Here is a 457,081-nt window from a genome sequence, read left to right on the forward strand (position 1 = left end):
GTCGGCGGCCTTCGAGTCGCCGAGGCTGACGAGCGGGTAGTAGCTCAGGCCGCAGGCGGTGGTGCCCTGGTTGCGCACCTCGATCACCCGCTGGGCGGGCGCCTCGGCCCGGGCCGTCACCTTGACGGTCAGGCTCCTGGCCTCGCAGGGGTGGGAGTAGGCGTAGGCCTCACCGCCACCGGCCCCGCCCCCGCTGCCCGGAGCGGAGGCGGCGGGGTTCTTGGGGCGGGCGGAGGTGCCGGCGACGGGCGCCGCGGCGGAGGGGGCCCCGGCGGCCGGGGCGGGAGCGCCGGCGGCCGGCTGGGCGGCGGGTGCGGCACCGGTGGCGGCACCGGCACCGGCCGTGCCGTCGGGCGCGGTGCCGGCCGGGGCGCCGGACGCGGCGGACTGGGCGGACTGGGCGGGCTTCGCCTCGCCGCCGTCGCCGCCGGACTGGCAGGCGGTCAGGGTGAGGGCGGCGCCGAGGGCGAGGGCGGCCGGGACGAACAGGGCACGGCGAGCGGACACGGCACGGCGAGCGGACATGGAGGTTCCCCCGTAACGGATGCGGATGAAGGAGTGGACCGGGCGGCGGGCCATCGGCGCCGACCGCTGGGCAGAACTCTGCTCGGCCGTCCCCCGGTCCGCCAGGCTTCCCGGCCGAGTCGGGACGCTGGAACGGTTTCACCCCCTCTGACCTGCGGTTTCATGCCTCCCTGGAACGGTCCTCGGGAACGTTCCGGCGGCTTCCCCGCCGCTCCCGCCGCCCCTGCCGCCGCGCTCCCGCCGCCCTGTCGTCCGGCCGGGCCGGACGGCCGAACCGTCCCGCCGTCCGCCGCCGGACCTCTGCGACGGCCCGGACGCCGCCACCCGGGTGACGGTGGTTTGGCCGTCCGTCCGCCACGGAAGGACTTCCCGCCGTACCCGCAGCGGCACCAGGTTGTGCCCGAACCCGAGGGGTGGCATGGCGACCGCAGACTCCCAGGGGTCTCCCCGGCAGGCGCGGGCGCTGACGCTCGCCCGGCACCCGAAGCTGTGGCTCTTCCCGAGCATCCTGTGCGGCCTGCTGGCCGTCGTCCTCTCGCTGCTCTACATGGGCGGCATCATCAACCCGAGCGGCCATCTGCACCGGCTGCCGATCGCCCTGGTGAACGAGGACCAGGGCCCGCCGCCACCCGGCCAGCCGGAGCCGCTCGGCGCCCGGCTGGCCGCCGCGGTGGTGGCCGGCACCCCCGACAGCACCGTCGACTGGCGCCGGGTGGACGCGGCCGGACTGCGCGAGCAGCTCGCCTCCGGCAAGGTCTACGGCGCGCTGGTCGTCCCGAAGGGCTTCAGCGCCGACGTCACCGCCCTGGCCGCCGGCGGCGCCACCGAACGGCCGGCCGTGACGGTGCTGACCAACCCCGGCATGGGCAGCCTCGGCGCCTCGATCGCCGCGCAGATCGCCCAGAACGCCGCCCACCAGGCCTCACTGGCGGCCGGCAAGCAGCTGCTCGCGGCCGTGCCCGCCTCCGGCGCCCCGGGCCCCGACACCGGTGCCACCGCCCGGCTGCTGCTCGCCGACCCGATCGCCGTCACCACCCAGGTCGGCCACCCGATCGGCGGCCACAGCGGGCTCGGCCTGAGCGCCTTCTACTACACCCTGCTGGCCGTGCTGACCGGCTTCATCGGCGGCAACATCATCCACAACGGCGTCGACGGCGCGCTCGGCTACAGCGACAGCGAGATCGGCCCCTGGCACACCCGCCGCCCGACCGTCCCGATCAACCGCACCCAGACCCTGCTGCTCAAGATGGTCATGACCGCCGGGATCATGCTGCTCACCAGCTCGCTGGTGCTGCTCTGCTCGGTCGGCGTCCTGGACATGGACGCCCCGCACCAGGCGCTGCTCTGGATCTTCTCCTACTGCGCGAGCCTCGCCGTGGGCCTCGGGGTGCAGGCGATCAACGCCGCGTTCGGCGGGATCGGGCAGCTGGTGTCGATGTTGGTCTTCATCGCGCTGGCGCTGCCCTCCTCCGGCGCCACCATCCCGCTCCAGGCGGTGCCCGGTTTCTACCGCTTCCTGAGCGTCTTCGAGCCGATGCGCCAGCTCAGCGACGGCATCCGGGCGATCCTCTTCTTCGACGCCCGGGCCGACGCCGGGCTGACCCGGGGCTGGATCATGATCGGCGTCGGCGCGGTGCTGGCCCTGCTGTTCGGCTTCGGGATGACCCGCTACTACGACCGCAAGGGCCTGCACCGCTGGACGCCCCAGCCGTCCGACTGAGCCGTCCGACTGAGCCGTCCGACTGACGCGGACCTAGGCCTTCGTGACGGTCACCTTCAGGTGCTTCATGATCGGCTGGTCGCTCTGGGTGCTGTAGTCGCCGATCGCGCACAGCACGTTCAGCTCCGGCATGTACCCGGCCGCGCAGCCGCGCGGGATGTCGTACGGGACGGCCAGGAAGCCGCGCACCGAGCGGGTGCTGCCGTCCCGGGCGGTGCTGGTGACGTCCACCCGGTCGAACTCGGCCAGGCCGCGCTCGCGCATGTCGTCCCGGTTCATGAAGACCAGGGTGCGCAGGTTCCGGACACCCCGGTAGCGGTCGTCGTCCGAGTAGATGGTGGTGTTCCACTGGTCGTGCGAGCGCATCGTGCCCAGCGCCAGGGTGCCCGGCTCGGGGACGACGTCGGGCAGCGGGGCGGTGGAGAACTCGGCCTTGCCGGAGGGGGTCCCGAAGACCAGCTCGCGGGCCGGCTGCTTGATCCGGAAGCCCAGCGGCAGCCGCACCCGGCGGTTGAAGTCCTCGAAGCCGTCCAGCACCCGGGCCATGGTGTCGCGGATGCGGTCGTAGTCCTCGACGTACCACTCCCACGGGGTGGGGCTGTCCGGCAGCGCCGCGCGGGCCATCCCGGCGATGATCGCGGGCTCGGAGAGCAGGTGCGGCGAGGCCGGGCGCTTCATGCCGACCGACAGGTGCACCATGCTCATCGAGTCCTCGACCGAGGTGGACTGCACCCCGGCCCGCTGGTGGTCCTTCTCGGTCCGGCCCAGGCACGGCAGGATCAGCGCCCGCCGCCCGTGCACCAGGTGGCTGCGGTTCAGCTTGGTGCTCACCTGGACGGTCAGCTCGCAGGACTCCAGCGCCCGGTGGGTGTACGGGGTGTCGGGCGCGGCGAGCGCGAAGTTGCCGCCCATGCCGACGAACACCGTGACGTCGCCGCGCAGCATCGCCTCGATCGTGCCGACGGTGTCCAGCCCGTGCTCGCGCGGCGGCTCGATCCCGCACACCTCGGCGAGCCGGTCCAGGAAGCCGGTGCCGGGCCGGTGGTCGATGCCGCAGGTGCGGTTGCCCTGGACGTTGCTGTGCCCGCGCACCGGGGAGGGGCCGGCCCCCTCGCGGCCCAGGTTGCCGCGCAGCAGCAGGAGGTTGACGATCTCGCGGACGGTGTCCACGCCGTGCTCGTGCTGGGTGACGCCCAGGCACCAGCTGAAGATCGAGCGGTCGGCCTCCCGGTAGACCCGGGCCGCCTTGAGGATGTCGGCCCGGTCCAGCCCGCTCTGGCGCTCGATCTCCTCCCAGGGCGTGGCCGCGCAGACGTCGCGGTAGGCCTCGAAGCCGGAGGTGTGGCGGTCGATGAACAGCCGGTCCAGCGCCCCCTCGTCGGTCGCGGACTGCTCCAGGACCGCCTTCGCCATGCCGCGCAGCAGCGCCATGTCGCCGCCGATCCGCGGCTGGAGGTTCAGCGTGCTGGTGCGGGTGGACCGGTTCAGCGCCATGTCGGTGAAGTCGTGCGGGATGATCGTCCGGGTCGCCGCCGCCTCGACCAGCGGGTTGACGTGGACGATCTGCGCGCCGCGCTTGTACGCCTCGGCGAGCGAGGTGAGCATCCGGGGCGCGTTGGAGGCCGCGTTGACGCCCAGGATGAACAGCGCGTCGGTCACCTCCCAGTCCTTGAGGTCGACCGTCCCCTTCCCGGTGCCGAGCGCGGCCTGCATGGCCCGGCCGCTGGCCTCGTGGCACATGTTCGAGCAGTCGGGCAGGTTGTTGGTGCCCAGCTCGCGGGCCATCAGCTGGTAGAGGAAGGTCGCCTCGTTGCCGAGCCGGCCGGAGGTGTAGAACGCGGCCCGATTCGGATCGTCCAGCCCGCGCAGGGTGTGGCCGACCAGCTCGAAGGCGTCCTTCCAGGTGATCGGGACGTAGTGGTCGGTGGCCGGGTCGTAGACCATCGGCTCGGTGAGGCGGCCCTGGTCCTCCAGCGCGAAGTCGCTCCACCCGGACAGCTCGGTCACCGTGTGGGCGGCGAAGAACTCCCGGCCGACCCGCTTACGGGTCATCTCCCAGGTGACGTGCTTGATGCCGTTCTCGCAGATGTCCAGGTGCAGGCCCTTGGTGTCGTCGGGCCAGGCGCAGCCGGGGCAGTCGAAGCCGCCGTCCTCGTGGTTCATCCGCATCACCGCCCGCGGCCCGTCCAGGTACGCGCCCTCGCGGACCAGGAAGCGGGTGACGCTCTTGGCGGCGCCCCAGCCGGCGGCCGGGTGGTGGTACGGCTCGGCGTGGGGCCGGCCGGCGGGGGAGGGGCCGACATCCTCCGTCGGCTCCGGCGGGGGAGTGGTGAGGGCGTCGTCGGAGGTGGTCACGGTGGTCGCCTTCCGTCGCAGGAGGTCGGACACCCGGCGTGTCGGGGTCGAGGCTACGCCGGGTGGTCGGGCGCCGCGCGTCGGGCGGCCGGAGCTGTCGGACGCGGGGCGGTCGGGGCGTTCGGACGCGGGGCGGCCGGGCTCCTGTGCCGGGTGCTCACGCCTCCGGCAGGCTGCCGAGGAGGGCGGCCACCTCGGTGCGCCGGGCGACCTCCAGCAGCGCGCGGGCCATCACCGAGCCCGGCTCCCGGGCGGCGATCACCAGCCCGATCGGCGTGCTGTGCGCCGGCTCCGCCAGCGGAACGGCCCGCATCCCGTGCGGCACGCCGAACACGTGCAGCCAGGCGTACGGCACGATGCTCGCCCAGTGGCCGGTGCGGACGTGGGCGAAGAGCGAGGCCACCGAGTCCGTCTCGACCCGGGGCGTCGGCTCCAGCCCGAGGCCCGCGAACACCTCGTCCAGCACCCGGCGGCCCTGCATGCCCGGGTGCAGCAGGCACAGCGGCAGCCGGGAGGCCTCCTCCCAGGTCGCCCGGGGGTGGCGGGCCAGCTCGTCGGCCGGGCCGGTCAGCAGGACGTACCGCTCCTCGTAGAGCGGAAGCGTGCGCAGGTCGTCGGTGCCCGGCCCGGACAGGTAGGTGATGCCCGCGTCGATCTCGAAGTTCCTTACCTGGCGCAGGAGTTCCTCGGAGCGCAGGTCGGTGGAGAGTTCCACGGCGGCCAGCGGGTGGGCGGCGCAGAACGGCCCGGTGAGCAGCGGGACGGCGCCCGAGGCGGTCGGTACGGAGCCGATCCGCAGCCGTCCGCTCAGGCCGGTGCGCAGCGCGTCCACCTCGTCCCGCAGGGCGTCCCGGTCGGCCAGGATCCGCTGCGCCCGGAGCACGATCCGCTCGCCCTCGGCGGTCAGCCCCTGGTAGCTGCGGCCGCGCCGCACCATCAGCACCTTCAGCTCGTCCTCCAGCTTGCGCAGGGCCTCGGAGAGGGCGGGCTGGGAGACGTGGCAGGCCTCGGCGGCGCGGGCGAAGTGGCGTTCGCGGGCGAGCGCGACCAGGTACTCGAGCTGGCGGAAGAGCATCTAGCCGTTTTCCCGGGCGGTGCCGACGCGGTCGGTACCGGTGGTGGCCGTGCCGGTGTCGGTTCCGGTGGTGTCGATGTCGGTGGTGTCGATTTCGGTGGTGCCGGTGGTGTCGACGCGGTCGGTGCGGGTGTAGACGTTCATCGAGTCGCCGCGCAGGAAGCCGACCAGGGTCAGCCCGCTCTCCTCGGCGAGGTCCACGGCCAGCGAGGACGGCGCGGAGACCGCCGCGAGCACCGGGATGCCCGCCATCACGGCCTTCTGCACCAGCTCGAAGGAGGCCCGGCCGCTGACCATCAGCACCGTGCCGCGGGCCGGCAGCAGGCCCTCGCGCAGCGCGTGGCCGACCACCTTGTCCACGGCGTTGTGCCGGCCCACGTCCTCGCGCAGGCAGAGCAGCCGCCCGTCGGCGTCGAACAGCCCGGCGGCGTGCAGGCCGCCGGTGCTGTCGAAGACCTTCTGGGCGGCGCGCAGCCGCTCGGGCAGCGCGGACAGCAGCGCCGGGGTGACGCGCAGCCCGTCCTCGGTGACGCTCCACGGCGCGGAGGTGCGCACCGCGTCCAGGCTGGCCTTGCCGCACAGGCCGCAGGAGGAGGTGGTGTAGAAGTTGCGCTCCAGCGAGGCGTCGGGGGCGGGCACGCCGGGGGCGAGCAGCACGTCCACCACGTTGTAGGTGTTGCCGCCGTCGGCGGTGGCGCCGGCGCAGTAGCGGATGCCGGCCACCTGCCCGGCGGCGTGCACCACGCCCTCGCTGACCAGGAAGCCGGCCGCCAGGTCGAAGTCGCTGCCGGGGGTGCGCATGGTCACCGTCAGCGGGCGCCCGCCGACCCGGATCTCCATCGGCTCCTCGGCGGCCAGGGTGTCGGGACGGTACGAGGGCGCGCCCTGGCGCAGACGCAGCACCCTGCGCGGTACGGTCACTCGGCCCATGGTCGTCGGCTCCTCGGTGGTGTCGGTCCGGTCGGTGCGGACTCCGCCGGCGTGGATTCCGCCGGTGCGGACTCCGTCGGTGTGGACTCTACGGATGCATCCTCGCGCGTCCGGGGCTTCCCGTGCTCCCCGCGCGCTCCCCATGCTCCATGGTCCCTCCGCTCCCCCTGCCCTCCGGCGGGCAGGTGGCGGCGGCTGTGCGCGGCGGTGACCGCCAGGCAGAGCAGGCCGACGGCCGCCATGCCGGCCAGCAGCGCCGGGTAGGAGGCGTGGCCGGCGGTGCCGGCGAGCAGCAGCGGGGTGAGGAAGCCGCTGGAGGTGGTGCTCTGGTAGAGCGAGGCGGAGGTGGGACCGGACGACCGCGGGGTCAGCCGCTCCACCTCGTGCAGCCCCGCGCCGAGCGTCAGCCCGTACCCGGTGCCGAGGACGAGGGCGGCCAGCACCACCAGGCCCACCGAGTCGCGGGCCGCGGCGAGCGCGCCGAGCAGCAGCCCGGCGATCACGGTGGCCATCGCGGTGAGCGTGGCCCGGGCGCTGTTCGCGTCGTCCAGCCGGGCGGCGAAGGGCTGGGCGACCACACCGGTGGCCAGGGTCAGCGCCGCGACCAGGCCGCTGAACAGCGGCGCGTAGCCGGGCACCCGGTCGGCGACCAGCGGCGGCAGCACCACGTACGCCACGGTGGCGGCGCCGAGCACGGCCGGACTGGCGGGCAGGACGACGTAGCGGAACCGCGGATGGCGGACGGCCGCCGTGCGGTGCGGCGGCGGGCCGTGGCGGCGGCTCCGGGCGGTCTCCGGGAGTCCCCGGGTGGCCCGCAGGACCAGCAGGCAGCCCAGCGCGTGGGCGAGCGCGGGCAGCACCGTCGGGCCGGGCAGCCACTCGGCGATCACCCCGGAAGCCAGCGCGCCCGCCGCGAAGCCCGTCCCGGTGGCGTACACCGCCCGGCGGGCCGCCTGCTCGGGCGGGACGGCGGGCCCGGAGAGCTCGCGCAGCCAGGTCGTCCCGGCCAGGAAGACCAGTCCGGCCGCGAAGCCGGTGGCCAGCCGGGCTGCGTACACGGACGGCTCGTCCGGCAGCGCCAGCAGGACGCTGGCAGCGGCGGACAGGCCCAGCGCGCCGCGCACCGTCCGCCGCCGGCCGTACCGGTCGGCGGCGGGGCCGCCCAGCAGCAGCCCGGGCACCAGGCCGACCAGGTAGACCGAGAACATCGCCGCCAGCGAGAGCGCCGACCAGTCGGTGCGGGCCCGGTACACGGTGGCCAGCGCGGTGAACTGGTTGGCGCCCCAGGCGGCGACGGCGACGGCGGCCGCCGCCGGAAGCCAGCGGGCGGTGCGGGCCACGGGCATTCCGTCAGTGCTGCCCATGCGCTTTCCTGCCCCGTTCTCCGGCTTTTCGGCCATTCCTGGATTTCCGCGGTTCCAGTGTCGGTCCGCCGCGGTGGGGCGTCAAAGAGGTGATTCCTGTGATCTGATAGGCGGCGCCTATGGCCCCCCGTCGCGCCGAACCGAGAGGCGTTCCCGTCCCGGGGAATTCCGCAGACGGCCCGGTGTTCCCGGAGGTGCTCGTCCCGGAGAGCGCGATCGCGAATTCGGCTCCGGCCTTTACTGATCCGGCTGTTCCGCTCGGTTTGTTCCGCTCGGGTTGTGCCGTTCCGGCGATTCCGTTCCGGCGATTCCGCCTCGGCTATTCCGTCCCGCCCACCGACAGCACCATCGCGCTGGCCGCGCCGGCCGGTGTCTCGTAGTTCACCGTCTCCCCGGCGTGCCGCCCGAGCAGCGCCTTCCCGAGCGGGCTGTCGAAGGTCACCAGGGTGAGGTCCCGCTCCTCCGCCAACTCCGAGATCTCCACGGTCTCCTCCGTGCCGTCGCCGAACCGCACGGTCACCGTCGATCCCACCCCGACCACCCGCGCGGACGGCTCCCCGGCCACCTCGGCCTCCCGCAGCCGGGCTTCCAGCTCGGTGATCCGCCGGTCCAGCCGGGTCACCTCCGACGCCCGCTGCAACTCGTCCGCCGCGTCCGCCCGGTCCCCCACCGGCTCCACCCCGCGCAGCGTCGCGGCCACCTTCCCCCGCTCCGCCCGCAGTTGCGCCAGCTCCTCCTGCACCGCACGCAGGCCCTCGGCACTGATCGGTTCCGGCCCACCGCTCATCCCAAGCTCCCGGGGCTGCTCGTCACACGCTCGAACACCGGCCGCCTCCCATTACCCCACCGCGCGGAGCCCCGGGCAACTCCTCGGCGAGGCCGCCGGAAGCGCGTCATCGGGAGCCTCCCCGCGCAGCCGCGGCCCGGCGGGGCCGGGGGTCATCGCACGAGCGGCCGCGCCGGGACGACCGGTTCGAGGAAGACGCTGGGTGTCCCGTGCCAGGAGACGAGGAGGGCCTCCCGGGCGCGGGTGCACGCCACGAAGAGCAGGCTCAACTCGCTGCTGAGGTCCTCGCGGTGCTGCAGCGGGTCGGTGTCCTGCGGGGTGACGGCGCCGGGCATGGGCAGCAGGCCGTCGCTGACGCCGACCACGGCGACGCAGCGGAACTCCAGCCCCTTCATCCGGTGCATGGTTCCGACCCGGACGCCGCCGGACGGCGCGTCGCCGAGCAGGTGGGCGGGCATCCCGCTGTCTTCCAGGGCCTGGGTGACGTCGCGGCCGAGCCGGGCGGTCCGCACGGCGACCCCGATGTCCGCCGGGCTCACGCCGGAGGCGGTCCACTCCTCGACGCGGGCGACCAGGGCCCGGATCTCCTCGGCCTTGTCGAGGTGGCCGCGCACCTCGGGGTGCGCGCCGTGCAGGGTCGAGTGGTAGCCGGCCAGCGACTCCTCCCCGCCGTCCATGTCGTCCGGACGTTCCCCGGTGAGCAGGGACGCGGACCAGCTGAGGATCTCCTGCGTCGTCCGGTAGTTGATCCGCAGACGGGAGGACCGGCCGACCACCTGGATCCCGAGCGAGCGCAGCGAGACCTTGTTCCCGTAGATCCGCTGATGCGGGTCGCCGGCCAGGAACAGGTCGTCCGGCCCGGCGGCCACGAGCGCGCGCAGGAAGCGCCACTGGACGGGGTGCAGGTCCTGCGACTCGTCGACCACCACGTGCCGGAACGGGCGGTCGCCCTGTTCGTCGAGCGCCCGCGCGGCCCGTACGCAGACCTGGAGGAACGTCAGTTCCCCGGCCTCGCGCAGCTCCTCCTCGAAGGCGGCGACCACGCGCCACAGCCGGGCCCGCTCCGCGGATCCGAGGGCCCTGCCCCGTCCGGTCCGCGGTGCCCGCAGGTACTGCTCGCGGTTCTCGATCGCCTGGGCCAGGACGACCTGCCGCCACTCCTGGTCGAGGAAAACCTCGCTGAACTCGACACCGAGCCGGCGGGCGACCCGTCCCCAGCGGGCGAGGACCGCGTCCTGCCGGAAGAGGACCCTCGGCGGGGCGCCGCCCCCGGGGGAGCGCCGGAGGACCTCCTCGGCCAGCGCGTCGACGGTGACCACCCGGACCTTCGCCCGGATCCGCTCGTCCGTGACGAGCAGCGCGAGGCAGCGCTCCAGCTCCGCGGCGAGGTCCTCGGAGAAGGTGGTCAGCAGAATCGATCCGTCGGGCGTGTCCACGGGCAACCGGCGTGCCAGGTGGTAGGCCCGGTGCAGGGCCACCACCGTCTTCCCGGTCCCGGGACCACCGGTCACCCGGGCCGGCCCGCGGTACGACTCCCGGTAGGCGACCCGGTACTGGGCCGGGTGCAGGAAGATCCGCCAGGCGTCGAAGGGGCGTTCGAGGATCTCCAGCAGTTCGTCCGGCCCGGACACCAGGGCGACCCGGCCGCGCGCGTGGGCCATCGCCGACACCAGGCCGCCGACGGGCTGCCCGACGCTCGTGGGGGCGGCCGACCGGGCGTACGCCTGGACGATCTCGCGGTCGATCTCGGCCGGCTCCATCCCGCTCGCGAGGCCGACCAGGACGTCGAACTGCTGCTCCGGCAGCACGCGGTGGAGCGCTTCCAGGTGCGCCTCGTCGGGGAGCAACCGGATGATCGGCAGGATCTCCTCGTCGACGCCCAGGCTGCGCAGCACCTTGTCGGAGCGGTCGGCGAAGAGCCTCCGGGGTTCGTTGGCGGCCAGCACCCGCAGCGAGCGGGAGGCCCGCTCCAGCGCGACGTCGTTGCGGATCTCGACGCCCTGGGTCGCGGCGTTGACCGAGGCCCGGTGCTTGCAGGCCCAGTCGTTGGCCTTGTCGTGCGGAAGGACCTTCAGCAGCAGGTAGCCGTCGCCCCGGTCGGCCTTGAGCACGACCCCGCGCCAGAAGTCGGTGATCCGGATGGTCCGGATCCGGGGGTCCCGCTGGTTGGTGAGCTTCTCCAGGTGCACGCCGGTGTGGGTGGCCTCGGCGAACTTCTCGAAGGTCTCGAAGACCCGCCGCTGCACCGGCTTCTCCAGCGCCGCGAACTCCATCAGGAAGTCCCGGTGCATGCCCAGCGTCGCCACCCCGGCCCCCCTCGCGCCCCTGCACGTCCGCGCGGCCGGGCAGTGCGTTTCACTGTACTGGCCCCGGTGATCACTCCCGGCGGGCCGTCCGCCGGCGGGCCTTCCGGGGTGGCGGTGATCACCTTCGGGGGCGGGGCCCGGGGTGAAAGGGCAGGTCGGGGGCTCGGGCGGGGACGGCTGGGGAGGGACCGGCGGTCGGGGCGCGAGCGGGCGAAGCTACCATGTGGGCAACACCCTCAGCTCGAAAGATGGACTTGTGACTGTCAACGACGACGTGTTCACGGACTGGAAGAACCGCGAGGAGATCGCGGAGTCGATGATCCCGATCATCGGGCGGCTGCACCGGGAGCGGGACGTCACCGTCCTGTGCCACAGCCGTTCCCTGGTGAACAAGTCGGTGGTCAGCATCCTCAAGACGCACCGCTTCGCCCGGCAGATAGCCGGCGAGGAGCTCTCGGTCACCGAGACGATGCCGTTCCTGGAGGCCCTGACCGCCCTGGACCTCGGCCCCTCGCAGATCGACCTCGGCATGCTCGCCGCGACGTACAAGGCGGACGACCGCGGCCTGTCGGTGGCGGAGTTCACCGCCCAGGCCGTCGTCGGCGCCACCGGCGAGAACAAGCTGGAGCGCCGGTCCGGGCAGGACGTCGTGCTGTACGGGTTCGGCCGCATCGGCCGGCTGGTCGCCCGGCTGCTGGTCGAGAAGGCCTCGGCCAACGGCCTGCGGCTGAAGGCCATCGTCGTGCGCAACAGCGGCGGCGACGACCTGGTCAAGCGCGCCTCGCTGCTGCGCCGTGACTCCATCCACGGCCAGTTCCAGGGCACGATCACCGTCGACGAGGCGAACAACAAGATCATCGCCAACGGCAACGAGATCAAGGTGATCTACTCCGACGACCCGACCAAGGTCGACTACACGGAGTACGGGATCAAGGACGCGATCCTGATCGACAACACCGGCCGCTGGCGCGACCGCGAGGGCCTGTCGAAGCACCTGCGCCCCGGCATCGCCAAGGTCGTGCTGACCGCGCCGGGCAAGGGCGACGTCCCGAACATCGTGCACGGCGTGAACCACGACACGATCAAGCCGGACGAGCAGATCCTGTCCTGCGCCTCCTGCACCACCAACGCCATCGTCCCGCCGCTGAAGGCGATGGAGGACGAGTACGGCGTGATCCGCGGCCACGTGGAGACCGTCCACTCGTTCACCAACGACCAGAACCTGCTGGACAACTACCACAAGGCCGACCGCCGCGGCCGCTCGGCGCCGCTGAACATGGTGATCACCGAGACCGGTGCCGCCTCGGCCGTCGCCAAGGCCCTGCCGGACCTCGAGGCGAAGATCACCGGCAGCTCGATCCGCGTCCCGGTGCCGGACGTCTCCATCGCGATCCTCAACCTCCAGCTGAAGCGGGAGACCAACCGCGAGGACGTCCTGGAGTACCTGCGGAACGTCTCGCTGACCTCGCCGCTGAAGCGCCAGATCGACTTCATCGACTCGCCCGACGCCGTCTCCAGCGACTTCATCGGCTCGCGCCACGCCTCCATCGTGGACGCCGGCGCGACCAAGGTCGACGGCGACAACGCGATCCTCTACCTGTGGTACGACAACGAGTTCGGCTACTCGTGCCAGGTGATCCGGGTCGTCCAGTACATCTCGGGCGTCGAGTACCCGACCTTCCCGGTCCCGGCGGTCTGATCCACCGGTAGGCCTGCCCGAGGGGGCGGGACGATCGAGCAGTACGGCGGGGCGGTGACCGGTTGGTCACCGCCCCGCCGGCGTTCCGGGTTCCGGCGGTTCCCGGGCGCGGTACCGTGCGGTGGGACGCGCCGAGCGGGAAGCGCGCGGTGGGAGGGGTGGGGCGGTGGACGGGTGGCCGACGGTCGAGCTGGACCCGGTGCGGCGGCTGCGGGTGCTGGCGGCGTCCGGGGCCGGGCGTCCGCTGTTCGCCGAGCGGCGGCTCGCGGCCGGGTTCGACGCGGTGTGGTCGGTCGCCGGTGACCTCTCCGGTGAACTGCCCGGGCTGATCAGCGGGTTGCGCTCCTTCGAGGTCGGGCCGGCGAGGGAGGAGGACGACGAGGGCGGTGCGCACGACCGGGACAGCCGGGACAGCCGGGACGGCCGGCTGACGGGGGTCGCGGTGAGCGTGGTCGGTCACCGGGAGCGGTTCGAGATCGTGCTGCGCAGCGGCTGGTGCCTGATGCAGAGCCGGGTGCTGCTGGGCGGGATGGCCGCCGTGCGGGACGGGGACGGGACGCGCTTCGCGCTGCTCGGCAGCCTGCGGGTGCCGGGTGCCGCGCCGGTGCGGCACCTCCTCGGCGGGCTCGCCGAGCGGCGCGGCGAGGTGCTGCTGGACCGGCTGGAGCGGCGGGTCGCCGAGCGGTCACGGGCGGGGCAGTAGCCGCCGTACGGCTTCGGCCACGGCCTCGGGCCGCTCGTGCGGCAGGTAGTGGCCGCAGCCGGACACGACCTCGGCGCGCAGGTCGTCGGCGGGGGCGCCGGTCGGGGAGAGCAGGGACGGGCGGATCACCGGGTCCCGGTCGCCGCCGAGCAGCAGGGTGGGGACGGTGAGGCGGCGGCCGCGGTACCGGCCGAGTGCCAGGCGCGGGATGTCCCGGACGACGAACCCCCAGTGCAGCCGCTCGGCGGCGCGGGCCGCCTCGGGGGTGCTGCCGGCGCTCACGTACTCGGCCAACTCCTCGGCGGGCCAGGGATGTTCGGCGGTGGTGGCGCGCCGCAGCAGGTGGCCGAGCAGCCCGGGTCGGTGGCGGACGACGCGGCGGCCGATGCCCGGGTACTCCAGCAGGGCGGTGTACCAGAACCGCCAGGCCGTACCGATCAGGGCACGCTGCCGCGGCCAGGGGTGGGTCATGTTGAGCGCGAGGAGCCCGGTGAACCGGTCGGGTGCGCGCAGGGCCAGCTCGAAGCCCGTCCAGGCGCCCCAGTCGTGGCCGACCAGGCCCACCCGCGGCAGGCCGAGCCGGTCGAGGGCGGCGAGCACCAGGCGGGCGCGGTCGTCGGTGGTGTGGCCGCGGCGCGGCGCCTCGGACCAGCCGAAGCCGGGCAGGTCCAGGCAGAGCAGCCGGAACTCGCCGTCGAGCAGCGGGATCACCTGCCGCCAGGCGTACCAGTGCTGGGGGAAGCCGTGCAGGAGCAGCAGCGGGACGCCGTCCGGGGCGCCGGCCTCGGCGAGGTGGAGGCGGACGCCGTCCGCGTCGACGTGGTGGTGGCGCACGCCGGGCAGCTCGGGCAGTGGGCGGGGGCGAGGGTGGGGATGGGGGCGGGTCATCGGGGTCGTCCTCTCCTGGGCGTGGTCTCAGGAGAGGAGAGGGCGGGGGAGGGCCCGGCGATCCCCGGGGCGGCGGACTTTTTTCCGGCTCACTGCGGTTCGGCGCCCCAGGCGGCGCGGAAGCGGTGCCGGGCGCGGAAGAGTCGTGAACGGACGGTCCCCAGCGGGAGGTCGAGGATCTCGGCCACGGACCTCTCGTCCAGGCCCTCGACGTGGCGCAGGGTCAGGACGGCGCGGTGACCGGGCGGGAGGCGCTCCAGCACGTCCCGGATGTCGGTCGCCAACTCCGGGTCGCGGTCGTCGGGTCGGTCGTCGACGGCCTCCGGCCGGGGGCGCCGCCGGGTGGCGAACCGGACGGCCTCGCGGGCGGCGATCGCCCGGGCCCAGCCGAACAGGGCCTCGGGGGCGAGGAGCTGGTGCAGGTTCCGGACGATCGCGATCATCGCCTCCTGGGCGGCGTCGGGCGCGTCCTGCAGCGCGATCGGGGCGCAGACGCGGCCGACGTACGGCATCAGCAGACCGAGCACCTCGTCCAGGGCCAGCGCGTCGCCCCGCTGCGCGGCGCGGACCAACGCGCCCAGGTCCGGTCCTCGCTCGTCCGCGCCCGTCATGTCGCTGTCGCCCCCCGTCGGCGGTCCTCGCCCCCGGGGACGGTACTGGACGGGGGCCCGGGGCCCGGCGGTGGGTGGGGGTGGAGCTGCGGCTATCTTGAGGGGTCACTGACAGGACTGGGGAAGGTGACGGGGATGGGTGGTCGGCGGGTGCTCGCCGCGGTGGCGGCGGCCGGGGTGTTGACGGGCGTGCTGGCCGGGTGCTCCTCCGGGGGGTCGAAGAACGCCGGCGGGCCGGCTGCTCCCGCCTCGTCCGCGGCGAGTGCGACGGCCGCGGCGCCGACGGGTGCGGGGACGGCCGCGGCCCCCGTGCCCCCCTCGGCGACGGCCGACGCCCCCGGGGCGGGTGCGGCGACCGGCTCGGCGCCCGCGCAGGCGTCGGCCCCCGCCGCCGCGGAGGCGCCGCGCGGGGACCTGGAGGCGGCGCTGCTGGACGACAAGGTGGTCGGGCAGGTGCTGCCGGACGCCAAGGCGATGGCCGGGTGGGAGGAGGAGAAGCGCCGGGTCGACACCGCCGACCACAAGGTCACCTGCACCGGTGCCGCCGCTGCCTCCTGCGCCGGCAAGCCGCTCAGCGGCTCGGTCCGGTTCTCCTCGGGGGACGTGGTCGTCCGCTTCCTGGTGGACACCCTGCCCAGCCGGGACGCGGCGGCGCAGCGGCTGAAGGAGAGCTACGCCTCGTACTCCGCCGGGCCGTTCAAGAAGGTCGACATCCCGGCGCTGGGCAGCGAGAGCCAGGCCTTCCAGGGGCCGCTGGCCGAGGGCGAGGGCGTCGGCATCGTGGTGCGCTCGGGCACCGTGGTGGCGAGCGTGACCAGTGAGGGCGGCCCGGTGGACCTGCCGGCGGCGCGGCGGTTCGCGGTGATGCTGGTCAAGCGGATCGAGCAGGCGCAGGCGGGGAAGGCGCCGGACGCCGGGCTCGGCGTGGGCTGACGGACGGCGGCGGGACGGCGTGGGCTGAGGGCCCGTCGGCGGGACGGTGGGGCCTGAGGGTCCATCGGCCGGGCAGCGGGCAGCGGGCAGCGAGCAGCGGGCGGCGGGCAGCGGGCGGCGGGGCGGGCCTCCTCCCCGGTGTTCGAATCGGGCCGACCGGGGCCGGCCCGGGTCACCGCCCCGCCACCGCCGCCTTCCCGGGCGCCCAGGGCGCTGGGCTGCGCAAACGGATGTCAGTCGACCGTGATATGTACCTATCGCATGGCCACCGTGCGGCCATGCGGAAGATGCCGATGACGTTCGAGGGAGCCAGACATGCCGCTGTTCCGACGCCGCTCCGGCGGGGAGGGCGAGCAGGACCGGGCCGGGCGGCGCGGCTTCGGGTCCGGGTTCGGCTTCGGTCGGCGGGGTACCGGATCGCCCGCCGCCCCCGGTGGCGGTGAGCCGCGGCTCGACCCGGCGTACGGGGACGAGTCGGTGCGCCTGGCGCTCCGGCAGGCCGCCGACGGGGACTGGGCCGCGCTGCGGCCCGCGCTGGCCGCGGCCGAGGGCGAGGACCTGACCTTCCTCGCCGGGACGATCTCCCACGTGCCCCGGGTCGAGCAGTGGACGTCCCGGGCGCTGGCCGACACCCCGGAGGACACGCTGCTGCTGTTGCTGTCCGGCGCCCGGCACGTCGCCTGGGCCTGGGAGGCCAGGACGGGCGCCCGGGCCAAGGACGTCACCGAGGAGCGGTGGAAGGTGTTCCACGAGCGGCTGGAGGTCGCCGAGGAACAACTGCTGGAGGTGGCCGAGCGCGAGCCGTCCTGGCACGCCCCTTGGCGGTTCCTGCAGACCAGCGCCCGCGGGGCCTCGCTCGGCCCGGACGTCGCCACCTGCCGCTTCGAGGCCGCGGTGCGCCGGGCCCCCGGGAACGCCGGCTCGCACTGGGACCGGCTGCAGCAGCTGAGCGCGAAGTGGGGCGGTTCGCACGAGGAGATGCACGCGTTCGCCCGCTCGGTGATGCTCGCCGCCCCGGAGGGCAGCCGCCTCGGCGAGCTGGTCGCGGTCGCGCACCTGGAACACTGGCTGGCCCTCCCGGACGGCGAGGACCGCGCGTACCTGACCAGCCCGGCCGTGGTGGGCGGGCTCCAGGAGGCGGCCTTCCGGTCCGTCCTGCACCCGGACTTCAAGCCGGTGCGCGGCTGGCAGGACTCCTTCAACGCCTTCGCGATGGCCTTCTCCCTCGCCGACCAGCCGAAGACGGCCCGCCTGCTCTTCGACGCGTTGGACGGCTTCGTGACCGAGGCGCCCTGGAACTACCTGGCGGGCGGCCCGGTCAAGGCCTTCCGCTCCCACCGCGACCGCTGCGCCCACCCCTGGCGCTGAGCCGTACCGGCCCGGCGGCGCACGACCCCCGCCACCGCCATCCACCCGCGACCGAAAGAGCCTCCGGTGTCCCCTACCGACAACCCGACGAGTGCGCACACCTTCCAGGTGGACCTGCGCGGCCTGGTGGACCTGCTCTCCCACCACCTCTACTCCAGCCCGCGCGTCTACCTGCGCGAGCTGCTGCAGAACGCCGTGGACGCGATCTCCGCCCGCCGCGGCCTCGACCCCGGGGCGCCGGCCACGATCACCGTCCGGGCCGGCGACGAGCTGTCCGTCACCGACACCGGCATCGGCCTGACCGAGAAGGACGTCCACACCTTCCTCGCCACCATCGGCCGCAGCTCCAAGCGCGACGCCGACGGCCGGCTGGACGGCGCCGGGCTGGCCCGGGCTCGCGGCGACTTCATCGGCCAGTTCGGCATCGGCCTGCTCGCCTGCTTCGTGGTCGCCGACGAGATCACCGTGGTCACCCGCTCCGCCGCCACCCCGGACGCCCCGGTGATCGAGTGGCGCGGCAGCTCCGACGGCAGCTACACCATCCGCACCCTGCCCGCCTCGGCCAGGCCCGAGCCGGGCACCACCGTCACGCTGGCCCCGCGCGCCGACGCCGCCGAGTGGACCAGCCCCGGCCGGGTGCTCACCCTCGCCCGGGACTTCGGCAGCCTGCTGCGCCACGACGTGACCGTGGTCGACGCGGGCGGCACCGAGCACCGGGTCAACCGCACCCCGCCGTGGGCCGAGCGCCACGCCTCCCCGCTGGCCAGGCGCGACGCGCTCGCCGAGTACTGCCGCGCCGCCTTCGACTTCACCCCGCTCGACACCATCGAGCTGGACCTGCCGCTGGTCGGCCTGCGCGGCGTCGCGTACGTCCTGCCGGACGCCGCCCCGCCCTCGCGCCGCAACGGCCACCGGGTGCACCTCAAGGGCATGCTGCTCTCCGACCAGGCCGACGAACTGCTGCCGGACTGGGCGTTCTTCGTCCGCTGCGTGGTCGACACCGACGGGCTGCGCCCCACCGCCTCCCGCGAGGGCCTGTACGCCGACGAGACGCTGGCCGCCGTCCGGGACGCGCTCGGCGCCCGGATCCGTGACTGGCTGACCGGCCTGTCCGCGAGCGACCCGGCGCTGCTGCACCGCTTCCTGTCCGTCCACCACCTGGCCGTCAAGGAACTCGCCTGCTACGACGACGAGTTGCTGCGGATGATGCTGCCCTGGCTGCCGTTCGAGACCACCGACGGCAACGTCACCCTGGACGAGTTCGCCCGCAGCCACCCGGTGGTGCTGGTGACCCGGACGGTCGAGGAGTTCCGCCAGGTCGCCCCGATCGCCGGCGCCGCCGGGCTCGGCGTGGTCAACGGCGGCTACACCTACGACCGCGACCTGGTGCACCGGCTGCCCGAGATCCGCCCCGGCGTATCGGTCTCCGACCTCGACCCGGGCACCGTCACCGCACACCTGGACACCGTCGACCCGGCCGCCGAGCTGGCCGCCAACGCCTTCCTGGCGATCGCCCGCGAGGTGGTCGGCCGGTTCGACTGCGACGTCGCGCTGCGCAGCTTCCACCCGACCAACGCGCCCGCCCTGCTGCTCGACAACCGGGAGGCCCGGCACGAGCGCACCCGGGCCCAACTGGCGGAGGAAGCCGACGGGTTGTGGGCGGACATCCTCGGCTCGCTGCGAGCCGAGGTGCCCCGGGCCCAGCTGGTGCTCAACCACCTCAACCCGCTGGTGCGGCGCGCCGCCGGGATCGCCGACCGCGAGCTGGCCGTGACCGCCGTCGAGGCGCTCTACGGGCAGGCCGTGCTGATGACCCGCCGACCGCTCAAGGCCAGCGAGTCCGCCCTGCTCAACCGCTCGTTCATCAGCCTGCTCGACCACGCGATGCTCGGGCACGAGGCGGCCGGCCCGGGCCACGACGCTTCGAAGGAGGCGTGATGCCGGACACCCCCGACGCGGTGATGGCCGCGCTGCGCGAGAACGACGCCCGCCCGTACGGCCGCACCAGGACCGTCACGGCCGAGGAACTCGTCGACGCCGCCGAGCAGTTCGAGGACACCGCGGTCCGCGCGATGGCCCTGCTGGAGCTGATGGAGGCCTACGAGTACGACGGCGAGCGCAGCAAGAGCCCGGTCGTCTTCGCCCGCGTCCTCAGGCTCTGGGACACCGACCCGGACGGCTTCGGCGACTGGGCCCGGCACCAGGTGCTCTGGCGCTTCAAGTGGGTCGCCGACGCGCTCAAGGACAACCCGGACGTCCCGCTCGCGGCGATCCGGCGCTGGCACACCGAGCTGCGCGACCGCTACCGCGCGGCCGGCCACGACCTCCAGCCGTACTACGCCCAGCGCTACCACCTGGCCGCGCAGACCGGCATCGACGTGCAGGACGCCTACGAGCTGTGGGCGGCCCGTCCGCGCTCCGAACTGAGCGACTGCCACGCCTGCGAGACCCGCGCCCGCGCCGAGCACTTCCTCGCCGCCGGGGACGACGCCCGGGCGCTGGAGGTGCTCGCCCCGGTGCTGGAGGGGCGCAGCGGCTGCGAGCAGGAGCCGTACCTCAGCCAGGCCACCGCGCTGCTCGCGCAACTGCGCCAGGGCCGGCTGGACGAGGCCCGCTCCGGCCACCTCACCGGCTACCGCTACGCCCGCGGCAAGGCGGCGATGCTGGACGCCGTCGGCCTGCACATCGAGTTCTGCGCGCTCTCCGGCAACGAGCCGCGCGGTCTGGAACTGCTCGCCGAGAACCGCGACCTGTTCGCGGTCACCGGCGAACCCGCCTCCCGGCTGGCCTTCCTGACCGGCGTCGAGGTGCTGGTCGGCCGGCTCGCCCGGGCCGGGCACGGCGAACTCGCGGTCAGCGGCCCGGCCGGAACGGCCTGGACGGTCGGCTCCCTGCTCGCCCACGTGCGCACCGAGGCCGACGTGCTGGCCGCCCGCTTCGACGCCCGCAACGGCACCGACGCGGTCGGCGCCGCGCGGCGGGCCCGGCTGGCCGTGGAGCCGCCGCTCGCCGAGCCGCTGGCGCTGGGCGTGCGGGCCGCGGCCGCGCCCGAGCTGTCCGCCGCGCCGGCCGTCGCGCCCGCGCCGCGCCGGACGGTCGAGCCGGAGCCGGAGGACTTCACGGCCCTGGTGCTGCGGGCCCGCGAACTGGAGGTGCTCGGACACCCGGACTCCGACCGGCTCTGGCAGCGGGTCGCCGAGCGGGCCGGTGCGGCGGACTTCGTCCACCCGGAGAGCGCCGAGCTGGGCGGCCCCGAGCGGCTGCGCGCCGAGCTCGCCGAGCAGCGCGCCCACGAGGCGCTCCAGCGGGACGCGTACGCGGAGGGCAAGGCCGGGCTGCTGGCCGCCGCCGAGCTGTTCGAGCAGGCGGGGCTGGCCGGGCCGGCGCTGATGTGCCGCACCCGGACGCTGATCGCGGACCTGGACGAGGGCGACGGGGACTCCCCGGGCGGCTCGGCTGCCGATGAGCGCCACGAGCGCCACGAGCGCGACGAGCGCCACGAGCGCGACGAGCGCCACGAGCACGATGAGCGCCACGAGCACGCCGACCGCGGCGGCCGGCAGGCCGACTGGCCGGCGCTCGACGCCGCGCTCGCCCGGGCCGAGGAGCTGCGCGCCGCCGGCGAACTGACCGACGACGACTACCTGATCGTGCTGCAGACCCGCGCCTACGCCGCCCACCACGACCTGGTCGAGGCGCTGCCCGAGCCCGCCGCCGAGGTGGCCGCGCGCTTCGAGGCGGCGGTCGGCGCCTACCGGCGGACGGCCGTGGAGCTCGGCTCCGAGCGGCGGGCCGCCACCTCCCGGCAGTACACCGCCGACGCCGCCGCCCGGCAGGGCCGGATGGCCGAGGCGGAGGCCGAACTGCGCGAGGTGCTCGCCCGGTTGGACGCCGCCGAGCTGCCCTGGCACACCCCGCGGGTGCTCGGCCTGCTGGGCCAGGTGCTGCTGCAGAGCGGCGAGCCGGGCCAGGCGGTCGAGGTGTTCCACCGGGCGCTGGCCGAGTCCGTGCGCTGGGGCGACGACTCCTACCCGTACGCGCCGACGTACATGATGCTCGGCCACGCCTGCCTCCAGGTGGGCGACCTCGGCGGCGCGGTGCGCGCGCTGTCGGAGGCGGCCGCGCGCTACGACCGCAAGGGCGCGGAGGCGGTGGAGGAGGCCGCCCAGGTGCGGCTGCAACTGGCCGACGCGCTGCGGGACACCGGCCGGGCGGCGGACGCGGTGGCCGTGCTGGAGTCGGTGCTGCTGGACGCGTCGGCGGCCCGGCTGGACGTCCGGATGCTCGCCCAGGCCCGGCTGGACCTCGCCCGGGGCCTGGTCGAGCTGGAGGAGTACCGGGACGCCGCCGAGGAGTACCTGCGGCTGGCCGACGCGGTGGCCGGCTGGGAGGACCAGGAGACCCACACCATGGTCGCCTGCGAGGCCACCCTGGCGCTCGCCCGGGCCGACCGCTGGGACGCCGCCGAGGCGGCGCTGGCCCGCGCCCGCGAGGCGCACGGCAAGGCCCCGCAGGTGGACCAGCTGGCCGCCACCCTGCGGGAGCTGGCCCGGCTGACGATGCGGGCGCGGGGCGAGGAGGGGCTGGCCGCCGCGCTCGCCCGGCTGGCCGAGGCGGACGCGGTCGGCGAGGCGGCCGAGCGGGCCGGAGCGGATTACAACTCCTGGTACCTGCGCGGTGGTTCGCACTACGAGCGGGCGCGCTCGCTGGCCGTCGCCGGGCGGCACGAGGAGGCGCTGGCCGAGGTCGAGCGGGCCATCCCGGAGTACGAGGCGGGCGGTGAGCGGGCCGAGTCGCCGCGGGCGGAGTCCGTCCGGCTGGCCGCGCTGATCGAGGGCAGCGACCTCGGCCGCACCGAGGCGGCGGTGGCCCGGCTGACCGCCGGCATCGCGCGCTGCGAGGCCGCGGGGCTGCCGGAGGCGGCGGAGGTCCTGGCGGAGCTGCGGGAGCGGTTCGCCGGGGAGTGAGCCGCACCGGGCCCCGCTGACCCGGGGCGCCCACCCGGTACGGGCGGGGCCCGGGAGATCGAACGCCCCCGCGCCCCCGCCCGTACCGGAGGAGGAGCCGTCGGCAGGGCCCGTCGAAGGTCAGGCGGAAGACCCGGCCGCCGTCCGGCCGAGGACCTCCGCGCCCACTCCCGCCAGCAGGCCGCTGACCGCCGGTGACCACGGGCGGCCGGTCGGCCCGGTGAGCGTCAGCGTCCGGTGGACGGCGGGGCGGATCGGGACCAGCACGCAGTCGGCCGGGAGCATGGTCAGCGCCAGCGCGGGCATCACCGAAACCCCGACGCCCGCGTGCACCATGCCGATCAGGGTGTTGAGGTCGCGGATCCGGTGCCGGGGCGTGAAGCGGGCACCGGCCCGCCGGTAGGCCTCGCGGATGTGGCGTTCGCAGCCGCCCTCCGAGAGCAGGAAGTCGTCGTCCTCCAACTCGGCCACGTGGACGGCCGGTTGACCGGCGAGCGGGTGGTCGCGGCGCAGCAGCGCGTGCATCGAGTCGGCGCCGAGCGGGACCGCCCCGGGCGGCAGCGGCCCGGCGTCCACCAGGACGGCGGCGTCCACCGTGCCCGCCTCCAGCCAGGTCGCCAGCTCCTCGTCCTCGCCCTCGAAGACCCGGACGGTCACCTGCGGGTAGGCCGCCCGCCAGTCCTTCAGCAGCCCGGGCAGCAGCGCCTGGCAGACGGTGGTCGGCGCCGCCAGCCGTACCGTGCCGCTCGGGCCGCCGGAGTGCCGGGTGGCGATCGCGCGGACGGCTGCGGCCGAGGCGACGGCCGTCCGGGCGTGCGGCAGGACCTGCTCGCCCAGCGGGGTGGGGCGGCACGGGCTGCCGCGCCACAGCACCGGCGCGCCGAGGGCGCGCTCCAGGGCGGCGACGGCGTGCGAGACCGCGGACTGGCTGATGCCCAGTTCGTCGGCGGCCGCGCCGAAGCCGCCGGTGTCGGCGACCGCGACCAGCGCCCTGAGCTGGGCCAGGTTGACGTCCGAGGTCATGAGACTTCCTCATCACGGGTGCACTGCCACTTGTTGGACTCATGCTCCGGTGCCGGGCCACGCTCTGTCCAGCGGATGGCACGGACGAGGAGGTGGTGGGAGTGCGGCGCTGGCTGCCGGGCTTCGTGGCCCTGTCGGCGATCTGGGGCGCGAGCTTCGCCCTGATCAAGGTGGCGGTCGACGCGGGGGTGCCGCCGCTCTGGGTGGCGCTGTGGCGCTGCCTGCTGGGCGCGGCCACGCTGTGGGCGGTCCTCGCGGTGCGCGGCGAACGGGCCCCGCGTGACCGGGTGCTGTGGGGCCACTCGGCCGTGGTGGCGGTGCTGCTCAACGCCGTGCCGTTCACCCTCCTCCCGTTCGGTGAGACCATGGTCAGCTCGGTGCTCGCCGGCGTGATGAACGCGACCACCCCGCTGTTCACCCTGCTGTTCTCGGTGCTGACCGTCCCCGAGGAGCGCCGCCCGGGCGCCCGCCGGCTGGCCGGCCTCGGGCTCGGCTTCCTCGGTGTGCTGACCGTGCTCGGGGTGTGGCGCGGCCTCGGCACCGGGGCGACGGCCGGCGCCCTGGCCTGCCTGGCGGCCGCCTGCTGCTACGGCGCCGGCTTCGCCTACCTGCGCCGCTTCCTGTCCGGCCGCCCGGAGTCGGTGGCCTCCCTCTCCGCGCTCCAGATCACCTGCGCCGCCGCCGAGTTGGCGCTGGTCGCGCCGTTCGCCGCGGGCGCCCCGCACTGGCCCGGGGGCGGCCCGGCGCTCGCCCTGCTGGTGCTCGGCGCGGTCGGCACCGGCCTGGCGTACCTGCTCAACCTGAGGCTGGTGCGCGGCGCGGGGGCGACGGTCGCCTCCGCCGTCACGTACGTGATGCCGCTCTGGTCGACGGCGCTCGGCGCGGCCTTCCTGCACGAGCCGGTGGGCTGGAACGCGCTGGCCGGCGGCGCGCTGGTGGTCGCGGCCGTCGTCCTCACGAGGCCGTCCCGGGCCGGGGCTCCGGACGCGACTCCGCGCGGGGCGGCGGACGCGACTCCGCGTCGGGCTCCGGACACGACTCCGCCCGGGTCCCCGCCCGGGGCCCCGAAGGGCCGTCAGCCGGTCGGCTAGGGTGGACCGGATGAGCGAGGGGAGCCGCGAGCGGGAGCAGCAGCCGACGTCCGTGCGCCAGGCGCTGCGGGCGGACCCGCTGCGCTTCCCGTTCACCCGCTGGGTGCCGCGCTGCTGGGCGTACCTGCTGAGCGGCGCCCTGCTCGGGCCGGTGCTGCTGGTGGTCCTCGTGGTGCTGCTGGTGCTCGGCGCGGGCCTGTCGGTGGTCGGGGTCGGGCTGCCGGTGCTGCTGGCGCTGGCGCTCGCGGGCATCCCCGCCGCCGGCGTGGCCCGGTGTCGGCTGCGACTGGTCGAGCCGCTCCCGCTGCCCGACCCGCACCGGAGCCTGCCCGGGGCGGGCCGCCGCGCCCGCGTCCGCACCCGGCTGCGCGAGCGGGCCACCTGGCGCGAACTCGCCCACGCCGTGCTCGCCTCGACGGTGCTGGCCGCCGCCTCGCTCGGCTTCACCGTGCTGCTGGTGTTCTCCGGCCTCTACGTGCTCTCCCCGCTGGTGGTCTGGGCGCTCGCCCCGGAGACCGTGATGCTGATCCCCGGGCACGCCGCCGCCGGGCCGCTCGCCGCCCTGCCGTTCACCGCCGCCGGGCTGGCCGGCCTGCTGCTCTGCGCGTACGCCGGGGCGCTGCTGGCCTCGGCCGAGGTCGCGCTGGCCCGCTTCCTGCTCGGGCCCCGGGAGGACGACCTCGGCCACCAGGTGCTCGAACTCACCCGCTCCCGGGCCCGGTTGGCCGACGCTTTCGAGGCCGAGCGGCGCCGGATCGAACGCGACCTGCACGACGGCGCCCAGCAGCAGCTGGTCGCGCTCAGCATGACGCTGGGCCTCGCCGAGTACGAGCTGCGCGGCCAGGAGGGCCGGGCGGCCGAGCTCGTCACCCGGGCGCGCGGCGAGGCCCGGCAGGCGCTGGAGCAGCTGCGCGGGCTGGTGCGCGGCATCCACCCCCAGGTGCTCACCGACCACGGGCTCGCCGCGGCCGTCGACGAGGTCGCGCAGCGCCACCCGATCCCGGTGGCCACCGACATCGACCTCCCGGAGCGGCTGCCCGCTCCCGTGGAGACCACCGCCTACTTCACCGTCACCGAGGCGCTCACCAACGCCGCCAAGCACAGCGGGGCCACCGCGATCACCGTCCACGGGCGGGTCGCGGGCGGCCGGCTGGTCGTCCAGGTGACCGACGACGGCCGCGGCGGGGCGGACCCGGCCGCCGGGGCCGGACTGGCCGGACTCGCCGACCGGGTGGCACTGCTGAGAGGACGGCTGATGGTGACGAGCCCGACGGGCGGCCCGACGACACTGCGGCTGGAGGTCCCGTGCTCCGGGTCGTGATCGCCGAGGACGCGGTGCTGCTGCGCGCCGGCCTGGTCGAACTCCTCGCCCTCGGCGGCCACCGGGTGACCGCCGCCGTCGGCGACGCCGGGGCGCTGGCCGCGGCCGTCGACGCCGACCGGCCGGACATCGTGGTCACCGACGTCCGGATGCCCCCCGACCACAGCGACGAGGGCCTGCGCGCGGCCCTCGCCCTGCGCGAGCGCCACCCGGGCCTGCCCGTACTGGTCCTCTCCCAGTACGTGGCCACCCCGTACGCAACCCGGCTGCTCGCCGCCGCCGGCGCCCAACCGGCGGGTCTCGGCTACCTGTTGAAGGACCGGGTCGGCGACGTCGCGGACTTCCTGGACGCGCTGCGGCGGGTCGCCGACGGGGAGACGGTGATCGACCCCGAGGTGGTCCGGGTACTGCTGCGCGGCCGGTCCGCGGACCGCCCGCTGGCCCGGCTCACCCCGCGTGAGCGCGAGGTGCTCGCGCTGATGGCCGAGGGCCTCAACAACCAGGCCGTGGCAGGCCGGTTGAACATCACCGAGGCGTCGGTGGTGAAGCACTGCGGGAACATCTTCATGAAGCTGGACCTGGACCCGACGGAGGGCAACCGGCGGGTGCTCGCGGTGCTGGCGCACCTGCGGGGGGAGTGACTCCGCGGTCGGGCGGGGCGCAAGTCACCCCCTTGTCACGGCGGTTGCGGTGCCGGAACGATGGCGTCATGGCGAGGACACGGGAACCGCAGAGCGCAATCGTCAACCGACTGCTCAAGGGCAAGGCCACCAAGGACGACAGCACGACGGCCCAGGCGAACTTCCTGCTCTGGCTGCGGCAGGAGTGGGGCGGGGACGGCGACCGGGCGTTGGCGTCCTGCCTGGACGTGCTGACCGAGGCCGGGGGCGAGGAGTGGCGGGCGCTGCCGGAGCGTGATCTGTCCGCCCACGTCTGGCTGTTCAGCTTCTCCTGCCCGGGCCGGGACGACCTGCCGGGCCAGGCGCGGAACTGGGTGTCGGCGGTCCGCGCCAACGGCGGAGCGCCCGCGATCGCCCGGCTGGTCAGGCACCTGCGGGGGCAGCCGGAGTGACCGGAGCGGCGGAGGCGGCCGGCGCGGCCTGGGCGTTCGGCATGACCGGCGTGGTGGAGCCGGGCAGGGGTACGGCGGGGTCGAGGAGCTCCGTGAGCCGCCGCGCCGACGCTCCCCAGGTCCAGTGCTCCTCGGCCCAGCGCCGCCCGGCCGCCCCCATCCGGGCGCGCTCGGCGGGCGGGGCGAGCAGGATCCGGGTCAGGGCGGCGGCCACCTCGGCGGGGGAACGGCCGTCGACGACCGTGCCGGTGACGCCGTCGAGCACGGTGTCCGGGGCGCCGCCCGAGCGGCCGGCCACCACCGGGAGGCCGGCCGCGGCCGCCTCCAGGAAGACGATGCCGAGGCCCTCCGCCTCCAGCCCCAGCCGGCGGGTGCGGCACGGCATCGCGAAGACGTCCGCCCCGGCGTAGTGGACGGCCGTCCCGGCGTGGTCCAGGCCTCCGGTGAACACCACGCTGCCCGGCTCGGTCACCCGGTGGGCGAGACCCCGCAGCCGGTCCTCGTCCGGGCCCTGGCCGACCAGCACCAGGGTGGTCCCGGGCACGGCCCGGCGGATCGCGGGCAGCGCGCGGATCAGCACGTCCTGGCCCTTGCGCGGGACCAGCCGCGCCACGCAGAGGATCACCGGGGCGGCGGACGGCACCTCCGTACCGGCGCTGTCCGTACCGGCGATCGCCGTACCGGCGCTGTCCGTACCGGTGATCGCCGTACCGGTCCGGGCCGGGGCGCCGGCCGGCCGGAAGACCGACGGGTCGACCCCCGGGACGAGCCGGGCCAACCGGGCGTCCGGCCCGAGCGCCGGGGCGATCCGGGCGCGGGTGTAGTCGCCCAGGTAGGTCACCACGTCCGTGCCGCGGCCGATCCGGCGCAGCAGGGCGCGGGCGCCCGGGGTACGGGCCCACCAGATCTCGTGGCCGTGCGTGGTGGCGACGGTGCGGCGGATGCCGGGCGCCAGCCGCCGCAGGCCGGGCGCCATCGCGGCGAGCGGTGCGGCCGCGCCGAACCAGACCCGGTCGCAGCCGTGCGCCCGGGCTATCGCCGCGGCCCGACGGGTGGCCTGCGGGGTCGGCAGCAGGGTGCGGGCCCGGTCGCGGATCACCGGGTAGGGGAGAGCGGCGTCGTGGCGCTCCGCGCCCGGTTCGGCCGAGGTGTAGACCACGACGTCGTGGCCGGGGACTCGGTCGGCCAGGGCCTTGACGAAGGTTTCGATGCCGCCCTGGCGCGGCGGGAAGTCGTTGGTGACGACGAGGGTGGTGCCCATGGCAGGCCTTTCGGAACGGAGTCCGCGGGGAGCGGGCTCGTGGGAATCGGGTTCGCAGGGAGCGCAGGACGCGCAGGACGCGAAGGGAGTGCGGGACGCGCGGGGAGCGGGTTCGCCGCGAGCGGGTCCGCGGGGAACGAGAAGGAGAGCAGGACGAGGACGAGCGGCAGCGCGAGGTAGCCGAACCGCCCGGCCGGCGCCAGCAGGAAGGCCGCCGCCAGCCCCAGGGCCAGCCGGTGCGCCGCCGCGGCCGCGGTGCGGGGCGGGCGGGTGAGCAGCGAGGCCCCGACGGCGAGCCCGGCGAGCAGCAGCAGGCCGACGGCGGCGTACCAGCCGGGTGGGCCGAGGTCGGCGAGCAGCCGCCCGGGCAGCGGGCTGGCGGCCGGGGTCGGCAGCCGGCCGCGCCCGGTGGGGAAGGCGAGCACCTGCTCCACCAGCGACCCCGGCGCGCGCAGCGCCACCGGCAGCACCGCCACCGCCGCCGTCCCCACCGCGACGGCCGCCCCGCGCAGCGCCGTGCGCCGTCCGGCGGCCGCCGCCAGCAGGGCCGTCACCACGGCGAGCGCCGGCCAGGCCGTCCACTTCAGCGAGCAGGCGGCGGCCAGCGCCAACCCGGCCGCCACCGGCCGCCGTTGGGCGGCGCGGACCAGGGCGAGCCAGCAGAGTCCGGTGAGCGGCAGGTCGACCCCGCTGACGCAGAGCGGCAGCGCCACCACCGGGGAGGCGGTGAGCGCGGCGGCGCCGAGCCGGCGCCCGGCGGGCACCGTCCGGAGCACGCAGACCAGGAACACCGCCGCGCACCAGAGCCGGGCGTCGCCCAGCGGCGAACCGCCCAGCAGTGCGCGGGGCAGGCCCAGCAGGGCCATGCCGGGGAGGTACGGGGTGTACTCCGCGACGGACCGGGGGTCGGCCAGGTAGGGGGTGCCGGTGTGCAGCAGCAGCGACCCGGAGCGCTCGATCACCCCGACCTCGCTCTGCCCCCGCCCGTCCAGCACCAGGAGGAGCAGCGGCACCAGCACCGCGCCGACGGCCGCGACCGCCACCGACAGCTCACGTCCGCGCCGCCGCACCAGCACGGCGGCCGGCGCCGCGAGCAGGTACCCGCCGGCCGCCCAGAGCCCCCAACTCCGGTGCGGCCCCAGCCCGGACAGCACCGGGAACGCCCCCGCCCACCCCGCCGCGACCAGCCATCCGCCGCACCACCACCACGCCCGTTCCGTCACCCCTTCATTGCATCGGCGCAGGCCGGCGGGGGCATCACGGTCAAGTCGAGTCCTGTGGTCGGGTTTTCCCTACCCCCGCCCGGCCCGCGACGGCCCCCGCCCGTGGCGCGGGGCCCGCCGGCCCGCGCTGACGTTCGGTGTCCGGCGGATTACGGATCGTCCGGGCCTCCCCGCTATCCTCGCCGTGTGGTGAGGTCGTGGGATGCGGCGGTGGAGCGGGCGCAGGACCGGCTGGCGGCGGGGCCGCGGCTGCGGGCGGCCGGGTCGGGGGAGGAACGGCGGTTCGCGCTCTGGGACTTGGCGTCCCTGGTGGAGGGCGAGCTGGGCGAGCGGGTGGACCCGGACGGGCTGGCGCCGCACGCCGAGCGCGGCTGGCGGGAGCGGCTGGGGGAGAGCGGGCGGGAGTGGCCGGGCGGGGAGCTGTACCGGCGGCGCTACTGGATCCAGGACGACGCCGGCGCCGTGGTGGGCACCGTCGCCGTGGACAACTGGACCAAGGGCCCGAGCCAGCTCGCCGTCTCCTCCCTCTACGTGACCCCGGCCGCGCGCGGGCGGGGCCTGGCCGCCGCCGCGCTGGACGCGGTGTACGCGGCGGCCACCGCCGAGGGCCTGCCGGGCTTCCGGCTGGAGGCGCACTGGACGTGGCAGCCGGCGGTCCGCTACTACCTGCGCCGGGGCCTGTGGGTGGTGGGCTGGAAGCGCTCGCTGTCCTTCGCCCGGATGCCCCAACTCCCCGCGCACCGGGTGCGGGAGGAGGACGGGCGGCTGCTCCTGCTGGTCGCCGACCGGCTGCGCGGCTGGGTGCCGATACTGGCCGCCGGGCAGGAGGGCCGCTGGCTGCGGCTGGACGAGACGGCGGACTACCGCGGCTGCGACGGCTGGGTGCACGCGTACGGCCGTTCCACCCTGGCGCTGTGCCTGGCGCTGGCCGGCCGGCCGCTGGTGCGCGGGCCGCAGTGGTGGGCGGAGGCGTGGCGCTGGTCGGAGGCCGGGGAGCCGGAGGGCCTGGCGTACCGGATCGAGGAGTTCGAGCGGGCGGCCCGGGCGGCGGGCCGTCGGATGGCCAGCCCCTACCGGCCGGTGCCGCTGCCCGAGCCCGCGCTGCCCGAGCCCGCGCCGTCGTCGTTCCCGCTACCCGCACCGCCGTCGTCCGCGCCGTCTTCCGCGCTGCCGGAGCCCGCCCGGCCGGAGCCCGCGCCGCCGGCCTCCCCGCAGCTGGCAGACTCGGGGGATGGCTGAGATCGAGATCGACGGCGCCCCGGCCGACCCGGCGCGGCTGGCCGCGCTGGGGCTGCTCAACTACGGGCACTTCACCACCCTGCGCGCCGAGGCGGGCCGGGTGCGGGGCCTGTCGCTGCACCTGGACCGGCTGGTCCGGGACTGCCGGGCGCTGTTCGGCGCCGAGCTGGACCGGGCGGCGGTGCGGGAGCGGATCGGCGCGGTGCTGCCCGCCGACGGCGCGCCGGTGACCGTCCGGGTCACCGTGTACGACCCGGCGCTCGGCCTGGAACGCCCCTCGGCCCCGGCCGCACCCGCCCTGCTGGTGACCACCCGTCCGGCCGTGGCGGCCGCGCCCGCCCCGCTGCGGGTCCGTAGCACGGCGTACCGGCGGGAGCTGCCGGAGGTGAAGCACGTCGGCCTGTTCGGCCTGGTGCACCACCGTCGGCAGGCCCAACTGGTGGGCTACGACGACGTGTTGCTGGTCGACGAGGACGGTATGGTGGTCGAGGGCGCGACCTGGAACGTCGGCTTCCTGGCCGGGGACGCGCTGGTCTGGCCGCAGGGCCCCAGCCTGCCCGGCGTCACCGAGGCGCTGCTGTCCGGCGCCTACCGGGGCCCGCAGTCCCGCGAGCGGCTGCCCGTCGACGGCCTGGACCGCTTCACCGCCGCCTTCGCGGTGAACGCGGGCGTCGGGGTGCGTCCGCTGGCGGCCGTGGACGGCACCGCCTTCGACCCCGCTCACCCGGTGCTCGGCGAGCTGCGCGCCGCCTACCGGGGGATCCCCGCCGAGGCGGTGGGGGGATAACCCCACCCCCGGTCCGCCGGTGGCCTGCATGGTCCGCGGAGCCCGTCCTTCCTAGGTTTGAACACGTTGACGACGAGCGACGCAGAACCGAAGGAAGGCCCCCCATGGCACGCCGCCAAGACCGCCGCAGGACCGACGCGTACGGCCCCGAGGCGTACGGCCCCGAGGCGTACGGCTCCGGCGCACCCGGCACCGACGGGTACGCCGCCCCGTACGCCGCCGCCCCGCAGCCGGCCCCCGCGATCGAGCTGCGCGGAGTGCGCCGCACCTACGGGCGCGGCGAGGCGGAGGTGCAGGCGCTGCGCGGCGTCGACCTGGCGCTCGCCCACGGCAGCTTCACCGCGGTGATGGGCCCGTCGGGCTCCGGCAAGTCCACCTTCCTCCAGTGCGCGGCGGGCCTGGACCGCCCGGACTCCGGACAGGTCCGGCTCGGCGGCGAGGACATCACCCAGCTGAGCGAGAACCGGCTCACCAAGCTGCGCCGCAGCCGGATCGGCTTCGTCTTCCAGTCCTTCAACCTGCTGCCCTCGCTGACCGTCGAGCAGAACGTGCTGCTCCCGCAGCGCCTCGCCGGGGAGCGCCAGGACCGCGCCCGGGCCCGGGAGCTGCTGGAGCGGGTGGGCCTCGGCGAGCACGCCAAGCGGCGGCCCGGCCAGCTCTCCGGCGGCCAGCAGCAGCGGGTGGCGATCGCCCGCGCGCTGATCACCCGCCCGGACGTGGTGTTCGCCGACGAGCCGACCGGCGCGCTGGACACCCGGACCGCGCACGAGGTGCTGGCCCTGCTGCGCCACGCCGTGGACTCGCTCGGCGCGACCGTGGTGATGGTGACCCACGACCCGGTGGCGGCCTCCTTCGCCGACCGGGTGCTGTTCCTGGCCGGCGGCGCGATCGTCGACGACCTGCCGCACCCGACCCCGCAGACCGTCGCGGACCGGATGGTCGCGCTGACCGCCCGCCCGGTGGGAGTGGCGGCATGACGAACGGACTCGCGCGCTCCTCGGTGCGCTTCCGGCCCGCGTCCTTCGTGGGCACCCTGGTCGCCCTGCTGCTGGGCGCCGCCGTGGTGGTGGCCTGCGGCGTGCTGCTGCAGACCGGCCTGACCGCGAGCGTCGAACCCACCCGCTACGCCCACGCCCCCGTGGTGGTCGCGGCCGAGCAGGCGGTGAAGATCGAGCAGAAGGTCGCCGACGACACCGAGACCCAGGAGCAGGCCACCCCGGAGCGGGCGCGGACCGACGCCGCGCTGGTCGGCCGGCTGGCCGGGCTGCCCGGGGTCGCGGCCGCCCGCCCGGACACCGCCTTCCCGCTGCCGGCCGGCGACCGGGCGCCGGCCCTGACCGGCCGGGGCTTCGCCGCGCTCGGCATCGCGGGGCCGGGCGACAAGCTGGTCGAGGGCCGCGCCCCCGGGGCGAACGAGGTGGTGCTGGACGCCGACACGGCGCACGCCGCCCGTCTCGCGCCCGGCGCGAGCATCAAGCTCACCGCGCCCGGCGGCACCGCGGACTACCGGATCTCCGGTCTGGCCGCCGCCCAGCGGACCGGCCCCACCGCCTGGTTCGCCGACGCCACCGCCGACCGCCTCTCCGGCCACCCCGGCCGGATCGACGCCGTCGCCGTGCAGCCCCGCGAGGGCGTCAGCACCGCCGCGCTCGCCGCCCAGGTTCGCCAGGCCGTCGGCAACCACGCCAGGACGTACACCGGGGACGGCCGGGCCACCGTCGAACACCCCGCCCTGGGCGAGGCCCGGACCATCCTGATGGGCCTCGGCGGCACCTTCGGCGGCTACGCCACCATGACCGCGATCTTCGTGGTGATGAGCACCGTCGCCCTCGCCACCGGCCAGCGCGCCCGCGAGTTCGCCCTGCTGCGTGCCATCGGGGCCACCCCGCGCCAGATCCGCCGCACCATCGCCGCCGAGGCGATGCTGGTCGCGCCGGTCGCCGCGGCGCTCGGCATCCTGCCCGGACTCGCCCTCGCCCGCTGGTGGTTCGGCCAGCTGGTCGAGCGCGGCGCCGTCCCCGCGGACATCCGCCTGGACGTCGGCCCGCTGCCGATGCTCGCCGCCGTCCTCGCCTGCACCCTGGCCGCGCTGACCGCCGGCTTCCTGGCCGCCCGCCGGCCGTCCCGGATGCGGGCCGCCCAGGCGCTCGGCGAGGCCGCCGTCGAACCGCCCCGCCCGGGCAAGGTCCGCACCGTCCTCGGGCTGGTCTTCGCCGCCGGAGGCGTCACGGCCGCCGCCGTCGCCAGCTCCCTGGACGGCACCAAGGCCGCCCAGATCGCGATGGGCGTGGTGATGTGCTTCATGCTGGCCGTCGCCCTGCTCGGCCCCTGGCTGGCCCGGGCCGCCGCCGCCGTGCTCGGCGTCCCGCTGCGGGCCGGCGGCGCGCCCGGCTCGCTGGCCGCCGACAACGCCCGCGCCAACGCCCGCCGACTGGCCTCCGCGATCACCCCGATCGTCCTGGTCACCGCGTTCTGCGGCACCCTGCTGGTCCTCCAGAGCACCATCCGCCACACCAGCGGCGAGAACGTCCGGGCCGGCGTCACCGCCGACCACGTGATCGGCGCCACCGGCCCCGGCCTGCCCGCCGGGACGGCCGAACGGGCCGCCCGGGTGCCCGGTGTGGACACCGCCGTGGGCGTGCTGCGCACCGGCGTCGTCTACGAGACCGCCGGCCAGCTGGGTACCGCCCCCGTGCTCGGCGTCGACGGCGACCCGGCCCGGCTGCCGAAGGTGCTCGACCTGGGCGTGCGCGGCGGCGCGCTCGCCGACCTCGGCCGCGCCCCCGACACCATCGCCCTGAGCACCACCCTGGCCGACGCGCTCGGCGCCCGGGTCGGCGACCGGGTCCCGCTCTGGCTCGGCGACGGCACCGCCGCGCGGCCCGCCGTGGTCGCGGTGTACGACCGCGGCCTGGGCGTCGCACAGGCGCTGCTGCCCCGGGCCGCGGTGGCCGCGCACGTCACCGCCGGGTACGACAGCCAGGTGCTGGTCGCCGACGCGCCGGGCGCCGACCCCGCGGCGGTGGCCGCCGCACTCGGCGCCCAGGCCGGGGCCGCCGTGACCGACCGGGCCGGGTTCGTCGCCCGGTCCGACAAGGACCTGGAGATCAGCGGCTGGGCCAACACCGTGATGGCCGCGGTGCTCGGCGGGTTCGCCGCCGTCAGCGCCGCCAACACCCTGGTGATGACCGTGCTGGACCGGCGCCGCGAGGTCGCGCTGCTGCGCCTGGCCGGCACCACCCGCGGCCAGGTGCGCGGGATGATGCGCTGGGAGGCGCTGCTGGTGGCCTCGACCGGGCTGGCGGTCGGCGCGGTGATCGCCGGGCTCACCCTGGTGCCGGTCGCCCGGGGCGTGGCCAACGCCGCCCCGTACGTACCGCCGATGCTCGCCCTGCCGCTGGCCGCCGGAGCCGTGCTGCTCTGCCTCGCGGCGACCGGGATGCCGGTCCGGGCGCTGCTGCGGACCCGGCCGGTGGTGCTGGGCGCGGCGCGCCAGTAGCGGGCCGCAGGCCCACGACGGGGTCCTGCGGAACGCCCCGGGGGCGGACGGCGGTTGACGGCGGACCCCACCGAGCGGCGGACCCCACCGCACGGTGGGGTCCGCCGTCGGTGGGCCGCCCGCTTCACCCGGACGGCGGAGGGCCGGAGGGCGCGCGCTGCGCCCTCCGGCCCTCCTGTCCTAGCGTCGCGGGAAGGGGACCCCTCCGACGGACGGAGCCGCCGCATGACCACCCCCGCCGAACGCCGCCGGCGCGGCCGGGCCGCCCGGGAGCGCGTCTCCCGCTCCGCCCACGGCCGGTGGATCCCCGCCGCCGACCGGCCCGACCCGCTCGGCGTCCTGGAGCGGCAGGGCGAGGACCGGGTCGCCCGGCTGCTGCCGATCCGCTACGGGCGGATGGCGGAGAGCCCGTTCGCCTACCTGCGCGGCGCCGCCGCCGTCCTGGCGGCCGACCTCGGCGCCCTTCCTGACACCGGGCTCACCGTCCAGCTCTGCGGTGACGCCCACCTGTCGAACTTCGGCGTGTACGCCTCGCCGGAGCGGGCACTGCTCTTCGACGTCAACGACTTCGACGAGACCTTCCCCGGCCCCTTCGAATGGGACGTCAAGCGGCTCGCCGCCAGCGTCGCCGTCGCCGCCCGGGACAACGGCCTGGACGAACGGCGGGTACGGCGGGCCGCGCTCGCCGCCGTCCACGGGTACGCGGGCGCCATGCGGCGGCTGGCCGGGATGGGCGAACTCGACGTCTGGTACGCCCGGGTGGACACCGCCGACCTGCCGGCCGTGCTGCGCGAGCCGAAGCGGCGCGGACGGGTCGAGGCCGACCTCGCCCACGCCCGGCGCCGCACCAGCCTCCAGGCCTTCGACAAGCTCACCGAGGAACGGGACGGGCGGCGCCGGATCATCAGCGAGCCGCCGCTGATCGAACCGCTGAAACCGACCGAACTGCGCGACCTCGGCAAGGTGTTCAGCGACTACCGGTCGACCCTCGCGGAGGAGCGCCGGGTGCTGCTGGACCGCTACCGCTTCGTCGACGCGGCCACCAAGGTGGTCGGCGTGGGCAGCGTCGGCACCCGCTGCTTCATCGTGCTGCTGGAGGGCCGGGACGGCCGCGACCCGCTGTTCCTCCAGCTCAAGGAGGCCGGCCGGTCGGTGCTGGAGGAACACCTGCCGGCGCTGCGGGCGGACGCCGAGGTGGTCGCCCACCACGGCGGCCGCCGGGTCGTCACCGGGCAGCGCCTGATGCAGGCCGCCAGCGACATCTTCCTCGGCTGGACCACCGGCCCGGCCGGGCGCCACTTCTACGGGCGCCAACTGCGCGACATGAAGGGCTCGACGGACATCGCCGACCTCCGGCCCGGCGGCCTGCGCGCCTACGCCGACCTCTGCGGCCGCACCCTCGCCCGCGCCCACGCCCGCACCGGCGACCGCCTCGCCATCGCCGGCTACCTGGGCGGCGCGGACACCTTCGCCGAGGCGGTCGCCGACTTCGCCGTGCGCTACGCGGACCGGACGGAGGCCGACCACGGCGAACTGGTGGCGGCGATCGCGGACGGGCGGGTGACGGCGACCCCGGGGCTGTGAACCGGGGCCGCCGGGGGCCGACGCCCGTGGCCCGACGCTCGCGCCCTGGCGTCCGTGCTCTGAGCCCGCGCCCTGGCGTCCGCGATCAGACGTCCGTGGTCCGACGCGGGTGGTTCAGGCGAACCGCGGCCGGACCGTCGCCACCAGCAGCGCCGCCGCGACCAGCAGGCCGCCGGCGTAGAACGGCCCGAGGCCGCCGGCCGCCGTGCCGAGGGCGGCGGCGGCGAGCAGCGGTCCCGCGGTGGCACCGAGGTTGAGCGCGGCGGTGGCGTAGGCGCCCGCCAGGGTGGGGGCGCCCGCCGCCTCGTACAGCACCCGGGTGATCAGCGTGCCGCCGACGGCGAAGGACAGCGCGCCCAGCAGGAACACCAGCGGCAGCAGGGCGCCCGGCGCGTCCGCCAGGACGGCCAGCGCGGGCCAGCCCGCCAGCAGCAGCGGGCCGCCGACGGCGAGCACCCGGCCCGGGTGCCGGTCCGCGAGCCGTCCGGCGGCGGTGACCCCGGCGAACGACCCGGCGCCGAACAGCACCAGCGCGACCGGCACCCACGGCTCGCCCAGCCCGGCGGGGCCGGTCACCACGGGGGCGAGGAAGGTGAAGCCGCCGAAGGTCGCCGCGTTCACCAGCGCGGCGAGCAGCATCGCGCGGAGCAGCCGGGGGCGGCGCAGCTCCGCGACCTCCGTCCGCAGCGCCGGAGCGCAGTGCCGGTCGGCCGGAGCGGCGACGGCCGGCAGGCCCTTGGCGATCCCGACGGCGGCCGGCAGGCAGAGCAGCGCGACGGCCCAGAACGCGGCGCGCCACCCGAACAGCGCGCCCAGCACCGCCCCGCCCGGGACGCCGGCCACGGTGGCCACCGTCGTCCCCGCCAGCAGGACCGCGAGCGCCCGTCCCTTCCGGTCCGCCGGGACGAGGGCGGCGGCGGTGGTCAGGGCCACCGCCAGGAACCCGGCGTCGGCGAGCGCGGCCACCACCCGGGTCGCGAGCAGCACCGGGAAGCTCCCGGTGACGGCCCCGACGGCGTGCGCCGCCGCGAAGACCAGGACGAACCCGAGCAGGCTGCCGCGCTCCGGCAGGCGGCGGGCGAGGGCGGCCGTCAGCGGCGCGCCGACCACCATCCCGGCGGCGAAGGCCGAGGTCAGCCCGCCGGCCGTACCGACGGTGACGCCGAGGTCGGCGGCGAGGCCGGGCAGCAGTCCGGCGAGCATGAACTCCGAGGTGCCCATGGCGAACACGGCCAGGGCGAGCAGGTAGAGCGGAAGGGGCATCGAGAGGCTCCGAGGAGGCGGTGGGAACGAGGAAGGGACGTCTCGTCACCGCACGCGCAGCCCCCGGGCGGCGCAGGCGTGGCGCTCGCTCGGACTCGGTGGTTCGGCGTTACCGGGTTTCAGGGGGCTGACGGCGCGTGACCGAAAGCCCCCACCCTGGATGCCTCGGGGCTCGACATGCCCGCAGGCTACCCGACCGTCCGGCGCCGAAGCACCGGGTTTTCGAGTACGGGGCCCGCCTCCGTTCGGCGAATCGCCTGCGGTGGGCGGGACTTGGGCCCATGGCCGGCCTCGGTGCGGACAAAATCGATCAGGGCTTGTTCATTTTTGACCTGTATCAAAATTTTTCGAGCGGAGGAGCTGATTCCGTGGCCTGGCTGTGTAGGTTTCCGATCAGTTCGGGGCGATCAAGTGATCTACCTGGCACCGAAGTTGTTCCACTGGAGTGCGGGGTGTCCGGAGTGGATCCCCGCGGAAGCGAAGGGAAGGCTTCCATGCCTGACATCGACCTCGGCGTGGCGTCGGACTGGCAGGACGGCGACTTCAACGGGCGCGTCAAGCTGCGTCAGAACCCGGTCCTCCAGTCCGCGGCCAAGAAGGACGTGGTCGTCAGCGGCCCGCTGAGCATCGAACTGTCGGTGAACACGAACTTCAGCACCAGCCAGGAGGCGGACAAGATCTACTTCACGACGCACCGCGGCGGCGTGAAGAAGATCATCGCCGTGCTGGACTCCGACGGCGTCCTGTCCATCGCCGGCCAGGTGTTCACGAACCAGAAGAACCTGACCTACTGACCTGCCGGCACACCGGGGCCCACGCGCCCACCGGGGCGTGCGGACCTCCGTCAGGTGGCCGAGTGCCCGACCTGGCAGTGACGTTGTTTCCACTGGAGAGCGGGCGCCCCCGGGCGGCTTCACGCGCGACGGCGTGCGGCGGGACCGGGAGCGGGCCCGCGGGACCGAAGGGGAGGGCCACCATGCCCGACATCGACCTCGGCGTAGCGTCGGACGTGAAGAACGGCGACTACAACGGCCGCATCAAGCTGCGGGAGAACCAGGTCCACCCGGCCTCGGGTGAGAAGGACGTGCTCATCAGCAGCCCGGAGAGCATCGAGCTGTCGGTGAACACGAACACCAGCAGCAGCCAGGAGGCGGACAAGTTCTACTTCTCGACCCACCACGGCATGACGCACAAGATGCTCGCGGTGCTGGACTCCGACGGCAACCTGACCCTCGTCGGGCGGCTGAGGACGGGTCAGACGAACCTGACCTACTAGGCCGCGAGCCCGGTCGTTCCCCCGGCGCGACAGCCGGTGCGGAGCGCCCGGCGGGGCACCGGGGCCCACGCGCCCACCGGGGCGTGCGGACCTCCGTCAGGTGGCCGAGTGCCCGACCTGGCAGTGACGTTGTTTCCACTGAAGAGCGGGCGCTCCCGGGCGGCTTCACGCGCGACGGCGTGGGGCGGGGCCGGGAGCGGGACCCGCGCGATCGAAGGGGAGGGCCACCATGGCTGACATCGACCTCGGCGTGGCGTCGGGCTGGGAGGAAGGCGACTTCCACGGCCGCGTCAAGCTGCGGCAGAACCAGGTGTACGGGAACGCGCCCAAGAAGGACGTGCTGATCAGCGGCCCGAACAGCATCGAGCTGTCGATCAACACCAACCTGGAGGTGGACCCCGCGAAGAACAAGTTCTACTTCACGACCCACTGGGGCGGCACCAAGAAGATCGTCGCGATCCTGGACTCCTCCGGCAACCTCTACCTCGCCGGGAACCTGACCGAGGGTCAGTACCAGGCCGGCCTGGGGTACTAGGCCGGGCGGTTCCGACGTCCCGAGGTCCGCGCACTCCCCGGAGTGCGCGGACCTCCGCCGTTTGCCGTCCGCCGTCCGCCGTCCGCCTTGCCCGGGCGCCGCCGGTCACCGGCTCACGGCACCAGTATCCGCAGGGCGTCCTTCGCCACCGCGACCTCCACCGGGAGGGAGGTGATGAACTCCCCGTCGGCGTAGGCGGTGATGCCGGGGGACTCGATCCGCAGGGACTCGGTGCGCAGCGTGGTGACCTCCGGGTGTCCCACGTGGGTGCCCTTGAAGAGGGTGGGGAAGAAGCGGGCGATGCGCAGCCGGGGCATGGCGTCGACCAGGGTGAGGTCGAGCAGCCCGTCGTCGGGGAGGGCGGCGGGGCACATCAGCATGCCGCCGCCGTAGCTGCGGGTGTTGCCGACGGCGGCCAGGGTGAGGTCGCGTTCGATGACGGTGCCGTCGGCGAGGGTGATCCGGAAGGGCAGCGGGCGCAGGTTGGCGAACTCGGCGAGGATGGCGAGGTTGTAGCGCATCCGGCCGCGCGGCCAGCGCAGCCGGTTGGCGCGGTCGCTGACCAGGGAGTCGAAGCCGGTGGCGAGGACGGAGCCGTACCAGCGCACGGCGCCGTCGGGGCCGGTGATCCGGCCGAGGTCGACGCCCCGGGTGCGCCCGGCGGCGATGACGTCGGCGGCGTCCTCGGGGGCGCCGAGCGGCAGCCCGTACTCGCGGGCGTGGTCGTTGCCGGTGCCGGCCGGGACCACGCCGAGCGGGACGGGAGTGCCGGCGAGGGCCTGGAGGGCGAGGTTGATCATGCCGTCGCCGCCGACCACCGCCACCGCGTCCACGCCGTCGGCCGCCGCCTCGCGGGCGAGGCGGACGGCGTCCTCGGGGGAGCGGCCGGCGTGCGGTTCGACCTGGACGCCGAGGGCCCGCAGCCGGGCGGTGGCCCGGTGGGCGGCGGGCTCGGCGTGGCCGATGCCCGCCGCCGGGTTGGTGAGAACGGCGACCCTGCGGACGGTTCTCACGCCGGTCACGGGATCAGCTTGCCGGGGTTGAGGATGCCCGCCGGGTCGAGTTCGGCCTTGACGGCGCGCAGGATGCGCACGCCGAGCTCGCCGACCTCGTCGGTCATCCACGGCCGGTGGTCGGCGCCGACGGCGTGGTGGTGGCTGATGGTGCCGCCGGCGCCGAGGATGGCGTCCCCGGCGGCGCGCTTGGCGGCGCCCCAGCGGGTGAGCGGGTCCTCGCCGAGGGCGGCGACGACGGTGAAGTAGAGCGAGGCGCCGGTCGGGTAGACGTGGGAGACGTGGCAGAGCACGAGGGAGCCGGGCAGGGCCGTGGTGAGCGCCTCGGTGACGGCGACCCGCAGGGCGGGCAGCCGGCTCCAGCTGGTCGCGGTCTCCAGGGTCTCGCACAGGGCGCCCGCGCTGAGCAGCGAGTCGCGCAGGTAGGGGGCGTTGAACCGGCCGTGCTCCCAGGCCCGGGCCGGGGCTTCGCCGAGCGAGGTGCCGCCGGCGGCGAGCAGGGCGTCGCGGGTGAGCTGCTGCCGGGCGGCGACCTGGGCGGCGCTGCCCTCGAAGACGGTGACGGCCAGGCAGCCGGTGACCGCCGGAGCGCCGCCGATCTGCTCGGTCAGGGCCAGGTTGATCATGGTCTCGGCCTCGTCGGAGAGCCGGATCACGGTCGGGCCGGTGCCCTGCTGCTCGACGGCGCGCAGCGCGGCGGTGCCGGTGGCGAAGTCGGGGAAGCTCCACGCCTCGTACGCCTTGACGGCGGGCAGCGGGTGGACCCGCAGCCGGACGGCGGTGATCACGCCGAGGGTGCCCTCGGAGCCGAGGAAGAGCTGGCGCAGGTCGGGGCCGGCGGCGGAGGCGGGGGCGCGGCCGAGGTCGAGCACCCCGCTGGGGGTGACGACGCGCAGCCCGCGCACCATCTCGTCGAAGCGCCCGTACCCGGCGGAGTCCTGGCCGGAGGAGCGGGTGGCCGCGAAGCCGCCGATGGTGGCGTAGCGGAAGCTCTGCGGGTAGTGGCCGAGTTCCCAGCCGCGCTCGGCGAGCAGCTGTTCGGCGGCGGGGCCGGTGAGGCCGGCGCCGAGGACGGCCTCGCCGGAGGTCTCGTCCAGGTCGAGCAGCCGGTCGAAGCGGCGCAGGTCGAGGGAGACGACGGCGTGGAAGGCGCCGCGCTCGGGGTCGAGGCCGCCGACCACGCTGGTGCCGCCGCCGAACGGGACGACGGCGATGCGGCGTTCGGCGCACACCGCGAGGAGGGCGGCGATCTCCTGCTCGCTGCCGGGCAGCACGACGGCGTCGGGCGCGTCCTGGGGTTCGCGGCTGCGGCGGCGCAGCAGGTCGGGGGTGGACTTGCCGCCGGCGCGCGGCAGCCGGTCGGCGTCGGCGGCGCTGACGTGCGCCTCGCCGACGGCGGCGGCGAGCGCCTTGAGGTCCTCGGCGGAGATCCGGGACGGGTGCAGCACGACCTCGTCGGCGCCCGGCCCGGGGGCGGCGTCGCCGGTGACGCCGAGGGCGGCGGCGAGCAGTCCCTTGATGTCGGCGGACAGCTCCTTGGCCAGGGCCGGGTCGCCCCAGGCGTCCCACTTCATCGGGGGGAGCGGAAGTGCGGCGCCCGCCGGTTCCGCTTGCGTCTCAGGTGCCATGCGTTACAGTTTCACACATCATGTCAAGTAGTAACGCCGAGCCGTCGAGTGCGGCCGATCAGCCCAGCGGCACCGAGCCGCGCAGCACCGACGACACGATCCTGGACGCCGCCGCCGACCTGATCGTCCACCTCGGCGTGCGCCGCACCCAGCTCGCCGAGATCGCCCGCCGCGCCGGGGTCAGCCGTCCGACCGTCTACCGCCGCTGGCCCGACGTCCGGGCGGTGATCGGCGCGCTGCTCACCCGGGAGATCCTCGCCACCCTGGCGGCCACCGCGCAGGCCGGCCGCGACCGGGAGGCCTTCGTCGAGCGGACCGTGGACATCGCCGTCCGGCTGCGCGACCACCCGGTGATCGGCGCGCTGCTGCGCTCCGACGACTCCGACCTGCTGCTCGAGTACGTCGTCGAGCGGCTCGGCGCCAGCCAGCGCGGCCTGCTGGAGGCGCTGCGCACCGGCATCCAGCAGGGCCAGGCGCACGGCTCGATCCGGGCCGGCGAGCCGCTCGAACTGGCCGCCATGGTCCTGCTGATCGCCCAGTCCACCGTCCAGTCGCACCGCATGGTCGCCTCCCTGCTGCCCGAGGCGGCCTGGCGGCGCGAACTGGCCAGAGCACTGAACGGATACCTCGCGCCGTGACCCCCACCCCAGGCCCGCACGCCGGACCGTACGCAGGAACCGGCCGGCTCGACGCCGTCCGCCGGGAGCTGGAACTCCACGCGCTCGGCGACGACGCCCGGATCGACCTCCTGGTCATCGGCGGCGGCGTCACCGGCGCCGGAGTGGCCCTGGACGCGGCCTCGCGCGGCCTGCGCACGGTGCTGGTCGAGGCCCGCGACCTCGCCTTCGGCACCAGCCGCTGGAGCTCCAAGCTGGTGCACGGCGGGCTGCGCTACCTCGCCTCCGGGCAGCTCAAGGTCGCCCGGGAGAGCGCCGTCGAGCGCAACGTGCTGATGACCCGCACCGCCCCGCACCTGATCCGGGCGCTGCCCCAACTGGTGCCGCTGATCCCGGGTCTGCTGCGCCCGGGCCAGGCCGCGCTGATCCGCACCGGCTTCCACGCCGGCGACGCGCTGCGCCTGACGGCCGGCACCCCGGGCGCCCTGCTGCCCCGGGTGCGCCGGATCGACGCCGACCGGACCCGCCGACTGGTGCCGGGCGTCCGGACCGCCGGGCTGCGCGGCGCGCTGGTCGCCCACGACGGCCAACTCGTGGACGACGCGCGGCTGGTGGTCGCGTTGGCCCGGACCGCCGCGCAGTACGGCGCGAGCGTGCTGACCAGGGTGCGCGCCGAGCAGGTCACCGGCACCTCGGCCCGGCTGGTGGACACCCTGACCGGGCGGGAACTGGCCCTCCGGGCCGGCGCGGTGGTCAACGCCACCGGCGTCTGGGCGGGCGAGGTGGACACCTCGATCAGGCTCCGGCCCAGCCGGGGCACCCACCTGCTGGTGGACGCGGCGGCCCTCGGCCACCCCACCGCCGCCCTCACCGTGCCGGTGCCCGGCTCCACCAGCCGGTTCGTCTTCGCCCTGCCGCAGCAGCTCGGCCGGGTGGCGATCGGCCTGACCGACGAGGACGCCCCGGGCCCGATCCCGGACGAGCCGCAGCCCACCGAGGCCGAGCTCGCCTTCCTCCTCGACACCGTCAACGCCGCCCTCGCCACCGCCCTGACCAGGGCGGACGTTCGCGGCGCCTACGCCGGGCTGCGCCCGCTGATCGACACCGGGGACGGCAGCACCGCCGACATCTCGCGCGAGCACGCGGTGCTGGAGAACCCCGACGGGGTGATCACCGTGGTCGGCGGCAAGCTCACGACCTACCGCCGGATGGCCCAGGACGCGGTGGACACCGCCGTCCGGCTGCGCGGCCTGCCCGCCCGCGCCTGCTGGACCGCCCGGCTGCCGCTGGTCGGCGCCCCCGGCCACCGCGACAGCCGCCCGCTGCCGACCGGGACGGGGCCCGCCGGCCCGGTGCCCGCCTCGCTGCTCGCCCGCCACGGCGGTGCGGCCCACGAGGTGCTGGCGGCCGGGGAGTTGACGCCGATCGCGGAGGGCCTGGACGTGACCCGTGCCGAGGTCGCCCACGCCGTCCGCCACGAGGGCGCGCTGGACGCCGCCGACGTGCTCGACCGCCGCACCAGGATCGGGCTGGTCGCGGAGGACGCCGAGCGGGCCCGGAAGGCGGTCGAGGAGATCGTGGCGGAATGCCTCGGGGGCGGTCGGGAGGGCTGAGCGCTCCGCGGGAAGGGGCTTTCCGATCTGCGTGAACAAACCCACCCGAACGGATGGTTTCAGCGCGCCGTGCGCTCCGGCATCGGGTGCTCGGCGCCGGACAGCTCCAGCACGCAGGAGAGCGGGTGCTCGGCCCGGCCCGTGCGGTCCAGCCGCACCGCGAGCGGCTTCGGCGGTTCCTCGGCGACCTGGGCGGCGAGGGTCAGCGGGTAGACGCCGTGGCCGTGGACCCGGTGGAAGGCGCACTCCTTGCCGTCGACCAGCAGCTCGGTCTCGGTGATCCAGCCGGACCGCACGTTGACGGTCACCGAGTGCCCGCCCTGATCGAGGTGGAAGCTGTACCGCTGGCGCATCGGGACCTCCGGCGACAGGCCTGCGACGAGGGGAAATCCACTGCCAGTCTAGGGTCCCCGGTCCTCACGGTGCTCGGCGTGCGCGGCGCAGGGGTGCGCGGCCGGCCGCAGACGGATTCTCGTGATCTCTACAGTGTTGTAGATTCGTCCACAGGGAGAGATCCGAGGAGGGCATTGTGGGAGTTTCGCTGGCCAAGGGCGGCAACGTCTCGCTGAGCAAGGAGGCGCCCGGTCTGAGCGCCGTGATCGTCGGTCTCGGCTGGGACGTGCGTACCACCACCGGGGCCGACTACGACCTGGACGCCAGTGCGCTGCTGTGCAACGCGCTGGGCAAGGTGGTCTCGGACCAGCACTTCGTCTTCTTCAACAACCTCCGCAGCCCCGACGGTTCGGTCGAGCACAGCGGCGACAACCTGACCGGCGGCGGGGACGGGGACGACGAGCAGATCAAGGTCGACCTGGACCGCGTCCCGGTCGACGTGGCCAAGGTGGTCTTCCCGGTGTCGATCTACGACGCCGACGCCCGGCTGCAGAGCTTCGGCCAGGTGCGCAACGCGTTCATCCGGATCGTCAACCAGGCCAACGGCGTCGAGATCGCGCGCTACGACCTCACCGAGGACGCCTCGACCGAGACCGCGATGGTCTTCGGCGAGCTGTACCGCAACGGCAACGAGTGGAAGTTCCGCGCCATCGGCCAGGGGTACGCCTCGGGTCTGCGCGGCATCGCGACCGACTACGGCGTCAACGTCTGACCCCGTCCGGCCGGTTGGGACAACACCCGCTGCCGCCGGGTGAATCGACGGGATTTCGGCGGTCGCGCCGTCCGCTCAGCCGGTCCGGCCGAGCGCGTGGCCGCCGAAACCGGCGCTGCCGGTGAGCTGTTGCCGCCACCAGGCGGTCATGGCCGGCTCGTCCATTCCGGACCAGTCCGGCGCCGCGGTGACCTGGGCCCGCCCGAGGGTGCGGCCCAGTTCCACCAACTCCCGGCCGGTCGCGGTGCGTTCGCGGTCGTAGGCGGCCAGCAGGTCGGGCCAGGAGCCGGCGTCCCGTCCCGCCAGCTCGAAGGCGTGGGCGTCCTGCATCGCCTTCACCGCGCCGCTGGTGTTGTGCGGGCGCACCACGGTGGCCGCGTCCCCGCCGATCAGCAGCCGGCCGGCCGTGCGGCGCGGGGCCGCCAGGTCGTAGATCGGCTGCAGGAAGGTCCGTTCGCGCGGGGTGAGCGTGACCAGCCCGGCCCAGTACGGCGGCAGGTGCCGCTCGGCGAGCTGCCGCAGCTCGTCCAGCCGGGCGTCGGTGAGGCTGCCCGCCGGGATGCTGGTCGGGCCGTCGAGCCGCAGCCAGTCGGGGGTGGGGGCGTAGAAGACCCAGTTCACCTGGGTGCGGCCGGGCTCGACCCCGGGGATGCGGTAGATCACCGTCTGGCCGCCGGGGTAGCAGGCGGTGATGCAGTGCTCCTCCGGCCAGGGCGCGGCGCCGCCGGGCAGTTCGGCCAGCAGGGCGGCGTCGTAGCTGCCGCGCCAGCACACGTACCCGGCGTACTCGGGCTCGGCCTGCGGGCAGACGGCGGCGCGCACCACCGAGCGGTAGCCGTCGGCGCCGATCACCAGGTCGTACTCCTCGCGGCCGCTCCCCGCGTCGACCCAGGCGCCGTGCGACCCGTCGCCGCCGATCGGTCGGCCGGCGCCGTTCGGTCCGCCACCGTCGTCGAGCCCGTTGCCTCCGTCCCGGCCGTTGCCGATGCCCGGCCCGTTGCCGATACCGGACCCGTTGCCGATGCCCGGCCCGTTGCCGACGGCCGTCACCGTGGTGCCCAGCCGGAACTCGACCCGCTCGGGCATCCGTTCGCGCAGCGCCTGCCAGAGCACGCCCCAGTGGTGGGAGTGGAACGGGAACGGCTGGGCCCAGAGCAGCCGCCCGCAGCCGTCCGGCCCGTCGCCCTCGCCGGCCGCGCCCCGGGTGACCCAGCGGCGGACGGTGAGGCGGTGGCGCCGGGTGCCCGCGTCCAGGTGCCCGGCCCGGACCAGTTCGTCGAAGCGGTCGTTGTGGGTGCACAGCCCCACGCCGCGGTCCTCCAGGTGGCCGGGGCTGCGTTCCAGCACCACCACCCGTTCCGCGCCGAGCCGGGCGGCGGCGCCGGCGAAGGCGCTCCCGGCGATGCTGCCCCCGACCACGGCCACCGAGCCACCCCGCACGGTCGCTCCTCTCCCGAGCCCACGTCCTGCGCGTTGCCCCCCGCGCGGTCCGGGACACGACGATACGCCGCCGGCCGCGCCCCGGCGCCGGGTTCGAGCCATCCGGCGGGCGCTCCCGGCGGCCTGGTCCCGCCTTATGCAACTAGTTGCATAAGGCCCCACCGGTCCCCTACCCTGCGGTAACAACCACCCCGCCCCCGCCCCAGGAGACGTCGATGAGCGCCCACCCCGGCAGCAGCCGCTACCCGCACCTGCTCAGCCCGCTCGACCTCGGCTTCACCACCCTGCCCAACCGCGTGATCATGGGCTCCATGCACGTCGGCCTGGAGGAGGCCCCCGGCGGCTACGAGCGGATGGCCGCCTTCTACGCCGAGCGGGCCCGGGGCGGCGTCGGCCTGATCGTCACCGGCGGTATCGCCCCCAACGAGGCCGGGCGCCCCTGGGAGGGCGGCGCGATGCTGACCACCGAGGAGGAGGCCGACAAGCACCGCGTGGTCACCGACGCGGTGCACGCCACCGGCGGCCGGATCGCCCTGCAGATCCTGCACTTCGGCCGCTACGCCTACCACCGCGACCTGGTCGCCCCCAGCGCGATCCAGGCCCCGATCAGCCCCTTCACGCCCAACGAGCTCACCGCCGAGCAGGTCGAGCAGACCGTCGAGGACTTCGCCCGCTGCGCCGAACTCGCCCGCCGCGCCGGGTACGACGGCGTCGAGATCATGGGCTCCGAGGGCTACCTCGTCAACGAGTTCATCGTCGCCGCGACCAACCGGCGCGAGGACGAGTGGGGCGGCACGTACGAGCGGCGGATGCGCTTCCCGGTGGAGATCGTCCGCCGGGTCCGCGAGCGGGTCGGCGAGGACTTCATCATCGTCTACCGCCTCTCCATGCTCGACCTGGTGCCCGGCGGCTCCACCCTGGACGAGGTCGTCCAGCTCGCCCAGGCCGTCGAGGCCGCCGGGGCGACCATCATCAACAGCGGCATCGGCTGGCACGAGGCCCGCATCCCCACCATCGCCACCTCGGTGCCGCGCGGAGCCTTCGCCTGGGTGACGAAGAAGGTGATGGGCACGGTCGGCATCCCGCTGGTCACCACCAACCGCATCAACACCCCCGAGATCGCCGAGAGCCTGCTCGCCGACGGCAGCGCCGACCTGGTCTCGATGGCCCGCCCGCTGCTCGCCGACGCCGACTTCGTCGCCAAGGCCCGGGACGGCCGCGCCGAGGCCATCAACACCTGCATCGGCTGCAACCAGGCCTGCCTCGACCACACCTTCAACCTCCAGATCACCTCCTGCCTGGTCAACCCGCGCGCCTGCCACGAGACCGAACTCGTCCTCGGCCCCACCCGGTCGCGCAAGCGGATCGGCGTCGTCGGGGCGGGCCCGGCCGGCCTCGCCTTCGCCGTCTCCGCCGCCGAACGCGGCCACGACGTCACCCTCTACGACGCCGCCGAGACGATCGGCGGGCAGCTGAACATCGCCCGGCGCATCCCCGGCAAGGAGGAGTTCGACGAGACGCTGCGCTACTTCCGCACCCGGCTCGCGGAGTTGGCCGTCACCCAGCGGCTCGGCGAGACCGTCACCGCCGAGCAGCTGGCCGAGCAGGGCCACGACGAGATCGTCCTCGCCACCGGCGTCACCCCGCGAACCCCCGTTGACATCCCGGGAATCGACCACCCCAGCGTGCTCGGCTACCTCGACGTGCTGCGCGACGGCGCGCCGGTCGGCGAGCGGGTCGCCATCCTCGGCGCCGGCGGCATCGGCTTCGACGTGGCCGAGTTCCTCACCGACCAGGGCGACGCCGCGAGCCTCAACCCGCCCGTGTTCCAGGCCAAGTGGGGCATCGACCCGGAGTACCGCGAGCGCGGCGGCCTGCGCGCCCCGGAGCGGCCGAAGCCCCCGCGCAGCGTCCACCTGCTCCAGCGCAAGACCGGCAAGGTCGGCGCCGGCCTCGGCAAGACCACCGGCTGGATCCACCGCACCGAGCTCAAGCACCGCGGCGTGGTGATGGTCCCCGGCGTCACCTACGACCTGATCGACGACGCCGGCCTGCACCTCACCGTGGACGGCGAGCGCCAACTGCTGCCCGTGGACACCGTCGTGCTCTGCACCGGCCAGGAACCGCGCCGCGACCTGTACGAGGCGCTGCGCGGGCGCGGCCTGTCCGTGCACCTGATCGGCGGCGCCGACGTGGCCGCCGAACTGGACGCCAAGCGCGCCATCAAGCAGGGCACCGAACTGGCCGCCTCGCTCTGACCTGGCCGTCTCGCCTCGACCCGCCCGTGGGCCCCGTACGATCGACGGCATGTCGCTGCCGCACGCCATCCTCACCGCCCTGCTGGAGAAGCCGTCCTCGGGGCTGGAGCTGACCAGGCGGTTCGACAAGTCGATCGGCTTCTTCTGGCCCGCCACCCACCAGCAGATCTACCGCGAACTCGGCCGGCTGGAGGCCTCCGGACAGATCCGGGCCCTCCAGCCGGACGGGCCGGTGCGCGGGCAGAAGAAGGAGTACGAGGTCCTGCCGGAGGGCCGCGCCGAACTGGCCCGCTGGACCGCCGAGGGCGCCGACCCGCGCGCCGTCCGGGAGCCGCTGCTGCTGCGGCTGCGGGCGGCCGCGGTGGTCGGCACGGACGGGCTGGCGGTCGAGCTGGAACGCCATCTCGCCCTGCACCGGGAGCAGTTGGCCGACTACCGGCAGATCGAACGGCGCGACTTCCCGGCCGAGCGGGCGGACACCGGGAACCGGCTCCAGCACGCGGTGCTGCGGGCCGGCATCGGCCTGGAGACCTTCTGGGTGCAGTGGCTCACCGAGACCCTCGACACCCTGGAGCCCCTCGACGCCCCGACGTCCCCCGACGCCCCGCCGCCCAGCGGCCCGGCGAACCCGTCCTGACCGGTCCTGAGCCGGTCCTGACCGGTTCCGACCGGCCTGACCTGGCCCTGACCTGCGGATATCCCCGCCCGCGCGCCCCGTCCGGACCCCGGTGGGACACTGGTTGCCTGTCCCTGCCCGAACCCTCGACCGGGGGCCCGCATGTCTCGTCCCAGGCCCATCCACGCCCTCGCCGCCGCGGCCGCCGCCGTGGCGGTCGCCCTGGGCCCGGCGGCCCTGCCGGTGACGGCCGCACCCGCCCAGGACACCCAGGAACTGCCCACCGCCGACCAGCTGAAGTCGGCCCTGCTGACCGCCGCCGACCTCGGCCCCGGCTACACCGAGCTCCCGGTGACGCAGAGCCCCGGCCCCGGCGAGAGCCCGGCCCCGGTGACCGGCTGCGCCGCGCTGAGCGCACTGATCAACATGCGCGCCACCCAGACCGGCAAGGACCTCCCGTACGCCGCCGTCGAACTCGACGGCCCGGACGGCAACCCGATGGTCACCCAGACCCTCGCGGCCGAGGCACCCGACCGGCTCACCGCCGACTTCAACACCGTCGCCGACGCCCTGCGGACCTGCCACGACATCACCTTCAACGCCGGCACCGAGGACAGCGTGACCTTCACCGTCACCCCGGTCACCCTCGGCGACCGCAAGGACGCCCCCGCCGTCCACCTCGACGGCAGCCTGGCCGGCGTCCAGCTCAACGCCTACGTCGGCATCGAGCGCTTCGGCACGGTCGCCATGGCCTTCGGCTACTTCGAACGCCAGGGCACCTCCGAACAGGCCGCCTCCATGCAGTACCGCACCGCCGTCGCCAAGGTCGAACGCACCCTCGGCACCCACGCCGGCAGCACCACCGCCCCCACCCCCGCCACCCCGGCAGGCCAACCCGTCTGACCCTCCCGCCGCCCCGGCCGGGGCGGGGGCATGGTTCACCCGTCTACCGGGTCGGCAACCCCAGGATTCCGGCACCGGCGCGGTTGCCAAGCTGGCCGCTGCAGACGGGAATCCGGCCTGCGAGCGGTACTTCCAGTACGTCAAGAACAAAACGGGCGAGGCGCTGATCCTGACCGGTGTGGACACCCGCCAAGGGCCTTTCGAGCGAAAGTAGTCGGGGATCGTGAGCTCTCGTCGAGTCCGTCTCCGGGGGCGCCCCATCCGAAGGTCGGATGGGGCGCCCCCGGTGGTCCGGCTCAGGGATGCGCTGTGCCGAAGGGGTTGTCGATCACGTAGCGCCAGTGGCCGGTGGGGTCGCGGCGGGCGACGTCGGTGGCGGTGCCGGTGAGGTGGACGGGGGTGCCGTCGGGCGTGGTGCCGGTGATCTGCCAGTCGACGATGAGGAGGGCGAGGTCGCCGGCCACGTAGGTGTGCCGGGGGTGGACGGTGATGGGCAGGCCGAGGGCGAGGAAGTCGGCGTTGGCGCGGTGGAGTTCGGGGCCGGTGGCGGTGGTGCCCGGGGTGGGCACGAAGACGGCGCCGGGTTCGTAGACCTGCGCGAGCAGGGCCGGGTCGCCGGAGTTGAAGGCGGCGGCGAAGACGGCCGGGTGTTGTGCCGGGTCGGTGGTGAGGGGGAGGGTGGCGGGGTGAGTCATGGGAGCAGTGAAGACCGGCCCGGCGTGGGTTACCAAATGGGAACCGGCGGACGGTTCTGGGACGAGGAGTTGGTGCCGGACGGGCGCGGCCGTACGGTGCGACCGGAGGCGGACTGCCCGGTGGAGGTGGCGCTCGCGGCGGTGGCCGGGCGGTGGACGACGTTGGTGCTGCGGGAGTTGATGCACGGCCCCGCCTCGAACGGGGAGTTGCGCGCGCGGTTGCCGGAGATCAGCTCGAAAGTGCTGGCGGAGCGCCTGCAGGCGCTGGGGGAGCGGGCGTTGGTGGTGCGGGAGCGGCTGCCGGGCTTTCCGGTGCGGACCTCGTACCGGCTGACGCCGGCGGGCGAGGCGCTGCGGCCGCTGCTGGTGGAGCTGTACCGGACGGGGGTCACCCTCACCGGGGGTTGACGGGCGGGGGCGACGGCGAGCCGGCGGGGCTCAGGGGTGGTACACCACCTCGGGGAAGGCCTTCGACGGCCCGTCGAGCAGGTCGCCGCAGTGCCGGCCGCGCAGGTGGAGGTCGAAGAAGGCGCGTGGGTACGCCTGTTGGATGAGGACGCCGCGGGCCGGGTCGAGGGTGCCGACCTGGGACCGGATCTGCTGCTCGGTCAGGCCGAGCAGCCGGCCCGACTGCGGGATCAGCGTCATGTTGTCGCCGTAGGAGTTGTGCACGGCGCCGGTGGCCTGGACGTCGAGGCGCCAGCCGCGCAGGTGGGTCCAGAAGGTCTCGGCGTACGGGTTGGTGGCCCGGGCGAAGTCGGCGGTCATCAGCATGAAGGGCCGGTCGATGTCGGTGCTGATCGCGGGGTTGGCGGCCATCGGGCCGTCGAGGGAGAGCCCGGCGCGGATGCGGCGGTCGGCGACCATGGCGAGGGCGGTGGCGGTGCCGCCCTTGGACCAGCCGAAGGCGCCGATGTTCCGCGCGTCGAGGCCGCCGAGCAGACCGGTCGGCAGGGTGCGGCCGGCGACGTCGGGGTTGCGCCCGTTGGCGAGGTCGACGACGCGGTCGAGCAGGAAGAGCAGGTCGGCGGCGTAGTCCCGCGGGTACAGCCCGGGGTCGACGCCGTCCCGCGTGACGACGGTGCCGTCCGGGAACTCGGTGACCCCGTCGTGGGTGTGGTCGATGGTGACGACGGCGAAACCGTGGCTGGCCAACTCCTGGACGGTGATGGTGTGGTCGGCGCGGTGGCTGCCCGCGCCGTGGGAGTAGAGCACCACGGGAAGCGGCCGGCCGGTCCGGTGGACGGGGGCGCCCTGGTGGCCCGAGGTGAGCGGGGCCAGCGCGAGGGGGATCGGGAAGCCGACGTCGTCGAGGAAGGCCTTCAGGGCGCCCTCGGTCATCCAGGGGGCGAGCGGGTACGCGCCGGCGTCGGCGGTGCGGGCCGGGTACCAGACGGTGGCCATCAGCTCGCGGAACCGGCCGGGCCTGGCGTTCGGGTCCAGGCGGGACTCGTCGCGCAGGTGCAGCGGCACCATGCCCACCGGGTACGGGCCGGTGGGCGCGGGCAGGGTGAGGCGCCCGGCATCGACAGCAGGGGAAGCGGGAACGGGCGCGGCCGAGGCGGTGCGGGTGAGGCCCAGTGGCGCGACGGCCCCCAGCGCGAGGGCGGCGCCCAGCAGGCGGCGGCGGGTCGGTCCGGTGAGGGATGCGACAGGCGTGGTGTCCATGAGTGGAACGCTGTCACGCGTGGCGGGTGGACGTCATCGGCCCGCCGATTGATCCTCCGTCGCCGGGCATTGGCCCACGGATTTACACCCCCGGGCTGATGCGGAACGGCTCCGGGCGGCCGGACGTCGGAGCCGACCCGTGTCCGGTACTACGATGCGCAGCGGCACCTTCCGAATGACTCACGGGGGATCTGATGACGGGTCAGTGGCAGGAACTCGGCGCGCCGGGCGGGATCGAGGCGTACGTGCACCGGCCGGAGGGCGAGGTGCGTGGCGCGGTGGTGGTCTGCTCGGAGCTGTACGGGGTCAACGACTACCTTCGGGGCGTCTGCGCCGAGTTGGCGGGCCTCGGCTACGTGGCGGTGGCTCCGGACTTCTACTGGCGCAGCGCCCGGCGCACGGAACTCGGCTACGCCGCCGAGGAACGCGAGGCGGGCCTGGTGCTGATGCGCGCCCTGGACCGCGACGAGCTGGTCGCCGACGCCGCCGAGGCGCTCGCCGCCGCCCGGGGCCTGGCCGAGGGGCGCGGGGTGGCGTTCGTCGGGACGAGCATGGGCGGGCACATCGCCGTACGGGCGGCCACCGAGCTGCGCTTCGAGCTGGCCGCGGTGTTCTACCCGGGCTGGCTGCTGAACTCCGGCTTCCCGTTGGTCGGTCCGGTGCCGCCGCTGGAGACGGCCGAGCGGATCGCGGCGAACGGCGTGTACCTGCTGGGCTTCTGCGGCGGGCTGGACCACATCCTCCCGCTGGAGGAGTGGCAGGAGGCCGAGCGGCGGCTGACCGCGGCCGGGGTCGAGCACGAGTTGGTCACCTACCCGGGCGCCCGGCACGGCTTCGCGGCGGACCGCCCGGCGGACCACGACGCCGCCGCGACGGCCGACGCCTGGCGGCGGGTCCACGAGGCGCTCGCCGAGCGGCTGTAGCCGGACGGCGACGACCTGCCGACGGCCGGGGCGGCGACCGGACGACGGCCGGGCGCCGCCCCGGCGACAGCCGGAGCGCCGCACTCCGATCCCAGGAACCGGGCGGGGATCCCGCGGCGTGTGCACCTCGGAAACGCGATCACGCATCACGCATCACGGATCGCAGGTCGGACGAGGGGGACGAGCACGGATGGCGGCAACGGAGAAGGACGGTAGATCGGGCGGCTGCGCGTGGTTCCTCGCCGGGCCGGTGCTCGCGGCGGCGGGCACCGCGCTGGCGACGGCCCTGGCCTCGCGGAGGTGGGACGCCTGCCCGTTCGGGATGGACGCGCCGACCCGGGCGTCGATGGCGATGAGCATGCCGTTCGCCTGGGTCGGCATCACCGTGTTGCTGGTGCTGCTGCAGGCCCTGCTGGCGCTGGTGCTGCCGGAGGGCATCGAACCGGAGGTCAAGTGGGTGGTGCTGGTCGTGGCCGCCGTGGTGCTGTTCCTCCTGCTCGGCGTCGCCCTGGGCTCGCCGGACGCCGAGCCGGGCGGCCCCTGCTACCAGGAGTAGTGGCCGGACCCCCGGCTTCCCCGCCGAGCCCTCGGCGGGGTGAAGATCGAAATGCGCGGACGGCCGCGGCCCTCCACGGTGGGACCGTGGCTGCGATCGTCGTCCTCTTCGAAATGGCCCCGGACCAGGCCCTCGGCCCCGAGGGTGTCGGCCCGGGCGTGGTCGGGGTGCACGCCGCCGGCCAGGACCCGGACGTCCCGGAGGACCCGCAGCCGCGCACCCTCTGCGGGCTGGACACCGCTCCGATGGAGCACGCCCACTACCGCCCCGCCCGGCCGGGTGAACCGTGGTACCCGCCGGAGCTGGAGCAGCAACGCTGCCGGCTCTGCGAGGCGGCGCTGCACCGGCTCTGAACGCCCCGCGGCGACCCGTGGTCCCGCCGCCGTGTCCGTACCGCCCGGCGGTCGCCGTCCGTGATCGCGCGGGCCGCCGCCCCGGAGGTGACGACCGGTGGTGCGGCGCCGGCAGACGGGTAGGCAGACAGGCAGACTGGGCAGACAGGGATGCGGGCGGGCGGCCGGGCAGGGCTCAGCGGGGCCGGTGGGCGACGGCGGCGAACATCGTCACCGACAGGTGGAACGCCCCGGCCCCGGCGGCCGCGTCGAGATCGGCGTACAGCCGGTCGCGCTGCTCCTCGGTGATCAGACCCCGCTCGACGGCCGCCGCGCCGAGCCCGCGGACGAGCGGCCCGCCGGTGGCGTGGGAGTCGTGCAGCAGGACGTCGGCGCCGAGCCGGTCGACGGTCAGCCCCGCCTCGACCAGCCAGCCCGCGAGGCTGCGCCCGGCGTCGGGTCGGGCGGCGGCGTCCCGGACGACGGTGGCCAGCGCGGACTGGACGTCCGGCTCGGCCGGATGGATCAGGAAGGTGGACCAGTCGGTGTCCAGCAGCGCGACCCGACCGCCGGGGCGCAGCACCCGGGCCATTTCGGCGACGGCCCGCGCCGGATCGGTGAGGTGCTGGAGGACGTGCTCGCACCAGACCGCGTCCAACTCACCGTCCGGCAGCGGCAGTGCGAGCGCGTCGCCGTCCACGAACCGGGCCGGGCTGCCGGCCTCGGCGGCACGCCGCTCGGCGACGGCCCGCAGCCCGGGGTTGGGCTCGACGCCGATCGCACTACCGATCGCACCACCGATCGCGCCGCCCGTCGTGCCGCCCGTTCCGCTGCCCGTCGCGTCGCCCGTTCCGCCGTCCGTCGCGCCGCCCTCCGGGGTGACCGCCGCCGCGAGCACCTGGGTCTCCGACCCGGTGCCCGCGCCGACGTCCAGCGCTCGCTCGCCGGGGCGTACGGCGAGTTCGGCGTGCGCCCAGGCACGCAGCCGCCGTACGCCGGGGTTGGCGGCCTGGGCGTCCAGCGCGGCGATCAGCCGGTCGGTGACCGCCGGGTCGGCGTTGGCGCGGTGGAAGGCCGAGGTGGGGCGCGGGTCGGTCATGGCGTCACCCTAGACGGATATGACGGACCGCCAGGTCATGTCCCACCGGGCCCTCGGGATCAGTACAGCTTGTTCACGGCGGCCCGGACGGTCTCCTTGAACGCGGGGACGTCGGGCTGGGTCCAGTTGCTCTCCCACTCGACCAGGGCGACGGTGTTGCCGTCCCGGCCCACGCCGTAGAGGACGTCGACGTGGCCGCTCCACGTGGTGACGTACTTCAGGTGGATGCCGCCGACGGTCGCGCCCTCCTCGACGTCGACCGTGCCGTGGTCCTGGCCGGTCACCACGTCGCCCGGGTACTGGGCCTGCTGCCGGCCCGCGCAGCCGGCGTAGTACTGCCGGGCGGAGTCGGCGAGGGCGATCGCCTCGGCCTCGGTCGGCAGCACGTAGACCCGCTCGTAGGCGGAGGCGGTCTCGGAGGTGAGGAAGTCCGCGCTCCAGATGTTCTCCTCGGGGACGCTCGGGCGGTTCCAGTCGGCGAGACAGCGGGTGTCGAAGCCCCCGCCGGGCTGGTCCGACGCGCCGCCCTGCCAGGTGAGGTCGTCCGGCGGCAGGTCCGCGACGGTGAGCATGCCGGGGCGGGCGCTCTGCGCCTGCGCCGGGGTCGCGGCCTGGGCGGTCGCCGCGGCGACCAGCAGGGCGGCGGCCACCGCGCGCACTCCGGTCCGGGTCCTGAACCTGGTCCTCATCCGTCCACCTCCGGGTGTCGTCAGCTGCGCCCAGGATCGGCGACGGCGGCGACTCGTGCGGGGCGGACACGAACGGAGGCCGGAACACCGCTCCTGGGACGGCGGATCCGGCCGAAACCGCGCGGTTGGCCGGGACGCGCAGTGGGGACGGAGTGCGAAGGAGTGGGAAGTCGGCTCGGCCGGCTTCCCACTCCTCGGGGTCGGTCACCGGGACGGCGCCGGCCGCACGCCGACCGAGCCGCCGGTCACGCGGTACCGTCGCGGATCAGCGTGGCAGCAGGCCCGTGAGGACCGGGTCCGTCGGGAGCCGGGCCGACTCGGTGGCGCGCGGCGCGGAGATCGGGAAGACTCGCCCGCATGGTTTCGGTGTTGCAGAACGTGGCGATCGACTGTGCGGACGCCTATGAACTGGCCCGGTTCTGGAGCAGGGTGACCGGTCGGCCGTTGGATCCCGACTGCCGGCCGGGGGACCACGAGACCCAGGTGCTGCTGGCGGACGGCCCGGTGCTGTACTTCAACCAGGTGCCCGAGGCGAAGACGGTCAAGAACCGGGTCCACCTGTGCCTGCGCCCCGAGACCTCGCGCGACCAGGAGGTGGACCGGCTGCTGGGCCTCGGTGCCGCCTTCGTCGGCGACCACCGGAACCCCGACGGTTCGGGGTGGGCCGTCCTCGCCGACCCCGAGGGCAACGAGTTCTGCGTGCTGCGCAGCGAGTCCGACCGGGCCGCTACGAACCCCTGAGGCCCGGGCGGCGCCCTGGCCGGGAAGCCGGGGGACGGCCCGGTGGCCGCCGCGGCACGATGCGGGGCGCATCGGGAGGATCCCGGACCCGCTGCCGGACCCGCTGCCGGCGCCCTGCCAGGCTCCGGCGGCGTCACCGGAGCAGGACCACGCCCGCGACCGTCGCCGCCGCCATGACGACGAGCGCCGTGACCGCGAAGCCGACGTTCCCCGCCACGGATCGGCGGGTGGCCGCGAGGTCCGGTGTGAAGTCGGCCGGATCCCCCGGCGCGTAGTGGACCGTGACGTCCTGGCCGTGCGCGACGGCGCGGTCGGGGAGGGCCGACGGGTAGTAGGCGGTGACGGCCGTTCCGTCCTGGGTGGTGAAGGCGATGACGGGTGTCCGGCTGGTCCGGACGTCACCGTCCGCGTCGGTCGCGACGGTCCTGAGGACGGCGACGACGCGGCCCGGCACGGACACCATGGCGGCCAGTGCGTCGAGCCGGCTTCTCGTCGTCCGCCTCTCCCCGGGCAGGTGGAACGCGGTCAGGACGGTGAGGGGCCCGCAGACCGCGACCAGGGCCCACGGCCAGCCCCAGTCGATCGAGGCGACGACCACCAGCCCGACGTAGATCAGGAACACCGCCGAGTTCGGCCAGGCGAGCCCCCGGCTCCGCTCGTGGGGGTCGTTGGCGAACCGGAAGGCGTGCGGCATCCCCGGCGGGTAGTGGACTCCGATCTCCCGGCCCACCCAGGCCGTGGTGATCGGGTCGCCGCAGTCGCCGTCGTTGGTGACGGTGAACTCCTCGCCGGTGGAGGGGTCCTGGAAGCGGACGACGACCGCTATCCCGTCCCTGTCGGAGCTCCCGTTCCGGGGTTCCCGGACCCGTTCGATCCGGCCCGTCGCGCGGACCGTCCGCTGCGCCCGGGTCACGCCGGCCAGCGACCGGCCGTACCCGACCAGCGCCACGAGGCCGAACACCCCGCACCACAGCGCCAGAACTCCGTGCCAGTCCATGCGTGACCCGCTCCTGTCCGTGATCAGTGCGATGAGGTGCGCCGCCACACCCGGCCCTGGCCGTCGGCCTCCAGTACGGCGCTTCCCTCGGGCCCGGTCGCGCTGACCACGATGGTGACGGCGCCGGTGAGGCGGTGGACGACGATGCTCCAGTCCCGCGGGGCCTGGGCGCCGAGGGTGGTCCTCGCCTCCTCCACCAGGGCGGGGAGCCGCTCGTAGGGCAGTTCCAGCGGATCGAACTCCCGGGCATTCGTATCGGCCGAGGAGAACACCACCGACAGCGTGCGGTCCGTGACGGTGAGGCCGGTCACCAGGTGCGAGTCCCCTTGCCGGGTCAGCGAGTCGACGGCGAGGCGCAGTTCGCCGCCGTCGAGGAAGGACTGCCCGGCGCCGAGCACGACGGTGCCGGAGCCCGCCGTCACCACGGTGGACGACCACGTCGAGGAGACCGTCGGCGTCGCGGACGGGGGCGGCTGGGCGGTGGCCTTCCGCTCGAACAGGTCCGCCCGGAACAGGAGGACGACGGCCGCCGCGCCGAGCAACAGGCCGAGCAGCCCGAGGAAGCCGACGGCACGGACCTCGGGCGGCTCGCTCACCCTGGCCGCGCCGGGCACGGCGTCGAGCCGCGCGCCGGCCGCCCGTTCCTCCCACTCCGGAGTCGGCCGCTTCACGATCCTCACCAGCCACGGCCGGTCCGGCGGATACCGGACCACCAGGACGTCGCCCGGCCGGTGGTCGGGGAGGTCGACGACGTTGACGTCCTGGGTGAACTCCACCCGGAACGCGGGCCCTTCGTCGGGCACGACGGTGAGGTCGAAGCGCACCGGCACGTCGGTCAGCTTCGTCTCGGCGGCGGTCAGGCTCTCGACCGTCGCGAGCGCGGTACGCGGGACGACAGCGGCTTCCCGGGCCTGCCGCGGCCGGTCGGCGAGGAGCAGTAGCAGGCCGTAGGCGATCGGAACGCCCAGGCCCCCGACGAGCAGCGGCACCTTCTCGACCACGACGCCGACGACCATCGCGGCGAGCGAGCCGCCGATCACGCCCCCGGTCAGGAAGCCGCGGGCGAGGGCGACCGGGGTGTTGCGTCCAGGCGGCGCGCCGGTGGTCGTCGTCATACCGGTGATTGTGCCGGGTGGGGTCGACGGCCGACAGGTCCTGTGCCAACAAGCTTGCGCCGTAACCGCCGTAACCGCCGTAACCGCCGCATCGCCGTGTCCGCCGTAACCGTGGCGCCCGCCGCACTCCCCGCACTCCCCCGCACTCCCCGCACTCGCCGTGCCCGCCGCACCCGAGGCAACCTCCTCACCCGCCGCAAACCTTCCTGACCGGTCGTCATGACGTGGTGGATCGCCTGTTCTAGGATCCTGGGGCCGGTGAAGGTTCCCTTCCCCGTGAGCTCCGGGAACGCGGCCGGGGCGGAAGGGGCGGGGCGGCCGATCGCCGTAGTTCGGACAGCGCTTCGCTCCTTCCGGGCGGCACGTCGCCGGCAGAACCCGTGTCCGGCGTCCGGGGCGGCGGGGCCGGGTTCCCATCCTTCGAGGGGGAGGCTTCACCATGAGTCGAACGGGTACGTGTCCAAGAGTCCTGATAGTCGGGGCGGGCCTGGCCGGGACGGCCACGGCCATCCGGCTGCTCTGCTTCGCGCGCGGGCCGCTGGAGATCGTCCTGCTGGAACGGCGTCCCGACTACCGGTGCGCCGGGGTCGCCTACCACCGGGACGGCAACCCCTGGGACCACGTGTTCAACATCCAGGCGGGCCGGATGTCGGTGTTCCGCGAGGACGTGCTCGACTTCGTCCGCTGGGCCAACCACGAGGCGGACCGCGGCGGTTGGCCGGAGCCCTGGGCCGGCCTCCGGTTCGTCGAGCAGGGGCCGGCGCCCCGACGGATCTTCCAGGACTACCTGGTCGACCGGCTGGCCGAGGCGCGGCGTGAGGCCAGCCCGGGTGTCGTGCTCGTCGAGGCGGACGGCGAAGCGGTCGACCTCGAAGTCCGATCCGGCCGCGTCGACGTGACGGTGGAACGGTTCGCCGTGGAAGGCGGTCCGGGCCGGGCGGCCACCGTGCTCCGCGCCGACCACGTCGTCCTCGCGACCGGTCTCGAACTCCGGGAGCCGGCCTTCGCCTCCGAGGTCCGCACCCATGCGTCCTTCGTGCGCAACCCCTACTCCGCGGCCGGAATCCGGAAGCTCGCGGACCTCCGTTCCGAGGCAACGGTCGCGATCGTCGGCTCGGTATTGAGCGCCTACGACTCGGCGGGCCTCCTGCTGCGCCGGGGCCACACCGGGCGGATCCACCTGATCTCCAGGACCGGCACCCTGTTCCGGACGTACCCCGGCGGCCACGAGCACGGGGTGGTGCGCCTGCCCTGCCCGAAGTCGTTGCTGGAGCCCTACCGGAACCGTGAGGAGTTCCTCGCCCGGCTGCGGGCCGAGTGGGACACGGCGTGCGCGACGGTCGTCCGGGAGCATCCCGACATCGCCCCGGCGGTGGTCGCCGAGCGGGTGGTCAAGGCGTGGGAGCCGCACCTGCCGGAGGCCGTCGAGCGCATCCCGTCCGCGGAACTGCGGGCTCTGCTGGACGAGTTCGGGACCGCGCTGGCCGCGCTGCGGGTCGGGGTGCTGGAGTACACGATGGCGGTCATCGAGCGCGCCATGCACCCGGTGGACGGGCCGGTGAGGCTGGTCGTCGGCAAGGTGGAGGGGGTCCGGCCGGCGGAGTCGGGCCGGCTGGCGGTGTCGGTCGCGTCCCCGGAGCGGACGCACGCCATCGAGGCGGACCTGGTGGTGTCCAACTTCGGCCGGGAGTCGGACTACGGCAGGGTCGACCAGCCGCTCTGGCGGAACGTCCTGCGGCGCGGGCTCGCGGTGCCCCACGAGCGCACCGGGCGCGGCCTGGAGGTCGACGCGCGGGGGGTGCTGCTGGGCGCCGACGGGGAGCCCGGACCGATCTCCGCGGTCGGCGTGCTGCGGGAGGGCGACGAGATGGTGCGCAACGGGCGGACCGGTGCGTTCACCTTCAACCTCGCCGCCATCAAGAACCACTCGATCGCGGTGGCCGCCCACGTGGTGGAACGACTGGAGCTGGAACCGGAACCGGGCGTCGGCATTTCCCCGCGGAACACGGCGGAAGGCGTGGCCGAATTCCTCGCCCGGCGCCACGGAGGTGACGGCAATCTGGAGGAAGCGGCGCCGGGAGGATTCGAGGACGCTGTGGTTATGGAGGCGAGGAGATTGGCCTCACGCGGTCGAATCGAGCGGGAGAGGCTCGATTCCCAACTGGAGACCCGCATTCGGTCCATGGGCGAACGTCCGGCCCACGCGGCGGATGCCGCCCGGCACGACCGCCTGATGAGGGTGGCCGTCAACCGGGCCGCGGTCGAACGGCTCACCGATGTTTCCGTGACGCCACGACAACTGCGCCGACAGCTGGGACTGGCGACCGCCGAAGAACAGGAGGAGTAGTTGAACGGGCGACGGATTCAGGGATCCCTGCTGACCGGTGGTACACAGAGCGAAGTGCGAGGTGCCTGCAATCGCACGAGACGTCCACTGGAGGGGTCCGTCCTCGTCGCCCCTTCCCTCGACGCGGGCCTGTACGAGGCGATCGTGGTGGCCCGCGCGGTCGTCTGCGGTGAGGGTGGGCTGACCGGCCACATGCAGTCGCTCTGCCGCGGCCGCGGGATACCGGTGCTCCGCGTCGACCAGGAGGACCTCGACCTCCTGGTCGGCGAGGTGGTGGTGGACCTCGAGAGCGAGTCGATCGTGCTCGGGGCAGGGGCCGACCGGAGTGCCGGGCCCGGGCGCCCCTCGCTGGACGACCTCGGTTCGGCGTGCGCGGTCATCGCGGACCTGCGGGACATCCGCACGATCAACTCCTGCGGCCCGGAGGCGGAGCGGGTCGAGTGCTTCTTCATCCGGGAGGAGTTCCTCTGCCTGGCGGCGGCGCTGAGCCCGCTCGACTCGCTGGCCGGCGGCCCCGCCGAGGCGGTGGCCTACGGACGGGCCCTCGCGGACCGGCTGTGCACCTTCGTCGAGGCGCTGCTGCCCGGCCAGCGGCTGGTCCTGAGGATGCTCGACCTCCGCTCCGACCACGCCGCCAGCGTCACCGAGCAGGCCCCGGTCGCGGTCGAACCCAACCCCGAGCTGGGCCTGCACGGCGCCCGCTGGCTGCTGGGGTCGGCCGCCTACCGGGACGCGCTGCACGCCATGCTGGGCTCGCTGCGCGAGCGGCTCGGCGACGCCGCCGGCCGGGTGCACCTGTCCGTCCCGTTCCTGAACGACGCGGAGGAGTTCGCCCAGCTCAGGAAGCACCTCGAACTGCCGCCCGAGGTGCCGCTGTCCGCGTTCATCGAGACGCCCGCGGCGGTGCACGCCACGGCGGAGATCTGCGCGGCCGGCGCCGGCGAACTGTTCGTCGGGGTGAAGGACCTGGTGCAGTTCTACCTCGCCGCGGACCGCGGCAACCACCTGGTGGCGGAGTCCTACCAGACCCGGCACCCGGCCGTCCTGGACGGGCTGCGCAGGGTGGTGGAGTCCGCGCGCGCCACGGGCACCCCGGTGCGGGTGTTCGCGCTGGGTTCGGACCTCGCCCACTACCTCGCCCACGTGCCCACCCCGGACGGCTACATGATGTGCACCGCCGAACTCCGGGAACGGCTCCTCGGCGGGTGTGAAGATCCTTCCGCCGTCGTCAGGAGCTGACCGCAGAGTCCACTCGTTCCAGTGAATCTGATGATGAGTCAGTTTGATTCCGTCCGCCGTGACCAGGATGCGGTCAGTATCCGTTGCGGAAAGGGTGGTTCGCATGACCAGCATCAGTGGAGAGCCGATCCCGTCGATCACGGAGGCCACGCTCACCGACATCGCCACCAACGGCGTCTGGGGCGACGGCCTCACCCCCAGCGCGTCCGTCCTGGGGGTGTCCGAGGCCCTGCTCGCGGCGCTCCGGGGCGAGTCGGGCGTGCAGCTGCCGCCGGCGCTGGCGGAACTGGTGGCCGAGGTGCGGGAGAAGGCCACGACCGAGCTCCCCGGGATCGACGGCGCCGACGACGTCCGGCTCTCGGGGCTCGCCGTCAAGCTCCGTGACGGCGGGCCCCACCCGGTCGTGATCGTGCCCGCAGGCTGGAACCCGTACGGCTGGCTGCCCTTCCTGTACCTGTACCTCACGCTGGCGCGAAAGGGGTACCACGTCCTCGCCTACACCCCGCGCGGCCTCGGCAAGAAGGGCTGGCTGTCCACCTCCCAGGGGTTCATCGACGTCGGCGGCGACAAGGACTGGGCCGACGGCGCGAGGGTGATCGACTTCGCGGAGCGGTACTTCGAGCCCAGTCGGATCGGATTCCTCGGCGAGTCCTACGGCTCCGGGATCAGCCAGTTGGTGGCCGCCCACGACCCGCAGGACAGGGTCGACGCGGTCGTCGCCCTGAGCACCTGGGGCAACCTGGCCACCAGCCTCTACGACAACGGCACCCGGCACACCGCCGCCGTCAAGGCGCTGATCGGCTTCACCGGTGGCGACCCGGAGGTGCTGGAGGAGAAGTTCGACGAGGAGACCGTCCGGATCCTCAAGGACTTCGAGAACGGCGAGAACCTGGACGAGGTCGTCGCCTGGGGCACCAAGCGCTCCCCGCAGACCCACGTGGGCCGGACGAACGAGCGCGGCATCCCGACGTTCATCTCGAACACCTGGCACGAGACGCTCTTCCCGGTCGGCCCGGTGGTCGAGACGTTCGAGGAGCTGACGGTGCCGAAGCACCTCAACCTCTGGATCGGCGACCACGGCGCCCCCGAGGGCCCCGGCCTGGCCGGCCTGGTGTCCGGACTGCCGTTCCCCGGCCTGGAGGTACCGATCCAGGAGGCCTACGCCTGGCTGGACCACTACCTGCTCGACCGGGACAACGAGGTGCCGACCTGGCCGCAGGTGGTCAACCAGTCCATGTTCACCTACGAGACCACCCGCACCGTCATCGGCAACAAGATCACCGTCCCCGCGCACCGGGAGTCCTACGCGTCGTGGAGCGAGATCACCACCGGCGGGGAGACCTGGCACCTCACCGGCGAGGGCGCGCTGACCGACAAGCCGGCCGCCGGGTGGTCACGGGACTTCACCGCCGGCTCCGCGACCGAGGCCAACGCGGGGGAGCTCCTCGCGACCGGCGGGAAGGAGTGGTTCGGCAATCCCAAGCGCTACGACCTGGAGCAGTTCGAGCCGTCGCGGCTGCTGTCCTGGTCGACGGACGAGCTGACGGCGCAGAGCGGCGACGCGGCGCGCCGGATCAGGGGAGCCGCCGAGGTCCGGCTCACGGTGCGCAGCACCGAGGAGGCCGCGACCCTGGTGGCCTACCTGTTCGACGTCGCCCCGGACGGCACCGCGCGGATCATCACCCACGAGCCGTACACCGCGACCGGTCTCACCCCGGACGCGGACACCACCGTCGGCTGGAAGCTCCAGGCCGCCTCGTACGACGTGCGGAGCGGCCACCGGCTGGCCCTGGTCGTCAACAGCCGTGACGACCTGTACTCCTACGCCGCGAAGAAGGGCACCGTCACGATCGGCTCGCCGAGCGGGAGCGAGTCCCGGTTGGAGCTGCCGCTGGGCTGATCCGAACGGCCTCCGGAGCGGCCCGCCGTGGCGGGCCGCTCCCATCGGCACCGGCACCGGTCAGGCCCCGTGCCGTCGCCGCCCGCCGCCGCGCAGCAGCGCCGCGATCACGACGCCCAGCACCGCGCCGACGGCCGCCAGGCCCCACAGCACGGAGTGGAACGCGGAGTCGTAGGAGTGCGCGAGGAAGTCCGTGAAGGCCCGGCGCTCGGTGGCGCCGGACAGTTCGGCGGCGCCCGCGAGGTCCCCGCCGGCCGCCCGGTCGGCGACCTCGCCGGCCCGGGCGGCACCCGGGTGCGCGCCGATGCCGTCGGCGATCCGGGTGCCCAGCACGGTGGCCAGCGCGGAGCCGTACACCGCGACGGCGACGGCCTCGCTGCCCAGGCGCAGGGTGTTGAGGAAGCCGGCCGCCATGCCCGCCTTGGCCGGCTCGACCAGCTCCAGCGCCAGGCCGTCGACCAGCCCGGCGGACAGGCCCATCCCGGCGCCGGTGACCAGCATCGGGACGACGAGCATCAGGACGGTGACGGAGGGGGAGAGCAGGGTGAGGGTGAGGTCGCCGGCCACCAGGCAGGCCAGGCTGAGGAGGATCAGGGTGAGCGCGGGCACGCCGCGCGAGACCAGCCCGGCGGCGAGCAGCGGCAGGACCAGCACCGGCGCGGTGAGCAGCAGCATCAGCAGTCCGGCGGCGCCGGTGCCGCGGCCGGTGACGGCGGTGAGGTAGCTCGGCAGGTAGGTGAGCAGGGTGACGAAGCCGAAGGAGGCGGCCACCGGCACCAGGCAGAGGCCGAGGAAGCGGCGGTCGCGCAGCAGGCCGAGGTCCAGCACCGGGTGGGCGCTGCGCCGCTCGACGACGGCGAAAACGGCCAGCACGAGGGCCGCGCCGAGGAACAGGCCGAGGACGCCCGCGCTGCCCCAACCCCACTGGGAGCCCTGCACGATGGCGGTGGTGAGCAGCACCATGGCGAGCACGAACAGGGCGCTGCCGGGGACGTCGATCCGTCCGCCGCGGGTGTCGGCGGGCACGGCGCGGGAGATCGCGGGCAGCGCGAGCAGGACCGCGGCCAGGGCGACGGCGTGCAGGGCGAACACCCAGCGCCAGCCGACGCCCTGCACCAGCACGCCGGCCAGGGAGGGGCCGATGGCGACGCCGACCCCGGCGGTGGTGCCGAACAGCGCGAAGGCCCTGGCGCGGGCCGGACCGGCGAAGACGGTGGAGAGGATCGCCGCGCCGCAGGAGAAGATCGCGGCGCCGCCGATGCCGGTGAGCGCGCGGGCGGCGTCCAGCCAGCGGACGTCGGTGGCGACGGCGCTGGCCAGTGAGCCGAGGGCGTAGAGGGCGACGCCGGCCGCGAAGGCCCGGACCCGGCCGATCACGTCGGCGACCGAGCCCCAGACCAGGGTGAAGCAGGCGAAGGCCACGTTGAAGGCGTTGACCACCCACTGGAGCGGGGCCAGGTCGGCGTGGGTGCCGGCGCCGATCCGCGGGAGGGCGACCGCGGTGCCGGAGATGGACATGGGGACGACGAAGACCGCGAGGAGGACGGCGGCCAGTGTCAGGGTGCGGCCGGGGTACGGGCCCTCCGCGTCGGCGGAGGGTGCGGCGGAGGGCGGGCTCTGGGTGCGCAAGACGGCGTGACTCCAGGCTGGACCGGCCGTCGGTCCGGACGGCCAGGTACGGATTTGGTCGAACCTCACGGTGTCATGCGATCGAGGTACGATGCAACCCGTACCTGAGGACGCCTGGCGATGGAGGATCCGATGCCCGACCCGGAAGGCCACCCCTCGACCGAGGAGATGGACCTGCGCACGGTGCTCAACGCGCTCGCCGATCCGCTGCGCTACGGGGTGGTCGCCGCCCTGCTGCGGGAGGCCGAGGGGACGGCGCGCACCTGTGCCTCCTTCGACCTCCCGGTCTCCAAGTCCACGCTCACCCACCACTTCCGGGTGCTGCGCGAGGCGGGCCTGATCCGCCAGGTCGACCGCGGCAACAGCCGTGCGGCCACCCTGCGCCGCGAGGACCTGGACCGGCGCTTCCCGGGGCTGCTCGACCTGGTCCGCGCGAACTCCTGACCGGCCGGGGCCCGGTCCCGGGGCCTCGGGCCGGTTCGTCGGAGGTCTCCGGGGCCTCAGGCCGGTTCGAAGGAGGTCCCGCCGACCAGGGCGCGGGCCCTGGGGGAGTCCATGGGGTGGGCGAAGAGGTACCCCTGGCCGAGCGGGCAGCCCATGGCGGCGAGCAGGTCGCGCTGTTCGGGGTGCTCGATGCCCTCGGCGATGACCTGGACCCCGAGGGTGTCGGCGATCCGGGTGATGCCCTCGACCAGGGCGTACTGCTGGGGCGAGTGGCCGAGGCCGTCGATGAAGGACTTGTCGATCTTGAGCAGGGAGATCGGGAACTCGCGCAGGTAGGACAGCGAGGAGTAGCCGGTGCCGAAGTCGTCGATGGCGATGCCGACGCCCAGGCCGGACAGGGTGGCCATGTCGGCGTGGATGCGGTCGTCGCGGCGCATCAGCACGGACTCGGTGAGCTCCAGGACCAGGGTGTGCGGGTCGATGCCGGAGGTGGCCAGCGACCGGCGGACCACGTCCACGAAGCCGGCGTCGCGGAACTGGCGCGCCGATACGTTGACGTTGACCCGCAGCGGCGGCCGGCCGGCGGCGGTACGGGCCGCGGAGCTCGCGGCCTGCCAGGCGGCGGCCTCCTGGGCGGCGCGCTCCAGCACCCAGGCGCCGAGCGGGACGATCTGGCCGCTCTCCTCGGCCAGGGCGATGAACTCGTCGGGCAGCACCATGCCGCGCCGGTCGTGCGGCCAGCGGACCAGCGCCTCGAAGGCGACCAGATCGCCCGAGCGCAGGTCGACGATCGGCTGGTAGTACAGCTGGAAGGCCGACTCCGCGATCGCCGAGTCGAGGTGCTCGTTCAGCTCGTGCCGCTCCACCATCCCGGTCTGCAGGGCCGGCCGGTAGTGGCACCACTGGCGGCGGCCGGCCGCCTTGGCGGAGTAGAGCGCGAGGTCGGCGTGGGTGAGCAGCTCGGCGGCGTCCACGCTGTCCTCGGTGGTCGCCACGCCGATGCTGGCGCTCACCCGGACCGCGCCCGACTTCAGCCGGAACGGCTCGGCGAACACCGCCAGCACCCCGGCCGCGATGATGTCCACGTCGGCCGGCCGCCTGGCGTCCTCCACCAGCACGGCGAACTCGTCGCCGCCGAGCCGGGCGGCGGTGTCCGAGGCGCGCAGCGCGGTGGAGATCCGCAGCGAGACGGCGACCAGCAGCTCGTCGCCGACCGCGTGGCCCTGGGTGTCGTTGACCACCTTGAAGTCGTCCAGGTCGATGAAGAGCACCCCGGTGACCGCCCCGCTGCGCTCGCCCCGGGACAGCGCGTGGCCGACCCGGTCCTGGAACAGCACCCGGTTGGCCAGGCCGGTCAGCGAGTCGTGGAAGGCCCGGTGGGTCAGCTCCCGCTCCATCCGCCGCTGCTCGGTCACGTCGCGCAGGGTGAGCACCAGGGCGCCGACGGTCGGGTCCGCGCGCAGGTCGTTGAAGCGGACCTCGGCCTCGATCGGGGTGCGGTCCTGGCGCAGCAGCCGCCAGTGCTCGCGCGGCTGCTCGCCCCGGGGCTGGTCGGCCGCCTCCCGCATCCGGGCCAGTGCCTTGCCGACCTCCCGGCTGTCCTCGGGCGGGACCAGGTCGGTCAGCAGGGTGCCGGCCAGGTCCGGGTGGCCGAGCACCGTCTCGGCGGACGGGGAGGCGTAGCGCACGCCGTCGTCCGCGTCGAGGATCAGGATGACGTCGCTGGCGTTCTGCACCAGGGTGCGGAAGTACAGCTCGCTGTTGCGGCGGGTGACCTCCCGGCTCAGCACCACCCGCTCGACGGCGAGGGCGGCCTGTGCGGCGAGGATCTCCAGCGAGCTCCAGAGGCTGGTCAGCTCCTGCTCGGTGCCGGTGACGATGAGCGCGCCGATCAGCGGGTCGCCGGAGGGGCGCTCGGCGAGGGTGAGCGGGCAGACCAGGGCGTACGGCATGCCGCCGAGGCGGCCGCGCCGCTCGCCGTCGGGCCGCGCGGCACCGTTCCTCGCGCTGCCGTTCTTCGCGCTCCCGGCCTTCGCGGTGCCGTTCTTCGCGCTCCCGTTCTTCGTGCCCCCGGCCTTCGCGGTGCCGTCGGGCGGGCCGACGGCCTCCAGGCCCAGCGAGGCCACGGGCAGCAGTAGGGTCTCCCGGGCGGCGGCCAGTTCGAGCACCTGGTCGGACGACGCGGCGTCCCCCGGCCGGGGCCGGGCGGCGCCGCTCCCGGCGTGCCGGACGTGCAGCACGCCGTCCTCGGTCACCGCCAGCAGGGCGACGTGCCCGGCCTCGGCCGGCATCAGGGTGGAGGCGGCGGACTGGACGGCGTCCGCGACCTCCTCCACCGTGACGGCCCCGGTCAGCCGGGCGCCCGCCTCGCGCAGCGCCCGCTCGCGGGCGAGGGCCTGTCTGCGGGCGGAGACCACCACCGCCAGCCGGGCCAGCACCAGCAGGTAGAGCAGCGCGGAGAAGGCGCCGATCACGCCCGCGTTGCTGGTGTTGCCGGCCAGCGACTCGATGATCAGCATCGTCGGGGCGATCAGCGAGGCGAGGGTGAGCAGCGCCAGCCGGGCGGGGCTCAGGTCCGGGTGCTGGGTGGGCACCGGCCGGGTCAGCTCGACCATCGAGGGGTGCAGCGCGGCCGCGCCCCAGGCGGTGTAGAAGGCGGCCCAGCCGAGTTCGACGGGCGTGCCGATGTGCCAGGTGCCGTGCAGCTGGATCAGCCCGTACAGCACGTCGGAGACCAGGATGCCGAGCGAGCCGACGGCGAGCAGCTGCAGCGAGCGGGAGTTGCCGCCGCGTGCGGTCAGCAGGCGCATCAGCAGGGCGAGCACCACCACGTCGCCGAGCGGGTAGGCGATCGAGACGGCCCGCTGGAACCAGGTGAGGTCCGGGTTCCGGGCGTACGGGAGGATCAGGTAGATCCAGGCGAGCAGGGCCAGCCCGATGGTGGGGATGAGCGCGTCGAGCAGTCCGGCGAGGTCCTGACGGGCCGTGCGCCAGCGGATGAAGCCCAGCACGCCGATCGCGTACAGCACGTACTCGGCGAGGTAGAAGCCGTCCGCGACGGACGGGAACGGGTTGGGCAGGTGCAGGATGTCCAGCTGGACGGCCTGCACCACCTCACCCACGGTGAAGCTGAGGTTGGCGAGCGCCAGCACGTACCAGAAGCGCGCGTGCGCGGGACGGTTGAGGCGGACGCCGACCACGATGGCGGCGACGCCGCCGAGGCCGATGCCCGTCCACCAGATGATCCGCTGGCCCGGGTTCACGTAGTAGATGCCGGTGAACAGCACCATCCAGAGCAGGTAACAGACCATCAGGTGTTGTCGCCGGCGAGTCAACGAGGCTACCTCCTCCGCGACATCACCCCGCCGGTCGGGCGGGGGAGTTCGGGCGAGGGCTGGGCGGGCCAGGCGTGCGGGGCCTGTGCCCGGTGGGACGGGTGAGCGCTTTCGCGCAGCAGCGAGGCGTCCGGTGGGGGTGCGACCGGACGTCCTCGACGGGGCATGAGTGCGTATAGTCGGAAATGTCGCACTCCCAAGCATTCTGCCGCCACAGCACGAGGTCAAGCCGGTGGACGACGCAGTAGACAGCGCACGGGGCGTACGAACGGATGCGAGCTCCGGCCGTCACGCCGTGGTCCGCAACGGCGACGGTCAGTACGCGATCTGGCCGGGGGACTTGACCGTCCCGGCGGGCTGGTGGCAGGTCCACGGGCCGGCCCGGCGGGCCGACTGCCGGGACTGGGTGGAACGCGAGTGGCGCCCGGCCGAACTGGGCTTCCCCGACGGGACCCCGGTACGGCGGGCGGCGGCCGGATTCGCCGACACGGTGCACGGACTGTTCCGCGCGCGGGCGGCGCACGACCCGGAGGCGGTCGCCGTCGTCGCCGACGGCGCCACGCTGAGCTACCGCGAACTCGACCTGCGCAGCGACCGGTTGGCCGCCGCGCTGCGGGCCCGCGGGACCGGCCCGGAGCAGGTGGTGCCGGTCTGCCTGGAGCGCGGGACGGGCCTGGTGACCGCCTGGCTGGCCGTGCTCAAGGCCGGCGGGGCCTTCCTGCCGCTGGACCCGGCGCACCCCCGGCGGCGGCTGGCCCGGCTGGTCGAGGACTGCGGGGCACGGGTGGTGGTCGCGGACGGTGACGGGTTCCCGGGGGCGCCCCGGGTGCCCGTGCTCGGGCCGGAGGGCGGCGCGGCCGGGGAGTTCCCGCCTCCCGGGGAGGTCCCGTACGCCGGGGAGTCCCCGTACGCCGGGAGGCTCTCCGACGGCGGCGGCGCCGTCCCCGACGACCTCGCCTACCTGATCTACACCTCCGGCACCACCGGCCGCCCCAAGGGCGTCCCGGTCACCCACCGTGCGCTGCTGTTCACCCTCGACCGGATCGTCCACGCCTACCGGCTGCGCCCCGGCGAACGCGTCCTGCAACTGGCCGCGCTGGGCTCCGACACCGCGCTGGAGCAGGTGTTCGGCGCGCTGCTCGCCGGCGCGGCGGTGGTGCTGGGCGGCGGCGGGAGCGCGGGCGGCACCTGGGCGCCCACCGAGCTGGCCGGCCGGCTGCCCGGGCTGGGCCTGGCCGTCGCCGACTTCACCCCCGCCTACTGGCACCACCTGCTCGACCTGCTCCCGCCCGGCGGGCCCGGCCCCCGGGGGCTGCGGCTGGTGGTGGTCGGCGGGGAGGCCGTGCACGCCGACGACTGCCGGCGCTGTCTGGAGCGGCTGCCGGGCACCCGGCTGCTCAACGCGTACGGGGTCACCGAGGCGGCCGTCACCTCGACGCTCTGCGAGGTCACGGCGGACCTGCTCGGCGGGGCGGAGGGCACCGCCGCCGCACCCGTGCCGATCGGGCGGCCGCTGCCCGGGGTGCGGGTGCACGTGCTGGACGCCCGGCTGCGCCCCGTCCGGCCCGGGGAGAAGGGGCAGATCCACCTCGGCGGGCCCGGCCTGGCCCGGGGCTACTGGCGGCAGGTCGGGCTCACCGCCGAGTCCTTCCTGCCCGACCCGTACGCGCCGCTGCCCGGTGAGCGGATGTACCGCACCGGCGACGCCGGGCGGTGGAGCACGGACGGGCGGCTGGAGATCCTCGGACGCTTCGACGACCAGGTGAAGGTGCGCGGGCACCGGGTGGACCCGGCCGAGATCGAGGCCGTCCTGGCCGCCCACCCCGACGTCCGGCAGGCCCGGGTCGCGGCCGACGGCGAGGCGGCGGACGGCAGCCGCACGCTCACCGCCTACTACACGCCCGCCGCCGGGGCGGCCGGCGGGGCCGGGGCGATCCGGGCGTTCCTCGCCGAGCGGCTGCCGGAGTACCTGGTGCCGGCCGAGTTCGTGCCGCTGGAGGCGATGCCGCTCACGGCGGCGGGGAAGATCGACCGGCGGCGGCTGCCGCAGGCACCGGTGCGCCCGGCGCCCGGACCGGCGGCGGGAACGCCGGAGCGCCCGGCGGAGCCGACCCCGGAGCCGGCGCCCCCGCCCGGCCCGGCCGGAGCGGGGGCGGTGGAGGCGGCCGTCGGACAGCTCTGGGCGGAGCTGCTCGGCCTCGAACACGTCGGCCCGGACGGCGACTTCTTCGCACTCGGCGGCACCTCGCTGCTGGCGATGGAGATGCTGGCACGGGCACGGATCATGTTCGGCGTCGACGTCGGGCAGGTGCGGGCGCTCACCCGGGCACTGCTGCGCGAGCCCGTGCTGCGCGCCTTCGCCGGGGCGCTGCGGGCCGCGCGCACCCCGGCCCCCGTGGTCCGGGAGACCGGCGTGCGGGAGACCGGCGTCGACTGGTTCGCGGAGGCCCGGCTCACCGAGGACCTCCGGCAGTCCTGGAGCCCCGCCCCCTCCCGGGCCGACCCCGCCGAGATCCTGCTCACCGGCGCCACCGGCTTCTGCGGCGCCCACCTGCTGCACGCGCTGCTCGCCACCACCCGGGCGCGCGTGCACTGCCTGGTCCGAGCGCCCGACGAGGAGCACGCGTTGGAACGGCTGCGGGCGGCGCAGCAGCGCTTCCTGCGGCACGACCTCGCCGACCCGCGGGTGGTCCCGCTGGTCGGCGACCTCACCCGGCCCCGGCTCGGGCTGACGGACGACAGGTTCGACTGGCTGGCCGAGCACCTGGACGCGATCCACCACCTCGGCGGGCAGGTCAACTTCCTCTACCCGTACCACCAGTTGCGGCAGGCCAACGTCGGCGGCACCCGGGAGGTCGTCCGCCTCGCCGGGCACAGCCGGGGCATCCCCGTGCACTACCTCTCCACCCTCGCCGTGCTGGCCGGCTTCGGCGCGGCCGGCGTCGCCAAGGTCACCGAGCGGACCCCGCTCGCCCATCCGGAACGGCTCGGCGTCGGCTACGTCGAGAGCAAGTGGGTCGCCGAACAGCTGCTGCACAACGCGGCCGCCGCCGGGCTGCCGGTCACCGTGCTGCGCACCAACGACGTCACCGGGGACCTCACGGACGGGGTGATGAACACCGGTACCGAACTGTGCGCGCTGATCGCCTACCTGGCCGACAGCGGCACCTGCCCCGACGTGCGGCTGCTGCTCGACTTCGTCCCCGCCGACCGCTTCGCCCGCGCAATCGCCCACATCGCCGCGCACGCGCCCGCCGCCGGCGAGGTCTACCACCTCACCTCCCCTCGGCCGGGCGTCCTCGCCGACCTCGCCGAGCGGCTGCGGGCGCGCGGCCACCGGATCGCCCCACTCCCGTACGGGGACTGGGTGCAGCGGCTGGTCCGGTTCGCCGCCGGGAACCCGACGCACCCGATCGCGCCGTTCGTCCCGCTGTTCGTGGACCGCGCGCCGGGGTCGGAGCTGTCGATCAGCGAGATGTACTTCCGGCCGACGTTCCCGCTGTTCGAACGGGCCGGCGCGGACGCGGCGCTGGCCGGGAGCGGGGTCGAACTGCCGCCGGTGGACGCCGGGTTGATCGACCACTACCTGGCGGGCCTGGAGCGGGAGGGGTTCCTGCGGGCGGCGGCGCCGTGACCGTCTTCGACTCGCTCGACGTCCGACTCGGCCCCGGAGACGGCCCGGTGGCCTTCGGCGGGTCACTCGGGGGGCTCGCGGCCGGGGAGTTGCTGGCGGCGTACCGGCGCGGGCTGTTCCCGCTGCCGGCGGCGGACGTGTACGCGAGCGCCTACAACGAGGCGGTGTACGGGGACGCCGTCGAGGCGGGCGGGGTGGCGCTGCTGCCGGGCGGCGCCGACCCGTACGCGCTGGCCTGGTGGTCGCCCGACCCCCGGCCGGTGATCGCGCCCGACGGCGTACGGCTCGGCAGCCGGCTGGCGCGGCGGCTGCGCAACCGGTGCTCCTGGTGGACCAGCGCCGACCGGGCCTTCGGGCAGGTCCTGGCGGCCTGCGCCGAGGGGCGCCAACCAGCGTGGCTCACCGAGGAGTTGGCAGCAGCGCTGCTGCGGCTGCACGAGCTGGGGGCGGCGCACAGCGGGGAGGTGTGGGAGGGGGAGGAGCTGATCGGCGGGGTGTTCGGGGTCGCGGTCGGCCCGGTGCTGAGCCTGGACTCCATGTTCCACCGCCGCCCGGACGCCGCCCGGGTCGCCGTCGCCGACCTCGGGGCGCGGTTCGGCGCGGCGGGCGGGCGGCTGCTCGACGCCCAGTGGGACGGGCCGCACGTGCGGAGCCTCGGGGCCGAGCCGATGGCGCGCTCGCGCTACCTGGCGGAGCTGTCCGGCGGGGGCGGGGCCGGTGTGCTGGACGGGGCGCCGTTGCCGGCGGCGCGGCTCGGCCGGGCAGGATGATCCGGGGCTCCGGCCAACCGGGATGACCTGCGGGTAAACCTGCATGGACCTGGTTTTTGGCCGGTCTTCGACAAACTTATTCCCCGTCAGTAACATGACGCCGCGTGTTCAAGAGCTCGATAGGCAGGGCCGCCGGCCCCGCCGTCCTCACCCTCGTCCTCGCCGGGGCCGCCGCGTGCGGGCCGACCAGCCCCGGCTCCTCCCAGGTCGGTGCCGCACCGGCCGCCGCCACCGTCGCCGACCCGGCCCCGACCGCCGCCGGGGGCAGCCCGGCGGCCGCCGCGCCGCCCGCCGGCAGCACTCCGCGCGCCAAGGCGGGCACCCCCGCCACCGGCCGTCCGACCCCGGGCGGGGCGGCCGTCACCGCCGCGCCCGCCGGGGACCGGCAGGCCGCTATCGGCAGTCCCGGCAAGGACGGTGGCGCCGTCGCGGCGGCCACCAGGAACCTCCAGCTGACGGCGTACGACCCGGCGGGCGGCACGGCGGTGCTGTCGGCGGCGGGGGCCCCTGCACCCGCCGGCACGGCCCCGGCCACCGCTCCGCCGTCTGCCGCTGCCTCGGCCGCCGCCTCGCCGGGCGCCGTCCCGACCGCTGCGGCCGCCGCCGTCCAGCCCGGGCAGCTGATCGCCAGCCCGCCCACCGCCGCCGCCCCGCAGGGCGCGCTGGTCGCCGTCACCGGCGTCCGTCCCGGCACGGGCGACACGCTCGCCCTGACCACCCGTCCGGCCACCCTGGCCGAACTCCTCGGCGGCACCGAGGCCGACGGCAACGTCCCCGTCGACCCGCGCGGCATCACGGTGACGCCGCTGGTCAAGGACCTCACGGCGACCGCGGGCCTGAGCGGCGACGGCGTCCGGGCCGACGCCTCCGGCACCCTGGAGGTGAACGTCAAGGCCCCCGTCCCGCTGCCGGACGGCGCCACCCTCGACGCGTCCGGCTCGCTCCAGCTGCACCCCGCCGTCCACTTCGCCTACCACGGCGCGGCGGCGGGCAGCCCGCGCACCGCCTCGATCGGCTTCGACCTCGGCGCCCACGCCCGGTGGAAGGTCACCGGCGACGCCGCCCGCAGCACCGGCGCGGCACCGGTCCGGGTGCCCTTCGCCAAGCTGCAGGCCAGCCCGGTCCTGACGGTCGCCGGCCTGCCGGTGGTCGTCAACCTCGGTCTCACCTGCTACCTGGAGGTCGGCGCCGACGGCCAGGTCCACCTGGAGGCGGAGCAGGACGCCACCGGCACCTGGGCGGTGCGCGCCGACTACACCGGCGGCAAGGGCTGGACCCCGGTCACCAGTGCCGAGACCAAGGTCACCCCGGTGCACCTGAGGCTCAACGGCAAGGCGGGCGTACGGTCCGCGCTCGGCGCCGAGATCAGCGTCGGCCTGTACGACACCGTCGGCGTGGAGACCACCGTCGCCCCCTACCTGCGCGCCCAGGCCGACGGCTCGCTGGTCGCCGACTCCTCCGGCAACCCGCCGCAGGTGCGGGGAAGTTGGTCGCTGGTCGGCGGCGTCGACCTGAACGGCTCGCTGCTCGCCCACCTGAAGGTCTTCGGCACCCCGGTCATCGAGGGCAAGCTGCCGCTGCCGCCCTTCCACCGGGAGTGGCCGCTGCTCGCGGGCTCGGCGACACTGCCCGCCCCGCAGCACAGCTGACCCGTCGTCGGTACGCGGCCCCTCCGCCGGTTCCTGCGGCGCAGGGTACGCCTCCTGGCCCGGGTAGCCGTAGCCGCCCCGGGCCGACCGGACGCCGTCGGTCCAGGCGCTGCCGTCCCACCAGCGTTCGTGGCCCGGTGCGCCGCCCGGACCGGGGACCGGTACCACCCGGGAGGCGTCGCGTCGTTCACGGCCGTACGCCGCCCGGTGGTGCGCCGCGCCGGGCCGGGAGGGTGCGGCGACCGGCGAGCGGGGCTTGGTCGCGCACCCCTGGTACGAGGCCTCCCGCGACTCGTACGACGCCTCCCGCGACGACTACGACGAGGCCGACCACCGCGGGCTCCGCCCCGGGGCGCCGAGCCGATGGCCGCCCACCTCCAGGGCCTTCCCCGGGGCGGTGCCGGGCGGTGGATCGCGTACGGCACCGGCTGGATACGATCAACCGGTGATCACTTCCAGCGCCCGCACCACGGTCTTCGACATCGACGGCACGCTCTGCTTCGACGGGCGGACGATCGACACCCGGATCCTCGCGGCCCTCGACGCCTGCGAGCGGGCCGGCCACCAGCTGGTCTTCGCCTCCGCCCGGCCGGTCCGCGACCTCCTGCCCGTCCTCGACGGGGCCTTCCCCACCGCGACGCTGATCGGCGGCAACGGCAGCCTGGTCTCCGTGGACGGCCGGGTGCGGGCGCGGGCCGCGTTCGAGGCCGGTGAACTCGGCCGGCTGCTGGCCGAGGCCGAGCGGTTCCGGGCGGGCTACCTCGCCGACGGCCCGTGGGACTATGCCTACACCGGGCCGGCCGACCACCCGATCCGCGGCCGGGTCGACCAGGGCGCCCTGGCCCGCCGGGTGGAGCTCGCCGAACTCCCCGCCGTCGTCAAGTTCCTGGTGGTGGACGCGACCGACCTGGCGGGCCTCGCCGAGGCCGGCCGCGCGCTCGGGATGACCGTCAACCACCACCTCGACGAGGCGATCATCGACTTCGCCCCGGGCGCCACCAACAAGTGGGAGGCGCTGACCTCGCTGGGGATCGAGGCGTACAACGCCTTCGGCAACGACATCAACGACCTGGACCTGCTGCGCAACGCGCACCACTCGGTGCGGGTCGGCTCCCACCCAGGCCTGGACGGCGTCGCCCGCGTCACCGTCGCCGCCGAGCCGGAGGCCGTCGCCGCCGAGATATCCCGGCTGGCCGCCGCTCCCGGCCGGTAGCCGCCGGGGGCCGGGCCCACCAGCGGTTCTTCCCACCCGTCCGCAGGGCGTGGGAGGGTCGGGGGTGCCACCGCCGTCCGGCCCCAGGGGGGAACATGTCCGCGTCCGCCGATCCGGTGCCGAGCCACCGGGCGATCGAGAACCTGATCGCGCGCTACGCCGAACTCGTGGACGACGGCGACTTCGCGGGGCTCGGCGTCCTGCTCGCCGACGCCGTCTTCGTCGGCGGCGGCGGACCGGTGTGCGGGGGCGAGGCGATCGAGGCGATGTTCCGGGACACGATCGTCGTGTACGCCGACGGCACTCCGCGGACCCAGCACGTCACCAGCAACGTGGCGGTCGAGGTCGACGAGCCGGCGGGGACGGCGACCGCCCGTTCGTACGTCACCGTGCTGCAGGCGCTGCCCGGGCTGCCGCTGCAGGCCGTCGCCGCCGGCCGGTACCACGACCGCTTCGCGCGCGGGGAGGACGGGCGGTGGCGGTTCGTGGAGCGGCGGGTGCGGATCACCCTGGTCGGCGACGTGAGCCGGCACCTGCGGCGGTAGGGTGCACCCCCGGACGGAGCGGGGGCAGCGGTGCGGGAGCGGCCGGCGGGTGCGGCGCGGGCCGGCCGCTGTCGTCGGTTCGGGGGATTGCGGCGGGTGTTCTGGCATGGACAGGACGTTGGGGGAATCCATGGCCGGGAAGGGCGCCGTCACCCGTGGTGCGCCCTCGGAAAGGAGAACAGCCATGCGTCGTCGAATCGCCGTGGTCGGGATGCTGGTCGCTGCCGGAGTGCTCGCGTCCGCCGTGCCCGCCCAGGCAGCGACGGGGACCCTGGTGGTGAACGGAGTCGCGAAGCAGAACCCGGCACGGGGGTGCTACCCGACCTTGTCGCCGGTCCTCGTCCAGAACCTCACGGACGCGACGGTCGACGTGTACGCCGCGGCGAACTGTCAGGGAGCGCTGACCCGGCAGATCGCGGCCGGGATGTCCGCGGCGACCGTCGGGTTCAGCTACTTCGTCAACTGATCCCGGAGGAGGCCCGCGGAGTGGGAAGTCGGCCCCGCCGACCTCCCACTCCGCGCTTCGTCGGGCCCTGGCGGCATCCCCGTGCCGGTGGGGCCGTGCGCCGCGGGGGCACACCCTCCTGAACGGGTCTGGCGGGAACCCCTATCGCGATATATCGTGAGTTCCGGTCCGTGTCGCCGACCGTACGGCGCGCACACCTTCGTCGAGTTCAGGACGGGAAGAATGCCGGGAGAGATCTCGCCCGCCGGGAAGCCGGCCGGCCGTCACGCGCAGCCCGCGATGCGGGCCTCCCACGAGGACCGGGACCGGGTGGTCGAGCTGCTGGGGGTCGCGGCGGGCGACGGCCGGCTGACCTCGGACGAGCTGGACCAGCGCGTGGAGGCCGCGCTGTCGGCGCGGACGGTCGGCGAGCTGACCGACCTCACCGCAGACCTGCCGGCCGTGTCGCTCGCCGCCGGCGGGGCCGTGGTGGAGGCCAAGGACGTGGTCCGGATCGAGCAGCGGTTCAGCCCGGTCAGGCGGGAGGGGCGCTGGGTGGTGCCGCGCCGGCTGGAACTCTCGGTGGAGTGGTGCGACGTGACCCTCGACTTCACCGAGGCCGTGATCACCCGGGACACCCTGCGGATCGACCTGGACATGCGGGGCAAGACCCTGACCCTGATCACCGGGCCCGACGTCGTGGTCGACGCCGACGGCCTGGCGCTGGAGTTCAGCCGGGTCAGGAACCGCCGGGGCCCGGTCTCCGCCACGCGGACCGCGCTGCGGGTGGAGCTGGTCGGCAGGAAGAGCCACGGCCGCGTCGTCGTGCGGCAGTCACGGCGGACGGCCGGCCAGTGGCTGCTGCGCAAGCCCGCGGCCCTGCCGCCCGGCGGCTGACCGGCCGCGCCGCCCCCGGCAGGTTCGGGGTGTTCGTGTCGTCCGCCGCAACAGCCGGGGTCCGGCCCCGACCTCCCCTACGCTTCCCCCATGCTCTCTGTGGTGGTGGCCCCCTGGACGGGCGACTCGAAGCCGGTGTTCGTCCACAACCCGGACGAACTCCACGATGCCGCGAGCACGATGAAGGTCGCGGTGCTGGCCGCGCTCTGCCGCAGCGGCGTCGACCTCGATGCCGAGGTCCCCGTGGTGAACCGCTTCGAGTCCGTCGTGGGCGGCGAGTTCGGCAACGACCCGGACTGGGACAGCGACCCCCTCCCCTGGGAGCTCCTGGGCACCCACGTCCCGCTCCGCCTCCTCGCCGAGCGGATGATCACCCACTCCTCCAACCTGGCCACCAACCTCTGCCTGGCCCGCACCACCCAGCAGGCCGTCGCCGACGTCTGGCGGCGCGCCGGGGCCACCCGCAGCGCCACCCCGCGCGGGATCGAGGACTACGCGGCGCGCGCCCGGGGCGTGCACAACCGGGTGAGCGCCCACGACCTGGTCCGCCTGCTGCGCTCGCTCGCCGGCGAGCCCGAACTCCTCGCGCTCCTCGAACAGAACGACTTCCGGGTCGACCTGGCCGCAGGCCTCCCGGCCAACACCCGGATCGCGTTCAAGAACGGCTGGTTCCCCGGTGTCCGGCTGAGCGTCGGCCTCGTCCAGTCGGCCGACTGCCCGCCCTACCTGATCGCCGTCTGCTACACCGGCCCGCTCGCCGACGGCACGGACCGCACCGACCCGGCGGCCCGGCTGCTCGCCCGGATCTCCAAGGCGGTGTGGGACCGGCGCGACGAGATCACCGCGCGAGCGCCGTCAACCCGTCCAGTGCCGCCTCGTTCAGCAGGTTGATCCGTACGAACCCCTCGTGCCCGGTCAGTTCGAAGTGGCGCTCGTCGAGCGCGAGCAGCCGGTCGGCCGGGGCGGCGGTCCGGGCGAACAGGAAGTACCCGGTGTCCACCGGCGCGCACTCCCGCAGCGCGCCGCTGCGCAGGATCCGCCGGTGGTTGGCCCGGATGTGCTCCACCAGCCGCCGGTTGCCCTCCCCGTCGAGCATCAGGTCGGCGGCGCGGTGGGCGAACAGGCGGTCGGCCACCGTGACGTCCCCGTGCAGGTTGAGGTGCAGGTCGGCGAGCGGCTCCCGCAGGTGCTCGGGGACCAGCAGGTGGGCGCAGCGGTAGCCGTGGATGGACAGGTACTTGGTGGGGCACACCAGCCGCAGCGTGAGGTCGGCCGGCAGCGCGGCGCTCTCCTCGCGCCGGCCGCCGTCCCACCGCAGGTACTGGAAGGTGCCGTCCACGAACACCAGTGACCCGGTGGCCCGTTGCCACTCGCCGATCCGCTTGAGCACCTCGGCGGGGACGGGCCGACCGGCGTACCAGAGCGGGTCGGTGAGCAGCAGGACCGTCCGCTCGTCGGGCAACTCCGGTGCGAAGCCCGACTGCTGGGCGTGCAGCTCGCTCACCCGGACCGGCTCGATGCCGAACCTCCGGAAGAGGTAGGCGAACTTGTAGTAGACGGGCGGCAGGTAGTGGACGCGCCGTACGCCGCTCAGGTGCAGCCAGGTGCAGAAGGTGCCGAGCAGGCTGCTGGAGCCGCCCGCCGGGATCACCCGGCCGGGCCCGTGCTCCACGTCGTCGTACTCGCCGTGCAGCCGGGCGATCTTGGCCCGCAGCGCGTCGTCCTCGTCGATCGCCGAGTACCGGGTGACGTCGCCGAGCAGGTACGGCGGGGTGTCGGCGAGCGGGCCCAGGTAGTCGGCGACGTACGGGTGCCCGCCGTTGTAGTCGGAGACGAAGAGCCGGCCGTCCGGGTTCTGCCGTTCGCGCTCCACGGCCTCGTGCAGGTCGAGCATGCGGAACAGGGACGGCACCGTACCCCCAGGGCGTCGACCGGTCGGGACGGCCGCCAGCCTGTACCGCGAGGCCGTGCGGGCACAAGAGCGCCTCCGCCCGGGTGTTCGCCTCCAAACCGTTATCGGTCGAATACGCATGACGATCAGTCGGATGCGGTATCGGTTTGAAGCGTCCTGCTCAAGCAGTTCAGGGGGTGGGCTGAAGTGTCGTCCCGGCTACGGATGTTCGCCCGGTGGATCTCGGTGGGTGCGATCGCTTCCGCCTATGTGGCGCTGCACCTGCTGGTCAACGTCGGCATGGGGCAGGACGTGGGGGTGAGCAGGGTGGGGGCCGTGCTGCTCGGGGCGGTCGCCCTGGTGCTGCTCGGGCCCGCCCTGTGGCTGCGGCGCCTTCGCCGGGCCGGGGTGGTGGAGCTCGTCGGACTCGTCAACCAGTACGAGGAGCGGCAGCCGCGGTGGCGGAGGACCGTCCGGGTGGCGAACACCGCCGGGTACGTGCTGTTCGGAGGCGGGATCCTGGCCGTCGCGGTCTCGGAGCGGGGCGACCGCATGACCCTGGAAGCGTCGGTCGCGGTGCTGGTGGGGGGCGTGGCGGCCGCGGGGGCCGGCTTCCTGGTCCTGCGCCGCACCCGTCCGCACGCCGTCCGCGGGGCTGCCCAGGCCCTGTTGCGGGACGGTCGCGATCCCGTGCTCTACCTGCGCAGCTTCGACGACGACGAGACCGCCGCCCGGGTGGACGACTGGGCGGACCTCACCGTCCACCCCCGGGAGGAGCAACTGGCCGCCGCACTGGCCGTCGTGGGCCCCGTGATCGCGGTGGGGCGGCCGGGCGAGCCGCTGCCGCTGCTGGGCGCGGCCCGGTTCTACCTGCCGCTCGACGACTGGCAGGGCACCGTCGGCCGACTGATGGACCTCTCCCAGCTCATCGTCCTGCGGCTCGGGCACGGGGAGGGGCTGCGGTGGGAGATCGAGCGGGCGCGGGCCACCCAGCCCCCGGAGAAGCTGATCCTGCTGGTCCCGGCCGGCCGCTCCGAGCTGGCCGCCCGCTTCAACGAGGACCTGCCCACTCCGCTGCTGCCGGAGGAGGTGGCGACGGGGAAGTACTGGGTCGGTGCCGTCGTCGTCTTCGACCGGTACTGGATGCCCAGGGCCCTGCCCGTGCAGGAGCGCAGGGGGCTGCGGGTCTGGAGGGTGCGCTCGGGCGTCGCGACCGTGGAGACGCCCACGGTGCACGTGGCCCACACCATCCGTACCGCGCTGGCGGCCACCGGGCGGCGACGGCGGACGATGGCCTACCGGGCCCAGCTGGCGACGCGGAAGGCCGACCTGGTGGGGATGTGGCTGGCCGTCCTGCTGGTGCTGCCGGGCTGGCTCGGCTACCGGGTGCTGCAGCTGGCCGGCTTCTGGTGACCCGGCGGAGCGCCGAAGCGCCCCGCCGGGTCCGCCGGCCTCCGGAGCCGTCGGGAGGTCAGGACGTCGGGACGTCAGGACGGCGAGGACGGCGAGGACGGCGAGGACGTCAGTACGGCTGCACGAGGACGTGCGCCGCGCCGGGGATGCCGACCTTCAGCAGCTCGTCCTCCTCCGGCGTGGTCGGCGCGCCCGTCTCCTGCTTGAGGATCGCCCGGGACAGGGCCTGGACCCACATCGCCCGCGGGCGGCGGCGTTCCTCCCAGGCGGCGAGGGCGGCCGGGACGCCGTCGGCCGCGTCCAGGCTCTGGGCGAGCACGAGGGCGTCCTCGACGGCCATCGCGGCGCCCTGGGCCAGGTGCGGGGTGGAGGCGTGGGCGGCGTCGCCGGCCAGGACGATCCGGCCGACGTGCCAGGGCTCCTCCACGGTGACCTGGGAGATCCGCGTGTAGACCACCGCGGCCGGGTCGGTGACCTCCGCCAGCGCCTCGGCGACCGGGCCGCCGAAGCCGGCCAGCCGCTCGCGCAGCTGCTCGTGGGCGCGCCGCGGGTCCGGGCGGAAGTCCTCGGCCTCGGCGAAGACCGCGCCCAGGTACATCCGCTCGGCGCTGATCGGGGTGAGCAGGGCCTTGGCCCGGAGGTTGCCGGAGGACATCACCACGCCCTGCACCTCGGGCGAACGCGGCAGCGTGACACGCCAGTTGGCGAAGCCGGTGTACTCGGGGAGGTACCGGTCGCCGTACAGGTGGCGGCGCAGCGGCGAGCCGATGCCGTCGAAGCCGACGACCAGGTCGTAGCGGCCGACGTGGCCGTCGGTGAGGGCGACCTCGACGCCGTGGGCGTCCTCGCACAGGGTGCCGATGGTGGTGCCGAAGCGGACCGTGACGCCCGCCGCGGCGGCCGCGTCGGCGAGCACGCGGGCCAGCGCGGGGCGCGGGATGCCGTTGTTGGCGGGGGCGTCGCCCATCCGGGGCTGCGGGATCCGCGCGAGGGTGGCGCCGGCCGGGTCGCAGATGGTCAGCACCTCCCACTCGAAGCCGACGGCGAGGCAGTCCTCCAGGACGCCGATCTCGCGCATCACGTGCAGGGCGTTGGACGGCTGGATGATGCCGACGCCGAGGGCCTCCAACTGCTCGCGCAGCTCGGCGACGTCGACCTGGTGGCCGCGCTTGGCGAGGGCGGTGGCGAGGGTCAGGCCGCCGATGCCGCCACCGTTGACGAGGACGCGCAGGGATCTGCTCATGAGGGGTGCTCCGAAGGGGGGGTCACAGGCGGTTCGGGGAGTGCGAAGGGTTGGTGCGAAGGGGCGGTGCGGAGGGCCGGCGGGGTCCGGCCGGAGCCGGTTCAGCCGACGGGGGCCGCGGCGAGGTCCATCAGGTGGTCGACCAGGGCGAGCAGGAGGTCCCGCCCGAAGGCACGCTCGCGCACGTCGCCGAGCAGCATCGGCACCTGCGGGTCGAGGTCGAGCGCGGCCCGGATCTCGTCGGAGGTGCGGGTGTTGGTGTTGTGGAAGCAGTTGATCGCCACCACGAACGGGATGCCCCGGCTCTCGAAGAAGTCGATGGAGGCGAAGCTGGTCTCCAGGCGGCGGGTGTCGGCGATGACGATCCCGCCGAGGGCGCCGTTGACCAGGTCGTTCCACATGAACCAGAAGCGCTCCTGGCCGGGCGTGCCGAACAGGTAGACGACCAGCTCGGGGCTGACGGTGATCCGGCCGAAGTCGAGGGCGACGGTGGTGGTGGTCTTCTGGTCGACGCCGGACAGGTCGTCGACGCCGACGCTGGCCCGGGTCAGGTACTCCTCGGTGCGCAGTGGGGTGACCTCGCTGACCGAGCCGACCAGGGTGGTCTTGCCCACGCCGAAGCCGCCGGCGATCAGGATCTTGACGGCGGCCGGGGCGGCGGCGGGGTGGTCGGTGGCGGAGTGGGGCGTTGCCATGTTCAGAGTCTCCGGAGTCCTTCGCGTACGGCCGTGAGCAGGCCGAGGTCCACGCCCCCGGCGGCCCGGGCCACCGAGAGCGGCGCCCGGGCCTTCAGCAGGCCCTGGGCGACCAGGTCGCCCAGCAGGATCTTGGTGACCGAGACCGGGAGGTCCAGGCCCGCCGACACCTCGGCGACGGCGATCGGGCGCCGGCAGCGTTCGAGGATCAGCCGGTGTTCGGGCTGGAGGCCGCGCGCACCGGCGCGGCTGCCCCGCGCCAGGGCCGCGTCGGCCTCCTCCTCGACCGTGGTGAGCACGGTGATGAGGGTGAGGTCGTCGCGCTCGGGCGCGGTCCGGCCGCGGGTGATCGTGTACGGGCGCACCATGCTGCCCGTCCCGTCCTCCGCGTCGTCCTCCTCCAGCTCGCTCCAGTGCGGTACCGCGGCGCGGCGCCCGCCGTCGTCCCGACCGAACCGCGCGGCCGGCTGCGGGCCGGGCCCCGGGTCGGCCTGCCGGCCGTCGTCGAGGCCGTCCCCCCAGGCGTCGTTCCCGTACGGTTCCACCACGGTCAGCCCCGGTTCCGGGCGGCGAAGGCGTCGAAGGACGCCGGGGCGGCGCCGGGGGCACCGGAGGCGTCGTCGCGGACCGGCGTGGTGAGCTTCTGGCCGACCTGCTGCACCAGGGTGTGCATCGCGACCGACATCACCTCGGCGTCCACCTCCTGGGAGGCGACCACGGCCAGGTGGGTGCCCTGGGCGGCGGCGATGACGAACAGCCAGCACTCGGCGAGCTCGACGATCACCTGGTGCACCGGACCGCCGTCGAACAGCGCCCCGACCCCGCGGGCCAGGCTCTGCTGGCCGGTGGCCACGGCGGCCAGGCGCTCGGCGTCGGCCCGCTCGATGGTGCGGGAGTGGCTGACCACGAGACCGTCGTCGGAGAGCAGGACGGCGTTCCTGGTCCCGGGCACCGAGTCGACGAGTCCGTCCAGCAGCCAGTCCAGGTCCTGGTGGGTGGCGATCGTGCGGTTCATGACTGGTCATCCGTTCGTGTGGTTCGGGAGTCCGCACCCGGCAGGGCCCAGGGGGACGGGGCGGGCGCGGCAGCCGGGGGGTCGGTGGGGGCGGGGGAGGGGGTCGGCGAGGCGGCGAGCAGCGGGTGCTCGCCGCTGTCCTGGGCCCGGGCGGCGCGGGACTGGCGCTGGAAGGCGCCGATCGCCGCACCCGAGCGCCGCACCGGGCGCTCGGTGCGCTGGAACGGGCCCGCGGGCGTGGCGTCCTCGGCGGGCCGCCCGACCCACTGCGGCTGGGCGGGCGGGGGCACCCGCAGCTCGGCCGCCAGGCTGGCCTGCCGGACGCGCTGCGGCAGCGGGGGCTGGCCGCCCTCGGCCGGGCTGAACGGCACCGAGGTCCGGTACTCCCGGGGCTGGCGCCGCTCGGCCAGCCGGTAGTGGTCGGCCGGGCGGTACTGCTCGTCGGCGTACGGCGCCTCGGCCTCGGTGACCCGGGCGTAGGCGATGTCCGGGTAGGCCGGGGCGTCCAGGGCGGGCGCCGGGTCGGCCGGCGAGCTGTGCTCGATGGGCTGCTCCGGTTGGACGGGGGATTCCGAGCCGTAGGACGGTCCTGACCCGTACGACGGCTCCGCGGCGTACGGCGGTTCACCGGCGTACGGCGGTTCGGAGCCGTACGGCTGCTCGCCCGGGTAGGGCTGCTCCGTCGGGAACGGCGCCGGTGGCACCGGGACGTCCTGGAGCGTCGTCTCCGGCCCTTCGACCGGCCCGTCGCCCGCCCCGTCGCCCGCCCCGGCGTCCGCCCGGGGCAGCCGCAGCGGCACCCGCACCGGCAGGGGCACCGGCTCCGGAACCGGGGCCTGCAGCGGAGTCGGCGCCGGGAGCGGCTCCGGCGCCGACAGCGGCACCGGAGCGGCCTGCGGTGCGAAGTCGCCCTGCGCGAAGGAGTCCACCGGAGCGACCGGCGGACCGGCCGGCGCCGGGGCGGGCGTTTCGTCGGAGGCCGAGCGCACCGCCCGGCGCGAGCGGCGCACCAGGGGGATCGGCTCGGTGGCCGTGCCGCCGGCGCCGTCCGGCAGCCCGGTGTCGCCCTCGATGACCAGCTGGTCCGGGACGAGCACGACCACCCGGGTGCCGCCGAACGCCGACGGGCGGAACTCGATCCTCAGCCCGTGCAGGGCGGCCAGCCGGGAGACCACGTGGAAGCCGAGGCGGATGTCGTCGGCCCGGGCCAGCACGTCGGTGCGCGGCGGGCGGCTCATCAGCTCGTTGGCGGCGTCGTACTGCTCCGGGTCCATGCCGAGGCCCCGGTCCTCGATCTCGATCGCGAGCCCGCGGCCGACCATGGCGGCGCGCACCTCGACCGGCGTGGGCGGCTTGGAGAAGGTGGTCGCGTTCTCCATCAGCTCGGCGAGCACGTGCGCCACCGGGCCGACGGCCCGCTCGGAGAGCCACGGGTGGCCCTCGATGTCGATCGAGATCCGGCGGTAGTCCTGCACCTCGCCCTGCGCGGCGCGCAGCACGTCCAGCAGCGGGACGGGCTTGCGCCAGCGCCGCTGGGGCTGGCCGCCGGCCATGATGACAAGGTTCTCCTCGTAGCGGCGCAGGCGGGCGGTGAGGTGGTCGAGGTCGAAGAGACCCTCCAGGACCTCCGGGTCGTCGTGCCGGCGCTCCAGCTCGTCCAGCTTGCGCAGCTGGCGGCCGATCAGCAGCTGGGTGCGGCGGGCGATGCGCTGGAGCAGCCGCTCGAAGCCGCGGTGCTGCTCGGCCTGGCCGACGGCGGCCTCCAGGGCGGCGGAGCGGGCCAGGTCGAGCGCCTGGCCGAGGCGGGCCAGCTCGTCGGTGCCGTCGCCGTGCGAGCCGGCCGTGATGGTGCGGCTCTCGGCCTCGACGTCCACCTGCTCGCCGCGGCCGAGCCGGTCGACCACCTCGGGCAGGGTGCGCCGCATCTCCTCGGCCTGGGTGTGCAGGTCCTTGATGCGGCGGCGCAGCGAGCGGCTCAGGCGCCAGGAGGCGATGACGACCGCGACGACCGTGATCAGGCCGATGACGGTGGTCAGCACCACGCGGACGAGCAGGTCCATGATGGTGCCCTTGCCGACGTCCACGATGCCGCTGGTGCGGGTCTCAAGGGCCTTGACCAGCGGCGGGTTGAGCTGGTCGAGGGCCTGGCGCCACTGCTCCTGGGCGGCGGGCAGCCTGACGGTGCCGTTGGCCTCGGCGGCGGTGGGCTTGGTGAGCTGCTGTTCGACGGCGGCCTTGGCCTGCCAGGCCGGGCTGTTCATCAGCTCGCGCCAGGCGGCCGACTCGCCTTCCGGGATGTACGGGAGGACCTGGACGGTGAGCAGGTGGTCCTGCGCGCCGATGGTCTGCTGGACGGCCTGGAGGTCGGCGGTGCTCAGCCGGCCGGTGGGCCAGCCGCGGGCGAGGAGGGCGTCCTCGCGGGCGATCATCTCCTTGGCCCAGAAGGCGTTGACCAGGGTCTTGGAGATCCAGGTGACCTCACCGGTGTCCACGTGGCTGAGCGCGGTGAACAGCCGCAGGTCCACCGCGATCAGGTCGGTGTAGTAGGTGTAGACCGTCTGCTGGTCCACGGAGCCGCGGTCCACGTTGGCGCGCTGCTCGGCCAGCCTGCCCATCGCCTGCCGGGCCTCGGTGACGGCGGTGCGCACCTCCTCGGGCGCGTTGTCGGCGGTCTCGCCGGAGAGGGTCTGGAACTGGCGCACCGCCTCGTCGGTCAGCTGGCGCTGGCGGCGGAGCTGGTCGGCGTTGGCGCCGGGCCGGGCGAGCGCTTCGGCGCTGAGCCGGCGCTCCTCCTGGAGGTTGTAGTAGACGATGTTGGACGGCTGTCCGGCCTTCTGGGCCAGCAGGCCCTGGGCGGCCTGCCGTTGGAAGTCGAAGACGGTCTCGCCGCTGGTGACCGCCCAGAGGACGGCGAGGGCGATGCTGGGGACGACGGCCAGGACGAGCAGCGCCGTCCGCAGGGACAGGCGTGGACGCCTGCGGGGGCCCTTCGGCGTCGGGGGCCGCCGATTCGCACGCGCGCGCAGAGCTGACTCCTTGGGGCTGGCGGCCGGCCGGTGAGGGGCGGGCCGTCCGGGCACGGGATTTTGACGAAGCGATACTAGTCATACCGTGTGATTGGAGTGAAAACCCGTTCGCCGCCTGAGCCGTGGTTGCACACGCAGTAGACACAATGTCACCTGGTCATTGACCGTACGTATGCGGAGCAGGCGGTTCCGGACTTGCTCGACACAGTGTCGACGAGCTGCGCGGCCGGTGGATGGCCGGGGTGTGAAAAGTGTGTGACGCCCCGACGGGAGGCACCCGGCGGGCGGAGGCCGGTGCGTCCGCGGGCGCGCTGCCCGGTGCGGACCGCGTCGGCCCGGGCGGCATGATGGGCCGATGACCTCTTCTCTCCCCACCCGCAGTCAGGCCGTCGCCGAAGCGCTGGCGGCGGCCGGTGTCCCCGGCGAGATCCGCGTCCTGCCCGACTCCGCCCGCACCGCCGCCGAGGCCGCCGCCGCGCTCGGCTGCGAGGTCGGCGCCATCGCGAACAGCCTGGTGTTCGTCTGCGACGGAGCGCCGCTGCTGGTGATGACCAGCGGCGCCCACCGGGTCGACACCGCCCACCTGGCCGGGCAGCTGGGCACCGGCCCGATCGAGCGCGCCACCGCCGCCCAGGTCCGCGAGGCCACCGGACAGGCCATCGGCGGCGTCGCCCCGACCGGCCACCCGGCGCGGCTGCGCACCGTGGTCGACACGGCGCTCGAGGCGTACGAGGTGCTCTGGGCCGCCGCCGGGCACCCGCACACCGTCGTGCCGATGACCTACCGGGAACTGCTCGCCGTCACCGGCGGGACCCCGGCCACCGTGGCGGCCGAATAGCCGCCCCGGCCGCCGAGGCCGGCCCGCCCGGGCCGCGCTTGACCTCAAGTCGACTTGAACTCCTATCGTCGTCCGCATCGGAGCGGCCGCCGCAAGGGCGGTCGACGAGGACGGGGAAGGTCCGGGCCGTGGAGTACTCGCACAGCGACGCCGAACTGGTCAAGCAGCCGATCGGCTACTGGAGTTGGGCGGCCTACAAGGCCGTCGTCAGCCGCACCCGCGGTGCGCTGGCCGAGCTCGGCACCACCCAGCCGCAGTGGTGGGTGCTCGCCCAGCTTGCCCGGGCCGAGCAGCCGCGGACCCGGGACGACGTCTCCGCCGTCCTGCGCGACTACCTGGACACCGGGCCGGAGGCCCTGGACGCCGAGATCGACGCGACCGTCGAGCGCGGCTGGGTCACCGAGTCCGCCGCGGGCCGGCTCGACCTCACCCCGGAGGGCCGGGTGTTCTTCGACAAGGCGGCCGCCCTTCAGGACGAGCTGTGGGCCGAGCGCCACGCGGGCATCTCCGACGAGGAGTACCTGGCCGCGCTCAAGGTCCTCCAGCGGTTCGTCCACAACACCGGCGGGCAGGCCTGGCACCACTGAGGCGCGGGGTGTCCGAGCGGGCGTCCTACCCGCCGAGGTAGCGCAGCACCGCCAGGATGCGGCGGTTGTAGTCGGTGGTGCGGGGCAGCTCCAGCTTGTCGAAGACGGCGTTGAGGTTCTTCTCCACCGCGCTCGACGAGACGTGCAGCCGCTGGGCGATCGCCGCGTTGGTCCAGCCCTGCGCGAGCGCCTCCAGCACGCTGCGCTCGCGCGGCGTGAGCCGGGCCAGCGGGTCGGTCCGGGTGGTGCGCACCACCAGCTGCCGCACCACCTCCGGGTCGATCACCGCGCCGCCCGCCGCCACCCGCACCAGCGCGTCCAGGAACTCGTCGACCTCGGCCACCCGGTCCTTGAGCAGGTACCCGACCCGCTCCGCACCGGCGGCCAACAGCTGCGCCGCGTACCCGCGTTCGATGTGCTGGGAGAGCACCAGGACGCCGACGTCCGGCCACCGCCCGCGGATCTCCACCGCGGCCCGCAGCCCCTCGTCGGTGTGGGTCGGCGGCATCCGGATGTCCACCACCACGACGTCCGGCGGCCGCCGCGCCACCGCCGCCGTCAGCGCCGCGGCGTCCCCGACCGCGGCCAGCACCTCGTGCCCCTCCTCGGCGAGCAGGCGGACCAGGCCCTCCCGCAGCAGGGTCGAGTCCTCGGCGAGGGTCACGCGCATGGCAGCTCCGCGGTGATGACGGTCGGGCCCCCGGCGGGGCTGTGGACGTGGAGGGTACCGTCCAGCGCGGCGACCCGCCCGCGCAGGCCGGTCAGGCCGCTGCCCGCCGGGTCCGCGCCGCCGCCGCCGTCGTCCTCCACCCGTACGGTGAGCAGGCCGGCGGCCCGCTCGACCCGCACCGAGACCGCGGAGGCGGCGGAGTGCTTGGCGGCGTTGGTGACGCACTCGGAGACCACGAAGTAGGCCGCGGTGCGCACGGGTTCGGGCAGCGGGCCGGCCACCTCGTAGCGCAGCCGCAACGGGATGGCGCACCGCTCGGCCACCCCGCCCAGCGCCTCCTCCAGCCCCAGGGTGTCCAGTGCCGACGGGTACGCCCGCCAGGCCACCTCGCGCAGCTCGGTCAGCACCCCCTGCGCCTCCCGGTGGGCCTGGCGCAGCAGTGCCTCCGTCCGCTCCGGGTCCCGGTCGCGGTCCAGGCCGCGCCGCGCCCGGCCGAGCAGCATCGCCAGCGCCACCACCCGCTGCTGCACGCCGTCGTGCAGGTCCCGCTCGATCCGCCGCCGCTCGGTGTCCACGGCCCGCACCACCGCGGCCCGGCTGTCGGCGAGTTCGGCGATCCGGTGGCGCAGCAGCTCGGCCTCGGACGGTCCGAAGCACTCCCGGGCGAGCCGGGCGTCCAGCGCGGCCAGTGAGGACAGGCCCTGCACGGCGAGGAAGAGCAGCACCCCGCCGAGCAGCACCTGGGTCGCCAGCTCCTCCCAGCCCAGCGAGCCGCGCACCACCCCGCCGACCAGCAGCACGGCCAGCACCAGCCCGAAGACCAGCAGCCCCAGCACCACCCCGGCGACCAGCCCGGCACCGCTGCGCACCGCCAGGTAGCGCAGCAGCCTGCGGTCGTCCGCCCGGTAGTGGCGGGGGAAGCGGTCGCCGAAGAAGGTGCCGCGCCGGGCCCGTTCGAGCGCGGCGAGGCGGCGCGCCCCGGACAGCAGGCCCGGCACCGCGTACGGGCGGGTGCGCGGCCAGAGCAGGAACGGGCCGAGGGCGGTGGCGGCGAGCAGGAGGTACAGCGCGCCGAGGGCGGCGCTCGGGCAGCCGAGCAGAACTCCGGCCGCGCGGCGCGGCCATGACGTGGTGTCCGGTCCGTCCCCCTGCACGGGGTCCGAGCTTACGGGGCGGGCCGGACGTGCGGAGCCCGTGGGGGCGGCGGGTCCGGAGGGTTCGGCCGGGCCCAGGAGAGCTGAGGGGCCGCGGAGGTTCGCGGGGCTGGTGGGCCGGGCCGGGGCCGGGCGGCGGGCCGGGGCGGTCACCGGGCGCGGCGGTGCTGGGCGGCGCCGTTGCGCCCGCGCCAGCGCATCGCGACGTACCCGGCCACGGCCAGCGCGACCAGCACCAGGACCGCCTTGGAGAACACTCCGACGTACGTCTCCACCACGTCCCAGCGGTCCCCGAGCAGGAACCCGGCCATCACCAGCACGCTGTTCCACACCAGGCTGCCGAGCGTGGTCAGCATGACGAACGCGGGCAGCGGCATCCGCTCGACCCCGGCGGGCACCGAGATCAGGCTGCGGAAGATCGGCACCATCCGGCCCAGCAGCACCGCCTTCGTCCCGTGCCGGGCGAACCAGGCCTCGGTGCGCTCCAGGTCGGAGGCCTTGACCAGCGGCAGCCGGGCCCAGAGCGCGTGCATCCGCTCCCGGCCGAACAGGGCGCCCAGCCAGTACAGGACGACCGCCCCGGCGACCGAACCGAGGGTGGTCCAGGTCAGCGCGGAGGCGAGGCTGATCACGCCCTGCCCGGCGGCGAAGCCCGTCAGCGGCAGGATCACCTCGCTGGGCAGCGGCGGGAACAGGTTCTCCAGCGCGATCGCCAGGCCGGCGCCCGGGCCGCCCATGGTGTCCACCAGGTCGGCCGCCCAGCCGGCGAAGCCGTCGGCGGGCTGCTGGGCGACGGCGAGGATCGTGTGCTGCATGCGGGGCTCCGGAGGGGTCGGGGGACGGCTTGTCCCCGGTCGACTCCACGCTAGGAACCGCAGGTCATCGGCGGTATGCGGGTTTCCGGCGAACCGGCTGCGGTTTTCCGTACCCCCGCACCCTGCGGTTTTCCGCAGGGTGCCGGAATTCGCTGGCGGGCCCCCGGCCGTGGCGTCAGGATGGCGCCATGGACGCCGTATTCACCCTGGCCCTGCGGCACGACGCCGGGCGGGTGTTCCCCGAGGACCTGCCGATGGCCGCCGCCGAACTGCTGGCGCGGGGCATCGGCGGGGAATCGCCCGCGCTGTGCGAGCTGGCGGGACGGTCGGGTCGGGGTGAGCGCGCGGGCGAGCTGACGGAGCTGTTGCGGCAGGCGACGGAGGAGCTCGGCCTGCCGGTCCTCGACGAGGAGTTGGTGGAGCGCTGCCGGATGTACGAGACGGCCGTCGAGCTGGTGTCCGGGGAGCTCTCGCCCGACGAGGTCGCCGTCACGGCCTGGCACTGGACCGGTGCGGAGGCGACCGAGGCGGAGCGGCGGTTCGTGGCGGCGGTCGACGAGGCCGGCTGCCCGGACTGCCTCGGCGCGTGGCCGGAGGAGCTGGCGCGGGCCTGGGTGCGGGAGGTGACGGCGGCGGCCGCCGGGGTGCTGGCCGGCGGCGATCCGCGCACCGCCGCCGGGCTCGGCGGCTGAACCCCGGTCGGCCGCCGGGCGTTCGCTCGGCGGCCGACCAGAGCCGGGTCAGTGCTTCGGCGCGGCCGCGGTCTCCCGGGTCAGCGGTTCAGCGCCGCCACGGTCTCCCGGGTCAGTTCCTGCGCCCGGGCGACGGTGGCCGTCAGCTCGGCCGCCGACCCGCCGGGCGCGGCGAGCAGACCGCGCACGCGCGGGCCGAACTCCGGTGGGGCGTCGGGCAGTCGCTCGGCCACGGCAAGGGCGCCCTTCTCGTTGAGGCACCAGCGGCGGTGGTGGGCGTACAGCGCCTGGACCAGGACGCCGACGGCGCGGGACAGGCAGAGCGAGACGTGCAGGGCGTCGGCGCGGGCGGCGCTCTTCGCGGCGGTGTCGAGCAGGAACCCGGCCTCCCAACCGGCTGCGGTGAGCGCCTCGCGCAGCGGCTCCGGGTAGTCGGCGGTCTGCCGCTTCAGCCGAGCCAACTCCCCGGTGGGATCGGCCAACGGCTGCCCGAGGGCGACCTCGCCCGGATAGCAGGGCGACCAGAAACCGAGCGGGTGGCCGGCCTGCGTCCCCACCTCGTAGCGGCCCTGGCGGCAGTCCGCCCAGACCTGTTCGACCCGGTCGAGGTCCCGCAGGATCCAGTCCACGGCGACGCCGTCGACCCGCAGCCACGCCCCGCCGTTGACCCACGGGCCCCAGCCGCCCGGCCCGGCCACCTCGGTCTCCGGCCCGGCGAGCTCCCGCAGTGCGTCGAGGTCGAGGACGCCCCGGTAGTACACCCCGAGGTCCCAGTCCGACTCCGGCCGTTCCTCGCCCCGGGCCCGGCTGCCGCCGAGCATCACCCCCACCACGCCGGGTACGCGGGCGAGTCGGGCGGCCATGTTCTCGATGATCGCGCGCATGGGGAGAGTCTGGCACGTGGTGCGCCGGAGGGGCCGGAAGGGCCCGGCGGCCGGCGGGAGTTCGGTGTCGCCCCGGCGTTCGCGCAGGTGCGGCCACTCCTCGCCACGCTCAACTTATAGCGCACGGGGGGCCTTGCGGCAAGGCCCCGGTGATGACGCAGAATCACCGGCTCAAGGGCATGATCCGCTGGAACGGGGAGTCACGAAGTGCGAGTTGTTCTGTCGACGTACGGGTCGCGCGGGGACGTCGAGCCGATGGCCGCGCTGGCGCTGCGGCTGCGGGAACTGGGCGCCGAGGCGCGGGTGTGCGCGCCGCCGGACGAGGAGTTCGCGGCCCGGCTGGCCGAGGCCGGGGTGGAGCTGGTGCCGGTCGGGCAGTCGGTGCGCGAGCTGGTCAGCGGCCCGCCCCCGGCGCCGTCCGACCTGCCCAAGCGCGCGGCCGCGCTGGTGGAGCAGTTCCACGCGGCGGTGCTCGGGGCGGCCGAGCCCGGCGGCGCGGTGGTGTCCACCGGCCTGTTCCCGGCGGTGGCCGGCTCCCGCTCGGCGGCCGAGCAACTGGGCGCCCGCTTCCGGTACATCGCCCTCCAGCCGACCGTGCTGCCCTCCCCGCACCACCGGCCGTTCGAGTACCCGATGCAGCCGTACCCGCCGGAGGTGACCGACCCCCGGGAGCTGTGGGACCTCAACATCGGGACGATGAACGCGCTGTTCGGAGGACCGGTCAACGCCCACCGGGCGGCGGTCGGGCTGCCGGAGGTCGACAACGTGCGGGACCACGTCCTCACCGACCGGCCGTGGCTGGCGACCGACCCGCTGCTCGACCCGTGGACGAGCCCGGGCGAGGGCGGCGGCGCGGGCTGGCCCGACGTGGTGCAGACCGGCGCCTGGATCCTGCCGGACGAACGCCCGCTGCCCGCCGACCTGTCGGCCTTCCTGGCGGCCGGCGAGGCGCCGGTGTACGTCGGCTTCGGCAGCATGCCGCTGCGCGACCCGGCGGACGCCGCCCGGGTCGCCGTCGAGGTGGTCCGGGCCCAGGGCCGCCGGGTGCTGCTCGGCCGCGGCTGGGCCCGACTGGCCGAGGTGGACGGGGCCGAGGACTGCTTCGCGATCGGCGAGGTCAACCAGCAGGCGCTGTTCCCGAAGGTCGCCGCCGTCGTCCACCACGGGGGCGCGGGCACCACCACCACGGCCGCCCGGGCCGGCGTGCCCCAGGTGCTGGTCCCGCAGATCGTGGACCAGCCGTACTGGGCCTCGCGGGTGGCGGCGCTGGGCATCGGCGTCGCCCACGACGGCCCGACCCCGACCACCGAGTCCCTCACCGCCGCCCTGCGCGAGGCCCTCGCCCCCGCCACCAGTGAGCGCGCCGCCGCCCTGGCCGCCGGCGTCCGCACGGACGGCGCGGCGGTGGCCGCGAAGCTGCTGCTGGGCTGAGCGGCGGACGGGGAGCGGGACGTCGGACGTCGGGCGGGACGTCGGACGGGGAACGGGACGTCGGACGGGAGTGGGAAGTCGGCCCGGCCGACTGCCCACTCCCGCCGTCCACCTCAGGAGGCCGGTTCGGTGAAGTACCTGGCGCCGGCGTCGGGAAGCTCCCTGCCGTCCTTGTCGAAGAACTGCCAGGACTTCGCCCGCATCGTCCCCGGGCGGGCCACCGCCATCTCCCGGACGGGGGAGTCGGCCACCGTGACGGCCTGCGGCTCGGTGGTGCTGCCGTCCGCCCAGGTCACCACCACCCGGCCGACGTCCGGGCCGAGCGAGATCAGCACCAGGTCGACCGGGGGAATGACGCCGTCCTTGCTCGAACGGCCGACCAGGCCACCGGCGAAGGTCGTCCGGCTGCGCGGGTCGACCCTGCCCGGGGCCGGCTGGGAGCCCGCGGAGTCGTGGCCGAGCCGCTGCCCGTCCAGCGTGAGGTAGACGTTGGTGACGTCGCTGTCCGGTTGCCAGTACTGCCGGACGAACTCCTCCGTCGGCTTGGGGACCGTCTGGTCGTACCGGCTGCGCTCCTCCCACACCGCCGTCGCCTGTTCGAACGCCCGCTCCTGCGGGGCCAGTGGCCACAGCGCCTCCCACAGCTGCCACTGCCTGCCGTCCCCGGTCCGGCCCTGGCCCAGCAGGACCCGGACCGGGGTGAGCGGGTCGCGCACCCCGGGAGTGGCGCCCGTCGCGGGGGCGGTCGGCGCGGCCGCGGTCGGCGTGGGGCCGGTCGCCGTGGGGGCCGCCGCCGGCGCGAGCCCGGCGCCGACGCCCGCCGGACCGGTCCCGCGGGCGACGGCCGGGTCCGGGCGCAGCTGCGCCAGCGCCCCGCCGGACAGGGCCACCACCGCGGCCAGCGCCGCCGCGCCGGCCACCGTACGGCGGCGGTGCCTCAGCCGACGGCCGCCCGCCACGATGTCCGCCACCGGCGGCGGGCCGATCCGCGCGCCGGCCGCCGCCTCGGCCAGGCCGAGCCCCACCCACAGGTCCGTGCCGCCGTCCGGGCCGGCGCCCGTCCCGTCCGGTTCCCGGTTCGTACCGTTCGTCATACCGCTCCTCCGATGCGGGTCGGGTCCTTCAGTTCCACCAGTGCCGTGACCTGCCGCAGCCGGGCGATGCCCTTCGCCGCGTGACTGCGCACCGCGCCCACCGAGCACCCCATGGCCTCGGCCGTCCGGCTGTCGCTCAGGTCCTCCCAGTGCCGCAGCACCACCGCCTCGCGCTGGCGCGGCGGCAGGGTGGCCAGCGCGGCCAGCAGGGCCCCGCGCTGGTCGGAGCGGGCGAAGCCGTCCTCCACCCCCGCCGCGTCCGGCACCGCGTCCACCAGCAGCTCCGGCGCCCGGCGGCGCCAGCGGCGGGCGTGCTGGTTGACCAGGATCCGCCGCACGTAGGCGTACGGATCGTCGGCCCGGCGCACCTTCGACCAGGCCGCGCAGGCCTTCTCGGCGGCGGACTGCACCAGGTCCTCGGCCGCGTACTGCTCGCCGGCCAGCAGGTACGCCGTCCGCACCAGGCGCGGCCAGACCGCGACGATGAACGCCTGGAACCCGTCGTCCCGACCGCTTTCCGCTTCTCCCATGAGCACCTCCTTCACCTGTCCAGAGCCCGGGGGCGGCCGGAAGCGCTTACCGGTGGGGCGGATAAAAGTGCTTGGGGAACGGGCGGCGGGGACGCTACTATCCGCCTGATGATCATTTCTCATGATGTAGCAGGCAGTGGGCCCGCCGTGGTCCTGCTGCACTCCTCGGTGTGCGACCGTCGGATGTGGGACGCACAGTGGCAGCCGCTGATCGACGCCGGGTACCGGGTGGTCCGCTGCGACTTCCACGGTTTCGGCGAGACCCCTCTCTCGGAGGTCCCCTACAGCGACACCGCGGACGTCCTGGCCCTGCTCGACCACCTCGGCATCGAGACCGCCGCCCTGGTCGGCGCTTCCCACGGCGGCCGGATCGCCCTGACGGCCGCCGCGCTGCGCCCCGAGGCGGTGACGGCGCTGGCCCTGCTCGGCGCGGGCATGCCCGGACACCAGCCCAGCGACACCCTGCGCGCCTTCGGCGGCCGCGAGGACGAGCTGATCGAGGCCGGCGAGATCGACGCGGCCGTCGAGCTGAACGTCGAGGCCTGGCTCGGCCCGGAGGCCGACGAGGAGACCCGCGCGAAGGTCCGCCGGATGCAGCGCCACGCCTTCGACGTCCAGCTGGAGGCGACGGTCGGCCCCGACCGCGAGGACGTCGACCTCAGCCGGATCACCGCGCCCACCCTGGCCGTGTCCGGCGCCCACGACTTCCCGGACTTCCGGGAGATCGCCGCGACCCTCCCCACCATCCTCCCCGACGCCCGCCACCAGGAACTCCCCTGGGCCGGCCACCTCCCCAGCCTGGAACGCCCCGCCGAGACCACCGAGCTGCTCCTCGCCTTCCTGCGCGAGTCGGCCCCGGTCGCGCGGTAGCACCCCCGCCCGCCCACCGGTCTCCCCGGCGGGCGGCTCCCGCGCCGGGCCGGTGGCGGTGTCCTCCCCGCTTCGGTGGTGCCGGGGGCCTCTTCGGACGGACGCGCACAGCCCCCGGAAGTGATCCGGGGGCTGTGCGCGTCCGTCGTCGAGCTCATCACGTCGCCGGTGGGCACCGTACCGGCCGGTCCCCGCGACGTGTCCCACCGTTCCTCCCGGACCGCCGTGCCGAGCCTCCCCGACCGCCGGGAACGCGGTCGTCCGCGGCCGGTCCGTCGACAACGGGAAAAGCCGGGACTCGAACGTGTGTCGGGAGCCATGATGGCGGGGTGCACTTCACCTCGGAATCCAGCGCGGACGGCGTGACGGAACGCCGCTTCACCCTCGACGGCGTGCCCGGTGTGCTCTGGCAGCCGGACGGACCACCCCTCGACGGGCGGCCGTTGGTGCTGCTGGGACACGGCGGCGGCCAGCACAAGCTGGGGCCGGGGCAGGTGGACCGGGCCCGGCGGTGCGTGCGGCGGCACGGGTTCGCGGCGCTGGCGCTGGACGCGCCCGGGCACGGGGAGCGGCCGCGCAGCGCGCAGGACGAGCGGTTCGCCACCGAGATCGGGGAGCTCATCGCGGCGGGCCGGCCGATCAGCGCCTGGGTCGCGCGGCACACGGCGGCGCTCGCGGAGCGGGCGGTGCCGGAGTGGGTGGCCGTGCTGGACGCGCTGGGCGAGCGGGGGGAGTGGGGGGACCGCGGGGAGGGCTTCGGGCCGGTGGGCTTCTGGGGCCTGTCGCTGGGGAGCGTGATCGGCATCCCGCTGGCGGCGGTCGAACCGCGCATCGCCGTCGCCGTGTTCGGGCTGACGGGGCACGCGTCGCAGACGGAGGCGGCGGCCCGGGTCGGGGTGCCGGTGGAGTTCCTCCTGCAGTGGGACGACGAGCTGGTCCCGCGCGAGGGGGCGCTCGCACTGTTCGGCGCGCTGGGTTCGCGGGAGAAGACGCTGCACGCCAACCCCGGCGGGCACTTGGACGTGCCGGAGCTCGAACTGGCCTCGTCCGAACGGTTCCTGGCCCGGCATCTGGGCGGCCGGGCGCGGTGAACGCGGGCTCCGGCGCAGCCGGTGTCAACCGTCAGTAGAACAGTTGCCCGCCTCGCCGGCCTCGCTCGACTCACCGGCCCCGCCTGGCCCGGCGGCGTCGTTCGACTCATCGGCCCCGCCCGACTCGGCGGCGTCGCTCGGCCGGCCGGAGTCCATCGCCGCCAGCCGGGCGACCTGGCGGTGGCCGAGTTCGACCGTACGGTTCATGTGCCGCAGCAGGAAGGCGAGTTCGTCCTCACTGTCCTCGGCGAAGGCGGCCACCCAGTCGGTGGACAGCTCGCGCCACACCTCCCCGAAGCGCTCCAGCGCCTCGGGGAGGACCACGACCAGCACGCGGCGCCGGTCCGCCTCGTCCCGCTGCCGGGCGACCAGCCCGGCCCTCGCCAGCCGGTCGACCAGCCGGGTGGCCGAGCCGCTGGTGAGCCCGGTGAGCTCGGCGATCCGGCCGGTGGTGACCGGCCCGTCCTCCAGGGTGAGCAGGTTGAGGCACTGGACGTCGGTCGGGTGCATGCCCAGGTGGTCGGCGACGGCCTGGTTGAACAGGACGTACGAGGCCAGGTAGCGGCGCGAGGCCGGCCACAGCCGTGCCATCAGTTCGTCGCGGGTCGTCGTCATGGGGGAAGGGTAACCGTCCGGGCTCAGCGATATTTATTTGCGTCGCGCAGATATCTATCCCTAGGGTTGTCTGCATGACGCAGATAAACAAGTCGGTCGCCACCCTCCCCGCCGCCGCCCCGCTCCCCGTCGCCGTGACCGGAGCCACCGGCGCCCAGGGCGGCGCCACCGCCCGCGCCCTGCTGCGCGCCGGCCGCCCCGTCCGCGCCCTCACCCGCGACCCCGGCTCGCCCGCTGCCGCCGAACTCACCGCACTCGGCGCCGAGTTGTCCCGCGCCGACTTCGACGACCCGGACTCGCTCGCCGCCGCCCTCGACGGCACCGGTGCGCTGTTCGCGATGTCCACCCCGTTCGGAACCGACCCCGACACCGAGGTGCGCCAGGGCATCGCCCTGTTGGACGCCGCCCGCGCCGCGGGCACCGTCCGGCACGTCGTCTTCACCTCCGCCACCAACGCCGACCGCTCCACCGGCATCCCGCACTTCGACAGCAAGTACCGCATCGAGCGGCACCTGGCCGGCCTCGACCTGCCCTGGACCGTCCTCGGCCCCGCCGCCTTCCTGGACAACTACGCCAACGACTGGACCCTCTGGTCCCTCCGCGACGGCGTCTTCCACCTCCCCATGCCGCCCGGCGTCCCGCTGCCCGTGATCGCCGCCGACACCATCGGCGCCTTCGCCGCCCACGTCCTCGCCCGGCCCGACGCCTACGCGGGCCGACGCATCGACATCGCCTCCCAGTGGTGCACCGGCGAGCAGATCGCCGCCGCCATCACCGCGGCGAGCGGCCGCGCCATCCGCTGCGAGGAGGTGCCGCTCTCGGTCGTGGCCGGCTACTCGGAGGACCTCGCCGCGATGTTCCGCTACTTCCAGGACCCCGGCCTCGACGTCGACACCGACGCCCTGCACGCCGCACACCCCGACATCGACTGGCAGTCCCTCGACACCTGGGCGGCCGCCCGCACCTGGGACCTCTGACCTCCAGGGCCTACCGTTGCCCGGATGGCACCCAGGACGCCGCGCAGGATCCACGTCGACGGCCGTGACTACCGCTGGGTGGTCCGCTTCCACGACGCCGAGCACGTGGTGGTCCGCATCTGGCCCGACCGGCGGTCCGGCCGCCGGGTGGAACTGGTCCGACGCTTCGACGACCCGTGGCTCAACTACGGCACCCTGCTGACCGCCCCCGCCGACCGCGTCGCCGAGGTCTTCCACCTCGCCCCCGTCACCCCGTCCCTCGCCGCGACCCTCGTCCGCGCCGCGCTCGCCGCCGGGTGGCACCCTGACCAGCCGGGTGCCCCGGAGCGCTTCACAGTGGCGCGGGAAGAGCCGGACGTCGAACTCGTCCGGCGGAGGTGAGGTGGACCGTCACGCGCCGGAGGCCGGCCGCTCCACGAACTTGCGCTGCCAGGGCGTTTCGACGGCGTGCCGGCTGTAGTGCTCGCGCACGTACGCCACCGCCTCGGTGGGCGGGACGCCGTCGAGGACGGCGATGCAGGCGAGGGCGGTGCCGGTACGGCCGCGGCCGCCGGCACAGGCGAGTTCGACGCGTTCGGTGGCGGAGCGGTCCCAGGCTTCGCGGAAGGCGTCGGCGGCGTCCGCGCGGTCGGCGGGGAGGCGGAAGTCGGGCCAGCGGACCCAGCGGCTCGGCCAGTCGAAGGGCTGCGGCCGACGGCCCAACAGGTAGAGCCCGAAGGTCGGTTGGGGCCCGGGCGGCAGGGGGCGACTGAGGCCGCGGCCGCGCAGGAGGCGGCCGGAGGGCAGGCGCAGGACGCCGGGGGCGGTCGGGTCCCAGGTGGCGGGGTCGGTCATGTCGGCTTTCCTCGGGGGCGAGTCGGGTCGGTCAGGAGGCGGCGTGCAGCCCGACCGGGCCGTGCGGCAGGCCGGCGCGATGGGCGAGGGCGGCGGCCTCACCGCGTGAGGCGACGTCCAGTTTGGCGAGGATGTTGGCGACGTGGAACTTCACCGTCGACTCGCTGATGTGCAGCGCCGCCGCGATGTCCCGGTTGCGGCGGCCGCGCGCCAACTGGTCGAGGACCTCCCGCTCGCGCGGGTGGAGGCCGTCCAGCGGGTCGGCGGCGGTGGCGGGTACGGGTTCGGGCAGGGCGAGCGGGAGGTCGACGGTCACCGTGGTGCCCCAGCCGGGAACGGCCTCGACGCCGTGGCGTCCACCGAGGGCGGCGATGCGGTCGGCGGTGCGGTGGACGGTGAGGGCCTCGGCGGTGAGCAGGCCGAGCCCGTCCCCGCGCACCACGGCGCGCAGCAGGCCGTCCGCCGTGAACTGCCAGCTCACGTGCAGCCGGGTCGGCTTCTCCTGTTCGAGCATCAGCAGCACGGCCGCCCGGACGGCGTCGCGGGCGGTGTGCGCGGCGTCCGCGGGCAGGGACCGGTCGGCCTCCGCCGGGGGTGCGACGTCGAGCTGGACCCGGGTGTGCCGGAGCAGCGGGCGCAGCTCGCGCACCATCCGGGCGAAGGCCTCGGCGGCGGGCTTCTCGCTGAGCGCGCGGTCCAGTTCGGCGCCCTGGCGCAGTTCGAGCAGGGCGGTGACGGCCAGCTCGGTGGCGCTGCGGCGGGCCGTGGCGTCGTCCAGGTCGGCCGAGCGCAGCGGCGCCAGGATCGCGGCGAGCGCGGCGCTGTGGGTGCCGGTGAACTCGGCGATGGCCCGGGCGCGGGCGTTGGCGGAGGCGCGGGAGGTGGCGGTCTGGGCGGGGGCGGCGTCGGTGGCGCGGTGGTCGGAGTGGGCGATCACCAGGTCCCACAGCTGATGCAGGACGGCGAGTGCCCCGGACGCCACGGGGCCGGTGTCCGCCCGGACGAGGACCAGGACGGCACCGTGGCCGTTGCCCGGTGAGGTCGCCGTGACCACCACCGGCCAGGAGCGTCCGGCGAGTTCGGCCTCACCCTGCCAGGGGCGGCCGGCCGCCGTCGTCCCGGCCGCGCGCTCGGCCAGCCGGGACAGGTCGAGTGCGCCGATGGCCCCGGTCAGCTCGGGCGGACCGTAGCCGAGCGAGGGGCTGAACGTGCAGACGCCGCTGAGCTGCGCCAGCGCCGTGTGCGGGACGAGGGTGTCGAGCACCGCCGACAGCTGCCGCAGGAGGTCGGGGCGGGGCGTGCGGAGCACCTCGGCGACCCGGGCCAGCGCGTCCTCGGGGCGGCCCCAGTGCTGCCGCCAGGTCTTGTCCGCGCCGCCGTCCGTGCGGTGGTCCGTGCCGCCGTCCGCGCTGTGGTCCGGGTCGCCGCCCGCGCTGCCGCCCGCGCCGCTGGTACCGCTCGTGCCGTCCATGCGGTCCAGCCTAGTTCGGGCGGTGCCGTCCGTGCCTGGCCGTTCGGCCAGGTCGAACCGTCCGAAGGGCTGGCCGAACGGCCGCTGCCCGGCCGCAGGATGGAAGGCGTCGGAGGAACCAACTCACCTCAACCCCAAGGACCTTCCATGACCAAGGCGATCGCCTTCCACGAGTTCGGCGGCGCGGACCTGCTGCGCCCGATCGACATCGAACTGCCCGCCCCCGGCCCCGGCCAGGTGCGGGTCGCGGTCCGCGCCGTGGGCGTCAACCCGCTGGACCACAAGCTGCGCACCGGGGAGCTGGCCGCGTACTTCCCGGTGGCCTTCCCCTACGTGCCGGGCTTCGAGCTGTCCGGTGTGGTCGAGGCCGTCGGCGCGGAGGTGAGCGGTTTCGCGCCCGGCGACGAGGTGTTCGGCGCCCTGATGGGCGGCGGGTACGCCGAGCACGCGCTGGTGGACGCGGAGACGCTGGCCCACAAGCCGGCCACGCTGGGCTGGGCGGAGGCCGCGGCGATCGCGGTGGGCGCCGAGACCTCCGAGCGCGCCCTCGACGTCCTCGGCGTGCGCTCCGGCGAGACCCTGCTGGTGCACGGCGCCGGCGGCGGGGTGGGCACCGTGCTGCTCCAGCTCGCCCGGGCGCGCGGGATCACGGTGGTCGGCACGGCGAGCGAGTCGAACCACGCCCATCTGCGCGAGCTCGGCGCGATCCCGGTGACGTACGGCGAGGGCCTGGCCGAGCGGGTGCGGGCCGCCGCCCCGGGCGGGGTGGACCGGGTGCTGGACGTGGCCGGTCGGGACGGGGTGCTGCCGCTGTCGATCGAACTGACGGGGAGCGCGGACCGGGTGCTGACGATCGCCGACATCCAGGGCGCGGAGGAGCACGGCGTCCGCTTCACCGGCGGCGCCGAGGGCGTCGAGTCCTACCACCAGCGCGCCTACGCCGCCGCGCTCGCCCTGCACGAGGCGGGCACCCTGCGGCTGCCGCTGCACCGGGTGCTCCCGTTGGCGGAGGCGGCCGAGGCGCAGCGGATCAGTGAGCAGGGACACCTGCGCGGAAAGATCGTGCTGACGGTCTGACAGCCGCCCGCCGCCGGTGGGCATCGCGCTCGCGTTGGGCTTCGTGCTGTTCGCGCCCGCGTACGCGCTCGGCCCGGTCTCCGGCTGCCACCTCAACCCGGCGCGCAGCCCCGGCCCGGCGCTGTTCGCGGGCGGTGACGCGCTGTCGCAGCTGTGGCTGTTCCTGCTCGCCCCGCCGGCCGGCGGCGCGCTGGCGGCGGGCGTGCACCTGCTGACCCACCCGCAGCCGACCTTCCGGTGGCGGAGGCCCTGACCACCGACGCGCGGGTGTGGTCCGCGGAGTTCAGCCGGCGCGGCGGTCGGGACCGTACGACGGTCCCGGCCGCCGTCGCCGTCGTTGTCGGCGGGGGCCGCGTTGGGCGGTGGCCGTTTTCCTGGCGGGTGCGGTGTCTGTTGTCCTGGCGGGGTGCGGTGTGCGGTGTTCTCGGCCATCGCCCGGCCCCCGCGCCGCTTTTGAGCCGCGCACCGGCCGGATCCGGCGCACCGGTCGAAGAGCCCCGGCTCCCGCCCGCCCGCTGGGTAGAGTCGCGCCATGGTGACTGTGAACGCGGGAGGCCCCGTGGGCGGGCGGCTGGCCGGCCGCTCCTGTGTGGTGACGGGCGCGGCCAGCGGCATCGGCCGGGCCGTCGCCGAGCGCTTCGTCCGGGAGGGCGCGTCGGTGGTCGCCGCCGACGTGGACGCCGCGGGCCTGGACCGGCTGGCCGAGCAACTCCCGGGCGCCGTGAGCACGGTGGTCGGGGACGTGGCCCGGGACGAGGACGCCCGCCGGATGGTGGCGGCCGCCGTCGAGCGGCACGGACGACTGGACGTCCTGGTGGCCAACGCGGGGATCATCCCGCTGATGGAGATCACCGAGGCCACCGCCGAGGACTGGGACCACGTGATGGCCGTGGACGGCCGCGGGATGTTCCTCACCTGCAAGTACGCGATCGAGGCGATGACCGCGCAGGACCGGCCCGGCGGCTCGATCGTCTGCCTGTCCTCCATCTCCGGCGAGGCCGGCCAGCGCGGGCAGGCGGTGTACGGGCCCGCCAAGTTCGTCGCCTCCGGCCTCACCAAGCACCTCGCCGTCGAATGGGCGGACCGCGGCATCCGGATCAACGCCGTCGCCCCCGGCACCATCACCACCGAGCGCGTCGCCCGGCTGTACGACGAGCCCGGCGGCACCGAGTACCTCGCGGCGATCGAGAAGCTGCACCCGATGGGCCGGCTCGGCGACCCGGCGGAGGTCGCGGCGGCCGTCCTCTTCCTCGCCTCCGACGACGCGTCCTTTGTCACCGGGGTCGTGCTGCCGGTGGACGGCGGGTACCTGGCGCAGTAGCGCGGCGAGGGTGTCGGGCCGGCCGGCTATTGGGCTGCCGGGCCGGCCGTCTGCGGGGCTGTCGGGCCGGCCGTCTGCCGGGTTGCCCGGCCGGCCGGCTACCTGGCTGCCGGGCTACGGAGCTGCCCGGCTGCCGAGTCGCGCGGCTGCCCGGCGAGCAGCTCGACCAGGGCGGACACCCCGTCCGGCCCGTGCCCGGCCCCGACCGCCCGCCGGGTGACCGCGAGCGCCGCGTCCAGTACGGAGGTGTCCAGGCCGCGCGCCCGGGCGGTGTGCGCGACGTGCGCCAACCCGGCCTCGGCGGAGGCGAGGCTGCTGTGGTCGCCCGGATGCCGGCGCTCGTCCGCGCGCTGCGCGAAGCGGTCGATCAGTGGCGGCAGCAGACGCGGCAACCCCTGGGCGTACGGCGCCAGTTCGGCTCCGCTGATGCCCTCGGCGCGGGCCAGCGCGAGGGCGTGCAGGCAGCCGTGCACGGTGGTCCAGAAGAGGTCGAGCAGGGCCGCGTCGAAGGCCGCCGCCCGGCCCGGGTCCGCGCCCACGTGGCGTACCGTGCCCAGGGCCCGCAGCGTCGCCTCGTGGTCGGCGAAGGCCTCGGTGTCGCCGCTCAGCAGGACGGTGCCCTCCGGGCGGCCGATGGTCGGGGTGGGGGTGAGGATCGCGGCATCCAGCAGGCGGAATCCCAGGGACTCGGCGTCGGCGGCGTTCGTCCGCGCGTCGCCCGGCGCGATCGACGTGGCGTTGACGACGGTCCGTCCGCGCAGCGCCGTCCCGGCGGCCTCCAGGACGGCCCGCCCGGCCGACTGGTCGCGGACGCAGAGCAGCACGAGCGGGGCGCCCGCCACCGCCTCGGCGGCGCTCGCGGCCGAGCGCGCGCCGAGGGCGAGCGGCTCGCCGTCGCGGCCCGGAGTGCGGTTCCACACGGTGACCGGATGGCCGGCGGCGAGCAGCGCGCCGGCCAGCGCCCGGCCCATCGGGCCCAGTCCCAGCACGGCAACGGCGTTACGGGCAAGGGCGGTTGAGGAAGGTCGTTCGTTCGGCATGGCGGTTACGCTAGACCTTCACGCCGACGGCAGGGTCAAGGCACCGGAGTTGCGGCTCCAGGGCTGGGGAGCCGGAGCTGAGGAGTCGGAGCCGAGGAGTCGGAGCCGAGATGGAGAGCCGTGGCGCCAGGGCCAGGGCGGAGAGACGGGCCGGAGCGTCAGGTGGGCGTTCCGCCGAGGAGGTGTCCGTGATGCGGATCGGAGAACTCGCGCGGCGGGCAGGCGTCACCCCGCGCGCCCTGCGCTACTACGAGGAACAGGGACTGCTCACCCCCGAGCGCCGCCCCAGCGGCTACCGCGAGTACGGCGAGCGGGACGTGGACACCGTCCACGGCATCCGCACCCTGCTCGCGGCCGGCCTCAACAGCGCGGTGATCGCCGAGATCCTCCACGGCCTGCCGCTGCCGGGGCAGCGCCCGCCCGGCCCGACCTGCCCCGAGCTGCTCACCGGGCTGGCCCGGGAGCGCGCCCGGATCACCCGGCAGATGGACGAACTCGCCGAGGCTCGCGACCTGTTGGACGCCATCATGGGCGCGGAGGCGCCGAGCGAGCTGATCAGGTCAGGCCGGCTGCGGGCCGCGGAGCGTACGGCGGCCGAGAGCGTGTCGGCCGGTGAGCGTCCGGCGGCCGAGGGCCGCAGCCCCCGGCGGCCCGCGCGGAAACTCGATGGCGTGCGCTCCCGGGCCGTGCTGGAGTGAGCGGATGAACCACGACGAGGTGCTCGCCCTGTTCGACGACCGGCTCCGGCGCAACGCGCCGCCCGACCCCGGGTGCCGCGTCGAACGCGACGGCGCCGTGGTCCGGCAGACGGGCCCGGAGCACGGTTGGAACGGCGTGGTCTGGTCGGGCCTGGACGAGGCCGGCGCGGACGCGGCGATCGCCGCGCAGGTGCGCCACTTCGCCGAGCTCGGGCGGGAGTTCGAGTGGAAGGCCTACTCCCACGACCGCCCGGCCGACCTCGGCGACCGACTGCTGGCGGCCGGCTTCACCCCGGAGCCGGCCGAGGCGCTGATGATCGCCCGGATCGCGGACCTGCCCACCGAGGCCGTCCTGCCCGAGGGCGTCCGGCTGCTCCCGGTGACCGACCCGACCGGGGTGGACCTGCTGATGGCAGCCCACGAACAGGCCTTCGGCACCGAGCACCCCGGTTTGCGCGGGCGGATGCTCGACCAGCTGCGGCACGGCACCGGGACGGTCAGCATGGTCGTCGCGATGGCCGGCGACCGCCCGGTCAGCGGCGCCCGGATGGAGCTGGTCCCGGGCACCGGGTTCGCCGGTCTCTGGGGTGGCGGCACCGCGCCCGAATGGCGCGGCCGGGGCATCTACCGCGCCCTCGTCGCCCACCGCGCCCGCCTCGCGGCCGAGCTCGGCTACCAGTACCTCCAGGTCGACGCGAGCGACCAGAGCCGGCCCATCCTCCAGCGCCTCGGCTTCGCCTGGGTGAGCACCACGACTCCGTACGTCCTTCGGCCTGAGCGGGCCCTCCCGAGCGTCCCGACCGGGGGTACCGGGACGTGACGGCGCCTGGGACGATCCCGTTCTGCTGACACTCACCCCGGGCCAGGAGATCCATGACCACCGTGTGGACGCGGCTGACGGGTTGGCTGGCCCTGGCGGCCGCCCTGGCCGCCGCCGGGCACGGGCTGCTCGTCGCGGTCCTGCCGTCCGGCCGCGGCACGCCCACCGCCGAGCGGCTGCTCCCGACCGGCCTGGCCGTCCTGGCCGGGGTCGCCTGGCTGGCCGCCTCCGCCGCTGTCACTGCCACCGCCACCGCCCGTCGAAGGGCCGCCCGCCGTAGGACGATCGCCTCGGAGCCGTCACCGGACGCGGAACCGTCACCGGATCCACGGCGCGGCGGGTCGCGGGGGTCACGGATGCTCGCCGTCCTCCTCGGCGTCACCCTGGTGCTCGTCTCCGCCGCCGCGCTGGCCCAGGCCAGTGGGCCGGACGGCGCGGAGGGCCGCCGACTGCGCCGCATCCACCAGGCGGGCGCCGTCAGCAGCGCCCTCCCGATCGTGCTGCTCCGCTCGGAGCCCCGGCGGATCGGCACGGTGAACAGGAAGGCCGTGTACCGCACCACCGTGGACCTCTCGGTGCCCTTCGCGGACGGCCCGCGGACGCTCGCCCTGGACGTCGAGACGGCGGGCCGGGCCCGCGTCGGCGCGGAGGTGACGGTCGACTACGCGCCCGGTGCCCCGGCCCTGGGAGCCCAGCCGCACGCGTACGCCACGGTCAGCGGTCTCGCGCTGCCGTGGATCCTGGGACTCGCCTTCGCCGGCCTGATCTTCGTCCCGGTGGTCCTGGCGGACGGGCGCCGCAGGGTGCACGAGGCGCGACGCTTCCGACCGGCCGTGCACCTGCCGGCGGCCGGCATCCTGCTGGGCGGCGCGGGACTCGCGGCGTACGTCGGGCTGGTCCTGCCGTCGCCGTTCGTCGGCTGGCCGCTGGCGGTGGTCGCCGCGGCCACCCCGTGGCTGGCCCTCGGGCTGGGGGCGGCGCGGACCGGGCCGGGCCGGGGCTGACGGCCTCCGGCGCGCGGCCTCCGGCGCGCGGCCTGTGCCGGTGAGCCGTTCGCTGGTGGTCCGTTCACCACTGCCGTCCCTGGTGCTCCCTGCCGATCGGCAGGGAGCACCAGGGACGGCGCTACTCAGGTTGTGCCGATCGGTACATGTGCGGGAGGGGCGGACGGGGTCATCGTTAGGGCACCACGAGTGGGGGCCGTCCGGCCCCCCGGGAAGGAGCCCAGGATGTTCGACATCTGTGGCCACCGCCTCCTCAGCGCGACGACTGTCGCGCCCGCCGTCCTCGTCTGCTTCGGTCTTGGGCTTGGGTTCGGCCTCGTACGCGCCCGGCGGCGATCAGGCCGGGAGCCGTGCCCGACACCTCACGGCCGGACCGACCGCGCCCGTGAGCCGTCCCTGCCCGCGGCAGGTGCTCCGCGGCGTCCCGGTGTCGTGTGCGGCGGTCTGCGCGACGGTGTACGGGAACGGCACCCCGATCGCCCACCCGAGGCAGCCGAGCAGCTGCTGCAGTGCGGGCGGCTGGACGCGCCGGTTCACCGTCGGTTGCGCTCGTCACTGGGCGATCGTCAACCGGCCCGGGAGGGCCTCCCCGGGTTCGCCGGAGAACACCACCTCGCCCCGGTGCAGCACGTGCACCGCCGCCGCCCGGGCAAGGGTGCGCGGCAGCGACCGCGCGGTGAGTACGACCGTACGGCCGGCGGCGGCGTCCACCAGCAGGCGGGCGTGCAGCCGGGCGGCGACGGCGGGGGACAGGCCGCGCTCGGGCTCGTCCAGCAGGAGCAGGGCCGGTCGCGCCGCCAAGGCCCGCCCGACGGCGACGAGTTGCTGCTGACCGCCGGACAGCGTGCCGGCCCGACGGCCCAGCAGGCCGGTCAGCTCCGGGAACAGCTCCAGCACCTCGGCGCGCCCAGGCCCGCCGAGGCCCAGGTTCTCGGCCACGGACAGCGAGCCGAACACCCCGCGCTCGGCCGGGACGAGGGCCAGCCCCCGCCGCACCCGCTGGTGCACCGACAGCCCGCCGACGTCCCGCCCCCGCCAGAGCGCCCGTCCGCCCGCCAGCGGCACCACCCCGGCGAGGGCGTGCAGCACGCTGGTCCGCCCGGCCCCGTTGCGGCCCAGCAGAACGGTGACAGCGGCGGACGGGAAGTCCAGGTCGACGCCGTGCAACGCCTCCAACGGGCCGTAGCGGACCCGGGCGGCACGGAGGGCGGCTTCGACGGGCATCAACCCGCCTCGGTGGGGCGGTGGTTGGGGCTCATGTGGCGGCTCCCCACGCCCTGGCGACCCGGGGGTCCGCGAGGACGGTCGCGGCCGGACCGGCCGCGACCACCCGGCCCTCCGCCATGGCGTAGACGGTGTCAGCGAGTTCGGCGACCAGTTCCGCGTCGTGCTCGACCACCAGCAGCGCCATGCCGCGCTCGGCGAGGCCGCGCAGCACGGACACCAGGCGGGCCGTCTGTACCGCGTCGAGCCCCGCCGCCGGTTCGTCCAGCAACAGCACCCGGGGCCCGCCCGCCAGCGCCCGCGCCAGCTCCACCAGCCGCAACACCCCCGTGGGCTGCCCACCGGCGGGCTCGGCGGCGAGATCCTGCAGACCGAGGAGCCGCAACGCCCGGGCGGACCGCTCGGCGGCTGCCCGGGCATCCACCCGACGGGCGTGCTGCTCGGCGCCCACCAGGACGTTGTCGGCCACCGAGAGAGTGGGGAAGACGGCGATCTGCTGGAAGGTCCGTGCCAGCCCCAGCCGCACCCGCCGGTGCGCGGCCAGCCCGGTGACATCCCGCCCCCCGAGCAGCACCCGCCCGCCGTCCGGCCACACCGTCCCGGCCAGACAGTCGAACAACGTGCTCTTCCCCGCCCCGTTCGGCCCGATCAACGCCGTGATCCGCCCCGCCCGCGCCACCAGATCCACCCCACCCACCGCCTCGATCCCCCCGTACCGCCGCACGACCGCCCGCGCGGTGAGCCGCGCGGGGGGCAGGGCGGCGGTCACAGCCGCACCTCGCGCGGCGGGTGGACGACGGGGTGGTGGCTGGTGGGCGCGGTGGTCCGTCCCGGCTGCGCCCTCAGGGCCGCTTCGCTCGCGGCCGCGACGCCTCGTGCGGCGGGGAGTGGGGTGTCCGTGGGCCACGCCTCGCGCGCTGGGTGGGTGGTTCGGCGGACGCGGTGGTTTCGACGCCTCGTACGGCGAGTGGTGTGGGTGGTGTTCATGGCCGTACTTCGCGCCCGTGGATGGTCTCGGCGGTGGGTCTGGTGGGCGCGGTGATCCGCTCGGGCCGCGCCACCAGGTGGCGCCGCCTGACTCGGATCGATCGTCGTTCCGCGAACTGCGCCAGGGGCAGTGCGGCGGTCCTGCCCGCCAGGCGGGCAGGCCTGGTCCGACCTTCCGTGTGCTGCGTGGCGGGGGAGGCGGCGGTCATCGCTGTCCGTTCCGGGCTGTGAGGGTCTCCCGTAGGCGGCGGCCCGTCGGGGTGAGGTGGGAGGGCGGTAGGGGAGTCGGCGGGGGTGGGCGGTGGCGGGGGAGGGGAAGGGCGGCGAGGCCGCCGGGGAGGCGGCCGATGGTGGCGGCGAGGGCGCCGACGGCGACGGCGGAGACTCCGGCGACGGTGCCCGCGTCGAGGCCGATGAGGAGGGCGGCGGCGAGGACGGCGGCGAGGGCGCTGTCGGCGCCGGCGACCATTACGGCGGCGAACCAGAGGAGGCCGCGCACCGGGTCGAAGGCGGTGGGGTCGAAGGCGCGTCCGGCGAGCCCCATCAGTCCGCCGCCGAGGGCTGCCAGGGCCGCGCCCGCGACGAAGGCGAGGAGCTTGAGGCCGGGGACGTCCACGCCGGCCGCGACCGCGCCCGGCTCGTGGTCCCGCATGGCGGTCAGGGCCCGGCCGAGGCGGCCCCGGTGCAGGGAGCGGACGGTGAGCAGGCCGAGGCCGAGGAGGAGGAGTTCGGCGAGGTAGAAGGCGCGGTCGCCGGCGAGGAAGGACGGACGGTCGAGCACCAGGCCGGTGGTGGCGTACGGCTGCTCGAAGACGAACCGGCTCATCGCCGTTCCCACCGCGAAGGTGACCAGGGCGAGGGCGAGTCCGCGGCGGCGGATCGCGGGCCATCCGGTGAGCAGGCCGAGCGGGGCGGTGGCAAGGACGGCGAGCAGCAGGGCGGGTGCGGCGGGCAGGGGCGGGACGCCCGGGATGCGGCCGGACATCAGCAGTGCGGTGCCGATCGCGCCGAGCCCCGCGTAGCCGGCCTGGCCGAGCGAGATCTGCCCGCCGTAGCCGGTGACCACGACGATGGACAGCAGGACGAGGGCGAGCGCGGGCACGAGCAGGGCGTCGCGCAGGTCGTTGCCCCGGAAGCCGAGCGGCAGCAGGAGCAGCACCAGGCAGACGGAGCCCGCCAGCCGTCCGCCCCCGGCCCCGGAGCTGCCCCCGCCCCCACCCCTGATCCCGGCCCCGGCCCCGCCCCCGGCCCCGCCCCCGCCCCTGCCCCCGCTCCCATCCCCTCCCCTTGGACGGCGGCCGACCAGCGGCGCGGCTCCGCCCCCGGCCCGTTCCCCGGTGATGCCCGGACCGGCGAGCAGGGCGGTGGCGAGCAGCGCGACCACGAACAGGTTGGACTGCACGGCCTCGACCAGCGGCAGCAACTGCCCGGACGGCCGTAGCCGGGTGAACTCGGCCTGGGCGATGCCGAGTCCGAGCCCGGTGGCGACCGCGACCGGGATGCTGCGCAGCCGGGCGGCGACCGCGACGGCCATGGTCTCCATCACCAGCAGCGGCAGCCCGTACGGGTCGAGCAGCAGGTACGGCGCGAGGGCGACGCCGACCAGTCCGGCGGTGAAGGCGCCGAAGGCCCAGCCGGCGGCGGAGACCCGGTCGGCGTCGACTCCGGTGAGGGCGGCGAGGCGGCGGTCGTCGACGACGGCGCGCAGCCGCAGGCCGAACCCGGTCCACCGGGTGGTGGCGAGGACGGTGAGGCCGAGTACGAGGATGGCGGCGAGCTGGGCGACGGTGTCCGGCCGTAGCCCGTGCCCGCCGGGCAGCCGGATCGGGGCGCCGCCGAGCGGGGAGGGCGCGCCGGCCAGTGGCGCCGCGCCCCACAGCAGTACGGCCAGGCCGATGAGCAGCACGAACACCCCGATCCCGGCGACCATGGTCTCGGCCGGTCCGGCGCCGCGCCGTTGCAGCGGGCGGTAGACCAGGAGGTCGAGCAGGACTCCGAGCGCGGGGGCGACGACCAGCAGGCAGCAGGCGACGGCGGGCCAGACCGGCCAGTGCCGGACCACGACGAGGTCGCGCAGCAGGTAGGCGACGGCCATGGCCTGGGCGCCCTGGGCGATGTTGAGCACGCCGGTGGCGCGGTGGCAGACGACCAGGCCGATACCGCTGAGCGCGGCGGCGGCGCCGACGGTGAGTCCGGCGAGGGCGAGGTCGACGGTGAGGCCGAACGAGCCGGGGGCGGCGGTGAGGGCGGTGAGGGCCGATGCGCTCATGGGCGGTCAGCCGGCGTTCGGTGGGGCGGATTCGCCCGGGCGGGTGGGCCCCGGAGCGGCTGTCGGCGGCGAGCAGAGCGGGCAGGGCGTCAAACCCCGGGCCCGCACGGCGGCCGCGTCCACGGGCGCGGCCCGCCCCTTGCCGACGACCAGCGGGCAGTCCGGCCGGTGGTAGCGGGTGCCCTCGGGGACGGCCAGCCACCCGGCGTCGTCGGCCCGGCCGGAGCTGTCGGAGCTGTCGGACGGGCCGGCGGAGGCGGCGGAGTCGGACGGGCCGGAGGAGTCGGAACGGCCGGTCGGGTCCGGCGGGGCGGGCGCGGCGTCCGGTTCGACCAGCAGGTCGTACAGCCGCTCCACCCGTCGGTCGGTCAGGTCCGAGCGCCCGGGCGGTGACGGCGGTGGCCGCAGGGCGACCAGGACGGTCCCGGACACGATCAGCGCCGCGCCGGGGATGGTGGACGACGCCAGGTACGGGACCTGCTGCTCGGCGAAGCGCTCACCGGAGGTCCCGTACCAGCCGAGCACGCACAGCACGGCGCCGGCCGCGGCGAGCAGCCAGCCCGCCCACTCCCGGCCGGTCCGGAGGAGCCGGGCCCGACGGAACCCGCCCCGGAGGGGCCGTCGCCGGAACCACCCGCCCCGGACGGGGGAACCCTCCGGGGCGTTACGGGTGATTTCGCCGTCGGATTGCGATTCGTCCATGGATCCGCCTTCATGGTGTCACTTGAGACGTTTCCAGGATCGGCCTGGAACAGCATCCGGACACCGAGTGCGGGGCCCGGGCGGCGCAGTCGAGAGGGAAGACCACCATGCACGTGACGCGAAGCGGTACCCCCGGGGGCGGCGGCAGGGCTCTGCGGACGGCGGGCGCGCTGCTCGCCCTGCTGCTCGCCGGTACGGCGACCGCGTGCAGCAGCGACGGCAAGTCGTCCGGTCCCGCGGCCACCTCGCCGGCGGCGACCACTCCGGCGGCCACCTCCCCGGTGGTCACGACCGCCCCCGCCACGGCCACCGGCACCGCTCCCGCCGATCCGGCCGCCGCCAAGGCGGAGATCACCACCAACTGGGAGAAGTTCTTCGCCCCCGACACCCCGATCACCGAGAAGGCCAAGCTGCTCCAGGGCGGTGACGCGCTGCTGCCGGTGCTCCAGGGCTTCTCCCAGGACCCGCGGGTCGGCCAGGTGCAGGCGAAGGTCGGCGACGTCGAGTTCACCGACGCGAGCGACGCGACCGTCACCTACTCGCTCTCGCTCCAGGGCAACGTGGTGGAGCCGAGCGCGACCGGTCAGTCCGTCCTCGACAACGGCACCTGGAAGGTGTCCCGCTCGACCCTCTGCGGTCTGCTCACCCAGGCCGGCGGTGCCACCGCCTCCCCGATCCCCGGCTGCAGCTGAGCGGATGCGGCCGACCGCCCCGTCGCGACGCCGGGCCACCGACGCGCTCCCGCGCCGGCGGCCCGGCCGTGTCCCGGCGGTGGTCCGCCCGAACCGCTCCCGTGCCGCCCGTGCCGCCCGTACCGCCCGTGTCGCCCTGCTGCTGACCCTCGCGCTGCTCGCCGGCTGCGGCACCCGGTTGCCCGGTGAGGCCTTCACGGTCCGACCCACGCTCACCAGCGGAGCCACCCCCGCGACCGGTGCCACCGGCGCGACCGGGAGCGCCAACCCCGCCTCGGACACCGGGGTCACCGCCACCGAGATCAGGATCGGCCTCGTCACCTCACTCACCAGCCCGGTCGGCAGCGAGGTGTTCAGCGGCCCGCGCTACGGTGCCGAAGCCTTCTTCCGGGCCCTCAACGACCGCGGCGGCCTGCACGGGCGCACCGTCCGGTTGGTGACCTGCGACGACGGCGGCAGCGGGGTCGGCAACCAGGACTGCGTCCACCGGCTGATCGACCAGTCGCACGTCTTCGCCTTCGTCAGCGGCAGCGTCCTCGACTACGCGGGCGCCCCGTACGTGAGCGGCAAGGGGGTGCCGGACGTCGGCGGCCAGCCGATCGGCACGGAGTACGACCGCTGGCCGCACATCTACGGGATCTACGGGAGTGCCGCGCCGCGCGACGGGCGGTCGGTCGGCTGGAACGGAACGCTCTACCAGAGCACCGAGGTGTTCCGTTTCTTCAAGCAGCGCCTGGGCGCGGCCAGCGCCGCCGTGGTCGCCTACAACCAGGCCGACTCGACCCGTTACGCCGGACAGCTGAAGGCCGGACTGGAGGCCGAGGGGTACCGGGTGCTGCTCCAGACCGTGGACTTCGCGCTGCCGAACTTCCAGGCGGTGGCCGCGGCGGTGCGCGCCGACGGCTCGCAGCTGCTGTTCGACGCGATGGACTCCCGGGGCAACGCGGCGCTGTGCCGGGCGCTGGACGAGGCCGGGGTGGCGGTGACGGCGAAGGTCACCAACGTGCAGAACTGGTCGGAGTCGGTGCGCACCGACTACGCGGCCTCGCCGAACTGCCGCAACGTCCTGTGGGCGACCTCGTCGAGCCTGAACTACGAGGACGAGCAGTACCCGGCCGTGCACGACTTCCGTACCGCGCTGGCCCGTTACCACCCGGACCGGGCCGCCCGGCTGTCCGCGTGGGAGCTGGAGGGCTGGGCGGGCGCGCAGTGGCTGACCGACGCGCTGGACTCCTGCGGCGCCGCACCGACCCGCTCCTGCGTCGAGGCGTTCATGAACCGCGCCGAGCCGTACGACGCGCACGGCCTGATCCTGCCCGCCTCCTTCGTCCCGCGGCCGCCGCCCACCGGCCCGACCCGGGCCTGCCTGAACGCCGCCCGCTGGCAGGACGCGGCCCGGGGCGGGCAGGGCGGCTGGGTCAGTCAGGTGCCGTCGATGGCGACGAACTGCTTCGACGTGCCGCAGCTGCCGTACAAGCCGTAGGGCGAGCTCGCCGAGTCGTCGGCTGACAGATGTCAAAATCTGTCAGCTGAATTCTGTTATCTGATAGCTGTCGCCTGTCGGCTGTCATCTGTCGGCCGGCAGCGTCCCTCACGGCAACCGCTCGACCACGACCATCGCCGCGTCGTCGTTCAGCCGGCCGCCGACGTGGGCGAGCAGGTCGCGGCGCAGGTGGTGGAGCAGGGTGGCGGGGCGCTCGGCGTGCCAGGCGGCGACGCGTTCGGTGAGCGGGTAGAAGCGCCGCTGGGCGTCGCGGGCCTCGATCACGCCGTCGGTGTAGATCAGCAGCCGGTCGCCGGGCCGGAACGGGAAGGTCTCCGTCTCGTACCGCACCGGTGCGAGCTCGCCGAGGCCCAGTGGCGGGGCGGGGTGGTGGGCGGTGAGGGCGGTGATGCCGTCGGGTCGCAGCAGCAGCGGGGGCGGGTGGCCGCAGTCGATCAGGCGGACCGGGGAGCCGTCGTCGGGGATGTCGAGCAGGACGGCGGTGATGAAGGATTCGCCGGACTCCCCACTCTCCTCGGGGGGCTCCTCGGGCGGAGGGAGGGGCAGCGCGGCCAGCGCCTGCAGGCCCTGCCGCTCGCCCCGCTCGCCCCGGTCCCGGTCCCGGTCCCGGCGGTCCCGGCGGTCCCGCTGGGACTGTTCGGCGAGTTGGGCGAGGTCCCAGCTGACGCTGCCGTCCAGGTAGGCGGCCAGGTCCGGCAGTTCGGCGTGGAGGTGGGCGGCGGCCCGGAACGCGCCGAGCAGCAGGGCCGCGTCGCCGAGCGAGGACAGTCCCTTCCCGCGCACGTCGCCGACCAGCAGCCGGGTGCCGGTCGCGGTGCGGGCGGCGGCGTACAGGTCGCCGCCGACCTGCGCCTCGGCCTCCGCCGCCAGGTAGACGGAGGCCAGGTGCAGCGGCCCGATCCGCTCCGGCAGCGGGCGCAGCAGCACCCGCTGGGCGGCCTCGGACACCGAGCGCACCCGGGCCAGTTCGCGCTCGTGGCGGTCGCGCAGCACCCGCAGGCCGACGATCAGCACCGAGACGACCAGCTGCGCGCCCAGTTGGGTCTCGACGTTGGCGCTGGTCAGGCTGTCGCGTACGGCGCCGATGACGGTCAGCGCGGCGAACGCGAGCGCGGCGACGCCGGCGGTGGCCCGGGGGCCGGCGAAGGAGGCGGTGAGGGCGGGGGCGACGATCAGCAGCGGGCCGAGGTGGATGTCCGGCGGGGAGAGGATGTCGACGACGGTGATCAGCACCGTCAACGCGAGCGTGAGCGCCGTCAGCACCCGGCGGTCGGGCCGCCAGGCACGGCGGCGGTCGGGGGGATGCGGCGCGGGCGGCGGGTGCGGCGCATCGGGGCGCTGCCGGAGGGGCACTCCTCCTCTGTACACCGTGGGGGGTGTGGGGCGCACCCGGAGGGGCCCGGCCGTTCGCCGACGGGCCCGGTCAGCCCTCCTGGCCGTAGCGGGCCAGGTAGTCGGCGAAGCGGGCGACGTCCTCGTCGGACCAGTCGGTGAAGCGCGCGGTGAAGGAGAGCCGCCGCTGCTCGTTGGCGTCCCGCAGCAGGGTGAGCCCGGCCTCGGTGGCGCGCAGGATCTGGCCGCGCTGGTCGTCCGGGTCCGTCTCGCGGGCCAGCAGGCCGAGCTTCTCCAGGGCGGTGACCTGGCGGCTGACGGTGGACTTGTCGAGCATGAAGTACGCGGCCACGTCGGCGGCCCGGCAGCCGCCGCGCTCGGTGATCAGGTCGAGGATGCTGTACGTGACCAGGGAGAGGTCGGGGTGCAGCTGGGAGGCCTTGTGCCGGGCGCGGCGGGCGAAGGCGGTCAGCTCGCGCTGGATGGTCTCGATGGACGACTGGCGGCCGGGCACGGCGTTCCTACCTCCTCGATATTTGTTGCACTATACAACGGATTAGCCCGGGGTCGCGCGCCGCTCCGGCGCCGCTCGCTCCGGTGCGGCCTGCCAGGCGCGGGCTGCGGCGATCCGGCTGGTCGCACTCGGGTGAGTGGCGAACAGTAGCTCAAGCACCCTCGGCGGGTCGACATCGGAGACGTTCGCCACCGCCAGTCTGCGCTGCATGGCCACGAACTGCTCGACGTCCCCGGTCAGTTCGAGCGCGTGCCGGTCCGCCCTGGCCTCGATCCGGCGGCTCACCGCGCACTGCAGCGGCCCCGACACCGCGCCCAGCAGCGCCGCGAGCGCCGCCAGCAGCGGCAGTGCCCGGGGGTCCGCGGCGTCCGTCGCCCCGGCGGCGTCCAACAGCGGCCGCCAGGCGCCGAGCACGCCCAGGACCGCCACCGCGACGGCCGCGCCGACCGCGCCGAGCGCGGTGCCCACCGGCACGTCCCGGTGCTTGACGTGGCCCAGCTCGTGCGCGACCACCAGCTCCACCTCGCGCGGCTCGGCGGTGGTCAGCAGCGTGTCGTACGCGACGATCCGGCGGGTCGCCCCGAACCCGGAGACGTACGCGTTGAGCGCGGTGGTCCGGCGGGAGGCGTCCGCCACCAGGACGTCCCGCACCCGGACGCCGTCCCGCTCGGCCAGCGCCAGCAGTGCGGTGCGCAGCTCGCCCGGGGGCATCGGGGAGAAGCGGTTGAAGACCGGCTCGATCAGCAGCGGGTGGAGGAAGGAGAGCGCGACCGTCAGCAGCGCCGCCGCGCCCGCCGCCGGCAGCCACCAGCGCTGCGGGGACCAGGCGGTCAGCGCGAACAGGCCGAGCGCGAGCGGGAGGACGAGGACGAGGGCGAGCGCGAGGCCGCGCACGGCGTCCAGCGCCCAGCCCGCCCAGCCCTGGGTCACCAGTCCGAACCGGGCCCGGACGGTCCGCGCCCCGGCGCCGAACGGCAGTTGCAGCGCCTGGCCGAGCAGCAGCAGGGCCACCGAGCCGGCCAGCACTCCGGCCGTCCGGGAGCCGCCGAACCAGTCGCCGGTGGCGGTCACCACGGCCGCGCCGACCGGGGTGAGGCCGAGCAGCAGGGTCAGCGCCAGGCCCGCCAGCCGTCCGCCCAGCGCCCACGGCAGCTGGGCGCGGCGCAGCGCGCGGCCCCGGGCGCGCTCGTCGGGGGTGAAGTCGGCGGTGATGTCGGCGGTGACGTCGGGGGCGGCGTTGGCCGTGGAACCGGGCGCGGCGTCGGGCGGCATGTCGGAAGCGACGCCGGGGACCGGGGACCGGGAGTCAGCGGATCGGGGGCCAGGGTTCTCGGGGGCCGGGGTGGTGTCCATGGCGGGGTGCGGCTCTTCCGGTCGGGTCGCGGGACGGGTGCCGGGCGGCGTCGGTGCGGCGCCGGTGGCGTCGGCAGGTCGGTAGGTCGGTACGGGGGTTCAGCGGTGATCAGCATGGCGCAACCGACCGGCCGGTGCCCACGCCACGGCCCGGTTCCCACCCGCGGGTGGGGGTTCACTCCTCCGTGGGCCCGGTGGCGCCGTGGACGCCGGCGCGCAGCAGCTGGTGGCCGAGGTCCACCAGGGCGCGGCCGACGGCGAACTCGTCGCCGACCTCCGGCGCCGGGGCGTCGCGCGGGTTGCGGCGGGAGCGGGCGTCGCTGTGCAGCACATTGCCGTCGGCGTCCAGCACGGCGTGCACCCGGGTGGTGTCCTCGTCCTCGACCACGTGCAGGCTGAGCTGCCAGTCCTTGGTGCGCACGGTGCCGGGGGCCCGCTGTTCGGCGCCTGCCGCCACGGCCCGCGACGGGGCGGCGGCCGTCCCGTCGGCGCGGACGATCACCACCGGGCAGGCCCCGTGCACCGCGCAGCGGGCGGACACCGAGCCGAGCAGGGTCCGGGCGAAGGTGCCCCGGCCGCGGCTGCCCAGCACCAGCAGGTCCGCCCCCTCGGCGGCCTCCAGCAGCACTTCGGCGGCGTGGCCGAGCACCAGGCTCTCCCGGACCTCCACCAGGCGGTCCGGCCCCAGGATCTCGTTGATCTCGGCGCTCAGCGTGCGGCGGGCGGTCCGCTCGAAGCCGTCGTCCACCATCGGCGCGAACCACCCGTACAGCGAGGGGTACTCCCACGCGGCGACGGCGTGCACCGTCGCCCCGGTCAGCACGGCCTGGCCGACCGCCCAGCGCAGGGCCGCCTTCGACGGATCGGAGCCGTCGATCCCGACCACGATCCGGCGCTCCCGGGCGGGGAAGGACCGGTCCTCGCCCACGATCGGGGGTTCGCCGCCCACAGGTGAGAGCTGACTGCTGCCCATCACGTCACACCTCCCGGCCTTCGGCACGGGGCTCGTCCCCTGTACACCACGCTGCGCGCCCCGCCCGCCTCCGCGCCAGGGACGCGGTGGCCGGGTCGGGCGGGGCGATTGGGCCGGGCGGGCCAGGGGTGCCGCCCGGGGGAACGGCCGGTCGGGGGCCTGGCCGGGGGCAACGTCCGGGCCGGGCCCGATCGGTGTCCTGTCCTGACCGGGGCCCGTAGTGCCCTTTTGTGGCCGGAATGTTGTGGGCTCGGGTCCGGATGGTGGTGATTCGGTGGCGTAGGCTGACCGCTCTTGCATCATCCTCGGGGGGATCCACTCATGCGCCGTGCCGCGGCCGCCGTCGCGCTGTTCGTCGGAATGACCGCCGTCGCGGCCTGCGGGCCGGACGACCCGGCACCGGCACCGGCCTCCGCGGCCCCCGTCCCGCCGAGCACCTCCGCCGTGCCGGACGGCTCGCCCTCCGGTGCGGCCCCGGGCAAGAGCGCCCCGCCCAGGCCCGACGGCACCATCACCGTCGCCTTCGCCGGGGACGTCCACTTCGAGGGCCGCACCGAGGCCCGGCTGGCCGTCCAGCCGCCCGAGCAGGCGCTCGGCCCGATCTCCCGCACCCTCGCCGACGCCGACCTGTCCGTCCTCAACCTGGAGACCGCGATCACCGGGCGCGGCGCCCCGGAGCCGAAGACGTACACCTTCCGCACCTCGCCCAAGGCGCTGTCGGTGCTCAAGGAGTCGGGCGTCGACGTCGTCTCGATGGCCAACAACCACGCCGTGGACTTCGGGGCCGACGGCCTCGCCGACACCCTCGCGGCCAAGGGCTCCTCGCCGATCCCGGTGGTCGGCTTCGGGCGCAACGCCAAGGAGGCGTACGCCCCGTACGTCACCACCGTGCGCGGGGTGAAGGTCGCGGTGGTCGCCGCCAGCCAGGTCGAGGACCTCACCAACCAGAAGTGGCGGGCCGGCGCCAACAAGCCCGGCATCGCCTCGGCGCTGGACGTCCCGGCGCTGGTCAAGGCGGTGGAGACGGCGAAGCAGCAGGCGCCGGTGGTGCTCGTCTACCTGCACTGGGGCGACGAGGGCAAGGCCTGCCCGACCGGACCGCAGACCACCATCGCCAGGAAGCTCGCCGCCGCCGGGGCCACCGCGGTGGTCGGCACCCACGCGCACACCATGGTCGGCTCGGGCATGCTCGGCGACACCTACGTCGGGTACGGCTTCGGCAACTTCCTCTGGTACGGCACCTCCAACTACGCCAACTCCAACGAGACCGGCGTCACCACCCTCACCCTCACCGCCGACGGCAAGGTGACCGGCGAGGCCTTCACCCCGGCCACCATCGACGACAAGGGCATCCCGGAGCCGGTCACCGGCGCCACCGCCGAGGCCGCCCTCAGGCGCCGCGACGGCCTGCGCGGCTGCACCGGCCTCTCCCCGGCCCCCGGCGCGTCCGCCCCCGCCACTCCCGCTTCCACGCCTCCGGCCAAGTCGCCGGCCGCGCCCGCGAAGGCTTCGACGGCCCCCGCCGCGCCGCGCTAGGGCCCGGAGTTCGCGGAGTTCCCGAGCCGTACGGCCGCTGGACCGTCCGCGAGCTCAACTCCCCGGTGGCACCGGGCTTCTGCCGCGTCGAGCCGGTGGAGACCGGCGGGCCTGCCGATCCTCGACCTCTTCCTCCACCGCCCGGCCCTGCCCGGCCCTGCCCGTCCCCGGCCGGTCCGGACGGCCGGTGCGGCCACCCAGGCCCCTGACCGGCTCCGCCTCGATCCGCGCGGGGCCGTACACCGTCAGGAAGCCTCTCGGACAGCACCGCAGGACACCGAGGCCGCCCGCCCCGCCCGGGGTCGGGCGGCTTCGTCGTGTCCGGGCGCGGTTCCGGCGCCGCATGCCCCCCGAAGGGTCCGGAGGTGCCCTGGAGCGAGTTGACGTTCGCACAGACTATCGGCGTGGACGAACAGCTGTGTTAGGTTAGGCTTGCCTAATCTTGCTGGTCGGAGGGGATGTCCTGTGCAGCAGCAGTCCGAATTTTCCGGTGCCGTCGCGATGGTCACCGGGGCCGGGCAGGGCATCGGCGCGGCCGTGGTGCGGGCGCTGGTGGCCGAAGGCGCCGTCGTCGCGGCGGTGGACCGCAATCCCGGTGGGCTCGACGCCCTGGTGGCCGAGCTGCCGGCCGTGCGTCCGTACGTGCTGGACGTCGCCGAAGCCCAGGCCGTGGACGGCACGGTGGAGTTGATCGAGGGCCAACTCGGCCCGATCGGCACACTGGTGAACGTCGCGGGCATCCTGCGCACCGCCCCGGTCGTCGAACTCACCGACGAGGACTGGGCGGACACCTTCGCCGTCAACACCACCGGCGTCTTCCGCGTCAGCCGTGCCGTCGGCCGGCGGATGGCCGAACGCGGGCGCGGCGCGATCGTCACGGTCGGGTCCAACGCCGCCGGGGTGCCGCGGGCCGGGATGGCCGCCTATGCGGCGTCCAAGGCGGCGGCCACCATGTTCACCCGCTGCCTGGGGCTGGAGCTCGCCCGGTCCGGGGTGCGCTGCAACGTGGTGTCACCCGGCTCGACCGACACCGAGATGCAGCGCGCGCTGTGGGGCGAGGACGCCGAGGCGGCCGAACGCCGAGTGATCGACGGCGACTTGGGGGCCTGGCGGGTCGGCATCCCGCTCGGGCGGATCGCCGCGCCCTCCGACATCGCGGAGGCCGTGGTGTTCCTGGCCTCCGAACGGGCGCGGCACATCACCATGCACGACCTGTACGTCGACGGCGGCGCGACCCTGCGCGCCTGAGCGGTGCCGGGCGGTGCCCCGCCCTCGGGCCGCTCTTCGCGCCGCCCCCGTTCTTCCTCGTCCCCCCCGTTCCTCCTCGTCCTCCCGTAGAACCGTCCCAGACTGGAGAAACCGCCGTGACCACGGTGCACCACGCCCCTGCCGGGCCGATACCCGCCGGGCCCGACGCCCCGGCGACCGCCCTCGCCGAGGGCCCGGACCACGCCGTGATCGGCGCGGCCAGCGGACTGCTCGGCCAGTACCGGGCCGGCTCCGACGAGGCGTTCTTCGCCTCGCCGACCCGTACCCTGCTCGGCTCCGGCACGCACGCCCGGGTGCCGCAGGACGGCCGGCCGCTGCCGGTGAGGGTCGCCGAGACGCTGGCCCGGGCGGGCCGGGACGGTGTCGAACTGCCCCTGGTGGTCGGCGCGGTGGCGTTCGACCGGGACAGCCGGGTCGAACTCGCCGTCCCCACTCGGGTGCGCACCGCCGGGGCACTGCGCGACGACCCGCTGATCGCCCTGCCCGCCCCGCGGGCCGAGCGGACCGACTGGCGGATCAGCCCGGTGCCCGCGCCGGAGGCGTACGGCGCCGGCGTCGCGGCGGCCGTCGAGCGGCTGCGCGGCGGGGAGTTGAGCAAGGTCGTGCTGGCCAGGACGCTGGAGCTGACCTCCGCCGAGCCGCTCGACCTGCCCGCCATCCTGCAGCGGCTGGCCCGGCGCGACCCGGGTGGCTACACCTTCGCCGTGCCGTCCGGTGGCGGCCGCACCCTGATCGGCGCCAGCCCCGAACTCCTGCTCTCCCGGCGGGGTTCGGCCGTGCTGGCCAACCCGCTGGCCGGCTCGGTGCCGCGCAGCGAGGACCTCGGCGAGGACGTCCGGCGCGCCGCCGCGCTGCTGGAGTCGCCCAAGGACCTGCACGAGCACGCCGTCGTGGTGGACGCCATCCGCGAGGCGCTGGCGCCGTACTGCCGCACCCTGGAGGTGCCCGAACGGCCCACCCTGGTACGGACGGCCGCGATGTGGCACCTGGCCACCACGATCCGCGGCGAGCTGGCCGACCCGGCGCTCTCCGCCCTGGAACTGGCCTGCGCGCTGCACCCCACCCCGGCGGTCTGCGGCACGCCGACGGACGTCGCGCGCCGGGTGATCGGCGAGGTCGAGCCCTTCGACCGCGGCCTCTACACCGGCATGGTCGGCTGGCAGGACGCGACCGGCGACGGCGAGTGGGTGGTCACCATCCGCTGCGCCGAGGCGGAGGGGCGGACGCTGCGGGTGTACGCCGGTGCCGGCGTGGTCGAGCAGTCCCGGCCGGAGGCCGAACTCGCCGAGACCAGCGCCAAGTTCCGCACCTTCCTGGACGCCGCGGGGGTGGCCCGGTGACGCCGCTGGAGACCGTTCTCGCCGGGTTCACCCCGTACCCCGCGGAGTTCGCCGAGCGCTACCGGGCCGCCGGGTACTGGCGCGGCGAGACCTTCGGGCGGATGCTGCGCGAGCGCGCCGCCGCGCACGGCGGACGGACCGCCGTCGTCGACCCGGGCGGCCACTCGGTGGCGGCCGCGGAGCGGCGCTGGACGTACGCCGAACTCGACCGCCGGGCCGACCGGATGGCCGCCGGACTGCTCGCCCGGGGCATCCGGGCCGGGGACCGGGTGGTCGTCCAACTTCCCAATGCCGCCGAGTTCTTCGAGGTCGTCTTCGCGCTGTTCCGGATCGGCGCGCTGCCGGTCTTCGCGCTGCCCGCGCACCGGTACGCCGAGATCGGGTACTTCTGCTCCTTCACCGGGGCCGCCGCCTACGTGGCGCCGGCCGTCGAGGGCGGCTACGACTACCGTGAACTCGCCACCCGGGTACGGGCGAAGAACCCCGCGCTGCGACTGGTGCTGGTGGCCGGCGAGGACCCGGGCGAGCACGTCCGGCTCGCGGACGTGCCCTGTGACGGGCCCGGCCCGGAGGCCTTCGGCGGGAAGCCCGCGCCCGGGGACGTCGCCTTCCTCCAGCTCTCCGGCGGCAGCACCGGCGTGCCGAAGCTGATCCCGCGCACCCACGACGACTACATCTACTCCCTGCGCGGATCGGTCGAGCTGTGCGGGCAGGACGCGGACAGCGTGTACCTGTGCGTGCTGCCCGCCGCCCACAACTTCCCGCTCAGCTCGCCGGGTTCGCTCGGCACGCTGTACGCCGGCGGCCGGGTGGTGCTCTGCCCGCAGCCCGCCCCGGAGACGGCCTTCCCGCTGATCGAGCGCGAGGGCGTGACCATCACCGGGCTGGTGCCCCCGCTCGCCCTGCTCTGGCTGGACGCCGCCGAGCGCGGCGTCCGCGGGTACCAGAGCCTGGAGGTGCTGCTGGTCGGTGGTGCCAAGTTCAGCGAGGAGGCGGCCCGGAGGGTGCGACCGGTGCTGGGCTGCACGCTCCAGCAGGTGTTCGGGATGGCCGAGGGACTGGTCAACTACACCCGGCTGGACGACCCGGAGGAGTTGATCACCACCACCCAGGGCCGGCCGATCTCGCCGGACGACGAGGTCCGGGTGGTGGACGACCAGGACCGGGACCTGCCCGACGGCTCCACCGGCCACCTGCTCACCCGCGGCCCGTACACCATCCGCGGCTACTGGAACGCCCCCGAGCACAACGCCGCCTCCTTCACGGCGGACGGGTTCTACCGCACCGGGGACCTGGTCCGGCGCACCCCGACCGGCCACCTGGTGGTCGAGGGGCGGGCCAAGGACCAGATCAACCGGGGCGGCGAGAAGGTCGCCGCCGAGGAGATCGAGAACCACCTCCTCGCGCACCCCGCGGTGCACGACGCGGCGGTGGTGTCGATGCCCGACCCGTACCTGGGCGAGCGCACCTGCGCCTACGTGGTGCTGCGCGCCGAGCACCGCGAACAGCCGCCGAAGGGCGTCGAGTTGAAGCGGTTCGTGCGGCAGCGCGGGCTCGCCGAGTACAAGGTGCCGGACCGGGTCGAGTTCGTCGCCGCCTTCCCCGCGACCGGGATCGGGAAGGTCAGCAAGAAGGACCTGCGCGCCGCGATCGCGGCCTCGCTGACCACCCGGTGACCGCGCGCCGGACCGCCGTCCGCTGGACCGCTGACCGCTGACTGCTGACTGCTGACCGCTGCCCGCTGGACCGCCGACCCGCCGACTGCCCGCCGATCCCGCCACCACGCCATCGAGTTAAGGAACACCACCGTGGGCCTGCCCCGCATTCCCCGCTATCCCATGCCCGCCGCCGAGGAGCTGCCCGCCAACCGGGTCTCCTGGACGGTGGACCCGGCGCGCGCCGTCCTGCTGGTGCACGACCTGCAGAACCACTTCCTGGGCGCCTTCGACCCCGAGGCCGCGCCGGTGCCCGAACTCCTGGGCAACGTCGCGGCGTTGGCGGCGGCCGCGCGCGCCGCGGGCGTGCCCGTGGTGTACTCGGCGCAGCTCGGCGGGCAGAGCCCGGCCGAGCGCGGACTGCAGCAGGACTTCTGGGGCCCGGGCATCCCGGACGACCCGCGGGCCACCGCGATCGCCGAGGCCGTCGCCCCGGCGCCGGGTGACACCGTGCTCACCAAGTGGAAGTACAGCGCCTTCGTGCGCACCGGGTTGGAGCAGCTGTTGCGCGAGCAGGGGCGGGACCAGCTGGTGATCACCGGCGTGTACGCGCACATCGGGGTGCAGGCCACCGCTTGCGACGCCTGGATGCAGGACGTCCAGGCCTTCGTGGTGGCCGACGCGGTCGCCGACTTCGGCCCTGCCGAGCACCACGGCGCGCTGGCCTGGGTGGCCGGGCGCTGCGGCATGGTCGGCACGGCGGAGACCGTGCTCGGGGCGCTGGGTGCGGCCGCGCGGCCGGCCGCCTCGGGCGTCGCGGCCGCCTCGGATGTCGCAGATGTCGTGGATGTCGCGGACGCTGCGGGCGTTTCGGAGAACGTGGAAATCGAAGGGGTGGGCGGCAAGTGACGGGCGTGGGCTTCACGGTGGAGCGGATCCGGGCCGAGGTCGCCGACCTGCTCGGCGAGGACCCGGCGGAGATCCCGCTGGACGAGAACCTGGTCGACTGGGGCCTGGACTCCATCCGGCTGATGACCCTCGCCGCGCGCTGGCAGGAGGCGGGCGCCGAGGTGGCGTTCGTCCAGCTCGCGGAGCGCCCGGTGATCGAGGCCTGGGCCGAGCTGCTGGGCGCGGCGTGATGGCGGCGGGGGTGGGCGAGGCGGTCCGGGAGGCGTTCCGGGGCGTGGAACCGCCCGCGGTGTCCTCGGTGCTTTCCGTCCCGGAGCTGCCTTCGCTGCCCCGTCGTGCGGTGCGGTACCCGGCGACCACCGTGGTGGGGCCGGTCGAGGCGCAGGCGGCGCGGACGCCGGACGCGCCGGCGCTGGTGCTCGCGGACGGGGAGACCGTCGACTACCGGGAGTTGAACGCCTCGGCCAACCGACTGGCGCGCGCCCTGGCCGCCCGTGGCGCCCGCCCGGGCGCGGTGGTCGGTTTGGCGGGACTCCGGCGTCCGGCGGAACTGTTGACGGCGCTGCTGGCGGTGGTGAAGTCCGGCGCGGCGTACCTGCCGCTGGATCCGGCGGACACGCCCGGCCGGCGGGAGCGGCTGCTCGCGGAGAACGCCCCGGTCTGCGTGCTGGGGGAGGGGGTGCCGGGGGCGCTGGCCGGGCTGGAGGCGGACGGTGAACTGCCCACCGACCCGCCCCGGGCGCTCACCCCGCAGCACCTGCTCTGCGTCGGGTACGGCCCGGGCGGGCGCCCGACCGCCGTCCGGCTCACCCACGGGGAGGCGGACCGCCGGGTGCGCGAGCTCCAGGCGGCCCACCCGCTCGGGCCGGGCGACCGGGTACTACACCTGGGTCTGCCCCTCTGGGAGTACCTGTGGCCGTTGCGGACGGGCGCCGCGGTGGTGCTCGCCGACCCGTGGCAGGAGGGCGAGCTCGGAACGCTGGTACGGGAGTCGGGCGTGACGGCGGTGCGGGTGGCGCCAGGGGTGCTGCTCGGCGGCTGACAGAGTTCAGCGAACAGATTTCATCATCTGTCTTCTGAACTCTGTTCGCTGAATCCTGTCCGCTGACTTCTGTTCGCTGTTCCCTGTCGCTGTCCCCCGTCGGTCGGCGCTCCCTGTCGGTCAGCGCACCCCGGGGCTCAGCACGCCCCGGCGGTCGCGGCACCGGCCGTCGCTGCACCGGCCGCCAGGTCCGCCGCCGTCCACGCCATCGCCACCGCGCCGTCCAGCACCGCCCGCTCCGCCTCCGCGCCCAGCGCCGCCTCGGCGAACGCCGCCTCGTGCGGGGCGCAGGCGCCGCCCGTGATGTCCAGCACCGGATGGATCGACGGCACCGCGTGCGACACGTTCCCCATGTCCGTACAGGCGAAGGGCCCGCTCTCGACCGGCTCCGGCCGGCCGAGGGCCGTGGCGTTGGCCCGCCACAGCGCCAGCAGCCGGGGGTCGGAGCGCATGTCCAGGTAGTCCGGCTCGGGCCTGGTCAGCTCCACCTCGCAGCCGGTGGCGAGCGCCCCGGCGCGGAAGCAGTCCTCGACCCGGGAGCGCAGTTCGGCGAGGTCCTCGGCCGCCGAGGCTCGGATCTCGTACTCGGCGCTCGCGGCGTCCGGGATCAGGTTCGGCGCCGTCCCGGCCGCCGTGGTGATGCCGTGCACCCGCCACTGCGGCGGGAGTTGCTGGCGCAGCAGGCCGATCGCGACCTGGGCGACGGTGAGCGCGTCGGCGGCGTTGCGCCCCCGGTGCGGGTCGAGGCTGGGGTGGGCGGCGCGCCCGGTGTAGCGGACGGACAGCGTGCCGAGCGCGAAGGAGCGGAAGTCGGCGACCTCGACGGGGCAGGGGTGGACCATCATCGCGGCGTCCACCCCGTCGAAGGCCCCGGCCTCCAGCAACAGCGCCTTGCCCGCCCCCCGTTCCTCGGCCGGCGCGCCGATCACCCGCACGGTGAGCCCGAGCCGGTCCGCGAACGGGGCGAGCCCGAGCGCCGCGCCGATCCCGGCGGCGGCGATCAGGTTGTGCCCGCAGGCGTGGCCGAGCCCGGGCAGCGCGTCGTACTCGCAGACCAGCGCGACGGTGACCGGTCCGCTGCCGAGGCGCGCGTCGAAGGCGGTGGCCAGGCCGTGGGCGGGCGCGGTCACCGAGTAGCCGTGTTGGCGCAGCAGTTCGGCGCACCAGGCGGCCGCGCGGTGCTCCTCGAAGGCGGTCTCCGGGTGGGCGTGAATGCGGCGGCTGAGCGCGAGGAGCTCGGCCCGGTGTGCGTGGACGCGGTCGCGCACGGCCTGCTTGGCCTCGGCGGGAGGCGTGGTGGCACGCGAGGCGGGACGCGTGGTGGGAGGAACGATCGCGGGCGGAGCGGTCGGGGGCTCGGTCTGGGGCATTGGGCGGCGTCTCCGGATTGTCAGGGGCCCGGCCGTAAGGGGCCGTTGACCAGATCATATGAAGTTAGATTAGGCTAACCTAAGTAAGGCGTTCCGGATCCCCGAGGAGCTCTCCACCCCATGCCTGCCGCCGAAACCCAGATCGCCGACAGCCAGACCGCCGACATCCCCCTGCTCGCCGCCCAGGCCGCCATCTGGTACGCCCAGGCCCTCGACCCCGCGAGCCCGGTCTACAACACCGGCGACGCCGTCGAGATCACCGGCCCGCTCGACGAGGACCGGTTCGAGCAGGCGCTGCGGCAGGCGGTGGACGAGGCGCAGGCGCTGAACGCCGTCGTCGTCACCGGCCCGGACGGCACGCCCCGTCAGCGGCTGCTTCCCGGCCGGCACTGGCCGCTGCACCGCCTCGACCTGCGCGCCGCCGCCGACCCGGCCGCCGAGGCCGAGGTCTGGATGCGCGCCGACCTCGCCCGCCCGGCCGACCTCGCCGAGGGCCCGCTGTTCACCCACGCGCTCATCCGGCTCACCGAGGACCGCCGGGTCTGGTACCGCCGTATCCACCACCTCGCCGTCGACGCCTACGCGTTGACCCTCCTCGGCGAGCGGGTCGCCGCCCTCTACACCGCCCGCACCACCGGGGCCGAACCGGCCCCGAGCCCCTTCGCCGGACTCGCCGAGGCCGCCGCCGAGGAGGCCGCCTACCGGGAGAGCGCGGAGTACGAGGCCGACCGCGCCCACTGGTCCGCCCGGATGGCCGACGCCGACACCCCGGCGACCCTCCCGGGCACCGCCGAGCCCACCACCGGCGACCAGGGCGGCGGCATCGACAACGGTGCCACCCGCACCCCCGGCGACAACGGCACCCCCGGTACCCCCGGCGCCACCAACGCCGCCTCCGGCGCGTCGATCCGCCTCACCGCCGACCTGCCCGCCGGCACCCGCGACCGCCTGGAGCGCGCCGCCGGAGCCGTCCGCGCCACCTGGGCCGAGCTGCTCCTCGCCGCCGCGGCCGGCTACCTGCACCGCCTGACCGGCACCCGGGACGTCGTCCTCGGCCTGCCGCTCGCCAACCGCCGCGGACCGGCCGCCCTGCGCACCCCCGTCGCCGCCGCCAACGTGCTCCCGCTGCGCCTCGCCGTCCGTCCCGCCGACAGCGCGGAGGCCCTGCTGCGCGCCGTGGTCCGCGAGCTGCGCGCCGTCCGCCGCCACCAGCGCTACCCGCTGGAGGACCTGCGCCGCGACCTCGCCCGCACCGGCGACCGCCGCGCCCTGTTCGGCCCGATGGTCAACATCAAGGCCTTCGAGAGCGACCTCGACCTGGCCGGCCTGCCCGGCACCGTCCGCAACCTCGCCGCCGGCCCGGTCGACGACCTCGCCCTGAACGTCTCACCCGGCCCGGACGGCGCGCTGCGCCTGGTCATCGACGCCGACCCGGCCCGCTACGGCGCCGCCTCGCTGGCCGCCCACCGCGACGGGCTGCTGCGCTACCTCGACGCCCTCGCCGACCAGTTGCTCACCGACCCGCAGGCGCCGATCGCCCGGATCGACCTGCTCGACCCCGAGGGCCTGCGCCGCGCCACCGAAGGCCGTACCGAGCCCGCGGTCGAGCGGACCGTTCCCGAGCTGTTCGCCGCCCGGGCCGCCCGCACCCCGGACGCCGTCGCCGTCCGCTCCGGCACGGCCGCACTGACCTACCGGCAGCTCGACACCGCCGCCAACCGGCTCGCCCAACGGCTGACCGCCCTCGGCGTCCGGGCCGGCGCGCCGGTCGCCATCGCCCTGCCGCGCGGCACCGACACCCTGGTCGCGATGCTCGCCGTGCTCAAGGCGGGCGGCGCCTGCGTCTCCCTCGACCTCGCCCACCCCGCGCAGCGCCTCGCCGCCGTGCTGGCCGACGCCCGCCCGGTCTGCGCGATCGGCACCGCCGACTCCCTCGCCGGGCTCGACCTGCCCGCCGGCCTGCCGACCGTCCGGCCGGACGAGGCCCGGGGCGGGGGCGAGCCCCAGGCCGCCCCGCCCGCCCCGCAACCGGGCCAGCCCGCCTACGTGTTGCACACCTCGGGCTCCACCGGCCGCCCCAAGGGCGTGGTGGTCACCCACGCCTCGCTGGCCAACCTGTACGCGGGCCTCGGCGAGGACCACATCGCCCCCGCGGTGCGCCGCACCGGCCGGGACCGGCTGCGGGTCGCCCACAGCGCCTCCTTCGCCTTCGACGCCTCCTGGGACCCGGTGCTCTGGATGGTCCACGGCCACGAGCTCCACCTGCTGGACGACGCGACCTACCGCGACCCGGCCGCGCTCGCCGCCCACCTCGACCGCGAGCGCATCGACTACCTCGACCTCACCCCCTCCTACCTCGAAGTCCTGCTCGCCGAAGGCGTCCTGGACGAGGGCCGGCACCGCCCGTCCGTCCTCGTGGTCGGCGGCGAGGCCACCCCGCCCGCCCTCTGGCAGCGCCTGACCGCCGTCCCCGGCCTGCACCCGGTCGACCTCTACGGCCCGACCGAGACCACCGTCGACGCCTACGCCTGGACCCCGGGCCCGGACGGCGCCCCGCGCGGCCGGGTGGTGCGCGGCTCCCGCGCCTACGTCCTGGACGGCTCGCTGCGCCCCGCGCCCGACGGCGTCACCGGCGAGCTGTACGTGGCCGGCGCCTGCCTGGCCCGCGGCTACCTCGGCCGCCCCGACCTCACCGCCGAGCGCTTCCTCGCCGACCCGTTCGGCCCGCCCGGCGCCCGGATGTACCGCACCGGCGACCTCGCCCGGCGCCGCCCCGACGGAACCCTGGAGTTCCTCGGCCGGGCCGACGACCAGGTGAAGATCCGCGGCTTCCGGATCGAGCCCGGGGAGGTCGCCGCCGTCCTCGCCGAACTGCCCGGCGTTGCTCAGGCCGTGGTGATCGCCCGCCCCGGCCCGCAGGGCAAGCGGCTGCTCGGCTACGCCGTCCCGGAGAGCGGCAGCACGCCCGACCCGGACGGGCTGCGCGCCGCGCTGGCCGCCCGGCTGCCCGCGCACATGGTCCCGGCGGCCGTCCTGCTGCTGGACGAACTGCCGCGCACCGCCCACGACAAGCTCGACCACCGCGCCCTGCCCGAGCCGGCCGCCGCCGCGACCGAAGACGCCGCTGCGGCCACGCCCCGGGAGGAGCTGGTCTGCGGCCTGTTCGCCGAGGTCCTCGGCCTGCCGCGGGCACCCGGCCGGGACGCCTCCTTCTTCGACCTCGGCGGCCACTCGCTGCTCGCCGGCCGCCTGGCCGCCCGGCTGCGCGACACCTTCGGCGCCTCGGTCGGCTTCGCCGACGTGTTCCGGCAGCCGACCCCGGCCGGCCTCGCCGCGCTGCTCGGTGAGGCTCCCGTCGCGGGCGCGGGCGCGGAGGCCGAGCGCCGTCCCGTCCCGGTGCCGCGTGCCGAACGGATGCCGCTCTCGCCCGCCCAGCGCGGCCTCTGGTTCCTGCACCGCCTCGAAGGCCCCAGCCCCACCTACAACATCCCGCTGGGGCTCACCCTCACCGGTCCGCTCGACCGGCACGCGCTCACCCTCGCGCTCGGCGACCTCGTCGCCCGCCACGAAGTCCTGCGCACCGTCTACGGAGAGGAGCCGGACGGCACGCCGTACCAGCGCATCCTGCCCCCTTCGCCCATCGAACTGCACGACGGAGCAGGCGGGTTGGCGGAGGCCGTCCGGTACGCCTTCGACCTGGCCGCCGAACCGCCGCTGCGCGCCACGCTGTTCGCCGAAGGCCCCGAGCGGCACACCCTGCTCCTGCTGCTCCACCACATCGCGAGCGACGGCGCCTCCACCACCCCGCTGCTGCGGGACCTGGCCGCCGCCTACACCGCTCGGACCGCCGGTCAGGAACCCGAACTGCCGGAGCTCACTCTCCAGTTCGCCGACCACGCGGCCTGGCAGCGGGAGCGGCTCGGCACCGCCGACGCCCCCAGCCCGCTCGCCGCCCGGCTGACCGAGCACTGGCGTACCGCACTCGCCGGACTGCCCGACCAGCTGGAGTTGCCCCTCGACCGCCCCCGCCCGGCCGTCGCCGGCCACCGGGGTGCCACCGTGCCCTTCGCGCTCGGCGCCGAGGCGCACGCCGCCCTGGCCGGGCTCGCCCGGGCCGCCGACAGCACCGTCTTCATGGCCGTCCAGGCCGGGCTCGCCGCGCTGCTCACCCGGCACGGCGCCGGCACCGACATCCCGGTCGGCACCCCGGTGGCCGGCCGCGAGGACGAGGAGACCGCCGCGCTGGTCGGCTACTTCGTCAACTCGGTGGTGCTGCGCACCGACACCTCCGGCGACCCGACCTTCCGCGACCTGCTGGCCCGCGTCCGGAGCACCGTGCTCGCCGCGCACGAGCACGGCGAACTGCCCTTCGACCGCCTGGTCGAGGAGCTCAATCCGGCCCGCTCGCTCGCCCGCCACCCGCTCTTCCAGGTCATGCTCGCCTGGCAGAGCCGACCGGACGAGCCGATCGCCCTGGGCGGCGGCCTCACCGCCGAGATCGCCGCGATCCCCAGCGGCACCGCCAAGTTCGACCTCACCCTCAACGCCGGCGAACTGCCCGGCGGCGGTATCGGCGGCTTCCTGGAGTACCGCACCGATCTCTTCGACGCCGCGACGGTGGCTGCTCTCGGGGATCGCCTGACCAGGTTGCTGACCGCCGCCGCGAGTGCTCCGGACACCCCGATCGGCCGACTGCCGCTGATCAGCGAGGAGGAGCGGCAGCGCGCCCTGGTCGAGTGGAACGGTGCCCCCGCCGGCTCCGGTCCGAGTGCGCCCGTCGGCTCCGCCCCGAGCGCCACCCTGCCCGAGCTGTTCGAGGCGGCCGCCGCCGCCAACCCGCTGTCCGTCGCGGCGAGTTACCGCGACGAGCAGCTCGACTACACTGAACTCGCCGCCCGTGCCGACCGGTTGGCCCGGCTGCTGGCCGCCGAGGGTATCGGCCCCGGCACCATCGTCGCGCTCGCCCTGCCGCGCTCGCTCGAACTGGTCGTCGCCCTGCTGGCGGTGGCCAAGTCCGGCGCCGCGTACCTGCCGCTCGACCCCGACTACCCGGCCGACCGCCTCGCCTACATGCTGGCCGACGCGGCGCCCGCCGCCCTGCTCACCGACCGCGTCACCGCACCCCGGCTGCCCGCCCACGAGGTGCGGCAACTGCTGGTCGACGGGCCCGAGTCCGCCGCCTTCCCCGCCACCCCGCTGGCCCAGCACGAGCGCACCCGCCCGCTGCGGGCCGACGACACCGCGTACGTCATCTACACGTCCGGCTCCACCGGTCGCCCCAAGGGCGTGCCGGTCACCCACCACAACGTGGTCCGGCTGTTCGGCGCCACCGCCCACTGGTTCGGCTTCGGCGCCGAGGACGTCTGGACGCTGTTCCACTCCTACGCCTTCGACTTCTCGGTGTGGGAGCTGTGGGGCGCCCTCCTGCACGGCGGCCGGCTGGTCGTCGTCCCGCACCTGGTCAGCCGCGACCCGGCGGCCTTCCTGGAGCTGCTCGCCCGAGAACGGGTCACCGTGCTCAACCAGACGCCGTCCGCCTTCTACCAGCTCAGCGCCGCCGACCGGGACCGCCCCGGCAGCGAACTCGCCCTGCGCTACGTGGTGTTCGGCGGCGAGGCGCTCGAACTCGCCCGGCTGGACGACTGGTACGACCGGCACGCCGAGGACGCACCCACTCTGGTCAACATGTACGGCATCACCGAGACCACCGTGCACGTCTCCTACATCGCCCTCGACCGGGCGAGCGCCGCCGCCGGGAGCAGCAGCACCATCGGCGTCAACATCCCCGACCTTCGGGTCTACGTCCTCGACCAGCACCTCCAGCCCGTCCCGCCCGGCGTCACGGGTGAGATGTACGTGGCCGGGGCGGGCCTGGCCCGCGGCTACCTCGGCCGCCCCGAGCTGACCGCCACCCGCTTCGTCGCCGACCCGTACGCCGGACTGTTCGGCGAGCGCGGCACCCGGATGTACCGCTCCGGGGACCTCGCCCGGCGCCGCACCGACGGCGTGCTGGAGTACTTCGGCCGCGCCGACCAGCAGGTCAAGCTGCGCGGATTCCGGATCGAACTCGGCGAGATCGAGGCCGTGCTGGCCGCCCATCCGGCCGTCGCCGACGCCGCGGTGGTGGTCCGGGAGGACGTGCCGGGGGACAAGCGGCTGGTCGGCTACGCGGTGGGCACCGCCGAACCGGACGAGCTGCGCGCCCACGCCGCCGCCGGACTGCCCGTCCACATGGTCCCCTCCGCCGTGGTGCTGCTCGACCGCCTCCCGCTGACCGCCAACGGCAAGCTCGACCGCCGCGCCCTGCCCGCCCCCGAGACCCCCGCCACGGGCGCCGGCCGCCCGCCGCGCACCCCGCGCGAGCAGCAGCTGTGCGAACTGTTCGCCGAGGTGCTGGGCGTGGCCGCGGTCGGCGTCGAGGACGACTTCTTCGCGCTCGGCGGGCACTCGCTGCTGGTCGTCCGCCTCGCCGGGCGGATCCGCGAGGTGCTCGGCCTGGAGGTCGGCATCGGCGCGCTGTTCCAGGCGTCCACCGTGGCCGCCCTGGACGCCGCCCTCGCGGCGGGCGCGCCGGACACCGACGCCCTGGACGTGCTGCTCCCGCTGCGGCCGGTCGCCCCCGGCCGGCAGCGCCCGCTGTTCGCGGTCCACCCGGCCGGCGGCCTCAGCTGGTGCTACACCGGCCTGATCCGCAACCTGCCCGGCGAGGTGCCGATCTACGGCCTGCAGGCCCAGGGCGTCGGCGCCGCCACCGCCGGCCTCCCCTTGCCGGGATCGCTGGAGGAACTGGCCGCGCACTACGCCGACCGGCTGCGCGAGGTCCAGCCCGAGGGCCCGTACCGGCTGCTCGGCTGGTCCACCGGCGGGATCATCGCGCACGCGGTGGCCGTCCGGCTCCAGGAGCTGGGCCAGGAGGTCGAGCTGCTCGCCGTCCTGGACGCCTACCCGGCCGAGGGCTTCCGCGAGCTGCCCGTCCCCGACCAGGCCGAGGCACTGGAGGCGCTGCTCACCATGGGCGGCTTCGGGCCGGCCGACCTGGCCGGCCGGCCGCTCGAACTCGCTGCCGTCACCGAGCTGTTGCGCCGCGAGGGCAGCCCGCTCGCCGGACTCGACGACGCCACCGTGGCCGCGCTGAACGAGATCTACCTCAACACCAACCACCTCGTCCGGGGCTACGACCACCGCCGCTTCGAGGGCGACGTGCTGTTCTTCCGCGCCACCGTCGACACCATCGACGACACCCTGGTGCCCGAGCTGTGGGAGCCGTACGTCTCCGGCCGGATCGCCAACACCGACGTGGCCTGCTCCCACAAGGACATGACCCTGCCCGCCCCGATCGCGCACATCGCGAGCGTGATCGCCGACCACCTCGCCGACCTCCCGAAGGCGACCGACGATGGAGAAGACCACCGATGAGTGACGCCCCCGCCAACCCCTTCGACGCCGACGGCGAGTTCCTCGCGCTCGTCAACGCCGAGGGACAGCACTCCCTGTGGCCCGTCTTCGCCGCCGTCCCGGCCGGCTGGAGCGTCGCCCACGGCCCGTGCGAGCGAGCGGCCGCCCTGGAGTGGATCAGCGCGCACTGGACCACCCTGTGACCCCTCCGGCAGTCGAGACCCCGGCGCGCCCCCTGCTCGCGGGGCGCGCCGCGGTGGTGGTCGTCTACACGGCCGCGATGTGCATGAACGGCCTGGACTCGACCATCGTCAATCCGGCGCTGTTCAGCATCGCCGAGGACTTCGGCCGGCCCGTCTCGGCGGCCAACGCGGTGGAGACGGCCTTCCTGGTCGGCCTCGCCCTCGGCCTGCCGGTGGCCGGCTGGCTCGGTGACCGGTACGGCGTCAAGCGGGTCTTCCTCGGCTCGCTCGCTGCCTTCACCCTCGCCTCCGCGCTCTGCGCGGCGGCACCCGGCCTGGGCGCGCTGTCCGCCGCCCGGGCCGTCCAGGGGGTGGCCGGCGGGCTGCTCACGCCGGTCGGGATGACCCTGCTGTTCCGGGCCTTCGCCCCGCACGAGCGGGCCGGCCTCGGTCGCGTCCTGATCGTCCCGACCGCGCTGATGCCCGCCCTCGGGCCGCCGCTCGGCGGCTTCCTCACCGAACACCTCTCCTGGCACTGGCTGTTCCTGGTCAACGTGCCGATCGGGGCCGCGGCCGTGGTCATCGGGCTGATCGGCCTGCGCGGCGCCGAGGAGCCCCCGGCCGGCCGCTTCGACACCACCGGCTTCCTGCTCGCCACCCCCGGCCTCGGCCTGCTCACCTACGCCCTCGGCTTCGGCCCGGCGCACGGCTGGACGTCTCCGGGCGTGGCCCTCGGCGGACTGCTCGGCCTGGCCCTGCTGGGCGCCGCCGTACGGCACCAACTGCGCGCCACCGAACCGCTGGTGGACCTGCGGCTGCTGGCCGACCGGACCTTCGGCGCGGCGAGCTGGCTCGCCCTGCTGACCTCGGCCGGGCTGATGGGCGCGCTGTTCGTGCTGCCGCTGCTCTACCAGGCGGCGCGCGGCGCCACCGCCCTGGACGCCGGGCTGAGCGTCTTCCCGGAGGCGATCGGCCTGATGGCGGCCTCCCAGGTGGTCGACCGCCTGCTGCCCCGCCTCGGTCCGCGGCGGCTCGCCCTGCCCGCGCTGCTGCTGGCGGCGGCTGTCCTGGCCGCCCTGGGCTTCGCGGAGAACCCTTGGGCGGTACGGGTGCTGATGTTCGCGGTCGGCCTGATCCTGGGCACCGCCGTTCTCACTGTCCAGATCGCCGGCTTCGCCGACGTCCCCGGCCCCGCCATGGGCCGCGCGATGGGCCTGTTCACCATCCTGCGCACCCTCGGCGGAGCCCTCGGCATCGCCGCCACCGCGGCGCTGATCGGCGCCCTCGGCGACACCACGGGCGCCGGCCCCTACCGGCTCGCCCTCCTGCTCACGGCAGCCCTGGTCGCCGCCGGGGCCCTCCTGGCCCTCCACCTCCCGGCCGAAGCCCCGGGCCCGCCCCCAGAGGACTGAGCACCCACTAGGCAGCGACCCGGCCGGAACCCCGGCCGGGTCGCTGTGCGTGTCGCCTGATCCACCAGGCCGGGGGCGATGCGCCGGTTACCTTCCGGGGCCCTTGTCCCGGGCGAAGCTCACGAAGTCGGCCCAGGCTTTCGCCGTGAAGGTGAGCTGGGGGCCGGTCTTGTCCTTGGAGTCCCGGACGCGGACGGTGCCTGTGGTGAGGGCGACCTCCACGCAGGCGCCGCCCTCGGTGTTGCTGTGGCTGGACTTGAACCAGGCCGGCCCGATGCTCATTGGTTGTTTGCGAACTTGCCGATGAAGTCGGCCCAGGCCTCGGCCGTGAAGGTGAGCTGGGGGCCGGTCTTGTCCTTGGAGTCGCGGACATGGACGGTGCCCGGGGTGTGGGCGACCTCGATGCAGGCGCCGCCCTCGGTTCCGCTGTGGCTGGACTTGAACCAGACCAGTTCGGTGCTCATAGCTCCTCCGCCAACTTGGCGATGAATTCCACCGAGGCCTCCGGGTTGAGGGCTCGTTGAAGGATCATTGCATGGCGTTGGCTCAGGAGGCTGACCTTCCCGGGCTCTGAGTGGAGCAGGCCCATCGCCTGTCCTTCCTCGTACGCCAGCCGCTGGTGCTCTTGGCTGTCGAGAAGGATGAAGGGGCCGTTCAATCCCGGGTGCGCTCCCGCATCGGGTACTACCTGGATGACGATGTGGCGTGCTTCGCCGACGGTCAGCAAGTGGAGGAGCTGGCGCTTGTGGGCCTCTCCGGTGCTGAGGGGGTTCCGTAGCGGTGCCTCACCGATCAGGAAGTTGAACGACTTTGTCTGGGTCGTCAGAACGGTTTGGCGTGAGAGTCGCGCGGCAACACGCTCCTCGATGGTGTCGTCATCGAGCGGCGGCCAGTGTGCGTTGAGAAGGGTCCGAGCGGTCTCCTCGGTTTGGAGGAGACCCGGAACGAGCAGCATTTCGAACCAATGGACGACGACGGCCTCGGCCTCGTAACGCATGTACTCCTCGGCAAAGTACGGATACTTCTCGGGCAGCAGGAACTGCGCTCCCGCTGACAGAATCCCCTTCGCATCGCACATGTCGTCCGCCACCTGCAGCAGGTGCATCGACGGCTTCCGTCGCCCCGCCTCCATCGACCGTAGGCTCTCGATGCCGTACCCCGCCTCGGTGGCCAGGTCCTCACGGCTGATGCCGGCCCGGGTCCGCCAGAGTTTGATCTGGTTGCCGCAGTACCGCCACGACATCGGCGGCGGCGTGGCGGGCGAGGACGCGTTCATGGGGGACCTCCAGACCGATCGGTGCGAAGTTCGACGCTAGACGCCCGATGGCCTGGAGGTATGCGAATCAGCCCGAAACCATCCCCCCGGGTGACCCCAGCAGGTGCGCCAGCCCGTCCGCCAGGCCTCCGCGCCAGCAGGCGTAGTCGTGGCCGCCGTTGAACTCGCGGTAGGCGAGGTCGTAGCCGCGGGCCGTGAGGACGTCGCGCAGGTGGCGGTTCTGGGCGAGGAGCATCCACTCCTGCAGACCGACCTCGATCCAGAAGCGGGCCGGGCGCCGTTCGTCGGCAGCGAAGCGGCGGGTCAGCCACTCGCTGCCGGCGTCGAACTCGGTCTCGTCCGGCCACCAGAAGGAGCCGGACTGGGAGAGCGCGTTGCCGAAGCGGTTCGGCCGGTGGTAGGCGGCGTACGCGGCGGTCAGTCCGCCGGCGCTCTGGCCCGCGATCACGGTGGCGGAGGGATCGGTGGTCGCGCCGAACTCCGCCCCGGCCCACGGCAGGAGGCGGTCGGCGAGGAGGTCGACGAAGGCCGGGTTGCAGCTCAGGTCGTCCGGCCGCTGAGGGCCCATGGTGTGGACGAGCAGGGCCACGGTCGGCGGGATCGCGCCGTCCGCCGTCAGGTTGTCGAGGGTGTCGCCGACGGACAGCACCTCGCCCCATATCTCGCCGTCCAGCAGCACCGCCACCGGGTACGGCCCGCCGTCCGGGCGGTGCCCGGCCGGAAGGTGGACGTCCACCCGCCGCCCGGCCACCGTGCGGGCGAGCGTCCGCCCGCGCGGCACCCCGTCGCGCCGCGCCACGTACGGCTGCGCGGGTGCGTCGGGCAGGCTGAGCACCGAGGCGGGGTGGCGGCCGTCGCGGGCCGGCAGCCGGGGCTCGGTGTCGTGCGGGTCGGGGCGGGCGTGGTCGAGGACGCGCAGCCAGTCGGGGCGGGTGGTGCCGGGGGCCTCGCCCCGGAACGGGTACAGCTGGTAGGAAGCGCGGTGGTCGGCACGCAGCCGGTAGGTGATCGCCCACGTCCCGTCCTCCCGGCGGGACATCAGATGCGGTGTCAGGTCTCCGGCGTGGCGGTCCTTGTCGGTGACGGTGTGCAGCAGTGCGAGCACGCCGTCGCAGTCGGCGTCCCGGTGGGTGAAGGTGACCAGGCGGTAGGCGGGGTCGTCGGGGTCGGGGGCGATGAACGGGGTTTCCACAGCAGTGACTCCAAAAGGCTTAGGCGGGGCTGCCCTTGCGGCCGAGCAGTACCCAGAGCAGGAAGGGACCGCCGAGGACGGTGGTGACGATGCCGACGGGGATCTCCACCCCGGCGAACAGCACCCGTCCCAGGGTGTCCGCGAGCACGACGAGCAGGGCTCCGGTCAGTGCCGAGCCGAGCACCGGCACCCGCGCGGGCCCGGCCAGCCGACCGGCGATCACCGGTGCGGCCAGCGCCACGAAGCCGACCGGCCCGCAGACGCCGACCGCCAGCCCGGCCAGTGCGACGGCCAGCAGCAGGCAGGCCAGCCGGACCCGGCCCGGGTCGACGCCGAGCGCGGAGGCGACGCTGTCGTCGAAGCGCAGCACGGCCAGCCGCCGGGCCACCACGAGGGCGAGCGGCACCAGCACCGCCAGCCCGATCAGCACGGGCGTGGCGACGGCGAGGTCCCGGCCGTTGAGGCTGCCGTTGGTCCAGATGTACAGCGAGCTCGCCGAGTTGAGTGAGCGCCGGGCCATCGCGACCTGGATGACGGCCGAGGCGAGCGCCGACATGGCGAGCCCGACCACCAGCACCCGGTAGCCGCGCGCGCCGAGCCCGCCGGAGGCCAGGGTGACGACCAGGACGGCGACCAGCGCGCCGAGCGGTCCGGCCCACCAGGCGCCGAAGGTGCCCGCGGCGCTGGCGGAGATCAGCACGGCGGCTGTCGCGCCGTCGTTGACGCCGAGGAGTTCGGGGGTGGCCAGGCGGTTGCGGGCGAGGGTCTGGGTCAGGCAGCCGGCCAGGCCGAGGGCGGCGCCGGCGGCGAGCCCGGCGACGATCCGGCCGAGCCGGAACTTCTGCACCAGCAGCACGTCCAGGCGGTCGCCGTAGCCGAACACGGCCTGGAAGGTGCGGGCGAGGCCGAGATCGCTCTGCCCGGCGTGCGCCGAGACGACCACGGCGGCCAGCAGCGCGGCGGCCAGGCCGAGCGAGGCCAGCAGCGCCCGGTGCGGCAGCAGCAGCGACCACGCGCCGTAGCGCAGCGTCAAGTCGGGTTTCGGCGGCGCCGGTTCACCCCGGCGCGGGGGAGGAGCGGACGCGGGCGGGTCGGCCATGGCCAGGGCGGCGGAGCGCCGGGAGCGGACGATCGCGATCAGGGCCGGGGCTCCGATCAGCGCGACGATCACCGACACCGGCGCCTCGAAGGGCCGGGCCACCACCCGGGCGAGCACGTCCGAGCCGGTCAGCACGGCGGCGCCGAACAGCGCGGCGAGCAGGGTGAGTCGGCCGACCCGGGGGCCGGCGAGGGTGCGGGCGAGGAAGCCGGAGAGCAGTCCGAGGAAGGCGACCGGCCCGGCCAGCGCGACCGCGGAGGCGGTCAGCAGGGTGACGGCGACGGCGACGGCGGCCCGGGTGGCCCCGGGGCGGTGGCCGAGGCCGCGGGCGAGGTCGTCGCCGAGGGCGAGCGCGGTGAGCGGCCGGGTGGTGAGCGCGGCGAGCAGGAATCCGGCGCCGAGCACCGGGGCGAGCTGGCGCAGCGTCGTCCAGCCCTCCACCCCGGCCAGCGAGCCGAGCACCCAGACCCGGTACCGCTCGTACGCCTCGGGGGAGTTGACGATCAGCACGTCGGTGAGGCCGCGGAAGATCGCCGCGACGGCGGAGCCGGCGAGCACCAGTCGCATCGGTGAGCCGCCGCCCCGGGTGCTGGCGACCAGCAGCACCACGGTGCTGGCGAGCACCGCCCCGCCGAAGGCGAAGGCGAGGTAGCCGAAGGAGGTCTGCACGCCGAGCACGGCGATGCCGAGCACGACGCCCAGCGAGGCGCCGGCGTTGACGCCGAGCAGGCCGGTCTCGGCCAGCGGGTTGCGGGTGACGGACTGCAGTTGCGCGCCGGCGACGCCGAGCGCGGCGCCGACCAGCAGGGCGGTGAGGGTGCGCGGCAGCCGCAGGTCGCCGACGACGAGGGCGAGTCGGCCGTCGGCGCGGGCGCCGTCTCGGTTCAGCAGATAGTCCAGCACCCGGCCGGGGCCGACCTCGCCGGCGCCCACCGACAGCGACAGCGCGGCCAGGGCGAACAGGAGCACCACCGCCGCCGTGACGGCCGGCCAGGTGGGGCGGGTGCCCTCGGGCCGCCGGCTGCGCCCGCCCGGTGGCGGCGAGTCCGGCGCGGTGGCGGGGGGCGCCGGGTGGACGCCGGCTTGCGACAATGTCATAAGGTAAGGCTAACCTAATGACCGAGCCCGTCCCGAGGGGCACCCGTGGGGCACCCCGCCCCGCCGAACTGCCCGGATGCCGCTCAACTCCCGTACCACCGTTGCCCGGAGGCACTCATGCCGTTCGCCCGTCGCCCGCTCAGCCCCGTCCGCCGCCGTGCGGCCCAGGCGCTGGCCGTCACCGGGGCGGCCGCGCTCCTGCTCACCGGCTGCGGTTCCTCCGGCTCCTCGTCCTCGGGTTCGTCCGCGGCCGCCTCCCCGGCGGCGGACGCGGCGGGCGGCGGCAACGGCGGCAAGCGGACCGTCAAGGACGCCACCGGCAAGGCCGTCGAGGTCCCCGCCGAGCCCAAGCGGATCGTCACCCTCACCCAGGAGGACCTGGACGCGGTGCTCGCCCTCGGCGTCAAGCCCGTCGGCATCACCAACGGCCAGGGGCTGGCCGAGCCGCCCGCCTACCTCAAGGACAAGGTGCAGGGCGTCCCGGTGGTCGGCAACCTGCTCCAGCCCGTGATGGACAAGGTGATCGCCGCCAAGCCCGACCTGATCCTGGCCGGCGACATGCAGGACGAGCAGGTGCTCAAGCAGCTGCGCGAGATCACCCCCGCCACGCTGGTCACCATGGCGCCCACCGACGACTGGAAGCTCGCCTTCCGGGGCATCGGCAACGCCGTCAACAAGCTCGACCAGGCCAACAAGGTGATCGGCGACTACGAGGCCAAGGCCGCCAAGGCGGGCGGCGAGCTCACCGCGAACAAGGGCGCCGCGGTCTCCATCGTGCGCTGGAACCCCACCGGCCCGAGCTGGATGGAGAAGAAGCAGTTCGCCAGTGGCGTCGCCCTGGACATGGGCCTGACCCGCCCGGCCGCGCAGGACAAGGACGGCAACGCCCACAGCCCGGCGCTCAGCCTGGAGAAGCTGGGCGAGATCGACGGCGACTGGCTGTTCCTGTCCACCCTCACCGACGACGGAAAGGCCGCGCTCAAGGACGTCCAGTCCAAGCCCGCCTACCAGGGCCTGGGCGCGGTGAAGAACAACCACACCGTCACCGTGGACGGCTCGGTCTGGTCCACCCGTGGCGGCCCGCTCGCCGCCGACGTCGTCATCGGCGACTTCGCCAAGGCGCTCGGCGGCAGCTGAGCGCGCGCCGGCGAGGGGGAGCTGCCATGGAGTTGACGATCGAGGGACTCAGCGCCGGCTACGGGCCGGGGCGCCCGGTGCTCGGAGGCGTCGACCTGACCGTCCCGGCCGGGCGGGTGGTCGCCGTGGTCGGCCCGAACGGCTGCGGAAAGTCCACCCTGCTGCGGGCCGTCGCGCGGTTGCACCGGCCGGACGGCGGGCGGGTGCTGGTCGGCGGCGAGGACGTGTGGCGGCTGCGCCCGCGCCAGGCCGCCCACCGGATCGCGCTGCTGCCGCAGAGCCCGCAGGCGCCGGAGGCGGTCACCGTCGGCGGGCTGGTCCGCTACGGCCGCCACCCGCACCAGGGGCTCTTCCGCCAGTGGTCGGCGGAGGACGAGCGGCTGACCGCCGAGGCCCTGCGCGCCACCGGCGTGGAGGACCTCGCCGACCGCCGGCTCGACCGGCTCTCCGGCGGCCAGCGCCAGCGCTGCTGGCTGGCCATGGTGCTCGCCCAGGACACCCCGGTGGTCCTGCTCGACGAGCCGACCAGCGCGCTCGACCTCGGGCACGCGGTGGAGGTGCTGGAGCTGGTCCGCCAGGTCGCGGCGGGCGGGCGGACGGTGGTCATGGTGCTGCACGACCTCGCGGCGGCCGCCCGCTACGCGGACCTGCTGGTCGCGCTGCGGGACGGCGCGGTGGTGGCCTGCGGGCCGCCGCGCGAGGTGGTGGACGCGCCGCTGGTGCGGGCGCTGTACGACATCGACAGCCATGTGCTGGCGGCGCCGGGCGACGGCGCTCCGGTGATCGTGCCCCGGGCGCCGCTGGGCTGACGGGACGGCCGGCGGGACGGCCGGCGGTGTGGCCGGCGGTGTGGCCGCCAGGGCGGCCGGCGGGGCGAGGGACTGGCGGGGCGACTGCGTGGGGGCAGCCGCCCCGCCCTGCTGTCCGGGCGCGGGTCGCTGTTCTCCGCCGCGATCTTCGATCACCCGTTCGAGTGGTTTGAACTCTGCATGTCAGGGCCCAGGTTCACCCCGCCCGTCGCGTTGTCAGTGGGCCTCGCTACGTTCCTCGCATCGCTGGTCAGCAGGCGATCGACAGGTGTTTCCCCGGTGGGAGGAGTACGGCCGTGGCATGGGTGGAGACGGGCGCGGGAGGGTACCGCGTCGCGCTCGACGGGGAGGGCAGGGTGGTGTGCCGCAACGCGGCGGGCCGCGACCTCAAGTCCGTACCGTCGAAGCTCGGTGACGACCCGGTGGTCACCCAGCTCAAGCAGCTGGCCGAGTGGCTGGCCGCGCACGAGCGGGGTTGCCGACAGGACGTCGAGCGCTGGATGGTCCGCTCGCTGCCGGTGCCCGCCGCCGTGCTCACCGCGGTGTGGCCGGACGAGGCCTGGCAGGGCGTCCTGAAGGACCTCGTGGTCACCGCCACCGACGGTTCCGTGGCCGGCTTCCTGCGCGGCGCCGACGCCGAGCGCGGCCTCGGCCTGGTCGACCTGGACGGCGACACCGTGCGCCTCACCGACGGCGAGGTGCTGATACCGCACCCGGTCCTGCTCCAGGACCTCGACGAGCTGCGCGAGTTCGCCGTCGAGCTCGGCGTCTCCCAGCGCGTCCAGCAGCTCTACCGCGAGGTCTGGCACCGGCCGGCGGAGCTGCCGGCCGACACCGAGGTCACCACCTACGCCGGCGGCCGCTACCGGGAGCTGCGCGAGCTGCTCGGGCGCTGCACCAGGCTCGGCTGCCGGGTCCGCGGCGGCTTCGCCGTCCAGCCCGTCACCGAGGGCGGCCGCACCGTCGAGGCCCGGGTCTGGGCCGGCGACTACTACGAGTACGACGAGTGCGAGACCGGCGCGCTCAGCTGGGCCGGCCCCGACGGCCGCGCCCTGCCGCTCACCGAGGTCGGGCCGGTCGCCTGGTCCGAGGGCATGCGGATGGCCGCCGCCCTGTACGCGGGCCGCACCATCCAGGGGGAGGAAGCCGAATGACCGCCACCACGAACTCGACCGCCGTCGCGAACTCGACCGCCACGGCGAACCCGGCCGCCGTCACGCCCGAGGAGCTGCTCGACGCCGGAGCCGTGCTCCCGTCCGGCACCCTGTCCGACGTCGGCCGCCCCGACAGCGGCGCCGACGTGCTCACCGCCCGCAGCTACGCCCACCCCGCGCTCGACGGCCGCCGGATCGTCCGGCTCGTCCCCGGCGCGCTCGGCCCCGCCGAGGACCTCGCCCTCGACTTCCTCGGCCTGGCGCCGCAGGCCGCACCCGCCGAGGTCGGCCAGGTCCGCCAGGAGGCGCTCGGCTTCCCCGCCTGGGCGCTGGTCCACGACCCGGCCAACGGCCACCACGCCCTCGCCCTGGTCAAGGAGATGGAGCGGCTCGCCCGCCAGGCCACCTCCAAGCCCGGCGCCGCCAAGGACGGCTTCGACGAGCTCGCCACCCGCCTCGGCCGGGCCGTCCCGCACTTCCTGCCCACCTTCTGCGAGGAGGTCGGCCGGATCTTCCTCCGCCACGAGAACCAGACCTACGCCGCCGCCTGGTTCGGCAAGGCCCGCGAGGCCGAGCGCACCCACGGCCTGACGGTGGACGAGGAGCGGCTGCGCGCCGTCTTCCTGGAGTTCGCCCTGGCCGGCGCGCTCACCGTCAAGTCCCTGCGCCAGTACGTCAAGGAGCTCGCCCAGCGGCTCGACCCGCTGACCGCCTGGCAGCGCTTCCGCCAGCTGTGCACCGAGCGTTCCGCGGCCGGCATGGCCCCGTACGCCGGGATCGCCGAGGACGCCCGCGCCCTGATCAAGGCCGCCGGGCTGGACCGCACCGAGCACGAACGGGCGCTGCTCGCCGAGCTGCTGGACTCCCCGGCGGTCAACCGGGCCCCCGCCGCGTTCTGGAAGTCCTGGCACGGCGCGCTGGTCGAGCTCGGCCGCAGCGACGCGGCCGTACGCACCCGACTGCTGGAACTCCTGCCCGACCCGGCCTCCGCCGACCCGGGCCCGCACGACACCGCCTGGCTGGCGGTCCTCGCCGAGACCGGCGCCGAGGCCCTGCTCACCGGCCCCCGCCCCGAGGGCGCCGAACCCGCCGCCGCCTGGCTCCAGCGCTGGTGCCACCACCACGGCCGCGGCTGGCGCAGCCGGCGGCCCAGCTGCCCGGACACCATCGCGCTGGCCGGCCGGATGGTCGAGCGGCTGAAGGCCGACGCCGTCCCGGTGGACCTCCACACCGGCATCCGCGCCAGCCGGACCAGGATCGACCTGCTGGACCTCCTGCTGACCGCGGGCGTGCCGGTGGCCGACCCGCCGGAGGGCCTCGGCTTCGAGCTGCAGGACTGGGTCGCGGAGTGCGGCCCCGACAGCCCCACGCTCGCCGCCGTCGGTGCCGACGAGCGCTACCGGCCGCTGCTGCGCCGCGCCACCCCGGCCGCCTGGACGACGGCCGCCAAGCGCGAGGTGCCGGCCCTGCCGCTGCTGAACGAACTGTTCGCCGAGTGGGCCGAGGAACGCGCCGAGGAGCTGTTCGCCGCCCGCGGCCTGACCGGCGCCATCGACCTGGTCCGCTCGTTCGGCCAGCACCGCACCGCCGTCCGGACGGTCGCGCCGGCCGTCGCCGACCGGGTCGCCGCCCTCGACGTCGCCGCGCTGCTCACCGACGCCCTCCGGGCCGGCATCCTGGACGAACTCGGCTGGCCCGCGCTGGAGGAGGCGCTCGGCAAGCTCGCCGACCCGCCCGCCGACGACGCCCCGCAGCACCCCGTCCCCAGCCTGGGGGGCGCCGGCCTGAACGGCCTGATCATCGAGGACGCCTGGCCGCACCTGATCCTCGCCCGCCTCGACCGGGCCGTCGTGGTCGGCCCGGAGGGCATCGCGCTGGAGCACACCCTGCGCGTGCCCGAGCCGCAGCACCAGCGCAACCGGCCCAGGCTGCGCCTGGTCGACGGCGAGCTGCTGGTCGTCTGGTACCAGGACGGCAAGCAGCTCGCGTACTGGTCCAGCCGCCCGGACGAGCAGTTCGAGCTGGCGGGCGAGACCATCGCCGGCTACTACTACCGCGACCGGGAGCCCGAGGCGCCGTCCCTCCAGCTGCCCGGCGGCGGCCGCACCACCGGCGAGCGACCGCTGCACGCCGGCGACACCCGGATGCCCGAGGAGCACCGCGTCCTCGGCGACGGCACCGGCTACTGGACGGCGCGCCGCACCTCCGGCGGCGAGGCCGTGCTGCGTGAACTCGACCCGGCCACCGGCACCCTGGGCCGCACCGCCGAGCCGCCGGTGATCGCCGCCACCGCCGCGGCCGGCCGGCTGGTCCACCGCAGCACCTGGCTGCTGCCGCTCCAGCCCGGTCTGGAGGGGACACCGCTGGGCACCGACGGCACCGTGCTCGGCAACTGGGTCCGGGTCGATCCCGGCAGGGCCGTCACCACCTTCACCGCCGACGGCGGGCGCATCGTGCTGCCGCCGGCCGCGCAGCGGACGGGCTCCTTCCCGGTCGGCCGGCTCGCCCTGCCCGGCGCGGCCTCCCCGGTGGTCGGCCACACCTCCGGCGGTCACTTCTCGCTCAACCTGCCCGACCTCGCCGGCGACGCCGACCGCACGGTCGACCTGCGCCCCTGCCACTCCGGTGAACTCTCCGCCGCCGGCACCCCGCTCGTCCCGCCGTACCCGCACTGGCACGCGCTGCGCCCGCGCGACGAGACGGGCTCGAAGGCACTGCGCACCGTCACCGCCGAGCAGGCCGCCCGGCTGATCGACGCCGCCTGGCCGACCGACACCGAGCCGGTGCCCGAGGACGAGCAGTGCTGGCTCACCGTCCAGGGCGTGCGCCGTCCGCTCGCCCGGCGCAGCCCGCGCACCCTGCCCGTCCAGGAGGTCGGCGCGATCCTGCCCGGGATCGCGCACCCGCGGCTGCTGGCCGGCGTCGCCGGACTCGCCCGTCTCGCCGCCCAGCTGCTGGACCGGGTCGCCCGGTTCGCCCCCCAGCCGGAGGCCGAGCGCCCGAGCAAGGAGCAGGACACCGAGTGGCAGCCCGAGCACGGGCGCGACCACGAACTGCGCGACGCCGTGCGCGCGGTGCTGCCCGAGATCGGCGGCTTCGGCAACAACTGGGGCTCCGGCGACCACTGGTGGGTGCTCAACAACCTGCGCGCCGTCACCGGTGTGCTGGCCGCCCCGCCCTCCGCCGACGGCGAGGGCTGGAGCAGCCCCGCCGCCGTCACCCTGCACAACGGCGACGCCAGTCACGGCTGGCTGCGCCTGCTCGGCCGGGTCCACGCGCTGGCCCACGCGCTGGCCTCGCCGTTCACCGACCCCGCCCACCGCTCCTCGCTGGCCCTGCTGCTCGGCGAGCTGACCAGCGGCCCGCTGGCCGACCGCGGCGCCACGCTGCGCGAGATCGTCCTCGCCGAGCAGGCCCCGGAGCCCGCGAACACCACCAGCGGCCGGCCGGTCGTCCGCCGCCAGGGCCAGGTGCTGCGGCACGGCGGGCGCACCGTCGTCATCCTCGGCCACCAGCGGCAGTTCACCGACGGCACCGTGCACTGGCTCGCCGTCGACCACGACCCGAGCGGGGAGTTCGGGCCCGTCGCCCACTTCACCACGGTCGAGGAGCGCGGCACCGAGGAGGTGGTCGACGCCGCCTGGATCGCCACGTTCCAGCAGGTCGCCGCACTGCGCGGCGCCGTGCCGTGGGACGGCGCCCGGGCCGAGGCCTTCAACGGGCTCACCGGCATCGGCACCGCCCGCTCCGCCCTGCTGCTCGGCCCGCCGTCCGGCCTGCTGTACTGGATGGACGTCCCCGTTCCCGCCGAACTCGAGCTCAAGTCGGGCGAGTTCAAGGCGGCCAGGCAGTGGCTGCGGCGGCACGACCACGACGGCCTCGCCGCCGTCTGGGGCGCCCTGCTGCCCGCCGACCCGAAGACCCTGTGGAGCGACGGGCCGGACGTCGCCGCCGGCGCCGAGGAGTGGATCCGCCGCTTCGGGCGGCTCGTCACCCTCCCCGAGGAGGCGCTGGCCACCGTCCAGGGCGTGTCCATCGACACGGTCGAGGCGGTGCTCAACCCCGCCCACACCCCGTGGCTGACCGGCCGCACCGGCTTCCGGCTCACCGAGGTGGGCGAGGCCGGCCCGCGGCTGGTCCCCGAGGACGCCTCCGCCGTCCCCGACACCGGCGCGCTGAGCTCCACCATCGCCGCGCTGCGCTGGCTCGCCTACCACCTGCCCGCCGACAGCCCACTGCGTCCGCTGCTGCCCACGGCCGCCGACGCGCTGCGCGACCGCCTGGCCGATCCGGAGCTGCTGCTCGACCTCGACCTGATGCGCACCGCCAAGGGCGCCTCGCTGTCCGCCGTCCTGCGCACCCACTTCGGCCTGCCCGCCGAGGGCGGCGCCGACCGGGACGGCCTGGTCCGCTGCGGACCGGCGCTCGTCCTGACGCCGTACCACGAGGAGGCCGAGCGGGTCTGGCTGCGTCCCGCCGCCCTCACCGGACCGGACGACCCGCTGCTCGAACTGCTGGAGGGGCTGTCCAGCAGCTACTGGTTCCCGGCCGAACGGCGGGCCGTCGAGTCCGTGCTGCGCGGGGAGCCGCAGCGGCTGGCCGCCTCCGCCGCCGCGGTGCCGGCCCCCGCTGAGGGCCCGGCCTGGCTGCAGAACCCGCAGCTGTCCGTCCCCGAGCTGGTCGCCGAGGTGTCCCGCACCCACGGCCTGGGCGAGGACGCGGCCGCGCTCTACCTCCAGCTGCTCGCCCTGCCCGACCCGACCGACCGCAACGCCGCCCGCTGGACGGGCTGGAAGCCCGCCCGGCTGAAGAAGGCCCGCGCCGAACTCGCCGCCACCGGCCTGGTGCTGGAGGCCAAGCGCGCCCGGGCCGGCCGCGGCCTCTTCCTGCCCGGCGGCTGGCAGGAGGCCAAGGCCCCCGGGCTGCCGGCCGAGACCTGGAAGGCCGCCCTGTACGAACTGCCCACCCACCGGCCCGCGCTGGTCACCCTGCCCGTCCCCGAGCTGTTCGCCCGGGCCTGGCAGCGGACCGTCGACGGCGACGCCCCCGGTTACGAAGAGCTCCAGACCAGCAAGCGCAGGAAGGCCCGCCGATGACCGCCGACCAGACCACCACCGGAGCGACCACCACGGTCGCCGCCGCGGACCGGCAGACCGTCCCGCCGGAGGAGAAGTACGCCGCCGAACTGGAGTTCCTGGCCGCCCACGACAGCGGCCCGCGCCCGCCCGGCTGGCGCCTGACCCCGCGCGCCGTGGTCACCTTCGTGATGGGCAGCGGCGGCGAGAAGCTCAAGGCCGGGCGCAAGGGCCTGGTCATCGAGCCGAAGTTCGTCGGCGAGCGCGCCCTGGTCGAGCGCTGCGTCGTCACCCTCGCCGGGGAGCGCGGCCTGCTGCTCGTCGGCGAGCCCGGCACCGCCAAGTCCATGCTCTCCGAACTGCTCGCCGCCGCCGTCTGCGGCAGCAGCGCGCTCACCGTCCAGGGCACCGCCGGCACCACCGAGGACCAGCTCAAGTACGGCTGGAACTACGCCCTGCTGCTCGCCAAGGGGCCGAGCCGCGAGGCCCTCGTCCCCTCGCCGGTGCTCACCGCGATGACCACCGGCGCGGTCGCCCGGGTCGAGGAGGTCACCCGCTGCCTGCCCGAGGTGCAGGACGCCCTGGTCTCGCTGCTCTCGGAACGGCGCATCGCCGTCCCCGAGCTGGCCGGCACCCCGGACGGGCAGCTGCACGCCGCGGCCGGCTTCACCCTGATCGCCACCGCCAACCTGCGGGACAAGGGCGTCAGCGAGATGTCCGCGGCGCTCAAGCGGCGGTTCAACTTCGAGACGGTCGGCCCGATCGGCAGCCTCGCCGCCGAGGTCGAGCTGGTCCGCCGCCAGTCCACCGCCGCCGTGGCCAGGGCCGGCGCCGCCTACGCGGTGGACGACGCCGTCCTGGAGGCCCTGGTCACCGCCTTCCGCGACCTGCGCACCGGCCGCTCCACCGAAGGCTGGGACGTCGAACGCCCGTCCACCGTGATGAGCACCGCCGAGGCGGTCTCTGTCGCCACCTCGCTCGGCGTCAGCGCCGCCTACCTGCCCGACGGCGGGGACCTGCTCGGCCGGCTGCCCGGCCAGCTCCTCGGCGTGGTCCGCAAGGACGAGCCGGCCGACGCGGCCCGGCTGCTCGGCTACTGGGACGGCCCGGTCCGCCGCCGCGCCGAGCAGGGCGCCGCCACCTGGCGCACCCTGTGGGACCTCCGCTCGGCACTGGAGGCCTGATCCGATGAGCAGCGCGGAGATCCCCCGCCCGGACGGCGCGGACCGCGCGGTCCGGGCCGAGGCCGACCGGCTGGCCGCCTCCGGCACCGGCCGCCCCGGCCCGCACCTGATCGGTGTGCGCCACCACGCGCCGTCCCTCAGCGCGGTGGTCCCCGCGCTGCTCGACGCGGCCCGGCCGGACGCCGTCCTGGTCGAGCTGCCCGCCGAGTTCCAGCCCTGGCTCGGCTGGCTCGCCGACGAGGCGACCGAGGCCCCGGTCGCCCTCGCCGCGGCCCCGGCCGGGCCCGAGGAGGCGGCCGGGCCCGCCTTCTACCCGTTCGCCGACTTCTCCCCGGAACTCGCCGCCCTGCGCTGGGCCCGGCGCAACGGGGTGGAGGCCATCGCCTGCGACCTCCCGCTCGCCCACCGCGCCACCCGCGCGGGGGACCGGCCCACCGGCGGACGCCCGGGCGCACCGGGTGTCGCCGACGCGCTGCGCCACCGCCTCACCGGCCGCGGCTCCGACGAGGACCTGTGGGACCGCCTGGTCGAGACGGCCGCCCCCGGCTCCACCCCGGAGGCCGTCCGGCGCGCCGCGCTGCTGGTCGGTTGGGCGCTGCGCCGGGACGCCGAGACGGGCCCCGGCGTCGACCCGTACGACCTGCGTCGCGAGGCCTGGATGCGGGCCCGCATCCGGGCCGCCTCGGCCGGTGGGCGGCGGGTCGCCGCCGTGATCGGCGCCTTCCACGCCCCCGCCCTGCTGGACGGCCCGCTCGCCGCCGAGGAGCCGCCGCACCCGGACGACCCCGGCCACGTGCTGTCCCTCATCCCGTACACCTACCCGCTGCTCGACGCCCGCTCCGGCTACCCGGCGGGCATCCGGGACCCGGAGTGGCAGCACACCGTCCTGGACGCCGGCGGCGACCCCGAACGCCTCGCCGAGGCGCTCACCACCACCGCCGTGCGGATCTGCGCCGCCCTGCGCGCCCAGGACCACCCCAGCGGCCCGGCCGACGCCCGCGAGATCGTCCGCCTGGCCGGAGACCTCGCCCGGCTGCGCGGCCACGCCGCCCCCGGCCGCGGCGAACTCGTCGAAGCGGTGCAGACCGTCCTCGCCCAGGGCGAACCCCTCGGCCGGGGCCGGGCCGTCGCCCGTGCCCTCGAACAGGTCCTGGTCGGTACCCGCACCGGCCGCCCCACCCCCGCCGCCCCGCGCAGCGGGCTCGCCCCCGCCGTCGAGACCCTCCTCGCCGGCCTCGGACTCCCCGGCCCCGCCGACCCGGGCCCGCGCGACCTGCGCCTCGACCCGCTGCGCAGCGACCTCGACCGCCGCCGCGAGGTCCTGCTGCACCGCCTCACCGTCTGCGAGGTGCCCTACGCCGAACCCGTCGCCACCACCGGCGCCGGCGGCACCGAGACCGTCGGCACCCGCTGGCGCCTGCACTGGACGCCCGCCACCGCCGCCATGCTCACCGTCGCCGGCACCCGCGGCGTCACCCCCGCCCAGGCCGCCGAAGGCGCCCTGCGCACCCGCCTCACCGACGAACCGACCCCGCGCGAGATCGTCGACGGTCTCACCGCCGCCGCCTCCTGCGCCCTCCCGGCCCTCGCGGAGACCCGACTCACCCAGCTCACCACCGACCTCCCCGCCTCCGCCACCCTCCCCGAATTCCTCGACGCCCTGGCGCTGGTCGACCGGCTGACCGCGGGCCACTTCCCCGGCTACGCACCGGAGGCTGCGGCGACGGACGCCGCCTCCCCGGCCGGTGCCGACCCGGCAGCGGCCGGGGAGGCGGTGCCGGGCGGGGCGGGCGCCGACGGCCTCCACGCCTCCTCCGGCGACCCTGCGGCGGGGAGCGGTCCCGGCCCGCTCCCCGGGCCCACGGGCGGCGGGGCCCGCCTCGCCGCCGCAGGCGAGCTGCTCACCGTCGCCGCCGTGCGGCAGTTGGAGGGCCTGGGCGGGTCGGACGACCCGCAGGACGCCCGGGCGCTGGTGGAGCTGGTGCGCAGGGCGGACCGGCTCGGTGGAGTGCGGCTGGCCCACGTGCTGACCGGACTCGCCGAGCAGGGGAGCCCGTTGGTGCGGGGCGCGGCCGGTGCGGTGCGGGTGCTGCTCGGTCAGGAGCCGGCCGAGGTGCTGGGCGGCCGGGCCGCCTCGTGGGTGGACGGCGCGACCGGCCCGGAGGCGCGGCACGCGCTCGGGCGGGCGCTGGTCGGCCTGCTGACGGCTGCCGAGGGGCTGTTCGACTCCGCGCCGCAGGCGCTGGAACCGGTGCTGGAGCGGGTCACCTCGCTGCCCGACGACGCCTTCCTGGACCGGCTGCCCGCGCTGCGCGGCGGCTTCGACACGCTCAGCCCGGCCGCCCGCGACCGGCTGCTGGCCCTGGTCGAGGAGCGCCTGGGCACCCGGCTCGCGGCCCTGCCCGAGGAGGCCGGCCCCGCCGCGCTCGCCGGCTGGGTGCGCGCGGACCTCGCGGCGCGTGCGGCACTCGCCCGTCGCGGCCTCCTGCCCTCGGAGCTCTCGGAACCCCCGGCGTCCGTGGAACTCCCGGCGTCCGTGGAACTCCCGGCGTCCGTGGAACTCCCGGCGTCCGTGGAGTCTTCGGCCGTCGCACCGGTCCCCACGGCCCCGGAGCGGCTCCCCGCCACGACCGCCCAGCCCCTCGCCCTCGCCCCCGCCGAGCGCTGGCGGCTGCTCCTCGGCCGCCGCGGCAACGGGGGCCTGACCGGTCGCAGTGCCCGGCTCGCCACCGCGCTGGACGAGTTGTACGGTAGCGGCCACGGCGAGGGCTCCGGCCCGGGCCTGGACAGCCGGGGCGGCAAGGGCGGCCGCGAAGCCCCGTACCCCGGTGTACGGGAGTGGGCCGAGGAGCTGGAGTCGCTGTTCGGCCCCGGCGTGCGCGAGGAGGTACTGGCCGCCGCCGTCGCGCAGGGCCGCACCGACGTCCTGGAGGCCATCGACCCGGCCGCCGTCCGCCCGTCCGTCGACCTGCTGCGCACCGTGCTGGACCACGCGGGCGGCCTGCCCGAGGCCCGGGTGGCCCGGCTGCGCCCGCTGGTGCGGCGCCTGGTGGACGAGCTGAGCCGGGAGCTGGCCACCCGGCTGCGCCCGGCACTGACCGGGATCGCCGTCCCGCGCCCCTCGCGCCGCCCGGGCGGCGGGCTGGACCTGGACCGGACCATCCGGGCCAACCTCGCCACCGCCCGCCCCGGGCCGGACGGCGGCACCCTGATCGTGCCCGAGCGTCCGGTCTTCCGGACCAGGGCGCGGCAGGCCAACGACTGGCGGTTGATCCTGGTCGTGGACGTCTCCGGGTCGATGGAGGCCTCCACGGTGTGGGCCGCGCTGACGGCCTCGATCCTGGCCGGGGTGCCCTCGCTGAGCACCCACTTCGTCGCCTTCTCCACCGAGGTCCTGGACCTCACGGAACGGGTGGACGATCCGCTGAGCCTGCTGCTGGAGGTGAGCGTCGGCGGCGGCACCAGCATCGCGCGCGGGCTGCGCTACGCGCGGAGCCTGGTGACGGTGCCGTCCCGCACGCTGATCGCGGTGGTCAGCGACTTCGAGGAGGGCGGGCCGGTCGGCGGGCTGCTGGCCCAGACCCGGGCCCTGGTGGACTCCGGGGTGCACCTGCTCGGCTGCGCGGCGCTGGACGACACCGGGACGGCCCGCTACTCGAAGGCGGTCGCGGGCCAACTGGTCGCGGCCGGAATGCCCGTGGCGGCGTTGAGCCCGCTGGAACTGGCCCGCTGGGTGGGGGAGAAGGTGCGATGAGCGTGACGGCGCGGACGAGTGACTGGCCGGGCGTGCGGCCCGAGGTGGTCGCCGAGGTGGTGGCCGGGCTGAGCGCCCGGTTGCAGAAGCGGCTGGACGCCGCGGCGGCGAAGCTGGCGGAGCGGCCGGTGGCCCGGGAGGGCGACGAGTGGCGGGTGGAGGTGGACGAGGAGACGGTGCTCGTGCTGCACGCCCCGGGCGGGGTGGTCGCCGGGGAGGTCGACGTCCGCTGCGGCTGTCTGCTTGCCCCGGCCTGTGTGCACCGGGCCGCCGCCGTCACCCTCTGCCCGCTCGCCGAGGCCGGTGCCGAGCCCGAGGCCGGGTCAGGGCCCGGTCCTGAGCCCGAGCCCGGGAGCGGCACCGGCGGCGGTGCCGACGGCGCCCCCGGGGCGGTGGCCGCGGAAGGCCGGGAAGGAGCCCCGGGAACCCCCGGGGAGCCGGCCGACCAGTCGGCCGCCGTCCCCCTCACCGCCGCCGAACTCGCCGCCGTCCGCCACCTGCACGGGGCCGCGGCCGCCGTGCTGGCCGCCGGGGTGAGCGGGGCCGGTGCCGTCTCCCAGGCCGAACTGCTGCGCGCCGCCCACCGGGCGCGCCTCGCGGGCCTGTACCGCCCGGCCGCGGCTGCGGTCACCGTCGCGACCCGGATCCGGGCAGCGCGTTCCGGGGCGCCCGACCACCGCCTGGTGGACCTGGTGGCCGGCCTGCGCGAACTGCTCGGCCTCACCACCGCGCTGGCCACCGGCGCCGCCCCGGTCGCCGAGCTGCGCGGCACCGCGCGCCAGGCCTACCGGGAGGAGGGCGGTCTGCGGCTCCACGGCCTGTTCGCCGAGCCGGTGCTGACGGCCACCCACGCGGGCGCGGTCAGCTGGGCGGTGGACGCCACCGGGCGCCTCAGCTCGATCGCCGAGGTGATGCCGCACGACGACGCGGCGGCCGCCGCCCGGCAGGCGGTCGGGGCGGGCAACCGGACGCTCCGGCTGGGCGACGCCGCGCTCAGCCACCGCGAGTTCAGCCGCGCCGGGCTGGCCGTCCAGGGCGCGACCAGGTCCACCGGCGGCCGACTGGGGGCCGGCGCCTCGGTGCGGGCGGTCCGCGCGGCGGGCGCGGCGTGGACGGCGGATCCGGTCGCCCGGCTCTGGAGTCAACCGGCAGCCGCCCAGGTGGCCCGGGCACTCGCGGCGCAGGAGCTGCCGTACGAGAGCCGCCCGGCCGGGAGCGACCTGCTGTTCCTGGACGTCACGCTGCTGGGTACCGCCCCCACCGGTCCGGGCGGGACGCCGCAGCTGCTGGCGCGTTGTACGACGGGCGGCCCGGCAGACGGCTCGGCGCAGGGCGCTGCCGGCGGCCCGGTGATCGTCCTGCGCCCGGCGCACGAGCACCCCGACCTGCCGTTCCGGGCGAACCTCGCGCTGCTCGCCACCGCGCCCGGCCTACGGCTGCGGGTGATCGGCCGGCTGGAGCGCGCGGACCGCCCGGAGCTGCACCTGCTCGCGGTCGGCGCACCCCCGGACGACCCCGGCCCGCTCACCCTGCCCGCGGACCGGGCCGGCCGGGTCAACCTCGGCCTCGAACGCCTCCAGACCGCCGACCTCGCGGGGCCCGCGACTGCCTGGCCCGCGACCGCCCCGCCCACCGGGCCCGGCCGGACGGACCGGCCTGCGGACCAACCTGCCGACGAGCGGGCGGACCAGCCGACGGCCCCGGCGCCGTACGGCCCGCCCGTCCATGTGCTCGGCCGCCGGGTCGAGCAGGCGGTCACCACCGGTCGGCACGCCCTCGCCCCGAGCGAGGCCTCGGCGGCGGCCGACCGCGCCCTGCTGCGCGCCGCCGGACTGGCCACCGCCGCGGAACTCCTCGACGGTCTGCGGGCCGCCGCGGCCAACCGGCGGCGCGACGTCTTCGGCCGGGTCGTCACGGACGACCACGAGGCCTTCGCCACCGCCTGGCTGGCCGCGGCCTCCTACACCGAGGAGCTGGCCACGGCGCTGTGCGCGGCGGCCTGGTCCGGGGAGGGGTGAACCGCCGAGGTATAAGGCGAACTATTTGCACAGTCCGATATTCCGCGCCTACTGGCATACTTGTCGTAGATCGAGGACACCGGACGAGACCTGGCACACGACCTCGTCCGGCACACGGCACGACACGGCACGATCAGCGCGACGGAAGGGTGGGCGAGTCATGGGAATCCGCGACGATGCGGCCGAGATCCGGGCTCGCGGCTGGCGGACGCTCGCCGCGCTGCACGGGATGATCGACACCGCGCTGGAGAAGGCGCTGCAGGCCGAGTTCAAGCTCTCGGTGGTCGAGTACACGGTGCTGGAGGCGCTCTCCCGTCAGGACGGCTGGCACATGCGGATGCAGCAGCTGGCCCGGGCGGCGGCGCTGAGCAGCAGCGCGACCACCCGGTTGGTGAGCCGCCTGGAGGACCGCGGCCTGCTCAGCCGCTTCCTCTGTGTGGACGACCGGCGCGGCATCTACACCGAGTTGACGCCCGAGGGCCGGGACCTGCTGACGGCCGCCCGCCCGGTGCACGACGCCGCCCTGGAGGCGACGCTGGCCGAGGCCACCGACGTCCCCGAGCTGGCCCCGCTGGTGGAATCGCTCGGTGAGCTCCACCCGGTCCACGCCAAGGCCTGAGGCCCCGCGACAAGGCCTGCCGCCCCGTACCAAGGCCTGAACCCCGCGGCGAGGGCCGAAGCCGACGCCCGCCGCGTCGTCACTTCGGCTCCTCGGCCTCCCGGGCGGCGGGGGCTTCAGCGGGGGCCTGCTGCGGGGCGGAGGGCGCGCCCGGCCCGGCGTCGGGGGCCCGCTGCGGCAGGACCGGAAGCGCGCGCGGCCGGCCGTCCGGGCCGTCGCCGGGCGTTCCCGCGGCGCGACCGCCCACCGCGGGGCCGCCCGACAGGTCGTACACGCGCGGCAGCACGGGCCGGGGTACGACCACGGCGCCGGGCAGTCCGGGGATCTCGGCGCCCACCGCCAGGCCCCCGTTGACGGGTGCCTCAGCGCGGACGGCACCCCCGTCGCCCACAGCGCCCGTCCCCACAGCGCCCGTACCGGCGCCCGCCCCCGCGCCGTCCGCGGTGTACGGGACGGCCGGAGCCCCCGGGGCGCCGAAGGGCCCCGGAGCCCCCTGGCCCCCGCCCGGCAGTCCACCGACCCCGCCGGCCGCCCCGCCGGACGGCACCGGCCCGAGGCCATCGGGCCCTGCCCCCGCCCCGGGGCCGGCCCCGTCCCTGTCCCCACCCCCCGCCGCCTGCTGACCGTCGGCCGCCGGAGCCCGGGTGATCCGGGCACCCGACGGCAGCCCGGGCACGGCGGCCGACTGCCCGGGCGCCGCGGCCGGCTGCCGGGCCTGCTCCAGCAGCGCCGAGGGCACCAGCACCACGGCCCGGGTGCCGCCGTACGGGGACGGCCCCAGGGTGACCTTGACGTCGTGCCGGGCGGCCAGTCGCGCGACGACGAACAGGCCGAGCCGCAGGTCGTCGCCGAGCGCGGAGACGTCCAGCTCGGGCGGGTGGGCCAGGTACTCGTTGAGCCGCCGGTACTCCTCCTCGGTCATGCCGAGCCCGCGGTCCTCGACCTCCACCGACAGGCCCTCGGAGACCTCCTGCGCGGAGACCTGCACCTGGGCGTACGGCGGGGAGAAGGTCGTGCCGTTCTCGATCAGTTCGGCGACCAGGTGGATGACGTCGGCGACGGCCTGCCCGCCGAGCGAGACGCGCGGCACGCCCCGGACGACGACCCGGGAGTAGCTCTCGGTCTCCGAGACGGCGCTGCGCAGCACGTTGACCACGGGTACGGCGGTGCGCCAGCGCCGGGCGGGCAGGGCGCCGCCGAGGATGACCAGGTTCTCGGCGTTGCGCCGCATCCGGGTGGCCAGGTGGTCGACCGCGAACAGTTCGCGCAGCAGCTCCGGGTCCTCGTGCTCGCGTTCCAGCGCATCCAGCATGCTGATCTGCCGGTGGATCAGGATCTGGGTGCGCCGGGCGATGTTGAGGAAGACCTTCTTCGTCCCCTCTCGGCCCTGGGCCTGGTGGACGATGGCGGCGACCGCGGCCTGGCGGACGGCGGCGAGGCCCTCGGAGGCCTGCTGGACGTCGTCGCCGGTCCGCCGGGACGGCGCCCAGACGGGCGGGACGGGCACCTGTTCCCCGGCGCGCAGCCGTTCGACCACCTCGGGGATCTCCCGCTGGGCGAGCGCGAAGGTGTCGGCCCGTAGGTCGGACAGCCGCGCGGACAGCGTCCAGGCGGTCCGGAGGCCGCGGACCAGGCTGATCAGCAGCACCAGGGCGACGGCCGCGCTGCCGGCCAGCAGCTCGGTGCGCTGTCCGGACCCGCGCAGCAGGTAGAGGGCGTACCCCCAGGCGGCGGCGAGGCCCAGGCCGGGGACCAGGACGAGGGCGAGGAGCGGGCGGCGGAGGGAGCCGGACCGGCCGGCGCGGTGGCCCGTGCGAGGGCCCGATATGCCTGGCATCTGATTCCTTGCTGCAGGGCCGAGCCGAGGGACCGGGCCGCCGGTCGCGGACCGGTGGGGTCCGGGCGGCGGGTCGACCCCGTACGGCGCGGCCGGGCTTCAGGGAGTCGAGGCCGGGACTGCCGGAGCCGGTGGCGTACTGCCACCGGGCCCGGCGGGGGTGCAGCGCGACCGCCGACGCCACGGAACGCTATCAGCCCGTGGTGTCGGCGCCGCAACCTCAACTGGCCCTGGACGAAGGGATGATGGAGTGGGGGCGGAGTGCGGGGCGAATCGTTCGACGGCGCAACGCCGCAGCTCACGGCCCGCGGCCGGTCCGGTCCGACGGTCCCCGGCGGCCGGGGGCGGCCGCTGGGGGATCCGTCGGGAACGGGTCAAGTGCCGCTCCGGCGGGCGGGCTCAGCCCGCCAGTGGCATCGGCAGCACCCGCCCGCCCCGCCCCGGCGGTTCCTCCGCCGGGGCGTCCCGCTGGGCGGCGAGTTCGCTCCAGGCCCAGCTGGTCAGGTCGGAGAGCTCCGCCGACCACTGCTTGCCGTACGTGCCCGAGGCGACCTGCCCGAGCCGCAGCCGCTGGACGTCCGAGGTGCCGGCCGGCGGGTAGACGTGGGTGGCGTCCCGCAGGTAGCGCTCGATGCCGAACTCGGGCTGGAGGCCGCGGGCGGCGTGGATCTCCATGGCGTTGCGCGCGGAGTCCAGTGCGTACTCGGTGTTGATCAGCTTGGCGTTCATCAGCTCGGCGTCGCAGGCGCGGCCGTGGTCGAGCAGGTGGGAGGCGTGGTACGCGGCCAGCCTGGCGGTCATCAACCGTGACTGCATCTCACCCAACTTCAGCATGATGTTCGGGAGTTGGTTGATCGGCTGGCCGTACAGGACGCGCCCCTCGGCGAACCGGACGGTGTCCTCGACGATCGCGGTGTGGATGCCGAGCGCGACGGCGGCGAGGTTGATCCGGCCGTAGAGGGTGGAGGAGGAGTAGGCGACGTCCAGCCCCTGCCCCTCCCGGCCGAGCCGGTTGCCGACCGGGACGCGGCAGTCCTCCAGGAGGATCTCGCCGAAGCTGAAGCCGTGCAGCCCGCTCTGCGACCCGGGGGAGCCGGTGCGGAACCCGGGGCGGTCGCTCTCCACCAGGAAGGCGGACAGGCCCCGGCTGCCCTGGCCGGTGCGCAGGACCACGCCGTGCACGTCCCCGATGTGGGAGTTGCCGACGAACCACTTGCGGCCGTTGAGCACGTACTCGTCGCCGTCGCGCACCGCGGTGCCGGTCATCCCGAGCACGTGCCCGCCGGACTCCGGCTCGGTGACGGCGATGGTCGGCAGGCACTCCCCGGAGGCGAACTTCGGCAGCCACTTGCGGCGTTGGGCCTGGGAGCCGTAGTGGAGGACCTTGGCCACGCCCAGCTGGGAGGCCTGCGCGATCGAGCCCGCGGCTCCGCTGACCCGGGCCAGCTCCTCGATGATCACGGTCTTGGCGACGTGCCCCAGGCCGAGGCCGCCGAACTCCCGCGGGATCGTCACGCCGATCCAGCCCTGGCGGGCGATCTCCCGGGCCAGCTCGAACTCGATCTTCCGCTCGGCCTCCATCCTGGACACCCGCGGACGCACCTCCTTCTCCGCGAAGTCACGGACCTCGGCGCGAAGGTCCTCGTGACGGTCGTCGGTGAAGTAGTCCATCGCCATGCTCCGGTCCTCTCGATGCGGGTGGTGCCGTGCCTCCGTCCGTGCCGTCGATGCCGCTCCGGCGACCCCCACGGGGGGCGGTGGGGGTGCGGGAGTGTCGGCCGGTCGCCCCGGTGCGATCGGCGCACGCGTCACCGGGCGGCGTCCAGGCGACGGGCACCGTCCGTGTCTTCGGCAGGGCTCATTGTTGTATGGGGCACCGGGGCATCCCAGAGTCGATCTTGGATTGGCGTGATTCGGCCCGTCCTCGCGCCGAGGGGTTTCGCCCGGGCCCCGGACGGGAATCGATCAGCGCTTCGTGACCGACCGTCGACCGGTCGTTCACGTGCGGTTTTGACTGGCCATCGGCAAGGCTGAGGAACGGTCGATCGGGACCGCCCGGCCGTTCTGATGTCTGGTTACATGTGCGCCATGACTGATGTGATGAGCACTCAAGGCCAGTTCCCGGGTGCCTCCGGGGAGTCCGCGCGAACCCGCAGGCTGCGCGGCCTTGGGCTCAACGACCCGTCCGCGGACGAGGCCTTCGACCGCTTCGCCCACCTGGCAGCCAGTATCACGCGCGCCCCCATCGCGATGGTCAACTTCATCAATGACGAGCGCCAGATGTTCCGGGGGCTCTACATTCCGCCAAGTTCGGCCGACACCAAGTCCGAGGACGGATCGTCCTGGGCGGACCGCGGCATCGCCTTCGACCTTCCCACCCGCGAGATGCCGCTGAGCCACGGCTTCTGCCCGCACGTGGTCGCCCAGCGCTCCCCGCTCGCCCTCGACGACATCCTCGCCTACCCCCGCTTCGCCGGGAACCCGGTGGTGGACGAACTCGGGGTCCGCGCCTACCTCGGCGCCCCGCTCGTCGACGACACCAACACCGTCATCGGCACCGTCTGCGTCCTCGACCGGGAACCCCGGCAGTGGGGGCGCGAACGGCTGCGCGACATCCAGCACCTCGCCGAGGCACTGCTCTCCGAGATCCGGCTGCGCGACAGCCTGCTCGCCCAGCGCCAGGAGATGTTCGCCGCCTTCGATGGCTCGCCGTTCCCCATCATGCTCACCGAGGGCCCGGGCCAGGAGATCCGGTACGCCAACGCCCAGCACGCCGACACCTTCGGCGCCCCGACGGCGTACGGGACGATCGGCGCCGCGTACCCCCAGCTCGGCGCGGCGGGCCTCGAACAGGCCGTCGTGGAGGCGTACCACACCGGTCGCACCGCCGTCCTCGACGACGTCCGGCTCCAGTCCGCCCGACCGGACGCCCAGCGCGGCCGACAGGTCTTCAGCTTCACCTGCACCCCGCTGCGGGCCGCGCTCACCGGCCGGATCAACGGCGTCCTCACCGTCGGCATGGACATCACCGCCCGGTCCCGCACCGAGGAGGAGCTCGGCACCCTGGCCGCCCTGCTCGTCGACCGGCTCCAGCAGAGCGGCGCCTCCGTGCCCGGCCGCTCGGCCATCACCGGCGAGGCCGGCCCCGGCCTGCCCGGCTGAACCCGGCCGACCGGTGCGGACCCGTTCCCCGCCGTGGCGGGGTGCCTCTCACCCCCGTGGAGAGGACCCCGCCACGGTGCCGTCCGGGGCCGGGAGTTCGCCGGGCGTCGCTCGACGGGGCTGCCACCGGCTTCCCGCCACCGGCTTCGCTCGGGCGTCTTCCGGCGTCCGTTCCGGAGCCCGCCGGGCCCGCGGCCCGGGCCGAGCGGGTGAACCGTCCGCCCGCCGCCGCCCCGACCGGGCCCGCGCCCGGGGTGCCGGATGGTAGGCATGGGCCGCATGGACTGGTTCGCCGCCCCCGACTACTGGCTGAGCCGGCTGCTCGTCCAACGCCTGCTCGCCGCGCTCTTCCTGATCGGATTCCTGGCCGCCGCCGCGCAGTTCCGCGCGCTGATCGGCACCGACGGCATGCTGCCGGTGCCCCGGTTCACCGACCGGGTCCCGTTCCGTCGGTCACCCGGCCTGTTCCACCTCCACTACAGCGACCGGTTCTTCGCCGCCGTCGCCTGGAGCGGCGCCGCCCTCGCCGCCGCCGTGGCGGCCGGGCTGGGCGACGCCGTCCCGCTCTGGGCGTCGATCCTGCTGTGGGTGGTGCTCTGGGGCCTCTACCTCTCCATCGTCAACGTCGGGCAGACCTGGTACTCCTTCGGCTGGGAGTCGCTGCTGCTCGAATCCGGCTTCCTCGCCGCCTTCCTGGGCAACGCCGACACCGCCCCGCCCGCCCCGGTGCTGTGGCTGATGCGCTGGCTGGCCTTCCGGGTCGAGTTCGGCGCCGGGCTGATCAAGCTGCGCGGCGACAGCTGCTGGCGCGACCTGACCTGCCTCCGGTACCACCACGAGACCCAGCCGATGCCCGGACCGCTCAGCTGGTTCTTCCACCACCTGCCCGCCCCGCTGCACCGGGTGGAGGCGGCCGTCAATCACGTCGTCCAACTCGTCGTACCGGTGGCCCTGCTGCTGCCGCAGCCGGTCGCCGGCTACGCGGCCTGCGCCGTCATTGCCACCCAGCTCTGGCTGGTCGCCTCCGGCAACTTCGCCTGGCTCAACTGGCTGACCATCGTCCTCGCCCTCGCCGCCGTACAGCCGGCCCGCCTCGGCCTGCCCGTCCACGCCCGCGCGTACCCCGGCGCCCCGGTCTGGTACGAGGCGCTGGTGATCGTGCTGACCGCCGCCGTCGTGGTGCTCAGCTACTGGCCGGTGCGCAACATGGTCTCCCGCGGCCAGGCCATGAACCGCTCCTTCAACCGGCTGCACCTCGTCAACACCTACGGCGCCTTCGGCAGCGTCAACCGGCTCCGCCAGGAGGTGGTGGTCGAGGGCACCGACGAGGCCGTGCTCACCCCGCACACCGTCTGGCGCGAGTACGGCTTCAAGGGCAAGCCCGGTGACGTGCGCCGGCTCCCGCGCCAGTTCGCGCCCTACCACCTGCGGCTCGACTGGCTGATGTGGTTCGCCGGCATCTCGCCCGCCTACGCCCGCCCCTGGTTCCTGCCCTTCGTCGCCCGCCTGCTGTCCGGCGACCGGGCCACCCTGCGCCTGCTGCGCCACAACCCCTTCCCGGACGCCCCGCCGACCCACGTCCGGGCGACCCTCTACCTCTACCGGTTCACCGATTGGCGCGAACTGCGGGAAACCGGCGCGTGGTGGCACCGCACCGCGCTCGGCGGGTACCTCGCGCCGGTCGATCTGCGCGCCCTCGGTCGGGCCGGGTTCCGGCCGCCGCTCGGCGGACGGGGCCAGGGGCGGGCCCGTGGCGTGCGGGAGGTGCCGCTGGAACGGTTCCGGCGGCGGGACGGTCTGTCGGGCGAACGCCCCGATCGTCCAGACCGGCCTGGCCGTCCCGATCGCCCTGACCGCCCCGACCGGCCTGGCCGCCGGCCCGACCGTCGGCGCGGTCCGTCCGATGGAGGGCGGCACGGGGAGCCGCGGTGAGGAGCCGTGAGCAGCGAGGACACCCGTCCGGAGCACCGCGGGACCACCCGGGCGGACCGCCCGGGTGGCGGCCAGGCGGGCGGTATGGCACACGACACCCGCCGTTCGGGGCGGTGGGTGCGTGCAAGGCTCGAACGGGCACCCGTATTCTGGGCGTCCACACCGGCAGCCCGACCGCGCGCCCCCCAGCCCCGTCCCAGGGGCGATCCCGCGCAACCGGTCCGCCGCCCCCTCGCCGCCAGCCCCGCCGTCGTCGCCCAGAACCGGACCTCACATGACAGTGCTTCACTCGCGCAACGCCGACGCAGCCGACCCGGCGGACGTCGCCGACGCCGCAGACGTCAAGGACCCCCAGGACGCCGCAGCGGAGCCCGACCTCCGCGAGGACCTCGGCCGCTACGCCGAGCTCGGGGCCTTCACGCTCACCGCCGAGACCCATGCCTGGTACGCGGCCGTCGACACCGTCGCCACCCCCGAGGACGCCCGCGCCGCGTCCACGGCCCTCGCCGAACTGCGCGGCAGCGACCTCCAGCAGACCTGGGAGGCCGTCACCGCCCTCGCCGCCGACGCCAAGCTGGACGAGCCCGACACCGTCGCCAAGACCGCGCTGCTGGTGGAGATGCTCCAGCGGGTGCACCGCACCTCCGCGACCCTCTTCCCCGCCGCGTACGACGCCGACCTCGGCGCCCTCGCCGCCGCCACCGCCGACAGCGCCTGGCGCCGGGAGAACGGCGTCAAGCTCTCCTGGCTGCGCGGTCGCTCGCTGCGCAAGCAGGCCGTCGCGCTCGCCACCGACCGCCGCATCCGCCGTGAGGACCTGCACGAGGCCCTCACCTCCGCCGAGATCGAGCGTCGCGCCTGGGCCGCCCTCGCCCCGGTCGGCACCCTCCCGCGGGTGCCCTCCGACGGCGCGCTGGTCGACCGCACCGCCCAGGCCTTCGAGGCGATCAACACCGGCCTGCGCGGCCTCGCCCGCCTGCTGCCCGACCACGACCTGGACGGGCTGCCCTTCGCCGAGCTGATCGACCTGGTCGAGCGGCTCGCCGCCGACGAGGGCACCCTCTACCGCCTGCCCACCATCCGCAGCCTGCGCGCCGCCCTGGAAGAGGCCGGCCTCGCCGACCTGCTCGCCGAACTCGCCGCCGCCAAGGCCGACCGCCGCGCCGCCGAGGCCGCGTACACCGCTCGCCAGGCGCTGGCCGCCGGCCAGCGGGACGGGCTCGCGGAGGCCTCCGCTGTTGTCGAGGAGACGGCGGTCGAGGAGCCGAGTGCCGAGGAGGCTGCCGAGGCTGAGGTCGCGGCTGAGGTGGAGGTCGCCGCTGAGACCGCCGTCGAGGCCGGTGCCGAGGAAGCTGTGGCCGAGGAGACCGAGGCCGACGAGACGGCCGACCTGGCCGACGCCGAGGCGGCTGCCCTGCAGGCGCTGGCCGGTGGTCAGCGGGCCGGACTCGTGGAGGAGGCCCCGGCTCCGGTGACGGCTCCGGTCGGGGAGACGGACGAGGCCGCTGCGGAGACTGTGGCCGCCGAGACCGAGGCCGAGGCCGGGACTGAGGGCGAGACGGAGACCGAGGCTGAGGCCGAGGTCGAAGCGGAGCCGGGTACCGCTGCCGACGAGCCGTCGGCGGCGCAGGCTGAGGAGGAGGCCCCGGCCGCTGTGGTCACCCTCCCGGCGCCCTCCCCGGCGGCCGACGACCTGGTGGCCGCCGCGACCGCCGCTCTGGCCGAGCCCGAGGCTGCGGACGAGACGACGGCGGAGGAAGAGCCGGAGGCCGTTCCGGTCGCCGAGGCCGCTGAGGTCGAGGAGACCGTCGCCGAGGTTTCGGTCGAGGAGCCGACTGCCGAGGCAGACGAGCCCGTGGCTGAGCCTGGGGCTGCGGACGAGACGACGGCGGAGGAAGAGCCGGAGGCCGTTCCGGTCGCCGAGGCCGCTGAGGTCGAGGAGACCGTCGCCGAGGTTTCGGTCGAGGAGCCGACTGCCGAGGCAGACGAGCCCGTGGCTGAGCCTGAGGCTGCGGCCGCGCCGGTGGGCGAGACCGAGACCGAACCCGAGGCCGTCACGGTGGAGCCCGCTGCCGAGGAGCCGGCCGCTGAGGCTGCCGAGCCTGCCGTCGAGGTCGAGCCGGTCGCCGAGATCGAGCCTGCGGCCCTGGTAGCAGCGGCGGTTGAGGCCGAGGTCGCCGAGGAGCCTGTCGAGGTCGAGGAACCGGCTGCCGAGGCCGAGGCCGAGACCGGGCCTGAGGCCGAGGTCGCGGAGGAGGCTGCCGAGGCCGAGCCGGTCGCCGAGGCCGGGCCTGAGGCTGAACCCGTCGTCGAGGAGCCCGCTGCCCAGCCCGAGACCGAGGCCGTCGCCGTCGAGGTGACGGAGCCGGTGGTCGAGGCCGAGGCAGCCGTGGAGGCGCCTGCGGTCGAGATCGAGGAGCCCTCCGTCGAGCCCGAGCCCGAGCCCGAGCCTGAGGCCGCGACCGAGCCCGAGCCCGAGCCCGAGCCTGAGGCTGCTGCCGAGGCCCCCGCCGCTGAGCCGGAGGCCGACGCCCGTCCCGCGAAGCCGGACTTCACGCCCGGTCGCCCGGTGACGGCCTACTCCGCCGACGAGCTGCTCTCCGTCGTGCGGTGGGTGGACGGCGACGGTGTCGAGCGGAACGACGAGGAGTTGCTGCGGGCGGCGATGAAGGAGCTGGGCTTCGCCCGCCTCGGCCCCCGGATCAAGGAGGCGCTGGGCGCCGCCGTGGCCGCCGCGCGCGGCTGACGACGTACGGCCGAAGGGCCGAGGGCCCGGGACGCGAACACGCGTCCCGGGCCCTGTCGTGTTCGGCGCCGGGTACCGGGGGCGCCACGACGGGCTCGGCGATCGCCGGTCGTCCTACGAGGTGCCCGTACCTCCCGGACCGAACGGGTGGTGGAGGGCCTGCCGCAGCACGGCGGGGGCGGTGACCAGCGACGGTCCGTACCAGGTCAGGTGTCGTCCGCTGACCAGTGCCGCCGGTGTGCCGGGGAACGCCTCCGGGCCGTCCTCGGCGGTGAAGCGGTAGGGCTCGTCCGGCAGGACCACCAACTCCGGTCGGCAGGCGAGAAGTTCGGGCAGCGGGACGGCCGGGTAGCGCTCGGGGTGGTCGGCGTGGACGAGCCGCAGGCCCAGACGGCGCAGCAGGTCCCCGGCGAAGGTGTCGCGGCCGAGGACCATCCACGGGCGGCGCCAGATCGGTACGACGGTCCGCGGGCTGGCGGGCTCCGCAGGACTGTCCCCGCTCCGGGCGCCACTCCCGATGCCGCGCCAGGCCGCCTCCGCCTCGTCCAGCCAGGCCGGCCGGGGCAGCCCGCAGGCCGTGGTCAGCAGCCGGTCCAGGGAGCGGAAGGCGTCGTCCAGGGTGCGGATGTCGGTGACCCAGACCGGGACGCCGGCCGCCCGCAGCGCGTCCAGGTCGGGGCGCCGGTTCTCCTCGTCGTTGGCGAGGACGAGGTCCGGCGCGAGCGCGAGGATGGCGGGGACGTCCGGATTCTTGGTACCGCCGATCCGGGTGACGGACAGGTCGGCGGGGTGGCTGCACCAGTCGGTGGCGCCGACCAGCAGTCCGGGTGCGGTGGCGGCGACCGCCTCGGTCAGCGACGGCACCAGCGAGACCACCCGGCGGGGCGGGCGCGGCCCGAGCCGGACGGGGAGGTCGAGGTCGTCGCGCGGGGTGGTGGGGGCGGCCATCCGGCCAGCCTACGTCCCGGGCCTCGGCGACGTACGAACCCGCGTGCGTACGAACCCGCGTGCGTACGAACCCGCGTGCGTACGAACCCGCCTGCGCACGAGCCCGCAGGCGCACCGGCCGCGACCGGTCGCGAATTGCGGGGAACCCATCGCCCGGGCCGTCCGACTACCTGGTCCGGGTCCGCAGTACGGGCCCTCGGCACGGCCATCCAGCACCGTCACCGAGCACCACCCAGCACCACCACCGACCAGGAGAGAGTTGTCATGCGCCCTCGCGTCGTCTGCGGAATCGCGGCCGCCGTCGCCCTGTTCGCCACGGCCTGCGGAAGCGGGACCGAGGGCGGGCCGAACGCCTCCGTCACCGTCCAGGCCGGCCCGGGCGGTGGGTTCCCCGTCAAGGTCGCCGACTGCGCGGGCAAGGAGACCGCCATCGCCAAGGCACCCGCCAGGATCGTCACCAGCAACGCCTCCAGCCTGGAGCTGCTGCTCCAACTCGGCGCCGGCGACCGGGTGATCGGCACCGGCTTCCCACCCGGCAAGGGCACCCTGCCCGCCGCCCTCGCCGAGCAGGGCGCCAAGGTGCCGGCGCTCGGGGACAAGGGCATACCCAAGGAGAAGCTGCTCGGCTCCGGCGCCGACCTCTACGTGGACACCTTCGGTGCGATGGCGATGATGGGAGGCGGCGCCACCGGGCCGAGCGAGGAGGAGTTCTCGGCGGCCGGCATCCAGCACGTCTACCTGCTCTCCACCGCCTGCGCCGGCACGCCGAAGGCCGCCAAGGCGCCGCGCACCGACCTCGCCGGGATCGAGGAGGACGTCCGCCGGCTCGGCGCCGTCACCGGCACCGCCGCCCGGGCCGAGGAACTCGTCGCCGGGATGGAGAAGCAGCTCGGCGAGGTCCGCGCCGCGCTCGCCGCCGTGCCGGAGGGGCAGCGGCCGAGCTACTTCGTCTTCGACTTCGACGCCGGGACCAAGCAGCCGGTGGCGGTCTGCGGACGGCAGGTCGCCAACGCCGTGATCAGCCAGGCCGGGGCGCGCAACGTGTTCGCCGACTGCGGCGCCGACTTCAAGCCCGGCTCCTGGGAGGACGTGGTCGCGAAGAACCCGGACTGGATCCAGCTGGCCGTACGCAACCGGGGCAGCGAGGAGGCCACCCGCAAGGCCTTCGACGAGGCCGAGGCGTTCCTGAAGGGCTTCCCCGCGACCCAGGGCCTGAAGGCCGTCCAGGAAGGGCACTTCGTCCGGCTCGGTTCCGAGGTGACCACCATCGCGGGGGTGCGCAACGCCGACGCCGTCCGGCAGATCGCCGCCACCGTCCACCCGGACCTGGTCAAGAGCACCGACCCCGCCAAGAACGGCCGGTAGTCGGTGACTTCGGCCATCGCTCGCAAGGAGCACGGCGAAGCCCGCCCGGCCCGCACCCTGCGGGCCGGGCCGCTGGCCGTCGTCCTCGTCGCAGCCCTGGTGCTCGCGCTGACCGCCGCCGTCTCGCTCGGCTCGGTGGACGTCCCGCCCGGCGAGGTCTGGTCGGTGGTCGCCCGCCGGCTCACCGGCCGGGCCGCCGAACCCGGCACCCGCGACCTCATCGTCTGGCAACTGCGGGTTCCGCGCGCCCTGTTGGCGGCGGTGGTCGGGGCCGGACTCGGCCTGGTCGGCACCGCCGTGCAGGCCCTGGTCCGCAACCCGCTCGCCGATCCCTACCTGCTCGGCATCTCCTCCGGCGCCTCGCTCGGCGCGGTCGCCACCATCGTCCTCGGCACCACCCTCGGACTCGAGCTCTCCTTCGGCAGCGCGCTCGGTCTCACCGTCTCCCTGGCGGCGTTCGCCGGCGCGCTCGCCGCGTTCTCGCTGGTCTGGCTGATGGCCCGGCGCGGCGGCGGCTTCTCTCCGCTGCGCCTGGTCCTCGCGGGCATCGGCATCGCCCAGTTCCTCGGCGGCGTCACCAGCTACCTGGTCCTGCAGACCCACGACGAACAGCAGACCAGGGGCGTGCTGTTCTGGCTGATGGGCAGCCTCGGCGGCGCCGTCTGGGCCCAACTCGCCGTCCCCGCCGTCGCGGTGGCGCTCGGACTGGCCCTGCTCCAGGCCCGCGCCCGAGGCCTCAACGCGATGCTGATGGGCGACGAGACGGCCGCCGGGCTCGGCGTGGACGTCGCCCGGCTGCGCCGCGAGGTCTTCGTCGTCACCAGTGTGCTCACCGGGGTGCTGGTCGCCGTCTCCGGGGCGATCGGCTTCGTCGGGCTGATGGTGCCGCACGTGTGCCGGCTGCTGGTCGGCGCCGACCACCGGCGGCTGCTGCCGCTGTCCGCGCTCACCGGGGCGCTGCTGCTGGTCGTCGTCGACACCGTGGCCCGCACCGCCCTGGACGGCCAGGAACTGCCGATCGGCGTGGTCACCGCCGTGCTCGGCGCCCCCACCCTGCTCTACCTGCTGGACCGACGACTGGAGCGCAGTTGAGGATCGCCGTCGAGGACCTGAGTGTCGCCCTGGCCGGCCGGACGGTGCTGGCCGGGGCCAACCTGATCGTCGAGGAGGGAGAGATCGCCGGACTGGTCGGGCCGAACGGCAGCGGCAAGTCCAGCCTGCTGCGCACCGTCTACCGGCACCTGCGGCCGAGCGCCGGCCGGGTGCTGCTGGCCGGGCGGGACCTGGCGCAGCTGCGGCCGGCGGAGTCCGCCCGGCACATCGGGGCACTGCCCCAGGAGCGCGGCGGCGACTTCGAGTTGAGCGTCCGCGAGGTGGTCGCGATGGGCCGCACGCCCTACAAGCGGGCGTTCGCGGCCGACGACGCGGAGGACCACCGGATCACCGCCGAGGCGCTGGACCGGGTCGGCATGGCCGGGGCCGCCGACCGCCGGTTCGCCCAACTGTCCGGCGGCGAACGGCAACGGGTGCTGCTGGCCCGGGCGCTCGCCCAGCAGCCGGACGTCCTGGTCCTGGACGAGCCGACCAACCACCTGGACGTCCGGCACCAGGTCGAACTGCTCGCCCTGCTCCGCGAGCAGCGCCGCACCACCCTGGTGGCCCTGCACGACCTCAACGCCGCCGCCTCGGTCTGCGACCGGCTGCACGTCCTGCACGACGGCACCCTCGTGGCCTCCGGTACACCGCGCGAGGTGCTGACCGCCGACCTGCTGGCCGAGGTCTTCGGCGTACGGGCGGCAGTGGTCGAACACCCGCTCACCGGCGACCCGTTGATCGCCTTCGACCACCGCGCCCCGGCAGCGGCGGAGGCCGTCGTACCCGGTTCGGCCGCGCCGGGGCGGTAGGTCGTCCGGGCTCCCGTCCGGACGACGAGTAGCCTCGAGATCACCCGGTCGTGAACCGTGTCGCCAGCCGCCAGCCGCCAGCCGCCAGCCGCCAGCCGCCAGCCGCCAGCCGCCAGGTCAGGACACCTGGCGGCTCTCGTAGTGGCTCGGCCGGCCGTCCCGCAGGACCAGCCGACCGAGCCGCGCGGCTTCTTCGCTGCGCAGCAACTCCCAGCCGCCGTCGGTCCGGTGGATGACCGCCGAGTGCCAGGGCGTGGTCCAGGCGTCGGCTGCCGCGAGCAGCCGGATGCCGAACTTGGACGCCCCGGCGGGCTGCGGGTGGATGGAGAGCCGGACGGCGCGTGGATGGTGCTCGGCGATCAACTCGCCCCAGGCGCGGCTGCGCTGGATCACGCCGTAGGCACGGCGGCGGCACTCCCGCTGGAGGGCGGAGCGGGTGCCGGTGAAGCCGACGGCGTCCTCGGTGAGGAAACGGGTGATGCCCCGGTAGAGCCGCAGCGTCCCCTCCTCGGTCAGCACCTGTTCGCGCAGCTCCTCGACGCTCGGCGCGTACCGGGCGTGCACCCGGGCACGCTTCTCGTCGTACGGGAGGTCGCCGAGGACGGCCCGCAGGTCGAAGGTGTCGAGGTGGGTCAGGCCCTCGCGGGCGATCATGGCGGTCAGGGCGTCCGAGTAGGCGTCTATGTGGTCGTCCGGGACGTCGATCAGGTCTCCGAAGATGTGCCCGTCCGAGCAGATCAGGATGCGGGCGCCGGGTGCGTGCAGTCGGCCGATCTCGGCGCAGAGCCCGTCGAGGAAGGTCAGCGACAGCCGTTCGCCCTCGTCCGGCAGGTGACCGAGCACCTTCGCCGGGTTCGGCGACTTGCAGGGGAAGCCGGGCAGCGTCAGGACGATCGGTTCGCCGGCCGCGATGAAGTCCGCCAACTGGGCCAGCTGGAGCGGGAAGTGCTCCGGGCGGGCGTCGAAGCCCGGGTCCGCGGCGCGGCGGTGCGGCAGCAGCAGGCCCAGCACGCGGGCGGCGAGTCGCTCGGCCGAGGGGCGGTCCTCCAGGGCGGGGGCGACGGGGGTGGTGGTGGCGGGGCTGGTGACGGCAGGGGCGGTGCCGACGGGCGGCATGGCGGGTCCTCCACGGAAGGTCGTGCGGTACGGCTTGTGGGCTGGGCTGGGCTGGGCTGGGCTGGGGCGGGGGCTGCGGTTGACGGGTGTCGGGCTGTGGGCGGGCGGTGCCGGGCGGTGCCTCGGCGCGGGGGGTCAGTGGCGGCGGTCGTAGGCGACCGGCAGCCGGTTCACCCCGCGCGCCAGGACGGCGGGGATCCAGGCCAGGTCCGCGAGGCCGTCGCCGGGCGCCTCGGCCGGGCGCAGGCCGGTCAGCCGGCCGAGCAGGGCGGCGAGGGCGACCTGCAGTTCCGCCCGGGCCAGCGCGGCGCCGGGGCAGTAGTGGACGCCGTGGCCGAAGGCCAGGTGGGCGTTGGGAGTGCGGTCGAGGTCGAGGCGGTCGGGATCGGCGAACTGCGCGTCGTCGCGGTTGGCGGCGCAGAGCGAGACGATCACGGAGTCCCCGGCCGGGACGGCGGTGCCGAACAGGTCGCCGTCCTCGGCGAAGAACCGCCAGGTGGTGAGCTCGAACGCGGCGTCGTGGCGCAGCAGTTCCTCCACCGCGCGGGCGAGCCGGTCGGGCTCGTCGAGGCCCTCGCGGACCCGGGCGAGCTGCTCGGGGTGGCGCAGCAGGGTGACCAGCATGGTGGTGATCTGGTTGGTGACCGGCTCCTGCCCGGCGACCAGCAGCTGGAACACCATCGAGTCGAGCTCCGCGCGGCTCAACTCCCCTGCGTCGTGGGCCGCGACGAGGCGGCCCAGCAGGTCCTCCCGGGCCGCCCAGCCCGGTGCCCGGCAGTCGGCGCGCTTACGGGCGACGACATCGGCGATGTACGTCTGGAGGCCGCGCAGCCGCGCCTCGTACGCCGGACGCCCGGGGTCCTGCGGCCCGACCGGCTGGACCACCTTGCCCCAGTCCCGGTCGAACCGCTCCGCCAACTCGGGCGGGAGGCCGATGACTTCGGCGAGTACCCGGAAGGGGTAGTGGGCCGCGAAGCCGGCCACGAGGTCCGCACCGCCGGACTCCGGCAGCTCGTCCACCAGCGCGTCGGCCAGTTCCCGGAACCGGGGGCGCAGCGACTCCACCCGGCGCGGGGCGAACGCGTCCAGGACGAGCCGGCGCATCGAGGTGTGCTTGGGCGGGTCCTGGTGGAGCAGGTGGACCTGGAGCTGGGAGTGCTGCGGCTCGGGCATGATCGACGCGCGTCGGCGCCAGTTGTCGTTGCCCAGCGCGTGGTTCTTGCCGAGCCGGGGGTCGTTGAGCGCGGCGTGGGCGGCCCGGTAGCCGGTGACCAGCCAGGCGTGGATGCCGCTCGGGAACTCCACCCGGTGCACCGGCCCGGCCTCGCGCATCCGCCGGTAGAGAGGGTACGGGTCGCTCTTGTACGCCGGGCCGTGCAGCGGGACGGGGGAGGGGAGCCGGTCGTGCCCGTACGGGCAGTGCGGCGCGTCATCGGTGGCGCCCGGGTCGGGGATGGTGTCGGTCATCTGAGGCGGTCCTTCGGTACCGGTGTTGCGGGGCTCAGGACGTGGAGCGGCGGTGCAGGGCGAGCAGGGCGACGGCGGTGGCCGCGACCAGGGCGGCCAGGGTGATGCCGGCGCGGGTCCCGGCGGTGCCGCCGGCCCCGGCGAGCGAGGCGGAGGTGGCGAGGGCCGGGCCGAGCGCGAAGCCGAGGCTGCGGGCGAGCTGGACGGCGGACCCGGCGGTGGCGAGCTTCCCGGGCGGGGAGGCGGACATCACCAGCGCCTGGGTGGGGCCGCCGTTGAGGCCCATCCCGGCGCCGGCGAGGGCGAGTCGCGCGGCGATGTCGACGGCGGACCAGCCGGTGTCCAGCGGGACGAGCAGGGCCAGGCCGAGGGTGGTGACGGCGGCGCCGGTGAGCGCGGTCGGCCGGGCGCCCCAGCTGTCGGCCAGCCGGCCGCCGATCCGGCCGGCCAGCACCATGCCGAGCGGGAACGCCAGCATGGTGAGTGCGGTCGCGGTGGCGCTCTCGCCCCGGGGGCCGCGCAGGTACTGGGCGAGCAGGTAGTGGCAGGCGGCGAAGCCGGCGGCGAGCGCCAGCACCGAGGCGTTGGCCCCGGCCGTCCCGGCGGCCCGCAGCACCTCGGCCACCGGCCGGCCGCCCGGGCGACGCAGCCAGAGCAGCACCAGCGGTACGGCGGGCAGAGCGAGCAGCAGCCACAGCGGCGCCTGCGGGGCCAGGGTGAGTCCGAGCAGCGTGGCGGCCACGGCGGCGCCGATCAGTGCGGCGTCGCCGAGCGAGGACCGGTCGGGCGGCCGCAGCCCGCCCCGGCGCGGGGCGTGGCGCCGCACGATCAGGACGGCGGCCAGGCAGACCGGCAGCTTGACGAGGAAGACCGCCCGCCAGCCCAGGTGGTCCAGCAGCAGGCCGCCGACCACCGGCCCGGTGACGGCGCCGAGCGGGCCGAGGGTCGCGGGCACGCTCATCGCCCGGCCACGCAGCTCGGGCCGGACGGAGGTCGCGGCCAGCACCGGCATCAGGACGAAGAGCACGGCCCCGAAGGCGCCTTGGAACAGCCGGGCCGCGATCAGCCAACCGGCCCACGGGGCGCACGCGGCCAGCACGCTGCACAGGGCGAAGCAGCTGACCGCGAACAGCAGGGCCGAACGGGTGCCGACCTGGTCCAGCCACCGCCCGGCGGGCAACAGCGCGGCGACGAGCGGGAGTTGGTAGCCGAGCGTGGCCCACTGGGCGACCCCGGGGGAGACGTGCAGGCCGGTCGAGATGTCGGTGAGCGCGAGGTTGACCACGTTCATGTCGAGCATCGCGACGAACGACAGCAGACCGGCGGCCACGACCAGGCTCCAGCGGTCGACCGGTTGAACCTGATGGACCATCGGATATCGGGAGGCCGGGGTTGGTTGCACCGTCATGAAGTCCCTCCGTCTCCCGTGCTGCCGGACCGGACGCCGCCTCGGCGGCGGGGTCCGGTACAGCAGTCGGGCGTGCGGGAGCTCCGGTTCCGAACACCTGGGGGATTTCTTTCCCCCGGGGTGGTGTGCGTGCGGTGGGAGTGGAATTCGACGGCGCGCGGGGTGCCTGTGGCGAACAGCCGACAGTCGACAGCCGACAGCCGACAGATGACAACTTTCAGCGAACAGATAACAGATTTCGAAATCTGTTATCTGTTCGCCGTCGATTGTCAGCTGTCGACTGTCCGTTGTCGGTCTCCGCCCCGTCCGCTGCTCAGCAGGCGGGGGCGAGCGCCTCTGCCTCGGCGGCGCGCAGGCGTGCCACCAGCTCCTCCCGCGCCCGGGCGACCCGGGAGCGGACGGTCCCGACCGGGCAGCCGGCGACCTCGGCCGCCTCGGCGTAGCTCAGACCGACCACCTGGGTCAGCACGAAGGCCTCCCGTCGCTGGGCGGGTACCCGGTCGAGCAGGTCGTCGAGCGCGATGCCGTCCTCGAACCCGGCCGCCGGTGCTCCGCCCTGGCGCTCCGCCGCCTCCTGCCAGTCCGGCAGCGCGGCGCAGCGCGGCCGGGCGGCGGCCATCCGGTACCGGTCGATCACCGTGCGCCGGGCGATCGACAACAGCCAGGTGCGGGCCGAGGAGCGCCCGGCGAACGCGGGCAGGCCGCGCAGGGCCCGCAGGAAGGTCTCCTGGGCGAGGTCGTCGGCGGACTGCACGTCGGTCAGGTGGGCGACGAAGCGCCAGACGTCCCGCTGGGTGGCCCGGACGAAGGCCTCGACGTCGGCCGTCCGTCCGGAGCGGGCGGTCAGCGCCAGCGCGGTGAGCTGTTCGTCATCCACGGCGGCCTCCCACCCGGCTGGTCCCGGCACAACGCGCGTGCAGGACGATGGTCATATGAGATGCGCACAGTTCCGTATCGCCCTGTCCGCTCGGCTCGACGGCGAACCGTGCGGCCTGCCGGAGGTCCGGCTGGACAAGCACGTCGCGCGCTGCGCCGGCTGCCGGGACTGGCTGGCCCGCGCGGAACAGCTGCGCGGCCGGGTTCGGGCGGGCGCCGCGGACGGGCCGTCGCCGGAGTGGTCGGCCCGACTGCTGGCCGGGTTGGGCCAAGGCGGGCCGGGAGGCGGCGCTCCGGACGGCCCGCAGACCGTCGAGCGGTAGGCCCGGCAGGGGCGCGCCGAGGAGCGGATGCGGTGGGACGGGGGCGCCGGCCGGAGCCGGCGCGCCGTCGAAATCAGACATGGGAAGGTCCCGAGGGGAAGGCGGGGAGCGGCACCGCGCAGGGCGGCACCGTCGGCGTCCATGGGCAACCGCGCGCGGCGCGCCGGACCCCTGGGGGAAGCGCGGCGGCGGACGCGGGCCCGCACCCTGACGACACGACGGCGCGGGGCGCGGCCGTACGGCAGGGTGACCTGCCCGTCGCGAGCGTCCCGGCGACCGGAGGGCGGCCGGGGTGAGGAAAGGGAGCGGCGGGCGCGTCAGCAGGCGAGGGCGAACGCCGGCGGCCCGCGCCGGACCAGGGCATGCGTCAGCAGCACCGAGCGCGGCGGCCGGGCCCGGTCGTCGGCAGGGCGGGGCGGCGCCGGGGCCCGGTAGCCGAAGGGGCGCGCGAACAGCGCCAGCAGCGGGACCAGCAGGGCCCCCGCCACCACCGAGCCGAGCGCGCCGAGCAGCTCGAAGAGCCGGACGAGCGCCGCGTCGCCGCGCCAGAGCAGGAGCGCGCACGCCAGCGCGGCGAGCACGTGGGCGGCGGTCATCCCGGACGACATGCCGTGAGGCATCCCGTGCGCCATGTCGTGCGCCGGTCCGCTCACCAGGTCCTGCGCCCCGCCGTACGACCCGGCGCCGTGGAACGTCCCGTCGGGCATCATGTGCGGCCCGGTGGACATCCCCGTCATCCCGGTCGTACCGGTCGCACCGGTGGTCCCCGGTAGGCCGGGATCGAGGGCCGTCGCCCCCGAGGTCGCGTGGTGCGTTCCCGCCGTCGGCCGCAGGCTGCCGCCGGCCGGCGGGACGTCCGGGTCGATGCCCGCCATCCGCGCCAGTTCGACCGGGGAGAGTCCGCCGGGCGCCCGGTCGGGGTTGCAGAGCAGTAGGGCCGCCCAGTCCGTGGAGGCGATCCGGCCGAGGCCGCCGCCTCCTCGGGAGAGCGCCCCGGCCTGCTCGAACAGCTGGTGCGACGCGGTCTGCGCCACCACCATCCAGAGGCTGATCACCCCGAGTCCGCGCTGCTTCCCGGCGAGCAGCCAGGTCAGTCCGAGGACGGCCCCGAACGCGCCGACCAGCACCGTCGGTGACACCCCGGACCCGGCCATGGCGACGTGCGCGGCGGCGGCCGTCGCCACGCACAGCGCGGCGAAGACCACGGCGCGCAGCAGGCGGATCCGGTCGGTCATCACGATGGCACTCATCGTCGCACCCACCCCGCCCGACCCGGACCGCACCCTCCGGTGATGGCCGGTTCTGTGCCGTGAGACCATGCCCGGCCGCCCGCCCCCAGCCCGCCGGATTGCCACCCGGTCCGGCCCTTCGGCCTGGCTTGTTCACCTGGCGCGCCGAACCGAACAACCGCTCGTACGACCATCGGGGCGGTTTGACAGCGCGCATCCGATGCTCACTTAATGTGCACCACCCCATACGGTGCGTATCGGGATGATGCCGTTCAGAAGCAGGGAGGTCCGGCCTTGGAGACCCCGACGGATACCTCGGCGCCCATTGCCGACAGTACCGAGTCCGCTGCCCCCACGGAGCCGACCGTCCCGCAGCAGGCCACGGCCCCGGGACGGGCGGTGGTCAAGGCCAAGGTCAAGGCCAAGGCTGCCGCCGAGGCCACCGCCGAGCAGACCGAAGCCGCCGACGCCGCCGAGGCCGATGAACCCGCCGAACTGGCCGAGGCTGCCGCAGCCACCAAGCCGGCCGAGGCCGACGAATCGGCCGAGTCCACCGAGCCCGCCGAGTCCACGGAGGAGGCCGACTCAGCCGAAGCCGCCGAGCCGGCCGAAGCCGCCGACCAGGCTGACTCAGCCGAGACCGCCGACGCGGCCGACCCCGCCGGCGCGGCCGACCCCGCCGGCGCGGCTGAGCCTGCCGACACGGCCGACTCCGCGGACGCGACTGAGTCCGCAGAAGCCGCCGAGCCCGCCGCCGCGACGCCCCCGAGCGCCGACCTGGCCGACCTCGCCGACCCCGGCTTCTGGAAGCTGCCCGCCCCCGCCCGCGTCGCCGCCTTCGCCGAGCTGCGCCGCCGCCCGGGCCCGGTGTTCTTCGGCGACCGTGCCACCGGCCGGGGCTTCCACGCCCTGGTCCGCCACGCCGACGTGGTGGAGGCCAGCCGCAACCCCGCCGTCTTCCTCAGCGGCCCCGGCGTGACCACCCCCGCCCCAGCCCGCTGGGTCCGGCTGGCGTTCGGCGACTCGATGGTCAACCTGGACGACCCCCGCCACGCCCAGCTGCGCCGGATCGTCTCGCGGGCGTTCACCCCGCGGCTGCTCGACCGGGTCGAGGAGGACGTCCGGCGGATCAGCACCGAGCTGGTCGACCGGATCGAGCGGGAGCGGCCGGAGGACTTCGTGACCGCGGTCGCCGCCGAGCTCCCGTTCCAGGTGATCTGCACCATGATGGGCATCCCGGAGGGGCCGCGCCGCACCATCCTCGGCCTGGTCAACCGCAGTTCCGAGGACATCGGTGTGGCCCGTCCGCTGCGCCGCCGCCTCCGGGCGCCCGGGCGCGGGCTGCGGGCGCTCGCCCGGATGCAGGGCATCGTCGCCGGGATCGGCCGCCGGCGCCGTCGCCGACCGGAGGAGGACCTGATCTCCGCGCTGGTGACCGCCGACGTGGACGGCCGCCGGCTCACCGGGCGCGAGCTGGGCGCCTTCTTCAGCCTGCTGCTGGTCGCCGGGGTCGAGACCACCCGCAACGCGCTGGCCCACGGCCTGCACCTGCTGACCGTCCACCCCGAGCAGCGCGCCCTGCTGCTCGAAGACCTCGACGGGCGGCTCGGCGGTGCGGTGGACGAGATGATCCGCCACGCCACGCCGATCATCCAGTTCAACCGGACCCTCGCCGTCGACCACGAGCTGGGCGGATCCGGCGGGACACTGCTGCGCGCGGGCGAGAAGGTCGCGCTGTTCTACGGCTCCGCCAACCGCGACGAGGAGGTCTTCCCCGACCCGGACGCCTTCGACATCACCCGCACGCCCAACCCCCACCTCGGTTTCGGCGGCGGCGGTCCGCACTACTGCCTCGGCGCGCACCTGGCCCGGCAGGAGATGACGGCGCTGTTCCACGAGCTGCTCACCCGCCTGCCCGAGGCACGGTCGGTCGGCGAGCCGCAGCTCGTCCCGTCCAGCTTCGACCACCGGGTCCGCTCGCTGCGCTTCACGTTCTGAACCTGCCGAGAGGTCTGAACTTCCGAGAGGCACCGACCTCCCGGGAGGCATGGATCTCCTGGGGAGGTCCGGACCGGACCTCCCGAAAGGCCTTGGCAGCCCGGGAGGCCCGAACCTCCCAGGATCCGGCCCCCTGAGCGGCCAGTGCCCCCGCCGCTACCAGTCGCCCGCCTCCCACACCGCGTGGTCGTGTGCGAACAGCACCCGGTGCGGGCCGTGCTCCGCCACCCGGTCGAGCCAGGGCCGGTACCCGGGCAGCGGCGGGTCCACGCCCTCGCGGGCCGCCCGTCGGGCGAGCAGCGCCTGTCCGTACTCGGAGGCGAAGTCGTACGCCTGCCCGGCCAGCAGGACCGGCGCGCCGCCCGGGCGGTCGACCAGCAGCGACTGGTGGCCCGCGGTGTGGCCGGGGGTGGGCAGTACCCGCACGCCCGGCCACACCTCGGCCTCGCCGTCGAGTTCGCGGTACTCGGCGCCGGGGAAGTCGACCAGCGCGTCGAAGGTGTACCCGCCGCGCCGGGCGGTGGCCAGCTCCTCCGCCTGGACCACGACGGTCGTGCCGGCGAACAGCGGGTTGCCGCCGCAGTGGTCGAAGTGCAGGTGGCAGTTGACCACCAGGTCGATGTCGGCGACGGCCACCCCGGCCGCGGCGAGCGCCTCCGGCAGCGGCCGGCGGACCGGGCGGTAGTGGGCCTCGGTCTCCGGCTCGCCGCCGCCGATCCCGGTGTCGAACAGCAGCAGCCCCTCCGGACGCCGGACCAGGTACGCGAGCACCGGCTCCACGCGCGGCTCCGGGCCGCCCACCTCGCCGGCCGGCCGGACGAAGTACCCCAGGTCGAGACGGCGGATCACGCGCAATTCAGCCCCCATGTCGCAGTGCGTCGCTCGGCCCCCGTACGGGTGGCCGCGCGGGCCCCCGGTTCGCACCCTACCCGCCGACCGGCAGCCCCCGGTCGGGCTTCACCTGCTTCATCGTCAGGTGCGAATTGACCTGCGCGATGCCCGGCAGGCCGGAGAGCACGTCGGTGATGAAGCGCTCGTACGCGGCGATGTCGGCCACCGCGATCCGCAGCAGGTAGTCGGGTTCGCCGAACAGCCGGTGCGCCTCCACCACCTCCGGAAGCTCGGCCACCCGGCGCTCGAACTCGGCGACCGTCACCTGGTCCTCGTGACGCATGGTGATCGTTACGAAGGGCTGGAACCCGCGCCCGACCGCCGCGCCGTCCAGCACCGCCCGGTAGCCGCGGATCACTCCGTCCTGCTCCAGCTGGCGCACTCGGCGCAGGCAGGGGGAGGGGGTGAGGTCCACCCGCGCGGCCAGCTCGGTGTTGGTCAGACGCCCGTCCTGCTGGAGCTCGCGGAGGATTCTGCGGTCGATTCGGTCCATGGCGCAATATTCTGCCAAAACGCGGCTCCGACCAGCCGGAAGTCGCCATCGCGTGCCAGCCCCGTCCGGCTACCTTCAGTTACCGCACCGGTCAACGGGAGACCCCGGCCCACGACCCGGGGCGCTCCGGCCGGTGCGCCGGAGCCACTCCGGACGACCGCCGGAACCACCCGGCCACCACCCGGAACAACCCCGGCCACCCGGGACACCCCCGGGAACCCCTGGCCGATGCGCCGGGCCCACACCGCGACGAGCACGACAGGCCACGCCCACGCCCATGGACACCCACGCCCTCCTCCTCTTCCTCGGAGTCGACCTGCTGCTGGTCTGCACCCCGGGCCCCGACTGGCTCTACATCGCCGCCCGAGGCCTCGGCCAGGGCCGCCGTGCCGCGCTGACCGCGGTCGGCGGGGTCTGCGCCGGGTACGCCGTCCACACCCTGCTCTCCAGTGCCGGACTGGCCGCCGCGCTGCGCGCCGTCCCGGCCGCCCTGCCCGTGCTGCGCCTCACCGGCGCCGCGTACCTGCTGGTGCTCGCCGTGATGATGCTGCTGGCACTGCGCAAGGGCGGGGGCGCCGCCGCCCTGGCCGCGCCCAAGCCGCAGCCCACCGCGACGGTGCTGCGCCAGAGCATGCTGACCGCGCTGCTCAACCCCAAGGGGCTGCTGCTCTACCTCTCCCTGGTGCCGCAGTTCGTCGATCCGGGCGCCGCGCTGCCGGTCGGCGGGCAGGTGCTCGCGCTCGGCTCGCTCAACGTGCTGGCCTGCGCGGTCGTGTACGGGCTGGTCGCGCACGCCAGCGGGCGGCTCGGCGGCCGCTTCGGCGGCACCCCGCAGGCGGCCCGCCGGATGACGATGGTCTCGGCGGTCCTGCTGATGCTGGTGGCGGGCGTCACGGCGAGCGCCTGAGAACCGGAGCACAATGCCGGACATGACTGATCGTCCGTTGCCAGAAGGAACCACCGGGTCCACCGGGTCCACCGGATCCATCGGGTCCACCGGAGCCGCCGGAGCCGCCGGGTGTGTCGACGGCCCGACCGCCTACGCCTGGGCGGCGCTCGGCGGCCCGCCCGAGCTGCTGGAACGGGTGGGCTTCCAGGGCCCGGACGACGTCCTGCCCTCCGGTCTCCCGGTGAGCCGGCTCGCCCGGGCCACCGTGGCCGTCTGTTCGCTGGCCGCGGCCGAACTCGCGGCCCACCGCACCGGCGCGCCCGTCCCCGCCGTCCTGGTGGACCAGGGGGCGGTCGCCACCGCCTTCGTCAGCGAGCGGCACCTGACGGTCGACGGCCGGACGCCCGTCACCTTCGCCCCGCACTCCGGCTTCTGGCGCACCGCCGACGGCTGGGTGCGCACCCACGCCAACTACCCGCACCACCGCGCCCGGCTGCTCGCCGCCCTCGGCCTCGCCGCGGACGCCGGCCCCGAGCAGCTCGCCGAGGTGCTCGGCAGGATGCCGGCCGAGCGGATCCAGGAGCGCGCGTACGAGGCGGGAGCGCTCGCGGTGGCCGTCGCGCCGGTGAGCCCGGCCGTGCACCCCCTGGTGGAGCACCGGGAGACCGGTGCCGCCACGGGGGCCGCGCCGGCCCGCCCGCTCGGCGGGGCCCCGGTGGACCGGCCCGCCGCCGGGGTCCGGGTCCTCGACCTCACCCGGGTGATCGCCGGACCGGTCGCCACCCGCACCCTGGCCCTGCTCGGTGCCGACGTCCTGCGCGTCGACCCGCCCCGGCTGCCGGAGGCCGACGACGCCCACGCCGACACCGGCTTCGGCAAGCGCTCCACCCGGCTCGACCTGGCCGCGCCGGCCGACCGCGCGGTCTTCGAGGACCTGCTCGCCACCGCCGACGTCCTCGTCACCGGCTACCGCCCCGGCGCCCTCGACGCCCACGGCCTGAGCCCGGAGGCGCTGTTCGCCCGCCGCCCGGACCTGATCCTCGCCCAGATCCGCGCCTGGGGCCGGACCGGCCGCTGGGCCGACCGGCGCGGCTTCGACAGCCTGGTCCAGGCGGGCGTCGGCATCGCCGCCCACGAGTCCGCCCGCGAGACTCCCCACGCCGCCGGCCAGGAGCCCACCCGCGCCGCCGCACCAGGGGCCGCCCCGGAAAGCCGTCCCGGTGTGCTGCCCGCCCAGGCCCTCGACCACGGCACCGGCTACCTCCTCGCCGCCGCCGTCCTGCGCTCCCTCACCGACCAGCGCACCCGTCGCCCCGGCGGCCGCCACCTGCGCTTCTCCCTCGCCGGCACGGCCTCCTGGCTGCTGCACGGCATCGAACCGGAGGAGGCGCCGCCGGGCGTCCCGTCCGAGCCGTACGACCCCTCCCGGTGGCTCGCCGAGACCGACTCCGGCTACGGGCGGCTGCGCCACGCCCTGCCGCCGATCGGGTACGAGGGCGCGCCCACCGACTGGTCGCGCCCGCCGGGGCGCTGGGGGACGGACGAGCCGGTCTGGCTCTGAACCTCCGGCGGGGTGGCTGTCCGAGGCGTCTGGCAGCATCGCCGTCATGACCGCACACGCCACCGACTACACCTGGTTCGACGAGCACTACCCGGACCTGGGCGAGGCCTACTGCCTCACCCGGGTCCAGGGGCTCACGGCCGACGAGCTGCTGCGCCGCTTCGACGCCCTGCCGGGCAGCGACGCCGTCGGCCTGGGGGCGGTGATGGCCCGCTGGGACGCCTACCTGGACGAGGAGGACGAGGAGGCCGAGGCGCTGTTCGACCTCGCCGAGGACCGGCTGCTCGTCGCGGTCACCGAACTCGACGGCTGGGCCCTCGCGATCGAGCCGAACGGCTACCTCGGCACCCTGGACACGGTGATCCCCCGGCTCGGTGAGGGCACCCGGCTGGTCTCGCACTTCCGCAACGTGAACGCCGTGGACCACTTCCACTGGTGGGAGCACGGCGTCCGGCGGCTGCACTTCGAGCCGCTCTTCCCCACCCAGCGGGACGGCACGGACGCCGAGGCCCCCGGCGTCCCGGAGCTGCTGACCGCCTGCGGCTTCGAGCTGGAGACGGAGGCGTACGACCTGTGCGGCGAGGCCGCGTTCGCACTCGCCGAGCGGCTGACGGACGTCCGGCTCGGCCCGGAACGCCTGGAGGCCGCCACCTTCCGGATCGGCTTCGCGCCGCGCCCGTAGCAGTCGACGGGCGGTGGGCGGCCCCGGCCGGCAGGTGACGGCTCCACGAGGTGACGACTCCGGCGAGGCGGCGACTGCGCGAGGTGACGACTCCGGTGAAGCCGCTGCTGCGCGAGGTGACGTCCCGTGGGGCGGGGGCGGTCAGACTCCCGACGGGATCCGCCTGGCCTGGCCGCGCACCTGGATCGCCGTCACGATCTCGACCAGGCCCAGGATCACCAGCCAGCAGCCCGCCAGCACGGTCAGCGCGGTGATCGACCCGACCGGCCAGACCATCAGCAGCACGCCGGCCAGGGTGTTGGCCACGCCCGCGAAGGCCTGCCAGGCACGGGCGGGCATCAGCGGGTCGGAGAGCGCGGCGGCGAGCTGGGTGATCCCGCGGAACAGCCAGCCGATCCCGATCCAGAGCGCGAGCAGCAGCAGCGACTGCACCGCGCTGCGGAAGCAGAGCAGCCCCAGCAGCACGCAGATCGCGCCGCTGATGAAGGCCAGCACCCGCAGCGCGGTGGTGGAGTGGGTGCCGAACGCGGCGACCAGCTGCACGATGCCGATCACCAGCAGGTAGAGGCCGAACAGGACGCCCACCACCAGGAGCGTCTCCCGGGGCCAGGCGAAGACCACGATCCCGAGGGAGGCGAGTCCGGCGACCAGCAGGACCTGCCAGGCGGCCTTGGCGAGCAGTCCGAGCGGGCCCTGGACCGGGGTGCCGTCGGGGGTGATGATCGGAGGGGCCACGGTGGCGTACTCCTCGGGCTGACGCCGGGCGACGGGCGACGGGTGCCGTGCCGGTCGGGTGCGACGCGGGTACGAGGCGGGTGCGACGCGGGACGGGCGGGGTCGGGTCGGCCGGCTGACGGGCAGGGAACGTACCCCAGCCTCTTCCGCGCCACGGCGGGGCCGCGCGCCCGGTACGGCCGTTCGGGGGATCCACCGCGGTCGCCGGAACGCCACCCTCCGGACACTTTCCGTCGATAGCATCCGTCAATATGACTTCTGAAGGGTGGGGGACCCCTCCGGTCGAGCCGATCAGCCAGCACTACATCGTCTGCGGGGGCAACGCGCTGGCACACCGACTGGTCCGGGAACTCGTCGAGCACTACGAGGTCCCGGTCGTCGTCCTGGTCGCCGACCGAACCCGTGACCACGCGCCGCAGATCGAGCAACTCGCCGGCGTCGCGGCAGTCGTGGAGTACGCCAGCGTCACCGAGGAGGCGCTGCGCGCGGTGTCCATCGGCACCGCGCGCGGTCTCGCCCTGGTCGAGGGGAGCGACCAGGAGAACATCCACGCGGCGCTCAGCGCCCAGAACCACAACCCGGACATCCGCATCGTGTTCCGGATGTTCAACCAGCGGCTCGGCGAGAACATCGAACGGCTGCTCAGGAACGGTGCCGCGCTCTCCGGCTCCGCCACCGCCGCCCCGGCCTTCGCGTCCGCGGCGCTCGGGCGGCCCAACTCGGTGGAGATCGACGGGCGTTACCTGCACATCGCGTTCGACGACGACATCACCTCCGACCGGATCTGCGTGGTCGCCGACCACATAGACCGGCAGGACCTCGGCAGGATCCGACTGCTGCCCGAGCAGCAGGGCGACTCGGCCGAATTCGTCCGGTTCGCCCGGGAGTTCGGCGACAACGGGCCGATCCGCCCGGACGACCTGGGACGCGAACCGGCGTCGTCGGCCGCCCCCGCCCCGGAGGAGGAACCGGGCGGCCGGGCGGCGCTCCAGGCCCTGCGGATCGAGCCCCGCGAGCCGATCGACTGGAAGCGGCGGGTGCGCTGGCGGCTGCTCGACACCATGCGCTTCTTCACCAGCGCCCGGATGCGGCTGGTGCTGCTCACCGCCCTCGCGGCCGTGCTGCTGGCCTTCGGGGTGCTCTGGTACCTCAACCGGAACTTCGGCTGGACCGTCTACATCGCGCTGCTCGACCTGGCCGGCGCCGCCCAGCCGGACCAGCTCTCCGACATCGCCGACGGGACGGGCACCGGCGGGTTCTGGCAGCGGGTCGCGCAGGTGGTGATCACCATCTGCGGGATCACCTTCGCACCGGTCGCCACCGCCATCGCGGTCGAGGTGCTGGGCTCCGGGCGGCGCGGGCAGCCGCGCAACCCCGGGGCGGGCACCCGGGACCACGTGATCGTCGTCGGTCTCGGCAACGTCGGCACCCGGGTCGCGACCCAGCTGCACGACATGGGGGTGCCGGTGGTCTGCATGGAGCGGGACCCGCAGGCGCGCGGCATCGCCGCCGTACGGGCGCTGGGGATCCCGGTGGTGCTGGGCGACGGACCGTTCGAGCAGCAGCTGCGCCGGGCCCGGCTGAAGCACAGCCGGGCGCTGGTCGCGGTCAGCGGGGACGACGCCACCAACCTGGAGGCGGCCCTGGAGGCGCGCCACGGCAATCCCGAGGTCCGGGTGGTGGTGCGGCTGTTCGAGGACGACTTCGCCGGCCACTTCTACAAGACGCTGGACAACGCGGCCTCCCGGTCGGTGTCCTACCTGGCCGCGCCCGCCTTCGCGGCGGCGCTGATGGGGCGCGAGGTGCGCGGGACGCTGTCGGTGCTCCGGCACGTGCTGCTGATCGCCGAGCTGAAGGTGGAGGACGGCAGCGGACTGATCGGGCTGAACCGGCACGACCTGGAGGACCCGGGCGGCGTCCGGGTGATCGCCGTGCGCCTCGCCCACGGCGGGCCGTTGCAGTGGAACTTCGCGGACCGCACCCGGCGACTCTCCCCGGGCGACCAGATCGTGGTCGCCGCCACCCGCAGCGGGCTCGCCCGGCTGAACACGGTGGCGGTGGAGGAGGAGGGATGAGCGGGGCGGAGGGGCGCCGGCTGTCGGGGGAAGGCGGCAGCCGGCAGTGGACAACCGACAACTGACAACCGACGGCCGACGGCGAACAGCCGACAGAGTTCAGCTGACAGATTTCATCATCTGAAATCTGTCAGCTGTCATCTGTCAGCCGCCCCCGTCGTCAGCGGTTCTGGAACTCCGGCGGGCGCTTCTCGGCGAAGGCCGCCATGCCCTCCTTCTGGTCCGCCGTGGCGAAGGCCGCGTGGAAGAGCCGGCGCTCGAAGCGGACGCCCTCGGCCAGGGTGGTCTCGAAGGCGCGGTTGACGCTCTCCTTCATCATGACCGCCGCCGGGGCGGACATCGCCGCGACCGTCTCGGCGGTGGCCAGCGCCTCGGACAGCAGCTGGTCCGCCGGGACGATCCGGGAGACCAGCCCGGCCCGCTCGGCCTCCTCGGCGCCCATCATCCGACCGGTCAGACACAGCTCCATGGCCTTGGCCTTGCCGACCGCCCGGGTCAGCCGCTGCGAGCCGCCGATGCCGGGAATGACCCCGAGCTTGATCTCCGGCTGCCCGAACTTCGCGGTGTCCGCCGCCAGCAGGATGTCGCACAGCATCGCCAGCTCGCAGCCACCGCCCAGGGCGAACCCGGCCACCGCCGCGACCACCGGCTTGCGCAGGGCGCCGAGCCGGTCCCACGGGCCCAGCCAGTCGTCCAGGTAGACGTCCGGGAACCGGTTGCCCTGCATCTCCTTGATGTCGGCGCCGGCCGCGAAGGCCTTCTCCGAGCCGGTGATCACCAGACAGCCGATCTCCGGGTCCCGGTCGAAGGCGGTCGCGGCGGCGACCACCTCGTTCATCAGCTGGGTGTTCAGCGCGTTGAGCGCCTTGGGCCGGTTGAGGGTGATCAGCCCCACCCGGCCCTTGCGCTCGACCAGGATCGTCTCGTAGGTCTCGGTCTCGGTCATCGCCGTCGACTCCCATTTCCGCTGCTCGGCGCCCGTGGGCGCGCCCTGACCACCCAACGATCTACGAAGCGCCCCGTCTCGCGCCAGTCTTGGTATGCGAGACGCCGGTCACCAGACGGACCCCGGGACAGCGGGGCCGGGTTGCCCCCGGCCGGGGTCGACGGGGGACCGGCCGGTTCATGGGCGGCTCGAGGTGTGCCGGTGGTGGACGAGGGGCGGGGGTCAGGCCAGGCCCAGTTCGTCACCCTCGCGCGGGGCGAAGTAGCGGGCGACGTCCGCCTCCGTCACCTCGGCGAGCGTGCCGGGATTCCAGCGGGGGTTGCGGTCCTTGTCGATCACCTGCGCGCGGATGCCCTCGACCATGTCATGGCTCTCCAGCGCGGTGCAGGAGATCCGGTACTCCTGGTCGAGCACGGCCTCCAGCGAGGGGAGCGTGCGGGCGCGGCGCAGCGCGGCCAGGGTGGTCTTCACGGCGGTGGGGGAGTTCGCCAGGACGGCTTCGGCGGCCTCCTTGGCCTCCGGAACGCCGGAGTCCAGCAGCCGGTCGACGATCTCCTCGACGGTGTCGGCCGCGTAGCAGGCGTCGATCCAGGCGCGCTGGGGGGCCAGCGCGGCGGGCGGCGCGGGCTCGGCGTGCGCGGCGACGAGGCCGGCGACGAGGGCGGTGACCTCGGCGGTGGTGCTCCCGGTCGCCGCGGCGGTGCTCCGGGCCAGGGCGTCGAGCAGGTCGGGCACGCGCGAGGAGGGCACGAAGTGGTCCGCGAACCCGCAGAGCAGGGCGTCGCCCGGGCCCATCGAGGCCGCGGTGAGCCCGAGGTGGGTGCCCAGCTCGCCGGGGGCGAGGGCGAGCAGCCGGCTGCCGCCGACGTCCGGCACGATGCCGATCCGGGTTTCGGGCATCGCGACGGTGGAGCGCTCGGTGACGATCCGCACCGCGCCGTGGGCGGACACGCCGACGCCGCCGCCCATGGTGATGCCGTCCAGCACCGCGACGTACGGCTTCGGGTAGCGGGCGGTCAGCGCGTTCAGCCGGTACTCGTCGCGGAAGAAGGCCCGGGTGCCGGCCCCGCCCGCCTTGGCGTCGTCGTGCATCGCGCGGATGTCGCCGCCCGCGCACAGGCCGCGCTCGCCCGCGCCGGTCAGCACGACGGCGCGTATCCGGTCGTCCGTGGCCCAGTCGTCCAGGGTGGCTCGCAGGGCGGTGACCATGCCGTGGGTCAGCGAGTTGAGTGCCCGCGGACGGTTCAGCACGAGCCGTCCGACGCCGCCGTCCAGGAACGCCTGGACCTCCGCCACCTCTGCGCTCATCGGGCCCGCTCCCGTTCCTCGGTGATGTCGACGTCAGCCGGAGTCCGCCGGTGTCCACCGGGATCGGTCGGCGTCCGCTGTCCGTTCCTGCCGGCGCGGCCGTTCCTCCAGGCCGGGCCGTTCCTCCCGGCCCCGGCCGGCTTCCGCGGTCCACCGTACCGGGGCGGGTGGGCAGTTGTGATCACCGGGCCGGGGGCGGGGAGTCCGGCGCGGCTCAGGGCCAGGCGCGCAGGGCGAGTTCGGCGGTCCGGGCCAGGTCGGCGGCGGTGGCGCCGTCCCGGGCCTGTTGGGACATCCCCTGGAGGACGGTGCCGAGGTAGCCGGCCAGCGCCTTGGGATCGGCCTCGGGCGGCAGTTCGCCGTCCTGCCGGGCCTGGGACAGCCGGGCCTCGAAGGTCCGCAGGTTCGCGTTGCGCAGCTCGCGCAGCTGGGCCTGGACGCCGGCGTCCTGCGGGGTGACGTGGGTGGCGGCGGAGATCACCAGGCAGCCGGCCGGGTGGGACGGGTCGGGGTAGACGGCGGCGGCCTCGCGCAGGATGCGGGCGAAGGCGCCGTACGCGGTGGGCTCCTCCGCCAGTGCGACGGTCACGAACGCGCCGACGGGGGAGCGGCCGTACTGGCGGACCACCTCGTCGAACAGCGACCGCTTGTCACCGAAGGCCGCGTACAGGCTGCCGGGGCGGATCCCCATGGCGGTGGTGAGGTCGGTGATCGAGGTGGCCTCGTAGCCGTGCTGCCAGAAGAGCCGGGTGGCGGCGGCGAGTGCCTCGTCGCGGTCGAAGGCCGGCGGGCGGCCGCGTCGGGGGGCCGGCCCAGGGGTGGTGGCGCCGCTGCCGGACGCCGCTGTCGGCTTCTGCGCCTCTGTCATGCGCCGAATTTTAGAGCACTCGCTCAAGAAGTCTGTGCTAGCGTCTTTCTTGAGCGATCGTTCAACAATGACGCGGAGTGCAAACAGGAGGGGGCCCGGCCATGGGCGCGTACGGACTTCGGGGCAAGACGGCGCTGGTCACCGGCGGCAGCAGGGGGATCGGCCGGGCCATCGCCCGGCGGCTCGGGCGGGACGGTGCCACCGTCGCCGTCGGCTACGCCCGGGACGGGGCGGCGGCCGAGGAGGTGGTGGCCGGCATCCGCGCCGACGGCGGGCGGGCGTTCGCGCTGCGGGCCGAACTCGGCCGGCACGGTGACGCCGCCGCGCTCTGGGCGGCCTTCGACGCCGGGATCGGGGCGCACGCTCCGGACGGCGGGGTGGACATCATCGTGAACAACGCTGGCATCGGGCGCAGTTCGGACCTCGAGTCGCTGACCGAGGAGGACTTCGACGCGGTGTTCGCGGTCAACGTCCGGGCGCCGTTCTTCGTGGTACAGCACGGGCTGAAGCGGCTGCGGGACGGCGGCCGGATCATCAACGTCTCCAGCGGCGCCGCCCGGCTGGCGATGCCCGAGATCATCGCCTACGGCGCGACCAAGGGGGCGCTGGACACCTTCACCCTCAACCTCGCCAAGCAGCTCGGCCCGCGCGGGATCACGGTGAACTCGGTCGCGCCCGGCATCGTGGACACCGACGTCAACGCGGGCTGGCTGCGCGGCAACGCGGAGGCGCAGGCGTACGCGGCGTCGGTCGCCGCGCTCGGCCGGGTGGGGCAGCCGGAGGACATCGCGGACATCGTCGCCTTCCTCGCCTCCGACGACGCCCGCTGGGTGACCGGGCGGGTCGTCGACGCCACGGGCGGGGCGGGGCTGTAGCCGGACGCGGGTGTCACCACGGGGCGGGGCAGAGGAGTGGGCAAACAGATGACAGCTGACAGATGATGAAATCTGTCAGCTGTCATCCGTTGTCCGTCATCTGTTACTGGTCACTCGTGATTCCTCGGGCCTCTACCCCTGGGCCTCGGCGCGCGGCCGTCAGCCCCGCACGCGCCCGGTGACCTCGCCGAACCCGATCACGGCGCCGTCCGGCCCGGGCGCGGTGGCGGTGATGGTCACCTCGTCGCCGTCCTCCAGGAACGTCCGGGTCGACCCGTCCGGGAGCTTCAGCGGCTCCTCGCCGTTCCAGGTCAGCTCGATCAGCGCACCCCGGGTGTCCCGCTCCGGCCCGCTGACCGTTCCCGAGGCGAACAGGTCGCCGGTGCGCAGCGAGGCGCCGTTGACGGTCATGTGGGTCAGTTGCTGCTGCGCCGTCCAGTACATGGTGGCGAACGGCGGCCGGGAGACCGGGTGCCCGTTCAGCCGGACCTCCATCGCCAGGTCCAGGCCCCACGGCTCGCCGCCCCGGTCGTCCAGGTACGCCAGCGGCTCGACGTCGCGCTCCGGCGGCGTGACCCGGGCGTGCTCCAGGGCGTCCAGCGGAACGATCCACGGCGAGACCGAGGTCGCGAAGGACTTGCCGAGGAACGGGCCGAGCGGCACGTACTCCCAGGCCTGGATGTCGCGCGCCGACCAGTCGTTGAGCAGGCAGACGCCGAACACGTGCTCGCGGAAGTCGTCCAGCACGACCGGCCGGCCCAGCTCCGACGGCGCGCCGACGACGAAGCCGACCTCGGCCTCGATGTCCAGCCGGCGCGACGGCCCGAAGCCCGGCGCGGCGTCGGTGGGTGCCTTGCGCTGCCCGTGCGGCCGCACCACCGGCGTGCCGGAGACCACGACCGTGCCCGCCCGCCCGTGGTAACCGATCGGCAGGTGCTTCCAGTTGGGGGTGAGCGGCTCCGAGCCCGGGCGGAAGATCCGGCCCAGGTTGGTGGCGTGGTGCTCCGAGGCGTAGAAGTCGACGTAGTCGGCCACCTCGAACGGCAGGTGCAGCTCCACCTCGTCGGCCGGCACCAGCGCCGGCGACAGCGCCTCGCGGAAGGACTCGTCGGTGAGCCAGGTGGTCAGGTCCGCCCGCACCTGAATCCAGACCGGACGCCCCGCCGCCATCAGCGGGTTGAGCGAGTCCGCCTCCAGCAGCGCCGACGGCGAGCCGGCCGCGCGGGCGGCCGCCCCGGCGTCCAGCACGAAGTCCCCGACGCGCACGCCGATCCGGCGCCGCCCGGGCTGGTCGGCGGCGGTGAAGACGCCGTACGGCAGGTTGTGCACGCCGAACGGCGAGTCCTGGGCGCTGGCGAGCCAGCTGCGGGGGGTGGTCAACGGTCCTCCTGGTGCAGTGGACTGGGCGACGACAGCAGGCCGAGCGCGGCCAGGTCGCCCAGGGGCTCGGCGATGCTACAGGTGCCGAACGCGGTGAACGAGTTCCGGATCACCGTAATCTGACGGTCAGTCAGTGCTCGAACCGCCTTGGCCAGCACCTCGCCGTCGCGCTCCGCCAGCACCGCGGCGGCGGCGGCCCGGTCGGTCTCCTGTGCGGCCAGCAGCACGTTCAGGAAGCCGTGGTGCTCGAATCCGGTCTCCGGATCGGTGTGCCGTACGGCGTTGTGCAGACCTGCCGTGCACTTGTACGGCAGTCCGCGCCGTGCGCAGCCGGTGAGGAAGGCGGCCAGCTCGTCCTCGGCCGGGAAGGCCTCGGCGACCAGCCCGCCGGTGCGGAACTTCGCCCGGTACGGGCTGTCCACCAGCACGTCCAGGGCGGCGTCCAGGGCGTCCCCGCGCAGGAGTTCGCGCGGCAGTTCGACGGCGGCCGGGACATGGGGCGGCAGCAGCCGGTCCAGCGCGGCCACCGCCTCGGCGGCGTCCCGGGCGGCCAGCTCGACGCCGGCCAGCTCGAACGGCGCGGCGGCGGCGAGCGCCGGAGTGAGCTCGGCGCTGCCCCCCGGCAGCACCAGCCCGACCTTGAACGGCCCGTGGCCCGCCGCCGTGCCGTCCGTCCCCGCCGTGTCCCCCGTTGTCGCGACGGCCGCCACCGCTGCGGTACCCGGGGCCGCGGAAGAGCCCGCAGTCACCGGGGAGTTCGAGACCGCCTCGGCCAGCTCGCCCAGCCGGCCCGCCCCGCAGAGGAAGGGGCCGACCGCCTCGGCGTACCAGGCCGCGCGGTGCACACGGTGCGCGGGCACCGCCTCGACGACCGGCAGGTTCCCGGGGGGGAACACCGCCGCGTCGTCGAACAGCCCGCGGAACAGCTCGGGGATCGCGCCCGGGGCCGAACCGGGAATCCCGCCCGGGACCGAGCCCCCCGTAGGCAGTGCGCTCATCGCCCGGGCCCCCGACCGGCCCAGGTCCAGGCGTAGTCGCCGTCCTCGCTGGCCCGCCCGCCCTCGCCGAGTTCCAGCGGGCGGAAGGTGTCCACCATGACGGCCAGCTCGTCGAAGAACTCCGCGCCGATGCTGCGCTCGTACGCCCCAGGCTGCGGCCCGTGGGTGTGCCCGCCGGGGTGCAGCGAGATCGAGCCCTGGCCGATGCCGGAGCCCTTGCGGGCCGCGTAGTCGCCGCCGCAGTAGAACATGACCTCGTCGCTGTCCACGTTGGCGTGGTAGTACGGCACCGGGATCGCCAGCGGGTGGTAGTCCACCTTGCGCGGAACGAAGTTGCAGATCACGAAGCCGTTGCCCTCGAACACCTGGTGGGCCGGCGGCGGCTGGTGGATCCGGCCGGTGATCGGCTCGAAGTCGCTGATGTTGAAGGCGTACGGGTACAGGCAGCCGTCCCAGCCGACCACGTCGAAGGGGTGGTGCGGCACCGTGTAGCGGGTGCCCGCGATCCCGTTCGGTCCGCGGTGCTTGACCAGCACGTCGACGTCCCCGGGGGCGTCGACGACCAGCGGGCCGACCGGTCCGCGGAAGTCCCGTTCGCAGTACGGCGCGTGCTCCAGCAGCTGCCCGTACTTGGAGAGGTAGCGCTTGACCGGGGTGATGTGGCTGTTCGCCTCGATGCAGTACGCGCGCAGCGGCTCGTCGCCGGCCGGCACCCAGCGGTGGGTGGTGGCGCGCGGGACGATCACGTAGTCGCCCTGCCCGACCTCGATCGAGCCGAAGACCGTCTCGACCGTGCCGGAGCCGGACTCCACGTACACGCACTCGTCGCCGAGTCCGTTGCGGTAGAGCTCGCTCGGGGCCCCGGCGGCGACGTACGAGATCCGCACGTCGCCGTTGCCGAGGACCAGCCGGCGGCTGCCGACGACGTCCGCGGACTTCCAGTCCTGGTCCGCGAACAGCTCGTGCAGCTTGAGGTGGCGGGGGAGGAGCGGGTGGTTGGGCACCGTGGACTGGTCCGGCAGCTCCCAGGGCACCGCGTTGACCACCGCCGAGGGGATTCCCCGGTGGTAGAGCAGCGAGGAGTCCGAGGAGAACCCCTCCTCGCCCATCAACTCCTCGTAGTACAGCCCGCCTTCGGGAGTGCGGTGCTGGGTGTGCCGCTTGGGCGGGATGCTGCCCAGCTGCCGGTAGTACGCCATCTCCGTGGTCCTCCTCGACCGTTTGGCAGAGATCCGCTCGTCAGAGACCCGCTCGTCGGAGACCCGCTCGTCGGTGACCCCTTGGCCGGCCACCCGCTCGTCGGATCCCGTCGACGCTCACAGGTTGCCGCGTCGGTCCTGCTCGCGCTCGATGGACTCGAAGAGCGCCTTGAAGTTGCCCTTCCCGAAGCCGAGCGAACCGTGCCGCTCGATGAACTCGTAGAAGACGGTGGGGCGGTCGCCGATCGGCTTGGTGAAGATCTGCAGCAGGTAGCCGTCCTCGTCGCGGTCGACCAGGATGCCGCGCTTCTTCAGCTCCTCGATCGGCACCCGGACCTTGCCGATCCGCTCGCGCAGCTCCGGGTCGTCGTAGTAGGCGTCCGGGGTGGCGAGGAACTCCACGCCGCGCGCCCGCAGCACGTCCACGGTGGTGAGGATGTCGTTGGTGGCGAGCGCCATGTGCTGGCAGCCGGGGCCGGTGTAGAACTCCAGGTACTCGTCGATCTGGGACTTCTTCTTGGCGACGGCCGGCTCGTTGAGCGGGAACTTCACCCGGTGGTTGCCGCTGGCGACGACCTTGGACATCAGCGCGGAGTAGTCGGTGGCGATGTCGTCGCCGACGAACTCGGCCATGTTCACGAAGCCCATGACGCGGTTGTAGAACGCCACCCACTCGTCCATCCGGCCCAGCTCGACGTTGCCGACGGCGTGGTCGAGGGCCTGGAAGAGGCGCTTGGGCGAGCCCTCCGGGTGGGTGACCCGGCTCTCCGCGACGACGTAGCCCGGCAGGTACGGGCCGTGGTAGCGGGAGCGGTCGATCAGGGTGTGGCGGGTCTCGCCGTAGGTGGCGATGGCCGCGCGGCGCACGGTGCCGTTCTCGTCCGAGACGTCGTTCGGCTCCTCCAGCACGGTGGCGCCGGACGCGCGGGCGTGCTCGATGCACTTGTCGACGTCCGGGACCTCCAGGGCGAGGTCGACGACGCCGTCGCCGTGGCGGCGGTGGTGGTCCAGCAGCGGGCTGTCCGGCTGGACGCCGCCCTTGATCACGAAGCGGCAGGAACCCGAGCGGAGCACGTACGACTTGCGGTCCCGACGGCCGGTCTCCGGGCCGGAGTAGGCGACCAGCTCCATGCCGAAGACGACCTGGTAGAACTGCGCCGTCTGGGTGGCGTTGCCGACCACGAAGACGACCGCGTCCTGCGCCGTCACCGGGAACGGGTCGGCGGCCGCGTCATGCTCGACGAGGCCGACGAGGCGGCGCAGCTGGTCGGCGTCAAGACCGGCCTCGCGCTCCTCGGGGGTCAACTCAAGGGCGTGGGTCTGCGGGGTCATCGCTCGTTCCTCCACTTCGGGCCTCGCCGTCGAGGCATCCGCTGGATCGCGACCGCACCGAACGGGGTGGGCGGTGTGGTTGCGGAGAGCTTGCTCCTGTCGGGGTGGTTGGGCAACAGGTGGGATTCCGACTGCTCAATGTGTACAAGCTGATCAGAAAATCCCGCTGTCGGCTGCGCAAAATGTGCTGCCGATTGGGGGTGATGCCCGAAGACTGTGCAATGGGACGGTCACGCACTTCCGGGGCCGACGGGGCGCGGGAGGTGGCGGAGGAACCAGTCCGAGGCCAGCTCGGAGACCCGGTCCAGCGTCCCCGGCTCCTCGAACAGGTGGCTCGCGTGCGGCACCACCGCCAGCGCGGTCTCGCAGCGCAGCCGGCTCCGGGCCCGCCGGTTGAGGTCCAGCACGGTGGGGTCCAGGGAGCCGACGACGAGCAGCGTCGGCGCGCGGACCTGGGCCAGCGTGTCGGGTGCGGCGAGGTCCGGGCGGCCGCCCCGGGAGACCACGGCGCGCACGGCGGAGCCCAGCTCCGCGGCGGTGTGCAGCGCGGCCGCGGCGCCGGTGCTGGCGCCGAACAGACCGAGCGGCAGGCCCCGGGTCTCGGGCACGGCGGTGTCCGGGGCGTGCTCCGTCGTGCCCAGCCGCCGGGCGGCGGCGGTCAGCCGGCCGCCCAGCATCGCCACGTCGAACACGTTCCGCCGGTCGGCCTCCTCGGCCTCGGTGAGCAGGTCGAACAACAGCGTGGCCAGCCCGGTGCGGTTCAGGTACTCGGCGACCCGCCGGTTGCGCGGGCTGTGCCGGCCGCTGCCGCTGCCGTGCGCGAAGACGACGACCCCGCGCGCGCCGGCCGGGACGGTCAGCCGGCCCGCCAGGCGGACCCCGGCGACGGGCAGCAGCAGCTCGCGGTCCACCCCGGCCGAGGCCGCGGGCGGGTCGTCGCGGGCCTCGGCCAGCAGCCGCAGCACCTCCTCGTCCTCGGTCTGCGAGAAGTCGGCGTAGAACTCGCCGATCGCGTAGAACGGGGACGGCGTGTCGACGCAGACCAGCTCGTCGGCGACGTCGCCGAGGCGCTCGACCCAGTCCGCGGGCGCGGCCGGCACCGCGAGCACCACCCGGTGCGCGCCGCGCTCCCGGACGATCTGGCAGGCCGCCCGGGCGGTGGACCCGGTGGCGATGCCGTCGTCCACCACCACCACGGTGCGTCCGCGCAGGTCGGTGGGCGGCCGGCCGCCCCGGTAGCGGCGAGCCCGGCGCGCCAGCTCGGCGCGCTCCAGCCGCTCCACCTCGGCCAGTTGCCCGTTGGTGACCGAGGAGAACCGGATGACCTGGTCGTTCAGCACCCGGACGCCGTCCTCGCCGATCGCCCCCATGCCGAGCTCGGGCTGGTAGGGCACGCCGAGCTTGCGGATCACGCAGATGTCCAGTGGCGCGCCGAGCGCCGCGGCGACCTCGGCGGCCACCGGTACGCCGCCCCGCGGCAGCGCCACGACCACGGTGTCGGGGTCGGCCAGGTGGCCGAGCCGGGCGGCCAGTCGACGGCCTGCCTCGGTGCGGTCGGCGAAGCGGGTGAAGTGGGTTCCGGTGACGTGCATGACACGGCCTCCGGTTCCACCGTACGTCGTTCCGGTCGGGTCTGGGCGGTCGCGGAGGACCGCCGGGCGCGGGCAGGAGCGGACCGGTTGCGCGGGGTGGGCGCGGGCCGGCCGGGACGGTGGGCGGGAGCCGGCCGGGATCGGGGCGGGATCCGGGGTGGGATCGGGTCGGGATGCGGATGGGACGACACCCCCGTGCGGCCGGGACAACGGGCGGTGCACGGTTGATCGCAGAGGCGGACCGCAGAGCCCGCCCGCGACCGGAAGGAGCGCCCGTCATGTCGGGCACCGTCATCACCGACCTGCGCCGCCGAGGCGCCGTCGACCCCGGCCGCCTGCTCGCCGGACCGCTGCGCGGTGTCGGCCTGCAACGACTCGAGCCGGGCCGGAGCACCGAAGTGGCCGCCGACGGCGTCGAGCACGCGCTCTACGTCACGGCCGGCGCCGGGCTCGCCGAACTGCCCGAGGACGCCGTGCACCCGGACCATCCGGAGCGCGCCGACGCCGGCCTGCCGCTGGTCGAGGGCACCGCGGTCGTGCTGCCGCTCGGCTCGCGGACCGTCCTGACCGCCGGGACGGCCGGGCTGGAGTACTTCCACGCCCTGCTCGCCGTCCCCGCCTCCTTCGCACACCCGTTCGAAGCTCCTCCCGAAGAAGGTGACCCCAGGTGATCGTCACCACCGACACCGGCGCGGCCATGGTCGTCATCGGTCCGAACGGCGAACGCGTACGGATCCGCTCCCTCGCCCGGAGCCCGATGCTCGCCAGCGCCTGCGAGGCCTTCGACCACCTGCGGCTGAGCCCGGGCGCCCACCACGTGCTCGCGGGCCGGCCCGACGCCGAGACCGTGCTGCACGTGCTGCGCGGTGCCGCCGTCGTCGGTCAACTGTCCGACGAGCCGGACCACTTGGCCTCCGAAGGCGACCTGCTGCTGGCCCGCCGCGGCCGCACCCTGCACCTCGAAGCCGGGCCGCTCGGCGCGGAACTGCTCTGTCTGACCCTCGCCGTCCCCCGACACCGCGCCGGCACCCGGGCCGCCCTGGCCCGACGCCGCGCCGTCCGACGCGACCGGCCCTGACCGGTCCCGCCAGTCCTCGCCAGAGGAGACCCTCTTGATACTCGTCCCCGCCGCGGTCCCCCGCACCGCCCCCGCGTTCCAGCGGCTGATCGACCCGGAGCAGCGGCCGGCCATCCGCGCCGGACTGACCGTCGAGGCGCTGCCGCCGGGCGTCCAGGTCGAACAACTCCCCTACGAGTCCGTCGAGTCGGTGACCGTGGTGCTCTCCGGCCGGCTGTTCGCGGCCGGTCGGATCCTCTCCCCGGGCGAGGCGATGCACCACCGGCCCGGCACCTCCTGCCGGATCTCCGCCGTCCGCGGCGCGCCGACCACCGTGCTCACCGTCCGGCCCGCCCCGCTCCGGGCCGCCGTCCCGATCCAGCGGTCGAACTCCGCGCCCGCCGCGAGCTGGCGGCAGGTGGAGGTGGGCACCGTGCGGCTCGACCAGGACGGCGTCTGCGGGCCGTACGCGGACCGGGCTGCCGACGCCTTCGTGGTGGTCCTCTCCGGGGCCGCCGCCTTCCTCGGCGAGCTCGGTGAAGTGCCTCTGCTCGCAGGTGACTTGGTCTATGTCCGGGCGGGGGAGCGGTACGGCCTCCGGGCCGGCCGGCGCGGACCGGTCACCGCGGTGCTGGGTCGCGTCGGCGCACCCGGCGCGGTTCTGGGGCCGGAGTGGGACAGCAGGTCCCTGCCCTCGGGGCACGCCGGTCCGCAGAGTTGAGGCCGGAGCGAGCGACCTCGATCGGTCAGCGGTAGGGCTCGGCCCGCGACAACCCATCCATGACAACCGACAGATGACAGATTTCAACATCTGTCATCTGTCGGTTGTCATCTGTTCTCTGTTCTCTGTGCCTGTCGGCTGTGCGGTCAGCCCGGTCCGGCCGAAGCTCTCCGCAGGCCCGATGTCCCGGGCGCGTGGGGCACCCGTCGCGAATCCCGCCCCGACCGTCCCGGAGCCGCGCGTTCCGTCCTGCCCCGCCCCCGTCCGCTCCGCCCCGACACGCTGAGGACTCCGCGAGCCTGTCACGGAAAGTCACGGGATCGCCGCTGATAGTGTCGGCCGGGTGGATGAAGAACAGCCGGTGGCACCCGCGTACCCGGGCGGCAACCCGTCCGTCCGTGTGCTGATCGTCGACGACCACCCGCTCTTCCGGGAGGGGCTCAAGGCAGCGCTGGAGAGCGCCGAGGGCGTCCTGGTGGTCGCCGAGGCCGAGCGGGTCGCCGACGTCCCGGAGGCGGTCGCCCGGCACCGCCCGACCGTGGTGATCATGGACCTCTCGCTGCCCGACGGCTCCGGGCTGGAGGCCGTCCGGCAGCTCGCGACCCAGGAGGCGCCGCCACCCGTGCTGATGCTGACCATGTCGGACGACGACGGCAACCTGCTGGCCGCCCTCCAGGCGGGCGCGCGCGGCTACCTGGTCAAGGGCGCCGGGCGGGAGGAGGTGCTGCACGCGGTGCGGACGGTCGCGGCGGGCGGCGCGGTGTTCGGCGGCGAGGTGGCCGGACGGATCACCGCCCTGCTGGCCGGCGCGAAGATGCGCGAGGCGGGACAGCTCTTCCCCGAACTCACCACCCGGGAGGCCGAGGTCCTGGACCTGGTCGCGCGCGGGCTGGACAACCGGCGGATCGCCCGGGAGCTGGTGGTTGCGGAGAAGACCGTCCGCAACCACATCACCCACATCTTCGAGAAGCTGCACGTCGCCACCCGCGCCGAGGCGGTCGCCCGGGCCCGCGACATGGGCCTCGGCGACGATCGGGCCAACCCGGAGCGCTGAACGGCCGCACCGGAACCGCGCGTTGAACGACCGGGGCGGTCCGGAGAAGGTGAACCGGGGGTGCCGGCCCGCCGACCGGCACCCCCGGGGTCTTGCCGTCCGGGCCCTACGGCCGCATCTCGTACGCGCCGGAGAGCGCCTCGACCTGAGCCCAGACCCGGGCGTCCCGCGCCGCGTCGGCGACCGGGCGCCGGACGTTCGCCAGCGCCCAGGCGGCCTGCTCCTCGGTGGCCGAGGCCTTGCCGTGCAGCTCGGTGGCGTGCGCCGAGAAGTCGCGGACCAGCGCGTCGAAGATCCGGTCCAGCACGTCGCCGCCGTGCTCGGACGCGGTCAGGCCGGTCAACTCGGCCTGCTCCAGCACCAGCTGGCCGTAGACGATCAGCGCGAACAGCTGGCCGATCTCCAGCAGGAAGTCCAGGTCCGCCTGCTGCTCCTTGCTCGGCGCGTTCTGGAGAAGCAACGCGCAGAAGCCGTCGGCCTGTTCGCGGAAGCGGGCGACGTTGGGCAGCCCGGCGTGGCGGTCGTAGGCGGTGCGCCAGTCGTGGAAGCGGATCGCGCCGAGGCCGCGGGCCGGGCCCTGCCGGAACAGGAAGGCGTCGTCGGTGGCGTCCAGGCGGGTCGGCACCGGAGCGTAGTCGGCCGGGGCGAACAGGTAGTTGCCCATGAACTTGAGGATCAGCGCCAGGTTGACGTGGACGGTGCCCTCCAGCTTCGGCAGGCCGCGGATGTCCTTCGCGGCCTTGTCGAAGTAGGTGTCCGCTTCGAAGCCCTTGGCCGCGATGACGTCCCACATCAGGTCGATGACCTTCTCGCCCTCGGTGGTGACCTTCATCTTGGTCATCGGGTTGAACAGCAGGTAGCGGCGGTCCTCGGGCGAGGCGGTGCGGAAGTAGTCCACGGCCCGCGCGCTGAACAGCTTCATCGCCGCCAGGCGGACGTAGGCGTCGGTCAGCTCCCGCTTGACGTGCGGGAAGTCGGTGACCCGCTTGCCGTACAGCATCCGGTTGTGGGCGTGCGTGACGGCCTCGTACATCGCGTGCTCGCAGATGCCGATCGAGGCGGTGCACAGGTTGAACTTGCCGACGTTGACGGTGTTGAGCGCGGCGTCGAAGGCGGCCTGACCGGTGTGCAGCACGTCCTCGGCGCGCACCGGGTAGTCCTCCAGGCGGAACTCGCTGACGTACATCTGCGCGTTCACCACGTTCTTGACCAGGTGGTACGCGTCGTGGCGGCTGTCGGCGGCGAAGAAGACATAGCCCTCCGGGCCCTCGACGTCCGAGCGGCGGCCGAACACCGAGACCAGGCCGGCCACGTTCCCGTTGCCGATGTAGTACTTGGAGCCGGTCGCGGTGAAGCCGCCCTCGCCGTTCGGGGTGAGGATCATGTCGGTGGAGTAGATGTCGGCGCCGTGGGTGCGCTCGGAGAGGCCGAAGGCCATCACGTGGCCTTCCGCGAGGAGCTTGGCGGCGCGGGCGCGGACGGCCTCGTTGCCGCTCTGCCAGACCGGGCCGAGGCCCAGGATGGTGACCTGCCAGGTGTACCAGTAGCCGAGGCCGTAGAAGCCGAGGATCTCGTTCAGCTCGGCGATCCGCGCGGTGTCCCAGCGCTTGTCGGGGTCGGCCGCGGCGGGGGTCAGGAACTCCGCGAACAGGCCCTCCTTCGCGGCGAAGTCCAGGAAGTCGGCGTACCAGCTGCGGTCGATGTAGGTGTCGATCAGCGCCTTCTTGCCGCGGGACTCGAACCAGTCCACCGTCGCGCGCAGCAGCCGGCGGGTCGGCTCGTCGAACTGTGCGGGGTCGTAGCTACGCGGGTTGAAGAGCATCGAGGGGCTCCCGGGGTCGAGGGTACGGAGAGGGCGGTGCGGCGGCCGGTGCGGCCTGGACGGCCGGGCGGCCGGTCAGGGCGCGGCCGTCAGGAGGGCCGGTCGGCGGCGAGCCGGCGCAGGGTGGCGAGCACGTCGTCGAGCCAGGCGAGCGTCATCCGCTCGTACTCGATGCCGCCGCGCAGCACCACGTGCTGCAGCTGCTCCCGGGCGTCGAGCGCGGTGGCGTCGGGGAAGTCACGCTGCTCGCCGTGCAGGTAGCGGGCGAGCAGGGCGGCATGGCTCTCGCGGTGCCGTTCGACCTCGGAGACCAGGGCGGCCGGGTCGTCGAACGCGGCGGCCCGGATCTTGACCGCGAGCTCGTGCCGGACGGTCTCCGGCTCGACCGGTTCGCGCAGCCAGCCGGCCAGCGCGGCCCGTCCGGCCTCGGCCGCCGAGTACACCTTCTTGTCCGGGCGCCCGTCCTGGGGGACCTCCTGCGCGGCCACCCAGCCGTCCGCCTCCATCCGCCGCAGCACCCGGTAGATCTGCTGGTGGGTGGCGGTCCAGAAGCGTCCGATCGAGCGGTCGAACCGCCGGGCGAGCTCGTAGCCGGAGCCGGGCTGCTCCAGCAGCGAGACGAGGATCGCGTGCTCCAGTGCCATGGCCCGCATCCTGCTATGCAACGAGTTGCATAGGCAATGGCGACCCGAGGGGTTGAGACGCAGGTCACCGGCGTGATCGGATGGTTATCGGTCATTCTCGGTCAACAGGTGCAAAGCGTTAGATAAGCGCCAGAATGGGTACGGGGCAAGCGCCTTACCGGTTCGGACCACAGGAGGTGGTATCGGTGGCAACCCATATCCCGACGACGGGCATGGAGCACCATCCGGACATCGTCGAACTGCGCGAACGTTATGAGCGGGTCACCTCGACCCCCCGCGCCCAGGGAATCGAAGCCCTGGCAGTCCTGGCCGGCCTCTTCCTGGCGGCATCGCCGTGGATCGTCGGCTTCACCGCGTTCAGCACCCTGACCGTGACCTGCCTGATCGTGGGTCTGGCCTACACGGCCCTGATGGCCGGCTACGGATCAGCCTACGAACGCACCCACGCGCGGGCCTGGGCGGCCGCCGCGCTCGGTGTCTGGACGATCATCTCCCCATGGGCCGTCTCCGGGTCCGTCGCGGTCGGCAAGAACATCGTGACCTGCGTCATCGCGGGTGCCGTGATGTTCCTGCTCGGCCTGGCGGCGATCTCGATGGCGACCATGACGTCGAACGGAGCGTCGATGCGGCGCGGCCGGGCCGGCCGCGCCAAGGGCTGATCTTCCCCGCAGCCCGAGCCGGGGCGCGGAGGGCCTGTCGCCCGCCGCGCCCCGGCGCACGCCCCGGCAGGGGGCGCCACCCGCCCGGGGGTGCCGTCATCCGCTCAGGGGTGCGCCAGCCGTTCAGGGGTGCGTCATCCGCAGCACGTCGAGGGCCTCGTCCAACTGTTCGTCGGTGAGCAGGCCCTGCTCGAGGTAGCCGCGCTCCAGCACCACCTGACGGATCGTCTTGCGCTCGGCCAGCGCCTGCTTGGCGACCTTGGCGGCCTCCTCGTACCCGATGTAGCGGTTCAGCGGGGTCACCACCGAGGGCGAGGACTCCGCGTACTCCCGCGCCCGTTCGACGTTGGCGGTGATGCCGTCGACCGTCCGGTCGGCCAGCAGCCGGGCGCTGTTGGCGAGCAGCCGCACCGACTCCAGCACGTTGCGGGCGATCACCGGGAGCATCACGTTCAGCTCGAAGTTGCCGCTCGCGCCCGCCAGCGTCACCGTCGCGTCGTTGCCCACCACCTGGGCGGCCACCATCAGCACCACCTCGGGCAGCACCGGGTTCACCTTGCCCGGCATGATCGACGAACCGGGCTGGAGATCCGGCAGGTTGATCTCTCCGAGCCCGGTGCGCGGGCCGGACCCCATCCACCGCAGGTCGTTCGCGATCTTCGTGAACCCGACCGCGACCGTGCGCAGTTGACCGCTCAGCTCGACCAGGGCGTCCCGCGCCCCCTGCGCCTCGAAGTGGTTCCTGGCCTCGGTCAGCGGCAGGTCGGTGGCGCGGGCGACCTCCGCGATGACGGCCGCCGGAAACCCGGGCGGGGTGTTGATGCCGGTGCCCACCGCCGTGCCGCCGAGCGGCAGTTCGGCCACCCGCGGGAGGGTGGCCAGCAGCCGCTCCCGCCCGTGCCGCACCTGCGCCGCGTAGCCGCCGAACTCCTGGCCGAGCGTGACGGGCGTGGCGTCCATCAGGTGCGTGCGGCCCGACTTGACGACCCGGGCGAACTCGGCGGCCTTGCGCTCCAGCGCCTCCGCGAGGTGCTCCAGCGCCGGGACCAGGTCGTGGGTGACGGCGGCGGTGGCGGCGATGTGGATCGAGGACGGGAAGACGTCGTTGGACGACTGACTGGCGTTGACGTGGTCGTTCGGGTGGACGGGCCGGCCCAGCCGCTCGGCGGCCAGGGTGGCGATCACCTCGTTGGTGTTCATGTTGGACGAGGTGCCCGAACCGGTCTGGAACACGTCCACCGGGAACTGGTCGTCCCAGTGCCCCTCCGCGACCTCCTCGGCCGCCGCCGCGATCGCCTGCGCCGTCTCCTCCTCCAGCACCCCGAGCCGGGCGTTCACCCGGGCCGCGGCGGCCTTGATCCGGGCCAGCGCGGCGATGTGCGCCCGCTCCAGCCGCTGGCCGGACACCGGGAAGTTCTCCACCGCCCGCTGCGTCTGCGCCTGCCACTTCGCGTCGGCCGGCACCCGGACCTCGCCCATCGAGTCGTGCTCGATCCGGTACTCCTGCGGCTGTTCCTGCTGGCCACCCATCGCGCGCTGCACCTCCTGTACGGGCCGGACCGGCCCGGAACGGATCTCCGATCACCACAGCCGCGGAGGGGGCCCGGGTATTTCCGGTCGGGGTGATCCGGTTTCCGGCCGGGACGGCCCGGCCTCCGGCCCGGGTGAACCGGGCGCATGCCGGGCGCCTACCGGCCGGGCGCCTACCCGGCCGGGCAGCCACCGCCCCGGGTGCCTACCGCCCGGGCAGCTCGACGCGGACCAGTTCGCCCGGGGCGGTGCCGGCCTGGACCACGAGGTCGCCGCCCGGGGCCCAGACGCCGGAACCGCCCGAGCTGTCCGGGTACTCGCCGGTTGCCCCGGCGGAGGTCGAGAGCACGCACCACACCCCGTGGGCGGCGGCCCGGTCGCGGAAGTGGCCGTCCCGGCGTTCGGCCTGGGCGGCGCCGGGCCCGTAGAGGGTGGAGGCGACGTAGGCGTCGATGCCGAGCGCGGCGGTCTCCGCGGCGTGCGCCGGATCGGCGGCGTCCGCGCAGACCGCCAGGCCGAGCCGCAGGCCGTCCAGCTCCAGGACCGCGGGCTTCTCACCGGGGGCGAAGCGTTCGACCTCGGCGCCGTGCAGGCGCATCTTCCGGTAGACGACCCGGGCGCCGTCCCCGGTGACCGCCAGCGTGGCGATGGACTCGCGACCGTCGGTCTCGGCGACCGGCGCCCCGACCAGGGCGACGGCACCGGCCTCGGCGCAGGCGGCCACCAGGGGGGCGAGGCGGGCGTCCGCCGGGTCGACGGCCGGTGCGGCCAGGTCGTAGCCGGTCAGCGACAGCTCGGGGAACACCACCAGCCGGGTGCCCGCCTCCCGGACCGCCGCGGCGTGCAGGGCGACGTTCTCGGACACGGTTTCCGGACGGTGGGCGGCCGCGCAGCGAGGCTGGGCGGCGGCGACGGTCAGCGACGTGGTCGAGGACACGGCGGAGCCTCCGGCGGTGGGGGTGGCGTGAGGTGGGGTGTCGATGATCAACCTATGCGCCCGCCGAGGACGTGGGCAAACAGCCTTCGGGCGGGGTACGGGCCAGACGGGCGGGGCTCCGGGCGCCGATCGGGTCGATCTCACTCGAAGGAGTGAGATCCCCGGCGGGCGCTTCAAACTGCCGTGCGCCCCTTCGTACGCTCCAGACCGGGCCGGGCGGACTCCGGCCGGACCCGGATCGCCGCAGCTCGGCCCGGGGGGAACCAGCGCGAGGGGCGGACGGACGGATGACCGCAGGACACGGTCCGATGGGCGGAACGGGTGACGGGGCCGCAGCGGAGGGGATGGTCCCGACGAATGCCCGGGCGGACGCCCCGGCGAACACCCCCTCGACGGCTCCGGCGGACGCTCGGCAGGGCGCGGGGCGGGGTGCCGGTGGCGGCCTCACCCGTCGGCGGCTGCTGGGCGCGTCGGCGGCACTCGGCGGTGCGGCCTGGCTGCTGCGCGGCACCATCGGCCCGGACAGCGCCGAGGCCGCCACGCCCGTCCCGCCCGGGCTGCCCGCCGGCACCGAGCTCTACCAGCGGGTCTTCCAGAACTGGTCCGGCGAGATCCGCACCGACCAGCTGTGGACCTGCGCGCCGCGCACTCCCGATGAGGTCCCGGCCCTCGCCGACTGGGCGCACGCCAACGGCTGGCGGCTGCGCGCCTCCGGCTACCGGCACACCTGGGCGCCGCTCACCGTCGCCGCCGGGACCCCGGAGAGCGCCCGGGTCCTGCTGGTGGACACCAGCCGGCACCTCACCGCGATCAGCGCCGACTCGCCCGACACCGTCCGGGTGCAGACGGGCGCCACCATGGAGGCCCTGCTCGCCCACCTGGCCGACCGCGGTCTCGGCCTGACCGCCTGCCCCGCCCCCGGCGAGATCACCGTCGGCGGCGTGCTCGCCATCGGCGGCCACGGCACCGCGCTGCCGGCCGCCGGGGAGGTGCGGCCGGAGGGCCACGGCTACGGCTCGGTCAGCAACCAGGTCGTCCGGCTCACCGCCGTCGTCCTCGACCCCGCCACCGGCCGCTACACGCTGCGCACCTTCGAGCGCTCCGAGGCCGACAGCGCCGCCTTCCTGGTGCACCTGGGCCGCGCCTTCCTCACCGAGGTGGTGCTGCGGGTCGGCGCCGACCGGCCGCTGCGCTGCGTCAGCCGGCTCGACATCCCGGCGGGCGAACTCTTCGCCCGCCCGGGCTCCGGCGCGGGGACGGGCGGCGACGGCGGGCTCGGCGGGGTGCTCGGGGGAGTGCTGGGCGGCGTCCTGGGCGGTGGCGGGGGAGGCCCGCGCACCTTCGCCGACTTCGTGGAACGCGACGGCCGGGTCGAGGCGATCTGGTTCGCCTACACCGAGTACCCCTGGCTCAAGACCTGGAGCGTCACCCCGGACAAGCCGCTCGCCTCGCTGTCCGTCGACGACCCCTACAACTACCCCTTCTCGGACAACCTGCCGGAACCGGTCGCGCGACTCGCCGGTGAGATCGTCACCGGCGCCTGGGCGTCGGCCCCGCTGTTCGGCCAACTCCAGTACCTGGTCGCGAAGGTGGGACTGACCGGCGACATCACGGAGGTCCTGCTCTCCGGCGCCCTGCTGCGCCGGCTGCTCAGCGGCGAGGTGCTCACCCACCTGCTCGCCGGTGGCCTGCGGTCCGACCTCTGGGGCCCCTCGCGCACCCTGCTCCAGTACGTCCGGCCGACCACCCTGCGGGTCACCGCCAACGGCTACGCGATCCTCACCAGGCGTGCCGACCTCCAGTGGGTGGTCAGCGAATTCGCGGCCTACTACCGGGAGTTGCTCGCCACCTACCAGGCCAGGGGCGAGTTCCCGGTGAACGGCGCGGTGGAGATCCGGGCCACCGGGCTGGACGACCCGGCCTCCTCCGGCGTCCCTGGCGCCCGGCCGCCGCTGCTGTCCGCACTGCGCCCGCGCGCCGACCGCCCCGCGTGGGACACGGCGGTCTGGCTGGACGTCCTCGCCTTCCCCGGCACCCCCGGACTGGAGCGCTTCGCCCGGGAGTTGGAGCAATGGCTGCTGCGCACCTTCGACGGCACCCGGGCCGGCCTGCGGGTCGAGTGGTCCAAAGGCTGGGCGTACACCGATGACGCCGCCTGGTCCGACCCCGACCTCCTCGGGCGGGTCATCCCCGACAGCCTGCGGGCCGGCGGCGGGCCCGGCTGGGACGAGGCGGTCGCCGTCCTGGACCGCCACGACCCGTACCGGGTGTTCGGAAACCCGTTCCTGGACGGGCTGTTGAAGTAGCCGGAGCGCGGCACCGGCGTTGCCTGGCGGTGAGCCGGGCGAGTGCGTCGGGCGTTGGGCGGGCAGGGCGAGAGCACGGTGGCGGCGTAGTCGGCGCGCTCGGAGTGGGGCGCCGGGCGCCGTTCCCGGCGGTGGTCGTCGCGGGTGCGGCGATGACGGCGCTGCCGCGGCTCAGCGAAGCGGGGTGACAGCTGACAGAGTTTGAAATCTGTCAGCTGTCATCTGTTATCCGTCAGCGGTCGGCTGTCATCTGTCGGCCGTCACTTGTTCGCCGGTCTGCCGTCAGCGGTCTCCGCCCGGCCCGCTTCCACGCCGGCGTCCTCGTCGGCCGCACGCGCTGCCGCACGTGTCGCCATCCTCACGCGTTCGCGCCCGCCCACCACTCGGCCGGGTGCGGAATACTCGCCGGTATTCCGCCGAGAGTACAAGGAGCTTCAATGACGAAGCCGAACCGGATCGACCCGTCCGACCTGCTCGCCGTCGGCGACCTGCTCTCCGACGAGGAGCGGCTGATCCGCGACACCGTGCGCCGGTTCACCGAGGAGCGCATCCGCCCGCACATCGGCGAGTGGTTCGAGCGAGGGGTCTTCCCGGCCCGCGAACTCGCCCCCGAACTCGGCGCCCTGGGCGTGCTCGGGATGCACCTCGACGGCTACGGCTGCGCGGGCGCCGACGCGGTGGCGTACGGGGTGGCCTGCATGGAGCTGGAGGCGGCCGACTCCGGGCTGCGCAGCTTCGTCTCCGTCCAGGGCTCGCTGGCGATGCGCTCGATCCACGCCTTCGGCTCCGAGGAGCAGAAGCAGCGCTGGCTGCCCGGCATGGCCGCCGGCGAGCTGATCGGCTGCTTCGGCCTCACCGAGCCGGACTTCGGCTCGGACCCGGCCAACATGCGCACCCGGGCGGTGCGGAAGGGTGGCGAGGACGGCGACTGGGTGCTGTCCGGCAGCAAGATGTGGATCACCAACGGCAGCATCGCGGACGTCGCCGTGGTCTGGGCGCAGACCGAGGAGGGCGTGCGCGGCTTCCTGGTCGAGCGCGGCACCCGCGGCCTGACCGTCACCGACGTGCACGGCAAGCTCTCGCTGCGTGCCTCGGTCACCAGTGAGCTGGCCTTCGACGAGGTGGTGCTGCCCGCCGATGCCGTGCTGCCCGGGGTGGTCGGCCTGCGCGGACCGCTCTCCTCCCTCAACGAGGCGCGCTACGGCATCCTCTGGGGCACCGTCGGCGCCGCCCGCGACTGCTACACCTCCGCCCTGGAGTACGCCAAGAGCCGGATCCAGTTCGACCGCCCGATCGCGGGCTTCCAGCTGACCCAGCAGAAGCTGGTCGAGATGATGCTGGAGGTCGAGAAGGCGTACCTGGTCGCCCTGCGGATCGGTCGGCTCAAGGAGCAGGGCGCGGCCCGCCCGCCGCACGTCAGCTTCGGCAAGCTCAACAACGTCCGTACCGCGCTGGAGATCGCCCGCAGCGCCCGGACCGTCCTCGGGGCCAACGGCATCACCACGGAGTACCCGGTGCTGCGGCACGCCAACAACCTGGAGTCGGTGCTCACCTACGAGGGCACCAGCGAGATCCACACCCTGGTCCTCGGCGAGGCCATCACCGGCGAGTCCGCCTACCGCTGACGGGCGGCCGTCCACCCCGATCCGGCCCGGGAAATCCGGTGGCCGGGCCCGCCGCGGCCCGGCTACCGTCCCTGCCATGACCAGCCGTTCCGGCCCGACGCCGCCCCCGACCACCACCCTCTGGCGCCCCACCGGCCCCGAGGAGCTGGCCCTGGTCGAGGCCGCCGACTGGCGCGCCTGGCCGCCCCGACTGCCCGAGCAGCCGATCTTCTACCCCGTCCTCAACGAGGACTACGCGATCCGGATCGCCCGGGACTGGAACGTGCCCGCCTCCGGCGTCGGCTACGTCACCCGCTTCAAGGTCGACGCCGCGTTCCTCGCCCGCTACCCCGTTCAGCGGGCAGGTGGCCGGACGATCCTCGAACTCTGGGTGCCGGCCGAGGAGTTGGCCGAGTTCAACCGGCACATCGTCGGCCGCATCGAGATCGTCCACGAGTTCCGGCCGCAGAGCTGAGCGACCCGTGCCCTGAACGATCCGTGCCTTGAGCGGCCCCACAGCCCTGAGGGGCTCACCACCCTGAGCGGCCCGTAGCAGTGACGGACGGCGCGTCCCGGACGGGGCGGCCGGGGACCACCTCCCGACGGCTCCCCGGCGCCCTTCCGACACCTCGTGGACACCCGGCGTTCGGGGCCGGGACGCCGACCGGTACGGCGGCCGGTGAAGAGTGGCGCGGTCGGCGGCGCCCTCGGCGGGCGCGGCCGGATGTGCACGACCGAAAGGAACCCCCCGCCATGTCCGCTGTCCAGTGGCCCCGCCCGCGCGTGCTCGTCGTCGGGATCGACGGTGTCCGCCACGACTACCTGGCGCAGGTGCCGATGCCGAGGCTGCGGGAGGTCGCCGAGGCCGGGTTCCTGGTGCCGGTCACCGTCGCGGACACCACGCCCACCATGTCCGGGCCGTGCTGGGCCACCATCGTGACCGGGGTCGAGCCCGCCAAGCACGGGGTCTGGGGCAACCACCTGGGCGGCAACCGACTCGACGTCTTCCCCGACTTCGCCACCCGGCTCGCCCGGGGCGACCGCCGCCGCACCTTCGTCGCGGCCGGCTGGGACCCGCTGATGATCAACGAGTCCGGCGGCCCGCTGTTCCGCGCCCCCGGCCGGCTCTCCTACGTCGCCCCCGCCGAGGACACCCCGGAGGCCTGGGAGGACGTGGACGAGGAGGTCACCCGGGAGGCCGTCCACGTCCTCGGCACCGCCGACCCCGAGGCCTCCTTCGTCTACCTGGGCGCCGTCGACGAGACCGCCCACTTCCGGGGCTGCGGCGAGGAGTACCGCGCGTCCATGCGCACCGCCGACGAGCGCCTCGGCCGCCTCCTCGACGCCGTCCGCGGCCGGGCGACCCACGCCGAGGAGCAGTGGACGGTCATCGTCGTCACCGACCACGGGCACGTGGACGCCGGCGGCCACGGCGGCCGTACGGTCGAGGAGCGGACGGCCTGGGTCGCCTGCGCCGGGCACGGCATTCCGGCCGGCCCGCCCACCGGCGAGATCCGCCACCCGGACGTCGCCGCCCAGGTGTACGCCTCGCTGCTGCGCCCGATCGACCCGCACTGGACCCTCGACGGCCGCCCGTTCCCGGTCGCCCGGCCGGTACCGGTGGCGGTCCGGTAGCACGGGTGGTCGGGCCCGGGGCCGCCCACCGGTGCTCCGGGTGCAGCAGGCCGGGCTGCGGCGGCGCCGGGCTTGGGCAAGGCTCGATCGGGACTCGGGCCGCGTCCGGCCCGGGCGGGTCGACCCCGGCTCGGGAGCGGCACGTCCCCGGGACCGGCGGGCCCCGCACCCGCGGGCCTCAGGGTCCCAGCCGAACGGCATACGCCTGAAGGTGGAGAAGGTACCCCGTGGGTCGGAGACGACATCGCGACCTGGTGGTGACGATCCGACGGGTCCGGACACGCCACGATGGTTGCACCGGACGGCGGGGCACGCAGGCCGGGCCGGTGGCACCGGCCCGGGCGGCCGCGCCGGAGGCGGAGACGAGCGGCAACAGCCGCACCGGTCAGGACACGGAGAGGGCAGTCGGGCATGAAGGGCATCGTGAGCAAGGTCGCGCTGGGAGTCGCGGGCACCGGCATGGCCGTCGCCGTGGCAGCCGTGGCAATCGGCCCGCGGGTGTCCGACTGGTACGACGAGCACCACCAGCAACAGGGGTCGTACGAGACCGGCACCCAGGCCAAGGCCGACCGCCGGTCGATGCCGACCTGGCTGCCCGACAACGCCTCCGGGGTGAAGTACCTGATGTCCACCAAGGGCGACGACCGCCTGCTGCACGCCACCCTCCCGGAGGGGCGGCTGCCGGCCGGCTGCACCGTCGGGCTGCCGGGCAGGAGCGCCCACCCGGTGCCGGAGTCGCTCAAGGCCGGCTGGTTCCCCGAGAACGTCGCGGCCAGGGCGAGCGGCACCTGCGGGCACTACAACGTGGCGCTGACCGGAAACCAGCTCTACGCCTGGCAGGACGGCGCAGCGGTGCAGGCGGCGCTGCGCGCCGAGCACGTCGCCAAGCACTGAGTCCGGCGGTCGGTCGCGGGCGCGCGCCGGCCGGCAGCCCGCCCGCCCGACCACCCTGGACGACCGCCCCTGGCCATCCCGGCCAGGGGCGGAAACGGCCCGCCCGCACCGGAAGGTGCGGGCGGGCCGCAGTCGTGCGCGGGCGCGGAACGGGCGGCGGGCGACCCGCCCGAACACACCCCCACGGCCGAACAGCTCGCACCCCCGCTGTCGGAACCGGACCGGGCTGCGATAGGACGGAGCGCGAACGAGCCCCACGTCGCCCGTCCGTAAGGAGAACCATGCCCGGCCCGACCGTCGGCCCCACCGACGACACGTCGACCGCTGCCACCACCACCCCCGCCTCCGCCTCCGTCGCCACACCCGCCACACCCGCCACGCCCGGCGCCGCATCCGTCGCCGTACCGGGCGCCGCATCCGTCGCCGCGTCCGGCGCCGGACAGGGCCGTCCGGGCTGGGCCGTGATCGCCGCCCTCGGCGGTCTCGCCGCGCTCGGCCCGCTCACCACCGACCTCTACCTCCCGGGCCTGCCCGCGATCGCCGCCGACCTGGTCGCCCAGCCGGCCGCCGTCCAGCTCACCCTGACCTTCTCGATGTTCGGGGTCGCGGCCGGGCAGTTGCTCTTCGGGCCGCTCAGCGACCGCTTCGGGCGCCGCCCGCCGCTGCTCGCGGGGCTCGTCCTCTACACCCTGTCCAGCCTGGTGTGCGTGTTCGCGCCGAACCTGTCGGTGCTGATCGCCGCCCGCTTCGTCCAGGGCGCGGCCGGCTCCGCCGGGCTGGTGATCGGGCGCGCCGTCTCCCGGGACCGCTTCCAGGGCGTCGCACTGCTGCGCTTCCTCGCCTCGATCGCCCTGATATCGGGGCTGGCGCCGATCCTCGCCCCGATCGTCGGCGCGCAGCTGATGCGGTTCACCTCGTGGCGCGGCACCTTCGGCGTGCTCACGGCGCTCGGGCTGCTGCTCACCCTGGTCTCGCTCGGGGTGCTGCGCGAGACGCTGCCGCCGGAGACCCGGCACGCCGGCGGGGTGGGCACCACCCTGCGGACGATGGGCCGACTGCTGCGCAACCTGCCGTTCCTCGGGCTGGCGCTGACCAGCTCCCTCGCCTTCGGGGCGCTGTTCGGCTACATCAGCGGGTCCTCGACGGTGCTCCAGCACGTGTACCACGTCTCGCCGCAGACCTACAGCCTGCTGTTCGGGCTGAACTCGTTCGCGATCGTGGTGATGACCCAGGTGAACGGGCGGTTGCTGGCGCCGCGCTTCACCCAGCGGACGCTGATGCTGGGCAGCCTCGCGGCGGCGGTCGCCGCCGGGGTGGCGCTGGTGCTGCTGACGACGGTGTGGGACTTCGGGCTGGCCGGCTTCTGCGCGCCGCTGTTCGTGATGATGGGCAGCCTGGGCGTGCTGCTGCCGAACACCGCCGCCCAGGCGCTCGGCCTGGTCGAGCCGCAGGTGGCGGGTACGGCGTCGGCGCTGCTCGGGACGGGCAACTTCCTGTGCGGCGCGGTGGTCGCACCGCTGAGCAGCCTGGGCGGTCAGCCCTCGGCGGTGCTGCTGGCGCTGGTGGTCCTGGTCTGCGGGGTGCTGGCGACGGTGGTGTACCTGGCGCTGTGCCGGCCGGAGCGGCAGCGGACAGGTGACGCCGGACGGAAAACGGATGACAGCTGACAGATGTTGAAATCTGTCAGCTGTCATCCGTTAGTCGTCGTTCGTCATTCGCCCCGCGTCACCCGAGGGCGACTCAGGCGATGGAGAAGTCGTCCCCGTACACGTTGCCCTGGCCGTACCAGCCGTGCAGGTACACGGTGACGGTGCCGTTGGCGCCGGTGGTGAAGGGAACGGACAGCTTGGTCCAGCCGGAGGAGTTGGCCCAGGCGCTGGCGGTGGCGCCGCCGTTGACGCCGACGTAGGCGTAGTTGCCCTGCACCCAACCGCTCAGGGTGTAGCTGGTGTTGGGCTTCAGCGTGACGGTCTGCGAGCACTCGCCGGTCTGGCTCGCGGAGGCCGCGGCCTGCAGCGCCTTGGCGCCGGAGTGGACCGGGGTGGAGACCACGGCGCCGCCGCTCTGGCAGGCCCACGGAGCCAGGCTTCCGGTCTCCAGGTCACCGTTGACCAGGCCGGTCGTCGGGCCGGTCCCGGTGACGGTCAGCGTGTAGGTCGCGGTGTGGCTGCCGGACGCCCCGGTGGCGGTGACGGACAGCGGGTAGGTGCCAGGCGCCGCGGCCGAGGTGGTGGAGACGTTCAGCGTGGCGCTGTTGCCGGCGGTGACGCTGCCGGGGGTGACGGTGGCGGTGACGCCCGCCGGGGCGCCGCTGACCGTGAGGTTGACGTTCTGCGCCGAGCCGGCGGTGACGGCCGTCGCGACGGTGGCCGAGGTGGACGAACCGGCCGCGGCGGTACCGGAGTTCGGGTTCACGGCGACCGAGAAGTCGTTGCCCGGCTGGGTGCCGGTGACGTTCAGGGTGAAGGTGCTGGTGTGGCTGCCGGAGGCCGCCGCGCCGGTGACCGTGATCGGGTAGCTCCCGGGCGTCACCGAGGAGGTGGTGGAGACGTTCAGCGTGGCGCTGTTGCCGGCGGTGACGCTGCCGGGGGTGACGGTGGCGGTGACGCCCGCCGGGGCGCCGCTGACCGTGAGGTTGACGCTCTGCGCCGAGCCCGCGGTGACGGCCGTCGCGACGGTCACGGAGGTGGACGAACCGGCGGCCACCGTCGCGGAGTTGGGGTTGACCGACACCGAGAAGTCGTTGTTCACCGTCGAGCCGCTGGTGAACGGCGCGAAGATGTGGGTGAAGTCCCAGGTGTTCTGGGCGATCCCGGAGCAGTTGTCGTTGCCCTTGGTGCCCGGGCAGCCGCCGTTGTCGCGCTGGAGCGCCCAGAAGGACAGCGTGTTGATGCCCTTGGCGACCGCCCAGTTGTACACGGTGGTGGCGTTGGCCAGGGTGAAGGTCTCGGCCGGGCCGAAGTCGTCGACACCGATCATCTCGGTGATCCCGATCGAACCCCACAACTGGGCGGGGGTCTTGGACGGGTAGAGCTTGGCGAGCTGGTTGTAGAGCCCCTGCGCGGAGGTCTGGGTGTCGGCCGCCATGTCGTGGACGGCGTTGTCGTAGTAGTCGAAGGTCATCATGTTGACGACGTCGATCCGCGCGTTGTTGCTCACCGCGTTGCGCAGCACCGCGAGGCCGCTGTCGGCCAGCCCGGAGGTGGTGGTCGGCAGCGTGTAGGAGAACTGGATGTTCCGGCCCTTGGTGGCGGCCCAGTCCTGCACCAGCTTGATCGCCTTGTTGCGGCGGTCGATCCCGCCGCTGTTGGTCAGCGAGTTGTCCTCGATGTCGAGGTCGATCCGGCTGATGTCGTAGGTGGTGATCACGTTCTCGAAGGCGGCCGCGATCTGGTTGACATCGGTGCAGCTGTCGGCCAGTTCGGTGCCGGTGTTGTCGGCGGTGTAGCCGCCGAAGGACGGGATCACGTCCCCGCCGTTGGCGCGGATGGTCGCGATGTCGGCGCCGAAGGTCGCGGAGGACACCGGCATGGAGGTGTCGCCGTTCCAGTACGGCGTGCAGGAACCCTTGGTGGCGGTCTGGAGGAACGCCATGGTCAGGTGCTTGGCGCCGGACTGCGCAGCCAGCTGGGCCGGGCTCTGGCCGGTCCAGGCCTCGAAGTAGGGGGCGAAGACCCGGCTGGGGAGCGGGGTGGCGGCTTGGGCGGAGCCCGTCCCGGCGGCGACCAGGCCGGCCGAGGCGACCAGCGTGGCGCAGGCCGTCAACACGGCCTGGACTGTTCGGCGAAGGCGCATGGATTCTCCAACAGACGTGGTGGGGCAGGACGTTGGGAGGTGCGGATGGTCCGGCCGGACGGCCGTGTGGGGTCGGCCGAAGGGTCCCGGACCGGGTCGGATATCGGGAGTGCGGGCGTTCGGGCGTGCGAAGGCCCACCGACTCGCGTGGACGCGGGCGGCGTGCGGATGCGCGCGCCGTACGGAGCGGGGGTGGGGCGGAGCAGGGCAGGGCAGTGCCTCAGCCGCCGGTGGTCACACCCCCACAGTGCATCCCGGTCGGATCGACATGCTTATGTTTGGACTAGACCACTGGTCTGTCAAGAGACCTAACAGTTCGTCACCACACGGCCCGTCCGGTGGAAGGGGGCGGTGGGCGCCCGGGGTCGGGAGGGGTACCGGCGTCGGCTGCGTGAGGGGCCGGGAACGAGAAGACCGTGGCCGCGCCCCCGGGAAGGGGCGCGGCCACGGCGGCCCGGCGCTCAGGACACCGGGCGGTTCATGGTGTCGCGGATCGGCCTGCCCGGTGGCCCGAGGATCTGCGGGCCGGATCGGCGGATCGGCGGAACGCGGATCAGCGGATCAGCGGGACGGCGGGCAGAGCGTGGCGAGCAGCGCCTCGTTGATCTTCGCGGCGGTGTCGGGACCGAAGCCCTGCGGGTGGTCGGCGGAGGTGAAGCGCTGATCGGCCAGCTCGACCAGCTTCTGCTTGTCCTTGGGGAACTGGTACATCGACTGGCACTGGTTGCGCGCCCGGTCCACGGCCTGGTCCGGCTTGCCGCCGACGATCGCCGGGTCGATCGCGTCCAGCGCGGAGACCAGTTTGGCCGTCAGGTCGTCGCCCGGCTTGGCGGGCAGTCCGGCGTCGGCGGGCGGGGCGGGCTTGGCCGGTGCGGGGGCTCCCGAGGCGCCGGCGTCGGGCGCGGGCGCGCCGGTGGCGCCGTCGGCCGTGGGGGCGGCCGAGCCGGGCGCGGGAACCGGGGGCGTGGCGGCGGCGTCGGAGGGCGCGGCGGTCGAGGCGGCGGTGGCGGTGGGGGAGCCGGCCGCGGCGGTGGGCTTGCCCGAGCCCGAGCCCGAGCCCGATCCGGAGCCGGAACTGGAACTGGAGCAGGCAGCGAGGCTCACCGCGGCGAGTGCCGTGAGGGTGGCGGCGAGGAGACGAGTGCGCATGGCGCCCAGACTGTCATGTTCGCGGCGCGGAAGGGAAGGTCCCTCCGCGGCGGCCGGAAGGGCATCTCCGGAACGGCGGACGGCGGCCCGGAGGGAGCTCCTCCGGGCCGCCGTCAGGTGGGTCGGTCGACGGGCGCGAACGGCCGGTCGACCCGGTGCGAGCGGGCGACCGTCAGCGCGGTCGGGCGGCTGTCCGGCCGATCGGCCGGCCGTCAGCCGAGACCGTTGGACTTCAGCCAGTCCTTGGCGACCGCGGACGGGTCCTCCTTGTCCACCGACACGCGCTTCATCAGCGCCATCAGCCCGGCCGTGTCCAGCTTGGCCGACACCGCGTTGAGCGCCGCCGTCGCGGTCGCGTCCACGCCCGCCTTGTTGACCAGCGGGGTGATGTTCTGGGCGCCGAAGATGTTCTTCGGGTCGGCCAGCGGGACGAGCTTGTACTGGGCGATCTTGGGGTCGGTGGTGAACACGTTGCCGACCTGGATGCTGCCGTCCTTGAGCGCGTTCGCGGTGGTGTCGGCGGTGGGCTTCCACTCCTTGAAGGTCAGCCCGTAGACGTCCTTCAGCTGCTGCTCCCGGCGGGTCTTGAACTCCGGCGGCCCGCCGATGGTGAACTCGCCGGCCTTGGCGGCGAGATCGGCGATGCTCTTGAGGCCGTTCTTGTCGGCCGTCTCCTGGGTGACGCTGAGCGAGTCCTTGTCCTCGGCGGGGGAGGAGTCGAGGATGCCCAGCGAGGCGGGCAGCGTCTTGGTGAGCGCCGCGTTCACGTCCTGGGTGGTGACGGCGGTGGACTTGGCGTCCAGGTAGGCGAGCAGCGAACCGTTGTACTCCGGCAGGACGGTCAGGTTGCCGCTCTGCAACTGCCCGTAGAGCACCTCGCGGCTGCCGATGTTGAACTTCTCCTCGACCTTGACACCCTTGGCCTTGAGCGCCTGCGAGTAGATCGACCCGAGCAGGACGTTCTCCGGGAAGTTGGCCGAACCGACCACGACGGTCGACCCGGAACCGCCCGCACCGCCGGAGCCGCCCGCGGGGGCCGAGGCGCTCGAACCCCCGCCGAGCGGGTCGCCGCCGGAGGAGCCGCAGGCGGTGGCGCCGAGGGCGAGCGCGGCGAGGGCGCCGAGGACGGCGGCGCGGCGGCTTCGGTTGATTGTCGACATGGTGACAGATGTCCTTCCGGAACGGGAGGGGAGACGATGGGGAGTCAGCGGGGCTGCCGCTGGGCGCGCACCCCGGGCGGGAGCGCGAAGCGGGCGAGCAGGGCGAAGAACAGCTGGGCGGCGACCGCGAGCAGCACCACCAGCAGCGCACCGCCCACGGTCACGGCGTACTTGCGGGTCGCCAGCCCGTCGATGACGTAGCGGCCGAGGCCGCCCAGACCGACGTAGGCGGCCACCGTGGCGGTCGCGATCACCTGCACGGTCGCGGTGCGGAAGCCCGCCAGCAGGGTCGGCGCGGCCGAGGGCAGGCAGACCTGCCGCAGCACCTGGGGGTGGGTCAGCCCGATGCCGCGCGCGGCGTCCCGGACGTCCGGATCGGTGCCGCGCACCCCCTCGACGGCCGCCACCAGCAGCGGCGGCGCGGCGAGCGCGACCAGCGGGAACAGGACGGCGGTGTCGCCGACCCCGGCGAGCAGCACCGCCAGGGTCACCAGGCCGAGGGTGGGCAGGGCGCGGGCGGCGCCCGCGAGCGCGGTCACCACGGTGACGCCGCGGCCGGTGTAGCCGATCAGCAGCCCGAGCGGGACGGCGAGCACCGCCGCGTACAGCAGGGCCTCACCGGAGAGCAGCAGGTGCTCGGAGACCCGGTGCACGATCGAGTCCGGACCGCTGAGGTGGTCCGGGTCGGTGAAGAAGTCGCTCAGCCAGGTCAGCCAGTTCACGAGCCCGCTCCCTTCTCCCGGACGGCCCAGGGCGCGAGCAGCCGCCGGGCGGCCACCAGCACCAGGTCGACGGCCAGGGCCAGGACGGCGATCAGCACGATGCCGGCCAGGATCGGGGTCGGGAAGGTGCGCTGGAAGCCGTCGACGAACAGGTAGCCGAGCCCGCCGCGGCCGACCAGCGCGCCGACGCTGGCCAGCGAGATGCTGGACACCGCCGCGACCCGCAGCCCGGCGATCAGGTAGGGCACGGCGGCGGGCAGCTCGACCGAGGTCAGCCGGTGCCACGGTCCGTACCCCATCGCGGTGGCGGCCTGCCGGACGGCGTCCGGGACGGCGCGCAGCCCGTCCACGGTGGTCGGCAGCAGCACGGCGAGGGCGTAGAAGGTGAGCGGGATCATCACGGTCGCCTGGGTGGCGAGGCCGGTGTACGGGATCAGCACCACGAACACGGCCAGCGAGGGCAGCGCGTAGACGATGTTGAACACGGCGGAGAGCGGCTGGTACAGCCGGGGGTAGCGGGCGCAGGCCAGACCGAGCGGGACGGCGAGCAGCAGACCGATGAGCACGGGGACGAGGGCGATCACGGCGTGGTCGGCGAGCAGGTTGCCGAGGTAGCCGAGGTGGTCGCCGATCCAGTACCAGCGGACGATCGGTTCATCGTCCACCGTCGGCTCCGTCCGTGCCGCCCGTCGCGCTTCCGCCGCCCGCTGCGTCGGAGGCGCGTGTTCCGCCCGTTCCGTCGGGGGCGCTTCCGTCGGGGCCGGCCGGGTCGCCTGAGCCGTCCGGGCTGCCTGGGCCGGCCGGGGCACTTGAGCCGTCCGGGGTGCCTGGGCCGGAGGCGTCGGGCCGCAGCGCGGTGAGGACGGCCTCGCGGCTCGCGGTGCCGGTGGCCCGGCCGTCGGCGTCCAGCGCGACGGCGACCCCGGCCGGGGAGAGGACGGCGGCGTCCAGCGCGGTGCGCAGGGTGTCGGCGTCCGGGCGGAAGCCGGCCGTCGGGTGCAGTTCGGCGGTGACGGCGTCGCGGTCGATCCAGCCGATCGGGCGATGCTCGTCGTCCAGGACCAACTCCCACCCCCCGTAGCGGAGTCCGTCGCCCACCGGGCGGAGCTCGACGGCGCTCGCGGGGCGCAGGCCGAGACCGCGCAGGCCCCGGTCGCGTCCGAGGAAGGCGGCCACGCCCTCGTCGGCGGGGGTGGTGAGCAGGGTGTACGGGTCGGCCAGCTGGGCGATCCGGCCGTGCTCGCGGAGCACCACCACCTGGTCGCCGAGCCGGACGGCCTCCTCGATGTCATGGGTGACGAACAGCACCGTCTTGTGCAGCTCGGACTGCAGCCGCAGCAGCTCCTCCTGCAGCCCGGCCCGCACCACCGGGTCGACCGCGCTGAACGGCTCGTCCATCAGCAGCACCGGCGGGTCGGCGGCCAGCGCGCGCGCCACGCCGACCCGCTGCTGCTGGCCGCCGGACAGCTGGAACGGGTACCGCTTGGCGGTCTCCGGCGCGAGCCCGACCAGTTCGAGCAGTTCGGCGGCGCGGGCGCGGGCCTTCCTGCGGTCCCAGCCGAGCAGGTAGGGGACGGTGGCGATGTTGTCGATGACCTTGCGGTGCGGGAAGAGCCCGGCCTGCTGGATCACGTACCCGATGCCGCGGCGCAGCTTGGCGGGTTCCAGCTCGGCGACGTCCGTGTCGTCCAGCAGGACCCGGCCCGAGGTGGGCTCGACCATCCGGTTGACCATGCGCAGCAGGGTGGTCTTCCCGCAGCCGGACGGTCCGACCAGGACGGTTATCCGACCGGTCGGGACCTCCAGGTCCAGGCCCTCGACCGCGACGGTGCCGTCGGGGTGGCGCTTTCCGGCGCCCTCGAATCTGATCACGTGGAGTTTCCTCGTCAGGGCGCCCCGGGGAGGCGGCGCCTGGGTCGTTCGGTCGTTCGGTCGGGTCGTTCGGTGGCGGCGGGTTCAAGCGCCCGGGCGTACTTCCGCCCGCGTGGCTGCCCAGCTTTGGACCGGCGGAAACTCTGATCAGACTATGACCTGCATCATCTCCTGTCTCTGATTTACCGTCCGGCACGCGGCGCGACCGTGAACTCAGCCGCCCTGACGGGTCGGCAGACCGGCGGCCGCCCAGCCGACGAAACCGCCGTCCAGGTCGGTCGCCCGGTGCAGCCCCAGCTCGCGCAGGGAGGCGGCCGCCAGGCTGGAGGCGTAGCCCTCGGAGCAGACCACGATCACCTCGACGTCGTAGCCCGAGGACTCGGGGATCCGGTGACTACCCGTCGGATCGAGCCGCCACTCCAGCACGTTGCGTTCGATGACCAGCGAGCCGGGGATCTCCCCCTCGGCCGCCCGCTGCGCCGCCGGACGGATGTCCACCAGCAGTGCGCCGTCCAGCTGGGCCTGGTACGCCTCGCGGGCCCGCGGTCGGTGGACGCCCTCCCGGGCGCGCTCCACCAGGTCGTCGATCGTGGTCACCATTGTTCAGGTCCTTCCTCGGAGGTGCGGACGAGCCCGCCGGCCCGCAGGTCGTAGTGCGCCATCGAGCTCAGCGGCGGGGAGTAGGCGTGCAGGGTGACGGCGGGCCCGACGGCGGTGTTGCGCACGTCGTGCACGTACTCGGGGCCGAAGGCGCGGGCGGTGCCGGCCGGGACCCGGCGGATCAGCAGGCCCTGGTCCGGGCCGCCGAGGGACAGCTCCTCCAACTCGCCGAGGGCGACGGTGAAGGCGCCGCGGGAGCCGCCGTGGTCGTGGAAGCCGGTGGACTGGCCGGGCAGCCAGCTGATCAGCCAGACCTCGTGGTCCTCGTCGGCGGCCAGACGCCGGTACCAGCGCTCCTCGGTGGAGAGGCGGACGTGGTGGATCCACTCCTCGGGGCGCTCGGCCAGGTCGCGGACGAGGGCCCGCAGGGTGCCGGGGGTGAGCGGCGCTCGGGTCTCCCCGGCGCACGGCGGCGGTGGCGGCCCGGGGGTGGTCGCCGGGCTCGTGGTGCCGGTGCCGGTGCCCGGGTCGGTGCCGCTGACGGAGGCGGGGCCGGTTCCGGTGTCGGTGTCGGTGATCGGGCGGGCGTCGGGGCTGATGCTCGGGCTCGGGCTCAGGCTCATCAGGGCGTCCTCGGGTGCGGGAACGTCGGCAGGAAGCGCCCGGTGTCCGACGGCGGTGGACGGACGCGGGCCGGCGGAGCGGCCCGGCATGTACGGGTGCGCCGGGGCGGGGCGGGAGTCAGGACTGCGGGTGCGGGTGCGCGGCGCGGGCCCTGGCAGACGTCACAGGGCGGGACCGGCGGGGGAGAGCAAGGTCAACAGGCACAGATGGAACTCGCCTGGCGTCGCAGATCGACGTGCAGGCGGCATACCAGAGTGGCGCCGGAGTCCATGCGCCGGATCCTTCCCGAGCGAACCGGACGAAGTCAAACCGGGCCGACGGGCCCGCCGCCGTCCGGTACCGGCGCCGGCGGGCCCGTCGGACACCCGTCCGCTACTCCTCGGCGGGGCGGCGCGGCGTCGGTGGAGCCGTGGCGGCCGGAGCCTCGGCGGACGCGACCGCGGCGGTCGTGGCCTCGGCGACCGGCGCCGGGCCGGCCAGTGCCTGCTCGACCAGTGGTGCGGCCTGCTCGCCCAAATGGCGGCCGAGCGTCTGGTAGGCGTCGAACTGCTGGTGGTCGAACCACTGGTCGCTGGTGCGGTCGTTCGGGAAGGCCCGGTTCTCCATGGCGTAGGCGTGCAGCTCGTACGGCATGTCGGGGGTCAGCACCGACTGGAGGAGGATCAGCCGGCCGTGCCGGACGGCCCCGGGCCCCTCGCCGAGGTCCGGGTAGCGGATGTCTCCGGTGATCACGCCCCGGGCCGACAGCCGGGCGGACAGCTGCGCCGCGAGCCCGCGCAGCGGTGGCCGGCGGCCCGGGTGGCCTTGCCTGCCGTCGTACCCGTCGCCGTTCCCGCCGTCGTCCGTGCCGCCGTTCCCACCGTCGTCCGCGGCACCGTGCGCGGTGGGCTGCTCGGCGGCACTGCCCGGGACCAGCAGTTCCGGCTCGTGCAGGGTGATGACGATGCCCAGCTCCTCACGGGCCAGGGCGATCGCGGCGGCCAGCTTGGCGGCGTAGCCGGCGTCGCCGCTGGCGTCGACGCAGACCGCCGTCCGTACCCGGTGCCGCAGCAGCTCGACCAGTCCGAGGTTCTCGTAGTGGCCGCCGTCGGTGGTGAGCAGGAAGCGGTCGTCGGCCGGGAACCGCCCGACCAGTTCCCGCAGTTGGTACGGGAGGCGGCGGACGGCGGGCTGCGCGGGGCGGCGCCAGTCCGGCGGCCCGGACCAGTCCGGGCCGAGCACCGCAGGGTTGGGCAGCCATGTCCCGAGGCGGGCGTTGGTCACCGCGAACAGCCGCTGGTAGACCCGGGATTCCCGTCCCATCGCGGAGGAGAAGGCCGCGCCGGAGACGGCCATCGCCGACTGCACGGTGAGGTCCCGGGCGATGTGCGGACGGGTGCGCCGCTCCAGCAGGTCGGTGCGCGCGTACCCGACGTCCGGACCGCCCACGTAGTCGTACGAGAGCGAGAAGGAGACCGCCGGACGGCCCGGTGGCGTACGGGAGTTGCCCGACAGGTTGGCCGCCGCGGAGAAGATCACCTGAGGGAAGTCGGGGTGCCGGGCGCCGTAGTGGCTCAGCCAGGTCTGCTCCCGGAAGAAGTGGTACGGGCGGGCCATCGACCGGCCGCCCTCGGTGACCCGCCGGACCGCGAACGCCGAGGCCAACCGCAGCCGGTAGAACGGGTGCAGGCTTACCCAGGTCTGGTCGAGGTTCAGCCCGACCGCGCCGAGCACCAGCGGCAGCAGCACCTGGACGGCCGTCGGCCAGGCGTACCCGGTGGCGACCGCCCAGCCGAGGGCCAGCAGCGCACCGGCCGTCAGGACCAGGAGCGCGGCCCACACCACGAGGACCTCGGGGAGGCCGGCGGCGCGGCCGCCGCTGGGCCGACCCGTCGCGCGGGCCGCGGCGGCACCCCGGCCGGGCGTCCGGCGGTCGCGCCGGAGTATGCCGAGCAGCAGCGCCAGGTAGCTGAGCGCCACGGCCAGGCCGAGCCCCGCACCGGTCAGCTGCGGCCCCGCCGCCACCGCCTGCTGGAGCCGTACCGCGGCCCAGGCCAGCCCCGGCACCGCCAGCACCCCGACGGCCAGCAGGGCGGCCAGCCCGAGCAGGCCGAGATTGGCCCGGCGCAGCACGCGTGGCAGCAGCGACTGCCAGCCGAGCGACGGGAAGAGCAGCAGCCAGAGCAGCCAGCACCCGGCGGCCGTGGCGAGCAGGACGCCGAGGGCGGCCAGCGCCGGTGCCCGGAACTCCAACGGCCCCGGCACGGCGGCGGTGTGGCGCAGCCCGGCGGCCGCCAGGTGTCCCAGGTCGGTGAGCGGCACGGCGCGGTAGCAGCGGCTGAGCCCGAGGCCGATCGTCAGGACGGCGGCCAGCAGCAGGGTGAGGGCGGACAGCACTCCGCGCAGCAGCGTCCCGAGGGCGACCAGCCACCCGCCGACGCCCTCCGCGACGTACCTGCCGTGCCGGCGGAGGTGGTCCTCCTCGGGGGAGCCGGGCTCCAGTACCGTGTCGGCCGTCAGGCCCGAGACGGCGTGCACCGGGCTGTCGGGCGCCGAGTCGCTGAGCGCGAGCTGGAGCGCGCCGACGGTGTAGCCGCCGCCCGAGACGGAGACCAGGTAGCGGGCCCGTTTCAGCCAGGGCCGCAGCGACTGGAGCGCGCCGAGGGTGACGCAGGCCGAGCGGATGCCGCCGCCGGAGGCGCAGAAGCCGAGTTCGGCGGGCTCACGGCCGGGCGGCACCCGGGCGGCGTCGCGCCAGCGCGCGTGCCGGACGGGTGCGTCCGGGGCCTGGTCGGGTGTGTCCGGGGCGCCCGGGCGGTCATGGGCGTGCGGAGCCGTGGCGGCGGTCGGCGAGGCGTCGTGCCGGGTGGCCGTGGGCCACGGCGGGACCAGCGCCGGGCGGTCGGGGGAGTCGGCGCCGTGGGCCTTCTCGTCCGCCCGCGACCGCCGGAGCCCGCGCACGGCGCGGGTGGCGGTCACCAGCAGGATCCCCGCCGCGGCCGCCCCCGCGGGCAGGAGCAGCAGCCACTTGACGGCGGCGAGCGCGGTGGCGGCGGCGAAGGGCGTGTCGGAGCCGCCGGCGCCCGGGCGGAGGCCGTCGAGGCCCGCGCGCAGCAGCGCGTCCTCCCCGAGGTCGCAGCAGGCCGCGAGCAGCCCGGCGGCGCCGACCGCGAGCGCCGGCAGCCGTCGGCGCACCGGCCCGAGCACGTACCCGCCGAGCAGTGCGGCGGCGACCAGCGTCAGCCCGTAGCCGCCGCCCAGCCAGACGTCGGCGCGCAGCGCGGCCAGGTGGTCCGCCGCGCGCCCGCCGACCACCGCCTCGGCGGCCGCACGGGAACCGGCCAGTTGGAGGGCGACGTCCGGTACGCGAGGCGCCAGGCGGTGGAACAGCAGCCCGCCGAGGACGGCCGGCAGGAGCGCGCCGAGGGCGAGCAGCAGGCCGGCCCAGGCGGGCACTGCGGGCGGCCGTGGCGCCGGGCCCCCGTCCGCCGCCGTGCCCGCGGTGCCCGTGGTGGCCGCCACCTCCGCCGCTTCCGCCGCCGCACCTGCGGAATTCGTCACCGCCATCGTCGTCACCCCCGCTCGGTCGCCCCGATCCCCCGTGACCGAGCCGCTGAACTCGCATGAAACCACGGGGGACTGACGTCGAGTGGTCGTCCACGGTGATGTCCACGCGGGTCGTACCCCACCCTCGCAGTTCGCGCACCCGGGATGGCTGGTTTCACTCGAACGAGTAAGAGGGCAACTCGCGGGGTAGATCAGCTTTTCATCACACCCGGGCCCGTCCGCGTGTCCGCGCAACAGGATCACCCCAGACGCGTTTCCGCCAACGTATTGTCAGGCCACCGAGGCCGGGCCTACCGTCTACAGATCGCTTTCTACGCACGTAGACCCCGTGGTTCCCGAGCGGAACCGCGGGTGAGACCCACCCCGTCAACCCTCAGACCGCTGGCCCGACCGCACGGCCGGGCCGCGGAGTTGCGGAGGTACCCATGTCGCAGATCGTCCGTGCCGCGCTCGTCCAGACCCGCTGGACCGGCGACCAGGAGAGCATGATCGCGCTCCACGAGCGGTACGCCCGCGAGGCCGCCGCCCAGGGCGCCAAGATCATCGGCTTCCAGGAGGTCTTCAACTCCCCGTACTTCTGCCAGGTCCAGGAGGCCGAGCACTACCGCTGGGCCGAGGCCGTCCCCGACGGCCCGACCGTGCGCCGGATGCGGGACCTCGCCCGCGAACTCGGGCTGGTGATGGTCGTCCCGGTCTACGAGGAGGACCAGACCGGCGTCTACTACAACACCGCCGCCGTCATCGACGCCGACGGCAGCTACCTCGGCAAGTACCGCAAGCACCACATCCCGCAGGTCAAGGGCTTCTGGGAGAAGTACTACTTCAAGCCCGGCAACCTCGGCTGGCCGGTGTTCGACACCGCCGTCGGCAAGGTCGGCGTGTACATCTGCTACGACCGCCACTTCCCCGAGGGCTGGCGCGCGCTGGGCCTGGCCGGCGCGCAGATCGTCTACAACCCCTCCGCCACCAGTCGCGGCCTGTCCGGCTACCTCTGGCAGCTCGAACAGCCCGCCGCCGCCGTCGCCAACGAGTACTTCGTCGCCGCGATCAACCGCGTCGGCACCGAGGAGTACGGCGACAACGACTTCTACGGCACCTCCTACTTCGTGGACCCGCGGGGCCAGTTCGTCGGCGACGTCGCCTCCGACAAGGAGGAGGAACTCGTCGTCCGCGACCTCGACCTCGGCCTGATCGAACAGGTCCGCCAGCAATGGGCGTTCTACCGCGACCGCCGCCCCGACGCCTACGGGCCGCTCGCCGAGGCGTGAGGAGCAGCGCGCGATGACCACCCGACACCCGCACCAGCGCACCGTCGTCCGAGGCGGCCTCGTCATCACCGCCACCGAGGAACTCCACGCCGACGTCCTGATCGAGGGCGAGCGGATCGCCGCCCTCGCCACCACCGGCAGCTCCGCCGCCGAGGCCTGGACCGCCGACACCGTCATCGACGCCACCGGCCACTACGTCATCCCGGGCGGCGTCGACGCCCACACCCACATGGAAATGCCGTTCGGCGGCTCCGCGGCCTCCGACACCTTCGAGACCGGCACCCGGGCCGCCGCCTGGGGCGGCACCACCACCATCGTGGACTTCGCCGTCCAGCCGGTCGGCGGCTCGCTGCGCGAGGGCCTGGACGGCTGGCACGCCAAGGCCGAGGGCAACTGCGCGATCGACTACGCCTTCCACACCATCGTCTCCGACGTCAACGACGCCGTGCTGAAGGAGATGGACGCCCTCGTGGACTCCGGCGAGTCCACCTCCTTCAAGCTCTTCATGGCCTACCCCGGCGTCTTCTACAGCGACGACGGCCGCATCCTGCGCGCCATGCAGCGCGCCGCCGCCAACGGCGGGCTGATCATGATGCACGCGGAGAACGGCATCGCCATCGACGTCCTGGTCGAACAGGCGCTCGCCGCCGGGAAGACCGCCCCCCGCTACCACGGAGAGGTCCGCCGCGAACTGCTGGAGGCCGAGGCCACCCACCGGGCGATCAAGCTCGCCCAGGTGGCCGGCAGCCCGCTCTACGTGGTGCACGTCTCCGCCGCCGCCGCGCTCGCCGAACTCTCCCGGGCCAGGGACGCCGGCCTCAACGTCTTCGGCGAGACCTGCCCGCAGTACCTCTTCCTCTCCACCGACAACCTCGCCGAGGAGGGCGCCGACGGCTTCGAGGGCGCCAAGTACGTGTGCAGCACGCCGCTCAGGCCGCGCGAGCACCAGGAGGCGCTCTGGCGCGGGCTGCGGACCAACGACCTCCAGGTGGTCTCCACCGACCACTGCCCGTTCTGCTTCGCCGGCCAGAAGGAGCTGGGCCGGGGCGACTTCTCGAAGATCCCCAACGGCCTGCCGGGCGTCGAGAACCGGATGGACCTGCTCCACCAGGCCGTGGTGGACGGGCACATCAGCCGCCGCCGCTGGATCGAGATCGCCTGCACCACCCCGGCCCGGATGTTCGGCCTGCACCCGCGCAAGGGCACCATCGCCCCGGGCGCCGACGCCGACCTGGTGGTCTACGACCCCACCGCGGTGCAGACCGTCTCCGCCGCGACCCACCACATGAACGTGGACTACTCGGCCTACGAGGGCCGCCGACTCACCGGCCGGGCGCGGACGGTGATGTCGCGCGGCACCGTCGTGCTGGACGGCGGCGACTGGCTCGGCCGGGCCGGCCACGGCACCTTCCTGCGCCGGGACACCTGCCAGTACCTGGTCTGACACCCCTCCCGCGGTTCTCCCCTCCGCCCTCCGCCTCTCCCGCTCTTCGTCGTCCACCCGCCGCCGCTCGCCGCCCGCCTGCTGTCCGCCGCGCCGTCTCGGCGGGGCGACCGGGCGGCGGCGGTCGAACACCCCTTACCTGGAGCCCCTCATGGACATCGGCCTCGTCCTCCAGACCGACCCGCCCGCCCGGTTGCTCATCGACCGGATGATCCGCGCCGAGCGGGCCGGTTTCACCCACGGCTGGACCTTCGACTCCTGCGTGCTCTGGCAGGAGCCCTTCGTCATCTACAGCCGGATCCTCGCCGAGACGGAGCGGATGACCGTCGGCCCGATGGTCACCAACCCCTCCACCCGTACGTGGGAGGTGACCGCCTCCATGTTCGCCACGCTCAACGACATGTACGGCAACCGGACCGTCTGCGGCATCGGCCGCGGCGACTCCGCCATGCGGGTCGCCGGGCGACGCCCCGCCACCCTCGCCCGGCTCTCCGAAGCCATGCACGCCATCAAGGAGTTGGCCGAGGGACGCACCGCCGAGGTGGACGGCACCGAGATGCACCTGCCGTGGGTCGGCGCCGACGCGTCGCTGCCCGTCTGGATGGGGGCGTACGGGCCGAAGGCGCTGAGCCTGACCGGACGTCAGGCGGACGGCTTCATCCTCCAGTTGGCCGACCCCTATCTCACCGAGTTCATGGTCAAGGCGGTCCGGGCCGCCGCCGTCGAGGCCGGACGGGACCCGGACTCGGTCACCGTCTGCGTCGCCGCCCCGGCCTACGTCACCGCCGACGACTCGCCGGAGGCGCTCGCCCACGCCCGGGAGCAGTGCCGCTGGTTCGGCGGGATGGTCGGCAACCACGTGGCCGACCTGGTCGGCCACTACGGCGAGCACTCCGACCTGGTGCCGGAGGCGCTCACCGACTACATCAAGGGCCGCCAGGGCTACGACTACAGCCACCACGGCCGGGCCGGGAACCCGGACACGGCCTTCGTCCCGGACGAGATCGTGGACCGCTTCTGCCTGATCGGCCCGGCCGAGGCACAGCGGGCCCGGCTGGCGGAGCTCCGCTCGCTCGGCGTCGACCAGTTCGCCGTCTACGCCATGCACGACGCGATCGAGACCACCATCGACGCGTACGGGACGGACGTCATCCCGCACCTGTGACCTCCCGCCCGCAGCGATCGTGAACCAGCCCGTGAACCTGCCCGTGGACCTGTCCTCGAACGTGTCCTCGGACCCGCCTGTGACCCCCACCTGAGCTCAGCCGCGGATCCGCCCGCGGCGGACGGGAGTTGTCCATGCCCGAAACCGAGACCAGCGGCGGCAGACAGCGGCGTCACCCCGACGGCCGGGTCGAACTCGACCCGGCCGTCGGGGAACTGCCGCCCAACGGCTTCACCAGCGACGACCTGAGGCCGGTCCCGGTCGCGCGGCGCACCTGGACCACCTACAACTTCCTCGCGCTCTGGGTCGGCATGGCCCACAACATCCCGTCCTGGACCCTGGCTTCGGGCCTGGTCACGCTCGGCATGGACTGGAAACAGGCCGTTCTGACCATCGCGCTCGCCAACCTCGTCGTACTCGTTCCGATGCTGCTCACCGGGCACGCCGGCACCAAGTACGGCATCCCGTTCCCGGTCTTCGCCCGCGCCTCCTTCGGGCTGCGCGGCGCCAACCTGCCCGCCCTGCTGCGGGCGGCGGTGGCCTGCGCCTGGTTCGGCATCCAGACCTGGATCGGCGGCGAGGGCATCTTCCTGCTGGCGGGCAAGCTGTTGGGCGAATCCTGGCGCACGGCCGGCGATTTGGGCGGCTACCCGTGGACGCAGTGGCTCTCCTTCCTGCTGTTCTGGCTGATCGAGATGGCCATCATCGCGCGCGGGATGGAGGCACTGCGGCGGTTCGAGAACTGGGCCGCGCCGTTCGTCATCGTCGGCGCGCTCGCACTGCTGGTGTGGATCACCGTCAAGGCGGGCGGGCTCGGGCCGCTGCTCGACCAGCCGTCCAGGCTGGGCTGGGGCGGAGGCTTCTGGAAGGTCTTCTTCCCGGCGCTGATGGGCATGATCGGGTTCTGGTCCACGCTCTCGCTGAACATCCCCGACTTCACCCGCTTCGGCGGCAGCCAGCGGGCCCAGATCCGCGGACAGGCGCTCGGCCTGCCGACCACGATGACGCTCTTCGCGTTCCTGTCCGTGCTGGTCACCTCGGGCTCCGAGGCGGTCTACGGGGTGCCGGTGTGGGACCCGATCCAGCTGGCGGCGAAGATGGAGAACCCGGTCGGCATCCTGTTCGCGCTGCTGACCGTGCTGGTCGCGACGCTGTCGGTGAACATCGCCGCCAACGTGGTCTCGCCGGCCTACGACCTCGCCAACCTGCTGCCCCGGCTGGTCGGCTTCCGTACCGGCGCGCTGATCACGGGCGTCGTCGGGATCGCCATCTTCCCGTGGCGGCTGATCTCCGACCCGCACGTGTACATCTTCACCTGGCTGGGCGTGGTCGGCGGGCTGCTCGGCACGGTGGCGGGGGTGCTGATCGCGGACTACTGGGCGCTGCGGCGGACCCGCCTGCGGCTCGCCGAGCTGTACCGGCCGGGCGGGGCGTACTGGTACGCGGCCGGGTGGAACTGGCGGGCCGTCACGGCGCTGCTGGTGGGCGGCGTGCTGGCCGTCGGCGGCTCGTACTCCACCCTCGGCGCCGACGGGTCGAAGCAGGGCCCGTTCCCGGCTGACGGCCTGATACCCGTCCTCAAGCCGCTCGCCGACTACGGCTGGGCGGTCGGGCTGACGGCGGCGGCCGTGGTGTACCTGGGGCTGAGCGGGGTGTTCGGAAGCGGGCGGCGGAGGAGGAGGGGCGGGGCTGACGGATGACGGCGAACAGCTGACAGACGTTGAAATCTGTCAGCTGTCGGTTGTCAGCTGTTCGCTGTTCGCTGTTCGCCGTCCGTTGTTCGCCTGTCGCCTGTCGCCTGTCGCCTGTCGCCTGTCGCTCGTCACCCGGCCGCTGCCGCCGCTCGTTGGACGGCGGTGAGGACCTTCTCCGCGCCGTCCTCGCCGGCCAGGGCGGCGGCGACGGCCTGGGCGCGGGTGCGGTAGCGGGCGTCGTCGAGGGTCAGGCGAAGGGCGGTGGCGAGGCGGTCGGCCGTAAGGGCGCGCAGCGGGACGGGGCCGGGGGAGACGCCCAGCCGGGCGAGCCGGGCGGCCCAGAACGGCGCGTCGAGTTGGGCGGGCACCGGGACGGTGGGGGTCCCGGAGCGGAGGGCGGCCGCCGTGGTGCCGGCGCCCGCGTGGTGGACCACGGCGGCGGTGCGGGGGAAGAGCCAGTCGTGCGGGGTGTCGCCGATGGTCAGGACGGAGTCCGAGTCCTCGGCGGTCAGTTCGCTCCAGCCCGACTGGAGCAGCAGGCGCACCCGCGCGGTGCGGGCGGCGGCGAGGACGGTCGCGGTGAGCCGCTCGGCGTCGGGGACGACCAGGCTGCCGAAGCCGACGAAGACCGGTGGCGGACCGGCGGCGAGGAAGTCGAGCAGTCGGGCCGGCGGCTGCCAGTCGGGTCGGTCGGCCGGCCACCAGTAGCCCGCCACGTCCAGTCGGGGGTGCCAGTCGGCGGGTCGGGGCACCACCAGGGGCGAGAAGCCGTGCAGGACGGGATGGTTGCGGCGGGCCCGGGCGATCCCGATCGGCGGCAGGCCGAGCCGTCGGCGCAGCCCGCGGACGGCCGGGACGAACAACTGGTCGGTCATGGCCTGGACGGCGTGACCCGCCAGCAGGTTTCCGGGCCGCCCGAGCGACCGGGTGCCGGCGACGGCCGGTGCGAACTCCCTTGTGGGCGCGAGTGGTTGGAGATACAGTCCGATGGTGGGGATGCCGGCCGCCTCGGCGACGACCTGGCCGAGCGCGCTGGTGGTGCTGGTGGTCAGCAGCAGGTCGGTGCCGAGTGCCGTGGCGTCGGCGATGCCGTCGCCGAGCGCGGGCATGAACTTCCGGCCGAGCCGAAGGAGTTGCAGGACCGCGTCCGGTCTTCCGCCGGCCCGCAGCAGGCGGCGGCCTTGGGCTGAGGCGAGTTCGGCGCGCGGGTCGACCGGCAGCGGGCGGTACTCCAGTCCGGCGGCCCGCACCGACTCGGCGAAGGTGTCGTGGGTGGCGACGGCCACCTGATGTCCGGCCGCCCGCAGGCGGGTGCCGAGCCCGGTGAACGGGGCCACGTCCCCCCGGGAGCCGGCGGTGGCGATCAGGATGCGCATGGCCGCAGTATTTCGGCGCGGACGGGCTCACGGGAAGGGCGCCACGCGCGGGCGGTCCGGCCCTCCGGCGGGTTTCGAGCGCCGTTCCGCAGGTGGTGGGGGCGGTCGGCGGAACCGTGCGACGGCCGGCGGCGTCCTTGCGGGCAGAGCGGACGGGACGGGGCCCGTCACGCCTCGGACGGGAGGGGATGACGGATGAGCATCGTCGCGTGGATCGTGCTGGGCCTGCTGGCGGGCGCGCTGGCCAAGCTGCTGCTGCCGGGGAAGGACCCGGGCGGCCTGATCGTGACCACCCTGATCGGTATCGCCGGGTCCTTCGTCGGCGGCTGGATCGCGTCGCACTTCCTGCACCGCTCGGTCACGGCGCACTTCTTCGACGCGGCGACCTGGGTGTCGGCGATCGGCGGCGCCCTGGTACTGCTGATCGTCTACCGGCTGCTGTTCGGCAACTCGCGCCGCTGACGGGAGCGTTCGCTGTGGTCTCGGTGCCGTGAGGACCGCCGCCGCCCGGCGCGGCAGGCTCCGGTTGGCCGGTTCGAACCGGTCCCGCCGGCCTGCTGGAACGGCGCGAGGCCCCCGAACGTCCTTCCGGTCGGACCCGGGGGGCTCGGCGGGGTCGTCACACCGATGACGCAAGGGGCGGCGGATGAGCTGGATGGCGTGGATCGTGCTGGGCCTGGTGTCGGGGACCCTGGCCAGGATGGCGATGTCCAGGGGGGAGCGCGGTCTGATCGGCAGCACCCTGATCGGCATCACCGGCTCCTACATCGGCGCCTGGATCGTCACGCACTGGATGCACGGGGCGGTGAAGCCGAGCCTCCTCGACGTCACGACCTGGGTGTCGGCGATCGGCGGAGCGATGGTCCTGCTGCTCGCCTACCGGGTGTTCCGCTTCGTCACCCGGCGCTGACCACTGGGCGGCAGCCCGCCCGGCACCGGGCGCCGCCCGTCCGACACCGGCACCGGGCGGCGATCCTGCGTCCCCGGTCACCGAGCGGCGGCGCGGGACGCCTCGGCTACCCAGCCCGGGAGCCGCTCGCGCGCGGCGAGCCAGCCGGGCGGCACGTCCGCGAGCCCCGTCCGGGCGGCGACCACGCCGGCCGCGATGGCGCAGGTGGTGTCCTTGTCTCCCCAGCCCTCCAGGGTGTGCCAGACGGCCTCGGGCAGCGAGTCCAAGTGCCCGGCCGCGGACCAGAGCGCGAACGGCACGGTGTCCGGGGCGGAGATCAGCGTTCCCGAGCCGAGCACGTTGGCGGCGTGCCGGACGCTGGTGTGCCCGGGCAGCCGGGCGGCGATCCGCAGGCCGGAGCGGACGTCGCTCTCCGGCAGCCGTCCGGCGACCTCGGTCAGCAACTCGGCCCGGCCGGGTGCGTCCGCGCCCCGGCTCCGGACCGCCAGCGCCGCCGCTAGCGCGACCGCCACCGCGCCGGCGACCGCCTCCGGGTGGAAGTGGGTGGTGAGCGCCTGGAGTTCGGCCTGCCGGGCCACCGCGTCGAGGTCGTCGGCGAACCAGGCCCCCAGCGGGGCGACCCGCATCGCGGCACCGTTCCCGTGCGAGCCCTGGCCCTCGAACTGGCCCGCGGTGATGGCGCGCCAGTCCCCGCCGGCGCCGATCCCGCGCAGCACCCGGTGCATCGACGGGCCGTACTTGCGCCCGTACTCGCGGGCGTACTCGGCGGCGAACTCCTGGGCGAGGGCGTCCGGGCGGACCTCGCCCGTGTCGAGCAGGTGGCGGACCAGGACGAGCGCCATGGCGGTGTCGTCCGTCCAGTGCCAGGGCGCGGGCCGGACCAGCCGGGCGGCCAGGGCGGCGGGCGCCTCGTCCAGCGGGACCGAGAACCAGCGGTCGCCGAAGGCGTCGCCGAGGGCGAGTCCCTCCAGGCTGTCCAGGACCGAGCCGGCCGCACGCATGTCATCCTCCAGGTGAGATCAACCGTGCGGGGCAGTCTGCCGGTCGGGCGAGGCGCCGACCAGCGGTTTTCTCCGCCGGCCGGCGCCCCGGTCACTCGCGCTTCATGGCCGGCGGCCTCACCGATGGCCGGTCACTTCGCCTTCAGGCCGCCGAGGACGAGCTTCCAGACGCCCTCGAACCGGTCGTCCGCCCCGGGGGCGGACCAGGTGGAGGCGTAGACCGGGTCGTGGAAGGGGCCGGTGGCGTCGAAGACGGCGCGGGCGGTGTCGCGGATGTGGGCGAGCTTGAACTCCTTGCTGTCCATCCCGTCCGCGACGATCTGCGCGATCTGGTCGACCAGGGTGTCGATGTGGGAGTCCACCAGGCCGCTGTTCTCCTCCACCAGCACCATGTAGGTGGCGAACAGCTCCGGGTCGTCCAGCGCCTTCTTCCGCTTGGCCGCGAACAGCGTGGTCAGCCAGCGGTGCAGCCGGTCGGCGGCGGGGCCGCCCTCGTTGGAGACGGCCGCCAGGTCGTGGTGCGCCTGGTCGAGCCAGCGCTGGGTGACCGCCTCGCGCAGCGCGGCCTTGCTGGGGAAGTGCCGGTAGACGCTGCTGTGGCTGACGCCGAGGATGCGGGCGACGTCCACGACGGTGGCCTTGGCCGGGCCGAACCGCCGGAGGACGTCCTCCGCCGCGATCAGGATCTGCTCGGCGGTGAGTGTGGTGTCCGTGGTCACGGGGAGGTCCGTCCTTAGGGTCGTGCGGTCGGGGCGTGCGCCGATGGCGCCGGTGGGGCGGTCAGTGCTCGCTGTCCAGGTGGGCCATCTGTGCGGCAGCGTACCTGTCACCGGCGGCCGAGCCGGCGGGTACGGCGGCCTCGACGGCGGCGAGGTCGGCCTCGGTCAGCGTGACGTCGAGTGCGCCGAGGGCCTCGGTCAGACGGTCCCGGCGACGGGCGCCGACCAGCGGGACGATGTCCTGCCCGCGCGAGGCCACCCAGGCGATGGCGACCTGGGCGACGGTCGCACCCCGCGCGGCTGCGATCTCGCGCAGGGCGTCGACCAGGGCCAGGTTGTGGGTCAGGTTCTCGCCCTGGAAGCGGGGGCTGTGGCTGCGGAAGTCGGTGCCGGCGAGGGCGCGGTCCGAACCCCAGTGGCCGCTGAGCAGGCCGCGGGAGAGCACGCCGTAGGCGGTGACACCGATGCCGAGTTCGCGGGCGGTGGGCAGGACGGCGGTCTCGATCGAGCGGGAGAGCAGTGAGTACTCGATCTGGAGGTCGCTGATCGGGTGGACGGCGGCGGCCCGGCGCAGGGTGTCGGCGCCGACCTCGGAGAGCCCGATGTGGCGGACGTAGCCGGCCTTCACCAGATCGGCGATGGCGCCGACGGTCTCCTCGATCGGGACGTTCGGGTCCAGGCGGGCCGGGCGGTAGACGTCGACGTGGTCGGTGCGCAGGCGGCGCAGGGTGTAGGAGAGCGCGGTCTTGGTGGCGGCGGGGCTCGTGTCGTAGCCGAGCCACTGGCCGTCGGGGCCGCGCTGGGCGCCGTACTTCACGCTGATCTGCACGCTCTCGCGGTCGCGGCCGCGCAGCGCCTCGTGGATCAGCAGCTCGTTGTGGCCCATGCCGTAGAAGTCGCCGGTGTCGAGGAGGGTGATCCCGGCGTCGAGGGCGGCGTGGATGGTGGCGATGCTCTCGGCCTTGTCGGCCGGGCCGTAGAGGTCGGACATGCCCATGCAGCCGAGGCCGAGGGCCGAGGTGACCGGGCCGGTGGTGCCGAGGGTGCGCTGGGCGGGGCGGGTGTGCGAGGACACGGGTGCTCCAAGGGGACAGTGCGGTGCCGGGAGGCGGGGGCAGGGTGACCCGGGTGTCACTATGGCACGACAGCGAACAGATTTCAAAATCTGTTCGCTGTCGTCTGTCATCTGAAAGTTGAAATCTGTCATCTGTCTTTTGTCATCTGTTCCTGACCGACGTCCGTCCCGCCCCCGTCCCGTCCGTCGTGTCGGCGGCGGGGCCCTCTTCGGCCGGGACCCAGGTCTCGCGCCCGCCCGGTGACCGCAGGAGGTAGGCGCGGGCGGGCGGCACATTGCGCCACACCGTGCGCTCGCCCAGGCCGTACGTCGCCTCGAACCGTCGCAGCAGCCGCACCACCGCCCGGTGACGGGCGCCCCGGCGGGGGCCCGAGGCGAGGGTGCGGGCCGTCGTCGTGCCGAGGTACCCGAAGTACGTCAGCTCACCGCCGGGCGCCAGCAGCCGCAGGTAGAGGTCGAGGATGTCGCGCACCTGCGCGGGCTCGAAGTTGGTGAACGGCAGCCCGGACACGATCACGTCGTACCGCTGCGAGCCGTCCTCCGGCCCGGCCCCGTCCGGCAGCGGCGGGCGGTACTCCGGCAGTTCCTCGATCCGGCAGGCCGACAGCCGCAGCCCCACCCCCGGGTGGCGCGCGGCCAGGACCGGGTCCTCCCGCAGCCGGTCGGCGAACCGCGGGTTGGCCTCGACGACGTGCAACCGGTCGCCCGGGCGCAGCACCTGGGCCAGCCGACGGGTCACCGCGCCCGTGCCGGCGCCGACCTCCAGCACCGAGATCGGACGGTTCGGGCGGCTGGTGGCCGGTACCACCAGCGCGTTCACCAGCTCCGGGCCGCTCGGGGCCAGTGCGCCGGTGTCGTGGAAGGTGCGCAGCGCCTCGGCGAGGAACAGCAGGTGGTCCCCGCCGGAGGGCGAACTGTACCGGGCGGAAGGGGAGTCGGGTCGGTGGTGGAGCCGTTCGTCGGTCATGCCGTCGACGCTAGGCAGAGCCGATCCGCCGCGAATCGGCCGGTCAGCGGCGCCGACCCCCGACGAAAGTCGAGGGTGAGGTTAGCCGGAAGACAGAGGCGGTCCGCGGCCGAGCGCCCCTAGCATCGAGCCCGAAGTGCCGGACGGCGGCCGTGCGGAAGGCTCTCGGAGTGGGGAGAGGGGAAAGGAGGAGCGCCATGCGCAGGAGTGTGCTGGGCTGGTACGGGCCGGGCCACCGGGCCGGTACGGACACGTTGTTGCTGATCGGCCTGCTCGCCCTGGCCGTCGAGGAGGCGCTGGTCCAGTGGACGCGGTCCGACGGGCCGCTGCGCCTGCCGCGTACGGTGGTGGCCGCGCTCGCCGCGCTCTCGCTCCTCTTCGCCCGCCGCTACCCGGTGGCCGCGGCCGTGCTGCCGGTGTTCACCGGTGGGCTGTTCAACCGGGCCTTCCCCGGCCTGTTCAGCGTCTTCCACCTCGCCTCCCTCGGCCGGACGGGCGCCGCGACGGCGGGCGGCGCGGTCATCGCCGTGACCAGCGCGACGGCCGCGGATTCGCTGGTCGGCTGGTTCGGCGGCGCCGGGTCCCAACTCCTCGTCCAGGCCGCCGTCCTGGCCGTCGGTCTGTGGCTGCACGGCAGACGGGTGCTGATCCGCACCCTGCACGAGCAGGTGGACGCGCTGCGTCGCGAGCGTGAGCTGCGCGCCGAACAGGCCCGGGCCGCCGAACGCGCCCGGATCGCCAGGGAGATGCACGACGTGCTGGCCCACCGGCTCAGCCTCCTGGTGCTGCACGCCGGGGTGTTGCGCGACCAGGCCGGCGCCGGCACCGTCACCGCCGACCTCGACCGGCTCACCCACCGCCTCGAACTGCTGCGCACCACCGCCGCCCGTTCACTCGACGACCTGCGCGACGTCCTGGGCGCGCTGCGGGCCGACCCGCCGGCCCCGCCTGCCCCGGGGAGCGAGCCGTCCGCGCCCGCCGAGGCCGGGCGGGTCCCGGCACCAGCCCTGCGCGACCTCACCGAACTCGTCGGCGAGGCGACCCAGGCCGGGCAACAGGTCGAACTCGCCCTCTCCGGAGACCCGGAGACCGTCCCGACCACCCACCGGCTGGCCGTGCACCGGCTGGTCCAGGAGGCGCTGACCAACGCCCGCAGGTACGCGTACGCCGCGCCCGTCACCGTCCGGGTCGGCTACGGGGCGCCGGCGACGACGGTCGAGGTCCGCAACGGTCCTGGCGGGGTGCCGCCGGACGGGACGGGCACCGGCAGCGGGTACGGGCTGGTGGGGCTGGCCGAACGGGTCGGAGCCCTCGGCGGCCACCTCGCCGCCGGTCCGGACGGCAGCGGAGGCTTCCGGCTCTCCGCCCGGTTGCCCGCGCCGGACCGCCCGCCGCCGGGGGTGCCCGACCGGGCTCCAGCCCGTGGCGACGGTCCGGCGCCCCAGCCGGGGCGGGCGTCGCCGCGGCCGGGGCACGGGATACGACGGGCACGGCAGTCGCCGGAAGGGGTGCAAGGGGTGCGAGGGGTGCGACAGCCAGAGCCAGCAACGCAACCGACGCAAGCGAAGGAGCCGAAGCAGCTGAAGGAACCGAAGGAACCGGAGCAGCAACCGGGAACGCAGCCGAAGGGCGCCGCATGATCCGAACCATGGTGGTCGACGACGACGCGCTGGTGCGCCTCGGCCTGGTCGACCTCCTGACCCAGGACCCGGCGCTCACCGTGGTCGCTGAGGCCGCCGACGGGCTGCAGGCCGTCGAACTCGCCGGCAGTCGGCGGATCGACGTCGCACTGATGGACATCCGCATGCCCCGGCTCGACGGGATCGCCGCCACCCGGCGGTTGCGCGAACTCCCGGACGGGCCGCGGGTCATCGCCCTCACCACCTTCGACCTGGACGAGTACGTGTACCAGGCGCTCGCGGCGGGGGCGGACGGCTTCCTGCTGAAGGACACCCCGCCCGCGGAGATCGCCCGTGCCGTCCATGTCGTCGCGGGCGGCCAGGGAATGCTGCACCCGGCGGCCGCACGGCGGCTGATCGACCGCTACCACCGGGTCGGGGCGCCCCGGTCCGTGGCCGCCCGTAGCCGGGTCGCCGGGCTCACCCCGCGGGAGACCGACGTACTGCGCGAACTCGCCGACGGGCTCTCCAATGCGGAGATCGCGGGCGTGCTCGGGATGCGCGAGAGCACCGTCAAGGCGCACGTCAGCCGGATCCTGACCGGGCTCGGAGTCGGCAACCGGGTCCAGGCGGCGCTCCTCGCCCGCGACGCAGGGCTGGTGGGCGACGGGGGCTGAGGGCGGACGGTCGGGAGCGGCTGCGCGCTCGGGGCCGGGCACCAGGGTTCCGGTCGGTCGGTCGTGTACGTGCGTGCCCGTACGTGCGTGCCCGTACGTGCACGTTCGTGTCTGAGGTGCTCCACCGCCGTGCCCGGGCGATCGCCCGCCGGTCCCCGATATCGCCATGTCGCGCGCCCCGGACGGCAGCCGAGGCACGTCGGTGCTCGGCGGGGCACACCGGGGCACGGCATCGGCCGGTGTTCACGCGGGTGTTCCCCGGATGTTCCCGCGGAGTCAGGGCGAGCGACGAGGCGGGCTTCCCTGAGCCGTCGCGTGCTCCCGGTTCGTACCGCGGGCTGAGCCGCTGTCACCCATCCGGCGTGGAAATGCCGTGCCTTGGCCGTTTGCGCTGCCGATCTCGGGCGGCGGGTCCATGGTGGAGATGGGCGCGATCGGCGACCGCGCCCGCGCGCCGATCCAGGCCCGCGCGCCGAGCGCCCGCGCCGATCGCGGCCGGGCGGCCTCCGAAGCGGGGCCCGGTACCGGCACGCTGGGAGCAGGGCCACCTCGCAGGAAACCGAACGGTTCTTCTAGGCTCACATCTCGGCTTCCCTGCGGCGGTCCGGCCACTGCGCCCGTCACCAGGAAGCCGCCGTCCACGGGGCTCCGGGCGGACCGGGGCCACCGGATCGAGCGAGGAGGACGCACCATGCCAAGCACGCCGCCCAACCGTTCCACCGTACTTGGGCCAGACGGGCCGATCCGGTGGGCCGCCCATCAATCCGGCCGACCGGTGCGGTCAGGCCGGGCCTGGTACGCGGGTGGGAGCGGTCGGCCGGTACGGCCGCTGAATACCGGCGGCGGCCGCGGAGGCGAGCGTTGAGTCCCCGGACCATGGGGTCGCCCGCCGTGCCGGGCGCCGCCGCGCAACCCGATCCGACCTCGGCCACCGACCCGGCCGCCGCCGACGGCGAGCCCCTCCCCGCGGCGGCCGCGGCCACCGCGACGGCTGACGTCGGCGGCGCGGCAACTGCCGCTCACGCTGCGGCCACTATGATTCCGGCCGTCTCGGTTCAGGCCACCGCCGCGAAGGCCGCCGTGGCCCAGGTGGCCGCAGCCAAATCCACGGCCGCCAAGTCCGCCCTCGTGAAGTCCTCCGCCACCAGACCCGTCGTCGCCAAGAGCGCGGTGCCGAAGAACGCGGACGCCCAGACCTCAGCCGCGCCGGCCGCTGTCGCGAAGGCCGTGACAGGGTCAGCCGCGACCGCGACCGCGACCGCCACCGCGACCGCCACCGCCACCGCCGCCGCCGCGGCCACCGCCTCCGGGACCGTCGCCGCCGTCACCGCGGCGCTGCCCGGCCTGCCGCAGGCGCTCAGCACCCGTGCCCGTACCCTCGCCGGCGCCGTCCGGCGCCGCTGCGTCGATCTGGCGCGGATCGAGTCACCGAGTGGGGACGCCCCCAGACTCGACGCCCTCGCCGAGGAGTTGGCCGCGGGCTTCCGTGCCACCGGTGCGACCGCCCGGCGTGAACCCGGGCCGGCCGGGGACCACCTCGTACTGGAATGGGAGGGACGGGACGAGTCCCTGCCGCACCTGCTGATCGTCGGCCACCACGACACCGTCTGGCCGGTCGGCACGCTCGCGGACTGGCCGGTGACCGAGCAGGACGGTCGGCTCACCGGCCCCGGTGTGGTCGACATGAAGGGTGGACTCGCCATCCTGGAGGGCGCGTTGGGGCTCCTCGCGGACCTGGGCGAGCGCCCGCACCGGACCGTCCGCCTGGTCGTCGTCTCCGACGAGGAGGTGGGCAGCCCGGACGGGCGGCGCCTGGTCGAGCGCCAGCTGCGCGGTGCCGCCGCGGTCCTCGGGCTCGAACCCCCGCACCCGGACGGCCGGTTGAAGACAGCCCGGCGCGGCAGCACCCGGGTGCGGCTCACCGTGACCGGCCGGGAGGCGCACGCGGGCAACGACGCCCGGGACGGGGTGTCCGCGGTCGACGAGCTGGTGGACCAGCTCGTGCTGGTGCGTGGCCTCGCCGGGCAGCCCGGTACCGAGCTCAACGCCGGTCGGATCAGCGGTGGTTCGCGCGCCAACGTGGTCGCCGGGCGGGCCGAGGCCGAGTTGGGCCTGCGGTTCGCCACCGTCGAGGCGCAGCGCCGCACGCTGGACGACCTCGCCCGGCTCACCGCGCTGCGACCGGGGGCCCGGGTCCGTACGGAGGTGCTGTCCAGCCGTCCGGCCTGGCCCGAGCGGACCGGGAACCCGCTGCTGCGGCACGTGCGCTCGCTCGCCGCCGTGCTCGGGCAGCAGCTGGACGGTGCCCCGGCGGGCGGGGCGGGGGACACCAACCTGCCGGGCTCGCGCGGGCTCCCGACCCTGGACGGCTTCGGCGCGGTGGGCGCCGGAGCCCACGCCCGGCACGAGCACATCCGGCTCGACCAGATCGCCCCCCGGCTCACGCTGCTGGCGGCGCTGCTCGCCGTGCCCCTGCCGCGACTGCGGGACCGCGCGGAGGGATGAGCCGACGGGGAGCTGCTGACGGCAGACGACCGACGGCTGACGGTAGACCTCAAGCAGCGGTCAGCTGACCGGCATCAGCGAACCCCGAACCCCGAACCCCGAACCCCGAACCCCGAACCCCGAACCCCGAACCCCGAACCCCGAGCTTCGAACCCCGAACCCCGAACCCCGAACCCCGAGCTTCGAACCCCGAACAACTAACACCGAACAGAGAGCAGCCGACGGATGACAGCTGACAGATTCTGAAATCTGTCGGCTGTTATCTGTTCCGCACCTTGCCATCCCTCCGCCCCGCCGCGCAGAATGGTACCGACCGAACGGTCAGTCGGTTGGTCGGCCGGTGCTCCGGCAACCCGACCGGGCAGGACACGAGAGGGGACCGTGGTGACAGCAGAGGTGGCCGAGGCGGTCCCCGCGCAGACGCCGGAGGTCCGGTTCGAGGCGGTCGTCGCCGCCGAGCAGCGGATCGAGCCCAGGGACTGGATGCCCGACGCCTACCGGGCCACCTTGATCCGCCAGATCGCCCAGCACGCCCACTCCGAGATCATCGGCATGCAGCCCGAGGGCAACTGGCTGACGCGGGCGCCGTCCCTGCGCCGCAAGGCCATCCTGCTCGCCAAGGCCCAGGACGAGGCCGGCCACGGCCTCTACCTCTACGCCGCCGCCGAGACCCTCGGCGTCGACCGTGCCGAGCTCACCGAGAAACTGATCTCCGGCCGCCAGAAGTACTCCTCGATCTTCAACTACCCGACCCTCACCTTCGCCGACGTCGGCGTGATCGGCTGGCTGGTGGACGGCGCCGCGATCTGCAACCAGGTCCCGCTCTGCCGCTGCAGCTACGGGCCGTACGCCCGCGCGATGGTGCGGATCTGCAAGGAGGAGTCCTTCCACCAGCGCCAGGGCTACGAGCTCCTGATGACGCTGATGCGCGGCACCGAGGGCCAGCGCCGGATGGTGCAGGACGCGGTGGACCGCTGGTGGTGGCCGTCGCTGATGATGTTCGGCCCCTCGGACGCCGACTCGCCGAACTCCGCCCGCTCGATGGCCTGGCGGATCAAGCGGCACAGCAACGACGAGCTGCGCCGGCGCTTCGTCGACATGACCGTCCCGCAGGCCGAGCACCTGGGCGTGACCCTCCCGGACCCCGAGCTGCGCTGGAACGAGGAGCGCGGCGGCTGGGACTTCGGCGAGCCGGACTGGTCCGAGCTGACCAGGGTCATCCACGGCCAGGGCCCCTGCAACACCCAGCGGATCGACCGCCGCCGCACCGCGCACGAGGAGGGTGCCTGGGTCCGCGAGGCGGCCGTCGCCTACGCGGCCAAGCGCGCCGCCGGAGCCGCCCAGCCCGTCGACGCCGCCGAACCTGCCGAACCCACCGAAGCCGTCGAACCGACCGAAGCCGTCGGACCCACCGAACAGGAGAACGGAAAGTGACCGACCCCCAGGTTGGCTCCCCGGCCGGGTCCAAGGCCGGCTGGCCGCTGTACGAGGTGTTCGTGCGCCCCCGGCGCGGGCTGAACCACGTCCACGTCGGCTCGCTGCACGCCTCCGACGACCGGATGGCCCTGCTCGCCGCTCGCGACCTCTACACCCGCCGCAACGAGGGCGTCAGCCTCTGGGTGGTCCGTTCGGACGCGATCACCGCCTCCACGCCGGACGAGCGGGACCCGTTCTTCGAGCCCAGCGGCGACAAGGTCTACCGCCACCCGACCTTCTACGACATCCCCGAGGATGTCCCGCACATCTGACGGGGGAGCCACCGTGCACGACCACACCACCTCCACCACCGGCACCGGCGCGAGCGCCGACCAGGACGACCACGTCTACCTCAGCCTCGTCGACGCCGCCCCCGGCCCCGAGGGCGAGGGCCGCTGGGCGTACGGGACGGGCTTCGCCGACCCGCTGCTCGGCGTGGACACCGCGCTGCCCGCCGGACTGGACGGTGCCGACCTCGCCGCCTACTGCCAGATGCTGGGCGACGACGCCCTGGTCCTCGCGCAGCGGCTGATCGAGTGGTGCACCCGGGCGCCCGAGCTGGAGGAGGAGGTCGCGCTCGCCAACCTGGGCCTCGACCTGCTCGGCCAGGCCCGGCTGCTGCTCACCCGGGCCGGCCAGGCGGACGGCACCGGCCGCACCGAGGACGACCTGGCGTACTGGCGGGAGGAGCACGAGTTCCGCAACGTACGCCTGGTGGAGACGCCGAACGGCGACTTCGCATACTCGATCGCCCGGCTGCTGCTGTTCGCCACCGCGCGCGGCGCCCTGTACGAGGCGCTGAGCGCGCACCCCGATCCGGTGCTGGCCGCGGTCGCCGCCCGGGGGGTCAAGGAGCTGGCGTACCACCGGGAGTACGCCACCGCCTGGACGCTGCGCCTCGGCGACGGCACGCCGTACTCCGCCGAGCGGATGCAGGCCGGGTTGGACGCCGTCTGGCCGCTGTTGGAGGAGCTGTTCACGGCGCACCCGGTGGAGCTGCGGGCGGGCGTCGACCCGGCGACCCTGCGCGAACCGGTGCTGGGCTCGATCGCCGCGGTCCTGGCCGAGGCCGGACTGACCGTGCCGGACGTACCGCCGCTGGCCACCGTCCTCGGCCGGGGCGGCCGGGACGGCGTGCACACCGAGGCGCTCGGTCCGCTGCTCGCCGAACTCCAGGTGGTGGCCCGCGCCCACCCGGGGGCGACATGGTGACGGACGACGTGGCGAGGGGACCGGCGCCCGCGACGGGTACGGCGGGTACAGCGAGTGCCGCGGGTACGGCCGCCCCCGCGGCACCGGAGGGCCCGACGACCCGCGACCTGGCCTGGGCGGTCGCCGCGGCCGTCCCGGACCCGGAGCTGCCCATGCTCACCCTGGCCGACCTGGGCGTCCTGGCCGAGGTCGAGGTGGACGGCGGCAGCGGCACCGTGACCGCCTGGCTGACCCCGACCTATTCGGGCTGCCCCGCCGTGGCCGAGATGGCCGCCGACGTGGACCGCCGGCTGCGTGCGGCCGGGTACCCGGACGTCCGGGTGCGGCTGCGGCTGGACCCGCCGTGGTCCACCGACCTGATCACCGCCGAGGGCCGCCGCAAGCTCGCCGAGGCGGGCATCGCCCCGCCGCGCCCGACCGCCGCCCTGGCCGTGGCCGCCGCGGCCGGACCGGTGGCGCTCACCCTCGGCCCGACCCGCACCGGAACCGCCGAGAGCCGGGTGCCCTGCCCGCTCTGCGGCGGTACGGAGACGGAGGAGCTGTCCCGCTTCGGCTCCACCGCCTGCAAGGCGCTCTGGCGCTGCCGCGCCTGCCGGGAGCCCTTCGAACGCGTCAAGGAGATCTGAATGTCCGCCGCCGTCTCGCCCGCCGCCGACACCCAGGCGTCCGACGCCCAGGCGCCTGCTGTCCCGGCGCCCGACGCCCAGTCTCCCGGCACCCCGGCTCCCGGCATCCGCCCCGCCCGCCGTCCGACCTTCCACCGGTTGCGGATCGACCGGGTGGAGCGGCTCTGCGAGGACGCCGTGGCGGTGACCTTCGCGGTGCCGGACGGGCTGGCGCAGGAGTACGCCTTCCGGCCGGGGCAGACCCTGACCCTGCGCAAGCTGGTCGACGGCGCCGACGAGCGCCGCTCGTACTCGATCTGCGCCCCGGTGGGCGGGCCGCTGCGGATCGCCGTCCGGGAGGTGCCCGGCGGGCTGTTCTCGCGCTGGCTGGTGCGCGAGGCGAAGCCGGGCGAGGAGGTGGAGGTGCTGACGCCGTCCGGCCTGTTCACCCCCGAACTCGGCGTCGCGGCCGACCACGTGCTGCTCGCGGCCGGCTCCGGCGTCACCCCGATGCTGTCGATCGCCGCCTCCGTGCTGGCCGCCGACCGCCGCTCCACCGTCACCCTGCTCTACGGCAACCGGCGCAGCGACACCGTGATGTTCGCGGACGAGCTGGCCGACCTGAAGGACCGCTACCTCGGCCGCTTCCAGCTGGTCCACGTGCTCTCCCGGGAGACCAGGGACGCCGAGCTGCTCAGCGGCCGGCTGGACCCGGAGCGGGTACGGGCCCTGCTGGCCGCGCTGGTGGACGTCGGGAGCGTCGGGCACTGGTGGCTGTGCGGCCCGTTCGGCATGGTCGTCGGGGTGAAGGACCTGCTCGCCGAGCTGGACGTGCCGGGCGAGCGGGTGCACCAGGAGCTCTTCCGCGCCGAGGACGAGCCGCTCCCGGAGCGCGACGAGGACTGGGACCGCGGCGACGCCTCGGCCGACGGTGCGTCGGGCCCGCAGAGCGAGGTCACCGTCGTCCTCGACGGCCGCGGCAGCACGCTCTGCCTCCCGCGCGACCGCTCGATCCTGGACGGCGCCCAGCGCTCCCGCCCCGACCTGCCGTTCGCCTGCAAGGGCGGGGTGTGCGGCACCTGCCGCGCGCTGGTCACCGAGGGCGAGGTGGAGATGCGCCGCAACTTCGCGCTGGAGGAGAAGGAGCTGGCCGCCGGCTACGTCCTCACCTGCCAGGCCCGCCCGGTCACCGAGCGGGTGACCGTCGACTACGACCGCTGAGCCTCAGACCACGGCGGGCTCCACGACCGGCGCCCCGGGTGCCGGGCTCCCGGGAGTCGGACTCCCGGGAGCCCGGAGCCCGAGTGTCGATCGCTGCGGCACCGGCTTTCCGAGCGTCGAACCTCCGGCCGCCGGATTCCCGAGCAGCTCGACCAGGTCGTTGACCGCCGCGCGGCCGGCCCGGTTGGCGCCGACCGTGCTGGCGGACGGGCCGTAGCCGACCAGGTGGACGCGGGGATCGGCGGTGGCTCGGGTGCCGGTGAGCGCGATGCCGCCGCCGGGGGAGCGCAGCCCGAGCGGGGCGAGGTGCCCGACCTCGGGCCGGAATCCGGTCGCCCAGACGATCGCGTCCACCGCCAGTTCCTCGTCGCCCCAGGCGACCCCGTGCTCGGTGAGGCGGTCGAACATCGGCCGGCGGTGCAGCGCGCCCAGCTCCTCGGCGCGCCGGTAGGCGACGGACGGGCCGAGCCCGGTCACGCTCACCACGCTGCGCACCGGCAGGCCCTGCCGGACCCGCTCCTCGACCTTGGCGACCACCGCGCGCCCGTACTCGGGGGTGAACGGTCCGTCGTGGTAGACGGGTTCGGAGCGGGTGACCCAGACCGTCTCGCCGACCGCGGCCACCTCGGACAGCACCTGGATCGCCGAGGCGCCGCCGCCCACCACCAGCACGCGCCTGCCCGCGAACTCCTCGGGGCCGCGGTACTCCGCGTAGTGCAGCTGCCGGCCCGCGAAGCGGCCCGGGTAGTGCGGGAGGAAGGGGCGGGTCCAGGTGCCGGTGGCGTTGATCAGCGCGCGGGTGGACCAGGTGCCGCGATCGGTCTCGACCAGCAGCCGGGAGTCGCGGCCCGCGGACTCGGCGCGTACGGCGCGCACCGTGACCGGGCGTACGACCGGGAGCGCGTGCCGGGCCTCGTACGCCGCGAAGTACCCCGGCACCACCTCGCGCGCGGGGGCCTCGGGGTCCGGCGGCGGGAGTTCGGCGTCCGGGAGGTCGTGGAAGCCGTGCACGGTGGCCATCCGCAGGGACGGCGAGCGGTGCGCCCAGGCGCCGCCGGGACCGGCGTCGGCGTCGAGCACGACGAAGCCGCCGTCGGCGCCCGCCCGGTAGGGGGCGAAGCCGCGGCGGCGCAGGTGGTAGGCGGCGGACAGGCCTGCCTGCCCGGCGCCCACCACCAGCACGTCCACGCGTCGCTGAACGCTGTTCGTTGCACCGTAAACAGTCACGCCCGTGAAACATCGCCGGAGCGGTGGCTGTTCCCGGCCCCGTCAGTGGGGGCGCGAACGGACCCCCGGGAGCGGGGGCGCGAACGGACACCCGGGAGCGGATCCCCCGAACGGGGACGCACGGATGAGAACGTCAGGAGACCGGGGAGATGACCGCGGCGGTGCCGTAGGCGCAGACCTCCGTGCCGACGTCGGCCGCCTCCGTGACGTCGAAGCGCATCATCAGGACGGCGTTGCCGCCGCGCGCCTTGGTCTGCTCGATCAGCCGCTGCATCGCCTCGTTGCGGCTCTCGACCAGGGTCTTCGTCAGACCGCGCAGCTCGCCGCCGATCAGCGACTTCAGACCGGCACCGATCTGGCTGCCGATGTGGCGGCTGCGCACGGTCAGCCCGAAGACCTCGCCGATCACGTGGTCGACCCGGAAGCCGGGGATGTCGTTGGTGGTCACGACCAGGACGTCGGCGTTCGGGCCCTGCCCGCCGCCGTACTCGTTGATGTCAGCCATGGGACTCATCCTGCCAAGTTCCTGCGTCCGAGTGACCCAGGCAGGGCCGGACCGTGGCCGAGAAGGCGTCCGGAAGCTGGTCCCGACCGGTGATGGGGGGACCGAAAGGCCGTACCGTTAGCCCCATGGGCGAGCGAAGCGATCATCCACAGGGGCCGGGCGCGGCGGAGGACTCCGGCGCGCAGGAGATCGAGGCGACGGTGGTGCTGGGCCTGCGGATCACCGACTGGCCGGCCCTGCGCGCGGCCGCGATCAGGGCCGTCGAGGAACTGGAGTTCGAGGGCATCGACCCGGCCGGCCAGCGCCGCGAACTGCTGCGCGAGGTCGCCGAGGACGCCAACGCGGCGCTCGGCGCGCTGCTCCATCCGGACCGGCTGGTGGCCGCCATCCCCGGGGTCGAGGCGGTCGGCGGAACGCTGGAGATCAGCGTCACCGAGGACTTCACACCCGACTTCGCCGACCTGTTCCCGCTGGAGGGCGACGAGGAGGACGGCGGCGCGGGCGCGGACTGGACGCTCACCCCGCGCACCGCCTGCCTGCTCCACGCCCAGCTGATCGGCCTGGCCGACGCCGCGTACGACGACCTCGACGAGCACGGGGACGAGCCCGTCGCCGACGGCGAGGACGTGGACTGGACGGTCTTCGCCCGGCTTCCCGAGCGCACCTGGCGGATGCACCGGGGCTGGCGCCGTGCGATGGCCCGGGCCTTCGACGACCTCGCCGACGACCTCGCGCTCGGCGAGTGGCCGCTGCCGCGCTGCCTGGCGGAGGAGCTTGCCCTCCGGATGGCGCTGGTGGACGCCCGGTCGCTGCTCGGCGCGCAGCCCGAGTCGGTGGCGGACATGATGGGCGACCTCCCCGCCGACCTCTACGACTACGACTGGGACGGTTGCCACGACGAGCTGTTCGGGGTCTACGGGCCGGACGACGGCGACGCGGAGCTGGGGGCGGAGCAGCGCACGGAGGCGCTGCTGGCGGCCACCCACCCGGAGGGCTGGTTCCTGATGTACGAGGACGCGGAGGAACGGGACCCGCAGCGCGGCTTCCGGCGCTGAGGGGCGGGCCGAACCGGGCGGGACGGGGCTGGCATCCTGGACGGGTGACTTCTCCTACCGATTCCGACGCCCCGACTTCCGCTTCTCCGGCTCCGGCCTCCGTGACTCCCGCTCCTGCGGCCGACCCTGCCGGTCCCGCGGCCGCCGCCGACCCGGTCGACGCCGCGGGGCGCGAGGACCGTGACGAGCGGCCGCAGTACGTGCTGCCGCTGGTCGTCCGGCTGGAGCGGGCCACTCCGCCGGGCCGGACGGACGCGCTGGAGACCTCGGCGCGGGCGGTGCTCACGCTGCTGGCCGACCCGCGGGTGACCGGGGCGGACGGCGAGTGGACGGAGCGGGTCGCCGCCTGGGAGGACGCCCGGATCCGCAAGGTGGTCCGGCGGGCCCGGGGCGGGGAGTGGCGTCGGGCGGGCGAGCTGCCGGGCATCACGGTGCACGGGCGGGAGGCCGAGGTGCGGGTGTTCCCGCCGGTCCTGCTGGACGGCTGGCCCAAGGAACTCGCCAAGCTCCAGGTGTCCGGGACGGACCTGGAGGAGACGGCGGAGGTCGGGGCACCCGAGCCGGGGCTGCCGGTGCTGTGGCTCAACCCCGAACTGGAGATGAGTGCGGGCAAGACGATGGCGCAGACCGGGCACGCCGCCCAGCTCGCGTGGTGGCGGCTGGACGAGGCGCAGCGCAAGGAGTGGGCCGAGGCCGGCTTCGCGCTCGCGGTCCGGACGGCCTCGCCGGACGCGTGGGAGGAGCTCGTCCGCTGCGGGCTGCCGGTGGTCCAGGACGCGGGCTTCACCGAGATCGCGCCGGGCAGCTGCACGGTGATCGCGGAGCACCCGGCGCTGCGGTGACGGGGTGGCGGCCGGCAGCGAACGGATGACAGCTGACGGCCGACAGCGAACAGATGACAGCGAACAGATGACAGACTTCGAAATCTGTCATCTGTTCGCTGTCATCTGTGGCTGTTCCTCGCCGCCCCTCAGCTCTGCTCGTACCGCCGCATCGCCCGTAGGCCGCCGTAGACCGCCAGGGCGGTCCAGAGCGCCATGATCAGCAGCCCGGTCCAGTGGCCGTAGTGGATGCCCGCCTCCGGTTGGGTGCGCGTCGCGTACAGGCCGGCCCGGTCGGGCAGGAACTGGCCGAGTTCGCGGACGCCGGGGATGGCGGCCAGCCAGGTGGTGCCCAGGAACACCATCGGCGTCAGCAGGCCGAGCGCGGCGCTGAAGTTGCCCAGCGCGGCGGTCAGTCCGAGGCAGAGCAGCACCATCATCGGGTGGTACAGCACGCCGGCCAGAAAGCTGCGGGTCAGGCCGGGAGTGGAGAGGTCCAGGCCGACGGTGGCGCCGACGGCCAGGAAGGAACCCGCCGTCGAGGCCAGCCCGAGCAGCAGGCCCAGCCCGGCGCCGAGCGCGAGCTTGGCACCGTACAGCCGGCCGCGTCGGGGGACGGCGGTGAGCGAGGTGCCGATCATGCGGGTGTTGAACTCCTGCCCGATCAGCAGGATGCCGAGGCAGGCGACCGCGACGTGACCGAAGAGCAGCCCGTAGAAGATCCCGCCGGCCGGGTCCTCGCCGACCGTGTGGTCCTTCGCCCCGTAGGCGGCGTTGACGGCCGCCGTGACGCCGACGGTCAGCACCAGGGCGACCAGCGGGGCCGCCCACTGCGAGGGCAGGGTGGTGAACTTGACCCGTTCTGCGCGCAGCGCGTCGGCCATCGTGCTCATCGTCGCTCCCCTCTCCCATCTGCCGTGTCCCGTCTCCAGTGGCGCGCTTCCCGGCCTTCTCTTCCGCCCGAACTCCCGTCCCCCCGGGCTCACTTGGCGCGCCGCATCGCCCGTAGGCCGCCGTACGCCGCCAGGGCGGTCCAGAACGCCATGATCAGCAGCCCGGTCCAGTGGCCGTAGACGACCTGCGGGTCGTCGGCGTACCGCAGGGCGTACCGGCCGGCCCGGTCGGGCAGGAACTGGACCACCCGGCGCGCTCCGGGCACGCTGCCGAGCAGCGGTGAGACCAGGAACAGGGACGGGATCAGCAGGCCCATGGCGGCGGTGAGGTTTCCCAATAGGGCGGTCGTGCCGAGGCAGAACACCACCAGCATCGTCTGGTAGAGCACCCCGGCGACGGCGGCGCGGACGAAGGCATCCCCGTCCCAGTCGGCCGGGACGGTGGCCGCGTACCCGGCGAAGGCGCCCGCCGTGGCGACGGCGCCGACCGCCAGTCCGACCAGCGTTCCGAGCGCCAACTTGGCACCGTACAGCCGGCCGCGTCGCGGGACGGCGGTGAGCGACACACCGATCATGCGGGTGTTGAACTCCTGGCCGATCAGCAGGATGCCGAAGCAGATCAGTGCGGCCTGACCGAAGTTGAGGCCGTAGAAGACGCCGACACCGGGGTCGTCGGTGAGGCTGTCGTCCTTGCCGCCGAGGGCCGCGCCGACGGCAGTGGTGACGCCGGCGGTGAGCACCGGAGCGAGCAGGGGCGTGATCCAGAGCGAGCGGAGGGTCGTGAGCTTGATCCGCTCGGCGCGCAGGGCGTTGACGGCAGGTGCCCCGGCGGAGGTCACGGCAGGAGTCGCGGACGGAGTTGCGGCCGGCGTTGCGGCGAGGGTCGGCGCGCTCATGCGGTGGCCTCCGCGCGGTACTCGACGCTGTCGGCGGTCATCCGCATGAACGCGTCCTCCAGGGAGTCCTGTCGTACGGCGATCTCGTACAGCACCACGCCGTGGGCGGCGGCGAGCGCGGCGATCCGCTCGGGTTCGGCGCCGCTCACCTCCCAGGCTCCGCCGTCGACCTCGGTGGCGTCGAAGCCGTGACCGGGGTCGTGGAGCAGGGCGGCGAGCTTGGTGGGGTCGACGGCGCGGACCCTGATCCGGGTCCGGCCGTGGCGGTCGATGAACTCGGCGGTGGCGGCGTCGGCGAGCAGCCGGCCGCGCCCGATCACCACCAAGTGGTCTGCGGTGAGCGCCATTTCGGTCATCAGGTGGGAGGAGACCAGTACCGACCGGCCCTCGGCGGCCAGGTCGCGCAGCAGGGTGCGGATCCAGCGGATGCCTTCCGGGTCCAGGCCGTTCACGGGCTCGTCCAGCAGCAGGACCGGCGGGTCGCCGAGCAGCGCGGCGGCCACGCCGAGGCGCTGGCGCATGCCGAGCGAGAAGCCCCGGATCCGCCGTCCGGCGGCCTCCGCCAGGCCGACCTGGCCGAGCACCTCGTCGACCCGCCGGGCCGGCAGTCCGTTGCTCGCGGCGAGCCAGCGCAGGTGGCCGTGCGCGGTCCGGCCGCCGTGCAGCGCCTGGGCGTCCAGCAGCGCGCCGACCGTCCGCAGCGGGTCGCGGAGTTCGACGTAGGGGCGCCCGGCGACCAGGGCCCGCCCGGCGGTCGGCCGGTCGAGGCCGAGGACCAGGCGCATGGTGGTGCTCTTGCCGGCGCCGTTCGGGCCGAGGAAGCCGGTCACCACGCCGGGCCGGACCTCGAAGGTCAGGTCGTCGACGACACGTCGGCCGTCGTACTCCTTGGTGAGGCCCTGGATCTCGATCACGGCCCGCTCCCTTGTCTCGTCGTCCTGGCGGTCCCCGCCGGAACCTGCTGTGGTCGGCCCCGGGCGGTGGCCCCATTCGACCGGAACGGGCCGGTGCGGCGGATCCCGCCGTGGCGGGGAGCCGCCTCCCTCCCGGGAGGGAGGCCGCAGGCGACCGGAGCGGGAGCCGGTGACCGGGGCCGACCTGGCAGGATGAGCCAATGTCCAAGATCGCAGCGTCCAAGTTCGCAGCGCTGAAGAGCGCGGTGTCCGCAACCGTGCTGCCAGGACGCGTGGCGCCGGGGCGTGCGGCGCTGGGACGCGTGGCGCCGGGGAGCGCGGTGCCCAGGCTCGTCGCACCCCTGGTGGCCGGTGCCACGTACGCGCGACTGCTGCACCTGCTGGTCGGGTGGGTCTTCGCGGGCATCGTCCTGATGGTCTATCCGGGGACGGAGGACAAGCCGCTCGACGAGATCGTGATGAAGAGCATCGCGTTGGACGCCGTGCTGTTGGCCCTGTCCGCGCTCGTTCCGGCTGCCCGGCGGGCCGAAGGCGTGCAGGCCCGGCTGCTGCTGGTGCCCGACCGTGAGGAGGACATCGCCACCGAGCCCTCCCGCACCCGGGCCGACCGGTGGCGCACGGCCGGCTGGCTGATCGGCCGGGTCGCGCTCGGTTCGGTGGTCGGCTTCGCGCTGGTCCTCGTCCTCGCCACCTGCTACGAGCGGCTGACCGGTCCGCGGGCGCTGTGGTACCTCCCGCTCGCCCCGGTGGTGGCGATCGCCTTCGGCTGGTTCCTGGTTCACGCGGGCCGTCTCCAACTCGCCATGGCGGTAAGGCTGCTGGGCCCCTCGCCGGCGGAGCGGCTGGCCGAGGCGGAGCTGCGGGCCGAACGGTTGCTGGAGCGCAACCGGTTGGCCAGGGAGTTGCACGACTCGATCGGCCACGCGCTGACGGTGACGGTCCTGCAGGCGGGGGCGGCGCGGGAGGTCGGAGACCCGGTCTTCGCCGCCAAAGCGCTCGAAGTGATCGAGGAGACCGGCCGCCGGGCCATGGAGGACCTCGAACGCACCCTGGTGCTGCTGCGTGAGACCCCGGCCGGAGCGGACGGCGTGGCCACCGAACAGCCCGGGATCGAGCAGCTGCCCGCGCTGTTCGACACCGCCCGGGCGGCCGGCAGTCCGGTGGAGGCGCGGATCGAGGTGCCGGCCGGCACCCTGCCCGGGGTGCTCTCCCGCGAGTCGTACCGGATCGTCCAGGAGGGCGTCACCAACGCGCTCAAGTACGCGCCCGGCGAACCGCTCGACGTCCGGATCGCCGTACGGGACGGCCGGTTGGAGCTGCGCTGCGCCAACCGGCTGCCCGGAACCGGTCGTTCACCGGCCGATTCGGCGCGGCACCCGGCGGGTACGGCGGGCCGGGGCGCAACACGCAAGGGAGGCAAGGGACTGCGCGGCATCCGCGAGCGCGCCACCCTGCTCGGCGGGGAGTCGACGGCAGGGCGGGTGACGGGATCGGCGGTGGGGCCGGCGATGGGGTCGGCGATGGGGTCGGCCATGGGGCCGACTCCGGGGTCGACGGGGGAAGGGAGCGGGGAGTGGGTGCTGAGCGTCCGGTTGCCCCTACGCTTGGGCTCGTGACGAACGATCTTGGGGCGCGAGGTCCGGCCGGGGGGACCGCCGGGATGACCGACATCCTGCTCGCCGACGACGAGGAGCTGGTCCGGGCCGGCCTGCGGGCGGTCCTGGAGGCGCAGGGGGACCTGCGGGTGGTCGGCGAGGCGGCCGACGGCGCCGAAGCGGTCTCCCTGGCCCGCGCGCTGCGACCGCACGTGGTGCTGATGGACGTCCGGATGCCCGTCCTGGACGGCCTGGCGGCCACCCGCGAACTGCTGCGCCCCGGCGCCCCGGGGGACCGCCCGCCGCGGATCCTGGTCGTGACCACCTTCGAGAACGACGACTACGTCTACCAGGCGCTGCGTGCGGGGGCCGATGGCTTCCTGCTCAAGCGCACCCGCCCGGCCGAGATCGCCCAGGCGGTACGGCTGGTGGCGGCGGGCGAGTCACTGCTGTTCCCGGCCGCGATCCGCCGCCTCGCGGCCGGGCACGGCAACCCGGCCGCCCGGGCGGCCATGGAGCGGGCGGCGCTGACCGAGCGCGAGGCGGAGGTGCTGCGGCTGGTCGCGCGCGGCCTCAGCAACGGGGAGATCGCCGAGCAGCTGTTCCTCGGCGTGCAGACGGTGAAGACGCACGTCAGCAGCGTGCTGGCGAAGCTGGGGGCACGGGACCGCACCCAGGCGGTGATCGCGGCGTACGAGTCGGGGTTCGTCGAACCGTCGGAGTGATCCCGCCGGGAATCACGTCGGAATGCCGTCGGAAGCCGTCGGAACCGCGCAGCGACCCTGCCGGAACCCGGAGACCCCGCCGGAACGGTCCCGTCGGGGTGGATCCGCGGAGGTGACGCCGTCGGCGGCCCGTCAGGCCGGATAGGCGTGGGTCTGGGTGGCCTTGACCGAGGCCCACACCGCGACGCCGGGCGCCAACTCCAGCTCCGCGACGGCGGCGGGGGTGAGGTCGGCGGCCATCGGCAGGTCGCCGGCCAGCTCGGCGCGGACCTGGTCGCCGTGCAGGTCCAGCCCGGTGACCTCGGCCCTCCACAGGTTGCGCGCGCTGGTCCGCGGGCGCTCCCGGTAGAGCGTCACGGCGGACGGCGGGAAGGCGACGAAGGCCGGACCGTCCAGCTCCTCGGTGGTGGCCAGGACGGTGCCGTCGGGGAGCGTGACCCGGGTGCCGTCGGCCCGGCCCTGGTACAGGTTCAACCCGACCAGCCGGGCGATGTAGTCGGTGCGCGGACGCCGGGCGACCTCCGCGGGGCTACCGGACTGCACCTCCTGCCCCTCCTCGATCACCACCAGCCGGTCGGCCAGCACCATGGCGTCCAGCGGGTCGTGCGTCACCAGCACCGCAACCGCCTCGAACTCGGCCAGGTGGCGCCGCAGTTGGGCCCGTACGTCGAGCCGGGTGCGGGCGTCCAGGGCGGCCAGCGGCTCGTCCAGCAGGAGCAGCCGGGGGCGTACGGCGAGCGCGCGGGCGAGCGCCACCCGCTGGGCCTGGCCGCCGGAGAGCCGGCCGGGGCGGGCCGAGGCGTGGTCGGCCAGGCCCATCCGCTCCAGCCAGCCGGCCGCCTCCGTCCGCGCCTCGCGCTTGGGACGGCCCTGACAGCGCGGGCCGAAGGCGACGTTGTCGAGCGCGCTGAGGTGCGGGAACAACAGGTAGTCCTGGAACACCACACCGACCGGCCGCTCCTCGGCCGGGGTGTGCACGCGCTGCCCCGGGTCCTCCAGGAGGCGGCCGTCCAGGCGCAGGTGGCCGCCGGTGAGCGGGAGCAGCCCGGCGAGGGCGCGCAGGGCGGTGGACTTGCCGGCGCCGTTGGGGCCGAGCAGCGCCACCACCTCGCCGGGTGCGGCGGTGAGGGAGAGGTCGAGGGCGAAGGCGGGGCGCTCGACCCGCAGGCGGGCGTCCAGCGCGGGGCCGGGGAGACGGTCGGTGCTCATCGGGGCGACGTCCAGGTGTCCAGGTTTCCCGTGCATCCGGTGCATCCGGGGGGTCCAGCGTGCTCGGCGCATCTGGTGTGTCCAGCGTGCTCGGCGCGTCGGGTGCGTCCGACGTGTCCGGTGCGGCCGGTGAACGGGGGAGCGGGTGCGGGCGGGGTCATGGCGTCGACAGCCAGCGGTCGCGCAGGCCGACCAGGACGGCCACGGAGACCACCAGCAGTACCAGCGACAGGGCGATCGCCGCCTGGGGGTCCGACTCCATGGCCAGGTAGACGGCCAGCGGCATGGTCTGGGTGCGGCCCGGGAAGTTGCCGGCGAAGGTGATCGTCGCGCCGAACTCGCCGAGCGCCCGGGCCCAGGCCAGGACGGCCCCGGCGGCGACCCCGGGGGCGATCAGCGGCAGGGTGACCCGCCGGAACGCGGTCAGCCGGGAGGCGCCCAGGGTCGCGGCGGCCTCCTCGTAGCGGGGGTCGGCGGCCCGCAGCGCGCCCTCGACGCTGATCACCAGGAACGGCATCGCCACGAACGCCTCGGCGATCACGACCCCGGTGGTGGTGAACGGCAGCGTGATGCCGAAGGCCGAGTCCAGCCAGGAGCCGACGATGCCGCGCCGCCCCAGCACCAGCAGCAGCGCCACACCGCCGACCACCGGTGGCAGCACCAGCGGCAGGGTGACCAGCGCCCGGATCACCCGTCGGCCCGGCAGCTCGGTGCGGGCGAGCAGCCAGGCCAGCGGGACGCCGAGGACCAGCGACACCGCGGTGGCGGCGGTCGCGCTGATCAACGACAGGCGCAGCGCCTCCCAGACGGCGGTGCTGGTGAGCTGCTCGGACAGACCGCTCCAGGGCGCCCGGATCAGCAGACCGACCAGCGGCAGGATCAGGAAGGCGAGCCCGAGCAGCGCCGGGAGCAGCAGGGTTACCGGGACGCGGTGCGGGCGGCGGCTTCGCGGGCGGCGGCGCGGCAGGGCCGGCGCCCGCCCTGCCTGCGCGGGTCCTGCCGGCGCCGCTCCCGCCGGGCCGTCGGCGGTGGTGCGGGCCTGGTGGTCCCGGTCCGAGTGGTTCGCCCCGGAGCCGGTGGTGCGGTCGTTCACGGCGTCTGGAAGCCCGCCGCGGTCAGCACCTGCCTGGCCTCGGGCGACTGGACGTACGCGACGAACGCGGCGGCGCCGCCCTTGTTCGGCGCCTTGGCGAGCGCGGCGATCGGGTAGTCGTTCACGGCCTTCTCGGCCTCGGGGAAATCCACGCCGTCGATCTTCGCAGCATCGGCGTGCACGTCGGTCCGGTACACCAGCGAGGCGTCGACCTCGCCGAGTTCGACCTTGGTGAGCGCGCCCTTGACGTCCTGCTCCAGGGTGACCGGCGTGAGGCTGACGCCGGCGGCCTTGAGCGCGCTCTGGGCGGCGGCGCCGCACGGCACCTCCTTCGCGCACAGGGCGACCTTCACGCCGGAGGCGGTGAGGTCCTCGAGGCCCGCGATGTGCTTGGGGTTGCCCTTGGGCACGGCGATGGTGAGCGTGTTCCGGACGAAGGTCGCCGGCTGTCCGGCGGCACCGCCCGCGTCCGTCACGGTCTTCATGGTGGCGGGGCTGGCGGCGGCGAACACGTCGGCCGGGGCGCCGGAGTTGATGCTGGTGGCGAGGCTGGAGCTGCCGCCGAAGTTGAAGGTGACCTTGGTGCCCGGGTTGGCGGCCTCGAACTTCCGGCCGAGGTCGGTGAAGGTCTCCTTGAGCGACGCGGCGGCGAAGACGGTGACGGTGCCGGAGGCCTTGGGGGCACCGCTGCCGGCACCGCCCGGGGAGGAGTTCGAGGAGGCCGAGGAGCCGGAGGACGTGCCGCCGTCGCTGCCGCAGGCGGTGGCGCCGAGGCCGAGAACGAGGGCCGCGGCGACGGCGACGGCGAGCCTGCGGCTGGTGGGCGTACGAGTGCTCATCGGTGCTTCCCCTCCAGGGCGCGCGCCGGATGGGGCGCGAGGGACCGGCCGCAGCTGCGGCCATGACGGGGATCATAGTGCCGCACATGCGAGCGATGAAGCCCCTGTGGGTTAGCACGGGCGGGGGCGGTGCGAACCCCTCGGCGGCTGTGGGATGGCGCGAGCGGGCCCGTGGGGAGCGAGGCGGGAAGGAACGGGCGACGGTGGTGGTGAGCGGCGCGCGGAAATTGCGTCGCGCCGTCGGTGGTCGAACGGCGAGAGTGGTCGCCGTCCGTACACGCGGCCGGGTCGGCCGAGCCACCGCCGCGGCCGAACCAAGGGGAGGAGTCCGTCCATGTCCACGCTGCGCGTCACCGCCGAGAAGCTGATCATCCTGGAGCACCCGAACGCCGATGCCCTTGAGCTCGCCCAGGTCGGCCTCTACCGGGCGGTGGTCGCCAAGGGCGTGTACCGGACCGGCGACCACGCCGTCTACATTCCCGAACAGTCAGTCCTCCCCGATGGGTTGATAGAGGAGCTGGGGCTGACCGGCAAGCTGGCGGGTGCCGGGGCGAACCGGGTGAAGGCGGTACGGCTGCGCGGCGAACTGTCCCAGGGCATCGTCTGCAAGCCTGCGGCGCTCGCCGGCACCGACCTGGCCGCCGCGGCCGAGCAGGGCGAGGACTTCGCCGAGCTGCTCGGGGTCGTCAAGTGGCAGCCGCCGGTGCCGACCTCGATGAGCGGCGACGTGGTCAGCGCGCCGGACCTGCTGCCCTGGGTGGACATCGAGAACCTCAAGCGCTACCCCGACGCCTTCGAGCCGGGCGAGCCGGTGGTGCTGACCGAGAAGCTGCACGGCAGTTGCTGCCTGGTCACGTACGTCGCCGCCACCGGTGAGGTGCGGGTGTCGTCCAAGGGCATCGGCGCGCAGGGGCTGGCGCTGGCCGAGGACCCGCGCAACCTGTACTGGCGGGCGGTGCGCGCGTACGACATCCCGGCGGTGGCGGCCCGGCTGGCGGAGCGCCTCGGGGCCGAGCGGGTCGGCATCTTCGGCGAGGTCTTCGGCGAGGGCGTGCAGGACCTGGGCTACGGTGCCTCGGCGCGCATCGAGCGGCCCGGCTACGCGGCCTTCGACGTGTCGGCGCTGGTGGACGGACAGCTGAACTGGCTGTCGGCGGCCGAACTGCTGGACGGTCAACTGCCGTTGGTGCCCGAGCTGTGGCGCGGACCGTTCGACCCGGAGACCGTGCTGGGGTTCGCCCGGGGCAAGGAGACCGTATCCGGGCGTGAACTGCACCTTCGCGAGGGCGTGGTGGTGCGGCCGGTGGCCGAGCGGTGGAGCCCGGTGCTCGGCGGGCGGGCGATCGCCAAGGTGGTCAGTGACGCTTACCTGACCCGCAAGGGGGGCACCGAATACGAGTGAGGCGGGTCCGGATCCGGCCGGGCAAGGTCGGCCCGTCGGCGGGTCCGGGCGCGGCTCCTTTCGGTGCTGACTGCCCGTCGGTGGGACCGGCGGGCACATCCCTGTGCAGAAGGAGTGCCGATGACCACCGACGTCATCCCCGTTCCCGTGCCCGCCCCCACCTCCGCGATACCCGTCCCGGCCGGGAACCCCCTCGTCGGATCGCTGTTCGACCTCACCCGCCGTCCGCTGCGCAGCTACCTCGCGGCCCGCCGCGACCACGGCGACGTGGTGCGCTTCCAGGCCGGGCCGCCCGGGCTGCGGGCCGACTTCTACGGAGTGTTCTCGCCCGACGGCGTCCGCCAGGTGCTGGCCGGCGAGGCGGCCAACTTCCGCAAGGAGAACTCCTTCTACGACGAGCTCCGGACCAGCGTCGGCAACGGGCTGCTGACCAGCCAGGACGCCGTCTACCAGCGCCAACGCCGGATGGTCCAGCCGCTGTTCACCCGGCGCCGGGTGGACGGCTACGCGGACGCGCTCGCGCAGGAGGCGCAGTCGCTCGCCGAGCGCTGGCGGGCGGTGCCCGGCGGGGTGGTGGACGCGGCGGAGGAGACGTCCCGGTTCGCGCTGCGGGCGGTCGCGCGCATCCTGTTCGGCGCCGACGTGGAGCAGGCGGTGGCGGTGGTGCACCACAGCTTCCCGGTACTCGGCGAGTACGTGAAGGAACGCGGCTACGCGCCGGTCCGCCTTCCGCGAAGCTGGCCGACCCCGTCCAACCGGCGCGGCGCGCGGGCCCAGCGGGCGCTGTACGGGGTCTGCGACCGGATCATCTCCGAACGGGCCGCGCGCGGCGGCGACGAGGACGCGGACGACCTGCTCACTCTGCTCGGACGGGCCCGCGACGACGACGGCGAGCGGCTGGACCCGGCCGAACTCCGCGACCAGGTCCTGGTGTTCCTGCTCGCCGGGCACGAGACCACGGCCACCGCGCTGGCCTTCGCACTGCACCTGCTGGCGCTCCACCCGGAGCAGCGACGGCTCGCCCGGGAGGAGGCGCGGACCGTCCTGGCCGGGCGGGCGCCGACGGCGGCGGACCTGGACGCGCTGCCGTACATCACCCGGGTGCTGAAGGAGGCGATGCGGCTCTACCCGTCGGCGGCGCTGGGCGGGCGGCGGGCGGTCGCGGAGACCGTGATCGACGGGTACGTGATCCCGGCGGGGGCGCAGGTCGTCGTCGCGCCGCTGGTCACCCATCGGCACCCGGACCACTGGGTGGACCCGGAGCGCTTCGACCCGGACCGCTTCCTGCCGGAGGCGGAGCGGGCCCGGCACCGTTACGCCTGGTTCCCGTTCGGCGGCGGGCCGCGGGCCTGCATCGGGCAGCACTTCTCGATGCTGGAGGCGGTGCTGGCGCTGGGGGTGCTGCTGCGGGACTTCGACGTGGAGGCGGTGGACCGGAGGGTGGCGCTCGCCCAGGGGATCACGCTGCGGGCGGCGAGCCCGATGCGGATCCGGGTGGCGGGGGACTGACGGTCGGCCGGGGGGGCGGACGACGGTCGGCAGGGTGACATCGGCAGGGTGACAGCTGACAGAGTTCAGCGGACAGATGACAGATTTCAAACTCTGTCATCTGTCCGTTGTTTTTTGTCGGCTGTCGGCTGTCAGTTGTCCCTTCCCGGGGTGGCCGTCACCGGTCCGGCCGGTGAGCCGACTGGTCCGCGGGGCGCACTGCCCGCTGGGCACACGACCGGGCCATTCGAACACACCGCCCTCGCTCCGCGGGCAGCTTTTCAGATCTTTGTCTGACCGATTCCGGCCCCTCGGTAGCGTCCCACGCACCCCAGACCGGAAGCGCACATGCGAGTGGCATATGCCATTCGTATGCAGTCCGCCCGGCCCGGGGAGCCCGGGCGCACCGTGTACCGCCCCGGGCCCGACCGGTCGACCGGAGGTCCCATGGGCACCCTCAACCATCTCAGCCTCGGCTGGCTGACTCCCGTCCTCTCGTACCTGATGGCCTGCGCCGGCGCCGCCCTCGGGCTGCGCTGCACACTGCGCGGCCTGGCCGCGAGCGGCCCGGCCCGCCGGAACTGGCTGATCACGGCCGCCGCCGCGATCGGCTCCGGCATCTGGACCATGCACTTCGTCGCCATGTTCGGCTTCACCGTCGACGGCACCGAGCTGCGCGACAACGTCCCGCTGACCGTCCTCAGCCTGGTGGTCGCGGTGCTGGTCACCGGCCTCGGCCTGACCGTGGTCTGCTACGGCCGACACCGCGGCCTCGCCCTGCTGTCCGGCGGCGTCACCACCGGCCTCGGCGTCGCCGCGATGCACTACCTGGGCATGGCCGCCCTCCGGATGCACGGCGGCCTGCACTACGACGCCGGGACGGTCGCACTGTCCGTGCTGGTCGCGGTCGGCGCCGCCACCGCCGCGCTCTGGGCCGCCGTCACCATCCGCAACGTGTACGCGGCGGCGGCCGCCGCGATGGCCATGGGTCTGGCCGTCAGCTGCATGCACTACATCGGCATGGCCGCCGTCCACGTCCGGCTGGAGCCGACCCGGACCGGGCTCGGCGGGGTCAGCCCGATGGAGTTCGTCTTTCCGCTCGCCGTCGGCCTCGGCTCGTTCCTCTTCCTCGCCTCCGCCTTCGTGGCGCTCTCGCCGACCGCCCAGGAGCGGGCCGGCTACCGGCAGTTGGGCGGGCTGGGCGCCGAGGAGCCACCCGCCGCGGCCCAACACCCCGAGCCTGCCTGGCGCGAGCCCGCCCGGGCCGAGGCCGGGCAGCGCGACACCGGGCGGCACGACCGCGCCGCCTGAGCCGCGCCGCCTGAGCCGCGCCGCCTCCACGCCGTCCGCCCCGCGCCGTCCGCGCCGCCTCAGCCAGCGCCGCCTCCGCCTGCTGTCCCGCCGTCCTACCCTCCCGCTCTCCCCGCCCGAAAGGCCGCTCACCCATGCGAGAAGACCGCGGTGTCGCCCCCGGCGCCCGTCGGGGTGCCCACGCCGGGCCGCCCGCCCGACCGCCGCGCCCCGGCCCGTGGTTGCGCGGCCTGCGCCCCCGGACCGTCCGCGCCCGGATCATCGCCCTGCTGATGGTCCCGGTCGTCTCCGTCATCGCCCTGTGGGGGTTCGCCACCGTCACCACCGCCCAGGGCGTCTGGGACCTGCTGCGCCAGCGCGACGCCCAGCGCACGCTGCTCACCCCCGTCGCCGAGACGGTCGCCGGGCTGCAGGCCGAACGGACCGCCGTCGGCCAGCTGCTGGCCGCCCCCGCGAGCGCCCCCACCGCCGCCCGGGAGAGCGCCCTGCGCCAGGCGGTGGCGGCCACCGACCGGGCGCTCATCCCGCTCTTCCCGGACGCCCGCCGTCCCGACCAGGGCTACAACCGCGCCGACGCCCAGGGACTGGGCGGTGACGCGGCCGCCCGGCTGGACGCCCTCGGCAGCTCGCTCGCCGCCTTGCCCGCCCTGCGCGACCGGGTGTTGGCCAGGAGCGTCGGCTGGCCCGAGGCGTACGCCGCGTACGGCGAGGCGGTGGACCGGGCGCTCGCCGCCGCCGGAGCCGTCACGCCGCTCCAGGACGGTCAGCCGGCCGCAGACGCGCGGGTACTGCTGGAGCTGGCCCGGTCCCGGGAACTGCTCGCCCGCGAGGACGCGCTGCTGCGTGCCGCCCAGCTCTCCGGCGGGCTCGGCGACGACCAGCTGCGGGAGTTCACCGGCGCGGTCTTCGCCCGGCGCGAGTTCGAGCGGGTCGCCGCCGCCGACCTGCGCCCCGCCGACCGGGAGGCGCTGCTTGCCGTCTCCGGCGGTCAGGACCACCGCGAGCTGACCGGGTACGAGGACCGGGTGCGGACGGCCGTCGACGGACGGGCCGCTGTCGAGGCGGTGCCGGCCGACCGCTGGGCGATGGTCGCGGGCAATCTGGCCGGGGGGCTGCGGACGGTCGAGGACCAGGCGGGGCGGCTCGCGGCCGAGCGCCAGGACCCGTACGCCCTGGGGCTGTTCACCCCGGCCGGGATGGCCGTGCTGCTCGGTCTGGTCGGTGTGGTGGCCTCGCTGGTGATCTCGGTGCAGATCGGGCGCGGGCTGGTCACCGAGCTGATCGGCCTGCGCAACTCGGCACTTGAGCTGGCCGAACGCAAACTGCCCGCGACCATGCGGAAGTTGCGGGCGGGGGAGGAGGTGGACGTCGAGGCCGAGGCGCCCCGGCCGGTGGAGCGGGGCGACGAGATCGGCCAGGTGCACCGGGCGCTGGGCACCGTCCAGCGGGCGGCCGTCACGGCGGCGGTCGAACGGGCCGAGGTGCTCTCCGGGGTCTCCGGGGTGTTCGTCAACCTCGCGCGGCGCAGCCAGGTCCTGGTGCACCGCCAACTCACCCTTCTGGACGCGATGGAGCGCCGCACCGACGACCCGTCCGAGCTGGCCGACCTGTTCCGGCTGGACCACCTCACCACCCGGATGCGCCGCCACGCCGAGGGCCTGATCATCCTCTCCGGCGCCGCCCCCGGCCGGGGCTGGCGCCGGCCCGTCCCGCTGGTGGACGTGGTGCGCGCGGCCGTCTCGGAGGTCGAGGAGTACGCCCGGGTCGAGGTGCACCCGCTGCCGCGCGCTGCGGTGCTCGGTCACGCCGTCGCCGACCTCACCCACCTGGTGGCCGAACTGGTCGAGAACGCCACCGGGTTCTCCCCGCCGCACACCCGGGTGCACATCCGGGGCGAACGGGTCGGAAACGGCTTCGCGCTGGAGATCGAGGACCGCGGCCTCGGTATGGGCCCGGAGGTGCTGGCCTCGGCCAACCGCCGGATCGCCGCCGCCGAGCAGGGAGACCTCTTCGACAGCGACCGGCTCGGCCTGTTCGTGGTGAGCCGGCTCGCCCGGCGGCAGGACGTCAAGGTCTCGCTGGTCACCTCCGCGTACGGCGGCACCACGGCGGTGGTGCTGCTGCCGACCACGCTGCTGGCCGACGAGTCGGCGGCGGAGGAGACGGCGGATATGACGGACGCGTCGGGGACGGAGGACGTGCGGTACGGCTTCGGGCCGGTGGCGCCGCTGTCTCCCGCGGCGGCGGACGCGCCGTTCTCCGGGCTGTCTCAACCAGTCGGGCCGGAGCGGGAGTTCGAGCCGGTGCACCGTCGCATGGAAGGTCCGGCGGGCGGTCCGGGTGGCGGCGCACCGGCCGGTGATCCGAGCAGGGATCCCAGCAGGGATCCGAGTGGCGGCGCGGCCGGCGACCTGGTCGGTGATTTGGCCGGCGACCCGAGGCATCGGGAGCACCCGCGGGGCAGGGTGAACGACGGCCTTCCGGCGGTGGGTGGGCCGCTGCCGGAGGGTGGGGCGCTGCTGCCGTTCGGCGCCCGGGGCAGTGACTCCGGGCCGGTGCGCCGCACTCCCTTCCGGGCCTCCGGCGCCCGGGTGGCCGGTCCGGCCGCGGACGGTGGCGCGGGTGCGGCCGCCCGTCCGCAGGCCGGGCCGCCGCAGCCGTACGGGGCGGAGCCGTACCGTACGGAACGCGGTCCGGAGCCGGTGCCCGGGGTCGGCTCGGACGGCCGGCGAGCAGACGGTCACCGAGCAGACGGTCAACGGGGCGACGGTCAACGGGGCGACGGTCACCGGGCAGACCGGGCGACCGGTCACCGGGCCGATCCGGGCCCCGAGGAGTTGCCGCGCCGGACCCGTCAGGCGAGCCTCGTGCCGCAGCTGCGCGAGGCCCCGGCCCGTCCGACCGCGCACGGCCGTCGTACGGCTGCCGCCTTCTCCGCCGCTGCCTCCGCCCCGGCCTCCACCGGTGCCTTCGCCGAATCCGGCGCGGGTGACGGCTACGGCGCCGCGGGCCGCAGCCCCGAGGAGGCGCGGGCCGCGATGTCCGCCTTCCAGAACGGCTGGGCGCGCGGTCTGGACCCCGAGGGCCGGCGGGACGGGCAGCCCGCCGACCTTCCGCAGCCGCCGCAGGCGCGCCACCACCAACCCCCGTCCCGATCCGAAGGAGAGCGTCCGTGATCGCCACCACCCACCGCGCGGGGGAGCTGAACTGGCTCCTCGACGAGCTGGTCCAGCGCGCCCCCGAGCTCCGCTTCGCCGTGATGCTCTCCGCCGACGGCCTGGCCATGGGCACCTCGGCCGGTCTGCCGCGCGAGGACGGCGAGCATCTGGCGGCCGTCGCCTCCGGCTTCCACAGCCTGGCCAAGGGCGCCGGCCGCCACTTCGGAGCGGGTGAAGTCCGCCAGACCATGGTCGAGCTGGAGGGCGGCTACCTGCTGGTCGCAGCGGCCGGGGAGGGCACCTGCCTCGCCGTGTTCGCCACCGCCCGGGCTGACCTCGGCCTGATCGCCTACGAGATGGCCAGGCTGGTCCGCCGGGTCGGGGAGCACCTGGGCGCCGCGCCAAGGGCGGTGGGCGGACGGTGAGTCCGGTGCCCCGCCCGTACCGGGGGCGACATCCGGAGCACCCGAGGACCGAACCCGACGGGAGCCCCCGCAATCCGCTGGCCGCTGCCCACCGTGCCCGCTGGTACGACGACGAGGCGGGGCCGCTGGTCCGCCCGTACGCGATGACCCGGGGGCGCACCGGGGCCGGGGAGCAGCAGTTCGACCTGATCGCCGTGGTGGTCACGGAGCTGCCCGACCCGGCGCTCGTGCCGGACGCGCCCGAGCCGCCGGTCGGCCCGGAACAGGCGCGCATCCTCGCGCTGTGCCGGGGCACCCCGCTGTCCGTGGCCGAGTTGGCCGCCGACCTCGACCTGCCGGTGGGCGTCGTGCGGGTGCTGCTCGGTGACCTGCTGGCGGCCGGCCTCATCCGGGTCCGCCGTCCCGTCCCGCCCGCCCTGCTCCCCGACGAGCGCATCCTCCAGGAGGTCATCCGTGGACTCCGTGCACTCTGACCACCCGTCCGCACCGGCCGCACCGTCCGTTTCGCCCGAACCGCTCGAACCGGCCGGGCTGTCCGGTCCGTCCGGTCCCTTCGGCCGGTCCGATCCCTACGGCGGGCCTGATCCGTTCGAGGACGAGGACCCCGACGGCACCGTGCTCGCGCTCAAGATCCTGGTGGCGGGCGGCTTCGGGGTCGGAAAGACGACGCTGGTCGGCGCGGTCAGCGAGATCCGCCCGCTGCGCACCGAGGAGCGGCTGACCGAGGCCGGGCGCGACGTGGACGACCTGGACGGCGTGGAGCGGAAGAGCACCACCACGGTGGCCATGGACTTCGGCCGGATCACCATCCGCGAGGGACTGGCGGTCTACCTGTTCGGCACCCCCGGGCAGGACCGGTTCTGGTTCCTCTGGGACGAGCTCGCCCAGGGGGCGCTCGGTGCGGTGGTGCTCGCCGACACCCGTCGGCTGACCGACTGCTTCCCGGCCGTCGACTTCTTCGAGCATCGGGGCATCCCGTTCGTGGTCGCGGTGAACCGTTTCGCCGGGACGCGGGAGTTCGGCCCGGAGGAGGTCGCCGGCGCGCTGGACCTGGATGCCGGTACGCCCGTGCTGATGTGCGACGCGCGCCGCCGGGCCTCGGGCAAGGAGGTGCTGATCCACCTGGTCGAACATGCGGGCCGAGTGCATGCCACCCGGCTGCTCGAAGACGCCTCGCCGGTGGGCTGAACCTGAGCGTGAGTCGGTGGCCCGAAGCCGGACGGCTGGAGCGGCGGCGGGGAGCGGCGGCAGAGGGGCGGCGGGCGAACAACGTGCGACGAACAGATGACAGCTAACAGATGACAGCTGACAGATTTCGAAATCTGTCAGCTGTCATCTGTCATTCGCCAGCCGTCAACGGCTCAGCTGTGCCACTGGAAGACGACCCGGGTCCAGCGCGATCCGGGGCAGTTGCCCCAGACCGCCCAGGCCTCCGGGCGTGCGCCGATCCACAGGCCGGTGCTGTGCGAACCGTCGGCGCAGTAGGTGATGGTGCGCAGCCACCCGGAGTAGACGTTGCAGCGGCCCTCCCAGCGCCAGCCGTAGTTGGCGGTGATGACGCAGCGGTACGCGTCGGCCGCGATGGTGTTCCAGTCCTCGGCGGCCCCGGGGTCGACGGTCCGGCTCGGGGCCGTCGCCGCGGCGGCCGGCAGGGTGCTGGTCCCGAGCGCGCCGAGGGCGGCCGTGGCGGCCAGCCCGAACGTGGCGATCTTCCTGGCGATGCGACCTCGCATGTCGTTCTCCTTGCTCAGGGTCCCGTCGGGCGGAGCGTCCCGACCGCCGGAATGTCCGCGCGGAGACGTGAAGTCCCGCTCCTCGCGCGGCTGGTGACGTGTTGCACACGAATGACTGCGCACAGTGAGACGACGAACTATGATGTGACCTGTGTCACAAGTCATTCGGTTGGTCCACGGCCCCCGCGGCCAGGGCGGGCCGGGTGCTCGGGGTGCCGATTTCCGGGGAGAGCGGCATGGTGAATCGCACTGGTCGAACGGCGGGCGGCGGGCGGGAAACGGACCTCGGTCCGAGCGGGAGTGGTGGTCAATCGGCCGAATTCAACCGGGTGTTCACGGACCTACTGCCCAGACTCCAGCAGGCGGCGGCCTCCCTCGCCGGCGGTCCGGCCGGCGCCGGGGACGTCGTCCACGACGCGTACCTCCGGATCGCCCGTCGGCCCGAACGCTTCCTCGGCCATCCGCAGCCGTACGCCTACGCGTTCACCACGATGGTCAACATCCTGCGCGACCAGTGGCGACGGGAGCGCCGGCGGGTCTCGATGCCCGAGGTGCCGGAGGCGGGTGACACCGGTGAGCGGGATCCGGGGGTTTCCGATCCCCGGCTCGGCGGGATGGCCGAGTTGCAGGCGCGCTGGGAGGTGCTGCGGCTGCTGGGCTTCCTGACCGACAAGCAGGCCCGCGCGGTGGTGCTGGTGGATCTCGACGGCTACAGCGTCGACGAGGCCGCCGAACTGCTCGGGCTGCACCGCAGCACGCTGGCCGTCACCCGCCGACGTGCCCACGGGCGGCTGCGCGCCGTCGTCCAGGGGGAACGTGAACGCGAACAGGAGCGCGAACGCGAACGGGAGCGCGAACGGGAATGCGGACGGGGTCGGGCGCGCGAACGGGAGCGCGAGCGGAGCTGAGGGTGCCGGGTTCGGGTTTCCGACCGCCGCCCCGACGCACCGAACTGACGGCAAGTCAGCCGATGCACCGCCCCGGCCCGTACCCTGCGAATCGTGATCACGCACGAGGACGGCCGCCTGCGCGCACTGGCCGAGGACGGCCGCTGGCCCGAACTGCTCGCCGCCTACCGGCAGGGCCGGGCGGCCGCCGTGGTGGAGGCGGGCGAGGAGGCCGCGGCGGCGCTGACGGCGCCGCTCGGCCACCTGATCGCGTACGCGGCGCCGCCCGAGCTGGCCGTCCGGCTGTTCGACGGCGACGGCGGCGCGGGGACGGCCGCCGGGGTGGCCGACCACGACGCCGGACCGCTCTGGGAGGTGCTGGCGACCCGGCACTCCTGGCTGCGGCTGGCCCCGCTGCTCGGCCCGTCCTCCGTGCGACGGCTGGTCGCGCACACCCGGGCGCTGCTCGGTGAGGACCTGTCGTACGGGGCCGAGCCCGATCCGGAGGGCGTGCCGCTGCGCCTGGAGCCGTGGGAGGCGGCGGGCTGGGACGAGGGGGTGCGGGTGCGCGAGTACCTGCCGGGCGGGGGTGCGCGCAGCGCGCTGCTGACCCTGCCGGCCAGTCGCGAAGGCCTGGGCGAGGTGGAACTGCCCCCGGCGGCGCGGTCGGACGGTCGGCCGGGCGGGCCGCGGGTCACCCGGGCGCTGACCGGGCTGGGGGCGCTCGCGCCGTGGGCGGAGACGGCCTGCGTCCGCGGCCAGGCCCCGGCCGCCGCCGCCCTGGTGGCCCGTGACCGGTGGGTGGTCGGCGGGTACCTGCCGTTCGCGCTGGCCTACCCGGCGCTGGTACGGGCCGCCGCCGTGGGCCGGGCGCAGGGCTGCGCGCACGGGAGGCTGGGGCTGTGGCGGGCACTGGCCGCGATGGCCGGGGCGGACGGTCCGGAGGGGGCGGAAGGGGTGGACCGGGGCGAGGTGAACGCGCTGGTGGCCCGGATGCGCTGCTTCACCTGGCAGGAGCCGTCGGCCGGACTGCACCATCTGCACGTCGCGCTGGAGGACCCGGCCAGCGGGGTGGCCTGGGTGGTCAGCGGCTCGCAGGAGCTGTGACGGGCCCGCCCGGGCCGGGCGTGCCAGTCGGGCGGAAGCCGGGAGGTCCGTTGGCGCAGTGGGCGGGCAGACGGCTGGAGCCGGGAGATCCGGTCGGCCGGACAGCGAAGACCCCCGGTCCGGCGCCGTTTCCGGGGTTGGTGGAGGCGCCGGGCCGGGGGAGTGCGGGGACCGCTGTCGGGCTCAGGCGCCGACGGGGGCGGTGCCCTGGGCGGGGGAGGCCTCGGGGGCGGCAGCCCGGGAGCCGTCCGGCGCGGTGGCGGGATCGGCGGGCGCACCGTGGGCACCGTGGGCGTCGACCAGCGTCAGCTCGTCGAACGGCAGCTCGCCGGCCAGCACCCGCCGGGCACGCTCGCTGTCGAGCTCACCGGTCCAGTGCCCGATCAGCACGGTCGCGACGGCGTTGCCCGCGAAGTTGGTGAGCGCGCGGGCCTCCGACATGAAGCGGTCGATGCCGACGATCAGGCCGACGCCGTCCACCAGCGCGGGCTTGTGTGACTGGAGTCCGCCCGCGAGGGTGGCCAGCCCGGCGCCGGTGACCCCGGCCGCGCCCTTGCTCGCGATCACCATGAAGACCAGCAGCGAGATCTGCTCGCCGAGCGACATCGGCTTGTCCATCGCCTCGGAGATGAAGATCGAGGCCATGGTCAGGTAGATGGCGGTGCCGTCGAGGTTGAAGCTGTAGCCGGTCGGCACGGTGATGCCGACGACCGGGCGGCTGACGCCCAGGTGCTCCATCTTGGCGATCAGGCGGGGCAGCGCGCTCTCGGAGGAGGAGGTGGAGAGGATCAGCAGGAACTCGCGGCCGAGGTACTTCAGCAGCGTGAACACGTTGACGCCGGCGACCAGGCGCAGCAGCGCGCCCAGCACCACGACGACGAACAGCACGCAGGTGACGTAGAAGCCGATCATGATGACGGCCAGGCTCTTCAGCGCGGCGGTGCCGGTGGCCCCGACCACGGCGGCCATCGCCCCGAAGGCGCCGATCGGCGCGACCCACATGATCATCGACATGATCCGGAAGACCAGCCGCTGCACGTGCTCGATCCCACGCAGCACGGGCGCGCCGGCCGGGCCCATCGCCTGGAGCGCGAAGCCGGCGAGCAGGGCGACCAGCAGGGTCTGGAGCACCTTGCCCTGGGTGAGGGCGGAGAACAGGGTCTCGGGGATCATCCCGAGCAGGAAGTCGGCGGTCGACTGGGCGCCGCCGGCGGCCGCCTGGGCGTGACCGGACTTGGCGAGCGCGGCGGTCAGGTGCAGACCGCCACCGGGCTCCAGCAGGTTGCCGACGACCATGCCGATGGCCAGGGCGACGGTCGACATGGTGAGGAAGTAGCCGATGGCGAGGCCGCCGACCTTGCCGACCTTCGCGGCCTTGGTCACCGAGCCGATGCCCAGGACGATGGTGCAGAAGATCACCGGGCTGATCATCATCTTGATCAGGTTGACGAAGCCCGTGCCGACCGGCTTCAGCTCCACGGCGACACCGGGGGCGGCCAGACCGACCACCACACCGGCGACCACCGCGGCGATCACGGCGATGTAGAGGTAGTGCGTCCGGTCCTTGCGTCTGGGGCGCGCCGCCACGGCGGCTTCATCGATCGACATCTGCGGCTCCCTTGCCGTGCGTCCTGGTAGCCCCGGGGGGGTGGGCCGATCCGACTATGGGGCCCCGGAGTGACGGAGGTCACGTTTGCGTTCATAGAGTTCACGAACGGTGCGGGGCGCCGGGATGCCCGGTCCGTGCCCGGTCCGTGCCCGGGTGGGCACCGGCCGGGCCCTGGGACCGTCGGCGGGCGTGGTGCACACTGGCAGGCATGTCCGAGAGCCCCGCCTCCGCCGCCCCGCGCCGCCGCTCGCACCGGCCGACGGGTCGCGGGCCCCGGCGGCTGCCTCCGCGCCTCGGCCGGCGCCTCTGCCGGCGTCTGGCCGGGCCACTGGCCTGGCGCCTGGCCCGGTGCCTGTCCAGCCGCGTGCCGCGGCGCCTGGTCCGGTGCCTGCCCCGGCGGCTGGTCCGGAGCCTGGCCGGGCAGCTGTTCGTCGTCCAGGTGGTGATCGTCGCCGCCATGGTCGCCGGGGGCGCGGTGCTCGCGTACCTCTTCACCGCCGAGCGCACCGAGGACGCCGCCCGTCGCCAGGTCACCTCGGTCGCGCACGCCGTCGCCGACTCGCCGTCCGTCCGGGCCGCCGTCGGCGGGCCGGACCCGACCGCGGTGCTCCAGCCGTACGTGGAGCAGGTGCGGGCCGACACCGGCGTCTCCTTCATCACCGTCATGGACACCGACGGTGTGCGCTGGACCCACCCGCTGCCCGAACAGATCGGCCGGACCTACCTCGGGCACATCGACTGGGCGCTCGCCGGGCAGATCCGCAGCGAGACGTACACCGGCACGCTCGGCCCGTCCGTACGGGTGGTCGCCCCGGTGTGGGACGAGCGGCACCGGGTGGTCGCACTGGTCAGCGTGGGCCTCACGGTGGAGTCGATCTCCGAGCAGCTGAGCGGTCCGCTGCTCGCCCTGGTCGGGGTGGCGGTGGCCGCGCTCGCGGCCGGCGGCGTCGGCACCTACCTCGCCAACTCCCGGCTGCGGCGGCACACCCACGGAATGGGGCCGGACGAGCTGAGCCACCTCTACGAGTACCACCAGGCCACCCTGCACGCGGTGCGCGAGGGGCTGGTCCTGCTGGACCGCTCGCACCGGGTGGTGCTGTGCAACGACGCCGCCCGTGAACTGCTCGGCCTGGCAGGCGCGGTGGACGGCCGGCCGGTGGTGGAGCTGGGCCTGCCGGAGGCGCTGGTGACGGCCGTGCTGGGGGCGGAGCCGGTCCGGGACGAGGTGCACCTGACCGCCGAGCGGGTCGTCGTGCTGAACACCTCCACCATCGGTACCGGTACCGGTCTCGGCCGGGTGGTCACCCTCCGGGACCACACCGAACTCCAAGCCCTCAGCGGCGAGTTGGACTCGGTGCGAGGTTTCACCGACGCGCTCGGCGCGCAGGCGCACGAGGCCGCCAACCGCCTGCACGCGGTGGTGTCGCTGATCGAACTCGGCCGCCACGAGCAGGCGGTGGAGTTCGCCACCGCCGAGCTGGCGCTCGCCCAGCAGCTCACCGACCGGGTGGTCGCGGCGGTCGGCGAGCCGGTGCTGGCCGCGCTGCTGCTCGGCAAGGCGGCCCAAGCCGCCGAACGGGGCGTGGAGTTGACCCTCACCGAGGACAGCCGCATCGACGACGGGGTGCTGCCGCCCGGGCTCTCCGCGCGGGACCTGATCACCGTGCTCGGCAACCTGATCGACAACGCCGTGGACGCGGCCATCGCCGGCGCGGCCGATAGCTCCGTCCCGCCGGAGGTCACCGTCACCGCACGGATCGCCGATGGCCGGGACTGCGGCGCTCGGGGCGGCGGCGTTCGGGACGCCGGCGATCCGTGCGGTAACGGCGCTCGGGACGACAGCGCGCAGGGCGACAGCTCTCAGGACCGCGACGGCCGGAGCGGCGGCGAAGGCGAAGGCGGCCGAGGCGGCGAGGGAGGCCAAGGCGACAGCGGCGGCGAGGACGCGGGGACGGTCGGCGACTGCCTGCTGCTGCGGGTCGCCGACACCGGCGCGGGGATCGATCCGGCCGCGGTCGAGGACGTGTTCCGGCGCGGCTGGAGCACCAAGCAGGACGGCCGCGGGCACGGGCTCGGGCTGGCCCTGGTGGCCCAGGCCGCCCGGCGCAACGGCGGCACCGTCGAGGTCGGACGGGAGCGCGGCGCGGTGCTCACGGTGCGGCTGCCGCTGGCCGGACGGCCGGCCAGCGGGCCCGGGGGATCGATCGGAGGACCGGGGGCGTCCACCGGCCGGTCCGGTGGGGCCGGCGGCCGGTTCGGCGAGGCCGACGGCCGGGAGCAGGAAGGGGCCCTGGTGTGAGCAGCGCCGCCGACACCGCCGGCGCGGGGATCTCCGTCCTGGTGGTCGAGGACGACCCGGTGGCCGCCGCCGCGCACACCCTGTACGTCCGGCGCGAGCCCGGCTTCCACGCCGCGGGGACGGTCCACAGCTGCGCCGACGCGCTGCGCTTCCTCGACCGGTCCCGCGCCGCCGGGAAGCCCGTCGACCTGGTCCTGCTCGACCTCTACCTCCCGGACGGCCACGGGCTCCAGCTCTGCCGCACGCTGCGCGCGGCGGGCCACGGCGCCGACGTCATCGCGGTGACCTCCGCCCGCGATCTCGCCATGGTCCGGCAGGCGGTCTCCGCGGGCGTCGTGCAGTACCTGCTGAAACCGTTCAGCGCGGCCGCCCTGCACGACCGCCTGGAGCGCTACGCCCGCTACCGCGACAGCCTCGGGCGCACCGGTGAGGCGACCGGGCAGGAGGAGGTCGACCAGGCGTTCGCCCTGCTCCGCACGCCGGAGCGCAGCACCCTGCCCAAGGGGTTGTCCGCGCCCACCCTGGACACCGTCGCCTCGGTGCTGCGGGAGTCGTCCACCGGGCTGTCGGCGGCGGCCGCGGGCGCCGCGGCCGGGGTCTCCCGGATCACCGCGCGGCGCTACCTGGAGCACCTGGTGGAGACCGGGTCCGCGGTGCGGGAGCCGCAGTACGGGAGCGTCGGGCGGCCGGAGCTCTGCTACCGGTGGCGGGGCCGGTCCTGACGGCCGGCGCGCGGGGCCGTCGGCCCTCCTGCGTGACCTTTCCGCGCGGCGCTCGTTGGAGGAGCCGGGGGCGGTTCACTCACTCGGGTGGTTCTGGGGGCCCGAGGGCATTCCGCCAGGTCAAGGGCAGTAAAGTTAGGCTTACCTAACTTCCCCTGGGGGTTTCCCGTGTCACTCGCTGCCGTACCCGTCCAGGCCGCCTCCGGAGCCCCGGCCGCCGGTGAAGCCATCCTGCGCCGTCAGCGCGTCCGCGAGTCCGCCGCCAGAACGTACGCCCGCTCCTTCCCGATCGTCCCGGTCCGCGCCCACGGCATGACCGTCGAGGGCGCCGACGGGCGGCGCTACCTGGACTGCCTCTCCGGTGCCGGCACGCTCGCCCTCGGCCACAACCACCCGGTGGTGCTGGAGGCGATCCGCCGCACCCTCGACAGCGGTGCCCCGCTGCACCTGCTCGACCTCGCCACCGCCGAGAAGGACGACTTCACCAGCGCGCTGTTCGAGAGCCTGCCCGCCGAGTTCGCCGACCGTGCCCGGGTGCACTTCTGCGGGCCGGCCGGGACGGACGCCGTCGAGGCCGCGCTCAAGCTGATGCAGACCGCCACCGGCCGCTCCGGCGCGCTCGCCTTCACCGGCGCCTACCACGGCATGACCGCCGGCGCCCTCGCGCTCACCGGCAACGTCGCCGTCAAGGAACCGCTGCCGAGCGGCGGCGAGGTCGCCCGGCTGCCCTACCCGTACGGCTACCGCTGCCCGTTCGGCGTCGGCGGCGAGGCGGGCGCCGACCTCGCCGCGACCTACGTGGAACGGCTGCTGGACGACCCCTCGGGCGGTGTGGTGACACCCGCCGCGATGATCCTGGAAGCCGTCCAGGGCGAGGGCGGCGTCGTCCCCGCGCCCGACGGCTGGCTGCGCGCGATGCGCCGGATCACCGCCGAACGCGGCATCCCGCTGATCGTCGACGAGGTGCAGACCGGAGTCGGCCGCACCGGCGCCATGTGGGCGATCGAGCACAGCGGCATCGTCCCGGACGCCATGGTCCTGTCCAAGGCCATCGGCGGCAGCCTGCCGCTCGCCGTCGTCGTCTACCGCGAGGACTACGACGGCTGGCGGCCCGGCGCCCACACCGGCACCTTCCGCGGCAACACCCTCGCCATGGCCGCCGGGGCCGCGACGCTGCGCCACGTCGCGGCGAACGGGCTGGCCGAGCGGGCCGCCGTGGTCGGCGAGCGGATGGCCGCCCGGCTGCGCGAACTCGCCGTCGAGCTGCCGGTGATCGGCGACGTGCGCGGCCGGGGGCTGATGCTCGGGGTCGAACTGGTCGACCCGGCGGCCGAACCCGACGCGTGCGGCGCCCGGCCGGCCGACCCGGCGCTTGCGGTACGGGTCCGGGAGGCTTGCCTGGCGCGGGGACTGATCGTCGAACTCGGCGGGCGCCACGACGCGGTGCTGCGGCTGCTTCCGCCGCTCACCATCACGGACGAGCAGGTGGCGGCGGTGCTGGAACGGTTGGCGGAGGCGATCGCGGCGGCTTCCACGAGCCGTCCGGCGGGCGATTCGGCGCGTCGTCCCGCGGGCGCGTCGGCGCACGGTCCGGCGGGTGGGCCCGCGCACGGTCCGGCAGGGGCGCCGACGGGGCGGGGGCAGCGGTGAGCGGGCCCGGATCCGGCCCCGGCGGGCTGCCCGGCGACGGCGCCGCTACGGACGCCCTGGCGGGCGGCGCGGCCGGGCCGGGCGCGCTCGCGCCACTGCTGGCCACCGTCCTCGACTCGCTGGAGGCCGGCACCGCCATGCGCTCCGGACCGCTCCCGGCGGGCAGCCCGGCCGAGATCGCCGCCCTCGTCGACGACGCGCTGGCCGCCGCCGACGGGCCGGGCGCGCTCGCCCGGCTCACCGAACTCCTCGCCTACGGGGCAGCCGACCCCGCCGACCCGGCCTGCGCCGCCCACCTGCACTGCCCGCCGCTCGCCGTCGCCGCTGCGGCGGACCTCGCGGTCAGCGCCCTCAACCCCTCCCAGGACTCCTGGGACCAGGCCCCCGCCGCCACCGCCCTGGAGAGCGCCCTGCTCGTCGAGATCGCCGGGCTGGTCGGCTACGACCCGCAGCGCTCCGCCGGCGTCCTCACCTCCGGAGGCACCGAGTCCAACCTCATGGGGCTCATGCTGGCGCGCGACCAGAAGCTCGACGGCATCGTGGAGTTGGACGGCCTCCCGGCCGGCGTCCGCCCGTGCATCCTCGCCTCCGAGGCCGCGCACTTCTCCGTCCAGCGCTCCGCCGCCCTGCTCGGCCTCGGCGAGCGGGCCGTCATCCCCGTCCCGGTCGACCGCGGACTGCGGATGCGGGAGGCCGAACTGGAACGGGCGATGGCCGAGGCCAGCTGGGCCGGACGGACCCCGATCGCCGTGGTCGCCACCGCCGGCACCACCGACACCGGAGCCGTCGACCCGCTGAACGCCGCCGCCGACCTCGCCGGCCGCTACGGCGCCTGGCTGCACGTGGACGCCGCGTACGGCGGCGGGGCGCTGCTCTCCGACCGGCTCGCCCCGCTGCTCGACGGCATCGCCCGCGCCGACTCGGTCTCCCTCGACTGGCACAAGCTCGGCTGGCAGCCCGCCGCGGCCGGGGTCTTCCTGGTGCGCCGCGCCGAGACCTACGTCTCGCTCGCCCGCCGCGCCGAGTACCTCAACCCCATCGACGACGAGCAGGCCGGCTACCCCAGCCTGCTCGGCCGCTCGCTGCGCACCACCCGCCGGGCCGATGCCTTCAAACTCGCCGTCACCCTGCGCACCCTCGGCCGCGACGGCCTCGGCCGGCTGGTCGACACCTGCCACGACCTCGCCCGCGCCGCCGCCGACGCCGTGCGCGCCGATCCGACGCTCGAACTCCACACCGAGCCCGTGCTCACCGCCGTGCTCTTCCGCTACCGGCCGCCCGGTGTGACGGACGAGGCGGCGCTGGACGAGCTGAACGGCCGGCTGCGGCGCCTGCTGCTGCGCACCGGCCGGGCGGTGGTCGGGCGCACCGAACTCCCGGGTGACGGACCGGGGCGGGTCCGGCTGAAGCTCACCCTGCTGAACCCCCACACGACGGTGGGGGAGATCGGCGCGCTGCTGCGGGAGGTGGTGGGCGCCGGCCGCAAGGTGGCGGGCGAGCGGGCGGGGTAGGGCGGGCAGGTCGGCCCGTCGGGCCAGCGATCGGCCCGATCGGCCCGAGGGGCCCGAGGGGTCGGAGGGGTCCGGGGTCAGTCGGCCAGGAGGATCGACCGGGTGAGCTCCCAGGTGTCGGGGTCGGCGGCGACCAGGAGTCCGTCCGCGCAGCCGGGGGCCTCCGGGCGGTAGGGGGTGCCGTCCGGGCGGGCGGAGACGCCGCCGGCCTCGGTGACCAGGAGGGAGCCGGGGGCGTGGTCCCAGGGGAGGGTGCGCCAGTAGAGGATGAAGTCGAAGCGGCCCTCGACGACGTCGGGGTACTCGATTCCGGCGGCGTGCCGACCGGGGGAGATGTCGCCGAAGGCCGCGGTGTTGGCCTGGAGCCGGCGGCGGTGGTCGGCGTCGAGGTAGCGGCTCTTCACCGAGCCGCGCAGCTTCGCGACGTCCTTCGGTGCCGGCGGGCGGGTCAGGCGGACCCCGTCGCGCCAGGCGCCGGAGCCCAGTTCGGCGCAGTAGGTGGTGGCGGTGGCGGGCTGCCAGATCCAGGAGGCGACGGTCCGGCCGGAGCGGACCAGGGAGCACATCACGGCGTACTCGGGTCTGCCGGCGACGAAGTTGGCGGTGCCGTCCACCGGGTCGACCAGCCAGGCGGCGGGCTCGTCGTGGAGGGCCAGGGCGAGGGACGGGTCGGCGGCGACGGCCTCCTCGCCGACCACGGGAACGGGCAGCAGCTCGTGCAGTCGGCGGGCGATGATCGCCTCGGCCTCGCGGTCGGCGACCGTCACGACCTCACCGGGGGCCTTCTCCATCACCTCGCCGGCGGCCAGCGCCCGGAAGCGCGGTTCCACCGCCTCGGCCGACGCCTCGGCGAGTATCTCCGCCACCTTGTCCATCAGCACGTTCGCGCTCCCTTCGCTGCCTACCACTCTCCCACGAGTGGCGGAAGGGGGCGGTGGTGGGCCGGGGGCGCGACGCCGGCCGCCGGCCGACGGCAGACAGATGACAGGAAACAGCTAACAGATGACAGAGTTCGAAATCTGTCATCTGTCATCCGTCGCCTGTAACCCATCGGCTGTCTGCGGCCGCCCGTCACCCCTGCGCTGCGTCCGGCCCGTCGCCGTTCAGGTAGTGGAAGCCCGGACGAGGGTGCATCAGGAACTCGTGGTGCGAGATGTTCCACGCGTACGCGCCCGCCATCGCGAACAGCACGCGGTCGCCCGACCGCAGGCCGTCCGCTCCCTCGGCGGCGTGGGCGAGCACGTCCTTCGGCGTGCAGAGCTGCCCGGCCAGGGTGGCGCGGCCGGTGGTGACGGCGGGACGCGGCCACGGGTGCGGCCAGGCGTCCACCGGGAGCACCGCGAAGGGCTGGGAGTGGCCCCGGGTCGCGGGCGTGCGCAGGTGGTGGGTGCCGCCGCGGACCACCGCGAAGTCCTCGCCGTGGCTCGCCTTCACGTCCAGCACCTCGGTCGCGTACCAGCCGCAGTAGGCGGTCAGCGCCCGGCCCGGCTCGATCCGCAGGGTCAGCCCCGGGTAGGCGTCGAGCAGCTTCGCCAGGCCCTCGCCGAAGGCGGTCCAGTCGAAGCGGGCGGACGGGTCCGCGTAGTCCACGGCCATCCCGCCGCCGATGTTGACCTCGGTCAGCGGGAAGCCGTGCCGCTCGGCCAGCGCGGCCGACCAGGCGACGATCCGGTCGGCGACCGACAGCTGCTCCGCCGCCGCGAGCCCGCTGGCCAGGTGGGCGTGCACGCCGCGCAGCCGCAGCTGCCGCCCCAGCGGAGCGCCGTCGGCGAGCAGCCGGACGCACTCCTCGGCCCGGTCCGGGTCCAGCCCGAACGGCGTCGGACGGCCGCCCATGGCGAGCGGCACCGCGTCGAGCGCCTCGGTCTCGACGGCCAGATTGACCCGCAGCAGCACGTCCACGACGGTGTCCGGCCGGTCCGCGAGGACGGCGGCCAGCCGGTGCAACTCCTGCTCGCTCTCGACGTGCCAGCGGTGCACCCCGGCGTCCACCGCCGCGGTGATCTCGGCCGGGGTCTTGCCGGGGCCGCCGAAGGCCAGCGGCGCGTCCGGCACGGCGGCCCGGACGTGGGCCAACTCGCCGCCGCTGGACACCTCGTAGCCGTCCACCGCCGCGCGCAGCGCGGTCAGCAGCGGCGCCTCCGGGTTGGCCTTGGCGGCGTAGTACAGCTCCACCCGTTCGGGCAGCGCGGCCCGGACGGCGGTGGCGTGCTCCCGCAGCGCGGCCAAGTCGTAGACGTAGGCGGGCAGTTCGTCGGGCGCGAGGCCGGCGGCGAGGCGGTGGACGGCCTCGGTCGGCCGGAGGGTCTCGGACGTCATCGGGCGGTGCTCCCGGCGGGAAGGCGGACGGGCGAACGGACGGGCATGCGGGCGGCCTCGGCGAGGACCGAGCCGGCCAGGGGGGAGGGCAGTCGGACGTAGCCGGCCTCGCGGTCGGCCTTGCGCTCCCAGCGGGTCAGCAGGTTGGCCTTGGCGGGCAGCGGGACGCCGGCGAGCAGCGCGCGCAGCCGGGGCGGGCAGCCGTGCGCGGCGGCGTACTCCTCCAGGGTGTCCCGGACGGCCTGCCAGAGTGCGCACTCCAGCTCGGGGTGCCGGTCGGCGAGCGCGGCGAGCAGCTCGGCGACGTGGTTGACCAGCAGGCAGTAGACCACCCGGTCCCAGCCGCGCTCCGCGTCGTAAGTCATCGGTCCGGCGACCTCGGGCGGGAGGGCGGCGAGGATGTCGGCGTTCTGCTCGGGGACGAGCTTGGTGCCCTCCAGGTCGCGGAAGAGCACCTGGACGGGGTGCCCGGCCCGGTCCACGCCGATCAGCACGTTCTGCAGGTGCGGTTCGAGCACCACGCCGTGGTCGAAGTACGCGGCCAGGACCGGTGGGACGAGCAGCCGCAGATAGGCGCGCCACCAGTCGAGCGCCGCCGCGGCGTCCGAACCCCCGTCCAGCAGACGGGAGATGTGGGCGGAGCTGGTCGGGTGCTCGTCGGCGACGGCGGCCGCGAGCAGCGGGGTGACTCCGGGCCGCAGCACGCCGCCGAAGCCCTCCCGGACGATCAGGCCGAAGCCCTCGAACAGCTCCCGGTCGGGGTGTCCGTCGGCGCCGGGCAGGGCGAGGGTGCGGAAGGCCGGTTCGCGCAGCATGGCCGAGTCGGGGAAGCGCCGGGCGAGGTCGGCCATGGCCGGGGCGAGCAGCCGGGTGAGCGCGACGGCGCCGGTGAGCTCGTAGGCGGCGTTCTTGCGCAGGCAGTTGGTGATGCGGACGTTCAGGCTGAACTTGAGGAAGGCGTCGGCGCCGTGCAGGGTGCGCACCGAGGCGGTGGCGGTGAAGCGCTCGCCGCGCGGGCCGAGGTCGAGGACGTCGCCCCGGGCCAGGGCGGCGCGCAACAGCGGGTGGTCGCCGATGAGTTGGTACTGCCAGGGGTGGGCGGGCAGCAGTCGGTAGCCGTCCGGCACCTCGCCGAGACCGTCCAGCAGGGCGGTCACGCTCCCGTCCAGCGACTCCTCGGCCAGCAGGTCGGAGCGGACGGCGAGGTGGCGCAGCGGGAAGGCGGCGCGGGACTCGGGGGCGTAGCTGCGCCAGTCGCCGCGGGCCGCGGAGCGGGACTTGGGGGCCGGGTGGAAGCGGTGGCCGAACAGCAGTGCCTGCTCGGACTCCAGGTAGCGGTCGGCCCCGGCGGCCGGTCGGCCGTCCAGGACTTGGCGGACGCCGTGGTGGCTGGACGCGACCTGGTCGAGGAACTCCTCGTTCACCGTGCCGGTCCGCAGCTCCAGCTCGTGCTGGACGTACTCGGCCAGCTCCCGCCAGCCCAACTCGGACCAGTCGCCGTCCCGTTCGACCTCGACCGGCCCGGTGAAGCGGTGTGCGCCGAGCAGCGAGGTGCGGCGCAGGGCGACCCGCAGCAGGGCGCCGCGGCGCGGCAGGCGCAGCAGCAGCCGGCCCTCGTCGGCGGCGGTCTGGTGCTCGGGTGCGGAGACCTCGCGCAGCAGGCAGTTCAGCAGGGTGTGGACCACTGCCTCGTCGGCGGTGGGCAGTTCGTCGGTTCCGCCCGATCGGTTGCCGGAACCCAGGGGCCGGCCGGTGGTGTCGCGGGGTTCGTCGGTCCTGGGCGAGTGGGCGGACTGCTCGGGGGTCATCGGCGACTCCAGCGCTGGCGGAGGGACGGAAGGGTGAGGGTGGTGGCCGCGACGGCGGCCAGCAGGGCGGCGGCGGTTCCGGCCACCACGGGGGCGGCGGCGCCGAACCGCCCGTTGGCCAGCGCGGCGACGGCGCCGGCGGCGACGGCGCCACCCTTGGAGACGAGTTCGAGGGTGCCGAACATCCGCCCGGGCTGGCGCCCCTGGGCGGCTCCGGCGGCGAGCACGGCGAGGCAGACCAGCCCCAGCGTGAGCCCGGCCCCGAGCAGCAGCCGGACGGCGACGAACACGGGCAGCGAGTACGCCACCGCGTGCCCGGCCAGGCCGAGCGCGACGAAGCCGAAGCCGAGCGCGATGCCGGTGTGCGGGCGGGAGTGGAACACGGTGTGGGTGCGGGCGGCGAACACCAGGTAGCACAGGTGCGGCAGGGCGAACAGCACGCCCGTCGTGGTGCCGTCCACGCCGGGCAGGCGCTGCTCGGCGAGGGCGATCAGGTACGGGAAGGAGATGACCGTCGCGAAGACGAAGGCGAACTCGAAGGCGTAGAGCGGCAGCAGCGACACCGTGGCGGTCCGCTCGGCCGGCCGGCCGTCGGCGGCCGTCGCGGCCTCGGGACGCTCCGGCTCGGGCAGCAGGGAGAGGAACACCGCCGCGGCGAGCGGGAGTACGGCCATCACCAGGTACTGGCGGTGCGGGTCGATCCACGGGGAGAGCGCCCCGACCAGGATCGGCGCCGCCACCAGCGCCGCCCGCGCGCTGCCCTGCATCAGGGTGAGGGCTCGGGAGAGCCGGGGGCCGTCGAGTGCGGCGGCCAGGTAGCCGTTGGTGGCGGCGAAGGTGCCGCCGAGGAAGCCCTGGAGGACCAGCGCGAGGGTGAACGCGGTCAGGCTGTCGGCGGCCCCGGCCAGCAGGAAGGAGACGGTGAGCCCGAGTTGGGCGCGCAGCAGCAGGCGCTTGCGGCCGAACCGGTCGGCCAGTCGGCCCCACAGCGGTGCGCCGAGCGCGCTGAACACCGTCGGGACGATGTACAGCACACCGGCCCAGCGGGCCTCCTGGTCACCGAGCGCGGGCAGGATCGCGGTCAGGTAGGGCGGCAGGCCGAGCGCGGCGAAGGAGGCGACGAAGTAGCACGCCGCGACGGCGTGCACCTGGCGCCGGCCGAGGCCGCCGGATCGGTCGGCCGAGGGCTGCGACTGCTGCGGCAGGGTCTCCACGCTCACCGGGCGGTCCCGTCCGTGCGCCGCTGGTCGTGCGGGTGGTCCGACGGGTGGTCGAAGGCGGGCTCGCCCGGCTGCTCGCGCAGGTAGTTGGGCCCGCTGGTGTAGTGCTTGTTGATGTCGGCGGCGCCCGAGCGCTGCTTGCTCAGCAGCGTCCCGGCGGTGACCATGGCCTTGACCGGCAGCCGTTCGGCGTCCAGCAGCGCGGCCCGCAGCGGTTCGCCCACCGGGCCGAGCCGCTCCACGGCCTCCGCGGTGCGCTTGCGCAACAGGGCCAGGGTGTCTGCGCGTTCGGCCCGGCCGTGGTCGGCGAGGCCGAAGGCGAGGGCGCCGGTGCACAGGTGGCCGGTGATGGTGGCGAACAGGTCGGTGAGCGGCCGGTCGTCCTCGCCGAATATCCGCGCGTCGTCGAACTCCTCGCGGGCGGGCGCGAGTTCGCCGAGCGAGGCGGTCATCCGGGCGGTGTGCACGCGCGGTCCGTCGTCGTCCTTGTAGAGCAGCCGCAGGCCGTCCCGGTCGAGCACCAGGGAGGTGTTCTGCTGGTGCGACTCCAGGGCGACGCCATGGCCGAACAGCGTGGTCTGCCAGTCGAGCAGCAGCTCCAGCAGGGCGTCGTAGCAGGCCAGGACGTCGCCGCCGTAGTAGCGGTCGGCGAGGTGGTCGACGACCAGCCGGCCGCCGGGCGCGGGAGCCAGCAGGGCTGCCAGCGGAACGGTCGAGGCCTGCTCCAGTCCGGCCGGGTAGCGGCGCAGCAGGACGGCCAGCAGCTCGTGTCCGGCGTGCGCCCAGGACTGCTCGTCGGCGTGCAGGACGCGGCCGGCGAAGCGCGGTTCGCGCGCCAGCACGGCCTCGATCAGCCGCTGGCCGGCGGCGCCGTCCAGCAGCGTGCCGGGCTTGATGGTGCGGCGGTTGAGGCGGCCCAGGGTGGCGGTGGCGAGCGGGAGCTTGAGGTGGCAGGCGGGGTCGTCGGCGACGGCGACGGTGCGCATGGAAAGGGTCGGCACGACGGTCAGGTACGGCCGCTCGGCGAGTACCGCGCGGCCGGCCAGACCGGTGGCGGCCAGCGCCTCGTCCAGGGGTGCGCCGACGGTGAGCGGGTGGACCGGCAGGGTGGCCCAGCCCTCGCCGGGGCATTGGTCGGCGAGGCCCAGCCAGGCGGGGGTGGGCCACCAGCTCGGCAGTGGGCGGTCCCCGTGGACGGTCAGCGCGCCGGCCGGCACCGCCAGCCAGCGCAGCTCGAAGGGGGAGTGGAACTCCGGCGCGTAGGAGCGCAGTTGGGGCTCGGTGAGACCGGCGCGGCCGCGCGCGGTGGGGTAGACCGGGTGGTCGAGGTAGGCGGCCAGGGCGTCGTGGCCGAGGGCGGCGGCGAGGCCGGTCCAGTCGGCCGGGTCCGCGCCGTACAGGTCGGCGAGCCGCTCGTGCACCTCGGGGCGGACCCGCTCGTGCAGCTCCATGGTGGCGAGGGTCTGCCGGCACTCCTCGGCGAAGGCCGCCCAGCCGGGCCGGTCCTCGGGCTCGGCCGACTCGGCGAGCGCCGCGACGACGGTGTCCGGGCCGGTGAGCCGCCGACCGGCCAGCTCCAGCAGCGGCAGCCGGGCCGCGTACTCCGACTGGAAGCCCTCCGGCCGTACGGGCAGGGCGAGTCGAAGCTCGGGGACGGTCAGCCAGCGGCCGTCGGCGCGGTCCTCGACGGTGCCGCGGGTGCGCAGGCCGAGGACGTCCTCGCGCAGCAGGGCGGAGAGCACGCGCAGGGTGAGCTGGTCGGCCGCGGCCGACGGCCGCGCGGCGGTGGTGGAGGTCTGCCCGGGGGTGGTGGCGGGCTGCCCGGTGGTGGTGGCGGGCTGCCCGGTCGTGGTGAGGGGCTGCCCGGCGGGGCCCGCCGGGCGGGCCGCGGTCGCGGCCGTGGTCCGGTCTCCGACGGTCATGGGGTGATCTCCCAGCGGTTGGCGGCGAGGAAACGGGCGGCGGCAGCGTCCACCGCGTCCTGGTCGGCGCCGATCGTCCAGACGACGCCCAGGTAGTCGCGGTTGGTGCGGTAGTGCTCGTGGCGCTCGCCGAGCGGGCGCAGCGGGCGGTAGGCGAGCCGGACGCCGTCGCGCTCCTCGTCGTACGGACCGGGAGCGGCGGTGAGGACGCCGGCCCGGTCGGCGCAGACCACCTCGTTGCGGGCCCGGCGGGGGGTCGTGGCGCACCGCTCGGCGAGGTCGGCGGGCAGTTCGTGGCCCAGGTGGACCCCGAGGATCAGCTCGAACAGGGGTATGTCGAGGATCTCGGCCAGCATCAGGTCGCACTGGTCACCGAGGGCGCGGTAGTTGACCTCGATGATGCGGGCGCGGCCGTCCGGCTGGACGACGAACTCGGTGTGGCAGACGCCGAATCCGACGCCGAGCGCGTCGAGTTGGGCGAGCACCTGGTCGACCACGGGCCGCGGGTGGGCCGGGACGAAGGTGAGCACCTCCTCGATGAAGTCCGGCGGCGGGGAGAGCCGGGTGCGGAAGCCGCCGAGGACGTGCCGTCGGCGGCCGTCGCCGAGGGTCTCCAGGGTGCACAGCTGCCCGGCCAGGAACTCCTCGACCACCAGGGTGGCGCCGGCTCTGCGGTGCTGGATCTCCTTGCAGCGCTGGGCGAGTTCGGCGGCGTCGGCGACCAGGGTGACGTCCTCGCTGGCCACCCCCTCGCGGGGCTTGACCACGCAGGGGAACGGCACGTCCAGCTCGGCCGGGTCCTGGCCGGGGGCCAGCTCGGCGGAGCGGACGGTGTCCAGGCCGGTCAACGCGAGGTGGCGGCGCAGCTGGCCCTTGTCCTTGGCGCGCAGCGCGGCCTTCCAGTCCTTGGCCGGCAGGCCGAAGTACTCGGCGGCCAGCGCGGTCTGGGTCTGGAGGTGGTCGCTGTTGCTGAACACCGCGTCGGGCGCGTGGTCCGGGGCGGCGAGGGCGAGGCGGGAGACGAGGCTGATGACGGCGCGGAAGTCGCGGACGTCGCACTCCAGGACCTCGGGTGCGGGAAAGGCCAGCTCGGCGTAGGCCCGTCGGTGGGCGTCGGCGCCGTCGGTCAGGACGGTGACGTCGAGCCCGAGCCGGGCGGCGGCGGGCAGGAAGCCGGAGGTGACGGAGTCGGTGGGGTTGAGCGCGAGCAGGTAGAGCCGCATGGAGGAACCTCGGAGGGTGGCGGAGGAGAGAGGGCGAACAGATGACAGTGGACAACTTTCGAAATCTGTCAGCTGTTCGCCCCCCGGCTGTCGACGGTTACTTGGGCGCTTCCACGCCGGCGGCCTTGGCGATGTCGCCGAGCATCGCGTCGGCGGCCTGGACGCCGATGCCGGACATCCAGGTCTCGTCCGGGACGTTGAACACCTTGTTGTTCTTGACCGCGTTCAGGCCCTGCCAGACCGGGGTCTGCTGGACCTCGCTCTCCTTGGTCTTGCTCGGGTCGTCGGCGGTGGTGACGAACACCAGGTCCGCGTCGGCCTGGTTGATCTGCTCGGCGCTGACCTCGACGATGTTCTGCTCCACGTCCTGCGAGGCCGGACGGGCCAGGCCGACGTCCTTGAGCACCACGCCGCTGTAGGAGGACTTGGCGTACAGGCGGGTCGGGCCGGCCACGAAGCGGACCACCGAGGCCGTCGGCATGGTCCCGTTGTTCTTCGCCTTGATCGCCTCGCCGAGCTTCTTCGCCCGCGCCTCGTAGTCGGCCAGCGCCTTCTTGGCGTCGTCCTCCTTGCCGAGCGCCTGGGCGTACAGCGCGAGGTTCTCCTTCCACGGGAAGCCCGTGGTCTCGGCCAGCACGGTCGGGGCGATCGCGTTCAGCTGGTCGTACACCTTGGCGTGGCGGACCTTGGAGGAGAGGATCAGGTCGGGCTTGAGGGAGGCGATCAGCTCCAGGTTCGGCTCGTTCATCGGGCCGACGTCCTTGGTGTCCTTGATCTTGTCCTTGAGGTAGTTCGGGAACCCGCCCTCGGTCTTCATGTGCGGGGACACCGCGCCGACCGGCGTGATGCCGAGCAGCGTGACGTCGTCCAGCTCACCGCTGTCCAGGACCACGACGCGCTTGGGCTGGCTCTTGATCTGGGCCGTCCCGGCGGCGTGCTTGACGCTGCGCGGGAAACCGGCGGTGGTGCCGGCCGAGGCGGAGGAAGCGGACGACGCGGAGTCGCCGCCCGACTTGGCGCCGTCCCCGTTGCTGCCGCAGGCGGCGAGCAGGGTGGTCGAGAGGGCGACGGCGAGGACGGCGACAGGGAGTCGGCGATTCATCGGGGTTCCTTGGATCGGGTCGAACAGGGGGACGGGATGGGGGAGTTCGGCAGTCGGTGAGGGCGATGAGGTCACATGCCGGACGGGGTGGCGCCGCCGCGTCGGCGCGCCCGCGGCACGACCAGCGGTGTGCCGGTCTCCGGGTCGGGCACGACCCGGCACGGCACCTGGAAGACGCTCTCCACCAGGTCCGCCGTCAGCACCTCCGACGGCGGCCCGGCGGCCGCGAGCCGGCCGTCCTTGAGCACGACCAGGTGGTCGGCGTACCGGGCGGCCTGGCCGAGGTCGTGCAGCACCATCACGACGGTGCGCCCTGCCTCGGCGTGCAGGTCGGCGACCAGGTCGAGGACGTCCAGCTGGTGGCGCAGGTCCAGGAAGGTGGTCGGCTCGTCCAGCAGCAGCAGGTCGGTCTCCTGGGCGAGCGCGAGCGCGATCCAGACCCGCTGGCGCTGCCCGCCGGAGAGCCGGTCCACCTGGCGGTCGCGCAGCTCGGCGGTGCCGGTGCGCTCCAGCGCCTCCTCGACCGCGGCCTGGTCCGCCTTGGACCACGGGCTGAGCATCCGCTGGTGCGGGTAGCGCCCGAGGCGCACCAGCGCCTCGACGGTGACGGCCTCCGGGGTGACGGGCTGCTGCGGCAGCAGGCCCATCCGCCTGGCGAGCGCCCGGGCGGGCATCCGGTGGATGTCGGAGCCGTCCAGGGTGACCGTCCCGGCGGCCGGGTCGAGCAGCCGGACCAGTCCGCGCAGCAGCGTGGACTTGCCGCAGGCGTTCGGCCCGACGATCGCGGTGACGGCGTTGCCGGGCAGTTCGAGGTCCAGCCCGTCCACGATGGCCCGGTCGCCGTAGCGCAGGCCGAGGCCCCGGGTGGCGAGCCGGTTCGCGGCGGCACCGGTGGCAGCGCCCGCCGCCGTACCGGTGGTCGTACCGGCAGCCGTACCGGAGACCGCGGCGGTCCCGGTGGACTCGGTGGCCCCGGCCGTCCCGGCCGCGCCGGGGGTCCCGGTGGTCGTCTCGACGGAGGTCATCAGCTGCTCCTCTGGGGAAGCCGGCCCTGGCGGATCATCAGCACCAGGAGCCAGGGCGCGCCGAGGGTGGCGGTGACGGCACCGACCGGCAGGCCGTGGACGGGGATCACGTGCAGCACGAGGAGGTCGGCGGAGAGCAGCAGCACGGCGCCGGTGAGCGCGGTGAGGCCGAGCGTGCCGAGGGTGGGCGGCCCGGCGAGCAGCCGGACCAGGTGCGGGACGGCGAGCGCGACGAACGCGACCGGCCCGGTGAGCGCGGCGGCCAGCGAGGCCAGCGTGATGGTGAGCAGCAGCAGCCAGATCCGGTCCCGGGCCGGGTTGAGGCCGAGGCCGCCGGCCGAGTCGTCGCCGAGGTCGAGCACCGCGACCCGCCGCTGGCAGAGCAGCAGGGCGGTGGTGGTCAGCGCGATGGCGGTGCCGCCGATCCACACCTCCGTCCAGTTGCGGCCGTAGAGCGAGCCGGTGGTCCACTGGAGCGCGGAGGAGGCCAGTTCGGCCGGGAACCGTACGATCATCAGATTCACGGCGGCGGCCAGGCCCTGCTGGACCGCCAGGCCGACCAGCACCAGGCGGGTGACGGCCATCTTGGAGCGCCAGGCGAAGCCGCCGAGCAGCAGCGCCGCGAGCAGCCCGCCACCCACCGCGGCCAGCGGGATCAGCTGCTGGGAGGCGCCGGCGGCGAGCATCAGCGCCGCGCCGAAGGAGGCGCCGCCGGTGATGCCGATGGTGTCGGGGGCGGCCAGCGGGTTGCGGAACAGCCGCTGGAGCATCGAGCCGGCCACCGCCAGCCCGGCGCCCGCGATCAGCGCCGAGAACACCCGGGGCGCCCGGAACTGCTGCACCACCAGGACGTCCCCGGGCTCGCCCTGGCCGACCAGGGCGAGCAGCGCGTCCCAGGCGGAGATGCTGAGCCGTCCGGTGCCGAGCGCGATCCCGGTCAGCAGCACCAGCAGCGCGGCGGCCACCAGCGACCAGACGGCGGTACGGGTCCGGCGGCGGGCGAGGGCCCGTACGGGCAGGGCGAGCGTGCTCACTTGGCCACCTTCCGGGCCAGCACCGCGAGCAGCGGCGCACCGAGGAACGCGGTGACGATGCCGACCTCGATCTCGGACGGGCGGACCACCAGCCGGCCGAGGACGTCGGCGGTGAGCAGCAGCACCGGGCCGGTGACCAGGCAGCCGGGCAGCAGCCAGCGGTGGTCGTTGCCGAGCAGCGGACGGACCAGGTGAGGGGCGGCCAGTCCGATGAACGCCACCGGTCCGGCGACGGCGACCGCGCCGCCCGCGAGCAGTACGACGGCGAGTCCGCCGACCACCCGGATCCGGGCCACCGGCACGCCCAGCGCCTGCGCGGTCTCGTCGCCGAGCGCCAGCGCGTTCAGTGCGGGCGCGATGGCGAGCGCGCCGACCAGGCCGAGTGCGAGGAAGGGCAGGACGGGGGTGAGGGTGTCCAGGTGCCGCCCGGCGATCGAGCCGGCCAGCCAGAACCGGGCCTCGTCCAGGGTGCGGTGACTGGCCAGCATCAGCGAGGAGGTCCAGGAGGTGAGAACCACGGTGAGCACGGTGCCGCCGAGCGCCAGCCGGACCGGGTCGAGGTCTCCACCGCGCCGGGACATCGCGTACGCGGCGACGGCGGCGACCGCCGCGCCGGCGAAGGCGAACCAGACGTACTCGACCGTCCGGGAGAGGTCCAGCGTGTAGATCGCGGCGACCACGAAGAGGCTCGCCCCGGCGTTGATGCCGAGGGTGATCGGGGAGGCCAGCGGGTTGCGGGTGACGCCCTGGGCGACCGCCCCGGCGACACCGAGCGCGGCCCCGACCGCCAGTCCGATGAGCGTGCGCGGGACCCGAAGGCCCGTCACCACATCGGCGTCACCGCCGTGGGCGGCACCGGTGAGGGCGTCGATCACGGTGGAGAGCGGGATGGATCGGGAGCCCAGCGCAAGGCTCAGGGCGGCACACAGCACGAGCGCGCACGCGCCGGCGAGCAGCAGCAGGGGCTGCCGGATCGCCGGGGAGCGGGGCGGCGCCGGGGCTGTGGGGGCCGGCGGGTCGGTTCTCAGCACGAAGAGACATCTTAGGTTAGGTTTACCTAATCTCGTCAAGCTTTTGGTCGGTTCGACCGATTGGACCGATGAACCGACCGGTGGGGTCGGGGGGTCGCCGGTTGCCGTGATGCATTGTAAGGTGAGCCTCACCTTAATCGATCATGTGGAATCGATCTACGGGAGTGTCAATGGTTCCCGGAACACCCCTGTCCGTCGCGCACTCCGGGGCTGCCGCGTCCGTCGCGGCCCCCGCGCCGGTGGGGCCCGCCGCGGACTGCGTGCCCGTCGGGCCCGCCGCGTCCTCGGTGCTGGTCGCCGACTACCGGCGGCTGCTGGAGCTGTGCCCGGTGCTGGAGCTGCGTCTGCTCGACGCCGCCGAGCCCGACCCGTGCGCCGCCGACGGCTGGTACTCCGGAACCGAACTCGCCACCGACGAACGGGCACTGGCCGCCGTCCTGGCCGGTGAGGAGGCCCGCATCGCCGACGAGCACGGCCGCGCCCCCCGACCGCACGTCACCGCCTCCCGGCTGCTCCACCACTACGCCTGGTCGGCCTGCCTGCTGATCGCCGGCCCCTGGCACCTCGCCCGCCGGGTCCCCGCCGTCGACCCCGGCGACCTCTGGCTGCACGCCCCCACCGGCGACCTCGCGCTGCGCCCGCGCGGGCACGTCACCCTGCCCGGCGACGACGAACTGCGCGCCGAACTGCGGACGGCCGTGGTCGCGCACCTCGGACCGGTGCTCACCGCGTTCGCCGGCCCCACCCGACGCCGCGACCGTGCGCTCTGGGGCATGGTGACGGACGACCTGGCCTCCGCCATCTGGTACCTCGGTCGGATGCTCGGCGACGAGGACGCCTCCGTCGCCGCCGCCGAGTCGGTCCTGCCCGGCCGCACCCTGCCGCTGCCCGGCGGCGCCGACTTCCGCCGGCTGCACACCCCCGACGGGCGCGCCCACCAGACCCGCACCCGGCTCGGCTGCTGCCTCTACTACGCGGTCGGGCCGGCGGCGACCGCGTGCCTGACCTGCCCGCGGACCTCCGACGAGGAGCGGCTGCGACGGCTCTGACGGCTCTCATGGCTCTGACGGCTCCTTCACAGCCCCGCCGCGGCAGCATGTCTCCCGTCCGTCGGCCGGAGGAGGTCGGCGGCACCCGGGTCGAGTCCCATAGCCCGTACCGGGGCGAGCACGGCGCGACGACGGCCGACCCGGGCGGCTACCGGTCGGTGCTCCGCTCCCGCGCCCGGGGCGCCTGAGCCTCCGTCTCCCCGGGCGCCCGGCCGGCCGTGACCGTGGCGCCGTCCGCGCGCGGCGCGGGGCCGGGCGTACGGCCCGCGGCGCCGCCGGGCAGCACCGCCAAGCCCCGGTCCAGGTCCACGCCGAACCGCGGCGGCGCTCCGGCCCGCGCGTCGTCCCGCAGCACGAGCCGCTCCCGCTCCTGCTCGACCTGCACCTGCTTGCCCGGGCTGAACAGCGCGTGCAGCTCCTCCAGCCCGCCGACGCCCAGCCCGGTCCCCGGCCCGCGTTGCCGCGGTCGCGACGAGGACTCGTCCTCGACCTGCCACACCGCCAGCAGCACCATCCCCAGCACCGCCACGACCACCGCCGCCACACCCACGATCCAGCCCATGCCCGTTCAACGGGGCCGCGGGGCCGCGGCGTTCCCCACGCGAACCGCGGACGCGGGGTGGGCGCGGTGCGACGAAAAGCGCGTGGGCGGGGGCGGACCCACCGGATACGCTGCCGGACGACACCGATAAGGAGCGCCCTCACCATGCCCGTGCGCGGAACCCTCGTGGACATCCCGACGGCGGACGGCACCGCCGACGCCTACCTCGCCCACCCCGACGACGGCCGGGCCCACCCGGGCGTCATCCTCTACATGGACGCCTTCGGGCTCCGTCCGCACCTGGAGCGGATGGCCGACCGGCTGGCCGCGGCCGGGTACACCGTGCTCGTCCCCAACGTCTTCTACCGCGGCGGCCGCGCGCCGGTCGTCGAACTGCCGGAACTCATCGACGTGGAGCGGGCCGACGAACTCTTCGCCCGGATCGTCCCGCTGCTCGACGAACTCACCCCGGAGGCGGCGACCCGCGACGCGGACGCGTACCTGCGCTGGCTCGCCGACTCCCCGCTGGTCCAGGACGGCCCGGTCGGCCTGACCGGCTACTGCCTCGGGGCCCGGCTGGCGCTGTACACGGCCGCCGGTCACCCGGACCGGATCGCCGTCGCGGCCGGATTCCACGGCGGCGGCCTCGCCACCGACAGCCCCGACAGCCCGCACCTGGGCGCCGACCGGATCACCGCCGAGCTGTACTTCGGCCACGCGGACGGCGACCCGTCGCTGCCGCCCGAGCAGATCGACCGGCTCGCCGCGGCCCTCGCCGCCGCCGGTGTCCGGTACCGGGCGGAGGTCTACACCGGCGCCCCGCACGGCTACACCCAGGCCGACACCACCCGTTACGACGCGGCGGCCGCCGAGCGGCACTGGGACGCGCTGCTCGGCGTGCTGAAGCGGACGCTGCCGGCCTGATGGCCTGCTGATCGGCCGGCCTGTTGACCGGCCGGCCCGCTGAGGTGTTGACCGGCCAGCTCGCAGGCCGTGCGGAACCGGGCTCCGGGGGAGGGGCCGGACGACCGATCCAGGGGGATCGCTCATGAACACCAGTCGGAGCGAACGGAGGGCGCTCGCCGGTCCGGGCCTGCGGAGCGTCCAGGAGGCCATCGCGCGGGCGCTCGGCGAGCACCTGCCCGGCGGCGTGCGCGGCGGTGAACTCGACTGCGGCGGACTCGAGGGCGGGGGACTCGAGGGCGGGGGGCCGGGCTCAGACGAACTCGAATGCGGCGGAAGGGCGTTGCGCTGGGTGGAGGCCGGCCGGGGCGGCGCCGTGCCGGTGGTCCTGATCGCGGGTTGCGGCACCACGGCGCTCACCTGGTCGGCCGTCCTGCCCGAACTCGCCCGGTACGGACGGGTGGTGGCGTACGACCGGGCCGGGCTCGGCGCCAGCGCACCCGGGCGTGCCACCGCCCCGACCCTGGACGGTCAGATCGCCGACCTGGCCGCCCTGGTGCGGCACCTGGACGCGGGACCGGCCCTGCTGGTCGGGCACAGCTGGGGCGGCCAGCTGGCCCAACTCCTCGCCTGGCAGCGGCCGGAGCTGGTGGCCGGGCTGGTGCTGGTCGACCCCGGGCACGAGGAGTTCCAGCCGCGGTCCATCCGGGTCGCCGAGGCCGTACTGACCCGGTTGTGGCTGCTCCGGACCGTGCCGGCACGGGTGTCGCCGCCGTCGACGACACCCGGAGCGGCGGGGCCGCTCGACCGGGCCGAGGCGGCCGTGATCGCGTACCGGCACCAACGGCGGGCCGTTCTCGCCGAGCTGCGGATGGCGGCCCTCGCGGCACCCGAGATCCGGCGGCGCCGTGCTGCCGCGCGGCCGCTCGCGATGCCGGTGGCGGTCCTGAGCGCGACCCGGGGCCTGCCCGGGCCGATGCGCCGCCGCTGGACCGCGCTGCAGGCGCGCGTGGCGAGGAGCGCCGTCCGGGCGACGCACGGCACCGTCCACGGCGCCGGTCACGTCATCCAGGCCGACCGGCCCAAGGCGGTCGTCGCGGCCGTCCGAGAAGTTGCGGATCACGCCCGATACTTCCTCAAGGTCTGACAATTCGTGCTCAATTCCTTTTCGGACCTGGGCTGCTGAGCCCGCGACACCCTCTGGCACACTGTGTGCCGATGACCCGTCGGGGCGGGGCACGGAACACGGGGGAGCAGGGGTATGAGCGGGGCGGGCACCGTGCTCGGCGGCCGGTACGAGCTGGTCGAGAAGATCGGTGGCGGCGCGATGGGCTCGGTCTGGAAGGCCGAGGACACCGTGCTGGCACGGCAGGTCGCGGTCAAGATCCTCCGCTCGGAGCTGCTGGAGGACGACACCTCGGCCCAGCGCTTCCGCCGCGAGGCCCAGCTGGTCGCCGCAGTCGACCATCCCGGCGTGGTGGGCGTCCACGACTACGGCGAGAGCGGCGGCGACGGCGAGGAACGCTGCGCCTACATCGTCATGGAGCTGATCGACGGCCGTCCGCTGGACCGGGTGCTCACGGACACCGGCCCGATGACCGTCGAGCGCGCCCTCGACCTGGTGGCCGGCGCCCTGGACGCGCTGCACGCCGCGCACCGGCGGGAGATCGTGCACCGGGATATCAAGCCGTCCAACCTGATGGTGCGCGCCGACGGACGGGTGGCCATCACCGACTTCGGCATCGCCCGGGCGCTCGCCAGCACCAAGCTCACCGCGCCGTTCGCGATCATCGGCACCGCGCTCTACATGTCCCCGGAGCAGGCCGAGGGAGCGAACCTCGGGCCGGTCACCGACCTCTACTCGATCGGCGTGGTCTGCTACGAACTGCTGGTCGGCGAGCCGCCGTACTCCGGTGACGGGCCGCTCCAGATCGCGCTCAAGCACGTCAACCAGCCGGTGCCGGAACTGCCGGACACCTTCCCGGCGCCGGTGCGGGCGCTGGTCGCCCGGGCGCTCGCCAAGAAGCCCGAGGAGCGGTACGCGGACGCCGCCGAGATGGCGGCGGCGGCCCGTGCGGCGGCCCGTGCGGCGCGCGCGGGGGTCGACGGTCCGGTCGGCGAGCCGGGGCCCGCGGAGATCGGTGCGGCAGACAGCGGGACCATCCCGCTCCGGCCCCGCGCCGGTGCTGCGGCTGACGGCGGTGCGGCGGTGGGCGGGGCGGCTGACGACGGGGCGGTTGGCGGCGGTGCGGCCGAGGGCGGTGCGGCGAAGCCGGCCAAGGGCGGCGCCGTGGACCTGGCCAAGGGCGGTGCCGCGGAGCCCGCCGCGGCGGGGGCCGTGGTGGCACCCGCGGGTGGCACCCCGGCACCGGACGAGGTCGCGAAGGTGGAGCCGCAGGCGCAGACCGAGCCCGGCCGCCGACGGACGCGGCGCACCCTGCTGGTGCCCGTCGTCATCCCCGTCGTCATCTCGGTGGGCACGGCGACCGTGCTCCTGATCGACCGCGGCGCCGGCAACTCCGATGCCGCCCAGCCGCCCGCCGCCCAGCCGACCGTGGTGGTCACCGCCCCCGTGAACCCGGGCGCCGCCACCGCGGCGCCCGCGGCCACCACCGCGCCCGCCGCCCCGGCGCCGACCGACACCCCGGCGGCCACCCCGGGCCCGGACCAGCAGACGCCCGGCGCCGCCCAGAACCAGCCGCAGGTGCCGGTCCCTCCGGTCCCGACCGCGGGTCAGGGCGGCAACGGTGCGAGCGGCGGATCGGGCGGCAGCCGGACCGGCGGCACGGGCACCGGTACGGCCGCGGGCGGGTCGTCGGCCGGTCAGGCGAACCAGCCAGGCGGCGGCAACCCGCCCAACCCGCCCGCCAACCAGAACCCGCAGCCCCCGGCCCAGACCACCGGCGGCGGCACCACCACCGCCCCGCAGAGCCCGAGCCGGCCCGCGTCCTGCGGCGGCACCAGCTGGAGCACCATCGTCAGCGTGAAGGACGGCCGCGCGATCGGGATGCGCGACGACAACCTGAACGGCGACAACCCGATCGTGGTCGGCGGCCACGCGCAGTACGGCTGGGTGCGTTCGACGAACCCCGGCGCATGGATCCTCTTCAACGCCTGCAACAACGGCGGCCCGCAGATGGTCCAGACGATGGACGGGAAGGTCACCCTGAGCGGTGGCTTCAGCTTCCTCACCAACTGGAGTGTCCGTACCGGGAGTTCGGCCGGCTCCTACACCCTCGCCGACTACCAGGGCCAGAGCTGCATGACCAACAACGGCCCCGGCGGCGCGGTCACGATGGTCACCTGCACCCCCGGCAACACCGCCCAGGAGTGGCGCTTCCAGTGAACGGTGGCCGGCCGGGCCACGCCCACGCCGTTCCCACCCCCAGCGTGGAGTCCAATGCCGTCGCCGCCGCCTGGTCAGCCGCCAACGTGAACGGAACGGGCTCCCGGGCACTGGTGGGCGGTCGGCGGGAGTACGGCGGGGGCGACGGTGAGCGGACCACCGTCGCCCCGGCCGCGTGAGGCCTGACGATACGTCAATTCCTGCCCCGCTGCAGCTTCCGCGGTGGTTCGCGGGACGCAGGGTGACGGTCGGTGGGGCGCGGGGCGCGCACGAGCACCTCCAGTGGGCCCTTGTCCACCCAGAAAACTCGACCATCGGCGTGGTAGCGGACAACTCCCCGGAGCGGCAGTGCACTTGGTTACGGGGTGAGCCTTCGGGTCCGTAGCGTGCTCGGCATGACACGACCCACCCAGCCGACGCCATCGACGCGGCTCACGCAACCGACGCCGACCCTGCCGGGCGCCGTCCGGCGACGCGGCCTGCTGGTCTACCTGGTGCTCGCCTACGCCGGAATGTGGGCGGCCATGACGCCGCTGCTCGCCGACGGATACCGGCGCTCCGACGCTCGGGAGGAGGTCGGCATGCTGGAGCAACTCTGCATCGCGGCCGCCATGTTGGCCCCGGCGCTGGCGGCGCTGCTCGTGGTCCGCTTCGTCGAGCGCGGCGGCGCGGTACGGGAGGCGCTTGCGCTGCGCATGCCGCGGCCACGGGCCCGCGCGGTTCGGGCCCTCCTGCTGCCGCTCGGGGTCATCGGTGGGCTGACCGCCGCGACACTGGTGCTCGGCGCACTGGTGGGCGGCTACCCGTTCGCCGGCTTCGGCTTGTTGGACGCGGGGCGGGTCGGGTCGTGGGCGGTCCAGGGGCTGATCGGGATGGTGCTCTCGCTGCCGCTGTTCTTCGGCGAGGAGATCGGCTGGCAGGGCTTCCTCTTCCCCCGGTTGCTGCAGTTCGGGGGCGGTACGGCGGGACTGGTGCGGGCCTACCTGCTCACCGGTACGGCCTTCGCGCTCTGGCACCTGCCGACCCTGCTGATGGGCGGGCAGTACCCGGGGCGGCCCTGGTACCTGGCGGTGCCCGCGCTGACGGTGAGCTGCGTGCTCGTCCTGCCGGTCTTCACCTGGCTGAGGCTGCGCTCGGGGTCGGTCGTCCCGGCGGTGCTGGCACACGCCTTCGCCAGCAGCATGAGCGTGACGATGGTCCGGGAGTTCGCGGCCCCGGACGCCGAGCTGGACCCGCTCACCATGTCGCTGGCGGGCTGGCCCGGGTGGATCGTCCTCGGCGGGTTCGTGGTCTTCCTCGCGGGCACCGGGCGGCTGCGGCCGGGGCGGTACGCGCGGGGGTGACGGGCGGTGGGGCGCGCCGGATGACAGGTGACGGGTTTCAGATGACAGATTTCATCATCTGTTATCTGTCATCTGTTCGCTGAAATCCGTCGACTGTCGGCTGTCATTTGTTCGGCGCCCGGCGCCGCCCCTCACCCGCCCGCCGGAGCCAGGTCCCTGCGGATCTCGTCCAGGATCAGCCCGGCCCCGCTGTAGCCGATGCCGAGCATCCACAGGTTGTCGTCCACCCGGAACACCCGCCCGCTGCGCACGGCGTCCAGGTTCCTCCAGAGCGCTCCCTCGGTGATCTTGCCCTGGTCGGACTTGGCCGCGTCCCCGTACACCGAGTAGAAGATGACGTCGGCCGCCGCCTGGTCCACCTGCTCGGGGCTGATCTCCATGGAGAAGCCGGGCTTGTCCTGGTTGGCGGGCCGCCCGAGGCCGAGGTCCTTGAACAGCGAGCCGACGAAGGTGTCGTTCAGGTAGAGCCTGGTCGGCGCGCCCGCCAGGAAGCGGGCCATCTCGACCCGGGTGGCCGCCGCCCTGGCCGGCCCGCCGAGCGCGGTGACCAGGTCCCGCAGCTTCGCCCGGTACGCCGCGTCCGCCGCGTCGGCCTCGGCCTGGCGGCCCAGCGCCTCGGCGTGCAGTCGGACGTTCTCCTTCCAGGTCGGCCCGGTGGTCCCGGAGAGCACCGTAGGCGCGATCTTCGAGAGCTGGTCGTACCGCTTGTCGTCGCGGACCTGGTTGCTCAGGATGAGGTCCGGCCGCAGCGCCGCGATCGCCTCCAGGCTGGGCTGGCCGATGGCCCCGACGGGCTTCGTCCCGGCCAGCCGCTCGGCGGGCAGGTACGCGGGGAAGGACGCGCCCGCGGCGACGGTGGTTGCGCCGACCGGGCTGAGGCCCAGGGTGACCGCCGAGTCCAGCGCGTCGGTGTCCAGGACCACCACCCGGCTCGCCCGCGCCGGCACGGTGCTCTCGCCACGCGCGTGCCGGACCGTCCGGCTGCCGCCCGTGCCGCCCGTGCCGCCCGTGCCGCCCGTGCCGGACGAACCGGCGCCCGAACCGCCGCTCGGCGCCGTGGCGCCGGACCCGCAGGCGGCGAGCGCGAGCCCCGGGGCGAGTCCGGCGGCGAGGCCGAGCGCGGCGCGGCGGCTGAGCGGTCGGGGCATCGGCGGCACCTCCAACGTACGGGCGGGGCGCCGGAATCCCTGCCCGCACGGCGGCCCGGCTACGCCTCGGAACCGTTCTCCCGTCGCTGGCGCAGGAGTTCCGCGTACTCGGCGTGCACCCGCCGGTCCATCGCGAGGGTGAACTGGGCGTCCGCGACCGTTCGTGCCAGCGGCCGGACCCGCATGATGCGCTCGGTGAGCCGGGCCGCCGTGCCGGGCGGGAGCGGGGTGTCGGCGGCCAGCGCGCTGAGCAGGTGCTCGCTGACCACCTCGATGAAGATCTCGGCGATGGCGTCCACGTGCTCCCGGGTCCGCCGGCTCGCCTCCAGCACCGCCGCGAGCGGCACCCCCTCCGCCACCAGCTCGGTGGTGGCCTCCATCAGCCGGCGGCTGACGTGGGTGATGCCGTGCTCCTCGACGGTGATGTAGCCCTGGGCGATCGATTCGGCGGTGTTCTCCTCGGTGAGCTGGTCGCCGAAGGCGGCCCTCAGCTCCTCCCAGTCCAGGCGCACCGGGGTCTCGTCGGACCACGACGCGACGATCGCCGCCTCCAGCCCGATCAGCTCGGCGACGTCCCGACCGCTCTCGCCGGCGCCGATCAGCTCGGCGATGCCGCCCAGGGTGTGGCCGCGTTCGAGGAGTTCGGCGATCATCCGCAGCCGAGCCAGGTGCTCCTCGCCGTACCAGGCGATCCGGCCGTCCCGGCGGGGCGGCTGCAGCAGTTTGCGCTCGCGGTAGAAGCGCAGGGTGCGGGTGGTGATGCCGGCGGCTTCGGCCAGTTCCTCCACCCGGTACTCGCGTTTTCTGTCGCCCGCAGCAGCTCTGACCTTGTCCACGGCGATCAGCATAGGACCGCCGGCTCGGAAGGCTCCCCGAACCGGAGCCGTCGTGCTTCTTCCATCCGGTGTCAGCAAGGGCTACCCTGCCAACCGTGCCAGTGATTGCTGGCGCGATTGGCAGGGTCCCGGAGGCGAGTCTCCCCGGGAGGTTCCGGGGCCGAGGGGCTCCGGGAGAGCGCGACGATCACCGTCCCACCCTCAGGAGGTTGCCGCATGGCATCCAGCAGCAAGCGCCCCCGCTCCGGCGCGTCCGCAGCGACCGACACCACCGCTGCGCAGGAGCCCGTTCCGCACGTCCGGGTGGCGGTGATCGGCTCCGGCTTCGGCGGCCTCGGCGCCGCGGTCCGACTGCGTCGCGCCGGGATCACCGACTTCGTGGTCCTGGAGCGGGCGGACTCGGTCGGCGGCACCTGGCGCGACAACAGCTACCCCGGCTGCGCCTGCGACGTGCCCTCGCACCTCTACTCCTTCTCCTTCGCGCCCAACCCCGAATGGCCGCGCAGCTTCTCCGGCCAGCCGGACATCCGCGCCTACCTGGAGAAGGTCGCCACCGTCTTCGGTCTCCGTCCCCACCTGCGCTTCAACACCGAAGTCCTGGAAGCCCGTTGGGAGAGCGAGCAGACCCGCTGGCGGATCACCACCTCGGCCGGCCAGTGGACCGCCGACGCCGTCGTCTCCGCCGCCGGACCGCTCGCCGACCCGCAGATCCCCGACCTGCCCGGACTGGCCGGCTTCCCCGGCAAGGTGTTCCACTCCTCCCGCTGGGACCACGACTTCGACCTGACCGGCAAGCGCGTGGCGATGGTCGGCACCGGCGCCTCCGCCGCCCAGATCATCCCGTCGATCCAGCCCGCGGTCGGCAAACTGACGGTCTTCCAGCGCACCCCGGCCTGGGTGCTGCCGCGCCGCGACCGCGAGATCACCCAGCTGGAGAAGTGGCTGCACGGCCGCCTGCCGGTCACCACGAAGATCCGCCGCGGCACCCTCTTCGCGCTCCGCGAGCTCCAGGTGGACGCGTTCGTGCGCCGCCCCGGACTGCTGCGCCTGGTCCAGCAGCTCGCCGAACGCCACATCGCCCAGGGCGTCTCCGATCCGGCGCTGCGCGCCAGGCTCACCCCGGACTACCGGATCGGCTGCAAGCGCATCCTGCTCAGCAACACCTACTACCCGGCGCTCGCGGCGGCCAACACCGAGGTCGTCTCCTCCGGCCTGCGCGAACTGCGCGGCTCCACGCTGGTCGCCGCCGACGGCAGCGAGCACGAGGTGGACGCGATCGTCTTCGGCACCGGCTTCCACGTCACCGACATGCCCATCGGCGCCCGGGTGTTCGGAGTCGACGGCACCAGCCTGGCGGAGGAGTGGAAGGACGGCATGGAGGCGCTGCGCGGCTCGACCGTGCGCGGCTTCCCGAACCTCTTCTTCGTCATCGGGCCCAACACCGGCCTCGGCAACAGCTCGATGATCCTGATGATCGAGTCCCAACTGAACTACCTGATCGACGCGTTGACCACGCTCGGCTCGATCGGCGCGGCCGCGATGCAGCCCACCGCGCGGGCCCAGCGGCAGTGGAACCTCGAACTCCAGCACCGGATGGACCGCACCGTCTGGACCACCGGCGGCTGCCGCAGCTGGTACCTCGACCCGAGCGGCAGGAACACCGTGCTCTGGCCCGGTTCCACCACCGCGTTCCGCCGGGCCACCCGCAGGATCGACCTCGGCGAGTACGAGCTGATCATGCGCGGCGCACCGGCCGCCGCCCGTACCGTCCAGGAGGTCTCCGCGTGACCCGTGTCCATCTGCCCGAGGAGTACGAACCGCCGGTCCCGGCGGAGGAGTTGAGCGTCCGGTCGGCCGACGGCATCCGGCTGCACGTCGAGGTGCACGGCCAGCCCGGCGCGCCCACCGTGGTGCTCGCGCACGGCTGGACCTGCTCGACCGTCTTCTGGGCCCCGGTCATCCGCCGACTCGCCGACCGGTACCGGGTGGTGGCGTACGACCAGCGCGGCCACGGGCACAGCGAGATCCCGCCGAGCCGGGCCCGCTACTCGACCCGGGCGCTCGCCGAGGACCTGTCCGCCGTACTCGCGCGGACCGTTCCGGCGGGCGAGCGGGCCGTACTGGCCGGGCACAGCATGGGCGGGATGACCGTCATGGCCGCCGGCGGCCGTCCCGAGGTCGCCGAACGCACCGCCGCGGCCGTCCTGGTCTCCACCGGCCCGGGCGACCTGGTGGCCGAACTCACCGTCCTGCCGCCCGCCGTACGCGCCCGGGGCCTGCGGCGCTTCCTGCACCGGCAGCTGCTGCGCTCCCGGATGCCGCTAGGGCCGGTCTCTCCGGTCAGCCGGGCGGCGCTCAAGTACGCCACCATGGGGCCAGGTTCGCCCGCCGGTCAGGTCGAGGCGACGGCCCGGATCGTGCACGCCTGCCCGACCGCCGTCCGCGCCAACTGGGCCGCGGTGCTGGACCGGTTGGACGTCCACGCCGGGCTCGCCCGGCTCGCCGCGCCCACCGCGGTGGTGGTCGGCACCGACGACCGGCTGACCCCGCCGGTGCACGCCCATCGGATCGTCTCCCGACTCCAGGACCCGCAGGGGCTGTTGCTGCTGCCCGGGGTCGGCCACATGGCACCGCTGGAGCGTCCGGAGGAGGTCGCCGCCGAGATCCACCGGATGGCCTCCGCGTACCTGACGTCCGCGCCCGCCGCCGCGCCCGCGCCTGTCTCCGACTCCGTTCCCGCTCCCGACTCCGCTTCCGATTCCGATTCCGCCGAGGAGAGGACCGCCGTCGCATGAACGCGACCCCGCCGTTTTCCGCACAGGTCGTCGTCGTCACCGGGGCCGCGCGCGGCGTCGGTGCCTCGCTGGCCCGCAAGCTCGCCCGGCGCGGAGCCAAGGTGGCCCTGCTGGGGCTCGAGCCGGAGGAGCTGAAGGCCGTTGCCGCGCAGTGCGGCCCGTCCGCGACCAGCTGGGAGGTGGACGTCACCGACCTCGACGCGCTCGAGGACACCGCCCGGCGGATCAAGGAGCACTACGGGCGGATCGACACCGTCGTCGCCAACGCCGGGATCGCGATCGGCGGACCGCTGACCGACAGCGACCACAGGGCGTTCAGCCGGGTCATCGAGGTCAACCTGCTCGGCAGCGTGGCCACCGCGCGGGCCTTCCTGCCCGCGCTCGCCGAGAGCCGGGGGTACCTGCTCCAGATCGCCTCGCTCGCCGCGCTGACCCCGGCGCCGCTGATGAGCGCTTACTGCGCCAGCAAGTCCGGCGTGGAGGCCTTCGCCCACTCGATCCGCGCCGAGGTGGCCTTCCAGGGGGTCAAGGTTGGGGTGGGGTACCTGAGTTGGACCGACACGGACATGGTGCGCGGGGCCGACGAGGACGCGGTGCTGAAGCAGATGCGCTCCCGGCTGCCGTGGCCGGCGAACAAGACGTACCCGCTGGAGCCCGCGGTGGACCGGATCGTCGCCGGGATCGCCCGCCGGTCCGCCCACGTCTACGCCCAGGCGTGGCTGCGCGGGATGCAGCCAGTCCGCTGGCTGCTGCCGAGCCTGATCGCGGTGGTCGGCTCCCGGGACGTGGCCCGGCTGGCGCCCCAGCTCGCCGCCACCGCCGCCAGCCGCCTGCGCGCCGTCGGCGCCGGGGGCGCGGCGGACACGGCGGTGCGGGGGAGCCGGAGCGGGGCGGGGACCGACGGCTGACGGCGAACAGATGGCAGCCGACGACTGACAACTGACAGCCGATGACTAACAGCTGACAGCTGACAGATTTCGAAATCTGTCAGCTGTCAGTGCCCGCGATCCCCGCCAGCGTCTCCAGCGCCCGCGCCAGGACCGGCAGAGGCGGGGAAGCGAGCCCGACCCGGACGGCGGAGGGCGAGCGCCGGGGATCGACGGCGAAGGCCGCCGCGGGCGTGACCGAGATCCCGGCGCGCGCGGCCTGCGCGACGAAGGCCTCCGCCCGCAGACCCGTCGGCAGCTCCCACCACAGGTAGTACGAGCTCGGGTCGGACCGCAGCCGCTGCCCCGTCAGCAGCTCGCGCGCCAGCAGCTGCCGGGCCGTCGCGTCGGCCCGCTTCGCCGCCTGCACCGCGGCCAGCGTGCCGTCCCCGATCCAGCGCACCGCAGCCTCCAGCGCGAAGCCGCTCGGCGTCCACCCGCCCGAGCGCAGCGCGCCCGCCACCCGCTCGCGCAGGCCCGCCGGGACGACCGCGAACCCGATGGTCAGTCCCGGGGCGAGCCGCTTGGAGAGGCTGTCCACGAGCACGGTGCGCTCCGGCGCGAGTACGGCCAGCGGTGCCAGATCGGGCCGCAGGAACGACCAGACGGCGTCCTCGACGGCCGGCAGGTCGAGCCCGCGCAGCACCGCCGCGAGCGCCGCCGCCCGCTCCGGCGGCAGGCTCGTACCGAGCGGGTTCTGCAGCCGCGGCTGGACGTACACCGCGCGCAGCGGCCCGGCCCGGTGAGCGGCCGCCACCGCGTCCGGCACCAGCCCGTACTCGTCCATGGCCAGCGGCACCAGCACGATGCCCAGTCGCTCCGCCACCGCTCTGACCACCGGATAGGTCAGCTCCTCCACGCCCAGCCGCTGCCCGGGCGGCACCAGCGCGGACAGCGCCCCGGCGATGGCCTGCCGCCCGTTGCCGGCGAACAGCAGTCGCTCCGGCCCGACCTCCCGGGCGGTGTCTCCAGCGACGGCCCCTTCGACCTCACGTGCGACGTCCTGGGAGGTGGCGGCCGACACCAGAGCCGCGAACGCCCGCCGGGCCGCGCCCGTCCCGGCCGCGCCGACCGGCCGCAGGGCGTCCCCCAACGCGTCCGGTCGCAGCAGGGGCGCCAGTCCGCCCGCCAGCAGCTCGGCCTGGCCGGGGACGGAGGGGTAGTTGAGCTCCAGGTCCACGGGGGCGGTGGCCGGTTCCGCGAGCGACACCGGGGCGCCGTCCGGGGCCCGCCCGGCCCGGACGAAGGTCCCGCGCCCGACCTCCCCGACGGTCAGCCCGCGCCGGGCCAGCTCCCGGTAGACGCGCCCCGCCGTCGAGGCGGCGATGCCCCGGCTGCGGGCGAACGCGCGCTGGGTGGGCAGCTGCTGGCCGGGCCGCAGCCGCCCGTCCGCGATCTCGGCGGCGATCCGGTCGGCGATCAGGCGGTAGTCGTCCATCGGCGGTCGGCCCTCCCGTGGTCCCAGCGCAGTCGGCCGCCACGACGACCGGTCCGTTCGGCACATTGCACCGAGCGCAAAGTCATCATTGCATCGACCCGATCGCCCGCTCTAGCCTCCTCGCATGGACGCGTTGACATCGGCCGTGGACGGCCAGGCCGTGCTGGGCATCGCCGCCGTGGCCCTGGGCATGGTGCTGTCTCCCGGGCCGAACATGATCTACCTGGTCTCGCGCTCGATCGCGCAGGGTCGCCGCGCCGGGCTGATCTCGCTGATCGGGGTCGCGGCCGGCTTCCTGGTCTACCTGGTCGCCGTGACGGCCGGGGTGGCCGCCGTGTTCTCAGTGGTGCCCGCCCTCTACACCGCGATCAAGCTGGCCGGCGCCGGATACCTGCTCTGGCTGGCCTGGAAGGCCGTCAAACCGGGCGGCACGGCGGTCTTCGCCCCGCAGCAGCTGCCGCCGGACCCGCCGCGCCGACTGTTCACGATGGGCTTCCTCACCTGCCTGCTCAACCCCAAGATCGCCATCATGTACATCTCGCTGCTGCCCCAGTTCGTGGCCCCGGAACGCGGTCACGTCGCCGCGCAGAGCCTGCTGCTGGGCCTGACCCAGATCGCGATCGCGATCACCGTCAACGGCCTGATCGCGGTGAGCGCGGGCGGCATCGCGGCCTTCCTCAACCGCCGTCCCGGTTGGCTGCGGATCCAGCGCTACGTGATGGGCACCGTCCTCGCCGGCCTCGCCGTGCACATCGCCGCCGACCGCGCCAAGGCCGTGGCCGTCTAGGCCCTAGCGGGCCCCGGCCCCGCCGGCCACCCGCAGCGCCTCGTAGCCGGCCTGGACGAACCGGCCGTCCAGCGCCGGAGCGGTGTTGGCCACCGCCGCGACGGCCGCCGAACCCGCCGGCGAGAAACCCACGAAGGCCGTGAACCCCCGGGTGCCGCCGCTGTGGAAGTAGAGGTCCCGGTCGCCCGAGCGGCGGTGCATCCACACCAGGCCGATCCGGTCGGCCGAGTGAGGCAGCCGCAGGCGCAGCCGCTGGACGTCCCGCAGCGCGGCACCCAGCCCGCCGTTCAGCCCGCCGCCCGCGTCCGCCGGCGCTCCGTCACCCGCGCCCGCCGGCGGGCCGCCGTCCAGGTGCGCCCGGAGGTAGCGCAGCAGGTCGGCCCCGTCGGCCCGGACGGCGCCGGCGCCCGGCAGCCCGGGGATGCGCCAGGGCGGGAGCGCCCGTCCGCGCCGGTACCCGACGGCCCGGCCCGGCGGGTCCGGGTCGCAGGTCGTGGAGCGCAGTCCCAGGGGGCGGCAGACCCGTTCGGCGAGCAGGTCCCCGTACGGCATCCCGCCCGTCTCGGCGAGCACCCGGCCGAGCAGGCCGACCCCGTAGTTGGAGTAACCGTACCGGCTACCCGGCTTTGTCCGTACGGTCGTTCGGGCCAGGCCGTCCCTCAACTGCTCGTCGCCGTACGTCTCGTACGGATTGCTGAACCAGGCCGGGACGGCCTTCGCGAGCAGTCCCGGGGGGAGCCCGGGCAGGCCCGAGGTGTGGGTGGCCAGGTGCAGCAGTCGGATGGGTTCCGCCGACCGGACCTTCGCCGCGCGCCAGCAGCGCGGGAGCCGGTGCTCGACCGGATCGTCCAGGGAGAGATCGCCGCGCGCGGCCATCTCGGCGAGCAGCAGCGCGGTGAAGGTCTTGCTGACGGAACCGAGTTCGAAGACGGTGCCGGGGGTGCAGGGCGGAGCGGCCGGGGCCCGTCCGGTCCGCCCGAAGCAGCGCACGTCAGCCTGGTCGCCGCGCACCAGGGCGACCGTCACGGCGGTGGCGTACGGCCGGGCGGCCCGCACCACCGCCGCGACGGCGGCGTCCAAGTCGCCGGCGTCACACCCGCTCTCGTCCGGCCCGCCGTCGGCGTCAGGCCCGTTCACGTCCGGCCCGCCTTCGGAGTCGGGCCCGTTCACGTCCGGCCCGCTCGCCGCATCACGTCCGTTCACGTCCGGCCGGCTCAAAGGGCCACCGGTGTGCCGCCGAGCGCCCGGGAGAGGGTGACGGTGGAGGCCACGACCCCGACCACGGCGGTGTGGCAGTGCTGGCGGAAGTCCTCCTCCGGGTCGTCGTTGTCGGGCGCGGAGCCCTCGCACCGGATCATCCCGTCCGCCTGCTGGGCCGCGGCCAGCGCCTCCCAGCCGGCGCGTCCGGTCACCGGCTCCCCGATGCAGGAGTCCACGATGAGCAGTTCACCGGCGAGGTCCCACTGCTCGATCTCCAGCCAGATGTCGAGCCAGACCGGCAGCCAGTCGCGCAGGTAGTCGCGCATCGGCTCGGGCAGGCACTCGGGCCGGGCACCCCAGTCGGTGAGGTGGAAGACGGTGTGGGTGACCTGGTAGGCGATCACCCAGGCGATGGTCCACGGCTCGGGGAGGGCGCCGAGCCAGGTGTTCCGGGCCAGCCTGGGCCAGTCCGGCTGGGGTTCGAGGCCGGCGATCCGCCGGGCGTTGGCGAGCGCGAGGTGGCGGCTGCCCTGGATCTCGACGGCGTGCACGGCCCGGAGCCGGCCGATCGAGGTGAGCAGTTCCTCCATGGCGGCGTGGCGGTACCCGGAGCGGGCGAAGTGGCCGTACGTCTCCAGCGGGTCGACCAGGGTGACGTGCCGCAGCTGCCGTTCGAGCAGCAGGTCGCCCTCGCCCAGCTGGGCCCAGGCGGCTTCGAGGAGCTCCTGGGCGAGACGGGCGTCGTGGGGGCCGGCCACGCCGTCGCGCAGGACCAGGGAGGAGGCCAGGGCGGCCTCGCAGAGCGGCTTGTAGACGTCCTCCGGGTCGGCCAGGTCGACGATGGTGCTCTCCTCCAGCCGGCTGTAGCCGCGCTGGTAGCCGGCGTGCAGCCAGGCCAGTGACCGGGAGCCGAGCTGTTGGGCGGTGGCGAGCACCGCGGTGTCGGTCATCTCCGGGCCCCGTTCAACAGGCTCTGGGCGATGGTGAGTTCGAGGGTGGAACGGGAGGTGCCGTCGCCGGCCAGCCGGATCCGGTCCAGCACGGGCTCGATCTCCAGCCGGAGCGGTCGGCCCTCCGCCTCGGCCCAGGCGAGCCACCGGGCCAGTCGGACGGCGGTGGTGGGGTCGCGCCGGAGCATGCAGCGGACGGTGCCGCGGGCGAGGTCCAGGGTGTGCGCGCGGGCGGCGTCGTGCATCGGGCCGTCCAGTGTCGGCAGGGCCAGCGAGGACAGCTGGGCCATCCGCTTCGACCACGTCTGCCAGCCCACGTCCTGCGGCCCGGACAGCGGCGCGGGCGCTCGCACGGCCGCGCCGTACGGTGTGCGGGCGAGCAGTCGGCCGGCCGCCCAGTCCTGCCACCCGATCACCAGGGCGGCCTCCGCAGAGGCGGGGGTCGGGGCGGGGAAGGCGACTCGCGCCTCGGCCAGCAGGGCGGCGGTGGTGCCGTCGGGCTCCGCGCCGGTGAGCAGCTGCGGTGCGAACACGTCCGCGCCGAGCACCCGTACCGCGGCCAGCAACGGGCGGGGCACGAGGGTGTCGGGGTCCGCGAGTGCGGCCGTGCCCTCGCCGTCCCGGAGGACGGCGAGGGTCCGGTCCGCCACCCGCTCGACCGCCGCGGCGTACTCGTCACGGAGAGGGGTCTCGGCGGTTGGCATGGCGATCGGGTCCCCCTTCAGGAGGGTTGGTCACGGGCACGAGGCCCGAAAGGGGAGAAGACGGCCTACCGGGTCGGCTTCTCCTTCGGGCCCTTCGGCGAGAGGAGCAGCAGGGCGGCGAGCAGCACCGCGCCGGCGGCCTCGGGCAGGTACGTGGGCGCGTCGGACACGACGGCCTCGTCCTCCACCATCAGGCTCGCGAGTGTCTCGGCTTCCAGCGTCGCGCTGTGTGACGTCGAAGCCGTTTCGGTCCTGAACTGAGTAAGCATCAGATGTGCCTCCTCATCTGGATTTCACCGCCCGGTCGGACGGTGCCCCTGTTCGACGTTACGAGCCCCTTCGGGGATCTGCATCCGCAACCCGCTGAGCTGGGACGTTGCCCTGGGTGTGGGCTCGGATGCGGGGAGTCGGTACCGTCGGGGGCATGACCACAGCCTTGATCACCGGCGCGACCGCCGGCATCGGAGCCGCTTTCGCCCGCCGGCTCGCCCGCAGCGGCTACCAGCTCGTCCTGGTGGCCCGGGACACCGCGCGCCTGGAGCGCGCCGCCGCCGACCTGCACGGCAGGTTCGGCATCGAGGCGGAGGTGCTGACCGCCGACCTCGCGACCGAGGAGGGCATCGGCGCCGTGGAGGCCCGGCTCGCCGACTCCGCCCGCCCGGTTGACCTCCTGGTCAACAACGCCGGCTTCGGCAACAAGGGCGCCTTCGGGACCGTTCCGCTCCAGGACGAGCTGGACATGCTGAAGGTGCACGTCGAGGCGGTCCTGCGGCTGACCACGGCCGCCCTGCCCGGCATGCGGGAGCGCGGCCGCGGCGCGATCGTCAACGTCGCCTCGGTGGCGGCCTTCCTGCCGCGCGGCACGTACGGCGCGAGCAAGGCCTGGGTGGTCAGCTTCACCCAGGGCGTGCTGCGCGACCTCGGCGGGACGGGCGTGCGGATGATGGCGCTGTGCCCGGGCTTCACCCGGACCGAGTTCCACGAGCGGGCCGGCATGGGCACGGGCAACATCCCGTCCTGGTCCTGGCTCTCCGCGGAGCGGGTGGTGGACGAGGCGATGCGCGACCTGGCCCGCGGCCGGTCCGTCTCCGTGCCGGGCAAGCGCTACAAGGCCGCGGTGGCCATCGCCCGGGTGCTGCCCTCCGGCAAGCTCGGCGGGCTCTCCTCGAAAGCGGCGCGCACCTACCGGGCCGACTGACAGCCGGGGCGGCCGGCCGGTCGGGCCGGCCGGGGGCGGTCGGGTTCCGGCGACGGCCGGGGCCCCGGGGCGGGCGCTGGGACCGGGAGCTCCGAGGAATAGGGCAACCCTCACTATTAGCTTGTCTAACTATGAGCTATCCTCGCTATGCGGGCCCCCGCCCGGCCGCCCACCCGACCGTCCCACCCAGGGAGGCCCGTCCTTGAGGCCCACCGCCATCGACTGGACCCCGCCCGACCGCGCCGAGGGCGAACCCCGCCCACCGGCCGAGTGGCGCCGCATCCTCGCGCTCTTCCGCCCGTACCGGGGCCGCCTGGCGGCCGTCGGGCTGCTGGTCGCCGCCTCCGCCGTGGTCTCGGTCGTCTCGCCGTTCCTGCTCCGGGCCGTCCTGGACACCGCCATCCCGCAGGGCCGCACCGGGCTGCTCAGCCTGCTCGCCCTCGGGATGATCCTCACCGCGGTGGTGAACAGCATCTTCAACGTCCTGCAGACGCTGATCTCCACCACCGTCGGCCAGCGCGTGATGCACGACCTGCGCACCGCCGTCTACGAGCACCTCCAGCGGCAGTCGCTGGCGTTCTTCACCCGCACCCGCACCGGCGAGGTGCAGTCCCGGATCGCCAACGACATCGGCGGCATGCAGTCCACGGTGACGTCCACCGCGACCAGCCTGGTCTCCAACCTGACCGCGGTGATCGCCTCCGTCGTCGCCATGGTCGCCCTCGACTGGCGGCTGACCGTCGTCTCGCTGCTGCTGCTCCCGCTGTTCGTCTGGATCAGCCGCCGGGTCGGCCACGAGCGCAAGAAGATCACCACCGAGCGGCAGAGGCAGCTGGCCGCGATGAGCTCGGCGGTCCAGGAGTCGCTCTCGGTCAGCGGCATCCTGCTCGGCCGCACGATGGGCCGCTCCGGCTCGCTCGCCCGCGAGTTCACCGAGCAGTCCGACCAGCTCGCCGGCCTGGAGGTGCGGGCCAGCATGGCCGGGCGCTGGCGGATGAACACCATCCAGATCGTGATGGCCGCGATGCCCGCGCTGATCTACTGGGCCGCCGGGCTGACCTCCGCCGCCGGTTCGCCGATCGTCTCGGTCGGCACCCTGGTCGCCTTCGTCACCCTCCAGCAGGGCCTCTTCCGCCCGACCGTCAGCCTGCTCTCCACCGGCGTGGACGTGCAGACCTCGCTCGCGCTCTTCCAGCGCATCTTCGAGTACCTCGACCTGCCGGTGGAGATCGACGAGCCGGCCCACCCGGTCACCCTGACCGACATCCGCGGCGAGGTCCGCTTCAAGGGCGTGGACTTCCGCTACGACCCCGCGCAGGAGCGCCCGACCCTGACCGGGGTCGACCTCGACGTCCCGGCCGGCAGCTCACTGGCCGTGGTCGGCGAGACCGGCTCCGGCAAGACCACCCTCAGCTACCTCGTCCCGCGGCTGTACGACGTCACCGGCGGACGGGTCACCCTGGACGGCGTCGACGTGCGCGAGCTGTCCTTCGACACCCTGGCCCGCGCGGTCGGCGTGGTCTCCCAGGAGACGTACCTCTTCCACGCCTCGGTCGCCGAGAACCTGCGCTTCGCCAAGCCCGGCGCCAGCGACGCCGAACTGGTCGAGGCCGCCCGGGCCGCGCAGATCCACGACACCATCGCCGCCCTCCCGGACGGCTACGACACCATGGTCGGCGAACGCGGCTACCGCTTCTCCGGCGGCGAGAAGCAGCGCCTCGCACTCGCCCGGACGATCCTGCGCAACCCGCCGGTGCTCATCCTCGACGAGGCCACCAGCGCGCTCGACAACCGCACCGAGCGCGCCGTCCAGCAGGCCGTGGACACCCTGGCCGCCGGCCGCACCACCATCACCATCGCGCACCGGCTCTCCACCGTCCGCGCCGCCGACCAGATCGCCGTCCTGGACCACGGCGAGGTGGTCGAACTCGGCACCCACGAGGAGCTGGTGGCGCTGGACGGGCGGTACGCGGCGCTGCTGCGCCGGGAGGCGCCGGAGGCCGCCGGCCGGCCGGAGCCGGCCGCGCTCGGGCACCTGTGACGCACCCCGGGCGGTGTCCGGCGCCGGGCACCGCCGACTGGGCGCCGAGGAGCCGAGGACTGGGCGCCGCCGACTGGGCGCCGGTGACGGTACGCCGGCGCGGGGCGCCGGTCAGGCCGCCTTCGGGACCTCGTTGTAGCTCTCCGCGACCTCCTGGCCGGAGAGCCGCTGGATGGCCGCCATCACCTCGTCGGTCACCTGCCGACGGGCCTTCAGCGAGCGGGCCTGCCCGTGCAGCTCGTCGAAGTGCAGCGGCTCGCCGAAGCGGACCGTCACCTTCTTCAGCCGCGGCACGCGCTTGCCCACCGGCAGGATCTGCTCCGGACCTTCCAGCGCCACCGGCACCACCGGAACGCCCGCGGTCAGCGCGAGCCAGGCGACGCCCGTCTTGCCCCGGTAGAGCCGGCCGTCCAGCGAACGGGTGCCCTCGGGGTAGATGCCGAAGGCCTTGCCGTCCTCCAGGATCTCCAGCGCCGACTCCAGCGAGGCCTGCGCGGAACGGTAGGTGCCGCGCTCGACCGGCACGGCGCCGATCGCCTCGAAGAAGCCCTTGGAGAGCCGGCCCTTGAGCCCGGTGCCGGTGAAGTACTCGGCCTTGGCGAGGAAGTGCACCCGGCGCGGGGCGGTCAGCGGGATCACCACGCTGTCGATGAACGACAGGTGGTTGCTGGCCAGGATCACCCCGCCCTTGCGCGGCACGTTCTCGATTCCCTCGATGACCGGCCGCCAGATCCCCCGCGAGACCGGTTTCAGCACCAACTTGGTGGCGAGGTCGAGCACGATTCCCTCCCTGGACGAACGACCGCCCGGGAGGAGCCCGGGCCTGCAATCAGATCCGCAGACTACGACACCCACCCCCGCGCACGTCCACTCCCGCCGACCGTGGTGAACACCACGGCCGGGTAGGGTACGGCCGTCCGAACCGAGCAACACCCCGCAGTACCCAGGAGGGAACGATGGAGACCACCGAGGCGATCAAGGCCTTTTTCGACCGCTTCGACAAGGACGGCGACGGCAGGATCACCGCGGCCGAGTACGCCCTTGCCGCCAACGAGATGGGCGACCACGACGTCACCCTCTCGATGGCCGAGGCGCTGATCCACAGCATGGACACCGACCACGACGGCGTCCTGACCTTCGAGGAGTTCCTGGCCGCCCGCCAGCGCTGAGCTCGCGCTGACGGGGCCGGTCGCCGTACCGACGGCACCGGCCCCGTCCGGAGGCCCCGCCGCTGCTCCCGTACCGGGGGCGGCTACCTCTCCACCGGGAACACCCGGCGCACCACCCGCTCCGCGGCCCCGCCGTCGTCCCAGACGCAGAACTTCGCCCGGAACCGCTCCCGCGCCGCCGGCTCCGGATCGCCCGCCAGCAGCGCCCGCGCCAGCCCGTCCGCGTCCACCGTGACCGCGCCCGGCGGCTCCGCGAACAGGTCGAAGTAGACGCCGCGTTCCCGCTGGTACTCCTCCCAGTCCGGGGCGAAGACCACCACCGGCCGGTCCAGCACCGCGTAGTCGAACATCATCGACGAGTAGTCCGTCACCAGCGCGTCCGCCGCGAGGTAGAGGTCCTCGACGGTGGGGTGCGCCGAGACGTCCACGATCCGCGCCGACTCCGCACCGGCGCCCGACAGGTCGCCCGGGCCGTCGGCGTGGAAGTAGTGGGTGCGCACCAGCAGCGTGAAGTCCGGGCCCAGCCGCCGGGCCAGCGCCTCGACGTCCAGCAGTGGCACGTAGCCGCCCTTGCTGCCGCGGTGGGTCGGCGCGTACAGCACCGCCCGGGTGTCCGGCCGCAGCCCGAGCCGCTCGCGCATCGCCCGGACCTCGTCCGAAGTGGCGTTCGCCAGCCGGTCGTTGCGCGGGTAGCCGGTCTCCAGCATCTCGTACCGGCCGGGGAAGGCGCGGGCGAAGTGCCCGCTGGTGTGCGGGTTGGGGGAGACCAGGAAGTCCCAGCGGTCGACGGCCTCCTGGAGCTGCTCGAAGTCCATCCCCTCGGCCGCCGCCGGGTGGTCGCGCAGGTCCATGCCCATCGCCTTGAGCGGGGTGCCGTGCTGGGTCTGGACGTGCACCGTGCCCGGCCGCTTCGTCATCGTGCGGGGGAAGTTGACGTTGTTGACGAAGTACTTGGCGGTCGCCATCGCCTTGAGGTAGGCGGGGGTGTTGACGATCACGTACGGCACCCCCGGCGGCAGCGTGGCGGCCTGGGTGCGGTTCTCCACCACCCACACGCCCCGGATCCGCGGGGCGAGCTCCTTCGCCTTCTCGTAGATGGCCGCCGGGCTGCACGCGTAACCCCGGTGCCAGTACGCGGCGTAGACCGCGAGGTTCTCGTCCAGCGGCAGCCGGCGGAACGCGTTGTACGCGGTGAACCGGGCGCCGCTGCGCATCCCCTTCTTCACCGCCGGCGCCACCGCCCTCGCCCCGCGCCTGAGTTCGCGCGGCAGCCGACCGGTGCGGCGCAGCTCGGCGTACGCGATCCGGGCGCCCCGGGCGGCCAGCCGGTACTGCACGCCGCGCACTCCGCCGGGGAAGCGGTAGCCGGCCGCGCGGTGGCGGTCGAAGTGCCGGGCGATCCGCTGGAAGAAGTCCTTGCGCCGGTCGGTGGGGACCAGCCCGGGGGTGTCGTAGACGTTCAGCGCCTGGCGGACCGTCCGGTCGAAGACCAGGGTGCGCAACGTCTCCGGGACGGGCCGGCCGGGGCGGTCCGGGCGGTCCAGGAAGGCGAAGATCGCGTCGTACTGGGCGAACACGTCGGCGTGCTTGGGGGAGGCGGTGGCGGTGATCGCGCCGTCCCGGCCGCGCCGGTAGAAGTAGCAGGGGCGGTCCAGGTAGCGCAGCCGCTCGGCGGCCAGCAGCGCCGGGTAGGTGACCGAGATGTCCTCGTAGTAGCCGCGGCCGAAGGAGACCCCGAGGCCGTCCAGGAAGGCGCGGCGGAACAGCTTGTTCCAGACCGACATCACGGTCTGGAAGAGCGCCGGGTGCTCGGCCAGCGTGCAGCCCTCGACCAGCGGGGAGCCGGTCAGCACGTGGCGCCAGGGGTTGGGCTCCGTCCCGCCGTCCGGGTAGACGTGGGTGAAGTCGGTGATCAGCACGTCGGCGGGGGTCTCCCGGCGGCGTTCGCGGGCCAGCTCGTCCAGCAGCGCGCCGACCGTCCCCTCGGGCACCCAGTCGTCGCTGTCCACGAACCAGACGTACTCGCCGCGGGCGTCCGGCAGGGCGGCGGTGCGGGCGCCGCCGAGGCCCTGGTTCTCGGTGAGGTGCGTCACCCGCAGCCGGCTGTCGCGGGCCGCGTAGGCGTCCAGGATCGCGCCGGAGCCGTCGGGGGAGAGGTCGTCGACCGCGATCACCTCGAAGCGGGTCTCCTCGGCGGGGGTGTCGCCGAGGATCGAGTCGAGGCAGCGCGGGAGGTACCGCTCCACGCCGTGGACCGGGAGCACGATGCTGAGGAGGAGGGACACGCTGGCCGAGTGTACCGATCCACCGGGTGCGACCTGCGCGGACGTCCGGGGCGGGGCTGCTCGGGCCTGGCGGGGGCGTTCGGGCGGGGTGTCCGGTGGGCGTCCCGGGGGCTTCCGGTAGGTGGCCGGGTGGATGTCCGGGGCGGACCCGGAACCGCCGGTGCCGGGCCCCTCGCGGGGCGGCACCGGCAGTCAGGTGGCGGTCCGGCCGACCCTCTACGGCCGACCGCCGGTCCGGGCACCGCGCGAGCCTGGCCGCCGCAGCGTCGAGGCGGCCTGGCAGTGGCTCGCTGGAGCCGGAGTTCTTCATCACTCGAACACGCGCTTGAGTGCGGTGCGGGCACCGGCGCGTGCATCAGATATTGCTTGGAGGATCGGCGGGAGTCAATCCCTCGAATGTGTTCACTTCCTGAAGTCGACCGGTTGCGGCCTCGGCGGCGCCCTTCGTGCGGGTGGGGCGTGCTCGGCGGACGCCCCGATGATCGCTTTGTCGATGTGGCGGTTGTCCCCTATATGGCGACGGGGGCCGCGACGGTGGGGTGCGGCCGGGCCGTGGGTGGCGTGCCGGGCGGGTCGCGGGCCGTGGGCCGCGGGCCGTGGCGCCGTCGGGGTGCCGCCGTGCGCCGGGCGCGTGCCGCGCGTACGGCTGCCGCGCCCGCGCCTGCCCGCCCTGGTGACGGACGGCTGGTCGTGCACCATCATTGATGCCTAGTCGTGACCGGCCGAGCGGCCCCTGGTGCTTCGTCAGTTGACGCCGCACGGTACGGTGGCACAACACCGAGGACGGTTGCGCGAAGGCCGTCCGTCACGGATAGTCTTCGCCTCACGGCCCTGGCGCCTCGTAGGGGTGGGAAAACTGATGGAACACATGCAAGTGCGGACTCGGCCCCGCGTGCCGGCGGTCCAGTGCGGTGTCGGCACGACCGGCCGCCGGATCGAACGACACCTGGCCGTGCTCGGCGCGCCCGCACTCCCGGCGGTGGACACCGCCGAGGCGCTCGGGTTGATAAGGGAACTCACGCCGCGCGGCGCCGAGGCCCCGACGACCCGTCGTCGCCACACCAGGATCTCGCTGCTGACGCCGCTGCGTCGGCTGCGGCGGAGTCTCTTCGGCGGGCGCGGCTAGCGGCTGGTCCGGCCGGTGTGGCACGGGTCCCTCCCCGCCGCCCCGGTCGGGAACCGACCCGGTGGACCATCCGGTCCGCCGGGTCTTCGGTGTGTCGGGGCGGTGCCGGAAGGCGCTCCGGGCGCCGGGGGTGGGTGGTGCCGGGCCGTGTGTGCCGGGTGCTGTGTGGTGCACGGGGCGGGTGGTCTGAACCTTGCACCCTACGCGAGTTCGCCCCTTCGGCACGGCGACTCGGTGAGGGAGTACGCCCGGCCCGCTGACCTGGGACAGGATGGCGCCATGGCGGACAACAACCATTCCCCCCAGACCGGCACGTTCCCGACCTCCCTCTTCCAGAGCAGCACCTTCGAGATCACCACCGGCAGCCGTGAGGTCGCGCTCGACATCACCGACCGCTGCGCCGCGTTCCTCGACGAACGGGCCGCCGGGCGCGACGGCCTGCTCAACGTCTTCGTTCCGCACGCCACCGCGGGGATCGCGGTGCTGGAGACCGGCTCCGGCAGCGACGACGACTTCCTCGCCACCCTGCGCGACCTGCTGCCGGCCGACGACCGCTGGCGCCACCGGCATGGCAGCCCGGGCCACGGCCGGGACCACGTGGTGCCCGGCCTGGTCGCCCCGCACGCCACCCTGCCGGTGATCGGCGGCCAACTGGCGCTCGGCATCTGGCAGTCGGTGGTGCTGGTCGACACCAACGGGGACAACCCGCGCCGGACCGTCCGGCTGTCCTTCCTCGGCTGACGGCGGGGCTCGGCCGGAGCGGCGGACTCGGCCGTCGCGGCGGGCTCAGCGGACGTGCGCGGCCACCGCGGCGAGGTAGCGCTCGATCGCCAGGTGCTGGCAGAGCAGCGCCACCGGGCGGCCCAGCCTGGCGTACCAGGCGGACAGCCGGGAGAACGCGGTGACCTCGAACCACACCTCGCCGTCGGCGTCCATGGACACCAGGAACGCCTCCTCGCCGCACTCCGGGTGCCCGGGGAGGGTGCCGTACCCGAACCCGATCCGGTGCGGCTCGTCCACCGTCCACACCACCCGGCAGGGGATCACCAGCCGCGGCCAGCGGCTCCCCGGCAGGGCCAGCCGCAGCAGCACCGTCTCTCCCGCCCGGGCCGGGCCGCCCGGATGGACCGCGAAACCGGTGCCGACCTGGCTGCCCCAGCCGAGCACGTACCGTCCGGCCCGCTCCAGCACCTCCGGCCCGTGCCCCAGGTGGACCCGCCGCCGCAGGTGGGCGTAGCCGTCCGGCAGCCGCCCGCCGCCACCCCGGGTGGCACCCACCTCGGGGTACGACGGGGTGGTGGCGCGGGCGGCGAGCAGGCGTCGGTGCAGGTCGGTGGGCATGTCGGCCACGGTAACCGCCGGGTGGGGCGGGGTCGGCGGCGGGGCGGACGGTCGGGGGTGGGGCGGACGGTCGGGGGTGGGGGCGGGTGTCGGCGAACAGATTTCAGCTGACGGATTTCAGCGAACGTCTTCTGAAATCTGTTTGCCGTCCTCTGTTCGCTGAAACCTGTCCGTTGTTCGCTCACCGGAGCCGGCGCCGCCCGGGGTCCGCCGAGGCCGGGCCCGGGCCTGTTGCACCAGGGCGGGGGCGCGGAGTAGGAAGGCGGCATGAGCGACACCGGTACGAATCAGGAAGCGGACGTCTGCGAACTCGCGCCCGACCGCGGAGCGGAGGCGGCGCTGCGGCACGACTCGGAGGCGACCGGGCCACGCGCCGACTGCGTGCTGTGCGGAGAGCCGACCGAACTGCCCGCCGACCAGCCGGGCAGCACGCTCTGCCCGGTGTGCGCCTGGCAGCAGGCGCAGCGGATCGCCTGCTCGGGCTGATCCGGGGGCTGACCCGGGCCGACCCGGCTCGAACCGCCCGGGGCCGCCCGGCCCCACCCCGCCGAGCCGCGCCGCAAGCCGGTGGGTGGTCCTACGCGTCCTCCCGCCCCGCCAGCGCGAGGGTCGAGCCGCGCCGCCCCTTGCGAACCAGCAGCTGGGCGGGGATACGGCTGCGCAGGTCGGCGACGTGGCTGACGATGCCGACCGCGCGGTCCCGCTCGCGCAGGCCGTCCAGGACGTCCATGACCTCCTCCAGGGCGTGCTCGTCGAGGGTGCCGAAGCCCTCGTCGATGAAGAGGGTGTCCAACGGCATGCCGCCCGCCTCGTCGGTGACCACGTCGGCCAGGCCGAGGGCGAGCGAGAGCGAGGCGAAGAAGCTCTCGCCGCCGGAGAGGGTCGCGGTGTCCCGTTCGGTGCCCGTCCAGGCGTCCACCACCCGCAGGGCCAGCCCGGAGCGCTTGGTACCGGTGCCCCGGTCGTCGCTGTGCACCAGGGTGTAGCGCCCGCCGGACATCCGGACCAGCCGGTCGCTGGCCGCCGCCGCGACCTGCTCCAGCCGGGCCGCCAGGACGTACGACTCCAGGCGCATCCGCAGCCGGTTCTCGGCCGAGGTGCCGGCCGCGAGCGCGGCGAGCCGGTTGATCCGCCCGTACCGGTCCAGTGCCGGGGCCAGCTCGCCGGCGAGCCCGGTCAGCTGCCGCCCGATCGCGGCCAGTGCCCCGCAGCGCTCGCGGGCCGCCGCGTGGGCGGCGTGCGCCCGGCCGAGCCGGGCGGTGGCGGCGCCGAGCTCGGCGGCGACGGCGGGTAGGTCCACCGGCGGACGGCCCGCGGCCTCGGCCAGCTCCGGCAGCGCCATCTCGCGGCGGACCGCGGCGGTCTCCGCGCGGTGCCGCTCCAGCCGGGCCTCCAGCCGTTCGCGCTCCTCGCGCGGCAGCAGCACCGCCAGCGCCGCGTCGGCGTCCGGGAAGCCCGCCGAGGCGGCCGCCTTGCCCAGTTCGTCCTCGGCGTCGGCGAGCCGGGCCGCCGCCTCCGCACGGGCCCGGGCGGCGGTGGCCGCGGCGGCGACCGTCTCGGTGAGGCGGGTCAGGGCCGCGGCCCGGTCGGCGACGGAAGCCGCCTCGCCCCGGGCGGCCGCCACCCGGGCGGTCAGCGCCCGCTGCTCGGTGCCGAGCGCCAGCAGCCGGTCGGAGAGGACGGCGGCGCGCTCCTTGGCCTCCCGCAGCTCGTCGACCCGGCGGGCGCGGTCCTGCGACAGCCGGGCGATCTCCTGCTCGACCGGGCCGAGCGACTCCGCCGCGTGCCGTGCCTCGCGGTGGTCGCGTTCCAGCCCGGCCAGCGCCTGTGCGAGCGCCTCCGCCCCGTCCGGCCCGGCCGCACCGGCGACGGCGGCCTCGCGCACCCGCAGCGCGGTGAGCGCCTGGTCGGCCGCCGACCACACCTGCTCGGCGGCGGCCTGCGCCCGGCGCGCCCGCTCCTCGTCCTCGGCGCCGACCCGGCTGCCGGGCGCGGCCTCGGCGGGCGCCGGGTGCTCGGGCGAGCCGCAGACCCGGCAGGCCTCGCCCGCGCGCAGCTGCTCGGCCAGTTCGGCGGCCATGCCGCTCAGCCGGCGGTCCCGCAGGTCCAGACTGTGCTCGCGGGCGTCCAGTGCGGCGGTGCGCAGCGCAGCCACCCGCGGCTCGGCCTCGGCGATCTCGGCGCGCAGGCCGTCGCGCTCCCGGGCCGCACCCAGGCGGGCGGTCAACTCGGCGCGCTGCCCGTCCAGTTGCTCGACCAGGGTGGTCGCCGACCGGGCCTCGGCGTGCCGTTGCTCCAGCCGGCCCAGCTCGCCCTCGAACTCGGCCAGCCAGTCCTCGGCCTCCTCGGCCAGCTCCTCGGCTGCGCGCCGGTCCTGCACCAGGGAGCGCTGCTCGTGGGCGAGTTCGGCGCAGCGCCGCTCCTCGGCCCGGGCCGCCTCCAGCCGGACCACCTCGGCCCGCAGCCGCAGTTCGGCCTCGGCCAGCCCCGCGGGGCCGGCCCCGGCGAGCTCCCGGCCCTCGCCACCGGAGCCGGCCAGCGCCTCGCGGTGCCGGCGCTCCGCCTGCTGCGCGCGCCCGAGCGCCTCGGCCGCGCTCCGCCGCAGCCGCAGCGCCGACTCCACCCCGACGGCCTCCTGGGCGGCGGCCAGCCGCCGCCGGTCCGCGGCCGCGGCGGGTTCGAAACCGGCCAGCCGCTCGGCCCGGTCCACGGCCTCCCGGTGGCGGCGCTGGCGACCGGCCAGCTCCTCGGCGGCCTCGCGGTGCTCCTGGGCGGCACGCTGGGCCGCCTCGGCGCCCGCGAGTGCGGCCTCGGCGACGGCGAGCTGCTCGGCCGCGCCGCTGCGCAGGACCGCCGCCCAGCCGAGCACCCCGGAGATCAGCGCGGCGTCGTCGTCCTCGGCGGGCACCCAGCCCGCGGCGGGCTCGGCGCCCGGACCGGCCGCCTGCTCGGCCTTGCTGGCGAGGTCCCGCAGCCGGCGCCGACCGGCCTGGACGGCGGCCTCCTGGCCGCGCCGCTGCTCGGCCAGCCAGGCTTCCACGTGCTGGAACCGCTCGGTGTCGAACAGCCGCCGCAGCAGCTTGCCGCGCTCCTCCGAGTCGGCCTTGAGGAACCGGGCGAAGTCGCCCTGCGGCAGCAGCACCACCTGGCAGAACTGCTCCCGGTTCATGCCGATCAGCCGGTGGATCTCCTCCCCGGCCTCCTGGTGCGACTTGCTGATCCCCCGCCAGCCGGGCGTGCCGTCGCCAGTGTCGGCGACCCACTCGCGCAGCAGGGTCTGCGCCCGTTCGACGGTGGTGCCGGTGCCGATCTTCTTCGGCCGGCGCTGCTCCGGCAGCCGGGTGATCCGCAGCCGCCGCCCGCCGAGGGTCAGCTCCAGCTCGACCGAGGTCAGCCGCTTGGGGTCGGCGTGGTCGCTGCGCAGCCGGTTGGCCCGGCGGGCGCCCGGCGTCTCCCCGTACAGGGCGAAGCAGACGGCGTCCAGCACGCTGGTCTTGCCCGCGCCCGTCGCGCCGCGCAGCAGGAAGAGCCCGCCGGCGGCGAGCGCGTCGAAGTCCACCGTCTCGCTGCCCGCGAACGGGCCGAAGGCGGTGACGGTGAGCCGGTGCAGCCTCATCGGGGCAGGTCCGCCTTCCGGTCGGTGGCCACCCGGACGCGCTCGAAGCCCTCGTCCAGCCAGCCGAGCTCGTCGGGCTCCGGCTCGGCACCGGGGCGGACGTGCCGCAGGAAGCCCTCCGCGATCTCCAGGTCCCCGCGGCCGCTGACCCGCGCCGCGTACGACTGCGAGGGCTCGGTGTCGCTCCGCTCGGGGTCGAACAGCAGCTGGAGGGTGTGCGGGAAGCGGCGGCGCAGCCGCTCCATCGGTTCGCTCGGCCGGGCCGCGTCGGTGAGCGTGGCCTGCACCCAGGACTGCTCGTGCTCGGCGTACTTCTCGTCGGTGAGCAGCGCGTCGAGGGTGTCGCGCAGCGTCGCCAGCCGGCGCGGCTCCGGGCAGGGGAGGCGCTCGGCCGTCACCGAGCCGTCGGCGGCCAGGTCGACCAGCCACATGGTCTTGCGCTGGTGCTCCTCGGAGAAGGAGTAGGCGAGCGGGGAGCCGCTGTAGCGCAGGTGCGGAGCGAGCGTCTGGCAGCCGTGCAGGTGGCCGAGCGCGGCGTAGTGCACCCCGTCGAAGACGGACGCGGGCACGGAGGCGACGCCGCCGACCGCGATGTCCCGCTCGCTGTCGCTCGGCGCGCCGCCGGTGACGAAGGCGTGCGCCAGCACCACCGCCCGGGTGCCGGCCGGGCGTGCCGCGAGGTCCGCCCGGACCTGGTCCATCGCCGCCCCGAGCACCGCCGCGTGTCCGCCCCTCGCCAGCCCGAACCGCTCGCGCACCAGCGTCGGCTCCAGGTAGGGCAGCCCGTACACCGCCACCGGGCCGTGCTCGTCCGCCAGCAGGACGGGCTCGGCGCACTCGCCCGGGTCGGTCCGCAGGTGGATGCCGGCCCGCCCGATCAGCCCGGCCCCGACCCCGAGGCGGCGGGCCGAGTCGTGGTTGCCGCTGATGAAGACCGTCGGCACCCCGAGCGCCGCCAGCCGGTGCAGCACGTCGTCGAACAGCGCGACCGCTTCCAGGCCGGGCAGCGCCCGGTCGTACACGTCCCCCGCGACCAGCACGGCGTCCACGCCCTCGGACCGGACCACCTCCACCAGGTGGTCCAGGAAGGCGCGCTGGGCGTCGTGCAGGCTCTCTCGGTGGAACGAGCGCCCGAGATGCCAGTCGGAGGTATGCAGCAGTCGCATGGTCCCCGACCCTAACCCGCTGCACTGACAATCCCGCCCGGCCCTGTGGAAGCGCATGCCCCCGGGGTGCCGGCAGCCCCGGGAGCCCCTGGGCGTGGCGGTGCGGCCGGTGACGGTGGCGGCGGCGCCCGGCGCTGAGCTTGTTCGATTACTCGGAGTGGATTGTCAGTGGCTCTGTGTATGTTCCTCGGCGTCGGCCGCTCCCGGCCGGGGTGGCCGGCGCGGACCGGTGTCGGACGGGCGAGAAGGAGGAGTCATGACTGCTGTGCGGAAGTCGGTGCGCGAGGTGCGGGGTGTCGGGGCGGGCCGGCCGGCGCGGGGGCGTCGGCGGGTGCTGGTGCTGGCCGGGCGCAGGCCCGGGGGCGGTGTCGGCGGGGCGTCGGCCGGCGGGCCCGGCGGGGCGGTGCCGCCCGGGGGCGGGCGGCCGCCGGGGGCGCCCGCGGGAGGAGGCGGTGCGCGGGCGGCCGTGCGCGGCGGGTGGGTCCGGGGCGCGCCGCCGCCCCAGCCGGTGGCGGTGGCCCTGGCCGCCGAGGCCGGGGACTTCGCCGGGCTGGCGCGGTACGGACTGTTCGGCGGGCTCGGGCACCAGGCCTACCTGCGACAGGCGGAGGAACAGCTCACGGCCCTGCACCGGCAGGGGCTGGAGGTGCACCTGCGGGTCCTGGAGGCGGGCGACTTCGAGGACTACTGCGAGGCGCTCGGCCTCGATCCCCGGATGCCCGCCGCCAGGGTCGCCTACGCGGGTGATCCGGAGCTGGCCGGGGAGCCCTTCGTCTACGCGGGGGAGCGGTTGGCCGAACTGATCCCGGTGCTGCTGGACGACCACCGGGCGCGGGTGCGGATGTCCGTGGCCTGTGCGGTCCTGCTCGACGCCGTCGGCGACGATCCGGCCGGTGAGCTCCGGATGTCGGCCGTGATGCGGTACGTGACGTCGGTCTACCTGGCGCTGGCCGAGGGCGCGGGGGAGGGGTGCCACCTGCTGACGCTGCGCTGCCACGGCCCCGAGGACGGCGAGGAGCTCACCTCGGCGGTGGACGTCTGCGTGGAGGACGGCCGGCTGGACCCGGCCGGGCGGGACGCCGAAGCGTTCTGCGTCACGCTCGCGGCGGGCGTCGCCCTGGGCGGGGAGGGGGCCCTGCTGCTGCACGGCGATCCGTCGCTGGGCGTACGCGCCGACGGCCTGCGCGCACGGGCTGACGGCCAGGACGTACGCGCCGACGACCAAGGTGGACCGACCGACGACCAGCGTGGACGGGCGGACGGCCGGGCCGCGCAGGCCCGGCCCCGGCCGCCGGTGCTCGGCTGGGCGCTGACCGGTGGGCGGCTGCGGCCGATGACCGCGCACGAGGTGTTCGACGAGCTGGCCGACGACGCCGCGCGCGGGCTGCCCTTCCCGCCCGGGGTGGATCCTCGGCCCGGGTTCCCGCTGCCCGTCTTCCGGGGCCTCGGGGAAGGGGGTGGGCCGCTGGGGTGACCAGAGGGCTCACCGCCGCCCCGCATCCACCACGTTCACCGCCTCCGCATCCACCATGCGGCGCTGGGGACTGTTCATCGACCGCCTGTTCGGGGAAGATTCGGAGAAGATCAACAGCAGGAGCGCGCGGTGCCCCACGCCGCCGTTCCGGCCGCTCCGCTCCGTACCGCGCCATGCAGGTCCTCCTCGTGCACCGCCGGTCCGGCGAAGCCCGACTGCGAGAGGGGGACGGATGAGCGAGCGGAGCGAGCTCGGAGCCAGGGGGTGCGCGCGGGCGAGCGTCCCCGCCGAGCGCCGCGGGGCGCGAGCATGAGCCCGATCGAGTACAGCGCGGAGATCGCCGAACTCCTCGGGAAGGTGCGGCGGCGCCCCACGGCGGGCTGGCCGTGGCGGCCGGGTGAGCAGGTGCCGGAGGGGCTGCCGGTCAAGCAGTCCTGGGGGTGGCTGTTCGCGCCGGACGGCCGGGTGCTGACGCTGGTGAACCCCAGGGACGGGATCTGCTCGCTGCCCGGGGGCTCACTGGAGCCGGAGGACGGCGGGGACCCGGGGGCCGCCCTGGCGCGGGAGGCGGCCGAGGAGGCGCAGGCCCTGATCGGCCGGCCGTACTACCTCGGCTACCTCTACGACCGGGTCGGCTCGGCGAACGGCGGGCACGAGTGCGCCCGGGTCCGGATGGCGGCGACGCTGCGGGCCGTCGGTCCGAGCACGGCGGACCCGGCCTCGGGCCGGCACTACCGGCGGCTGCTGGTCGCGCCGGGCCTCGCCGTCGAACTGCTCGGCTGGGGCGCGCCCGGGCTGCGCCAGGCCCGGGCGGCGGTCGCCACCGCCGCCCGCCGGCTCGGCGTGCCCGCGGCCGCGAACGAGGCGATCGAGGAGTTGCCGGTCGAGGGCTGCACGGTCTCCCCGGGGGCCGTGTACCCGGCCGGCGTGCACCTCGGCGCCCACCCCGGTGGTGGCCACTCCGGCGTGCAGGGCTGACCGCGCGCGTCGCCGTACTTCTGCGCGACCTCCCGACACGCCGTCCTGACGTGCGCTCCCGGCCTGTCGACCTGACGTGCGTTCACCTTCGGTCGCAGGGGCGAGATCGGCCGTCCCGGTGAATTCCAGCCGTGCCGGTGACTCCCATTCGGGGTCGCCTTTGGGCGCGCACCGAGGTGTTCGCCAGCCCCCCCTGTGCCCGCTGACGCCTCCTTGGGGACCGGCCCGGCAACGAGTGGGCGGCAACTACCCCGCTTGTCCCGCACGGAACTTCCGCAAGTTGCCGGTCTACGCGCGCTGCGCTACGCGCGTCACGGCGCACCCGCTCTGACCAGCGCGAAATCACGGATCGTCGACGGCAGTTCACCTCCGGGCTGTCAGACTGCCCGTCAACATCCTTGGCATGACCGCTTCCGGGTTCGGCTACCGCCTGGTATCACTTCTGTGACCCTCACCACGCCACCCCACTGGAGCTGTGATGATCCGCCGTGCCCGCGCCCTGTCCATCGCCGCCATAGCGGCAGGCCTCACCATGACGACGCTCTTCGCCGCCTCGTCCGCGAACGCCGCCGGTGTCAACTACGTGGCCCTCGGCGACTCGTACTCCTCCGGTGTCGGTGCCGGCGGCTACCTGAGCGACAGCGGCAGCTGCAAGCGCAGCACCAACGCGTACCCGTACCTCTGGAAGAACGCGCACGCGCCGTCCTCCTTCAAGTTCGTCGCCTGTTCGGGCGCCAGGACCGGCGACGTCCTGAACAGCCAGATCTCCGCCCTGGACGCCGGCACCACGCGGGTCAGCATCTCGGTCGGCGGCAACGACGCCGGCTTCGCCGACACCATGCAGACCTGTGTCCTCGGCTCGGACGCCGACTGCATCAACGCCGTCAACACGGCCAAGAACTACGCCACCACCACCCTGCCCGGCCAGCTGGACAAGGTGTACTCGGCGATCAAGGCCAAGTCCCCGAACGCCCACGTCGTGGTGATGGGCTACCCGCACATCTACAAGGTCGGCGGCAGCTGCATCTTCGGCATCGGCGACACCAAGCGCGCCGCCATCAACGGCGCGGCCGACACCCTGGACGGCGTCCTCGCCAAGCGGGCCGCCAACGCAGGCTTCGCCTTCGGTGACGTCCGCAGCATCTTCAACGAGCACGAGATCTGCGGCTCGCTGACCACCTGGCTGAACAGCACCACCCTGCCGGTCGACGAGAGCTACCACCCGAAGGCCGCCGGCCACTCCGGCGGCTACCTGCCGGTGTTCTCGGCGCTGTAAGGACTGCCGAAGGACGGCCACGAGGACAGCCACGAGGACGGCCACGTCGCAGGTCCCGACGGTGCCGCCGTCCCCTCCCGCGCCTCGGGGAGGGGACGGCGGCAACGCCGTTTCAGCCGTCGGAGGGCGCCGATCCGCCCGGCGCCGATCCGCCCGGCGCGGGCCCGCCCGGCGGCGGCCCGCTCGGCGGGAAGGGGATGTCGGCGAGGACCGGCAGGAGTTCCGCCTCCTCGAAGTCGAGGTGCGCCTCCAACTCGGCGGACATCCGGTCCAGCTCGGCGCGCAGCCGCTCCGGCTCGGTGACCGCGATCCCGGCCAGCAGGGCGACCAGCTCCTCCTTGATCCGCCCGATGGCCCGGTGCTGCTCGTCGAGCCGCGCCAGGACGTCGGCCAGCTCCGGGTTGCTGCGGGCCAGGGCGGGGAAGATCGCGGTGTCCTCGCCGGTGTGGTGGTGCGTCAGCCCGTCGCAGAAGGCCAGGCAGTGCTGGCGCAGCTGCATCCCGAACGTGGCCGGTCGGCCCGGGGCGTGGGCGTGCGCCTCCTCCCGTACGTGGCGCAGCTGCGCGCGCAGCCAGGTGTGCGCCTCCAGCAGCTTGTCGGCGAGGCTGCGCACCACCGGGGCCGGTCCGTCGGCGGGTGGTTCGAGGCGTTCCAGGACGACGACCGGCAGCTCCCGGTCGGTGTGCGCCTGGTAGTCGCCGTAGCCCGGAGCCTTCCGGACGACGGCGGCGAACAGCCGCTCCCGGCGGGCGCCTTCGGCGGGTACGGCGACGGTCTCGAAGGCCTCGGTGCCGAGTTCGACCCGGACCACCGGGTGGGCGAGGAGGTTGCGGTACCACTGGGGGTGCTCCGGCGCCCCGGCGGCGGAGGCCACGACCAGGAGCAGCCCCTCCGCCCGGACGTACCCGAGCGGCACGGTGTGCGGCCGCCCGGAGCGGGCCCCGGTGGTGGTGAGCAACAGCAGGTCGCCGCCCTCGAACGGGCCGCCGACCCGTCCGCCGTTGGCGCGGAACTCCTCGATGACGTTCAGATTGAAGGACATGGGCATGCGTGTGTGATGGATCTCCAGAGAGGAATGGGGGCGCGGTCACACGCGGTGTCGGTGCCAGTGCGGATGCCGGTGCTGGAACCGGCGGTACGGCCGGTCGCGCGTCCGGCGACGTCCGGCGCGGACGCAGGACGTGGAAACGCGATTCGCGCACGCGGGCACCGCGGTGACCGCCTGGCGTCAGATCAGGGAAGCGGAGAGAGTGCTCATCGCGCATCGTCCCTTCGGAAGGGTGCCCGCTCGGCTGTCGGCCGGCCCACTACTCTTTGGCCGACGCCGCGCTGCACGCCACCATTAGAGCCAGGCCGTGGACGCGCTGTCAACGAGCACGATCACCGTTCGAAGGGAGCCGAACCGCCGTGGACCGTGTGGTGGACCTCGACGACGCCGCCGCGCGGATCGCCGCCCGGGCCCCGAGGTGGCGTGCCGCCCGGCTGACGGTCGGTCCGCTCACCTGGCGCGACCGGCCGGCCTCGTGGCCGCGGCCGCTGGAGACGGACCGCGCCCGGGTCGTCGATCCGGAATCCGTCGGCCTGCGGCTGGCCGACCCGCTGACCGGCGGTGAACTGGACGTGGTGCTCTTCCGCGGCGGCTGGGCGGATGTGAGGTTCCTGGCCGCCGACTGGGAGGACGGAGCGGCCGCAGGGGAGGGGCGGGAGCCGGGTGGTGTGATCCCGGCCCGGGGCATCGTCTCCGCCGAGGACTTCGAGGCGCTTCTGATCGGTTGGATGGGGGACGTCTTCGGCGGCTGAGCGGCTGAGCGGCTGAGCGGCTGGGTGACTGGGTGGTTGAGCGGCTGAGCGGCCGGCGAACCGAGCCGCTGAAGCAGCCCACCCCGGACCGACGCGCCGCCGCCTCCTCCGACGGGAGCGGGAGCGGCGGCGCGTCGGTCCGGACGGCGTCCGTCAGCGCAGGTAGTCGACCAGGCCGGCCGGCTTGAGGCCGGCGGCGTCGGCGGCGGCCAGGGCGCGTTGCAGGTCGGCGGCGAGGGTGTCGGTCCAGTGCATCAGCACGACGTCGCCCGGCTGCAGCAGGCCCGGGTGCCAGATGTCGCCGGCGCCCCAGCTGAAGTCCGCGTCGGCGGTGAGCACGGTGCGGATGCCGCAGTTCGCGGCGGCCTGCAGGGTGTCGGCGTTCCAGGCGAAGTACGGCGGGCGGAAGAAGGCCGGCGTGGTGCCGAAGAGGCGGGTCATGGAGTCGCGGGCGTCGCAGATCTCGACCTGCTGCCGTTCCAGCGGGAGCTTGGTGAGGTCGGCGTGGGAGACGCTGTGGTCCTGGACCGAGGAGCCGGGCACGGCGGTGACCCGCTTGAAGTAGGCCGGGTCGGAGGCAGCCGGCATCGGCAGCGGGAAGGCGGTGATGGGCAGCCGGTGGTCGGCGATGAACCGTTCCGCCTCGGGGGTGCGCTGCCAGCCGTCGTCCACGGTGAAGAAGACGACCCTGTCGTTGGTGGGGACGGAGCCCGCGGCGACGGCCGGGGCGGGTGCGGGGCCGTCCACCCGGACGTCGTCCACGGAGAACGGGCCCTGCTGGTACCAGCCGTGCACGTACAGCCGGACGCTGCGCGCGGTCGGGCCGGTGGTGAACCGGGTGCTCAGCCGCTGCCAGCCGCCGCCGGTGGTCTCCGTCCAGGCCGGGGCGACGTCCCTGCCGGTGCCGGTCGCGCCGAGGTGGACGAAGTCGCCGCGGACCCAGGCGGAGGCCGTGTAGGTGGTGTTGGGCTGGACCGCGACGGTCTGGGCGCACTCGCCGGTGGACTCGGCGCTCGCCGGGGTGACGGTGAGGGCGGAGGCGCCGGTGTGCGGGGCGGCGGCGGTGACGGCGGCTTCGGCCGGGCCGCCGGTGCAGCTCCAGCCGGGGACGCTGCCCCAGTCGGCGAGGTCGGGGGAGGGCACCTCGAAGCCGGGGTTGGTGGCGAGGTTGACGGTCGGCGCGGTCGGCGCGGTCGGGGCACTCGGGGCGCTCGGGGCGCCGTCGGCGGAGGCCGCCGGTGCGGCGAGGCCGGTGAGCAGCACGACCGAGGCGGCCAGTACGGACAGGCGCGTGGACAGGCGCGTGGACATCGACACGTGAGGACTCCAGCAGGTGGGGGCACGCCCGTGGGGAGAGCGTGAGCGGAATCGGACCGTGGAACAGTGGAACCGGGGCGCTGAACCCCGGGTCGCGGAACTCCGGATCGTTCCGGATCGTCGCAACAATGGACTAGACCAATGAGGCCGTCAAGGGAACGGCGGATGAACCCCGCCGCCTCGCGCGGCCGCCCGCCCGGCGCAGGCGATGCCACCGCTCGTGCCGCACAAGGGACAAGACGGTACGTCAGGGACGCACCCGACAGGAGTGGTTCAGGACAGGTACAGCTCTTCGATGTCCCTCGCGTAGTGCTCCGCGATCGCCGTCCGCCGCAGCTTGAGCGAGGGGGTCAGCAGTCCCTGCTCCTGGCTGAACTCCCGCGGCAGCAACCGGAACGCGCGGATCGACTCGGCCCGGGAGACCGCCGTGTTCGCGGCCGCCACCGCACGCTGGATCTCCACGTGCAGCTCGTCGTCCGCGAGCACCGTCCACGGGTCCGCCTGCTGCGCCCGCCCGCGGGTCTTCAGCCAGTGCGCCAGCGCCGCCGGGTCGAGCGTGATCAGCGCGGCCACGTACGGGCGGTCGTCGCCCACCACCAGGCACTGGGAGACGAGAGGGTGCGCCTCGACCCGCTCCTCCAGGGCCGACGGGACCAGGTTCTTGCCGCTGCTGGTGACGATCAGGTCCTTCTTGCGGCCGGTGATGCTGAGGTAGCCGTCCTCGTCCAGCCGGCCCAGGTCGCCGGTCGCGAACCAGCCGTCGACCAGGGACTCGGCGGTGCAGCGCGGATGGTTGAGGTAGCCGCCGAAGACGGAGCCGCCGCGCACCCACACCTCGCCGTCGTCGGCGATCGCCACCGAGGCGCCCGGCACCGGCTGCCCGACCGTGCCGAGCTTCTGCCGGCCGACCGGGTTGGCGGTGATCGCGGCGGTGGTCTCGGTCAGCCCGTAGCCCTCGTACAGCTGGAGGCCGGCGCCGGTGAAGAACAGGCCCAGTTCGCGCCGGAGCGTGGAGCCGCCGCACATCACGCTGCGCACCCGGCCGCCGAGCACCGCCCGCAGCCTGGGGTAGACGGTCCGCTCGTACGCGAGGTGGCGCAGCCGCAGGGCCGCGCCCGGGCCGGGACCGCGTCCGAAGGCCTTCTGCTCCCGGGCGGCGGCCCAGTCGACGGCCACCTGTCGGGCCTGTTCGAAGAGTTCGCCGCGCCCGGCGTCCTCGGCGGCCCGCCGGGCCTGCTGGAAGATCTTCTCGAAGACGTACGGGACGGCGTGGAGGAAGGTCGGGCGGAAGGTCTCCAGCGCGGGCAGCAGCGCGTCGGTGGAGACCTCCGGGATGTGCCCGATCCGGAAGCCGCCGCGGAGCGCCGCGATCTGCACGGCCCGCCCGTAGACGTGCGCGAGCGGCAGGAACAGCAGGGTGGCGGGGCGGCCGCCGCCGGTCTCGCGCAGGGCGTCCCCCCAGCCGGCGAGCAGGGCGTCGGCCTCGGCGGCCAGGTTGGCGTGGGTGAGCAGGCAGCCCTTGGGACGGCCGGTGGTGCCGGAGGTGTAGACGACGGTGGCGATGTTCCCGGCGGCGACGCCGAGGCGCTGGCGGTGCACCAGGGAGTCCGGCACGCCGAGTCCGTCCTCGGTGATCGTGGCGACGCAGTCCCGGTCCAGCTGCCAGATGCCGGTGAGGTCGGGCAGTGCGTCGCAGACCGCGCCGACCGTCATCGCGGCGTCCTCGTCCTCGACCAGGCAGGCCACCGCCTGGGTCTCGGCGAGGATCCAGCGCACCTGCTCGGGGGCGGCGGTGGGGTAGACCGGGACGGTGATCGCGCCGATCGACCAGAGTGCGTAGTCGAACAGCGTCCACTCGTAGCGGGTGCGGGACATCAGGGCGACCCGGTCGCCGTAGCGCACGCCGTGGGTGAGCAGGCCCTTGGCCAGGGCGAGCACCTGGTTCCGGAACTCCCGGGCGGTGACGTCCTGCCACCGGCCGTCCTCGGCCCGCCAGGAGAGCTGGACCAGGTCGGGGGTGCGCTCGGCGGTGTCGTAGAGGGAGTCGGCGAGTCCTCCGGTGGCCTCGGGCGCGGCCGGGGCGGGGGTGGTGAACTCGCGCACGGTCCTCCCCAGTTCGGTGCCGGTAGTACGGGGTGGGCCGAAACTATCGGATCGCCCAGTCACTTCCCAGGGTTGTGGCGGTGACGCGACGAGATCGGCACGTGTCCCCTCCGGTGGTGTCGCGCCCGGGGAGGCGCAGGGGAGGAAGCACGGAGGGCGTGGAGGGACCGGATCAACGCGGCATTCCGGGCATCTGCGGACGGTCCGGACGAGAAGCGGAGGCGGCGACGACCGGTTTCTGACGTGTGCGGGACGAGACCGGTCGGTGGACCGGTTCGCCCCTCGAACGAGTGGTGAGGGCGTAGTAGAGTCTCGCAGACCTGTGGCCGGGAACCCCTCCTCCGACCTTTCCCCCAGCACCCTCCACCGCCGCCCCCGCACCACTCGGACCGCCCCTGACCGGCCCGGCCCCGCCCGGCCCCCGACCCCGCTCCTCCGCCGCTCCCACGACTCCGCGACTCCCACGACCCTCACAGTTCCCACGACCCCACCGCTCCCCGTCCGCGCCTGGCACTTCCCGACCGAGGACTCCATGCGTCTGCGCAGCAGCTCGATCCGCGCGAAGATCATCGCGCTGCTCCTGGTGCCCATCGTCGCGCTCATCGCCCTGTGGGCGTACGCCACGATCGCCACCACCGGGGACGTCTGGAACCAGCTCGGGATCAGCCGTACGTACAAGGAGTTCGCGGGCCCGGTCGACCAGTACACCGGCGACCTGCAGAACGAGCGCCGCGCCGCCGTCCAGCGCCTGGCCGACCCGCGCTCACCCGCCGCCCGGGAGGCCTACGAGCGGGCCAAGGCCGCCACCGACCGCAGCCTGGACGTGCTGCGGCAGAAGAAGGACAGCTCCGGCAGCAAGCTCTCCGCCCCCCAGCGCGGCCGCTTCGTGCAGATCATCGCCGCCGCCGACCAGATCGGGCCGCTGCGCGCCCAGGTCGGCCGCTCCGCGCTGAACTGGGAGTTCGCGCTGGATCAGTACAGCGACCTGGTCAAGCCGGTGTTCGGCTTCCGGTCCGCCTACGTCGCCCGGCAGAGCGGCCAACTCCCCCGCCAGGGCACCATCCTGATCGAGCTGGTGCGCGCCCGCGAGTACCTGTCGCAGGAGGACGCCGCGATGGAGGGCCTGCGCACCGGCGCCACCAGGCCCACCGCCGAGCAGTACCAGGTCGCGCTGGACGCCCTGCACAACCAGCAGGCGCTGTTCACCGTCTACATCGCCGAGCTGGAACCCGCCGACCAGTCCGACTACGCCGCGCTGCGCGGCGGCGAGGCCTGGGGCGCGCTGGCCCGCGCCGAGGCGGACTTCGTCGGCGCCGGCGGCCCGGACCGGGTGGTCCAGGCGCTCAACAGCGACGGCTGGCGGGAGACCGCCGACCGGGCGCTCGGCGACCTCGCCTCGATCAACAGCCGGATCTCGGTCGGGCTGGACGACCGTGCGCGGTCCACGGCGATCGGGATGCTCTGGCGCGGCGGCATCGCCGGTGCCGTCGGCCTGGTCGCCGTGGTGCTGTCGATCATGATCTCGTTCCGGATCGGCCGGGGCCTGGCCCGCGAGCTGATCGGCCTGCGCAACGCGGCCCACGAGCTGGCCGGCACCCGGCTGCCGTCCGTCATGCTGCGGCTGCGCCGGGGCGAGCCGGTGGACGTGGCCGCCGAAGCCCCCGAGCTGCACTTCGGGAACGCCGAGATCGGCCAGGTCGGCCAGGCCTTCAACGCGGTGCAGCGGGCCGCCGTCGAGGCCGCCGTCGAACAGGCCGAACTGCGGCGCGGGGTCTCGGCGGTCTTCGTCAACCTGGCCCGGCGCAGTCAGGTGCTGCTGCACCGCCAGCTCACCCTGCTCGACACCATGGAGCGCCGCACCGAGGACCCGGCGGAGCTGGAGGACCTCTTCAAGGTCGACCACCTCACGACCCGCATGCGCCGGCACGCCGAGGGCCTGATCATCCTGGCCGGCGGCTCGCCCGGTCGCGCCTGGCGCAAGCCGGTCCGGATGGTGGACGTGGTCCGGGCGGCGGTCGGTGAGGTCGAGGACTACGCCCGGGTGATCGTCCGGCCGTTCCCCGGCACCGGCCTGCTCGGCAGCGCCGTCGCGGACGTCACCCACCTGGTCGCCGAACTGGTGGAGAACGCCGCGGTGTTCTCCCCGCCGAGCACCCAGGTCACCGTCCAGGGCGAGGTGGTGGCGCACGGCTTCGCGCTGGAGATCGACGACCGCGGGCTCGGGCTGAGCGAGCAGTTGCTCGCCGAGATCAACGAACGCCTCGCCGTGGAGCAGGAGTTCGACCTCGCCGACACCGACCGGCTGGGCCTGTTCGTGGTCAGCCGGCTGGCCCGGCGGCACGGTATCCGGGTGCACCTGCGGCCGTCCCCGTACGGCGGGACGACGGCGGTGGTGCTGATCCCGCGCGAGCTGCTCGCGGAGGCGCCCGACGGGAAGCCGGAGCCGGGCACGGCCGGGCAGCGGTCCGCGGCGGCCGGCCGGCGCGGGCAGCGGGACCTGGTCGCGGTGCCCGGGTCGGGAGGTGCCTCCCGGCCGGGGGCCGGGTCCGGTCCTGGCGCGGGCTCCGGTGCCGGCTCGGGTCCTGGTGCGGGTACGGGTGTCGCCGTCGCGGCGGGGGCCGGAGGTCGTACGGGCGCGGGTGTCGAGGACGGGGCGGCAGACGGGCGCCGTGGGACGACGGGTGGGCCGCGGCCCTCCGTGCCGGAGGCCGGCCGTACGGCGGGCGGGCTGCCGCGCCGGGCCTCGCGGGTCAAGAGCGGGCCGGTGCTGGTCCCCGCGCCCGCGGCGGACACCGAGGACGTCCCGGGGACGGGGCGGCATCGGCGGGAGGACACCCTGGTGGCCGCGGCCGAGGCGGCCGTCGCGGCCGCCGGGCCGGCCGACCCGACTGTGGCCCCGTCCGTGGACGCCGCGCCCCGGACGCCGGGCGGTCTGCCCCGGCGGGTCCGGCAGGCGAACCTGGCGCCGCAGCTCAGGGAACAGCTCACGGAACAGCTGAAGGAACGGTTCCGCAACGGGACCGGAGCCGACGGCCCCGGGGCAGCGCCGAACGGCGACGCCCAGGGCGGCCGGGGCTCCCGGGAGGGCGGGGAGTCCCGGGAGGCCCGGGAACGCTCGCCCGAGGAGGCCCGGGCCACCTTCGCCTCGTTCCAACGCGGCTTCACCCGGGGACGGGGTGCCACGGCTCCGGCGGACCGTACGGGCGCGTCCCCGGACCGCCCCGGTGCGCCGGCGAACCGCCCCGGTGCTCCGTTGACGGATCGTCCCGGCACGCCCGACGATCGTGCCGTGCGCGGGAACGGGCGGCCCACCGCCGCACCGGCCCGGCAGTCGCCGGACCGGTCCCGGCGGGCGATCGGCCCGGCTCCCGCCCCGGCGGCGCTGCCCGCGCCGCAGGACACCGGTCGGGCGCCGCTCGCCCGTCGGGTGCCGCCCGGGCAGCCGGTCCGCCGGAGCCCGGACACCGGCGCGAGCGCGCCACCACCCGGTCCACCCTCACCACCTGCCGTACCCGCACCACCCGCACCACCCGCTCCAGCGGAAGGAACTGATTCATGACCACGTCGATGCAGTCGGCCGGGGACCTCAACTGGCTCCTGGACGACCTGGTGGGGCGCGTCGCTGCCCTGCGGCACGCGGTGATCCTCTCCAACGACGGCCTGGCCACCGGTGCCTCCCGCGACCTGGACCGCGAGGACGCCGAGCACCTGGCCGCCGTCGCCGCCGGGTTCCACAGCCTGGCGAAGGGCGCCGGCGGGCACTTCAAGGTCGGCGGCGTCCGGCAGACCATGGTCGAGCTGGACGAGGCCTTCCTGTTCATCACGGCCGCCGGCGACGGAAGTTGTCTGGCCGTGCTGAGCGAGGCCGAGGCGGACATCGGCCAGATCGCGTACGAGATGGCGCTGCTGGTCAAGCGGGTCGGCGAGCACATGGCGGCCGAGCCGCGCACCGAAACCGCCCCGCCGGTGAGATGAGCGGTCCGATGGCGGATCCGAGGGCGGATGTGCCGGACGGCCCGGAGACACCGGACGGCCCCCAGGTGCCGGTGGGCACGACCGGGCCGTCCGGCGCCGTCGGTCGGACCGGCGGTCAGGTCGGCGGTCCAGTCGGCGGTTCGGCCGGTTCGGAGGGTTTGGTCGGCTCGGACAGCCCGGACAGCTCGGTCGGCTCTAAGAGCTCGGCCGAGCGGCCCGGCCCGGGGGCGCCGGCGGAGGACGGGCAGCCGGACCCGGACGGGGCCGACGTCGACCTGTTCCAGCCGCGCACCCCGGTCGACGACCGCTGGTTCGACGACGAGGCCGGCCCGGTGGTGCGGCTCTACTCGATGACCCGCGGCCGCACCCGACCGGTCGAGGAAGGGCTGTTCGACCTGATCTCGCTGGTCACCGCCGTCGATCCAGGGCAGGTCGCGGGGGCCGTGCCCGCGCACGTCCTCGACCCGGAGCACCAGACGCTGCTCACCCTGTGCCGCCGCGAGCCGCTCTCCGTCGCCGAGCTCGGTTCCTACACCGACCTGCCGGTCAGCGTGGTGCGGGTGCTGCTCGGCGACCTCTACGACGCCGAGCTGATCAGCGTCACCCGACCCGTTCCGCTCGCCGAGCTGCCGGACGAGCGCCTGCTGCGAGACGTGATCAATGGACTCCGTGCGCTCTGACCCCCACGCCCGCCCGGACGGCACCCGGCCGCACCGGGACGGCACCGCGGCCCACCCGGCGAACGCCAACGACCCGCGCTGGCGCGGCGGTCCGGCCGTCGCGGTGAAGATCCTGGTCGCGGGCGGCTTCGGCGCGGGCAAGACCACCCTGGTCGGCTCGGTCAGCGAGATCCGGCCGCTGCGCACCGAGGAGGAGCTCAGCGAGCTGGGCCGACCGCTGGACGACACCTCGGGCGTGGAGGCGAAGCGCACCACCACCGTCGCGATGGACTTCGGCCGGATCGACCTGCGGCCGGGCCTCGCGCTCTACCTGTTCGGCACACCCGGGCAGGACCGGTTCTGGTTCGTCTGGGACGAGTTGGCCCGCGGCGCGCTCGGCGCCCTGGTGCTCGCCGACACCCGGCGACTGGCCGACTGCTTCCCGTCGGTCGACTTCTTCGAGCAGCGCGGCATCCCGTTCCTGGTCGCGGTGAACTGCTTCGAGGGCACCGAGCGGTTCGCGCCGGACGAGGTCCGTGAGGCGCTCGACCTCGATCAGGACATCCCGGTGCTGCTCTGCGACGCTCGGCTGCGGCAGGACGGCAAGGACCTGCTCGTCGCACTGGTCGAGCACGCCGCCGCCCTCCGGCACCGCCGCGCTCCGGTCGGCGCCTGAGGGGCGATGGGCTCCGGGTCGGTTCCGGGCCGGCTGCGGGTGCCTCCGGTTCGGCTCCGGTTCGGCTCCGATTCGGCTTCGGCTCTGGCCGCGGTTCGACGGAGGAGGCCGTGCGACCGCTGCGCGACGGCCGTGCGACGACTCGGCAGGTGGGCGCGCCGACCTGCCCGTTTCGCCCGACGTCTCATTCGGCCGTCCGCATCCCGGACGATCAATGCGCCGAAGGTTGCCTAGACAGGCCCGGGCGTGGAAGGCTCTGTGGACGAAGGCCGCCCGGCCATGCCGTCGGGAGCGCCGGAAACGCGCCGTTCACACGGGTGTTGCGACCGGTGAACGGCCTTCGGAGTACCGGCGAGGCATCGCCGGCGGGCACCGGAAGCGGTGCGCCGCCGGGTGGCGAACAAGGGGGAGGGCAGCAGCATGACCGTCGACCGACGACGCATCACCACCGCGGTTCCCGGCCCCCTGATGCCTGTCGCCCCGGTGGCCGGTGCCTCGATGTTCGGTGCCCTGCTGCCCGGCGCCGCCGTGTGCGGCCTCGCCGATCCGGCGCTCACCGTCCGCCGCTACATCGACCACGCACTGATCTGCAGCGCGTGTTGTCGCTGACCGGCCTGACCTTCCCGGTACGTCCCCCGGCGCTCGCGGCCCACCCGGCCCGCCGCCCGACGCACCGCCGAAACCCGTCGACCAGGCCGTAGCGGACCGCCCGTCCGGCGTGCCCGCGGCCGACCAACCGGACCCGCCCAGCGGAGAGACCACCAGTGAACATCGTCTGCCCCACCACCACCCCCGACGTCGTCGGCCGTACCCGAACGACCGGGTCGGCCCCCGCGATGCGCGCGGGCGGACGGACCGGACGGTGGAACCGGTGCGCGAGCCGCGCCGTGGACAGCCGGCGGGGTCGCCCCGACCTCGAGCCGTTCTGGCCGTCCCGGCAGCCGCACCTGTTCGATCAGACGTGTCCCGGCTCGCCCAGCGCGTCCCGGCCCTCCGCCGGCTGACCCGGTTCGGTCCGGTCCAGCCCAGGCAGTACGCCCGGTCGACGCGCAGACGACTCCACCCCGTCCGTCACGCGCGAAATGAGCGGCACACCATGTCTTCTTCCTCCACGGCCACCCTGACCCCGCCCACCGCGACCCCGCACCTGCGCGCGGTCCGCTCCCTCCCGCCGGTCTCCTCCGTCCCCGCCACCGTTCCGGTCGGTCCCGGCACGTCCGGGGTCGCGGGACCGACCGTCCCCCCGGCATCGGTGTCCGACCGATGGCCCGGGGCGACCACCCGTCCGCCCCATGCCGGTTCGGGTCACGTCGGGCCGGTGCCCGTCGGTCCGGCTCGTCCGGCTGCCGTCCCCGCGCCCGCCGTCGTGCAGCCGGGCGCCGCCGCCCCGCAGGTCCCCCAGGCGCTGCTCGCCGCGCTGCCGGAGGGGGCGGCCGTCGTCGCCACCCTGCCGCAGGGCGTGCTGCCGCAGGCGCTCCTCGCCCAGTACGGCAGCCAGTTCGGCGGCGCGAACGGCAGCCCGGTGGTCGGGTACCTGGTGCTGGTGCCGACCGAGAACCCGGCCGCGGCGAGCGCCGGTCTGCCGGTGGTGCCGGTGGGTGCCGGTCCCGTCGGCGCCGCGAGTGCGCACGCGGCACCCGGCGTCCAGCCGGTGGTCGACGGGTACGCCGCCCAGACCGTGGCGGGGGTCCGTCCGGTCCGCCCGGCCGCGCGTGGCATCGCCGTCGACACCGAGCGGCGCAACGCCTACGTCGACGGGCGGCTGCTCGACCTCACCTACCTGGAGTTCGAGCTGCTGGCCCACCTCACCGAGCACCCGCAGCGGGTGCACACCCGGGACCACCTGGTCTCCGCGGTCTGGGGCTACGGCCACGTCGGGGACGGGCGGACGGTCGACGTGCACGTCGCCCGGCTGCGCCGCAAGCTCGGGGCGGCTTACCGCGACACCATCGTGACGGTCCGTCGGGTCGGCTACAAGTACACCCCGGCCACGGCCTGACGGCAGGTCACTGCCGGTAGGTCGCCGTATCGGTAGCCGCCATCGACCCGGCACCGACGACCCGACCGCCACCGGCCGGGCGCCGACGACTCGGTGCCACCGACCGGGCGCCACCGATCCGGCGCCCGGTCGGACACCGCTGACCGGCTGTCGCCGATGGGTCCGCCCCGTCCGGTCGAAGCGGCGGACCGCCCGTCCTGAAGCAGGCGGGCGGTCCGCCGCTTCGCCGTGTTCCGGGGGGCCGTCAGGGACGCTGGTCCGGGGGGAGCAGGAGGACGGCGAGCGCGTCGGCGCAGCCGCGCGCGTGGCCGAGGAACCAGTCCAGCCGGTCGTCGGTGAGGTGCGCGGGCGTCGAGCGGACCGCCAGGGCGAACCGGGCCTGTCCGGCGCCGTCGAGGACGGGCACGGCCACCGTCCGCACCCCGGCGGCCGACTCGCCGTCGTTGAGCGCGTATCCGGCCGCCCTGACCTTCTCCAACTCCTCCTCCAGTACGGCTGGTTCGGTGATCGTACGGTCGGTGAAGGAGGGTAGCGGCCCGAGCGCCGACGGCGCGGTCATCTCGCCCGGCCGCGGCCAGGCGAGCAGGACCTTGCCGAGCGCCGTGGAGTGCAGCGGGCGGCGCAGGCCCAGCCCGGTGTCCGGGCGGACGGAGCCGCCGACCAGGATCACCGCGTGCGCACCGCTGCGGATCGCCAGGTCGGCGGTCGCCTTGGTGCGCCGGGACAGCAGGTCCAGCTCGGGCCCGGCGAGGTGCAACCCGCGCTGGTGGAAGGTGAGCTGGCCGAGTTCGGCGACGGCCGGACCGAGTCGGTAGCGGGCGGTCTGCTCGTCCTGCTCCAGGAATCCGGCGCTGACCAGCGTGCGGGCCAGCCGGTGTGCGGTGGAGACCGACAGGCCCATCCGGCGAGCCAGGTCGGAGGCGCTCAGGTCGGGGCCGTTGTCATGGAAGCAGTGCAGCACTCCGAGCGCGCGCTGGACGGCCTGCGCACCGGCCGGCGGACTCTGGACGGCGGTGGCGGCCTCGGCCATGGCACCTCGCGTTTCGGTTCGGAGCTCCGGACGGGCGGCCGGAGGCGGTCTCAGCGTAGGGCAGCCAGTGCTGCGGGATTGTGTCGACGACGTTGCAATGGAATGGCGTTGATGAACAACTGATCCCACCATGTGGCAAAGGCTTGCTTCCGGCTCGTCCGCCGTGGAACGCTCCTCGCATCGCAACCGGACGGCCGCTCGGCCCGGCCGGTGACCGCCCCGACTCCGCGGAAGGAGAAGCGCCGTGACGTCCCACCGGTGTCTCCCCTCCCGTGCGTGTTGTCGCTGACCGACCCGTCGCCGCCGACCGTCGCCGACCGGCGTCTCCCGCGCCGCCCGCCGTCGCGCATCGCGGCATCCAACCCCCTTGCGTACACCGTCTCGTGGCCCGTCGTGCGGTCATTCGAGCCCCAGCTCCTCCGGCCGCCGTCGGAGTCACCGTGGAGGACCAACTCCGTTGTCCAGCCGTGCCCAGAACGCCTCCCCGCTTCCCGACACCCTCTGGTTCACCCGCTGCCCGGTGCCCACCGCGACCGGGATCGCCGCCGACCGGGGGTGGCTCGCCCGCGAGTTCGCCGCCGACGGCATTGCCGTCCGCTCGCTGCAGGACGCCCCGCCGGAGGTGGCCGCCGACCACCACTACACCCACGCGCTGACCGGCCTGTTCCGGGAGGGCGGCAACGTCCCCGCGCTGTGGGCGCGTTCGCGCGGCGAGGCGACCAGGCTGATCGGCCTCACCTGGATCGAGGAGCGCCAGGTGGTGCTGGTCCGGGCCGGCACCGGCATCACCGAGCCCGGGCAGCTGCGCGGGCTCCGACTGGCGCTCCCACATCATGACATCGGCATCGACTTCTGGCGGGCCATGGCGCTGGCCGGCCTGCGCGGTGCCCTCGGGCTCGCGGGCCTCACCCTGGCGGACGCCGAGCTGGTGGACGTCCCGGCCGTCCCGGGTGGCGGGCAGTGGTCCGCCGAGCTGGCCGCACTGCGGGACGGCACGGTGGACGCGGTGTACGTGAAGGGGGCGCTCGCCGTCGAGGCGGCCCGCCGGATCGGTGCGGAGGTGGCCGTGGAACTGGACGCGGCGCCGGACCGCCGGGCCCGGGTCAACAACGGCACGCCCCGGCCGATCACCGTCCACCAGCGGCTGCTGGACGAGCATCCCGGGTTGGTCGCCCGCTTCCTCGCGGTGCTGCTGGAGGCCGCCGACTGGGCGGCGGAGCGTCCGGAGGAGGTGGCCCGGATCCTGCGGGCCGAGACCGGTGCCGGCGCCGAGGGCGTCGCCGGGGCCTACGCGCCGGGCAGCCACCGCACCCTGCACCTGGACCTGTCGGCGGAGCGGCTGGAGCTGCTGGCGCTGCAGGAACGATTCCTCAGGGAGCAGCGCTTCCTCGCCGCTCCGGTGGACGTCCAGGCATGGGCCGACCCGGAGCCGCTCCGCGCCGCCCGCGAGCTGCTGCGGGTGCGGCGTCCGCGTGAGGGCGCCGGTACGGGTGCGGGTGCCGAGGGCGCTCAGATCACGGACTTCGGATAACAGCGTTCAACTAACAGATTTCGAAAGTTGTCAGCTGTCAGTCGTCAGCCGTCGGTTGTCGGCTGTCATCTGTCACTCACTTGGAGACCCCCGTTGAAGACCCCCCGCCTCGCCTTCGCCGCCACCGCGCTGCTCGCCTCCACCGCCCTGGCCGCCTGCGGCTCGTCCGCCGACGGGGCCAAGGCCTCCGCCGGAGGCGGGGCCGGCGGCAGGGCCGACGTGGTGCTCCGGCTGCCCGACCCCGGCAACAACGGCTTCCTCGCCCGTGGCAAGAAGGACGGCTCGCTGGACCGGGCCCTCGCCGCCGTCCACGCCAAGGTCGCCTGGACGGGCAGTGCCGGCCCCTTCGCCCCCGCCGCCCAGGCCCTCTCCGCCGACCAGTTGGACGTCGCCCAGGGCTCGATCACCTCGGCCGTCGCCGCGCTCGCCCAGAAGCCCGGCTTCAAGCTGTTCGCCCAGACCGCGCCCGACGGCGTCGGCGAGGGGATCCTGGTGAAGAACGACTCGCCCGTCAAGTCCGTCCAGGACCTGGTCGGCCGGAAGGTCGCCGTCTCCCAGGGCGGCACCAGCGAGTACCTGCTGCTCAAGGCGCTCGAGAAGAACGGCGTCCCGGCCGACCGGGTGGAGCGGGTCTACCTGCGCGCCGACCAGACCTCAGGTGTCTTCAACTCCGGTCAGGTGGACGCCTGGGCGACCTGGAACACCTTCTCGACGCCCGCCATCGCCAACGCCGGTGCGCACTTCCTGGTCAACGGCCAGGAAGTGGGCTCCGACAACTACGCCGTCTGGGCCGTGCGCAACGGCTTCGCCGACAAGCACCCCGAGGTGGTCAAGGCCTTCTACGCCTACCTGCGGGAGAACGGCGCGAAGGAGAAGGCGGACCCGGCGGCCTACCTCAACGTCTTCACCGACGCCGGCCCGACCGCCGTCACTCCTGCGGAGAAGGACGTCGCGATGAACGTCAGCAGGCAGGGCACCCCGGCCGACGCCATCTCCGACGCCGACATCGCCCGCTTCGGGACGGTCGCCCGGTTCTTCGCCGACCAGAAGGTCACCAAGCAGTTGGTCGACGTCAAGCCGTACCTGATCGACGTCAACAAGCTCGCGGACGGTGCCAAGTGACCACCGTGACCGACAAGTTCACACCCGACGACACCCGCGCGGCACTGGACGCCGGCCTGGTCGCCCCGCGCAGCCGGCGGCACCGGACCCGCCCCCGCGCACTCGCCGTGACCCTGCGCACGGTCGGACCGCTCGCCCTGCTCGGCGGCTGGGCCCTCGCCTCCGCCACCGGCGCGCTCACCCAGGACGTGCTCGCCTCGCCCGCCCAGGTCGCCCAGGCCGTGGGGGAGTTGTGGGGCAACGGCCAGCTGGCCGACGCCCTGTCCGTCTCCCTCACGCGCGCCGGACTCGGCCTGTTCTTCGGCGCGACCACCGGCCTGGTGCTCGGCGTGGTCACCGGATTCACCCGTCTCGGCGAGGAGTTGCTCGACTCCGCGATCCAGGTCCTGCGCACCGTGCCGTTCCTGGCCCTCGTCCCGCTGTTCATGGTGTGGTTCGGCATCACCGAGACCGCGAAGGTCGCGCTGATCGCGGTCGCCACCAGCTTCCCGATGTACGTGTCCGCCTCGGGCGGGGTCCGCAGCACCGACCGCAAGCTGGTCGAGGCGATGCGCAGCTTCGGCCTCGGCCGGTGGGCGATCGTGCGCACCGTCGTGCTGCCCGGCGCGTTGCCCTCGCTGCTGTCCGGACTGCGGCTGTCGATGACGCTCAGCGTGATCGCCCTGATCGCCGCCGAGGAGATCAACTCCACCGAGGGGATCGGGTACTTGATGGCCCAGGCGCAGAACTACTCGCGTACCGACGTCCTCGCCGTCTGCATCCTGATATACGGGCTGCTCGGCCTCGCCGCCGACGGCATCGTCCGAGTCCTGGAACGCGTGCTGATGCCGTGGCGCCAGGCCGTCCAGGGAGCGGCCCGATGACCGCCGAGTCGTCCGCCGCCGCCCCCGCCCCCTCCTTCCGTTCGGTGCCCGAGGGGGCGACCCCGGCCGTCCATCTGCGCGGCCTGCGACGGGTGTTCGGCGCCCGCGCCGTGCTCGACGGGGTCGACCTCTCCCTCGCCCGCGGCGAGTTCGTCGCCCTGCTGGGGGCCAGCGGTACCGGCAAGACCACCCTGCTGCGCATCCTCGGGGCGCTCGACCAGGCGGACGAGGGCACCGTGCTGGTCCCGCCGGTCCGGACCGTGGTCTTCCAGGAACCCCGGCTGGTGCCGTCCAAGCGGGTGCTGGCCAACGTCACGGTCGGCCTGCCGCGCGGCGCCGCGACCCGGGAGACCGGGCTGAAGGCCCTCGCCGAGGTCGGCCTGGAGGGGCACGCCGAGGCCTGGCCGGCCACCCTCTCGGGCGGTGAGGCGCAGCGCGTCGCGCTCGCCAGGGCACTCGTCCGGGAGCCTCAACTCCTGTTGCTCGACGAACCGTTCGCCGCGCTGGACGCGCTCACCCGACTGCGCATGCAGGACCTCGTCGGCGACCTGGTGCGCCGCCACCGCCCGGCGGTGCTGCTGGTCACCCATGACGTGGACGAGGCCGTACGGCTCGCCGACCGGGTCGTGGTACTGCGCGACGGTCTGCTCGCCCGGGACGAGACCGTCACCGTCCAGCACCCGCGCGACCCGGCCGATCCCGCCTTCGCCGACCTGCGGCGCCGGCTGCTCGCCGACCTCGGCGTGCACTGAGGTCCGCTGAGGTCCACTGAGGTCCGCAGAGACTCAGCGACGACCACCGGGGTCGCGGAACCCCGTGGACCAGTGAACTCGCCCGACTGCCTGCCGATTTCCCCTGACGTCCGACAGACCCAGCCAGCACCAACGGAGTTGACCAGATGACCGTGACCCTCGGCGTCCACGCCAGCAACCCCTCGCTCTACTACCTCGCCCGACTCCCGTACCTGGACGAGGAGCTGGCGCCGCTCGGCGAGACCGGCGCCTTCCACCACTACACGGACGGCACCCGCACCGGAACGCTGCTCGCCGAGGGCGTCATCGACTTCGGCGGGACCGGCTCCACCCCGCCGATCACCGCGCAGGCGGCCGGCCACGACCTGGTGTACGCGGCGGTCTCGGCACCCCGCCCGGACCACGGCGCCCTGCTGGTGCTGGACTCGGGCCCGGTGCGGACGGTCGCGGACCTCAAGGGCTCCACCGTCGTCCTCGCCGTGGGCTCCTGGCAGACCCACCTGCTCGCCAAGGCCCTGGACGCGCAGGGGCTCTCGTACGGCGGCGACGTCACCCCCGCGCGCCCGGCGTCCGGTGAGGACCAGGCGCAGCGGCTGCGCGACGGCGAGATCGCCGGCTGGATCGCCCAGGGCGCCGAACTCGCCGCCGCCCGCCGCACCGGGGAGTTCCGCGAGCTGGTCCGCAGCGGTGACGTCATCACCGACCGCTCGGTGTTCTTCACCCGTCGCGACTTCGCGACCGGGCGCCCCGAGGTGGTCGCCGCGATCGCGACCGCGCTGCGCCGGGCGGATGCCTGGGCGGCCGCCAACCCGGCCGAGGCCGCCGCGATCGCCGCCGAGGAGCTGGGCGGCACGGCCGCCGACTGGCAGGCCGCGCTGGGCGCACTGCCGTGGCGACTGGAGCCCGCCACCGCCGGGTTCGTCGCCGAGCAGCAGGAGGCCGCGGACATCTTCCACGGGGTGGGCTTCATCGACCGGGCGCTGACCGTCGCCGACGCCCACCTGCCCGCACTGGAGGCCCCGGTGGCCGCCGCGCTCGCGAAGGCGGTCTGACCCGTGGCCTCCGAAGTCCTCTGGTACATCATCCCGCGCGAGGGCCACTACCCCTGGGAACCGGCCGGGCGCCGCCCGGTGGACCTCCGCTACCTCCAGCAACTCGCGGGCAGCTGCGAGCGGTTGGGATACACCGGCGCCCTGCTCGCGACCGACCTGTACGACGTCTGGACACTCGGCAGCGCGCTCGCGGCGGCCACCACCCCGGCCTTCAAGCCGCTGCTGGCCGTCCACCCCGGGCTGGTCTCGCCCACGCTGCTGGCCAAGATGGCGCTGAGTTTCGACCACCTGCACGGCGGCCGGCTGCGCTTCAACGTGGTGAACGGCTCGACCGCGCAGCTGCGCGAGTACGGCCTGGACGTCGAGCACGACGACCGGTACCGGCTCAGCGGAGAGTACTGGTCGATCGTCAAGCGCCTCACGGCGGGTGAGGTCTTCGACCACAAGGGCGAGTTCTACGAGTTGAGGAATGCGGGCGCGAGCCTGCGCGAACTCGCCCCGGTGCAGCCCGGCGGCATCCCGCTCTGGTTCGGCGGCAGTTCGGCCGCCGGCATCGAGATGGCGGCCCGGCACGTGGACGTGTACCTGACCTGGGGCGAGCCGCCGCACCTGCTCAAGGAGAAGCTGGACCTGGTCCGGGAGCGTGCCGCCGCCCACGGCCGGACCCTGCGGATCGGACTGCGACTGCACCTGATCGTCCGCGACACCGAGGACGAGGCCTGGGCGGCCGCCGACCGGCTGCTGGACGTGACCAGCGAGGCCACCTACGCGCGCCAGCTGGGCGGGGCGAAGGGGGAGGACGGGGTCGGCTGGCAGCGGCAGTTCCGGCAGCACGGCGGCAAGGTGCCGGCCCGGGCCCGGGAGCTGGAGGCCTACCCCAACCTGTGGCCGGGGATGAGCCTGTTCCGCCCCGGCCCCGGCACGGCCGTGGTCGGCTCGACCGCCCAGGTGATCGAGCGGTTGCAGGAGTTCGAGGCGCTGGGCGTCGACACCTTCATCCTCTCGGGCAACCCGCTGCTGGAAGAGGCGCACCGGGTTGCAGAAACGGTTCTGCCCGCCCTGGGCGTCAAGCGGCCAGCGGCTGAGGACTGACGGCTGACAACGAACAGACGACGGATAACAGATGACAGCTGACAGATTCTGAAATCTGTCAGCTGTCGGTCGTCACTTGTCAGCTGTCGCCGCCCGCCTCCACCCGGCCCTCAGCGGCTCAGCCGGTCGATCTCCGCCAGCTCCTCCGCCGTCAGCGGCCCGCCCGCCAGCGCGTCGAGGTTCTGGTCCAGCTGGGCCACGCTGCTCGCGCCGATGATCACCGAGACCACCCGCGGGTCCCGCAGTACCCAGCACAGCGCCAGCTGCGCCAGCGTCTGCCCGCGCCCCTCGGCGACCTCGGCCAGCGCCCGCAGCTGCTCCAGCTTCGTGCCGGTCAGCGTCTCCTCGGTGAGGAACTTCCCGACCGACATCCGCGAGCCCGCCGGCACCGCCCCGGACAGGTAGCGGTCGGTCAGCAGCCCCTGAGCCAGCGGCGAGTAGGCGATCAGACTGGTCTGGGTGTCGCCCACCGCGTCCAGGACGCCGCCGTCCTCCACGTACCGGTTGAGGATCGAGTACGCCGACTGGTTCATCAGCACCGGCGTCCCCAGCTCGCGCAGGATCGCCACCGCCTCCCGGTGCTGCTCCGCCGGGTAGTTGGAGATCGCCGCGTACAGTGCCCGGCCCGAGCGGACCGCGCTGTCCAGCGCCCCCATCGTCTCCTCGATCGGGGTCTCCGGGTCGTACCGGTGCGAGTAGAAGACGTCGACGTAGTCCAACCCCATCCGGTCCAACGACTGGTCGAGGCTGGCCAGCAGGTACTTGCGGCTGCCGCCGTTGCCGTACGGGCCGGGCCACATGTCCCAGCCGGCCTTGGTGGCGATGAACAGCTCGTCCCGGTACGGCCGGAAGTCCTGGGCGAACAGGTAGCCGAAGTTGCGCTCGGCGCTGCCGTACGGCGGGCCGTAGTTGTTCGCCAGGTCGAAGTGGGTGACGCCCCGGTCGAAGGCCCGGCGCAGCACCGCCCGCTGCACCTCCAGTGGCTGGGCGTCGCCGAAGTTGTGCCAGAGCCCGAGCGAGACGGCGGGCAGCTGGACGCCGCTGCGGCCGGCCTTCCGGTAGGTCATCGAGTCATAGCGGTCATCCGCGGCGAGGTAGCTCATGGCGGACATCTTGCCAGCCGGCCGTGGCGGATCAAGCCCTTGCCCCACTTCCGGCCGGTGCCTATGCTCGCGGAGGATCGTATGTGTGCGAGGCGAGGGGGAGGCGAGATGGCAGTCCGGACCGTGACCGCCGCCGCGGCCCGCTGTTGTTGTCGCCGCCACCGCAGCACCGACCGCTGACACCACCGCGCCCCGCGGCCCGCACGGGCCGCCGCCCGAGCGGCCCGCCCACCCGGGCGCCCTGCCGCCCGCCCTGTCAGCCGTTCCGCCGGTGCCGCCCGTGTGAGCGCACGCACCGGACCTCGCGCCGGCCCCGTGCTCCGCGCGGCTCACCGTGCCCTGGGACTCCGCCGCTCCCGTCCCAGGCGAGTCCCGAGCCCCTCCCGAGCCCGACCAGAGCGCCCAAGGAGACCGCCGTGCGGTTCACCGTCTCGTCCCTCGTCGCCAACGCCCCCGACCCGGTCACCGGCGTCCGGCGGACCCCGCAGCGGAAGCTGCGCAACGTCATCGACCAGGCGGTCCTCGCCGAGCAACTCGGCTACGACGGCTATGGCGTAGGGGAGCGGCACGGCGAGCCGTTCCTCTCCCCGGCCCCGCCCCTGCTGCTCAGCGCCATCGCCGCCCGTACCTCCACCCTCCGGTTGTTCACCACGGTGACCGTGCTCAGCATCCTCGACCCGGTGCGGGTCGCCGAGGACTACGCGATGCTCGACCAACTCTCGGGAGGCCGACTCGAGTTGATCGTCGGCAAGGGCAACGATCCGCGCCACTTCGGGCTGTTCGGCCTCCCCGAGGAGCGCCAGTGGGAGGCGCTCGCGGAGAACTACGGCCTGCTGCGCCGGCTGTGGCGCGAGGAGAAGGTGACCTGGGAGGGCTCCACCCGGCCGCCGCTGAAGGACGCCACCGTCTGGCCGCGCCCGTTCCAGGACCCGATACCGGTGTGGCACGGCAGCGCGACCAGCAGGCAGTCCACCGATCTCGCCGCCCGCCACGGCGACCCGCTCTTCTCCGCCAACTCCTTCCACCCGCTGGAGAAGTACCGGGCGCTGGTGGAGCACTACCGCGAGCGCTGGGAGCACTACGGGCACGACCCGGCGCGGGCCCGGGTGGGCGCGAGCTTCGGCGGGCTGTACGTCGCCAGGCGTTCACAGGACGCCGTCGAGGGCTTCCGCCCGTACTGGAACGCGCTGCTCGACTCGGCCGCCGGCCGGCACAACAACTCGCCGTTCACATCACTGGAGGACGCGCTGGAGCGCGGATCGGCGCTGGTCGGCAGCCCCCAGCAGGTGATCGAGAAGATCCACCGCTACCACGAGGCCTTCGGCAACGAGGTGGTCGGCATCGGGGTGGACGCGCTCACCGAAGGGGCGCAGCGGGAACAACTGGAGCTGTTCGCAACCGAGGTGGTCCCGGAGGTCCGTCGCGCGCTGCCGTAGTCGCGCGGGCGGGCCGCCCGCCCGCGCAATGCGCCGTGCACCCCTACGCGGCGTGATGCCGACCACCGTCGGTGACGTGACGCGCGCCACCATCCGCGCCGGAATGCCGTTCGGCGGGGCGGGGGATGACGAACGGTCGAGGGGCCGTGGCCGCCGGGGGGCGGCGCACGGCCCTCGACCGTCTCCGCCCGGCGAAGGCGGTCCGGCATGTCGGGTATGTCCGGCAGATCCGTGAGATTCCGTGAGATCCGGGCGATCCGAGGCCTCCGACTCCCCGGACGACGTCCGGCACTGGAATTCTGTACCTACTGGTATGTACAGTGATCCGCATGAGCACCCAGGACCGTCTCATCGAGAGCACCCAGGCCCTCCTCTGGGAGCGCGGCTACGTCGGCACCAGCCCCAAGGCCATCCAGCAGCACTCCGGAGTCGGCCAGGGCAGCATGTACCACCACTTCACCGGCAAGCCCGATCTCGCGGCCGCCGCCCTGCGCCGCAGTGCCGACCAGATGCGGGGCGTCGCCGAGGCCGACCTCGCCGCCCCCGGCACCGCCTACGACCGGATCGCCGGTTACCTGCACCGCGACCGCGACGTCCTGCGCGGCTGCCGGATCGGCCGGATGGCCCAGGACCCGGACGTGGTGGCCGACCCGCAGCTGCGCGCGCCCGTCGAGGAGACCTTCGACTGGTTGCGCGGCCGGATCGCCGGACTGATCGCCGAAGGCCAGGCGGCCGGCGAGTTCGCCCCCGGCCTCGACCCGGCCGACACCGCCGCCGCCGTGGTCGCCGTCGTCCAGGGCGGCTACGTCCTGGCCCGCGCCGCCGACAGCGCCGAGCCCTTCGACCAGGCCGTCCGCGGCGCCCTCGGCCTGCTCGCCGCACACCGCACGGCCTGACCAGTCGTCCTTACCCGCGCCGCCGACCCGAGGGCGCCCGCAGAGCGCCCGCAGAGCCCGCCGAACCTGAGGCACCCGCAGAGCACCCGCAGAGCGCCCGCAGAGCCCGTCGACCCCGAGGAGCCCCACCGTGCACGCCATGCAGTACGAGATCACCCTCCCCGCCGACTACGACATGGGCATCATCCGCCGACGCGTCGCCGACAAGGGCCACCTGCTCGACGCATACCCGGGCCTCGGCCTCAAGGCCTATCTGGTCCGCGAGCGCGGCCACCAGGGTTCGCCCGTCAACCAGTACGCGCCGTTCTACCTCTGGCGCACCGCCGAGGGCATGAACAGCTTCCTCTGGGGAGCGGGCTTCCGCGGCCTGAGTGCCGACTTCGGCCGCCCCGCCGTCCGGCACTGGCTCGGCGCGGGCCTGACCCACGGTGCGTCGGCGGCCCAGGCGGCAGCGGGCGGAGCAGGGGACCAGGTCGGGCCGCCGACCACCGCCACCCGCGAGACCGTACGGCTGCCGGAAGCCGCCGACCCGGCCGAGGCCGCCGAGCGGGCGCTCGCCGACCTCCCCGCGCACCCGGACCTGCACACCGCGGCGGTGGCCGTCGACCCGAGCCGCTGGGAACTGCTCCGCTTCGCCCTCTGGCGCGGCCCGGCCCCTGAAGATGCGCCCGGTGTCCGGTACCAGGTGCTGCACCTCTCCCGCCCCGAACTCGACCGGCTGCCGGCCGGCCGCCACTGGTGAAAGGACCCGTCACCCCGATGTCCTCCGCGACCGCTCCCGCCGACACCGGTCTCACCCGGGCCCCGCTCGACCGCGCGGCCGGCCACGCCCTGCTCGCCGACCTCGCCGGTCCGGGCGCCGCCGCCACCCTCGGCGGCCTGGACGCCCTCGCACCCGGCTTCCCCGACTGGATCGTCACCAGCCTCTTCGGCGGCACCTACCAGCGCCCGGGCCTCGCCCTGCGCGACCGTCAGATCGCCAACCTGGCCGCCCTCACCGCCCTCGGCGGCGTCGAGCCGCAGCTCGCCGACCACGTCCGGTACAGCCGGCGGATCGGCCTGACGGAGGCGGAGATCACCGAGGTGCTCGTCCACCTCGCCCCGTACGTCGGCCTCCCCAAGGCACTGGCCGGCCTGCGCGTCGCCACCGCCGCCTTCGCCGAGACGGGCGACCCCGCCAGGACCGCCGCTCAGACCCCCGGGACCGCCGGGACCGCTGAAACGGCTGGGACCGCCGAGAGCACGCCCCCGGAGACCGAGGCATGAGCCGCACCGTCCGCACCGTTCTCGGCGACCTGGACCCCGCCGACCTCGGCGTCACCGACTCCCACGACCACCTCTTCATCCGCAGCCCGCTGCTCCCCGGCCAGGAGCTGGACGATCCGGCCGCCGCCGAGGCCGTCCTGCGCGGCTACGCCGCCGCCGGTGGCCGCACCTTCGTCCAGTGGACCCCGCACGGCCTGGGCCGGGGCGCGGACTCCCTCGCCGCGCTCTCCCGTGCGACCGGCGTCCAGATCGTCGCCGCCACCGGCGCGCACCAGGCCGTCCACTACCCTCCGGGCTTCTTCCCCGAGCTCCCCGCGCTCCCCGAGGCCGCCGCGCTCCCCGCGCTCCCCGAGTCCCCCCGACCCGGCGTCGAGTCGGCCGAGCGCCCGGGCACGTACGCCGACCTGGCGGAACGTTTCGTCGCCGAACTCACCACCGGTCTGCCCGGCGCGCCCGACGGCGTCCGGGCCGGGCTGATCAAGGTCGCGGACGACGCGGGGCCGGCCAGCCGGCACACCCGGTGGACGATGGCCGCGGCCGCCGAGGCCCACCACGCCACGGACTCCCCGATCGCCGTCCACCTCGAAGCCGACGGCGCCCCGCACTGGGTACTGCACCAGCTGTGCGACCGGCACGGCGTCCGGCCCGACCGGATCATCCTCGGCCACCTCACCCGGCTGCCCGACCGCCGGATGCACCGCGCCCTGGCCGCCGAAGGCGTCCGTCTCGCCCTGGACAGCCCGTCCCGGGCCGGCCACCCCGCCGACCACCAGGCCTTCGACGTGATCGCCGACCTGGTCGAGGCGGGTCATGCCTCCCGACTGCTGCTCGGCGCCGACACCACCACCCGGTCCGCCCGCGCGGCCGGCGGCCCGGTCCGCCTGCTCACCGAGCTCGCCCCGCGCCTGGCCCGCAGCTACGGCCCCGAACTGACCGAGCTGCTCCTCATCACCAACCCGGCCGCCGCCTTCGCCGCCGACTGGCGCGTGCCGTAGTGCGCCCTCGTCGAACGGGCCCCGGACCAGCGGAGCCGGGAGTGGGCGATCCCCGGGGTGCGGGAACCAGCCGAGGGCCCTCCGGCCCGCCGTCCACGGTGCCGGCCATGACGGCGCCGACGCTCCGAACCCTCACGACCGCCGACTGGCCGCTCTGGCGGGACCTCCGCCTCGCCGCCCTGACCGATGCGCCGGAGGCCTTCAAGGCCGGCCTCGCCGACTGGCACCAGGGCGGCGAGGACCGCTGGCACGACCGGCTCCGCCGCGCGGACGCCCACCACGTCGCGGCCCTCCTCGGCGACGACCCGGTGGGCCTGGTCGGCGGCATGCCCGGATCGCCGGACGGCGTACCGGAGTTGCGCTCGCTCTGGGTCGCCCGGCGGGCACGGGGCCGGGGCGTCGCGGACCGGCTCATCGCAGAGGTCGAGCGCTGGGCCCGGGGCACCGGCGGCAGCGCGCTGCGCCTCGCCGTGCTCCCCGGCAACGTGGCGGCGCTCGCCCTCTACCGCCGCCACGGTTTCACCCCGCTCGCGCAGCCCGGCGACCTGCTCGCCGACGGGGTCACCCGGGAACTCCTCCTGGAGAAGCCCCTGGGCTGACCGCTGCCGACGCACCGGTACCGAAGGAACCGGGGCGGCGTCGGGGAGATCCGGGGGACACGGAGGCGGGGCCTGTGCCGTACGGGGGGCGGCACAGGCCCCGACCTCCACCGGGCCGGCGGGGCGACCGGCGGGTCACATGTGGGTGCCGCCGTCGATGCGCAGCTCGGTGCCGGTGACGAAGGCACCGTCGTCGGAGGCGAGCATGGCGATCACGCCGGCCACCGTCTCCGGGCCGGCGAAGCCCTGGCCGAGGGCGGGGGAGAGCTTGGCCAGCAGGCTGAAGTCGGCGTCGGCGGGCAGGCCCGGGTTGTGGGTCATGCCGCTGTCGATGCTGCCCGGCGCGACGCAGACCGCGCGCAGGCCCTGCTTCGAGTACTCCGAGGCGATGGCGTGGGTGAAGGACTGGATGCCGCCCTTGGTCGCGGCGTACGCGGCCATGTAGGGGTGGGCGAAGCTCGCGGAGGTGGAGCTGAAGTTGACCACCACGCCCCTACCGCCGGCGAGGAGCGCGGGGAGCGCCTCGCGCGTCATCAGGAAGGTGCCGGTCAGGTTCACCGCGAGGAGCTTGTTCCAGAACTCCAGGCTGGTCTCGTGGGTGTGCGAGGAGCGGAGGATGCCGGCCGCGTTGACCAGCACGTCCAGGCCGCCCAGGCCGACGATCGCCTCGGCGACGCCCGCGACGACGGCCGCCTCGTCCGAGATGTCCAGCACCTGGATGGTCAGGCGGTCCGCGGTGCCCTCGGCGGTGGCGCGGTCCAGGGTCTTCTTCAGACCGTCCTCGTCGACGTCGACGGCGACGACCTTCCCGCCCTCGGCGAGGATCCGGTGCACGGTGGCCTGGCCGATGCCCGAGCCGCCGCCGGTGATCAGGACGTTCCGTCCGCTGAAGCGCTCCATGGTGGTACTCCGTTCGTTCGTGGTCTCTCGACCTCGGGAGACACGGTACGTCGAACTGGCACGTCGTGCCAAAAAGTCTCTTTGTGTCATTCCGTCGTGACATGCCACCCTGGCAATCACCCGCGTAGGCTGGGCCCCGTGACCGGACGCCCGACCCTGACCCAGCGCCGCCGTGAGGCCACCCGCCTGGAGATCGCCCGTACCGCCGCCGCGCTCTTCGCCGAGCGGGGGGCGGAGGCGGTCACCGCCGAGGAGATCGCCCGTGTGGCGGGCATCTCGCTGCGCACCTTCTACCGGTACTTCTCCGTCAAGGAGGACGCCGTCGCCCCGCTGCTCGCGGCGGGTGGGCAGGAGTGGGTGGAGCTGTTCGCGGCGAGCCCCGCCGAGCTGCCGATGCGCGAGGCGCTGGAACGCGCGGCGGTCGCGTCGCTGACCCCTGTGGACGAGACGCGGGCCGAGATGATGCGGTGGGCCCGCGGACTGCTGCGCGATCCGAAGCTGAACGCCACCTGGCAGCGCGTCCACGCCGACTCGGAGGAGCGGCTGCGGACGGCCCTCGCCGAGCGCTGCCCGGACGGCACCGACCCGCTGGAGATCCGGCTGGCCTCCGCCGCCGCGACCGCGGCGATCCGGGTGGCGCTGGAGCAGTGGGCGTCCTCCGAGGCGCCCCTCGAAGGCCCGGGCTCCCCGCAGGACCTCGGCGCGCGCTGCATGCGCGAGCTCACGGCGGGGCTTCGGCTGTGGGAGCGGACGGGCTGAGCCCGTGGGGGCTCATGCTCCGTCTTCGGCCGGCATCCGACGGCTGACAGCTGACAGATAACAGATAACAGAATTCAGACGACAACTTTCGAAATCTGTTATCTGAACGTTGTCATCCGTCCGCCCCGCTCCCCGTAGCCTCCCAGCCGCGATCAGCTTTCTCCCAGCTGGCGTTAGGGTTGTTCCTCGCGCCCCGGCGGGGGGAACCGGGGTGACCTCCTCGGATGTCCCCAGCGGAGGGGACTGGAGTTCGAGGCGTGGGAGCAAGTAGGACATGGGTCTGACGAGCCACAAGGTGCTGGCGCTGACCGCACTGGTCGCGGTCGTGATGATGGTCGGCACGGTCTGGTTGTGGCCCAGACTCGCGAAGAAGACCTGGCAGGCGGTGCTCGGCCGGATCGGTGCCCTGCTCGCCACCCAGCTCGCGGTGCTCGCCGCGCTCGGCCTGGTCGCGAACAACTACTTCGCCTTCTACAGCAGTTGGGACGACCTGCTGGGCACCGGCGACACCGGCCCGGTGGTCATACACAACAAGGCGGACGCCTCCGGCCGGCTCATGGTGGAGACGATGGGCCAGGCCTCGGTCAAGGGCGGCGGCGCGATGGGCCGCGAGCCGAGCCAGTCCGGCGAGATCCGCAAGGTCCGGATCGACGGCGCGGCCAGCCGGCTGTCCACCGAGGGCTACGTCTACCTGCCCCCGCAGTACTTCCAGCCGGAGTACGCCCAGAAGCAGTTCCCGGCCGTGATCGTCAGCACCGGATTCCCAGGAATCGCGGAGAACCTGATCACCCGCTTCAACTACCCGGGCGCCGCGCTCAAGCTGCTGCAGGAAGGCCGGATGCAGCCGACCGTCATGGTCCTGGTGCGTCCCTCGCCCGCGCTGCCGCAGGACACCGAGTGCGAGGACGTCCCGAACGGCCCGCAGTCCGACACCTACTTCACCAAGGACGTGCCCTCGGCGATCCAGGCCAGCTACCGGGTCTCCACCGACCCGCAGGCCTGGGCCTTCATGGGCAACTCGACCGGCGGCTACTGCGCGCTCAAGCTCGCCATGCGCCACCCGGACGTCTTCCCGACCGCCGTCGCGCTCTCCGCCTACTACGACGCCGCCGACGACCCGACCACGGGCGACCTCTTCGGCGGCAGCAAGCAGCGCCGCGACGAGGCCAACCTGATGTGGCGGCTGAAGAACCTGCCGCAGCCGAAGGTGTCCGTGCTGCTGGCCGGAACCAAGAAGGGCGACGGCGGCTACCGGCAGGAGACCGAGGCCTTCGTCGACGCGGTGCGGAGCCCGATGAAGGTCTCGTACAGCATGCTGGAGAACGGCGGCCACAACTTCGAGACCTGGAGCGCCCTGCTGCCGTCCTCGCTGGAGTGGCTGTCCCAGCACCTCAAGGTGCCGAACCAGACCGTCTGAACCTGACCGACCGCGAGCCCGAACGAGCGGCCCCGAAGGACCAGACCCTCGACGACCGGACCGCAACGACCGAACCCCCGGAGCCACGGCCCGGGGGTTCGGTCGTTGCGGTCCGCTTCTGGGCCGGTCGGGTCGTTCAGGAGCCTTATGGCCCCCGCCCGGCGGTCCCGCCGCTCAGGCCAGCCGCTCCAGCGTCCCGGTGTGCAGCTCGCCGACCCGGCCGCCCTCGCCCTCGAAGGTCCAGAAGGCCCGCACCGTCAGCTTGCCGAGGTCCATCACATGGCTGACGGTGATCCCGCTCTGCTCGGTCCAGCTGACGAAGTAGATCTCCGGCGCGACCTCGGCGACGTGCAGCCGCACGTCCTCCCACTGGCCCGCGGACTCGCCGAGGCCCTCCCAGCGCAGCCGAGTGCCGTCGGCCGAGTAGGTGTTGCGGAAGGCCGCGCCGTTGTCGGCCTGGAAGAGGTAGGTGCGGCCGGCGAAGGCGGGCAGGGGCGCGGTCATGGTGGGGCGGGTCCTCGTCTCGGTCAGGTCGTGGCTGTCGGGTCGTGGCGAGCACCCGGTCGGGCTCGCCGCTCTTGTGCACGGCGGATGATGTCCGACTCCCAATTTATCCGACCGGGCCCAGTCGGTCAGGTACTCGCCACGGTACGGTCCGCCGCCAGGTCGCCGGCAGGCCACCAGCGCTGCCGGCAGGCCGCTCACCGGCCTGAACCGCCTGGATCGTGCCCTGTCCCCGCCGGCCGGAACCTCCGCCCGGCCCAGCCGCAGCCCACTGCTCCCGGAGAACGATCAACTGGACTGCCAACCGGCGTCGTTGATCGACACCACTGTGAGCTGCGCGACAACGGGGCGGGCCGGGTTGTCCGTTCACGGACGACCCGCCTAGCCTGCAACGGTCGTCCGCCCTCGCGGACCCCGCCGCCGGGACGCCGAGTCCCGTCCACCCGTCGGCGGGTCACCGAGCACCACAGCGGACGGGAGCGGGGGAACCAAGGTCAGCGCCCGGCCCGTACGCCCCCGCGTGCGGCCGCGGCTAGGGGTGAAGCCGTCCCACCGGCGGCCGGGCAACCTCAGCCCGAATCCGACAGCTCACCTCGCAGGCGTCGCAGAGGTCACCCCATGCCCCAGCCTGCCAGCTCCACGCACCGGCCCGCGCTCGCTCTCGCGCCCGCCCGCCGCCGCGGCCCGCGCCACGCCCGTCCGTCCCACCGCGGCCGCAACGCCGCGCTCGCCGCCACCGGGGCGTTCGCCATCAGCGGCGCCGGCCTGCTCGGCCTGCCGTCCGTCAACGGTGCCCAGGCCGCCACCGCGCCGACCGTCACCCAGGACCGGCTCGCCCCCGCCACCATGGTCGCGGGCAAGGCCACCACCGCCTCGCTGGGCCTGCACTCCTCGGCCTGCTTCACCGCGAAGACCGTCGGCGTGGGTGTGCGCGACGCGCGCGGCACCAACCTCGACTTCCCCGGCAACGCCTCCAACGTGCAGATCTGCCCGAGCGGGGTCGGCTTCACCAGCGGTGCGCGCACCCTGCCCGCCGGGACGTACACCCAGTTCGGCTTCTGGCAGGACCTCGGCGGCGGCTGGCACAACCTGCCCTCGCAGCAGCTGGTGGTCTCCGCCACCGGGACGTCCACCCCGACCCCGACCCCGACCCCGACGGCCACGCCGACCCCGACGGCCTCGACGACCCCCACGGCCACGCCGACCCCGACCCGGACGGCCACGCCGACCGCCACCCCCACGGCCTCGACGACTCCCACGGCCACGCCGACCCCGACGCCGAGCACCACCCCCAGCACCACCCCGAGCCCGAGTACCCCGGCACCGTCCTCCCCGGTCGTCGGCAAGTCGCTGACCTGGTCGGACGAGTTCAACGGCGCGATCAGCTGGGGCCAGCGCTGGGTCGGTGACAAGAGCACCGCGTACCGCTACGGCAACCACAACCCGGGCGACAACAAGCTCGACTGGCTGAACAGGAACAACGTCGGCGTCGCCAACGGGGTCGCCACCTTCACCGCCACGTCCGGCGGTCCGGTGCTGGAGAACGGCAAGCAGTCCTGGAACACCGGCTTCCTGACCACCGAGGGCTCCAGTGAGGGCTTCCAGGTCAAGACCGGCGACTACGCCGAGACCCGGGTCAAGCTGCCCGCCGGCAGCGGCGCCTGGCCGGCCCTGTGGACGTGGAAGAACGGCAACGGGGAGATCGACTCCTTCGAGTACCACCCCGACAACCCGAACCTGCTGGAGCTGACCAACCACGTCAACCCGGGCCACGGGAAGTACTACACCGACGCGAGCGCGATCGCGAAGGACCAGTGGGTGACCATCGGCACCTACTACGGCGCCGACTCGGTGGACTGGTACGTCAACGGCGTCAAGGTCTTCTCGGACGGCAAGGGCGTCGGCGCCGGCTGGTCGGCGTACCTGATCCTCAACCTCTCGGTGTGCGCGGGGCAGTACCACCCCGCGCCGCAGGGGACCGCCCCGATCACCTTCGCCGCCGACTACGTCCGCGTCTACCGGTAGGACGGGCGGCACGGGCGGGCGCCGCGCGGCGTCCGGGCCCGGCGGACCGCCCCGCCGGCCGGAGGATCCCGCAGACAGGAGGATCCCGCCGGTAGGACCGCTCCTACCGGCGGGACCAAGTGGCTCAGGAACGGGCGATCCTCTCGACCACCGTGATGTCGAACGGCTGCCGGTTGTTGGACTCGTTCCGGTCGTCCGCACTGCGCACCGTGACCGCTCCGCCGCCCAACCTGCCCGCCGGCAGCCGCGGGTCGAGCCGGACCGGGATGAGGGCGGTCGCGCTGCGCGCCTCTCGCAGACCCGGGCCGAACACGCACCGCACGATGCGGCCGTGGGCCGTCACCTGGCAGTCGGACGGGAAGTACGGGCCCTCCGTGGTGACGCCCTCCGGCAGGGCGACCACGACCGTGAACGGGGACGCGGTGGTGTCCGGGCCCCCGTTGCCGACGAAGGCGTGGATGGTGGTGGTGCCGCCGGGGGTGGCCGGGTCCGGGTCGAGCCTGACCACCTCCAGGTCGGAGTCGGAGGTCCGGGCGGCGGCCGGCGCGGGCAGGGTGGACGCCTGGGGCGTCGACGGTGCGGGCAGGGTGGAGGCCTCGGGCGTCGACGGTGCGGGCAGGGTGGTCGCCTCGGGCGTCGACGGTGCGGGCAGGGTGGTCGCCGGGGGTGCGCCCGCCGTGACCTCCAGCGCGGGCCGGGGCTCGGGCCGCCGCAGCGCCCAGGACGGGTCGCCGGCCAGCACCATCACCGCGCACCCCGCCGCCACGGCCGCGACCAGCCCGGCCCCGCCGGACCTCCGCCCTCTCGCGGTGCGCCGCCCGCCACGGTGCGGCCCCTCCTCACCCGGTGCGTCGCCGTCCCTTGCGTCGACCCGCACGCCGTCCCGCACGCCCCGGTGCTGCTGCTCCATCCCCGCTCACCCTGCCCTCGCATCCCGGCCGCCCGCGCCGTTGCGGGCCGCGTCGGCACCAGGGTGGCGGAGCCGCCGCCCGAGCCCGGTGACAACCCGCCCGTCGTCCGCCCGAACGGATGACGTGACGGGCCGTCCCGACCGGGCCGGCCGACAGCGGGGGCTGACGAGCGGTCAGGGCGCGAGGACCTGCCCCAGCCGGGTCGCGATCTGCTGCATCACCGGTACCAGCGAGGCGGCCCCGGCAGGTTCCTCCAGGGCCCGGATGCGGGCCTCCGGTCCGGAGACCGAGAGGGCGGTGGGCGTCGGCGCGCCCGGGACGGCGAGCGCGATGCAGCGGACGCCGATCTCCTGCTCCTGGTCGTCGACCACGTAGCCGCGCTCGCGCGCCTCGGCGAGCTGGCGCATCAGCTCCTGCGGATCGGTGACCGTGTACTCGGTGTGCGCGGGCAGCGGATTGGGGCCGAGGACGGCGCGTGCCTCGTCCTCGGGCAACTGGGCGAGCAGCGCCTTGCCGACGCCGGTGCAGTGCGGCTGCACCCGTCGGCCGACCTCGGTGAACATCCGCATCGAGCGGCGCGACTGCACCTGGCCGACGTACACCACCTCGCCGCCCTCCAGCACCGCCAGGTTGGCGGTCTCGCCGGTGGCTTCCATGAGCTCGGCCAGGTACGGGCGGGCCCAGCTGCCGAGCAGTCGGCCGGCCGTCTCGCCGAGGCGGATCAGCCGGGGGCCGAGGGTGTAGCGGCGCGCGGTGTCCTGGCGGACATAGCCCTGCTGGACGAGGGTACGAACCAGTCGGTGGATGGTCGGCATCGGGAGGCCGGAGGTGGTGGAGAGCTCGCTGAGCGTGGCCACGCCGCCGGAGTCGGCCAGCGCCTCCAGGAGTTGGAAGGCGCGCTCGACGGACTGCACGCCGCCGCCGGTGCGGTCGGCGCCTGTCGTCGATGCTGGGTCGGGGGTCGCAACCACCGGCGTTCCCTTCGCTGTCGGGGAGGAGTGGAGTCCCGGCGATCTCTTCAACAAATCGTTGAAATTCTGTATCGCGGAAACTAGTCTCCACCTTACAGAATCGAGCTCGCCGACTCGGCGGTCCCGATCGAGGAAGTCCCCAGCGAGTCCCCGAGTGAGTTCGCCGAGCGTCGCCGATCGACTTCGCCGAGCGAGTTCCCGGAGAAGTTCCCGGAAGGAGTTCCCGCCGGAGCTTCCTTCGCCAGGCCCAACCGTCTTAGGAGTGTCCTGCTCATGGCTGCAGATCAGGGGCCCTCGCCCAGCCTCCGGCCGGGGGTACCCCCAACCGCTTCCACCGCCGCTCCGGTCGTCACCGTCGACGGCCCCCGCGTCCACCGGGCGGAGGAGGTGCTCACGCCCGAGGCGGTCGCCTTCGTCGCCGGGCTCCACCGCGCCTTCGAGGGGCGGCGGCAGGAACTGCTGGCCCGGCGCAGGACCCGTCGCGCCGAGATCGCCGCCACCGGCACGCTCGACTTCCTCCCCGAGACCGCCGCGATCCGGGCCGGGGACTGGAAGGTCGCCGGGGCGCCCCGCGCACTCCAGGACCGCCGGGTCGAGATCACCGGCCCGACCGACCGCAAGATGGTCGTCAACGCGCTCAACTCCGGGGCGAAGGTGTGGCTCGCCGACTTCGAGGACGCCACCTCCCCGACCTGGGAGAACGTGGTCGGCGGCCAGGTCAACCTGATCGACGCCTTCGAAGGCCGGATCGACTTCACCAGTGAGACCGGCAAGGCGTACACCCTCAAGCCCGCCGCCGAACTCGCCACCGTCGTGGTCCGCCCGCGCGGCTGGCACCTGGACGAGAACCACCTGCTGGTCGACGGCACCCCGGTGGCCGGCGCGTTCGTCGACTTCGGCCTCTACTTCTTCCACAACGCGGCCCGGCTGCTGGCCAGGGGCGCCGACGACCCCAACTCCGGTCCGTACTTCTACCTGCCGAAGACCGAGAGCCACCTCGAGGCCCGGCTGTGGAACGACGTGTTCACCCATGCCCAGGCCGAACTCGGCATCCCGTACGGCACGATCCGGGCGACGGTGCTGATCGAGACCATCACCGCCGCGTTCGAGATGGACGAGATCCTCCACGAGCTGCGCGACCACGCGGCCGGGCTCAACGCCGGGCGCTGGGACTACCTGTTCTCGATCGTCAAGAACTTCCGCGACGCGGGCGTGCACTACATCCTGCCGGACCGCAACAGCGTCACCATGGCCTCGCCGTTCATGGCCGCCTACACCCGGCTGCTGGTGCGGACCTGCCACCGGCGCGGTGCCCACGCGATCGGCGGCATGGCCGCGTTCATCCCGAGCCGCCGCGACCCCGAGGTCAACGCGGCCGTGCTGGAGAAGGTAAAGGCGGACAAGGACCGCGAGGCCGGCAACGGCTTCGACGGCTCCTGGGTCGCCCACCCCGACCTGGTGCCGGTCGCCCGGGCCTGCTTCGACGCGGTGCTCGGCGAGCGCCCCCACCAGAAGGACGACCCCGGCCCGGCGGAGCCGGTGACCGCCGCCCAGCTGCTCGACGTCGCCGGAGCCGGTGGCACCTGCACCCGCGCGGGGCTGCACAACGCCGTCCAGGTCGGCATCCGCTACATCGAGGCCTGGCTGCGCGGAGTGGGTGCGGTCGGCATCTTCAACATGATGGAGGACGCCGCCACCGCCGAGATCTCCCGCTCGCAGATCTGGCAGTGGATCCACAACGGGGTCGTGCTGTCGGACACCGGTGAGAAGGCCACCGCGGAGCTGGTCCGCGCGCTGGTCGCGGCGGAGCTGGCCGAACTCCTCGCGGAGCTGGGCGAGGAGGCCTACGGTGCGGGCCGCTGGCGCGAGGCCGCCCAGCTCTTCGAACAGGTCGCCCTGGCCGAGGAGTTCGTGGAATTCCTGACCCTCCCCGCGCTTCCTCTGCTGGGCTGAGCCCGGCGGTCCACCCCTTCGTTCCGTACGGCGACGAGTCCGGCCGTCCTCTCCTCGCCGTGCGGAACGGTCTTTTCCACGTAAGGAGTTCACCCATGGCGCGCATGTTCTTCAACGGCCAGGCGATGGTCGGCGGCCCCTTCCACGCCAAGGTCGCCGACTCGCTGATCGGGCCGGCCCGGACCGCCCCCGGCTACCGCTTCTTCTCCATCGACCACAGCGGTGGTACGGACGTCTGCCCGGGGCTGCTGGCGGACCCGGAGGCGGACACCGCCATCCAGGGCGAGCTGTACGACATTCCCCTGGAACGGCTGCGGGACGTCATCCTGCCGGGCGAACCGCGGGAGCTGGAGCTGGGGGTGATCGAGCTGGAGGACGGGTCCGCGTGCCTGTCGATGCTGCTCTCCCGGGGCGAGCTGGAGCGCGGCGTCCACCGCGAGATCACCCACCACGGCGGCTGGCGCGCCTACCTGGCGTCGATCGGGCGGACGGCCTGACGGGGGAGCGGGCAGCGGGCGGCGGGCAGCGGGCAGCCGGGAAGACAGAGAACAGGAAACAGAGAACAGAGTTCAGCGAACAGATGATGAAAGTTGTCAGCTGTTCGCTGAACTCTGTCAGCTGAACTCCGTCCGCTGAACCCTGTCCGCCGAACGCCGCGGCCCCGGACCCTCGCCGTGGGTCCGGGGCCGCGGTCCGCACACCCGTCGGGTGTACGGAGCCGGGGGCGCACCGTCCCTGGGCGTCCCCGGAGCGCGGGGTGGGCGTCAGACCGGACGGGCCGCCAGCTCGCGGGCGGCCCGGGCGCAGTCCAGCGCGATCCGGTCCTCGTCGACGGTGGTCAGCCGCCCCTTCTCGACCACCGCGTTGCCGTTGACGAACAGCACCGACAGCGGCGGCAGCGCCCCGAAGGTGAGCGCGGCGACCGGGTCGGCGATGGACGAGTGCATGATCCCGTCGACCTTCCACAGCGCCAGGTCGGCGAGCTTGCCGACCTCGATCGAGCCGATCTCGTCCTGCCGGCCGAGCACCCGGGCGCCGCCCATGGTGCCCAGGCGCAGCGCCTGCCGCCCGGTCAGCGCGGTGGGGGAGCCGTGCAGCCGGTTGATCAGCAGGGCGTTGCGCAGCTCCGTCCCCAGCTCGCCGGACTCGTTGGACGCGGTGCCGTCCACCCCGAGCCCGACCGGGACGCCGGCCCGGATCATGTCGGGCACCCGGGCGATGCCGGCCGCCAACCGGGCGTTGGAGGACGGGCAGTGGGCGACGCCGGTGCCGGTCTCGGCGAACTTGGCGATGTCGGAGTCGTCCATGTGGACGCAGTGCGCCATCCAGACGTCCTCGCCGAGCCAGCCCACCGACTCGAAGTAGTCGGTCGGCCCCATGCCGAACAGTTCCTTGCAGAACCGCTCCTCCTCGGCGGTCTCCGAGCCGTGGGTGTGCAGCCGGACGCCCTTGCTGCGGGCGAGTTCGGCCGACCGGCGGAGCAGCTCGGTGGAGACCGAGAAGGGCGAGCAGGGTGCGAGCGCGACGTGCAGCATCGAGCCGAACGAGGAGTCGTGGTACCGGTCCACGGCGGCCTCGGAGGCGGTCAGGATGGCGTCCAGTTCCTCGACCGCGTGGTCCGGCGGCAGCCCGCCGTCCTTCTTGGAGCGGTCCATCGAGCCGCGCAGCGCGGTGAATCGCAGGCCGAGTTCCCGGACGGCCTCGACGGAGGCGCCGAGGACGTCGCCGCCGTCCTTCGGGAACACGTAGTGGTGGTCGGAGGCGGTGGTGCAGCCGGACTTGAGCAGTGCGGCGGCGGAGCCCTGGCTCGCGGCGTGGACGAGTTTCTCGTCGATCCGCGCCCAGGTCGGGTAGAGGGCGACCAGCCAGTCGAACAGGATGTCGTCCTGGGCCAGGCCGCGGGTGATCCACTGGTAGAAGTGGTGGTGGGTGTTGACCAGTCCGGGGGTGGCGAGGTGGCCCTGGCCGTCGATCCGGCGCACCACGTTGTCCAGCCACGCGGGGGCGGGCCCGGCGCCCACCGCCTCGATGGTGTTGCCGAGGAGGACGACGTGGCCGCGGGCGTACTCGGTGTCGTTCGCGTCCACGGTGGCGATCGCGACGTTCTCGATCACGATCCGCTGGTCGGCGGGCGGGGGCTGGACTGCCATGGTGTGACTCCTAGGGGGAGGGACGGGAGGGGCGGGCACCGCGGGAGCACCCGCTCCTCCCGGGACCGGTCAGGACGGTGTCGCCGTCGGTGTCGTCGGTGTTGTCGGCATCGTCGGTACCGTCGGCGCCGTCGTGTCGGAGGCCGAGCCGGCCCGGGACCTGCGGCCGGCCCCGACGTGGTGGAACAGCAGGTTGAGCAGGACGGCCGTCACGCAGCCGGCCGAGATCCCCGAGTGCAGCAGGGTCCGGGCGGCCTCCGGGAAGGAGTCGTAGAACGTCGGCACGGCGATCGGGACGATGCCCACGCCGAGCGAGACCGACACCAGGATGGTGTTCGAACCGGACTCCAGGCCGGCCTCCGCGAGGGTGCGGATGCCGCTGGCCGCGACCGTGCCGAAGAGCACGATCCCGGCGCCGCCGAGGACGGGCTGCGGCACCAGGGAGACGACCGAGCCCAGCACGGGGAACAGCCCCAGCAGGACCAGGATGCCGCCGCCGGCCGCGACCACGAAGCGGCTGCGGATCCTCGTCAGCGCCACCAGCCCGATGTTCTGGGCGAAGGCGCTGGCGGCGAAGCCGTTGAAGACGGGGCTGAGCGCGGTGGCCAGGCCGTCGGCCCGCAGGCCGGCGGCGAGGGTGGGTTCGTCGGCCTCGCGGTCGACGATCCTGCCGAGCGCGAGCATGTCGGCGGTGGACTCGGTCATCGAGACGACCATGACGATGCACATCGAGACGATCGCGGCGGCGTCGAACATCGGCGCGCCGAAGTGGAACGGGGACGGGAGCGAGAAGACGTTCGCCTCCTTGACCGCGCCGAAGTCGGCGAGCCCCAGCGGGAAGGCGATCAGGGTGCCGAGCGCCAGGCCGACGAGCAGTGACAGCTGCTGCCAGAAGCCGCGCAGCAGCCGGTTGCAGAGCACCACCGCGACGAGGGTGGTCGCGGCGAGGCCGACGGCCCGCATGGAGCCGTACCCGGGGGCGCCCGGCGAGCCGCCGCGCGCCCAGTTGACCGCCACCGGAAGCAGGGACACCCCGATGAGGGTGATCACGGTGCCCTGGACGACCGGGGGGAAGAACCGGATGAGCTTGCAGAAGTACGGTGCCGCGAGGAAGCACAGCAGCCCCGCGACGATCACCGCTCCGAAGATCACCGGGAGGGCGTCCTTCGGGCCGCCCGTCCTCTCGACGGTGCCCTTGGCTATGGCGATCATGGGCGCGACCCCCGCGAAGGAGACGCCGTTCACGAACGGCAGCCGCGCGCCGATCCTCCAGACGCCGAGGGTCTGGAGCAGGGTGGCCAGTCCGGCGGTGAACAGGCTGGCCGAGATGAGCAGGGCGAGTTCGGCGGGGGAGAGCCCGACGCCGGCGCCGACGATCAGCGGGGGCGCGACGACCCCCGCGTACATCGCGGCGACGTGCTGGAGTCCGGTGGAGAGCAGCTTCGCCGGCGGCAGCAACTCGTCCACGGGGTGGGGCCCGGTCCGGGGCGGCTCGCCGGAGAGCTTGGGCGGCTCCCCGGGGAGCCTGGGCGGATCGCCGGGGAGGTGGGCCGGTGCGCCGGAGTGCTGGGCCGGTGCGCCGTCCGGGCCGGGCGTTCTTGCCGGGGTGGAACCGCCGTCTGTACTGCTGGTGTTGCTGGGTGCCATGTCGAGCCCCTCTTGTGCCCGTGGCTCCCGGCGCGCCCGTGGCGCTGGAGAGCGGCTGGTGCTGGTGCGACCGAGGGTGGGACGGCGGTGCAAGGGCCCCTCGGCGGGCCTCTCCGGTGCCCCGGGCCGGCCGCCGCGAGGCAGACACGAACTCCGGTGGGTGGGGGTGGGGTTGGAGCAACTGCTGGTACGGGTGGCGCGTGGGATGGGGCGGGTGGCGCGGCCGACCCGGACTCGGCCGGCCCGTGGGGGCCGGGGGGTGCGGCGATTCCGGGCGGTGTCCACCTGGCGGGGCGAGTCAGGCGACCGGGATGACCGGGACGACGCCCTCGCGGTGAACGGTGCCCTCGATCAGGCCGTACATGCGGTCCGCGGCGAAGTAGACCTCGTTGTCGTTCTCCAGGCCGAACGGCTCCAGATCGACCAGGAAGTGGTGCTTGTTGGGCAGTTCGAGGCGGACCTCGTCCACCTCGGCCCGGTTGTTCAGGACCCGGGTGCCCATCGCGTGCAGGGTCTGCTGCAGCGAGTAGGAGTAGGTCTCGGCGAACGCCTCCAGCAGGTGCCGCCTCACCTGGGTGTAGGAGCGGTTCCAGTGGGGCTGGGCCTCGCCGTCCGCGCCGCTGTAGCCGAACTTCCAGCGGGCGGTGACCTGGGTGGCGAGGATGCGGTCGTACGCCTCCTGGAGGGTGGTGTAGTCGTCCTTGATGTAGCCCCAGAACTCCGAGTTGGTGGAGTTCAGGACGACCAGGTCCTTCAGGCCGGAGACGACCTGGACGGACTCCCCGTCGTAGACGATCTCGCTGGTGCGGACCTCCTGGCCGCTGCGGACGAAGGAGTGGCCGACCTCCTCCGAGCCGATGAAGCGGGCCGAGCTGTCCGGCGTCCTGATCCGTTCCCAGGCGTACTCCTCGATCCGGATCCGGGCGCTGTGCACGACGCCGCGCTCGGTCTCGTCGACGAAGTGGCGCGCCAGGAGGATGCCGAACGCCTCGGCGGACTCGATGCCGTACTTCTTGGCGAAGGCGTAGACGGTGTTCTTGGTGGTGTCGGTGGGGAGGCAGTTGGCGTTGGACCCGGTGAGGTGGACGTCCTCGAACTCGCCGCGGAGCGCGACCGAGACGTTCAGGTCCTTGATCTCGTGCCGGGTGGAGTCGCGGTGGATCCGGACTATGCGGTTCTCCGCCTTGCCGTACTGGTTCTGACCGAGCAGGTGGGCCATGACGTGGCTCCTAAGCTTGTCAAGGTCGGTCGGTCCTAGCTTCCGCGGTAGACCGAGTATCCGAACGGGTTGAGCAGCAACGGCACGTGGTAGTGGTGCTGTTCGGGCGCGACCGTGAAGACGATCGAGACCTCGGGGAAGAACGGCGGCTCGGCGGACCGGAGCGCGTGGTACGCGCCGGTGTCGAAGAGCAGCCGGACGACCGAGCCCGCCTCCACGGCCGGCAGGTCCCTGACCCGGCCGTCGGAGTCCGTGGCGGAGGCGCCGAGCACCTGCCAGCCACCCTCGGTGCGCAGTGCGAGCTCGACCGGGACGCCCGCGGCCGGGTGGCCGAGGCTGGTGTCGAGCACATGGGTGGAGATGCCAGTCATGGGTGAAGTGGCCTTACTCATGGGGGAGGTGACGAGACGTCGGTCGTCACTCGTGGTCGGCGCCCGGAGACGGTGGTCGACTGCGGTCGGAGCGACGCGATGCGGGCTGGGGGCGGAAACGCAATGCGGTGACGCGAGATGACGGATCGTCAGGAGGTGTCGAGCAGCCGGTTGAGCCGGATGTCGTTGATCTTGCGCAGCTCCCCGCGGACGATCTCCGCCTCGGTGGCGGCGTCGTTGGGGTGGCGCTCGCTCAGGGCGGCGAGCATGTCGAGGGCGGTGCGGCCGGTCGCGCAGATCAGGAACACATGGCCGAACTTGGCCTCGTAGGCGGCGTTGGCCTCGTGCAGCTGGTCGAGGACCGTCCGGTCCACGCCCCGGATTCCGGCCTGTTCGCGCTCGGAGGCGGCGTCGCCGGCTATCGGCCTGCCGATCCGGGCGTGGCCGGCCATCGCGTCGCGCAGGTCCTCGGCCGTCAGTGACGCCATGGCCGCCGCGTTGGCGGCGAGCAGGGCCTCACGGTCGGACCAGGGCTTCGCCGCCGCGACGGCGGCGGCCCAGCGGGGGCTGGAGCAGACCTCCAGCAGGATCCCTTCCAGCTCGGCGGCGTCGGCGGCGGCCAGAGCGTCAAGGGCGGCAAGGGCGTGGGGGTGGTTGGTCACGAGTGGACCTCCTGAAGAGTGGTGCCACCCGGAAAAGCTAGATCGACCCCACCCGGCCGTCAACACTTTGTTGAATGGTTGGTGGTTACGTTTCGAACCGGTCCGCGCTGCCGGGCCCCCTTCGGTGTGCGATCCGCCAAGTGTGCCCCGCTGCAGGCTGATCGGGATCTGCCGCGCCGGCGGGGTCACCCGTTCGGAAACCCCCTGGGCGGGGTCCGCGTGCGCCTCGGCGCGCGTCGGGCCGGGCGTCAGGACGGCTTCGTGCCGTCCTGACGGTTCAGGTAGTTGTACACCGTGAAGCGGCTGACGCCCAGGGCCGAGGCCACGGTCTCCACGCCGTGCCGGACGGTGAAGGCGCCGCGTTCCTCCAGCAGGGCGACGACCCGCTGCTTCTCCAGCCGGTCGAGCTCGGCCAGCGGGCGGCCGTCGAACTGGCGGGTCATCTCGGCGAGCAGCCGGTCCAGCGCGCTGCTCAGGTGCGGCAGCCGGACGGCCAGGGCGGGGGCGCCCTCCCACTCCAGGACCACGTCGTCGGGCTTCGCCTCGTCCAGCGGGACGGACGTCGCGCCGACCGCGGCCAGTAGCGGCTTCACCGCCGCGGCGAGCGGGTGTTCCACGTTCCCGGTCACGGCGTCCCGTCCTCCTCGCCCAGCACGCTGACCTGGACCGAGATCCGGGTCGCCCCGGCGTCCAGGGTCTCCTTGAGCAGCTTGGTCACCGCGGCGAGGACCTTCTCGGCCTCGCCCTCGGCGCCGGTGCCGAAGGGGCCGACCGACACGGCCAGGCCGGCCTCGTCGACGGCCTTGCGGGCCGCCGCGGCGTGCTCCGGGAACGTGTCCAGTTCGAACGGTTCTGTCGTGAACTCCACCATCAATCGCACGAGGTCACTGTAGCGAGCGGGGGTGCGGGTGGGGCAGGGGGCGGCTGGCCGAGCGGCCCGGGCCCGGGCGGGACGTGCCGCCGGGTGTCTTCAACAAAATGTTGCGGCTCCCTTGACACCCGCTCGGCGGCCCGGGGATGCTTCCACCACACAGAATCCATCTTCCGGATCGTGGAAGTAGCGGATGGCGGAAGAGAGATGAGAGGTGAGCGACGTGACGGCGGCCGCCCAGCACGGCTTCACGGTCAACCTGTCGATCCTGTTCGGCGAACTGCCGCTCCTGGAACGCCCCGCCGCGGCCGCCGCGGCCGGCTTCACCGCGGCCGAACTGTGGTGGCCCTTCGGCGCGGAGCACGACCCGTCGCAGGCCGAACTGGACGCGCTGCGCAAGGCGTTCACCGACGCCGGGGTGCGGCTCACCGGCCTCAACCTCCTGGACGACCTCGGCAGGGGCGCCCGCGGCACCGTCTCGGTGCCGTCCGAGCGGGACCGCTTCCGCGCCAACGTCCCGGTCGCCACCGAACTCGCCGCCTCGCTCGGCGCCACCGCGCTCAACGCGCTGTACGGCAACCGGATCGAGGGCGTCGACCCGGCCGAGCAGGACGCGCTCGCGCTGGAGCACCTGGTGCTCGCCGCGCGGGCCGCGCACGGGATCGGCGCCGTCCTGCTGGTCGAGGCCCTGAACAGGGCCGAGTCGCCGGACTACCCGCTGGTGTCGGCCGCCGCCGCGGTCGAGGTGGTCGACCGGGTCAACGCCGCCACCGGCCTGGGGAACGCCAGGTTCCTCTGCGACCTGTACCACCTGGCCAGGAACGGCGAGGACCTGGCGGCGGTCATCGGAACCCACGCCGACCGCATCGGCCACGTGCAGATCGCCGACACCCCTGGCCGCAACGAGCCCGGCACCGGCGACCTGGACTTCGAGGACCTGTTCGCCCGGCTCACGGCCGCGGGCTACAGCGGCCCGATCGGCCTGGAGTACCGGCCCTCCACCGGCGTCAGCGCGGACAGCTTCGGGTGGTTGCCGCGCGAACTGCGCGCCGCCCGGTAGCGGCGCCGCCGGCGCCGTGCGGACCCGCCGCCCGTTCGACCTCCCTCCCCCCGCACACGTAAGGAACTCGACGCGATGAGCCGCAAGCTCGCCTTCATCGGCCTCGGCATCATGGGCAGCCCGATGGCCGCCAACCTGGTCAAGGCCGGCCACCACGTCACCGGTTTCAACCTCACCCGGCCGCCGATCGACGCCCTGGTCGCGGCCGGCGGCCACGGCGCCACCAGCATCGCGGACGCGGTGAGGGACGCCGAGGTGGTGATCACCATGGTCCCGGCCGACCCCCAGGTCGAGCAGGTCGTCCTGGGCGAGGGCGGGGTGCTGGAGCACGCCGGGCCCGGCACCCTGCTGATCGACATGTCCTCGATCACCCCGCAGACCTCGGTCAAGGTCGAGGCCGCCGCCCGGGAGAAGGGCGTCCGCACCCTGGACGCCCCGGTCTCCGGCGGTGAGGCGGGTGCCGTCGAGGCCGTACTGTCGATCATGGTCGGCGGTGCCGCCGAGGACTTCGCCGAGGCCAGGCCGCTGTTCGACGCGCTGGGCACCACGGTCGTCCACGTCGGCCCGACCGGTGCCGGCCAGACCGTCAAGGCCGCCAACCAGCTGATCGTCGCGGCCAACATCCAGGTGCTCGCCGAGGCCGTGGTGTTCCTGGAGAACGCCGGCGTCGACCTCGCGGCCGCGCTGGACGTGCTCGGCGGTGGCCTGGCCGGCTCCACCGTGCTCAACCGCAAGAAGGCGAACATGCTGAACCGCGAGTTCGCCCCCGGTTTCCGGATCGACCTGCACCACAAGGACATGGGCATCGTCACCGACGCCGCCCGCGCCGTGGGCGCCGCGCTGCCGGTCGGCGCCGTGGTGGCCCAACTGGTCGCCTCCGCCCGGGCCAACGGCGACGGCTCGCTCGACCACTCGGCGCTCCTGCGCGGCGTCGAGCGGCTCTCCGGACGCGAGGCCGGATAACGCCTCCGGGGGCTCCCGTCCGGAGCCCCCGCCCCGAACTCCTCCTGGCGGCGTGTACCCATCCGGTCGTGCCCGCGCCGCCAGGAGGTCGGACCCGACCGGCGTGCGGGCCGGGGCTCATCCGCCCGCCCGCCGGTCGACCCGGACCGGTGACGCGTACGTTCCCCCGGGGCACTTCGGTCGTGCCCGTACCCGCCGCCCGGCCCCTCCCCGCCACCGTTCCCCCCAGTGGGCCCCAGCCGCGCCAGCGGCCTCGATCGAGCGGTTCGCTGCCACCGGCCGTCCGGGCCCATGCTGGACGCACGTCGTAGTGCCACCCGCCGGACCCGTACGGAAGCGAGGACCGCGTCATGCCCCCCACCCCCCACCCGGGCCATGTGGTCGTCGCCCCCGACAAGTTCAAGGGCAGCCTGGAGGGCGCCGAGGCGGCGGCCAGGATCGCCGCCGGCATCCGGCGCGCCGCGCCCGGCACGGAGGTGCGCGAACTGCCCGTCGCCGACGGCGGCGAGGGCACCCTGGCCGCCGCGCTCGCGGCCGGGTTCACGAGGGTCCCGGCCAAGGTGACCGGCCCGACCGGGCTGCCGGTGGACGCCGCGCTGGCCGTCCGTGACGACACCGCCGTGGTCGAGCTGGCGCAGGCCGTCGGCCTCGCCCGGCTGCCCGGCGGCCGTACCGCCCCACTCGCGGCCGGGTCCTACGGGGTCGGCGAGCTGATCGCCAAGGCGGTCTCGCTCGGCGTCGGGCGGATCGTCCTGGGCCTCGGCGGCAGCGCCAGTACGGACGGCGGGGCGGGCCTGCTGCAGGCGCTCGGGGTGCGGCTGCGCGACGCCGACGGCGCCGAACTCCCGCCCGGTGGGGCGGCGTTGCGCCGGCTCGCGGAGATCGACCTCGGCCCGCTGGCCGACGCCCTGCGCGGGGTCGGGTTCGTGGTCGCCTGCGACGTGGACAACCCGCTGCTCGGGCCGCGCGGCGCCGCCGCCGTCTACGGCCCGCAGAAGGGGGCCGACGGCGAGGACCTGGTGGTCCTGGAGGAGGGGCTGACCCGGTTCGCCGACCTGGTGGCCGAGGCCACCGGGCGGGACGTCCGGGAGGCGCCCGGCGCCGGTGCCGCGGGCGGGGTGGGCTTCGCCGCCCTGGCCCTGCTCGGCGCCACCGTGCGACCCGGCATCGAGCTGCTGCTCGACCTGCTGGGCTTCGACGGGGCCGTGCGCGGGGCCCGCCTCGTCGTGACCGGCGAGGGGTGCCTGGACGCGCAGACGCTGCACGGCAAGGCCCCCGCCGGAGTCGCCGCGGCGGCCGCCCGGGCGGGGGTCCGGGTGGCCGCGGTTGCGGGCCGGCTGGAGCTCTCCGAGCCCGAGTGGCGGGCCGCCGGCTTCACCGCCGCGATCGCCCTCACCGACCTGGCCGAGCGGCCGGGGGAGAGCATGGCCAGGGCCGCCGAGCTGGCCGAACTCGCCGGGGAGCGGCTGGCCGGCCGGCTGCTGCCGCGCTGAACCCTCGTACACCCGTCCATTGACGTTTTGTTGAAGGCGGGCCTAGGCTCCCGGCAATCCCCCGCCACCGCCCGGGTTCCACCTCCCGCGTCCCCCCGCTCTCGAAGCACCGCGAAGCGCCCTGGAAGCCCCCGCGTCACCCGCGAAGCACTTCGGCGTCACCCGCGACGCACTCCCGCACAACCCGCACCACCCCCCCCGGGCACCACCCGCACCACCCGTGAAGCGCCCTCGAACCATCCCGACTCCCAGGTTCCGGAGGTCTCCCATGCCTTTCAGCCAGCCGACGGTGATCCGCTCCCGGCGGGCTGTCCTGCCCGACGGCGAGCGCCCCGCGGACGTGCTGATCCAGGACGGGAAGATCGCCAGGACGGCCCCGCACGGTGCGCTCACGGCCGACGAGGGCGGCCTGGTCGACCTCGGCGCCACCGCCCTGCTGCCCGGCCTGGTCGACACCCACGTGCACGTCAACGAGCCCGGCCGCACCGAGTGGGAGGGCTTCGCCACCGCCACCCGGGCCGCCGCGGCCGGCGGCGTCACCACGATCGTCGACATGCCGCTCAACGCGATCCCGCCCACCACCACCGTGGAGGGGCTGAAGCTCAAGCGGAAGGCCGCCGAGGGCCAGGCCTGGGTCGACCTCGGCTTCTGGGGCGGCGCCGTCCCCGGCAACGTCGCGGACCTCGAACCGCTGTACCGGGAGGGCGTGTTCGGCTTCAAGAGCTTCCTCGCCCCCTCCGGGGTGGACGAGTTCCCGCACGTCGAGGCCGCCGACCTGGCGGCGGCGCTGGCCGAGCAGGCCCGGATCGGCGCGCTGGCGATCATCCACGCCGAGGATCCGGCCGTGCTCGCCGCCGCCCCGCAGCAACCCGGCGTCCACTACCGGGACTTCCTGGCCTCCCGGCCCGCCGACGCGGAGACCGCGGCCGTCGCCCGGCTGCTCGACACGGCCCGGACGACCGGCGCCCGGGTGCACATCCTGCACGTCTCCTCCGCCGCCGTGCTGCCGCTGCTGCGACAGGCCCGCGAGGACGGCGTACGGGTGACCGCCGAGACCTGTCCGCACTACCTGACCCTGGCGGCCGAGCAGGTGCCGGACGGCGACACCGCCTTCAAGTGCTGCCCGCCGATCCGCGACGAGGCCAACCGGGACGCGCTCTGGCAGGCCCTGGCGGACGGCGAGTTCGTCGCCGTCGTCTCCGACCACTCGCCGTCCACCCCCGACCTCAAGCTGCTGCCCGAGTACGGCGGCAGTGGGGACTTCGCGGCCGCCTGGGGCGGTATCGCCTCGCTCCAGCTGGGCCTGCCGGCCGTCTGGACCGAGGCCCGCCGACGCGGCCACACGCTGGCGGACGTGGTGCGCTGGATGTCCGCCGGACCGGCCGAACTGGTCGGCCTCACCGGCACCAAGGGCGCCATCGCCGCCGGCCACGACGCGGACCTGGTCGCCTTCGACCCGGACGGCGAGTTCGCCGTCCGGACGAGCGGGCTGCACCACCGCAACCCGGTGACCCCCTACGCGGGCCGGACCCTCACCGGCGCGGTGCGTGCCACCTGGCTGCGCGGCCGCGAGGTGGATCCGGCGGCCCGGCCCTTCGGCCGGCAGCTCGCCCGGCCCCGCTCCCACCCCACCACCAACCCGTCCGAACGCGCCTAGAGGAGAGTCAGTGACCACTGCCGACACCCCGAGTGCCCGCTTCACCGAGCTGGTCGACCTGGCCTCCCGACTGCTCGGCGCGGGCGTCGTAGCCACCAACGAGGACACCTTCGCGGACGCCGAGAACCTGCTGGTCGCCGCGCCGGCCGAGTTCCGTCCGCACACCTTCGGCCACAAGGGCCAGATCATGGACGGCTGGGAGTCCAGGCGCCGCCGCGGCGTCTCCGCCGACCGGCCGCACCCCACCGACGAGGACCACGACTGGGCGATCGTCCGGCTCGGCGCCGCCGGGGTGGTCCGCGGCGTGGTCGTGGACACCGCCCACTTCACCGGCAACTACCCGGAGTCCGCCTCGGTCGAGGCCGCGTCCGTCCCCGGCCACCCGTCGCCCGAGGAGCTCCAGGCGGCCGAGTGGACCACGATCGTGCCGCGCACCGGGCTGAAGGGCGACACCGCCCACGAGTTCGCCGTCGCGGACGGCACCCGCTACACCCACGTACGGCTGAGCATCTTCCCGGACGGCGGCGTCGCCCGGCTGCGGGTGCACGGCGAGGTGCTGCCCGACCCGCGCGACCTGGACGGCCTCACCTTCGACCTGGCCGCCCAGGAGTACGGCGGCGTGGCCGAGGCGGCGTCCGACCGCTACTTCTCCTCCCCGCACAACCTGAACGCTCCCGGCCGCGCCACCGTCATGGGCGACGGTTGGGAGACCCGGCGTCGGCGCGACAAGGCCAACGACTGGGTGCGGATCGCCCTGGCCGGGGGCGGTGAGGTCCTGGCCGTCGAGGTGGACACCTCCTGCTTCGTCGCCAATGCCCCCGGCTGGGCCGACCTGACCGGCTTCGACGCCTCGACCGGGGCCGACCCGGCCCACGGCGAGTGGTTCGAACTCCTGCCCCGGACCCGGCTCCAGCCCGACACCCGGCACCGCTTCCGGCTCGCCGGCGGCCGTCCGGTGACCCACGTGCGGATCAACGTCCACCCGGACGGCGGGCTGGCCCGGCTCCGGCTCACCGGCCGTCTCACCGAGGCCGGCCGCACCGCGCTCGCGCTGCGCTGGTTCAACGCCCTTCCGGCCGCCGAGGCCGTCGCGGCCCTCACCGGAGCCGGTCGCACCGCCGACGAGGCCGCCGCGCTGACCGCGGCCCGACCGGTGGCCGATCCGGTGGCGGCCGCGGCTCTCGTCCGGAGCCTGCTCCGGATCTGACCGACCGGCAATTCCATGGCGACGGGCGGCGCTGTCCGGAGAACTGATGATCCGTCAGCTGGCCCAGCCGGGCCATGACCCTTATCGACACCCGAAGGACCTTCCATGCCCAAGACCCTGACCACGGAGTCCGGCGCCCCGGTCGCCGACAACCAGAACTCGGCCTCGGCCGGTGAGCACGGCCCGCTGCTGATCCAGGACCAGCACCTGCTGGAGAAGCTGGCCCGGTTCAACCGCGAGCGCGTCCCGGAGCGCGTCGTGCACGCCCGCGGCTCCGGCGCGTACGGCTACTTCGAGGTCACCGACGAGGTCGCGCGGTACACCCGGGCGGGCTTCCTCTCCGAGGTCGGCAAGCGCACCGAGGTCTTCCTGCGCTTCTCCACCGTGGCCGGCAACCTCGGTGCCAACGACGCGGTGCGCGACCCGCGCGGCTTCGCGGTGAAGTTCTACACCGAGGAGGGCAACTACGACCTCGTCGGCAACAACACGCCGGTGTTCTTCATCAAGGACCCGATCAAGTTCCCCGACTTCATCCACTCGCAGAAGCGCGACCCGTACACCGGTGTGCAGGAGGCGGACAACGTCTGGGACTTCTGGGCCCACTCGCCGGCGTCGACCCACCAGATCACCTGGCTGTTCGGCGACCGCGGCATCCCGGCGTCGTACCGCCACATGAACGGCTACGGCTCGCACACCTACCAGTGGGTCAACGCCGACGGTGACGCCTACTGGGTGAAGTACCACTTCAAGACCAACCAGGGCATCCGCTGCCTGGACGCCGGCCAGGCAGCCGAGGTGGTCGGCGGCGACGCCGACTCGCACCAGCGGGACCTCCACCAGGCCATCGAGCGCGGGGTCTTCCCGTCCTGGACCCTCCACGTGCAGCTGATGCCGGTCGCCGAGGCCGCGGACTACCGCTTCAACCCCTTCGACGTCACCAAGGTGTGGCCGCACGCCGACTACCCGCTGGTCAGGGTAGGCCGCCTGGTGCTCAACCGGAACCCGGAGAACGTCTTCGCCGAGGTCGAGCAGGCCGCTTTCTCGCCGAACAACTTCGTGCCGGGCATCGGCCCGTCCCCGGACAGGATGCTCCAGGGCCGGCTGTTCGCCTACGCGGACGCCCAGCGCTACCGCCTCGGCGTCAACCACACCCGGCTGCCGGTGAACGCCCCGCGCGCCACCGAGGCCGACAACTACGGCCGGGACGGCCTGATGGCCGTCAACAGCGCCGGTCGCGGCAGGAACTACGAGCCCAACTCGTACGACGGCCCGGCCCAGACCGGCGAGGCGCTGGCCGCGCCGGTCCGGGTGGGGGGCCACACCGGCACCCACCCCACCCCGGCGCACTCCAAGGACGACGACTTCTTCCAGGCCGGCGAGCTGTACCGGCTGATGTCGGCCGACGAGCGGACCCGGCTGATCGGCAACATCGCGGGCTCCCTGGCCCAGGTCTCGCGCGACGACGTGGTGGAGCGGAACCTCGCCCACTTCCACGCGGCGGACGAGGAGTACGGCGCCAGGCTGGCCGCCGCCGTCACCAAGCTGCGGGAGGGCGACGAGGGCTGACCCGGCCCGCCCCGACCGACCCGCCGCCCGCACCCCGTCCCCGTCCCCGCCCGCACCCCGTCCCCGCCCGCACCCCGCCCCCGATCGCACCGCCACTCCCACCGCCGCCCGGCCCGCGCCCGGCGGCCGTGGGACGGGCCTCTTCCCCTCCGGGCGGCGGGGCGGGGCCCGGGGTGTCCGCCCAGGTCGGCCGGGGGGTCAGCACGGATTGTCCACGGATATGTACGGACGGCAGCCGCCGGAGCCGCCGGGTGGATAGGCTGGTGGCGTGCCCGCGGTCGCTCCGTGGGGGGACATCGGAAGGGGACGACATGTCGACACCAGCCCCGGGTCGTCACGCCGCGCTTGACCAGGGTCCGACGGGCCCGTTCACCTCCCTCCAACACGCTCTCAGACTGCTGGAGGCGGTCGACCGCCACCCCGACGGCACCACCCTGGTGGCCCTCGCCCGGGAGACCTCGCTCGGGCTGCCCACCGTGCGCCGGCTCGCCGAGATCCTGGAGGTCGAGGGCTATCTCCAGTGTCAGGACGGCGGTTGGCTGCTGGGCGGCACCTTCGCGCTGCTCGGCCAGCACAACCGGGAGCAGCTGGTGAAGGCCCGGCTCAACCGCAAACTCGCGGAACTCCGCGACGAGTTGGGGGCGGCGGTGTACTTCGGCCGGTACCACGACGGCGAGTTGTCGGTGGAGGCGGTCTCGGCCGCCGACTACGCGCCGGCCGTGCAGGAGTGGGTCGACTTCCGGGCCACCGCGCACGCCAGCGCGATCGGCAAGTGCCTGCTCGGCCAGCTGGACGCGGACGCCCGGCGCGACCACCTCTCCCGGCACCCGGTCGCCCGGCTCACCTCCCGCACCGTCACCGACGCCGACCAGCTGATGCACCGGCTGGAGCGGCAGCCCGCCACGGTGCCGGTGCTGGACATCCAGGAGTACGCGCTGGGGACGGTGTGCGCGGCGGTGCCGATCACGGCGGGCAACACCGTCGGCTGCCTGGCCACCTCGATGCCGGCGGACAACATCCACAGGCTGAAGGCCGCCGCCGAGCTGCTGGCGGCCCGCGCGGCACCGCTGATGCTGGCGATGGCGGTCTGAGCGCCGCCCGGCCGGAGGGCCCCGTCGGACGCGTGCCGTCCGCCGGGGCCCTCGGGCTTTCCCCGCGGCCCGAACGCGTGTTCAGGGGCGGTGTCCGCCCGGCCGCGGCGGTGGTCCGCCCGGTCGGGGCCCGGCGTCCGGCAGTTATTAGACTCGATGTCGATAAGACCCGCCCGAAACCCTTGTCCCCACGGCTACCCGCGAGTACGTTTCCCTGGAGCCGAGCCGCCGCCCCCAGGTCAGGAGGGCCTGCCATGCCCCGTTCCACCCCCGTCCCCGCCCTCGCCGCCCCCGCCGCGCGCGTGCACGACAGCCTCGTCCTGGAACCCCGGGACGTCCGCTTCGACTGGTCCCGGCTGCCGCTGCACTGGATCCCGGACGAGCCGATGGCCACCCACGTCATCAACGTGCTGCACCTGCTGCTGCCCGAGGGGGAGCGGTGGTTCGTCAAGGTGTTCAAGGAGGCGCTGCCGCTGATCCGGGACGACCAACTGCGCGAGGAGGTCCTCGGGTTCATCGGGCAGGAGGCCATCCACGCCGAGGCGCACCAGGAGGTCCTGGACCACCTGCTCGGCCAGGGGCTCGACCCGCGGCCGTACGTCCGGCAGATCGCCTGGCTGTTCCAGCGCGTGCTCGGCGACAAGCCGGGGCTGACGCCGGCCCGGCAGCGGGAGAACGTCATCGAGCGGGTCGCCTTCATCGCGGCGATCGAGCACTTCACCGCCTTCCTCGGCAACTGGGCGCTCAACTCCCCGGGCCTGGACCGGGCCAAGGCCGACCCGACGATGCTGGACCTGCTGCGCTGGCACGGCGCGGAGGAGGTCGAGCACCGCAGCGTCGCCTACGACCTGATGGTCCACCTGGACCCGGGCTACCTGCGCCGGGTGCGCGGCATGGTGGTCTCCGGGCCGCTGCTGGTCCACCTCTGGGTGCGCGGCGCCCGCTTCCTGCTCGCCGCCGACCCCACCCTGGAGGGGCGGCTCAAGCCCACCTGGCGGGAGGCGGGGCGGATCGCCAGGCGCGGACTGCTGCCGGACCCGGTCAAGTCGGTCCGCTCCGGGCTGCGCTACCTGCGGCCGGGCTACCACCCGACCCAGGAGGGCTCGTCCAGCCAGGCGCTGGGCTACCTCGCCACCTCCCCGGCCGCCCGCGCGGCCGCCGGGCGCTGAGCCCGGTCCTCCTCCCTCCCCACCCCCAAGGACGCCGCCGGATGGACCTGCTCACCCCGCCCCCCGACCTCTACGGCCGCCCCCGCGCCGACGGCTTCATGCGCCGGCTCACCGCCTTCGGCGACCGCTACTCCCCGGCCCTCGGCGGCCCGCTGCTGCGCCGCAACCCCCGCCGCCCGCTCAGCCGCCCCACCCCGCCGCTCCAGCTGGTCGTCGCCGGGCGCCGCGAACTGGCCGCCGACGTCGTCGAACTGCGCCTGGCCGACCCCTCCGGCGGCCCGCTGCCCGGCTGGCAGCCCGGCGCCCACCTGCGCCTCGTCCTGCCCTCCGGCCGGGACCGCCACTACTCCCTCAGCGGCGACCCGGCCGACCGCGCCGCCTACCGCATCGCCGTCCGGCGGCTGCCCGAGGGCGGCGGCGGGTCCGTCGAGGTCCACGACGCCCTGCACCCCGGCACCCGGCTCACCGCCCGCCGCCCGCGCAACGGCTTCGCCTTCTGTGCCGAGCCCGCCGTCCTCCTGCTGGCCGGCGGCATCGGCATCACCCCGCTGCTCCCGATGGCCCGCGAGGCCCAGCGGCACGGCCTGGACTGGCGCCTGGTGCACGTCGGCCGCAGTGCCGACACCCTCCCGTACACCGACGAGCTGCGCGCCCTCGACCCGCACCGGGTGGTGCTGCGCACCGACGACGAGCACGGCGGCGTCCCCACCGGCGCCGAACTGCTCGCCCACGCCCCGCGCGGCGCCGCCGTCTACTGCTGCGGTCCGGCCCCGATGCTCACCGCCGTGCAGCGGGCCCTGGACGACTCCCCGGCCGCCTCCCTGCACTTCGAGCGCTTCGGCGCCGCCCCGGTGACCGACGGCGAGCCGTTCGCCGTCCGCCTCGGCACCGACGGTCCGACCCTGGACGTCCCCGCCGACCGCTCCGCCCTGGACGTGCTGCGCGAGGCCCGCCCGGACCTCCCGTACTCCTGCCACCAGGGCTTCTGCGGCACCTGCGAGGTCCGGGTGCTGGCCGGGCCGCCCGACCACCGGGACCGCCGCCTCACCCCCGAGCAGCGTGCCGCCGGCGCCCTGCTGCCCTGCGTCTCCCGGGCCGCCGAGGGCGAGACCCTCGTGCTCGACCTCTAGAAGGAGTCCTGCCATGGCGAAAGCGACCCCCGCCTTCCGCTACACCGAGCGCGACCTCACCCGCTTCCGCGAGACCCAGCAGCTCGCCTACCACTGCGCCGAACAGGTCGCCGCCTGGATCGAACCCGGGGTCACCGAACGGCAGGCCACCGCCGAGCTGCGCCGCCGCCTGGTCGCCGCCGGGGTGCAGGACTTCTTCCACGTCCCCTTCGCCTGGTTCGGCGACCGGACGGCGTTCCGGCACTTCCACACCCCGCTCCAGTTCTTCGCCGGCAACCGGCGCCTGGAGGAGGGCATGCCGTACGTGCTGGACTGCGCGCCGGTGGTGGACGGCTACACCGCCGACATCGGCTACGGCGGCAAGGTCGGCGAGAACCGCGTCTGGGACCGCCTGGCCGCCGACCTGCGGGTCTACCGCGAGCTGATCCTCGACGAGGTGCGGGCCCGCAAGCCGCTCGCCGAGGTGTACGCGGCGGTGGACGCCCAGATCGCCGCGCACGGCTACGACAACCGGCACCAGGTCTACCCGGGCCGGGTGATCGGCCACCAGGTCACCCGGAACACCGCGCGCGGCCCGGCCGGGGTGAACGTCTTCGGCTTCGGCGTGCGCACCCTCCAGACGCTCGGCCGCGAGCTCGTATCCGAGCGGCTGCACGGCCGTTCGCCGCTCTGGGCGGACGGCCGGGCGTCCCGGCACGCGCCCACCCCGGGCCTGTGGGCGGTCGAGCCGCACATCGGCTTCCGGGGCGTGGGCATCAAGTTCGAGGAGCTGCTGGTGGTCACCGAGGACGACGCCTACTGGCTCGACGACGATCTGCCGCACGTCCGCCGCTGGACCGGCGCCACCGAGCAGACCGTCACCGCCCCGACCGCCGCCGAGCCGACCGCCGCCGCGCCGACCACCCTGGAGGCCACCCGATGACACGCCCGATGACGAGCCGGCCCGAGCCCCCGGCGGCGCCCCCGGTCCGCCGCCGGACCGTCCACTCCGGTGGCCTGCCGCTCGCCGTCTTCGAGCAGGGCGACCCGGCCGCCCCCACCGTCCTCCTCGTGCACGGCTACCCCGACTCCCACGTCGTCTGGGACGACATCGCCGCCGACCTCGCCCGCGACCACCACGTGGTCCGCTACGACGTGCGCGGCGCCGGCGAGTCCGCCGCCCCCGCCGACCGGTCCGGCTACCGCCTGGAGCACCTCGCCGAGGACCTGTCCGCCGTCGCCGACGCGGTCAGCCCGGACCGCCCGGTGCACCTGGTCGCCCACGACTGGGGCTCGATCCAGTCCTGGGAGGCCGTCACCGCCCCCGGCGCCGAACGCCGGATCGCCTCGTACACCACCCTGTCCGGCCCCAGCCTGGACCACATGGGCTACTGGCTGCGCCACCGGCTGCGCCGCCCCACCCCGCGCCACCTCGGGCAGCTGCTGCACCAGGGCCTGCACTCCTGGTACATCACCGCCTTCCACCTGCCCTACCTCGCCCCCGGCATCTGGCGCCTCGGCCTCGCCCGGGCCTGGCCGCGGGTGCTGCGCGACCTGGAGCGCGTCAGCCCGCGCGCCGACCACCCGCAGCCCACGCTGCGCCGCGACGCGGTCCGCGGCATCGAGCTGTACCGGGCCAACTTCCGTCCCACCATGGGCAGTCCGCGCGAGCGGCCGACGGCGGTGCCGGTCCAGCTGATCACCCTCACCCGGGACCGGTACGTCGGCACCTACCTCTCCGAGGGGTTGGAGCGCTGGGTGCCCGACCTGACCCGCAGGACGCTGCACGCCGGCCACTGGTCGGCGCTGCTGGAGAAGGGAGCCACCGTGGCCGGAATGGTCCGCGAGTTCACCGCCCGCGTCGACGCGGGTCAGGCCCGGCCGGCGGAGGGCGACGGCCGGCTGGTCGTGGTCACCGGCGGCGGCAGCGGCATCGGCCGGGCCACCGCGCTGGCCTTCGCCGAGGACGGCGCCCGGGTGGTGGTCTGCGACCTCGACCTCGCGGCCGCCGAGCGCACCGCCGAACTCGCCTCGCTGATCGGCCCGGAGGCCCACGCCTACCGGGTGGACGTCTCGGACGGCGCCGCGATGGACGACTTCGCGCGGACCGTCGCCGCCGAGCACGGGGTGCCCGACGTGATGGTCAACAACGCGGGCGTCGGCCACTCCGGGACGTTCCTGCAGACCACCGAGAAGGAGTGGCAGCGGGTCCTGGACGTCAACCTGTGGGGCGTGATCCACGGCTGCCGCGCCTTCGGCGCCCTGATGGCCGACCGCGGCCAGGGCGGCCACATCGTCAACGTCTCCTCCGCCGCCGCGTACCTGCCGTCCAAGGCGCTCACCGCCTACGCCACCAGCAAGGCCGCGGTGTTCATGCTCTCCGACTGCCTGCGCGCCGAGTTCGTCGGCCACGGCATCGGGGTCTCCACCATCTGCCCCGGCATCGTCAACACCAACATCACCCGCACCTCCACCTTCTCCGCCACCACGTCCACCGAGCAGGCCGCCAAGCAGGCCCGCGCCGCGAAGCTCTACGCCCGCCGCGGCTTCCCGCCGGAGAAGGTCGCGAGCGCCATCCTCACCGCCGTCCGCACCGGCAGGCCCGTCGTCCCCGTCACCCCCGAGGCCAAGGCCGCCCGACTCCTCTCCCGCCTCAGCCCCGGCCTGCTGCGCCTCGCCGCCCGCCTCAACGTCACCTGACCGGGGCCGCGGACGGGGCGCGCCCCGGGCGGCCGCAGGGGGCCGCCCGGGGCGGTGAGCGCATCGAGGCCCGTGGAGACGACAACCGCCCGGCGGCCGATGGACCGGATGACCGGCGCGGTTTTTTGTGGCGGGATTCGGCGTGAGGCCGGCGCCGGGCGACCGGCCGGGGGCTCAGGAACCCAACCGCCCCAGGCCTTCCAGCAGTTCGTCGGCGTTCATGCAGATGTGCAGGTCGACCTTGGCGTTCGCCTGCAACCAGAACGGCTCGACGATGGACGGCAGCGAGGCCTCGTCCTGGACGTCGACGACGACGATCATGGTGCGATGCCCGTTGCGCGCCAGGAAGTAGGCGGCCTCCGGTTGGAGTTGGGCCAGCGACTGCTTGATGCCTTCGGCCATCGACCCGTCGTTGATGGCCTGGTTACCCGTCGGGGTGTCGAGTTCGATTTCCAGCAGGGCGCGCATGATCCCCGCTCCTTCCCCGGGCTCGGGGCGAGTCCGCAACTCCAGCCTCCCGCCGCGATGGTGATCACGCAACGTGAGTGGCGCCGGAGCCGTTTCGGCTCAGGCCGCGTGGGTACTGGCAGTCGGTCCGCCGGCCGCGTCACCCTCCGTCGCCGTTCGCGACGCGTCGTGGTGGATCGGCCCGTGCGAGGCGCTCAGCGGCAGGCAGCTGCCGCCGCGGCGGTGGGCGACGATCTCGGCGGCGACCGACACCGCCGTCTCCTCCGGGGTGCGGGAGCCGAGGTCCAGGCCGATCGGGGAGCGCAGCCGGGCCAGTTCGGCCTCGGTGAGCCCCGCCTCGCGCAGCCGGGCCGCGCGGTCCCGGTGGGTGCGGCGCGAGCCCATCGCGCCGACGTAGCCGACCGGCAGCCGCAGGGCGCGCTCCAGCAGCGGGATGTCGAACTTGGCGTCGTGGGTGAGCACGCACAGCACGGTGCGCCCGTCGATCCGGTCGAGCTGGGAGTCCAGGTAGCGGTGCGGCCAGTCGACCACCACCTCGTCGGCCTCGGGGAAGCGGCGGGCGGTGGCGAAGACCGGCCGGGCGTCGCAGACGGTCACGTGGTAGCCGAGGAACCTGCCGATCCGCACCACCGCGGCCGCGAAGTCGATCGCCCCGAACACCAGCATCCGGGGCGCCGGCACGTACGACTCGACGAAGCAGGTGACGGTGCCCCGCCCGTGCCGGTCGCAGGGGCGTCCGTCCAGGCCGAGCACGATCCGGCCGGTGCGTCCGGCCTCCAGCATCGCCCGGGCCTGCGCGACGAGCGCCCGTTCCAGCCCGCCGACCGTGGAGGGCGTCGGGGAGAGCGAGCCGTCGACCCCGTCGGCGGTGACCGCCAGCGCGGCCCCGAGCAGCCCGCCCGGCCCGGCGATCACCCGTACCAGCGCCACCGGCGTGCCGGCCGCGAGGTGGGCGATCCCGGCGTCCAGCCCGGCGTCGGCCCCCGGCACCACCGGCTGGACGAACACGTCCAGGACTCCGCCGCAGGTCAGGCCCACCGCGAAGGCGTCCTCGTCGCTGTAGCCGAAGCGCTCCAGCACCGGCCGGCCGTCGGCGATCGCCGCCTGGCACAGCTCGTACACCGCGCCCTCGACGCACCCGCCGGAGACGCTGCCGACCGCCTCGCCGTCCGCGTCCACGGCCAGCGCCGCCCCGGGGTCGCGCGGTGCGCTGCCGCAGACGCCGACCACGGTGGCCACGGCGAAGGAGCGCCCGGACGCGTGCCAGGCCCGCAGCTGCTCGGCGATGTCCTGCATGGGGAGGCTCCTTACACGGTTTCGACAGTAGCGGGAGACGCCGCCGTACGGGAAACGATCCCGTACGGCGGCGGTGGCGCTCGGTTACGGGGCGCTAGTGCACGCCCAGCCAGGACCTGACCGGGCCGATCGCGAAGTACACCAGGAACACCGCGGTGAGGATCCACATCAGCGGCCCGGGTTCGCGCCGACGCCCCACCCCGGCCTTGATCACCGTGTACGAGACGACGCCGGCCGCCACGCCCGCGGTGATGCTGTAGGTGAACGGCATCAGCACGCAGGTGAGGAAGGCGGGGACGGCCACCTCGCGGTCGGACCAGTCGACGTGCCGCGCCTGGCCCATCATCATCGAGCCGATCACGACCAGGGCGGCCGAGGCCACCTCGACCGGGACGATCCCGGCGATCGGCGAGAAGAACAGCATCAGCGCGAACAGGGCGCCGGTGACGGTGGAGGCGAGCCCGGTGCGGGCGCCGTCGCCGACACCGGTGGCGGACTCCACGAAGACGGTCTGCCCGGAGGCACCCGCCAGGCCGCCGACCGCGCCGCCGGCGCCGTCGACGAACAGCGCCCTGGACAGCCCGGGCATCCGGCCCCGGCGGTCGGCCAGTCCGGCCTCGGTGCCGACGCCGATGATGGTGGCCATCGCGTCGAAGAAGCCGGCCAGCACCAGGGTGAACACCGCCACCGAGGCGCTGATCGCGCCCATGCCGTGGCCGCCGAAGGCGCCGAACAGGTCGACGTGGCCGAACAGGCTGAAGTCGGGGGCGGAGACCGGGCTGCCGGGCCAGACCGGTACCGAGTTCCGCCAGGCCCCGGCCGGCACGTGGGCGACCCGGTTGACGACCATCGCGAGCACGGTGCCGCCGGCGACGCCGATCAGGATCGCGCCGCGGACGCCGCGCGCCATCAGCACGAAGACCGCCAGCAGGGTGACGCAGAAGACCAGCACCGGCCAGCCGGTCAGCTCCCCGGCCGGGCCGAGCGAGAGCGGGGTGGGGCCGCCGGTGTGCAGGAAGCCGGACTTCTGCAGGCCGATCACCGTGACGAACAGGCCGATGCCGATGGTGATCGCGTGCTTGAGCGGCAGCGGGATGCCGTTCATGATCCGCTCGCGCAGCCCGGAGACCACCAGCAGCACGATCAGCAGGCCGTAGATCACGCACAGGCCCATGGCCTGCGCCCAGGTGGTGTGCGGGACGACCAGCGCGGAGACCGCTCCGGAGACGGAGAGCCCGGCGGCGAGGGCGAGCGGCACGTTGCCGACCAGGCCCATCAGGACGGTGGTGACGGCGGCGGCCAGCGCGGTGGCGGTGGTCAGCGCGGCGTGGTCCAGCTTCGCGCCGGTGGCGTCCGCACCGCCCAGGATGAGCGGGTTGAGCAGGATGATGTACGCCATCGCCATGAAGGTGGTGAGCCCACCGCGCAGTTCGTTGGCGACGGTCGATCCCCGGGCCGAGATCCGGAAGTAGGCGTCCAGGACGCCGGCGGGCCTGTCCCCGTCGGGCCGGTCGGCGGCGGGGTTCTCCCCGGCGGGGCCGTCCCCGTCGGGCTGGTCGGGGGCGGGGCTGTCGTCAGCGGGTCTGTCTTCGGTGGGGCCGGGCTCCGTGGGGATCCTGGGCATGTCCACTCCCAAGTGTCAAAGGGGGTTGGGGTGGGCGAGCCGACCTGGCCGCCGGTCGACGGAGCGGCGCAGGGGGACGTATCGACTCACTGGGCGGGGCACTCGCGCGACGGGGCGACGGGAGTGCCCGGCGGGCGGGCGAGGCGGTGCGCACCGCTGCGACCCCGGCGTGGGCCGGGCAGCGGGTGGGTGGGGGCGCCCCGGGGCGGTGCGGCGGCGGGAAGGCGGCCACCGCCCCGGGGAGCCGAACTCCGGCTGTCAGCCGGGCTGTTCGGTGGTCAGGTGCTCCGGCCGGACCGGGATCCGGTTGAGCGCCAGCCCGGTGGCGGCGCGGATGGCGGCCACGATGGACGGCGTCGCCGAGACGGTCGGCGCCTCGCCGACTCCGCGCAGCCCGTACGGCGCGTTGGGGTCGGGCAGTTCGAGCAGCTCGACCGGGATCGGCGGGGTGTCCAGGATGGTGGGGATCAGGTAGTCGGTGAAGGAGGCGTTGCGCACCTCGCCGTCCCGCACGATGATCTCCTCCATCACCGCGAGGCCCAGCGCCTGGGTGCAGGCGCCCTGGATCTGGCCGACCACGGAGAGCGGGTTGAGCGCCTTGCCGACGTCCTGGACGGCGGTCAGTTCGACCACCTTGACCAGCCCCAGCTCCACGTCCACGTCCACCACCGCGCGGTTGGCGCAGAAGGTGTACTGGACGTGGCCGAAGCCCTGGCCGGTCTCCTTGTCGAAGGGCCGGGTGGGCCGGTGGTGGTGCTCCCGGGTCTGCTCGATCGCCTCGTCGCCGAGCAGGTCGACGATGGGGACCAGCACGCCGGCCGCGGCCGAGACCACCTTGCCGCCGGCCAGCGCCAGGTCGTCGTGGGTCCAGCCGTAGCGCCGCCGGCCCCTGTCGAGCAGCTCCCGGCGCACCGCCTCGGCGGCCAGCTTCACAGCGCCGCCGGTCATGTACGTCTGGCGCGAGGCGGAGGTCGAACCGGCCGACCCCACCTCGGTGTTGGCCGGGTGGATGGTGACCTGCTCGACGCCCAGCTCGGTGCGGGCGATCTGGGCGTGCACGGTGACGCCGCCCTGGCCGACCTCGGCCGCCGCGGTGTGCACCATGGCGACCGGCTCGCCGCCGATCGCCTCCAGCCGCACCCGGGCGGTGGAGTAGTCGTCGAAGCCCTCGGAGAAGCCGACGTTCTTGATGCCGACCGAGTAGCCGACGCCGCGCACGATCCCCTCGCCGTGCGAGGTGTTGGACAGCGCGCCGGGCAGTCGGCGCAGGTCCGGCCGCTCGGTGTCCAGCGGCGGCGGCAGCGGCGCCTCCTTGGCCCGCCGGAGCAGTTCGGCCACCGGCGCGGGCGCGTCGATCTCCTGCCCGGTGGGCATCCGGTCGCCCTGCCGGACGGCGTTGAGCTGCCGCAACTCGACCGGGTCCATGCCCAGTTCGGCGGCCAGCTTGTCCATCTGGGACTCGTAGCCGAACGCGGCCTGCACGGCGCCGAAGCCGCGCATCGCCCCGCAGGAGGGGTTGTTGCTGTACAGCGCGAGGGCGTGCATCCGGACGTTCGGGATCACGTACGGGCCGTGCCCGAGCGAGGCCGCGTTGCCGACCACGGCGGGGGAGGAGGAGGCGTACGCGCCGCCGTCCAGCACGATCCGGGCATCGGCGTAGACCAGCTTCCCGTCCCGGGTGGCGCCGTGCTCGTAGTGCATCCGCGCCGGGTGGCGGTGCACATGGCCGAAGAAGGACTCGTCCCGGGAGTAGACGATCTTGACCGGCTTGCCGGTGCGCAGGGCCAGCAGGCAGGCGTGGATCTGCATCGAGAGGTCCTCGCGGCCGCCGAACGCGCCGCCGACGCCGGCCAGGGTGAGCCGGACCTTCTCCTCCGGCAGGCCGAGCACCGGCGCCATCTGCTGCCGGTCGACGTGCAGCCACTGGGTGGCGATGTAGAGGTCGATGCCGCCGTCCTCGGCGGGCACCGCGAGGCCGGACTCCGGGCCGAGGAAGGCCTGGTCCTGCATGCCGACCTCGTAGTCGCCGCTGACCACCACGTCCGCCAGCGCCCGTACCTCGTCGGTGACGCCGCGTCCGGAGACCAGCCGCTGCTCGTGGCAGATGTTGCCGTGCGCGTGGGACTTGTACTCGTGCGGCTCGTGCACGTACCCGTACGTCTCCGGGTCGAGGCACTGCTCCTCGGTGACGATCGGGGTGAGCACCTCGTACTCCACCGCGATCTTCCGCACCGCCCGGCGGGCCGTCTCCGGGTGGTCGGCGGCGACCAGTGCGATCGCCTCGCCCTGGTGCCGGACCCTGTCGATGGCCAGGGCCGGCTGGTCCTGGATCTCCAGGCCGTAGTACTTGGAGCCGGGGATGTCCTCGTGCGTCAGCACCGCGTACACCCCGGGCACCGTGAGCGCCTCGGAGACGTCCACCGAGAGGATGTTCGCCCGGGCGTGCGGCGAGCGCAGCGCCGTGCCCCAGAGCATGTCCTCGTGCCACAGGTCGGAGGAGTAGGCGAACTCGCCCCGGACCTTCAGGTTGCCGTCCGGGCGCAGCGGCGAGCCGCCGATGCCGTCCTTGGAGGCCTGGTGGATCTTCTGGAGGTTCTTCTGCCCCCGGACGGTCCGGGCGTCCTGGATCGCTCGCTCGCTCATCCCGCGGCCTCCGTCCCCGCGCACTTGCGGGCCGAGGCCAGCCGCACCGCGTCCATGATCTTCTCGTAGCCGGTGCAGCGGCACAGGTTGCCGGACAGCGCCTCACGGATGTCGTCGTCGCTCGGCTGCGGGTCGTCGGCCAGCAGCGCGTCGGTCTGCACCAGCAGGCCGGGGGTGCAGAAGCCGCACTGGACGGCGCCCGCGTCGACGAACGCCTGCTGGACCAGGCCCAGTTCGCCGTCCGGCGCGCCCAGGCCCTCGACCGTGCGCACCTCGCGGTCCTGCACCTGGCCGGCCGCGACCAGGCAGGAGCAGACCGGGACGCCGTCCAGGTAGACCGTGCAGGAGCCGCACTCTCCCTGCTCGCAGGCGTTCTTCGAGCCCGGCAGGCCGACCCGCTCGCGCAGCACGTACAGCAGGCTCTCGCCCTCCCACACGTCGTCGGCCTCGACCGGCTTGCCGTTGGCGGTGAAAGTGACCCTCATGCCGCGCTCCTGATCTGCTTGCCGTAGTCGTTCCAGGTCCAGGTGAGGGTGCGGCGGGCCATCACGGCGAGCGCGTGCCGGCGGTAGTCGGCGGTGCCCCGGACGTCGTCGATCGGCGAGGCCGCGGCCTTCACCAGCTCGCCGAAGCGCCGGACCACCTCGGTGCCCAGCGGTTCCCCGGTCTCCCACAGGCCGCGTTCGGCGAGCACGCCCCGGAGGTACTCCTCGGCCTCGACGGCGCGGCGCGGCGTGGGGGCGGCCGAACCGATGCCGGTGCCGACGGTCCCGTTCCGCGGGTGCAGCGCGAAGCCGAACGCGCAGACCGCGATCACCATGGCGTTGCGGGTGCCGATCTTCGAGAACTGCTGCGGGCCGTCCGCCACCGGGACGCGCACGGCCCGGATCAGCTCGTCGGCCGCCAGGCAGTTGCGCTTCACCCCGGTGTAGAAGTCGTCGATCGGGATCAGCCGGGTGCCGCGCACCGAAGCCGCCTCGACGAACACGTCCCGCCCGGCCGCCAGCAGCGCCGGGTGCGAGTCGCCGGCCGGGGAGGCCGCGCCGAGGTTGCCGCCGACGCTGCCGCGGTTGCGGATCTGCGGCGATCCGACGGTCCGGGCCGCCAGCGCCAGCCCGGGCAGCGGACCGGACAGCTCCGCGATGATCCGGGCGTACGGGACCGCGGCGCCGAGCCGCACCACGCCGCCGTCGTCGGAGCACGCGGTGAGTTCGGTGACGCGGTTCAGGTCGAGGATCGCGGATGGCCGGTGCACGTCGAAGTTCAGCTCGACCATGACGTCCGTGCCGCCCGAAAGGGGCAGCGCGGTCGGGTACTCGGCCTTCGCCGCGAGCGCCTCGTCCCAGGTGGCGGGCCGAAGGAACTCCATGCGGGTGTCTCCTCAAGTCGTCGCCCGCCGGGTGCCCGGCGGCGTGTCGCCCAGTGAACCGCTGTGACGCGGCCCACTGGCAGTCACCGATGGCATGAAGCCCCGGCTGTGAGCCCGCCCGGCATCCTGTACGTTCCTCTAAGGAGGAGAATCCCGCAGCCCAGGTGTTCGCCGGGGTGCCACCTACGACCGTAATCCGGCCCGGATGCGCGGGCCACGGACTCGGAACGCCCGCCCGCTCGGCCAGGCCCTATCGTTTACCCCTTCATCCCTCCCCCCAAGCCCCGTTAAGGAGTCCGCGGATGCGCGTCCGTGACCTGCTCGCCCCCGGCGCCCCGCGACTGCGCCTGCTCGCGGCCGAGGAAGAGCTGGACCGGCAGGTCAGCGGCGTGATGACGACGGACCTCCAGGACCCGGGCCGCTACCTGCACGGCGGCGAGCTGGTGCTCACCGGCATGCTCTGGCGCACCGTCCCGGCCGACTCCGAGCGCTTCGTCCGCACCCTGGCGGCCGGCGGCGCGGTGGCCCTGGCGGCCGGCGAGGCCGAGGTCGGCCCGGTGCCCGAGGACCTGGTCGAGGCCTGCCGCCGGCACCGGATGCCGCTGCTCGCCGTCCCCGACGACATCGCCTTCGGCACCGTCACCGAGTTCATCGGCCGCCAGGTCTCCGCCGACCGCGCGGCCGACCTCGCCGCGCTGGTCGACCGGCACCGCCTGCTGGTCTCGGCGGCCGGCGGCGGGGGGCTGGACGCGGTGCTGGACCTGCTCGGCGGCGACCTCGACCTGGACTGCTGGGTGCTCGCCCCGACCGGCGCGGTGATCGCCGGCCCCGCCGACCGGCTCTCCGCCCAGGACCGCGACCAGCTGGTCCGCGCCCACCTCGCCGCCCAGCGCCAGCGCCGCCGCCCCCCGCACCGGGCCCGGCTGGCGGCCGGCACCTACTCGCTGCTGCCCGCCCCGGCGCCGGCCCCCGCCTCGGTCTCCGCGTCCGCCTCCGCCTCCGCCGAGCCCGCCTCCGCCGAGCCCGACGCCCCGCAGTCCGACTGCCCGCTGGCCGACTGGGTGCTCGCGGTGGCCGGCGACGTCACCGAGTGGACCACCAAGCGCCAGCAGCTGGCCGAGAACCTGGCCCGGCTGGTCGCCGCCGAGCGCCACCGCCGCGACGAGGGCCGCCGACTGCGCCGCCGGCTCGCCGACGAGGTGCTCGCCCTGCTGCGCCACGACGCCGACCCGGCCGAGATCGGCCGCACCCTGTACGCGTCCTCGGCGATGGCCGCCCGCTACGCGGGCTCCGAGCCCGGGTCCCGGGCGGAGGAGGGCTCCTGGCTGGTGCTCAGCGCCGAGGGCACCGGCCTGCCGGAGGGCACCGTACGGGCGGTGCTGGAGGAGGCCCTCGGCGGCACTTCCGACCGTGCCCTGGTCGCCGGGACGGGCACCGGCGCCGTCGTGGTGCTGCCCGCCCCGGAGGTCCCGGTGCCCGCCGACACGCTGCGCGAACTGCTCGCCCCGCTGGAGGCCGGACTCGGCCCGGAGGGCCGGATCACCCTCGGCGTCTCCGCCCCCGCGTCCGGGGCCGGCGGCCTGCGGGGCGCCCTGGAGGAGGCCCGGCACGCCCGCCGGATCGCGGCCTCGCGGGTCGGCCGGGTCTGCGTCGCGGGCCCCGAGGAGCTCGCCTCGCACGTGCTGCTGCTGGCCGCCGTCCCGGACGAGGTGCGCCGCGCCTTCCGCGGCCGGCTGCTGGACAAGGTGATCGCGTACGACCTGGAGCACCAGGCGGACCTGGTCCGCACCCTGGAGGCCTTCCTGCGCTCGGACGGCTCCTGGACCCGCTGCGCCGGGCAGCTGCACGTCCACGTGAACACCCTGCGGTACCGGATCGGCCGGATCGAGGAACTGACCGGGCGTGACCTCTCCCGGCTGGAGGACCGGGTGGACTTCTACCTGGCGCTGGAGCTGGCCTGACGCCGCGCCCGGACAGCCGGAAGGGCCCGCCGCGACCGTGGTCGCGGCGGGCCCTTCCGGTACGGCTCGCTCCTGCGCGCCGCCTACTGCACCGGGATGACCGAGGTCAGCCACTGGAAGGCGGTCGGGACCATCCTCTTCCACTGCTCGGTGGTGTGCGGCCCGGAGCCCTCCTCGACCTGGACGGTGGTCGGGGCCTTGGCCGCGGCGCGGATCGCCTCGCCGTCCTCGTAGCCGTCCCCCTTGGAACCGCTGACCAGCAGGGCGACCTTCGGCGGCTGCGCGGCGGTCTTCAGGATGTTGACCGGGTTGTTGGCCTCGCGCAGCTTGGCGTCCTTGCCGACCAGGGAGTCCGGCTCCTGCGCCGGGTCGTTGTAGCCGGACATCGCGATGGCGGCCCGGTACCGGTTGGGGTGGGCCAGCGACAGCTTGGCCGCGCAGTGCGCGCCGGCCGAGTAGCCGGCGATCGCCCAGCGGTCCGCGGACGGGTCGGCGCGGAAGTTGTCCAGCACCATCTGCGGGACGTCGCGGGTGACCCAGGCGTCGGCGTTGATCTTGCCGGGGATGTCGGTGCAGCCCGCGTCCTGGTTGTTCAGCAGCTTGGTGCGGGGCGAGACCAGGATGAACGGGGCGACCTTGCCCTGCTGCATCAGCGGCTTGAGCTGCTCGGAGACCTTGAGGGTGCCGTACCAGGTGGAGGAGGAGCCGGGGTAGCCCGGGATCAGCTCGACCACGGGGAACTTCTTGTCCTTGAACGCCGGGTCGTTGTACTGCGGCGGCAGCCAGACCAGCACCTCGCCGTCGACGCCGGACACCTGGCCCTTGAGCTCGGTCCGCTGCACGTCGTTCGGGACGAGCGGGTCGTTCACGCCGCCGAAGCTCTGCTTGATCTTCGGCGGCTCCTTGGCGGCGTCGGCGCTCGGGGCCCCCGGGGTGGCCGCCGGGTCCACCGGCGCCACCACGGGCACCGCGCGGACGTGGTTGCCGGTGCCGAGCAGGTCGTCCCAGTTGCCGTAGATCAGGTTGGCGTTGTTGACCATGACGAAGACCATCAGGACGGCCGTGACCTGGCAGAACATGATCATGACGATCCGGGTGAGGTAGCGCACCGGCCGCGGACCGCCGACCTTGCCCCAGAACAGCAACGCCACTGTGATGGACACCGGCACCAGGATGACGGTGAGGAGGAGGAATGGCGTACCTGTCAGTTCCATCGAGTTCTCGTATCCGGGTCGCACGCCGCCCGGGCCCCACTCGCCCGAACGCACGTCAATGGCATCAGACGGTGATGGACCGGTGATCGGTTGCCGTCCGAATCTGTGCGGAACCTGAGAGGAACATCACTTTCCCGTGATGCGCCCCATTCGGATCGGCGCCTAGTCTGCCACCCGGACGGATGCCGTCCGGACCAGATGTTCAGCGAACTACCAGGAAAGGTCCCCCGGGGCACCTTACCTGGTAGGGCGCCCGGGCCGCCGGGCGAGGCGGTGCGATACCGCGCGACCCGGGCAGGGAGACTATGGGGATGAGCATCACCCGCTTTCGCCCGGCCCACCGCTTCTGGCCGGTGTGCGCAGTCCTGGCACTCGCCGTCACCGCGGCCGGTTGCAGCAGTACCGGAGGCAGACGCGCCGAGGAGGCCCACGCCAAGGCCGCGGCCACCGGCGGCAGCGCCGTCACCACCCCGCGCTGGAAGGTCGCCATGGTGACCCACGCCGGAGCCGGCGACGCCTTCTGGGACACCGTGCGCAAGGGCGCCGAGCAGGCCGCCGCCAAGGACAACATCACGTTCCTCTACTCCAACGACGCGCAGACCCAGAACCAGGTCCAGCTCGTCCAGGCCGCCATCGACCAGAAGGTCGACGGCCTGCTGGTCACCCTCGCCAAGGGCGACGCCATGGCCGACGTCCTCGGCAAGGCCAAGGCCGCCGGCATCCCCGTGATCACCATCAACTCCGGCCAGGAGTACTCGCAGAAGTTCGGCGCGCTCACCCACATCGGCCAGGACGAGGCCACCGCCGGCCGGGCGGCCGGTGCCGAGCTGGCCTCGCGCGGGCGCAAGAGCGTGCTCTGCGTGATCCACGAGCAGGGCAACGTCGGCCAGGAGCAGCGCTGCTCCGGTGCCCAGTCCAAGGCCGGGGGCGCCTTCCAGGTGCTCTACGTCAACGGCGTCGACATGCCCGACGCCCGCGCCGCGATCTCCGCCAAGCTCCAGGCCGACCCGGCCATCGACACCGTGCTCACGCTCTCCGGCCCGATGGCCGCCACCGGCCTCCAGGCCGTCCAGGACGCCCACCGCGGCATCGAGCTGGACACCTTCGACCTGGGCACGCAGGTGGTGTCCGGGCTCAGGTCCGGCAGCGTCGGCTTCGCCGTCGACCAGCAGCCCTACCTCCAGGGCTACACGGGCGTCGACCTGGTCTGGCTGTACAAGTACAACCTGAACATGCTCGGTGGCGGCAAGCCCGTCGAGACCGGTCCGCAAATCCTGACCAAGGACAACGCCGACGCGCTCGCCGAGTACGTCGCGAGGGGGACCAGGTGAGCACCCCCGACCTCCTCGCCCAGGACGGCCTGGTCGACGGCCGCCCGGCGGCCCTGCGGCGGTTCCTCGCCCGTCCCGAGCTGGGCTCGCTGATCGCCGCCGTCGCGGTCTTCCTGGTCTTCGCCGCCGTCGCCGAGCCCTTCCTGCGGGTCTCCTCGCTGGGCACCGTGCTGTACGCGGCCTCCACCATCGGGATCATGGCGGTGCCGGTCTCGCTGCTGATGATCGGCGGCGAGTTCGACCTCTCGGCCGGCGTGCTGGTCACCACCGCCGCGCTGACCTCCTCGATGGTCTCCTACCAGTTCACCGCGGTGACCTGGGTCGGCGTGCTGGTCTCGCTGGCGACCACGCTGGCCGTCGGCTGGTTCAACGGGTGGATGCTCGGCCGCACCAGGCTGCCCAGCTTCATCGTCACGCTCGGCACCTTCCTGATGCTGACCGGCGCCAACCTGGGCGTCACCAAGGCGATCTCCGGCACCGTCTCCACCAAGTCGATCGCCGACATGGAGGGCTTCGCCGCCTGCCGCTGGCTGTTCGCCTCCGAGGTGACCGTCGGCGGGCTGACGGTCAAGGCCACCGTCTGGTGGTGGCTCGGCCTGCTCGTCGTCGGCAGCTGGGTGCTGCTGCGCACCCGCTTCGGCAACTGGATCTTCGCGGTCGGCGGCGACGCGGACGCGGCCCGCGCGGTCGGCGTGCCGGTCCGCCGGACGAAGACCGTGCTCTACCTGGGCGTCGGCTTCGGCGCCTGGGTGCTCGGCCAGCACCTGCTGTTCTCCTTCGACACCGTGCAGTCCGGCGAGGGCGTCGGCAACGAGCTGATCTACATCGTCGCGGCCGTCATCGGCGGCTGCCTGATCACCGGCGGCTACGGCTCGGTGGTCGGCTCCGCGCTCGGCGCGCTGATCTTCGGCATGGCCAGCAAGGGCATCATCTACGCCCAGTGGAACCCGGACTGGTTCAAGTTCTTCCTCGGCGCGATGCTGCTGCTGGCCGCGCTGCTGAACGCCTACGTCAAGCGCCGGGCCGAGCGGGGGCCGCGATGAGCACGGACGCGACGAAGGCGGACACCATGAGGACGGACGGGCCGGGCGCCGAACTGCTGTCGCTCCAGGGCGTCAGCAAGAGCTACGGCACCGTCCGGGCGCTCCAGGACGTCTCGCTGACCCTGCGGGCCGGCGAGATCAGCTGCGTGCTCGGCGACAACGGGGCCGGCAAGTCCACCCTGATCAAGATCATCTCGGGGCTGCACCGGCACGACGAGGGCCGCTACACCGTGGACGGCGAGGAGGTCCGCCTCGACTCCCCACGCCAGGCCCTGGACCGTGGCATCGCCACCGTCTACCAGGACCTCGCGGTCGTCCCGCTGATGCCGGTCTGGCGCAACTTCTTCCTCGGCTCCGAGCAGGGCATGCGCCGCTGGGGCGGCCTGCGGCTGGACGCCGACGGGATGCGGGCCACCACCCGCGACGCGCTCGCGCGGATGGGCATCGACCTGCAGGACGTCGACCGGCCGATCGGCACCCTCTCCGGAGGGCAGCGCCAGTGCGTGGCGATCGCCCGCGCGGTGCACTTCGGCGCCAAGGTTCTGATCCTGGACGAGCCCACCGCCGCGCTCGGCGTCAAGCAGTCCGGGGTGGTGCTCAAGTACGTCACCGCCGCCCGCGACGCCGGCCTCGGGGTCGTGCTGATCACCCACAACCCGCACCACGCCTACCTGGTCGGCGACCACTTCACGCTGCTCAAGCGGGGCCGGATGGCGGGCAGCCATCCGCGCGCCGAGATCAGCCTCGAACGGCTCACCACCGAGATGGCCGGCGGCTCCGACCTCGCCGAGCTCTCGCACGAGCTGGCCCGACCGTCCGTCACCGGCCCCGGCGAATCCGGTCCCGGTGCCGGGTTCCGTGACTCCGACGACCGCGATTCCGATCCCCGTGAGGAGCGTCCGCAGCCGTGACCAGCTCCCAAGGCAGCACCCGGCCCCCCGTCCTGCCCACCCTGCTCGGCCTCGGCCCGCGCGCCGAGCGCCGCCGCCGCGCCCTGCCCGCCGGGATACTGCGGCTGCCCACCATCGGCGTCGACATCGGCGGCACCAAGGTGGTCGCCGGGGTGGTGGACGGCGAGGGCAAGGTGCTGGAGAAGCTGCGCACGGACACGCCGCACAAGAGCAAGAGCCCCAAGGTGGTCGAGGACGTCATCGTCGACCTGGTGCTCCAGCTCGCCGACCGGCACGACGTCCACGCCGTCGGCATCGGCGCGGCCGGCTGGGTCGACGCCGACCGGTCCAAGGTGCTGTTCGCCCCGCACCTCAACTGGCGCAACGAGCCGCTCCAGGAGGCGCTCAGCGAGCGGCTGCGGTTCCCGGTGATCGTCGAGAACGACGCCAACGCGGCCGCCTGGGCCGAGTGGCGCTTCGGCGCCGGGCGCGGCGAGGACCACATGGTGATGCTCACCCTGGGCACCGGCATCGGCGGCGCGGTGGTCCGCGACGGCTACGTGGACCGCGGCAAGTACGGCCTGGCGGGCGAGTTCGGGCACATGCAGGTGCTGCCCGGCGGCCACCGCTGCCCGTGCGGCAACCGGGGCTGCTGGGAGCAGTACTCCTCCGGCAACGCCCTGGTGCGCGACGCGCGCGAGCTGGTGGCCGAGGAGTCGCCGGTGGTGCAGCCGCTGCTGGCCCGGGCGGGCGGCACGGTCGAGGGCATCACCGGGCCGCTGGTCACCGAGGCCGCCCAGGACGGCGACCCGACCGCGACCGAGCTGCTCTACGAGGTCGGCACCTGGCTCGGCGTCGGCATCGCCAACCTGGCCGCCGCGCTGGACCCGGGCCGCTTCGTGATCGGCGGCGGGGTCTCCGAGGCCGGCGACCTGCTGCTCGGCCCGGCCCGGGACACCTTCCGCCGCACCCTCACCGGACGCGGCTTCCGCCCGGAGGCCGCCATCGTGCACGCCGCCCTCGGCAACGAGGCCGGCCTGGTCGGCGCGGCCGACCTGGCCCGCCAGGTGGCGCGCCGCTTCCGGACGATCAAGCGGCGGCGGGTGGAGCGCAGCACGCTGTAGCGGGGCGGGGGAGAGGAACCCGGGGGAGGAACAGCTGACAGCCGACAGATGACAGCCGACAGCGAACAGATGACAGGTTTCAGCGAACAGAAAACGTTATCTGTTCGCTGAAATCTGTCATCTGTTCGCCCTCCACCCGCCCGCCTGCCCGTCCCATGTCGCCCCGTCAACTACTCGCTGGTAGCGGCGCGGTGTGGTTGTCGGATCATCCCTCCTGTGGAACAACTGAGTTGACGTCGACTCAGGAGGACTCGGATGAGGGCTCTGACCCGTCTCGCACCACCACTTCTGCTCGCCACCGCGCTGGTCTGGTCCGGTGTCGGGCCGGCCGGCGCCGTGGCGCCGCCCTCGAAGGTGCCGGAGGCGGTGGGCTGGGGCGGGGCGGTGGCCACCGTCGACGCCGACGCCACCGCCGCCGGGATCGAGGTGCTGCGCAAGGGCGGCAACGCGGTTGACGCGGCCGTCGCCGCCGCCGCGGCCCTCGGGGTCACCGAGCCGTACTCCTCGGGCATCGGCGGCGGCGGGTACTTCGTCTACTACGACCACGCCACCGGCCGGGTGCACACCGTCGACGGCCGGGAGACCGCCGGCCGCACCGCCGACGCCGGCCTGTTCCTGGAGGGCGGCAAGCCGCTGGCCTTCGCCGACGCCGTCACCAGCGGCCTGGCCGTCGGGGTCCCGGGCACCCCCGCCACCTGGGACGCCGCGCTGCGCCACTGGGGCAGCCGCTCGCTCGCCCAGAACCTGGAACCGGCCGAGCGGCTCGCCGACAACGGCTTCGTCGTGGACGCCACCTTCCGCACCCAGACCTCCGACAACTACTCCCGGTTCAAGGACTTCCCGGCCACCGCCGCGCTCTACCTGCCCGGCGGCAAGCCCCCCGAGGTCGGTACCGTGCTGCGCAACCCCGACCTCGCCGCCACCTACCGGCTGCTCGCCAAGGACGGCGTCAAGGCCTTCTACCAGGGCGAGTTGGCCGGCGACATCGTCAACACCGTGCAGCACCCGCCGGTCGACCCGGCCTCCGGCCGCACCGCCCGTCCGGGCAAGGTGGACGCCGCCGACCTCGCCGCCTACCGGGTCCGCGACCAGGCGCCCACCCACATCACCCACGGCGACTACGACCTCTACTCGATCGCCCCCTCCAGCTCCGGCGGCACCACCGTCGGCGAGGCGCTCAACATCCTGGAGGACGGCGGCGACGTCTCCGGGTACAGCGCCACCCAGTACTACCACCACTTCCTGGAGGCCTCCCGGATCTCCTTCGCCGACCGCAACCGCTGGGTCGGCGACCCCGCCTTCAACGACGTCCCCGTCCGGGAACTGCTCTCCGAGCGCTACGCGGCCTCCCGGGCCTGCCTGATCAGCCCGGACCACGCGCTCACCAGCCCGCTCGCCCCCGGCGACCCGCGCCACCCGGTCCCCTGCGCCGCCACCGGCCAGGCCGTCGCCGAGCCGTACGAGGGCACCAACACCACCCACCTGACGGTCGCCGACCGCTGGGGCAACATCGTCTCGTACACGCTCACCATCGAGCAGACCGGCGGCAGCGGCATCACCGTCCCCGGCCGGGGCTTCCTGCTCAACAACGAGCTGACCGACTTCAACTTCGTCCCGCTCGCCCCGGGCGTCCCCGACCCCAACCTGCCGGGCCCGGGCAAGCGGCCGCGCTCCTCGCTCTCCCCGACCATCGTGCTGCGCGACGGCGAGCCGCTGCTCGCCACCGGCAGCCCCGGCGGGGCGACCATCATCACCACCGCCCTCCAGGTGCTGCTCGGGCGGCTCGACCGGGGCCTGAGCCTGGAGCAGGCCATCGCCGCGCCGCGCGCCAGCCAGCGCAACACCGCCGCGACCCAGGCCGAGCCCGGCTTCCTCGCGCTGCCCGAGCGGGCCGCGCTGGAGGGCCTCGGGCACAGCTTCACCGGCGTCGCCGAGATCGGCGCCGCCACCGGCGTGGAACGGCTGCCGGACGGCCGCTGGGTGGCCGCCGCCGAACCGGTGCGGCGCGGCGGCGGCTCGGCCGCGGTGGTCCGGCCCGCGCGCTGATCGGGTCGGCCTGTCGGTGCCGGGCGGTATGTTCGGGGTGGGCCTCCCGCGAGGGCGGCCCACCCCGTCCGCATGCCCGCCGAACCACCGGGAAGGCCGCCCGCCGTGACCGTCCGCATCGCCACCTGGAACATCAACTCCGTCACCGCGCGGCTGCCCAAGCTCCTGGAGTGGCTGGAGAGCGCGAAGCCCGACGTGCTCTGCCTCCAGGAGCTCAAGTGCGCGGCCGACGCCTTCCCGTACGAGGCGGTCCGCGAGCTCGGCTACGAGACGGCCGCGCACGGCAACGGCCGCTGGAACGGCGTCGCGATCGTCTCCCGGCTCGGCCTGGAGGACGTCGTGCGCGGCCTGCCCGGCCAGCCCGGCTACCTCGCCGACGGCGCCCTGCTGCCCGAACTCGAGCCGCGCGCCATCGCCGCCACCTGCGGCCCGGTGCGGGTCTGGTCGGTCTACGTGCCCAACGGCCGCGAGGTCGGCCACGCCCACTACCAGTACAAACTGGAGTGGCTGGAGGCGCTGCGCGAGGCGGCCACCGAGGACGCGGCCGGCTCCCGCCCGTTCGCCGTCCTCGGGGACTTCAACATCGCCCCGACCGACGAGGACGTCTTCGACGCCGCCGCCTTCGAGGGCCTCACCCACGTCACCCCGGCCGAGCGCGCCGCGCTGACGGCCCTCGGCGAGATCGGCCTCCAGGACGTGCTGCCCCGCCCGCTCAAGTACGACCGCCCTTACACCTACTGGGACTACCGCCAGCTGGCCTTCCCCAAGAACCGGGGCATGCGGATCGACCTCACCTTCGCCAACAAGCCCTTCGCCGACGCCGTCACCGACAGCTACGTGGACCGCGAGGCCCGCAAGGGCAAGGGCACCTCGGACCACGCACCGGTCGTGGTGGACCTCGACCTCTGAGCCCCGCCGCGGGCGTCACGCCGGGTCACGGGCCGTAACCCGAACGGCCGTGAGCGCTGGCCGGGCGCGGGGCGGGTGCCTACCGTCGGTGAATGACCGGATGCAGTCGATCGACCACGTGGACATGGAGTCCCCCGGCTGCGACCGAGAATCCCGGAGGTTCCGGCATGCGCCCCATGCGTACGGCCGCCGCCGCCCTGATCGGCGCGACGGCGCTGACCGGCCTGACGGCCCCCCTCGCGTCGGCCAGGGACGGCTCGGCCTCGGTCAGCCCGTCCCAGGCCGCACCGGGCCAGACCGTGACGGTCACGGTCTCCTGCGAGAAGTCGGACAAGCCCGACGCCAAGACCATCACCGCCCGCTCCGCCGCCTTCGAGGGCGGTCCGGCGACCCTCACCCTCGGGCCCGACGGCAAGCACAGCGGCTCCGCCCGACTGGCCGGTCAGCACGCCGGGGACAGCAAGGTCGACGGCACCTGCCCGGACGGCGGGGCCTTCGCGACCAGCGTCACGGTCACCACGGTGGCCGCCACCGCCCCCGACAAGGGCACCGACAAGAGCCCCGACAAGAGCCTCGGCGAGTGGGGCGAGGCGGCGGGGGAGTGGGCCGGTTCGCTCGGGCAGTCCGGTGCCGGCAGCCAGCAGGTCGCCCCGCACGGCGCCGTGCAGACCGGCCTCGGCGGCTCGGTCGCGGCGAACCCGGCGGAGCTGGCCGGCGGCCTCGTGCTGGTCGGGGGCGGGGTCGGCGGCTTCTGGCTGCTGCGCAGGCGCGGTGCCTGACGGCCTCGCCGCCGTGCGCCCCGGCGCACCGCCCGTGCCGCGCCGCTGGAGCCCGAAGGGGCCGGCGGCGCGGTGGTGTGTCAGGCGGGCCGCGGCTCCGTGCCCTCGCGGTGCGCCCGGTCCTGGTGCCGGAGCGTGCCGTCGGCCAGCAGGTACTGGGCCAGTACGTAAGTGGCCATGATCCAGAACTGATGGCCCGGCAGCTCCCGCCACTTCGCCAGCTGGGTGGCGATCAGGGTGTCGGAGAGCAGGAACAGCGCCCCGCCCAGCCCGGTCCGCCAGCCCAGCCCGGCCGAGGTGACGGCCGTCGAGGCGAGCAGCAGGCTGTAGCCGGCCACCGGGACGCGCAGGTCCCCGAGGTCCGGCCAGAGCTGCCCGACCAGCGCCACCCAGGCCGTCGCGTACGCGGCCGCGACCACCAGGGTCCGGCGGCGGTCGCTGAGCGCGCCGCGCTCGACGAACATCGTCACGTAGCAGACGTGCGCCGCCGCGAACGAGCCCATGCCGGCGAGGAACGCGGGGTCGTTCTTCAGCTGGAGCAGCACGTCCCCGCCCGCGCTCAGCAGCAGCGCCGGTGCCAGCAGCTTCGGCGCCTCCTGCCCGGCCTGCCTGGCCGCCGCCACGCTGTGCGCGGCCAGCAGCGGCATCAGGGCCGGCTTGGTGGCGTTCCGGAGCACCGGGGCGCCGGAGGCGATCGCGCCCAGGTGCGCCGCCGAGGTGGCCGCGAAGCCGCCCAGCAGGCCGGTGGCCGAGCGCAGCCGGGCCGCGAGGCCGGCCCGGTCGGTGGTACGGACGGTCATGCGTGCGCCTCTCGGTGATCCGCTGCTTGGGACCGACCCTAGAGGAGCCGGACCGGTGGCGGAAGAGCCGGTTACCGGTGCGTAACCCCGGTGGGGCGCGGCGGATGACGGGTGGCCGGTGAGCGGAGCGCGGGGGCCCGCTTCGAGGGCTCCTGCGGAGAGTTCCTCAGGAGCGCCGTTGCTGCCCACGGGTGGCCCGGGCACCGTCTAGGCTGGACCTCGACATGAATCAGCGGGACTACGCGGTCGGCGCCACCCGGGTGGCCGCCGGCAGGCCGGACGGGCGTATGAGCGGGGCAGGACGGGCAACCGCCGACGCCGTCCTCGCCGTACGCGAAGCCGGTCCTGATACCGCTCCCGGCCCCCGTCCCGGGACGGCTCCCGCCGCCGGTACCGGAGTCGGCCCCGGGTCCCGTCCCACCGTCGGCCCCGCTGACAGGGCACCTGGGGCGGCCACGGGAAGCGGTGCTGACGACCCGCAGGTACCGGGCCCGCAGGCCGCCGGGGTGACGCTCTCGCCCGACCCGGGACTGCTGCGCCTGGCCCACTGGTTCGCCGCCGCCACCCCCGGCACCGCCGACGACCTCTGCACCGCCTCCTTCGGCCTCTACCCGGCCCGCCACCTCGGCGCCGCCGCCGAGCCCGCGGCCGACCCCGGCGTCAGCTGGTGGCACGGCCCCACCGCGCACCGCGCCATGCCGGTACGCCCCCGCGAGGACCGCACCGAGGGCGGCCTGCGCCGTGCCCGGCGCGACGACGCCGCGCTGCCCGTCGTGCGGTCAGGTGCCAAGCCGAGCGGGCCCGGTCGGCACCGCAGGCCCGAGCGCACCCGGGTGGCTCCGCTCGCCCTGGTGGCGCACGACCGTTCCGCCGAGGAGCTTCCGGCGGCCGAACGCCGGATCGCCGCCCGGCTGTTGCTCGCCCACCCGCTGGTCACCGCCTCCGGCCCGCACGCCGACGGCTTCCCGCTGATCCGCCGCCACCGCGACTGGCTCGCCGAGCGCTTCGACACCCTGCTCGGCTACCGCCTCGTGGTCGGCCCCTGGCACGCCCGGCTCTGCAAGGCCGGCCTCGGCCCCGGCGCCGCCCGCCGCCTCGAACACCCCGTCACCGGTGCGCCGTTCACCCCGGCCGGATACGCCCAACTCGCCCTCGCGCTGGCCTTGTTGGTCGACGCGCCGGAGGAACTGGGCTACCGGCGGCTGCTCGACGCGATGGCCGCCGCCGCCCCCGAACTCGCCGCCGAACCGGCCGACCTCGCCATGGCGCTGGCCGCGCTGGCCGGCTGGCAGGTGCTCGGCGAGCTGCCGTCCGACCCGGCCGACGACTCCTTCGTGCTGACCGTGGACCGCGAACTCGCCCGTGCCGTCCCGGCCGGGCCGCCCGCCCTCGCCGACGACGCCGCCGACCTGATCCGCCGGGCCGCCGAGGCCGAGCCCGCCACCGCCGTGCGCCGCCTGCTCGCCGAGACGCCCGCCGTCCTGGCCGCCGACCTCCCCGAGGACCACCGCGCCTGGCTGCGGGAGCACCGGCTCAGCGGCCCGGCGGTGGTCGCCGAGTTCCTCGGCCTGGAGGCCGAACTGCGGGCCGAGGGCGTCGCCCTGCTCGACCCGGCCGCCGAACTCACCGACCTCGCCCTGCCCGGTGCCGGGACGCTCTCCCAGGCGGCCCTGCTGCTGGTCGAGCGACTGGTCGAGGACGTCCGCCCGCTGCCCGGCGAGACGGTGAGCGGCGACGTCCCGATCCCGGACGCGCTGATAGACGGCGTCCTCGGCGACATCGCGGACGAGTACGGCCTCCCGGCCCGCTACCTCGCCGACCGCACCGCCCTGCGGCGCGACGCCCTCGACCTGCTCCACCGCCTCGCCCTGATCGCCCCCACGCCCCATCCGACCCGCCCCCCGGCCTGGCGCCTGCGCCCGCCGGCCGCCCGCTACGCCCCGGCCCCCGACCTCCACCCCACCCCGGGCACCGGCCGCCACTCCCGCCCCGGCCCGCTGATCCCGCCCCCGGCCGGCCCGCGCGCCGAACAGCGGGCGTGACGGCGGGCGCAGCGGCGGGTGCACCGGCAGCTGTGACGGCGGGCGCTGCGACAGGCGTGACGGCGGGCGCACCGGCGGCGCCCGGCGCGCCGGTCGCGCCGCCCTGGAGCGAGCGGGCAGTAAGAAGCACCGGGTCCGGGACGGACCGCGGTGCCGGGTGGGGCGGGTGCTACTTGCCGGCGGAGGCGCTGGCGAGGGGGCCGTGGTCGACGGTTTCCACGGTGGCGCCGACACCCAGGGTGCCGAGGGCGATGGAGGCGAGGACGGCGGTGGCGGCGAGGAGCCGGCGGTGCCGCTGGGGCAGGGGGAAGCGCGGTTCCTGGTAGGGCGCCTGAGGGTTGGCGTTCATGACAGGGAGGTTTCCAGGGCGGCGTGAACGGTCGGTACGCGCGGGTGAAGTCCGGGCGGGGGTTGGGCGTCGGTTGGGCCGCATACGCCCCACCCTCCGACGGGCGGGGCGTACCCCCTGGTCAGTGGCGTGTGCCGGACTCGCCGACGACCTCCCGGACGGCGTCCCGCAGCCCGTGCGGCGGGTGGAAGCGGGACGGTCCGGCGGCCGGGTCCGTGCGGAGCTCCTTCACCAGCGAGACGCAGAGCAGCAGCATCACCACCACGAACGGCAGCGCGACCAGGATCGTCGCGTTCTGGAGCGCGGTGAGCCCGCCGGCCAGCAGCAGGGCCGCCGCGACCCCGCCCATCAGCACGCCCCAGACCACCACCAGCCAGGTGCGCGGATGCAGCGAGCCCCGGCTGGACAGCGAGCCGAGCACCAGCGAGGCGGAGTCGGCGCTGGTGATGAAGAAGGTCATCACCAGCAGCACCGCGACCACGCTGGTCACCGAGCCGAGCGGCAGTGAGCGCAGCATCTCGAACAGCGAGGCCTCCGGCCCCTGCGGGATGGTCGCGACCAGGTCGGCCGCGCCGGTGGTGGCCAGTCGGATCGCGGTGCCGCCCATCACGCAGAACCAGACGACCGTCGCCCCGCTGGGCACCAGCAGCACGCCGAGCAGGAACTGCCGGACGGTGCGGCCGCGGGAGATCCGGGCGATGAAGGTGCCGACGAAGGGCGCCCAGGAGAGCCACCAGGCCCAGTAGAAGATCGTCCAGGAGCCCAGCCAGCTCTCGTCGGTGAAGGCACCGGTCTGGGTGGACATCCCGAGGAGGTCGGAGAGGTAGCCGCCGACGGAGGAGGGGATCGCGTCCAGGGCGAACACCGTCGGACCGAACACGAAGACGAAGACCATGATCAGGGATGCCAGCACCACGTTCGCGGTGGACAGCCACTTCACGCCCTTGTGCACCCCGGAGAACGCGGAGACCACGAACGCGGCGGACAGCGAGGCGATGATGACCAGCTGGGCGTTCTGGGTGTTGCGGACGGAGGAGATGTAGCCGAGCCCGTCGGCGACCTGGAGCGCGCCGAGGCCGAGGCTGGTCGCGGAGCCGAAGACGGTGGCGAACACGGCCAGCAGGTCGATCGTCCGCCCGGCCCAGCCGTCCGCGCCGCGCTGTCCGATCAGCGGGACGAAGGCGGCGGAGATCCGGTTGCCCCGGCCCTTGCGGAAGGTGGTGTAGGCGAGGGCCAGCCCGCCGACCGCGTAGATCGCCCACGGGTGCAGGGTCCAGTGGAAGAGCGAGAACTCCAGGGCCTGCTGGGCGGCGGCCGCGCTCTGCGGCTCCAGGCCGGAGCCGGGCTGCGGGGTGGCGAAGAGCTGGAGCGGCTCGCCGACGCCGTAGAACATCAGGCCGATGCCCATGCCGGCGCTGAACATCATGGCGATCCAGGCGAGGCCGGAGAACTCGGGCTCCTCGTCGTCGCGGCCGAGCCGGATCCGGCCGAAGCGGCTGAACGCGAGCAGCACGGTGAGCACCAGGAAGACGTCGGCGGCCACCACGAACAGCCAGCCGAAGTTGTGCAGCACCCAGCCGAGCGCGGTGCTGGACGTGCGGCCGAGCGAGTCCTCGGCGAAGACGCCCCAGGCGACCACGGCCAGTACCAGGACGGCGCCGATCCCGAACACCGCCCGGTCGGCCGGAAGGGTCGCGGCGGGTTCGTCGGGCTCCTTCACGGGCTGGTCGGACGGGGGCGGCAGGCTGCTCATCGTGTGGACCCCTCGACATACTGGGCGCGCTCGGCACGCTCGGAATCAAGCTGTATGTCGCACTATGTCCAGTCCCCTCCGCGAGCGGCGGGACGGCGCGCCGGGGAAGCGCCTGGTCGGGACCTACGTCCCGTCAGGCAGCCCGCTCCTCGCCGTAGTCGTGCCCGTAGCCGGGTGCCCGGTCGGCCGCGTGGTCGCGCCCGGAGTCGTGCGCGGTGTCGAGGTAGTGGGAGAGCGCCCGGCGGCTGCGGGTGAGGTCCTCGATCCGGGAGTCCAGGTCGGCGAGTTCGCCGCGCAGGGTGGCGAGCAGCTCCGGGCAGGCCTCCAGGACGGGGACGGGACCGGTGGCGCAGGGCAGCAGCTCGGCGATGATCCGGGTGCTCAGGCCGGCCGCGAGGAAGTGGCGGACCTGCCACACCCGGACGGTGTCCTCCTCGCCGTACTCGCGGTAGCCGGCCGCCGTGCGGTCCGGCCGCAGCAGGCCCTGCTCCTCGTAGTAGCGGAGCAGGCGGGTGGACACCCCGGTCAGGCGGGCGAGTTCTCCGATGCGCATGACCGGGCGAACGCCGCAGGCCGCCGGGGTGTTCCCGACGGCGGTTCAGCCCTTGAGGAACTCCAGCACCAGGTCCCGCAGTTCCGGCAGCGCCTCGACCACCGGGAGGTGCCCGCTGGTGAGTTCGGCCAGGCGCGCGCCGGGGATGCCCTCGGCCGCCAGCCGGTGCTGGGACGGGGCGACGAGCATGTCCTCGGTGGTGCTGACGACCAGGGTGGGCACGGCGATCGCGGCCAGCTCGGCCCGTACGTCGGCGCGGGCGACCAGCCGGAACTGCTGCCGGAAGCCCTCCGGCACCGGGGACTTGAGGTGCTCCCGCAGCCCTCCGAGCTGTTCGGCGGGCAGCTCGTCCAGCCAGCTCCGGCCGATCGCGACGCTGAGCATCAGCGGGGCGAGGTCGTCCGGCCGGTCGGCCAGGTCGACGAACAGTTCGGCGAGCGTCCGCATCCGTGCCGAGCCCCCGGTCACGCCCGCGAGCAGCAGCAGCGAGCGGACCCGCCCGGGGTGGCGGGCGGCGATCCGGACGGCGACGGCGGCGCCGAGCGAGTAGCCGGCCAGGTCGAAGTCGTCCAGGCCCTCCTCGTCCGCGGCGGCGACCAGCCGGTCGGCCAGTTCGTCCAGGCTCGGCTCACCGGGCTCGTACGGGCTGTCGCCGGAGCCGGGGTAGTCGGGGGCGACGACGGTGCGGTGGGCGGCGAGGTCGGGCAGCAGCGGGCCCCAGTTGTCCCGGGCGCTGCCGCCGGCGCCGTGGGCGAGCAGCAGTCCGGGGCCGGAACCCTGGACGATCCGGGCGAGCGGGGTGGCTGACATGGGTTGCTCCTCTGCGGGCTGGGGTTTCGCCGACAAGGGGAACGGTAGGACTTCACACCGGTGAGAAGGTCAAGCCGAGGATCGCGAGCCCGTCCAGGAGCGGCCCGCGGACCCGGCCGCGGTCGCGCGCACCGCCGAACCGCCTACGCTGAAACGGAAGGAACGCCGTTCATGGACGACGAGGTCCGCACCCCGCACGAAGCAGTCCCGACGCAGGCCGCCCCGACGCAGGCCGCCCCCGCGCAAGCCGCCGCGAGGCGCACCACCGCGAGGCGCACCACCGCGAGGCGGGCGGCCCGGGAGGGCGGCCGCGCCGACGGCGTGGACCGCCGGACGCTGCTGCGGATGGTCTCCGCCGCCGGGGTGCTCGCCGCGCCGATCCCGGCCGTCCCGCTGCTCACCGCGGGCCGGGCGGCCGCCGAGGAGGTGCCCAGGCCGGTGCCCGGGATCGTCAAACCGCTGCCCGCCGAGTGGTTCGTGCCGCGCGGCACCAACGCCGAGATGCGCTGGGACGCCTTCCGGGACGCCGACGGCGGCGCCGCCGTCGGCCGCCACGTGCCGGTGGAGCGGTTCTTCGTCCGCAACCACACCAGCACCCCGCTGATCGACCCGGACACCTGGAGCCTCAAGCTCTTCGGCAGCGGTCTGCGCGGCGCGCCGACGGCCGAGCGCCCCGTCGAGTTCGGCCTGGACGACCTGCGGGAGCTGCCGTCCACCCGGATCAGCGCGCTGATCGAGTGCGCCGGCAACGCCCGCAGCTACTACCTCGGCCAGCAGAACCAGCCCGTCCCGGGCACGCCCTGGACGCTCGGCGGCGTCGGCTCGGCGAGCTGGCGGGGCGTGCGGCTGGCCGAGGTGCTGCGGGCCGCCGGGCTGACCCGGGCGGCGGTGGACGTGCTGCCGGTCGGCCTGGACCCGGACTTCGTCGCCGGCGGCACCAACTACGGCCCGGTGCGCCGTCCGCTGCCGATCGCCAAGGCGCTGGACGACGTGCTGCTCGCCTACGAGATGAACGGCGAGCCGCTGACCCCGGACCACGGCGCCCCGGCCCGGCTGGTGGTGCCCGGCTGGGTGGGCATCGCCTCGATCAAGTGGGTGGGCAGCATGGAGGTCGCCGACCACCCGCTGCACTCGCCGTGGAACACCGACTTCTACCGGATGTTCGGCCCGGACTACCCGGTCGGCGGCGGGGAGCCGCTCACCACGCAGGTGGTCAAGAGCGCCTTCGAGCTGGCCGCGGGAGCGCGACTGGCGGCGGACCGCGAGCACCGGCTGCACGGGCGCTCGTGGTCCGGAAGCGCGGCGGTGCGCCGGGTCGAGGTGAGCGCCGACGGCGGCCGGACCTGGCGGCGCGCCGAGCTGCGCGACGAGCCGCGGGCCGACGGCTGGACGCGCTGGAGCATCGACTGGCGCCCCGAGCGGCCCGGTCCGTACGAGCTGCGCGCCCGCGCGACGGACCGCCGGGGCAACACCCAGCCCGAGCGGTCGGTCTTCAACCGGGAGGGCTACCTGTTCGGCGCGGTGGTGGCCCACCCGGTGACGGTGGTCTGAGCCGCCGCCCGGCGGCTCAGCCGGTGGACTGGACCTCGTACGGGGCCGGGTAGCGCGTCTCGTACGGGGTCAGCACCAGCCGCACCACGTCCTCCAGGCGCCGCCGGGCGTCCCCGAGGGTGGTGCGGCCGGTCACCCAGGCGGTCAGCTCCCCCTGCCAGGCGTGGGCGACGATGTGCCGCACCAGCTCGCTCGCGGCGGCCGGCACCTCGGCCGTCACCGCCTGGAGGGCGGTGCTGTCGGCCCGGGCCATGCCTTGCAGCGCCTCACTGGCGAACGGGTCGGTGGAGGCCGCCACGGCCACCCGCAGCCGGGCGAGTTCGGGCTGCCGCTGGTAGGCCCGCATCCCGCCCCGGACGAACCGGACCGCCCGGTCGGTGGCCCCCAGTCCGGCCCTCGGCCCGCGCAGCTCGGCCACCAGGTCGGCCAGCAGCAGGCGATGCCACTCGGCGATCGCGGCCGCCAGGAGGTGGTCCTTGGAGGAGAAGTAGCGGTACGCCGTCCCCAGGGCGACTCCGGACCGCTCGCAGACCTGCTTCATCTGCATCCGCTCGACGCCGATCTCGTTCACCAGGGCGAGCGCGGCCGCGATCAGGCCCTCGCGGCGTTCGAGCTGACGCGGAGACATCGCCTCCACCGGCCGTGGTGACAGGTCAACCTTGGTCACCCGCACATGATACGGGCCGGGGCCGCCCAGGAGTATGACGCCGTCCGGCCCCCTTCCGTTCGCCCGGAGGCCACCGGGGTCCCGGGGGCGGTCACGAGGGGTCGCGGATCAGCGCCTCCTGGACCGCGGAGGCGACCAGCCGGCCGTCCAGGTCGTAGAACTCGCCGAGCGCCAGGCCCCGGCCGTCCGAGGAGGACGGGCTGCGCTGGGCGAAGAGCAGCCACTCGTCGGCCCGGAACGGGCGGTGGAACCACATCGCGTGGTCCAGCGAGGCCATCAGCAGCCGGGGCGGCTCGGTGCGCTGGAAGAAGTTCGGCTGCACGTCGAGCCCGGCGGTGGAGGCCAGGGTGAGGTCGGACAGGTAGGTGAGCGCGGCGGCGTGCAGCAGCGGGTCGCCGTCCGGCAGCGGGGAAGCGGTGCGCATCCAGACGAAGTGCTGGAGCAGCCCGGGCACGGCCGGCGGCAGCCCCGGGGCGTCCGCCGGGACGAACCGCACGTCGAGGTCGCGGAAGCCGCCGGCCGCGGCGATCGACCGGCGGACCTCCTCGGGCAGCCGGGCGACGGCGTTCGGCAGCGACTCCGGGCGGGGCAGCGGCGGGACCTCGCGCTGGCGGTCGGCGGCAGGCTCGGGGTGCTTGAAGGAGGCCGAGAGGGTGAAGATCTCGTTCCCGTTCTGCACCGCCGTCACCCGGCGGGTGGTGTACGACATGCCCTCGCGGACCCGCTCGACCAGGTAGTCGATCGGCCGGGAGGGGGAGCCCGGCAGCAGGAAGTAGCCGTGCAGCGAGTGCACCGGGCGACGGTCCCCGCAGGTGCGCCCGGCGGCGACGAGCGCCTGCGCGGCGACGTGGCCGCCGAAGGCGCGCATCGGGGCACCGGCGTGGCAGTGGCCCCGGAACGTGTTCTCGTCCAGCTGCTCGATCTGCAGCAGCTCGGCGAACGGGGCGGCCGGCCGGGCGTGCCGTTCGGCCCGGAGGTCTTCGGTGAGGTCGGTCACGAGGCCATAGTGGCAGAAGCCAACCGTCCGGCGGTGTGACCTGGGTAACGCCCCCCACCCCCGGTCGATGGTGTAGAACACGTTCCAGTCCGTCGGCCTCCCGAGGGATTGTCAGTGTCCTCACCTAGCGTGCTCGGCATGACGCAATCCGCACAGGCGTACGCCTATCTGCGCCCGTCGGCCGTCCGGGACGGCGCCGACGGCCGGAGCCTCGACCTGGCCACCTCCGGTGGCGCCACTCCGCTCGGCGCCGCCGCCAACCCGCGCTTCTTCGCGGGCTTCCTGGCCGATCCGGCGCCGGCCGCCGCGGCGCTGCTCGCGGTCGCGGACGTCGCCGCCGCGCGCTACTACCAGCCGCAGCTGCGCGCCTCGCTCGACCCGGTGGTCACCGCCAACGGGGACCGGCTGCGCTTCGAGTCCTTCTCGGGCTGCTGCGGTGTCTACGCCCGGCTCGACGTGCTCCAGGCCGGGCTCGACGGGGACGAGATCGGCCACGGCACCACCAACGTGGACGTCAACAACCCGCTGCGGGAGGCGCTGACCAGGATCGGCCCGGCCGACCCGCTGCACCTCGCGGTCGGTCCGGACGCGCTGGAGGTCACCAGCTTCGACGGACCGCTGGTCGAGAAGAAGGTGCCGCTGCCGGAGCGCTGGCTGCGCGGCTTCGCCGAGACCCAGGTGGTCGCCGCCGGCTTCGAGCTGCGCGCCGAGCTGCCCGCCGCCGAGGCCGTCCGGTTCCTGCGCTCGCTGCCGCGCGCCGGGCGCGGCGGGCGGGCCGGCATCGGCTGGGTCCTGCCGGCCGGGAGGACGCTGCGGCCGACCACCCGGCCGGTGCCGGGCGCGGTCTGCCTGCCCGGGCCCGAGCGGCTGGTGGCGCTCCAGCGGGTGCTGCGGCACGCGCTCGCCCTGCGGGTGTACGGGCCGGTGGCGGCCGGCGAACCGACCGCCTCCGCCTGGGAGGCGGTGCTGCCCGGCATGCGGCTGACCCTCACGCTGTCGCCGAACGCCGCCCGGGGCTTCTCCGGCGAGGGCGGGGTGCTCGACTCGCTGGCCACCGGGACGGCCGAGCGGGACGCCGAGCTGATCGCGGTGCTGCTCGCCTGGGAGCCCCGGATCGAGGTCGGGGACCTCGCCGCCCAGTCCGGGCTGAGCCCCGAGCGGGTCCGCGCCGCGCTCATCCGGCTGGGCACCGCCGGACAGATCGGCTACGACACCGCCGAGGCCGCGTACTTCCACCGGCAGCTCCCGTACGACGCCGGGCGGGCCGAGGCGGCCAACCCCCGGCTGCGGGCCGCCCGGGCGCTGGTCGAGGCGGGCGCGGTGCGGCTGGAGGAGGGCGGGGCGACGGCCGTCGTCACGGTGGACGACCACATCCAGCGGGTGCGGGCGGACGAGTCGGGGCGGCTGAGCTGCACCTGCCTGTGGTGGGGCAAGTACCGGGGCGGGCGCGGGCCGTGCAAGCACGCGCTGGCGGTGGCGATGGTGCGGGAGTCGGCTGCCGGGGCTGCCGGGGCCGCGGACGTGAAGGGGGCAGGGGCGTGAACACGACGGTGGACGCCGAGCGGCAGGAGCCGGGCGACGCGCTGCTGACGGCCGTCCGGTCGGGCCGGCTGGCAGAGATACCGGGGCTGCTGGCCGCTCTGGACCCGGCCCGGCGGCGGGCCTGCCTGCCCGCCCTCAAGGAGCTGCGCACCGAACTGCGCAGGGAACAGCGCGAGCACTGGTCGCGCGAGGGGGCCGCGGCCATGAGCCGGCTGCTGGTGGCCGGGGCCGGCTGCCACTCCGGCCCGGCCGCCGCCGCCACCTGGATCGGCGGGGTCGAGGCCGCCGGCCGCGACTGGGCCCGGAACTCCGCGCTGCACCAGGTCATCGCGGCGCAGCCGGTGGAGTGGCAGGTCGAGGTGGTCACCCGGCTCGCGGCCCGGCCGGTGCGGACCTGGGGCTGGTCGATGTACCCGGTGCTGGAGGCCGTCGTCCGGCACACCGGCTGCGAGGTGCCGCGCGGCGAGTCCTTCGTCCGGAGCTGGATGGAGCGCGCCGCCGAACGGAACGGCCCGCGTCCGACGCTGGCCGTGCGGCTGGCCGAGGACTCGTTCACCCCGGTGCTGCTGCCCGAGCTGTTCGACCTTGCCGACGTCGGCTACCAGCTGACCCTCCGGCTCAGTCCGCGTCCCGGCGACGTCTGGACGGAGGCGATCGGCGAACTCGCCGCGGACGGCACGGCGGACCGCACCGAGCTGCTCGACCGCTGCCTGGCCCGGCTGCTGCGCGGCGGCAAGCCGGCCGACCAGCGGGCCTTCCTGGAGGTGCTGCGGGCGCTCGACCCGACGCCCGAGGAGTACGCGGCCCGGGTGCGCGACGTGGTGGCGCTGCTGGACGGCCTGTCGGTGCTCGCCGGCCACGCCCAGGAGGTGCTCGCCGGGCTGGACGAGGCCGGGCTGATCGAGCCCGAGGTGCTCACCGAGGCCTCGGCGGTGGTGCTGTTCCGGAGCGAGAAGAAGCTGGTCCGCACCCAGCTGACCTGGCTGGAGAAGGCCGCCCGGCGCGCCCCCGAGCGCTCCGGTCCGGTGGTGCTGGCCGCGGCCGAGGCCTTCGGCCACCCGGACGCGGCCCTCCAGGAGCGGGCGCTGAACGTGGTGGCCCGTCACCTGGAGGCGGCGGGGGAGGCGGTGGTGGCGGAGCTCCGGGCCGCCGCCGAGGCGCTGAACCCGGCCCACCACCGGCGCGCGGGCGAGCTGTTCGGCGCGCCGGTCGGCGGCGGGGACGACCCGGACACCGGGTGGGACGACTTCCTCCCGCCGGCCCCCGAACGGCGCCCGCTGGGCGCGCCGATCGCCTCCGCGGCCGAACTCGCGGAGGAGCTGTCCGCCCTGCTCGCCGCGCGCGAGCCCGGTGTGGCGGCCTTCGAACGGGTGCTGGACGGGCTGGTCCGGCTGACCCACCGGGACCGGCGGGCGCTCGCCGAGGCGGTGGAGCCGGTCCGCCGGGCGCACCCGTGGCGCGGCACCGACGGCTGGGGGGACTGCACGCCCCGGGAGATCCTCTACGTGGTGGCCGCGGTGGCCGGTGAGACGCCGCCGTGGAAGCTCTGGGACTACCTCGGCGGCAGGAGCGGCTCCGCGCTGCGCGGCCCGCGCACCACCGTGCACGGGGCCGTCCTCGCCGCCCGGCTGGACGAGGTGGCCCGGCAGATCTTCCAGGCCACGCTGCCGTACCTGCTGGCCACCCCGACGGACGCCACCGGAGCCCTGGACGCGGCCGTGCTGGTCGAGCGGATCGCCGGGTACGAGGCGGCGGGTGTCGCCCCGGGGAAGGCCGACCTGTGCCAGGCCCTGCTGCGGGTCGGCACCGCGGACGGGACGGTGCTGCGCGCCGCCGAGGCGCTCGGCTCCCCGGCCGGGCGCCGGCTGGCGCACTGGCTGCGCACCGGCGGGCTGCCCGGGCAGCCGTCCGAGCGGGTGGTGTTCGCGCCCGGCGCGGGGCTGAAGCGCACCAACCTGTACGGGGACCGCTGGTGGGAGGAGGTCGAGCGGATCGCGGTCGCCCAGCCGGGCATCGGCGCCGGGCCGAAGGGGCCGGACGGCGAGCGGCTCACGGCCGAGTTCCGGGCGCTGCTGGACGGCACCGAGCCCAGCGTGGCCCGGGCGCGCAAGGTGCACGACTGGGGCTGGCGGCCCGTCGAGCACTGGTTCGCGATGCTCCCCCGGCACCGGGAGGAGCTGGCGGCGCGCTGGCTCGACCCCTTCGCCGAGGGCGCCGACCGGGACGAGCGCGGCGCCGGCCGGTACCTCCCGCTGCTGGCCGAGGCCGACGGCCCGGCCGGGCTCGCGCTGCACCTGGCGCTGGCGTACGGCCTGGGCGCCCGGCACGCCGAGGACCGGACGGCGGCGGTGGACGCGCTGCTGGTGCTCGCCGCGCGCGGGGACCTGGACGGGGCGCTGCTCGGTCGCGAGCTGGGCGTTCTGGTGGCCTGCGGCACCGTGATGGCCGGCCGGCTGGCGGCGGCGCTCGCCATGGCGGCGGAGACCGGTGCCCGGGGGACGGTCTGGTCGGTGCTCGGTCCGGCGCTGCCGGGGCTGCTCTCGGAGACCGACCCGTCGACCCGCGGGCTCGGCGACCTGATCGCGCTGGCCACCGACTGCGCCCGGCGCACCGGGGCCCGGGGGCCGGTGGCGGAGGTGACGGCGGCGGCCGAGCGCGGCGGCTCGGGCCGGGTGGTCAAGGAGGCGCGGGCGCTGCGGGACGTCCTCGCGGGCTGAGCAGGGCCGGAAGACCGGGGACGGTCGCGGCCCGGGTCGGTCGCGGCCGGGGCCGGGCTCGGGTGGGCTCGGTGGTCCAACGGCGAACAGATGTCAGCTGACAACTTTCAGCGAACAGATTTTGAAATCTGTTCGCTGAAAGTTGTCGTCTGTTCGGGTGCCTCGCGCGACCCCGCCGTCGCCTCCTCCTCCGCCGGTCCGCCGACCAGCGGCGAGGTGCCGTGCGGGGCCGCGACGGCGCGCCACCACGGGCGCAGCGTCGGCGGGTCGGCCGGCTCGAACGGCTTGCCGGGCCGGGGCACCGCGAGCCGGGCGCCGAGCGCCTCGGCGGCGGCGACCACCCGCTCGGCGGGCTCCTCCCAGGGGTGCAGCGCGAGGTTGAAGGTGCACCAGTGGATCGGCAGCAGCAGCCCGCCGCCCAGGTCCAGGTGCGCCCGCACCCCCTCCTCGGGGGTCATGTGCACCTCGGGCCAGAAGTCGCTGTACGCGCCGACCTGCATCATCGTCGCGTCGAACGGCCCGAGCCGGCGGCCGATCTCGGCGAAGCCGGGGAAGTAGCCGGTGTCCCCGCTGTGGAAGATCCGCCGCCCGCCGCCGGCCACCACCCAGGACGCCCACAGGAACAGCGCGCTGGTGCGCGGCCCGCGGCTGCAGTAGTGGCGGGCCGGCGTGGCGGTCAGGGTCAGCCCGGCGACCTCGACCGACTCCCACCAGTCCAGTTCGACGATCCGGCCGGCCGGTACGCCCCAGTGCTCCAGGTGCGCCCCGACCCCGAGCGGGACGGCGAACACCGCGCCCGTCCCGATCAGGGCCCGGACGGTGCCCATGTCGAGGTGGTCGTAGTGGTCGTGGGAGACCACGACCACGTCCACCGGCCCGAGTTCGGACAGTGGCAGCGGCACCGGGTGCAGCCGCTTGGGGCCGGTCCAGGAGAAGGGGGAGCAGCGCTCGCCCCAGACCGGGTCGAGCAGTACCCGCCGTCCGCCGATCTCGGCCAGCACCGTGGCGTGCCCCAGCCAGGTCAGTCGCAGCCCGGACTCCGGCGGCGCGGCCAGGTCGCCCGGGAGCAGCCGGTGCACCGGGACGGCGGCGGCCGGGATCCGGCGGGTCCGGTCCCCGGCCAGCTGGGCGCGGGTGATCTCCAGCGGGCTGCGCTCGTACACCAGGCGGCGGGTCGGCACCGGATTGCGGAAGGCCCCGTCGGAGAACTGCGGGGAGCGGCGGACGCGCGCCAGCCGGTCGCCTCGGGGTTCGGCTCCGAAGGCGTCGGTCCGGACCCGGTGCCAGGCGGCCCGGGGCACTCCGGCCAGACCGGGGACGGCGCGCTCGGCGGCGGGGTCGGTGGACGGCGGGAGGAACAGCGAGGTCAGACCGGCGAGGCGGGAGAACCACGGGGCGGGGCGGGGCACGGCTCCTCCAGGGACGGTCACGGCTACCGGGCATGCCGGGGTCGCGGCGCAGCGACGGGTGGGGCTGCTGCGATACGACAACCATCTCGTCGGAGGTTACTCGCCGTGGGCCGTCCGGACCTGGTGGAGGGCTCGGCGCGGTCCAATCGGCGTACCGGGGAGGCCGCGCGGGCCGGTGCCGGCGCCGCCCCGCCGGTCGTCGGTGAGGCGTCGCTCAGGCGTAGAAGCGGGTGATCGTCTCCGCGACGCAGTGCGGCTTGGCGCTGCGCTCGCTGGTCAGGGTGAACCGCACCACCGCCTGGACCCCGCCCGGCACCTCGGTGGCCGAGAGCAGCTCGGCGGTGGCCCGGATCGCCGTGCCCACCGGCACCGGTGCCGGGAAGCGCACCTTGTCGGAGCCGTAGTTCAGCGCCATCCGCACGCCCTCGACGGCGTAGCACTCCTTCGCCAGCACCGGGATCATCGACTGGGTCAGGTAGCCGTGCGCGATGGTCGAGCCGAACTGGCTCTCCTTGGCCCGCTCCGGGTCCACGTGGATCCACTGGTGGTCGCCGGTCGCCTCGGCGAACAGGTCGATCTGCCGCTGCTCGATGGTGTGCCACTGGCTGGTGCCCAGCTCGGTGCCGACGGCGGCGGTCAGCTCGGCGAGGGAGGCGAAGGTCGTCACGGTGCGCTCCTGGTGGGGGACGGGCCCGGGGGTGTCAGAACGCCGGAAGCGTATGCCTACCCACCGGTACCTGTCAGGAGCCGAGCGGAAATCCGGCGTTCACCGGCCCGGCGCCGATCGGTCCGCCGCCCGTCGGTCCGCCGCCCGTCGGCCCACGCGCCTGGCAGCCTGGGAAGCCCAGGAGGCCCGGCCCGGTCGGGAACAGCCGGCGGCCGCTCACCAGCTCCGGCACCAGCGCGACGAACAGCGGCTCCGGATCGCCCACCCAGGGCCGCAGGCCGGAGCGCAGCACCCGCCGCACCTGCTCGGGATCGCTCACCACGTCGGCCCGCCCGTGCACCAGCACGCTCCACCCGGTGCGGGTGACCGGGTCCAGCAGATCCGCCTGGAAGGCCACCACCGTGCCGTCGAGCCCGCGCGCGGTGGCACTTCCCCGGCGCACCGCGAGCACCAGCCGCCCGTCCAGGACCTCGAAGGAGACCGGCAGCACGGCCGGCAGCGCGTGCTCGGTGTACACCACGCGCCCGACGGGCACGGTGCTGAGCAGCCGCAGGCACTCGGCCTCGCTCAGGGTCTCCACACGGTCGTCACGCTCCATGCGTCCGATCGTCCACGGTCGGTGCGCTCGTCGATAGGGCCCATGGTCCCTGAGCGGACGGGCCGGGAGCCCCGTCGGCGGCCCTCCGGACGGTAGCCTGCCCGGCGGGTGGAGAAACGGTGCAGGAGGGGGGACGGTCGGATGGCGGGCGGGGTCGATCTGGTGGTGATCGGGGCGGACGGCGGGCCCGACCGGGCCTTCGGGGGCGCGGCGCTCGCACCGGAGGGTGCCCGGTTGCTCGCCGACGTGCTGCCCGGGATGTGCTTCGACACCGGCGCGGCCGGCTGCCGGGTCACCACGGTGGCGCCGGACGCGGACGCCAACGCGATGCTGACCGCCGTCCGGGACGCCGCCCGGCACCCGGGCCGCTGGCTGCTGGTCTGCCTGGTCGGCCAGCTGGTGGCCGACCCGCGCGGGCGCCGGCTGGCCCTGGTCACCGCCGGCAGCACCGCCGACAACGCCTACCGCCGGGGCCTGGCCTGGGACTGGGTGGTCAGCGCGATGGTGCACGGGGACCAGGAGGAGGCTCTGCTGCTGGTCGACGCGGTGGCCGACCGGGACACCTGGGCGGCGCTGGAGCGCGGCGAGGACGGCGCGGGCGAACTGCTGAGCTACTCGAGGGTCCCGCTCTGGGGCCGGATGGGCCGCTACGCCCCGGGCAGCCGCTACGCCCCCGGCAGACGCGGCCGGGACGCCGTACGGCCGGGCGGGGAGGGCTCGTTCAGCCGGGCCCTGACCACCGTCCTGCGCCAGGGCGTCCCGGGTGCCCCGGCGGCCGTCGCGCCGCTCGATCTCCAGCCGGCCGTGGCCGCGCTGACGGACGGTGGGGAACCGGCCGGTAGTTCGGGTGCGCCTGGCGCGCGCCTGCTCGTTCCGCCGCACGCGGGGCGGCTCCTGATGCGCAATCGGGCCGCGGTTCGGGGCGCATTGGCCGGATTGTCGCTTTCCGAGGAACTGTTGGCCGTTCTGTGGCGGGAAAGTGCCCCGACGGAACCGCCTTCCGCGTAAGGTCAGGGGGCCTGAGGTGTTGCCGTGATGGGGTGGGTTGGCGAAGAATCGATCCCCAGCGGAAACACCGGTGGGACGGCGGAATTCTCCTGGCGGCCGTGGATCACGGATCAGGTCGGTCGCAACGAGGTGGGGCCATGCGGCAGCGCGGAAATGTGTTGCGCCCTGGGGCGGTTGGGGTCGGCGGGGCGGTTCTGGTGTTGCTGCTCGGTGCTTGTGCGGGCAGTGGTGCGGGTGGTTCCGTCGATCGGATCGGGTCGGCCGCGCCCACCGTCGCGGGAGTGAACCCGCTAACTCCTTCGAGTGGTTCGGAAAACAGCTCGATCGCGCCGACCAGCGGCCCGGAAGGGGCCATGGCAAGGCTGGCCCTGAAGGCGTATCAGGACTGGTGGCAGGCTCAGGCGGAGGTCTTCGGGCGGTCGGATTCGGACGGTTACGCACTGGAGCAGTACTCCTCCGGGCGGGCGCTGTCCGACAGCCTGGTCGGCCTCCGGCAACTGCGCGACGCCAAAGTCGTGATGACCGGGACCCCGCGCAATTCCGCGGTGGTCAAGGCCGTCGATCTGAATGCCGATCCGCAGACCGCCGTGATCGAGGACTGCGTCGACCTGTCGGACTGGCACCGCGTCGACGCCGTCACCGGGGCCGCCAAGGATCCCGGAGCGCGACTGAACCGGTACGTCGGAACCGCGTCGCTGCGCTGGTTCCAAGCGCATTGGTTGATCCACGACTTCAAACGGGAGGTGGACCGGACATGCTGAACGCGCGGAAACCGGCCCGGCGAATCGCGATCGCCGCGTCGATGTCGGCCGGGCTGCTGCTGTCCTCGGCGGTGGGTGCGGTCGCGGACGAACCGCCGAGCGGCGGGGCCGAGCAGTGCTACCCGAACGTGATCTGCATAGACGTCAATTCCGGTGGGACGACCCCCGTGCCCGGCGGATCGAACCCGGGCGGTGGCGGCGGATCGGGCACCGGTCCGCAGCTGTGCGGCTACCACGGGGTCCCGTGGGCCTGCCACGACCCCCAACTGGGCTGGTTCAACAGCGACAAGGGGTGCTACTTCCGCGCGCTGGACAACCCGCCGCCGGCCAGCGACCCGGCGTGGGACGGCCACGACCCGAAGGACGGCTCGCTCTACACGAAGGTCTGCCCGCAGACCGACGGGGGCCAGGGCGGCGCCGAGATCGTCTTCGAGGCCACCGCGCCGGGCGGGCAGAACGTCAACGCCGAGGCCATGGCCATCCAGCAGGCCTACGACCAGGTCCGGTTCAGGCCGCCGGTGGGCCGCGCGGCGCCCCGGAACACGGCGGTGGTCAACGCCCCGGTCTGGCTCTGGGCCGACGACGCCGCACTCCCCGCGCCGGGCAGCGCGGCGGTCGCGGGCATCTCGGTCACCGTCACGCCCCGGCTGGTGAAGGCGGACTGGAGCTTCGGCGACCACCTCCAGACCTCCTGCACCACCCCCGGCACGCCGTACGACCCCAAGTACGGCGACGCGAAGTCCCCGGACTGCGGCTACGAGTTCAGGACAAGCTCGGCCCACGAGAAGAACAGCGTCTTCAGTGCCACCGTGACGATGCACTGGGAGGCCGTCGTGGTGGTCACCGGCGGGCCGAACCCCCGGAAGTTCACCATCCCGGGCATCAACCAGAGCAGCAAGCCCTTCGACCTCAAGGTCGCCGAGATGCAGGTGCTCAACTGAGCGCGGCCGAGCGGGCACGGCCGACCGGGTGCGCCCGGCCGGCCGATCCCGACTGAACGACCCGGCGCGGGCATCCGCGCACCGACCAGCCGGACGAGCCGGCCGGACGAGCCAGAGACGAACGAGGGAAGGGCGGAACCCGGTGGAGAACCGTACGTTCGCGACGCCGGGATCCGGCACCTCCGCGGGCGCCGCGGTGCCCGCGGCACTCCCGGAGCAGCCGGAGCAGGGCGGCCGGGGCAGGGGCCGGGGACGGGCGGTGCCGCACGCGCCCGGGCGGACCATGCGGGCGAGGCGGCGGCGCCCGGCGGTGCTGGCGATGGCGGTCGCGCTGATCGCGGCCGGAGGGCTGGGCGGTGCCGTCCTCTACAACAGCACCGGTCAGCGGGTCGCGGTGCTGGCGCTGGCCCGGGACGTGCCGTGGGGGCAGGTGATCACCGAGGAGGACCTGGTGGTCGCTCGGATCGCGGGCGACCCGGTGCTGCGCCCGGTGTCGGCCCAGGACCGGGCGAAGGCGGTCGGCATGCGGGCCGCCACCGACCTCAAGCGCGGCGCGATGCTCACCGGTTCCGACCTCGCGCAGGGCCTGTCGGTGCAGCCCGGGCAGATCGTGGTCGGGGTGTCGGCCAAGCGCAGCCAGCTGCCCGCGAGCCGGCTCCAGCCCGGCGTGCAGCTGGTCATCGTCTTCACCCCCGACAACGGCCGGGCGGACTCGCTGCCCGCCACGGTGATCACCGTCGGCCGGGTGGACACCGACGGCAGCCAGGTGATCGACGTGGCGGTCGGCACGGCGGACGGGCCCCGGCTGGCGCAGTGGGTGGCGAGCGGACGGATCCAGGTGCTGCTCGCTCCGCGCGGCGCGGCGGCCGGCGGCCCCGGCGGCGGTACCGCCCCCGCCTCGGCGCCGAGCGGGGCGCCCTCGGCCGCCGCCACCAACCCCGGGGCGACCGCGCCGGGCGGTACTCCGGGCGCCGCCACCCCGGGTGGTGCCGCCGCGCCCGGGGCCCCGGCCGCGACGGGCGGCGCCTGATGGCCGTGATCGCGGTGGTCGGCGGCCCGGGCGCACCGGGCGCGACCACCACCGCCCTGGCACTGCTGCTGTCCTGGCCGCTGCCGCCCGGCCGGCGGATCCTGCTGGTCGAGGCCGACCCGGACGGCGGCGCGGTGCTCGCCGGCGCCCTGGAGGGCCGGGTCGAGGCGGTGTACGGGCTGCGCAACCTGGCCGTCGCCGACCGGCGCGGGCTGCTCGCGCAGACCATCTGGGAGCAGCTGATCGACCTCTCGCCCGAAGGCGACGCCGAACGGCTGCTGCTGCCCGGGCTGACCGACCCCACCCAGGCGCCCGGCCTCGCCTACACCTGGGAGCCGCTCGCCGAACTGCTGCACGGCGTGGAACAGCAGGGCTACGACGTCATCGTGGACCTCGGCCGCTCCGGCGCCACCGGCCACAGCGCGGTGCTCGCCCGCCGCGCCGACGTGGTGGTGGCGACCGTGCGCACCACGCTGCGCGGGCTGAGCTCGGCCCGGCCCCGGCTCGCCGCCCTGGCCGAGGACCTGGCCGCCGCCGGCACCGGGGCGGACGCGCTCGGGCTGCTGCTGGTCGCCGAGGGGCCGTACACCCGGGCGGAGGTCTCCCGCGAGCTCGGCCTGCCGGTGCTCGGGGTGCTGCCGCACGCCACCCGGACGGCGAAGGTGCTCTCCGACGGCGGGGACACCACCGACCGGCGGTTCATCCGCTCGGAGCTGATGCGGACGGCGCGGTCGGCGGCGGACGAGGTGCAGCTGCTGGTCCGCCGCCGGCGCCAGCGGCTCGCGCCGGGAGCGGTGCAGGACGCGACGCCGGCCCAGCTGACGGCGGGCGGCCCGGCGGCGGGGGCGGTCGCGGCGGCGGTGCCGGTGCCTCCCGTCCCGGCGCCTCCGGTGCCGACGGGGCCGGTTCCGGCCCCGCCGATACCGGCCCCGCCCGTGCCGATGGCGCCGCAGCCGTCGATGCCCGCGCCCGCGGCCGGTCCCATGCCGTCGCCCGCGCCGGGGCCGGGGCCGTACGGGCAGTCGGCGTACGGGCCGGGCGGGCAACCGGGGTACGTCCAGCAGGAGTACGTCCAGCCGGGGTACGTCCAGCCGGGGTACGTCCAGCCGGGGTACGTCCAGCCGGGGTACGGGCAGGGCGGGTACGGCCAGTCCGGGTACGGGCCCGGCGGCCAGGGGCAGACCGCGTACCCGCAGACCGCGTACCCGCAGGCCGGGTCCGGCGCGGCGGCCCACGGCCGACCGGGCTACGGGGGGACGGCCGAGGGCGAGCCGCCCTCGTACTCCCCGCCACAGCCCGTACCGCCGGTGATCACCACCGGCCCGGTGGCGCCGCTGGCCGGGCTGGCGCCGCAGCCGGCCGCTCCGGCGCCGTTCCCGGCACACGTCCAGTCCGCCCCGTACGGCGAACCGGAAGACCAGTACCCGCTCCAACGGCCGGCTGCGACGGACCGCCAGGACGACGAGAGCGGGCCGTACCCGCACAACCCCGGGGAGGTGCTCCGTGCGCGGTAGCCCCCTGCACCAGCGTCCCGCGACCGACCCGGCCGCGCTGCCCTGGGCCGCGCCGGTGTCCGCGCCCGCGCCGGCGACCGGTCCGGTCGCCCCGCCGCACGGGTACCAGCCCGGCCCGGCACAACCCGGCCCGGCACAACCCGGCCCGGCACAACCCGGCCCGGCACAACCCGGCCCGGCGCAACCCGGCCCGCCCGGCGCGGCCGGGCCCACCGCCGTACCCTCCCAGCTGCCCTCGCTGGACCTGCGCGGCGCCGCCACCCGGCCCGCCGTCGACCCGCAGGTCGCCCGCGAGCTGAAGCGCCAGGTCGCGGCCGAACTGCACCAGCAGATCACCCGGTTGACCACCGCCTCCGGCTCCGAGCCGGACCGCGCCACCCGCCGCCAGCGCGGCCGGGCGCTGATCGAGGAGGCCGTCGCCCGGTGGTCCGACGCGTACGCTCAGACCCACGGCATCCCGCCCACCCGGGAACAGGACCGCGCCCTCGCCGAGGCCGTCTTCGACCTGCTCTTCCGGGCCGGCCGGCTCCAGCCCTACCTGGACGACCCGGAGATCGAGAACATCCTGATCAACGGCTGCGACGACGTCTGGGTCTCCAAGGTGCACCAACCCCTGCGCCAGGTGCCGCCGGTGGCCGACAGCGACGGCGAACTCGTCGAACTGCTCCAGGACCTGGCCCGCCAGCACGGCGGCGGTGAGCGCAGCCTGTCCACCGCCAGCCCGACCCTCGCGCTGCGCCTGGAGGGCGGCATGCGCCTCCAGGCGCTCACCGAGGTGACGCCCCGCCCGTACGTGGCGATCCGGCGCCACCGGGTGGCCTCCGCGACGCTGCCCGAGATGGTCGAACTCGGCACCCTGGACGGCACCCTGGCCGCCTTCCTGGCCGCCGCGATCCGGGCCCGGAAGAACGTGATGATCACCGGTACCCAGGGCGTCGGCAAGACCAGCCTGCTGCGCGCGATGGCCGCCGAGATCCCGCCGGACGAGCGGATCGGCACCCTGGAGTCGGAGTTCGAGCTCTGGCTGCACACCCTCGGCCACCTGCGCCAGGTCGTCCCGATGGAGGCGCGGGAGGGCAACGGCGAGCGCGTCGAGGGGCGCCTGGCCGGGGAGTTGAGCATCGGGGACCTCATCCCGGCCGCGCTGCGCATGACGCTCTCCCGGATCATCGTCGGGGAGGTCCGCTCCGGCGAGGTCGTCCCGATGCTGCGGGTGATGACCAACGGCGAGGGCGGCTCGATGTGCACCCTGCACGCCCGCGGCCCGCACATGGTCGTCGACCGCATCGCCGAACTCTGCCTGGAGTACGGCTCGCACATGACCGACTCGCTCGCCTACCGGCTCACCGCCAACGCCCTGGACCTCATCGTGCACGTCACCATGGTCGACGAGACCGCCGTCGGCGGCCGCCGGCACCGCTTCGTCTCCCACGTCCTGGAGGTCACCGGCCTCGGGGAGAGCGGCCGGCCCGCGCTGAACACCGTCTTCGGCCCCCGGCCGGACCTCGGTGAGCCGCGGGCCGTCCCGCACACCCCGCCGCAGTGCCTGGACGACCTGCGCCGGGCCGGCTTCGACGCCTCGCTGCTCGGCTCCCGGTACGGGAGCTGGACCACCCCGCTCCAGCTGCGGATCGGCGGTGGCGCGCGGTGATGCTGCTCTTCGCCCTGTGCGGGCTGGCGGTCGCGGGCGGCCTGGTCGCGCTGGTGGCCTGGGCCCGCGGCAGCGAGTCCGGCGACGAGGACGGGACGGAGCGGGCGGCCAACCCGCTGGCCGGCCGGGTCCACGTGTTCTGGTACGGCGCCCCCGGGACGGCCGGGCACCGGATGGTGCGGCTGCGCCGCGTCCAGCTGCCGATCGCGCTCGCCGGCGCGCCGCTGGCCTGGCTGTTCACCGGCATCCCGCTGACCGCGCTGCTGGTGCCGCTGGCCGTCTTCGGCCTGCCCTGGCTGTTCGACACCACCCGCCCGGACACCCACCGGATCGAGCGGCTGGAGGCGCTCTCCGAGTGGACCCAGCGGATCGCCGACGTGCTGCTGCTCGGCGTCGGCCTCAACCAGGCCATCGTCACCAGCCGACGCACCGCCCCGGCCGCCCTGGAGGACGAGATCGGCGAGCTGGCCGCCCGGCTGCAGGCCCGCTGGCGGCCCGAGGAGGCGCTTCGCGCCTTCGCCGACAGCCTCGCCGACGCCACCGCCGACAAGGTGCTGGCCGCGCTCGTGCTGCGGGCCGGCGACAGCGGCCCCGGCCTGGCCCGCACGCTCTCCGACATGGCCGACTCGGTGCGCGAGGAGGTCCGCCAGCGCCGCGCCATCGAGGCCGACCGGGCCAAGCACCGGACCACCATCCGCTGGCTGGTCGGCATCATCGTGCTGGTCGTCACCGTCGGCTCCTTCAACACCGAGTACACCCGGCCGTACGGGACCTTCCTCGGCCAGGTGGTGCTCGCCGTGGTCGCCGCCCTGTTCGTGGCGATCATCGCCTGGATGCGGGCGCTGGCCTCCCATCCGCCGGTGCCGCGGCTGTTGACGCCGGACCGGCGCAGCAGGAGCGGACGGCGCACCGCCGCCGCGGTGACCGAGCCGGAGCCGGCCGAGCAGCTCGGGGAGGTCCGGTGATCTCCCCCTGGTCCGTGCTGGCCGGCGCCGTCGCGGCCGGCGGCCTCGCCCTGCTGGTCGCCGAACTGCGGCCGGCGCCGCCGGACCTGCGCCAGGCGCTGGACCGGCTGCACGCCACCCCCGCCGACCGCGAGCAGGACCCGGACGAGCGGCCCCGCTGGTACGACCGGATCGGTGAGCGGTCCGTCCACCTGCGCGGGGTCTCCGTCCCGCGCCGCGAACTCGCCCTGATCGGCCGCACCCCGGCGCGGTTCATGGTGCACAAGCTGCTGTTCGCCGCCCTCGGCCTGGTGCTGCCCGCCTACCTCGGCGCGATGGCCGTGCTGATGGACGTCGGCCTGCCGTTCGCGCTGCCGCTGGTCGCCGGGCCGCTGCTGGCCGGACTGCTCTGGTTCGTCCCCGACGCCGTCGTGCGCGGCGAGGCCAAGGAGGCGCGCACCGAGTACCTGCACGGCATCGCCGCCTACCTGGAACTCGTCGCGATGGAACGGGCCGCCGACTGCGGCCCCGCCGAGGCGCTGCGCCGGGCCGCCGCGGTCGGGCAGGGCGCGGTGTTCCGGCGGATCCGCGACGCCCTGGAGCGCGCGGCCACCGACCGCCTCCCGCCGTGGGCCGGACTGGACTCGCTGGCGGAGGAGTTGGGGCTCAGCCCGCTCCAGGACGTGGCCGACATCATGCGGCTGTCCGGCACCGACGGCGCCGCCGTGTACGACACCCTGCGGGCCCGCGCCAAGGGCCTGCGCGGGGAACTGCTCGCCGAGGACCTCGCCCGGGCGAACGCCGACAGCGAGCGGATGGTCGCACCCGGGGCCGCACTGACCCTGCTGATGACCGTCCTGATCGTCTTCCCCGCCCTGCACCAGATGCTCAACTGACCGCGGTCCCGGAATGCTTACCGCCACCCCGGTCCCGTACCCGCAAGATCCGCAGGCCCCGCAAGCCCCGTCGGCCCCGTCCGGAGCGGTCGGCGCCACCACCACACCACACCGCCAGATCCCCCGGGAGACCCCGATGACCGTACGACTCGCCCAGCTGGCAGGCCGGGTGCTGCGCCCCGCCCTGCTACCGATCCAGTTCGCGCTCCTGCTGTTCACCCTGCGGCTCGGCCGGCTGCGGGCCGCCCGCGCGCGCGGCGACCGCGGCGCGATCAGCATCGAACTCGCCCTCGCCATCATCGCGTTGGTCTTCGTCGCGGGCGCCGTGGCGACCGCGCTCTACCTGCTGAAGGACAAGGTCGTCCAGAAGGTCGAGCAGGACCCGAACATGCCGGGCGGCGCGGGCGCGGGCGGCGCCACCAAGTGATGCGTCCTGCTCTGCGCCGCAGGGGCGACCGGGGGTCGATGAGCGTGAGCCTCGCCATCGTCTTCCCGGTCGTCCTGCTGCTCGTGCTGCTCGTCGTCCAGGCCGCGCTGTGGTGGTACGACCGCCAGGTCGCGCTCACCGCGGCCCGCGAGGGCGTGGACGCCGGACGGGTGCAGGGCAGCGCGACGGACGGCGAGAAGAACGAGGCGGCCCAGCGGCAGGCGCGCGACTTCCTCGACCGGCAGGGCGTGCACGGGTACACGGTGCGGACCGACGGCAGCACGGCGGAGACCGTCCGGGTCACCGTGCAACTGTCCCCGCCGCTGCTGATACCCGGGCTCAGGGCGCCCGCCATCACCCAGTTCGCCGAGGCGCCGCGGGAGCACTTCGTACCGCCGGCGGTGAAGCCGTGAGCGGCGCGCGGCCCGGGGCGCGGAACCGGTCGCGGCCCGGGCCCCGGCTCGGGTTCCGGCGGCGCCGGCGGGACCGGGGCGGGATCGCGATCGAGGCGGCGATCGTCGTGCCGGGGGTGGTCGGACTGGTCCTGGTGGCCATCGCCGCCGGGCGGGTGCAGACCACGGCCGGCACCGTGGAGGCCGCCGCCCGGGCCGGTGCCCGGACCGCCTCCCTGCAGCGCAGCGTGGACGGGATGGACCAGCCGGCCAGGGACTCCGCCCTCGCGATCCTGCGGCAGCAGGGCGTGTCCTGCCGGAACGGGGACGTCCGGGTCGGCAGGGGGGAGCTGAACCTGCCGGACGGACCGGTCACCACCGTCACGGTGACGGTGGTCTGCGACGTCGAACTGGCCGACCTGCTGGGCGGACCGTCCGGCGTACCCGTGACGAAGCACCTCGTCGGCGAGTTCACCTCGGTGGTGGACCGTTACCGGGGCACATGACGGCGCGCGGCGCCGTCGCCGGCAGACGGGGATTGGAGACGGCCCGTGCGGGGGAGACGCAAGCGGAGAGCGCTCGGGGGATGACGCAGCGGTACCGAGTGGCGCCCGGTGGGGCCGGTGGGGAGTTCAGCGTGCGAAGTGGGGGGAGGGGACGGGAGTGGTGAGCCGTCTGCGGCGGCGGCTGCCGGCGCGCCGGTCCGACCGGGGCGCGGTGGCCCTCTTCGTGGCGATCTGCGCGGCCTACGTCGTGCTCGTCATCGCCCTGGTGATCGACGCGGGCGGCCGGCTACGGGTCGCCGAGCGGACCGACGCCTACGCCCTGGAGGCCGCGCGGGTCGGCGGCCAGCAGCTCGACCGGGCGGCCGTCCTGCAGGGCAAGGGCTTCAAGGTCCAGGAGAAGTACGTCCGGGACGCCGCCGACGCCTACCTGGGCCTGTACGGCCTGCGGGCCGGCGGCATCGAGTTCTCCGGCGACGGCAGGGTCGTCACCGTCACCGTGCAGGCCGACTACCGCCCGGTCCTGCTGGGCGCCCTCGGGGAACGGAAGGTAACGGGCAAGGGCAGTGCGACCCTCGTCCACGGAGTCGAGAAAGCGGAGACCGACTGATGGCCGCGCCACGTGCCAAGGACCAGGCCCGTACCGCCCAGGCCCGTACCGGCCGGGCCGGGACGTCCCATCGCGCCGGCGGCGCCCGAGGGCCCGCCGCCCCGGCGCCCCGACCACCCCGGGGACGCGGCCGGGCCGTGATCACCGCGCTCGGCGCGCTGGTCACCCTGCTCGTCCTGCTGTTCGGCGTCCCCGCGCTGCTGCTGTACGGCACCGACGCGGTCGCCGGGATGGGCGGGGTCGCCTCGGGCGGGGTGGGCGAGGCGCTCACCAGCCCGGACGACGGAAGCCTGTTCCTGTGGGCGCTGGTGGTGGTCGGCTGGATCGCCTGGGCCTGCTTCGCGCTCTCCGTCCTGCTGGAGGTCCCCGCCCAGCTGCGCGGCCGGATCGCCCGCCGCATCCCGGCGTTCGGCTGGAGCCAGCGGCTCGCGGCCGGGCTGGTCGGCTCGGTGCTCGCACTGCTGCCGGTGGCCGGCTCGGCCTTCGCGGCCGTCCCCGAACCTGCTCAGCGCCCGGCCGTCCAGGCGCAGTTGACGCCGGGCGTGCAGCGCGCCGCATTGCCCGCCGCGCAGGCCGCGCCGGCCCTGACCCCGGCCGCCGAGCAGCAGACCACGTACACGGTGCGGGACGCCCGCCCGGCCGACAGCCTGTGGTCCATCGCCGAGCGCCAACTGGGCTCGGGGGAGCGCTGGGTGGAGATCGCCAAGCTCAACGAGGGCCGGACGATGGGTGATTCGGGCGTCCGCTTCGACGCCGAGCGGCCGATCCAGCCGGGCTGGGAGCTGCTGATGCCGGCGGACGCCAAGCCGGACGAGGCGAGGACTCCGGCGCCGGCTCCCGGTGCTTCGGGAGGCGCGGGGCAGGACGCGGCGCAGGGGGCGCCGCAGGCCGGCTCCGAGGCCGGTGGCGCCGGCGGTACGGGTGGCACGGGCGATGCGGGTGGTTCCGGTGGGCAGCGGACCGTCACCGTCCAAGCCGGGGACAGCCTGTCGGCCATCGCCCAGCGGGAGTTGGGCGACGGGGAGCAGTGGCCGCAGCTGTTCGAGGCGAACAAGGGGGTGCAGGCCCCGGACGGGGAGCGGCTGACCGATCCGGACGTGGTGGTGCCGGGGATGGTGCTCGCGGTGCCGGGGGCGGGGGGTGCCGCTCCGGCGTCGGCTGACCAGGCTCCGGCTCCGGCTCCTGAGTCTGCGCCCGCGCCTGCTCCGACGCCCGCGCCGGCTCCCGCCGACCAGGCACCGGCGCCTGCGCCGGGTGCTCCCACGCAGGGCGCGCCGCAGTCGGCCCCGGCGCCCGCGCCCGCCCACGCGCCCGCCCCCGCCGCGCACGCCGACCAGGCTCCCAGCGACGACTACACCGTCGCCCTCTCCGCCTCCACCGTCGGCGTGCTGCTCGCCGCCGTCATGGTCGGCACCGTCGCCCACAAGCGCGGCACCCAGCAGCGCGCCCGCCGCCCCCGGCACCGCATCGCGATGCCCGGCGCCGAGGCCGCCGCCTTCGAGAACGAGCTGATGGCCCGCCAGGACCAGGCCGGACTGGACCTGCTGGACCGCGCCCTGCGCAGCCTGGCCCGCAACACCGTGCGCGGTGGCAAGCGGCTGCCCGCCATCGTCGCCGCCCGGATCACCCAGGGCCAGACCGTCGAGCTGCACCTGTCCGGCCCGGCCACCCCGATCGCGCCGTTCCGCGCCGCGCACGCCGCCAACGTGTGGTGGTGCAGCGCCGACTCGGGCGACCTGCTCAGCCCTGCCCAGGCCCGGAAGACCGCCGCGCCGTACCCCGCGCTGGTCACCCTCGGCACCTCGCCGGACGGCTCGGTGGTCCTCGCGGACCTGGAGGCCGTCCGGCTGCTCCACCTGTCCGGCCACCCGGACGACGCCCGCGACGTGCTGCGCACCCTGGCCATCGAACTGGCCCACAGCCCGCTCGCCGACCGCCTCCACCTGCACCTGGTGGACCTCGCCGAGGAGGTGCCGATCAGCGGCCCGGCCGCCGAACGCGTGCACCGCCACCCCACCCTGGAGGCCGCGCTCGCCGCCCTCGGCCCGCGCACCGCCAAGGCCCGCGCCACCCTGGTCGCCGCCGAGGCCACCAGCCCGCGCGAGGCCCGCAGCCGGGGCCAGGCCGACGAGTCCTGGACGCCCGAGATCGTGCTCTGCGCCCACCAGCCCGGCGGGGACGTCCCGGCCGAGCTCGGACGTCTGCTCGACGCCCGGCCGCGGACCTGCGTCGCCGTCGTCACCCGCGCCCCCGAGCGCGGCACCGGCCCGGTCGCCCGCTGGACCCTGCCGACCTCCGGCCAGGCCGCTATCCCGGGCCTGCACCTCACGGTCGAGCTGCAGCGGCTCAGCGGGCAGCAGTACGACCAGGTCGCCGAGCTGCTGCGGGTCGCCGACGACACCACCCAGCACCCGGCCCCGGCGTGGACGCTGGACGGGCCGGAGGACGACACCGACACCACCGAACTGCCCGCCGCGGTACCGGTGCTGGCCGCCGTCGGGGCTTCGGTCGCCGTCGGTGCCTCGGCCGTCGGCGCGTCGGTGGGTGGCGCGTCGGCGGGTGGGACGGCGGCCGGTGGTAAGCCGGTGGCCGGGGCCCTGACCGGCGGGGCGGAGGAGGGTGCGGAATCGGCGGCCGGTCCCCGGCTGCTCGCCCGGGTCATCGGCACCGGGGCCAGCCCGTTCGCGGGGACCGATCCGGTGACGCCTGCTCCGACTCCCGCCGCCCTGCCGCCCGCGGCTTCGGCCTCGGCTCCGGTTCCCGTACCGGCTCCTGTGCCGGCTCCGGCTCCGGCCGGTCCGGCGCGGTTCGTCGTCAACGGGCAGGGGCGGCAGGCGGCCACCGACGAGACCACCCGGGACCTGCGGCGGCCCGGCCTGCCGGAGGGCGAGGGGGCGGAGGAGTCGGGGGACGCCTCCTCGGAGTCCACGGCGACGGTCGTGCTCGCCGTCCAGCCGGTCGTGCCGCAGCCCGTCGCCCCGCAGCCCGGCGTGGCGGAGCCGGTGGGGGAGCAGCCGGCGGGGTCGAAGACGGTCGAGGAGACGGAACCGTCGGTCGAGCCCGTTCCGGAGGCCGCTCCCGCGTCCGCCGCCGCCCTCGGGACCGGGCCGGCCGGGGTCGCGGAGACCGTCGGGACCGGGGGTTCCGCGGGAGCCGCGAGGACCGCGGATTCCACGGAGAGCGCGGACGCCGTCGTTGTGGACGCGCCCGAGCCCGTCGGCGAGCCCGGCCCCGCCGCAGTCGCCGCGGCCGCCCGGACCGCGACCGGGCGCAGCGACAGCGACGACCTGCTCGCCATCCTCCGCTCCCCGGAGGCGCACGCCCAGCGCAACGCCCCCCGGATCCGGCTGCTCGGTCCGGTGGACGTCGCTGGGGTCCTCGGCACCGCCGATCCCGGTGCGCTGCCCCGGCTCACCGAGCTGGCCGTCTACCTGGCGCTGAGGCCGGGTTCCGACCACCTCGCGCTCGACCACGACCTGCACCCCGGCGCGGCGCACCTCGACCCGCACCCCACCTCGGCCGACGCCGAGAGCCCGCTGCCCGCCAAACTCGCCGATCTGGCCGCCTGGTTCGGCACCTCGGCGGAGGGCCGCGCCTTCCTGCCCACCGAGGGCACGGAGGGCTACTCCTTCGCCCCGGCGGTCACCTGCGACTGGGACGAGTTCCGCAGCCTCTACCGGCGCGGCATGCGCAGCACCAGTGCCACCGCCGACGCGGCCCTCGCCCACGCCCTGGCCCTGGTCCGCGGCGCGCCGTTCGCCGAGGCCCCGCCGGCCTCGTACGGCTGGGCGGAGGCCGAGCGGCAGGACATGATCGCGGCGATCGTCGACACGGCCCACGAACTGGCCGCCCGCCGCCTGCAGTACGGCGACCACCGCAGCGCCGAGGCCGCCGTCTTCCGCGGCCTCGCCGTCGCCCCGGACGTCGAACTGCTGCACCGGGACCTCTTCTACGCCTACGCCTCGGCCGGCGCCCGGGACCAACTCCTGCGCGCCGTCAACCGGTTGGACGCGCTCAGCCGGCGCACCGGGCGGGACCTGGACGCGGACACCGTCGCCCTGCTGCGGGACCTGCTCGCGGGTTCCTGACGTAGTCCCCCGATGGCCCGGTCACTCCCACGGGGGTGGCCGGGCCGTCGTGTTGACGGGGCCGGCGGGCCGACGGCGGATGTGGCGGCCGTGTGGGAGTTCCGTACGGATGCGGTCGGCGGGTCGGCGGGTCGGCGGGTCGGCGGGTCGGATGGTCGCCGGGCGCTGGGCGGGCGGGGGCCGGTGGCCGGTCAGGGCGTGCGCAGCCAGGCGTCCAGGACGGTGAAGTCCGCCTCGGTGAGCCCGCGTCGGGGGTCCACCCGGTGGAGCAGGGCGCGCGCGGGGGAGTGGGCGGCGACCCAGCGGCGGTCGGCGTCGGAGATCTCGTCGTCCACCCAGGCGAACGGCCGCCCGCCCGCCCAGGCGACCAGCGCCCGGGTCTTCCAGTGCAGACCGTGCGGCTCCGCCCCGGCGCTGGTGGCACCGGTGGCGTCGGGGGCGTCCGGGGTGTCCACCGGCCAGTCCACGACGGGCAGTCGGGGCAGGCCGAGCCAGGGCGCGAGGCACTCGTTGGCGTCCTCCAGCCAGGTGCTGGCCCACACCGGATCGCCCGGCAGGCTCAGCAGCCGCGGCCCCAACTCCGGGTCCACCCGGGCGATCAGGGGATTCCCGCCCGGGGTCGCTCCGGGCGGGAGGTGCGGGCTGCGGAAGGTGGGGTAGCCGCCCGGAGGCGGGGCGCCGAACGGGATCAGCGGGCCGTCCACGTCCAGGAACAGCAAGGGGCGGCCAGTGTCGGTCACAACGGCACCTTAGCGGGGCCGGGCGGGACGGGTGGTGCGGAGGGTGCGTCGATCGGCCACCCGGCCTGGAACGGGTGAGCCGGGATCTCGTAGGGTGGCGCGCACGGAGTGTGGTGGCAGGCACCACGCAGTCAAGGGCATCAGACGCCGCGGGAGCGGCGGGGCGGGGCGGTGACCAGGAGATGACGGAGACGACAGCGGTTTCCGGAGGTCCCGACCCGGCGGCGGACTCGGGTCCCTGGGACGCCGTACCGCCGCCCCCGCGCCTTCCGGCCGAGGAGCACCCGCCCGGGCCCGCCGCGCTGTACGAGCCGCCGCCGGCGCCTCCGGTCGTTCCCGCCCCCGTGCCCGTCACTGCTCCGGTGCCGGGCGCCGCTTCCGGGTCGGGTGGCGCTTCCGGGTCGGGTGGCGCGCCGGGTGCCGCTCCGAGTGTCGCGCCGGCGTCCGGGTCGGGCACGCAAGGGGGAGTGCAGGGAGGCATGCCGCCGGTCGGGCAGGCGCCCACGTCACCGCCCGCGCCCCCGGTCGCGCCGCCCGTTCCGCCCACCGGATGGACCCTCACCGGGCTGCCCGCCGCCGGGGCCGCGTCCGCGGCGACCCCGCCGCCGTTCCCGGTCCAGAGCGCGGCGCCGGTCGCCGCCGTCGGAGCGGGCGGGCTCGGTGCCGCGCCGCGCGGACGGATCCTGGTGATCGAGGGCGGGTACGGAAACTCCGGCCGCCGTACCTGGGGCCGTGGCGGACCGACCCAGGCGCCGGTCCTCTCGGCGATGCTCGCCGCCGTCTCGCCGCAGGTGCTGCTCGCCGCCGACGCGGTGGACGCCGTCCACCTCCCCGGCGCCGGTGACCCGCACACCGTCCTCGCCCACCTGCGTGCCGCCTCCCGGCACCCCGGACCGCTGCTGATCCACCTGGGCGGCCACGTCGTCGCCGACAAGCGCGGCGGGCAGCTCCAGCTGACCCTGCGCGACGCCAAACAGGACGGCCTCCCCTGGCAGGCCATCGCCGCCGAGCTGAGCCACCGTCCGGCCGAGTGGCAGACCCTCGTCATCGCCGACCTGAGCGCCGACCAGAACGCCTGGCCGTACCTCCAGGGCACCGTCTCGCCGCTCAGCGAGGGCATCCCGCTGTGGGCGGTGGTCAGCCCGGATCCGGAGCAGATCGGCACCTTCACCCGCGCCCTGATCGAGGCGCTGCACGGCGGCCGGCCCGGCGCGGGCGAGGTGCTCGCGCCCGAGCAGCTGCGGCAGCAGGTGTACTCGGTGCTGCGGCCGGACGTGGTCATCCTGGCCACGCACGCCCCGGACCGCCCGGTCTTCCGCAACACCGCCCGTCGCGGCGAGGGACTGCCGGCCGAGGTGCCGCCTCCGATGCCGCTGCTGCCGCGTCCGACGGAGCCGCGGGACGCCGTCCCCGAGCGGTCGGTGCCGGACCCGGCCGGGGTGCCCGTGTGGCCCTCCGAGGCCACCGGGACCGCCGGGTCCCCGGTCGCCACGGGCGGTCGGGTCAGCCTGGCCAAGCCGGGTGTGCCGCCCACTCCGCCGCGCCCGACCCGCCCGGTCAGCCTCGTGAAGGCGGGCGGCACCGTCGAGACGCCGGGCGTGACCCTGCGCAAGCCCGCCCCGGCCGACGCCGCGCCCGAGGACAGCGCGCGCCCGGCGGGCGTCACGCTCCACAAGTCCCGGCCGGAGCCGGTGGACGACGTCGTCGCCGAGCCCGAACTGCCGCAGGAGGAGGCGGCATTGGCCGCCGAGGCCGAGGCTGCGGCTGCCGAGGTGGTGGCCGAGGGGGCGAGCGAGGGCGCGCCCGAGGAGGTCGCCGAGGAGGCGCCGGAGGCCGTGGAGGTGCCCGAGGCGGCCGAGGAGCCCAGGGACGCGGTCCTGGCGGAGGACGTGTCGGCGGACGAGCTGCCCGCCGAGGTGGCTCCGGGCGACGTGGCTCCCGCCGAGGAGTCGCCGGCCGACGAGGCACCGGCCGCCGAGGAGCCCGCTGGCGAGGAGCCCGCCCACGTGGTTCCGGTCGACGAGGCGCCTGCTGACGGGGTGCCGGCCAAGGAGGTACCGGCCGAGGGGGTACCGGCCGGCGCCGTGCCGCAGGACGAACTCCCGGCCGACGAGGTGGCCGCCGAGGAGCCGCCCGCGCCGACCGATGCTCCTACCGACACCTCGGCCGAGCCCCCGGCCGACGAGGCCGCTGCGGCCGGCCGGCCTCGGGCGGACTACCGCGAGGTCATCGGACGGATCGTCCGCAGCGCCGAGGCCGGGGACCACGCCGCCGCCACCGACCTGGCCTTCGCCCTCGAACTGGAGGCGATCGCCGAGCACGGCGCCGTCTCCGAGCCGGTGCTGCAGGTCCGGCAGGTCCGGGCGCACGTCTGCCGGCTCGCGGGCCGGTCGGCCGAGGCCGCGGACATCTACCGCGAGGTGGCGCTGACGCTGCTCCGCTCGCAGGGCCCGGAGCACCCGGAAACCCAACGGGCGGCCACCAACGCCGAGGCCTGCTGGCGCGCGATCGGCGACCGCGCGGAGGCCATCCGGATCGCCCCCGAGATCATCGAGCTGCGCGCCTACCTCCCGGGGCCTGACGGCCGCAAGCTCCGCGCCGCCGAGCGCTACCTCGCCCAGCTGGCCGCCACCAGCTGACCGCTGACCGCCGACCGCCGACCGTCACCCACGGCTGACGGTCGGCGGTGAACAGATGGCAGCAGACAGAAAACAGCGAACAGCTGACAGATTTCAAAATCTGTCAGCTGTTCGCTGTCAGCGGTTCCCTGTCACCCGCGACCCGGCGACCCGGCGACCCGCCGCCCCGGCGGCTCGCCCGCTCAGCGACCGGCGACCGCGTGCACGAACTTCGCCCCGTCGATGGTGCCCAGGCCGCTGGCGAGGTCGTAGCCCTCGGTGGCGCTGTAGCCGGTGACGCCTTCCCAGCTGTTGTCGCCCTGCTTCACGTCCACGATGCCGCTCCACTTGCCCGGCAGCAGGTTCAGCCCGTACAGGCGCCAGTTGAGCTGGCCGAGGCGGTGGCCGGCGAGCTGGTCGGCGAGCGCGACGACACCCGAGAACAGCGGGGTGGCCTCGCTGGTGCCGCCGGTGAGGTGCCAGCCGACCGAGGTCGGGTCGTAGGACTCGTAGGTCCAGGCGGCGCCGTCCACGGCCGCGCTCATGCTGATGTCCGGGGTGCCGCGGTGGTTGCCGGTGACGTTGGCGACGCCGGCCTGGTACCACGGGCGCTCGAAGACGCCCGAGACGCCACCGCCGCCGGCGCCGGACTTGTCGTGCCACACCTTGTCGGGCGCGGTGCGGTTGCCGGCGTCGTCCAGGGTCAGCTGGGTGCCGCCGATGGAGGTGACCAGCGGGTCCGAGGACGGCCAGGAGTTGACCTTGTACGGGTACAGGTCGGTGCCGTTCTCCTTGGCGTCGGTGGCGCCGTTGTCGCCGGAGGCGGCGAGCACGGTGACGTTGTGGTCGGCGGCGGCCTGGAAGGCGTACCGCAGGTCGGTGAGCGACTTGAAGTCGCCCTTGTCGAAGCCCGGGAAGGTGTTCTCGGTGGCGCCGAAGCTCTGCGAGATGACGTCGGCCCGGCCCTGCTTGATGAGGCTCTTCTCGGCGTCCATCATCTCGGGCAGGCCGGTGGTGCCCTCGGTCTCGGCGACACCGGTCTCGACCAGGATGATGTGCGCGTCGGGGGCGACCGCGTGGGCGTACTCGACGTCCAGGGTGGTCTCGCCGGCCCAGCCGGTGTGGTCGGGGTTCTTCGGGTCGAAGTCGGGGACGTTGCCCCACTTGACCACCTCGACGTTGGTGTCCGGGATGCCCCACTGCTTGTCGAATACCTCCAGGTCGTGCTGGATGGTCGGCGAGCCGAAGGAGTCGACGATGACGATCGTGCGGCCCTTGCCGGTGATGCCCTCCTGGTACAGCGGGTTCAGGTTGTAGGCGGCCCGGTACTGGAGCGGCGAGTAGCAGTGGATGCCGAGCTGGCTGACGCACTGGGCGGTGCTCAGCGGGGCGACGCGGCCCTGGGCGTTGTGGTGCCCGAAGGAGGCGGGGCGGACGTGGACGCCCGCGAGGTCGTGCGCGGGGGCGGCGATCGCGGTGCCGGCGGCCGGGACGGCGACGGTGCCGGCCGTGAGGGCGGTGGCCCCCACGGCGAGCAGGGCCAGGGCGCGGCGGAGGGTGGCGGGGCTGCCCATGGGGCTCCTTGGGGCGCAGGGCCCGACCTGGTTCGGTCGGGTCGGTCCGGCCATCCCATCGAGAGCCGCATGATCATGCCATAGTCATTTGGTGGGGTCGTGTGATCATGGTCATGGTCAGGCTCGGCCACGCGAAAAGGTAAAGGTCGCCCCAGGGGAAGGTAACCCCCCACCTGGGACGACCCGGTGACGATGCGTCAGCAAAGTGTCTAGCGTGCCCCGCCGTTGACGTACAGCGTCTGCCCGCTGACGTAGGACGCCTCCTCGCTGGCGAGGAAGACGACGACCGAGGCGACCTCCTCCGGCTGCCCGACCCGGCGCAGCGGCGTCCGGGCGGCGACCTCGGCCTGGTGCTCCTCGGCGCTGCTGCCGACCCGCTCGGCGGTGGCCGCGGTCATCGCGGTGGCGATGTACCCGGGGGCGACGGCGTTGACGTTGATGTTGAACGGGCCGAGCTCGATGGCCAGGGTCGCGGTGAGGCCCTGGATGCCGGCCTTAGCGGCCGCGTAGTTGGCCTGGCCCCGGTTGCCGAGGGCCGAGCGCGAGCTGAGCGAGACGATCTTCCCGTACTTCTGCGCGACCATGTACTTCTGCGCCACGTGGCTGCAGTTGTACGCGCTGGTCAGGTTGACCGTCAGCACCGCGTCCCAGTCGGACTTCGGCATCCTGAAGAACAGGTTGTCCCGGGTGATCCCGGCGTTGTTGACCAGGATGTGCACCCCGCCGAGGTCCTCCGCGACCTGCGCGAACACCGCCTCCACGGCGTCGTAGTCGGCCACGTCGCAGCCGTACGCCCGGGCGGTGCCGCCCTTGGCGGTGATCTCGGCGACCGTCCCGGCCGCCCGCTCGGCGGTGAGGTCGACGACCGCGACCGCCGCACCCTCCTCCGCCAGCAGACGGGCGGTGGCCGCCCCGATTCCCTGCGCCGCGCCCGTCACCACGGCGACCTTCCCCGCGAACCGTGTCATGTGAACTCCTTGGAAGTTGGATCGAACTGGCGACGACGGGCGACGGGCGACGGCCGACAACCGACAGCGAACAGATGACGGCCGACAGCTGACAACTGACAACTGACAGATTTCATCAGCTGTCATCTGTTCGCCGCGTCCGCTGCCGCCCGCCGCCGTCGCCCGGCGGCTGTCGCCCGCCCCGCCGTTGGTCAGAGGTTCTCGACCAGCACGGCCGTACCCTGCCCCACACCGACACACATGGTGGCCAGGCCGCGCCGGGCGCCGGTACGGCGCATCCGGTGCAGCAGGGTGGTGAGGATGCGGGCGCCGGAGCCGCCCAGGGGGTGGCCGAGCGCGATCGCGCCGCCACTGGGGTTGACCACCTCCTCGGCCTGCTCCGGGCTGAACCCGATCCCGTCGGCGGAGGCGAGCGCCTGGGCGGCGAAGGCCTCGTTCAGCTCGGCGGTGTCCAGGTCGGAGAGCGACCAGCCGGCCCGCGCGAGCACCTTCGCCGTGGCCGGCACCGGGCCGATGCCCATGACGTCCGGGTGCACCCCGGCCGAGGCGCCGGCCACGTACCGGCCGAGCGGCTGGAGCCGGAGGTCGCGCAGCGCCTCCTCGCTGACCAGGACCAGCCCGGCCGCGCCGTCGTTCATCGGCGAGGCGTTCCCGGCGGTGACGGTGCCCCCGGGCCGGAACACCGGCTTGAGGCCGGCGAGCTTCGCCAGGCTGGTGTCCTCACGGATGCCCTCGTCCAGGCTCACCGTCACCCCGTCCGGCCGCTCGACCGGGACGAGTTCGGCGTCGAAGTGCCCGTCCTTGCGGGCGGCGCCGGCCCGCTGGTGGCTGCGCAGCGCGAAGGCGTCCTGGCGCTCCCGGCCGATGCCGTACCGGGCGGCCACCTCCTCGGCGGTCTCGCCCATGCTGAGCACGCCGTGCAGTTCGGCCATCCGCGGGTTGGTGAGCCGCCAGCCGAGCCGGGTGTCGATGGTCTCCATCCGGTGCGGCAGCGCCTCGTCGGGGCGGGGCAGGACGAAGGGGGCGCGGGTCATCGACTCGCAGCCGCCGGCCAGCACCACCTCCGCCTCGCCGGAGCCGATGGCCCGGGCGGCGAGGGTGACGGCCTCCAGGCCGGAGGCGCAGAGCCGGTTGACGGTGGCTCCGGGGACGGTCTCCGGCAGGCCGGCCAGCAGCGCGGCCATCCGGGCGGCGTTGCGGTTGTCCTCACCGGCCTGGTTGGCGGCGCCCCAGTAGACGTCGTCGATCCGGGCCGGGTCGAGCGCGGGTACGTCGGCGAGCAGGGCGCGCAGCACGGTGGCCGAGAGGTCGTCCGGGCGGACCGTGGCGAGCGCGCCGCGCAGCCGGCCGATGGGTGTGCGGCGGGCGGCGGCGAAGTAGACGGGACGCACGTCGTCGGGCTCCTTGTCGGGTGGCGGGGCGGGGAGTGCCCGTGGCGGGGTCAGAAGGCGTTGACGCCGGTGAGGGCACGTCCGATGAGCAGTTGGTGGATCTGGCTGGTGCCCTCGTAGAGGGTCATCACCCGCGCGTCGCGCAGGTACTTGCCGACCGGGTACTCGTCGATGAACCCGTAGCCGCCGAAGACCTGGAGCGCGTTGTTGGCGGCCCGGACGGCGGCCTCGCTGGCGTACAGCTTGGCGACGGAGGACTCGGTGGCGAACGGCAGGCCGCGCTCGATGTGGTCGGCGACCTTCCAGGTGAGCAGCCGGGCCGCCTCCACGTCCACGGCGATGCCGGCCAGCAGCTCCTGGACGAGCTGGTGCGAGGCGATCGGCCTGCCGAACTGCTCGCGCTCGCCCGCGTAGCGGACGGCGGCCTCCAGGCAGGCGCGGGCGATGCCGACGCAGCCGGCCGCCACCGACATCCGGCCCTTGGCCAGCGCGGCCATCGCCACCGTGAACCCCTTGCCGACCTCGCCGAGCCGGGCGCTGTCCGGCACCCGGACACCCTCGAAGGAGAGCCCGGCGGTGGCCTGGCCGCGCAGGCCGAGCTTGCCGTGGATCTCGGTGCGGGTGAAGCCGGGCAGGTCGGTGGGGACGAGGAAGGCGGTGATGCCCCGGTGGCCGCGCTGCTCCGGCTCGTCGCCGCCGGTGCGGGCGAAGACCAGGGCGACGTCGGCCCAGGTGCCGTTGGTGATGAACGTCTTGGCGCCGCTGATCAGCCAGTCGTCGCCGTCCCGGACAGCCCGGGTGGTGAGGTTGGCGGCGTCGGAGCCGGTGCCCGGCTCGGTGAGCGCGAAGCAGGCGAGCGCCTCGCCCGAGGTGAGCCGGGGCAGCCAGTGCCGCTTCTGCTCCTCGGTGCCGAAGGCGTTGACCGACTTGCCGACCAGGCCGAGCGAGACCGAGACGATCCCGCGCACGGCCGAGTCGCCGCGCCCGAGCTCCTCCAGGATGAGGCAGTAGGCGAGGTGGTCGCCGCCGCTGCCGCCGTACTCCTCCGGGATGGTCAGCCCGAGGAAGCCGACCTTCGCCAGCTTGCCGATGATCGCGCGGTCGACGGACTCGGCGCGGTCCCACTCGGCGGCGTACGGCACGATCTCGCGGTCGGCGAAGGAGGCGGCGAGGTCCCGGACGGCGCTCTGCTCCTCGGACAACTCCAGGTTCACGGCGGCTCCCGAATCCGGTGTCCGGACCCGGCGTCGGGGCCGGGCCCATTAAACTAGCGCTGCAAGTTTTATGGGGGGACTGTAGCCCCGCCGGCCCGCGCTGGGAAGGGGCACCTGCCAGAATCGGTCGCCGGCACACCCGACCGGAGGAACCGGAGGCACCCGCCGCGATGGCCCGTCCACGCACCCCGCTGCTCAGCCGCGAGCGCATCGTCGCCGCCGCGCTGCGACTGATCGACGACGAGGGGCTGGACGCCCTGTCCACCCGCCGACTCGCCACCGAGCTGTCGGTCAGCGGACCCTCGCTCTACAACCACTTCGCCACCAAGGACGACCTGTTGGACGCGGTGGTGGACAGCGTCATCGGCGAAGTCGACCTGTCGATGTTCGGGACCGCCGGGCCTGCCTGGCCGCAGGCGCTGCGCGACTGGGCCCGCTCCTACCGCGCCGCGCTGGCCGCCCACCCCAACATCGTCCCGGTGCTGGCCCAGGGCCCCGGGCGGCGGCCGAACGCGCTGCGGCTGGCCGACGCCGTGTTCGGCCACCTGGTCGAGTCCGGGTGGCCGCGCGGCCAGGCGACCAGGATCGGCGCGCTGATGCGCTACTTCGTCACCGGTTCGGCGCTCGCCTCGTTCGCGGCCGGGTTCCCAGCGGACGTCGAGGTCTACGACGCGGCCGACTACCCGCACCTCGGCGAGGCGCACCGGCTGGCCGGTCACCGGGGGGCGGTGGACGAGGGCGCGTTCGAGACCGGGCTGGAGGCGCTGCTGGACGGGCTCGCCCTGCGCTACGCCCGGCTCGCCGAGCGGCCGTGAAGCGCCGGCCGGCGGCCCGGACCGGGCGAAACGCCAGGTCCGATCCGAACCGCCCCGACGGCCTGAACCGCCCTGGCCGACCGAACCGACCCGACGGCCTGGACCGCCCCGACCCGGCGCAACGCCCTGCGCCCCGCGAGCCCGTCGCCCTGCGGAAACGGTTCGGCCCCCGCACCCGCGCGCTGATCGCGCCGGGGTGCGGGGGCCGGGAAGTCTGACGGGCGGATCAGCCCATGTCCTCCAGCCGGACGCCCTTGGTCTCCTTCATGAACTTCGCCACGAAGAGGATGGACAGCGCGGCGAAGGCGGCGTAGATCAGGTAGGTCGCCGACAGGTTCCAGTGCGACATGGACGGGAACGAGACGGTGATCGCCCAGTTCGCGATCCACTGCGCGGAGGCGGCGACGGAGAGCGCGGCGGCGCGGATCCGGTTCGGGAACATCTCGCCGAGCATCACCCAGACGACCACGCCCCAGGACAGCGCGAAGAACAGCACGAAGGCGTTGGCGGCGACCAGCGCGACGGTGCCCTGGAGGTCGGGCAGGGTGAGGTTGTCCCCGCTGCCGGTGGCCGAGGAGAAGGCCCAGCCCGCCGTGCCGAGCGCGACCGCCATGCCGGCCGAGCCGATCAGGGCGAGCGGCTTGCGGCCGATCCGGTCGACCAGCACGATCGCGATCACGGTGCCGAGGATGTTGATCACCGAGCCGACGAAGCTGATCATCAGCGAGTTGCTCTGGTCGATGCCGACCGACTGCCACAGGATCGACGAGTAGTAGAAGATCACGTTGATGCCGACCAGCTGCTGGAAGACCGACAGGCCGATGCCGACCCAGACGATCGGGAGCAGGCCGAACCGGCCGCCGAGCAGGTCGCGGAAGCGCGGGCGGTGGTCGGAGGCGATCAGCGACTGGATCTCGGCGATCCGGGCGTCGGCGTCCACGCCCTCGCCCTCGACCTCGGCGAGCACCTTGCGGGCGTCGTCCAGGCGCTCGGCCTGGATCAGGTAGCGAGGGGACTCGGGGATGACCGACGAGAGCACGAAGTAGACCACGGCCGGGATGACGCAGATGCCGAGCATCCACTGCCAGGCCTCCAGGCCGAGCAGGTGGCCGCGGGTCTCACCGCCGGCCGCCTGCGCCAGCACCCAGTTGACCAGCTGGGATATCGCGATGCCGAGGACGATCGCGGCCTGCTGGAAGGAGGCCAGCCGGCCCCGGTACTTGGTCGGTGCGACCTCGGCGATGTAGGTCGGGGCGATCACCGACGCGATGCCGATGGCCGCGCCGCCGAGGACGCGCCACAGGGCGAGGTCCCAGGCGGAGAACGGCAGCATCGAGCCGACCGCGCTGACCGCGAACAGCAGCGCGCCCGCCTTCATGACCTTGATGCGGCCGTAGCGGTCGGCGAACCGTCCGGCGAACGCGGCGCCGATCGCCGAGCCCAGCAGGGCCGAGGAGACGATCAGGCCGGTGACACCGCTGCCGACGCCGAACTTCTCCTGGATCCCGGAGACGGCCCCGTTGATCACGGAGCTGTCATAGCCGAACAGGAAGCCGCCGAGGGCCGCTGCCGCGGTGATGAAGACGACGAAGCCGAGGCGGCCGGGCGCGGGGGCCTCGACCGCCCCGGAGGGCTTCTGGGTGACGCTCACGATCTGACTCCTGGTACTCAACGCTGAGCTCGGTAGCCGAGATCGTAACCCCTATTCGTTTAAGTCTTGTACACCTGGACCCTCAAGTTTCGCTCTGAGAATTCGTAAGGTGAACAAGCAAATTGGGGCCCCGGGTCTGTCGGCCAGGCTGCCCGGGCTTGTCGGCGAGGCCGCCCGGGCCCACCGCTCCACGGGGCCCGGGAACTCGCCGGTCGGGGGGCCCGGGCCTGCCGTCCAAGCCGCCCGGGCCGACCGGTCAGGCGGGCGAGGCGAGCGAGAGCCCGAACCGGCCCTCCGGATCCGTCCACCAGTGGCTCAGTCGCAGCCCGGCGGACGCCAGTTCCCCGGCCACCCGCTCCCGGCGGAACTTGGCCGACACCTCGGTGCGCAGCTCCTCGCCCCGGGCGAAGTGCACCGGCAGGTCCAGGGCCGGGATCTTCACGGTCTGCGAGCGCAGCGAGCGCAGCCGCATCTCGATCCACTCCTGCTCGGCGTCCCAGAGCGCGACGTGCTCGAAGGCGTCCGGGTCGAAGTCGGCGCCCAGCTCGCGGTTGAGCACGTTCAGGACGTTCCGGTTGAACTCGGCGGTCACCCCGGCGGAGTCGTCGTAGGCGGCGACCAGCACCGCCGGGTCCTTGACCAGGTCGGTGCCGAGCAGCAGGAAGTCGCCCGGGTCGAGGGCGGCGCGCAGGCGGCGCAGGAAGGCCGCGCGCTCCTGGGGCAGCAGGTTGCCGAGGGTGCCGCCGAGGAAGGCGACCAGGCGCGGGCGGCCCTCGGGGGGCAGGCCGAGCCGGGCGGTGAAGTCGGCGAGTACGCCGTGCACCGCGAGCCCGGGGTACTCGGCGGCGAGCGCGGCCCCGGCCGCGGTCAGCGCGCTCTCGCTGACGTCCACCGGGACGTACGTCTCCAGGGTGCCGAGCACGCGCAGGGCGTCCAGCAGCAGCCGGGTCTTCTCGGAGGAGCCGGAGCCCAGTTCGACCAGCGTGCGGGCCCCGGTGGCGGCGGCGATCTCGCCGGCCCGGGCGGTCAGGATGGCCCGCTCCGCGCGGGTCGGGTAGTACTCCGGCAGCCGGGTGATCTCCTCGAACAGCTCGCTGCCCCGCGCGTCGTAGAACCACTTCGGCGGCAGCCACTTGGGCTGCGAGGTCAGGCCGTGCTGCACGTCGTGGCGCAGCGCGGTGCTGAAGTGGTCGGCGGGCAGCAGTCGGGTGAGATCGAATGTGTCCATGACAGGGTGGTTCCTCTGTTCAGAAGATGAAGGGAGAGTGGGGAGTCAGTTGCGGCCGGGGAGGCGGCTCACGGTCACGCCGCGCGAGTCCACCAGCAGCAGTGAGCCGTCCGGGACGGTCGTCCAGCCCGGCGCGTCGTCGTACGGCTCGGAGGCCACCACGGTGCCGAGGCCCGGCAGCGCGCGGTGGTACAGGGTGTCGCCCCAGGTGGTCGCGGCTATCGCGGTGCCGTCGGTGAGCAGCAGATTGAGCCGGCCGGTGGTGTGCGCGGCGACGTCCGTGACGGTGCCCGCCAGTGCCTCGCCCAACCCTGCGCCGGCCCGCAGCCGGTGCAGGGCGAGCGCCCACAGCAGTGCCGAGTCGGTGCGCGCCTCCAGGTCCAGCAGTTCGGCCGGGGGCAGCAGGGCGGCCAGTGCGGCCAGCTTGCCGGGCCAGCCGGCCACCGCGCCGTTGTGGCTGAACAGCCAGCGTTCGGCGGCGAACGGCGCGGCCGCGCCCTCACCCGGCGCGCAGCCCTCGGTGGCGGAGCGGACGGCCGCCAGCAGCGCCCGGGTGCGGACCACCCGGGCGAGGTCGGCGAAGGTCTCGTCCGCCCAGATCGGGCCGGTCCGGCGGTAGCGGGCGGGCGCCTCGTCCCCGTCCGCGTACCAGCCGAGGCCGAAACCGTCCACGTTGACCGTGCCGTACTGCTGGACCCGGGGCGCCCAGGACTGCCGGTACAACCCGTACGGCGGGTGCACCAGCAGCTCGCGGGGTGCCAGTTGCTCGCCCAGGTAGGCGATGTGACGGCACATCAGTCCGCCTCCAGGCCGCGCGCGGTGCGGAAGCCGGCGAAGATCTGCCGCCGGACGGGGTAGTCCCAGTTGCGGAAGGTGCCTCGGCAGGCGACCGGCGCCACCGCGAAGCAGCCGCCGCGCAGCACCTTGTACTCGGGGCCGAAGAACACCTCCGAGTACTCCCGGTACGGCCAGGCCCGGAAGCCCGGGTAGGGGCGGAAGTCGCTGGCCGTCCACTCCCACACGTCGCCGATCAACTGCCGGACGCCGTACGGGGACTGGCCCTTCGGGTAGCTGCCCGCGCCGGCCGGACGCAGATGGCGCTGGCCGAGGTTGGCGTGCTCGGGGCCGGGCGGCCCGTCGCCCCAGGGGTAGCGGCGGGAGCGGCCGGTGGCCGGGTCGTACCGGGCCGCCTTCTCCCACTCGGCCTCGGTCGGCAGCCGCCGACCGGCCCACCGGGCGTACGCGTCGGCCTCGTACCAACTGACGTGCAGAACCGGCTCGTTCGGCTCGACCGGTGCCACCGATCCGAAGCGTCGGCGGAGCCACTGGCCGTCCTGGTGGCGCCAGAACAGCGGGGCGGTCAGGTCGGCGCGCAGCCGGTGCTCCCAGCCCTCCGGTGTCCACCAGTGCGGGTCGTCGTAGCCGCCGTCCGCGATGAAGCGCTGGTAGGAGGCGTTGGTGACCGGGGTGGTGTCCAGCAGGAAGGCCGGCAGGTCGACGGTGTGCGCCGGGCGCTCGTTGTCCAGCGCCCACGGCTCGGTGTCCGTACCCATGGTGAACGGGCCCGCGGGTATCAGGACTTCGGCGGGCAGGGCGGCCGCGTCGGCGGGTACGGGCGGCGGCGGGGGAGCGGCCAGGGCGGGCTCGCCCCGGCGGAGCTGGTGGGTGATCAGCATCGTCTCGTCGTGCTGCTGCTCGTGCTGGGCGATCATCCCGAAGGCGAACCCGGCCTCCAGCAGCGGCGCGCCCTCCAGCGGGCTGGCGGCCAGCAGGTCCAGCACCCGGCCGCGTACCTCGTGGGCGTAGGCCCGGGCCTCGGCGGGCGGCAGCAGCGGCAGGCTGGGGCGCTCGGCACGGGGGTGCTCGAAGGCGTCGTACAGCGGGTCGATCTCGGGGTGCATCGGGTCGCGGCCGCCGACGTTGCGCAGCAGCCAGAGTTCCTCCTGGTTGCCGATGTGCGCGAGGTCCCAGACCAGCGGGGACATCAGCGGGGAGTGCTGGGCGGTGAGGTCACCGTCCTCGACGCAGTCGGTCAGCGCGGCGGTCCGGGCGCGGGCGGCCAGCAGCTCGGTGGCGATGCTCTCGCGCAGCGCCTCGGTGCCGACGGCGCCGAGGTCGCCGACGGTGCCGACAGCGGAGATCGTGCCGGCAGCTGTGGCGGCGGTGGTGTCGGCTGTGGCGTCGGCACCCGTGCCGGTGGCGGCGGTGGAGTCGGTGCCCCCGCGGGGTCGGACGTCGGTCATGGTGCGGCCTCCTCCGGGGGAGTGCGTCGGGTGCCGGAGCGCAGGGCGTCCAGCTGGTCGTCGGCCGGGCAGCGGCCGCGCGCGGGGTAGCGCTCGGCGAACTCGGCGACGGTGTCGCGCAGCCGTCCGGCCCCGGGCAGGCGGCCCAGGGCGGCGTCGGCGGCGGCGAAGCAGCCCAGGGCGGCCCGGCGCAGCTCGGGGTCGGCCGTCGCCAGGGTGGCGGCGCGGCGCCAGGCCTCGCTGCGCGGCGGGCGCGGGGCGTTCGCGCCCTGCGGCCGGTCGAGGGACTCGAGCGGCTCCAGTGCGGCGAGCGCGGCGTCGGCGGCCACCGGGTCGTCCAGCAGCGCGGTGACCAGTGCGGCGACCACCACCCAGCCGTCCCCGGGCTGCGCGTCGATCATCCGCAGCTCCAGGTGGCCGCGCGGGCGCACCGGGGGGAAGAGCGTGGTGCTGTGGTAGTCCAAGTCGTCCAGCGTGGGCGGGCGTTCACCCGCCCCGCGGATCCAGTCGCGGAAGGTCAGCCCGGCGGGGGCCGTCCACGGCAGGCCCTCGGGCCTTCGTACGCACAGCACTTGGGCGTCGAGCACGTACTGTGCCCAGGCCTCGCGCGGGTCGCCGTGGTCGGGCTCCGGGGCGAGCGTGCGGGTCGGGTCCATCCGGGACCAGACGGTCTGCCGGGTGGACCTGTGGCCGGTCGGATTCCCGTCCAGGATCGGCGAGTTGGCGAAGGCGGCGATCAGTACCGGGCCCAGTCGGTGGGCCAGTCGCCAGCGGCGCTGCGCCGCCTGTGGGCCGTCCGCTTCGCCGGCGTCCAGGCACACCTGCACCGACGCTGTACCGGTCATCATGATCCGGCCCCAGGGCCCGGCGGAGTCGAAGAAGCGCTCCATCGCGCGGTAGCGGGGGTGGTCCAGCACCATCCGCCGGGGGCGGGCCAGCGGGTCCGTCCCGGTGCCGGTGAGGCGCAGGCCCTGCGCCGCGAAGGCGGCCCGCAGGGCGGTCAGATCGCGTCGGGTGTCCTCGACGCAGTTCAGGAGGCCGGTGGCGGGCGGGGAGCTGAGCTCGACCTGTCCGCCGGGTTCGAGCGTGAGTCGCGAACCGGAGGGGAGCGAAGTGCCGTCCGGGCCGCCGAGCGGCAGCGACTCCAGTGCGGCGTGGAGCAGTTCCGGCCGTACGGGCCGGGAGGGACATCGATCGTCATGGACGAACCACTCGACTTCCACCCCCACCAGACGGGGCGGTCCGATCTTGAAGCAGACGCCCGACACGTGGCTGCGCGCCCCCGATTCGGTCAACGGGGTCACCCCCGGTGGGGGCGGTTGCGTGCTCTGCCGGTCGGGCGGAGTGGTGCGGGATACCGGTATCACCGGACTCACCATCCTCGGGATCACGATTGCGGCCCGGTCTACCTTGCCCAGTTTGCTACGGAGCATGCGGGGGCGCTCCGCAAAAATCCCGTGAACGTCCGTCTTCGCAGGTCAGCGGTGTGGCGAACGGGTGAAGCCAGGGCTCGCCGGGCCTCCGACGCGCGGGGTGCGGGCCGGGTCCGACCGGGGCATGTGCCGGGGTCACAGGCGCTCGAGGCGCTCCAGGACGGTCGCCAGCGCCGGCCCCGGCAGGGCGTAGTTCAGGCGCAGCGAACCCTCGCCGCCGGGGCCGAAGTCGGCGCCGGCGGAGGCCTCCAGGCCGCAGCGCTCCAGCAGCGCCCGGCGGGCGTCGGCGGGCGGCAGGCCGAGCGCTGCGGCGTCCAGCCAGAGCAGGTAGGAGGCCTGCGGGGTGCAGCGGACGGCGGTCCCGAGCCGGTCGGTCAGCCGGGTGCGGGCGGCGGACAGGTGGGCGAGCAGCGCGTCCAGCCACGGGCCGCCCTCGCGCAGCGCGGCCTGCTGCACGGTCTGCTCCAGCAGGCCGCCTTCCCAGAGGCCGTAGCCGGCCAGTGCCTCGGCGAACCGGGCGCGCAGTCCGGGGTCCGGGACGAGGGCGAAACTGCTGGGAATGCCCGAGCAGTTGAAGGTCTTGCCGACGGAGTTGAGGGTGACGACGAGGTGCCGGTGCGCGGGGTCGGCGGTGGTGACGGCGACGGGGTGAGCGCGGCCGGGGTGGGTGAGGTCGCCGTGCACCTCGTCGGAGACCAGCAGCGCGCCGCTCTCGGCCGCCCGGGCGGCGAGCCCGCGCACCGCACCGGCCGGCCACACCGTGCCGGAGGGGTTGTGCGGGTTGCTCAGCAGGACGGCGCCGGCGGGCCGGGGGAGCGGGCCGCGCGGGAGCCGGTAGCCGTCCGGGTCCAGGGGCAGCGGCAGTTCGCGGTACGGGAGGCCGGCGGCGCGGCAGAGCTGGGCGAAGCCGCCCCACTCGGGGGTGGGGAAGAGGACGGGGGCCTGCGGCCGTACGGTCTCCAGCAGGACGCGCAGCGCGGTGCGCGGGCCGCAGGGCAGCAGCAGGACCCAGTCCGGGTCCACCGCGGCGTCGTGCCGGACGCGGTACCAGTCGGCCACCAGCGTGCGGCCGGCCGGGTCGCACCCCGTGTAGCCGTACGCGCGGTGGCGGGTGCGCCGCTCCAGCGCCTCGGCGACGGCGGGCGGGCCGGGCAGGTCCATGTCGGCGAGGCCCATCGGGACCACCCCGGGCGCGTCCGCGCGGGCCCACTTGCTGCTGCCGGTGCCGGTGCGGTCGAAGGGGGCGTCGAAGCCGAAGTCAGGGGGGTCGGTGGGCGCGGGCGTGGGGCCGGCCTCGGTGTCGGGCGCGGGGTCGGGGGAGCGGCGAACAGCTGACAGATGTTGAAACCTGTCAGCTGTTCGCTGAAAGTCGTCGTCTGTCATCTGTCCGCCGTCATCCGTCGCCTGTCGTTCGAGCCCCCGCCGGATCCATCACCCCGCCCCGCCAGGTACGCCGCGAGCCCCCGCTGCCCCCGGCGCATCATCACCGCGTGGTTGGCCCGGAACAGCGGGTGCAGCGGCAGGGCGAATCGGCGCAGCAGGGGTCGGCCGGGCCGGGCGTCCTCCTCGAACAGCACCCGGCTGCCCGCACCGCGAGGCCCGTCCGGCGTCACCGTGCACCGCGTCCAGCCGTTCAGGTCACCCCGCATGGTCACCTCCAGCACTCCGGCGGCCGGATCGCGCCGGCTCGGCACCAGGCCGACCACCAGCCGGTACGGCAGCAGCGCGCGCAGCACCACGTCCCCGGAGTCCTCGCCGGTCGGCCGTGCCTCCCGCACCTCCGGCCACCACAGCGGGTAGCTCTGCACGTCCTCCAGTGCTGCGTACACGATGGGTGCCGGAGCCGCGAGCCGCCAGACGTCCCGGAATCGGTAGTGGTTGGGGTCCACGGCCCCAGCCTAGTCCGGCCCCGGTCGGACCCGGGGGTGAACGCGGTTGGACCGTTGCCGAGTTGGTCCGCGGCGCGGGCCCGGTGTGGAGGTGAACGTTCCGCGAACACCTCCCGGCCAGGAAGGGCCCACTCCGCTTGCACCCGTTCGGGGTGCGGAGGAGGATCTTCTGTGCTTGTAGTCTCATCAGTCACGGCAGCATCCCCTGGGCGCTGCACCCCCAGAACCGGAGTGAAGGAGTCACGGGCATGCGGCGACCGAGCTGGGTACCGGAGGGTACGGACCTGGACAAACCGAACGCCGCGCGGGTCTACGACTACTACCTGGGGGGCTCGCACAACTTCGAGGTCGACCGGGAGATGGCCCGCAAGGCGATCGCCCTGTGGCCGGAGCTGCCGCAGATCATGCGCTCCAACCGGGCCTTCCTGCGGCGCGCCGTCACCTTCCTCGCCGAACAGGGCGTCACCCGCTTCCTGGACATCGGCTCCGGCATCCCGACCTTCGGAGCGGTGCACGAGATCGCCCGCGCGATCCGCCCCGAGGCGAAGGTCGTCTACGTGGACCGCGACCCGGTCGCCGTCGCGCACAGCCGCCTGCTGCTGGAGGACGACCAGGACTGCGCCGTCGTCCAGGCCGACCTGCGCGACGTCGCCGACCTGCTGGCCCGCCCCGAGGTCGTCGAGCTGCTGGCGGCCGGCGAGCCGGTGGCCGTGCTGCTGGTCGCCGTCGCGCACTTCGTCAGCGACGACGAGGACCCGTGGAAGCTGATCGGCGTGATCCGCGACGTCCTCCCGCCCGGCAGCGCGCTGGTGCTCTCGCACGCCTCCCTGGAGGGCCGCCCGGACCAGGCGGAGGACCACCAGAAGCTCTACAAGCGGACGCCGACCCCGCTGACCATGCGCACCCACGAGCAGATCACCGCGATGTTCTCCGGCTTCGAGCTGGTCGAGCCCGGCGTGGTCTACCTGCCGCAGTGGCGCCCGGACCAGCCCGGAACGGTCGGCGAGCACCCCGAGCGGATGACCGGGGTGGCGGGCGTGGGGTTCCGCCCTTGAGCGGACGCGACGGACGAGGCGCCGACGGCCGTACGCCCCGCGCGGCGGCCGCCGGCGTCGCGGCGCCGGGCACGGGCGGCAGCGGCACGCGCGCCGGCGGTACCGGCCGACGGGCTGCCGCCGGGCACGCAGAGCCCGCCGCGACCGCCGGAACCGGCGCGCAGACCAGAGGAACCAGGTTCAGCAGATGAGTACCACCCCGGTGCGCGGCAACGCGGAGCGGTTCCACGAGGCGTGGGCCCAGCTGCTCTCCGCCGACCACGGCATCGCCGTCCACCCCGGACTGCTCGGCCGACTGGTCGCGCGCACCGCCGCGCTGCTGCACCGCGCCCAGGAGGACGACCCGTTCGAGCCGCGGCTGGCCGCGCAGGCCGGCGCCGAACTGGTCGACGCGCACTTCACCGACCCGGTGCTGCTGTCCCGGGCGGTCGAACTGCTGCAGGCGCAGCCCGTCCACGACGACCGCGGCCCGGCCCTGACCGGCGCCTTCGCGGCCGGCTGGGCGGCGGCCCTGCGCGAGCGCACGCTGTCCGAGCAGGAGGCGATCCGCACCGCCGCCGACGCGGCCCGCAAGGAGGCCGAACGGGCGCTGCGCGCCTCCGAGGCCCGCTTCCGGGCGCTGTTCGAGAGCGCCGCGATCGGCATCGGCATCGGCGACACCGACGGCAACATCATGGCGGTCAACAAGGCCCTCCAGGAGCTCTTCGGCGCGGGCCCGGACGACATGATCGGCCGCCGGGTCGGCGACCTCGTGCACCCCGAGGACACCCCGGGCGTGTGGGAGGCGTACGAGGAGCTGATCAGCGGCAAGCGGGACTACTTCCAGTTCGACAAGCCGTACTACCGCCAGGACGGCGAGGTGGTCTGGACCCACCTGACCGTCTCGCTGATCCGCGACGACGACGGCTCCCCGCAGTACCAGGTCGCGATGCTGGAGGACGTCACCGACCGCTACCGGCTCCATGAGCGGCTGCGCCACCAGGCCACCCACGACCCGCTGACCGGCCTGCCCAACCGCGCGGCCTTCTTCGAGCGGCTGGAGAAGCTGTTCGAGGATCCCGAGCCGGGCGCCCGCTTCGGCCTCTGCTACGTCGACCTCGACGGCTTCAAGGTGGTCAACGACAGCCTCGGCCACGACATGGGCGACCAGCTGCTGTCCGCCGTCGGGGCCCGGCTGAAGGCCGCCCTCAGCCCGCTCGGCCACCTGGTGGCCCGCCTCGGTGGCGACGAGTTCGTCGTCCTGCTGGAGAAGTGCCGGGGCGAGCAGGAGGCGGTGGCCGCCGCGAAGACCGTGCTCAAGGCGCTGGCCGGGCCGGTGCTGATCGGCGACCACAAGCTCGCCGTCGGCGCCAGCGTCGGCGTGCTGGAGCGGCGGGTGTCCACCACCACCCCGGGCGCCGCCGTCCGGGCCGCCGACCTCACCCTCTACCGCGCCAAGGAGGCCGGCCGCGGCCGCTGGACGCTGTTCGACCCCAAGGAGAACGCCCGGGCGGTCAGCCGCTACGCGGTGTCGGTGCGGATGCCCGCGGCCCTCGACCGCGGCGAGTTCTTCATCGACTACCAGCCGCTCTACCGCCTCGCGGACGGCCGGCTGGCCGCCGTGGAGGCGCTGGTGCGCTGGCGCCACCCGCAGCTCGGCGTGCTCGGCCCGGACGAGTTCGTCACCACCGCCGAGGAGACCGGGCTGATCATGCCGCTCGGCCGCTGGGTGCTGGAGCAGGCCTGCGGCCAGGCCGCGGACTGGATCAAGCGGTACGGCGACGCCGCTCCGCAGCTCAACGTCAACCTGGCGGTCCGCCAGGCCCGCAGCGCCGCCCTGGTCACCGACCTCGGCCGGATCCTCGACAGCACCGGACTGGACCCGGCCCGCCTGCAGCTGGAGATCACCGAGTCGACCGTGGTCGGGCCCGAGGACGAGGCGCTGCGCACCCTGCACGGGTTGGTCGACCTCGGGGTGTCGCTGGCCGTGGACGACTTCGGCACCGGCTGGTCCAACCTCGCCTACCTGCGGGACCTGCCGGTCTCCGGGCTGAAGATCGCCGGCTCCTTCGTCGGCGACCTGCACGAACCGGGGAAGGACGAGTCCACCGGGTGGCGGATCGTCAGCGGGCTGGTCTCGATGGCGCACGCGCTCGGCCTGACCGTCACCGCCGAGGGCGTGGAGACCCACCGGGACGCCGAGCGGCTGCGGACCATGGGCTGCGACTGGGCGCAGGGCTGGCACTTCGGGCGCCCGGTGCGCCCCGGCGAGATCGCCCGGCGGATCCTGGAGGAGCCGCTGGGGCGCCCGGTCGAGGAGCGCTGAGGACGGCCCGGAGCCGGTCAACCGCGGTCCCGACCGCGGTCCGGCCCGGCCTCGGCCCGGGTTTCGGCCCGGGTTTCGGTCCGAGGCCTGGTCGGCCCCCGGGCCGGGCCGGTCCCGGGGCCGGGCCGCTCCCGCACGGACCGCTCCGGTGGCCGCGTCGCGTGGACGGCCCGGCCGGGGCGCCGACGGCCCCGCGGCGGCCTCGACGGCGCCCGGTTCCCCGCCGCGGACACGCTTGCGTATCGGTCCTGCGATAGGGCGGTCCTGATCCGGAAAAGCGGCCGACACCCGCGTCCCACGTGCGGGATGATGACGCGTCACAATCCACCCCGGCATCGGTGCGCCCACGGTCACGGCCCGCGCCGGTCCGGGTCGCGGGGGAGGGGAACGTCGCATGGGCACGACGGAGGACGCGGTCCCGGCCGAGGGCGATCGGCACGGGCCGGGGCCCCGGTCGGCCGCCGGGGCCGAGCCGGGGAATCCGCCGCGGAGCAGGGTGGAACGGTGGTCGCGGGGGCGCTGGCACGGCTCCGACTCCGGCCCGGCCCGGCCGTCCCGGCTCGGATCGGGCCCGCCCCCGGTGGACCCGCCGACCCGGGTGGACCCGCGGGCCGCGACCCGCCGGGCGCCCGCCGCCCCGCCGCGCTTCGACCCGGAGGCCGCGACGCGCCGGACATCCGGCGCCGAGCCGCGGTTCGATCCCCACGCGCCCACGGAACTCCGACCGGGCCGACCGGGTGGGCTTTCCGAGCCGGGAGACCCCGGACGGCTGGGGGGTTCGGACCCCATCGACCCGGAGGCGGTGACCGAGGTCGTCCGGCCCCGCTCCGGGGCAGCGGCCGGCCCGCGCTCCTGGCTGGACGGCATCGGCCCCGGCGGCCCCGCTCCGGTCGGCGGGTCCGGCGGAGCGCGGGACGGAGCGGTAGCCGGCGGACCGGACGGCACCGAGGGCGGGTACGGCGACGTGCCGGGCGCCGACGGCCCGTTCGAGGGCGCCTTCCCGGACGCCCTGCGCAGCCGCTTCATCCCGCTGGGCCGGGCCGGGGCCGGCTCCGAGGGCACCGTCTGGTACGTCCGGCGCACCGACGGCGGCGGCGACGCGGCCGTCAAGGTGGCCGTCGCCGGCCAGCCGATGGACCACGACCTGCTCGTCCACCTGCGCAACGACGGCTTCCGCCGGCACGTCCCGCACCTGATCGACTTCGGCCGGGTCCGCCACCACGGCGCCCACGTCGACTGGGTGGCCATGGAGTACCTGCCGGTCACCCTCGCCG

383 protein-coding genes, 5 pseudogenes and 1 riboswitch (2 of these 389 running past the window's edge) are annotated in these 457,081 nt (G+C 74.7%); of the genes and pseudogenes, 216 read left to right on the forward strand and 172 right to left on the reverse strand.

Annotated features, from left to right (window positions below):
• Positions 1-525, reverse strand: the 5' portion of a protein-coding gene (locus ACZ5GH_RS27885) for a DUF4232 domain-containing protein (RefSeq protein ID WP_464335593.1). The gene continues 294 nt to the left of window position 1, outside the view; the window shows 525 of its 819 coding nt (coding positions 1-525); the start codon lies at positions 523-525; the stop codon falls past the left edge of the window.
• Between the two features lie 418 nt (positions 526-943).
• Here ACZ5GH_RS27885 and ACZ5GH_RS27890 point away from each other — a divergent pair, with 418 nt between their 5' ends.
• A complete protein-coding gene (locus ACZ5GH_RS27890; RefSeq protein ID WP_464335594.1) occupies positions 944-2,245 on the forward strand; it encodes a YhgE/Pip domain-containing protein in 1,302 nt (433 codons plus the stop codon).
• 33 nt (positions 2,246-2,278) lie between these two features.
• Here ACZ5GH_RS27890 and ACZ5GH_RS27895 read toward each other — a convergent pair whose 3' ends face one another.
• The 6 genes from ACZ5GH_RS27895 to ACZ5GH_RS27920 all read right to left on the reverse strand — a co-directional run bounded on the left by ACZ5GH_RS27895 (position 2,279) and on the right by ACZ5GH_RS27920 (position 11,062).
• The gene (locus ACZ5GH_RS27895; protein ID WP_464335595.1) at positions 2,279-4,600 is read right to left on the reverse strand and encodes an FdhF/YdeP family oxidoreductase; all 2,322 of its coding nucleotides are present in this window, start codon (positions 4,598-4,600) and stop codon (positions 2,279-2,281) included.
• Positions 4,601-4,757: 157 nt separating this feature from the next.
• On the reverse strand, positions 4,758-5,675 hold the full coding sequence (locus ACZ5GH_RS27900) for a LysR family transcriptional regulator (RefSeq protein WP_464335596.1): 918 nt from the start codon (positions 5,673-5,675) through the stop codon (positions 4,758-4,760).
• Entirely contained in the window at positions 5,676-6,605 is a 930-nt protein-coding gene (fdhD, locus tag ACZ5GH_RS27905) for a formate dehydrogenase accessory sulfurtransferase FdhD (RefSeq protein ID WP_464335597.1), read from the reverse strand.
• A complete protein-coding gene (locus ACZ5GH_RS27910) occupies positions 6,593-7,969 on the reverse strand; it encodes an MFS transporter (RefSeq protein ID WP_464335598.1) in 1,377 nt (458 codons plus the stop codon). Before ACZ5GH_RS27910 ends, fdhD begins: the two co-directional genes overlap by 13 nt.
• A gap of 319 nt (positions 7,970-8,288) precedes the next feature.
• On the reverse strand, positions 8,289-8,756 hold the full coding sequence (locus ACZ5GH_RS27915; protein ID WP_387758666.1) for a GreA/GreB family elongation factor: 468 nt from the start codon (positions 8,754-8,756) through the stop codon (positions 8,289-8,291).
• A 152-nt stretch (positions 8,757-8,908) separates the two neighbouring features.
• The gene (locus ACZ5GH_RS27920) at positions 8,909-11,062 is read right to left on the reverse strand and encodes a UvrD-helicase domain-containing protein (protein ID WP_464335599.1); all 2,154 of its coding nucleotides are present in this window, start codon (positions 11,060-11,062) and stop codon (positions 8,909-8,911) included.
• A gap of 256 nt (positions 11,063-11,318) precedes the next feature.
• Here ACZ5GH_RS27920 and ACZ5GH_RS27925 point away from each other — a divergent pair, with 256 nt between their 5' ends.
• Positions 11,319-12,761: a glyceraldehyde-3-phosphate dehydrogenase gene (locus ACZ5GH_RS27925; RefSeq protein ID WP_387758669.1), complete on the forward strand. Its 1,443-nt coding sequence runs from the start codon at positions 11,319-11,321 to the stop codon at positions 12,759-12,761.
• 166 nt (positions 12,762-12,927) lie between these two features.
• Positions 12,928-13,464, forward strand: a complete 537-nt coding sequence (locus tag ACZ5GH_RS27930; protein ID WP_464335600.1) for a hypothetical protein — start codon at positions 12,928-12,930, stop codon at positions 13,462-13,464.
• Here ACZ5GH_RS27930 and ACZ5GH_RS27935 read toward each other — a convergent pair.
• Positions 13,447-14,352, reverse strand: a complete 906-nt coding sequence (locus tag ACZ5GH_RS27935; protein WP_464335601.1) for an alpha/beta fold hydrolase — start codon at positions 14,350-14,352, stop codon at positions 13,447-13,449. The two genes, ACZ5GH_RS27930 and ACZ5GH_RS27935, sit on opposite strands and share 18 nt — an antisense overlap.
• A gap of 89 nt (positions 14,353-14,441) precedes the next feature.
• The gene (locus ACZ5GH_RS27940; RefSeq protein ID WP_387758673.1) at positions 14,442-14,963 is read right to left on the reverse strand and encodes an RNA polymerase sigma factor; all 522 of its coding nucleotides are present in this window, start codon (positions 14,961-14,963) and stop codon (positions 14,442-14,444) included.
• 135 nt (positions 14,964-15,098) lie between these two features.
• Here ACZ5GH_RS27940 and ACZ5GH_RS27945 point away from each other — a divergent pair, with 135 nt between their 5' ends.
• The 4 genes from ACZ5GH_RS27945 to ACZ5GH_RS27960 all read left to right on the forward strand — a co-directional run bounded on the left by ACZ5GH_RS27945 (position 15,099) and on the right by ACZ5GH_RS27960 (position 22,231).
• A complete protein-coding gene (locus ACZ5GH_RS27945) occupies positions 15,099-15,896 on the forward strand; it encodes a hypothetical protein (RefSeq protein WP_387758675.1) in 798 nt (265 codons plus the stop codon).
• A gap of 315 nt (positions 15,897-16,211) precedes the next feature.
• Positions 16,212-17,264 (forward strand): hypothetical protein, encoded by a 1,053-nt coding sequence (locus ACZ5GH_RS27950; protein ID WP_464335602.1) that lies wholly within the window; start codon positions 16,212-16,214, stop codon positions 17,262-17,264.
• A 66-nt stretch (positions 17,265-17,330) separates the two neighbouring features.
• Entirely contained in the window at positions 17,331-19,202 is a 1,872-nt protein-coding gene (locus ACZ5GH_RS27955) for an HSP90 family protein (protein ID WP_464335603.1), read from the forward strand.
• On the forward strand, positions 19,202-22,231 hold the full coding sequence (locus ACZ5GH_RS27960; RefSeq protein ID WP_464335604.1) for a hypothetical protein: 3,030 nt from the start codon (positions 19,202-19,204) through the stop codon (positions 22,229-22,231). Before ACZ5GH_RS27955 ends, ACZ5GH_RS27960 begins: the two co-directional genes overlap by 1 nt.
• A 120-nt stretch (positions 22,232-22,351) precedes the next feature.
• On the opposite strand, the gene ACZ5GH_RS27965 is transcribed toward ACZ5GH_RS27960, so the two are convergent.
• Complete coding sequence (locus tag ACZ5GH_RS27965) at positions 22,352-23,254, reverse strand: LysR family transcriptional regulator (RefSeq protein WP_387758683.1); 903 nt, start codon at positions 23,252-23,254, stop codon at positions 22,352-22,354.
• Positions 23,255-23,355: 101 nt separating this feature from the next.
• On the opposite strand from ACZ5GH_RS27965, the gene ACZ5GH_RS27970 reads away from it, so the two are divergent.
• The 4 genes from ACZ5GH_RS27970 (at position 23,356) to ACZ5GH_RS27985 (ending at position 26,738) form a co-directional block, all read left to right on the forward strand.
• Positions 23,356-24,345 (forward strand): DMT family transporter, encoded by a 990-nt coding sequence (locus ACZ5GH_RS27970; protein WP_464335605.1) that lies wholly within the window; start codon positions 23,356-23,358, stop codon positions 24,343-24,345.
• 10 nt (positions 24,346-24,355) lie between these two features.
• Positions 24,356-25,666, forward strand: coding sequence for a sensor histidine kinase (locus ACZ5GH_RS27975; RefSeq protein ID WP_464335606.1), 1,311 nt, complete (start codon positions 24,356-24,358; stop codon positions 25,664-25,666).
• The gene (locus ACZ5GH_RS27980) at positions 25,651-26,307 is read left to right on the forward strand and encodes a LuxR C-terminal-related transcriptional regulator (protein WP_387758689.1); all 657 of its coding nucleotides are present in this window, start codon (positions 25,651-25,653) and stop codon (positions 26,305-26,307) included. Before ACZ5GH_RS27975 ends, ACZ5GH_RS27980 begins: the two co-directional genes overlap by 16 nt.
• 68 nt (positions 26,308-26,375) lie before the next feature.
• The gene (locus ACZ5GH_RS27985; RefSeq protein ID WP_464335607.1) at positions 26,376-26,738 is read left to right on the forward strand and encodes a hypothetical protein; all 363 of its coding nucleotides are present in this window, start codon (positions 26,376-26,378) and stop codon (positions 26,736-26,738) included.
• Here the strand turns inward: ACZ5GH_RS27985 and ACZ5GH_RS27990 are convergent.
• Both ACZ5GH_RS27990 and ACZ5GH_RS27995 read right to left on the reverse strand, forming a co-directional pair.
• A complete protein-coding gene (locus ACZ5GH_RS27990; RefSeq protein ID WP_464336881.1) occupies positions 26,710-27,948 on the reverse strand; it encodes a glycosyltransferase family 4 protein in 1,239 nt (412 codons plus the stop codon). The two genes, ACZ5GH_RS27985 and ACZ5GH_RS27990, sit on opposite strands and share 29 nt — an antisense overlap.
• The gene (locus tag ACZ5GH_RS27995; protein WP_464335608.1) at positions 27,834-29,222 is read right to left on the reverse strand and encodes a glycosyltransferase 87 family protein; all 1,389 of its coding nucleotides are present in this window, start codon (positions 29,220-29,222) and stop codon (positions 27,834-27,836) included. The genes ACZ5GH_RS27990 and ACZ5GH_RS27995 overlap by 115 nt, the downstream gene beginning before the upstream one ends.
• A 186-nt stretch (positions 29,223-29,408) precedes the next feature.
• Here ACZ5GH_RS27995 and ACZ5GH_RS28000 point away from each other — a divergent pair, with 186 nt between their 5' ends.
• The 5 genes from ACZ5GH_RS28000 (at position 29,409) to ACZ5GH_RS28020 (ending at position 36,331) form a co-directional block, all read left to right on the forward strand.
• Complete coding sequence (locus tag ACZ5GH_RS28000; RefSeq protein ID WP_464335609.1) at positions 29,409-30,461, forward strand: GNAT family N-acetyltransferase; 1,053 nt, start codon at positions 29,409-29,411, stop codon at positions 30,459-30,461.
• Entirely contained in the window at positions 30,454-31,248 is a 795-nt protein-coding gene (locus tag ACZ5GH_RS28005; RefSeq protein WP_464335610.1) for an aminotransferase class IV, read from the forward strand. The genes ACZ5GH_RS28000 and ACZ5GH_RS28005 overlap by 8 nt, the downstream gene beginning before the upstream one ends.
• A 104-nt stretch (positions 31,249-31,352) precedes the next feature.
• The gene (locus ACZ5GH_RS28010; RefSeq protein ID WP_464335611.1) at positions 31,353-32,225 is read left to right on the forward strand and encodes an ABC transporter ATP-binding protein; all 873 of its coding nucleotides are present in this window, start codon (positions 31,353-31,355) and stop codon (positions 32,223-32,225) included.
• On the forward strand, positions 32,222-34,747 hold the full coding sequence (locus tag ACZ5GH_RS28015; RefSeq protein ID WP_464335612.1) for an ABC transporter permease: 2,526 nt from the start codon (positions 32,222-32,224) through the stop codon (positions 34,745-34,747). Before ACZ5GH_RS28010 ends, ACZ5GH_RS28015 begins: the two co-directional genes overlap by 4 nt.
• Before the next feature lie 225 nt (positions 34,748-34,972).
• Positions 34,973-36,331 (forward strand): DUF2252 domain-containing protein, encoded by a 1,359-nt coding sequence (locus ACZ5GH_RS28020; RefSeq protein ID WP_387758703.1) that lies wholly within the window; start codon positions 34,973-34,975, stop codon positions 36,329-36,331.
• A 114-nt stretch (positions 36,332-36,445) separates the two neighbouring features.
• Here the strand turns inward: ACZ5GH_RS28020 and ACZ5GH_RS28025 are convergent, their stop codons facing one another.
• Positions 36,446-37,594, reverse strand: coding sequence for a Cmx/CmrA family chloramphenicol efflux MFS transporter (locus ACZ5GH_RS28025; protein WP_464335613.1), 1,149 nt, complete (start codon positions 37,592-37,594; stop codon positions 36,446-36,448).
• Between the two features lie 494 nt (positions 37,595-38,088).
• On the opposite strand from ACZ5GH_RS28025, the gene ACZ5GH_RS28030 reads away from it, so the two are divergent.
• The 3 genes from ACZ5GH_RS28030 (at position 38,089) to ACZ5GH_RS28040 (ending at position 39,405) form a co-directional block, all read left to right on the forward strand.
• The gene (locus tag ACZ5GH_RS28030) at positions 38,089-38,388 is read left to right on the forward strand and encodes a DUF6342 family protein (protein ID WP_387758707.1); all 300 of its coding nucleotides are present in this window, start codon (positions 38,089-38,091) and stop codon (positions 38,386-38,388) included.
• Between the two features lie 182 nt (positions 38,389-38,570).
• The gene (locus ACZ5GH_RS28035) at positions 38,571-38,870 is read left to right on the forward strand and encodes a DUF6342 family protein (RefSeq protein WP_387758709.1); all 300 of its coding nucleotides are present in this window, start codon (positions 38,571-38,573) and stop codon (positions 38,868-38,870) included.
• A gap of 229 nt (positions 38,871-39,099) precedes the next feature.
• A complete protein-coding gene (locus ACZ5GH_RS28040) occupies positions 39,100-39,405 on the forward strand; it encodes a DUF6342 family protein (RefSeq protein WP_464335614.1) in 306 nt (101 codons plus the stop codon).
• 113 nt (positions 39,406-39,518) lie between these two features.
• On the opposite strand, the gene ACZ5GH_RS28045 is transcribed toward ACZ5GH_RS28040, so the two are convergent.
• Both ACZ5GH_RS28045 and ACZ5GH_RS28050 read right to left on the reverse strand, forming a co-directional pair.
• The gene (locus tag ACZ5GH_RS28045) at positions 39,519-40,427 is read right to left on the reverse strand and encodes a diacylglycerol kinase (protein WP_387760855.1); all 909 of its coding nucleotides are present in this window, start codon (positions 40,425-40,427) and stop codon (positions 39,519-39,521) included.
• Positions 40,424-41,992 carry an FAD-binding oxidoreductase gene (locus ACZ5GH_RS28050; RefSeq protein WP_464335615.1) on the reverse strand — a complete coding sequence of 523 codons (1,569 nt, stop codon included), beginning with the start codon at positions 41,990-41,992 and terminating at the stop codon, positions 40,424-40,426. The genes ACZ5GH_RS28045 and ACZ5GH_RS28050 overlap by 4 nt, the downstream gene beginning before the upstream one ends.
• 74 nt (positions 41,993-42,066) lie before the next feature.
• Here ACZ5GH_RS28050 and ACZ5GH_RS28055 point away from each other — a divergent pair, with 74 nt between their 5' ends.
• Together ACZ5GH_RS28055 and ACZ5GH_RS28060 are read left to right on the forward strand one after the other, a co-directional pair.
• The gene (locus tag ACZ5GH_RS28055) at positions 42,067-42,684 is read left to right on the forward strand and encodes a TetR/AcrR family transcriptional regulator (protein ID WP_387760857.1); all 618 of its coding nucleotides are present in this window, start codon (positions 42,067-42,069) and stop codon (positions 42,682-42,684) included.
• A complete protein-coding gene (locus ACZ5GH_RS28060; RefSeq protein ID WP_387760858.1) occupies positions 42,681-44,276 on the forward strand; it encodes a glycerol-3-phosphate dehydrogenase/oxidase in 1,596 nt (531 codons plus the stop codon). Before ACZ5GH_RS28055 ends, ACZ5GH_RS28060 begins: the two co-directional genes overlap by 4 nt.
• A 59-nt stretch (positions 44,277-44,335) precedes the next feature.
• On the opposite strand, the gene ACZ5GH_RS28065 is transcribed toward ACZ5GH_RS28060, so the two are convergent.
• On the reverse strand, positions 44,336-44,629 hold the full coding sequence (locus ACZ5GH_RS28065; RefSeq protein ID WP_387760859.1) for a hypothetical protein: 294 nt from the start codon (positions 44,627-44,629) through the stop codon (positions 44,336-44,338).
• Between the two features lie 176 nt (positions 44,630-44,805).
• Between ACZ5GH_RS28065 and ACZ5GH_RS28070 the strand changes: the two genes are divergently transcribed.
• Positions 44,806-45,381, forward strand: a complete 576-nt coding sequence (locus ACZ5GH_RS28070) for a TerD family protein (protein WP_387760860.1) — start codon at positions 44,806-44,808, stop codon at positions 45,379-45,381.
• 75 nt (positions 45,382-45,456) lie between these two features.
• On the opposite strand, the gene ACZ5GH_RS28075 is transcribed toward ACZ5GH_RS28070, so the two are convergent.
• Positions 45,457-46,821, reverse strand: coding sequence for an FAD binding domain-containing protein (locus ACZ5GH_RS28075; RefSeq protein ID WP_464335616.1), 1,365 nt, complete (start codon positions 46,819-46,821; stop codon positions 45,457-45,459).
• Between the two features lie 215 nt (positions 46,822-47,036).
• On the opposite strand from ACZ5GH_RS28075, the gene ACZ5GH_RS28080 reads away from it, so the two are divergent.
• The 3 genes from ACZ5GH_RS28080 (at position 47,037) to ACZ5GH_RS28090 (ending at position 50,598) form a co-directional block, all read left to right on the forward strand.
• Complete coding sequence (locus ACZ5GH_RS28080; RefSeq protein ID WP_464335617.1) at positions 47,037-49,079, forward strand: oxidoreductase; 2,043 nt, start codon at positions 47,037-47,039, stop codon at positions 49,077-49,079.
• A 49-nt stretch (positions 49,080-49,128) separates the two neighbouring features.
• Entirely contained in the window at positions 49,129-49,716 is a 588-nt protein-coding gene (locus ACZ5GH_RS28085) for a PadR family transcriptional regulator (protein WP_464335618.1), read from the forward strand.
• 141 nt (positions 49,717-49,857) lie between these two features.
• Complete coding sequence (locus tag ACZ5GH_RS28090; protein ID WP_464335619.1) at positions 49,858-50,598, forward strand: hypothetical protein; 741 nt, start codon at positions 49,858-49,860, stop codon at positions 50,596-50,598.
• A 296-nt stretch (positions 50,599-50,894) separates the two neighbouring features.
• On the opposite strand, the gene ACZ5GH_RS28095 is transcribed toward ACZ5GH_RS28090, so the two are convergent.
• Positions 50,895-51,293 (reverse strand): YybH family protein, encoded by a 399-nt coding sequence (locus ACZ5GH_RS28095; RefSeq protein WP_387757460.1) that lies wholly within the window; start codon positions 51,291-51,293, stop codon positions 50,895-50,897.
• Between the two features lie 36 nt (positions 51,294-51,329).
• On the opposite strand from ACZ5GH_RS28095, the gene ACZ5GH_RS28100 reads away from it, so the two are divergent.
• Positions 51,330-51,701 carry a winged helix-turn-helix transcriptional regulator gene (locus ACZ5GH_RS28100; protein WP_464335620.1) on the forward strand — a complete coding sequence of 124 codons (372 nt, stop codon included), beginning with the start codon at positions 51,330-51,332 and terminating at the stop codon, positions 51,699-51,701.
• 30 nt (positions 51,702-51,731) lie between these two features.
• On the opposite strand, the gene ACZ5GH_RS28105 is transcribed toward ACZ5GH_RS28100, so the two are convergent.
• Positions 51,732-52,961, reverse strand: a complete 1,230-nt coding sequence (locus tag ACZ5GH_RS28105) for an alpha/beta hydrolase family protein (RefSeq protein WP_464335621.1) — start codon at positions 52,959-52,961, stop codon at positions 51,732-51,734.
• A gap of 194 nt (positions 52,962-53,155) precedes the next feature.
• On the opposite strand from ACZ5GH_RS28105, the gene ACZ5GH_RS28110 reads away from it, so the two are divergent.
• The 3 genes from ACZ5GH_RS28110 to ACZ5GH_RS28120 all read left to right on the forward strand — a co-directional run bounded on the left by ACZ5GH_RS28110 (position 53,156) and on the right by ACZ5GH_RS28120 (position 54,793).
• Positions 53,156-53,884 (forward strand): dienelactone hydrolase family protein, encoded by a 729-nt coding sequence (locus tag ACZ5GH_RS28110; protein WP_387757464.1) that lies wholly within the window; start codon positions 53,156-53,158, stop codon positions 53,882-53,884.
• Positions 53,885-54,074: 190 nt separating this feature from the next.
• Positions 54,075-54,440: a hypothetical protein gene (locus ACZ5GH_RS28115; protein WP_387757465.1), complete on the forward strand. Its 366-nt coding sequence runs from the start codon at positions 54,075-54,077 to the stop codon at positions 54,438-54,440.
• Positions 54,441-54,526: 86 nt separating this feature from the next.
• On the forward strand, positions 54,527-54,793 hold the full coding sequence (locus ACZ5GH_RS28120; RefSeq protein WP_464335622.1) for a hypothetical protein: 267 nt from the start codon (positions 54,527-54,529) through the stop codon (positions 54,791-54,793).
• A 175-nt stretch (positions 54,794-54,968) separates the two neighbouring features.
• On the opposite strand, the gene ACZ5GH_RS28125 is transcribed toward ACZ5GH_RS28120, so the two are convergent.
• Positions 54,969-55,871 (reverse strand): methyltransferase domain-containing protein, encoded by a 903-nt coding sequence (locus ACZ5GH_RS28125; RefSeq protein WP_464335623.1) that lies wholly within the window; start codon positions 55,869-55,871, stop codon positions 54,969-54,971.
• Positions 55,872-55,930: 59 nt separating this feature from the next.
• Complete coding sequence (locus tag ACZ5GH_RS28130) at positions 55,931-56,560, reverse strand: hypothetical protein (protein WP_387757471.1); 630 nt, start codon at positions 56,558-56,560, stop codon at positions 55,931-55,933.
• Between the two features lie 357 nt (positions 56,561-56,917).
• On the opposite strand from ACZ5GH_RS28130, the gene ACZ5GH_RS28135 reads away from it, so the two are divergent.
• Entirely contained in the window at positions 56,918-57,301 is a 384-nt protein-coding gene (locus tag ACZ5GH_RS28135; RefSeq protein WP_387757472.1) for a VOC family protein, read from the forward strand.
• Between the two features lie 133 nt (positions 57,302-57,434).
• On the opposite strand, the gene ACZ5GH_RS28140 is transcribed toward ACZ5GH_RS28135, so the two are convergent.
• Positions 57,435-58,298 carry a DUF3592 domain-containing protein gene (locus ACZ5GH_RS28140; RefSeq protein WP_464335624.1) on the reverse strand — a complete coding sequence of 288 codons (864 nt, stop codon included), beginning with the start codon at positions 58,296-58,298 and terminating at the stop codon, positions 57,435-57,437.
• Positions 58,299-58,321: 23 nt separating this feature from the next.
• Positions 58,322-59,413 carry a hypothetical protein gene (locus tag ACZ5GH_RS28145; RefSeq protein WP_464335625.1) on the reverse strand — a complete coding sequence of 364 codons (1,092 nt, stop codon included), beginning with the start codon at positions 59,411-59,413 and terminating at the stop codon, positions 58,322-58,324.
• A 439-nt stretch (positions 59,414-59,852) separates the two neighbouring features.
• Between ACZ5GH_RS28145 and ACZ5GH_RS28150 the strand changes: the two genes are divergently transcribed.
• From ACZ5GH_RS28150 to ACZ5GH_RS28160, 3 genes are all read left to right on the forward strand, one after another.
• Positions 59,853-61,760 carry an FAD/NAD(P)-binding protein gene (locus tag ACZ5GH_RS28150; protein WP_464335626.1) on the forward strand — a complete coding sequence of 636 codons (1,908 nt, stop codon included), beginning with the start codon at positions 59,853-59,855 and terminating at the stop codon, positions 61,758-61,760.
• Positions 61,761-62,999 (forward strand): putative PEP-binding protein, encoded by a 1,239-nt coding sequence (locus ACZ5GH_RS28155; RefSeq protein ID WP_387757478.1) that lies wholly within the window; start codon positions 61,761-61,763, stop codon positions 62,997-62,999.
• Positions 63,000-63,102: 103 nt separating this feature from the next.
• Positions 63,103-64,899, forward strand: a complete 1,797-nt coding sequence (locus ACZ5GH_RS28160) for an alpha/beta fold hydrolase (protein ID WP_464335627.1) — start codon at positions 63,103-63,105, stop codon at positions 64,897-64,899.
• Positions 64,900-64,959: 60 nt separating this feature from the next.
• Here the strand turns inward: ACZ5GH_RS28160 and ACZ5GH_RS28165 are convergent, their stop codons facing one another.
• Positions 64,960-66,417: an MFS transporter gene (locus tag ACZ5GH_RS28165; RefSeq protein ID WP_464336882.1), complete on the reverse strand. Its 1,458-nt coding sequence runs from the start codon at positions 66,415-66,417 to the stop codon at positions 64,960-64,962.
• A gap of 243 nt (positions 66,418-66,660) precedes the next feature.
• Here ACZ5GH_RS28165 and ACZ5GH_RS28170 point away from each other — a divergent pair, with 243 nt between their 5' ends.
• Entirely contained in the window at positions 66,661-66,972 is a 312-nt protein-coding gene (locus tag ACZ5GH_RS28170; RefSeq protein WP_387757481.1) for an ArsR/SmtB family transcription factor, read from the forward strand.
• Positions 66,973-67,028: 56 nt separating this feature from the next.
• On the opposite strand, the gene ACZ5GH_RS28175 is transcribed toward ACZ5GH_RS28170, so the two are convergent.
• Positions 67,029-70,307 (reverse strand): EAL domain-containing protein, encoded by a 3,279-nt coding sequence (locus ACZ5GH_RS28175; RefSeq protein WP_464335628.1) that lies wholly within the window; start codon positions 70,305-70,307, stop codon positions 67,029-67,031.
• A gap of 232 nt (positions 70,308-70,539) precedes the next feature.
• Between ACZ5GH_RS28175 and ACZ5GH_RS28180 the strand changes: the two genes are divergently transcribed.
• From ACZ5GH_RS28180 to ACZ5GH_RS28190, 3 genes are all read left to right on the forward strand, one after another.
• On the forward strand, positions 70,540-73,941 hold the full coding sequence (locus ACZ5GH_RS28180; protein ID WP_464335629.1) for an amino acid adenylation domain-containing protein: 3,402 nt from the start codon (positions 70,540-70,542) through the stop codon (positions 73,939-73,941).
• The gene (locus ACZ5GH_RS28185) at positions 73,938-74,711 is read left to right on the forward strand and encodes a leucyl/phenylalanyl-tRNA--protein transferase (RefSeq protein WP_464335630.1); all 774 of its coding nucleotides are present in this window, start codon (positions 73,938-73,940) and stop codon (positions 74,709-74,711) included. The genes ACZ5GH_RS28180 and ACZ5GH_RS28185 overlap by 4 nt, the downstream gene beginning before the upstream one ends.
• 104 nt (positions 74,712-74,815) lie before the next feature.
• The gene (locus ACZ5GH_RS28190) at positions 74,816-76,360 is read left to right on the forward strand and encodes a hypothetical protein (protein ID WP_464335631.1); all 1,545 of its coding nucleotides are present in this window, start codon (positions 74,816-74,818) and stop codon (positions 76,358-76,360) included.
• A gap of 114 nt (positions 76,361-76,474) precedes the next feature.
• Here ACZ5GH_RS28190 and ACZ5GH_RS28195 read toward each other — a convergent pair.
• Positions 76,475-76,528 (reverse strand): annotated as a pseudogene (locus ACZ5GH_RS28195) (hypothetical protein); the annotation flags it as partial.
• A gap of 277 nt (positions 76,529-76,805) precedes the next feature.
• On the opposite strand from ACZ5GH_RS28195, the gene ACZ5GH_RS28200 reads away from it, so the two are divergent.
• The 5 genes from ACZ5GH_RS28200 to ACZ5GH_RS28220 all read left to right on the forward strand — a co-directional run bounded on the left by ACZ5GH_RS28200 (position 76,806) and on the right by ACZ5GH_RS28220 (position 80,351).
• Positions 76,806-77,573, forward strand: a complete 768-nt coding sequence (locus ACZ5GH_RS28200) for an HAD hydrolase family protein (protein WP_387757487.1) — start codon at positions 76,806-76,808, stop codon at positions 77,571-77,573.
• A gap of 95 nt (positions 77,574-77,668) precedes the next feature.
• A complete protein-coding gene (locus ACZ5GH_RS28205) occupies positions 77,669-78,118 on the forward strand; it encodes a nuclear transport factor 2 family protein (protein WP_464335632.1) in 450 nt (149 codons plus the stop codon).
• 184 nt (positions 78,119-78,302) lie between these two features.
• Entirely contained in the window at positions 78,303-78,584 is a 282-nt protein-coding gene (locus ACZ5GH_RS28210) for a hypothetical protein (protein ID WP_401110208.1), read from the forward strand.
• A 222-nt stretch (positions 78,585-78,806) separates the two neighbouring features.
• Positions 78,807-79,460, forward strand: a complete 654-nt coding sequence (locus ACZ5GH_RS28215) for a DUF1707 domain-containing protein (RefSeq protein WP_464335633.1) — start codon at positions 78,807-78,809, stop codon at positions 79,458-79,460.
• 90 nt (positions 79,461-79,550) lie between these two features.
• A complete protein-coding gene (locus ACZ5GH_RS28220; RefSeq protein WP_387757492.1) occupies positions 79,551-80,351 on the forward strand; it encodes a serine hydrolase in 801 nt (266 codons plus the stop codon).
• On the opposite strand, the gene ACZ5GH_RS28225 is transcribed toward ACZ5GH_RS28220, so the two are convergent.
• Positions 80,299-81,354, reverse strand: a complete 1,056-nt coding sequence (locus ACZ5GH_RS28225; RefSeq protein WP_464335634.1) for an aminotransferase class I/II-fold pyridoxal phosphate-dependent enzyme — start codon at positions 81,352-81,354, stop codon at positions 80,299-80,301. The two genes, ACZ5GH_RS28220 and ACZ5GH_RS28225, sit on opposite strands and share 53 nt — an antisense overlap.
• Before the next feature lie 243 nt (positions 81,355-81,597).
• On the opposite strand from ACZ5GH_RS28225, the gene ACZ5GH_RS28230 reads away from it, so the two are divergent.
• Positions 81,598-82,764: a transferase gene (locus ACZ5GH_RS28230; RefSeq protein WP_387757495.1), complete on the forward strand. Its 1,167-nt coding sequence runs from the start codon at positions 81,598-81,600 to the stop codon at positions 82,762-82,764.
• Between the two features lie 109 nt (positions 82,765-82,873).
• Here ACZ5GH_RS28230 and ACZ5GH_RS28235 read toward each other — a convergent pair whose 3' ends face one another.
• The 5 genes from ACZ5GH_RS28235 to ACZ5GH_RS28255 all read right to left on the reverse strand — a co-directional run bounded on the left by ACZ5GH_RS28235 (position 82,874) and on the right by ACZ5GH_RS28255 (position 88,797).
• Complete coding sequence (locus ACZ5GH_RS28235) at positions 82,874-84,007, reverse strand: FAD-dependent monooxygenase (protein WP_464335635.1); 1,134 nt, start codon at positions 84,005-84,007, stop codon at positions 82,874-82,876.
• 101 nt (positions 84,008-84,108) lie between these two features.
• Entirely contained in the window at positions 84,109-84,702 is a 594-nt protein-coding gene (locus ACZ5GH_RS28240; RefSeq protein WP_387757499.1) for a GTP-binding protein, read from the reverse strand.
• A 2-nt stretch (positions 84,703-84,704) separates the two neighbouring features.
• Positions 84,705-85,250, reverse strand: coding sequence for a DUF742 domain-containing protein (locus ACZ5GH_RS28245; RefSeq protein ID WP_464335636.1), 546 nt, complete (start codon positions 85,248-85,250; stop codon positions 84,705-84,707).
• A 2-nt stretch (positions 85,251-85,252) separates the two neighbouring features.
• Positions 85,253-85,717: a roadblock/LC7 domain-containing protein gene (locus ACZ5GH_RS28250; RefSeq protein WP_464335637.1), complete on the reverse strand. Its 465-nt coding sequence runs from the start codon at positions 85,715-85,717 to the stop codon at positions 85,253-85,255.
• Positions 85,714-88,797, reverse strand: a complete 3,084-nt coding sequence (locus tag ACZ5GH_RS28255) for a sensor histidine kinase (RefSeq protein ID WP_464335638.1) — start codon at positions 88,795-88,797, stop codon at positions 85,714-85,716. The genes ACZ5GH_RS28250 and ACZ5GH_RS28255 overlap by 4 nt, the downstream gene beginning before the upstream one ends.
• 301 nt (positions 88,798-89,098) lie before the next feature.
• Between ACZ5GH_RS28255 and ACZ5GH_RS28260 the strand changes: the two genes are divergently transcribed.
• Entirely contained in the window at positions 89,099-89,581 is a 483-nt protein-coding gene (locus tag ACZ5GH_RS28260) for a YbaK/EbsC family protein (protein ID WP_387757506.1), read from the forward strand.
• A gap of 128 nt (positions 89,582-89,709) precedes the next feature.
• On the forward strand, positions 89,710-90,168 hold the full coding sequence (locus ACZ5GH_RS28265) for a MarR family winged helix-turn-helix transcriptional regulator (RefSeq protein WP_387757508.1): 459 nt from the start codon (positions 89,710-89,712) through the stop codon (positions 90,166-90,168).
• 25 nt (positions 90,169-90,193) lie between these two features.
• On the opposite strand, the gene ACZ5GH_RS28270 is transcribed toward ACZ5GH_RS28265, so the two are convergent.
• The 3 genes from ACZ5GH_RS28270 to ACZ5GH_RS28280 form a co-directional block, all read right to left on the reverse strand.
• On the reverse strand, positions 90,194-90,838 hold the full coding sequence (locus ACZ5GH_RS28270; RefSeq protein ID WP_464335639.1) for a response regulator transcription factor: 645 nt from the start codon (positions 90,836-90,838) through the stop codon (positions 90,194-90,196).
• Positions 90,829-91,992 (reverse strand): sensor histidine kinase, encoded by a 1,164-nt coding sequence (locus tag ACZ5GH_RS28275; RefSeq protein WP_464335640.1) that lies wholly within the window; start codon positions 91,990-91,992, stop codon positions 90,829-90,831. Before ACZ5GH_RS28275 ends, ACZ5GH_RS28270 begins: the two co-directional genes overlap by 10 nt.
• 149 nt (positions 91,993-92,141) lie before the next feature.
• Complete coding sequence (locus ACZ5GH_RS28280; protein WP_387757513.1) at positions 92,142-92,807, reverse strand: DedA family protein; 666 nt, start codon at positions 92,805-92,807, stop codon at positions 92,142-92,144.
• Between the two features lie 188 nt (positions 92,808-92,995).
• On the opposite strand from ACZ5GH_RS28280, the gene ACZ5GH_RS28285 reads away from it, so the two are divergent.
• Positions 92,996-93,499: a hypothetical protein gene (locus tag ACZ5GH_RS28285; protein WP_387757515.1), complete on the forward strand. Its 504-nt coding sequence runs from the start codon at positions 92,996-92,998 to the stop codon at positions 93,497-93,499.
• A gap of 80 nt (positions 93,500-93,579) precedes the next feature.
• Here ACZ5GH_RS28285 and ACZ5GH_RS28290 read toward each other — a convergent pair whose 3' ends face one another.
• Positions 93,580-94,383, reverse strand: a complete 804-nt coding sequence (locus ACZ5GH_RS28290) for a nucleotidyltransferase domain-containing protein (protein WP_387757517.1) — start codon at positions 94,381-94,383, stop codon at positions 93,580-93,582.
• Between the two features lie 207 nt (positions 94,384-94,590).
• Between ACZ5GH_RS28290 and ACZ5GH_RS28295 the strand changes: the two genes are divergently transcribed.
• Positions 94,591-95,814 (forward strand): glycosyltransferase, encoded by a 1,224-nt coding sequence (locus ACZ5GH_RS28295; RefSeq protein WP_464335641.1) that lies wholly within the window; start codon positions 94,591-94,593, stop codon positions 95,812-95,814.
• Positions 95,815-95,927: 113 nt separating this feature from the next.
• Here the strand turns inward: ACZ5GH_RS28295 and ACZ5GH_RS28300 are convergent, their stop codons facing one another.
• Both ACZ5GH_RS28300 and ACZ5GH_RS28305 read right to left on the reverse strand, forming a co-directional pair.
• Positions 95,928-96,908: a hypothetical protein gene (locus ACZ5GH_RS28300; protein ID WP_387757520.1), complete on the reverse strand. Its 981-nt coding sequence runs from the start codon at positions 96,906-96,908 to the stop codon at positions 95,928-95,930.
• Positions 96,905-97,438, reverse strand: a complete 534-nt coding sequence (locus tag ACZ5GH_RS28305; RefSeq protein ID WP_387757521.1) for a SigE family RNA polymerase sigma factor — start codon at positions 97,436-97,438, stop codon at positions 96,905-96,907. Before ACZ5GH_RS28305 ends, ACZ5GH_RS28300 begins: the two co-directional genes overlap by 4 nt.
• A gap of 108 nt (positions 97,439-97,546) precedes the next feature.
• Here ACZ5GH_RS28305 and ACZ5GH_RS28310 point away from each other — a divergent pair, with 108 nt between their 5' ends.
• Together ACZ5GH_RS28310 and ACZ5GH_RS28315 are read left to right on the forward strand one after the other, a co-directional pair.
• Positions 97,547-98,308, forward strand: coding sequence for an alpha/beta fold hydrolase (locus ACZ5GH_RS28310; protein WP_387757523.1), 762 nt, complete (start codon positions 97,547-97,549; stop codon positions 98,306-98,308).
• A 329-nt stretch (positions 98,309-98,637) separates the two neighbouring features.
• On the forward strand, positions 98,638-99,399 hold the full coding sequence (locus tag ACZ5GH_RS28315; protein WP_464335642.1) for a dienelactone hydrolase family protein: 762 nt from the start codon (positions 98,638-98,640) through the stop codon (positions 99,397-99,399).
• A 150-nt stretch (positions 99,400-99,549) separates the two neighbouring features.
• Here the strand turns inward: ACZ5GH_RS28315 and ACZ5GH_RS28320 are convergent.
• Positions 99,550-100,014 (reverse strand): annotated as a pseudogene (locus ACZ5GH_RS28320) (MarR family winged helix-turn-helix transcriptional regulator); the annotation flags it as partial.
• Positions 100,015-100,088: 74 nt separating this feature from the next.
• Here ACZ5GH_RS28320 and ACZ5GH_RS28325 point away from each other — a divergent pair.
• Together ACZ5GH_RS28325 and ACZ5GH_RS28330 are read left to right on the forward strand one after the other, a co-directional pair.
• Positions 100,089-100,991: an NmrA/HSCARG family protein gene (locus ACZ5GH_RS28325; protein WP_464335643.1), complete on the forward strand. Its 903-nt coding sequence runs from the start codon at positions 100,089-100,091 to the stop codon at positions 100,989-100,991.
• A 24-nt stretch (positions 100,992-101,015) separates the two neighbouring features.
• A complete protein-coding gene (locus ACZ5GH_RS28330) occupies positions 101,016-101,372 on the forward strand; it encodes a hypothetical protein (RefSeq protein WP_464335644.1) in 357 nt (118 codons plus the stop codon).
• 9 nt (positions 101,373-101,381) lie between these two features.
• Here the strand turns inward: ACZ5GH_RS28330 and ACZ5GH_RS28335 are convergent, their stop codons facing one another.
• Positions 101,382-101,825: a protein-tyrosine phosphatase family protein gene (locus ACZ5GH_RS28335; protein WP_464335645.1), complete on the reverse strand. Its 444-nt coding sequence runs from the start codon at positions 101,823-101,825 to the stop codon at positions 101,382-101,384.
• A gap of 31 nt (positions 101,826-101,856) precedes the next feature.
• Entirely contained in the window at positions 101,857-103,296 is a 1,440-nt protein-coding gene (locus tag ACZ5GH_RS28340) for a LuxR C-terminal-related transcriptional regulator (RefSeq protein WP_387757532.1), read from the reverse strand.
• A 147-nt stretch (positions 103,297-103,443) separates the two neighbouring features.
• On the opposite strand from ACZ5GH_RS28340, the gene ACZ5GH_RS28345 reads away from it, so the two are divergent.
• From ACZ5GH_RS28345 to ACZ5GH_RS28355, 3 genes and pseudogenes are all read left to right on the forward strand, one after another.
• Positions 103,444-104,373 (forward strand): NADP-dependent oxidoreductase, encoded by a 930-nt coding sequence (locus ACZ5GH_RS28345; protein WP_387757534.1) that lies wholly within the window; start codon positions 103,444-103,446, stop codon positions 104,371-104,373.
• Between the two features lie 13 nt (positions 104,374-104,386).
• Positions 104,387-104,626, forward strand: a pseudogene (locus ACZ5GH_RS28350) (aquaporin); the annotation flags it as partial.
• A 279-nt stretch (positions 104,627-104,905) separates the two neighbouring features.
• Complete coding sequence (locus tag ACZ5GH_RS28355) at positions 104,906-105,694, forward strand: SDR family NAD(P)-dependent oxidoreductase (protein WP_387757536.1); 789 nt, start codon at positions 104,906-104,908, stop codon at positions 105,692-105,694.
• A gap of 98 nt (positions 105,695-105,792) precedes the next feature.
• On the opposite strand, the gene ACZ5GH_RS28360 is transcribed toward ACZ5GH_RS28355, so the two are convergent.
• A complete protein-coding gene (locus ACZ5GH_RS28360) occupies positions 105,793-106,734 on the reverse strand; it encodes an imine reductase family protein (protein WP_464335646.1) in 942 nt (313 codons plus the stop codon).
• Positions 106,735-106,925: 191 nt separating this feature from the next.
• Here ACZ5GH_RS28360 and ACZ5GH_RS28365 point away from each other — a divergent pair, with 191 nt between their 5' ends.
• The 3 genes from ACZ5GH_RS28365 to ACZ5GH_RS28375 are packed head-to-tail and all read left to right on the forward strand — an operon-like array spanning position 106,926 to position 109,256.
• The gene (locus ACZ5GH_RS28365; protein WP_387757773.1) at positions 106,926-107,432 is read left to right on the forward strand and encodes a MerR family transcriptional regulator; all 507 of its coding nucleotides are present in this window, start codon (positions 106,926-106,928) and stop codon (positions 107,430-107,432) included.
• 4 nt (positions 107,433-107,436) lie between these two features.
• Positions 107,437-108,252: a GNAT family N-acetyltransferase gene (locus ACZ5GH_RS28370; RefSeq protein WP_464335647.1), complete on the forward strand. Its 816-nt coding sequence runs from the start codon at positions 107,437-107,439 to the stop codon at positions 108,250-108,252.
• A 53-nt stretch (positions 108,253-108,305) separates the two neighbouring features.
• Complete coding sequence (locus ACZ5GH_RS28375; RefSeq protein WP_464335648.1) at positions 108,306-109,256, forward strand: hypothetical protein; 951 nt, start codon at positions 108,306-108,308, stop codon at positions 109,254-109,256.
• 552 nt (positions 109,257-109,808) lie between these two features.
• On the opposite strand, the gene ACZ5GH_RS28380 is transcribed toward ACZ5GH_RS28375, so the two are convergent.
• The 4 genes from ACZ5GH_RS28380 to ACZ5GH_RS28395 form a co-directional block, all read right to left on the reverse strand.
• The gene (locus tag ACZ5GH_RS28380) at positions 109,809-110,480 is read right to left on the reverse strand and encodes an ATP-binding cassette domain-containing protein (protein WP_464335649.1); all 672 of its coding nucleotides are present in this window, start codon (positions 110,478-110,480) and stop codon (positions 109,809-109,811) included.
• A 31-nt stretch (positions 110,481-110,511) separates the two neighbouring features.
• On the reverse strand, positions 110,512-111,249 hold the full coding sequence (locus ACZ5GH_RS28385; RefSeq protein WP_464335650.1) for an ABC transporter ATP-binding protein: 738 nt from the start codon (positions 111,247-111,249) through the stop codon (positions 110,512-110,514).
• A gap of 423 nt (positions 111,250-111,672) precedes the next feature.
• Positions 111,673-113,736, reverse strand: a complete 2,064-nt coding sequence (locus tag ACZ5GH_RS28390; protein WP_464335651.1) for an ABC transporter permease subunit — start codon at positions 113,734-113,736, stop codon at positions 111,673-111,675.
• Between the two features lie 6 nt (positions 113,737-113,742).
• Positions 113,743-114,438 (reverse strand): hypothetical protein, encoded by a 696-nt coding sequence (locus ACZ5GH_RS28395; RefSeq protein ID WP_464335652.1) that lies wholly within the window; start codon positions 114,436-114,438, stop codon positions 113,743-113,745.
• 107 nt (positions 114,439-114,545) lie between these two features.
• Between ACZ5GH_RS28395 and ACZ5GH_RS28400 the strand changes: the two genes are divergently transcribed.
• Positions 114,546-115,130: a hypothetical protein gene (locus ACZ5GH_RS28400; RefSeq protein WP_464335653.1), complete on the forward strand. Its 585-nt coding sequence runs from the start codon at positions 114,546-114,548 to the stop codon at positions 115,128-115,130.
• Between the two features lie 79 nt (positions 115,131-115,209).
• Positions 115,210-116,613, forward strand: coding sequence for an ABC transporter substrate-binding protein (locus ACZ5GH_RS28405; RefSeq protein WP_464335654.1), 1,404 nt, complete (start codon positions 115,210-115,212; stop codon positions 116,611-116,613).
• A 108-nt stretch (positions 116,614-116,721) separates the two neighbouring features.
• Here the strand turns inward: ACZ5GH_RS28405 and ACZ5GH_RS28410 are convergent, their stop codons facing one another.
• The 4 genes from ACZ5GH_RS28410 to ACZ5GH_RS28425 all read right to left on the reverse strand — a co-directional run bounded on the left by ACZ5GH_RS28410 (position 116,722) and on the right by ACZ5GH_RS28425 (position 120,806).
• On the reverse strand, positions 116,722-117,897 hold the full coding sequence (locus ACZ5GH_RS28410) for a PP2C family protein-serine/threonine phosphatase (RefSeq protein WP_464336883.1): 1,176 nt from the start codon (positions 117,895-117,897) through the stop codon (positions 116,722-116,724).
• Between the two features lie 160 nt (positions 117,898-118,057).
• Positions 118,058-118,480, reverse strand: a complete 423-nt coding sequence (locus ACZ5GH_RS28415) for a MarR family winged helix-turn-helix transcriptional regulator (protein ID WP_049651037.1) — start codon at positions 118,478-118,480, stop codon at positions 118,058-118,060.
• Positions 118,481-118,522: 42 nt separating this feature from the next.
• Complete coding sequence (locus tag ACZ5GH_RS28420; RefSeq protein ID WP_464335655.1) at positions 118,523-119,752, reverse strand: M48 family metalloprotease; 1,230 nt, start codon at positions 119,750-119,752, stop codon at positions 118,523-118,525.
• A 256-nt stretch (positions 119,753-120,008) separates the two neighbouring features.
• The gene (locus tag ACZ5GH_RS28425; protein ID WP_464335656.1) at positions 120,009-120,806 is read right to left on the reverse strand and encodes a universal stress protein; all 798 of its coding nucleotides are present in this window, start codon (positions 120,804-120,806) and stop codon (positions 120,009-120,011) included.
• 321 nt (positions 120,807-121,127) lie between these two features.
• Here ACZ5GH_RS28425 and ACZ5GH_RS28430 point away from each other — a divergent pair, with 321 nt between their 5' ends.
• From ACZ5GH_RS28430 to ACZ5GH_RS28460, 7 genes and pseudogenes are all read left to right on the forward strand, one after another.
• Positions 121,128-122,342: a CapA family protein gene (locus ACZ5GH_RS28430; RefSeq protein WP_464335657.1), complete on the forward strand. Its 1,215-nt coding sequence runs from the start codon at positions 121,128-121,130 to the stop codon at positions 122,340-122,342.
• A gap of 432 nt (positions 122,343-122,774) precedes the next feature.
• Entirely contained in the window at positions 122,775-123,590 is an 816-nt protein-coding gene (locus ACZ5GH_RS28435; RefSeq protein WP_464335658.1) for a 2,3-dihydro-2,3-dihydroxybenzoate dehydrogenase, read from the forward strand.
• Between the two features lie 149 nt (positions 123,591-123,739).
• A complete protein-coding gene (gene dhbC / locus ACZ5GH_RS28440) occupies positions 123,740-124,951 on the forward strand; it encodes an isochorismate synthase DhbC (protein ID WP_464336884.1) in 1,212 nt (403 codons plus the stop codon).
• Positions 124,948-126,627, forward strand: a complete 1,680-nt coding sequence (locus ACZ5GH_RS28445; protein ID WP_464335659.1) for a (2,3-dihydroxybenzoyl)adenylate synthase — start codon at positions 124,948-124,950, stop codon at positions 126,625-126,627. The genes dhbC and ACZ5GH_RS28445 overlap by 4 nt, the downstream gene beginning before the upstream one ends.
• Before the next feature lie 132 nt (positions 126,628-126,759).
• A pseudogene (locus ACZ5GH_RS28450) lies at positions 126,760-127,377 on the forward strand (isochorismatase family protein); the annotation flags it as partial.
• 134 nt (positions 127,378-127,511) lie between these two features.
• Positions 127,512-127,745, forward strand: coding sequence for a phosphopantetheine-binding protein (locus ACZ5GH_RS28455; RefSeq protein ID WP_464335660.1), 234 nt, complete (start codon positions 127,512-127,514; stop codon positions 127,743-127,745).
• Positions 127,746-127,804: 59 nt separating this feature from the next.
• A complete protein-coding gene (locus ACZ5GH_RS28460; protein WP_464335661.1) occupies positions 127,805-128,557 on the forward strand; it encodes an AMP-binding protein in 753 nt (250 codons plus the stop codon).
• A 137-nt stretch (positions 128,558-128,694) separates the two neighbouring features.
• Here the strand turns inward: ACZ5GH_RS28460 and ACZ5GH_RS28465 are convergent, their stop codons facing one another.
• The gene (locus tag ACZ5GH_RS28465; protein ID WP_464335662.1) at positions 128,695-129,927 is read right to left on the reverse strand and encodes an amidohydrolase; all 1,233 of its coding nucleotides are present in this window, start codon (positions 129,925-129,927) and stop codon (positions 128,695-128,697) included.
• Positions 129,928-130,047: 120 nt separating this feature from the next.
• Between ACZ5GH_RS28465 and ACZ5GH_RS28470 the strand changes: the two genes are divergently transcribed.
• From ACZ5GH_RS28470 to ACZ5GH_RS28480, 3 genes are read left to right on the forward strand one after another with little or no spacing between them, the layout of a single operon-like run.
• On the forward strand, positions 130,048-137,343 hold the full coding sequence (locus tag ACZ5GH_RS28470; protein WP_464335663.1) for an amino acid adenylation domain-containing protein: 7,296 nt from the start codon (positions 130,048-130,050) through the stop codon (positions 137,341-137,343).
• Positions 137,340-137,525 (forward strand): MbtH family protein, encoded by a 186-nt coding sequence (locus ACZ5GH_RS28475; protein WP_387757565.1) that lies wholly within the window; start codon positions 137,340-137,342, stop codon positions 137,523-137,525. The genes ACZ5GH_RS28470 and ACZ5GH_RS28475 overlap by 4 nt, the downstream gene beginning before the upstream one ends.
• Positions 137,522-138,916 carry a DHA2 family efflux MFS transporter permease subunit gene (locus tag ACZ5GH_RS28480; RefSeq protein WP_464335664.1) on the forward strand — a complete coding sequence of 465 codons (1,395 nt, stop codon included), beginning with the start codon at positions 137,522-137,524 and terminating at the stop codon, positions 138,914-138,916. Before ACZ5GH_RS28475 ends, ACZ5GH_RS28480 begins: the two co-directional genes overlap by 4 nt.
• A gap of 87 nt (positions 138,917-139,003) precedes the next feature.
• On the opposite strand, the gene ACZ5GH_RS28485 is transcribed toward ACZ5GH_RS28480, so the two are convergent.
• The 5 genes and pseudogenes from ACZ5GH_RS28485 to fhuB all read right to left on the reverse strand — a co-directional run bounded on the left by ACZ5GH_RS28485 (position 139,004) and on the right by fhuB (position 143,581).
• Positions 139,004-139,198 (reverse strand): DUF397 domain-containing protein, encoded by a 195-nt coding sequence (locus tag ACZ5GH_RS28485; protein ID WP_464335665.1) that lies wholly within the window; start codon positions 139,196-139,198, stop codon positions 139,004-139,006.
• Positions 139,195-139,380 carry a DUF397 domain-containing protein gene (locus ACZ5GH_RS28490; protein ID WP_464335666.1) on the reverse strand — a complete coding sequence of 62 codons (186 nt, stop codon included), beginning with the start codon at positions 139,378-139,380 and terminating at the stop codon, positions 139,195-139,197. The genes ACZ5GH_RS28485 and ACZ5GH_RS28490 overlap by 4 nt, the downstream gene beginning before the upstream one ends.
• A complete protein-coding gene (locus ACZ5GH_RS28495; RefSeq protein ID WP_464335667.1) occupies positions 139,377-140,192 on the reverse strand; it encodes a helix-turn-helix domain-containing protein in 816 nt (271 codons plus the stop codon). The genes ACZ5GH_RS28490 and ACZ5GH_RS28495 overlap by 4 nt, the downstream gene beginning before the upstream one ends.
• Positions 140,193-140,259: 67 nt before the next feature.
• Positions 140,260-141,393, reverse strand: a pseudogene (gene fes / locus ACZ5GH_RS28500) (enterochelin esterase); the annotation flags it as partial.
• A gap of 10 nt (positions 141,394-141,403) precedes the next feature.
• Positions 141,404-143,581, reverse strand: a complete 2,178-nt coding sequence (fhuB, locus tag ACZ5GH_RS28505) for a Fe(3+)-hydroxamate ABC transporter permease FhuB (RefSeq protein WP_464335668.1) — start codon at positions 143,579-143,581, stop codon at positions 141,404-141,406.
• A 117-nt stretch (positions 143,582-143,698) separates the two neighbouring features.
• Here fhuB and ACZ5GH_RS28510 point away from each other — a divergent pair, with 117 nt between their 5' ends.
• The 8 genes from ACZ5GH_RS28510 (at position 143,699) to ACZ5GH_RS28545 (ending at position 159,331) form a co-directional block, all read left to right on the forward strand.
• Entirely contained in the window at positions 143,699-144,718 is a 1,020-nt protein-coding gene (locus tag ACZ5GH_RS28510) for an ABC transporter substrate-binding protein (RefSeq protein WP_387757573.1), read from the forward strand.
• Between the two features lie 26 nt (positions 144,719-144,744).
• Positions 144,745-145,527 carry an ABC transporter ATP-binding protein gene (locus tag ACZ5GH_RS28515; protein WP_464335669.1) on the forward strand — a complete coding sequence of 261 codons (783 nt, stop codon included), beginning with the start codon at positions 144,745-144,747 and terminating at the stop codon, positions 145,525-145,527.
• A gap of 296 nt (positions 145,528-145,823) precedes the next feature.
• Entirely contained in the window at positions 145,824-146,681 is an 858-nt protein-coding gene (locus tag ACZ5GH_RS28520; protein WP_387757578.1) for a DUF4132 domain-containing protein, read from the forward strand.
• A complete protein-coding gene (locus ACZ5GH_RS28525) occupies positions 146,678-151,777 on the forward strand; it encodes a hypothetical protein (protein ID WP_464335670.1) in 5,100 nt (1,699 codons plus the stop codon). Before ACZ5GH_RS28520 ends, ACZ5GH_RS28525 begins: the two co-directional genes overlap by 4 nt.
• Complete coding sequence (locus tag ACZ5GH_RS28530) at positions 151,774-152,940, forward strand: ATP-binding protein (protein WP_464335671.1); 1,167 nt, start codon at positions 151,774-151,776, stop codon at positions 152,938-152,940. Before ACZ5GH_RS28525 ends, ACZ5GH_RS28530 begins: the two co-directional genes overlap by 4 nt.
• A gap of 4 nt (positions 152,941-152,944) precedes the next feature.
• Positions 152,945-156,694, forward strand: a complete 3,750-nt coding sequence (locus ACZ5GH_RS28535; RefSeq protein WP_464335672.1) for a DUF5682 family protein — start codon at positions 152,945-152,947, stop codon at positions 156,692-156,694.
• A complete protein-coding gene (locus tag ACZ5GH_RS28540) occupies positions 156,691-158,712 on the forward strand; it encodes a hypothetical protein (protein ID WP_464335673.1) in 2,022 nt (673 codons plus the stop codon). The genes ACZ5GH_RS28535 and ACZ5GH_RS28540 overlap by 4 nt, the downstream gene beginning before the upstream one ends.
• A 160-nt stretch (positions 158,713-158,872) precedes the next feature.
• Positions 158,873-159,331, forward strand: coding sequence for a MarR family winged helix-turn-helix transcriptional regulator (locus tag ACZ5GH_RS28545; protein WP_387757586.1), 459 nt, complete (start codon positions 158,873-158,875; stop codon positions 159,329-159,331).
• A 79-nt stretch (positions 159,332-159,410) separates the two neighbouring features.
• Here ACZ5GH_RS28545 and ACZ5GH_RS28550 read toward each other — a convergent pair whose 3' ends face one another.
• Both ACZ5GH_RS28550 and ACZ5GH_RS28555 read right to left on the reverse strand, forming a co-directional pair.
• Complete coding sequence (locus ACZ5GH_RS28550) at positions 159,411-161,168, reverse strand: sensor histidine kinase (protein WP_464335674.1); 1,758 nt, start codon at positions 161,166-161,168, stop codon at positions 159,411-159,413.
• Positions 161,169-161,567: 399 nt separating this feature from the next.
• A complete protein-coding gene (locus tag ACZ5GH_RS28555) occupies positions 161,568-162,845 on the reverse strand; it encodes an acyl-CoA dehydrogenase family protein (protein ID WP_464335675.1) in 1,278 nt (425 codons plus the stop codon).
• Between the two features lie 411 nt (positions 162,846-163,256).
• Between ACZ5GH_RS28555 and ACZ5GH_RS28560 the strand changes: the two genes are divergently transcribed.
• The 3 genes from ACZ5GH_RS28560 to ACZ5GH_RS28570 all read left to right on the forward strand — a co-directional run bounded on the left by ACZ5GH_RS28560 (position 163,257) and on the right by ACZ5GH_RS28570 (position 169,008).
• Positions 163,257-164,330 (forward strand): GAF domain-containing protein, encoded by a 1,074-nt coding sequence (locus tag ACZ5GH_RS28560; RefSeq protein ID WP_464335676.1) that lies wholly within the window; start codon positions 163,257-163,259, stop codon positions 164,328-164,330.
• A gap of 279 nt (positions 164,331-164,609) precedes the next feature.
• The gene (locus tag ACZ5GH_RS28565; protein ID WP_464336885.1) at positions 164,610-166,262 is read left to right on the forward strand and encodes a lipase maturation factor family protein; all 1,653 of its coding nucleotides are present in this window, start codon (positions 164,610-164,612) and stop codon (positions 166,260-166,262) included.
• A 274-nt stretch (positions 166,263-166,536) separates the two neighbouring features.
• Positions 166,537-169,008: a hypothetical protein gene (locus tag ACZ5GH_RS28570; protein ID WP_464335677.1), complete on the forward strand. Its 2,472-nt coding sequence runs from the start codon at positions 166,537-166,539 to the stop codon at positions 169,006-169,008.
• 114 nt (positions 169,009-169,122) lie between these two features.
• Here the strand turns inward: ACZ5GH_RS28570 and ACZ5GH_RS28575 are convergent, their stop codons facing one another.
• On the reverse strand, positions 169,123-169,956 hold the full coding sequence (locus ACZ5GH_RS28575; RefSeq protein ID WP_464335678.1) for a helical backbone metal receptor: 834 nt from the start codon (positions 169,954-169,956) through the stop codon (positions 169,123-169,125).
• A 264-nt stretch (positions 169,957-170,220) separates the two neighbouring features.
• Between ACZ5GH_RS28575 and ACZ5GH_RS28580 the strand changes: the two genes are divergently transcribed.
• From ACZ5GH_RS28580 to ACZ5GH_RS28590, 3 genes are read left to right on the forward strand one after another with little or no spacing between them, the layout of a single operon-like run.
• Positions 170,221-171,321, forward strand: coding sequence for an ABC transporter substrate-binding protein (locus tag ACZ5GH_RS28580; RefSeq protein WP_464335679.1), 1,101 nt, complete (start codon positions 170,221-170,223; stop codon positions 171,319-171,321).
• 3 nt (positions 171,322-171,324) lie between these two features.
• Positions 171,325-172,413 (forward strand): FecCD family ABC transporter permease, encoded by a 1,089-nt coding sequence (locus ACZ5GH_RS28585; RefSeq protein ID WP_464335680.1) that lies wholly within the window; start codon positions 171,325-171,327, stop codon positions 172,411-172,413.
• The gene (locus ACZ5GH_RS28590) at positions 172,410-173,225 is read left to right on the forward strand and encodes an ABC transporter ATP-binding protein (protein ID WP_387757598.1); all 816 of its coding nucleotides are present in this window, start codon (positions 172,410-172,412) and stop codon (positions 173,223-173,225) included. Before ACZ5GH_RS28585 ends, ACZ5GH_RS28590 begins: the two co-directional genes overlap by 4 nt.
• Positions 173,226-173,342: 117 nt before the next feature.
• On the opposite strand, the gene ACZ5GH_RS28595 is transcribed toward ACZ5GH_RS28590, so the two are convergent.
• From ACZ5GH_RS28595 to ACZ5GH_RS28610, 4 genes are all read right to left on the reverse strand, one after another.
• Complete coding sequence (locus ACZ5GH_RS28595; protein WP_464335681.1) at positions 173,343-174,341, reverse strand: L-tyrosine/L-tryptophan isonitrile synthase family protein; 999 nt, start codon at positions 174,339-174,341, stop codon at positions 173,343-173,345.
• Positions 174,342-174,476: 135 nt separating this feature from the next.
• Positions 174,477-175,808 (reverse strand): cytochrome P450 family protein, encoded by a 1,332-nt coding sequence (locus ACZ5GH_RS28600; RefSeq protein WP_464335682.1) that lies wholly within the window; start codon positions 175,806-175,808, stop codon positions 174,477-174,479.
• Positions 175,809-175,842: 34 nt separating this feature from the next.
• Positions 175,843-177,180, reverse strand: coding sequence for an MFS transporter (locus ACZ5GH_RS28605; RefSeq protein WP_464335683.1), 1,338 nt, complete (start codon positions 177,178-177,180; stop codon positions 175,843-175,845).
• A 349-nt stretch (positions 177,181-177,529) separates the two neighbouring features.
• Complete coding sequence (locus ACZ5GH_RS28610) at positions 177,530-178,093, reverse strand: sigma-70 family RNA polymerase sigma factor (protein WP_387757606.1); 564 nt, start codon at positions 178,091-178,093, stop codon at positions 177,530-177,532.
• 55 nt (positions 178,094-178,148) lie between these two features.
• Between ACZ5GH_RS28610 and ACZ5GH_RS28615 the strand changes: the two genes are divergently transcribed.
• Positions 178,149-178,415 (forward strand): zf-HC2 domain-containing protein, encoded by a 267-nt coding sequence (locus ACZ5GH_RS28615; RefSeq protein WP_387757608.1) that lies wholly within the window; start codon positions 178,149-178,151, stop codon positions 178,413-178,415.
• A 317-nt stretch (positions 178,416-178,732) separates the two neighbouring features.
• Here the strand turns inward: ACZ5GH_RS28615 and ACZ5GH_RS28620 are convergent, their stop codons facing one another.
• Complete coding sequence (locus ACZ5GH_RS28620; protein WP_464335684.1) at positions 178,733-179,665, reverse strand: hypothetical protein; 933 nt, start codon at positions 179,663-179,665, stop codon at positions 178,733-178,735.
• A gap of 756 nt (positions 179,666-180,421) precedes the next feature.
• On the opposite strand from ACZ5GH_RS28620, the gene ACZ5GH_RS28625 reads away from it, so the two are divergent.
• On the forward strand, positions 180,422-181,642 hold the full coding sequence (locus tag ACZ5GH_RS28625; RefSeq protein WP_464336886.1) for a cytochrome P450: 1,221 nt from the start codon (positions 180,422-180,424) through the stop codon (positions 181,640-181,642).
• A 156-nt stretch (positions 181,643-181,798) separates the two neighbouring features.
• Here the strand turns inward: ACZ5GH_RS28625 and ACZ5GH_RS28630 are convergent, their stop codons facing one another.
• Together ACZ5GH_RS28630 and ACZ5GH_RS28635 are read right to left on the reverse strand one after the other, a co-directional pair.
• Complete coding sequence (locus ACZ5GH_RS28630; protein ID WP_464335685.1) at positions 181,799-182,509, reverse strand: N-acyl homoserine lactonase family protein; 711 nt, start codon at positions 182,507-182,509, stop codon at positions 181,799-181,801.
• A gap of 58 nt (positions 182,510-182,567) precedes the next feature.
• The gene (locus ACZ5GH_RS28635; RefSeq protein WP_355251808.1) at positions 182,568-183,026 is read right to left on the reverse strand and encodes an Lrp/AsnC family transcriptional regulator; all 459 of its coding nucleotides are present in this window, start codon (positions 183,024-183,026) and stop codon (positions 182,568-182,570) included.
• 277 nt (positions 183,027-183,303) lie between these two features.
• Here ACZ5GH_RS28635 and ACZ5GH_RS28640 point away from each other — a divergent pair, with 277 nt between their 5' ends.
• From ACZ5GH_RS28640 to ACZ5GH_RS28650, 3 genes are read left to right on the forward strand one after another with little or no spacing between them, the layout of a single operon-like run.
• Positions 183,304-183,933 (forward strand): LysE family translocator, encoded by a 630-nt coding sequence (locus tag ACZ5GH_RS28640; protein WP_387757613.1) that lies wholly within the window; start codon positions 183,304-183,306, stop codon positions 183,931-183,933.
• Between the two features lie 22 nt (positions 183,934-183,955).
• Positions 183,956-185,476, forward strand: a complete 1,521-nt coding sequence (locus tag ACZ5GH_RS28645; protein WP_464335686.1) for a CoA transferase — start codon at positions 183,956-183,958, stop codon at positions 185,474-185,476.
• 46 nt (positions 185,477-185,522) lie between these two features.
• Positions 185,523-186,158 (forward strand): DUF6461 domain-containing protein, encoded by a 636-nt coding sequence (locus ACZ5GH_RS28650; protein ID WP_464335687.1) that lies wholly within the window; start codon positions 185,523-185,525, stop codon positions 186,156-186,158.
• Between the two features lie 141 nt (positions 186,159-186,299).
• On the opposite strand, the gene ACZ5GH_RS28655 is transcribed toward ACZ5GH_RS28650, so the two are convergent.
• Positions 186,300-186,893: an HdeD family acid-resistance protein gene (locus tag ACZ5GH_RS28655; protein ID WP_464335688.1), complete on the reverse strand. Its 594-nt coding sequence runs from the start codon at positions 186,891-186,893 to the stop codon at positions 186,300-186,302.
• A gap of 251 nt (positions 186,894-187,144) precedes the next feature.
• Here ACZ5GH_RS28655 and ACZ5GH_RS28660 point away from each other — a divergent pair, with 251 nt between their 5' ends.
• Positions 187,145-188,968, forward strand: a complete 1,824-nt coding sequence (locus ACZ5GH_RS28660) for an NAD-binding protein (protein ID WP_464335689.1) — start codon at positions 187,145-187,147, stop codon at positions 188,966-188,968.
• 160 nt (positions 188,969-189,128) lie between these two features.
• On the opposite strand, the gene ACZ5GH_RS28665 is transcribed toward ACZ5GH_RS28660, so the two are convergent.
• From ACZ5GH_RS28665 to ACZ5GH_RS28675, 3 genes are all read right to left on the reverse strand, one after another.
• A complete protein-coding gene (locus tag ACZ5GH_RS28665; protein ID WP_387757620.1) occupies positions 189,129-189,914 on the reverse strand; it encodes an enoyl-CoA hydratase in 786 nt (261 codons plus the stop codon).
• 222 nt (positions 189,915-190,136) lie between these two features.
• Positions 190,137-191,222 carry an enoyl-CoA hydratase/isomerase family protein gene (locus tag ACZ5GH_RS28670; RefSeq protein WP_464335690.1) on the reverse strand — a complete coding sequence of 362 codons (1,086 nt, stop codon included), beginning with the start codon at positions 191,220-191,222 and terminating at the stop codon, positions 190,137-190,139.
• Positions 191,223-191,436: 214 nt separating this feature from the next.
• On the reverse strand, positions 191,437-192,090 hold the full coding sequence (locus ACZ5GH_RS28675) for a TetR/AcrR family transcriptional regulator (RefSeq protein ID WP_387757624.1): 654 nt from the start codon (positions 192,088-192,090) through the stop codon (positions 191,437-191,439).
• A 101-nt stretch (positions 192,091-192,191) separates the two neighbouring features.
• Between ACZ5GH_RS28675 and ACZ5GH_RS28680 the strand changes: the two genes are divergently transcribed.
• Positions 192,192-192,965, forward strand: a complete 774-nt coding sequence (locus ACZ5GH_RS28680) for an SDR family oxidoreductase (RefSeq protein WP_464335691.1) — start codon at positions 192,192-192,194, stop codon at positions 192,963-192,965.
• A 159-nt stretch (positions 192,966-193,124) separates the two neighbouring features.
• Here the strand turns inward: ACZ5GH_RS28680 and fahA are convergent, their stop codons facing one another.
• The 5 genes from fahA to ACZ5GH_RS28705 all read right to left on the reverse strand — a co-directional run bounded on the left by fahA (position 193,125) and on the right by ACZ5GH_RS28705 (position 199,466).
• Positions 193,125-194,345, reverse strand: a complete 1,221-nt coding sequence (gene fahA / locus ACZ5GH_RS28685; RefSeq protein WP_464335692.1) for a fumarylacetoacetase — start codon at positions 194,343-194,345, stop codon at positions 193,125-193,127.
• On the reverse strand, positions 194,342-195,343 hold the full coding sequence (locus ACZ5GH_RS28690) for a hypothetical protein (RefSeq protein WP_464335693.1): 1,002 nt from the start codon (positions 195,341-195,343) through the stop codon (positions 194,342-194,344). Before ACZ5GH_RS28690 ends, fahA begins: the two co-directional genes overlap by 4 nt.
• Positions 195,340-196,542, reverse strand: a complete 1,203-nt coding sequence (locus ACZ5GH_RS28695; protein WP_387757630.1) for a homogentisate 1,2-dioxygenase — start codon at positions 196,540-196,542, stop codon at positions 195,340-195,342. The genes ACZ5GH_RS28690 and ACZ5GH_RS28695 overlap by 4 nt, the downstream gene beginning before the upstream one ends.
• 117 nt (positions 196,543-196,659) lie before the next feature.
• Positions 196,660-197,874, reverse strand: a complete 1,215-nt coding sequence (gene hppD / locus ACZ5GH_RS28700) for a 4-hydroxyphenylpyruvate dioxygenase (protein ID WP_387757631.1) — start codon at positions 197,872-197,874, stop codon at positions 196,660-196,662.
• A 230-nt stretch (positions 197,875-198,104) separates the two neighbouring features.
• Positions 198,105-199,466, reverse strand: coding sequence for a phosphoribosyltransferase family protein (locus tag ACZ5GH_RS28705; RefSeq protein ID WP_464335694.1), 1,362 nt, complete (start codon positions 199,464-199,466; stop codon positions 198,105-198,107).
• A gap of 278 nt (positions 199,467-199,744) precedes the next feature.
• Here ACZ5GH_RS28705 and ACZ5GH_RS28710 point away from each other — a divergent pair, with 278 nt between their 5' ends.
• The 4 genes from ACZ5GH_RS28710 (at position 199,745) to ACZ5GH_RS28725 (ending at position 202,298) form a co-directional block, all read left to right on the forward strand.
• A complete protein-coding gene (locus ACZ5GH_RS28710) occupies positions 199,745-200,137 on the forward strand; it encodes a hypothetical protein (RefSeq protein ID WP_464335695.1) in 393 nt (130 codons plus the stop codon).
• Complete coding sequence (locus ACZ5GH_RS28715; RefSeq protein ID WP_387757635.1) at positions 200,134-200,544, forward strand: pirin family protein; 411 nt, start codon at positions 200,134-200,136, stop codon at positions 200,542-200,544. The genes ACZ5GH_RS28710 and ACZ5GH_RS28715 overlap by 4 nt, the downstream gene beginning before the upstream one ends.
• A gap of 34 nt (positions 200,545-200,578) precedes the next feature.
• A complete protein-coding gene (locus ACZ5GH_RS28720) occupies positions 200,579-201,244 on the forward strand; it encodes a hypothetical protein (protein WP_464335696.1) in 666 nt (221 codons plus the stop codon).
• Positions 201,245-201,587: 343 nt separating this feature from the next.
• Positions 201,588-202,298: a response regulator gene (locus ACZ5GH_RS28725; RefSeq protein WP_387757638.1), complete on the forward strand. Its 711-nt coding sequence runs from the start codon at positions 201,588-201,590 to the stop codon at positions 202,296-202,298.
• A gap of 106 nt (positions 202,299-202,404) precedes the next feature.
• Here the strand turns inward: ACZ5GH_RS28725 and ACZ5GH_RS28730 are convergent, their stop codons facing one another.
• Both ACZ5GH_RS28730 and ACZ5GH_RS28735 read right to left on the reverse strand, forming a co-directional pair.
• A complete protein-coding gene (locus ACZ5GH_RS28730) occupies positions 202,405-204,120 on the reverse strand; it encodes an acyl-CoA dehydrogenase family protein (RefSeq protein WP_464335697.1) in 1,716 nt (571 codons plus the stop codon).
• An 89-nt stretch (positions 204,121-204,209) separates the two neighbouring features.
• Complete coding sequence (locus ACZ5GH_RS28735; RefSeq protein ID WP_387757641.1) at positions 204,210-204,764, reverse strand: PadR family transcriptional regulator; 555 nt, start codon at positions 204,762-204,764, stop codon at positions 204,210-204,212.
• A gap of 185 nt (positions 204,765-204,949) precedes the next feature.
• Between ACZ5GH_RS28735 and ACZ5GH_RS28740 the strand changes: the two genes are divergently transcribed.
• Complete coding sequence (locus tag ACZ5GH_RS28740) at positions 204,950-205,423, forward strand: SPW repeat protein (RefSeq protein ID WP_387757642.1); 474 nt, start codon at positions 204,950-204,952, stop codon at positions 205,421-205,423.
• Between the two features lie 123 nt (positions 205,424-205,546).
• Here the strand turns inward: ACZ5GH_RS28740 and ACZ5GH_RS28745 are convergent, their stop codons facing one another.
• Both ACZ5GH_RS28745 and ACZ5GH_RS28750 read right to left on the reverse strand, forming a co-directional pair.
• Complete coding sequence (locus tag ACZ5GH_RS28745; RefSeq protein ID WP_464335698.1) at positions 205,547-206,953, reverse strand: class II fumarate hydratase; 1,407 nt, start codon at positions 206,951-206,953, stop codon at positions 205,547-205,549.
• Between the two features lie 205 nt (positions 206,954-207,158).
• Positions 207,159-207,890, reverse strand: coding sequence for a carbon-nitrogen hydrolase family protein (locus ACZ5GH_RS28750; RefSeq protein WP_464335699.1), 732 nt, complete (start codon positions 207,888-207,890; stop codon positions 207,159-207,161).
• Positions 207,891-208,234: 344 nt separating this feature from the next.
• On the opposite strand from ACZ5GH_RS28750, the gene ACZ5GH_RS28755 reads away from it, so the two are divergent.
• From ACZ5GH_RS28755 to ACZ5GH_RS28780, 6 genes are all read left to right on the forward strand, one after another.
• The gene (locus tag ACZ5GH_RS28755; protein ID WP_464335700.1) at positions 208,235-210,196 is read left to right on the forward strand and encodes a cholesterol oxidase substrate-binding domain-containing protein; all 1,962 of its coding nucleotides are present in this window, start codon (positions 208,235-208,237) and stop codon (positions 210,194-210,196) included.
• Between the two features lie 437 nt (positions 210,197-210,633).
• Positions 210,634-211,821 carry an acyl-CoA dehydrogenase family protein gene (locus tag ACZ5GH_RS28760; RefSeq protein ID WP_464335701.1) on the forward strand — a complete coding sequence of 396 codons (1,188 nt, stop codon included), beginning with the start codon at positions 210,634-210,636 and terminating at the stop codon, positions 211,819-211,821.
• A gap of 76 nt (positions 211,822-211,897) precedes the next feature.
• Positions 211,898-212,275: an ADP-ribosylation/crystallin J1 gene (locus tag ACZ5GH_RS28765; RefSeq protein WP_464335702.1), complete on the forward strand. Its 378-nt coding sequence runs from the start codon at positions 211,898-211,900 to the stop codon at positions 212,273-212,275.
• 278 nt (positions 212,276-212,553) lie between these two features.
• Positions 212,554-213,435 (forward strand): alkaline phosphatase family protein, encoded by an 882-nt coding sequence (locus ACZ5GH_RS28770; protein ID WP_464335703.1) that lies wholly within the window; start codon positions 212,554-212,556, stop codon positions 213,433-213,435.
• A 411-nt stretch (positions 213,436-213,846) separates the two neighbouring features.
• A complete protein-coding gene (locus ACZ5GH_RS28775; RefSeq protein ID WP_387757651.1) occupies positions 213,847-214,329 on the forward strand; it encodes a hypothetical protein in 483 nt (160 codons plus the stop codon).
• A 281-nt stretch (positions 214,330-214,610) separates the two neighbouring features.
• Positions 214,611-215,996: a multidrug effflux MFS transporter gene (locus tag ACZ5GH_RS28780; RefSeq protein ID WP_387757653.1), complete on the forward strand. Its 1,386-nt coding sequence runs from the start codon at positions 214,611-214,613 to the stop codon at positions 215,994-215,996.
• 73 nt (positions 215,997-216,069) lie between these two features.
• Here the strand turns inward: ACZ5GH_RS28780 and ACZ5GH_RS28785 are convergent, their stop codons facing one another.
• The 10 genes from ACZ5GH_RS28785 to ACZ5GH_RS28830 form a co-directional block, all read right to left on the reverse strand.
• The gene (locus tag ACZ5GH_RS28785) at positions 216,070-218,124 is read right to left on the reverse strand and encodes a glycosyl hydrolase family 18 protein (protein WP_464335704.1); all 2,055 of its coding nucleotides are present in this window, start codon (positions 218,122-218,124) and stop codon (positions 216,070-216,072) included.
• A 561-nt stretch (positions 218,125-218,685) separates the two neighbouring features.
• Positions 218,686-219,273, reverse strand: a complete 588-nt coding sequence (locus ACZ5GH_RS28790; RefSeq protein WP_464335705.1) for a hypothetical protein — start codon at positions 219,271-219,273, stop codon at positions 218,686-218,688.
• A 212-nt stretch (positions 219,274-219,485) separates the two neighbouring features.
• Positions 219,486-220,433 carry an ABC transporter substrate-binding protein gene (locus ACZ5GH_RS28795; protein WP_387757659.1) on the reverse strand — a complete coding sequence of 316 codons (948 nt, stop codon included), beginning with the start codon at positions 220,431-220,433 and terminating at the stop codon, positions 219,486-219,488.
• 44 nt (positions 220,434-220,477) lie between these two features.
• Complete coding sequence (locus tag ACZ5GH_RS28800; RefSeq protein WP_387757661.1) at positions 220,478-221,155, reverse strand: ABC transporter permease; 678 nt, start codon at positions 221,153-221,155, stop codon at positions 220,478-220,480.
• On the reverse strand, positions 221,152-221,820 hold the full coding sequence (locus tag ACZ5GH_RS28805; RefSeq protein WP_464335706.1) for an ABC transporter permease: 669 nt from the start codon (positions 221,818-221,820) through the stop codon (positions 221,152-221,154). The genes ACZ5GH_RS28800 and ACZ5GH_RS28805 overlap by 4 nt, the downstream gene beginning before the upstream one ends.
• Entirely contained in the window at positions 221,810-223,027 is a 1,218-nt protein-coding gene (locus ACZ5GH_RS28810) for an ABC transporter ATP-binding protein (RefSeq protein WP_464335707.1), read from the reverse strand. Before ACZ5GH_RS28810 ends, ACZ5GH_RS28805 begins: the two co-directional genes overlap by 11 nt.
• A gap of 213 nt (positions 223,028-223,240) precedes the next feature.
• Positions 223,241-223,627 carry a rhodanese-like domain-containing protein gene (locus ACZ5GH_RS28815; RefSeq protein ID WP_464335708.1) on the reverse strand — a complete coding sequence of 129 codons (387 nt, stop codon included), beginning with the start codon at positions 223,625-223,627 and terminating at the stop codon, positions 223,241-223,243.
• Positions 223,621-224,250, reverse strand: a complete 630-nt coding sequence (locus ACZ5GH_RS28820; protein ID WP_464335709.1) for a cysteine dioxygenase — start codon at positions 224,248-224,250, stop codon at positions 223,621-223,623. Before ACZ5GH_RS28820 ends, ACZ5GH_RS28815 begins: the two co-directional genes overlap by 7 nt.
• A gap of 194 nt (positions 224,251-224,444) precedes the next feature.
• The gene (locus tag ACZ5GH_RS28825; RefSeq protein WP_107086570.1) at positions 224,445-224,522 is read right to left on the reverse strand and encodes a putative leader peptide; all 78 of its coding nucleotides are present in this window, start codon (positions 224,520-224,522) and stop codon (positions 224,445-224,447) included.
• A 101-nt stretch (positions 224,523-224,623) separates the two neighbouring features.
• Positions 224,624-227,791, reverse strand: a complete 3,168-nt coding sequence (locus ACZ5GH_RS28830; protein WP_464335710.1) for a hypothetical protein — start codon at positions 227,789-227,791, stop codon at positions 224,624-224,626.
• Positions 227,792-228,222: 431 nt separating this feature from the next.
• On the opposite strand from ACZ5GH_RS28830, the gene ACZ5GH_RS28835 reads away from it, so the two are divergent.
• The 4 genes from ACZ5GH_RS28835 to ACZ5GH_RS28850 all read left to right on the forward strand — a co-directional run bounded on the left by ACZ5GH_RS28835 (position 228,223) and on the right by ACZ5GH_RS28850 (position 233,374).
• Entirely contained in the window at positions 228,223-229,065 is an 843-nt protein-coding gene (locus ACZ5GH_RS28835; protein WP_387757671.1) for a nitrilase-related carbon-nitrogen hydrolase, read from the forward strand.
• A 13-nt stretch (positions 229,066-229,078) separates the two neighbouring features.
• Positions 229,079-230,509, forward strand: a complete 1,431-nt coding sequence (hydA, locus tag ACZ5GH_RS28840; RefSeq protein WP_464335711.1) for a dihydropyrimidinase — start codon at positions 229,079-229,081, stop codon at positions 230,507-230,509.
• 151 nt (positions 230,510-230,660) lie between these two features.
• A complete protein-coding gene (locus ACZ5GH_RS28845; protein WP_464335712.1) occupies positions 230,661-231,674 on the forward strand; it encodes a TIGR03842 family LLM class F420-dependent oxidoreductase in 1,014 nt (337 codons plus the stop codon).
• Between the two features lie 134 nt (positions 231,675-231,808).
• The gene (locus tag ACZ5GH_RS28850) at positions 231,809-233,374 is read left to right on the forward strand and encodes an NCS1 family nucleobase:cation symporter-1 (RefSeq protein WP_464335713.1); all 1,566 of its coding nucleotides are present in this window, start codon (positions 231,809-231,811) and stop codon (positions 233,372-233,374) included.
• Between the two features lie 122 nt (positions 233,375-233,496).
• On the opposite strand, the gene ACZ5GH_RS28855 is transcribed toward ACZ5GH_RS28850, so the two are convergent.
• Positions 233,497-234,744, reverse strand: a complete 1,248-nt coding sequence (locus tag ACZ5GH_RS28855; RefSeq protein WP_464335714.1) for a glycosyltransferase — start codon at positions 234,742-234,744, stop codon at positions 233,497-233,499.
• A gap of 195 nt (positions 234,745-234,939) precedes the next feature.
• On the opposite strand from ACZ5GH_RS28855, the gene ACZ5GH_RS28860 reads away from it, so the two are divergent.
• Positions 234,940-235,206, forward strand: a complete 267-nt coding sequence (locus ACZ5GH_RS28860; RefSeq protein ID WP_355254305.1) for a GlsB/YeaQ/YmgE family stress response membrane protein — start codon at positions 234,940-234,942, stop codon at positions 235,204-235,206.
• Positions 235,207-235,390: 184 nt separating this feature from the next.
• On the forward strand, positions 235,391-235,654 hold the full coding sequence (locus ACZ5GH_RS28865; protein ID WP_387757678.1) for a GlsB/YeaQ/YmgE family stress response membrane protein: 264 nt from the start codon (positions 235,391-235,393) through the stop codon (positions 235,652-235,654).
• A 77-nt stretch (positions 235,655-235,731) separates the two neighbouring features.
• On the opposite strand, the gene ACZ5GH_RS28870 is transcribed toward ACZ5GH_RS28865, so the two are convergent.
• From ACZ5GH_RS28870 to ACZ5GH_RS28885, 4 genes are all read right to left on the reverse strand, one after another.
• Positions 235,732-236,655 carry an ADP-ribosylglycohydrolase family protein gene (locus ACZ5GH_RS28870; protein WP_464335715.1) on the reverse strand — a complete coding sequence of 308 codons (924 nt, stop codon included), beginning with the start codon at positions 236,653-236,655 and terminating at the stop codon, positions 235,732-235,734.
• Between the two features lie 131 nt (positions 236,656-236,786).
• The gene (locus tag ACZ5GH_RS28875) at positions 236,787-237,374 is read right to left on the reverse strand and encodes a TetR/AcrR family transcriptional regulator (RefSeq protein WP_387757681.1); all 588 of its coding nucleotides are present in this window, start codon (positions 237,372-237,374) and stop codon (positions 236,787-236,789) included.
• 61 nt (positions 237,375-237,435) lie between these two features.
• The gene (locus ACZ5GH_RS28880; protein ID WP_387757780.1) at positions 237,436-238,371 is read right to left on the reverse strand and encodes an aldo/keto reductase; all 936 of its coding nucleotides are present in this window, start codon (positions 238,369-238,371) and stop codon (positions 237,436-237,438) included.
• Between the two features lie 220 nt (positions 238,372-238,591).
• Positions 238,592-239,416 (reverse strand): class I SAM-dependent methyltransferase, encoded by an 825-nt coding sequence (locus tag ACZ5GH_RS28885; protein WP_387757683.1) that lies wholly within the window; start codon positions 239,414-239,416, stop codon positions 238,592-238,594.
• A 197-nt stretch (positions 239,417-239,613) separates the two neighbouring features.
• Here ACZ5GH_RS28885 and ACZ5GH_RS28890 point away from each other — a divergent pair, with 197 nt between their 5' ends.
• The 8 genes from ACZ5GH_RS28890 (at position 239,614) to paaE (ending at position 248,731) form a co-directional block, all read left to right on the forward strand.
• Positions 239,614-241,056, forward strand: a complete 1,443-nt coding sequence (locus ACZ5GH_RS28890; protein WP_464335716.1) for a sensor histidine kinase — start codon at positions 239,614-239,616, stop codon at positions 241,054-241,056.
• The gene (locus tag ACZ5GH_RS28895) at positions 241,053-241,712 is read left to right on the forward strand and encodes a response regulator (RefSeq protein ID WP_464335717.1); all 660 of its coding nucleotides are present in this window, start codon (positions 241,053-241,055) and stop codon (positions 241,710-241,712) included. Before ACZ5GH_RS28890 ends, ACZ5GH_RS28895 begins: the two co-directional genes overlap by 4 nt.
• 861 nt (positions 241,713-242,573) lie before the next feature.
• A complete protein-coding gene (locus ACZ5GH_RS28900) occupies positions 242,574-244,217 on the forward strand; it encodes a M20 family metallopeptidase (RefSeq protein ID WP_464335718.1) in 1,644 nt (547 codons plus the stop codon).
• A gap of 303 nt (positions 244,218-244,520) precedes the next feature.
• The gene (gene paaA, locus ACZ5GH_RS28905; RefSeq protein ID WP_464335719.1) at positions 244,521-245,651 is read left to right on the forward strand and encodes a 1,2-phenylacetyl-CoA epoxidase subunit PaaA; all 1,131 of its coding nucleotides are present in this window, start codon (positions 244,521-244,523) and stop codon (positions 245,649-245,651) included.
• Positions 245,648-245,965, forward strand: coding sequence for a 1,2-phenylacetyl-CoA epoxidase subunit PaaB (gene paaB, locus ACZ5GH_RS28910; RefSeq protein ID WP_387757691.1), 318 nt, complete (start codon positions 245,648-245,650; stop codon positions 245,963-245,965). Before paaA ends, paaB begins: the two co-directional genes overlap by 4 nt.
• Before the next feature lie 13 nt (positions 245,966-245,978).
• Positions 245,979-246,905 (forward strand): 1,2-phenylacetyl-CoA epoxidase subunit PaaC, encoded by a 927-nt coding sequence (paaC, locus tag ACZ5GH_RS28915; RefSeq protein WP_464335720.1) that lies wholly within the window; start codon positions 245,979-245,981, stop codon positions 246,903-246,905.
• On the forward strand, positions 246,899-247,531 hold the full coding sequence (paaD, locus tag ACZ5GH_RS28920) for a 1,2-phenylacetyl-CoA epoxidase subunit PaaD (RefSeq protein WP_464335721.1): 633 nt from the start codon (positions 246,899-246,901) through the stop codon (positions 247,529-247,531). Before paaC ends, paaD begins: the two co-directional genes overlap by 7 nt.
• Complete coding sequence (gene paaE / locus ACZ5GH_RS28925) at positions 247,532-248,731, forward strand: 1,2-phenylacetyl-CoA epoxidase subunit PaaE (protein ID WP_464335722.1); 1,200 nt, start codon at positions 247,532-247,534, stop codon at positions 248,729-248,731.
• Between the two features lie 3 nt (positions 248,732-248,734).
• On the opposite strand, the gene ACZ5GH_RS28930 is transcribed toward paaE, so the two are convergent.
• Positions 248,735-249,919: an NAD(P)-binding domain-containing protein gene (locus ACZ5GH_RS28930; protein WP_464335723.1), complete on the reverse strand. Its 1,185-nt coding sequence runs from the start codon at positions 249,917-249,919 to the stop codon at positions 248,735-248,737.
• Positions 249,920-250,091: 172 nt separating this feature from the next.
• Positions 250,092-250,463, reverse strand: a complete 372-nt coding sequence (locus tag ACZ5GH_RS28935) for a YbjQ family protein (protein ID WP_387757697.1) — start codon at positions 250,461-250,463, stop codon at positions 250,092-250,094.
• 125 nt (positions 250,464-250,588) lie between these two features.
• Between ACZ5GH_RS28935 and ACZ5GH_RS28940 the strand changes: the two genes are divergently transcribed.
• Together ACZ5GH_RS28940 and ACZ5GH_RS28945 are read left to right on the forward strand one after the other, a co-directional pair.
• On the forward strand, positions 250,589-251,518 hold the full coding sequence (locus ACZ5GH_RS28940; protein ID WP_387757698.1) for a hypothetical protein: 930 nt from the start codon (positions 250,589-250,591) through the stop codon (positions 251,516-251,518).
• Between the two features lie 101 nt (positions 251,519-251,619).
• Positions 251,620-252,360 carry an aminoacyl-tRNA hydrolase gene (locus tag ACZ5GH_RS28945; protein WP_464335724.1) on the forward strand — a complete coding sequence of 247 codons (741 nt, stop codon included), beginning with the start codon at positions 251,620-251,622 and terminating at the stop codon, positions 252,358-252,360.
• 128 nt (positions 252,361-252,488) lie between these two features.
• On the opposite strand, the gene ACZ5GH_RS28950 is transcribed toward ACZ5GH_RS28945, so the two are convergent.
• From ACZ5GH_RS28950 to ACZ5GH_RS28960, 3 genes are all read right to left on the reverse strand, one after another.
• Entirely contained in the window at positions 252,489-253,232 is a 744-nt protein-coding gene (locus ACZ5GH_RS28950; protein WP_464335725.1) for a hypothetical protein, read from the reverse strand.
• Between the two features lie 89 nt (positions 253,233-253,321).
• Entirely contained in the window at positions 253,322-254,128 is an 807-nt protein-coding gene (locus ACZ5GH_RS28955) for a hypothetical protein (RefSeq protein WP_464335726.1), read from the reverse strand.
• Complete coding sequence (locus ACZ5GH_RS28960) at positions 254,125-255,042, reverse strand: ABC transporter ATP-binding protein (protein ID WP_464335727.1); 918 nt, start codon at positions 255,040-255,042, stop codon at positions 254,125-254,127. Before ACZ5GH_RS28960 ends, ACZ5GH_RS28955 begins: the two co-directional genes overlap by 4 nt.
• Before the next feature lie 200 nt (positions 255,043-255,242).
• Between ACZ5GH_RS28960 and ACZ5GH_RS28965 the strand changes: the two genes are divergently transcribed.
• Complete coding sequence (locus tag ACZ5GH_RS28965) at positions 255,243-256,658, forward strand: sensor histidine kinase (RefSeq protein ID WP_464335728.1); 1,416 nt, start codon at positions 255,243-255,245, stop codon at positions 256,656-256,658.
• Between the two features lie 44 nt (positions 256,659-256,702).
• Entirely contained in the window at positions 256,703-257,362 is a 660-nt protein-coding gene (locus ACZ5GH_RS28970) for a response regulator transcription factor (protein ID WP_464335729.1), read from the forward strand.
• A gap of 132 nt (positions 257,363-257,494) precedes the next feature.
• Here the strand turns inward: ACZ5GH_RS28970 and ACZ5GH_RS28975 are convergent, their stop codons facing one another.
• From ACZ5GH_RS28975 to modA, 3 genes are all read right to left on the reverse strand, one after another.
• Positions 257,495-258,571: an ABC transporter ATP-binding protein gene (locus ACZ5GH_RS28975; protein ID WP_464335730.1), complete on the reverse strand. Its 1,077-nt coding sequence runs from the start codon at positions 258,569-258,571 to the stop codon at positions 257,495-257,497.
• Positions 258,572-258,728: 157 nt separating this feature from the next.
• Positions 258,729-259,538, reverse strand: coding sequence for an ABC transporter permease (locus ACZ5GH_RS28980; RefSeq protein WP_464336887.1), 810 nt, complete (start codon positions 259,536-259,538; stop codon positions 258,729-258,731).
• A gap of 122 nt (positions 259,539-259,660) precedes the next feature.
• On the reverse strand, positions 259,661-260,503 hold the full coding sequence (gene modA / locus ACZ5GH_RS28985; protein ID WP_464335731.1) for a molybdate ABC transporter substrate-binding protein: 843 nt from the start codon (positions 260,501-260,503) through the stop codon (positions 259,661-259,663).
• Between the two features lie 334 nt (positions 260,504-260,837).
• Here modA and ACZ5GH_RS28990 point away from each other — a divergent pair, with 334 nt between their 5' ends.
• The 7 genes from ACZ5GH_RS28990 (at position 260,838) to ACZ5GH_RS29020 (ending at position 269,475) form a co-directional block, all read left to right on the forward strand.
• Positions 260,838-261,905, forward strand: a complete 1,068-nt coding sequence (locus ACZ5GH_RS28990) for an RNA ligase (ATP) (RefSeq protein WP_464335732.1) — start codon at positions 260,838-260,840, stop codon at positions 261,903-261,905.
• Positions 261,906-262,025: 120 nt separating this feature from the next.
• Positions 262,026-263,414: a cytochrome P450 gene (locus ACZ5GH_RS28995; protein WP_464335733.1), complete on the forward strand. Its 1,389-nt coding sequence runs from the start codon at positions 262,026-262,028 to the stop codon at positions 263,412-263,414.
• Positions 263,415-263,840: 426 nt separating this feature from the next.
• Positions 263,841-264,704 carry an MHYT domain-containing protein gene (locus ACZ5GH_RS29000; RefSeq protein ID WP_464335734.1) on the forward strand — a complete coding sequence of 288 codons (864 nt, stop codon included), beginning with the start codon at positions 263,841-263,843 and terminating at the stop codon, positions 264,702-264,704.
• A 134-nt stretch (positions 264,705-264,838) separates the two neighbouring features.
• A complete protein-coding gene (locus ACZ5GH_RS29005; protein ID WP_464335735.1) occupies positions 264,839-267,880 on the forward strand; it encodes a sensor histidine kinase in 3,042 nt (1,013 codons plus the stop codon).
• Entirely contained in the window at positions 267,877-268,287 is a 411-nt protein-coding gene (locus ACZ5GH_RS29010) for a roadblock/LC7 domain-containing protein (RefSeq protein WP_387757718.1), read from the forward strand. Before ACZ5GH_RS29005 ends, ACZ5GH_RS29010 begins: the two co-directional genes overlap by 4 nt.
• A gap of 77 nt (positions 268,288-268,364) precedes the next feature.
• Entirely contained in the window at positions 268,365-268,760 is a 396-nt protein-coding gene (locus tag ACZ5GH_RS29015; protein WP_387757785.1) for a DUF742 domain-containing protein, read from the forward strand.
• 142 nt (positions 268,761-268,902) lie between these two features.
• Positions 268,903-269,475, forward strand: coding sequence for a GTP-binding protein (locus ACZ5GH_RS29020; RefSeq protein WP_464336888.1), 573 nt, complete (start codon positions 268,903-268,905; stop codon positions 269,473-269,475).
• Between the two features lie 173 nt (positions 269,476-269,648).
• On the opposite strand, the gene ACZ5GH_RS29025 is transcribed toward ACZ5GH_RS29020, so the two are convergent.
• Positions 269,649-270,020 carry a hypothetical protein gene (locus ACZ5GH_RS29025; protein ID WP_464335736.1) on the reverse strand — a complete coding sequence of 124 codons (372 nt, stop codon included), beginning with the start codon at positions 270,018-270,020 and terminating at the stop codon, positions 269,649-269,651.
• 329 nt (positions 270,021-270,349) lie between these two features.
• Here ACZ5GH_RS29025 and ACZ5GH_RS29030 point away from each other — a divergent pair, with 329 nt between their 5' ends.
• A complete protein-coding gene (locus tag ACZ5GH_RS29030) occupies positions 270,350-270,928 on the forward strand; it encodes an RNA polymerase sigma factor (protein WP_464335737.1) in 579 nt (192 codons plus the stop codon).
• A gap of 93 nt (positions 270,929-271,021) precedes the next feature.
• A complete protein-coding gene (locus tag ACZ5GH_RS29035) occupies positions 271,022-272,014 on the forward strand; it encodes a hypothetical protein (RefSeq protein WP_387757723.1) in 993 nt (330 codons plus the stop codon).
• 183 nt (positions 272,015-272,197) lie between these two features.
• On the opposite strand, the gene ACZ5GH_RS29040 is transcribed toward ACZ5GH_RS29035, so the two are convergent.
• Positions 272,198-273,622: a cation:dicarboxylate symporter family transporter gene (locus tag ACZ5GH_RS29040; RefSeq protein ID WP_387757725.1), complete on the reverse strand. Its 1,425-nt coding sequence runs from the start codon at positions 273,620-273,622 to the stop codon at positions 272,198-272,200.
• A gap of 209 nt (positions 273,623-273,831) precedes the next feature.
• Between ACZ5GH_RS29040 and ACZ5GH_RS29045 the strand changes: the two genes are divergently transcribed.
• The 4 genes from ACZ5GH_RS29045 to ACZ5GH_RS29060 all read left to right on the forward strand — a co-directional run bounded on the left by ACZ5GH_RS29045 (position 273,832) and on the right by ACZ5GH_RS29060 (position 279,805).
• Positions 273,832-275,922: a sensor histidine kinase gene (locus tag ACZ5GH_RS29045; protein ID WP_464335738.1), complete on the forward strand. Its 2,091-nt coding sequence runs from the start codon at positions 273,832-273,834 to the stop codon at positions 275,920-275,922.
• Complete coding sequence (locus ACZ5GH_RS29050; RefSeq protein ID WP_464335739.1) at positions 275,919-276,644, forward strand: response regulator; 726 nt, start codon at positions 275,919-275,921, stop codon at positions 276,642-276,644. Before ACZ5GH_RS29045 ends, ACZ5GH_RS29050 begins: the two co-directional genes overlap by 4 nt.
• Positions 276,645-276,812: 168 nt before the next feature.
• Positions 276,813-278,294: a diaminobutyrate--2-oxoglutarate transaminase gene (locus ACZ5GH_RS29055; protein WP_464335740.1), complete on the forward strand. Its 1,482-nt coding sequence runs from the start codon at positions 276,813-276,815 to the stop codon at positions 278,292-278,294.
• Positions 278,291-279,805, forward strand: a complete 1,515-nt coding sequence (locus tag ACZ5GH_RS29060; RefSeq protein WP_387757731.1) for a pyridoxal phosphate-dependent decarboxylase family protein — start codon at positions 278,291-278,293, stop codon at positions 279,803-279,805. The genes ACZ5GH_RS29055 and ACZ5GH_RS29060 overlap by 4 nt, the downstream gene beginning before the upstream one ends.
• A gap of 77 nt (positions 279,806-279,882) precedes the next feature.
• On the opposite strand, the gene ACZ5GH_RS29065 is transcribed toward ACZ5GH_RS29060, so the two are convergent.
• The 10 genes from ACZ5GH_RS29065 to ACZ5GH_RS29110 all read right to left on the reverse strand — a co-directional run bounded on the left by ACZ5GH_RS29065 (position 279,883) and on the right by ACZ5GH_RS29110 (position 292,432).
• Positions 279,883-280,680 (reverse strand): inositol monophosphatase family protein, encoded by a 798-nt coding sequence (locus ACZ5GH_RS29065; protein ID WP_387757788.1) that lies wholly within the window; start codon positions 280,678-280,680, stop codon positions 279,883-279,885.
• Between the two features lie 196 nt (positions 280,681-280,876).
• Positions 280,877-282,124, reverse strand: a complete 1,248-nt coding sequence (locus tag ACZ5GH_RS29070) for a type III PLP-dependent enzyme (protein WP_464335741.1) — start codon at positions 282,122-282,124, stop codon at positions 280,877-280,879.
• Positions 282,121-283,932 carry an IucA/IucC family protein gene (locus ACZ5GH_RS29075; RefSeq protein WP_464335742.1) on the reverse strand — a complete coding sequence of 604 codons (1,812 nt, stop codon included), beginning with the start codon at positions 283,930-283,932 and terminating at the stop codon, positions 282,121-282,123. Before ACZ5GH_RS29075 ends, ACZ5GH_RS29070 begins: the two co-directional genes overlap by 4 nt.
• Positions 283,929-285,152, reverse strand: coding sequence for an MFS transporter (locus ACZ5GH_RS29080; protein WP_387757735.1), 1,224 nt, complete (start codon positions 285,150-285,152; stop codon positions 283,929-283,931). The genes ACZ5GH_RS29075 and ACZ5GH_RS29080 overlap by 4 nt, the downstream gene beginning before the upstream one ends.
• Positions 285,149-287,074, reverse strand: coding sequence for an IucA/IucC family protein (locus tag ACZ5GH_RS29085; protein ID WP_464335743.1), 1,926 nt, complete (start codon positions 287,072-287,074; stop codon positions 285,149-285,151). Before ACZ5GH_RS29085 ends, ACZ5GH_RS29080 begins: the two co-directional genes overlap by 4 nt.
• Positions 287,071-288,297 carry an ATP-grasp domain-containing protein gene (locus ACZ5GH_RS29090; RefSeq protein ID WP_464335744.1) on the reverse strand — a complete coding sequence of 409 codons (1,227 nt, stop codon included), beginning with the start codon at positions 288,295-288,297 and terminating at the stop codon, positions 287,071-287,073. Before ACZ5GH_RS29090 ends, ACZ5GH_RS29085 begins: the two co-directional genes overlap by 4 nt.
• Before the next feature lie 97 nt (positions 288,298-288,394).
• A complete protein-coding gene (locus tag ACZ5GH_RS29095; protein WP_387757739.1) occupies positions 288,395-289,399 on the reverse strand; it encodes an ABC transporter substrate-binding protein in 1,005 nt (334 codons plus the stop codon).
• Positions 289,400-289,470: 71 nt separating this feature from the next.
• Positions 289,471-290,424, reverse strand: coding sequence for an ABC transporter ATP-binding protein (locus tag ACZ5GH_RS29100; RefSeq protein ID WP_387757741.1), 954 nt, complete (start codon positions 290,422-290,424; stop codon positions 289,471-289,473).
• On the reverse strand, positions 290,424-291,458 hold the full coding sequence (locus ACZ5GH_RS29105; protein WP_387757743.1) for a FecCD family ABC transporter permease: 1,035 nt from the start codon (positions 291,456-291,458) through the stop codon (positions 290,424-290,426). The genes ACZ5GH_RS29100 and ACZ5GH_RS29105 overlap by 1 nt, the downstream gene beginning before the upstream one ends.
• Positions 291,455-292,432, reverse strand: coding sequence for a FecCD family ABC transporter permease (locus ACZ5GH_RS29110; protein ID WP_464336889.1), 978 nt, complete (start codon positions 292,430-292,432; stop codon positions 291,455-291,457). Before ACZ5GH_RS29110 ends, ACZ5GH_RS29105 begins: the two co-directional genes overlap by 4 nt.
• A 227-nt stretch (positions 292,433-292,659) precedes the next feature.
• Between ACZ5GH_RS29110 and ACZ5GH_RS29115 the strand changes: the two genes are divergently transcribed.
• Positions 292,660-293,538: a (2Fe-2S)-binding protein gene (locus ACZ5GH_RS29115; protein ID WP_464335745.1), complete on the forward strand. Its 879-nt coding sequence runs from the start codon at positions 292,660-292,662 to the stop codon at positions 293,536-293,538.
• A 148-nt stretch (positions 293,539-293,686) separates the two neighbouring features.
• On the opposite strand, the gene ACZ5GH_RS29120 is transcribed toward ACZ5GH_RS29115, so the two are convergent.
• The gene (locus ACZ5GH_RS29120) at positions 293,687-294,100 is read right to left on the reverse strand and encodes a DUF6191 domain-containing protein (RefSeq protein WP_464335746.1); all 414 of its coding nucleotides are present in this window, start codon (positions 294,098-294,100) and stop codon (positions 293,687-293,689) included.
• 144 nt (positions 294,101-294,244) lie between these two features.
• Between ACZ5GH_RS29120 and ACZ5GH_RS29125 the strand changes: the two genes are divergently transcribed.
• The 5 genes from ACZ5GH_RS29125 to ACZ5GH_RS29145 all read left to right on the forward strand — a co-directional run bounded on the left by ACZ5GH_RS29125 (position 294,245) and on the right by ACZ5GH_RS29145 (position 299,671).
• Positions 294,245-295,003: a dienelactone hydrolase family protein gene (locus ACZ5GH_RS29125; RefSeq protein WP_464335747.1), complete on the forward strand. Its 759-nt coding sequence runs from the start codon at positions 294,245-294,247 to the stop codon at positions 295,001-295,003.
• Between the two features lie 124 nt (positions 295,004-295,127).
• Positions 295,128-296,129 (forward strand): alpha/beta fold hydrolase, encoded by a 1,002-nt coding sequence (locus ACZ5GH_RS29130; protein WP_464335748.1) that lies wholly within the window; start codon positions 295,128-295,130, stop codon positions 296,127-296,129.
• A gap of 114 nt (positions 296,130-296,243) precedes the next feature.
• Positions 296,244-298,328, forward strand: coding sequence for a serine/threonine-protein kinase (locus ACZ5GH_RS29135; RefSeq protein WP_464335749.1), 2,085 nt, complete (start codon positions 296,244-296,246; stop codon positions 298,326-298,328).
• 44 nt (positions 298,329-298,372) lie between these two features.
• Positions 298,373-298,507, forward strand: a complete 135-nt coding sequence (locus ACZ5GH_RS29140; protein WP_464335750.1) for a hypothetical protein — start codon at positions 298,373-298,375, stop codon at positions 298,505-298,507.
• Between the two features lie 216 nt (positions 298,508-298,723).
• Entirely contained in the window at positions 298,724-299,671 is a 948-nt protein-coding gene (locus ACZ5GH_RS29145) for a CPBP family intramembrane glutamic endopeptidase (protein ID WP_464335751.1), read from the forward strand.
• Between the two features lie 131 nt (positions 299,672-299,802).
• On the opposite strand, the gene ACZ5GH_RS29150 is transcribed toward ACZ5GH_RS29145, so the two are convergent.
• Both ACZ5GH_RS29150 and ACZ5GH_RS29155 read right to left on the reverse strand, forming a co-directional pair.
• Positions 299,803-300,819 carry an ABC transporter substrate-binding protein gene (locus tag ACZ5GH_RS29150; protein WP_464335752.1) on the reverse strand — a complete coding sequence of 339 codons (1,017 nt, stop codon included), beginning with the start codon at positions 300,817-300,819 and terminating at the stop codon, positions 299,803-299,805.
• A gap of 59 nt (positions 300,820-300,878) precedes the next feature.
• Positions 300,879-301,667, reverse strand: coding sequence for a MerR family transcriptional regulator (locus ACZ5GH_RS29155; RefSeq protein WP_464335753.1), 789 nt, complete (start codon positions 301,665-301,667; stop codon positions 300,879-300,881).
• Positions 301,668-301,871: 204 nt separating this feature from the next.
• Between ACZ5GH_RS29155 and ACZ5GH_RS29160 the strand changes: the two genes are divergently transcribed.
• From ACZ5GH_RS29160 to ACZ5GH_RS29170, 3 genes are read left to right on the forward strand one after another with little or no spacing between them, the layout of a single operon-like run.
• Positions 301,872-303,443: a flavin-containing monooxygenase gene (locus tag ACZ5GH_RS29160; protein WP_464335754.1), complete on the forward strand. Its 1,572-nt coding sequence runs from the start codon at positions 301,872-301,874 to the stop codon at positions 303,441-303,443.
• Entirely contained in the window at positions 303,440-304,450 is a 1,011-nt protein-coding gene (locus tag ACZ5GH_RS29165; protein WP_464335755.1) for an alpha/beta fold hydrolase, read from the forward strand. The genes ACZ5GH_RS29160 and ACZ5GH_RS29165 overlap by 4 nt, the downstream gene beginning before the upstream one ends.
• Entirely contained in the window at positions 304,447-305,358 is a 912-nt protein-coding gene (locus ACZ5GH_RS29170; RefSeq protein WP_464335756.1) for an SDR family oxidoreductase, read from the forward strand. Before ACZ5GH_RS29165 ends, ACZ5GH_RS29170 begins: the two co-directional genes overlap by 4 nt.
• Before the next feature lie 79 nt (positions 305,359-305,437).
• Here ACZ5GH_RS29170 and ACZ5GH_RS29175 read toward each other — a convergent pair whose 3' ends face one another.
• Positions 305,438-306,814, reverse strand: coding sequence for an aminotransferase-like domain-containing protein (locus ACZ5GH_RS29175; RefSeq protein WP_464335757.1), 1,377 nt, complete (start codon positions 306,812-306,814; stop codon positions 305,438-305,440).
• Between the two features lie 124 nt (positions 306,815-306,938).
• Here ACZ5GH_RS29175 and ACZ5GH_RS29180 point away from each other — a divergent pair, with 124 nt between their 5' ends.
• Positions 306,939-307,601, forward strand: coding sequence for a LysE family translocator (locus tag ACZ5GH_RS29180; RefSeq protein ID WP_387757770.1), 663 nt, complete (start codon positions 306,939-306,941; stop codon positions 307,599-307,601).
• 3 nt (positions 307,602-307,604) lie between these two features.
• On the opposite strand, the gene ACZ5GH_RS29185 is transcribed toward ACZ5GH_RS29180, so the two are convergent.
• From ACZ5GH_RS29185 to ACZ5GH_RS29200, 4 genes are all read right to left on the reverse strand, one after another.
• On the reverse strand, positions 307,605-308,738 hold the full coding sequence (locus ACZ5GH_RS29185; RefSeq protein ID WP_387756814.1) for a serine hydrolase domain-containing protein: 1,134 nt from the start codon (positions 308,736-308,738) through the stop codon (positions 307,605-307,607).
• 77 nt (positions 308,739-308,815) lie between these two features.
• Positions 308,816-309,751, reverse strand: a complete 936-nt coding sequence (locus tag ACZ5GH_RS29190) for a DUF6895 family protein (protein WP_387756813.1) — start codon at positions 309,749-309,751, stop codon at positions 308,816-308,818.
• Complete coding sequence (locus ACZ5GH_RS29195; RefSeq protein ID WP_387756812.1) at positions 309,748-310,455, reverse strand: hypothetical protein; 708 nt, start codon at positions 310,453-310,455, stop codon at positions 309,748-309,750. Before ACZ5GH_RS29195 ends, ACZ5GH_RS29190 begins: the two co-directional genes overlap by 4 nt.
• Before the next feature lie 65 nt (positions 310,456-310,520).
• Entirely contained in the window at positions 310,521-310,724 is a 204-nt protein-coding gene (locus tag ACZ5GH_RS29200) for a hypothetical protein (protein WP_359821891.1), read from the reverse strand.
• Positions 310,725-310,879: 155 nt separating this feature from the next.
• On the opposite strand from ACZ5GH_RS29200, the gene ACZ5GH_RS29205 reads away from it, so the two are divergent.
• Positions 310,880-311,653 carry an SDR family NAD(P)-dependent oxidoreductase gene (locus tag ACZ5GH_RS29205; protein WP_387756811.1) on the forward strand — a complete coding sequence of 258 codons (774 nt, stop codon included), beginning with the start codon at positions 310,880-310,882 and terminating at the stop codon, positions 311,651-311,653.
• A gap of 202 nt (positions 311,654-311,855) precedes the next feature.
• Positions 311,856-313,694: an ABC transporter ATP-binding protein gene (locus ACZ5GH_RS29210; RefSeq protein ID WP_464335758.1), complete on the forward strand. Its 1,839-nt coding sequence runs from the start codon at positions 311,856-311,858 to the stop codon at positions 313,692-313,694.
• A 111-nt stretch (positions 313,695-313,805) separates the two neighbouring features.
• Here the strand turns inward: ACZ5GH_RS29210 and ACZ5GH_RS29215 are convergent, their stop codons facing one another.
• Positions 313,806-314,474 (reverse strand): lysophospholipid acyltransferase family protein, encoded by a 669-nt coding sequence (locus ACZ5GH_RS29215; RefSeq protein WP_316524860.1) that lies wholly within the window; start codon positions 314,472-314,474, stop codon positions 313,806-313,808.
• Between the two features lie 176 nt (positions 314,475-314,650).
• Here ACZ5GH_RS29215 and ACZ5GH_RS29220 point away from each other — a divergent pair, with 176 nt between their 5' ends.
• Positions 314,651-314,863, forward strand: coding sequence for an EF-hand domain-containing protein (locus tag ACZ5GH_RS29220; RefSeq protein ID WP_387756809.1), 213 nt, complete (start codon positions 314,651-314,653; stop codon positions 314,861-314,863).
• A gap of 83 nt (positions 314,864-314,946) precedes the next feature.
• On the opposite strand, the gene ACZ5GH_RS29225 is transcribed toward ACZ5GH_RS29220, so the two are convergent.
• Complete coding sequence (locus ACZ5GH_RS29225) at positions 314,947-317,148, reverse strand: bifunctional glycosyltransferase/CDP-glycerol:glycerophosphate glycerophosphotransferase (RefSeq protein ID WP_464335759.1); 2,202 nt, start codon at positions 317,146-317,148, stop codon at positions 314,947-314,949.
• Positions 317,149-318,007: 859 nt separating this feature from the next.
• Here ACZ5GH_RS29225 and ACZ5GH_RS29230 point away from each other — a divergent pair.
• Both ACZ5GH_RS29230 and ACZ5GH_RS29235 read left to right on the forward strand, forming a co-directional pair.
• A complete protein-coding gene (locus ACZ5GH_RS29230; RefSeq protein WP_387756807.1) occupies positions 318,008-318,274 on the forward strand; it encodes a hypothetical protein in 267 nt (88 codons plus the stop codon).
• Between the two features lie 279 nt (positions 318,275-318,553).
• A complete protein-coding gene (locus tag ACZ5GH_RS29235; RefSeq protein ID WP_387756806.1) occupies positions 318,554-319,015 on the forward strand; it encodes a YjbQ family protein in 462 nt (153 codons plus the stop codon).
• 45 nt (positions 319,016-319,060) lie between these two features.
• Here ACZ5GH_RS29235 and ACZ5GH_RS29240 read toward each other — a convergent pair whose 3' ends face one another.
• Positions 319,061-319,615: a DUF1990 family protein gene (locus ACZ5GH_RS29240; RefSeq protein ID WP_387756805.1), complete on the reverse strand. Its 555-nt coding sequence runs from the start codon at positions 319,613-319,615 to the stop codon at positions 319,061-319,063.
• A 267-nt stretch (positions 319,616-319,882) separates the two neighbouring features.
• Here ACZ5GH_RS29240 and ACZ5GH_RS29245 point away from each other — a divergent pair, with 267 nt between their 5' ends.
• The gene (locus tag ACZ5GH_RS29245) at positions 319,883-320,101 is read left to right on the forward strand and encodes a hypothetical protein (RefSeq protein WP_387756804.1); all 219 of its coding nucleotides are present in this window, start codon (positions 319,883-319,885) and stop codon (positions 320,099-320,101) included.
• Positions 320,102-320,192: 91 nt separating this feature from the next.
• Here ACZ5GH_RS29245 and ACZ5GH_RS29250 read toward each other — a convergent pair whose 3' ends face one another.
• Positions 320,193-323,231, reverse strand: coding sequence for an AAA family ATPase (locus tag ACZ5GH_RS29250; RefSeq protein WP_464335760.1), 3,039 nt, complete (start codon positions 323,229-323,231; stop codon positions 320,193-320,195).
• Positions 323,228-324,397, reverse strand: a complete 1,170-nt coding sequence (locus ACZ5GH_RS29255; RefSeq protein WP_464335761.1) for an exonuclease SbcCD subunit D — start codon at positions 324,395-324,397, stop codon at positions 323,228-323,230. The genes ACZ5GH_RS29250 and ACZ5GH_RS29255 overlap by 4 nt, the downstream gene beginning before the upstream one ends.
• A gap of 256 nt (positions 324,398-324,653) precedes the next feature.
• Here ACZ5GH_RS29255 and ACZ5GH_RS29260 point away from each other — a divergent pair, with 256 nt between their 5' ends.
• The 3 genes from ACZ5GH_RS29260 (at position 324,654) to ACZ5GH_RS29270 (ending at position 328,125) form a co-directional block, all read left to right on the forward strand.
• Positions 324,654-325,871 (forward strand): hypothetical protein, encoded by a 1,218-nt coding sequence (locus ACZ5GH_RS29260; RefSeq protein WP_464335762.1) that lies wholly within the window; start codon positions 324,654-324,656, stop codon positions 325,869-325,871.
• Positions 325,872-326,180: 309 nt separating this feature from the next.
• On the forward strand, positions 326,181-326,849 hold the full coding sequence (locus ACZ5GH_RS29265; protein WP_464335763.1) for a hypothetical protein: 669 nt from the start codon (positions 326,181-326,183) through the stop codon (positions 326,847-326,849).
• Positions 326,850-327,330: 481 nt separating this feature from the next.
• Positions 327,331-328,125: an SGNH/GDSL hydrolase family protein gene (locus ACZ5GH_RS29270; protein WP_387756831.1), complete on the forward strand. Its 795-nt coding sequence runs from the start codon at positions 327,331-327,333 to the stop codon at positions 328,123-328,125.
• Positions 328,126-328,237: 112 nt separating this feature from the next.
• Here the strand turns inward: ACZ5GH_RS29270 and ACZ5GH_RS29275 are convergent, their stop codons facing one another.
• Entirely contained in the window at positions 328,238-329,173 is a 936-nt protein-coding gene (locus ACZ5GH_RS29275) for a nitroreductase/quinone reductase family protein (protein ID WP_464335764.1), read from the reverse strand.
• A 359-nt stretch (positions 329,174-329,532) separates the two neighbouring features.
• Between ACZ5GH_RS29275 and ACZ5GH_RS29280 the strand changes: the two genes are divergently transcribed.
• The gene (locus ACZ5GH_RS29280) at positions 329,533-329,925 is read left to right on the forward strand and encodes a hypothetical protein (protein ID WP_464335765.1); all 393 of its coding nucleotides are present in this window, start codon (positions 329,533-329,535) and stop codon (positions 329,923-329,925) included.
• A 153-nt stretch (positions 329,926-330,078) separates the two neighbouring features.
• Here the strand turns inward: ACZ5GH_RS29280 and ACZ5GH_RS29285 are convergent, their stop codons facing one another.
• Together ACZ5GH_RS29285 and ACZ5GH_RS29290 are read right to left on the reverse strand one after the other, a co-directional pair.
• A complete protein-coding gene (locus tag ACZ5GH_RS29285) occupies positions 330,079-331,236 on the reverse strand; it encodes a polysaccharide deacetylase family protein (RefSeq protein WP_464336890.1) in 1,158 nt (385 codons plus the stop codon).
• 279 nt (positions 331,237-331,515) lie between these two features.
• Positions 331,516-333,345 (reverse strand): AMP-dependent synthetase/ligase, encoded by a 1,830-nt coding sequence (locus ACZ5GH_RS29290; RefSeq protein WP_464335766.1) that lies wholly within the window; start codon positions 333,343-333,345, stop codon positions 331,516-331,518.
• Between the two features lie 532 nt (positions 333,346-333,877).
• On the opposite strand from ACZ5GH_RS29290, the gene ACZ5GH_RS29295 reads away from it, so the two are divergent.
• From ACZ5GH_RS29295 to ACZ5GH_RS29320, 6 genes are all read left to right on the forward strand, one after another.
• Positions 333,878-336,904: a sensor histidine kinase gene (locus tag ACZ5GH_RS29295; protein WP_464335767.1), complete on the forward strand. Its 3,027-nt coding sequence runs from the start codon at positions 333,878-333,880 to the stop codon at positions 336,902-336,904.
• Positions 336,901-337,320: a roadblock/LC7 domain-containing protein gene (locus ACZ5GH_RS29300; protein ID WP_387756795.1), complete on the forward strand. Its 420-nt coding sequence runs from the start codon at positions 336,901-336,903 to the stop codon at positions 337,318-337,320. Before ACZ5GH_RS29295 ends, ACZ5GH_RS29300 begins: the two co-directional genes overlap by 4 nt.
• A gap of 158 nt (positions 337,321-337,478) precedes the next feature.
• Complete coding sequence (locus ACZ5GH_RS29305; protein WP_464335768.1) at positions 337,479-338,000, forward strand: DUF742 domain-containing protein; 522 nt, start codon at positions 337,479-337,481, stop codon at positions 337,998-338,000.
• 103 nt (positions 338,001-338,103) lie between these two features.
• Entirely contained in the window at positions 338,104-338,655 is a 552-nt protein-coding gene (locus tag ACZ5GH_RS29310) for a GTP-binding protein (RefSeq protein WP_464336891.1), read from the forward strand.
• Between the two features lie 420 nt (positions 338,656-339,075).
• A complete protein-coding gene (locus ACZ5GH_RS29315) occupies positions 339,076-339,264 on the forward strand; it encodes a hypothetical protein (RefSeq protein WP_387756794.1) in 189 nt (62 codons plus the stop codon).
• 709 nt (positions 339,265-339,973) lie between these two features.
• A complete protein-coding gene (locus tag ACZ5GH_RS29320) occupies positions 339,974-340,654 on the forward strand; it encodes a winged helix-turn-helix domain-containing protein (RefSeq protein WP_387756793.1) in 681 nt (226 codons plus the stop codon).
• Between the two features lie 244 nt (positions 340,655-340,898).
• Here the strand turns inward: ACZ5GH_RS29320 and ACZ5GH_RS29325 are convergent, their stop codons facing one another.
• The gene (locus tag ACZ5GH_RS29325) at positions 340,899-341,684 is read right to left on the reverse strand and encodes an IclR family transcriptional regulator (RefSeq protein WP_387756792.1); all 786 of its coding nucleotides are present in this window, start codon (positions 341,682-341,684) and stop codon (positions 340,899-340,901) included.
• Positions 341,685-342,141: 457 nt separating this feature from the next.
• On the opposite strand from ACZ5GH_RS29325, the gene ACZ5GH_RS29330 reads away from it, so the two are divergent.
• From ACZ5GH_RS29330 to ACZ5GH_RS29355, 6 genes are all read left to right on the forward strand, one after another.
• On the forward strand, positions 342,142-343,215 hold the full coding sequence (locus ACZ5GH_RS29330; RefSeq protein WP_464335769.1) for an ABC transporter substrate-binding protein: 1,074 nt from the start codon (positions 342,142-342,144) through the stop codon (positions 343,213-343,215).
• Positions 343,216-343,308: 93 nt separating this feature from the next.
• Positions 343,309-344,337 carry an ABC transporter substrate-binding protein gene (locus ACZ5GH_RS29335; protein ID WP_464335770.1) on the forward strand — a complete coding sequence of 343 codons (1,029 nt, stop codon included), beginning with the start codon at positions 343,309-343,311 and terminating at the stop codon, positions 344,335-344,337.
• Complete coding sequence (locus ACZ5GH_RS29340; RefSeq protein ID WP_464335771.1) at positions 344,334-345,200, forward strand: ABC transporter permease; 867 nt, start codon at positions 344,334-344,336, stop codon at positions 345,198-345,200. Before ACZ5GH_RS29335 ends, ACZ5GH_RS29340 begins: the two co-directional genes overlap by 4 nt.
• A complete protein-coding gene (locus ACZ5GH_RS29345) occupies positions 345,197-345,952 on the forward strand; it encodes an ABC transporter ATP-binding protein (protein WP_464335772.1) in 756 nt (251 codons plus the stop codon). Before ACZ5GH_RS29340 ends, ACZ5GH_RS29345 begins: the two co-directional genes overlap by 4 nt.
• Before the next feature lie 146 nt (positions 345,953-346,098).
• Entirely contained in the window at positions 346,099-347,004 is a 906-nt protein-coding gene (locus ACZ5GH_RS29350) for an ABC transporter substrate-binding protein (protein WP_464335773.1), read from the forward strand.
• 3 nt (positions 347,005-347,007) lie between these two features.
• Positions 347,008-348,096 carry an LLM class flavin-dependent oxidoreductase gene (locus ACZ5GH_RS29355; RefSeq protein ID WP_387756786.1) on the forward strand — a complete coding sequence of 363 codons (1,089 nt, stop codon included), beginning with the start codon at positions 347,008-347,010 and terminating at the stop codon, positions 348,094-348,096.
• Positions 348,097-348,206: 110 nt separating this feature from the next.
• Here ACZ5GH_RS29355 and ACZ5GH_RS29360 read toward each other — a convergent pair whose 3' ends face one another.
• Positions 348,207-349,199: an aldo/keto reductase gene (locus ACZ5GH_RS29360; protein ID WP_464335774.1), complete on the reverse strand. Its 993-nt coding sequence runs from the start codon at positions 349,197-349,199 to the stop codon at positions 348,207-348,209.
• 416 nt (positions 349,200-349,615) lie between these two features.
• On the opposite strand from ACZ5GH_RS29360, the gene ACZ5GH_RS29365 reads away from it, so the two are divergent.
• From ACZ5GH_RS29365 to ACZ5GH_RS29390, 6 genes are all read left to right on the forward strand, one after another.
• Positions 349,616-350,635, forward strand: a complete 1,020-nt coding sequence (locus ACZ5GH_RS29365) for an LLM class flavin-dependent oxidoreductase (protein ID WP_464335775.1) — start codon at positions 349,616-349,618, stop codon at positions 350,633-350,635.
• A 329-nt stretch (positions 350,636-350,964) separates the two neighbouring features.
• Complete coding sequence (locus tag ACZ5GH_RS29370; protein ID WP_464335776.1) at positions 350,965-351,531, forward strand: TetR/AcrR family transcriptional regulator; 567 nt, start codon at positions 350,965-350,967, stop codon at positions 351,529-351,531.
• Between the two features lie 130 nt (positions 351,532-351,661).
• Positions 351,662-352,273 carry a DUF4865 family protein gene (locus ACZ5GH_RS29375; protein ID WP_464335777.1) on the forward strand — a complete coding sequence of 204 codons (612 nt, stop codon included), beginning with the start codon at positions 351,662-351,664 and terminating at the stop codon, positions 352,271-352,273.
• A 17-nt stretch (positions 352,274-352,290) separates the two neighbouring features.
• Positions 352,291-352,797: a carboxymuconolactone decarboxylase family protein gene (locus ACZ5GH_RS29380; protein ID WP_464335778.1), complete on the forward strand. Its 507-nt coding sequence runs from the start codon at positions 352,291-352,293 to the stop codon at positions 352,795-352,797.
• Positions 352,794-353,792 carry a phosphotriesterase family protein gene (locus ACZ5GH_RS29385; RefSeq protein WP_387756780.1) on the forward strand — a complete coding sequence of 333 codons (999 nt, stop codon included), beginning with the start codon at positions 352,794-352,796 and terminating at the stop codon, positions 353,790-353,792. Before ACZ5GH_RS29380 ends, ACZ5GH_RS29385 begins: the two co-directional genes overlap by 4 nt.
• 107 nt (positions 353,793-353,899) lie before the next feature.
• Positions 353,900-354,391, forward strand: coding sequence for a GNAT family N-acetyltransferase (locus ACZ5GH_RS29390; RefSeq protein WP_464335779.1), 492 nt, complete (start codon positions 353,900-353,902; stop codon positions 354,389-354,391).
• Between the two features lie 135 nt (positions 354,392-354,526).
• On the opposite strand, the gene ACZ5GH_RS29395 is transcribed toward ACZ5GH_RS29390, so the two are convergent.
• Complete coding sequence (locus ACZ5GH_RS29395) at positions 354,527-355,291, reverse strand: SDR family NAD(P)-dependent oxidoreductase (RefSeq protein ID WP_464335780.1); 765 nt, start codon at positions 355,289-355,291, stop codon at positions 354,527-354,529.
• 138 nt (positions 355,292-355,429) lie between these two features.
• On the opposite strand from ACZ5GH_RS29395, the gene ACZ5GH_RS29400 reads away from it, so the two are divergent.
• Together ACZ5GH_RS29400 and ACZ5GH_RS29405 are read left to right on the forward strand one after the other, a co-directional pair.
• Positions 355,430-356,050: a TetR family transcriptional regulator gene (locus tag ACZ5GH_RS29400; protein WP_464335781.1), complete on the forward strand. Its 621-nt coding sequence runs from the start codon at positions 355,430-355,432 to the stop codon at positions 356,048-356,050.
• A gap of 274 nt (positions 356,051-356,324) precedes the next feature.
• Positions 356,325-357,467, forward strand: coding sequence for an alpha/beta hydrolase (locus tag ACZ5GH_RS29405; RefSeq protein ID WP_464335782.1), 1,143 nt, complete (start codon positions 356,325-356,327; stop codon positions 357,465-357,467).
• A 174-nt stretch (positions 357,468-357,641) separates the two neighbouring features.
• On the opposite strand, the gene ACZ5GH_RS29410 is transcribed toward ACZ5GH_RS29405, so the two are convergent.
• Positions 357,642-357,971 carry a MoaF-related domain-containing protein gene (locus ACZ5GH_RS29410; protein WP_387756775.1) on the reverse strand — a complete coding sequence of 110 codons (330 nt, stop codon included), beginning with the start codon at positions 357,969-357,971 and terminating at the stop codon, positions 357,642-357,644.
• A 452-nt stretch (positions 357,972-358,423) separates the two neighbouring features.
• Positions 358,424-358,588, forward strand: a riboswitch (cyclic di-AMP (ydaO/yuaA leader).
• Between the two features lies 1 nt (position 358,589).
• Between ACZ5GH_RS29410 and ACZ5GH_RS29415 the strand changes: the two genes are divergently transcribed.
• Positions 358,590-359,996 carry a glycoside hydrolase family 16 protein gene (locus tag ACZ5GH_RS29415; protein ID WP_387756774.1) on the forward strand — a complete coding sequence of 469 codons (1,407 nt, stop codon included), beginning with the start codon at positions 358,590-358,592 and terminating at the stop codon, positions 359,994-359,996.
• A gap of 124 nt (positions 359,997-360,120) precedes the next feature.
• Here ACZ5GH_RS29415 and ACZ5GH_RS29420 read toward each other — a convergent pair whose 3' ends face one another.
• Together ACZ5GH_RS29420 and ACZ5GH_RS29425 are read right to left on the reverse strand one after the other, a co-directional pair.
• The gene (locus ACZ5GH_RS29420; protein ID WP_464335783.1) at positions 360,121-360,906 is read right to left on the reverse strand and encodes a hypothetical protein; all 786 of its coding nucleotides are present in this window, start codon (positions 360,904-360,906) and stop codon (positions 360,121-360,123) included.
• A 174-nt stretch (positions 360,907-361,080) separates the two neighbouring features.
• A complete protein-coding gene (locus ACZ5GH_RS29425; protein ID WP_387756772.1) occupies positions 361,081-361,878 on the reverse strand; it encodes an IclR family transcriptional regulator in 798 nt (265 codons plus the stop codon).
• A 273-nt stretch (positions 361,879-362,151) separates the two neighbouring features.
• Between ACZ5GH_RS29425 and aceB the strand changes: the two genes are divergently transcribed.
• Complete coding sequence (aceB, locus tag ACZ5GH_RS29430; protein WP_464335784.1) at positions 362,152-363,831, forward strand: malate synthase A; 1,680 nt, start codon at positions 362,152-362,154, stop codon at positions 363,829-363,831.
• A 95-nt stretch (positions 363,832-363,926) separates the two neighbouring features.
• Complete coding sequence (locus ACZ5GH_RS29435) at positions 363,927-364,328, forward strand: allophanate hydrolase-related protein (RefSeq protein ID WP_464335785.1); 402 nt, start codon at positions 363,927-363,929, stop codon at positions 364,326-364,328.
• A 267-nt stretch (positions 364,329-364,595) separates the two neighbouring features.
• Here ACZ5GH_RS29435 and ACZ5GH_RS29440 read toward each other — a convergent pair whose 3' ends face one another.
• The 7 genes from ACZ5GH_RS29440 to ACZ5GH_RS29470 form a co-directional block, all read right to left on the reverse strand.
• Complete coding sequence (locus ACZ5GH_RS29440; RefSeq protein WP_387756769.1) at positions 364,596-365,981, reverse strand: 8-oxoguanine deaminase; 1,386 nt, start codon at positions 365,979-365,981, stop codon at positions 364,596-364,598.
• Between the two features lie 69 nt (positions 365,982-366,050).
• Positions 366,051-367,628, reverse strand: a complete 1,578-nt coding sequence (locus tag ACZ5GH_RS29445) for a nucleobase:cation symporter-2 family protein (protein WP_387756768.1) — start codon at positions 367,626-367,628, stop codon at positions 366,051-366,053.
• 298 nt (positions 367,629-367,926) lie between these two features.
• Entirely contained in the window at positions 367,927-368,847 is a 921-nt protein-coding gene (gene pucL, locus ACZ5GH_RS29450) for a factor-independent urate hydroxylase (protein WP_387756767.1), read from the reverse strand.
• A 35-nt stretch (positions 368,848-368,882) separates the two neighbouring features.
• Entirely contained in the window at positions 368,883-369,218 is a 336-nt protein-coding gene (uraH, locus tag ACZ5GH_RS29455) for a hydroxyisourate hydrolase (RefSeq protein WP_387756766.1), read from the reverse strand.
• A 149-nt stretch (positions 369,219-369,367) separates the two neighbouring features.
• Positions 369,368-369,880, reverse strand: a complete 513-nt coding sequence (uraD, locus tag ACZ5GH_RS29460; RefSeq protein ID WP_464335786.1) for a 2-oxo-4-hydroxy-4-carboxy-5-ureidoimidazoline decarboxylase — start codon at positions 369,878-369,880, stop codon at positions 369,368-369,370.
• A 248-nt stretch (positions 369,881-370,128) separates the two neighbouring features.
• Positions 370,129-370,509: a helix-turn-helix domain-containing protein gene (locus ACZ5GH_RS29465; RefSeq protein ID WP_387756764.1), complete on the reverse strand. Its 381-nt coding sequence runs from the start codon at positions 370,507-370,509 to the stop codon at positions 370,129-370,131.
• Positions 370,506-370,751, reverse strand: a complete 246-nt coding sequence (locus tag ACZ5GH_RS29470; protein ID WP_387756827.1) for a thiamine-binding protein — start codon at positions 370,749-370,751, stop codon at positions 370,506-370,508. The genes ACZ5GH_RS29465 and ACZ5GH_RS29470 overlap by 4 nt, the downstream gene beginning before the upstream one ends.
• A 214-nt stretch (positions 370,752-370,965) precedes the next feature.
• On the opposite strand from ACZ5GH_RS29470, the gene ACZ5GH_RS29475 reads away from it, so the two are divergent.
• From ACZ5GH_RS29475 to ACZ5GH_RS29525, 11 genes are all read left to right on the forward strand, one after another.
• Positions 370,966-371,811: a TIM barrel protein gene (locus ACZ5GH_RS29475; RefSeq protein ID WP_387756763.1), complete on the forward strand. Its 846-nt coding sequence runs from the start codon at positions 370,966-370,968 to the stop codon at positions 371,809-371,811.
• Between the two features lie 75 nt (positions 371,812-371,886).
• Complete coding sequence (locus ACZ5GH_RS29480; protein WP_387756762.1) at positions 371,887-372,774, forward strand: 2-hydroxy-3-oxopropionate reductase; 888 nt, start codon at positions 371,887-371,889, stop codon at positions 372,772-372,774.
• 350 nt (positions 372,775-373,124) lie between these two features.
• Positions 373,125-374,267: a glycerate kinase gene (locus ACZ5GH_RS29485; RefSeq protein WP_464335787.1), complete on the forward strand. Its 1,143-nt coding sequence runs from the start codon at positions 373,125-373,127 to the stop codon at positions 374,265-374,267.
• 268 nt (positions 374,268-374,535) lie between these two features.
• On the forward strand, positions 374,536-375,924 hold the full coding sequence (gene allB, locus ACZ5GH_RS29490; protein ID WP_387756760.1) for an allantoinase AllB: 1,389 nt from the start codon (positions 374,536-374,538) through the stop codon (positions 375,922-375,924).
• 10 nt (positions 375,925-375,934) lie between these two features.
• Positions 375,935-377,131: an allantoicase gene (gene alc, locus ACZ5GH_RS29495; RefSeq protein WP_387756759.1), complete on the forward strand. Its 1,197-nt coding sequence runs from the start codon at positions 375,935-375,937 to the stop codon at positions 377,129-377,131.
• A 105-nt stretch (positions 377,132-377,236) separates the two neighbouring features.
• Positions 377,237-378,697: a catalase gene (locus ACZ5GH_RS29500; protein WP_387756758.1), complete on the forward strand. Its 1,461-nt coding sequence runs from the start codon at positions 377,237-377,239 to the stop codon at positions 378,695-378,697.
• A gap of 311 nt (positions 378,698-379,008) precedes the next feature.
• Positions 379,009-379,788 (forward strand): IclR family transcriptional regulator, encoded by a 780-nt coding sequence (locus ACZ5GH_RS29505; RefSeq protein WP_464335788.1) that lies wholly within the window; start codon positions 379,009-379,011, stop codon positions 379,786-379,788.
• A 254-nt stretch (positions 379,789-380,042) separates the two neighbouring features.
• On the forward strand, positions 380,043-380,957 hold the full coding sequence (locus tag ACZ5GH_RS29510) for a metal-dependent hydrolase (RefSeq protein ID WP_387756756.1): 915 nt from the start codon (positions 380,043-380,045) through the stop codon (positions 380,955-380,957).
• A 41-nt stretch (positions 380,958-380,998) separates the two neighbouring features.
• Positions 380,999-382,087, forward strand: a complete 1,089-nt coding sequence (locus ACZ5GH_RS29515) for a PDR/VanB family oxidoreductase (RefSeq protein ID WP_464335789.1) — start codon at positions 380,999-381,001, stop codon at positions 382,085-382,087.
• A 13-nt stretch (positions 382,088-382,100) separates the two neighbouring features.
• Entirely contained in the window at positions 382,101-383,009 is a 909-nt protein-coding gene (locus tag ACZ5GH_RS29520; RefSeq protein ID WP_464335790.1) for a M24 family metallopeptidase, read from the forward strand.
• Between the two features lie 8 nt (positions 383,010-383,017).
• Positions 383,018-384,766 carry an SDR family oxidoreductase gene (locus tag ACZ5GH_RS29525; protein ID WP_464335791.1) on the forward strand — a complete coding sequence of 583 codons (1,749 nt, stop codon included), beginning with the start codon at positions 383,018-383,020 and terminating at the stop codon, positions 384,764-384,766.
• Between the two features lie 174 nt (positions 384,767-384,940).
• Here the strand turns inward: ACZ5GH_RS29525 and ACZ5GH_RS29530 are convergent, their stop codons facing one another.
• The 6 genes from ACZ5GH_RS29530 to ACZ5GH_RS29555 form a co-directional block, all read right to left on the reverse strand.
• Positions 384,941-385,234, reverse strand: a complete 294-nt coding sequence (locus ACZ5GH_RS29530) for a hypothetical protein (protein WP_464335792.1) — start codon at positions 385,232-385,234, stop codon at positions 384,941-384,943.
• Positions 385,235-385,333: 99 nt separating this feature from the next.
• Positions 385,334-386,530 carry an XdhC family protein gene (locus ACZ5GH_RS29535; RefSeq protein ID WP_464335793.1) on the reverse strand — a complete coding sequence of 399 codons (1,197 nt, stop codon included), beginning with the start codon at positions 386,528-386,530 and terminating at the stop codon, positions 385,334-385,336.
• Between the two features lie 94 nt (positions 386,531-386,624).
• Positions 386,625-388,154 carry an NCS2 family permease gene (locus ACZ5GH_RS29540; protein ID WP_464335794.1) on the reverse strand — a complete coding sequence of 510 codons (1,530 nt, stop codon included), beginning with the start codon at positions 388,152-388,154 and terminating at the stop codon, positions 386,625-386,627.
• Between the two features lie 258 nt (positions 388,155-388,412).
• A complete protein-coding gene (gene pucD, locus ACZ5GH_RS29545) occupies positions 388,413-390,797 on the reverse strand; it encodes a xanthine dehydrogenase subunit D (RefSeq protein ID WP_387756749.1) in 2,385 nt (794 codons plus the stop codon).
• Positions 390,794-391,282 (reverse strand): (2Fe-2S)-binding protein, encoded by a 489-nt coding sequence (locus tag ACZ5GH_RS29550; protein WP_387756748.1) that lies wholly within the window; start codon positions 391,280-391,282, stop codon positions 390,794-390,796. The genes pucD and ACZ5GH_RS29550 overlap by 4 nt, the downstream gene beginning before the upstream one ends.
• The gene (locus tag ACZ5GH_RS29555; RefSeq protein ID WP_464335795.1) at positions 391,279-392,166 is read right to left on the reverse strand and encodes an FAD binding domain-containing protein; all 888 of its coding nucleotides are present in this window, start codon (positions 392,164-392,166) and stop codon (positions 391,279-391,281) included. The genes ACZ5GH_RS29550 and ACZ5GH_RS29555 overlap by 4 nt, the downstream gene beginning before the upstream one ends.
• 302 nt (positions 392,167-392,468) lie before the next feature.
• Here ACZ5GH_RS29555 and ACZ5GH_RS29560 point away from each other — a divergent pair, with 302 nt between their 5' ends.
• Positions 392,469-394,127, forward strand: coding sequence for a PucR family transcriptional regulator (locus ACZ5GH_RS29560; protein ID WP_387756746.1), 1,659 nt, complete (start codon positions 392,469-392,471; stop codon positions 394,125-394,127).
• An 83-nt stretch (positions 394,128-394,210) separates the two neighbouring features.
• Here ACZ5GH_RS29560 and ACZ5GH_RS29565 read toward each other — a convergent pair whose 3' ends face one another.
• Positions 394,211-395,290, reverse strand: a complete 1,080-nt coding sequence (locus ACZ5GH_RS29565; RefSeq protein WP_387756745.1) for an alpha/beta hydrolase — start codon at positions 395,288-395,290, stop codon at positions 394,211-394,213.
• 362 nt (positions 395,291-395,652) lie between these two features.
• Here ACZ5GH_RS29565 and ACZ5GH_RS29570 point away from each other — a divergent pair, with 362 nt between their 5' ends.
• From ACZ5GH_RS29570 to ACZ5GH_RS29600, 7 genes are all read left to right on the forward strand, one after another.
• The gene (locus tag ACZ5GH_RS29570) at positions 395,653-396,672 is read left to right on the forward strand and encodes a substrate-binding domain-containing protein (RefSeq protein ID WP_464335796.1); all 1,020 of its coding nucleotides are present in this window, start codon (positions 395,653-395,655) and stop codon (positions 396,670-396,672) included.
• A complete protein-coding gene (locus tag ACZ5GH_RS29575) occupies positions 396,669-397,715 on the forward strand; it encodes an ABC transporter permease (protein WP_387756743.1) in 1,047 nt (348 codons plus the stop codon). Before ACZ5GH_RS29570 ends, ACZ5GH_RS29575 begins: the two co-directional genes overlap by 4 nt.
• A 26-nt stretch (positions 397,716-397,741) precedes the next feature.
• Complete coding sequence (locus ACZ5GH_RS29580) at positions 397,742-398,626, forward strand: ATP-binding cassette domain-containing protein (protein WP_464336892.1); 885 nt, start codon at positions 397,742-397,744, stop codon at positions 398,624-398,626.
• Positions 398,623-399,729 (forward strand): ROK family glucokinase, encoded by a 1,107-nt coding sequence (locus ACZ5GH_RS29585; protein ID WP_387756742.1) that lies wholly within the window; start codon positions 398,623-398,625, stop codon positions 399,727-399,729. The genes ACZ5GH_RS29580 and ACZ5GH_RS29585 overlap by 4 nt, the downstream gene beginning before the upstream one ends.
• A 255-nt stretch (positions 399,730-399,984) precedes the next feature.
• Complete coding sequence (gene ggt / locus ACZ5GH_RS29590) at positions 399,985-401,775, forward strand: gamma-glutamyltransferase (protein ID WP_464335797.1); 1,791 nt, start codon at positions 399,985-399,987, stop codon at positions 401,773-401,775.
• Positions 401,776-401,847: 72 nt separating this feature from the next.
• Positions 401,848-402,684, forward strand: a complete 837-nt coding sequence (locus ACZ5GH_RS29595; protein ID WP_387756740.1) for an exodeoxyribonuclease III — start codon at positions 401,848-401,850, stop codon at positions 402,682-402,684.
• Between the two features lie 167 nt (positions 402,685-402,851).
• Positions 402,852-403,463, forward strand: a complete 612-nt coding sequence (locus ACZ5GH_RS29600; protein WP_387756739.1) for a hypothetical protein — start codon at positions 402,852-402,854, stop codon at positions 403,461-403,463.
• A gap of 80 nt (positions 403,464-403,543) precedes the next feature.
• Here the strand turns inward: ACZ5GH_RS29600 and ACZ5GH_RS29605 are convergent, their stop codons facing one another.
• Complete coding sequence (locus tag ACZ5GH_RS29605) at positions 403,544-404,263, reverse strand: lysoplasmalogenase (RefSeq protein ID WP_387756738.1); 720 nt, start codon at positions 404,261-404,263, stop codon at positions 403,544-403,546.
• 506 nt (positions 404,264-404,769) lie between these two features.
• Here ACZ5GH_RS29605 and ACZ5GH_RS29610 point away from each other — a divergent pair.
• Positions 404,770-406,305, forward strand: a complete 1,536-nt coding sequence (locus ACZ5GH_RS29610) for a DUF2398 family protein (protein WP_464335798.1) — start codon at positions 404,770-404,772, stop codon at positions 406,303-406,305.
• A 169-nt stretch (positions 406,306-406,474) separates the two neighbouring features.
• Here the strand turns inward: ACZ5GH_RS29610 and ACZ5GH_RS29615 are convergent, their stop codons facing one another.
• The 4 genes from ACZ5GH_RS29615 to ACZ5GH_RS29630 form a co-directional block, all read right to left on the reverse strand.
• Complete coding sequence (locus ACZ5GH_RS29615) at positions 406,475-406,654, reverse strand: hypothetical protein (protein ID WP_387756736.1); 180 nt, start codon at positions 406,652-406,654, stop codon at positions 406,475-406,477.
• 121 nt (positions 406,655-406,775) lie between these two features.
• Positions 406,776-408,407 (reverse strand): BCCT family transporter, encoded by a 1,632-nt coding sequence (locus ACZ5GH_RS29620; RefSeq protein ID WP_387756735.1) that lies wholly within the window; start codon positions 408,405-408,407, stop codon positions 406,776-406,778.
• 133 nt (positions 408,408-408,540) lie between these two features.
• Positions 408,541-408,960 carry a MerR family transcriptional regulator gene (locus tag ACZ5GH_RS29625; RefSeq protein WP_387756734.1) on the reverse strand — a complete coding sequence of 140 codons (420 nt, stop codon included), beginning with the start codon at positions 408,958-408,960 and terminating at the stop codon, positions 408,541-408,543.
• Between the two features lie 45 nt (positions 408,961-409,005).
• On the reverse strand, positions 409,006-409,770 hold the full coding sequence (locus ACZ5GH_RS29630) for an alpha/beta fold hydrolase (protein ID WP_387756733.1): 765 nt from the start codon (positions 409,768-409,770) through the stop codon (positions 409,006-409,008).
• 171 nt (positions 409,771-409,941) lie between these two features.
• Here ACZ5GH_RS29630 and ACZ5GH_RS29635 point away from each other — a divergent pair, with 171 nt between their 5' ends.
• Complete coding sequence (locus ACZ5GH_RS29635; RefSeq protein WP_387756732.1) at positions 409,942-411,321, forward strand: sulfite oxidase; 1,380 nt, start codon at positions 409,942-409,944, stop codon at positions 411,319-411,321.
• A gap of 16 nt (positions 411,322-411,337) precedes the next feature.
• Here ACZ5GH_RS29635 and ACZ5GH_RS29640 read toward each other — a convergent pair whose 3' ends face one another.
• Both ACZ5GH_RS29640 and ACZ5GH_RS29645 read right to left on the reverse strand, forming a co-directional pair.
• Positions 411,338-411,988, reverse strand: coding sequence for a TetR/AcrR family transcriptional regulator (locus tag ACZ5GH_RS29640; protein ID WP_387756731.1), 651 nt, complete (start codon positions 411,986-411,988; stop codon positions 411,338-411,340).
• 91 nt (positions 411,989-412,079) lie between these two features.
• Positions 412,080-412,985, reverse strand: a complete 906-nt coding sequence (locus tag ACZ5GH_RS29645) for an acyl-CoA thioesterase (RefSeq protein WP_387756730.1) — start codon at positions 412,983-412,985, stop codon at positions 412,080-412,082.
• A 138-nt stretch (positions 412,986-413,123) separates the two neighbouring features.
• Between ACZ5GH_RS29645 and ACZ5GH_RS29650 the strand changes: the two genes are divergently transcribed.
• Positions 413,124-414,527, forward strand: a complete 1,404-nt coding sequence (locus ACZ5GH_RS29650; protein ID WP_464335799.1) for an SWIM zinc finger family protein — start codon at positions 413,124-413,126, stop codon at positions 414,525-414,527.
• The gene (locus ACZ5GH_RS29655) at positions 414,524-417,244 is read left to right on the forward strand and encodes a DUF7824 domain-containing protein (RefSeq protein ID WP_464335800.1); all 2,721 of its coding nucleotides are present in this window, start codon (positions 414,524-414,526) and stop codon (positions 417,242-417,244) included. Before ACZ5GH_RS29650 ends, ACZ5GH_RS29655 begins: the two co-directional genes overlap by 4 nt.
• 107 nt (positions 417,245-417,351) lie before the next feature.
• Here the strand turns inward: ACZ5GH_RS29655 and ACZ5GH_RS29660 are convergent, their stop codons facing one another.
• From ACZ5GH_RS29660 to ACZ5GH_RS29670, 3 genes are all read right to left on the reverse strand, one after another.
• A complete protein-coding gene (locus tag ACZ5GH_RS29660; RefSeq protein WP_464336893.1) occupies positions 417,352-418,554 on the reverse strand; it encodes an MBL fold metallo-hydrolase in 1,203 nt (400 codons plus the stop codon).
• Between the two features lie 313 nt (positions 418,555-418,867).
• Positions 418,868-419,320, reverse strand: coding sequence for a MaoC family dehydratase (locus tag ACZ5GH_RS29665; RefSeq protein ID WP_387756727.1), 453 nt, complete (start codon positions 419,318-419,320; stop codon positions 418,868-418,870).
• 73 nt (positions 419,321-419,393) lie between these two features.
• Positions 419,394-419,918, reverse strand: coding sequence for a pyridoxamine 5'-phosphate oxidase family protein (locus tag ACZ5GH_RS29670; RefSeq protein WP_464335801.1), 525 nt, complete (start codon positions 419,916-419,918; stop codon positions 419,394-419,396).
• A gap of 141 nt (positions 419,919-420,059) precedes the next feature.
• Between ACZ5GH_RS29670 and ACZ5GH_RS29675 the strand changes: the two genes are divergently transcribed.
• The 13 genes from ACZ5GH_RS29675 to ACZ5GH_RS29735 all read left to right on the forward strand — a co-directional run bounded on the left by ACZ5GH_RS29675 (position 420,060) and on the right by ACZ5GH_RS29735 (position 434,683).
• On the forward strand, positions 420,060-420,926 hold the full coding sequence (locus ACZ5GH_RS29675) for a hypothetical protein (RefSeq protein WP_464335802.1): 867 nt from the start codon (positions 420,060-420,062) through the stop codon (positions 420,924-420,926).
• A gap of 137 nt (positions 420,927-421,063) precedes the next feature.
• The gene (locus ACZ5GH_RS29680) at positions 421,064-421,687 is read left to right on the forward strand and encodes a hypothetical protein (RefSeq protein WP_464335803.1); all 624 of its coding nucleotides are present in this window, start codon (positions 421,064-421,066) and stop codon (positions 421,685-421,687) included.
• Positions 421,681-422,628: a hypothetical protein gene (locus ACZ5GH_RS29685; RefSeq protein WP_464335804.1), complete on the forward strand. Its 948-nt coding sequence runs from the start codon at positions 421,681-421,683 to the stop codon at positions 422,626-422,628. The genes ACZ5GH_RS29680 and ACZ5GH_RS29685 overlap by 7 nt, the downstream gene beginning before the upstream one ends.
• Positions 422,629-422,770: 142 nt before the next feature.
• Positions 422,771-423,658, forward strand: a complete 888-nt coding sequence (locus ACZ5GH_RS29690; protein ID WP_464335805.1) for an SAF domain-containing protein — start codon at positions 422,771-422,773, stop codon at positions 423,656-423,658.
• Positions 423,658-425,172 carry a CpaE-like family protein gene (locus ACZ5GH_RS29695; protein ID WP_464335806.1) on the forward strand — a complete coding sequence of 505 codons (1,515 nt, stop codon included), beginning with the start codon at positions 423,658-423,660 and terminating at the stop codon, positions 425,170-425,172. The genes ACZ5GH_RS29690 and ACZ5GH_RS29695 overlap by 1 nt, the downstream gene beginning before the upstream one ends.
• Positions 425,162-426,823 (forward strand): CpaF family protein, encoded by a 1,662-nt coding sequence (locus ACZ5GH_RS29700; RefSeq protein WP_464335807.1) that lies wholly within the window; start codon positions 425,162-425,164, stop codon positions 426,821-426,823. Before ACZ5GH_RS29695 ends, ACZ5GH_RS29700 begins: the two co-directional genes overlap by 11 nt.
• A complete protein-coding gene (locus ACZ5GH_RS29705; protein WP_387756719.1) occupies positions 426,823-427,788 on the forward strand; it encodes a type II secretion system F family protein in 966 nt (321 codons plus the stop codon). Before ACZ5GH_RS29700 ends, ACZ5GH_RS29705 begins: the two co-directional genes overlap by 1 nt.
• Entirely contained in the window at positions 427,785-428,663 is an 879-nt protein-coding gene (locus tag ACZ5GH_RS29710) for a hypothetical protein (RefSeq protein ID WP_387756718.1), read from the forward strand. The genes ACZ5GH_RS29705 and ACZ5GH_RS29710 overlap by 4 nt, the downstream gene beginning before the upstream one ends.
• Before the next feature lie 136 nt (positions 428,664-428,799).
• Complete coding sequence (locus tag ACZ5GH_RS29715; RefSeq protein WP_464335808.1) at positions 428,800-429,090, forward strand: hypothetical protein; 291 nt, start codon at positions 428,800-428,802, stop codon at positions 429,088-429,090.
• A 38-nt stretch (positions 429,091-429,128) separates the two neighbouring features.
• Entirely contained in the window at positions 429,129-429,503 is a 375-nt protein-coding gene (locus ACZ5GH_RS29720; RefSeq protein ID WP_387756716.1) for a TadE/TadG family type IV pilus assembly protein, read from the forward strand.
• Entirely contained in the window at positions 429,500-429,988 is a 489-nt protein-coding gene (locus ACZ5GH_RS29725; RefSeq protein ID WP_464335809.1) for a TadE/TadG family type IV pilus assembly protein, read from the forward strand. The genes ACZ5GH_RS29720 and ACZ5GH_RS29725 overlap by 4 nt, the downstream gene beginning before the upstream one ends.
• Before the next feature lie 157 nt (positions 429,989-430,145).
• On the forward strand, positions 430,146-430,595 hold the full coding sequence (locus ACZ5GH_RS29730; RefSeq protein ID WP_387756714.1) for a hypothetical protein: 450 nt from the start codon (positions 430,146-430,148) through the stop codon (positions 430,593-430,595).
• Positions 430,595-434,683 (forward strand): LysM peptidoglycan-binding domain-containing protein, encoded by a 4,089-nt coding sequence (locus ACZ5GH_RS29735; protein WP_464335810.1) that lies wholly within the window; start codon positions 430,595-430,597, stop codon positions 434,681-434,683. Before ACZ5GH_RS29730 ends, ACZ5GH_RS29735 begins: the two co-directional genes overlap by 1 nt.
• 191 nt (positions 434,684-434,874) lie before the next feature.
• On the opposite strand, the gene ACZ5GH_RS29740 is transcribed toward ACZ5GH_RS29735, so the two are convergent.
• Positions 434,875-435,423 (reverse strand): HAD domain-containing protein, encoded by a 549-nt coding sequence (locus ACZ5GH_RS29740; protein ID WP_464335811.1) that lies wholly within the window; start codon positions 435,421-435,423, stop codon positions 434,875-434,877.
• Positions 435,424-435,902: 479 nt separating this feature from the next.
• Between ACZ5GH_RS29740 and ACZ5GH_RS29745 the strand changes: the two genes are divergently transcribed.
• Positions 435,903-438,062 carry a hypothetical protein gene (locus ACZ5GH_RS29745; RefSeq protein WP_387756711.1) on the forward strand — a complete coding sequence of 720 codons (2,160 nt, stop codon included), beginning with the start codon at positions 435,903-435,905 and terminating at the stop codon, positions 438,060-438,062.
• Between the two features lie 182 nt (positions 438,063-438,244).
• On the opposite strand, the gene ACZ5GH_RS29750 is transcribed toward ACZ5GH_RS29745, so the two are convergent.
• The 4 genes from ACZ5GH_RS29750 to ACZ5GH_RS29765 form a co-directional block, all read right to left on the reverse strand.
• On the reverse strand, positions 438,245-439,615 hold the full coding sequence (locus ACZ5GH_RS29750; RefSeq protein ID WP_464335812.1) for a S53 family peptidase: 1,371 nt from the start codon (positions 439,613-439,615) through the stop codon (positions 438,245-438,247).
• A gap of 209 nt (positions 439,616-439,824) precedes the next feature.
• Entirely contained in the window at positions 439,825-440,583 is a 759-nt protein-coding gene (gene fabG / locus ACZ5GH_RS29755) for a 3-oxoacyl-ACP reductase FabG (protein ID WP_387756709.1), read from the reverse strand.
• A 191-nt stretch (positions 440,584-440,774) separates the two neighbouring features.
• Positions 440,775-441,974 (reverse strand): thiolase family protein, encoded by a 1,200-nt coding sequence (locus ACZ5GH_RS29760; RefSeq protein ID WP_464335813.1) that lies wholly within the window; start codon positions 441,972-441,974, stop codon positions 440,775-440,777.
• Between the two features lie 50 nt (positions 441,975-442,024).
• Complete coding sequence (locus tag ACZ5GH_RS29765; protein WP_464335814.1) at positions 442,025-443,188, reverse strand: acyl-CoA dehydrogenase family protein; 1,164 nt, start codon at positions 443,186-443,188, stop codon at positions 442,025-442,027.
• Between the two features lie 170 nt (positions 443,189-443,358).
• On the opposite strand from ACZ5GH_RS29765, the gene ACZ5GH_RS29770 reads away from it, so the two are divergent.
• On the forward strand, positions 443,359-444,003 hold the full coding sequence (locus ACZ5GH_RS29770) for a TetR/AcrR family transcriptional regulator C-terminal domain-containing protein (RefSeq protein ID WP_387756706.1): 645 nt from the start codon (positions 443,359-443,361) through the stop codon (positions 444,001-444,003).
• Positions 444,004-444,229: 226 nt separating this feature from the next.
• Here ACZ5GH_RS29770 and ACZ5GH_RS29775 read toward each other — a convergent pair whose 3' ends face one another.
• From ACZ5GH_RS29775 to ACZ5GH_RS29805, 7 genes are all read right to left on the reverse strand, one after another.
• Complete coding sequence (locus ACZ5GH_RS29775) at positions 444,230-445,657, reverse strand: sugar porter family MFS transporter (RefSeq protein WP_387756824.1); 1,428 nt, start codon at positions 445,655-445,657, stop codon at positions 444,230-444,232.
• Positions 445,658-445,910: 253 nt separating this feature from the next.
• A complete protein-coding gene (gene egtD / locus ACZ5GH_RS29780; protein WP_464335815.1) occupies positions 445,911-446,882 on the reverse strand; it encodes an L-histidine N(alpha)-methyltransferase in 972 nt (323 codons plus the stop codon).
• Positions 446,883-446,927: 45 nt separating this feature from the next.
• Positions 446,928-447,677 (reverse strand): ergothioneine biosynthesis protein EgtC, encoded by a 750-nt coding sequence (egtC, locus tag ACZ5GH_RS29785; protein ID WP_464335816.1) that lies wholly within the window; start codon positions 447,675-447,677, stop codon positions 446,928-446,930.
• Positions 447,677-449,125: an ergothioneine biosynthesis protein EgtB gene (egtB, locus tag ACZ5GH_RS29790; protein ID WP_464335817.1), complete on the reverse strand. Its 1,449-nt coding sequence runs from the start codon at positions 449,123-449,125 to the stop codon at positions 447,677-447,679. Before egtB ends, egtC begins: the two co-directional genes overlap by 1 nt.
• On the reverse strand, positions 449,122-450,429 hold the full coding sequence (gene egtA, locus ACZ5GH_RS29795) for an ergothioneine biosynthesis glutamate--cysteine ligase EgtA (RefSeq protein WP_464335818.1): 1,308 nt from the start codon (positions 450,427-450,429) through the stop codon (positions 449,122-449,124). Before egtA ends, egtB begins: the two co-directional genes overlap by 4 nt.
• A 264-nt stretch (positions 450,430-450,693) precedes the next feature.
• Entirely contained in the window at positions 450,694-451,941 is a 1,248-nt protein-coding gene (locus ACZ5GH_RS29800) for a MalY/PatB family protein (protein ID WP_464335819.1), read from the reverse strand.
• Positions 451,938-452,447, reverse strand: a complete 510-nt coding sequence (locus ACZ5GH_RS29805) for an SRPBCC family protein (RefSeq protein ID WP_387756700.1) — start codon at positions 452,445-452,447, stop codon at positions 451,938-451,940. The genes ACZ5GH_RS29800 and ACZ5GH_RS29805 overlap by 4 nt, the downstream gene beginning before the upstream one ends.
• Before the next feature lie 248 nt (positions 452,448-452,695).
• Between ACZ5GH_RS29805 and ACZ5GH_RS29810 the strand changes: the two genes are divergently transcribed.
• The 3 genes from ACZ5GH_RS29810 to ACZ5GH_RS29820 all read left to right on the forward strand — a co-directional run.
• Positions 452,696-453,502, forward strand: coding sequence for an SAM-dependent methyltransferase (locus tag ACZ5GH_RS29810; RefSeq protein WP_387756699.1), 807 nt, complete (start codon positions 452,696-452,698; stop codon positions 453,500-453,502).
• Positions 453,503-453,689: 187 nt separating this feature from the next.
• Positions 453,690-455,807: a putative bifunctional diguanylate cyclase/phosphodiesterase gene (locus ACZ5GH_RS29815; protein ID WP_464335820.1), complete on the forward strand. Its 2,118-nt coding sequence runs from the start codon at positions 453,690-453,692 to the stop codon at positions 455,805-455,807.
• A gap of 802 nt (positions 455,808-456,609) precedes the next feature.
• Positions 456,610-457,081 carry the start of a protein kinase domain-containing protein gene (locus ACZ5GH_RS29820; RefSeq protein ID WP_464335821.1) on the forward strand. 2,702 nt of this gene lie beyond the right edge of the window, so the window shows 472 of its 3,174 coding nt (coding positions 1-472); it begins with the start codon at positions 456,610-456,612; its stop codon lies beyond the right edge, outside the window.

This window comes from Kitasatospora sp. Xyl93 (assembly GCF_055383135.1).

Coding starts and splice junctions, on each gene's coding strand:
- ACZ5GH_RS28150 (WP_464335626.1), top strand. CDS start 59,853: ATGAGTCGAACGGGTACGTGTCCAAGAGTCCTGATAGTCGGGGCGGGC.
- ACZ5GH_RS27935 (WP_464335601.1), bottom strand. CDS start 14,352: ATGACCCGCCCCCATCCCCACCCTCGCCCCCGCCCACTGCCCGAGCTG.
- ACZ5GH_RS29170 (WP_464335756.1), top strand. CDS start 304,447: ATGAACGCGACCCCGCCGTTTTCCGCACAGGTCGTCGTCGTCACCGGG.
- ACZ5GH_RS28935 (WP_387757697.1), bottom strand. CDS start 250,463: ATGGCTGACATCAACGAGTACGGCGGCGGGCAGGGCCCGAACGCCGAC.
- ACZ5GH_RS28030 (WP_387758707.1), top strand. CDS start 38,089: ATGCCTGACATCGACCTCGGCGTGGCGTCGGACTGGCAGGACGGCGAC.
- ACZ5GH_RS28050 (WP_464335615.1), bottom strand. CDS start 41,992: ATGAAGTGGGACGCCTGGGGCGACCCGGCCCTGGCCAAGGAGCTGTCC.
- ACZ5GH_RS28635 (WP_355251808.1), bottom strand. CDS start 183,026: ATGGACCGAATCGACCGCAGAATCCTCCGCGAGCTCCAGCAGGACGGG.
- ACZ5GH_RS28560 (WP_464335676.1), top strand. CDS start 163,257: ATGACTGATGTGATGAGCACTCAAGGCCAGTTCCCGGGTGCCTCCGGG.
- ACZ5GH_RS29480 (WP_387756762.1), top strand. CDS start 371,887: ATGAGCCGCAAGCTCGCCTTCATCGGCCTCGGCATCATGGGCAGCCCG.
- ACZ5GH_RS28835 (WP_387757671.1), top strand. CDS start 228,223: ATGTCGCAGATCGTCCGTGCCGCGCTCGTCCAGACCCGCTGGACCGGC.
- ACZ5GH_RS27975 (WP_464335606.1), top strand. CDS start 24,356: ATGAGCGAGGGGAGCCGCGAGCGGGAGCAGCAGCCGACGTCCGTGCGC.
- ACZ5GH_RS29510 (WP_387756756.1), top strand. CDS start 380,043: ATGCCCCGTTCCACCCCCGTCCCCGCCCTCGCCGCCCCCGCCGCGCGC.
- ACZ5GH_RS29345 (WP_464335772.1), top strand. CDS start 345,197: ATGACCGCCGAGTCGTCCGCCGCCGCCCCCGCCCCCTCCTTCCGTTCG.
- modA (WP_464335731.1), bottom strand. CDS start 260,503: ATGAGCACTCGTACGCCCACCAGCCGCAGGCTCGCCGTCGCCGTCGCC.
- ACZ5GH_RS29570 (WP_464335796.1), top strand. CDS start 395,653: ATGAGCATCACCCGCTTTCGCCCGGCCCACCGCTTCTGGCCGGTGTGC.
- ACZ5GH_RS28955 (WP_464335726.1), bottom strand. CDS start 254,128: ATGAGCGCGCCGACCCTCGCCGCAACGCCGGCCGCAACTCCGTCCGCG.
- ACZ5GH_RS29235 (WP_387756806.1), top strand. CDS start 318,554: ATGGCGGACAACAACCATTCCCCCCAGACCGGCACGTTCCCGACCTCC.
- ACZ5GH_RS29230 (WP_387756807.1), top strand. CDS start 318,008: ATGGAACACATGCAAGTGCGGACTCGGCCCCGCGTGCCGGCGGTCCAG.
- ACZ5GH_RS28755 (WP_464335700.1), top strand. CDS start 208,235: ATGGTCCCGACGAATGCCCGGGCGGACGCCCCGGCGAACACCCCCTCG.
- ACZ5GH_RS28015 (WP_464335612.1), top strand. CDS start 32,222: ATGACGAACGGACTCGCGCGCTCCTCGGTGCGCTTCCGGCCCGCGTCC.
- ACZ5GH_RS27985 (WP_464335607.1), top strand. CDS start 26,376: ATGGCGAGGACACGGGAACCGCAGAGCGCAATCGTCAACCGACTGCTC.
- ACZ5GH_RS28570 (WP_464335677.1), top strand. CDS start 166,537: ATGACAGTGCTTCACTCGCGCAACGCCGACGCAGCCGACCCGGCGGAC.
- ACZ5GH_RS28885 (WP_387757683.1), bottom strand. CDS start 239,416: ATGACCGACGAACGGCTCCACCACCGACCCGACTCCCCTTCCGCCCGG.
- ACZ5GH_RS29435 (WP_464335785.1), top strand. CDS start 363,927: ATGGCGCGCATGTTCTTCAACGGCCAGGCGATGGTCGGCGGCCCCTTC.
- ACZ5GH_RS28660 (WP_464335689.1), top strand. CDS start 187,145: ATGACTTCTGAAGGGTGGGGGACCCCTCCGGTCGAGCCGATCAGCCAG.
- ACZ5GH_RS29395 (WP_464335780.1), bottom strand. CDS start 355,291: ATGGAGCGCTTCAGCGGACGGAACGTCCTGATCACCGGCGGCGGCTCG.
- ACZ5GH_RS29390 (WP_464335779.1), top strand. CDS start 353,900: ATGACGGCGCCGACGCTCCGAACCCTCACGACCGCCGACTGGCCGCTC.
- ACZ5GH_RS28250 (WP_464335637.1), bottom strand. CDS start 85,717: ATGAACCGCACGATCGCCACCCACCAGGACCTGGACTGGCTGCTGGAC.
- pucD (WP_387756749.1), bottom strand. CDS start 390,797: ATGAGCGAGCGAGCGATCCAGGACGCCCGGACCGTCCGGGGGCAGAAG.
- ACZ5GH_RS28870 (WP_464335715.1), bottom strand. CDS start 236,655: ATGCGTGCGGCCGGCTCGGTCCTGGACAGCCTGGAGGGACTCGCCCTC.
- ACZ5GH_RS29255 (WP_464335761.1), bottom strand. CDS start 324,397: ATGCGACTGCTGCATACCTCCGACTGGCATCTCGGGCGCTCGTTCCAC.
- ACZ5GH_RS27960 (WP_464335604.1), top strand. CDS start 19,202: ATGCCGGACACCCCCGACGCGGTGATGGCCGCGCTGCGCGAGAACGAC.
- ACZ5GH_RS28240 (WP_387757499.1), bottom strand. CDS start 84,702: ATGGCAACGCCCCACTCCGCCACCGACCACCCCGCCGCCGCCCCGGCC.
- ACZ5GH_RS28850 (WP_464335713.1), top strand. CDS start 231,809: ATGCCCGAAACCGAGACCAGCGGCGGCAGACAGCGGCGTCACCCCGAC.
- ACZ5GH_RS28160 (WP_464335627.1), top strand. CDS start 63,103: ATGACCAGCATCAGTGGAGAGCCGATCCCGTCGATCACGGAGGCCACG.
- ACZ5GH_RS28360 (WP_464335646.1), bottom strand. CDS start 106,734: ATGCCGAACGAACGACCTTCCTCAACCGCCCTTGCCCGTAACGCCGTT.
- ACZ5GH_RS28970 (WP_464335729.1), top strand. CDS start 256,703: ATGACCGACATCCTGCTCGCCGACGACGAGGAGCTGGTCCGGGCCGGC.
- ACZ5GH_RS27910 (WP_464335598.1), bottom strand. CDS start 7,969: ATGGGCAGCACTGACGGAATGCCCGTGGCCCGCACCGCCCGCTGGCTT.
- ACZ5GH_RS28595 (WP_464335681.1), bottom strand. CDS start 174,341: ATGCCGCCCGTCGGCACCGCCCCTGCCGTCACCAGCCCCGCCACCACC.
- ACZ5GH_RS28705 (WP_464335694.1), bottom strand. CDS start 199,466: ATGCACGTCACCGGAACCCACTTCACCCGCTTCGCCGACCGCACCGAG.
- ACZ5GH_RS28165 (WP_464336882.1), bottom strand. CDS start 66,417: ATGTCCATCTCCGGCACCGCGGTCGCCCTCCCGCGGATCGGCGCCGGC.
- ACZ5GH_RS28760 (WP_464335701.1), top strand. CDS start 210,634: ATGACGAAGCCGAACCGGATCGACCCGTCCGACCTGCTCGCCGTCGGC.
- ACZ5GH_RS28605 (WP_464335683.1), bottom strand. CDS start 177,180: ATGGTCCATCAGGTTCAACCGGTCGACCGCTGGAGCCTGGTCGTGGCC.
- ACZ5GH_RS28035 (WP_387758709.1), top strand. CDS start 38,571: ATGCCCGACATCGACCTCGGCGTAGCGTCGGACGTGAAGAACGGCGAC.
- ACZ5GH_RS29415 (WP_387756774.1), top strand. CDS start 358,590: ATGCCCCAGCCTGCCAGCTCCACGCACCGGCCCGCGCTCGCTCTCGCG.
- ACZ5GH_RS29070 (WP_464335741.1), bottom strand. CDS start 282,124: ATGACGTCCGAGACCCTCCGGCCGACCGAGGCCGTCCACCGCCTCGCC.
- ACZ5GH_RS29550 (WP_387756748.1), bottom strand. CDS start 391,282: ATGAGGGTCACTTTCACCGCCAACGGCAAGCCGGTCGAGGCCGACGAC.
- ACZ5GH_RS28790 (WP_464335705.1), bottom strand. CDS start 219,273: ATGCGCACTCGTCTCCTCGCCGCCACCCTCACGGCACTCGCCGCGGTG.
- ACZ5GH_RS29000 (WP_464335734.1), top strand. CDS start 263,841: ATGGGCACCCTCAACCATCTCAGCCTCGGCTGGCTGACTCCCGTCCTC.
- ACZ5GH_RS29750 (WP_464335812.1), bottom strand. CDS start 439,615: ATGGGCAGCCCCGCCACCCTCCGCCGCGCCCTGGCCCTGCTCGCCGTG.
- ACZ5GH_RS28055 (WP_387760857.1), top strand. CDS start 42,067: ATGTCAAGTAGTAACGCCGAGCCGTCGAGTGCGGCCGATCAGCCCAGC.
- ACZ5GH_RS28270 (WP_464335639.1), bottom strand. CDS start 90,838: ATGCGCGTGACCCTCGCCGAGGACTCGACCCTGCTGCGGGAGGGCCTG.
- ACZ5GH_RS28675 (WP_387757624.1), bottom strand. CDS start 192,090: ATGACAGAGGCGCAGAAGCCGACAGCGGCGTCCGGCAGCGGCGCCACC.
- ACZ5GH_RS28345 (WP_387757534.1), top strand. CDS start 103,444: ATGACCAAGGCGATCGCCTTCCACGAGTTCGGCGGCGCGGACCTGCTG.
- ACZ5GH_RS29530 (WP_464335792.1), bottom strand. CDS start 385,234: ATGCGCGCCCTGCTGGAAATCGAACTCGACACCCCGACGGGTAACCAG.
- ACZ5GH_RS28130 (WP_387757471.1), bottom strand. CDS start 56,560: ATGAGGACCAGGTTCAGGACCCGGACCGGAGTGCGCGCGGTGGCCGCC.
- ACZ5GH_RS28765 (WP_464335702.1), top strand. CDS start 211,898: ATGACCAGCCGTTCCGGCCCGACGCCGCCCCCGACCACCACCCTCTGG.
- ACZ5GH_RS29385 (WP_387756780.1), top strand. CDS start 352,794: ATGAGCCGCACCGTCCGCACCGTTCTCGGCGACCTGGACCCCGCCGAC.
- ACZ5GH_RS29615 (WP_387756736.1), bottom strand. CDS start 406,654: ATGAACGCCAACCCTCAGGCGCCCTACCAGGAACCGCGCTTCCCCCTG.
- ACZ5GH_RS28300 (WP_387757520.1), bottom strand. CDS start 96,908: ATGACGAACGGTACGAACCGGGAACCGGACGGGACGGGCGCCGGCCCG.
- ACZ5GH_RS29505 (WP_464335788.1), top strand. CDS start 379,009: ATGTCGACACCAGCCCCGGGTCGTCACGCCGCGCTTGACCAGGGTCCG.
- ACZ5GH_RS28485 (WP_464335665.1), bottom strand. CDS start 139,198: ATGAGCATCGGGCCGGCCTGGTTCAAGTCCAGCCACAGCAACACCGAG.
- ACZ5GH_RS28990 (WP_464335732.1), top strand. CDS start 260,838: ATGTCCACGCTGCGCGTCACCGCCGAGAAGCTGATCATCCTGGAGCAC.
- ACZ5GH_RS29810 (WP_387756699.1), top strand. CDS start 452,696: ATGCGGCGACCGAGCTGGGTACCGGAGGGTACGGACCTGGACAAACCG.
- ACZ5GH_RS28430 (WP_464335657.1), top strand. CDS start 121,128: ATGCGCCGTGCCGCGGCCGCCGTCGCGCTGTTCGTCGGAATGACCGCC.
- ACZ5GH_RS29325 (WP_387756792.1), bottom strand. CDS start 341,684: ATGGCCGAGGCCGCCACCGCCGTCCAGAGTCCGCCGGCCGGTGCGCAG.
- ACZ5GH_RS28880 (WP_387757780.1), bottom strand. CDS start 238,371: ATGGGCATGTCCGACCTCTACGGCCCGGCCGACAAGGCCGAGAGCATC.
- ACZ5GH_RS28745 (WP_464335698.1), bottom strand. CDS start 206,953: ATGGGTGGCCAGCAGGAACAGCCGCAGGAGTACCGGATCGAGCACGAC.
- ACZ5GH_RS28065 (WP_387760859.1), bottom strand. CDS start 44,629: ATGCGCCAGCGGTACAGCTTCCACCTCGATCAGGGCGGGCACTCGGTG.
- ACZ5GH_RS29580 (WP_464336892.1), top strand. CDS start 397,742: ATGAGGACGGACGGGCCGGGCGCCGAACTGCTGTCGCTCCAGGGCGTC.
- ACZ5GH_RS29650 (WP_464335799.1), top strand. CDS start 413,124: ATGACGCAATCCGCACAGGCGTACGCCTATCTGCGCCCGTCGGCCGTC.
- ACZ5GH_RS28080 (WP_464335617.1), top strand. CDS start 47,037: ATGAGCGCCCACCCCGGCAGCAGCCGCTACCCGCACCTGCTCAGCCCG.
- ggt (WP_464335797.1), top strand. CDS start 399,985: ATGAGGGCTCTGACCCGTCTCGCACCACCACTTCTGCTCGCCACCGCG.
- pucL (WP_387756767.1), bottom strand. CDS start 368,847: ATGGCCCACCTGCTCGGTCAGAACCAGTACGGCAAGGCGGAGAACCGC.
- ACZ5GH_RS28475 (WP_387757565.1), top strand. CDS start 137,340: ATGAGTGACGCCCCCGCCAACCCCTTCGACGCCGACGGCGAGTTCCTC.
- ACZ5GH_RS28640 (WP_387757613.1), top strand. CDS start 183,304: ATGGACACCCACGCCCTCCTCCTCTTCCTCGGAGTCGACCTGCTGCTG.
- ACZ5GH_RS28370 (WP_464335647.1), top strand. CDS start 107,437: ATGAACCACGACGAGGTGCTCGCCCTGTTCGACGACCGGCTCCGGCGC.
- ACZ5GH_RS28110 (WP_387757464.1), top strand. CDS start 53,156: ATGACGGGTCAGTGGCAGGAACTCGGCGCGCCGGGCGGGATCGAGGCG.
- ACZ5GH_RS28770 (WP_464335703.1), top strand. CDS start 212,554: ATGTCCGCTGTCCAGTGGCCCCGCCCGCGCGTGCTCGTCGTCGGGATC.
- ACZ5GH_RS28785 (WP_464335704.1), bottom strand. CDS start 218,124: ATGCGCCTTCGCCGAACAGTCCAGGCCGTGTTGACGGCCTGCGCCACG.
- ACZ5GH_RS27900 (WP_464335596.1), bottom strand. CDS start 5,675: ATGCTCTTCCGCCAGCTCGAGTACCTGGTCGCGCTCGCCCGCGAACGC.
- ACZ5GH_RS29025 (WP_464335736.1), bottom strand. CDS start 270,020: ATGCGAGGTCGCATCGCCAGGAAGATCGCCACGTTCGGGCTGGCCGCC.
- ACZ5GH_RS28335 (WP_464335645.1), bottom strand. CDS start 101,825: ATGACCGACCCCGCCACCTGGGACCCGACCGCCCCCGGCGTCCTGCGC.
- ACZ5GH_RS28310 (WP_387757523.1), top strand. CDS start 97,547: ATGATCATTTCTCATGATGTAGCAGGCAGTGGGCCCGCCGTGGTCCTG.
- uraH (WP_387756766.1), bottom strand. CDS start 369,218: ATGACTGGCATCTCCACCCATGTGCTCGACACCAGCCTCGGCCACCCG.
- ACZ5GH_RS28005 (WP_464335610.1), top strand. CDS start 30,454: ATGGCTGAGATCGAGATCGACGGCGCCCCGGCCGACCCGGCGCGGCTG.
- ACZ5GH_RS29445 (WP_387756768.1), bottom strand. CDS start 367,628: ATGGCACCCAGCAACACCAGCAGTACAGACGGCGGTTCCACCCCGGCA.
- ACZ5GH_RS29045 (WP_464335738.1), top strand. CDS start 273,832: ATGTCCGAGAGCCCCGCCTCCGCCGCCCCGCGCCGCCGCTCGCACCGG.
- ACZ5GH_RS28950 (WP_464335725.1), bottom strand. CDS start 253,232: ATGAGCACGATGGCCGACGCGCTGCGCGCAGAACGGGTCAAGTTCACC.
- ACZ5GH_RS27915 (WP_387758666.1), bottom strand. CDS start 8,756: ATGAGCGGTGGGCCGGAACCGATCAGTGCCGAGGGCCTGCGTGCGGTG.
- fabG (WP_387756709.1), bottom strand. CDS start 440,583: ATGACACGGTTCGCGGGGAAGGTCGCCGTGGTGACGGGCGCGGCGCAG.
- ACZ5GH_RS28380 (WP_464335649.1), bottom strand. CDS start 110,480: ATGCCCGTCGAAGCCGCCCTCCGTGCCGCCCGGGTCCGCTACGGCCCG.
- ACZ5GH_RS29075 (WP_464335742.1), bottom strand. CDS start 283,932: ATGACCCCCGAGCAGTCCGCCCACTCGCCCAGGACCGACGAACCCCGC.
- aceB (WP_464335784.1), top strand. CDS start 362,152: ATGGCTGCAGATCAGGGGCCCTCGCCCAGCCTCCGGCCGGGGGTACCC.
- ACZ5GH_RS28305 (WP_387757521.1), bottom strand. CDS start 97,438: ATGGGAGAAGCGGAAAGCGGTCGGGACGACGGGTTCCAGGCGTTCATC.
- ACZ5GH_RS28860 (WP_355254305.1), top strand. CDS start 234,940: ATGAGCATCGTCGCGTGGATCGTGCTGGGCCTGCTGGCGGGCGCGCTG.
- ACZ5GH_RS28400 (WP_464335653.1), top strand. CDS start 114,546: ATGCACGTGACGCGAAGCGGTACCCCCGGGGGCGGCGGCAGGGCTCTG.
- ACZ5GH_RS28630 (WP_464335685.1), bottom strand. CDS start 182,509: ATGGGGGCTGAATTGCGCGTGATCCGCCGTCTCGACCTGGGGTACTTC.
- ACZ5GH_RS28215 (WP_464335633.1), top strand. CDS start 78,807: ATGCCGGGAGAGATCTCGCCCGCCGGGAAGCCGGCCGGCCGTCACGCG.
- ACZ5GH_RS29300 (WP_387756795.1), top strand. CDS start 336,901: ATGACCACGTCGATGCAGTCGGCCGGGGACCTCAACTGGCTCCTGGAC.
- ACZ5GH_RS29250 (WP_464335760.1), bottom strand. CDS start 323,231: ATGAGGCTGCACCGGCTCACCGTCACCGCCTTCGGCCCGTTCGCGGGC.
- ACZ5GH_RS29605 (WP_387756738.1), bottom strand. CDS start 404,263: ATGACCGTCCGTACCACCGACCGGGCCGGCCTCGCGGCCCGGCTGCGC.
- ACZ5GH_RS29275 (WP_464335764.1), bottom strand. CDS start 329,173: ATGCCCATGTCCTTCAATCTGAACGTCATCGAGGAGTTCCGCGCCAAC.
- ACZ5GH_RS27890 (WP_464335594.1), top strand. CDS start 944: ATGGCGACCGCAGACTCCCAGGGGTCTCCCCGGCAGGCGCGGGCGCTG.
- ACZ5GH_RS29520 (WP_464335790.1), top strand. CDS start 382,101: ATGGCGAAAGCGACCCCCGCCTTCCGCTACACCGAGCGCGACCTCACC.
- ACZ5GH_RS29245 (WP_387756804.1), top strand. CDS start 319,883: ATGAGCGACACCGGTACGAATCAGGAAGCGGACGTCTGCGAACTCGCG.
- ACZ5GH_RS29360 (WP_464335774.1), bottom strand. CDS start 349,199: ATGAGCTACCTCGCCGCGGATGACCGCTATGACTCGATGACCTACCGG.
- ACZ5GH_RS29815 (WP_464335820.1), top strand. CDS start 453,690: ATGAGTACCACCCCGGTGCGCGGCAACGCGGAGCGGTTCCACGAGGCG.
- ACZ5GH_RS29595 (WP_387756740.1), top strand. CDS start 401,848: ATGCCCGCCGAACCACCGGGAAGGCCGCCCGCCGTGACCGTCCGCATC.
- ACZ5GH_RS29720 (WP_387756716.1), top strand. CDS start 429,129: ATGAGCGTGAGCCTCGCCATCGTCTTCCCGGTCGTCCTGCTGCTCGTG.
- ACZ5GH_RS28540 (WP_464335673.1), top strand. CDS start 156,691: ATGAGCGTGACGGCGCGGACGAGTGACTGGCCGGGCGTGCGGCCCGAG.
- ACZ5GH_RS28040 (WP_464335614.1), top strand. CDS start 39,100: ATGGCTGACATCGACCTCGGCGTGGCGTCGGGCTGGGAGGAAGGCGAC.
- ACZ5GH_RS28495 (WP_464335667.1), bottom strand. CDS start 140,192: ATGAACGCGTCCTCGCCCGCCACGCCGCCGCCGATGTCGTGGCGGTAC.
- ACZ5GH_RS28390 (WP_464335651.1), bottom strand. CDS start 113,736: ATGAGCGCATCGGCCCTCACCGCCCTCACCGCCGCCCCCGGCTCGTTC.
- ACZ5GH_RS28100 (WP_464335620.1), top strand. CDS start 51,330: ATGGGAACCGGCGGACGGTTCTGGGACGAGGAGTTGGTGCCGGACGGG.
- ACZ5GH_RS29370 (WP_464335776.1), top strand. CDS start 350,965: ATGAGCACCCAGGACCGTCTCATCGAGAGCACCCAGGCCCTCCTCTGG.
- ACZ5GH_RS29130 (WP_464335748.1), top strand. CDS start 295,128: ATGAACACCAGTCGGAGCGAACGGAGGGCGCTCGCCGGTCCGGGCCTG.
- ACZ5GH_RS28550 (WP_464335674.1), bottom strand. CDS start 161,168: ATGCCAGGCATATCGGGCCCTCGCACGGGCCACCGCGCCGGCCGGTCC.
- ACZ5GH_RS29685 (WP_464335804.1), top strand. CDS start 421,681: ATGCTGAACGCGCGGAAACCGGCCCGGCGAATCGCGATCGCCGCGTCG.
- ACZ5GH_RS28025 (WP_464335613.1), bottom strand. CDS start 37,594: ATGCCCCTTCCGCTCTACCTGCTCGCCCTGGCCGTGTTCGCCATGGGC.
- ACZ5GH_RS28235 (WP_464335635.1), bottom strand. CDS start 84,007: ATGAGCAGATCCCTGCGCGTCCTCGTCAACGGTGGCGGCATCGGCGGC.
- ACZ5GH_RS29440 (WP_387756769.1), bottom strand. CDS start 365,981: ATGGCAGTCCAGCCCCCGCCCGCCGACCAGCGGATCGTGATCGAGAAC.
- ACZ5GH_RS28775 (WP_387757651.1), top strand. CDS start 213,847: ATGAAGGGCATCGTGAGCAAGGTCGCGCTGGGAGTCGCGGGCACCGGC.
- ACZ5GH_RS29175 (WP_464335757.1), bottom strand. CDS start 306,814: ATGGACGACTACCGCCTGATCGCCGACCGGATCGCCGCCGAGATCGCG.
- ACZ5GH_RS28575 (WP_464335678.1), bottom strand. CDS start 169,956: ATGGCCGCCCCCACCACCCCGCGCGACGACCTCGACCTCCCCGTCCGG.
- ACZ5GH_RS28205 (WP_464335632.1), top strand. CDS start 77,669: ATGTCCGCGTCCGCCGATCCGGTGCCGAGCCACCGGGCGATCGAGAAC.
- ACZ5GH_RS28325 (WP_464335643.1), top strand. CDS start 100,089: ATGACGCAGATAAACAAGTCGGTCGCCACCCTCCCCGCCGCCGCCCCG.
- ACZ5GH_RS29195 (WP_387756812.1), bottom strand. CDS start 310,455: ATGCCAACCGCCGAGACCCCTCTCCGTGACGAGTACGCCGCGGCGGTC.
- ACZ5GH_RS28855 (WP_464335714.1), bottom strand. CDS start 234,744: ATGCGCATCCTGATCGCCACCGCCGGCTCCCGGGGGGACGTGGCCCCG.
- ACZ5GH_RS28285 (WP_387757515.1), top strand. CDS start 92,996: ATGGACGCCGTATTCACCCTGGCCCTGCGGCACGACGCCGGGCGGGTG.
- ACZ5GH_RS29190 (WP_387756813.1), bottom strand. CDS start 309,751: ATGACCGACACCGCGGTGCTCGCCACCGCCCAACAGCTCGGCTCCCGG.
- ACZ5GH_RS29525 (WP_464335791.1), top strand. CDS start 383,018: ATGACGAGCCGGCCCGAGCCCCCGGCGGCGCCCCCGGTCCGCCGCCGG.
- egtB (WP_464335817.1), bottom strand. CDS start 449,125: ATGACCGACGTCCGACCCCGCGGGGGCACCGACTCCACCGCCGCCACC.
- ACZ5GH_RS28555 (WP_464335675.1), bottom strand. CDS start 162,845: ATGGCGATGGACTACTTCACCGACGACCGTCACGAGGACCTTCGCGCC.
- ACZ5GH_RS29630 (WP_387756733.1), bottom strand. CDS start 409,770: ATGTCAGCCACCCCGCTCGCCCGGATCGTCCAGGGTTCCGGCCCCGGA.
- ACZ5GH_RS28490 (WP_464335666.1), bottom strand. CDS start 139,380: ATGAGCACCGAACTGGTCTGGTTCAAGTCCAGCCACAGCGGAACCGAG.
- ACZ5GH_RS28470 (WP_464335663.1), top strand. CDS start 130,048: ATGCCTGCCGCCGAAACCCAGATCGCCGACAGCCAGACCGCCGACATC.
- ACZ5GH_RS29800 (WP_464335819.1), bottom strand. CDS start 451,941: ATGACAGACGACGACTTTCAGCGAACAGCTGACAGGTTTCAACATCTG.
- ACZ5GH_RS28620 (WP_464335684.1), bottom strand. CDS start 179,665: ATGAGTGCCATCGTGATGACCGACCGGATCCGCCTGCTGCGCGCCGTG.
- paaE (WP_464335722.1), top strand. CDS start 247,532: ATGTCCGCCGCCGTCTCGCCCGCCGCCGACACCCAGGCGTCCGACGCC.
- ACZ5GH_RS28645 (WP_464335686.1), top strand. CDS start 183,956: ATGACTGATCGTCCGTTGCCAGAAGGAACCACCGGGTCCACCGGGTCC.
- ACZ5GH_RS28895 (WP_464335717.1), top strand. CDS start 241,053: ATGATCCGAACCATGGTGGTCGACGACGACGCGCTGGTGCGCCTCGGC.
- ACZ5GH_RS29555 (WP_464335795.1), bottom strand. CDS start 392,166: ATGGAGTTCCTTCGGCCCGCCACCTGGGACGAGGCGCTCGCGGCGAAG.
- ACZ5GH_RS28280 (WP_387757513.1), bottom strand. CDS start 92,807: ATGCAGCACACGATCCTCGCCGTCGCCCAGCAGCCCGCCGACGGCTTC.
- ACZ5GH_RS28465 (WP_464335662.1), bottom strand. CDS start 129,927: ATGCCCCAGACCGAGCCCCCGACCGCTCCGCCCGCGATCGTTCCTCCC.
- ACZ5GH_RS29155 (WP_464335753.1), bottom strand. CDS start 301,667: ATGCTGATCGCCGTGGACAAGGTCAGAGCTGCTGCGGGCGACAGAAAA.
- ACZ5GH_RS28090 (WP_464335619.1), top strand. CDS start 49,858: ATGTCTCGTCCCAGGCCCATCCACGCCCTCGCCGCCGCGGCCGCCGCC.
- ACZ5GH_RS28225 (WP_464335634.1), bottom strand. CDS start 81,354: ATGCTCGACCTGCACGAGGCCGTGGAGCGCGAACGGCAGAACCCGGAC.
- ACZ5GH_RS28670 (WP_464335690.1), bottom strand. CDS start 191,222: ATGAGCGCAGAGGTGGCGGAGGTCCAGGCGTTCCTGGACGGCGGCGTC.
- ACZ5GH_RS28865 (WP_387757678.1), top strand. CDS start 235,391: ATGAGCTGGATGGCGTGGATCGTGCTGGGCCTGGTGTCGGGGACCCTG.
- ACZ5GH_RS29350 (WP_464335773.1), top strand. CDS start 346,099: ATGACCGTGACCCTCGGCGTCCACGCCAGCAACCCCTCGCTCTACTAC.
- ACZ5GH_RS29125 (WP_464335747.1), top strand. CDS start 294,245: ATGCCCGTGCGCGGAACCCTCGTGGACATCCCGACGGCGGACGGCACC.
- ACZ5GH_RS28260 (WP_387757506.1), top strand. CDS start 89,099: ATGACCTCTTCTCTCCCCACCCGCAGTCAGGCCGTCGCCGAAGCGCTG.
- ACZ5GH_RS29120 (WP_464335746.1), bottom strand. CDS start 294,100: ATGGGCTGGATCGTGGGTGTGGCGGCGGTGGTCGTGGCGGTGCTGGGG.
- ACZ5GH_RS28095 (WP_387757460.1), bottom strand. CDS start 51,293: ATGACTCACCCCGCCACCCTCCCCCTCACCACCGACCCGGCACAACAC.
- hydA (WP_464335711.1), top strand. CDS start 229,079: ATGACCACCCGACACCCGCACCAGCGCACCGTCGTCCGAGGCGGCCTC.
- ACZ5GH_RS29005 (WP_464335735.1), top strand. CDS start 264,839: ATGCGAGAAGACCGCGGTGTCGCCCCCGGCGCCCGTCGGGGTGCCCAC.
- ACZ5GH_RS28425 (WP_464335656.1), bottom strand. CDS start 120,806: ATGGGCAGCAGTCAGCTCTCACCTGTGGGCGGCGAACCCCCGATCGTG.
- ACZ5GH_RS28665 (WP_387757620.1), bottom strand. CDS start 189,914: ATGACCGAGACCGAGACCTACGAGACGATCCTGGTCGAGCGCAAGGGC.
- ACZ5GH_RS29770 (WP_387756706.1), top strand. CDS start 443,359: ATGGCCCGTCCACGCACCCCGCTGCTCAGCCGCGAGCGCATCGTCGCC.
- ACZ5GH_RS29065 (WP_387757788.1), bottom strand. CDS start 280,680: ATGGACAAGGTGGCGGAGATACTCGCCGAGGCGTCGGCCGAGGCGGTG.
- ACZ5GH_RS28845 (WP_464335712.1), top strand. CDS start 230,661: ATGGACATCGGCCTCGTCCTCCAGACCGACCCGCCCGCCCGGTTGCTC.
- ACZ5GH_RS29200 (WP_359821891.1), bottom strand. CDS start 310,724: ATGCTTACTCAGTTCAGGACCGAAACGGCTTCGACGTCACACAGCGCG.
- ACZ5GH_RS29470 (WP_387756827.1), bottom strand. CDS start 370,751: ATGGTGGAGTTCACGACAGAACCGTTCGAACTGGACACGTTCCCGGAG.
- ACZ5GH_RS29380 (WP_464335778.1), top strand. CDS start 352,291: ATGTCCTCCGCGACCGCTCCCGCCGACACCGGTCTCACCCGGGCCCCG.
- ACZ5GH_RS28940 (WP_387757698.1), top strand. CDS start 250,589: ATGGGCGAGCGAAGCGATCATCCACAGGGGCCGGGCGCGGCGGAGGAC.
- ACZ5GH_RS29670 (WP_464335801.1), bottom strand. CDS start 419,918: ATGGAGCGTGACGACCGTGTGGAGACCCTGAGCGAGGCCGAGTGCCTG.
- ACZ5GH_RS28140 (WP_464335624.1), bottom strand. CDS start 58,298: ATGGACTGGCACGGAGTTCTGGCGCTGTGGTGCGGGGTGTTCGGCCTC.
- ACZ5GH_RS29095 (WP_387757739.1), bottom strand. CDS start 289,399: ATGAATCGCCGACTCCCTGTCGCCGTCCTCGCCGTCGCCCTCTCGACC.
- ACZ5GH_RS28105 (WP_464335621.1), bottom strand. CDS start 52,961: ATGGACACCACGCCTGTCGCATCCCTCACCGGACCGACCCGCCGCCGC.
- ACZ5GH_RS28615 (WP_387757608.1), top strand. CDS start 178,149: ATGAGATGCGCACAGTTCCGTATCGCCCTGTCCGCTCGGCTCGACGGC.
- ACZ5GH_RS28085 (WP_464335618.1), top strand. CDS start 49,129: ATGTCGCTGCCGCACGCCATCCTCACCGCCCTGCTGGAGAAGCCGTCC.
- ACZ5GH_RS29295 (WP_464335767.1), top strand. CDS start 333,878: ATGCGTCTGCGCAGCAGCTCGATCCGCGCGAAGATCATCGCGCTGCTC.
- ACZ5GH_RS29540 (WP_464335794.1), bottom strand. CDS start 388,154: ATGCCCAGGATCCCCACGGAGCCCGGCCCCACCGAAGACAGACCCGCT.
- ACZ5GH_RS29240 (WP_387756805.1), bottom strand. CDS start 319,615: ATGCCCACCGACCTGCACCGACGCCTGCTCGCCGCCCGCGCCACCACC.
- allB (WP_387756760.1), top strand. CDS start 374,536: ATGCCTTTCAGCCAGCCGACGGTGATCCGCTCCCGGCGGGCTGTCCTG.
- ACZ5GH_RS28170 (WP_387757481.1), top strand. CDS start 66,661: ATGCCCGACCCGGAAGGCCACCCCTCGACCGAGGAGATGGACCTGCGC.
- ACZ5GH_RS27950 (WP_464335602.1), top strand. CDS start 16,212: ATGCCGCTGTTCCGACGCCGCTCCGGCGGGGAGGGCGAGCAGGACCGG.
- ACZ5GH_RS28695 (WP_387757630.1), bottom strand. CDS start 196,542: ATGGCGTACTACCGGCAGCTGGGCAGCATCCCGCCCAAGCGGCACACC.
- ACZ5GH_RS29100 (WP_387757741.1), bottom strand. CDS start 290,424: ATGACCTCCGTCGAGACGACCACCGGGACCCCCGGCGCGGCCGGGACG.
- paaA (WP_464335719.1), top strand. CDS start 244,521: ATGGTACCGACCGAACGGTCAGTCGGTTGGTCGGCCGGTGCTCCGGCA.
- ACZ5GH_RS28125 (WP_464335623.1), bottom strand. CDS start 55,871: ATGACCGACCCGCGCCCCACCTCGGCCTTCCACCGCGCCAACGCCGAC.
- ACZ5GH_RS28690 (WP_464335693.1), bottom strand. CDS start 195,343: ATGAGCGCACTGCCTACGGGGGGCTCGGTCCCGGGCGGGATTCCCGGT.
- ACZ5GH_RS29715 (WP_464335808.1), top strand. CDS start 428,800: ATGACCGTACGACTCGCCCAGCTGGCAGGCCGGGTGCTGCGCCCCGCC.
- ACZ5GH_RS29285 (WP_464336890.1), bottom strand. CDS start 331,236: ATGTCCACGCGCCTGTCCACGCGCCTGTCCGTACTGGCCGCCTCGGTC.
- ACZ5GH_RS29745 (WP_387756711.1), top strand. CDS start 435,903: ATGCCGCCGGTCGGGCAGGCGCCCACGTCACCGCCCGCGCCCCCGGTC.
- ACZ5GH_RS29315 (WP_387756794.1), top strand. CDS start 339,076: ATGACCGTCGACCGACGACGCATCACCACCGCGGTTCCCGGCCCCCTG.
- ACZ5GH_RS28795 (WP_387757659.1), bottom strand. CDS start 220,433: ATGTCGACAATCAACCGAAGCCGCCGCGCCGCCGTCCTCGGCGCCCTC.
- ACZ5GH_RS28890 (WP_464335716.1), top strand. CDS start 239,614: ATGCGCAGGAGTGTGCTGGGCTGGTACGGGCCGGGCCACCGGGCCGGT.
- paaD (WP_464335721.1), top strand. CDS start 246,899: ATGGTGACGGACGACGTGGCGAGGGGACCGGCGCCCGCGACGGGTACG.
- ACZ5GH_RS29680 (WP_464335803.1), top strand. CDS start 421,064: ATGCGGCAGCGCGGAAATGTGTTGCGCCCTGGGGCGGTTGGGGTCGGC.
- ACZ5GH_RS28355 (WP_387757536.1), top strand. CDS start 104,906: ATGGTGACTGTGAACGCGGGAGGCCCCGTGGGCGGGCGGCTGGCCGGC.
- ACZ5GH_RS29160 (WP_464335754.1), top strand. CDS start 301,872: ATGGCATCCAGCAGCAAGCGCCCCCGCTCCGGCGCGTCCGCAGCGACC.
- ACZ5GH_RS28290 (WP_387757517.1), bottom strand. CDS start 94,383: ATGCGCGCGATCATCGAGAACATGGCCGCCCGACTCGCCCGCGTACCC.
- hppD (WP_387757631.1), bottom strand. CDS start 197,874: ATGACCCCGCAGACCCACGCCCTTGAGTTGACCCCCGAGGAGCGCGAG.
- ACZ5GH_RS28565 (WP_464336885.1), top strand. CDS start 164,610: ATGGACTGGTTCGCCGCCCCCGACTACTGGCTGAGCCGGCTGCTCGTC.
- ACZ5GH_RS29180 (WP_387757770.1), top strand. CDS start 306,939: ATGGACGCGTTGACATCGGCCGTGGACGGCCAGGCCGTGCTGGGCATC.
- ACZ5GH_RS28650 (WP_464335687.1), top strand. CDS start 185,523: ATGACCGCACACGCCACCGACTACACCTGGTTCGACGAGCACTACCCG.
- ACZ5GH_RS29600 (WP_387756739.1), top strand. CDS start 402,852: ATGCGCCCCATGCGTACGGCCGCCGCCGCCCTGATCGGCGCGACGGCG.
- ACZ5GH_RS29705 (WP_387756719.1), top strand. CDS start 426,823: ATGCTGCTCTTCGCCCTGTGCGGGCTGGCGGTCGCGGGCGGCCTGGTC.
- ACZ5GH_RS29205 (WP_387756811.1), top strand. CDS start 310,880: ATGACCACAGCCTTGATCACCGGCGCGACCGCCGGCATCGGAGCCGCT.
- ACZ5GH_RS28330 (WP_464335644.1), top strand. CDS start 101,016: ATGGCACCCAGGACGCCGCGCAGGATCCACGTCGACGGCCGTGACTAC.
- ACZ5GH_RS29260 (WP_464335762.1), top strand. CDS start 324,654: ATGACTGCTGTGCGGAAGTCGGTGCGCGAGGTGCGGGGTGTCGGGGCG.
- ACZ5GH_RS29145 (WP_464335751.1), top strand. CDS start 298,724: ATGACACGACCCACCCAGCCGACGCCATCGACGCGGCTCACGCAACCG.
- ACZ5GH_RS29115 (WP_464335745.1), top strand. CDS start 292,660: ATGGTTCCCGGAACACCCCTGTCCGTCGCGCACTCCGGGGCTGCCGCG.
- ACZ5GH_RS29090 (WP_464335744.1), bottom strand. CDS start 288,297: ATGCGGCTCTACCTGCTCGCGCTCAACCCCACCGACTCCGTCACCTCC.
- ACZ5GH_RS28340 (WP_387757532.1), bottom strand. CDS start 103,296: ATGGACGGCACGAGCGGTACCAGCGGCGCGGGCGGCAGCGCGGGCGGC.
- ACZ5GH_RS29695 (WP_464335806.1), top strand. CDS start 423,658: ATGGCCGTGATCGCGGTGGTCGGCGGCCCGGGCGCACCGGGCGCGACC.
- ACZ5GH_RS28780 (WP_387757653.1), top strand. CDS start 214,611: ATGCCCGGCCCGACCGTCGGCCCCACCGACGACACGTCGACCGCTGCC.
- ACZ5GH_RS28530 (WP_464335671.1), top strand. CDS start 151,774: ATGACCGCCGACCAGACCACCACCGGAGCGACCACCACGGTCGCCGCC.
- ACZ5GH_RS27965 (WP_387758683.1), bottom strand. CDS start 23,254: ATGACCTCGGACGTCAACCTGGCCCAGCTCAGGGCGCTGGTCGCGGTC.
- ACZ5GH_RS28730 (WP_464335697.1), bottom strand. CDS start 204,120: ATGCTCTTCAACCCGCGTAGCTACGACCCCGCACAGTTCGACGAGCCG.
- ACZ5GH_RS28375 (WP_464335648.1), top strand. CDS start 108,306: ATGACCACCGTGTGGACGCGGCTGACGGGTTGGCTGGCCCTGGCGGCC.
- ACZ5GH_RS28115 (WP_387757465.1), top strand. CDS start 54,075: ATGGCGGCAACGGAGAAGGACGGTAGATCGGGCGGCTGCGCGTGGTTC.
- ACZ5GH_RS29675 (WP_464335802.1), top strand. CDS start 420,060: ATGGCGGGCGGGGTCGATCTGGTGGTGATCGGGGCGGACGGCGGGCCC.
- ACZ5GH_RS28600 (WP_464335682.1), bottom strand. CDS start 175,808: ATGACCGACACCATCCCCGACCCGGGCGCCACCGATGACGCGCCGCAC.
- ACZ5GH_RS28220 (WP_387757492.1), top strand. CDS start 79,551: ATGCTCTCTGTGGTGGTGGCCCCCTGGACGGGCGACTCGAAGCCGGTG.
- ACZ5GH_RS28975 (WP_464335730.1), bottom strand. CDS start 258,571: ATGAGCACCGACCGTCTCCCCGGCCCCGCGCTGGACGCCCGCCTGCGG.
- ACZ5GH_RS29620 (WP_387756735.1), bottom strand. CDS start 408,407: ATGAGCAGCCTGCCGCCCCCGTCCGACCAGCCCGTGAAGGAGCCCGAC.
- ACZ5GH_RS29410 (WP_387756775.1), bottom strand. CDS start 357,971: ATGACCGCGCCCCTGCCCGCCTTCGCCGGCCGCACCTACCTCTTCCAG.
- ACZ5GH_RS29485 (WP_464335787.1), top strand. CDS start 373,125: ATGCCCCCCACCCCCCACCCGGGCCATGTGGTCGTCGCCCCCGACAAG.
- ACZ5GH_RS28210 (WP_401110208.1), top strand. CDS start 78,303: ATGCGTCGTCGAATCGCCGTGGTCGGGATGCTGGTCGCTGCCGGAGTG.
- ACZ5GH_RS28710 (WP_464335695.1), top strand. CDS start 199,745: ATGTCGGGCACCGTCATCACCGACCTGCGCCGCCGAGGCGCCGTCGAC.
- ACZ5GH_RS29220 (WP_387756809.1), top strand. CDS start 314,651: ATGGAGACCACCGAGGCGATCAAGGCCTTTTTCGACCGCTTCGACAAG.
- ACZ5GH_RS28510 (WP_387757573.1), top strand. CDS start 143,699: ATGCCGTTCGCCCGTCGCCCGCTCAGCCCCGTCCGCCGCCGTGCGGCC.
- ACZ5GH_RS28820 (WP_464335709.1), bottom strand. CDS start 224,250: ATGAGCCTGAGCCCGAGCCCGAGCATCAGCCCCGACGCCCGCCCGATC.
- ACZ5GH_RS27940 (WP_387758673.1), bottom strand. CDS start 14,963: ATGACGGGCGCGGACGAGCGAGGACCGGACCTGGGCGCGTTGGTCCGC.
- fhuB (WP_464335668.1), bottom strand. CDS start 143,581: ATGACATTGTCGCAAGCCGGCGTCCACCCGGCGCCCCCCGCCACCGCG.
- ACZ5GH_RS29625 (WP_387756734.1), bottom strand. CDS start 408,960: ATGCGCATCGGAGAACTCGCCCGCCTGACCGGGGTGTCCACCCGCCTG.
- ACZ5GH_RS28515 (WP_464335669.1), top strand. CDS start 144,745: ATGGAGTTGACGATCGAGGGACTCAGCGCCGGCTACGGGCCGGGGCGC.
- ACZ5GH_RS29135 (WP_464335749.1), top strand. CDS start 296,244: ATGAGCGGGGCGGGCACCGTGCTCGGCGGCCGGTACGAGCTGGTCGAG.
- ACZ5GH_RS29500 (WP_387756758.1), top strand. CDS start 377,237: ATGCCCAAGACCCTGACCACGGAGTCCGGCGCCCCGGTCGCCGACAAC.
- egtD (WP_464335815.1), bottom strand. CDS start 446,882: ATGGACACATTCGATCTCACCCGACTGCTGCCCGCCGACCACTTCAGC.
- ACZ5GH_RS29735 (WP_464335810.1), top strand. CDS start 430,595: ATGGCCGCGCCACGTGCCAAGGACCAGGCCCGTACCGCCCAGGCCCGT.
- ACZ5GH_RS28525 (WP_464335670.1), top strand. CDS start 146,678: ATGACCGCCACCACGAACTCGACCGCCGTCGCGAACTCGACCGCCACG.
- ACZ5GH_RS28135 (WP_387757472.1), top strand. CDS start 56,918: ATGGTTTCGGTGTTGCAGAACGTGGCGATCGACTGTGCGGACGCCTAT.
- ACZ5GH_RS28010 (WP_464335611.1), top strand. CDS start 31,353: ATGGCACGCCGCCAAGACCGCCGCAGGACCGACGCGTACGGCCCCGAG.
- ACZ5GH_RS29040 (WP_387757725.1), bottom strand. CDS start 273,622: ATGTCGATCGATGAAGCCGCCGTGGCGGCGCGCCCCAGACGCAAGGAC.
- ACZ5GH_RS28825 (WP_107086570.1), bottom strand. CDS start 224,522: ATGGACTCCGGCGCCACTCTGGTATGCCGCCTGCACGTCGATCTGCGA.
- ACZ5GH_RS28535 (WP_464335672.1), top strand. CDS start 152,945: ATGAGCAGCGCGGAGATCCCCCGCCCGGACGGCGCGGACCGCGCGGTC.
- ACZ5GH_RS28420 (WP_464335655.1), bottom strand. CDS start 119,752: ATGCCGCCCGACGCCGCGCCCGGTTCCACGGCCAACGCCGCCCCCGAC.
- ACZ5GH_RS28680 (WP_464335691.1), top strand. CDS start 192,192: ATGGGCGCGTACGGACTTCGGGGCAAGACGGCGCTGGTCACCGGCGGC.
- fdhD (WP_464335597.1), bottom strand. CDS start 6,605: ATGGGCCGAGTGACCGTACCGCGCAGGGTGCTGCGTCTGCGCCAGGGC.
- ACZ5GH_RS29150 (WP_464335752.1), bottom strand. CDS start 300,819: ATGCCCCGACCGCTCAGCCGCCGCGCCGCGCTCGGCCTCGCCGCCGGA.
- ACZ5GH_RS28735 (WP_387757641.1), bottom strand. CDS start 204,764: ATGGCACTGGAGCACGCGATCCTCGTCTCGCTGCTGGAGCAGCCCGGC.
- ACZ5GH_RS29085 (WP_464335743.1), bottom strand. CDS start 287,074: ATGACCGTCGGAGACCGGACCACGGCCGCGACCGCGGCCCGCCCGGCG.
- ACZ5GH_RS29405 (WP_464335782.1), top strand. CDS start 356,325: ATGGGTCTGACGAGCCACAAGGTGCTGGCGCTGACCGCACTGGTCGCG.
- ACZ5GH_RS28020 (WP_387758703.1), top strand. CDS start 34,973: ATGACCACCCCCGCCGAACGCCGCCGGCGCGGCCGGGCCGCCCGGGAG.
- ACZ5GH_RS28815 (WP_464335708.1), bottom strand. CDS start 223,627: ATGGTGACCACGATCGACGACCTGGTGGAGCGCGCCCGGGAGGGCGTC.
- ACZ5GH_RS29560 (WP_387756746.1), top strand. CDS start 392,469: ATGCGCGTCCGTGACCTGCTCGCCCCCGGCGCCCCGCGACTGCGCCTG.
- egtC (WP_464335816.1), bottom strand. CDS start 447,677: ATGTGCCGTCACATCGCCTACCTGGGCGAGCAACTGGCACCCCGCGAG.
- ACZ5GH_RS28965 (WP_464335728.1), top strand. CDS start 255,243: ATGTCCAAGATCGCAGCGTCCAAGTTCGCAGCGCTGAAGAGCGCGGTG.
- ACZ5GH_RS28395 (WP_464335652.1), bottom strand. CDS start 114,438: ATGGACGAATCGCAATCCGACGGCGAAATCACCCGTAACGCCCCGGAG.
- ACZ5GH_RS28580 (WP_464335679.1), top strand. CDS start 170,221: ATGCGCCCTCGCGTCGTCTGCGGAATCGCGGCCGCCGTCGCCCTGTTC.
- ACZ5GH_RS28365 (WP_387757773.1), top strand. CDS start 106,926: ATGCGGATCGGAGAACTCGCGCGGCGGGCAGGCGTCACCCCGCGCGCC.
- ACZ5GH_RS28545 (WP_387757586.1), top strand. CDS start 158,873: ATGGGAATCCGCGACGATGCGGCCGAGATCCGGGCTCGCGGCTGGCGG.
- ACZ5GH_RS28145 (WP_464335625.1), bottom strand. CDS start 59,413: ATGACGACGACCACCGGCGCGCCGCCTGGACGCAACACCCCGGTCGCC.
- ACZ5GH_RS27945 (WP_387758675.1), top strand. CDS start 15,099: ATGGGTGGTCGGCGGGTGCTCGCCGCGGTGGCGGCGGCCGGGGTGTTG.
- ACZ5GH_RS29265 (WP_464335763.1), top strand. CDS start 326,181: ATGAGCCCGATCGAGTACAGCGCGGAGATCGCCGAACTCCTCGGGAAG.
- ACZ5GH_RS29535 (WP_464335793.1), bottom strand. CDS start 386,530: ATGCAGGACATCGCCGAGCAGCTGCGGGCCTGGCACGCGTCCGGGCGC.
- ACZ5GH_RS29420 (WP_464335783.1), bottom strand. CDS start 360,906: ATGGAGCAGCAGCACCGGGGCGTGCGGGACGGCGTGCGGGTCGACGCA.
- ACZ5GH_RS29515 (WP_464335789.1), top strand. CDS start 380,999: ATGGACCTGCTCACCCCGCCCCCCGACCTCTACGGCCGCCCCCGCGCC.
- ACZ5GH_RS29635 (WP_387756732.1), top strand. CDS start 409,942: ATGGACGACGAGGTCCGCACCCCGCACGAAGCAGTCCCGACGCAGGCC.
- ACZ5GH_RS28995 (WP_464335733.1), top strand. CDS start 262,026: ATGACCACCGACGTCATCCCCGTTCCCGTGCCCGCCCCCACCTCCGCG.